321 protein-coding genes, 7 tRNA genes, 2 rRNA genes, 1 other RNA gene, 8 pseudogenes and 2 riboswitches (1 of these 341 running past the window's edge) are annotated in these 346,149 nt (G+C 69.8%); of the genes and pseudogenes, 180 read left to right on the top strand and 159 right to left on the bottom strand.

Going from position 1 to position 346,149, the window contains the following annotated elements; all coding sequences use genetic code 11:
- Both ACIBK6_RS03690 and rrf read left to right on the top strand, forming a co-directional pair.
- Positions 1-1,397 (top strand): 23S ribosomal RNA (locus ACIBK6_RS03690); the annotation flags it as partial.
- A gap of 89 nt (positions 1,398-1,486) precedes the next feature.
- Positions 1,487-1,603: ribosomal RNA gene (gene rrf, locus ACIBK6_RS03685) — 5S ribosomal RNA — on the top strand.
- A 142-nt stretch (positions 1,604-1,745) separates the two neighbouring features.
- On the opposite strand, the gene ACIBK6_RS03680 is transcribed toward rrf, so the two are convergent.
- From ACIBK6_RS03680 to ACIBK6_RS03660, 5 genes are read right to left on the bottom strand one after another with little or no spacing between them, the layout of a single operon-like run.
- Positions 1,746-3,056, bottom strand: a complete 1,311-nt coding sequence (locus tag ACIBK6_RS03680; RefSeq protein ID WP_399048406.1) for a DUF58 domain-containing protein — start codon at positions 3,054-3,056, stop codon at positions 1,746-1,748.
- Positions 3,057-3,065: 9 nt separating this feature from the next.
- Positions 3,066-4,049: an AAA family ATPase gene (locus ACIBK6_RS03675; RefSeq protein ID WP_399048404.1), complete on the bottom strand. Its 984-nt coding sequence runs from the start codon at positions 4,047-4,049 to the stop codon at positions 3,066-3,068.
- The gene (locus ACIBK6_RS03670; RefSeq protein ID WP_399048403.1) at positions 4,046-5,230 is read right to left on the bottom strand and encodes a DUF4350 domain-containing protein; all 1,185 of its coding nucleotides are present in this window, start codon (positions 5,228-5,230) and stop codon (positions 4,046-4,048) included. Before ACIBK6_RS03670 ends, ACIBK6_RS03675 begins: the two co-directional genes overlap by 4 nt.
- Positions 5,227-5,916, bottom strand: a complete 690-nt coding sequence (locus ACIBK6_RS03665) for a DUF4129 domain-containing protein (RefSeq protein WP_399048401.1) — start codon at positions 5,914-5,916, stop codon at positions 5,227-5,229. The genes ACIBK6_RS03670 and ACIBK6_RS03665 overlap by 4 nt, the downstream gene beginning before the upstream one ends.
- A 4-nt stretch (positions 5,917-5,920) precedes the next feature.
- Positions 5,921-7,165: a glycerophosphoryl diester phosphodiesterase membrane domain-containing protein gene (locus ACIBK6_RS03660; RefSeq protein WP_399048399.1), complete on the bottom strand. Its 1,245-nt coding sequence runs from the start codon at positions 7,163-7,165 to the stop codon at positions 5,921-5,923.
- A gap of 155 nt (positions 7,166-7,320) precedes the next feature.
- Between ACIBK6_RS03660 and mtnA the strand changes: the two genes are divergently transcribed.
- From mtnA to ACIBK6_RS03625, 7 genes are all read left to right on the top strand, one after another.
- Positions 7,321-8,469, top strand: a complete 1,149-nt coding sequence (gene mtnA, locus ACIBK6_RS03655) for an S-methyl-5-thioribose-1-phosphate isomerase (protein WP_399048397.1) — start codon at positions 7,321-7,323, stop codon at positions 8,467-8,469.
- 4 nt (positions 8,470-8,473) lie between these two features.
- Entirely contained in the window at positions 8,474-9,163 is a 690-nt protein-coding gene (gene mtrA / locus ACIBK6_RS03650; RefSeq protein WP_189389435.1) for a two-component system response regulator MtrA, read from the top strand.
- Between the two features lies 1 nt (position 9,164).
- The gene (gene mtrB, locus ACIBK6_RS03645) at positions 9,165-11,150 is read left to right on the top strand and encodes an MtrAB system histidine kinase MtrB (RefSeq protein ID WP_399048395.1); all 1,986 of its coding nucleotides are present in this window, start codon (positions 9,165-9,167) and stop codon (positions 11,148-11,150) included.
- Positions 11,140-13,056 (top strand): LpqB family beta-propeller domain-containing protein, encoded by a 1,917-nt coding sequence (locus ACIBK6_RS03640; protein ID WP_399048393.1) that lies wholly within the window; start codon positions 11,140-11,142, stop codon positions 13,054-13,056. The genes mtrB and ACIBK6_RS03640 overlap by 11 nt, the downstream gene beginning before the upstream one ends.
- A gap of 58 nt (positions 13,057-13,114) precedes the next feature.
- Positions 13,115-13,924, top strand: coding sequence for a ComF family protein (locus tag ACIBK6_RS03635; RefSeq protein ID WP_399048392.1), 810 nt, complete (start codon positions 13,115-13,117; stop codon positions 13,922-13,924).
- Between the two features lie 314 nt (positions 13,925-14,238).
- Positions 14,239-14,928: a ribosome hibernation-promoting factor, HPF/YfiA family gene (gene hpf / locus ACIBK6_RS03630; RefSeq protein WP_399048390.1), complete on the top strand. Its 690-nt coding sequence runs from the start codon at positions 14,239-14,241 to the stop codon at positions 14,926-14,928.
- Positions 14,929-15,178: 250 nt separating this feature from the next.
- Positions 15,179-15,937 (top strand): response regulator, encoded by a 759-nt coding sequence (locus ACIBK6_RS03625; protein ID WP_399048388.1) that lies wholly within the window; start codon positions 15,179-15,181, stop codon positions 15,935-15,937.
- On the opposite strand, the gene ACIBK6_RS03620 is transcribed toward ACIBK6_RS03625, so the two are convergent.
- Positions 15,930-17,096, bottom strand: coding sequence for a winged helix-turn-helix domain-containing protein (locus tag ACIBK6_RS03620; protein WP_399048386.1), 1,167 nt, complete (start codon positions 17,094-17,096; stop codon positions 15,930-15,932). The genes ACIBK6_RS03625 and ACIBK6_RS03620 overlap by 8 nt on opposite strands.
- Before the next feature lie 46 nt (positions 17,097-17,142).
- Complete coding sequence (locus tag ACIBK6_RS03615) at positions 17,143-17,715, bottom strand: GNAT family N-acetyltransferase (RefSeq protein WP_399048384.1); 573 nt, start codon at positions 17,713-17,715, stop codon at positions 17,143-17,145.
- Between the two features lie 197 nt (positions 17,716-17,912).
- Here ACIBK6_RS03615 and secA point away from each other — a divergent pair, with 197 nt between their 5' ends.
- A complete protein-coding gene (gene secA / locus ACIBK6_RS03610; RefSeq protein ID WP_399048383.1) occupies positions 17,913-20,735 on the top strand; it encodes a preprotein translocase subunit SecA in 2,823 nt (940 codons plus the stop codon).
- A gap of 71 nt (positions 20,736-20,806) precedes the next feature.
- On the opposite strand, the gene ACIBK6_RS03605 is transcribed toward secA, so the two are convergent.
- Positions 20,807-21,214, bottom strand: a complete 408-nt coding sequence (locus ACIBK6_RS03605) for an Rv3235 family protein (RefSeq protein ID WP_399048381.1) — start codon at positions 21,212-21,214, stop codon at positions 20,807-20,809.
- A 279-nt stretch (positions 21,215-21,493) separates the two neighbouring features.
- Here ACIBK6_RS03605 and ACIBK6_RS03600 point away from each other — a divergent pair, with 279 nt between their 5' ends.
- The gene (locus tag ACIBK6_RS03600) at positions 21,494-22,000 is read left to right on the top strand and encodes a DUF6912 family protein (protein WP_399048380.1); all 507 of its coding nucleotides are present in this window, start codon (positions 21,494-21,496) and stop codon (positions 21,998-22,000) included.
- Positions 22,001-22,056: 56 nt separating this feature from the next.
- Positions 22,057-22,752 (top strand): HAD family hydrolase, encoded by a 696-nt coding sequence (locus ACIBK6_RS03595; RefSeq protein ID WP_399048377.1) that lies wholly within the window; start codon positions 22,057-22,059, stop codon positions 22,750-22,752.
- 112 nt (positions 22,753-22,864) lie between these two features.
- Here the strand turns inward: ACIBK6_RS03595 and ACIBK6_RS03590 are convergent, their stop codons facing one another.
- Positions 22,865-23,431, bottom strand: a complete 567-nt coding sequence (locus tag ACIBK6_RS03590) for a DJ-1/PfpI family protein (RefSeq protein ID WP_399048375.1) — start codon at positions 23,429-23,431, stop codon at positions 22,865-22,867.
- A gap of 497 nt (positions 23,432-23,928) precedes the next feature.
- Here ACIBK6_RS03590 and ACIBK6_RS03585 point away from each other — a divergent pair, with 497 nt between their 5' ends.
- Entirely contained in the window at positions 23,929-28,920 is a 4,992-nt protein-coding gene (locus ACIBK6_RS03585) for an NAD-glutamate dehydrogenase (RefSeq protein ID WP_399048373.1), read from the top strand.
- A gap of 138 nt (positions 28,921-29,058) precedes the next feature.
- Here ACIBK6_RS03585 and ACIBK6_RS03580 read toward each other — a convergent pair whose 3' ends face one another.
- The 3 genes from ACIBK6_RS03580 to ACIBK6_RS03570 all read right to left on the bottom strand — a co-directional run bounded on the left by ACIBK6_RS03580 (position 29,059) and on the right by ACIBK6_RS03570 (position 32,152).
- On the bottom strand, positions 29,059-30,366 hold the full coding sequence (locus tag ACIBK6_RS03580; RefSeq protein ID WP_399048371.1) for a glycosyltransferase 87 family protein: 1,308 nt from the start codon (positions 30,364-30,366) through the stop codon (positions 29,059-29,061).
- 75 nt (positions 30,367-30,441) lie between these two features.
- Positions 30,442-31,218, bottom strand: a complete 777-nt coding sequence (locus ACIBK6_RS03575) for an ABC transporter ATP-binding protein (RefSeq protein WP_399048473.1) — start codon at positions 31,216-31,218, stop codon at positions 30,442-30,444.
- A 25-nt stretch (positions 31,219-31,243) separates the two neighbouring features.
- Positions 31,244-32,152, bottom strand: a complete 909-nt coding sequence (locus ACIBK6_RS03570) for an ABC transporter permease (protein ID WP_399048471.1) — start codon at positions 32,150-32,152, stop codon at positions 31,244-31,246.
- A 197-nt stretch (positions 32,153-32,349) separates the two neighbouring features.
- Between ACIBK6_RS03570 and ACIBK6_RS03565 the strand changes: the two genes are divergently transcribed.
- Positions 32,350-32,982, top strand: a complete 633-nt coding sequence (locus ACIBK6_RS03565) for a TetR/AcrR family transcriptional regulator (RefSeq protein ID WP_399048369.1) — start codon at positions 32,350-32,352, stop codon at positions 32,980-32,982.
- 149 nt (positions 32,983-33,131) lie between these two features.
- Here the strand turns inward: ACIBK6_RS03565 and ACIBK6_RS03560 are convergent, their stop codons facing one another.
- From ACIBK6_RS03560 to ACIBK6_RS03540, 5 genes are all read right to left on the bottom strand, one after another.
- Complete coding sequence (locus ACIBK6_RS03560) at positions 33,132-35,369, bottom strand: CDP-glycerol glycerophosphotransferase family protein (RefSeq protein WP_399048367.1); 2,238 nt, start codon at positions 35,367-35,369, stop codon at positions 33,132-33,134.
- Positions 35,370-35,603: 234 nt separating this feature from the next.
- Entirely contained in the window at positions 35,604-36,485 is an 882-nt protein-coding gene (locus ACIBK6_RS03555; protein ID WP_399048366.1) for a carbohydrate ABC transporter permease, read from the bottom strand.
- A 97-nt stretch (positions 36,486-36,582) separates the two neighbouring features.
- Entirely contained in the window at positions 36,583-37,935 is a 1,353-nt protein-coding gene (locus tag ACIBK6_RS03550) for a carbohydrate ABC transporter permease (RefSeq protein WP_399048364.1), read from the bottom strand.
- 7 nt (positions 37,936-37,942) lie between these two features.
- The gene (locus ACIBK6_RS03545; protein ID WP_399048362.1) at positions 37,943-39,325 is read right to left on the bottom strand and encodes an ABC transporter substrate-binding protein; all 1,383 of its coding nucleotides are present in this window, start codon (positions 39,323-39,325) and stop codon (positions 37,943-37,945) included.
- A gap of 286 nt (positions 39,326-39,611) precedes the next feature.
- Entirely contained in the window at positions 39,612-42,836 is a 3,225-nt protein-coding gene (locus ACIBK6_RS03540) for an FHA domain-containing protein (protein ID WP_399048361.1), read from the bottom strand.
- Between the two features lie 432 nt (positions 42,837-43,268).
- On the opposite strand from ACIBK6_RS03540, the gene ACIBK6_RS03535 reads away from it, so the two are divergent.
- From ACIBK6_RS03535 to prfB, 3 genes are all read left to right on the top strand, one after another.
- Complete coding sequence (locus tag ACIBK6_RS03535; RefSeq protein ID WP_399048360.1) at positions 43,269-44,957, top strand: serine/threonine-protein kinase; 1,689 nt, start codon at positions 43,269-43,271, stop codon at positions 44,955-44,957.
- Positions 44,958-45,113: 156 nt separating this feature from the next.
- Positions 45,114-46,358 (top strand): serine/threonine-protein kinase, encoded by a 1,245-nt coding sequence (locus tag ACIBK6_RS03530; RefSeq protein ID WP_399048358.1) that lies wholly within the window; start codon positions 45,114-45,116, stop codon positions 46,356-46,358.
- Positions 46,359-46,417: 59 nt separating this feature from the next.
- Complete coding sequence (gene prfB / locus ACIBK6_RS03525) at positions 46,418-47,524, top strand: peptide chain release factor 2 (protein ID WP_399048356.1); 1,107 nt, start codon at positions 46,418-46,420, stop codon at positions 47,522-47,524.
- 262 nt (positions 47,525-47,786) lie between these two features.
- On the opposite strand, the gene ACIBK6_RS03520 is transcribed toward prfB, so the two are convergent.
- Together ACIBK6_RS03520 and ACIBK6_RS03515 are read right to left on the bottom strand one after the other, a co-directional pair.
- Complete coding sequence (locus ACIBK6_RS03520) at positions 47,787-48,839, bottom strand: hypothetical protein (protein WP_399048354.1); 1,053 nt, start codon at positions 48,837-48,839, stop codon at positions 47,787-47,789.
- Positions 48,840-48,983: 144 nt separating this feature from the next.
- On the bottom strand, positions 48,984-49,169 hold the full coding sequence (locus ACIBK6_RS03515; protein ID WP_399048352.1) for a hypothetical protein: 186 nt from the start codon (positions 49,167-49,169) through the stop codon (positions 48,984-48,986).
- A gap of 265 nt (positions 49,170-49,434) precedes the next feature.
- Between ACIBK6_RS03515 and ftsE the strand changes: the two genes are divergently transcribed.
- The 5 genes from ftsE to ssrA all read left to right on the top strand — a co-directional run bounded on the left by ftsE (position 49,435) and on the right by ssrA (position 53,364).
- Positions 49,435-50,124, top strand: coding sequence for a cell division ATP-binding protein FtsE (gene ftsE / locus ACIBK6_RS03510; RefSeq protein WP_053727228.1), 690 nt, complete (start codon positions 49,435-49,437; stop codon positions 50,122-50,124).
- Positions 50,125-50,170: 46 nt separating this feature from the next.
- Positions 50,171-51,088, top strand: a complete 918-nt coding sequence (ftsX, locus tag ACIBK6_RS03505; RefSeq protein WP_399048350.1) for a permease-like cell division protein FtsX — start codon at positions 50,171-50,173, stop codon at positions 51,086-51,088.
- A gap of 79 nt (positions 51,089-51,167) precedes the next feature.
- Positions 51,168-52,355: a S41 family peptidase gene (locus ACIBK6_RS03500; protein WP_399048349.1), complete on the top strand. Its 1,188-nt coding sequence runs from the start codon at positions 51,168-51,170 to the stop codon at positions 52,353-52,355.
- Positions 52,356-52,389: 34 nt separating this feature from the next.
- Positions 52,390-52,917, top strand: coding sequence for an SsrA-binding protein SmpB (gene smpB, locus ACIBK6_RS03495; RefSeq protein WP_399048347.1), 528 nt, complete (start codon positions 52,390-52,392; stop codon positions 52,915-52,917).
- 77 nt (positions 52,918-52,994) lie between these two features.
- Positions 52,995-53,364: a transfer-messenger RNA gene (ssrA, locus tag ACIBK6_RS03490) on the top strand.
- Between the two features lie 67 nt (positions 53,365-53,431).
- Here the strand turns inward: ssrA and ACIBK6_RS03485 are convergent.
- A complete protein-coding gene (locus ACIBK6_RS03485; protein ID WP_399048345.1) occupies positions 53,432-53,851 on the bottom strand; it encodes a hypothetical protein in 420 nt (139 codons plus the stop codon).
- Between the two features lie 72 nt (positions 53,852-53,923).
- Positions 53,924-55,147: an MFS transporter gene (locus ACIBK6_RS03480; RefSeq protein WP_399048343.1), complete on the bottom strand. Its 1,224-nt coding sequence runs from the start codon at positions 55,145-55,147 to the stop codon at positions 53,924-53,926.
- 103 nt (positions 55,148-55,250) lie between these two features.
- Between ACIBK6_RS03480 and ACIBK6_RS03475 the strand changes: the two genes are divergently transcribed.
- From ACIBK6_RS03475 to ACIBK6_RS03415, 13 genes and pseudogenes are all read left to right on the top strand, one after another.
- Positions 55,251-56,243, top strand: a complete 993-nt coding sequence (locus ACIBK6_RS03475; RefSeq protein WP_399048341.1) for a LysR family transcriptional regulator — start codon at positions 55,251-55,253, stop codon at positions 56,241-56,243.
- A gap of 171 nt (positions 56,244-56,414) precedes the next feature.
- Entirely contained in the window at positions 56,415-57,086 is a 672-nt protein-coding gene (locus ACIBK6_RS03470; protein WP_399048340.1) for a hypothetical protein, read from the top strand.
- A gap of 160 nt (positions 57,087-57,246) precedes the next feature.
- Positions 57,247-59,361 (top strand): bifunctional polysaccharide deacetylase/glycosyltransferase family 2 protein, encoded by a 2,115-nt coding sequence (locus ACIBK6_RS03465; RefSeq protein WP_399048469.1) that lies wholly within the window; start codon positions 57,247-57,249, stop codon positions 59,359-59,361.
- The gene (locus ACIBK6_RS03460; protein WP_399048339.1) at positions 59,358-60,512 is read left to right on the top strand and encodes an acyltransferase; all 1,155 of its coding nucleotides are present in this window, start codon (positions 59,358-59,360) and stop codon (positions 60,510-60,512) included. The genes ACIBK6_RS03465 and ACIBK6_RS03460 overlap by 4 nt, the downstream gene beginning before the upstream one ends.
- A 153-nt stretch (positions 60,513-60,665) precedes the next feature.
- Entirely contained in the window at positions 60,666-62,003 is a 1,338-nt protein-coding gene (locus tag ACIBK6_RS03455; protein WP_399048468.1) for a nitrate/nitrite transporter, read from the top strand.
- Positions 62,004-62,109: 106 nt separating this feature from the next.
- A complete protein-coding gene (locus tag ACIBK6_RS03450) occupies positions 62,110-63,264 on the top strand; it encodes a uroporphyrinogen-III synthase (RefSeq protein ID WP_399048337.1) in 1,155 nt (384 codons plus the stop codon).
- A 1-nt stretch (position 63,265) separates the two neighbouring features.
- Positions 63,266-63,400, top strand: a pseudogene (locus tag ACIBK6_RS03445) (GNAT family N-acetyltransferase); the annotation flags it as partial.
- Between the two features lie 116 nt (positions 63,401-63,516).
- Complete coding sequence (locus ACIBK6_RS03440; protein WP_399048335.1) at positions 63,517-64,077, top strand: CGNR zinc finger domain-containing protein; 561 nt, start codon at positions 63,517-63,519, stop codon at positions 64,075-64,077.
- 94 nt (positions 64,078-64,171) lie between these two features.
- The gene (locus ACIBK6_RS03435; RefSeq protein WP_399048467.1) at positions 64,172-64,759 is read left to right on the top strand and encodes a sigma-70 family RNA polymerase sigma factor; all 588 of its coding nucleotides are present in this window, start codon (positions 64,172-64,174) and stop codon (positions 64,757-64,759) included.
- Complete coding sequence (locus tag ACIBK6_RS03430) at positions 64,756-65,517, top strand: anti-sigma factor family protein (RefSeq protein WP_399048333.1); 762 nt, start codon at positions 64,756-64,758, stop codon at positions 65,515-65,517. Before ACIBK6_RS03435 ends, ACIBK6_RS03430 begins: the two co-directional genes overlap by 4 nt.
- A gap of 117 nt (positions 65,518-65,634) precedes the next feature.
- Positions 65,635-68,028: a HelD family protein gene (locus ACIBK6_RS03425; protein ID WP_399048332.1), complete on the top strand. Its 2,394-nt coding sequence runs from the start codon at positions 65,635-65,637 to the stop codon at positions 68,026-68,028.
- 406 nt (positions 68,029-68,434) lie between these two features.
- Complete coding sequence (locus ACIBK6_RS03420) at positions 68,435-69,868, top strand: NAD-dependent malic enzyme (RefSeq protein ID WP_399048330.1); 1,434 nt, start codon at positions 68,435-68,437, stop codon at positions 69,866-69,868.
- A 372-nt stretch (positions 69,869-70,240) separates the two neighbouring features.
- Positions 70,241-70,522 carry an HU family DNA-binding protein gene (locus tag ACIBK6_RS03415; protein WP_003968811.1) on the top strand — a complete coding sequence of 94 codons (282 nt, stop codon included), beginning with the start codon at positions 70,241-70,243 and terminating at the stop codon, positions 70,520-70,522.
- Positions 70,523-70,632: 110 nt separating this feature from the next.
- On the opposite strand, the gene murA is transcribed toward ACIBK6_RS03415, so the two are convergent.
- Positions 70,633-71,973 (bottom strand): UDP-N-acetylglucosamine 1-carboxyvinyltransferase, encoded by a 1,341-nt coding sequence (gene murA, locus ACIBK6_RS03410; RefSeq protein WP_399048328.1) that lies wholly within the window; start codon positions 71,971-71,973, stop codon positions 70,633-70,635.
- 338 nt (positions 71,974-72,311) lie between these two features.
- On the opposite strand from murA, the gene ACIBK6_RS03405 reads away from it, so the two are divergent.
- The 6 genes from ACIBK6_RS03405 to ACIBK6_RS03380 all read left to right on the top strand — a co-directional run bounded on the left by ACIBK6_RS03405 (position 72,312) and on the right by ACIBK6_RS03380 (position 80,179).
- The gene (locus tag ACIBK6_RS03405; RefSeq protein ID WP_053727200.1) at positions 72,312-72,872 is read left to right on the top strand and encodes a YqgE/AlgH family protein; all 561 of its coding nucleotides are present in this window, start codon (positions 72,312-72,314) and stop codon (positions 72,870-72,872) included.
- A gap of 55 nt (positions 72,873-72,927) precedes the next feature.
- Entirely contained in the window at positions 72,928-73,215 is a 288-nt protein-coding gene (locus tag ACIBK6_RS03400) for a DUF3039 domain-containing protein (RefSeq protein ID WP_399048326.1), read from the top strand.
- 227 nt (positions 73,216-73,442) lie between these two features.
- Positions 73,443-75,107 (top strand): beta-N-acetylhexosaminidase, encoded by a 1,665-nt coding sequence (locus tag ACIBK6_RS03395; protein WP_399048324.1) that lies wholly within the window; start codon positions 73,443-73,445, stop codon positions 75,105-75,107.
- A gap of 325 nt (positions 75,108-75,432) precedes the next feature.
- Positions 75,433-76,332 carry an FAD binding domain-containing protein gene (locus tag ACIBK6_RS03390; RefSeq protein WP_399048322.1) on the top strand — a complete coding sequence of 300 codons (900 nt, stop codon included), beginning with the start codon at positions 75,433-75,435 and terminating at the stop codon, positions 76,330-76,332.
- Positions 76,329-77,867 (top strand): 2Fe-2S iron-sulfur cluster-binding protein, encoded by a 1,539-nt coding sequence (locus ACIBK6_RS03385; RefSeq protein WP_399048319.1) that lies wholly within the window; start codon positions 76,329-76,331, stop codon positions 77,865-77,867. Before ACIBK6_RS03390 ends, ACIBK6_RS03385 begins: the two co-directional genes overlap by 4 nt.
- Positions 77,864-80,179, top strand: coding sequence for a xanthine dehydrogenase family protein molybdopterin-binding subunit (locus ACIBK6_RS03380; protein ID WP_399048317.1), 2,316 nt, complete (start codon positions 77,864-77,866; stop codon positions 80,177-80,179). Before ACIBK6_RS03385 ends, ACIBK6_RS03380 begins: the two co-directional genes overlap by 4 nt.
- 83 nt (positions 80,180-80,262) lie before the next feature.
- Here ACIBK6_RS03380 and ACIBK6_RS03375 read toward each other — a convergent pair.
- Positions 80,263-80,338: transfer RNA gene (locus ACIBK6_RS03375), tRNA-Cys, on the bottom strand.
- A gap of 172 nt (positions 80,339-80,510) precedes the next feature.
- Here ACIBK6_RS03375 and ACIBK6_RS03370 point away from each other — a divergent pair.
- The 6 genes from ACIBK6_RS03370 (at position 80,511) to ACIBK6_RS03345 (ending at position 86,550) form a co-directional block, all read left to right on the top strand.
- A complete protein-coding gene (locus tag ACIBK6_RS03370; RefSeq protein WP_399048316.1) occupies positions 80,511-81,935 on the top strand; it encodes an MFS transporter in 1,425 nt (474 codons plus the stop codon).
- Between the two features lie 32 nt (positions 81,936-81,967).
- Entirely contained in the window at positions 81,968-82,165 is a 198-nt protein-coding gene (locus ACIBK6_RS03365; RefSeq protein ID WP_399048314.1) for a plasmid mobilization protein, read from the top strand.
- Positions 82,165-82,533 (top strand): type II toxin-antitoxin system death-on-curing family toxin, encoded by a 369-nt coding sequence (locus tag ACIBK6_RS03360; RefSeq protein WP_399048313.1) that lies wholly within the window; start codon positions 82,165-82,167, stop codon positions 82,531-82,533. The genes ACIBK6_RS03365 and ACIBK6_RS03360 overlap by 1 nt, the downstream gene beginning before the upstream one ends.
- Positions 82,534-82,667: 134 nt before the next feature.
- Positions 82,668-84,494: a DEAD/DEAH box helicase gene (locus ACIBK6_RS03355; protein ID WP_399048311.1), complete on the top strand. Its 1,827-nt coding sequence runs from the start codon at positions 82,668-82,670 to the stop codon at positions 84,492-84,494.
- Between the two features lie 478 nt (positions 84,495-84,972).
- Positions 84,973-85,617 carry an IclR family transcriptional regulator gene (locus tag ACIBK6_RS03350; RefSeq protein WP_399048309.1) on the top strand — a complete coding sequence of 215 codons (645 nt, stop codon included), beginning with the start codon at positions 84,973-84,975 and terminating at the stop codon, positions 85,615-85,617.
- 144 nt (positions 85,618-85,761) lie between these two features.
- The gene (locus tag ACIBK6_RS03345; RefSeq protein WP_399048307.1) at positions 85,762-86,550 is read left to right on the top strand and encodes a S16 family serine protease; all 789 of its coding nucleotides are present in this window, start codon (positions 85,762-85,764) and stop codon (positions 86,548-86,550) included.
- Here ACIBK6_RS03345 and ACIBK6_RS03340 read toward each other — a convergent pair.
- From ACIBK6_RS03340 to ACIBK6_RS03305, 8 genes are all read right to left on the bottom strand, one after another.
- Positions 86,483-87,811, bottom strand: a complete 1,329-nt coding sequence (locus ACIBK6_RS03340; RefSeq protein WP_399048305.1) for an MFS transporter — start codon at positions 87,809-87,811, stop codon at positions 86,483-86,485. The two genes, ACIBK6_RS03345 and ACIBK6_RS03340, sit on opposite strands and share 68 nt — an antisense overlap.
- Positions 87,808-87,987: a hypothetical protein gene (locus tag ACIBK6_RS03335; protein WP_399048304.1), complete on the bottom strand. Its 180-nt coding sequence runs from the start codon at positions 87,985-87,987 to the stop codon at positions 87,808-87,810. The genes ACIBK6_RS03340 and ACIBK6_RS03335 overlap by 4 nt, the downstream gene beginning before the upstream one ends.
- Positions 87,988-88,000: 13 nt before the next feature.
- Positions 88,001-88,612 (bottom strand): ArsR/SmtB family transcription factor, encoded by a 612-nt coding sequence (locus ACIBK6_RS03330; RefSeq protein ID WP_399048302.1) that lies wholly within the window; start codon positions 88,610-88,612, stop codon positions 88,001-88,003.
- 158 nt (positions 88,613-88,770) lie between these two features.
- The gene (locus ACIBK6_RS03325; protein ID WP_399048300.1) at positions 88,771-89,754 is read right to left on the bottom strand and encodes a glycine betaine ABC transporter substrate-binding protein; all 984 of its coding nucleotides are present in this window, start codon (positions 89,752-89,754) and stop codon (positions 88,771-88,773) included.
- Positions 89,754-90,626: an ABC transporter permease gene (locus tag ACIBK6_RS03320; RefSeq protein WP_399048297.1), complete on the bottom strand. Its 873-nt coding sequence runs from the start codon at positions 90,624-90,626 to the stop codon at positions 89,754-89,756. The genes ACIBK6_RS03325 and ACIBK6_RS03320 overlap by 1 nt, the downstream gene beginning before the upstream one ends.
- Positions 90,623-91,864 carry an ABC transporter ATP-binding protein gene (locus tag ACIBK6_RS03315; RefSeq protein WP_399048295.1) on the bottom strand — a complete coding sequence of 414 codons (1,242 nt, stop codon included), beginning with the start codon at positions 91,862-91,864 and terminating at the stop codon, positions 90,623-90,625. The genes ACIBK6_RS03320 and ACIBK6_RS03315 overlap by 4 nt, the downstream gene beginning before the upstream one ends.
- A complete protein-coding gene (locus ACIBK6_RS03310; RefSeq protein ID WP_399048293.1) occupies positions 91,857-92,504 on the bottom strand; it encodes an ABC transporter permease in 648 nt (215 codons plus the stop codon). Before ACIBK6_RS03310 ends, ACIBK6_RS03315 begins: the two co-directional genes overlap by 8 nt.
- A gap of 17 nt (positions 92,505-92,521) precedes the next feature.
- Positions 92,522-93,028, bottom strand: coding sequence for an Lrp/AsnC family transcriptional regulator (locus ACIBK6_RS03305; RefSeq protein WP_399048292.1), 507 nt, complete (start codon positions 93,026-93,028; stop codon positions 92,522-92,524).
- A gap of 121 nt (positions 93,029-93,149) precedes the next feature.
- Here ACIBK6_RS03305 and hppD point away from each other — a divergent pair, with 121 nt between their 5' ends.
- Positions 93,150-94,292 (top strand): 4-hydroxyphenylpyruvate dioxygenase, encoded by a 1,143-nt coding sequence (gene hppD / locus ACIBK6_RS03300; RefSeq protein ID WP_399048291.1) that lies wholly within the window; start codon positions 93,150-93,152, stop codon positions 94,290-94,292.
- A 97-nt stretch (positions 94,293-94,389) separates the two neighbouring features.
- On the opposite strand, the gene ACIBK6_RS03295 is transcribed toward hppD, so the two are convergent.
- The gene (locus tag ACIBK6_RS03295; protein ID WP_399048289.1) at positions 94,390-96,006 is read right to left on the bottom strand and encodes a tetratricopeptide repeat protein; all 1,617 of its coding nucleotides are present in this window, start codon (positions 96,004-96,006) and stop codon (positions 94,390-94,392) included.
- A gap of 97 nt (positions 96,007-96,103) precedes the next feature.
- Here ACIBK6_RS03295 and ACIBK6_RS03290 point away from each other — a divergent pair, with 97 nt between their 5' ends.
- Positions 96,104-97,471 (top strand): FAD-binding oxidoreductase, encoded by a 1,368-nt coding sequence (locus ACIBK6_RS03290; RefSeq protein WP_399048287.1) that lies wholly within the window; start codon positions 96,104-96,106, stop codon positions 97,469-97,471.
- A 10-nt stretch (positions 97,472-97,481) separates the two neighbouring features.
- On the opposite strand, the gene ACIBK6_RS03285 is transcribed toward ACIBK6_RS03290, so the two are convergent.
- Both ACIBK6_RS03285 and ACIBK6_RS03280 read right to left on the bottom strand, forming a co-directional pair.
- The gene (locus ACIBK6_RS03285) at positions 97,482-97,973 is read right to left on the bottom strand and encodes an SsgA family sporulation/cell division regulator (RefSeq protein ID WP_399048286.1); all 492 of its coding nucleotides are present in this window, start codon (positions 97,971-97,973) and stop codon (positions 97,482-97,484) included.
- A gap of 159 nt (positions 97,974-98,132) precedes the next feature.
- On the bottom strand, positions 98,133-99,299 hold the full coding sequence (locus ACIBK6_RS03280) for a hypothetical protein (RefSeq protein ID WP_399048284.1): 1,167 nt from the start codon (positions 99,297-99,299) through the stop codon (positions 98,133-98,135).
- Between the two features lie 324 nt (positions 99,300-99,623).
- On the opposite strand from ACIBK6_RS03280, the gene ACIBK6_RS03275 reads away from it, so the two are divergent.
- Together ACIBK6_RS03275 and ACIBK6_RS03270 are read left to right on the top strand one after the other, a co-directional pair.
- Positions 99,624-100,994: an RDD family protein gene (locus tag ACIBK6_RS03275; protein ID WP_399048282.1), complete on the top strand. Its 1,371-nt coding sequence runs from the start codon at positions 99,624-99,626 to the stop codon at positions 100,992-100,994.
- A 173-nt stretch (positions 100,995-101,167) separates the two neighbouring features.
- Positions 101,168-101,968 carry an RDD family protein gene (locus ACIBK6_RS03270; protein WP_399048280.1) on the top strand — a complete coding sequence of 267 codons (801 nt, stop codon included), beginning with the start codon at positions 101,168-101,170 and terminating at the stop codon, positions 101,966-101,968.
- Here the strand turns inward: ACIBK6_RS03270 and ACIBK6_RS03265 are convergent.
- Positions 101,954-102,283: a hypothetical protein gene (locus tag ACIBK6_RS03265; protein WP_399048278.1), complete on the bottom strand. Its 330-nt coding sequence runs from the start codon at positions 102,281-102,283 to the stop codon at positions 101,954-101,956. The genes ACIBK6_RS03270 and ACIBK6_RS03265 overlap by 15 nt on opposite strands.
- A gap of 530 nt (positions 102,284-102,813) precedes the next feature.
- Between ACIBK6_RS03265 and ACIBK6_RS03260 the strand changes: the two genes are divergently transcribed.
- Complete coding sequence (locus ACIBK6_RS03260; protein ID WP_399048276.1) at positions 102,814-103,116, top strand: hypothetical protein; 303 nt, start codon at positions 102,814-102,816, stop codon at positions 103,114-103,116.
- Positions 103,117-103,147: 31 nt separating this feature from the next.
- On the opposite strand, the gene ACIBK6_RS03255 is transcribed toward ACIBK6_RS03260, so the two are convergent.
- Positions 103,148-103,735: an isochorismatase family protein gene (locus tag ACIBK6_RS03255; RefSeq protein WP_399048275.1), complete on the bottom strand. Its 588-nt coding sequence runs from the start codon at positions 103,733-103,735 to the stop codon at positions 103,148-103,150.
- Positions 103,736-103,869: 134 nt separating this feature from the next.
- Positions 103,870-105,195: a nicotinate phosphoribosyltransferase gene (locus tag ACIBK6_RS03250; protein ID WP_399048274.1), complete on the bottom strand. Its 1,326-nt coding sequence runs from the start codon at positions 105,193-105,195 to the stop codon at positions 103,870-103,872.
- 236 nt (positions 105,196-105,431) lie between these two features.
- On the opposite strand from ACIBK6_RS03250, the gene clpS reads away from it, so the two are divergent.
- The 10 genes from clpS to ACIBK6_RS03200 all read left to right on the top strand — a co-directional run bounded on the left by clpS (position 105,432) and on the right by ACIBK6_RS03200 (position 113,152).
- The gene (gene clpS, locus ACIBK6_RS03245) at positions 105,432-105,737 is read left to right on the top strand and encodes an ATP-dependent Clp protease adapter ClpS (RefSeq protein ID WP_399048272.1); all 306 of its coding nucleotides are present in this window, start codon (positions 105,432-105,434) and stop codon (positions 105,735-105,737) included.
- Positions 105,737-106,318, top strand: coding sequence for a DUF2017 domain-containing protein (locus ACIBK6_RS03240; protein WP_399048270.1), 582 nt, complete (start codon positions 105,737-105,739; stop codon positions 106,316-106,318). The genes clpS and ACIBK6_RS03240 overlap by 1 nt, the downstream gene beginning before the upstream one ends.
- A gap of 319 nt (positions 106,319-106,637) precedes the next feature.
- Positions 106,638-108,101 carry an amino acid permease gene (locus ACIBK6_RS03235; protein WP_399048269.1) on the top strand — a complete coding sequence of 488 codons (1,464 nt, stop codon included), beginning with the start codon at positions 106,638-106,640 and terminating at the stop codon, positions 108,099-108,101.
- Positions 108,102-108,186: 85 nt separating this feature from the next.
- Complete coding sequence (locus ACIBK6_RS03230; protein WP_399048267.1) at positions 108,187-108,609, top strand: Mov34/MPN/PAD-1 family protein; 423 nt, start codon at positions 108,187-108,189, stop codon at positions 108,607-108,609.
- Positions 108,593-108,739: riboswitch (cobalamin riboswitch) on the top strand. (Overlaps the previous gene by 17 nt.)
- 28 nt (positions 108,740-108,767) lie before the next feature.
- Positions 108,768-109,799, top strand: coding sequence for an ABC transporter substrate-binding protein (locus tag ACIBK6_RS03225; RefSeq protein ID WP_399048265.1), 1,032 nt, complete (start codon positions 108,768-108,770; stop codon positions 109,797-109,799).
- Positions 109,796-110,824, top strand: a complete 1,029-nt coding sequence (locus tag ACIBK6_RS03220) for a FecCD family ABC transporter permease (protein ID WP_399048264.1) — start codon at positions 109,796-109,798, stop codon at positions 110,822-110,824. Before ACIBK6_RS03225 ends, ACIBK6_RS03220 begins: the two co-directional genes overlap by 4 nt.
- Positions 110,821-111,615, top strand: a complete 795-nt coding sequence (locus tag ACIBK6_RS03215; RefSeq protein ID WP_399048262.1) for an ABC transporter ATP-binding protein — start codon at positions 110,821-110,823, stop codon at positions 111,613-111,615. Before ACIBK6_RS03220 ends, ACIBK6_RS03215 begins: the two co-directional genes overlap by 4 nt.
- 66 nt (positions 111,616-111,681) lie before the next feature.
- Positions 111,682-111,810, top strand: coding sequence for a putative leader peptide (locus ACIBK6_RS03210; protein WP_264198279.1), 129 nt, complete (start codon positions 111,682-111,684; stop codon positions 111,808-111,810).
- 111 nt (positions 111,811-111,921) lie between these two features.
- On the top strand, positions 111,922-112,200 hold the full coding sequence (locus ACIBK6_RS03205; RefSeq protein WP_399048261.1) for a MoaD/ThiS family protein: 279 nt from the start codon (positions 111,922-111,924) through the stop codon (positions 112,198-112,200).
- A gap of 1 nt (position 112,201) precedes the next feature.
- Entirely contained in the window at positions 112,202-113,152 is a 951-nt protein-coding gene (locus tag ACIBK6_RS03200) for a PLP-dependent cysteine synthase family protein (protein ID WP_399048260.1), read from the top strand.
- A gap of 19 nt (positions 113,153-113,171) precedes the next feature.
- On the opposite strand, the gene ACIBK6_RS03195 is transcribed toward ACIBK6_RS03200, so the two are convergent.
- Positions 113,172-113,633, bottom strand: coding sequence for a type II toxin-antitoxin system PemK/MazF family toxin (locus ACIBK6_RS03195; protein WP_399048258.1), 462 nt, complete (start codon positions 113,631-113,633; stop codon positions 113,172-113,174).
- Between the two features lie 233 nt (positions 113,634-113,866).
- Here ACIBK6_RS03195 and ACIBK6_RS03190 point away from each other — a divergent pair, with 233 nt between their 5' ends.
- A complete protein-coding gene (locus tag ACIBK6_RS03190; protein WP_399048257.1) occupies positions 113,867-114,613 on the top strand; it encodes an MBL fold metallo-hydrolase in 747 nt (248 codons plus the stop codon).
- Between the two features lie 74 nt (positions 114,614-114,687).
- On the opposite strand, the gene ACIBK6_RS03185 is transcribed toward ACIBK6_RS03190, so the two are convergent.
- Positions 114,688-115,950 carry a PTS transporter subunit EIIC gene (locus ACIBK6_RS03185; protein WP_399048256.1) on the bottom strand — a complete coding sequence of 421 codons (1,263 nt, stop codon included), beginning with the start codon at positions 115,948-115,950 and terminating at the stop codon, positions 114,688-114,690.
- A gap of 311 nt (positions 115,951-116,261) precedes the next feature.
- Positions 116,262-117,557: a PTS transporter subunit EIIC gene (locus ACIBK6_RS03180; protein ID WP_399048254.1), complete on the bottom strand. Its 1,296-nt coding sequence runs from the start codon at positions 117,555-117,557 to the stop codon at positions 116,262-116,264.
- Between the two features lie 222 nt (positions 117,558-117,779).
- On the opposite strand from ACIBK6_RS03180, the pseudogene ACIBK6_RS03175 reads away from it, so the two are divergent.
- The 4 genes and pseudogenes from ACIBK6_RS03175 to rdgB form a co-directional block, all read left to right on the top strand.
- Positions 117,780-118,025: pseudogene (locus tag ACIBK6_RS03175) on the top strand (glucose PTS transporter subunit EIIB); the annotation flags it as partial.
- Positions 118,026-118,233: 208 nt separating this feature from the next.
- A complete protein-coding gene (rph, locus tag ACIBK6_RS03170) occupies positions 118,234-118,971 on the top strand; it encodes a ribonuclease PH (protein ID WP_399048253.1) in 738 nt (245 codons plus the stop codon).
- Positions 118,972-119,079: 108 nt separating this feature from the next.
- Positions 119,080-119,454 carry a hypothetical protein gene (locus ACIBK6_RS03165; RefSeq protein ID WP_399048251.1) on the top strand — a complete coding sequence of 125 codons (375 nt, stop codon included), beginning with the start codon at positions 119,080-119,082 and terminating at the stop codon, positions 119,452-119,454.
- A 200-nt stretch (positions 119,455-119,654) separates the two neighbouring features.
- Positions 119,655-120,257: an RdgB/HAM1 family non-canonical purine NTP pyrophosphatase gene (gene rdgB, locus ACIBK6_RS03160; RefSeq protein WP_399048250.1), complete on the top strand. Its 603-nt coding sequence runs from the start codon at positions 119,655-119,657 to the stop codon at positions 120,255-120,257.
- A gap of 57 nt (positions 120,258-120,314) precedes the next feature.
- Here rdgB and ACIBK6_RS03155 read toward each other — a convergent pair.
- The 3 genes from ACIBK6_RS03155 to bcp form a co-directional block, all read right to left on the bottom strand.
- A tRNA-Leu gene (locus tag ACIBK6_RS03155) sits at positions 120,315-120,387 on the bottom strand.
- A gap of 53 nt (positions 120,388-120,440) precedes the next feature.
- Positions 120,441-121,433 (bottom strand): HNH endonuclease signature motif containing protein, encoded by a 993-nt coding sequence (locus tag ACIBK6_RS03150; protein ID WP_399048248.1) that lies wholly within the window; start codon positions 121,431-121,433, stop codon positions 120,441-120,443.
- A gap of 330 nt (positions 121,434-121,763) precedes the next feature.
- Positions 121,764-122,231 carry a thioredoxin-dependent thiol peroxidase gene (gene bcp, locus ACIBK6_RS03145; RefSeq protein WP_399048247.1) on the bottom strand — a complete coding sequence of 156 codons (468 nt, stop codon included), beginning with the start codon at positions 122,229-122,231 and terminating at the stop codon, positions 121,764-121,766.
- A 135-nt stretch (positions 122,232-122,366) separates the two neighbouring features.
- On the opposite strand from bcp, the gene ACIBK6_RS03140 reads away from it, so the two are divergent.
- The 3 genes from ACIBK6_RS03140 to ACIBK6_RS03130 all read left to right on the top strand — a co-directional run bounded on the left by ACIBK6_RS03140 (position 122,367) and on the right by ACIBK6_RS03130 (position 123,585).
- A complete protein-coding gene (locus ACIBK6_RS03140; RefSeq protein WP_399048246.1) occupies positions 122,367-122,687 on the top strand; it encodes a DUF3618 domain-containing protein in 321 nt (106 codons plus the stop codon).
- 44 nt (positions 122,688-122,731) lie between these two features.
- Entirely contained in the window at positions 122,732-123,064 is a 333-nt protein-coding gene (locus ACIBK6_RS03135; RefSeq protein ID WP_399048245.1) for a GroES family chaperonin, read from the top strand.
- 96 nt (positions 123,065-123,160) lie between these two features.
- A riboswitch (guanidine-III (ykkC-III) riboswitch) is annotated at positions 123,161-123,231 on the top strand.
- 33 nt (positions 123,232-123,264) lie between these two features.
- On the top strand, positions 123,265-123,585 hold the full coding sequence (locus ACIBK6_RS03130; RefSeq protein WP_399048244.1) for a DMT family transporter: 321 nt from the start codon (positions 123,265-123,267) through the stop codon (positions 123,583-123,585).
- 158 nt (positions 123,586-123,743) lie between these two features.
- Here the strand turns inward: ACIBK6_RS03130 and ACIBK6_RS03125 are convergent, their stop codons facing one another.
- The gene (locus ACIBK6_RS03125; RefSeq protein WP_399048243.1) at positions 123,744-126,233 is read right to left on the bottom strand and encodes a transglycosylase domain-containing protein; all 2,490 of its coding nucleotides are present in this window, start codon (positions 126,231-126,233) and stop codon (positions 123,744-123,746) included.
- A gap of 278 nt (positions 126,234-126,511) precedes the next feature.
- On the opposite strand from ACIBK6_RS03125, the gene ACIBK6_RS03120 reads away from it, so the two are divergent.
- The 5 genes from ACIBK6_RS03120 to ACIBK6_RS03100 all read left to right on the top strand — a co-directional run bounded on the left by ACIBK6_RS03120 (position 126,512) and on the right by ACIBK6_RS03100 (position 131,808).
- Positions 126,512-127,312 (top strand): ABC transporter permease, encoded by an 801-nt coding sequence (locus ACIBK6_RS03120; RefSeq protein ID WP_399048241.1) that lies wholly within the window; start codon positions 126,512-126,514, stop codon positions 127,310-127,312.
- Positions 127,313-127,511: 199 nt separating this feature from the next.
- On the top strand, positions 127,512-128,333 hold the full coding sequence (locus tag ACIBK6_RS03115) for an ABC transporter permease (protein WP_399048466.1): 822 nt from the start codon (positions 127,512-127,514) through the stop codon (positions 128,331-128,333).
- Between the two features lie 40 nt (positions 128,334-128,373).
- Complete coding sequence (locus tag ACIBK6_RS03110; RefSeq protein ID WP_399048240.1) at positions 128,374-129,366, top strand: ATP-binding cassette domain-containing protein; 993 nt, start codon at positions 128,374-128,376, stop codon at positions 129,364-129,366.
- Positions 129,367-129,409: 43 nt separating this feature from the next.
- Positions 129,410-130,036, top strand: a complete 627-nt coding sequence (locus ACIBK6_RS03105; RefSeq protein WP_399048465.1) for a DUF1707 domain-containing protein — start codon at positions 129,410-129,412, stop codon at positions 130,034-130,036.
- Between the two features lie 425 nt (positions 130,037-130,461).
- On the top strand, positions 130,462-131,808 hold the full coding sequence (locus ACIBK6_RS03100) for a DUF445 domain-containing protein (protein WP_399048238.1): 1,347 nt from the start codon (positions 130,462-130,464) through the stop codon (positions 131,806-131,808).
- A gap of 266 nt (positions 131,809-132,074) precedes the next feature.
- On the opposite strand, the gene ACIBK6_RS03095 is transcribed toward ACIBK6_RS03100, so the two are convergent.
- The 3 genes from ACIBK6_RS03095 to ACIBK6_RS03085 form a co-directional block, all read right to left on the bottom strand.
- Positions 132,075-132,377, bottom strand: a complete 303-nt coding sequence (locus ACIBK6_RS03095; RefSeq protein WP_399048236.1) for a hypothetical protein — start codon at positions 132,375-132,377, stop codon at positions 132,075-132,077.
- 87 nt (positions 132,378-132,464) lie between these two features.
- Positions 132,465-132,656, bottom strand: a complete 192-nt coding sequence (locus tag ACIBK6_RS03090) for a DUF397 domain-containing protein (protein WP_399048234.1) — start codon at positions 132,654-132,656, stop codon at positions 132,465-132,467.
- On the bottom strand, positions 132,656-133,501 hold the full coding sequence (locus ACIBK6_RS03085; protein ID WP_399048233.1) for a helix-turn-helix domain-containing protein: 846 nt from the start codon (positions 133,499-133,501) through the stop codon (positions 132,656-132,658). Before ACIBK6_RS03085 ends, ACIBK6_RS03090 begins: the two co-directional genes overlap by 1 nt.
- 205 nt (positions 133,502-133,706) lie before the next feature.
- Between ACIBK6_RS03085 and ACIBK6_RS03080 the strand changes: the two genes are divergently transcribed.
- On the top strand, positions 133,707-134,366 hold the full coding sequence (locus tag ACIBK6_RS03080; RefSeq protein ID WP_399048464.1) for an ATP-binding protein: 660 nt from the start codon (positions 133,707-133,709) through the stop codon (positions 134,364-134,366).
- A gap of 13 nt (positions 134,367-134,379) precedes the next feature.
- Here ACIBK6_RS03080 and ACIBK6_RS03075 read toward each other — a convergent pair whose 3' ends face one another.
- From ACIBK6_RS03075 to ACIBK6_RS03065, 3 genes are all read right to left on the bottom strand, one after another.
- Positions 134,380-135,279, bottom strand: coding sequence for a restriction endonuclease (locus tag ACIBK6_RS03075; protein ID WP_399048231.1), 900 nt, complete (start codon positions 135,277-135,279; stop codon positions 134,380-134,382).
- Between the two features lie 92 nt (positions 135,280-135,371).
- On the bottom strand, positions 135,372-138,509 hold the full coding sequence (locus ACIBK6_RS03070; protein WP_399048229.1) for a DUF3427 domain-containing protein: 3,138 nt from the start codon (positions 138,507-138,509) through the stop codon (positions 135,372-135,374).
- A 72-nt stretch (positions 138,510-138,581) separates the two neighbouring features.
- On the bottom strand, positions 138,582-139,595 hold the full coding sequence (locus ACIBK6_RS03065; protein WP_399048228.1) for an SEC-C metal-binding domain-containing protein: 1,014 nt from the start codon (positions 139,593-139,595) through the stop codon (positions 138,582-138,584).
- Between the two features lie 117 nt (positions 139,596-139,712).
- Between ACIBK6_RS03065 and ACIBK6_RS03060 the strand changes: the two genes are divergently transcribed.
- Genes ACIBK6_RS03060 through ACIBK6_RS03050 form a run of 3 tightly spaced genes read left to right on the top strand, consistent with a single transcriptional unit; the run spans position 139,713 to position 142,237 of the window.
- Positions 139,713-140,489, top strand: coding sequence for a class E sortase (locus tag ACIBK6_RS03060; protein ID WP_399048226.1), 777 nt, complete (start codon positions 139,713-139,715; stop codon positions 140,487-140,489).
- 9 nt (positions 140,490-140,498) lie between these two features.
- Entirely contained in the window at positions 140,499-140,750 is a 252-nt protein-coding gene (locus ACIBK6_RS03055; protein WP_399048224.1) for a DUF3311 domain-containing protein, read from the top strand.
- A complete protein-coding gene (locus ACIBK6_RS03050) occupies positions 140,747-142,237 on the top strand; it encodes a sodium:solute symporter (RefSeq protein ID WP_399048223.1) in 1,491 nt (496 codons plus the stop codon). Before ACIBK6_RS03055 ends, ACIBK6_RS03050 begins: the two co-directional genes overlap by 4 nt.
- A gap of 89 nt (positions 142,238-142,326) precedes the next feature.
- On the opposite strand, the pseudogene ACIBK6_RS03045 reads toward ACIBK6_RS03050, so the two are convergent.
- Positions 142,327-143,696, bottom strand: a pseudogene (locus tag ACIBK6_RS03045) (MFS transporter).
- A gap of 215 nt (positions 143,697-143,911) precedes the next feature.
- On the opposite strand from ACIBK6_RS03045, the gene ACIBK6_RS03040 reads away from it, so the two are divergent.
- The 4 genes from ACIBK6_RS03040 (at position 143,912) to ACIBK6_RS03025 (ending at position 146,763) form a co-directional block, all read left to right on the top strand.
- The gene (locus ACIBK6_RS03040) at positions 143,912-144,460 is read left to right on the top strand and encodes a winged helix-turn-helix transcriptional regulator (protein WP_399048221.1); all 549 of its coding nucleotides are present in this window, start codon (positions 143,912-143,914) and stop codon (positions 144,458-144,460) included.
- A gap of 136 nt (positions 144,461-144,596) precedes the next feature.
- Positions 144,597-144,920 carry a DUF6412 domain-containing protein gene (locus ACIBK6_RS03035; RefSeq protein WP_399048220.1) on the top strand — a complete coding sequence of 108 codons (324 nt, stop codon included), beginning with the start codon at positions 144,597-144,599 and terminating at the stop codon, positions 144,918-144,920.
- A gap of 84 nt (positions 144,921-145,004) precedes the next feature.
- A complete protein-coding gene (locus tag ACIBK6_RS03030) occupies positions 145,005-145,772 on the top strand; it encodes a YidC/Oxa1 family membrane protein insertase (RefSeq protein ID WP_399048219.1) in 768 nt (255 codons plus the stop codon).
- A gap of 133 nt (positions 145,773-145,905) precedes the next feature.
- Entirely contained in the window at positions 145,906-146,763 is an 858-nt protein-coding gene (locus ACIBK6_RS03025) for a fumarylacetoacetate hydrolase family protein (protein ID WP_399048217.1), read from the top strand.
- A gap of 63 nt (positions 146,764-146,826) precedes the next feature.
- Here ACIBK6_RS03025 and ACIBK6_RS03020 read toward each other — a convergent pair whose 3' ends face one another.
- Together ACIBK6_RS03020 and ACIBK6_RS03015 are read right to left on the bottom strand one after the other, a co-directional pair.
- Positions 146,827-147,294 (bottom strand): heme-degrading domain-containing protein, encoded by a 468-nt coding sequence (locus tag ACIBK6_RS03020; protein WP_399048216.1) that lies wholly within the window; start codon positions 147,292-147,294, stop codon positions 146,827-146,829.
- A gap of 104 nt (positions 147,295-147,398) precedes the next feature.
- A complete protein-coding gene (locus ACIBK6_RS03015) occupies positions 147,399-148,496 on the bottom strand; it encodes a Gfo/Idh/MocA family oxidoreductase (RefSeq protein WP_399048214.1) in 1,098 nt (365 codons plus the stop codon).
- Positions 148,497-148,552: 56 nt separating this feature from the next.
- Between ACIBK6_RS03015 and ACIBK6_RS03010 the strand changes: the two genes are divergently transcribed.
- The 9 genes from ACIBK6_RS03010 to ACIBK6_RS02970 all read left to right on the top strand — a co-directional run bounded on the left by ACIBK6_RS03010 (position 148,553) and on the right by ACIBK6_RS02970 (position 157,605).
- Positions 148,553-149,653, top strand: a complete 1,101-nt coding sequence (locus ACIBK6_RS03010) for an ROK family protein (RefSeq protein ID WP_399048213.1) — start codon at positions 148,553-148,555, stop codon at positions 149,651-149,653.
- Positions 149,654-149,977: 324 nt separating this feature from the next.
- Entirely contained in the window at positions 149,978-150,772 is a 795-nt protein-coding gene (locus ACIBK6_RS03005; protein ID WP_399048211.1) for a hypothetical protein, read from the top strand.
- A 229-nt stretch (positions 150,773-151,001) separates the two neighbouring features.
- Entirely contained in the window at positions 151,002-151,724 is a 723-nt protein-coding gene (locus ACIBK6_RS03000) for a GntR family transcriptional regulator (RefSeq protein ID WP_399048463.1), read from the top strand.
- Between the two features lie 137 nt (positions 151,725-151,861).
- On the top strand, positions 151,862-152,992 hold the full coding sequence (locus ACIBK6_RS02995) for a TIGR03364 family FAD-dependent oxidoreductase (RefSeq protein WP_399048462.1): 1,131 nt from the start codon (positions 151,862-151,864) through the stop codon (positions 152,990-152,992).
- 14 nt (positions 152,993-153,006) lie between these two features.
- The gene (locus tag ACIBK6_RS02990; RefSeq protein ID WP_399048210.1) at positions 153,007-153,702 is read left to right on the top strand and encodes a phosphonatase-like hydrolase; all 696 of its coding nucleotides are present in this window, start codon (positions 153,007-153,009) and stop codon (positions 153,700-153,702) included.
- Positions 153,699-154,757, top strand: a complete 1,059-nt coding sequence (locus tag ACIBK6_RS02985) for an ABC transporter ATP-binding protein (RefSeq protein ID WP_399048208.1) — start codon at positions 153,699-153,701, stop codon at positions 154,755-154,757. The genes ACIBK6_RS02990 and ACIBK6_RS02985 overlap by 4 nt, the downstream gene beginning before the upstream one ends.
- Positions 154,758-154,851: 94 nt before the next feature.
- Positions 154,852-155,706: a 2-aminoethylphosphonate ABC transporter permease subunit gene (locus ACIBK6_RS02980; protein WP_399048461.1), complete on the top strand. Its 855-nt coding sequence runs from the start codon at positions 154,852-154,854 to the stop codon at positions 155,704-155,706.
- Positions 155,693-156,490 (top strand): ABC transporter permease, encoded by a 798-nt coding sequence (locus ACIBK6_RS02975; protein WP_399048206.1) that lies wholly within the window; start codon positions 155,693-155,695, stop codon positions 156,488-156,490. The genes ACIBK6_RS02980 and ACIBK6_RS02975 overlap by 14 nt, the downstream gene beginning before the upstream one ends.
- A 38-nt stretch (positions 156,491-156,528) precedes the next feature.
- A complete protein-coding gene (locus ACIBK6_RS02970; protein WP_399048204.1) occupies positions 156,529-157,605 on the top strand; it encodes a 2-aminoethylphosphonate ABC transporter substrate-binding protein in 1,077 nt (358 codons plus the stop codon).
- A 121-nt stretch (positions 157,606-157,726) separates the two neighbouring features.
- Here the strand turns inward: ACIBK6_RS02970 and ACIBK6_RS02965 are convergent.
- Positions 157,727-158,146, bottom strand: a pseudogene (locus ACIBK6_RS02965) (HAD hydrolase-like protein); the annotation flags it as partial.
- 28 nt (positions 158,147-158,174) lie between these two features.
- Here ACIBK6_RS02965 and ACIBK6_RS02960 point away from each other — a divergent pair.
- Positions 158,175-159,710 carry a recombinase family protein gene (locus tag ACIBK6_RS02960; protein WP_399048459.1) on the top strand — a complete coding sequence of 512 codons (1,536 nt, stop codon included), beginning with the start codon at positions 158,175-158,177 and terminating at the stop codon, positions 159,708-159,710.
- 186 nt (positions 159,711-159,896) lie between these two features.
- Here the strand turns inward: ACIBK6_RS02960 and ACIBK6_RS02955 are convergent, their stop codons facing one another.
- The 16 genes and pseudogenes from ACIBK6_RS02955 to fabG all read right to left on the bottom strand — a co-directional run bounded on the left by ACIBK6_RS02955 (position 159,897) and on the right by fabG (position 169,373).
- Positions 159,897-160,142: a hypothetical protein gene (locus ACIBK6_RS02955; RefSeq protein ID WP_399048202.1), complete on the bottom strand. Its 246-nt coding sequence runs from the start codon at positions 160,140-160,142 to the stop codon at positions 159,897-159,899.
- 8 nt (positions 160,143-160,150) lie between these two features.
- A complete protein-coding gene (locus tag ACIBK6_RS02950; RefSeq protein WP_399048200.1) occupies positions 160,151-161,905 on the bottom strand; it encodes a DNA polymerase in 1,755 nt (584 codons plus the stop codon).
- Positions 161,906-162,032: 127 nt separating this feature from the next.
- On the bottom strand, positions 162,033-162,548 hold the full coding sequence (locus tag ACIBK6_RS02945; protein ID WP_399048198.1) for a hypothetical protein: 516 nt from the start codon (positions 162,546-162,548) through the stop codon (positions 162,033-162,035).
- Complete coding sequence (locus ACIBK6_RS02940; RefSeq protein WP_399048197.1) at positions 162,538-162,759, bottom strand: hypothetical protein; 222 nt, start codon at positions 162,757-162,759, stop codon at positions 162,538-162,540. Before ACIBK6_RS02940 ends, ACIBK6_RS02945 begins: the two co-directional genes overlap by 11 nt.
- The gene (locus ACIBK6_RS02935; protein ID WP_399048195.1) at positions 162,756-163,325 is read right to left on the bottom strand and encodes a hypothetical protein; all 570 of its coding nucleotides are present in this window, start codon (positions 163,323-163,325) and stop codon (positions 162,756-162,758) included. Before ACIBK6_RS02935 ends, ACIBK6_RS02940 begins: the two co-directional genes overlap by 4 nt.
- Entirely contained in the window at positions 163,318-164,139 is an 822-nt protein-coding gene (locus ACIBK6_RS02930) for a metallophosphoesterase (protein WP_399048194.1), read from the bottom strand. Before ACIBK6_RS02930 ends, ACIBK6_RS02935 begins: the two co-directional genes overlap by 8 nt.
- Positions 164,136-164,654, bottom strand: a complete 519-nt coding sequence (locus ACIBK6_RS02925; RefSeq protein ID WP_399048191.1) for a DUF3310 domain-containing protein — start codon at positions 164,652-164,654, stop codon at positions 164,136-164,138. Before ACIBK6_RS02925 ends, ACIBK6_RS02930 begins: the two co-directional genes overlap by 4 nt.
- Positions 164,654-165,340 carry a topoisomerase gene (locus ACIBK6_RS02920; protein ID WP_399048189.1) on the bottom strand — a complete coding sequence of 229 codons (687 nt, stop codon included), beginning with the start codon at positions 165,338-165,340 and terminating at the stop codon, positions 164,654-164,656. Before ACIBK6_RS02920 ends, ACIBK6_RS02925 begins: the two co-directional genes overlap by 1 nt.
- A gap of 25 nt (positions 165,341-165,365) precedes the next feature.
- Positions 165,366-165,575: pseudogene (locus ACIBK6_RS02915) on the bottom strand (CHC2 zinc finger domain-containing protein); the annotation flags it as partial.
- Positions 165,559-165,714 (bottom strand): hypothetical protein, encoded by a 156-nt coding sequence (locus ACIBK6_RS02910; protein WP_399048188.1) that lies wholly within the window; start codon positions 165,712-165,714, stop codon positions 165,559-165,561. The pseudogene ACIBK6_RS02915 and the gene ACIBK6_RS02910, both read right to left, overlap by 17 nt.
- The gene (locus ACIBK6_RS02905; RefSeq protein ID WP_399048186.1) at positions 165,711-166,133 is read right to left on the bottom strand and encodes an endonuclease domain-containing protein; all 423 of its coding nucleotides are present in this window, start codon (positions 166,131-166,133) and stop codon (positions 165,711-165,713) included. Before ACIBK6_RS02905 ends, ACIBK6_RS02910 begins: the two co-directional genes overlap by 4 nt.
- The gene (locus ACIBK6_RS02900) at positions 166,130-166,489 is read right to left on the bottom strand and encodes a hypothetical protein (RefSeq protein ID WP_399048183.1); all 360 of its coding nucleotides are present in this window, start codon (positions 166,487-166,489) and stop codon (positions 166,130-166,132) included. The genes ACIBK6_RS02905 and ACIBK6_RS02900 overlap by 4 nt, the downstream gene beginning before the upstream one ends.
- Positions 166,490-166,550: 61 nt before the next feature.
- The gene (locus ACIBK6_RS02895) at positions 166,551-167,345 is read right to left on the bottom strand and encodes an AAA family ATPase (protein ID WP_399048182.1); all 795 of its coding nucleotides are present in this window, start codon (positions 167,343-167,345) and stop codon (positions 166,551-166,553) included.
- 84 nt (positions 167,346-167,429) lie between these two features.
- Positions 167,430-168,206 carry a RecB family exonuclease gene (locus ACIBK6_RS02890; RefSeq protein ID WP_399048180.1) on the bottom strand — a complete coding sequence of 259 codons (777 nt, stop codon included), beginning with the start codon at positions 168,204-168,206 and terminating at the stop codon, positions 167,430-167,432.
- Entirely contained in the window at positions 168,203-168,550 is a 348-nt protein-coding gene (locus ACIBK6_RS02885) for a hypothetical protein (protein ID WP_399048178.1), read from the bottom strand. The genes ACIBK6_RS02890 and ACIBK6_RS02885 overlap by 4 nt, the downstream gene beginning before the upstream one ends.
- Positions 168,551-168,668: 118 nt before the next feature.
- The gene (fabG, locus tag ACIBK6_RS02880; protein WP_399048176.1) at positions 168,669-169,373 is read right to left on the bottom strand and encodes a 3-oxoacyl-ACP reductase FabG; all 705 of its coding nucleotides are present in this window, start codon (positions 169,371-169,373) and stop codon (positions 168,669-168,671) included.
- Between the two features lie 319 nt (positions 169,374-169,692).
- Between fabG and ACIBK6_RS02875 the strand changes: the two genes are divergently transcribed.
- A complete protein-coding gene (locus ACIBK6_RS02875) occupies positions 169,693-170,511 on the top strand; it encodes a helix-turn-helix domain-containing protein (RefSeq protein WP_399048174.1) in 819 nt (272 codons plus the stop codon).
- Positions 170,512-170,622: 111 nt separating this feature from the next.
- On the opposite strand, the gene ACIBK6_RS02870 is transcribed toward ACIBK6_RS02875, so the two are convergent.
- On the bottom strand, positions 170,623-171,171 hold the full coding sequence (locus tag ACIBK6_RS02870) for a hypothetical protein (protein ID WP_399048172.1): 549 nt from the start codon (positions 171,169-171,171) through the stop codon (positions 170,623-170,625).
- A gap of 369 nt (positions 171,172-171,540) precedes the next feature.
- On the opposite strand from ACIBK6_RS02870, the gene ACIBK6_RS02865 reads away from it, so the two are divergent.
- From ACIBK6_RS02865 to ACIBK6_RS02740, 26 genes are all read left to right on the top strand, one after another.
- Positions 171,541-171,612: transfer RNA gene (locus ACIBK6_RS02865), tRNA-Cys, on the top strand.
- A 19-nt stretch (positions 171,613-171,631) separates the two neighbouring features.
- Positions 171,632-171,952: an HNH endonuclease gene (locus tag ACIBK6_RS02860; protein ID WP_399048170.1), complete on the top strand. Its 321-nt coding sequence runs from the start codon at positions 171,632-171,634 to the stop codon at positions 171,950-171,952.
- A gap of 455 nt (positions 171,953-172,407) precedes the next feature.
- Positions 172,408-172,605, top strand: a complete 198-nt coding sequence (locus ACIBK6_RS02855) for a hypothetical protein (RefSeq protein WP_399048168.1) — start codon at positions 172,408-172,410, stop codon at positions 172,603-172,605.
- 16 nt (positions 172,606-172,621) lie between these two features.
- Positions 172,622-173,248 carry a hypothetical protein gene (locus ACIBK6_RS02850; protein ID WP_399048166.1) on the top strand — a complete coding sequence of 209 codons (627 nt, stop codon included), beginning with the start codon at positions 172,622-172,624 and terminating at the stop codon, positions 173,246-173,248.
- A complete protein-coding gene (locus tag ACIBK6_RS02845) occupies positions 173,166-174,236 on the top strand; it encodes a terminase TerL endonuclease subunit (protein WP_399048164.1) in 1,071 nt (356 codons plus the stop codon). The genes ACIBK6_RS02850 and ACIBK6_RS02845 overlap by 83 nt, the downstream gene beginning before the upstream one ends.
- A gap of 9 nt (positions 174,237-174,245) precedes the next feature.
- On the top strand, positions 174,246-175,697 hold the full coding sequence (locus tag ACIBK6_RS02840; protein WP_399048162.1) for a phage portal protein: 1,452 nt from the start codon (positions 174,246-174,248) through the stop codon (positions 175,695-175,697).
- Between the two features lie 43 nt (positions 175,698-175,740).
- The gene (locus tag ACIBK6_RS02835; RefSeq protein WP_399048160.1) at positions 175,741-176,274 is read left to right on the top strand and encodes a hypothetical protein; all 534 of its coding nucleotides are present in this window, start codon (positions 175,741-175,743) and stop codon (positions 176,272-176,274) included.
- A gap of 65 nt (positions 176,275-176,339) precedes the next feature.
- Positions 176,340-177,446, top strand: coding sequence for a hypothetical protein (locus ACIBK6_RS02830; RefSeq protein WP_399048158.1), 1,107 nt, complete (start codon positions 176,340-176,342; stop codon positions 177,444-177,446).
- A 14-nt stretch (positions 177,447-177,460) separates the two neighbouring features.
- The gene (locus ACIBK6_RS02825; protein ID WP_399048156.1) at positions 177,461-177,799 is read left to right on the top strand and encodes a hypothetical protein; all 339 of its coding nucleotides are present in this window, start codon (positions 177,461-177,463) and stop codon (positions 177,797-177,799) included.
- A 24-nt stretch (positions 177,800-177,823) separates the two neighbouring features.
- On the top strand, positions 177,824-178,129 hold the full coding sequence (locus ACIBK6_RS02820) for a head-tail adaptor protein (protein ID WP_399048154.1): 306 nt from the start codon (positions 177,824-177,826) through the stop codon (positions 178,127-178,129).
- Positions 178,129-178,458: a hypothetical protein gene (locus tag ACIBK6_RS02815; RefSeq protein WP_399048152.1), complete on the top strand. Its 330-nt coding sequence runs from the start codon at positions 178,129-178,131 to the stop codon at positions 178,456-178,458. The genes ACIBK6_RS02820 and ACIBK6_RS02815 overlap by 1 nt, the downstream gene beginning before the upstream one ends.
- Complete coding sequence (locus ACIBK6_RS02810; RefSeq protein ID WP_399048151.1) at positions 178,455-178,838, top strand: hypothetical protein; 384 nt, start codon at positions 178,455-178,457, stop codon at positions 178,836-178,838. The genes ACIBK6_RS02815 and ACIBK6_RS02810 overlap by 4 nt, the downstream gene beginning before the upstream one ends.
- A 296-nt stretch (positions 178,839-179,134) precedes the next feature.
- Complete coding sequence (locus ACIBK6_RS02805) at positions 179,135-179,821, top strand: hypothetical protein (protein ID WP_399048150.1); 687 nt, start codon at positions 179,135-179,137, stop codon at positions 179,819-179,821.
- A gap of 113 nt (positions 179,822-179,934) precedes the next feature.
- A complete protein-coding gene (locus tag ACIBK6_RS02800) occupies positions 179,935-180,225 on the top strand; it encodes a hypothetical protein (protein ID WP_399048148.1) in 291 nt (96 codons plus the stop codon).
- A gap of 113 nt (positions 180,226-180,338) precedes the next feature.
- Positions 180,339-180,632 (top strand): hypothetical protein, encoded by a 294-nt coding sequence (locus ACIBK6_RS02795; protein WP_399048147.1) that lies wholly within the window; start codon positions 180,339-180,341, stop codon positions 180,630-180,632.
- Between the two features lie 8 nt (positions 180,633-180,640).
- On the top strand, positions 180,641-186,493 hold the full coding sequence (locus ACIBK6_RS02790; protein ID WP_399048146.1) for a transglycosylase SLT domain-containing protein: 5,853 nt from the start codon (positions 180,641-180,643) through the stop codon (positions 186,491-186,493).
- A 15-nt stretch (positions 186,494-186,508) separates the two neighbouring features.
- Positions 186,509-187,495 (top strand): phage tail family protein, encoded by a 987-nt coding sequence (locus ACIBK6_RS02785; protein ID WP_399048144.1) that lies wholly within the window; start codon positions 186,509-186,511, stop codon positions 187,493-187,495.
- Positions 187,390-188,865 (top strand): hypothetical protein, encoded by a 1,476-nt coding sequence (locus ACIBK6_RS02780; RefSeq protein WP_399048142.1) that lies wholly within the window; start codon positions 187,390-187,392, stop codon positions 188,863-188,865. The genes ACIBK6_RS02785 and ACIBK6_RS02780 overlap by 106 nt, the downstream gene beginning before the upstream one ends.
- Positions 188,866-188,934: 69 nt before the next feature.
- Positions 188,935-189,942: a hypothetical protein gene (locus ACIBK6_RS02775; RefSeq protein WP_399048140.1), complete on the top strand. Its 1,008-nt coding sequence runs from the start codon at positions 188,935-188,937 to the stop codon at positions 189,940-189,942.
- 10 nt (positions 189,943-189,952) lie between these two features.
- Positions 189,953-190,744 carry a hypothetical protein gene (locus tag ACIBK6_RS02770; RefSeq protein WP_399048138.1) on the top strand — a complete coding sequence of 264 codons (792 nt, stop codon included), beginning with the start codon at positions 189,953-189,955 and terminating at the stop codon, positions 190,742-190,744.
- Complete coding sequence (locus ACIBK6_RS02765) at positions 190,737-191,567, top strand: hypothetical protein (RefSeq protein WP_399048136.1); 831 nt, start codon at positions 190,737-190,739, stop codon at positions 191,565-191,567. Before ACIBK6_RS02770 ends, ACIBK6_RS02765 begins: the two co-directional genes overlap by 8 nt.
- Positions 191,568-191,644: 77 nt before the next feature.
- Complete coding sequence (locus ACIBK6_RS02760; protein WP_399048134.1) at positions 191,645-192,727, top strand: hypothetical protein; 1,083 nt, start codon at positions 191,645-191,647, stop codon at positions 192,725-192,727.
- A complete protein-coding gene (locus ACIBK6_RS02755) occupies positions 192,728-193,297 on the top strand; it encodes a hypothetical protein (RefSeq protein WP_399048133.1) in 570 nt (189 codons plus the stop codon).
- Positions 193,294-193,575, top strand: coding sequence for a hypothetical protein (locus tag ACIBK6_RS02750; protein WP_399048130.1), 282 nt, complete (start codon positions 193,294-193,296; stop codon positions 193,573-193,575). The genes ACIBK6_RS02755 and ACIBK6_RS02750 overlap by 4 nt, the downstream gene beginning before the upstream one ends.
- A 67-nt stretch (positions 193,576-193,642) precedes the next feature.
- The gene (locus tag ACIBK6_RS02745) at positions 193,643-194,914 is read left to right on the top strand and encodes a LysM peptidoglycan-binding domain-containing protein (protein ID WP_399048128.1); all 1,272 of its coding nucleotides are present in this window, start codon (positions 193,643-193,645) and stop codon (positions 194,912-194,914) included.
- 8 nt (positions 194,915-194,922) lie between these two features.
- Positions 194,923-195,186: a hypothetical protein gene (locus ACIBK6_RS02740; protein WP_399048126.1), complete on the top strand. Its 264-nt coding sequence runs from the start codon at positions 194,923-194,925 to the stop codon at positions 195,184-195,186.
- A gap of 153 nt (positions 195,187-195,339) precedes the next feature.
- Here ACIBK6_RS02740 and ACIBK6_RS02735 read toward each other — a convergent pair.
- Positions 195,340-196,157, bottom strand: a protein-coding gene (locus ACIBK6_RS02735; protein WP_399048125.1) for an IS5 family transposase whose coding sequence is annotated in 2 segments (ribosomal slippage) — positions 195,340-195,815 and positions 195,815-196,157 — 819 coding nt in all. Because the reading frame shifts where the segments join, the coding sequence is not laid out codon by codon here.
- A gap of 157 nt (positions 196,158-196,314) precedes the next feature.
- Between ACIBK6_RS02735 and ACIBK6_RS02730 the strand changes: the two genes are divergently transcribed.
- Complete coding sequence (locus ACIBK6_RS02730; RefSeq protein WP_399048124.1) at positions 196,315-196,869, top strand: hypothetical protein; 555 nt, start codon at positions 196,315-196,317, stop codon at positions 196,867-196,869.
- A gap of 310 nt (positions 196,870-197,179) precedes the next feature.
- On the opposite strand, the gene ACIBK6_RS02725 is transcribed toward ACIBK6_RS02730, so the two are convergent.
- The 18 genes from ACIBK6_RS02725 to ACIBK6_RS02640 form a co-directional block, all read right to left on the bottom strand.
- Positions 197,180-197,488 (bottom strand): hypothetical protein, encoded by a 309-nt coding sequence (locus tag ACIBK6_RS02725; protein ID WP_399048123.1) that lies wholly within the window; start codon positions 197,486-197,488, stop codon positions 197,180-197,182.
- On the bottom strand, positions 197,485-198,279 hold the full coding sequence (locus ACIBK6_RS02720) for a hypothetical protein (RefSeq protein WP_399048122.1): 795 nt from the start codon (positions 198,277-198,279) through the stop codon (positions 197,485-197,487). The genes ACIBK6_RS02725 and ACIBK6_RS02720 overlap by 4 nt, the downstream gene beginning before the upstream one ends.
- A gap of 332 nt (positions 198,280-198,611) precedes the next feature.
- Positions 198,612-199,979, bottom strand: a complete 1,368-nt coding sequence (locus ACIBK6_RS02715) for a DUF3987 domain-containing protein (protein ID WP_399048121.1) — start codon at positions 199,977-199,979, stop codon at positions 198,612-198,614.
- A gap of 10 nt (positions 199,980-199,989) precedes the next feature.
- Positions 199,990-200,196: a hypothetical protein gene (locus ACIBK6_RS02710; RefSeq protein ID WP_399048120.1), complete on the bottom strand. Its 207-nt coding sequence runs from the start codon at positions 200,194-200,196 to the stop codon at positions 199,990-199,992.
- Positions 200,193-200,945 (bottom strand): histone-like nucleoid-structuring protein Lsr2, encoded by a 753-nt coding sequence (locus tag ACIBK6_RS02705; protein WP_399048118.1) that lies wholly within the window; start codon positions 200,943-200,945, stop codon positions 200,193-200,195. Before ACIBK6_RS02705 ends, ACIBK6_RS02710 begins: the two co-directional genes overlap by 4 nt.
- A gap of 180 nt (positions 200,946-201,125) precedes the next feature.
- Entirely contained in the window at positions 201,126-201,335 is a 210-nt protein-coding gene (locus ACIBK6_RS02700; RefSeq protein WP_399048116.1) for a hypothetical protein, read from the bottom strand.
- The gene (locus tag ACIBK6_RS02695) at positions 201,335-201,778 is read right to left on the bottom strand and encodes a hypothetical protein (RefSeq protein WP_399048114.1); all 444 of its coding nucleotides are present in this window, start codon (positions 201,776-201,778) and stop codon (positions 201,335-201,337) included. Before ACIBK6_RS02695 ends, ACIBK6_RS02700 begins: the two co-directional genes overlap by 1 nt.
- Before the next feature lie 80 nt (positions 201,779-201,858).
- Positions 201,859-202,101 (bottom strand): hypothetical protein, encoded by a 243-nt coding sequence (locus ACIBK6_RS02690; RefSeq protein WP_399048113.1) that lies wholly within the window; start codon positions 202,099-202,101, stop codon positions 201,859-201,861.
- Positions 202,098-202,358 (bottom strand): hypothetical protein, encoded by a 261-nt coding sequence (locus ACIBK6_RS02685; protein ID WP_399048112.1) that lies wholly within the window; start codon positions 202,356-202,358, stop codon positions 202,098-202,100. Before ACIBK6_RS02685 ends, ACIBK6_RS02690 begins: the two co-directional genes overlap by 4 nt.
- Positions 202,355-202,591, bottom strand: a complete 237-nt coding sequence (locus tag ACIBK6_RS02680) for a hypothetical protein (RefSeq protein WP_399048111.1) — start codon at positions 202,589-202,591, stop codon at positions 202,355-202,357. Before ACIBK6_RS02680 ends, ACIBK6_RS02685 begins: the two co-directional genes overlap by 4 nt.
- 508 nt (positions 202,592-203,099) lie before the next feature.
- The gene (locus tag ACIBK6_RS02675) at positions 203,100-203,369 is read right to left on the bottom strand and encodes a hypothetical protein (RefSeq protein ID WP_399048109.1); all 270 of its coding nucleotides are present in this window, start codon (positions 203,367-203,369) and stop codon (positions 203,100-203,102) included.
- A 6-nt stretch (positions 203,370-203,375) separates the two neighbouring features.
- Complete coding sequence (locus tag ACIBK6_RS02670) at positions 203,376-203,618, bottom strand: hypothetical protein (protein ID WP_399048107.1); 243 nt, start codon at positions 203,616-203,618, stop codon at positions 203,376-203,378.
- Positions 203,619-203,738: 120 nt separating this feature from the next.
- Positions 203,739-203,993 carry a hypothetical protein gene (locus ACIBK6_RS02665; RefSeq protein ID WP_399048106.1) on the bottom strand — a complete coding sequence of 85 codons (255 nt, stop codon included), beginning with the start codon at positions 203,991-203,993 and terminating at the stop codon, positions 203,739-203,741.
- Positions 203,990-204,352: a hypothetical protein gene (locus ACIBK6_RS02660; RefSeq protein WP_399048104.1), complete on the bottom strand. Its 363-nt coding sequence runs from the start codon at positions 204,350-204,352 to the stop codon at positions 203,990-203,992. The genes ACIBK6_RS02665 and ACIBK6_RS02660 overlap by 4 nt, the downstream gene beginning before the upstream one ends.
- A complete protein-coding gene (locus ACIBK6_RS02655) occupies positions 204,352-204,729 on the bottom strand; it encodes a hypothetical protein (RefSeq protein WP_399048103.1) in 378 nt (125 codons plus the stop codon). The genes ACIBK6_RS02660 and ACIBK6_RS02655 overlap by 1 nt, the downstream gene beginning before the upstream one ends.
- A 362-nt stretch (positions 204,730-205,091) precedes the next feature.
- Complete coding sequence (locus tag ACIBK6_RS02650) at positions 205,092-205,403, bottom strand: hypothetical protein (RefSeq protein WP_399048101.1); 312 nt, start codon at positions 205,401-205,403, stop codon at positions 205,092-205,094.
- Between the two features lie 87 nt (positions 205,404-205,490).
- Positions 205,491-205,844, bottom strand: coding sequence for a hypothetical protein (locus tag ACIBK6_RS02645; RefSeq protein WP_399048099.1), 354 nt, complete (start codon positions 205,842-205,844; stop codon positions 205,491-205,493).
- Positions 205,845-207,058: 1,214 nt separating this feature from the next.
- Complete coding sequence (locus ACIBK6_RS02640) at positions 207,059-207,397, bottom strand: Lsr2 family protein (protein WP_399048097.1); 339 nt, start codon at positions 207,395-207,397, stop codon at positions 207,059-207,061.
- 61 nt (positions 207,398-207,458) lie between these two features.
- On the opposite strand from ACIBK6_RS02640, the gene ACIBK6_RS02635 reads away from it, so the two are divergent.
- Complete coding sequence (locus ACIBK6_RS02635) at positions 207,459-207,701, top strand: hypothetical protein (protein ID WP_399048095.1); 243 nt, start codon at positions 207,459-207,461, stop codon at positions 207,699-207,701.
- Positions 207,702-207,807: 106 nt separating this feature from the next.
- Here the strand turns inward: ACIBK6_RS02635 and ACIBK6_RS02630 are convergent, their stop codons facing one another.
- Positions 207,808-208,986: a helix-turn-helix domain-containing protein gene (locus ACIBK6_RS02630; RefSeq protein WP_399048093.1), complete on the bottom strand. Its 1,179-nt coding sequence runs from the start codon at positions 208,984-208,986 to the stop codon at positions 207,808-207,810.
- Positions 208,987-209,126: 140 nt separating this feature from the next.
- Here ACIBK6_RS02630 and ACIBK6_RS02625 point away from each other — a divergent pair, with 140 nt between their 5' ends.
- The 8 genes from ACIBK6_RS02625 to ACIBK6_RS02590 all read left to right on the top strand — a co-directional run bounded on the left by ACIBK6_RS02625 (position 209,127) and on the right by ACIBK6_RS02590 (position 213,838).
- Positions 209,127-209,342 carry a hypothetical protein gene (locus ACIBK6_RS02625; protein ID WP_399048092.1) on the top strand — a complete coding sequence of 72 codons (216 nt, stop codon included), beginning with the start codon at positions 209,127-209,129 and terminating at the stop codon, positions 209,340-209,342.
- Positions 209,339-209,554: a hypothetical protein gene (locus ACIBK6_RS02620; protein ID WP_399048090.1), complete on the top strand. Its 216-nt coding sequence runs from the start codon at positions 209,339-209,341 to the stop codon at positions 209,552-209,554. The genes ACIBK6_RS02625 and ACIBK6_RS02620 overlap by 4 nt, the downstream gene beginning before the upstream one ends.
- Positions 209,555-209,977: 423 nt before the next feature.
- Positions 209,978-210,124, top strand: coding sequence for a hypothetical protein (locus tag ACIBK6_RS02615; RefSeq protein WP_399048089.1), 147 nt, complete (start codon positions 209,978-209,980; stop codon positions 210,122-210,124).
- Between the two features lies 1 nt (position 210,125).
- A complete protein-coding gene (locus tag ACIBK6_RS02610) occupies positions 210,126-211,310 on the top strand; it encodes a protein-L-isoaspartate(D-aspartate) O-methyltransferase (RefSeq protein ID WP_399048088.1) in 1,185 nt (394 codons plus the stop codon).
- A gap of 139 nt (positions 211,311-211,449) precedes the next feature.
- Positions 211,450-212,070: a hypothetical protein gene (locus tag ACIBK6_RS02605; RefSeq protein WP_399048087.1), complete on the top strand. Its 621-nt coding sequence runs from the start codon at positions 211,450-211,452 to the stop codon at positions 212,068-212,070.
- A gap of 63 nt (positions 212,071-212,133) precedes the next feature.
- Positions 212,134-212,436, top strand: a complete 303-nt coding sequence (locus ACIBK6_RS02600) for a hypothetical protein (protein ID WP_399048086.1) — start codon at positions 212,134-212,136, stop codon at positions 212,434-212,436.
- A 176-nt stretch (positions 212,437-212,612) separates the two neighbouring features.
- Positions 212,613-212,768, top strand: coding sequence for a hypothetical protein (locus ACIBK6_RS02595; RefSeq protein ID WP_399048085.1), 156 nt, complete (start codon positions 212,613-212,615; stop codon positions 212,766-212,768).
- Positions 212,769-212,908: 140 nt separating this feature from the next.
- Positions 212,909-213,838: a hypothetical protein gene (locus ACIBK6_RS02590; RefSeq protein WP_399048084.1), complete on the top strand. Its 930-nt coding sequence runs from the start codon at positions 212,909-212,911 to the stop codon at positions 213,836-213,838.
- Here ACIBK6_RS02590 and hemC (ACIBK6_RS02585) read toward each other — a convergent pair.
- Positions 213,825-214,760 (bottom strand): hydroxymethylbilane synthase, encoded by a 936-nt coding sequence (gene hemC, locus ACIBK6_RS02585; RefSeq protein WP_399048083.1) that lies wholly within the window; start codon positions 214,758-214,760, stop codon positions 213,825-213,827. The two genes, ACIBK6_RS02590 and hemC (ACIBK6_RS02585), sit on opposite strands and share 14 nt — an antisense overlap.
- Before the next feature lie 98 nt (positions 214,761-214,858).
- On the opposite strand from hemC (ACIBK6_RS02585), the gene hemC (ACIBK6_RS02580) reads away from it, so the two are divergent.
- A complete protein-coding gene (gene hemC / locus ACIBK6_RS02580; RefSeq protein WP_399048081.1) occupies positions 214,859-215,779 on the top strand; it encodes a hydroxymethylbilane synthase in 921 nt (306 codons plus the stop codon).
- 170 nt (positions 215,780-215,949) lie between these two features.
- Positions 215,950-216,732 carry an HAD-IIA family hydrolase gene (locus ACIBK6_RS02575; RefSeq protein ID WP_399048080.1) on the top strand — a complete coding sequence of 261 codons (783 nt, stop codon included), beginning with the start codon at positions 215,950-215,952 and terminating at the stop codon, positions 216,730-216,732.
- Between the two features lie 107 nt (positions 216,733-216,839).
- Here ACIBK6_RS02575 and ACIBK6_RS02570 read toward each other — a convergent pair.
- Positions 216,840-217,220: pseudogene (locus ACIBK6_RS02570) on the bottom strand (TIGR01457 family HAD-type hydrolase); the annotation flags it as partial.
- Between the two features lie 422 nt (positions 217,221-217,642).
- Positions 217,643-218,752: a recombinase family protein gene (locus ACIBK6_RS02565; RefSeq protein ID WP_399048079.1), complete on the bottom strand. Its 1,110-nt coding sequence runs from the start codon at positions 218,750-218,752 to the stop codon at positions 217,643-217,645.
- Between the two features lie 122 nt (positions 218,753-218,874).
- Here ACIBK6_RS02565 and ACIBK6_RS02560 point away from each other — a divergent pair.
- The 4 genes and pseudogenes from ACIBK6_RS02560 to ACIBK6_RS02545 all read left to right on the top strand — a co-directional run.
- Positions 218,875-219,000: pseudogene (locus ACIBK6_RS02560) on the top strand (HAD hydrolase-like protein); the annotation flags it as partial.
- Between the two features lie 101 nt (positions 219,001-219,101).
- The gene (locus ACIBK6_RS02555) at positions 219,102-219,713 is read left to right on the top strand and encodes a hypothetical protein (protein ID WP_399048078.1); all 612 of its coding nucleotides are present in this window, start codon (positions 219,102-219,104) and stop codon (positions 219,711-219,713) included.
- A gap of 1 nt (position 219,714) precedes the next feature.
- A complete protein-coding gene (locus tag ACIBK6_RS02550; protein WP_399048077.1) occupies positions 219,715-220,398 on the top strand; it encodes a class F sortase in 684 nt (227 codons plus the stop codon).
- A gap of 338 nt (positions 220,399-220,736) precedes the next feature.
- Complete coding sequence (locus ACIBK6_RS02545) at positions 220,737-221,768, top strand: glycoside hydrolase family 6 protein (RefSeq protein WP_399048457.1); 1,032 nt, start codon at positions 220,737-220,739, stop codon at positions 221,766-221,768.
- 76 nt (positions 221,769-221,844) lie between these two features.
- Here the strand turns inward: ACIBK6_RS02545 and ACIBK6_RS02540 are convergent.
- Positions 221,845-221,918: transfer RNA gene (locus tag ACIBK6_RS02540), tRNA-Lys, on the bottom strand.
- A 193-nt stretch (positions 221,919-222,111) separates the two neighbouring features.
- Here ACIBK6_RS02540 and ACIBK6_RS02535 point away from each other — a divergent pair.
- The 4 genes from ACIBK6_RS02535 (at position 222,112) to ACIBK6_RS02520 (ending at position 226,016) form a co-directional block, all read left to right on the top strand.
- Positions 222,112-223,599 (top strand): peptidoglycan-binding protein, encoded by a 1,488-nt coding sequence (locus ACIBK6_RS02535; RefSeq protein ID WP_399048076.1) that lies wholly within the window; start codon positions 222,112-222,114, stop codon positions 223,597-223,599.
- A gap of 17 nt (positions 223,600-223,616) precedes the next feature.
- Entirely contained in the window at positions 223,617-224,813 is a 1,197-nt protein-coding gene (locus ACIBK6_RS02530; protein WP_399048075.1) for an SPFH domain-containing protein, read from the top strand.
- A gap of 16 nt (positions 224,814-224,829) precedes the next feature.
- Positions 224,830-224,955 (top strand): lytic polysaccharide monooxygenase, encoded by a 126-nt coding sequence (locus ACIBK6_RS02525; RefSeq protein ID WP_399048074.1) that lies wholly within the window; start codon positions 224,830-224,832, stop codon positions 224,953-224,955.
- A 155-nt stretch (positions 224,956-225,110) separates the two neighbouring features.
- Complete coding sequence (locus tag ACIBK6_RS02520) at positions 225,111-226,016, top strand: SGNH/GDSL hydrolase family protein (protein WP_399048073.1); 906 nt, start codon at positions 225,111-225,113, stop codon at positions 226,014-226,016.
- Positions 226,017-226,111: 95 nt separating this feature from the next.
- Here ACIBK6_RS02520 and ACIBK6_RS02515 read toward each other — a convergent pair whose 3' ends face one another.
- The 8 genes from ACIBK6_RS02515 to ACIBK6_RS02480 form a co-directional block, all read right to left on the bottom strand.
- Positions 226,112-226,573 carry a group II truncated hemoglobin gene (locus ACIBK6_RS02515; protein ID WP_399048071.1) on the bottom strand — a complete coding sequence of 154 codons (462 nt, stop codon included), beginning with the start codon at positions 226,571-226,573 and terminating at the stop codon, positions 226,112-226,114.
- A gap of 109 nt (positions 226,574-226,682) precedes the next feature.
- A tRNA-Lys gene (locus ACIBK6_RS02510) sits at positions 226,683-226,756 on the bottom strand.
- A 74-nt stretch (positions 226,757-226,830) separates the two neighbouring features.
- Positions 226,831-227,589: an IclR family transcriptional regulator gene (locus tag ACIBK6_RS02505; RefSeq protein WP_399048069.1), complete on the bottom strand. Its 759-nt coding sequence runs from the start codon at positions 227,587-227,589 to the stop codon at positions 226,831-226,833.
- A 210-nt stretch (positions 227,590-227,799) separates the two neighbouring features.
- Positions 227,800-228,558: an amino acid ABC transporter ATP-binding protein gene (locus ACIBK6_RS02500; protein WP_399048455.1), complete on the bottom strand. Its 759-nt coding sequence runs from the start codon at positions 228,556-228,558 to the stop codon at positions 227,800-227,802.
- A 13-nt stretch (positions 228,559-228,571) separates the two neighbouring features.
- Positions 228,572-229,222, bottom strand: a complete 651-nt coding sequence (ehuD, locus tag ACIBK6_RS02495) for an ectoine/hydroxyectoine ABC transporter permease subunit EhuD (protein WP_399048067.1) — start codon at positions 229,220-229,222, stop codon at positions 228,572-228,574.
- Positions 229,219-229,971 (bottom strand): ectoine/hydroxyectoine ABC transporter permease subunit EhuC, encoded by a 753-nt coding sequence (ehuC, locus tag ACIBK6_RS02490; protein WP_399048066.1) that lies wholly within the window; start codon positions 229,969-229,971, stop codon positions 229,219-229,221. The genes ehuD and ehuC overlap by 4 nt, the downstream gene beginning before the upstream one ends.
- Entirely contained in the window at positions 229,968-230,852 is an 885-nt protein-coding gene (ehuB, locus tag ACIBK6_RS02485) for an ectoine/hydroxyectoine ABC transporter substrate-binding protein EhuB (protein ID WP_399048065.1), read from the bottom strand. The genes ehuC and ehuB overlap by 4 nt, the downstream gene beginning before the upstream one ends.
- Before the next feature lie 224 nt (positions 230,853-231,076).
- Positions 231,077-232,468 carry an amidase gene (locus ACIBK6_RS02480; protein WP_399048063.1) on the bottom strand — a complete coding sequence of 464 codons (1,392 nt, stop codon included), beginning with the start codon at positions 232,466-232,468 and terminating at the stop codon, positions 231,077-231,079.
- Positions 232,469-232,586: 118 nt separating this feature from the next.
- Between ACIBK6_RS02480 and ACIBK6_RS02475 the strand changes: the two genes are divergently transcribed.
- On the top strand, positions 232,587-233,681 hold the full coding sequence (locus ACIBK6_RS02475; RefSeq protein ID WP_399048061.1) for an LLM class flavin-dependent oxidoreductase: 1,095 nt from the start codon (positions 232,587-232,589) through the stop codon (positions 233,679-233,681).
- A 447-nt stretch (positions 233,682-234,128) separates the two neighbouring features.
- On the opposite strand, the gene ACIBK6_RS02470 is transcribed toward ACIBK6_RS02475, so the two are convergent.
- Complete coding sequence (locus tag ACIBK6_RS02470) at positions 234,129-234,686, bottom strand: NADPH-dependent FMN reductase (protein WP_399048059.1); 558 nt, start codon at positions 234,684-234,686, stop codon at positions 234,129-234,131.
- 268 nt (positions 234,687-234,954) lie between these two features.
- On the opposite strand from ACIBK6_RS02470, the gene ACIBK6_RS02465 reads away from it, so the two are divergent.
- Positions 234,955-236,661, top strand: a complete 1,707-nt coding sequence (locus ACIBK6_RS02465) for a glycosyl hydrolase family 18 protein (protein ID WP_399048057.1) — start codon at positions 234,955-234,957, stop codon at positions 236,659-236,661.
- 67 nt (positions 236,662-236,728) lie between these two features.
- On the opposite strand, the gene ACIBK6_RS02460 is transcribed toward ACIBK6_RS02465, so the two are convergent.
- Positions 236,729-238,735, bottom strand: a complete 2,007-nt coding sequence (locus tag ACIBK6_RS02460; protein WP_399048056.1) for a putative bifunctional diguanylate cyclase/phosphodiesterase — start codon at positions 238,733-238,735, stop codon at positions 236,729-236,731.
- 341 nt (positions 238,736-239,076) lie between these two features.
- On the opposite strand from ACIBK6_RS02460, the gene ACIBK6_RS02455 reads away from it, so the two are divergent.
- Positions 239,077-240,348 carry a M6 family metalloprotease domain-containing protein gene (locus ACIBK6_RS02455; protein ID WP_399048054.1) on the top strand — a complete coding sequence of 424 codons (1,272 nt, stop codon included), beginning with the start codon at positions 239,077-239,079 and terminating at the stop codon, positions 240,346-240,348.
- Positions 240,349-240,434: 86 nt separating this feature from the next.
- Here ACIBK6_RS02455 and ACIBK6_RS02450 read toward each other — a convergent pair.
- The 3 genes from ACIBK6_RS02450 to ACIBK6_RS02440 all read right to left on the bottom strand — a co-directional run bounded on the left by ACIBK6_RS02450 (position 240,435) and on the right by ACIBK6_RS02440 (position 241,715).
- Positions 240,435-240,508: transfer RNA gene (locus ACIBK6_RS02450), tRNA-Lys, on the bottom strand.
- Positions 240,499-241,194 (bottom strand): bifunctional DNA primase/polymerase, encoded by a 696-nt coding sequence (locus tag ACIBK6_RS02445; protein ID WP_399048051.1) that lies wholly within the window; start codon positions 241,192-241,194, stop codon positions 240,499-240,501. Before ACIBK6_RS02445 ends, ACIBK6_RS02450 begins: the two co-directional genes overlap by 10 nt.
- A gap of 170 nt (positions 241,195-241,364) precedes the next feature.
- Positions 241,365-241,715, bottom strand: a complete 351-nt coding sequence (locus ACIBK6_RS02440) for a hypothetical protein (RefSeq protein ID WP_399048050.1) — start codon at positions 241,713-241,715, stop codon at positions 241,365-241,367.
- Positions 241,716-241,893: 178 nt separating this feature from the next.
- On the opposite strand from ACIBK6_RS02440, the gene ACIBK6_RS02435 reads away from it, so the two are divergent.
- Positions 241,894-242,079 carry an antitoxin gene (locus ACIBK6_RS02435; protein WP_399048048.1) on the top strand — a complete coding sequence of 62 codons (186 nt, stop codon included), beginning with the start codon at positions 241,894-241,896 and terminating at the stop codon, positions 242,077-242,079.
- Between the two features lie 112 nt (positions 242,080-242,191).
- Here ACIBK6_RS02435 and ACIBK6_RS02430 read toward each other — a convergent pair whose 3' ends face one another.
- From ACIBK6_RS02430 to ACIBK6_RS02415, 4 genes are all read right to left on the bottom strand, one after another.
- Positions 242,192-243,523 (bottom strand): AAA domain-containing protein, encoded by a 1,332-nt coding sequence (locus ACIBK6_RS02430; protein WP_399048047.1) that lies wholly within the window; start codon positions 243,521-243,523, stop codon positions 242,192-242,194.
- On the bottom strand, positions 243,520-245,106 hold the full coding sequence (locus ACIBK6_RS02425; protein WP_399048045.1) for a hypothetical protein: 1,587 nt from the start codon (positions 245,104-245,106) through the stop codon (positions 243,520-243,522). The genes ACIBK6_RS02430 and ACIBK6_RS02425 overlap by 4 nt, the downstream gene beginning before the upstream one ends.
- Positions 245,107-245,209: 103 nt before the next feature.
- Positions 245,210-246,358: a hypothetical protein gene (locus ACIBK6_RS02420; protein ID WP_399048044.1), complete on the bottom strand. Its 1,149-nt coding sequence runs from the start codon at positions 246,356-246,358 to the stop codon at positions 245,210-245,212.
- Positions 246,279-247,166: a phosphatase PAP2 family protein gene (locus ACIBK6_RS02415; protein ID WP_399048042.1), complete on the bottom strand. Its 888-nt coding sequence runs from the start codon at positions 247,164-247,166 to the stop codon at positions 246,279-246,281. The genes ACIBK6_RS02420 and ACIBK6_RS02415 overlap by 80 nt, the downstream gene beginning before the upstream one ends.
- Positions 247,167-247,371: 205 nt before the next feature.
- Here ACIBK6_RS02415 and ACIBK6_RS02410 point away from each other — a divergent pair, with 205 nt between their 5' ends.
- Positions 247,372-247,986, top strand: coding sequence for a histidine phosphatase family protein (locus ACIBK6_RS02410; protein WP_399048040.1), 615 nt, complete (start codon positions 247,372-247,374; stop codon positions 247,984-247,986).
- A gap of 13 nt (positions 247,987-247,999) precedes the next feature.
- Here the strand turns inward: ACIBK6_RS02410 and ACIBK6_RS02405 are convergent, their stop codons facing one another.
- The gene (locus ACIBK6_RS02405) at positions 248,000-249,424 is read right to left on the bottom strand and encodes a tetratricopeptide repeat protein (protein WP_399048039.1); all 1,425 of its coding nucleotides are present in this window, start codon (positions 249,422-249,424) and stop codon (positions 248,000-248,002) included.
- 231 nt (positions 249,425-249,655) lie between these two features.
- On the opposite strand from ACIBK6_RS02405, the gene ACIBK6_RS02400 reads away from it, so the two are divergent.
- Complete coding sequence (locus tag ACIBK6_RS02400) at positions 249,656-250,132, top strand: hypothetical protein (RefSeq protein WP_399048037.1); 477 nt, start codon at positions 249,656-249,658, stop codon at positions 250,130-250,132.
- A 60-nt stretch (positions 250,133-250,192) separates the two neighbouring features.
- On the top strand, positions 250,193-251,050 hold the full coding sequence (locus ACIBK6_RS02395) for a spermidine synthase (protein ID WP_399048036.1): 858 nt from the start codon (positions 250,193-250,195) through the stop codon (positions 251,048-251,050).
- Between the two features lie 63 nt (positions 251,051-251,113).
- Here ACIBK6_RS02395 and ACIBK6_RS02390 read toward each other — a convergent pair whose 3' ends face one another.
- Complete coding sequence (locus tag ACIBK6_RS02390) at positions 251,114-251,668, bottom strand: hypothetical protein (protein ID WP_399048034.1); 555 nt, start codon at positions 251,666-251,668, stop codon at positions 251,114-251,116.
- A 99-nt stretch (positions 251,669-251,767) separates the two neighbouring features.
- On the opposite strand from ACIBK6_RS02390, the gene ACIBK6_RS02385 reads away from it, so the two are divergent.
- The 6 genes from ACIBK6_RS02385 (at position 251,768) to ACIBK6_RS02360 (ending at position 259,766) form a co-directional block, all read left to right on the top strand.
- Positions 251,768-252,457 (top strand): response regulator transcription factor, encoded by a 690-nt coding sequence (locus ACIBK6_RS02385; protein WP_399048033.1) that lies wholly within the window; start codon positions 251,768-251,770, stop codon positions 252,455-252,457.
- Entirely contained in the window at positions 252,454-253,839 is a 1,386-nt protein-coding gene (locus ACIBK6_RS02380; RefSeq protein ID WP_399048032.1) for a sensor histidine kinase, read from the top strand. Before ACIBK6_RS02385 ends, ACIBK6_RS02380 begins: the two co-directional genes overlap by 4 nt.
- A 298-nt stretch (positions 253,840-254,137) precedes the next feature.
- Positions 254,138-255,631, top strand: a complete 1,494-nt coding sequence (locus tag ACIBK6_RS02375; protein ID WP_399048031.1) for a cellulose binding domain-containing protein — start codon at positions 254,138-254,140, stop codon at positions 255,629-255,631.
- A 188-nt stretch (positions 255,632-255,819) separates the two neighbouring features.
- Positions 255,820-256,494, top strand: coding sequence for a winged helix-turn-helix domain-containing protein (locus tag ACIBK6_RS02370; protein WP_399048030.1), 675 nt, complete (start codon positions 255,820-255,822; stop codon positions 256,492-256,494).
- The gene (locus ACIBK6_RS02365; protein ID WP_399048028.1) at positions 256,494-257,747 is read left to right on the top strand and encodes a sensor histidine kinase; all 1,254 of its coding nucleotides are present in this window, start codon (positions 256,494-256,496) and stop codon (positions 257,745-257,747) included. Before ACIBK6_RS02370 ends, ACIBK6_RS02365 begins: the two co-directional genes overlap by 1 nt.
- Before the next feature lie 78 nt (positions 257,748-257,825).
- The gene (locus ACIBK6_RS02360; protein ID WP_399048026.1) at positions 257,826-259,766 is read left to right on the top strand and encodes a glycoside hydrolase family 9 protein; all 1,941 of its coding nucleotides are present in this window, start codon (positions 257,826-257,828) and stop codon (positions 259,764-259,766) included.
- Between the two features lie 110 nt (positions 259,767-259,876).
- Here the strand turns inward: ACIBK6_RS02360 and ACIBK6_RS02355 are convergent, their stop codons facing one another.
- Genes ACIBK6_RS02355 through ACIBK6_RS02340 form a run of 4 tightly spaced genes read right to left on the bottom strand, consistent with a single transcriptional unit; the run spans position 259,877 to position 264,527 of the window.
- Positions 259,877-261,331, bottom strand: a complete 1,455-nt coding sequence (locus ACIBK6_RS02355) for a glycoside hydrolase family 1 protein (protein ID WP_399048025.1) — start codon at positions 261,329-261,331, stop codon at positions 259,877-259,879.
- A 39-nt stretch (positions 261,332-261,370) separates the two neighbouring features.
- Entirely contained in the window at positions 261,371-262,252 is an 882-nt protein-coding gene (locus ACIBK6_RS02350; protein ID WP_399048453.1) for a carbohydrate ABC transporter permease, read from the bottom strand.
- Complete coding sequence (locus ACIBK6_RS02345; protein ID WP_399048022.1) at positions 262,210-263,205, bottom strand: carbohydrate ABC transporter permease; 996 nt, start codon at positions 263,203-263,205, stop codon at positions 262,210-262,212. Before ACIBK6_RS02345 ends, ACIBK6_RS02350 begins: the two co-directional genes overlap by 43 nt.
- Before the next feature lie 2 nt (positions 263,206-263,207).
- Complete coding sequence (locus ACIBK6_RS02340) at positions 263,208-264,527, bottom strand: extracellular solute-binding protein (protein ID WP_399048020.1); 1,320 nt, start codon at positions 264,525-264,527, stop codon at positions 263,208-263,210.
- A 251-nt stretch (positions 264,528-264,778) separates the two neighbouring features.
- Between ACIBK6_RS02340 and ACIBK6_RS02335 the strand changes: the two genes are divergently transcribed.
- Positions 264,779-265,810: a LacI family DNA-binding transcriptional regulator gene (locus tag ACIBK6_RS02335; RefSeq protein WP_399048019.1), complete on the top strand. Its 1,032-nt coding sequence runs from the start codon at positions 264,779-264,781 to the stop codon at positions 265,808-265,810.
- Between the two features lie 239 nt (positions 265,811-266,049).
- Positions 266,050-267,063 carry a polysaccharide lyase gene (locus ACIBK6_RS02330; protein ID WP_399048017.1) on the top strand — a complete coding sequence of 338 codons (1,014 nt, stop codon included), beginning with the start codon at positions 266,050-266,052 and terminating at the stop codon, positions 267,061-267,063.
- Between the two features lie 61 nt (positions 267,064-267,124).
- Here the strand turns inward: ACIBK6_RS02330 and ACIBK6_RS02325 are convergent.
- The 4 genes from ACIBK6_RS02325 to ACIBK6_RS02310 form a co-directional block, all read right to left on the bottom strand.
- Positions 267,125-267,197: transfer RNA gene (locus ACIBK6_RS02325), tRNA-His, on the bottom strand.
- Positions 267,198-267,331: 134 nt separating this feature from the next.
- Entirely contained in the window at positions 267,332-267,934 is a 603-nt protein-coding gene (gene orn, locus ACIBK6_RS02320; protein WP_399048015.1) for an oligoribonuclease, read from the bottom strand.
- Between the two features lie 9 nt (positions 267,935-267,943).
- Positions 267,944-269,194, bottom strand: a complete 1,251-nt coding sequence (locus ACIBK6_RS02315; protein WP_399048014.1) for a helix-turn-helix domain-containing protein — start codon at positions 269,192-269,194, stop codon at positions 267,944-267,946.
- Between the two features lie 387 nt (positions 269,195-269,581).
- The gene (locus ACIBK6_RS02310; protein WP_399048012.1) at positions 269,582-269,902 is read right to left on the bottom strand and encodes a hypothetical protein; all 321 of its coding nucleotides are present in this window, start codon (positions 269,900-269,902) and stop codon (positions 269,582-269,584) included.
- A gap of 443 nt (positions 269,903-270,345) precedes the next feature.
- On the opposite strand from ACIBK6_RS02310, the gene ACIBK6_RS02305 reads away from it, so the two are divergent.
- Positions 270,346-270,867, top strand: a complete 522-nt coding sequence (locus ACIBK6_RS02305; protein ID WP_399048010.1) for a universal stress protein — start codon at positions 270,346-270,348, stop codon at positions 270,865-270,867.
- 165 nt (positions 270,868-271,032) lie between these two features.
- The gene (locus ACIBK6_RS02300; protein WP_399048009.1) at positions 271,033-271,602 is read left to right on the top strand and encodes a GPR1/FUN34/YaaH family transporter; all 570 of its coding nucleotides are present in this window, start codon (positions 271,033-271,035) and stop codon (positions 271,600-271,602) included.
- 193 nt (positions 271,603-271,795) lie between these two features.
- Here the strand turns inward: ACIBK6_RS02300 and glmS are convergent, their stop codons facing one another.
- Positions 271,796-273,613 carry a glutamine--fructose-6-phosphate transaminase (isomerizing) gene (gene glmS / locus ACIBK6_RS02295; RefSeq protein ID WP_399048007.1) on the bottom strand — a complete coding sequence of 606 codons (1,818 nt, stop codon included), beginning with the start codon at positions 273,611-273,613 and terminating at the stop codon, positions 271,796-271,798.
- 56 nt (positions 273,614-273,669) lie between these two features.
- Entirely contained in the window at positions 273,670-273,951 is a 282-nt protein-coding gene (locus ACIBK6_RS02290) for a hypothetical protein (RefSeq protein ID WP_399048006.1), read from the bottom strand.
- A gap of 291 nt (positions 273,952-274,242) precedes the next feature.
- Between ACIBK6_RS02290 and ACIBK6_RS02285 the strand changes: the two genes are divergently transcribed.
- A complete protein-coding gene (locus ACIBK6_RS02285; protein ID WP_399048005.1) occupies positions 274,243-275,832 on the top strand; it encodes a beta-N-acetylhexosaminidase in 1,590 nt (529 codons plus the stop codon).
- A 34-nt stretch (positions 275,833-275,866) separates the two neighbouring features.
- On the opposite strand, the gene ACIBK6_RS02280 is transcribed toward ACIBK6_RS02285, so the two are convergent.
- The 12 genes from ACIBK6_RS02280 to ACIBK6_RS02225 all read right to left on the bottom strand — a co-directional run bounded on the left by ACIBK6_RS02280 (position 275,867) and on the right by ACIBK6_RS02225 (position 290,573).
- The gene (locus tag ACIBK6_RS02280; RefSeq protein WP_399048004.1) at positions 275,867-277,678 is read right to left on the bottom strand and encodes an IucA/IucC family protein; all 1,812 of its coding nucleotides are present in this window, start codon (positions 277,676-277,678) and stop codon (positions 275,867-275,869) included.
- Positions 277,675-278,232, bottom strand: coding sequence for a GNAT family N-acetyltransferase (locus ACIBK6_RS02275; protein ID WP_399048003.1), 558 nt, complete (start codon positions 278,230-278,232; stop codon positions 277,675-277,677). Before ACIBK6_RS02275 ends, ACIBK6_RS02280 begins: the two co-directional genes overlap by 4 nt.
- Positions 278,229-279,524 (bottom strand): lysine N(6)-hydroxylase/L-ornithine N(5)-oxygenase family protein, encoded by a 1,296-nt coding sequence (locus ACIBK6_RS02270; protein ID WP_399048000.1) that lies wholly within the window; start codon positions 279,522-279,524, stop codon positions 278,229-278,231. The genes ACIBK6_RS02275 and ACIBK6_RS02270 overlap by 4 nt, the downstream gene beginning before the upstream one ends.
- Positions 279,508-280,950 carry a pyridoxal phosphate-dependent decarboxylase family protein gene (locus ACIBK6_RS02265; RefSeq protein WP_399047998.1) on the bottom strand — a complete coding sequence of 481 codons (1,443 nt, stop codon included), beginning with the start codon at positions 280,948-280,950 and terminating at the stop codon, positions 279,508-279,510. The genes ACIBK6_RS02270 and ACIBK6_RS02265 overlap by 17 nt, the downstream gene beginning before the upstream one ends.
- A 750-nt stretch (positions 280,951-281,700) precedes the next feature.
- Positions 281,701-282,540 carry a siderophore-interacting protein gene (locus tag ACIBK6_RS02260; protein WP_399047996.1) on the bottom strand — a complete coding sequence of 280 codons (840 nt, stop codon included), beginning with the start codon at positions 282,538-282,540 and terminating at the stop codon, positions 281,701-281,703.
- Positions 282,541-282,542: 2 nt separating this feature from the next.
- Positions 282,543-283,574, bottom strand: coding sequence for an ABC transporter substrate-binding protein (locus ACIBK6_RS02255; protein WP_399047994.1), 1,032 nt, complete (start codon positions 283,572-283,574; stop codon positions 282,543-282,545).
- A gap of 251 nt (positions 283,575-283,825) precedes the next feature.
- Entirely contained in the window at positions 283,826-284,470 is a 645-nt protein-coding gene (locus tag ACIBK6_RS02250) for a GNAT family N-acetyltransferase (RefSeq protein WP_399047992.1), read from the bottom strand.
- A 63-nt stretch (positions 284,471-284,533) separates the two neighbouring features.
- Positions 284,534-284,731, bottom strand: coding sequence for a hypothetical protein (locus tag ACIBK6_RS02245; protein ID WP_399047990.1), 198 nt, complete (start codon positions 284,729-284,731; stop codon positions 284,534-284,536).
- A 142-nt stretch (positions 284,732-284,873) separates the two neighbouring features.
- Positions 284,874-286,034: an acyl-CoA dehydrogenase family protein gene (locus ACIBK6_RS02240; protein ID WP_399047988.1), complete on the bottom strand. Its 1,161-nt coding sequence runs from the start codon at positions 286,032-286,034 to the stop codon at positions 284,874-284,876.
- A 2-nt stretch (positions 286,035-286,036) separates the two neighbouring features.
- Entirely contained in the window at positions 286,037-286,978 is a 942-nt protein-coding gene (locus ACIBK6_RS02235; protein ID WP_399047986.1) for a hydroxymethylglutaryl-CoA lyase, read from the bottom strand.
- Positions 286,975-288,921 carry a biotin carboxylase N-terminal domain-containing protein gene (locus ACIBK6_RS02230; protein WP_399047984.1) on the bottom strand — a complete coding sequence of 649 codons (1,947 nt, stop codon included), beginning with the start codon at positions 288,919-288,921 and terminating at the stop codon, positions 286,975-286,977. The genes ACIBK6_RS02235 and ACIBK6_RS02230 overlap by 4 nt, the downstream gene beginning before the upstream one ends.
- A gap of 35 nt (positions 288,922-288,956) precedes the next feature.
- Positions 288,957-290,573, bottom strand: a complete 1,617-nt coding sequence (locus ACIBK6_RS02225) for a carboxyl transferase domain-containing protein (protein WP_399047982.1) — start codon at positions 290,571-290,573, stop codon at positions 288,957-288,959.
- 110 nt (positions 290,574-290,683) lie between these two features.
- Here ACIBK6_RS02225 and ACIBK6_RS02220 point away from each other — a divergent pair, with 110 nt between their 5' ends.
- Together ACIBK6_RS02220 and ACIBK6_RS02215 are read left to right on the top strand one after the other, a co-directional pair.
- The gene (locus ACIBK6_RS02220; RefSeq protein ID WP_399047980.1) at positions 290,684-291,280 is read left to right on the top strand and encodes a TetR/AcrR family transcriptional regulator; all 597 of its coding nucleotides are present in this window, start codon (positions 290,684-290,686) and stop codon (positions 291,278-291,280) included.
- Between the two features lie 89 nt (positions 291,281-291,369).
- Positions 291,370-292,140 carry a phosphatase gene (locus ACIBK6_RS02215; protein WP_399047979.1) on the top strand — a complete coding sequence of 257 codons (771 nt, stop codon included), beginning with the start codon at positions 291,370-291,372 and terminating at the stop codon, positions 292,138-292,140.
- Between the two features lie 36 nt (positions 292,141-292,176).
- Here the strand turns inward: ACIBK6_RS02215 and ACIBK6_RS02210 are convergent, their stop codons facing one another.
- The 4 genes from ACIBK6_RS02210 to ACIBK6_RS02195 all read right to left on the bottom strand — a co-directional run bounded on the left by ACIBK6_RS02210 (position 292,177) and on the right by ACIBK6_RS02195 (position 297,015).
- Positions 292,177-293,049, bottom strand: coding sequence for an acyl-CoA thioesterase (locus ACIBK6_RS02210; RefSeq protein WP_399047978.1), 873 nt, complete (start codon positions 293,047-293,049; stop codon positions 292,177-292,179).
- Positions 293,050-293,073: 24 nt separating this feature from the next.
- Positions 293,074-294,231 carry an acyl-CoA dehydrogenase family protein gene (locus tag ACIBK6_RS02205; protein WP_399047977.1) on the bottom strand — a complete coding sequence of 386 codons (1,158 nt, stop codon included), beginning with the start codon at positions 294,229-294,231 and terminating at the stop codon, positions 293,074-293,076.
- A gap of 128 nt (positions 294,232-294,359) precedes the next feature.
- Positions 294,360-295,298, bottom strand: a complete 939-nt coding sequence (locus ACIBK6_RS02200) for a GDSL-type esterase/lipase family protein (protein WP_399047975.1) — start codon at positions 295,296-295,298, stop codon at positions 294,360-294,362.
- A gap of 121 nt (positions 295,299-295,419) precedes the next feature.
- Positions 295,420-297,015 carry a PucR family transcriptional regulator ligand-binding domain-containing protein gene (locus tag ACIBK6_RS02195; RefSeq protein ID WP_399047974.1) on the bottom strand — a complete coding sequence of 532 codons (1,596 nt, stop codon included), beginning with the start codon at positions 297,013-297,015 and terminating at the stop codon, positions 295,420-295,422.
- Positions 297,016-297,204: 189 nt separating this feature from the next.
- Here ACIBK6_RS02195 and ACIBK6_RS02190 point away from each other — a divergent pair, with 189 nt between their 5' ends.
- The 6 genes from ACIBK6_RS02190 (at position 297,205) to ACIBK6_RS02165 (ending at position 307,295) form a co-directional block, all read left to right on the top strand.
- Positions 297,205-298,692 (top strand): sodium:solute symporter, encoded by a 1,488-nt coding sequence (locus tag ACIBK6_RS02190; protein ID WP_399047972.1) that lies wholly within the window; start codon positions 297,205-297,207, stop codon positions 298,690-298,692.
- A gap of 50 nt (positions 298,693-298,742) precedes the next feature.
- Positions 298,743-299,711 carry an agmatinase gene (gene speB / locus ACIBK6_RS02185; RefSeq protein ID WP_399047970.1) on the top strand — a complete coding sequence of 323 codons (969 nt, stop codon included), beginning with the start codon at positions 298,743-298,745 and terminating at the stop codon, positions 299,709-299,711.
- The gene (locus ACIBK6_RS02180; protein ID WP_399047969.1) at positions 299,711-301,381 is read left to right on the top strand and encodes a thiamine pyrophosphate-binding protein; all 1,671 of its coding nucleotides are present in this window, start codon (positions 299,711-299,713) and stop codon (positions 301,379-301,381) included. Before speB ends, ACIBK6_RS02180 begins: the two co-directional genes overlap by 1 nt.
- Positions 301,382-301,479: 98 nt before the next feature.
- Positions 301,480-305,226: an ABC transporter ATP-binding protein gene (locus ACIBK6_RS02175; RefSeq protein ID WP_399047967.1), complete on the top strand. Its 3,747-nt coding sequence runs from the start codon at positions 301,480-301,482 to the stop codon at positions 305,224-305,226.
- A gap of 161 nt (positions 305,227-305,387) precedes the next feature.
- A complete protein-coding gene (locus tag ACIBK6_RS02170; RefSeq protein ID WP_399047966.1) occupies positions 305,388-305,765 on the top strand; it encodes a hypothetical protein in 378 nt (125 codons plus the stop codon).
- 123 nt (positions 305,766-305,888) lie between these two features.
- Complete coding sequence (locus tag ACIBK6_RS02165; RefSeq protein WP_399047964.1) at positions 305,889-307,295, top strand: S28 family serine protease; 1,407 nt, start codon at positions 305,889-305,891, stop codon at positions 307,293-307,295.
- Positions 307,296-307,453: 158 nt separating this feature from the next.
- Here ACIBK6_RS02165 and ACIBK6_RS02160 read toward each other — a convergent pair whose 3' ends face one another.
- The 4 genes from ACIBK6_RS02160 to ACIBK6_RS02145 all read right to left on the bottom strand — a co-directional run bounded on the left by ACIBK6_RS02160 (position 307,454) and on the right by ACIBK6_RS02145 (position 315,144).
- A complete protein-coding gene (locus tag ACIBK6_RS02160) occupies positions 307,454-308,119 on the bottom strand; it encodes a hypothetical protein (protein ID WP_399047962.1) in 666 nt (221 codons plus the stop codon).
- 118 nt (positions 308,120-308,237) lie between these two features.
- A complete protein-coding gene (locus ACIBK6_RS02155; protein WP_399047960.1) occupies positions 308,238-310,073 on the bottom strand; it encodes a glycoside hydrolase family 3 protein in 1,836 nt (611 codons plus the stop codon).
- 662 nt (positions 310,074-310,735) lie between these two features.
- A complete protein-coding gene (locus ACIBK6_RS02150; protein WP_399047959.1) occupies positions 310,736-311,245 on the bottom strand; it encodes a hypothetical protein in 510 nt (169 codons plus the stop codon).
- Positions 311,242-315,144, bottom strand: coding sequence for a polymorphic toxin-type HINT domain-containing protein (locus tag ACIBK6_RS02145; RefSeq protein WP_399047956.1), 3,903 nt, complete (start codon positions 315,142-315,144; stop codon positions 311,242-311,244). The genes ACIBK6_RS02150 and ACIBK6_RS02145 overlap by 4 nt, the downstream gene beginning before the upstream one ends.
- A gap of 517 nt (positions 315,145-315,661) precedes the next feature.
- Between ACIBK6_RS02145 and ACIBK6_RS02140 the strand changes: the two genes are divergently transcribed.
- The 3 genes from ACIBK6_RS02140 (at position 315,662) to ACIBK6_RS02130 (ending at position 319,423) form a co-directional block, all read left to right on the top strand.
- The gene (locus ACIBK6_RS02140) at positions 315,662-316,060 is read left to right on the top strand and encodes a hypothetical protein (RefSeq protein ID WP_399047954.1); all 399 of its coding nucleotides are present in this window, start codon (positions 315,662-315,664) and stop codon (positions 316,058-316,060) included.
- Positions 316,061-316,279: 219 nt separating this feature from the next.
- Positions 316,280-317,812, top strand: a complete 1,533-nt coding sequence (locus ACIBK6_RS02135; protein ID WP_399047953.1) for an FG-GAP-like repeat-containing protein — start codon at positions 316,280-316,282, stop codon at positions 317,810-317,812.
- Positions 317,813-318,238: 426 nt separating this feature from the next.
- Positions 318,239-319,423 (top strand): acyltransferase family protein, encoded by a 1,185-nt coding sequence (locus ACIBK6_RS02130; RefSeq protein WP_399047951.1) that lies wholly within the window; start codon positions 318,239-318,241, stop codon positions 319,421-319,423.
- A 144-nt stretch (positions 319,424-319,567) separates the two neighbouring features.
- On the opposite strand, the gene ACIBK6_RS02125 is transcribed toward ACIBK6_RS02130, so the two are convergent.
- Together ACIBK6_RS02125 and ACIBK6_RS02120 are read right to left on the bottom strand one after the other, a co-directional pair.
- Positions 319,568-320,023: a carboxymuconolactone decarboxylase family protein gene (locus ACIBK6_RS02125; protein WP_399047950.1), complete on the bottom strand. Its 456-nt coding sequence runs from the start codon at positions 320,021-320,023 to the stop codon at positions 319,568-319,570.
- Positions 320,024-320,275: 252 nt separating this feature from the next.
- Entirely contained in the window at positions 320,276-320,497 is a 222-nt protein-coding gene (locus tag ACIBK6_RS02120) for a hypothetical protein (RefSeq protein ID WP_399047948.1), read from the bottom strand.
- A gap of 111 nt (positions 320,498-320,608) precedes the next feature.
- Here ACIBK6_RS02120 and ACIBK6_RS02115 point away from each other — a divergent pair, with 111 nt between their 5' ends.
- Entirely contained in the window at positions 320,609-321,433 is an 825-nt protein-coding gene (locus ACIBK6_RS02115; RefSeq protein ID WP_399047946.1) for a Scr1 family TA system antitoxin-like transcriptional regulator, read from the top strand.
- A complete protein-coding gene (locus tag ACIBK6_RS02110) occupies positions 321,420-321,785 on the top strand; it encodes a DUF397 domain-containing protein (protein WP_399047945.1) in 366 nt (121 codons plus the stop codon). Before ACIBK6_RS02115 ends, ACIBK6_RS02110 begins: the two co-directional genes overlap by 14 nt.
- Here the strand turns inward: ACIBK6_RS02110 and ACIBK6_RS02105 are convergent.
- Complete coding sequence (locus tag ACIBK6_RS02105; protein WP_399047943.1) at positions 321,760-322,689, bottom strand: LysR family transcriptional regulator; 930 nt, start codon at positions 322,687-322,689, stop codon at positions 321,760-321,762. The genes ACIBK6_RS02110 and ACIBK6_RS02105 overlap by 26 nt on opposite strands.
- A 110-nt stretch (positions 322,690-322,799) precedes the next feature.
- Between ACIBK6_RS02105 and ACIBK6_RS02100 the strand changes: the two genes are divergently transcribed.
- The gene (locus ACIBK6_RS02100) at positions 322,800-323,774 is read left to right on the top strand and encodes an EamA family transporter (protein WP_399047941.1); all 975 of its coding nucleotides are present in this window, start codon (positions 322,800-322,802) and stop codon (positions 323,772-323,774) included.
- Here the strand turns inward: ACIBK6_RS02100 and ACIBK6_RS02095 are convergent.
- From ACIBK6_RS02095 to ACIBK6_RS02080, 4 genes and pseudogenes are all read right to left on the bottom strand, one after another.
- Positions 323,719-324,363 (bottom strand): annotated as a pseudogene (locus ACIBK6_RS02095) (sugar phosphate isomerase/epimerase family protein); the annotation flags it as partial. The gene ACIBK6_RS02100 and the pseudogene ACIBK6_RS02095 sit on opposite strands and share 56 nt — an antisense overlap.
- Before the next feature lie 58 nt (positions 324,364-324,421).
- Positions 324,422-325,267 (bottom strand): sugar phosphate isomerase/epimerase family protein, encoded by an 846-nt coding sequence (locus ACIBK6_RS02090; RefSeq protein WP_399047939.1) that lies wholly within the window; start codon positions 325,265-325,267, stop codon positions 324,422-324,424.
- The gene (locus ACIBK6_RS02085; RefSeq protein WP_399047937.1) at positions 325,264-326,415 is read right to left on the bottom strand and encodes a dihydrodipicolinate synthase family protein; all 1,152 of its coding nucleotides are present in this window, start codon (positions 326,413-326,415) and stop codon (positions 325,264-325,266) included. Before ACIBK6_RS02085 ends, ACIBK6_RS02090 begins: the two co-directional genes overlap by 4 nt.
- Positions 326,412-327,566: a Gfo/Idh/MocA family protein gene (locus ACIBK6_RS02080; protein WP_399047935.1), complete on the bottom strand. Its 1,155-nt coding sequence runs from the start codon at positions 327,564-327,566 to the stop codon at positions 326,412-326,414. Before ACIBK6_RS02080 ends, ACIBK6_RS02085 begins: the two co-directional genes overlap by 4 nt.
- 148 nt (positions 327,567-327,714) lie before the next feature.
- On the opposite strand from ACIBK6_RS02080, the gene ACIBK6_RS02075 reads away from it, so the two are divergent.
- A complete protein-coding gene (locus tag ACIBK6_RS02075) occupies positions 327,715-328,767 on the top strand; it encodes a LacI family DNA-binding transcriptional regulator (protein WP_399047934.1) in 1,053 nt (350 codons plus the stop codon).
- Between the two features lie 257 nt (positions 328,768-329,024).
- On the opposite strand, the gene ACIBK6_RS02070 is transcribed toward ACIBK6_RS02075, so the two are convergent.
- From ACIBK6_RS02070 to ACIBK6_RS02060, 3 genes are read right to left on the bottom strand one after another with little or no spacing between them, the layout of a single operon-like run.
- Positions 329,025-329,441 (bottom strand): hypothetical protein, encoded by a 417-nt coding sequence (locus tag ACIBK6_RS02070; protein ID WP_399047932.1) that lies wholly within the window; start codon positions 329,439-329,441, stop codon positions 329,025-329,027.
- A complete protein-coding gene (locus ACIBK6_RS02065) occupies positions 329,438-329,806 on the bottom strand; it encodes a hypothetical protein (RefSeq protein WP_399047931.1) in 369 nt (122 codons plus the stop codon). The genes ACIBK6_RS02070 and ACIBK6_RS02065 overlap by 4 nt, the downstream gene beginning before the upstream one ends.
- Positions 329,803-330,219: a hypothetical protein gene (locus ACIBK6_RS02060; protein ID WP_399047930.1), complete on the bottom strand. Its 417-nt coding sequence runs from the start codon at positions 330,217-330,219 to the stop codon at positions 329,803-329,805. The genes ACIBK6_RS02065 and ACIBK6_RS02060 overlap by 4 nt, the downstream gene beginning before the upstream one ends.
- 483 nt (positions 330,220-330,702) lie before the next feature.
- Here ACIBK6_RS02060 and ACIBK6_RS02055 point away from each other — a divergent pair, with 483 nt between their 5' ends.
- Both ACIBK6_RS02055 and ACIBK6_RS02050 read left to right on the top strand, forming a co-directional pair.
- Entirely contained in the window at positions 330,703-332,925 is a 2,223-nt protein-coding gene (locus ACIBK6_RS02055; protein ID WP_399047928.1) for an ATP-dependent RecD-like DNA helicase, read from the top strand.
- A gap of 179 nt (positions 332,926-333,104) precedes the next feature.
- Positions 333,105-334,403, top strand: a complete 1,299-nt coding sequence (locus ACIBK6_RS02050; RefSeq protein WP_398872044.1) for a citrate synthase — start codon at positions 333,105-333,107, stop codon at positions 334,401-334,403.
- A gap of 364 nt (positions 334,404-334,767) precedes the next feature.
- On the opposite strand, the gene ACIBK6_RS02045 is transcribed toward ACIBK6_RS02050, so the two are convergent.
- The 5 genes from ACIBK6_RS02045 to ACIBK6_RS02025 all read right to left on the bottom strand — a co-directional run bounded on the left by ACIBK6_RS02045 (position 334,768) and on the right by ACIBK6_RS02025 (position 339,901).
- The gene (locus ACIBK6_RS02045; protein ID WP_399048452.1) at positions 334,768-337,023 is read right to left on the bottom strand and encodes a heavy metal translocating P-type ATPase; all 2,256 of its coding nucleotides are present in this window, start codon (positions 337,021-337,023) and stop codon (positions 334,768-334,770) included.
- Positions 337,024-337,091: 68 nt separating this feature from the next.
- Entirely contained in the window at positions 337,092-337,337 is a 246-nt protein-coding gene (locus ACIBK6_RS02040) for a heavy-metal-associated domain-containing protein (RefSeq protein WP_399047926.1), read from the bottom strand.
- A 161-nt stretch (positions 337,338-337,498) separates the two neighbouring features.
- The gene (locus ACIBK6_RS02035) at positions 337,499-337,699 is read right to left on the bottom strand and encodes a helix-turn-helix transcriptional regulator (protein ID WP_399047924.1); all 201 of its coding nucleotides are present in this window, start codon (positions 337,697-337,699) and stop codon (positions 337,499-337,501) included.
- A 290-nt stretch (positions 337,700-337,989) separates the two neighbouring features.
- Positions 337,990-338,997, bottom strand: coding sequence for a Gfo/Idh/MocA family protein (locus ACIBK6_RS02030; RefSeq protein ID WP_399047922.1), 1,008 nt, complete (start codon positions 338,995-338,997; stop codon positions 337,990-337,992).
- A gap of 1 nt (position 338,998) precedes the next feature.
- Complete coding sequence (locus tag ACIBK6_RS02025) at positions 338,999-339,901, bottom strand: sugar phosphate isomerase/epimerase family protein (RefSeq protein WP_399047920.1); 903 nt, start codon at positions 339,899-339,901, stop codon at positions 338,999-339,001.
- Between the two features lie 134 nt (positions 339,902-340,035).
- Between ACIBK6_RS02025 and iolC the strand changes: the two genes are divergently transcribed.
- The 5 genes in view from iolC to ACIBK6_RS02000 are tightly spaced (at most 16 nt apart) and all read left to right on the top strand, a layout consistent with a single transcriptional unit that may run on beyond the window.
- Complete coding sequence (gene iolC, locus ACIBK6_RS02020) at positions 340,036-341,133, top strand: 5-dehydro-2-deoxygluconokinase (RefSeq protein ID WP_399047919.1); 1,098 nt, start codon at positions 340,036-340,038, stop codon at positions 341,131-341,133.
- The gene (locus ACIBK6_RS02015; RefSeq protein WP_399047918.1) at positions 341,130-342,017 is read left to right on the top strand and encodes a deoxyribose-phosphate aldolase; all 888 of its coding nucleotides are present in this window, start codon (positions 341,130-341,132) and stop codon (positions 342,015-342,017) included. The genes iolC and ACIBK6_RS02015 overlap by 4 nt, the downstream gene beginning before the upstream one ends.
- 16 nt (positions 342,018-342,033) lie before the next feature.
- Complete coding sequence (gene iolB, locus ACIBK6_RS02010; protein ID WP_399047916.1) at positions 342,034-342,870, top strand: 5-deoxy-glucuronate isomerase; 837 nt, start codon at positions 342,034-342,036, stop codon at positions 342,868-342,870.
- Positions 342,867-344,750: a 3D-(3,5/4)-trihydroxycyclohexane-1,2-dione acylhydrolase (decyclizing) gene (iolD, locus tag ACIBK6_RS02005; RefSeq protein WP_399047914.1), complete on the top strand. Its 1,884-nt coding sequence runs from the start codon at positions 342,867-342,869 to the stop codon at positions 344,748-344,750. Before iolB ends, iolD begins: the two co-directional genes overlap by 4 nt.
- A 14-nt stretch (positions 344,751-344,764) precedes the next feature.
- Positions 344,765-346,149: the 5' portion of a CoA-acylating methylmalonate-semialdehyde dehydrogenase gene (locus ACIBK6_RS02000; RefSeq protein WP_399047912.1), read on the top strand. 118 nt of this gene lie beyond the right edge of the window; 1,385 of the gene's 1,503 nt are visible here — the first part of the coding sequence; it begins with the start codon at positions 344,765-344,767; the stop codon falls past the right edge of the window.

Below are 346,149 nucleotides of genomic sequence, written 5' to 3'. Positions count from 1 at the left end.
TAAGGCTGAGACCTGATGCCGAGCCGATTGTGGTGAAGTGGATGATCCTATGCTGTCGAGAAAAGCCTCTAGCGAGTTTCATGGCGGCCCGTACCCTAAACCGACTCAGGTGGTCAGGTAGAGAATACCGAGGCGTTCGGGTGAACTATGGTTAAGGAACTCGGCAAAATGCCCCCGTAACTTCGGGAGAAGGGGGGCCATCACTGGTGATAGCACTTGCTGCTTGAGCTGGGGGTGGCCGCAGAGACCAGCGAGAAGCGACTGTTTACTAAAAACACAGGTCCGTGCGAAGCCGTAAGGCGATGTATACGGACTGACGCCTGCCCGGTGCTGGAACGTTAAGGGGACCGGTTAGTGACCTTTCGGGGTTGCGAAGCTGAGAACTTAAGCGCCAGTAAACGGCGGTGGTAACTATAACCATCCTAAGGTAGCGAAATTCCTTGTCGGGTAAGTTCCGACCTGCACGAATGGCGTAACGACTTCTCGACTGTCTCAACCATAGGCCCGGTGAAATTGCACTACGAGTAAAGATGCTCGTTTCGCGCAGCAGGACGGAAAGACCCCGGGACCTTTACTACAGTTTGATATTGGTGTTCGGTTCGGCTTGTGTAGGATAGGTGGGAGACTGTGAAGCGGCCACGCCAGTGGTTGTGGAGTCGTCGTTGAAATACCACTCTGGTCGTGCTGGATGTCTAACCTCGGTCCGTGATCCGGATCAGGGACAGTGTCTGATGGGTAGTTTAACTGGGGCGGTTGCCTCCTAAAGAGTAACGGAGGCGCCCAAAGGTTCCCTCAGCCTGGTTGGCAATCAGGTGTTGAGTGTAAGTGCACAAGGGAGCTTGACTGTGAGACCGACGGGTCGAGCAGGGACGAAAGTCGGGACTAGTGATCCGGCGGTGGCTTGTGGAAGCGCCGTCGCTCAACGGATAAAAGGTACCCCGGGGATAACAGGCTGATCTTCCCCAAGAGTCCATATCGACGGGATGGTTTGGCACCTCGATGTCGGCTCGTCGCATCCTGGGGCTGGAGTCGGTCCCAAGGGTTGGGCTGTTCGCCCATTAAAGCGGTACGCGAGCTGGGTTTAGAACGTCGTGAGACAGTTCGGTCCCTATCCGCTGCGCGCGCAGGAACATTGAGAAGGGCTGTCCCTAGTACGAGAGGACCGGGACGGACGAACCTCTGGTGTGCCAGTTGTCCTGCCAAGGGCATGGCTGGTTGGCTACGTTCGGAAAGGATAACCGCTGAAAGCATCTAAGCGGGAAGCCTGCTTCGAGATGAGTGTTCCCACCTCCTTGAGAGGGTAAGGCTCCCAGTAGACGACTGGGTTGATAGGCCAGATGTGGAAGCCTCGTAAGGGGTGGAGCTGACTGGTACTAATAGGCCGAGGGCTTGTCCTCAGTTGCTCGCGTCCACTGTGTTTGTTCTGAAGCAATGAACAGCCGTCAGAGCCCCATGGCCGGGGTTCCGGTGTTCAACTTCATAGTGTTTCGGTGGTCATAGCGTTAGGGAAACGCCCGGTTACATTCCGAACCCGGAAGCTAAGCCTTTCAGCGCCGATGGTACTGCAGGGGGGACCCTGTGGGAGAGTAGGACGCCGCCGAACAAATTTTGGGGAAAGCCCCGCACCAAGGTCCTTCGGGACCACGGTGCGGGGCTTTTCTGCGTTTACGGAGCGCTCGAAAGAAGGAGCCCTCGGAAGTTATGGAAGAAGGAGGAGTGGCCTTCCTTCTTCCAACCACGCTTTCTTACAGTCGGCCTCCGGCCTTCAGTTCAAGATATGCATCGGCCAGTGCCGGGGCCAGGTTGTCCGGGGTGGCGTCGACGACTGTGACGCCGTGGCGCGTCAGTTTCTCGGCGGTGCGTCGGCGCTGTTCCTGGGTCTTGCTGGCCGCGGCGGCTTCGTAGACCGCTTCGACGGTGCTGCGTCTGGCTGACATCTGCTCGATGTGGGGGTCGGCCACGGAGGCGACCAGCACTGTGTGGCGCTTGGTGAGCTGGGGAAGCACCGGGAGCAGGCCTTCTTCGACCGGTGCTGCGTCAAGGCTGGTCAGCAGGACGAGCAGAGAGCGGCGCGGCGCGTGGTTCAGGGCAGTTGCGCTGAGGCCGCGGGCGTCGGTCTCCACCAGAGCGGGTTCGAGCGGGGCCATGGCGTTGACCAGCGCGGGGAGGAGTTCACCAGCGGCGCGACCCTGGACTTGGGCACGTACCCGGCGGTCGTATGCGAGGAGGTCGACCCGGTCGCCGGCTCGCGAGGCGAGGGCGGCGAGCAGCAGGGCGGCGTCCATGGACGCGTCGAGCCGGGGCACGTCTCCCACGCGGCCGGCCGAAGTGCGCCCCGTGTCGAGGACGATGAGGATGTGGCGGTCCCGCTCCGGGCGCCAGGTTCGTACGGCGACGTTTCCCTGGCGTGCGGTTGCCCGCCAGTCGATGGAGCGGGTGTCGTCGCCGGGGACGTACGCACGGAGGCTGTCGAACTCGGTGCCTTCGCCGCGGGTCAACACGCTGGTGCGGCCGTCGAGTTCGCGGAGTCGGGCCAGGCGGGACGGCAGGTGCTTGCGGCTCGCGAACGGCGGCAGGGCGCGGACCGTCCAGGGGACCTGGTGGCTGCCCTGTCGGGCGGCCAGGCCGAGGGGGCCGTACGAGCGGATCGTGATCCGGTCCGCCCGGCGGTCGCCGCGCCGGGTCGGCTGCAGCACCGTGGACAGGCGGCGCCGTTCGCCGGCCGGGATCGTCAACGGGTGCCGCGATGCTGTCTGTTCGGTTCCGGAAGGCCAGCTGCTGGGCGGCCAGGCGTCCCTGAGCTGGGCGCGGAGGCGGCGGTTCGACGGGTTGGTGACAGTGAGGACGACCTCGGCAGCGTCGCCGAGTCGAACTGACGTATCACCACTTCGAGTGAACCGGAGCCTTTGCACTGGCGCGGCGCATGCGTAGTCGCACAGAATTGCGAGTGCAAGGGGAGCGTTGACCGCCAGCATGCCGGTCCAGCCCGGGGCGAAGACACCGACCGGGATGGAGCCGAGGGCGGCCAGGAGTGCGGAGCGTCCGGTGAGGGCCATGGGGTCGCCTCAGCGGGGCACGGGGACGTGGGCGAGGACCGACGTGATGACGGAGTCGGCGGTGACGCCCTCCATCTCGGCTTCGGGACGCAGTTGGATGCGGTGGCGAAGTGTGGGGAGTGCCAGGGCTTTCACATCGTCCGGGATGACGTAGTCCCGGCCGGTGAGCCAGGCCCAGGCCCGGGCCGTGGCGAGCAGGGCGGTGGCGCCTCGCGGGGAGACCCCGAGGCTGAGCGAGGGGGATTCGCGCGTGGCACGACATATATCGACGACATAGCCGGTGATCTCGGCCGAGACCGAGGTCTTGGCGACGGCGGCACGGGCGGCTTCGAGGTCGGCGGGGCCGGCCACGGGGCGCACGCCTGCTGCTTTCAGATCGCGGGGGTTGAAGCCGTCCGCGTGGCGGGCCAGCACGTCTATTTCGTCCTGGCGTGAGGGCAGCGGGACTGTCAACTTCAGGAGGAATCGGTCAAGTTGGGCCTCCGGCAAGGGGTAGGTGCCCTCGTACTCGACCGGATTCTGGGTGGCTGCCACCAGGAACGGGTCGGGCAGGAGGCGTGGGATGCCGTCGACCGTGACCTGTCGTTCCTCCATGGCTTCGAGGAGGGAGGACTGGGTCTTGGGCGGGGTGCGGTTGATCTCGTCCGCGAGCAGCAGGTTGGTGAAGACGGGACCGGGCTGGAAGGAGAACTCGGCGGTGCGGGCGTCGTAGATGAGAGAGCCCGTGACGTCGCTCGGCATCAGATCGGGGGTGAACTGGACGCGCTTGGTGTCGAGTTCGAGGGAGGCTGCCAACGCGCGCACCAGGAGGGTCTTGGCGACGCCCGGCACCCCTTCGAGCAGCACATGGCCGCGGCAGAGCAGGGCGACGACGAGGCCGGTGACGGCGGAGTCCTGGCCGACCACGGCCTTGGCGATTTCGGCGCGCAGGGCTTCCAGCGAAGCGCGGGCGCTGTCCGGGTTCGCTGCGGTCTCCGGGGTGCGGTCGCTCATGAAGTGCGTACCTCTCTTTCGAGGGCGTCCAGTTCGTCCGCGAGGCGGACAAGTGCGGCGTCGTCGGCCGGTGCTGGGCCGAAGAGCAGGGAATGGGGGTCGCGGCCGGCGGCGGGGAGCCGGGCGGAGACGGCGGGGAGGAGGAGTTCGGGGGAGTGCGCCGCCGAGGCGGGCACGCCGAGGAGGGGGGCCAGCCGGGCGCGAACGGCCGATCGAAGAGTGTCGGCTGCGCGGTCGCGCGCCTTGGCCTTGTGGTAGAGGCGGGCACGGCCCTCGGTGGCCTCGGATGCGCGGACGACGACCGGGAGTTGCTCGGTGACGAGGGGGCCGAGCCGACGGGCCCGCCAGAGGGCGGCGAGTGCGGCGGCGAGGGTGAGTTGGAGGGTGGCCCAGCGCCATCCGGACGGGATCAGGTCGAAGAAGGAGCGTTTGCCGCCGTCGGTGGCGGACGCATCGCCCAGCGAGGGGAGGTACCAGACCAGATGGGGACGAGTGCCGAGCAGTTGGAGGGCGAGGGAGGCGTTGCCCTCCTTGTCGAGCCGGTGGTTGAGGAGGATGTCGGGGGCGCCGAGGAGAACGGTGTCGCCCGGGCCCCGGTCCGTGGTGCGCAGCACAGTGGGCAGGCCGTCGGCGGGGTAACAGCCCTCGTCGTTCTGGCCGTTGGTCGAGTAGCGGACGCCGCCGGTGTCCGCGCGTCCGGCGCGGGTCGCTGTGGGCTGGGCGCAGGCGGGGTCGCGTGGCTTGACGGCGACGGGGTCCTCGGCGCGTATGCCGGGGGCGAGGATGCCCAGGGACGGCGGTCCGGGCGCGATGAGGACCGTGCGGCCGCCCGAGTCGGCGGTGGCGGTGTGCAGTTGGCGCTGCTGATCCTCCGTCAGGAGATCGGGGACGGTGACCAGGAGCGTGGTGTCGGGGCCGGTGGCCGCCGTCGCCTCGTCGAGAGTGGCGACGACACGCGTGGAGACGCCCTCGCTCTTGAGGAGTTGGGCGACGGCGCGGCTGCCGTACTGGTCGGCGGAGCGCGGATCGAGGCTGCCGTGCTGGGAGTCGGAGTGCAGCGCCGCGAGTGCGACGCCGGCCGAGACCAGGATCGCGAAGGCCAGGAGCAGACCCCGGGTACGGGTCCACAGGTGGCGCGGTGTGACCGAGACGGAGGTGGTGGCGGCCGGGGTGGCGGTCATTCGGCGGCCGCCTGGACCGCGTCGCTCAACGCCGGCTTGGTGCGTTCGAGGTCCCGGTCGAGGTCGCGCAACCCTAGATATGCCGCTTCGTCCGCTGTGCGCCCGCCGTATGTGACGTCGTCGAATGTGCGGGCCGCGGCGCGGAGCCGGTCCGCTTGGCCGGGTAGGGGGCGGCCCGCTTCGGCGGCGGCCTCGTCGGCGGTGCGGCCGGGGCGGGGGTCGAGGAGCGCGCGTTCCTCCAGTGAGCGGACGATGGCGCGCATCCGTTCCTGGACGGCCTCGTTCCAGCGGCGGGCTCCGGCGTGGGCCTCGGCCGCGGTGCGGTGTTCGGCGGCGCTGCGCGGACGGTCGTCGAAGAGGGTTCCGCCCGAGATGGCGGTTGGCTGCGGGGTGCCGAGGCGCCACCAGAGGGCGGCGATCAGAGCGATCACGGCGATGACGATCACGGCCAGGCCGAGCGGGCCGCCGGGGGCCGCACCGGATGCCGAGTCGAAGAGCGAACTGACCCAGTCCCAGAACTTGTTGAGGGCGCGCTGGAGCAGGCTCGGATCGTTCTGGTGGTACACCGGGTCGGACAGTTCGCGCCGGGCCGCCTCGCGGGCCGGGTCGCGCGAAATGTCCACCGGAGGTGCGCCGGACGCGCCGTTCAGCAGTCGTGCCGTGATGAAGCCCCCCGCTTCTGACACTGCATCAGCTCCCGGGTGTCTCGTAGCCGGGGACGCCTGCGGCGCGGGCGAGTTCCAGGTCGAGGGCCTCGCGGCGGATGCGCTGGTCGATATAGAGCAGGACGGTCACACCGGCGGCGATGGGGTAGGTGATGGCCGAGGCGATCACGGCTCCGATGCCGGAGATGATCAGGTAGGCCCAGCCGAACTCCGGGGTGGCTCCGTTGAGGATGCCGCTGAAGGAGTTGCTGTCCACCGCCATCGCGATCGCGGAGAACGGGAACACGATGATCATCGAGAAGATGGTCACCAGGATCGACGTCAGCAGCATGATGCCGAAGATGCGCCACCACGAGCCGCTGACCAGCTTGGTGGAGCGGCGCAGAGACTGCACGATGCTCTGCCGTTCCAGCATGAGGGCCGGCGACGCGAGGCTGAACCGGATGTACAGCCAGAGGGCGACCACGGACGCGGCGAGACCGCCGAGTACGGCGAGTGCCGCACCGCTGGCTCCGCCGAGGAGCACCCCGGGAAGGATGCCGACGGCCATGATCGCGGCAAGCATGACGAACAGGAGGCTGAGCAGACCGAGAAGGCTCAGCAGGCGCGGGCGGGCCTCGGTCCAGGCGTCGCCCAGGCTCACCGGGCGGCCGAGGACGGAACGGCTGACCACGATGGTGAGCACGGCCGTGGTGAAGAGGGTCGCGAGCTGACCGATGATCAGGGGCGGCGTCAGGTCGACCAGACTGGAACGCAGCGCGTCGAAGGCCTGGTTCATGGCTTCGGTGCCGGTGGCGTTCGGGTCGACCGTGGCGGGGGTCGGCAGGATGAAGCGCACGGCGAGGATCTGGGCAAGCTGCGAGATCACCGCGACGGTCAGCGTCAGACCGAGCACCGTGCGCCAATGGGCGCGCGCTGTGGAGACGGCGCCGTCCAGGATCTCGCCGACACCCAGTGGCCGCAGCGGGATGACACCCGGCTTGGCGGCGGGCGGACGGCCGTAGTTCTGGTTCCAGTTGCCGCCCGGGGGCTGCCCCGGCACCTGGCCCCAGCCGCCGCGGCCCTGCTGCGGGCCGCCCCAGCCGGGGCCCGGCTGGGGCGGCGTCCGACCGGCGCCGGGCGAGGACCACTGGGCGGCCGGGGGCTGGTCCTGCGACCACTTCGAGGAGGCGCGGGCCCGGTCCGAGGGCTCGGGCTGGGTGGGCGCGCCGGGGTTGCCGTCGTCGGAGGGGGCCGATCCGGGCGAGGCCCAGCCCGGAGAGTCGTTCACGGTGGTCCACCTCGTGGATTGGTCGCGGGACCGGCTGCGCGCGCCGGTTCCTTCGGGTTGGCTGCCATCGTGCCACGTGGACCGGGACCGCGGACCGGCCGCGGTATCTCGTTGGCACCTTCAATTGTCGGCGGCTCACCGGGCAGACTGGGCGGATGGCTGATCAGGACGTGCGAACCACGATGGAGTCCGGTCCCACGGAGCTGCCCTCGCTGCGCTGGGACGAGCCGCCGGAGGGCCCCGTGCTGGTCCTCCTCGACCAGACCCGGCTGCCCGCCGAGGAGGTGGAGCTCGTCTGCACGGATGTGCCGGGGCTGGTACAGGCCATCCAGACGCTGGCCGTACGGGGCGCCCCGCTGCTCGGCATCGCCGGGGCGTACGGGGTGGCGCTCGCCGCGGCACGCGGCTACGACGTGGACGAGGCGGCGGCGCTGCTCGCGGGGGCGCGGCCCACCGCGGCCAACCTCGGCTACGGGGTGCGGCTGGCGGCCGGGGCGTACCGTGCAGCGGTCGAGAAGGGTGCGGGGACGGTGGAGGCCGGGGCGGTGGCGCTGGCCGCCGCCCAGGAGCTGCACCGGGCCGACGCCGAGGGCAGCGCGCGGATGGCCCGGCATGGGCTCGCGCTCCTTGACGAGCTGCTGCCGGGTGGCAGCCACCGCATCCTCACGCACTGCAACACCGGCCGACTGGTGTCCGGCGGCGAGGGCACCGCTTTCGCGGTCGCGCTGGCCGCGCACCGGGCGGGCAGCCTGCGGCGGCTGTGGGTGGATGAGACGCGGCCGCTGTTGCAGGGGGCCAGGCTGACGGCGTACGAAGCGGCGGGCAGCGGGATGCCGTACAGCCTGCTGAGCGACAACGCGGCCGGGTCGCTGTTCGCGGCCGGTGAGGTGGATGCTGTGCTCATCGGCGCCGACCGGATCGCGGCCGACGGCTCGGTGGCGAACAAGGTGGGCAGTTATCCGCTCGCGGTGCTCGCCAAGTACCACCACGTGCCGTTCATCGTGGTCGCGCCGGTCACCACGGTGGATCTGGACACGCCCGACGGTGCGTCGATCGAGGTCGAGCAGCGGCCCGGTCACGAGGTGACGGAGTTCACTGCCCCGCAGCTTCCCGGGGGCGGCTGGGGGGCCGGTTCCGGCCTTGCGGTGGCGCCGCTGGGGACCCAGGCGTACAACCCCGCCTTCGATGTGACGCCGCCCGAACTGGTCACGGCGATCGTCACGGAGGAAGGTGTGCTGTCCCCAGTGACAGGCAGCGGGCTGAGGGAGCTGTGTGCCAGGTCACGCCAGGTAACGATTAGCTAATGGGATGATGACGTTTATGAAGGGACGCGTCCTTGTCGTCGACGACGACACCGCACTGGCCGAGATGCTCGGCATTGTGTTGCGTGGAGAAGGTTTTGAGCCGTCGTTCGTAGCGGATGGCGACAAGGCACTGGCGGCATTCCGTGACGCCAAGCCCGACCTGGTGCTGCTCGATCTCATGCTGCCCGGACGGGACGGCATCGAGGTCTGCAGGCTGATCAGGGCCGAGTCGGGTGTGCCGATCGTCATGCTCACCGCCAAGAGCGACACCGTTGACGTGGTCGTCGGTCTGGAGTCCGGAGCCGATGACTACATCGTGAAGCCGTTCAAGCCGAAGGAGCTGGTCGCCCGGATCCGGGCCCGGCTGCGGAGGTCGGAGGAGCCGGCGCCCGAGCAGCTCGCGATAGGCGATCTGGTGATCGACGTCGCCGGGCACTCGGTGAAGCGGGACGGGCAGTCGATCGCCCTGACCCCGCTCGAGTTCGACCTGCTGGTCGCGCTGGCCCGCAAGCCGTGGCAGGTGTTCACTCGTGAGGTACTCCTCGAACAGGTCTGGGGCTACCGGCACGCGGCGGACACCCGGCTGGTGAACGTACATGTCCAGCGGCTTCGTTCGAAGGTCGAGAAGGACCCCGAGCGGCCGGAGATCGTGGTGACCGTCCGCGGGGTCGGTTACAAGGCAGGACCGAGCTGAGATGACCCAAGAAGCTGGGCGCAAGACGTCCTGGGGCGGCCGGTTGCTCCAGGACGGAGCGCCCGGCGGTCCGGTGCTGCGCCTCGTCGTGCGCTGGGTGCGGCGGCCGCTGCTGCCCGCCGCGCGACTGTGGCGGCGCAACATCCAGCTGCGGGTGGTCGCGGCCACCCTGCTGATGTCGCTGGGTGTGGTCGTGCTGCTCGGCTTCGTGGTCATCGGGGCGGTGCGCAACGGCCTGCTCGAAACCAAGGAGAAGGCCGCCGTGAGCCAGTCCGCGGGCGGTTTCTCGGTGGCGAAGGACAAGGCCGGCACGCCCGTCTCGTCCGGCGACGACGCCACCGCGGGTGGTCGCGGCTCCGGCTCCTCGGTGAGCTGGCGCAACGACCTGGTGACCCAGCTCGCGAGCAGCGGCCAGGGCGCCTTCTACGTCGTCGCCCTGGGGTCGGCCTCGGCGGACTCGGACTCCGCGTCCAGCAACCGGGGGCCGCGTGCCTCCGGCTATGTGGACCCCCTCGCGAGTGTTCCGCAGAACCTGCGCGACAGCGTCGACGAGGGGACCGGCGCGTTCAAGACGTACACCTCAATCAAGTTCACCGACGGCCAGGACGCCGAGCCCGGTCTGGTGGTGGGCACCCGCCTCAAAGACGTCGACGGGCAGTCCTACCAGCTCTACTACCTCTTCCCGCTGGTGCAGGAGGAGAAGTCGCTCACCCTCGTCAAGACGACGCTGGCGACCGCCGGGCTCTTCGTCGTGGTGCTGCTCGGGGCGATCGCCTGGCTCGTGGTGCGGCAGGTGGTGACGCCGGTCCGGATGGCGGCCGGGGTCGCCGAGCGGCTCTCCACGGGCGTGCTCAGAGAGCGCATGAAGGTCACCGGCGAGGACGACATCGCCCGGCTCGGTGAGGCCTTCAACAAGATGGCGCAGAACCTCCAGGGCAAGATCAACCAGCTGGAGGAGCTGTCGCGGATGCAGCGGCGGTTCGTCTCCGACGTCTCGCACGAGCTGCGCACACCGTTGACGACCGTACGGATGGCAGCCGATGTCATCCATGAGGCGCGGGTCGACTTCGACCCGGTGACGGCGCGCTCGGCCGAGCTCCTGGCCGGACAGCTGGACCGTTTCGAGTCGCTGCTCGCCGACCTTCTGGAAATCAGCCGCTTCGACGCGGGTGCGGCGGCCCTCGAGGCCGAGCCGATAGACCTGCGGGAGGTCGTGCGCCGGGTGATCGAGGGCGCCGAGCCGCTGGCCGAGCGCAAGGGAACCCGGATACGGGTCGTCGGCGACGAACAGCCGGTGGTCGCCGAGGCCGACGCCCGCCGCGTGGAGCGGGTGCTGCGCAACCTGGTCGTCAACGCCGTCGAGCACGGCGAGGGCCGAGACGTGGTGGTGCGGCTCGCGGCGGCCGGCGGGGCCGTGGCGGTCGCGGTGCGCGACTACGGCGTGGGGCTCAAGCCCGGCGAGGCGACCCGGGTGTTCAACCGGTTCTGGCGGGCCGATCCGGCGCGCGCCCGTACCACCGGTGGTACGGGGCTCGGCCTCTCCATCGCCGTCGAGGACGCGCGGCTGCACGCGGGCTGGCTGCAGGCCTGGGGCGAGCCGGGCGGCGGTTCGCAGTTCCGGCTGACCCTGCCGCGTACCGCCGACGAACCGTTGCGCGGATCGCCGATACCGCTGGAGCCGGAGGACTCGCGGGCGGCCCGCGAGCGCGCCAGGGCGGAGGCCGCGTCCGGGCAGGCGCAGGGCAACCGGCTCTCGACTGTGCCGATACCGCGGCTGGACCGTTCGGCGCTGCCCGTGCCGCCCACCGCCCCGGCGCGTCCGCGGACTTCGGGCCCCGCGGCGAGCCCGGCCGGGCTGCCCGGAGGCGGCGGGGGCCGGGTGGTGGCCCGGCTCGGCGACGGGGAGCCGTCCGCACGGCCCGCCGAGGAGCGTCCGGAGCAGCTCAGTGAAGCGACTGACCAGGAAGGATCGGCCCGTGGGCGCTGAGCGGGGGAGGGGCCCGGGCAAGCCGCTGCGGGTGGCGGTCGTGCTGGGCAGCGGGGCGGTGCTCGTCTCGGGCTGTGCGTCCATGCCGAGCAGCGGCGATGTGCACGGCGTCTCGGCGTCCCAGCGGGCCGATTCGCAGGTGCAGGTGTACGCCGTGCCGCCGCGGCCCGGGGCCGGTCCCAATGAGATCGTCTCGGGCTTCCTGGAGGCGATGACCAGCGACGATCCGCAGTTCGCGATGGCCCGCCAGTATCTGACCGCGAAGGCGGCGCGGGACTGGCAGCCGAGCCAGGTCACGGTCCTCGCCGACGGCCCGGACCCGCAGCCCAACCGGTCCGGCGACCGGGGCGCGGACTCGAACGGCTTCACCTTCACGGTGTCCGGCAAGCCCGTCGCCGTCGTCGACCAGCAGCACGCCTACCAGCCGGCCAAGCAGCAGGACACCTACAGCCAGACGATCCACCTGGTGCGGCAGAGCGGCCAGGACGGGACGGGCAAGGAGTGGCGCATCGACGCGCTGCCGGAGGGGCTGCTGCTCGGCCAGTCCGACTTCCAGCGCGTCTACCGCTCCGTCAACACCTACTACTTCGCCGCGGGGCAGGACCGGCTGGTCGCCGACCCGGTGTACGTACGCCAGCGCAACGACCCCGAGACGCAGATGAACCTGATCACGCAGACGGTGCGGTCGGTCCTGAACGGTCCGACCAACTGGCTGAAACCGGTGGTCACTTCGAAGTTTCCGTCCGGCACGCAACTGAAGAGCGACACCAAGTCGCTCGCCCTGGACGACCGCAACGCGCTGAAGGTGCCGCTGAACGAGCGGGCCTCGAACGCCGGTGAGGCGCAGTGCAAGCGGATGGCGGCCCAACTCCTGTTCACCCTGCGGGATCTGACGACCACTCGGATCGGCCAGGTGGAGCTCGACCGGGCCAACGGCTCCCAGTTGTGTGTGCTCAGCGGCGACCAGGCCGAGACGTACGCGCCGGACCGCATGTCGACCAGTCCCGGCCAGTACTTCGTGGACGCGAGCGGTCATATGGAGCGCATGCGGGCCGACGCCGCGAGCTCGGACAGCTCCGGCGGCAGCAGCGACGGGTCGGGCAGTGCGGACAGCTCGGACGCGGCGGTGGTGACGGAACCGGTGCAGGGCCCGTTCGGCAAGGGCGAGCAGCAGGTGCGTACGGTCGCGGTCTCGCGGGACGAGAAGCGGGCGGCCGGGGTGTCGGCGGACGGCAAGTCCCTGTTCGTGGCCCCGCTCGCGGCCGGCGCCGAGCTCGTGAGGACGCCGGTGACCAGCGACGACAGGGACGCGAAGAACGGCGGCCTCTCGGCGCCGAGCTGGGACGGGCGCGGCGACCTGTGGGCGGCCGACCGCAATCCGGCCAAGCCGAGGCTGCTGCGCCTCGCACAGGGCACGGGGGAGCCCGAGACGGTCGATGTCGCCGGTCTCAACGGTGCGCGCATCGAGCAGGTGCGGATGTCGGCGGACGGCGTACGGGTCGCGCTGCTGGTGTCCGAGGGCGGCCGTACGACGCTGCGGATCGGCCGGGTCGAGCGGACCGGCGACGGCGACAAGAGCGTGGTCTCGGTGGTCGAAATGCGCGCCGGGGCCCCGCAGATGGAGGACGTGACCGCCGTGTCCTGGGCCGGGCGCAGCCGCCTGGTGGTGGTCGGCAAGGAGTTCGGCGGTGTCTCCCAGCAGCTGCGCTATGTGCAGACGGACGGCTCGACCTCGGCGTCCGGCACGCTGCCGAGCGTCAACAAGGTGACGGACGTCGCTGCCACGGACGACGAGCGGATGCCGCTGGTGGCGCATTCGCAGGAGGATGGCATCGTCCGGCTGCCGCCGGGCGCGAACTGGAAGACGGCCGTCAAGAAGGGCTCGGCGCCCGCCTATCCGGGGTAGCCGGGCCGGTTTTCCACAGGGGTGGCCGGGGCCCGCGCGTACGGGCACAGTGGATGCCATGCGGGGGTGGTGGCGGGAGTTCTCCGGCCTTGTGCTGCCGACCGCGTGCGGCGGCTGCGGCAGGCCGCGCACGGCGCTGTGCGAGCGGTGCCGGGCGGCGCTGCTCGGTGCGCCCGCGTGCCGGGTGCGGCCGGCGCCGGAGCCTGCCGGGCTGCCCACGGTGTACGCGGCGGCGCCGTACGAGGACGCCGTGCGGGCGATGCTGCTCGACCACAAGGAGCGGGGCGCCCTCGGCCTGGCCGGGGTGCTCGGGCGGGCGCTGGCGGGCGCGGTGCGGGCCGCCGCCGGTCCCTGCCGGCAGGGACCGTTGCTGCTGGTCCCGGTGCCTTCGTCGCGGCGCGCGGTGCGGGCCCGCGGACACGACGCGGCCCGCCGGATGGCGCTGGCAGCGGCCGGGGAACTGCGTCGGACGGGTAGGGATGCCCGGGTGGCCGCGGTCCTGCGGCAGCGGCGTGCGGTGGTGGACCAGGCGGGGCTGAGCGCCCCGCAGCGGCTCGCGAATCTGTCCGGGGCGCTGGTGGTCGCAGGCGGTGGCGCGCGGCTGCTGACGGGCGGCCGGGTGGTGCTGGTGGACGATCTGATGACGACGGGTGCGTCGCTGGTGGAAGCGGCACGGGCGATCCGCGCCGCGGAGGCGCACGGGCACGGAGATGGATGCCCTGGGCAGGGAATTCCGGGATTTCCCCACACGGGGGCATCGCCGTACCGGCCGGGGGTAGGCGCGGTCCCGCGGGATGCCGGTGTTCTGCGCACGGTGGCCGCGGTTGTCGCGGCCACTCCGGAATCCTTCCCAATAAACCGGAACTGACGGTGAACTTGCATCGTTGCAGGTAGCGAGAGGGCAGAAACACCTGAGTGGAGGTACGTGCGAGTAGCGGGTGCCGAGACCGGGCCGGGCGAGCTATGTTCGGTTGTGAGGAATGGCGAAAGACCGTTCACTTAATGCACGGCTGAGCTTCGGCGCGTTTTCACTTACCCCCGACTTGTTGGGGTGGGGATCTTCTCGACGGGGGAGGAGGAGGTGATACGTCACCGAGTCCGAGGCCCCGGCACTCACCGGGGTCTGGTGCAAAAGGGAGCAGCTCCGCACTGAGGCGGAGCGATCCGGGAACGGAGTTCTGCGTGGACATCGTCGTCAAGGGCCGCAAGACCGAGGTGCCCGAGCGGTTCCGCAAGCACGTGGCCGAGAAGCTGAAGCTGGAGAAGATCCAGAAGCTCGACGGCAAGGTAATCAGCCTCGACGTCGAGGTGTCCAAGGAACACAACCCGCGGCAGGCGGACCGCTCGGACCGGGTGGAGATCACCCTCCACTCGCGCGGCCCCGTGATCCGCGCGGAAGCGGCGGCAGCAGACCCGTACGCGGCGCTCGACCTGGCGACCGGCAAGCTGGAGGCGCGGCTGCGCAAGCAGCACGACAAGCGCTTCACGCGCCGGGGCAACGGCCGGCTCTCGGCCGCCGAGGTCGCCGATGTCGTACCGGGTGTGGCGCAGTTGAACGGAAGCGGCGAGCCTGTGGACGGTCCGAAGGAAGAGCGCATTCCCACCACCAGGATCGGCTCGCTCGAGGTACAGGGCGAAGGACCACTGGTGGTTCGCGAGAAGACGCATGTCGCAGCCCCGATGACGCTCGACCAGGCGCTCTACGAGATGGAGCTGGTCGGGCACGACTTCTACCTGTTCGTCGACTCGGAGACGAAGCACCCCAGTGTCGTCTACCGGCGGCACGCCTACGACTACGGCGTCATCCACCTGGAGACCGACCCGCTCGCCGGTGAGGACGCGAGCGGTGCGGGCGGTGCCCTGGGCGGCTGACCCCGGCCGGGAAGGGACCACGGGCAACCGTCGGCCGGCGCGCTGAACGCATGCGGACCACGCGCCGTACCACCGGGTGAAAGTGCCCCTGGAGCGCTTGTGCGCCCCCAGGGGCATCACCGTGCGACCACTGGATCACCGTTCTGCAGGCCGGGCATGAAATCATGGCGTCGCACGCCAACCGCTGCTCCCTGGAGCGTGGTTGGTGCCGCGACACCAACTCGGGCCACGGCCTTCAGGGGGAGGAACGATGGCGGACAGCTTCGGGCCGGTGCACGACGGTTCATATACCGAAAGCCCGAACGGTGGGGACAGAGAGACCGGGACGGACGCGGGGGCGTCCCGCAAGGAGCCGATCCGGGTCCTGGTGGTGGACGACCACGCCCTCTTCCGCCGGGGGCTGGAGATCGTGCTGGCGGCCGAGGAGGACATCCAGGTCGTCGGCGAGGCCGGGGACGGGGCGGAGGCCGTGGACAAGGCGGCTGACCTGCTGCCGGACATCGTGCTGATGGACGTGCGGATGCCCCGGCGCGGCGGCATCGAGGCCTGCACCTCCATCAAGGAGGTGGCCCCCAGCGCAAAGATCATCATGCTGACGATCAGCGACGAGGAGGCCGACCTCTACGACGCGATCAAGGCGGGGGCGACGGGCTATCTCCTCAAGGAGATCTCCACCGACGAGGTGGCCACCGCCATCCGGGCGGTGGCCGACGGGCAGTCGCAGATCAGCCCCTCGATGGCCTCCAAGCTGCTCACCGAGTTCAAGTCGATGATCCAGCGCACCGACGAGCGGCGCCTGGTGCCCGCGCCCCGGCTCACCGACCGCGAGCTGGAGGTTCTCAAACTGGTCGCCACGGGGATGAACAACCGCGACATCGCGAAGGAGTTGTTCATCTCCGAGAACACCGTCAAGAACCATGTGCGCAACATCCTGGAGAAGCTGCAGCTGCACTCCAGGATGGAGGCGGTGGTCTACGCGATGCGCGAGAAGATCCTCGAGATCAGATAGCCAGCGCCGAGGTCAGCGCCGCCGCCTGCTGTGGGGTCCCGGCCCGTTCGATCCGTACGGAGTCGCAGCCCACCCACTCGGCGGCTTCCAACAGGGCCTGGGCCATGGGCCGGACGGCCTTGTCCGATGCCAGGGAGACCTGCTTGGCGACCAGGGTGCGCCCCTCGCGCGCGGGGTCGACCCGGCCGATCAGCCGGCCGCCCGAGAGCAGCGGCATCGCGAAGTAGCCATGGATGCGCTTGGGCTTGGGGACGTACGCCTCCAGTCGGTGGGTGAAGCCGAAGATGCGCTCGGTGCGGGCGCGCTCCCAGATCAGCGAGTCGAAGGGTGAGAGCAGCGTGGTGCGGTGGCGGCCGCGCGGCTCGGTGGCCAGCGCCTGCGGATCCGCCCAGGCGGGCTTGGACCAGCCCTGCACGGTGACCGGCACCAGACCCGAATCGGCGACCACCGCGTCGAACTGCTCGCCCTTGAGGCGGTGGTAGTCGGCGATGTCCGCGCGGGTGCCGACCCCCAGCGACTGCCCGGCCAGCCGCACCAGGCGGCGCAGGCACTCCGTATCGTCCAGGTCGTCGTGCAGCAGCGCGTCCGGAACGGCCCGCTCGGCCAGGTCGTACACGCGCTTCCAGCCGCGCCGCTCGGTGCACACCACCTCTCCGTACATCAGCGCCCGCTCGACGGCCACCTTCGACTCCGACCAGTCCCACCACTCGCCCTTGTTCTTGGCGCCGCCCAAGTCCGTCGCGGTGAGGGGGCCTTCGGCGCGCAGCTGCTTGATCACCTGCTCGTAGGCGCCGTCGGGTAGGTGGTGGTTCCAGTGCGGCCGGGAGCGGTAGGCGCGGCGGCGGAAGGCGAAGTGCGGCCACTCCTCGACGGGCAGCAGGCAGGCCGCGTGCGACCAATACTCGAAGGAGTGGCTGTCGCTCCAGTAGGCGTTCTCGACCGCCTTGCGGCCGACGGCGCCGAGGCGGGCGTACGGGATCAGCTCGTGCGAGCGGGCGAGCACGGAGATGGTGTCGAGCTGGACCGTGCCCAGGTGGCGCAGGACTCCGCGCACGCCGCCCCGGCGGTCGGGCGCGCCGAGGAAGCCCTGGGCCCGTAGGGCTATCCGGCGGGCCTCGTCGGCGGACAGTTCGGCGGCGGGAGGCGGCAGGCTCGTCATCCTCCGCACGATAGTGGTCGCCACTGACAACGCACCGGGGCGGAGATCAACTCTGTGCGGGCAGGTGCGGAAGCACGCCCGGCAGGCCCAGGTCGGACGGGAGCAGGGCGCCGATCCAGCTGTCCGTGCGGGTGCCCCGGTGCACGGCCGCCGAGCGCAGCGTGCCCTCCATGACGAAGCCGGCCCTGAGGGCGACCGCGCGGGAGGCCTCGTTGCCGACTTCCGCGCGCCATTCCAGGCGGTCGACGGCGGCCCGCTCGAAGGCCCAGCGGGCGACGGCGGAGGCCGCCTCCGTCATATAGCCGCGGCCGCGGTGCTCCTTCACCGCCCAGAAGCCGAGCTCCGCGAGGCCCGGTCCGCGCCGCGTCACGCCGATCATGGCGACCAGGGTCGTGCCGTCCGCAGTAAGTACTGCGAAGGTGTAGTCGGTGTCGTTGCGCCAGCCGTCCGGGCCGAAGTTCGTGGTGAAGCTCTCCGCGTGCTCGCGCAGGTACGGGGAGGGGACGGTGGTCCACCGCTGGATGTCGGGGTCCTGACAGGCCGCGTAGGCGGCCTCCGCGTTCTCGGGGCCGACGGGGCGCAGCAGCAGGCGTGCGGTGGTGAGGGTGACAGGCTCCATCGGTCGATTCTCCGTGCGGGCGGCCCGGGGAGCCAACACATTTCGCCACCCGACCGGCACCTTCGGCGGGTCCTGTCCGTTGTCGTAACGGCAGACCTCCCGGCGCGGCCGGGTCCTCGCATACGATGACCGTTGCTGTACCCACACCCATAGCCACTCGACCGCGCCAGGCCCGATCGGCAAGGAGACCAACCCCCGTGTCCGTCCTCTCAAAGCTCATGCGTGCAGGCGAAGGCAAGATCCTGCGCAAGCTGCACCGCATCGCGGACCAGGTCAACTCCATCGAAGAGGACTTCGTCAACCTCTCCGACGCCGAGCTGCGTGCCCTCACCGACGAGTACAAGGAGCGGTACGCGGACGGCGAGAGCCTGGACGACCTGCTTCCCGAAGCCTTCGCGACCGTGCGCGAGGCGGCCAAGCGCGTCCTCGGCCAGCGTCATTACGACGTCCAGATGATGGGCGGCGCCGCCCTGCACCTCGGCTACGTCGCCGAGATGAAGACCGGTGAGGGCAAGACCCTCGTCGGCACGCTGCCGGCGTACCTGAACGCGCTGTCCGGCAAGGGCGTGCACCTGATCACGGTCAACGACTACCTGGCCGAGCGCGACTCCGAAATGATGGGCCGGGTGCACAAGTTCCTCGGTCTGGAGGTCGGCTGCATCCTGGCCAACATGTCGCCCGCCGAGCGTCGCGCACAGTACAACTGCGACATCACGTACGGCACGAACAACGAGTTCGGCTTCGATTACCTCCGCGACAACATGGCGTGGTCCCAGGACGAGCTCGTCCAGCGCGGCCACAACTTCGCCATCGTGGACGAGGTCGACTCGATCCTGGTGGACGAGGCCCGTACGCCGCTGATCATCTCCGGCCCGGCCGACCAGGCCACCAAGTGGTACGGCGACTTCGCCAAGCTGGTGACGCGCCTCACCAAGGGTGAGGCGGGCAACCCGCTGAAGGGCATCGAGGAGACCGGCGACTACGAGGTCGACGAGAAGAAGCGCACCGTCGCCATCCACGAGCCCGGCGTCGCCAAGGTCGAGGACTGGCTGGGCATCGACAACCTCTACGAGTCGGTGAACACCCCGCTCGTCGGTTACCTGAACAACGCCATCAAGGCGAAGGAACTGTTCAAGAACGACAAGGACTATGTCGTCATCGACGGCGAAGTCATGATCGTCGACGAGCACACTGGCCGTATCCTCGCCGGCCGCCGCTACAACGAGGGCATGCACCAGGCGATCGAGGCGAAGGAAGGGGTGGACATCAAGGACGAGAACCAGACGCTCGCCACGATCACCCTGCAGAACTTCTTCCGCCTCTACGGCAAGCTCTCCGGCATGACCGGTACGGCGATGACCGAGGCCGCCGAGTTCCACCAGATCTACAAGCTGGGCGTCGTGCCGATCCCGACGAACAAGCCCATGGTCCGCAAGGACCAGTCGGACCTGATCTACCGCACCGAGGTCGCCAAGTTCGACGCGGTCGTGGACGACATCGCCGAGAAGCACGAGAAGGGCCAGCCGATCCTGGTCGGCACCACCTCGGTCGAGAAGTCCGAGTACCTCTCGCAGCAGCTCTCCAAGCGCGGCATCCAGCACGAGGTGCTCAACGCCAAGCAGCACGACCGTGAGGCGATCATCGTCGCCCAGGCCGGCCGCAAGGGCGCCGTCACCGTCGCCACCAACATGGCCGGACGAGGCACCGACATCAAGCTCGGCGGCAACCCGGACGACCTCGCCGAGGCGGAGCTCCGCCAGGCGGGCCTCGACCCGGTGGAGCACGTCGAGGAGTGGGCCGCGGCGCTGCCCGCCGCCCTGGAGAAGGCCGAAGAGGCCGTCAAGGCCGAGTTCGAAGAGGTCAAGGACCTCGGCGGCCTCTACGTCCTCGGCACCGAGCGGCACGAGTCGCGGCGTATCGACAACCAGCTGCGCGGCCGCTCGGGCCGTCAGGGCGACCCGGGCGAGTCCCGGTTCTACCTGTCGCTCGGCGACGACCTGATGCGCCTGTTCAAGGCCCAGATGGTCGAGCGCGTCATGTCGATGGCCAACGTTCCGGACGATGTGCCGATCGAGAACAAGATGGTGACGCGCGCGATCGCCTCGGCCCAGTCGCAGGTCGAGCAGCAGAACTTCGAGACCCGCAAGAACGTCCTGAAGTACGACGAGGTGCTCAACCGCCAGCGCGAGGTCATCTACGGCGAGCGCCGCCGCGTCCTGGAGGGCGAGGACCTGCACGAGCAGGTGAAGCACTTCATGGACGACACCATCGACGCCTACATCCAGGCCGAGACCGTCGAGGGCTTCGCCGAGGAGTGGGACCTGGACCGGCTGTGGGGCGCGTTCAAGCAGCTCTACCCGTTGAAGGTCACCGTGGAGGAGCTGGAGGACGCGGCGGGTGACCGGGCGGGCATCACCGCCGAGTTCATCGCCGAGTCCGTCAAGGACGACATCTACGAGCAGTACGCCTCCCGCGAGGAGCAGCTCGGCTCGGACATCATGCGCGAGCTGGAGCGCCGTGTGGTGCTCTCGGTCCTGGACCGCAAGTGGCGCGAGCACCTCTACGAGATGGACTACCTCCAGGAGGGCATCGGCCTGCGGGCCATGGCGCAGAAGGACCCGCTGGTCGAGTACCAGCGGGAGGGCTTCGACATGTTCAACGCCATGATGGACGGCATCAAGGAGGAGTCGGTCGGCTACCTGTTCAACCTGGAGGTCCAGGTCGAGCAGCAGGTCGAGGAGGTCCCGGTCGAGGACTCCGCGCCCGCCGAGGTGACCTCGCTCAGCAAGGAAGACGCCATTCCGGCCGCACGTCCCGAGATCCGGGCGAAGGGTCTGGACGCCCCGCAGCGCCCGGACCGGCTGCACTTCTCGGCGCCGACGGTGGACGGCGAGGGCGGCGTGGTCGAGGGCGACTTCGACAACGGTGACGAGCCGGCCCGCTCGGAGGCGGACGGCATGACGCGTGCCGAGCGCCGCAAGGCCCAGAAGAGCACGGGCGGGCGCCGCCGCAAGAAGTAAGCCGCCGCAGGAAGTAACAGCGGCTGTACGTCGTCGTGGGGCCCGGCACGGGAAGGTGCCGGGCCCCTCGGCTATGCCGGGACGCGCTCGCCGCCGAGCTCGACGGCCGCACAGCGCCAGCGCAGATCGGCGCCCTGCTCCAGGCGGAAGGCCATGGCGCGCACCTGCTCGCCCGCCGCGATGCAGGCGGCCGCTTCCACGATCCCGCGGTCCAGCGGTGCCGCCCGGCAGGACCGTACGACGGGACGGGTGCCGCGGGTGCGGAATGGGGTGCGCGGGGCGAGGCGTACCAGTTGCTCGTACGCGTCTCCCACGGTCAGGCCCAGCATCCAGTGCACCGGGCGTTCGCCGCTGAGTACCGCGAGCAGTTTCTGCGCGAACAGGTCGTGCGGGGTCAGGCGCTGCGGCCGCCGGATTCCGGTGCTGCCGGGCCTGCGCTGGTCGCCGCGTCCCGCCGGCCCGGTCGTGGTCCTGCTCATGGCTGCCGCCCCCTTTGATACCGATGAGTAACTTCCGTTGGGGATCTTGTATGGGGACAGCGGGAGCGGCCGCAAGGACCGTGCCCGGTGCGGAGCAGGGGCGTACGGATTCACCTATCCGGATGAGTGGGCGCTCCGTCTTCCCAGGTGGGGGCCGATCCGGCCGGGTCCGGCGAGGGCGGGCGACCAGCGCGCACCGGCAGCTCGAAGGGGGACTCCCGCGCGTATCCTGAACCCGTCTCCCGACCGGATGAGACGACGACAAGAGAGCGGTCTGCCATGCGCGTGTACGTACCCCTGACCATCTCCGGTCTTGCGACGGCACACGGAGCGGGAGAGCTCGGCCCCGCGCCGCTCACCGCGTACGCCGTCACCCCCGGACTGCGCGAGTGGTACGTCTCCGACGACATCGAGGAGCTGGAGTACGCGGCGCTCAGCCGGGCCGCGGCAGCCTCGCTGCGGCTGCTCGCCGGCGAGCCCGGCACGGCCAGGCGCCGTGTCGTGATCGCCGCGGACGTCCCGGACGGGACCGTGAGCGCCGACCCGGACCTGGGTCTGGACGCGAGCTCGCTGGGCGAAGTGCGGATCGCATCCCCGGTGGCGCTGGCCAAGGCCGCCGCCGTGCACGTGGACGCCGAAGACGCGGTGGCCGATGTGACGGCCGCCGCAGAGGCGCTCGGCGCGGCCGACCACGGCGACGACGACGCCCAGTTCACCGTGGACGGCGCGGAAGACCACGAACTGCTGTGGTTCGGGGTGCAGGAAATCCCCAACCTGATCGCCTGACCTGCGGGTATATCGGCCTGCGGTCGGTTGTCAGTGGTGGTGGGTACCGTTTTGGCATGGGGAACGGCAGGCAGTACACGGGGAAGCGCCCGGCGCACCTGGTCTGGGACTGGAACGGCACGCTGCTCGATGACAACGCGGCGGTCATCGAGGCGACCAACGCCGCCTTCGCGGAGCTCGGCCTGGAGCCGATCACGCTGGAGCGGTACCGCGAGCTGTACTGCGTGCCGATACCCCGGTTCTACCAGCGGCTGATCGGGCGGCTGCCCACCGATGCCGAGTGGCTGGTCATGGACGCCGCCTTCCACCGGCAGTACTGGGCGCGGGCCGATGCCTGCGGGCTCACCGAGGGTGCGGCCGAGCTCCTCGCCGCGCGGCGGGCGGCCGGGCTGAGCCAGTCGCTGCTGTCCATGGCACCCCACGAGCACCTGGTGCCGATCGTGCGGCGGCACGGCATCACCGAGCACTTCATACGGGTCGACGGACGCACCGGGCCCTCGCACGGCAGCAAGGCGGAGCACATGGTGCGCCATCTGACCGCGCTGCGGGCCGCGGACGCGGACATATCCGGGGAGCGGGTCGTGATCATCGGGGACGCGGTGGACGACGCGGTGGCCGCGGCTGCGGTAGGGGCGGCGGCGGTGCTGTTCACCGGGGGTTCGCACAGCCGGGCCAGCCTCGCCGTGGCGAGGGTGCCGGTGGTCGACTCGCTCGCGGAGGCGGTGGCTGTCGCGGAGGAGCTGGTGGGCTGAGGGGGGTGGGTGCCTGCGGCGGGCTTCTTCCCCACCCCGCCCCTTCCCGCTGTGACATGGTGCGGCTCCGCCGCGTGGGGGGCTCAGCCCCCAGACCCCCGTCAGCGGGGCGTCACGTCACCGGCGCCTTCGCCCGCAGCACCGTGAGGAACTCCCTCATCCAGCCGGAGTGGTCCGGCCAGGCCCTGGATGAGACCAGCGTGCCGTCCACCACCGCCTCCGCGTCCTGGAAGGTGGCGCCGGCCGCCTGCATGTCCAGCTCAAGGGCCGGATACGCGGTGACCCGGCGCCCGGTCAGACCCCCGATCGCGGCCGTGAGCAGCGGGCCGTGGCAGATCTGGGCGACCGGCTTGTCGGTGTCGAAGAAGGCCTTGAGGATCTTCCTCAGCTCCGGGTCGTTGCGGAGGTACTCGGGGGCCCGGCCGCCCGGGATCACCAGTGCGGCGTACTGGCCGGGATCGACTTCCGTGAAGGCCAGGTCGGCGGGCCAGGTGTAGCCGGGCTTCTCCGTGTACGTGTCGAAGCCGGGCTCGAAGTCGTGGATCACGAAGCGGAGCTTCTTGCGGGCGGGGGCCGCGATGTGGACGTCGTACCCCTCCTCGCGCAGGCGCTGGTACGGGTAGAGGACCTCAAGGGACTCGGCGGCGTCGCCGGTCACGATCAGGATCTTGGCTGCCATGGCTGCACTCCCTCACCGGGGGCTGGAGGCTCGAAGGAAGTCGAGGCTCAAAGGAACTCGAGGCTCAACGTAACTGGAGGTCGATCGCACATGCGGATTCCGTACCGGTCAACGTGCCCGCGCGCCGCCGGTTTGCCAAGAGGGCTCGTTCCGGACCTCGCGTCCTGTCCAGACTGTCCAACTTCTGGCCCGAGCTTTGTACACATGAGGCTCGTGACGGTTCGGGGGTCGAGGGCGATAGCCTTGTCCCGTGATCAGCGCGATATGCCGCGGAGGCACTGATGCCTCTGCCCTGCGCCCGGCGCACTACCGTGCCCGGGCAGTCGCTGATTCCCTCCACCCGGAAGCACGGCGCGGCGCCACAAAATTGGCCGGTAAGCGCCCGGGTATCTCTCATCGCGGCATAACGTCGACACCGACCGGACACCCCGCGTCGTGGCGTTGCGCCGCTTCTTTCCCCTACGTCACGCAACGGCGCGCGACAGGAGCCAGAGGACATGCAGACCAAGCTGGACGAAGCCAAGGCCGAGCTGCTCGCACGGGCGGCCCGGGTAGCTGAGAACAGCCCGGTCGGGGGGCCCGGCGGCCTGGGGGCAGAGCCCCTTGCCGATCGGGCGGCCGCGACCGGGTCCACGAGCGGTGAGGGCCCCGACCAGGGCAGCCTGCTCGGGTACCTCCAGCGCTACTACCTGCACACCGCACCAGAGGACCTGGCCGACCGCGACCCGGTCGACGTCTTCGGTGCGGCGCTCTCCCACTACCGGCTCGCGGAGAACCGGCCGCAGGGCACCGCCAACGTCCGGGTGCACACCCCGACCGTCGAGGAGAACGGCTGGACCTGCAGCCACTCCGTGGTCGAGGTCGTCACCGACGACATGCCCTTCCTGGTCGACTCGGTCACCAACGAGCTGTCCCGGCAGAACCGCGGCATCCACGTCGTGATCCACCCGCAGGTCGTCGCCCGGCGCGACCTCACCGGCAAGCTCATCGAGGTGCTGGACACCGGCGCCGAAACCGCCGACCTGCCGCACGATGCGCTCACCGAGTCCTGGATCCACGTCGAGATCGACCGCGAGACCGACCGCGCCGACCTGAAGCAGATCACCGCCGATCTGCTCCGCATCCTGTCCGACGTACGGGAAGCCGTCGAGGACTGGGAGAAGATGCGCGACGCCGCGCTGCGCATCGCCGACGAGCTGCCCAAGGAGCCGAAGGCCGGTGACCTGCGCGAGCAGGAAGTGGACGAGGCCCGGGAGCTCCTGCGCTGGCTCTCCGCCGACCATTTCACCTTCCTCGGCTACCGCGAGTACCAGCTCACCGACGACGACTCCCTGTCCGCCGTCCCCGGCACCGGTCTCGGCATCCTGCGCTCCGACCCGCACCACGGCCAGGACGACGGGCACCCTGTCTCCCCTTCCTTCAGCCGGCTGCCCGCCGACGCCCGCGCCAAGGCCCGCGAGCACAAGCTCCTGGTGCTGACCAAGGCCAACAGCCGGGCCACCGTGCACCGGCCCTCCTACCTCGACTACGTCGGCGTGAAGAAGTTCGACGAGCAGGGCAACGTGGTCGGCGAGCGCCGCTTCCTCGGCCTGTTCTCCTCGGCCGCGTACACCGAGTCCGTCCGCCGCGTGCCGGTGGTGCGCCGCAAGGTGGACGAGGTGCTGCGGGGCGCCGGATTCTCGCCCAACAGCCACGACGGCCGCGACCTGCTCCAGATCCTGGAGACCTACCCGCGCGACGAGATCTTCCAGACCCCGGCCGACCAGCTGCGCTCCATCGTGACCTCCGTCCTGTACCTCCAGGAGCGGCGCCGGCTGCGCCTGTACCTGCGCCAGGACGAGTACGGCCGCTACTACTCGGCGCTGATCTACCTCCCGCGCGACCGCTACACCACGGGCGTACGCCTTCGCCTCATCGACATCCTCAAGGAGGAACTCGGCGGCACCAGCGTCGACTTCACCGCCTGGAACACCGAGTCGATCCTGTCCCGCCTGCACTTCGTGGTCCGCGTCCCGGCCGGTACCGAGCTCGCCGAGCTCACCGACGCCGACTCCGAGCGCATCGAGGCCCGCCTCGTCGAAGCCGCCCGCTCCTGGGCCGACGGCTTCTCCGACGCGCTGACCGCCGAGTGCGGCGAGGAGCGCGCCGCCGAGCTGCTGCGCCGCTACGGCCACGCCTTCCCCGAGGGCTACAAGGCCGACCACTCGCCGCGCGCCGCCGTCGCCGACCTCGTCCACCTGGAACAACTCACCCACGGACGCAACGACTTCGCGCTCTCCCTGTACGAGCCGGTCGGCGCGGCGCCCGGCGAGCGCCGCTTCAAGATCTACCGGATCGGCGAGCAGGTCTCGCTGTCCGCGGTGCTTCCGGTGCTCCAGCGCCTCGGCGTCGAGGTCACCGACGAGCGGCCGTACGAGCTGCGCTGCGCGGACCGCACGCACGCCTGGATCTACGACTTCGGCCTGCGCATGCCGAAGAAGTCCAACGGCAACGGCGACTACCTCGCCGACGACGCCCGCGAGCGCTTCCAGGAGGCCTTCGCCGCCACCTGGACCGGCGCCGCCGAGAACGACGGCTTCAACTCCCTGGTGCTGCGGGCCGGGCTCAACTGGCGCCAGGCGATGGTGTTGCGCGCGTACGCCAAGTACCTGCGCCAGGCCGGTTCGACCTTCAGCCAGGACTACATGGAGGACACCCTCCGCGACAACGTCCACACCACCCGGCTGCTCGTCTCGCTCTTCGAGGCGAGGCTCTCGCCGGACCGCCAGCGGGCCGGCACCGAGCTCATCGACGGGCTCCTCGAAGAGCTCGACGGGGCCCTGGACCAGGTGGCGAGCCTCGACGAGGACCGCATCCTGCGCTCCTTCCTCACCGTCATCAAGGCGACGCTGCGGACCAATTTCTTCCAGAAGACGGCCGACGGCGCTCCGCACGCGTACGTCTCGATGAAGTTCGACCCGCAGGCGATCCCCGATCTGCCCGCGCCCCGCCCGCAGTTCGAGATCTGGGTGTACTCGCCGCGCGTCGAGGGCGTCCACCTGCGCTTCGGCAAGGTCGCCCGCGGCGGTCTGCGCTGGTCCGACCGGCGCGAGGACTTCCGCACCGAGATCCTCGGCCTGGTCAAGGCGCAGATGGTGAAGAACACCGTCATCGTGCCGGTCGGCGCCAAGGGCGGCTTCGTCGCCAAGCAGCTCCCGGACCCGTCGGTGGACCGCGACGCGTGGCTCGCCGAGGGCATCGCGAGCTACAAGACGTTCATCTCGGCGCTGCTCGACATCACCGACAACCTGGTCGCGGGCGAGGTCGTCCCGCCGGCCGACGTGGTGCGCCACGACGAGGACGACACCTACCTGGTGGTCGCCGCCGACAAGGGCACCGCGACGTTCTCGGACATCGCCAACGACGTGGCGATCAGCTACAACTTCTGGCTCGGCGACGCCTTCGCCTCCGGCGGCTCCGCCGGATACGACCACAAGGGCATGGGCATCACCGCGCGCGGCGCCTGGGTGTCCGTCGAGCGGCACTTCCGCGAGCTGGGCCACGACACGCAGAGCGAGGACTTCACGGTCGTCGGCGTCGGCGACATGTCGGGCGACGTGTTCGGCAACGGCATGCTGCTCTCCGAGCACATCCGCCTCGTCGCGGCCTTCGACCACCGGCACATCTTCATCGACCCGAAGCCGGACGCGGCCGCCTCCTACGCCGAGCGCCGCCGGCTGTTCGACCTGCCGCGCTCCAGCTGGGCCGACTACAACAAGGAACTGCTCTCGGCGGGCGGCGGCATCCACCCGCGCACCGCCAAGTCGATTCCGCTGAACGCGCACGTCCGCGAGGCCCTCGGCATCGAGCCCGGCACCACCAAGCTGACCCCGGCCGACCTGATGCGGGCGATCCTGAAGGCGCCGGTCGACCTGCTGTGGAACGGCGGCATCGGTACGTATGTGAAGTCGTCCGCGGAGTCCAACGCGGACGTCGGCGACAAGGCCAACGACCCGATCCGCGTCAACGGCGAGGACCTGCGGGTAAAGGTCGTCGGCGAGGGCGGCAACCTGGGCCTGACCCAGCTCGGCCGGATCGAGTTCGACCGCAAGGGCGGCCCCGAGGGCCAGGGCGGCAGGGTCAACACCGACGCCATCGACAACAGCGCGGGCGTGGACACCTCCGACCACGAGGTGAACATCAAGATCCTGCTCAACGGCCTGGTCGCGGAGGGCGACATGACCGTCAAGCAGCGCAACAAGATCCTCGCCGCGATGACCGACGAGGTCGGGCAACTGGTGCTGCGCAACAACTACGCGCAGAACACCGCGCTCGCCAACGCGGTCGCCCAGTCGCCCTCGCTGCTCCACGCGCACCAGCGGTTCATGCGCCGCCTGGGCCGCGACGGACACCTGGACCGGGCGCTCGAGTTCCTGCCCAACGACCGCCAGATCCGTGAACTCCTCAACAGCGGGCGGGGGTTGAGCCAGCCCGAGCTCGCGGTGCTGCTCGCGTACACCAAGATCACGGTGGCCGACGAGCTGGTCCATACGGTGCTGCCGGACGACCCGTACCTCGCCAAGCTGCTGCACGCCTACTTCCCGCAGCAGCTCCGCGAGAAGTTCACCGAGGCCGTCGACGGCCACCCGCTGCGCCGCGAGATCATCACGACCGTGCTGGTCAACGACACCGTCAACATCGGCGGTTCGACCTTCCTGCACCGGCTGCGCGAGGAGACCGGGGCATCGCTCGAAGAGATCGTGCGGGCGCATGCCGCGGCCCGCGAGATCTTCGGTGTGAGCGCGGTGTGGGACGCCGTGGAGGCGCTCGACAACAAGGTCGACGCCGCGGTCCAGACCCGCATCCGGCTGCACTCGCGCCGCCTGGTCGAGCGGGGCACCCGCTGGCTGCTCAACAACCGGCCGCAGCCGCTCCAGATCGCCGAGACCATCGAAGACTTCTCGGCCGGCGTGGCGCAGGTCTGGGACGCGCTCGGGGACCGGCTCAAGGGCGCCGACCTGGAGTGGTACCAGGGCATCCTGGACGAGCTGACCGGCGTGGGTGTGCCCGAGGAGCTCGCGCGGCGGGTCGCCGGGTTCTCCTCGGCCTTCCCGGCGCTCGACATCGTGGCCATCGCGGCCCGTACCGGCAAGGAGCCGTCGCAGGTCGCCGAGGTCTACTACGACCTGGCCGACCGGCTGCGGATCACCCAGCTCCTCGACCGGATCATCGAGCTGCCACGGGCCGACCGCTGGCAGTCGATGGCCCGCGCCGCCATCCGCGAGGACCTGTTCGCGGCGCACGCCGGGCTGACCCAGGACGTGCTGTCGGTGGGCAACGGCACCACGTCGCCGGAGCAGCGCTTCAAGGCGTGGGAGGAGAAGAACGCGGCGATCCTGGGGCGGGCGCGCACCACCCTGGAGGAGATCCAGTCCTCCGACGCGTTCGATCTGGCGAACCTGTCCGTCGCGATGCGGACGATGCGGACGTTGCTGCGCACGCACAGCTAGGGGCGGGGTGCGGCGGGGTCGGGTTGGCACCCGGGGCCTTTGCTGAGGTACCGGGGGCTCTGCCCCCCGGCCCCCGCTCCTCAAGCGCCGGAGGGGCTTGATTTTGCCGCCGTACGCTCCTCAAACGCCCCCAAGGCCTTAAGAGCCGGGGAGGGGCCCCCATGAGGGGCTTGATTTTGGCGCCGTGTTGGAATCGCAAACAGACCCCGTCCACAGGCGTCGGCAGGACAGCAGGGTGGCCGTGAGCAGCAGGGTGTTGCGGGCGGTCATGATGGCGGTGCCCAGGGGTGTCCCCGCCATGACCTCGGCGTACAGGCAGGGGAAGGCGAGGGCGCTCAACGCGGCGGCGGGGAGCAGGAGTTGGGCGACCGGGCGCTGGGTGGTCCGGCGTGAGGTGAGGCAGACGGCGGCCAGGCCGAGCAGCCAGACCAGGTACTGGGGGCTGATCACCCGGCTGGTCACGGTGAACAGCAGCACCGCGCACAGCGCCGCGTCCAGCGGCACCGCCACTGTCCAGCGGCGGGCGCGCAGCCGCCAGAACAGCAGCCAGCAGCAGGCGAGCCCGGTCAGCGCCAGGCTGAGCGCGGCCAGGGCGGACACGTACCGGCCGGTGAACTCCATGGCCCCGTACTGGTGGACGACCCGGCCGGGACGGCCCGCGATCAGGTGGGCGAGCTGGAGCGCGGTCCCGGCGAGGGATTCGATCTGGATGCCCCGGCCGCCCTGCTGACGGGCGAAGTCCAGGGTGTGGCTGAACGCGAGCGCGAGCACCGCGAGCAGCGCGGCCGCCGCACCGAGCGCGCCGAGCAGGGCGCGGCGGGTGGTGCGGCCGGGCGGGGCGCCGATGAGGGCGAGCATCGGCCACACCTTGACCAGGGCGCCGAGCCCCGCGAGCGCGCCGCCGAGGCCGGGGCGGCGCCGCAGCGAGAGCAGGGCACCCACCGCGAGGGCGGTGACCTCCACGTCGTAGCGGCCGTACGGGACGTGCAGGAGCAGCGGGAGGCCGCCCACCCACAGCCAGCCGCCGGCCCCGCTGCCGCCGGGCCGGGACCCGGCCCGCGCAAGGAGCAGGGCGATCAGCGCGTCGCAGGCGAGGGTGAGGGCAGTGAAGGCCTGGAAGAAGGTGAGGAAGGGGAAGAGCGCGGGGGTCAGGATCACCGCTCCCGCGCCGGGCGGGTACTGCCAGGTGGGGTCCCCGAAGGGGAAGGTGCCCGCGCTGAGCTCCTCGTACCAGCGCCGGTAGAGGACGGAGACCTCCCCGGCCACCCCGCCGACGCCGAGCCGGTCGCCGGCCAGGAGGTGGAGCATGAGCGCGCGGGTGGCGAGCCAGCCGCAGCCGAGCGCGGCGTGCCGGGTGCGGCGGCCGAGGGCGCCCGGGTCGGGCGCGGGCGCCGGGGCGGGGATGCGGACCCGCTGGGGCGGCGGAGGCAGCTGGGAGGGCGTCATCCCGGGGAAGTGTATGCACCCTTTGTTCCGATTGTGCGGGATGCTGCGACGGCGCCCCGCGCGACGCCGCGCCCGCTACTTCTTCTTCGTGAACCGCTCGTACGCCGCGATGACCTCGTCCGTCGGGCCGTCCATCCGCAGTGTGCCCGACTCCAGCCAGAGCGTCCGCTCGCAGGTCTCCTTGATCGAGGCGTTGCTGTGGCTGACCAGGAAGACCGTGCCCGCCTCCTTGCGCAGCTCGTTGATGCGCTCCTGGCTGCGCCGCTGGAACTTGGCGTCACCGGTGGCCAGGGCCTCGTCGATGAGCAGGACGTCGTGGTCCTTGGCGGCCGCGATGGAGAAGCGGAGCCGGGCGCCCATGCCGGAGGAGTACGTGCGCATCGGGAGCGAGATGAAGTCGCCCTTCTCGTTGATCCCGGAGAACTCGACAATGCCGTCGTAGCGGTCCCGGACCTGCTCGCGGGTCATGCCCATGGCGAGCCCGCCGAGGGTGACGTTGCGCTCGCCGGTCAGATCGGCCATCAGGGCCGCGTTCACGCCGAGCAGCGAGGGCTGGCCCTGGGTGTAGATCTTGCCCCGGGCGGTCGGCAGCAGGCCCGCGACCGCCTTGAGCAGAGTCGACTTGCCCGAGCCGTTGGAGCCGATCAGGCCGATGGCCTCGCCCCTACGGGCCACGAAGCTGACGCCCTTGACGGCGTGCACCTCGCGCATGCCGGGGGTCTGCTTGCGCGAGACGATCCGGTTGAGCGCGGCGGTGGCTCCGCCCTTGCCCTTGGCGCCGGTCCCGTTGACCTTGTAGATGATGTGCACGTCGTCGGCGATCACGGTCGGGGTGCCGATGGAGTCCGCCATGGCGCCCGCGTCCAGGGTGCTGGTCTCAGCCACGTCCGTACTGCTCCTCTGCCTTCCAGAAGTAGATGAAGCCCGCCGCCAGCGCGACGACCGCCCAGCCGCCGGCCACCGCCCACACGTGCGGGGGCAGCTGCTTGGCATGGAAGCTCTTGATCATCGAGAACCGGACCAGGTCGATGTAGACGGCGGCCGGGTTGAGCCCGAGCAGCTGGCCCACCAGGTGCGGCATCTTCTTGAGCTGCGGGCCCAGGTTCCACATCACGCCGGACATGTACATCCAGGTGCGCAGGACGAACGGCATCACCTGGGCGACGTCCGGGGTCTTGGCGGTGATCCGGGCCATCACGAGGGACAGGCCGGTGCAGAACATCGACTGGAGGAGCAGCGAGGGGATCAGCAGCAGCCACGAGACGCCGGGCAGCTGGCCGAAGCCCATGATGATGATCGCCAGCGCGGCCAGCGAGAACAGCAGCTGCTGGAGCTGCTGGAGGGCGAGCGAGACGGGCAGCGAGGCGCGCGGGAAGTGCAGCGCCCGCACCAGGCCGATGTTGCCGGTGATCGCCCGGGTGCCGGCCATGATCGAGTTGGCCGTGAAGGTCCAGATGAAGACGCCGGTGACCAGCCACGGGATGTAGTCCGGCGTGCTCTTCTTGTTGCCCATCAGGATGCCGAAGATGAAGTAGTAGACCGCCGCGTTCAGGAGCGGCGTCATCAGCTGCCAGATCTGGCCCAGCTTCGCCTCGCTGTACTGCGCGGTCAGCTTGGCGGTGGCGAACGCGGTGATGAAGTGGCGCCGGTCCCACAGCTGCCGAACGTACTCCGGCAGCGACGGGCGGGCGCCGCTGACCTTCAGGCCGTACTTCGCGGCCAGCTCGGCCGGGGTGAGGGCCTGGTCACCGGTGTACCGGGCGGACTCCGCCCTCGGCGCCGGAATGGAGTCCGATGGTGCTGCGGTCTCGCGCGCAGCTGCGGTCTGGCTCACAACGGTCGCTTTCGGCTGGGGTGCTCCGGGAGGCTTCCGGGAGCAAGGTCGTCGCTGGCGATGGGACGGACCCGTATCGTCGCTACGGCGAGAGTAGGACGCCCTTACGTCGCAACGCAACCGTCTCGTCGCAACGCTATGCTCAAGCCATGACCAAGACGGACCCGGAGACCCCCGCGAACCGCCCGCGGACCCGGCGTGCCCCGGCCGGCGCCGCGGTGCTGCGCGAGGACGTGACGGACGCCATCCGGGCGGCCGTCTTCGAGGAACTCGCCGCGGTCGGTTTCGCCCGGATGTCCATCGAGGGCATCGCGCGCCGCGCCGGGGTCGGCAAGACGGCGGTCTACCGGCGCTGGAAGTCCAAGCTCAGCCTGGTCCTCGACCTGGTGTCGGCCTTCGCGGAACAGGGCCTTCCGCTGCCGCACACCGGCTCCCTGTACGGGGACATCCGCGCCCTGCTCGCGGTCGCCTCGCTCGCCCTGCGCCACCCGATCGCCTCGCAGGTCATCCCCGACCTCCTGGTCGAGTCCGTACGCCACCCGGAGATCGCGGACGCGATCAAGGCGGCGCTGCTCGACGGCCAGCAGGGGGTCGCCGCGGTCGTCGTGCGCGAGGCGGTGGAGCGGGGCGAGCTGCCGGCGGGCGCGGACCCCGACCGGGCGCTCGACCTGATCGTGGGTCCGCTCTACTGGCGCCTCGTGGTGGTGAAGGGCCCGCTGCCCAAGGGCTACCTGGACGATCTGGCCAAGTCGGCGGTGGCCGCGCTCAAGGCGGTGGCCTGAGAGCGGGGGGTGGGTGGCTGTTCGGCTGCCGGCCGTGCGGAGTTGATTGCGGCTCGGGTCGGTGATCGTCCGGCCGACGGCCGTGCGTGGCTAGTGGCGCAGTTCCCAGCGCCCCTGTCAGGGTTCCATCAGCCCCCTCGGGGCGCTGGTCAGTGGGATGCCCGGGTTGCCGAGGGGGCGAACTCCGTGCCGCGGGTGCGCTGTTCGGGGAGGTTGCGGGGGGTGGGGGTCGTCTCGCGGAGGAAGACGCGGCGGACTACGCGCTCGGCCGCGTGCCCGTCGTCGTACGGGCAGAAGCGGGACCGGAACGCGGCGCGCAGCTGGGCCGAGCGGGAGCCGCGCCAGTGGCCGGAGGCGAAGATGTCGATCAGTTCGTCCTCGGTCCGCGCGACCGCGCCCGGCGGGCAGGCCCGCAGGTCGAAGTAGGTGCCGCGGGCCGCCTCGTACGCCTCGCGGTCGTCGTCGAGGATGACGATCGGCCGGTCCAGATTGGCGTAGTCGAACATCAGCGACGAGTAGTCCGTGACGAGCGCGTCCGAGACCAGGCAGAGCTCCTCGACCGACGGATGCCCCGTGACGTCCAGGACGCGCGGCAGCGGGGTCCTGCTCAGCGGCGCGCCATAGGCGAAGTGGGCGCGGCTCAGCAGGAAGAACTCCGGGCCGAGCGCCGGGCCGAGCCGCTCCAGGTCGAGCGGCAGGTGCTGGCTGCGGCTGTAGTCGCGGTACGTTGGCGCGTACAGCACGACGGTCGACTGCCCCGGGATGCCGAGCTGTTGGCGCAGCCGGGCCGAGTCGGCGGGGGTGGAGCGCCGCAGCACGTCGTTGCGCGGGCTGCCGTATTCGAGCGTGGTGTACGCGGCCGGGAAGGCGCGCTCCCCGGTGAGGGTGGAGTGCCGGTTGGCCGAGAGGGCGAAGTCCCACTTGTCGGCGTCCGCGAGCAGCCGGGCGAAATCAGTGGAGCGCGAGGCCGCCGGACGGTCCGTCAGATCCAGGCCCACCGACTTGAGCGGGGTCCCGTGATGGGTCTGGAGCAGGATCTGCCCGGGCCGCTTGACCAGGCCGTGGTCGAACTCGACGTTGTTCACCAGGTACTTGGCGCGGGCCAGCGCCGACCAGTACCCGAAGCTACCCGGCCGCACTCGGCGGGTGGCCCGCGGCACGGTGGCGTACTGCTCGGGCGTGGTGATCCAGGAGGTCCGCACCCAGGGGGCGAGTTCGCGGACCTTCGCCTCGATGGCGGCCGGGCTGCACGCGTAGCCGCGGTTCCAGTACGCCGTGAACACGGCCATGTTGGCGCGGAGCGGCAGGCGCAGCTGGACGCGGTAGTGCAGCCGCAGCGCGGCCGAGCGCACCGGGCGCAGCAGCGCGGCGCCGAACGCCCTGGTGCGGGCGCGCAGCGCGCGGATCCCCCGCAGTGTGCGGTACGTGCGGTAGGTGCCGAAGCGGACCCCGGCGTACCGCAGCCCCGCCGCGCCCGGCACCCGGTGGCGGCCGTAGTGAGCGCGGGCCAGCCGGAAGAACTCGGCGCGGGTGCGCGGGGAGAGCCCGGGCGCGGTCAGGACGGCGGCGGACGCGGCGGCGAAGTGGTCCGCCATCCTGCGTGCGAGCACCGGCCGCCAACCGGCGAGTTCCGGGCGGGAGTCGATGAAGGCGAAGACACGGTCGTAGTGGGGGAAGAGGTCGAAGTGGCGGCTCGGAGCGATGGCCGGGGCGCGGCGCCGGCGGTGGTGCACGCAGACCCGCTCCAGGGTGCTGAGCGACCCGGCCGCGAGCAGCGCCGCGTACGTCCAGGAGGTGTCCGTACGCGGGCCGGGCGCGAAGGCGAGCCCCTCGCGTTCGATGAACTCGCGCTTGTACGCCTTGTTCCAGGCCGGGGTCGGCTGCTTCAACAGGGCGGGCCGGTCGGTCAGTTGGAAGGAGGCGGGGCCGGACTCGGTCAGATGCGGCGGCACCGGGAGGTGCTCGGTCTCGCCCGACCAGTGGGTACGGGCCTGGCCGAAGACCAGGACGTCGGGATCGCCGGAGGCCTTGAGCCGGTCGGCGATGTCGCGCAGGGCGTGCCGGGCGAGGGTGTCGTCGCCGTCGAGGAACAGCACGTAGTCGCCCGTGGCGCGGGCGAGTCCGGCATTGCGGGCGGGGCCGGGGCCCTGGCCCGGGTCGGCCGGGTCGGCGGGGAGGTGCACGGCGGTGACCCGGGGATCGCGGGCGGCGAACTCGTCGATGATCTCGCCGCAGGAGTCGGGGGAGCCCGCGTCGACCGCGATCAGTTCCAGATCGGACGCGGGGCTCCCGTCACTCTCGTACGTCTGACTCAGGACCGATTCCAGACAGGCGTGGAGATACGCCTGGAGCTTGTACGCGGGCACGACAACGCTGAACCGGGGCAACGGACATCCTGGGGGCGTGAGAGGGCACGGGTAGATGGCCCGTGAACGTCCGATGGAGTGACCGGGTTACGCCGCCGGTGCCGTCCGGGGTATTCGAAGTCACGCGCGCTTGACGTGGCGTCATTCGAGCGGGGTGCTTGATCGAACGATCGGGTGAGCGGTCGGCTCGGTCGATCGCGCGATCAAGCGGTCGGATTCGTTCGTGGGGCGGTGGTTCGAGGGGTGGTGAGGTGGTTACTTGACCGCCCCCGCCATCACCCCGGTGACGAACTGCCGTTGGAAGGCGAAGAAGACGGCGAGCGGGATGACCATCGAGACGAAGGCGCCCGGCGCCAGGACGTCGATGTTGTTGCCGAACTGGCGGACCTGCTGCTGCAGCGCCACCGTGATCGGCGGGTGCTTGGAGTCGGCGAAGATCAGGGCGACCAGCATGTCGTTCCAGACCCACAGGAACTGGAAGATGCCGAGCGAGGCGATCGCCGGGCCGCCGAGCGGCATCACGACCCGGGTGAAGAGCCGGATCTCGCCCGCCCCGTCGAGCCGGGCCGCTTCGAGCAGCTCCCTCGGGATCTCCGCGAAGAAGTTGCGCAGCAGGAAGATCGCGAAGGGCAGCCCGAAGGCGACATGGAAGACGATCACGCCGAACGTCGTCTCGAAGATCCCGATCTGCCCGAAGAGCTTGGCGACCGGCACGAGGGCGACCTGCACGGGCACGACGAGCAGGCTCACCACGACCATGAACCACCAGTCGCGGCCCGGGAAGTCCATCCAGGCGAAGGCGTACCCGGCGAACGAGCCGATGACGACGACCAGGACGGTGGCCGGGACGGTGATCAGGACAGTGGACACGAGGGAGTTGGTGATCGTGCTGTTGTCGAGCAGGTTCGCGTAGTTGTGGAAGGTGAGCCGGGACGGGTCGGTGAAGGTCTTCCACCAGCCGGTCGAGGCGATGTCGGCGGGGCTGCGCAGCGAGGAGAGCAGCAGCCCGACGGTGGGCATCAGCCAGAAGAGCCCGACCAGGATCAGAAACACGCGCAGCGCGCCGCCGCCCGCCCGCGCCGCGATCCGCGCGGGCAGCGACTGCCTGGCCTTGACGATCCCGTCGACAGCGGTCATCGCTTGGCCTCCCGTCGCATGCGCCGGATATTGCTGTGCTGTCCCGGGGGACGACCCCCGGACCCCCGGCAGGAGGCGGTCGCGGTGCCCAGCGTGCTCATCGCTTCGCCTCCCGTCGCATGCGCCGGATATTGAAGAGCATCACCGGGATCACAAGGAGCAGCAGCAGTACGGCGATTGCGCTGCCGATGCCGAGGTCCGCCTCGGTGCCGAAGGAGGAGCGGTAGAGCTGGAGGGCGAGGACGTTCGCGTCGGCCTGGCTCGATCCCGGCGCGATGATGAAGACCAGGTCGAAGATCTTCAGGACGTTGATCATCAGCGTGACGAGGACCACCGCGAGCACCGGCGCGAGGAGCGGGACGGTCACCCGGCGGAACACCTGCCATTCGTTCGCGCCGTCCACCCGCGCCGCTTCGAGCAGCTCGCGCGGCAGCCCCGCGAGCCCGGCCGCGATGAGCACCATCGCGAACCCCGCCCACATCCAGATGTACGAGCCGATGATGGCCGGGGTGACCAGCGTCGGCCCGAGCCATTCGACGCCGTTGTACGGCTCGTGGAAGTTGCTTTCGGGGAGCCGGAGTTGAGCCCCGTCGGCCTTCGCCGGGAGGGAGAAGGTGCCGTCCGCGGCGGCGGTCGCGGAGGCGACGACCTTGTTGTCCTTGACGGCCTCGATCTTCATGCCCTTGAGGCCGAGCTCCTCGGGGTCGATGACGCCCGGACGGCCGCCACCGCCCTTGGTGAAGTCGAGCCAGACCGTGCCGGTGACCTTCCCCGGGTCGCTCTTGGCGGCCTTGGCGGGCCCGGCCGACGTCGGCATCTTGTCGGCGGCGACCCCGACCAGGGGCAGCAGGGCGGGCTGCCCCGCGTGCACGACGTCCTTGGTGACGAACGTCCCGCCGCCCCCGGCCTTCAGCGGCGCGGCGGGCAGCGGATGCGCGTGGGGATATCCGGCCGAGTCGGTGAACGTGTCGTGCACGCCCACCCATACGGCGTTGGCGACCCCGCGCGCCGGGTCCTGCTCGTACACCAGGCGGAAGATGATGCCCGCGGCGAGCATGGAGATCGCCATCGGCATGAAGACGATGAGCTTGAACGCCGTTCCCCAGCGCACCCGTTCGGTCAGTACGGCGAAGATCAGGCCGAGGGCGGTGGCGACGGTCGGGGCGCAGATCACCCAGATCGCGTTGTTCTTCACCGCGGTCCGGATGGTGTGGTCGGTGAACAGCGTCTTGTAGTTGTCGAGTCCGGCGAACGAATGCCCGGACTGATCGAAGAACGATCGATAGATCGAGAATCCGATCGGATAGACGACGAGCGCACCGAGCAGTACGAGCGCGGGCAGCAGGAACACTGCCGCGATCCACTTGCGGGTACCGGTCACGCTCTTGACGTTCTTGGGCGCGGGAGGCGTGGCGGGAGGCGGGGCTCCTCCCGCCGTGGCGGTCGTCATCGCCGGGTCAGTTCTTGAACGCCGCGGCCGCGTCGGCCTCCAGCCTGGACTGGACGCCCGCGATGTCGGCCGGGTTCTTCAGGAAGTCCTGGAGGTCCTTCCACTCGCCCTTGCCGGGGGTGCCGCCGAAGGACTGCGGAGCCTGGTCCGACATGTCGAAGCGCACATTGTCACCGGCCGCGATCAGCGACTTGGCGATGTCGCGCTGCACGTCATTGGGGTACGCGCCGAAGTCCAGGGCCTTGTTGGGCGAGACGAAGCCGCCCGCGGAGGCCCAGATCTTGGCGGCGTCGGCGGAGGCCAGCCAGGTGAGCAGCGCCTGGGCCCCCTTGGTGTCCTTCAGCGCCACGGCCGCGTCGCCGCCGATCACCGTGGGCGACTTGGCGCCGACCGCGGGGAACGGGAACACCTTGGCGTCGGTGCCGATCTTCGCCGAGGTCTGGGCGATGTTGACGGCGGCGAAGTCGCCCTCGAAGACCATGCCCGCCTTGGGCTGGTCGCCGCCGGTGAAGGTCTGCGTGACCGAGGCGGGGAACTCGGTCTGGAGCGCGCCGTTGGTGCCGCCCGCGATCAGGCTCGGCTTGCCGAAGAGCTGGGCGAGCGCGGTGAGCGCGTCCTTGACGGACGGATCGGTCCACTTGATCGTGTGCTTGGCCAGCTGGTCGTACTTCTCCGGACCGGCCTGGGACAGATAGACGTTCTCGAACCAGTCCGTCAGGGTCCAGCCGTCCGCGCCGCCGATGGAAACCGGGGTCACGCCGGACGCCGAGATGGTGTCGGCGGTGGCGAGGAAGGCCTTCCACGTCTGCGGCTCACTGACGCCCGCGTTCTGGAAGACCTTGGTGTTGTACCAGATCAGGGACTTGTTGGCGGCCTTGAAGTAGACGCCGTACTGGGTGCCGTTGACCGCACCCAGGTCCTTCCACGCCTTGGAGTAGTTCGCGTCGAGCTGAGCCTGCACCTCGGCGCCGGCCGGCTTGGCCCACTTCTTCTCCACGGCCTGCTGGATCGCGCCGACCTGGGGGAGCATCGCCACATCGGGCGGACTGCCACCGGCGATCTTCGTACCGAGGAAGTTGACGATGGGGTCCTGGGCGGGCACGAAGGTGACGGTGGCCCCGGTCCGCGCCTCGAACTCCTTGAGCACCTTGACGAAGTTGGCCTGCTCGGGCCCGGTCCACACGGCGGCGACCTCGATCTTCTCCCCGTTGAGCTTGGGAAGCTGCACGCCGGCGCCGGAGGAGGCGGAGGTGGAAGCACTGGCGGAAGGAGTGCTCTTCTTCCCGCCGTCCCCGCACCCGGCCGCGCCGAGCGCGAGACCGCCGATGGCCAGGGCGGACATGAGGGTGCGGCCTGTTGTGGTGGTGCGCGTTGTACGAGTGCTGCGCATGCGTGCCCCGTCTCTCCCGTGCGCGTACGAACCGCCGCGCCCGGTGACGCAGGCGCCGCCGCTCTCGTCCCGTGCGACAGTCCTACGCCGGGTGCGGGGGCGCCGCAATACCGCGTTGGCGGTCAAGTTGGTGATCGTGATGGGCTTGTGACGTTGGGTCACGCGGGGATTGCCCCGCCTGTCCGCCCTTCCCCTTGCTCCTTAAGAGCTTGGGGGAGGGCGGGCGGGTGGGTGAATTCCCTGGCTCCGGGAGCCAACCCGCGCGCCTCGCAGGGCCCGAACCCCCTCACCCCAGCGGAGCCACCCGCACCGCGTTGACCAAGGATGCCGCCCGGTCGAGCGCGCTGGCCAGCAGGGCCAAGTCGGTGGGCCCGTTGCCCAGTTCGCGTACGGGCCGGCGGGCCGGCGGGTCGCCCATGCGCTCCCACTCCAGCACCACCACGGTCGGCCGCAGCGTGGCAGTGCGAGGTATGCGCCCCGTGACCCGCCCGCCCTGGAACGGCACGGACCCCCCGTCCGCCTGGTGCAGCCGCCCCCGCCCGGGGGACGGCTCGTCCGGCGAGGGTGACGCCGGCGGCGGGTCGAGCACGACCCGGTGCCGGGCACCCCGTGCCAGTTCGGTGTCGGCCGTGCGGTCGGGCCGGGCCGTGGCCGCCACCAGGTGCACCCCGAGCCGCTCGCCGTCGCGGGCCACCGCCTCCAGGGCCCGTACGACCGAACCCGCTGCGGGCCGACCGGGGCTGCCCAGCGCGGGCGCGACCAGCGCGTCCAGGTCGTCCACGAGGACGACCAGGCGGGGCAGCGAGGGCCCCGCGTCGGTCTGGCTGCGCGACACCGGACGCAGCCGCAAGGTGCTGCTGCCCGGCGCGTCGAGGTCGCCCCGGCTCTCCGCGGCGGGCGGCTGGCGCTGCCCGACCAGCCGCCCGGCGATCTCCCGCTGCGTCTGCCATTCCGCGAACCCCACCCCGCCGAGGAATTCGGCCCGGCGCTTCAGCTCCGCCCCGAGGGCCTGCGCGAACTCCCGCATCCGTACGGGATCGGAAGCGATCAAGTGGGTTGATACATGCGGCAGTTCGGTGCAGGGGCGCAGTCCCTCCCCGCGTTCGCCGCCCGCGCCGTCGACCAGGATCAGGCCGAGCCGGTCCGGTCGCGCGCCCGCCGCGAGGGATGCGGCGACGGCACGCAGCAACTCCGTACGACCGCTACCGGCCGGTCCCTCCACGAGGAGGTGGGGGCCGTCGGACGCGAGGTCCACGCCGACCGGGCCGCGCGGCCCGGTGCCCAGCACCACCGCCCCGTCCGGCGCGGATTCCCAACGGGCCATCAGAGATGCGGGCGTGGCCCGCGCAAGCCCCAACTCGTCCAGGAGCCGTGACGATTGGGGCAGCGAGGAGGCCAACCGCCCCGTGGCGGCGCCCACTTCACCGGTGCGCAGGGGAGCCAGCGCGCGGGCGAACCGTTCGGCCCAGGGCCGCGACACCGCGTCCACCGCGGCCACCGTGCCGTACCCCGCGGGCCGCCCGCCCGCGATGCGCAGCAGCCGCAGCGCCGTCGCCACATCGCCGCTGAGCAGCGCCACCGCCCCGCACTCCCGGAACGCCAGCGACGCCGCGCACGCCGTCTCGTACGTCTCCGCGAGGGGTGAGGCGGCCGAGGCGGGCGGCGCCTCGGCCAGGCACAGCAGATGGATTCCGGCCGCCGCGCCCGCCGCCGCCAGCCGGGCGGTGGTCTCGCGCAGCGGCGCCGAGCCGGGGTCGCCGTCCACGACGACCACCGTGTACGGACCAGTGTGCCGGGCGGCCGCCTCGGCCACCGCGGTCCGGTCCGCCGAGGCCCAGCCGGGACCCAGCGGTCCCGCGTCGAGCCGCCTGACCAGCTCGGCGGTGCGTGCCGCCGCCTGGTCGCGGTCGTACGCCAGGAGCAGCCGGCAGTCCTGGCCGTGCGCGGGGCGGACCTGGGGCAGCCAGCCCAGCCAGTCCCACTCGGCGGTGCGCGCCTGGAGGCCGCGCGCCCGGTCCGTACTGATGAGGACGATCTCCAGCGTGGTCGGCGCGTGCAGTGCGGCGAGCTGGGCGATGGCCGAGCGGGCGAGCCCGGCCAGCCGCTCGCGCGGCCCAGCGAGCCCGAGCGAGCCGACCTCGCGCAGCCCCACCGTGACCGGCACGGCCGCCAGCTCGCCCCGGTCCGCGGTGCCGACCCGGACGGCGAGCGCCTCCGGGTGGCCCGGTTCCCGCTCCCACAGCCGGGGTCCTGGGCCGAGCGCCGTGAGCAGCAGCGCGGCCGGATCGGGCCAGCTCTCCGGCAGCGGCTCGGCCGGGGGCCGCCGCCGCTCGGCGGGCGCCTGCTCGGGCGCCGTCTCGCCACGGCCGCCGGCCAGCCGCCGGGCCCACGCGCCTATCCCGCCGCGCCGACGGCCGCCGTCGGAGAGGTCCGCGCGGGCGTGCTCGGCCTCGTCCGGTCCCGGCAGCCGGCTCGCGGGCAGCCGGGTGCCGTGCGTCGGAGTGCCCTGGCGCCTGCTCTGCCGCGCCGGGTCCCGCTCGCCGTCCGGGCCGTCGTGTCCGTACGCCGAGGGCGCATCCGGCGCGTCGAACCCGGACCCGTACGACTCCTCGTGCGAGCGCGGCCCCGCCGGGCCCCGGGACGTACCCGAAGAGGCCGGTGGCGTACCGAAGGAAGGCGGCGGCGGTGCACCCAGCGGGGAGGGCGACGGCGACGTGCCGAAGGGCAACGGTGACGCGCCAGCGGAGGACGGTGACGTGCCGAAGGAGTAAGCCGTCTCGCCGGACGGAGGGCCCAACTGCGGTGCGGGGGCGCCCTGTTCGCCGTGTCCGGCAGGGGGCGTCGTCCCGGCCGGTGCCGGGTTCGGGGTCACCCGGAGGTGGCCCTCGCCGTCCGGTGTCGTCGGCAGGGACGGCTCCGCCTCGGGGCCGCCGGGGGAGAGCCGCAGGGCCGACTCGCCGATCCGCAGCAGCGCGCCCGGGGCGAGCCGGACCGGGCGGGGGCCGATCTCCGTGCCGTTGACCCGGGTGCCGTTGGTGGAGCCGAGGTCGGCGACGCTGACGCGGCCGTCCTCGCCGACCGTCACCGCGCAGTGCTGGCGGGACACGTCCGGATCGTCCAGCGGGACATCGGAGTCGGTGGAGCGGCCGATCCCGACCCTGCCGCCGTGCAGCAGATGGACGCCGCCCGCGTCCGGACCCGCGACCACGTGCAGCCGGGCCGGGGCCGGGCCGTCGTGGGCCGGTTCGTCCGCGGCCGGGGTCGCGAGGGAGAGCACCGCGCCGTCCAGGAGCGGTGGCTCGCCGAGGATGCGGCGCTGTGCGTCGAGCCGTTCGCGGCCCGCGAACAGCACCACGGACGCGCCCGAGACCTCCGCGCCGCAAGCGGCCGAGGCCAGGCCGGACGCGACGGCCGCGAGTGCCGTCCCCGCCGGGGCGGTGACGAGCACGTCGCAGGCGCGCGCCGCAGCGTGGCCGCTGCGCGGCGCGAGGACGGTCAGCCGGATCTGCATCGCCTCGGCGGTCCCTTCTGCGCGGGGGTGCCGAGAAGGGGGAGCAGCCCTGTGATTCCCCCCACCCGGCACACAATTCGTGCTGAGGGCATCCTCGCACCTGCCACTGACAACACGCCCGTCGCCCACCTCGAATTGATCTTGATTGGTCGGCTCCGGGTGCAAATGTGGACGGAAAAGTGGCTGGTTGCGACCGGGTGCGGCATGCGCACGTGATGCCGGGCACGGCCGTTCGGCAACCTTCCGTGCGAAGACCGCGTCTTCCCTGTGCAACATGAGAAGACCGTGCAGCATGGGAAGCCGTGCAGCATGAGAAGACCGTGAACAACCTGGTGGCGCCGACCGTACGACCCGTCTGCGGCGTCGGGGGCGGCACTAGAGTGGGCCGGAAACCCCCACAGCAAGTGAAGCGAGCAGCAGGGAGCGCATGACGTGCGGCCGGTAGGCAGCAAGTACCTGCTCGAGGAGCCGCTCGGACGCGGCGCCACGGGCACCGTCTGGCGAGCCCGCCAGCGCGAGACCGCGGGTTCCGAGGCATCTGTCGCGGGCCAGCCGGGCGAGACCGTCGCGATCAAGGTCCTGAAGGAAGAGCTCGCCAACGACGCGGACGTGGTGATGCGCTTCCTGCGGGAGCGCTCCGTACTGCTGCGGCTGCGCCACGACAACATCGTGCGCACCCGCGACCTGGTCGTCGAGGGCGATCTGCTCGCCCTGGTCATGGACCTGGTCGACGGTCCCGACCTGCACCGCTACATCCGCGAGAACGGCCCGCTCACCCCGGTCGCCGCTTCCCTGCTCACCGCGCAGATCGCGGACGCGCTCGCCGCCAGCCACGCCGACGGCGTCGTCCACCGCGACCTGAAGCCCGCCAACGTCCTCCTGGACGAGCGCGACGGCGCGATGCACCCGATGCTCACCGACTTCGGCATCGCGCGCCTCGCCGACTCCCCGGGCCTGACCCGTACGCACGAGTTCGTGGGCACGCCTGCCTATGTCGCGCCGGAGTCCGCCGAGGGCCGCCCGCAGACCTCCGCCGTCGACATCTACGGCGCCGGAATCCTGCTGTACGAGCTGGTCAGCGGCCGTCCGCCGTTCGCGGGCGGCACCGCGCTCGAAGTCCTCCACCGCCATCTGAGCGAGGAGCCGCGCCGCCCCACCACCGTGCCGGGACCGCTGTGGACGGTCATAGAGCGCTGCCTCAGCAAGGACCCGGACCGGCGGCCGAGCGCGGAGAACCTGGCGCGCGGGCTGCGTGTGGTGGCCGCCGGCATCGGCGTGCACTCCACTGTGGCCCAGGTCGAGGCGGCCGACGGCGTGGGCGCCCTGCTCGCGCCCGACCCGGCGCCGGCCCCCGTGCCGGACGCCCCGGGCGCGGCCGACCCCACTCAGGTGCTGCCGAGCAACGCGGCCTCGTACGACCCGGCCGCGCGGACCTCGGTCCTGCCGCACACGGGCCAGGGACCGCAGGGCCCCGCCGACCCGACGGCCCTCATGCCCCCCGTGCCGCCGGGGCAGCCCCCGCGCCCGGAGGAACCGCACCCCTGGCAGTCCCAGCTCCAGGCGGCCCGCGACCGCAGCGAGCAGACCCAGGTCGGTTTTCTGTCCCCCGAGCAGGATCCGCTGCGCCGCCGCCCGCACCGCCAGCAGCAGCCCCCGCAGGGCTACGGCCAGCAGGGCCAGCAGCAGCCGTACGCCCAGCAGGGCCAGCCGTACGGCCAGCAGGCGCCGCAGGGCTACCAGCAGGGCCAGCCGCCCCGGCCGCCGCAGCGCCAGCAGTACGCCCCGCCGCCGCAGCCCTACCAGCAGCAGCCCCAGCAGTACGCGCCGCAGCCCCAGCAGTACGCGCCCCCGCAGCCCCCGCCGCAGGCCCCGGCGCGGGAGCCCCGGGAGCCCCGCGAGCCGCGTCGGCGCAGCCCGAACCGGATGCGGATCCCGGGTCTGGGCTGTCTGAAGGGCTGCCTCTTCACCGTCGTGCTGCTCTTCGTCGCGGGCTGGCTGATCTGGGACCTGACGCCGCTCCAGGACTGGGTCGCCCAGGGCAAGGGCTACTGGCAGGCGATCGGTGACGGGATTTCGACGGTATCCGGCTGGATCAAGAGCATCGGCGGCTCCGGAAAGTAGTGCGTACCGGCCCGGGAACGGCCTGAAAACCGCCGGGCCGGGACGCGACTTCGGGGATTTGTCGACTTCCAGAGGGTGATTTCGGCGCCAGAAGTGAAGGTTGGCGTCCCGGCCGCGTAGCCTCAGCGTGCACAGCCAGCCGCTGAGGGAGCAGTCTTGGCACGGAATATCGGCAGCCGGTACACCGCCCACCAGATCCTGGGCCGCGGCAGCGCCGGCACGGTGTGGCTCGGCGACGGCCCCGAGGGCCCCGTCGCCATCAAGCTGCTGCGCGAGGACCTGGCCGCTGATCAGGAGCTGGTCGGCCGCTTCGTCCAGGAGCGCACCGCCCTGCTCGGCCTCGACCACCCCAACGTGGTCGGCGTGCGCGACCTGGTGGTGGACGGCAACGACCTCGCCCTGGTCATGGACCTGATCCGCGGCACCGACGTCCGCACCCGCCTGGACCGCGAGCGCCGGCTCGCCCCCGAGGCGGCCGTCGCCATCGCGGCGGACGTCGCCGACGGCCTCGCCGCGGCCCACGCGGCGGGCGTCGTCCACCGGGACGTCAAGCCGGAGAACATCCTCCTGGACATGCAGGGCCCGCTCGGCCCCGGCGGCGCCCACCCCGCCCTGCTCACCGACTTCGGCGTCGCGAAGCTCATCGACACCCCGCGCCGCACCAAGGCGACGCGGATCATCGGCACCCCGGACTATCTGGCGCCGGAGATCGTCGAGGGCCTCCCGCCGCGCGCCGCGGTCGACATCTACGCCCTCGCGACGGTGCTGTACGAGCTGCTCGCCGGCTTCACGCCGTTCGGCGGCGGCCACCCCGGCGCCGTCCTGCGCCGCCATGTGACCGAGACCGTGGTCCCGCTCCCCGGCATCCCGGACGAGCTGTGGCAGCTGATCGTCCAGTGCCTGGCCAAGGCCCCGGCCTCCCGCCTGCGCGCCTCCGAACTCTCGGTCCGGCTGCGCGAACTGCTCCCCCTGGTCGCCGGCATGCCCCCGCTCGACGTGGACGAGCCGGACGCGGACGAGGCCGAGGACGAGGAGGCGTACGAGGATCCGTACCCGACCGCCCCCACCGCCCCGCGCCGCGGCGCGGTCCCCCTGGTGCCCGGGGCGCCGCACGACTCCGCCAACCGCGACACCCACACCAGCATGCGGGTGCCCGCCCCCGACGAGCTGGCCGGCGGCCCGCTGGGCACCGCCCGCGCCCCCCGCTCCTCGGGTGCCCCGCGTCCCGGCTCGGCCCGCCACCGCGCCGACCAGGTCCGCAAGCGCCGTCTCGTCCTGACGTCGGCGGCGGTCGTCCTCGTGGCGGCCGTCGGCGTGGGCGGCTGGCTCGCCCTGAGCGACGACTCCGGCAAGCAGCACCCGCCGCAGGACACCAAGAACTCCGCGCCCGTCGTCCCCTAGGGCGGCGGTGCGGAGACGGCCCGGGGAACGCCGGAGCGCGCAGCCGTTACGCTGGACCCGTGGCAGTCGTCGATGTATCCGAAGAGCTGAAGTCCCTCTCCTCGACCATGGGGTCGATCGAGGCCGTCCTGGACCTCGACAAGATGCGGGCGGACATCGCCGTGCTTGAGGAGCAGGCGGCCGCCCCGTCCCTGTGGGACGACCCGGAGGCGGCGCAGAAGATCACCAGCAAGCTGTCGCACCTCCAGGCGGAGCTGCGCAAGACCGAGGCCCTGCGCGGCCGGATCGACGACCTCGGGGTGCTCTTCGAGCTCGCCGAGGAGATGGACGACCCGGACACCCGGACCGAGGCCGAGGCCGAGCTGGAGTCGGTGCGCAAGGCGCTGGACGAGATGGAGGTCCGTACCCTCCTGTCCGGCGAGTACGACGCCCGTGAGGCGCTGGTCAACATCCGCGCCGAGGCCGGCGGCGTCGACGCCTCCGACTTCGCCGAGCGCCTCCAGCGCATGTACCTGCGCTGGGCCGAGCGGCACGGCTACAAGACCGAGGTTTACGAGACCTCGTACGCAGAAGAGGCCGGCATCAAGTCGACCACCTTCGTCGTCAACGCGCCCTACGCCTACGGCACGCTCTCCGTGGAGCAGGGCACGCACCGCCTGGTCCGCATCTCGCCCTTCGACAACCAGGGCCGCCGCCAGACGTCCTTCGCGGGCGTCGAGGTGCTGCCGGTGGTCGAGCAGTCCGACCACGTCGAGATCGACGAGTCCGAGCTGCGCATCGACGTGTACCGCGCGTCGGGCCCGGGCGGCCAGGGCGTCAACACCACGGACTCCGCGGTCCGCATCACCCACCTCCCCACCGGCATCGTCGTCTCCTGCCAGAACGAGCGCTCGCAGATCCAGAACAAGGCGAGCGCGATGAACGTCCTCCAGGCCAAGCTCCTTGAGCGCCGCCGCCAGGAGGAGCAGGCGCTGATGGACTCCCTCAAGGGCGACGGCGGCAACTCCTGGGGCAACCAGATGCGTTCGTACGTCCTGCACCCGTACCAGATGGTCAAGGACCTCCGCACCGAGTTCGAGGTCGGCAACCCGCAGGCGGTCCTCGACGGCGAGATCGACGGCTTCCTGGAAGCGGGCATCCGCTGGCGCAAGCAGCAGGAGAAGTAACCCCCGTACGACCTCCGTACGCAGACGGCGTCGCCGGGTCCCTGGTTCGGGACCCGGCGTCGCCGCGTCTCGCCCTCATGTGAATTCGCGGGCGCAAGCGGGGATATGGGCGACTCGGCGCTTTGTCGACATCGGAACTCGCCTGCGGGAGGGGCCAGTTCCGGTCTTCTGTCACAGTCGTATTCCCGTACGCCAGGCAAGTTGGGTTATTTCGGGCATCGCGTACGCAACGGCCTTGACGCCATCTTTAAAACTGGCAAAGCTAACGCGCGGCATGCGTAATTCTGGGGCGCGTGTGACAGGGGAGGGGCCCCATTGCTCCCCCGGCGTTGCCGCCCCGGGCGCTGCTCCATGACGAGACAGCTACTGGGGGTAGCAAGCAGATGACCAAGAACACGCGGATCCGCGTCGCGCGGATAGCAGCCGGTGCGGTGATTGCCGCCGGCGCGTCGCTGACCGCGGCGGGGGCGGCCCAGGCCGTCGGTGGCGACTCCGTGAGCGGTGGGACCAGCACCAAGGCGACCCTCGGCTCGCCCTGCGACAACCCCACCTCGCCGATCTGCACCACGGGCGGTTCGGACTCGTCCGGTTCCACGTCCACCGGCACCACGGGTGACACCACCTCTGGTTCGACTGGTTCCACGAGCTCGACCGGTTCCACGACCTCTGGTTCGACTGGTTCCACGAGCTCGACCGGTTCCACCACTTCCGGTTCGACTGGTTCGACCAGCTCGACCGGTTCCACCACTTCCGGTTCGACTGGTTCGACCAGCTCGACCGGCTCGACCACTTCCGGTTCGACTGGTTCGACCAGCTCGACCGGCTCGACCACTTCCGGTTCGACTGGTTCGACCAGCTCGACCGGTTCCACGACCTCCGGTTCGACTGGTTCCACGAGCTCGACCGGTTCCACCACTTCCGGTTCGACCGGTTCGACTGGTTCGACCGGTTCCACGACCTCCGGTTCCACGGGCTCGACCGGCAGCACCGGGTCCACCGGCTCGACGGGCAGCACGGGCTCGACCGGTTCCACGGGCTCCACCGGCTCGACCGGCAGCACCGGCTCCACGGGCTCGACGGGCTCCACCGGCTCGACCGGCAGCACCGGCTCGACGGGTTCCACCGGCACCACGGGTTCCACGGGCACGACCGGCACCACCGGCAACACCGGCACCAACCCCGACACCCTCGGGTCGCAGCCGGTCGAGCAGGGCAAGCCCAAGGAGCAGCTGGCCGCCACCGGTGCGGGCGGGACCACGTTCCTGCTCATCGGCGCCGCGACCATGATCGCGGGTGGCGTCGGCTTCCGCCTCATGCCGCGTTTCGTCAGCGGTCGTAACGTCGCGTAAGCAGTGAGCGGTAAGTAGCAGGCAGTAAGCAGCAAGCGGTACGCAAGAGGGCCCCGGGTGCCATCCAGCACCCGGGGCCCGCTACGCGTACGGACCGCGGTTCAGGCGGTCTAGTGGGCCAGCAGGGCCAGTGCTCCCACCAGCACTATCAGCAGGGTCAGCAGCGCCGCTGGGCTCAGGGACGCCCACGGGTTGGTCTCCTGCTGCAGGCGCTCCCGGTTCGCCCGGCATACGCGGCAGCGGCCCTCACTCACAGGCGCCGCGCAGTTGGCGCACACCAATCGGTCATAGGTCATGCGCTCTCCTCCTCCCGCGCGGCGGAGCCGGCGCATACAGCCATCAACCCGCTATCTCTCCGCTCAACGCTCAGGGAAACGCAACCGTTCCCCCTACCACTGTGCCAGCTCCCGCGCGTTTCGGCGCGCGCCGCCTGATTCATCCCGGTCCCGGACCCGCAACCCATGGGACATAAGGGGCATCCCCGGACGTGGCCTGCGCGCCCTCGTCCGGTTCGCGTAAGGTCACGCACACCTATACTCCCGGCCGACCCGTGGTGCACCCGTGATCCGATTCGACAATGTCTCCAAGACCTATCCCAAGCAGAACCGACCAGCCCTGCGGGAAGTCTCCCTCGACATCGAGAAGGGGGAGTTCGTCTTCCTTGTCGGCTCGTCCGGTTCCGGGAAGTCGACCTTTCTGAGGCTCGTCCTGCGTGAAGAGCGCGCCAGCCACGGGCAGGTGCATGTGCTCGGCAAGGACCTGGCCCGGCTGTCCAACTGGAAGGTGCCGCACATGCGGCGCCAACTGGGCACGGTATTCCAGGACTTCCGGCTGCTCCCCAACAAGACCGTCGCGGAGAACGTCGCGTTCGCCCAGGAGGTCATCGGCAAGCCGCGCGGCGAGATCCGCAAGGCCGTTCCGCAGGTGCTCGACCTCGTCGGGCTCGGCGGCAAGGAGGACCGCAGGCCCGGTGAGCTCTCCGGTGGTGAGCAGCAGCGCGTGGCGATCGCGCGCGCCTTCGTCAACCGGCCCATGCTGCTCATCGCGGACGAACCGACCGGCAACCTCGACCCGCAGACCTCCGTCGGCATCATGAAGCTGCTCGACCGGATCAACCGGACCGGTACCACCGTCATCATGGCGACCCACGACCAGAACATCGTCGACCAGATGCGCAAGCGCGTCATCGAGCTGGAGTCCGGCCGCCTCGTACGCGACCAGGCGCGCGGCGTCTACGGCTACCAGCACTGAGCGCCGTAGAGCACTCGTCGAGCACTGAAAGGCTGAAATCGTCGCCATGCGCGCTCAGTTCGTTCTCTCGGAGATCGGGGTCGGTCTCCGCCGCAACCTGACCATGACGATCGCCGTCGTCGTCTCGGTCGCCCTGTCCCTCGCCCTGTTCGGCGGGACGCTGCTGATGCGGGACCAGGTCAACAGCATGAAGGACTACTGGTACGACAAGGTCAACGTCTCCCTCTTCCTCTGCAACAAGGCGGACGCCGAGAGCGTCACCCGGTGCGCCAAGGGCGCCGTGACGGCCCAGCAGAAGAAGGACATCGAGGCCGACCTCAAGAAGCTCGACATCGTCCAGAGCGTGGTGTACGAGTCGCAGGACGAGGCGTACAAGCACTACAAGGACCAGTACGGCAGCACCCCGATGGCCAGTTCCATCACCCCCGACCAGATGCCCGAGTCGTTCCGCGTGAAGCTGAAGGACCCGCAGAAGTACAAGGTGGTCGCGACCGCCTTCGCGGGCCGGGACGGCATCGAGTCGGTGCAGGACCAGCGCGGCACCCTGGACACCCTCTTCAAGATCCTCAATGGCATGAACGCGGCGGCCCTCGCGGTCATGACGATCATGCTGATCGTCGCCGTGATGCTGATCGTGAACACGGTCCGGGTCTCCGCGTTCAGCCGTCGCCGGGAGACCGGCATCATGCGGCTGGTGGGTGCGTCCAGCTTCTACATCCAGGCGCCGTTCATCATGGAGGCCGCGTTCGCCGGACTGCTCGGCGGCATCGGGGCGGCCGGACTCCTCGTCATGGCGCGCTACTTCATAATCGATCACGGCATGTCGCTGGCGCAGAACCTGAGTCTGATCAAGTTCATCGGCTGGAACGCGGTGCTGGCGAAGCTTCCGCTGGTGCTCGCCTCCAGCGTCCTGATGCCCGCCGTGGCGGCCTTCCTGGCGCTCCGCAAGTACCTCAAGGTCTGACCCCGCGTGTGACATACGCCCCGGGCGCCGTAGGAGCAACACCCCTACGGCGCCCGACGTTTGTCCTAGACTCGGCGCCATGTCGGGTCCGGACTTCTGTCCCAGGTCCCGCGGCGTGCGCCGCGGGGCGGCTCTGGCCTTGGTCTTCGCGGGCGTCCTCGCGACCGCTGCCGCGGCCGACTGCCTGCCGCGCGCAGAGCAGAGCCCGGCCGCGTTACCGGCCGCCGCGGCCCTCGACGCGCGCGCGGCGCACCCGGCGCGCGGCGCGGACCGCACCGCCGACGACGTGTCCCGGGCGGCCGCCCGCGCCGAGGCCGACGGCACGTCCCCCGACCGCGCCGCCGAGGAGGCCGTCGGCCGCAGCGGCGACCGCTGGGGCGCGGTGTACGACAAGGCGCAGTACGAGCAGTACGTCGCCGCCCTCGACGGCCGCTACACCGGCGTCGGGCTCTGGGTCGGGCGCACCGGCGACGGGCGGATCGCGGTGACGGGGGTCAAGACCGACGGGCCCGCCGCCCGCGCCGGCATCGAAGCGGGTGACGTCCTGCGCGCCGTCGACGGATGGGCGGCCGACGGGCAGCCCGTCACCGACGTGGTCGCCCGGCTGCGCGGCGACGCGGCCGGCAGCAAGGTCGTCGTCACCCTCCAGCGCGGCACCCGAAGCTGGAACCGGACGCTCGACCGGGCGGTCCTGGACACCGAGGCCGTCACCGTCCAGAACCTCTCCGCCCAGGCCGTGATGATCAAGGTGGCGGCCTTCACCAAGGGCTCCGGCGAGCGGGTACGGTCCGCGGTGCGCCAGGCCCCGAAGGACGCCGGGATCCTGCTCGACCTGCGCGGCAACAGCGGCGGCCTGGTCACCGAGGCCGTCACCGCCGCCTCCGCCTTCCTCGACGGCGGTCTCGTCGCCACGTACGACGTGCACGGCAAGCAGCGGGCGCTGTACGCGGCCGACGACGAGGGCACCGCGAGACCCCTGGTCGTGCTGATCGACGGCGGCACCATGAGCGCGGCCGAACTGCTCACCGGCGCGCTGCAGGACCGCGGCAGAGCGGTCACCGTCGGCTCGCGCACCTTCGGCAAGGGGTCGGTCCAGATGCCCACCGGCCTCCCGGGCGGCTCGGTCGCCGAGCTGACCGTCGGCCACTACCGCACCCCCGCGGGCCACGGGCTCGACGGCAAGGGCATCACCCCCGACCTGCCGGTCACCGACCAGCCCCTCCAGCACGCCGAGACCGTGCTGAGCGGCCTGGGCGGCACGTCTTAAACCTGTTGCGCCAAGGTGCGAAAATGGCCGCACTATGGTTAAGAACACGGGCAAGGACAAAGAGAAGGACAGCAAGCGCAAGCTGGTCGCGCAGAACAAGAAGGCACGGCACGACTACCTCATCATCGACACCTACGAGTGCGGTCTGGTGCTGACCGGCACCGAGGTGAAGTCGCTGCGCCAGGGCCGGGCCTCGCTGGTCGACGGGTTCGTGCAGATCGACGGGGGCGAGGCCTGGCTGCACAACGTGCACGTGCCGGAGTACGCCCAGGGCACCTGGACCAACCACAGCGCGCGGCGCAAGCGGAAGCTGCTGCTGCACCGGGTCGAGATCGACAAGCTGGAGTCGAAGTCGGGGGAGTCGGGTCACACGATCGTGCCCCTCGCGCTCTACTTCAAGGACGGCCGAGCCAAGATCGAGATCGCGCTGGCGAAGGGCAAGAAGGAGTACGACAAGCGCCAGACGCTGCGCGAGAAGCAGGACCGGCGCGAGACGGACCGGGCCATCTCGGCGGTCAAGCGGAAGGAGCGGGCCAGCCTCCGTCAGCACCGCGCGGAATAGGCTGGCCCCCTCGGGCGTCGGTCACGTACGATGGGCCGTGCACCTCACAGAAGGTGTACGTTTTGAAAACACAACATGGGGATGATCGGTTTCGACAGCGGATGTCGAAGCAGGGGAAGCGTGTCGAGGAAGCGGCAATGATCTCGTAAACCATATGTCGCAAACAATAATCGCCAACACCAAGCGCGATTCCTTCGCCCTCGCTGCCTAAGTAGCGACTTGCGAAGTGTCAGCCCGGGGCTGTTCCCGACCCGGATCCTGGCATCAGCTAGGGAACTAAACTTCTAGACCCGGTCACGGGGCCTAGGAGGAAATCAAACAGTGACTGGGCCCGTCGGCGACTTGTTCGCGTGATTGCCGGGGCCGAGAAAATCGCAGCGAACTGCACACGGAGAAGCCCTGTTTTTGCACCGTTGGACGCGGGTTCGATTCCCGCCATCTCCACAATTCCCATGTGAGGCAGAGGCCCGGTTGCTTTCGAGCGACCGGGCCTTTGTCGTGCTCGGGGTCGTACTCAGGCGACAGGGCGGCCGGTCAGCATGCCGAGGAGCTGGTCCATCTCGTTGCGCCAGAGGCGGTGCACGTTCATGCGGGTCGGCTTGGCCCGACCGGGCAGCTGGCAGCGGAACGAGCTCCAGAGGGCGCCCCGCTTGACCTCGCCGATCATCTGCATCGCCTCGGCCGGCGGGATCGCGAAGACGATCTCCTGCGGGCGGTTGCTCATCCGGCTGGCCCGGTGCAGCAGCACGGCCTGCTGGGTCACGGTGACGAAGTAATACGTCAGAAAAGCCTGGCCTATGACGCCGAAAAGGCTCATCAGCCAGACGCTGGGGCCCGCTATCGCCTGGATCGTGACGATCGGGCGGTCCTGCGGATTGGCCTGCATGATCGCTTCGGCGACCTGCTGCTGGATGGTCGACTTCTTCATGGCCATGGGGACGGGCCTTTCCTGATACGCCGGACATTCACAGGCCGGACACTCAAGCGGAGGGGGACGCCCCGCTTCTCATCGGGGCGGTGCAGAGTACCGCCCGTGTCCCCAGGCACACACCACCAGGGCGAGCGCCGCCGCGCAGACCGGGACCAAGTAGCCCATCGCGGCGCCCGCTTGCTCGACGACCTGGCCGCCGGTCGCGGAACCGGCCGCGATGCCGCCCAGGATCGCGGTGACGGCGAGGGTCATGCCCTCGTTCAACTGCCCCTCGGGGGTGCGGCGCTGGACCAGCGTCATGCCGGTGACCATCGTCGGCGCGGTGGCCGCGCCCGCGCACAGCAGAGCGGCCGCGAGCACCGCGAGCGAGCCGGTGGTCCGCGCCGCGAGCAGCGGCAGGCACATCAGCGCCGCCATGGCCGCGACGCAGGCGATGAGCCGCCGGGGCACGCTCCGTGCCGGGCGCGCCGATCCGTACAGGAGCCCGGCGACGCAGGACCCGGCTGCCTGGAGGGCGAGCACCGGGCCCGCCGCCGAGGCGTGGCCGAGCCCGGCGGCGTACGCGAGGGTCACCACTTCCAGGGAGCCGAACACCGCGCCGGTGGCGAGGAAGACCGCGAGCAGCGGGGCGAACCCCCGTGCGCGGACCGGGGACTTGGTGGACGTCGTACGGGGTGCGGTGGGCGGCTCGGTGGTGCGCTGGGCGGCGAAGAGCAGCATGCCCGTCATCAGCAGGACCGCCCCGGCCAGCGTGCCGGCCTCGGGGAAGAGGGCCGAGCAGAGGAACGCGGCGGCGACCGGGCCCAGCATGAAGCAGAGTTCGTCGGCGGCCTGCTCGAAGGAGTTGGCGGTGTGCAGGGCCGCCGGGTCCTCGCGGTGCAGATGGGCCCAGCGGGCGCGGGACAGGCCGCCGGTGTTGGGGGTGGTGGCGGTCGCGGCGTACCCGGCGAACAGGGTCCAGTCGGGGGCGCCGAAGTGCACGCACAGGAGCAGCGCGAGCGAGCCGAGCACCGCGACCACCGTGGCCGGTACGGCGATTCGGGCCTGGCCGTGCCGGTCCACGAGCCGGGCCGTCCACGGGGCGACCAGGGCGGTCGCGGCGAGTCCGGTCGCGGTGACCGCACCGGCAAGGGCGTACGAGCCGCGCGAACCCGCGATCATGATCACGGCGCTGACGCTGAACATGCCCATGGGGAGCCGGGCGATGAGGTTGCCGAGGGTGAAGGCGCGGGCGCCGGGGGTGCGGAACAGGCGTATGTACGGATTCGGGCGGCGGGTGAGCGGGGTCGGTTGCGGCATGTCCACGATCCTTCCGGGAGCCGGGCGAAGCGGTCCAACACCTGATCAGCGGTCATTCACCCACTCTTGTTGTCAACGCCCGTGATGCTGTTGACTGCCGCGAGTGCCCCACGACATCGACCCCCGGCTGCTGCGCGCCTTCGCCGCGACCGCCGAGGAGCTGCACTTCACCCGGGCCGCCGCCCGGCTGTTCGTCGCCCAGCAGGCGCTGAGCCGCGACATCCGGCGCCTGGAACGGGAGTTGGGCGCCGACCTCTTCGTTCGCACCACCCGCACCGTGTCCCTGACGGCGGACGGGGCGCGGCTGCTGCCGTACGCCCGCAGGGTGCTCGCCGCCCACGACGAACTGCGCACCGCCTGGGCCGCCGAAGGCGCCGCGCGGCCGCTGCTCGTGGACATCTCGGCGCCCGTCGGCACCGGTGCGCGGGTGCTCGCCGCGGCCCGCCAACAAGCCCCCGGGGTCGAATTCGTGGCCCGCTTCATCAGCGGGCTCACGGGCGCCGCAGCCGAGATCACCGCCGGGCGGCTCGACGTCTCCTTCGGCCGGGTGGCCGGGCTCGACCCGGCGCTGCTCGCCGGGCTCGGCCACCAGCCGGTGCGGTACGAGCGGATGGCGGTGCTGCTGCCCGAGGAGCACCGGCTCGCGGGTCTGGCCGAGGTGCCGCTGGACGCGCTGGCAGGCGAGACGCTGTACGTGGCGGCGGGCAATCCGGCCACCGCCGAGTGGACCGACCTCGCCGAGCGGCTCTTCGCGGGACGCGGCATCCGGGCGGCCGCGCCGTTCCCGGAGATCGCGGGGGAGGAGGAGTTCGTCCGGGTGGTGCGCAAACAGGGCTGGTCGGTGCTCGCCAGCACCGAGTTCATGGCCGTGCCGGGCATGGTCGTACGCCCGCTGACCGGGCCCGTACCGCTCGCGCCGGTCTCCCTGGTGTGGCGCCGGGGGCTGACCCATCCCGGCGTGACGGCGCTGCGGCGGGTCGCGGCCGGGGCCGCCGCGGAGCACGGCTGGCTGGAGCGGCCCGCCGGGAGTTGGCTGCCGGAGGCCGACATGTCCCTGATGGTGGGCAATGCCCCGCATGTGGGGGGCTCGATGTGAACTTCACGCGATACGTGGCCACATGTCTCAGGCTCGTGCGCTACATTCATCGCCCGGGTGCGGCGGGATAGTGGGGGCGCCCGGAACGGGTGGGGTTTCCCCGTTCCGGAGGCGGTGCCCCGAGAGTCGTGCGCGCTACCCGCGAAACACATTCAGGGAGTGCGTACGGAAATGGACAGTCGGATATCGGGCGGGCCGGGCGGACAGCTTGGCGACGCCCGGCCAGCGGACGAGCGCGCATCGCGCGACGCGACGATGCAACTCGGCGTCTTCGCAGAGCAGTTGACCAAGCCGGTACCGGTCCAGCGGACCGCGGCCCCGGACATCACCCGGACGGCCACGGTCCCGAACATCCTGGCCGCCCAGCCCGCCGCGCCGCTGCCGGTCGTCCCGGCCCAGCAGGGCGGCGACGGGCCGGTGTTCGTCGACGCCAGCGGGCGGCGCGGCAAGAAGGTGCGCTGGCTCGGCTGGATCTTCGGGCTCGCCTGCACCGGTTTCGCCGTGGCCCTCGTCGGCTCCCTGCTCGGCGTCAGCGCCCGCGCCCCCGGTCTGACGCTGCCCGAGGGCAGCAAGCCCAGTGCCGCGACGGCCTCGCCCAAGGCCCCCGCCTCGCAGGCGCCGGCGTCGAAGGCCCCCGAGTCCAAGGCGCCGCCGAAGGAAAGCGTCCCCGCGCACAGCGCGTCGAAGGCGCCCGCGCACAAGGCGTCCAAGCCGGCGCACTCCCCGAGCGGCAGCCCCAGCCCGCACCACAGCCCGACGGGGAAGAGCTCCCCGAGCGCCGGCGCCTCCCACAAGCCGTCGGCGCTGACGGCCCTCCCCTCCCCGGACAAGATCCGCATCTGACCACCGCGGGTCCGGGCCCCGCCAGGACGCGGCCCGGACACCGGCCCTGAGCACCAACCCCGTACGGCATCCACGGCGTACCGGCCCCGAAGGCGTAACGACACCTCCCATGCGAACCACCCAGGCCAAGCCGCGGGCCCCGCGGCGCAAGCGGCTGCCCATGCGGTACCTGCTGCCGCTGCTGCTCCTCGTCGCACTCGTCGCCATGCTCATGCTGCGCGGCTATGTGCACAGCGAGATATCCGCCGACCACCGCGTCCGCGACCCCGCACCCACCGACAAGGTGCCCGACAAGATCATCGACGGCGGGCCGGTGATCGACGCGCGCAACCCCGGCAAGCCGGTCAGCCTGCAGATACCGGACCACAAGGTGGTCCTCACCTTCGACGACGGCCCGGACCCCACCTGGACGCCGAAGGTCCTGGACGAGCTGAAGAAGTACCACGCGCACGCCGTCTTCTTCGTCACCGGAACCAACGCCTCGCGCTACCCGGACCTCATCAAGCGCATGGTCGCCGAGGGCCACGAGGTCGGTCTGCACACCTTCAACCACCCCGACCTGTCCTACCAGTCGACGTCGCGGATCGACCGTGAGCTCGCGGAGAACCAGCTCGCCCTCGCGGGCGCCGCCGGTGTCCACAGCTCGCTGTTCCGGCCGCCGTACTCCTCCTTCGCCGACGCCATCGACAACGACACCTGGCCGGTCGTCCAGTACGTCGGCAGCCGCGGCTACATCGTGGCGCTCGACTCCACCGACAGCGAGGACTGGCAGCGGCCGGGGGTGAAGAAGATCATCCACAACGCCACCCCGCAGGACAACAAGGGCGCCATCGTCCTGATGCACGACTTCGGCGGCGACCGCTCGCAGACCGTGGCCGCGCTCGACAAGTTCCTGCCGGACATGCAGGAGTCGGGCTACACCTTCGTCAACCTCACCGACGCGCTCGGCGCGCCGAGCGCGCTGACCCCGGTCAGCGGCATGGACCTGTGGAAGGGCGAGGCGTTCGTCGGCGCCGTCCAGGTCGCCGAGCACATCACCGACATCCTGGTCGTCGGCCTCGCCATCGTCGGCGTGCTGGTCTTCACCCGCTTCGGCCTGATGCTGGTGCTCTCCTTCGTGCACGCCCGCAGGGTCCGCAAGCGCGACTTCCAGTGGGGCCCGCCGGTCACCGAACCGGTCTCGGTCCTCGTGCCCGCGTACAACGAACGCGAATGCATCGCCAACACCGTTCGTTCGCTCATGGCGAGCGATCATCCGATCGAAGTGATCGTCATCGACGACGGTTCGACCGACGGCACCGCCGACATCGTGGAGGCGCTCCGCCTGCCCAATGTGCGCGTGGTACGCCAGGAGAACTCGGGCAAGCCCGCCGCCCTCAACAACGGGATCGCGCACGCCCGTTACGAGATCGTCGTGATGATGGACGGCGACACCGTCTTCGAACCGACCACCGTGCGCGAACTCGTGCAGCCCTTCGGCAACCTGCGTGTCGGCGCCGTCGCCGGCAACGCCAAGGTCGGCAACCGGGACTCGCTCATCGGCGCCTGGCAGCACATCGAGTACGTGATGGGCTTCAACCTCGACCGCCGCATGTACGACCTGATGGGCATCATGCCCACCATCCCCGGCGCGATCGGCGCCTTCCGCAGGCAAGCCCTGGAGCGGGTCGGCGGCATGAGCGAGGACACCCTCGCCGAGGACACCGACATCACCATGGCGATCCACCGCGACGGCTGGCGGGTGGTCTACGCCGAGAACGCCCGCGCCTGGACCGAGGCCCCCGAATCCGTCCAGCAGCTCTGGTCGCAGCGCTACCGCTGGTCGTACGGCACGATGCAGGCGATCTGGAAGCACCGCGGCGCCTTCAGGGACCGCGGCGCCTCCGGCCGCTTCGGCCGCGTCGGCCTGCCGCTGGTGGCGCTGTTCATGGTGGTCGCCCCGCTGCTCGCCCCGCTCATCGACATCTTCCTGCTGTACGGGATCGTCTTCGGCAAGACCGAGCAGACGATCCTGGCCTGGCTCGGTGTGCTCCTGATCCAGGCGGTCTGCGCCGCCTACGCCTTCCGGCTCGACAAGGAGCGCCTGACCCATCTGCTGTCGCTGCCGCTCCAGCAGGTCCTGTACCGGCAGTTGATGTACGTCGTGCTGCTCCAGTCCTGGATCACCGCGGTGACCGGCGGCCGGCTGCGCTGGCAGAAGCTGCGCCGCACCGGAGCGGTCGAGGCGCCCGGCGGCCCGACGGGCCGCGGCACCGAGCGGAAGCCCGCGGTATGACCTCGTACGTGCACGTCCCCGGTGCGGCGGCGCCCGCCGCACCGGCGCCCCGGCCGCCCGCCCGCGACCGGTACTTCGACTTCCTGCGCGCCCTCGCCCTGTTCCGGGTGGTGCTCTACCACCTGATGGGCTGGGCCTGGCTGCCGCTCGCCTTCCCCTCGATGGGCGTGATGTTCGCGCTCGCCGGAAACCTGATGGCGCGCTCCCTCAAGCGGCCCGCCGTGCAGGTCGTCCGCGGCCGGCTGCGCCGCCTGCTGCCGCCGATGTGGCTGCTCGGCGCGGTCGGCATCACCGGCATGCTGGCCCAGGGCTGGGGCCCCGACACCGACGGGCACCCCGCCTGGTGGTGGGGGCGCCTGCTGTTCTGGATCCTCCCGCTCAGCGATCCGCCGTACGCGGCCGGGCTGCCCGGCATCCACGGCGTACTCGGCGAGAACTGGGGCGCCAACCTCGCCGAACCGCTCTGGTACCTGCGCGCCTACCTGTGGTTCGTGCTGCTCTCGCCGCTCTTCCGCACCCTGCTGCGGCGCATCGCCTGGCCGACGATCCTGGCTCCCGTCGCACTCGCCGCGCTCCTGGAGTCCGTGAACCTCGGGCTGCCCCGGCGCGTCGACTCCACGCTCACCGACTTCGCCACCTTCGGCGCCTGCTGGGTCCTCGGCATGGCACACCAGGAGGGCGTCCTGCGGCGGCTGCCGAAGTACGTGGTGCCCTCGCTCGCCCCGTTCGTGATGGCCGCGGGCTACTGGTGGGCCGTGCACGGCGGGTTCTCGGTCACCGGGAACACCGAGCTCGACTCGATCCCGCTCGCGCAGACCCTGTGGTCGCTCGGCGCGGTGCTCCTGCTGCTGCACATCAGCCCCTCGTGGGCCCAGTGGCCGGCCCCGCTGCGCCGCTGGGACCGGCTGATCACCCTGCTCAACTCCCGTGCCGTGACGGTCTACCTGTGGCACAACCTGTGCATCCTGGTCGCCGCCACCCTCTGGGACGACCTGTGGCGCATCCCCGCGCTGGCGGGCGCCGGGAAGTTCCTCAACAGCTCGTGGCCGGTACTCGTCGTGACCTGGCTCCTGATCGGCCTGTGCGTGCTGTGCTTCGGCTGGGTCGAGGACGTGGCGGCCAAGCGCCGCCCGAGGCTCTGGCCCGCCTGAGAGCCTGTTTCTGACGCAGCGGGGCGGCGGTCTCACCGCCGCCGCCCGGCACCCGTGAAGACAAGGTTGCACCCCGGTCACCCGGCGGCACGCGGCCGAAACCCCCCGTCCCTACGGTCGCTTCCACGAGACGCAACCGACCGTGGAGGCATGATGGCTGGCCGTTGGATCGAGCGGTGGGAGCCGGAGGACGACACCTTCTGGCGGGAGACCGGTGAGCGCGTCGCCCGCCGCAACCTGTATCTGTCCGTGTTCTCCGAACACATCGGGTTCTCCATCTGGAGCCTGTGGTCGGTCATGGTGCTCTTCATGGGACCCGGGTACGGCGTGGACCCGGCGGGCAAGTTCTTCCTGATCTCCGTGGCGACCCTCGTCGGCGCGCTGGCCCGTATCCCGTACACCTTCGCCGTGGCCCGCTTCGGCGGCCGCAACTGGACCGTCATCAGCGCCCTGCTGCTGCTCGTGCCGGCCGTCGCCGCCTACCTCGCCATGCAGCCGGGCACCTCGTACACCACCTTCCTGCTCGTCGCCGCGCTCGCCGGGATCGGCGGCGGCAACTTCGCCTCCTCGATGACCAACATCAACGCCTTCTTCCCGCTCCGCAAGAAGGGCTGGGCGCTGGGGCTCAACGCGGGCGGCGGCAACATCGGCGTACCGGTGGTGCAGCTCGTCGGGCTCCTCGTCATCTCCACCGCGGGCGCCACCCACCCGCGCATCGTGCTCGCCGTCTACCTGCCGCTGATCGTGCTCGCCGCCCTTGGCGCCGCCCTGCGGATGGACAACCTGGCGCCGGTACGCAACGACGCCGGCGCCGCCAAGGAGGCGCTGCGGGACGGGCACACCTGGATCATGGCGCTGCTCTACGTCGGGACCTTCGGCTCCTTCATCGGCTACAGCTTCGCCTTCGGCCTGGTCCTGCAGACTCAGTTCGGGCGCACCCCCCTGCAGGCCGCCTCGCTCACCTTCATCGGTCCGCTGCTCGGCTCCGTGATCCGCCCCGTCGGCGGCCGGCTCGCCGACCGGTACGGGGGCGCCCGCATCACCCTGTGGAACTTCGCCGCGATGGCCGCCGCCACCGGAGTCGTCCTGTACGCCTCCGTCCAGAAATCGCTGCCCGTCTTCCTCACCGGCTTCATCGCCCTGTTCGTGCTCAGCGGGCTCGGCAACGGCTCCACCTACAAGATGATCCCCGGCATCTTCCAGGCCAAGGCCCTCGCGCGGGGGCTTGTGGGGGAGGCCGCCGCGGCCCACGGGCGGCGGCTCTCGGGGGCGGCCATGGGGCTCATCGGGGCGGTCGGCGCGCTCGGCGGGCTCGCCATCAACCTCGCCTTCCGGCAGTCCTTCCAGACCGCGGGCACCGGCACCACCGCCTTCGCGGCGTTCCTCGCCTGCTACGCGGTGTGCTTCACGGTCACCTGGGCGGTATACGTGCGCCGACCCGCCGAGGCCGCTGCCGCCGCCGTGCCCGCGCCCGCCTACGCCGAGGTGTGATCCTGATCGCGGGGGTGTGACGTAACAGCAGGGAAACCGAGGTGAACCGCGAGCGTCACGCCCCCTTGGCAGGCTCGGTCGTCACCGCACCACCCCCTGGAGAGTCATGTCCGCAGCACCAGAAGTGGCCGGGCCGCACGGACCGCTTGCCGGGTTCACCGTCGGCGTCACCGCCGCCCGCCGCGCCGAGGAACTCACCGCGCTGCTCACCCGCCGCGGGGCCGCCGTGCTGCACGCGCCCGCCCTGCGCATCGTGCCGCTCGCCGACGACAGCGAACTCCTGGGCGCCACCCGGGAGTTGATCGCCAGGGTGCCCGACACGGTGGTCGCCACCACCGCCATCGGGTTCCGCGGCTGGATCGAGGCGGCCGACGGCTGGGGGATCGGCGACGAGCTGCTCAAGACGCTCCAGGGCGTCGAACTGCTCGCCCGCGGGCCCAAGGTCAAGGGGGCGGTCCGGGCCGCGGGTCTCACCGAGCAGTGGTCGCCGTCCTCGGAGTCGATGGCCGAGGTGCTCGACCGGCTGCTCGCCGAGGGCGTCGCGGGCCGGCGGATCGCGATCCAGCTGCACGGCGAACCCCTGCCGGGCTTCGTGGAGTCGCTGCGCGCGGGCGGCGCCGAGGTGGTGGGGGTGCCGGTGTACCGGTGGATGCCGCCGGAGGACATCGCGCCGCTCGACCGGCTCCTGGACGCCGCCGTCTCGCGCGGCCTGGACGCGCTCACCTTCACCAGCGCCCCGGCCGCGGCCTCCCTGCTGTCCCGGGCCGAGGAGCGCGGCATGCTCGCCGAGCTGCTGCACGCGCTGCACCACGAGGTGCTTCCGGTCTGCGTCGGCCCGGTCACCGCGCTGCCGCTGCAGGCCCGCGGGGTGCCCACGCTCGCCCCCGAACGCTTCCGCCTCGGCCCGCTCGTCCAGCTCCTGTGCACCGAACTGCCCGCCCGCTCAACGGTGTTGCCGCTGGCCGGCCACCGCGTCGAGATCCGCGGCCACGCCGTCCTCGTGGACGGCGCCCTGCACCCCGTGCCGCCGGCCGGAATGGCCCTGCTGCGGGCGCTGTCCCGGCGCCCCGGCTGGGTGGTCCCGCGCGCCGAACTCCTCCGCGCACTCCCCGGCTCGGGCACCGACGAACACGCCGTGGAAACGGCAATGGCCCGGCTCCGTACGGCACTTGGCGCCCCCCGGATCATCCAGACCGTGGTCAAACGCGGCTACCGCCTCGCCCTCGACCCGGCGGCCGACGCCAAGTACGCGGACGGCTGAGGCGGGCCAGCGCGTCCTGCGCAAGGCCGGTTTCGAGGAGTACGGGCTCGCGCCGCGCTATCTGCACATCGACGGCGAGTGGCGCGACCACCGGCTCTTCCAGCGGATCCTGCACGACGGGCCGCCCGAGCGGTAACCGCCTCGGTAACCGCCCGGTAGGAGGGCTTCCGGGGGCGGCCCGCGGCAGGCACTCTGGGGGGTGGCACTCAGACACAGGCTCTCACCGGTAACCCCCTAGGCGGTGACAGGCGCATGGTGCGGTTCGACTCCGGGCGGATCTGTCTGGATCTGCTGGCGACCGGAGCGTACGAGAGGGAACAGCTCGACAGCACCGCACAGCTGGGCCAGTGGCTGCTCCGCGTCGGCCTGGTCCCGCGCGGCACCCCGCTCACCGGACTCGGCGGCGACTGGCCGACCAGATTCATCGAACTCCGGTGCTGTATCGGTCAGTTGGTCCACGCCGAGCTGGGCGGACCGGCCGATGGCGGGCCCGCCGCGCTGGAGCGGGTCAACGCGCTCGCCGCCGCCGCACCCCCGGGCGTACGTGCGATCCGGGGTGCGGACGGCGGACTCGTCCGCACCCTGAGCCGCGCCCCCGAATGCGGCGCGCTGCTCGCCGCCGTCGCCCGGGACGCCGTCGACCTGCTCACAGACCCCGAGGCGCGGGCCCGGCTGCGCCAGTGCGAGGGCGACAACTGCCGACTGCTGTATCTGGACACCTCGCGCGGACGCCGGCGCCGCTGGTGCTCCAGCGAGGTGTGCGGAAACCGGGAGCGGGTGGCCCGGCACCGGCGCCGCGTCGCCGCGCTCTGAAAGGCCCGGTGAGGAAGAAAACCGGCCCGGCGCTGAGTGGATCGCGGCAGCCGTCCGTATGGAGAGATGTACCGGCTCGCAGCCGCGCGCCGGGATGGTCTCGACCTGGAGGTGCCTGTTGCGCAAGGATGCCGCCGTGGCCGATGACCGCCCGCTCGGGGCCCGGCACCGCTCCGTGCCCGACGAGGAGCTGATGCGGGCGCTGTACCGCGAACACGCGGGACCGCTGCTCGCGTACGTCATGCGCCTCGTCGCCGGTGACCGCCAGCGCGCCGAGGACGTCGTGCAGGAGACGCTCATCCGTGCCTGGAAGAACGCCGGTCAGCTCAACCGGGCCACCGGTTCGGTCCGCCCCTGGCTGGTGACGGTCGCGCGCCGCATCGTCATCGACGCCCACCGCAGCCGGCAGGCCCGGCCGCAGGAGGTCGATCCGTCGCCGCTGGAGGTCATGCCCGCGGAGGACGAGATCGACAAGGCGTTGTGGCTGATGACCCTCTCCGACGCGCTCGACGACCTGACCCCGGCCCACCGGGAGGCGCTGGTCGAGACGTACTTCAAGGGACGTACGGTCAATGAGGCGGCCGAGGCGCTGGGCGTACCCAGCGGGACCGTGCGGTCCCGGGTGTTCTACGCGCTGCGCTCCATGAAACTCGCACTGGAGGAACGGGGGGTGACGGCATGACGACCGGGGAGTTCGCCGAGGGCTCGCTGCACGAGGCGGTCGGCGCCTACGCGCTCGGCATCCTGGACGACGCCGAGTCCACCGCCTTCGAGGCCCACCTCGCCGGCTGCGAGCTGTGCGCCCAGGAACTCGACGCCCTCGCGGGCATGGAACCGATGCTGGCCACGCTGAAGGAGTTCCCGGGCCCCGCCACCCAGCCCCTGCGGCCGGTGCCGCCGGGCCTGACCGAGAGCCTGATCGGTGAGGTCGCGGCCCAGCGCGCCAAGCGCAGGCGGCGCGGCGCGTACCTGCTCGCGGCCGCGGCCGCGCTGATCATCGGCGGTCCGGCGGTCGCGGTCGTGGTGACCTCCGCGAACACCGGCACCCACCAGAGCGCCGAGGCGCACCCGATCAGCCCCGCCGAGGACGCCTTCTTCAACCACATGACCCAGAAGGTCTCGGCGACCGACCCGGCGACCCAGGTCACCGCGACCGTCGGCACCGAGTCCAAGGCCTGGGGCACCCACACCGTCCTGGAGCTGAAGAACGTCAAGGGCCCGCTGAAGTGCAGCCTGATCGCGGTCGGCAAGAGCGGCGAGCAGGAGACCGTGACCTCCTGGGCGGTGCCCAACTGGGGCTACGGGATCAAGGACAGCCCGCACGTGTCGGCGCAGTACCCGCTGTACGTGCACGGCGGCACCGCGCTGAACCGCGACCAGATCGACCACTTCGAGGTCCGTACGTTCGACGGGAAGGCCCTCGTGGACGTCCCGGCGTGAGCCGCGTCCCGCCCCGCGCGTCCCGACATGCGGTCAGCTGCCGAATTGTGGCCTGACATCGGGTCCCCCGTCGCGTACGGTTGACGGCTGCCCAATGCACGTCAGAAGGGGGCCTCGGTGGCCGCGCAGGATGCCGCTGTCGATTCCGCTGCCGGAACCTCCGAATCCGCTGTGGATTCGGTCCGGGAACGCGAAATCGCTGGGGAACAGGTACATCTCGACCAGGTGTACCGCCGCCTGGAGGAGAAGATCCACGAGGCGGAGTTCCTGATGAACGACGCCGCCAAACGCGGTCAGGTCGGCACGCCGGGCGCGCTCGCCGAACGCGACGCCCAGGTCTTCCGGGCGGGGGTCCACCTCAACCGGCTCAACAACGAGTTCGAGGACTTCCTCTTCGGCCGGATCGACCTGCTGCTCGGCAAGGACGGCCAGAAGGGCCCGGACGGCGCGTACACCTCGGTCGACCCGGCCGAGGACGCCGTGCGCCCGGACGGCACGGCCGACATCGCGGAGACGCTTCACATCGGCCGGATCGGCGTCCTGGACGCCGACTACACGCCGCTGGTGATCGACTGGCGGGCGCCGGCCGCGGCGCCCTTCTACCGCTCGACGCCGGTCGACCCCGGCCGGGTCGTGCGCCGCCGGGTCATCCGCTCCAAGGGCCGCAAGGTGCTCGGCGTCGAGGACGACCTGATGCGCCCGGAGCTCAAGGCGACCCTGAACGGCGCCGAGCTGCCCGTCATCGGCGACGGCGCCCTGATGGCCGCGCTCGGCCAGGCCCGCAGCCACACCATGCGGGACATCGTCGCCTCCATCCAGGCCGAGCAGGACATGGTGATCCGCGCCCCGGCCGCCTCCGTGACGTACGTGGAGGGCGGCCCCGGCACCGGCAAGACCGCCGTCGCGCTGCACCGCGCGGCCTACCTGCTCTACCAGGACCGGCGCCGCTACGCGGGCGGCATCCTGATCGTCTCGCCGACCCCGCTGCTCGTCGCGTACACCGAGGGCGTGCTGCCCTCGCTCGGCGAGGAGGGCCAGGTCGCGATCCGGGCGGTCGGCAACCTCGTGGACGGCGCGGCGGCCACCGAGTACGACGATCCCGCGGTCGCCCGCGTCAAGGGCTCGTCCCGGATGCTCCACGTGCTGCGCAGGGCCGCCAGGGGCGCCCTCGAAGGGCCGGGGGAGCAGGGCGGGCGCTCCAGGCGGCGCGGCGGCCGGCAGCTCGCCCTCGGCGAGGAGGCGCCCGCGCCGCAGCCCGGCCAGCGGCTGCGCGTCGTCGCGTTCGGCGCCCGGGTCGAGCTGGAGGCCGACGAGCTGCGCCGGATCCGCCAGACCGTGCTCGGCGGCACCGCCCCCGTCAACCTGCTGCGCCCGCGCGCCCGCAGGCTGCTGCTCGACGCGCTGTGGTCGAAGTCGGGCGCGGCCGGCCGGCACACCGATCCGGAACTCGCCGCCGAACTGCGCTCCTCCTTCGACGACGACATCGCCTCCGAGGACAGCTTCATCGCCTTCCTCGACGCGTGGTGGCCGGAGCTCACGCCGCGCGGGGTGCTCGCCGCGATGGCCGACGAGCGGCGGCTGGCCCGCTGGGCCCGCCGGATCCTCAACCAGGGCGAGGTGCGCCGCCTCGCCCGCTCTCTGGCGCGCGCCGCCGACGGCGCCTTCTCGGTGCACGACGTGGCGCTCCTGGACGAGCTGGAGACGCTGCTCGGCGCCCCGGCCCGGCCGCGCAAGAGGCGCGAGTACGACCCGCTGGACGCGCTCACCGGCCTGGAGGAGCTGATGCCGCAGCGCGAGGAGACCCAGCGCGAGCGCGCGGAGCGGCTCGCCCAGGAGCGCACCGAGTACGCGCACGTCATCGTCGACGAGGCGCAGGACCTCACGCCCATGCAGTGGCGGATGGTCGGCCGGCGCGGCCGCACCGCCACCTGGACGGTGGTCGGCGACCCCGCGCAGTCCTCCTGGTCCGACCCGGACGAGGCGGCCGAGGCGCGCGACGAGGCCCTTGGCACCCGCCCGCGCCGCCGCTTCGAACTCACCGTGAACTACCGCAACCCGGCCGAGATCGCCGAACTGGCCGCCAGGGTACTGGCGTTGGCGATGCCGGGCATGAAGTCCCCGGCGGCGGTCCGCTCGACCGGGGTCGAGCCGCGCTTCTCGGTGCTGCGCGACGGTGACCTCGCCCGGTCCGTACGGGAGGAGGCGGCGCGGCTGCTCGACCGGGTGGACGGGACGGTCGGCGTGGTCGTCGCGATGCGGCGCCGCGAACAGGCGGCGCGCTGGCTCGCGGACCTCGGCGACCGGGTGGTGGCGCTGGGCAGCCTGGAGGCGAAGGGCCTGGAGTACGACGCCACCGTGGTGGTGTCCCCGGCGGAGATCGCGGACGAGTCCCCGGCCGGACTGCGCGTCCTGTACGTGGCGTTGACCCGCGCGACCCAGCAGCTCACGGTCGTCTCCGGCGAGCGCGACGAGCCCGACGCGGACGGGGTGCCGGACCTGCTCCGCGATTGAATGCGAGTCAACTCGCGATGCGGGGATCACTTGCCTGAGTGGTTTGTTAGCCTGGGTACGGCACCGGCTCGATCCAAGCCCCCGGGCCCAACCTTAGTCGCTTAGAGCGACCACTTGCCGCGAGGCGAGCATGGCGGGTCGGTGTCATTAACGTGTGCGACAGGCCCACGTCATCTGCGGATGGCGTGGGCCTGTTGTCGTTGGCGGATCGTCGGGAGGAGCTTCGGCGGATCGCCGGTAGGGGCTTCCGCCCGACCATCGCTCTCTCGTATGGTGGAAACTACTTTCCGAAAAAGGTCGTCCATTATCGGCTACCAGCCAGTAGGTGCGACCATCGGAGGGCGCCGCCACGCCACAGCCGGGGCGGCGTCAGCAACGAAGCCAGGGAAAGCAGAGGAACACGGTCATGGCAACGGCGCCCAGCGTCTCGTACTCGATGACGGTCCGTCTTGAGGTGCCCGCCAGCGGCACGGCGGTCTCCCAGCTCACCACGGCCGTGGAGTCCTCCGGCGGGTCGGTGACCGGCCTCGACGTGACCGCCTCCGGCCACGAGAAGCTGCGGATCGACGTCACCATCGCGGCCACCTCCACCGCGCACGCCGACGAGATCGTCGAGGAACTGCGCGGCATCGAGGGCGTCACCCTCGGCAAGGTCTCCGACCGTACGTTCCTGATGCACCTCGGCGGCAAGATCGAGATGCAGTCGAAGCACCCCATCCGCAACCGTGACGACCTCTCGATGATCTACACGCCGGGCGTCGCCCGCGTGTGCATGGCGATCGCCGAGAACCCCGAGGACGCGCGCCGCCTCACCATCAAGCGCAACTCCGTCGCAGTCGTGACGGACGGCTCCGCGGTGCTCGGCCTCGGCAACATCGGCCCGATGGCCGCGCTGCCCGTCATGGAGGGCAAGGCGGCCCTCTTCAAGCGCTTCGCCGGCATCGACGCCTGGCCGATCTGCCTGGACACCCAGGACACCGACGCCATCGTCGAGATCGTCAAGGCGATCGCCCCCGGCTTCGCGGGCATCAACCTGGAGGACATCTCCGCGCCCCGCTGCTTCGAGATCGAGGCCCGCCTGCGCGAGGCCCTCGACATCCCCGTCTTCCACGACGACCAGCACGGCACCGCCATCGTGGTGCTCGCCTCGCTGACCAACGCACTGCGCGTGGTGGGCAAGGGAATTGGCGACGTACGCGTCGTCATGTCCGGCGCCGGCGCGGCCGGTACGGCCATCCTCAAGCTGCTGCTCGCCGCCGGTGTCAAGAACGCCGTCGTCGCCGACATCCACGGCGTCGTGCACTCGGGCCGCGCCGACCTGGTCGACGCGAGCCCCGAGTCGGCGCTGCGCTGGATCGCCGACAACACCAACCCCGAGGGCCTGACCGGCACGCTCAAGGAGGCCGTCGTCGGCGCCGACGTCTTCATCGGCGTCTCCGCCCCGAACGTCCTCAACGGCGACGACGTGGCCGCGATGGCGGACGGCGCGATCGTGTTCGCGCTCGCGAACCCGGACCCGGAGGTCGACCCCGCAATCGCCCGCCGGAGCGCGGCAGTTGTGGCCACCGGCCGCTCGGACTTCCCCAACCAGATCAACAACGTGCTGGTCTTCCCCGGCGTCTTCCGCGGCCTCCTGGACGCCCAGTCCCGCACCGTCAACACCGAGATGATGCTGGCCGCCGCCGGCGCGCTCGCCGACGTCGTCGCCGAGGACGAGCTCAACGCGAACTACATCATCCCGTCGGTCTTCAACGACAAGGTCGCCGGAGCCGTCGCGGGAGCCGTCCGCACCGCCGCCAAGGCGGCCGGCGCCACTGTGACGGCGCCCACGTCGGCCTGAGCTCCGGCGCGTCGCGGGATGCGGGCCAAGTAACGCCCCCTTAGGGTGGCGGACCATGACCCGCATCCGCGTCGGCAGCCCCCCGGGATCTCCCGAGGGGTCTCTCCACGCAGTGCATACGGAGTCGACGGAGCGTCACCACATCGAGGAAGTGGCGCTTTTCGTGTGACTCGGTGTGACTCGGGAGGGTGCCGGATTGGCTTTCCCGCCACAGGTGGGGGCAGGATGCTCCCCCAAGGACTTCGTCCAGGGGGAACCCCCAGGACACGAGGATCGTGAGAACGGACCCGGGTCCGGGGGCTGTCCGAGGGCCCTGGCAGCATCGGCTTCGATCTCACGCCTCACAGGCAAGAAGAACACGGGAGTAACAACATGAACCGCAGTGAGCTGGTGGCCGCGCTGGCCGACCGCGCCGAGGTGACCCGCAAGGACGCCGACGCCGTGCTGGCCGCTCTCGCCGAGACCGTCGGCGAGATCGTCGCCAAGGGCGACGAGAAGGTCACCATCCCCGGCTTCCTGACCTTCGAGCGCACCCACCGTGCCGCTCGTACCGCTCGTAACCCGCAGACCGGCGACCCGATCAACATCCCGGCCGGCTACAGCGTGAAGGTCTCCGCGGGCTCGAAGCTCAAGGAAGCCGCCAAGGGCAAGTAAGCGCCCCTAGCTCTGCTGGGCCGCTTAGCAGCAACACTGAGGGCGGCCACCCTGTGAAGGGTGGCCGCCCTTTTGCGTACCGTCCGGGGCTCTGCCAGACCCCCAGGGGGTCAGACCAGCGCGCCGTTCGGGAGCTCGACCTTCGCGCCGAGGCTCTCCAGCTTCTCCATGAAGTTCTCGTAGCCGCGGTTGATCAGGTCGATGCCGTGGACGCGGGAGGTGCCCTGGGCCGCCAGAGCCGCGATGAGGTACGAGAAGCCGCCCCGGAGGTCCGGGATGACCAGATCGGCGCCCTGGAGCTTGGTGGGGCCGCTCACGACCGCGGAGTGCAGGAAGTTGCGCTGGCCGAAGCGGCAGTCGGAGCCGCCCAGGCACTCGCGGTACAGCTGGATGTGCGCGCCCATCTGGTTCAGCGCCGAGGTGAAGCCGAGCCGGGACTCGTACACCGTCTCGTGGACGATGGACAGGCCGGTGGCCTGCGTGAGAGCGACGACCAGCGGCTGCTGCCAGTCGGTCTGGAAGCCCGGGTGCACGTCCGTTTCGAGGGCGATGGACTTGAGCGAGCCGCCGGGGTGCCAGAAGCGGATGCCCTCGTCGTCGATCTCGAAGGCGCCGCCGACCTTCCGGTAGGTGTTCAGGAACGTCATCATCGAGCGCTGCTGGGCGCCGCGGACGTAGATGTTGCCCTCGGTGGCCAGCGCGGCGGACGCCCAGGAGGCGGCCTCCAGACGGTCCGAGAGGGCGCGGTGGGTGTAGCCGCCGAGGCTGTCGACACCGGTGACGCGGATCGTCCGGTCGGTGTCCATGGCGATGATCGCGCCCATCTTCTGCAGTACGCAGATGAGGTCCTCGATCTCCGGCTCGACCGCGGCGTTGGAGAGCTCGGTCACACCCTCCGCCAGCACGGCGGTCAGGAGCACCTGCTCGGTGGCGCCGACCGACGGGTACGGCAGCGTGATCTTGCAGCCGCGAAGCCTCTGCGGGGCCTCCAGGTACTGGCCGTCCGCGCGCTTCTCGATGGTCGCGCCGAACTGGCGGAGCACCTCGAAGTGGAAGTCGATGGGCCGGCCGCCGATGTCGCAGCCGCCGAGGCCCGGGATGAAGGCGTGGCCCAGACGGTGCAGCAGCGGGCCGCACAGCAGGATCGGGATCCGCGAGGAACCCGCGTGCGCGTCGATGTCGGCGACGTTGGCGGACTCGACATGGGAGGGGTCCAGGATCAGCTCGCCCGGCTCCTCGCCGGGCCGCACCGTCACGCCGTGCAGCTGCAACAGGCCCCGTACGACGCGGACGTCACGGATGTCGGGCACGTTGCGCAGTCTGCTCGGGCCGCTGCCGAGCAGGGCGGCGACCATCGCCTTCGGCACGAGGTTCTTCGCGCCGCGGACGCGGATCTCGCCCTCAAGCGGGGTTCCGCCGTGGACAAGCAGTACATCGTCTGTGCCGGTCATGAATCTCGCGTTCCGGAGTGGTCGGGCAAGGGGCAGGGGTAAAGGGTAAGGGGCTTTCACCCCTGCCCCATAAGGCCAAGGACGGTTCACGTGTGTAATGAATTCGCTACAGCACGCTCCGCGCAGGGACTTCTGCGGAGGGTCACGGAGCGCGTCCCGGCTCCCGGGCGCGGATCGGGTGGCGCGAAATCGGCGTGCGCCCCACTGCTGCCGTGCGCCCGCCCTTCCCCAAGCTCTGAAGGAGCAGGGGAGACCCCAATCCCGACCGCCCCCTCAACGACGCGCTTCGCGCGGCACCTTGTCTCCCGCACGGGCCGGTTATGCGGGATCATGTCGGCATGACCGAGGTGTCCTCGCTCACAGGGCGGCTGCTCGTCGCCACCCCCGCCCTCGCGGACCCGAACTTCGACCGGGCGGTGGTGCTGCTCCTCGACCACGACGAGGAGGGCACGCTCGGCGTGGTCCTGAACCGGCCGACGCCGGTCGGCGTCGGCGACATCCTGGAATCCTGGGCGGGCCTCGCGGGCGAACCCGGCGTGGTGTTCCAGGGCGGCCCGGTCTCGCTCGACTCCGCCCTCGGCGTGGCGGTGATCCCCGGCGACGAGGGGCCGCTGGGCTGGCGGCGGGTGTACGGGGCGATCGGCCTGGTCGACCTGGAGGCCCCGCCGGAACTGCTCGCGGCGGCGCTCGGCTCGCTGCGCATCTTCGCGGGGTACGCGGGCTGGGGCCCGGGCCAGCTGGAGGACGAGCTGACGGACGGCGCCTGGTACGTGGTCGAGTCGGAGCCCGGTGACGTCTCGTCCCCGGAGCCGGAGAGCCTGTGGCGGGCGGTGCTGCGCCGCCAGCGCAGCGAGCTCGCGATGGTCGCCACGTATCCGGACGATCCCTCGCTCAATTGACGCCCTGGCGACACCCTGCCGCTGCATCGGGTTGCCTTCAGTACCCTTGGTGGTCATGAGCACTCTTGAGCCCGAGCGCGGGGCAGGTACGGGGACCCTCGTAGAGCCGATGCCGCAGGTGTCGAACGGCGACGGCGACCACGAGCGCTTCGCCCACTACGTCCAGAAGGACAAGATCATGGCGAGCGCGCTCGACGGTACGCCCGTCGTCGCGCTCTGCGGCAAGGTCTGGGTACCGGGGCGCGACCCGAAGAAGTACCCGGTCTGCCCGATGTGCAAGGAGATCTACGAGTCCATGGGCGCCGGCGGCGACAAGGACAAGGGCGGCAAGGACAAGAAGTAAAACCCCGCCCCGAAATGAACCGGCCCCCGAGGCGTGCCACAGGCACACCTGGGGGCCGTTTTGCATACCGCGGGCCAAATCAAGCCGCTCCGGCAATTGAGGAGCGGGGTCTGGGGCGGAGCCCCAGGACCACCGGCCCGCACCTGCCCCACCCACTCACCCCCGGAGGGTCTCGGGAAGGGGCGGGGCGGGGAGAAAAAAGACCCACACCATCCGGAGGACACCCCATGGACATGGACGGCCTGATCCCCGCACCCCGCACCGCGGAGCGGCGGGCCGCACCACCCCGCACCCTCGACGCCCACACCACCCTGCACGCGGCAACCGGCACCGAACCCCTAGCCACCCTCCTGCGCACGACCATCGGCCCCGCCACCGGCCTCCCCCTCCCCACGGGAACCACCCGCACCCCTGCCCCCAACAGCGTCCTCCTGCGCATCAACCCTGCCCTCGCGGCCGAACACGGCCCGGAGGGCTACCGCCTCTCCACCGACGGCACCGTCGAGAACGTCGCCGTACTCATCGAGGGCGCCACCCCGGCCGGCGTCCATCACGGCACGCAGACGCTCCGCCAGCTGCTCGGCCCCGACGCGTTCCGCCGCGCACCCCTGGCCCCCGGCCGCGACTGGCACCTCCCCGGCGTCACGATCGAGGACGGCCCCCGCTTCGGCTGGCGCGGCCTGATGCTCGACGTCTCACGGCACTTCATGCCGAAGGACGGCGTGCTGCGCTACCTCGACCTCATGGCCGCCCACAAACTCAACGTGTTCCACTTCCACCTGACCGACGATCAGGGGTGGCGGATCGAGATCAGGCGCTACCCCCGGCTCACCGAGGTCGGCGCCTGGCGGTCGCGTACCAAGTACGGGCATCGCGCGTCGCCCCTGTGGGACGAGAAGCCGCACGGGGGTTACTACACCCAGGACGACATCCGCGAGATCGTCGCGTACGCCGCCGAGCGGCATATCCGCGTCGTCCCCGAGATCGACATCCCGGGGCACTCGCAGGCCGCCATCGCCGCGTACCCCGAACTCGGCAACACCGATGTCATCGACACCGCCTCCCTCTCCGTCTGGGACACCTGGGGCGTCAATCCGAACGTACTCGCCCCCACTGACACCACCCTCCGCTTCTACGAAGGGGTGTTGGAGGAGGTGCTTGAGCTGTTCCCCGAGGCCACCTCGCCGTTCGTCCACATCGGCGGCGACGAGTGCCCCAAGGAGCAGTGGCAGAAGTCGGACGCGGCGCAGGAGCGCATCCGCGAGCTCGGGCTCGCCGGTGAGAACGGGCTCCAGTCCTGGATCATCCGGCACTTCGACAGCTGGCTCGGCGCCCGCGGCCGCCGGCTCATCGGCTGGGACGAGATCCTGGAGGGCGGGCTGGCCCCCGGCGCCGCCGTCTCCTCCTGGCGCGGCTACGGCGCCGGGATCGCCGCCGCCGAGGCCGGCCACGACGTCGTCATGTGCCCCGAGCAGCACGTGTACTTGGACCACCGCCAGGCCGCCGGCGAGGACGAGCCCATGCCCATCGGCTACGTACGGACGCTGGAGGACGTCTACCGGTTCGAGCCGGTGCCGCCGCAACTCGGCCCCGAGGCCGCCGCACATGTGCTCGGCACCCAGGCCAACGTGTGGACCGAGGTGATGGAGAACCAGGCCCGCGTCGACTACCAGGTGTTCCCCCGCCTCGCCGCCTTCGCCGAGGTGGCCTGGAGCCGGCTGCCCGCGCCCGCCGAGCGCGACTACGCCGGTTTCGAACGGCGAATGACCGCCCACTACAAGCGCCTTGACGCGCTCGGCGTCGACTACCGGCCGCCCACCGGCCCGTTGCCGTGGCAGCGGCGCCCCGGGGTGATCGGACGCCCGATCGAGGGGTCGCCCCCAAACGTGTGAGCCGGGCCCCAAGGACGGTGCCCGGCGGCCGTGGTCCTGGGAGCCTTGCCCCCGGTCACGGCCGCCCCGGCCGCGAGGAAGGCGCTGTGGCCGACACCCGGCGTGCGGAACAAGGCGTACCGCATAAGTCGTACAAGACTCGTGAAACCGGAACATTCCCCAGGTCGGGGACGGAAGTGCCCTTCGTGGACCCTCCCGTCGGCCGGTCCGGAAGATGTGCCAGAGTTGCCACGTCCGGGCTGTGAGCACGTACGGTACGGCCATCAGCAGGTGGCGACAGACGGCACAGTCGGTACGGCCGGGACACCGGGAAGGGGCAGCTGGGTTGACCACGCACGCACCGCAGGCGACGCAGTCGGTGACGCTGCCGGCCTCGCTCGACGAGGCCGTGGCGGCTCTCGCGGCCATGCCCGCCGCCGTGCCCGTCGCGGGCGGCACCGATCTCATGGCGGCCGTGAACCGGGGCCTGCTGCGTCCCGCGGGCCTCGTCGGACTCGGCCGGATCAACGAGATCCGCGGCTGGCAGTACCAGGACGGGCACGCCTTGCTCGGCGCCGGTCTCACCCACGCCCGAATGGGGCGTCCGGACTTCGCGGCGCTCATCCCGGCGCTCGCGGCCGCCGCGCGCGCCGCGGGCCCCCCGCAGATCCGCAACGCCGGCACCCTCGGCGGCAACATCGCCTCCGCCGCCCCGACCGGCGACGCGCTGCCCGTGCTCGCCGCGCTCGAAGCCACCCTCGTCATCGCGGGTCCCGAAGGTGCCCGGCGGGAAATTCCCGTGTCGCACCTCCTGGCGGGCCGGGACCTGCTCGCCCTGGCCGAGTTGATCGGTTATGTCCGGGTACCGCTGCTGCACGCCCCGCAGGTCTTCCTCAAGGCGACCGGCCGCACCGGCCCCGGCCGCGCCACGGCTTCGGTCGCCGTCGTCCTGGACCCGGCCCGGCGCGGGGTGCGCTGCGCGGTCGGCGCCATCGCGCCGATGCCGCTGCGGCCCCTTGAGGCCGAGGGCTGGATCGCCTCGCTGATCGACTGGGACGGCGAGCGCGCGGCGCTGGCCCCGGAGGCGCTCGGCGCGTTCGGCGAGTACGTGGCCGCCGCCTGCATCCCGGACCCGGCGCCCGGCGCCGACGGGACCGAGGCCCCGCCGCTCTCGCCCGCCGTACTGCACCTGCGGCGCACGGTCGCCGCGCTGGCCCGACGAGCACTGGGGAGGGCACTGTCGTGACCGACCGCAACAACGACCACGAGCGCGAACACGAGCACGGCTACGGCCAAGTGCCCCGGCACGGCGGCTGGGAGCCGGTTCCGCACGGCGGCGAGTACGAGCCCGACGCCACCGCCTTCGTCCAGCTGCCCCCCGACATGGACCTGATGGGCGCCCCGCTGGCGGCGCCCGGCCACGGCTACGTGCCGCCGATGATCGTGCCGCTCACCCCGATCGCGGCGACGGATCCGGCGGCGACCGGCGTCTGGCGCATCCCGACCGAACTGACCGGGCAGAGCGCGCCCGACACCACCCCGGCGCAGGGCGCGCAGACCGTGGTGTGGCCGGAGCCCGCCGCGCCCGCTCCCGTGCCCGGGACCTCTTCCGAGCCCGCGCACAACCCGGGCGACACGGCCCAGTGGAACTTCGCGGACGAGCCCTCGCTCGCGGGCACCGGCCAGTGGACGATTCCCGTCGCCGAGGGTGAACTCCCCGAGGAATCCGGCGAGTTCACCACATCCTCGCTGATCGAGCAGTGGGGTTCGACCCCGCCCGCCACCCTGCCCGGCGGCGCGCCCGCGCCCTGGGCCAACCAGCTTCCCGAGCCGGCGCCCGCGCCGCACGAACAGGCCCCCCAGGAGCCCGCCCACGAAGCGGCGCCCGAGCCCGCCCCGCCCGCCGCCGGGATTCCGGACGTGCGAGACGTAACCGCGGACGTACCGGCCGTACCGGAAGCATCGGCGCAAGTGCCGGGCGTACCCGAAGCGCCGCGGGAGGTCGCCGACGTACCGGCCGCCGCCCTCCCGCAGCCCGAGCCCGAAGCGGTGTCCGGGCCGGAGCCGGTGCGGCCGGAAGCGCCGGAGGCCGCCGAGGCCGCGCCCGAGCCGCCCGCAGCCGAAACCGCGCCCGAAGCGGCCCAGGCGCCCGACGCTCCCGAAGCCGCCGAGCCCGAGCCCGCCGCCGGGGCCCTGCCCGATCTCGAACACCCCCGCGCCTCCTACGTGTTGCGGGTGAACGGGGCCGACCGGCCCGTCACCGAGGCCTGGGTCGGCGAGTCGCTGCTCTACGTGCTGCGCGAGCGGCTCGGGCTCGCCGGGGCCAAGGACGGCTGCTCGCAGGGCGAGTGCGGGGCCTGCAACGTCCAGGTGGACGGGCGGCTCGTCGCCTCCTGCCTGGTGCCCGCGGCGACCGCCGCCGGCAGTGAGGTCCGTACCGTCGAGGGGCTCGCCACCGACGGCGAACCCTCCGACGTCCAGCGGGCGTTGGCCGGCAGCGGTGCGGTGCAGTGCGGCTTCTGCATCCCCGGCATGGCCATGACCGTGCACGATCTGCTCGAAGGCAACCACGCTCCGACCGAGCTGGAGACCCGCCAGGCGCTCTGCGGCAACCTGTGCCGCTGCTCCGGCTACCGCGGTGTGCTCGACGCCGTGAAGGACGTCGTGGCGGGCCGCGAGGCGGCCGGAGCCCTGGCCGAAGAGGCCCGCATTCCGCACCAGGCACCCCCAGGGGCCGGCAGCGCCAGGCCCCCGCACACGCACGACGGAGGCATGGCGTGAGCAACGACGCAGCCACCGCGACGGTCGAAGGCGCCACCCCGGTGGCGGACCCGGAGCAGCCACCCGAGCACGGCATCGGCGCGTCGCTCGCGCCCGCCGACGCGCGGGCCAAGACCGAGGGCACCTTCCCCTACGCGGCCGACCTGTGGGCCGAGGGCCTGCTGTGGGCGGCGGTCCTGCGCGCCCCGCACGCGTACGCCCGCATCGTCTCCATCGACACCTCGGCCGCCGCCGGGATGCCGGGCGTACGGGCCGTGGTGACCCACGCCGACGTGCCGGGCGACCCGGCGTTCGGCCGCAGGATCGCGGACCGGCCGGTCTTCGCGGCCGAGTTCGTCCGCCACCACGGCGAGCCCATCGCCGCCGTGGCCGCCGACCACCCGGACACCGCACGCCTCGCGGCCGCGGCCATCGCGGTCGAGTACGAGGTGCTCGAACCGGTCACCGACCCGGAGAAGGCGTTCGCCGCCGAACCGCTGCACCCCGACGGCAACTTGATCCGCCACATCCCGCTCCAGTACGGCGACCCGGAGGTCACCGGGGAGGTCGTGGTGGAGGGCCTGTACCGGATCGGCCGCCAGGACCCGGCGCCGATCGGCGCCGAGGCGGGTCTGGCGGTGCCGCGCCCCGACGGCGGCGTCGAGCTGTACACCGCCTCCACCGACCCGCACAGCGACCGCGATCTGGCCGCCGCCTGCTTCGGTCTTGAGCCGGACCGGGTGAAGGTCGTCGTCACCGGCGTGCCCGGCGCGACCGGCGACCGCGAGGACCTCGGCTTCCAACTCCCGCTGGGACTCCTGGCGTTGCGGACCGGCTGCCCGGTCAAGCTGACCGCGACCCGCGAGGAGTCCTTCCTCGGTCACGCCCACCGCCACCCGACCCTGCTGCGCTACCGCCACCACGCGGACGCCGAGGGCCGCCTGGTCAAGGTCGAGGCGCAGATCCTGCTCGACGCGGGCGCGTACGCCGAGGCCTCCGCCGAATCGCTGGCCGCCGCCGTCGCGTTCGCCTGCGGCCCGTACGTCGTGCCGCACGCCTTCGTGGAGGGCTGGGCGGTGCGCACCAACAACCCGCCGTCCGGGCACGTCCGGGGCGAGGGCGCGCTGCAGGTGTGCGCGGCGTACGAGGGCCAAATGGACAAGCTGGCCGCGAAGTTGGGCATCGACCCGGCCGAGCTGCGGATGCGCAACGTGCTCGCGACCGGTGACCTGCTGCCGACCGGCCAGACGGTGACCTGCCCGGCACCGGTGGCCGAACTCCTGGGCGCGGTACGGGACTTCCCGCTGCCCGTGCTGCCGAAGGACGCGCCCGAGGACGACTGGCTGCTGCCGGGCGGCCCCGAGGGCGCCGGCGAGCCGGACGCGGTCCGGCGCGGTGTCGGCTACGCGCTCGGCATGGTCCACATGCTCGGCGCCGAGGGCACCGACGAGGTCTCCACGGCCACCGTCAAGGTCCACGACGGCGTCGCGACGGTCATCTGCGCGGCCGTCGAGACCGGCCAGGGCTTCGCCACGCTGGCCCGCCAGATCGTCCAGGAGACCCTGGGCGTCGAAGAGGTCCACATGGCGCCCGTCGACACCGACCAGCCCCCGGCGGGCCCCGCCACCCACGGCCGCCACACCTGGGTGTCCGGCGGCGCGGTCGAGCGGGCCGCCAAAATGGTCCGCACCCAGCTCCTCCAGCCCCTGGCGCACAAGTTCGGCATGTCCACCGAGCTGCTCCAGATCGCCGACGGCAAGATCACGTCGTACGACGGTGTGCTGTCCACCACGGTGACCGAGGCGATGGACGGCAAGGAGCTGTGGGCCACCGCCCAGTGCCGCCCGCACCCCACCGAGCCGCTGGACGAGACGGGCCAGGGCGACGCGTTCGTGGGCCTCGCGTTCTGCGCGATCCGCGCGGTGGTCGACGTGGACATCGAGCTCGGCTCGGTGCGCGTGGTCGAACTCGCCGTCGCCCAGGACGTCGGCCGCGTCCTGAACCCCCGTCAGCTCACGGCCCGCATCGAAGCGGGCGTCACTCAGGGCGTGGGCGCCGCCCTGACCGAGAACCTCCGCACCGTACGCGGCCGGATCCGCCACCCCGACCTCACGGGCTACGCCCTGCCCACCGCCCTGGACGCTCCCGACATCCGGATCGTGAAACTGGTCGAGGAGCGGGACGTGGTGGCCCCCTTCGGCGCGAAGGCGGCGAGCGCGGTCCCGGTCGTCACCTGCCCGGCCGCGATCGCCTCCGCGGTCCGCGCCGCCACCGGCCGCCCGGTCAACCGCCTCCCGATCCGCCCGCAGGCGGCGGTGGCCCAACAGGGTTAGCCGACCGCGCGGCGGCCGAACGGCACGTAGGGCGGACTCCGTTGATGGAGTCCGCCCTACCTGTACCCCCCCGGCGGGGGCGGTGGAGGCCGTGGCGGGAATCGAACCCGCGTAACTCGCTTTGCAGGCGAGCCCCTGTAACCACTCGGGCACACGGCCGTGTGCTGGTGCGTTGAGACGACGGTAGGCGGCGGGCTCGGGGGAGGGGAAGAGGGCCCGGCGGGCTGCAATACGACTGCCATGCGGCGTTCATGGTCGTACGACCATTGGCGGAGCCGGAGACCGCCCCGGGACAGGCGCCATCTGCGGTTATGCCTCTTACGCTGAGCGAATGACCGCTCTTGAACCGTCCGATGCCCGAATAACCGGCCTCCCTGCGGGAGGCGTCGCGGGCGGCATCCTCGGGCGGGAGCACCGCGCGCTGAGCTTCGGGATCATCACCGTCGTGCTGCTCATCGCGTTCGAGGCGACGGCGGTGGGCACCGCGATGCCCGTCGCGGCGCGGGAGCTCGACGGGGTGTCCCGGTACGCCTTCGCCTTCTCCGCGTACTTCACGACGAGCCTGTTCGGGATGGTCGTGGCGGGGCAGTGGGCCGACCGGCGCGGGCCGCTCGGGGCGCTCGCCGTCGGGATGTCGGCCTTCGCGGCCGGGCTGCTGCTGTCCGGTACGGCCCTGAACATGTGGACGTTCATCGCCGGCCGGGCCGTGCAGGGGCTCGGCGGCGGTCTGGTGATCGTCGCGTTGTACGTCGTCGTGGGGCGGGCCTATCCCGGCCGGCTCCAGCCGACGATCATGGCGGCGTTCGCGGCGGGCTGGGTGGTGCCCTCGGTGGTGGGGCCGCTGCTGGCGGGCACGGTCACCGAACAGCTGGGCTGGCGCTGGGTGTTCATCGGGATTCCGGTGCTCGTGGTGTTCCCGCTGGCGCTCGCGCTGCCCGCGACCCGGCGGATGGCGGCCGGTCCCGCCGATCCGTCGGCGCCCGTGGCGCCCTTCGACCGGCGGCGGATCCGGCTGGCGCTGGGGGTCTCGATCGGCGCCGGGCTGCTCCAGTACGCGGGGCAGGAACTGCGGTGGCTGTCCCTGATCCCGGGTGCGGTCGGCGCGGCCCTGCTCGTCCCGGCGGTCGCGGGACGGCGCGGGCTGCTGCCGCGCGGCACCTGGCGGGCGGCGCGCGGGCTGCCGTCGGTGGTGCTGCTGCGCGGGTTCGCGGCGGGGTCGTTCATCGCGGCGGAGTCGTTCGTGCCGCTGATGCTGGTCAGCCAGCGGGGGCTTACGCCGACGATGGCCGGGCTGTCGCTCGCCGTCGGCGGGGCGACGTGGGCGCTGGGTTCGTACGTGCAGTCCCGGCCGCGCCTGGAGGCGTACCGGGAGCGGCTGATGGTGGCCGGGATGGTGCTGGTGGCGCTGGCGATCGCGGCCGCGCCGAGCGTGCTGGTCGCGGCGGTGCCGGTGTGGGTGGTCGGGGTCGCCTGGGGCGTGGGCTGCTTCGGCATGGGTGTGGTGATCGCCTCGACGAGCGTGCTCCTGCTGAAGCTCTCCCCACCGCAGGAGGCCGGCGCGAACTCCGCCGCCCTCCAGATCTCGGACGGCCTGTCCAACGTGCTGCTGCTCGCGGCGGGCGGCGCGGCGTTCGCGGCGCTGGGCGGCGGAGAGCCGGGCGCGCACGCGGGTGCGTTCGCGGCGGTGTTCCTGCCGATGGGGGCGGTGGCGCTGGCGGGGGCGTGGGTGGCGGGGCGGGTGCGGGAATCCGGCTGACACCGCGCGGTACCGCGCGGTACCGTCGACCCATGGCTGGTCTCAACGTCAGGTTCACCGAAGAAGAGCTCACTGCCCTGCGCGAGCGCGCGGAGGCCGAGGGAAGCAGCATGCAGGCCTTCGTGCACGAAGCGGTCATCCGGGCCATCAACGAACACTCCCGCCTGTTCAACGAGGCGGCCGACCACGTGCTGAAGGCCAGCGCCGAGCTGAACCGGAGGCTCGCCTGATGCACTACATCACGCTGCCCGAGCTGCTCAATCTCGCGCAGCGGCTGGGGGCGGACGAAGTGCGCGACTACGGGCTCCTCGACTCGGCCCTCGCGCGCCCCCAGTCGAGCGTGTTCGGCCAGGACGCCTATCCGGACGTCTGGCAGAAGGCGGCGGCCCTCATGGAGTCGCTGGCGCGCAATCACGGTCTGGTCGACGGGAACAAGCGCATCGCCTGGTACGCGACCTGGGTGTTCCTGCACCTGAACGGCCATCGGCTCGACGCGGACTTCGACGTGGACGAAGCGGAGCGGTTCGTCCTCGACGTCTGCCAGGGCATGCTCGACGTCCCCAAGATCGCTGAGCAGCTGCCCCGCTTCAAGCGGTGAGCCGTCGGTCTTCTCCACGCTGTGAGGCGGGTCTCAACCCGCCCCCGCCCGGGGGCGTTCCGCCATGGTGTCCGGGCGCGCGCCGGTAAGGTGGCCCGGTTGTCATACCCAGAGCCCCCCCGGGCCCCGCCCGGATGCCCGTGACCCCGTACACCGAGAGCCCCGAACCGGAGACCGTGACTACTACCGCCTCCCACCACCTCTCACCCGCCTTCCCCGGCCGGGCCCCCTGGGGCACCGCCAACAAGCTGCGCGCCTGGCAGCAGGGCGCCCTGGAGAGGTATGTCCAGGAGCAGCCGCGTGACTTCCTCGCCGTCGCGACGCCCGGCGCAGGCAAGACCACCTTCGCGCTGACGCTCGCCTCGTGGCTGCTGCACCACCACGTGGTGCAGCAGATCACCGTCGTCGCGCCGACCGAACACCTGAAGAAGCAGTGGGCGGACGCGGCGGCCCGGGTCGGCATCAAGCTCGACCCGGACTACAGCGCCGGGCCGCTGAGCAGGGAGTACCACGGGGTCGCCGTGACGTACGCCGGTGTCGGAGTGCGCCCGATGCTGCACCGCAACCGGTGCGAGCAGCGCAAGACCCTGGTGATTCTTGACGAGATCCACCATGCCGGTGACTCCAAGTCGTGGGGTGAGGCGTGCCTTGAGGCCTTCGATCCGGCCACCCGGCGGCTCGCCCTCACCGGCACCCCCTTCCGGTCCGACACCAACCCGATCCCGTTCGTCACGTACGAGGAGGGCAACGACGGCATCCGGCGGTCGTCCGCCGACTACACCTACGGGTACGGGAACGCCCTCGCCGACGGGGTCGTGCGACCCGTCATATTCATGAGCTACAGCGGCAACATGCGCTGGCGCACCAAGGCCGGTGACGAGATCGCGGCGCGGCTCGGCGAGCCCATGACGAAGGACGCCATCTCGCAGGCCTGGCGCACCGCGCTCGATGCGCGCGGCGACTGGATGCCCAATGTGCTCCGGGCCGCCGACCAGCGGCTGACCGAGGTCAGAAAGGCCATCCCGGACGCCGGGGCCCTCGTCATCGCCGCCGACCAGGACTCCGCCCGCGCCTACGCCAAGCTGATCCGGGAGATCACCGGCAGCAAGGCGACCGTGGTGCTCTCCGACGACACCGGCGCGTCCAAGCGGATCGACGAGTTCAGCGAGGGCGACGACCGGTGGATGGTCGCCGTCCGCATGGTGTCGGAGGGCGTCGACGTGCCCCGGCTCGCCGTCGGCGTGTACGCCACCACCATTTCCACCCCGCTGTTCTTCGCCCAGGCCGTCGGCCGTTTCGTACGGTCGAGGCGGCGCGGCGAGACCGCTTCCGTTTTCCTCCCCACCATTCCCATGCTCCTCGGTTTCGCCAACGAGATGGAGGTCGAGCGCGACCACGTGCTCGACAAACCGAAGAAGGACGGGGAAGAAGACCCGTACGCCGAGTCCGAGCAGGAAATGGACGACGCGAACAAGCAGCAGGACGAGGACACCGGGGAAGGGGACATGCTCCCCTTCGAGGCGCTCGAATCCGATGCCGTCTTCGACCGGGTGATGTACAACGGCGCCGAATTCGGCATGCAGGCCCACCCGGGAAGCGAGGAGGAGCAGGACTACCTCGGCATTCCGGGCCTGCTCGAACCCGACCAGGTGCAGATGCTGCTCCAGAAGCGGCAGGCCCGGCAGATCGCGCACAGCCGCCAGAAGCCGGCCGAGCAGGCCGACCTGTTGGAGCTGCCCGCCGAGCGGCGGCCGGTCGTCTCGCACAAGGAACTGCTCGAACTGCGCAAGTCGCTGAACACGATGGTCGGCGCGTATGTCCACCAGAGCGGCAAGCCGCACGGCGTCATCCACACCGAGCTGCGCCGGGTGTGCGGCGGGCCGCCGAGCGCGGAGGCCACGGCCGGTCAGCTGCGCGAGCGCATCAAGAAGGTCCAGGAGTGGGCCACCCGCATGAAGTAGCCCTGCGCACGGAACGGGGCCCGGTGTGCGTTGCCGGGCCCCGCTCGATCCCGGAGAACGGGATGCGTACGAGGACCGGCCCCCACGGACGCCCCTCGAACGTCTGCCACAGTAATGTCCCGGCAAATCCGTGCCGGTCGCCCAAGGTCCCTGGTGACCCGGACTTTGGTCCCGAAGGTGATCGAAAAGGGATCAAATTCGTCGTCTCCAGTCTCTATTTGCCCATCCGTTGGGCCTGCTTTTGCCCATTTCTCGGGGTCCGGAATTCCGTTCGCGCCCGGATTCTGGACGAGGTCTTCCGCTGAGCGGTGTCCGCTCGCTACTGTCCCCGCCATGCAAACGCCCCGTGGCAACGTCGCCGCGGAGCGCAGCCGGTGCCATGGCCTGCCGGCGGCCTCTCCGCGCGTCGCCAACGGGACCGGTGGCGGGAATGACGTGAGAAAGCCGCCAGCGACTCACCACTTAAGGAGTGGGCGTCGTGACCGCGGAGACCTCCCAGACGCTCGACCGGGGACTACGTGTCCTCAAGCTGCTCGCCGACACCGACCACGGTCTGACGGTCACCGAGTTGTCCAACAAACTCGGCGTCAACCGGACGGTCGTCTACCGTCTGCTCGCGACGCTGGAGCAGCACGCTCTCGTACGACGTGATCTGGGCGGCCGCGCCCGGGTGGGTCTGGGCGTGCTGCGCCTGGGCCGCCAGGTGCATCCGCTGGTGCGGGAGGCCGCGCTGCCCGCGCTGCGCTCGCTCGCCGAGGACATCGGGGCCACCGCGCACCTCACCCTGGTCGACGGCTCGGACGCGCTCGCCGTGGCCGTGGTCGAACCGACCTGGACCGACTACCACGTGGCCTACCGGGCCGGGTTCCGCCACCCCCTGGACCGGGGCGCCGCGGGCCGGGCGATCCTCGCGGCCCGCCAGAGCGGCGGCCTCGCCGAGCCCGGCTTCACCCTCACCCACGGCGAACTGGAGGCCGGGGCCAGCGGCGCCGCCGCCCCGCTGGTCGGGGTCACCGGGATAGAGGGGAGCGTGGGCGTGGTCATGCTCGCCGACGCGGTACCCGAACGGGTCGGACCCCGGGTCGTGGACGCGGCCAAGGAGGTCGCGGACGCCCTGCGCTGAGGGCCGCGCCCTCGGCGGCGGGCCGCGGACGACAGCCGGGGCAGCCCCGCGCCCCCGGCCACCCTCCGCGCCAGCCGTCCGCGCTCGGTCCCCGATCCGTTGGCCACCCCCGGGCCGGGCGGTGCGTACGGATAGATTGGAGCCGTGCTCACTCGTCACTCCCGCCTCCGCAACATCGCCATCGGCGCCGCGCCGGTCGTCGCGCTGCTCGCCGTCGCCGGTTTCGCGCCGCTGCCGTTCGCGGTGGCGCAGCCGGGCCCGACCGCGAACGTGCTGGGCGACGACGGTGGCAAGCCGGTGATCACGATCTCCGGCGCGGCCACCCGCCCCACCACCGGGCAGCTGCGGATGACCACCATCGAGGCGACCGGACCCAACGCCGAGGTGGGCCTCTCCGATGTCGTCGACGGCTGGTTCCGCACCGACCGGGCGGTCATGCCGCGCGACTCGGTCTATCCGGGCGGCGGCAGCGAGAAGCAGATCTCCGAGCACAACCAGGCGGAGATGAAGCAGTCGCAGGACGCCGCCTCCGTCGCGGCCCTCGGCTACCTCGGCCTCAGCCCCGACAAGGTCAAGGTCGATCTGCACCTCGCCGACGTCGGCGGGCCGAGCGCGGGTCTGCTCTTCACCCTCGGCATCATCGACAAGCTGCACGGCGACGGCTCCGGCGGCGACCTGACCGGCGGCCGGAACATCGCCGGTACGGGGACGATCACCCCCGGTGGCGCGGTCGGCGCGGTCGGCGGGGTCGCGCTCAAGACCCAGGCCGCCGCCCGGGACGGCGCCACCGTCTTCCTCGTGCCGCAGGGGGAGTGCTCGGACGCGAAGGCCGAACTGCCCAAGGGGCTGCGGCTGATCCCGGTGACTACGCTGACGGGCGCGGTGTCCGCGCTCCAGGCGTTGCAGAAGGGCGCCCCGGTTCCGGCCTGCTGACGGCACCGGCACCATCGGCGGCACCCGCTTCCAGATCCCGCCACGCCGGGAACACCAGCGGGCTCAGCGTCGCGAGGAAGTACACCCCGCCGACCGCGAGCAGCGCGCCCCGCAGCCCCGCACCCTCCACGAGGAAGCCCGCCGCGAGCCCGCCGATCGGCATCGCCATCTCGCAGCCCGCCGAGAGCACCCCGGCGACCCGGCTGCGCAGCTCGTCCGGGACCTTCTCGTAGATCACCGTCGTCAGGATCGGGTTCAACGCGCCGCCCGCGAGACCGGCCACCAGCATCGTCACCGCCAGCGGCGGCGTGGTACCGGTCAGCGCGGCGACGGCGTACCGGGGCGCGCCGCACAGCAGCACGCAGACCGAGAAGACCGTACGGCGCGAGAAGCGGTGCCCGACCAGGCCGTACAGGAGCGCGCCGGACAGCCCGCCCGCCCCGAACAGCGCGGCCAGCAGGCCGAGTTGGGTCGCGCCGCCCAGGTCCCGCTCGACGTGGACCGGGAGCAGTACCGCGGCCCAGCCCTGGTCGGTACCGTTCATCAGCATCACCATGGCGACCACCGCGAGCAGCAGCCGGGTGCGCGCCAAGTAGGCGTATCCCTCGCGCAGTTCGGCCTTGTACGTACGCAGCGAGACGGGCGGCGCGGCGCGCCGGGGCTGGGCCGCGCCGACTCCGCGCAGGCCCCACCCGACGAGCAGCGCGGAGGCGGCGAAGGTCGCGCCGTCGATGAGCAGCACGGACTCGGCGCCGGTCAGCGCGATGAGCACACCGGCCAGGGCCGCGCCGGTCATCCGGGCGCCGCGCGAGACGGCGTCGTACACGCTGGCCGCGCGCGGAAGGGTCGTACCGGACTGCCGGGCGAGGTCGGGCAGCAGGACGTAGCGGGCGGTGACGCCCGGGTTGTGGGCGAGGCCGCCGAGCGCCATCAGGGCGCACAGCAGCCAGAACTGGAGGAGTCCGGCGCGGTGCAGGAGCGGGATCGCGGCGACCGCGAGCCCGCACACGACATCGGATCCGACCGATATCCGGCGGCGGCCGATGCGGTCGATGACCGGGCCGCCGATCAGCGCCGAGATCACGATCGGCAGCGTCGCGCAGCAGGCGACCACTCCGGCCCGTCCCGCGCTGCCCGTGGTCTGGAGCACGAACCACGGGACGCCGATGAGGGTGAGCGAACTCCCGGTGGCCGAAACGGCGTTGGCGGTGAGTACGGCCGCGAGCGGCCTTCTGTCGCGGTGTCCCCCCGGGCCGCTCATGCGAGGCGGGCTGCTCGGTGGGGCGGCTGCTGAGTCAGGCGCAGCCCCAACTCGACCAGGATCCAGCCCAGTTGTATGCGCAGGCGGTGCTCGCGGGGGAGTGCGGGGCGGGCGGCGGCGGCTTGGAGTTCGGCGGTGCGCGAGCGGTGCAGGAGGAGGTGGGTCTCGGGGTGCACGGCGGTGGTCCCTTCAGCGGGTCTGGGAGGAGCGCGGGAAGGAGTGCAGATGGACGCGGACCTGGGCGGCGTCCGAGGCGTCCGGGGTGATCGTGCGGTAGGTCTCCACGACGGCGTGCAGCTTCTCGTTGAGCTCCTGGAGCTGGGCCGCGGTGAGGTTCAGCGTGAAGTCGCTCAGGTCGCCGCTGGTGGCCCAGGGCTCCGGCCAGTCGTGCTTGGTGCCGAGCCAGGTCGCGAGCTCCTGGGTGTGGATGGTGGCGACCTCGTGCATGAACAGGTCGGCCGCGCCCCGCACTTCCGGGTCGGCGCTGGTGTGCAGGTCCTCGCCGAAGGAGGTGCCGTTGTGCGTGGCCTTCCACCAGCGTTCGCGGCCCTTGCCGCGCTCGGCGTCGTCCTCGATGAAGCCGTGCGCGGCGAGCTGGCGCAGGTGATAGCTGGTGGCGCCGCTGGACTCGCCGAGCCGTTCGGCCAGTTGGGAGGCGGTGGCCGGTCCGTCGTGGCGCAGCGACCCCAGGAGCCGGATGCGCAGGGGATGGGCGAGGCCCCGCAGGGCGCGGGCGTCGAGGACGCGCTCCCCGGACGCGTTCTCGGGGGGCTTGCTGCCGGGCTGCTTGTTCTCGGGCATGACTCCACCGTAGCCGTGCAAAGGGAGTGTTGCAACGCTTTCTTTGCATCAACCTCTTTGCAGGGTTTTCTTTGCATCGAGTTCTTTGCGGGACCGTCCCGCGCGGACCGTCCTGGGTGGGCCCGTTCTGGGTGGGCCCGTTATGGGCGCGGCCCGGCTCAGCCCTTCTTGATGAACCCCTGCTGCACCAGCCAGTCGAGCGCCACGTCGTGCGGGTCCTGGCCCGCCACGTCGACCTTGGCGTTGAGGTCCTGGGCGACCTGCGTGGTGAGCCTGGCGCTGACCGGGTCCAGGAGGGCGGCGATCGCCGGGTACTTCTGGTAGGTCTTGCTGTGCAGCTCCGGCGCCGCGTTGTAGTTGGGGAAGAAGTGCCGGTCGTCCTGGAGGGTCGCCAGGTTCATCGCCTTGATCCGGCCGTCGGTGGTGAACACCTCGCCGAGCAGGCAGGAGCTGGACTTGGACACCTGGGTGTAGATGATCCCGGCGTCCATCTTCTGGATGTTGGAGGCGGGAATCGACATCCCGTACGCCTTCTCCATGCCGGGCAGCCCGTCCTCGCGCGAGGCGAACTCGTTCTCCACGCAGATCGTCACCGCCGAGGGGTCCTTCTTCGACAGCGCGGCCACGTCCGAGAGCGTCCTGAGGTGGTACTTGGTGTTGTTGGCCTGGCTGATGCCCAGCGCGTAGGTGTTGTTGAGGGTCGACTGGGGCAGCCAGGTCACGCCGTTCTTCAGATCGGCGTCACGCACCGCCTGCCACTGCGCCTGCGGGTCGGTGATCGGCTTGCTGTTGCCCTGGTACGTGATCCACGCCGTGCCCGTGTACTCGTACATCGCGTCCGCGTCGCCCTTGACGATGGCTTCGCGCGCGCTGATCGAGCCGGGCAGGTTCGTGCGGTCGAGGACCTCGGCGCCGGCCGCCTTGAAGACCAGACCGACCATCTGCCCCAGGACGATGTTCTCGCTGAAGTTCTTCGAAGTGACCGTCAGCGAGGCCCCCTTGAGGGGCAGGCCCCGGCCGACCGAGCCGGGCACCACGTCGTCCACCATCGGCGAGCCGGACTTGAGCCCGCAGCCGGACACCACGGCGAGCAGCGCGAGCGAGCCCCCGGCGGCGGCCCGTGCCGTACGGAGGTGACGCATCACGCCACCTCCAGTCCGCGCGGGGTCAGCGCCACCTCGGCAAGGGAGGCCAGCCAGTCCACGAGCAGGGCGAGCGCCACCGTCAGGACCGAGCCGAGGACCAGCACCGGCATGCGCTGGGTCTGGATGCCGGAGGTGATCAGGTCGCCGAGGCCGCCACCGCCGCCGAAGGTGGCGAGCGTCGCGGTGCCCACGTTCAGGACGAGCGCGGTGCGCACCCCCGCGAGGATCAGTGGCACGGCGAGGGGCAGTTCGACCCTGCCCAGGGTGCCGAGCGCCGACATGCCGATCCCCCGGGCCGCTTCGACCAGTTGGGGCTCGATGGCCCGCAGCCCGGCCACCGTGTTGGAGAGCACCGGGAGCACCGCGTAGATCACCATGCCGATGACGGCGGTGCCCGGCCCGATGCCGAGCCAGATCACCAGGAGCGCAAGGAGGCCGATGGCCGGGGTGGCCTGGCCGGTGTTGGCGATCGCGGTGACCAGCGGGGCGGCTCTGCTCACCCCGCGCCGGGTCAGCGCGATGCCCAGCGGGACCGCGATGACGAGCACCCAGAACGTGGAGATGGCCGTCAGCTTGACGTGCTGCCACAGGCGCAGCTGGACGTTGCCGTTGGCGAGGGAGTTCTTGGCGATCGAGTCCAGGTGGGCGTTGGTGATCCAGAAGTACGTGATCAGGAGGACCACCACGAGCACGGCCGGCAGGAAGACCAGCTTCTGCCAGGTGATCCGGCGGGCCGGTCCGCCCGGCGCCGGGCCCGGCTCCTCCTCGGGTTCGGCGAGGTCCTCGGGCAACTCGTCGCGGAAGGCGTGGCCCTTGACCTCGTGCTCACCCGGCGGGCGCTCGGCGGGCGCGGGGCTCCTGGGCGTCATGACTGCTCCGCACCGCCCTCCAGCTCCTGTTCCGTCTGGTGGTGGCGGAGCTCCTCCAGGTCGTGCTGGTGCTCGATGGCGGCGAGCCGGTCGGCCTCCAGGAGTTCGTGCACGGAGTTCATCAGCGTCTCCATGTCCACGACGCCGATGTACTCGCCGCGCCGCCCGGTCACCGCGACCCGGCCGCCGGAGTCGATGAGGACCGCCTCCAGCGCGTCGTGCAGCGTCGCGTCCCGGGTCACCGTGTCGTGCACCAGCTGCCCGGCCCGCGCGAGCGAGCCCTTGGCGCGCATCAGGTCGCCGCGCCGCAGCCACTTGTAGGGCCGGTTCCTGCGGTCCAGCATGAGGAGTTCGTTGTGCGGGCCGCTGCGCAGCTTGTTGAAGATCGACTGGAGCGGGTCGTCCACGGTGACCGTGGGGAACTGGGCCATCTCCACATCCCGTACGCGGGTGAGGTTGAGCCGCTTGAGCGCCGCGCCCGCGCCCACGAACCCGGAGACGAAGTCGTCGGCCGGGTTGGTGAGGATGGCTTCGGGGGTGTCGAACTGGGCGATGTGCGAGCGTTCGCGCAGCACCGCGATCCGGTCGCCCAGCTTGATCGCCTCGTCGAAGTCATGGGTGACGAAGACGATCGTCTTGTGCAACTCGTGCTGGAGGCGGATCAGTTCGTCCTGGAGGTGGTCCCGGGTGATCGGGTCGACCGCGCCGAACGGCTCGTCCATCAAGAGGACCGGCGGGTCGGCCGCCAACGCCCGTGCCACGCCCACCCGTTGCTGCTGTCCGCCGGAGAGCTGGCGCGGATAGCGGCCGTGGAACTCGCGCGGGTCGAGCCCGACCAGGTCGAGCATCTCCTCGACCCGGTCCTTCACCCTCGACTTGGACCAGCCGACCATCTTCGGTACGAGCGCGATGTTCTCGGCGACCGTCATGTGCGGGAAGAGCCCGGACGACTGGATCGCGTACCCGACCTTGCGGCGCAGCTTCACCGGGTCGATGTCGGTGACGTCCTCGTCGTCGATCCGGATGCGGCCGGAGGTCGGTTCGATCAAGCGATTGATCATCTTGAGCGTGGTCGACTTCCCGCAGCCCGAAGGGCCCACGAAGATCACGGTCTCGCCCGCCTTGATCTCCATGCTGACGCTGTCCACGGCGGGGCTGGGGTTGCCCGGGTACCGCTTGGTGAGGTTCTCCAGCTGGATGGAGGCCCCCGAGGCCGAGGCGCCGCCGGGCTCAGACACGGATCCCCCTCGGGATGGTGAGACGGCCGATCAGTACGTACGCCGCGTCGAAGAGCAGGGCGAGCACGATGATGCCGAGGGTGCCCGCGAGTACCTGGTTGATGGCGTTGGCGCTGCCGAGCGAGGCGATCCCGCGGAAGATCTCGTTGCCGAGCCCGGGGCCCGAGGCGTACGCCGCGATGGCCGCGATGCCCATCAGCATCTGCGTGGAGACCCGGATACCGGTGAGGATCGGCGGCCAGGCCAGCGGGAGTTCGACCCGCGCCATGCGGGCCAGGCGCGACATGCCGATGCCCTTGGCGGCGTCCACGAGGGAGGGGTCGACGCCGCGCAGGCCCACGATCGAGTTGCGGACGATGGGCAGCAGCCCGTACAGCGTCAGCGTGACGACGGTGGGCGCCACCCCGAGGCCCACCAGCGGGATCAGCAGACCGATCATGGCGAGCGAAGGGATGGTCAGGACCGTCGAGGTGGACGCGACGGCCAGGGCGGCCGCCCAGCCGCTGCGGTAGGTGACCACGCCGATGACGATGCCGAGGACCGTCGCGATCACCATGCACTGGAACACCGCGCTCGCGTGCTGGAGGGCGTCGGTGAGCAGCTGCTGGTGCCTGCTGGACAGGTAGTCCCAGAAGCTCACACGCGCTCCCCTCGACCCTACGGTGCCCCGCCGCCCCGGCCCCCGGTCTCCCGGATGTCGTCCCGCGCGGCCTGCTCCACCAGCGGGATGATCCGCAGCGGGACCGGGTTCTCCATGACGATCGCCGTGGAGGCCCGGACGATGCCATCAAAACCGACAACCCGGTCGATCACACGTTGGAGATCGGCGTTGGAGCGGGCCACCAGACGGCACAGCATGTCGCCGTGCCCGGTGGTCGTGTGCAGTTCCAGGACCTCGGGCACGGTCGCCAAGTGGGCCCGCACATCGGCCCCCTGGCCCTGTTTGATCTCCAGCGTCGCGAAGGCGGTGACCGGGTAACCGAGGGCGGCGGGATCGACATCGGGACCGAAGCCGCGAATGACTCCATTCGACTGAAGCCGGTCGAGGCGCGCCTGCACCGTGCCGCGCGCGACCCCCAGCCGCCGGGACGCCTCCAGGACCCCGATCCGGGGCTCGCGTGCGAGCAGCACGATCAGCCGCCCGTCCAGATGATCGATCGACATGCCCGCCTCCAGATGGTCATCATGTACAGAACGCCCTCCCATACTGGCCAGTCACCGCACAGATTGACCAGTGAAATAGCGAACTATTGCGCAGCTTGCCGGACAGAGGGACTCTGCCGCCATGACTGAGACCATTCACACCCCCGAAACCGTGCGGCAGGCCGACCCCTTCCCGGTGAAGGGCATGGACGCGGTCGTCTTCGCCGTGGGCAATGCCAAGCAGGCCGCGCACTACTACTCGACGGCCTTCGGTATGACGCTGGTCGCCTACTCCGGACCGGAGAACGGCAGCCGCGAGACCGCCAGCTACGTCCTGAGCAGCGGCGGAGCCCGCTTCGTGTTCACCTCCGTCATCAAGACCGCCACCGACCGGGGCCGCTTCCTCGCCGAGCACGTCGCCGAGCACGGCGACGGCGTGGTGGACCTCGCGATCGAGGTGCCGGACGCGCGGGCCGCGTACAAGTACGCCACCGAGCACGGCGCCACCGGTCTTCAGGAGCCGCACGAGATCAGCGACGAGCACGGCACCGTCGTCCTCGCCGCGATCGCCACGTACGGCAGGACCCGGCACACCCTGGTCGAGCGCTCCGGCTACACCGGCCCCTACCTGCCGGGCTTCGTCGCGGCCGCGCCGATGGTCGAGCCGGTCCAGAAGAGGATCTTCCAGGCGATCGACCACTGCGTCGGCAACGTCGAGCTCGGCAAGATGAACGAGTGGGTGGCGTTCTACAACAACGTCATGGGCTTCACCAACATGAAGGAGTTCGTGGGCGACGACATCGCCACCGAGTACTCCGCGCTCATGTCGAAGGTCGTCGCCGACGGCACCCGCAAGGTGAAGTTCCCGCTCAACGAGCCGGCCATCGCCAAGAAGAAGTCGCAGATCGACGAGTACCTGGAGTTCTACGGCGGCCCCGGCGTCCAGCACATCGCGCTCGCCACCAACGACATCGTCGCCTCGGTCAAGGCCATGCGGGCGGCGGGCGTCCAGTTCCTCGACACCCCCGACTCGTACTACGACACCCTCGGCGAGTGGGCCGGCGAGACCCGGGTGCCGGTCGAGGTGCTGCGCGAGCTGAAGATCCTGGTCGACCGCGACGAGGACGGCTACCTGCTGCAGATCTTCACCAAGCCGGTCCAGGACCGCCCGACCGTCTTCTTCGAGATGATCGAGCGGCACGGCTCGATGGGCTTCGGCAAGGGCAACTTCAAGGCGCTCTTCGAGGCGATCGAGCGCGAGCAGGAGAAGCGCGGCAACCTCTGACCTGCAACTGGTCACATCTGCACGGTAATTGAGTTACCGTCACTACTCTGCGGCCCCACGGACCTGACCCGTGGGGCCGCAGTGCACGCCGGCGCGGTCAGTGGCGCCGGTGCGGCTTCGCGGGCTTGGCCGGGCGGGGCCTGCCGGGGCGGCGGCCGGTGTTGGAGTTCGAGGAGGAGCCCGAGCCCGCCGATGAGCCGGAGCCGGAGCCGCCCGAACCCGACTGCTCGGCGGCCGCCACATGGCCGTACATGTCCTTCGGGCCGCCCTCCGCCGGCTCGCCGAGCGCGGCGAGCGCCTCCTTCGCCTTCGGCGCGAGCACCGGCGAGAAGTACGGGTTGGTGCGCAGCGCGTCCTCCAGATGGCGCCGGGCCGCGCCCGACTGGCCGAGCCGGCGCTCGATCGTGCCCTGGTGGTAGGCGAACAGGGCGTCGCGCGCCCCCGAGTCGGTCGCCTTCTTCGCGTGCGCCAGCGCCTCCTCCGTATCGCCCGCCCGGAACATCGCCCACGCCAGCGCGTCCTCCGCCGCCGGGCTCGGATGCGCCTTCCACTCGGCTTCGAGCCGCTCCACCGCGGCGGGCGCCGCCCCGTGGTCGGCCTCGAACCGGCCGAGCACCAAGGCGTCGTCCACCCCGTTGGAGCCGTCCCGCGCGGCGAGCTCGCGCAGCTTGTCGAACCAGGTCTTCGCATCGCCGTCCAGGCTCTGCGACGCGTACAACTCGCCCAGTTCCAGGACGTATTCGGGGCGCGGGAGACGGGACACCGCCGCCAGGTAGTCGCGCTGGGCGTCCGCCTTGCGGCCGAGCGCCGCCTCGGCCCTGGCCCGGCCCGCGAGCGCCGCGTCGGCCGCCGGATCGGTGCGCAGCGCCGCCTCGTACTGCGCCAGGGCCCCCTCCGGCTCGCCCCGCTCCCACGCCAGATCGCCCATCGCCACCAGAGCGGCCGCCTTCTGCGGGGCCGATCCGGCGTGCCCGGCCGCCTCGTCGAGCATCGCCGACGCGTCCTCGCGCCAGCCCCGCTCCCGGTACACCTCGGCCGCCTGCGTGAACGCGGCCGAACCGCCCCGGAGTTCGAGCAGCTGCTCCACCGCCGTCGCGGCGGCCTTCGCGTCGCCGAGCCCGTTGTACGCCTCGATCAGCGCGGGATACAGCGTCCAGCGGCCCGCCGCGCGGGAGCGCACCCCCTCGGCCAGGGTGCGCGCCGAAGCGTAGTCGTGCCGGGCGTCGGCGAGCGCCGCGAGGCCGATCTCGGCGTCCGCGTTGTCCTTCGGCCGCACTTCGAGCGAGCGCCGCAGCGCCCACTCGGCACGCGGGTAGTACGACGGGTCGGCGGACCGCTCGCCCCGCTCCAGATAGGCCGAGCCGAGCACCGCCCAGGACGCCTCGTCGCCGGGGTGGGTGCGCACCCAGGCGGCCCGGTCCGAGATGAGCGCCGTGAGATCGCCGACCGAGGCGGGCGCCCCCGCCGCCACCGCCGTCAGGGCCCGCGCCGCCGGACCCGGGGCGGGCGGCAGCGCCTTCGGCTCCCGGTCCTCCGGCATGAGCAGCAGCACGCCGCCGACCAGCACACCCGCCGCCAGCGCCACGAGGACGGCCCGCTTCAGGGCCGGCGGCCGCCCCGAGCGCCGCGAGGTCTGCTGAGCCGCGGCGGAGGCCGACAGCCAGGCCGCCCGCCGTGCCGCGTCCGGGTCCTGTTCGGTCTTAGCGATCTCCATGGCGCTCACTGTGCGTCAATACGAAGAGCGCACCGGCCCCGCCCGCCCGAGGCGGGAAAGGGTTCACACCGATGGCCCCGGGTGCCAGGCTGAGGACATGGACGATCTTCTCGAACGGCTGCTTGAGGGACTCCCGGCGGACGCCGTCATCACCGACCCCGACATCACCGGCTCCTACGCCCACGACATGGCGAGCTTCTGCGCGGCGGGCAGCCCGGCGGTGGTCGTGCTGCCCCGCACCGTCGAGCAGGTCCAGCACGTGATGCGCACGGCGACGGCGCTGCGCGTGCCCGTCGTGCCGCAGGGCGCCCGCACCGGCCTGTCCGGCGCGGCCAACGCCAGCGACGGCTGCATCGTCCTCTCGCTCGTCAAGATGGACCGCATCCTGGAGATCAGCCCCGTCGACCGGGTCGCGGTGGTCGAGCCCGGCGTCGTCAACGCCGTACTGTCGCGCGAAGTCCATGAGCACGGGCTCTACTACCCGCCGGATCCGTCCAGTTGGGAGATGTGCACCATCGGCGGGAACATCGGCACCGCCTCCGGCGGCCTGTGCTGTGTGAAGTACGGGGTGACGGCCGAGTACGTGCTCGGCCTGGAGGTCGTGCTCGCCGACGGGCGGCTCATGAGCACCGGGCGGCGCACCGCCAAGGGCGTCGCCGGATACGACCTGACCCGGCTGTTCGTCGGCTCCGAAGGCAGCCTGGGGATCGTCGTCAAGGCGGTGCTCGCGCTGAGGCCCGCGCCGCCCCAACAGCTCGCGCTGGCCGCCGAGTTCGAGTCGGCCGCGGCCGCCTGCGCCGCCGTCGTGCGGATCATGGAGCACGGGCACACCCCGTCCCTGCTCGAACTCATGGACCGCACCACCATCCAGGCCGTCAACCGCATGGCGAACATGGGGCTGCCCGACACCACCGAGGCCCTGCTGCTCGCGGCTTTCGACACCCCGCACGCGGCCGCCGACCTCGCCGCCGTCGGCGAGCTGTGCGCCGCCGCGGGCGCCACCCAGGTGGTCCCGGCCGAGGACGCCGCGGAATCCGAACTCCTCCTCCAGGCGCGCCGGTTGTCCCTCACCGCCCTGGAAACGATCAAAACGGCCACGATGATCGATGACGTGTGCGTTCCGCGGTCGCAGCTCGCCGCGATGCTCGAAGGAACGGCGTCGATCGCCGCCAAGTACGACCTGACCATCGGCGTCTGCGCACACGCGGGCGACGGCAACACCCACCCCGTGGTCTGCTTCGACGCCGCCGACGAGGACGAGTCGCGGCGCGCCCGCGAGTCCTTCGACGAGATCATGGCGCTGGGTCTGGAGCTGGGCGGCACCATCACCGGCGAACACGGCGTCGGCGTACTGAAGAAGGAGTGGCTGGCCCGCGAGCTCGGCCCGGTGGGCGTCGAGATGCAGCGCGCGGTCAAGCACGCCTTCGACCCGCTGGGTCTGCTGAACCCGGGCAAGCTCTTCTGACGCCGGGCTCTCACGCACCCTCCTCCGGCCGGGACTCGTCCGACGGCCACGGGTCGCGCAGCCACAGCTCGTCGCTCCCGACGCGGCCGGAGGTGGGCGCGAGCAGCTCGGCGAGGCCGTCGTCGATGCCGAGCTGCTCGGTCTCAGAGCCCGGCGGAACCACCCGCAGCGTCCGCTCCAGCCACGCCGACACCTGCGCGGACGGCGCTTCGAGCAGCGCGTCGCCGTCCGGCGAGCTCAGCGCCATCAGGATCACGCTGCGGCCCTCGACCTTGGTCGGCCAGATCCGCACATCCCCGTGGCCGCACGGCCGGAACACCCCTTCGACCAGGAGCTCGCGGGCGAAGGTCCAGTTGACGGGGGTGTCGGAACTGATGTGGAAGGCGATGTGCACGGCGTAGGGGTCGTCCGTGCGGTACGTGAGACGGGCCGGTACGGGGATGCTGCGCTCGGGCGACAGCACCAGTTTGAGTTCCAGTTCGCGCTCCACCACGGTGTACATGAGGGGCCTCTCTTTCCCTTGCGGTACGCATGCGTACGGGTCGTACGAGGGCCCAGGAGCGGGCCGTACAGGGTGAGAGCGCGTTCCCCCGCGGTCATTACGCGACTTCGGGAAATTTTTTCTGATGAGTTTTCCGGCGGCCCGGCGGCGGGCCCGCCGTCACGGCGGGCCCGAGCCGTTCAGCCAGCTCGCGCCGTACACCGCCGAGCCCACGGCGAGCGCGGCGACGACGGGGACCGACCGCGCCGGGCGCAGCTGGGCGAGCGCCACCGCCACCGGCAGCAGCAGCGGGAAGGCGGGCAGCAGCAGCCGGGGCTTGGAGCCGAAGTAGCCCGACGAGCACAGCGCGAGGACCATGACGATGCCGGTGTAGACGAGCAGCGGGAGCGGCTGGCGCTGCCGGACGCAGACCACGTACGCCCAGACCGCGAGCGCCGTGCCGACGATCAGGCCGAGACCGGCGAACACGCCCGGCCGGCCGCCGAGCTGCTCCACGATGAACTCCCCGTACGCGAGGCCCCCGTCGAAGCCGTTGCCCCAGGCGGCCTGGACGTCGAGATAGCCCAGCAGACTGCCTTGGCGGGCGCCGACCCACAGCACGTAGCCCGCGGCGCCGAGCGGGGCGAGCGCGGCCCCGGCGAGCATCCGCGCGTCGACGTGCCGGGTGCGCCGCGCCTCGACGGCGGCCCCCGCCCACAGCGCGGCGGCGACCGCGAGCCCCACCGGCCGGGCCAGACCGGCCAGCGAGGCGAGCAGCCCGGCCGCGACCCAGCGGTGCTGCAGCACCGCGTACAGCGCCCAGGCGGAGAGCGCCACGAACAGGGCCTCGCTGTACGCCATCGACTGGACGATGCCGACCGGGACCGCCGCCCACAGCGCCACGAGCAGGACCCCGGCCCGGTGGCCATTGAGGTGATGACCCGTCAGATACAGGCCCCAGGCGGCCGCCAGGCCCGCGACCGCGCTGACCAGCAGGCCCGCGTCGGCCGGCCCCAGCGGGCTCACCGCGGCGACGGCCCGCTCCAGCCAGGGAAGCAGCGGGAAGAACGCCAGGTCGGACAGGACCCGGCCGTCCGGCGCGGTCAGCGTGAAGTCGTAGCCGGACTCGGCGACCCGCACGTACCAGAGGGAGTCCCAGCGCGCGGACAGCAGCGTGTGGGCGTCACTTCCGGCGATCCGCGACCACAGCGCCAGGACCAGCAGGCCGAGCGCGCGGACCGCCGCGAAGGCCGCGACCGCCGTCCAGGCCCGCCGCAGTGCGGGAGCCGCCGCCGGGGGGCCGCCGGCCGGTTCGCGGCGACCGGTTCGACCAGACCCCACACGCATCGTCCACTCACTTTCCCGACCGGCCGCTCCTGGCGCACCAGTTCGGTGCGCCACGACTGTACGCACTGGTGGGATCTGGTTCGTACGCGCCGGGTACGCACTGGTGGGAGCCGGTCCGTACGCACCGGCAGGAGCCCGGCCCCCGGCCGCGCCGCGCCGCCCGGTGTCGCTCGTACGCGGGCTTCCTCCCCGGCTTCTTCCAACCGGCCCCGCGTTCTTCGTTAATGTCCTCCTGGGACAAGCGGAAGCGTGCGGTCGGCGGCTGGGCCGGACGGCGTGCCGCAGCAGAGATCAAGTGTGCTGGATCGGAACGGAGTTGGGGACATGGCGGTTCCTCCTGACGGCGGCGGGAGCGGAGCCCGGGAAGGGTATTACCCAGATCCTTCCATTCCCGGATATGTCCGGTACTGGAACGGTGTCTCCTGGGTGCCCGGCACGAGCCGGCCCGCCCCGGCGGCGGGCGAGCCGCAGCCCACCCCGCCGGCGGGCGCGGCCCCCGCGCCCGCCCCGGCCCTCGCGGCCGTGCCGCCGGCCCCGGTGACGCCCGCCGAGGAGACGGGCCCGGTCTTCCTGGACGAGCCCGACGCCGGTCCCGCGCCTGCCGTGCAGGGACAGCAGCCCACCTGGCGCGCGGACGCCACCCACCAGTCCGGCTTCGGCGGCGACCAGGACCGCCGGGTCTCCTGGGGCCGCCCGGTCGACCCGCGCGGACTGCCCGAAGCGGCCGACCCGCGCCGCCTGCCCGACCCCCGACGGCCCGAGGCCCCGCAGCCCGCGCAACCCGTACCGCCCGTCGCCGCCGCGCCGCACCAGCAGCTCGCGGGGGCCATGCCGCCGGCCGCCGTCGACCCGGCGCCCGCGCGGGCCGCACTGCCCGCTCCGGCCCGCCCGGCCCCGGTCGACCACGGGAGCGGCCCGCTGTCACCCCCCGTACAAGCACACGTACAAGCACCCGTACAGGCACCCATCCCGGCGCAGCCGCAGCCATACCCCCAGCCTCCGTCGCATCCGCAGCCGCCCGCCCACTCCCCGCACCCCGGTCCCGGAGTGCTCGGCTCGCCGATGAGCGCGGGGGCCGGGGGAGGGGCCGCCTCCTGGGCGCAGCAGGTGCACCAACTCGCCCAGCCGGAGCCGCAGTCGCAGGAACCGGTCGTGCCGTGGAAGCCCCCGGTCCTCGACCCGTTCCTCCAGGCCGCCCAGGCGCAGGCCTCGGCCAGGCCCGCCGGGCTCGGCCGGCGGCTCGCCGCTCGGCTCGTGGACACCGTGCTGCTCGGCGGCGTCGTCGCGGGCCTCGCCGTGCCGCTCATCACGCGGGCCGGCGACCACATCCAGAACAAGATCGACGCGGCGAAGCTGTCGGGGCGGACGGTCACCGTCTACCTCCTCGACGCCACCACCGCGGGCTATGCCGGCATCGTCCTCGGTGCCTTCCTGCTCCTCGGGCTGCTGTACGAGGCGCTGCCCACCGCCAAGTGGGGCCGCACCCTCGGCAAGAAGCTGTGCGGGGTGCAGGTGCGCGGCATCGAGTCGTACGAGCCGCCGACGTTCGGCCAGGCGCTGCGCCGCTGGCTGGTCTACGGGGTGCTCGGTCTGCTCGCGGTCGGCGTGGTCAACGTGCTGTGGTGCCTCTTCGACCGGCCGTGGCGGCAGTGCTGGCACGACAAGGCGGCGCACACCTTCGTCGCCGAGGGGTAAACCGCAGAGGGTAGCGAGGGCAAGTCGCCGAGGGCAGAAGGGGAAGCGCCCGATCCGCCCGCCGCATCCTGGCGGAATCCGCCTGCCGCACCCCTGGCGGAATCCGGCCCCCGTCTCCCCCGAACGGCGTCCGTACCGTTGCGGGCGCCTCGCGCGCGCGGTGCACTACGGCCATGAGCACCGATCAGCCGCCGCCCGATCAGCCGCCCGAGAACGACCCGTTCCGCAAGAAGCCGTCGGAGCCTCCGCAGAGCGGTCCTCCCTACGGCGCCTCGCAGCCGCCGCCCGCGGGGCCGCCGGGTGACTCCCCCTACGGTGCGGGCCCGCCGCCCAGCGGTGGGGGTCCCTACGGCTCTCCGCCTCCGCCCGGTGGCGGGGGTCCGTACGGCGGTCCACCTCCCCCCGGTGGCGGATCGCCGTACGGCAGCGCCCCGCCACCGCCGTCCGACCCCTACGGGGGCCAGTACGGCGGTGCCGACCCGCTGGCCGGAATGCCGCCGCTCGCCGACTACGGCAAGCGGTTCCTGGCCCGCTTCATCGACTTCCTCATCATCGCGATCCCGCTCGGTCTGATCGAATGGGCGACCAGCAACCGGATCGTGATCTCCACGAACACGAACAGCAGCGATTCCGGCACCGAGGTGATCAGCAAGGCGTACTCCGGCAGCGGTCTGCTCTGGCTGCTGATCTCGCTCGTCGCCTACATCGGCTACGACACCCTGATGGTGTCGAAGTCCGGCCAGACCCTCGGCAAGAAGTGGCTGGGGCTCAGGGTCGCGATGCTCAACGACGGCACCGTGCCCACCACCAACGCCGCGCTCGCCCGGGCCGCCGTGCTGTGGGCGCCGTTCGTGATCTGCTGCTACTGCCTGTGGGACATCGTCCTGATCATCACGATCGTGGCGGACAAGCCGTACCGGCAGGGCTGGCACGACAAGGCCGGCAAGACGGTGGTGGTCTCAGCCGCGCAGTGAGTGCTCGCGCCTGGGCTGCCGCGTGGTGCGGGGGCCCGGGACCCTGAGAGCGGCTGAAGTCCCCACGACGGCCGTACGGTTCGCAGGCGCCGGGGTACCGGCCCGCACCGTGCGGCCGTCGGCGTCCGTACGCACCCGGCGGGGCAGCGGCATGGGCACGGTGACGGCGACGAGCAGGCCGAGCAGCAGCGCGGCGAGCACGATGACCGCGACTCCCACCCCGGATTCGGTCCGCGAGAGCAACAGCATGGCGACGGTCGAGAAGACGACGGTGGCCGAACCGTAGGAGAGCTGTGCGGCAGTGGGACGCGGCATGGCGTTATCCGTCCTGATGGTTCGGATAGGGGGTGAGCCTCTCAACCGTTCTCAACCGGCCGACGTGGCAACCGGATCGCACTGTCAAGCGACTCTACGACGGTCCATGCCCGAGCGGAACTGCCGGTAAGCGTGACCTAACCCACGGTGCCGGAGCACGGGGGGCGCACGGAGTCACTTCGCAACGCGGCACCGTCCGCATGCCGAGACGTGCGCACCCGTTGTCGCCGTCCATGAGCGGGGAGTCGGCGTCCGGACAGCGGAACTCCTCTTCTCGGCGCCTTGGGCCCGTCCTGCGCCCAAGGTTCCTGACACCAAGCCCCGGATCTCGATCGTCCACCAGCCGCTGGACGGCTCGACGATCACGGTCAAGGTCGGCCGCTTGACCAAGTAATTCTCAAAACCGCAGGTCAAGCCATGATCGGCTGTCGCCCTCTAGCGGGGTGGCGGCCGGTCGTGTTTAGGTGCGTCCTACGAGTCCTTATTGACAGCGAGTCCAACGCGACGTCTTACAGGGGGAGTGGTCCGGCATGCCCGGCGGAGGTTTCTGCAAGTTGCCAGGTGGCAGTGTCGTGGTCGCGCTCACACTGCCGAACCCGGCGGCGCCCGGCACGAACGTGCGGGTCCTGGTGCACGCGGTCAACCGTGCCCGCGCTCTGACGAGGCTGCGCAACCTCGGCCTGCGCGCGGTCTACCTGCGCGGCAACACCGAGCCGCCGACCCTGGACGAGATCACCGCCGTCCTCCACCACCCCGACGGCCTCCTGTGGCGCACCACCCCGGAGACAGCAGCCGAAGAACTCTGGCATCCGATACGAGCGCTGCTCCGGTAGTGACGGGGTCCGGGGGCAGGGCCCGCGGTGCCTACACCACGGGTTTGCCCGACAGCTCAACACCCGCCGCCCGCATCTCCTCCAGCGCCCGCGACGTGGTGGCCTCGGCCACCCCCGCCGTGAGGTCGAGCAGCACATGCGTGGCGAACCCCGCCCGCACCGCGTCGAGCGCGGTGGCCCGCACGCAGTGGTCCGTGGCGATCCCCACCACGTCGACCTCGGTGACCTGGCGGGCCCGCAGCCAGTCCGCCAGCGAGACCCCGTTCTCGTCGAGGCCTTCGAAGCCGCTGTACGCCGCCGCGTAGGCGCCCTTGTCGAAGACCGCGTCGATCGCCCCGCAGGCGACGGCCGGCGCGAAGTTGGGGTGGAAGCCCACCCCCTCCGTACCGGCGACGCAGTGCACCGGCCAGGAGTGCTCGAAGTCGGGCGTGTCCGAGAAGTGCGTGCCCGGGTCGATGTGGTGGTCGCGGGTGGCCACCACGTGGCGGTAGGCGGATCCGGCCGCCTGGCCCACCAGGTCGGTGATCGCGGCGGCGACGTCCGCGCCGCCCGCGACCGCGAGGGAGCCGCCCTCGCAGAAGTCGTTCTGGACGTCCACGACGATCAAGGCGCGGTGCATGTCGGCTGTCCTTCGGTCTGCGGGCCCCGGGGTCAGGGAGGGCTGTTCTACGAGCGTAGAGACTTCGACCCCCGCGCGGCAGGGGGCAAACGGGGGCGGAAACCCGGCCGGGCGGGGTTTGCGCCCACCGGCTCTCAGGCGTACTCGGTCGGGATGACCGGCTCGCCGCGCGACAGCTGGATCGCGGACATCGGCAGCGCGGCCAGCGCGTCGATGTGCCGCTGCCGGGCGGTCTCCAGCGGTTCGCGGGCCACGACGGTGCCGCCCTTGACGAGCTCGACCAGGAGCTGGCGGTCGGCGAGCGCGGTCGGTACCGGCCCGGTGCCGATGACCTCGGCCTCGGCGATCCCGTACGGGTCGGAGCGGCGCGCGGCCCACTTGCGGCCGCCCATCGAGGACTTCGCGCCGAGCGACTTCTTGGCGACCGCCTCCAGCGGGGCCTTCGGGTCGGCGGACCGGGCGCGGGCGACCAGCTTGTAGACCATGGAGCAGGTCGGGTGCCCGGAGCCGGTGACCAGCTGGGTGCCGACGCCGTACGCGTCCACGGGGGCCGCGGCGAGCGAGGCGATGGCGTACTCGTCCAGGTCGGAGGTGACCACGATCTTGGTGTTGACGGCGCCGAGCTCGTCGAGCTGCTGGCGCACCCGGTGCGCGACCAGGAGCAGGTCGCCGGAGTCGATGCGGACCGCGCCGAGCTCGGGCCCGGCGATCTCGACGGCGGCGCGGACCGCCTCGGCTACGTCGTACGTGTCGACCAGGAGGGTGGTGCCGCGGCCGAGCGAGTCGACCTGGGCCCGGAAGGCGTCCCGCTCGCTGTCGTGGAGCAGGGTGAAGGCGTGCGCGCTGGTGCCGACGGTCGGGATGCCGTAGCGGAAGCCGGCCGCGAGGTCCGATGTGGTGCTGAAGCCGCCGACGTAGGCGGCTCGCGCGGAGGCGACCGCGGACAGCTCGTGGGTGCGGCGCGCGCCCATCTCGATCAGCGCGCGCCCGCCGGCGGCGGCCGACATCCGGGAGGCTGCGGCGGCGATCGCGGAGTCGTGGTTGAGGATCGAGAGGATCACGGTCTCCAGGAGCACGCACTCCGCGAAGGAGCCCTCGACGCGCAGGATCGGCGAGCCGGGGAAGTAGACCTCGCCCTCCGGGTAGCCCCATATGTCACCGCTGAAGCGGTAGGAGGCCAGCCAGCGCAGGGTGGGCTCGTCCACGATCTGGTGGTCGCGCAGGAAGCCGAGCACGCCCGCGTCGAAGCGGAAGTTCTCGACGGCGTCCAGGACCCGTCCGGTGCCCGCGACCACGCCGTACCGGCGGCCCTCGGGGAGCCTGCGGGTGAAGACCTCGAAGACCGAGCGCCGCTCGGCCGTGCCGGCCTTCAGGGCGGCCTGGAGCATCGTGAACTCGTACTGGTCGGTGAAGAGCGCTGTCGACGGCACGTCCACCGGCAGCCCAAGGTCCGCAGTCACAACGAGCTACCTCGCACATTCGTCCGGGCCGAGCACGGTTCGGCCGGGGATCCGGGGGCTGCCCCCAGGGGATGGGGCATGGAAGGATGCTACCCCGAATACTCGTCACTTTGACGATTTCTAGGAGCCCGTTTGTGCGATGACCCGCCCAGGGTGGCAGCATGGAGGCCGTGGCTGTGATTTCCGGGGGGCGACCCCCGGACCCCCGGCAGAAAAGACAAAGGTCGCCCAGAGTCGTGAGTGTCGCCCCCGTAGAGATCGAACGCCCCGAGTCGGCGGAGTCGAGCCAACCCGTCGCCGAACCCGATGTGCCCTGGGTGACGCTCGTCCACAACGACCCCGTCAACCTGATGAGCTACGTGCAGTACGTCTTCCAGTCCTACTTCGGCTACTCGAAGGACAAGGCCCACAAGCTGATGCTCGACGTGCACCACAGGGGCAGGGCCGTGGTCTCCAGCGGCAGCCGCGAGGAGATGGAACGCGACGTGCAGGCGATGCACGGCTACGGGCTGTGGGCCACGCTCTCGCAGGACCGCAACTGATGGCCGGGCACTTCGAGGCACTCCCCGCCGGCGGCGCGGCCGTCGCGCTCGACGAGGTCGAGATCGCCATCCTGCGCTCGCTCGCGGTCCAGCTGCTCGAACTCATCGGCCCCGGCGACGAACCGGCCGCGCAGGACGACCCGCTCGCCGCGCTGTTCGCCGAGGGCCCGAGCGAGCCGCCCGCCGACCCGGCCCTCGCCCGGCTCTTCCCGGACGCGTACGCCAGTGACGAGAGCGACGAACTGCGCGCCAAGTCAAGCGAGTTCAGGCGCTTCACCGAGACCGACCTGCGCTCGCGCAAGCGGGCCGACGCGCTCGCGGTCGTCCACGGCCTCGACGCGCTGACCCCCAAGGGCGACGGCGGAGCCGTCCTGAAGCTGACCGCCGAGGACTCGCAGCACTGGCTGGGCGCGCTCAACGACCTGCGGCTGACCATCGGCACCCGCCTGGAGGTCACCGACGAGGACGAGAGCGGCGAGCTCTACCGGCTGCCGGACGACGATCCGCGCAAGCCGATGGTGATGGCCTATCTCTGGCTGGGTGTGCTGCAAGAAACACTCGTCGAAACGCTCATGCCCTGACTGATCGACCGGGAGATGGCCGTTCGCTCAGCGGACGCTCAAATCCGTATAACGATCCCATCACCGCATCGACCTGCTTTGTCATGCTGAGGGACTTTTGTCCGCTTCTTCCTGTGGTGTGCGCCACAGTGGCTGATATTGATCACCCGTAAGCCCGTGATAAATCTTCACGACCACCCGGGGACGCCACCCATGTTCCCCGGGGGCGCTGTGCCGGCTGACCGCCGGTGGCACTCCATCCACATCCGGGGGGATCAGGACCTGATCCGTCGCTTCGTGACCGAGGCGGGCGGGTCAGCATGGAGAAAGGCGCACCACCATGACCTCAGTGCAGGTCGACAAGCACGACGACCGTCCTGCCGGCAATGAGGCCGCGGGGACCGCCCCCAGCGCGGGCGAGGGCTCGGGCGAGGGATACCAGCGGGGCCTCGGGGCCCGGCAGATCCAGATGATCGCGATCGGCGGTGCCATCGGCACCGGCCTCTTCCTCGGCGCGGGCAAGGCCATCTCGAAGGCCGGCCCCAGCCTCATCCTGGCCTACGCGATCGCGGGCCTGGTCATCTTCTTCATCATGCGCGCGCTCGGCGAGCTGCTCATGTACCGACCGGTTTCGGGCTCCTTCTCGGAGTACGCCCGGGAGTTCGTCGGCCCGTTCTGGGGCTACGTCACCGGCTGGACGTACTGGCTCTTCTGGGTCGTCACCGGCATCACCGAAGTCACCGCGGCCGCCCAGTACATGTCCTTCTGGACCCACAACAGCGTGCCCCAGTGGGCCTACGCGCTGGTCTTCACCCTCATCCTGTACGCCGTGAACCTGATCTCCGTGAAGCTCTTCGGTGAGCTGGAGTTCTGGTTCTCCATGGTCAAGGTGACCGCCATCGTCGGCATGATCCTGATCTGCGCCGGCATCCTCACCGTCGGCTTCTCGGACGCCGCGGACACCGCCACCGTCGCCAACCTCTGGAACGACGGCGGGTTCTTCCCCAAGGGCATCGGCGGCACGCTGATGACCCTGCAGATCGTGATGTTCGCCTTCCTCGCCGTCGAGCTGGTCGGCGTCACCGCGGGCGAGTCCAAGGACCCCGAGACGACGCTCCCCAAGGCCATCAACACCGTGCCGTGGCGCATCGCCGTCTTCTACATCGGCGCCCTGATCATGATCCTCTCGGTCGTCCCGTGGCACGAGTTCCAGCCGGGCGTCAGCCCCTTCGTCGCGGCCTTCGAGAAGATGGGCCTGGGCGTCGGCGCCGCGATCGTCAACTTCGTCGTGCTGACCGCCGCGCTCTCCTCCTGCAACTCGGGCATGTACTCCACCGGCCGCATGCTGCGCGACCTCGCGCTCAACGGCCAGGGCCCGAAGGTCTTCACCAAGCTCACCAGGAGCGGCACCCCGCTGGTCGGCACCACGGTCTCCGCCGCGCTGATGCTGGTCGGCGTCTGGATCAACTACGTCGCCCCCGGCAAGGCCTTCGACTACGTCGTCTCCTTCGCCACCATCTCCGGCATGTGGGCCTGGATCATGATCCTGGTCTGCCAGATCCGCTACCGCGCCAAGTCCGACCGCGGCGAGCTGCCGAAGTCGAGCTTCCGCGCCCCGGGCGCCCCGTGGACCAGCTGGTTCGCGCTGGTCTTCATCGGCATGGTCATCGTGATGATGGGCATCGACAAGGACTCCCGCGTCTCGCTGTACTGCGCGCCGCTGTGGGGCCTGATCCTGGGTGTCTCCTACCTGGTCCTGAAGGCCAAGAACCCGGAGAACAAGGCGTTCGCCAAGCGCAGCTGAGGCTCTGACCAGCCAGTTCTCACCATGCGGGCCGTTCCGTACCGACACTCGGTACGGAACGGCCTGTCTGCTTATCCTTGCCGACATGCTGACCATCACCCAGGCCCTGTACGACCAGCTCGTCGCGCACGCCCGCGCCGACCACCCCGACGAGGCGTGCGGTGTGGTCGCGGGCCCGGCGGGCACCGGCCGCGCCGAGCGCTTCATCCCGATGCTGAACGCGGCCCGCTCGCCCACGTTCTACGAGTTCGACTCCCAGGACCTCCTCAAGCTGTACCGCGAGATGGACGACCGCGACGAGGAGCCGGTGATCGTCTACCACTCCCACACGGCGACCGAGGCCTACCCCTCGCGCACCGACGTGTCGTACGCGAACGAGCCCGGCGCCCACTACGTCCTGGTCTCGACGGCGGACACGGACGGGGCGGGGGAGTTCCAGTTCCGCTCGTACCGCATCGTGGACGGCGTGATCACGGAGGAGGACGTCAAGATCGTCGAGGCATACTGACGGTACGCAATCGACCGATTTGGGCGGCAGGAACCAGGAAGCCGGTGTGACTCCGGCACGGTCCCGCCACTGTGACCGGCGCCCTCGCGGCGCCGGAAGCCAGGAACTGACCTGCCGCCTTCTCCCGCCGACAGGGGACGTGGAAATCCCCTTGGAGGATGAGCTCAGCCATGTCCTGGCGCCGCGCGGCACTCGCCGCCGCCCTGCTGTTCCCGCTCGCCGCGTGCACGACCCCGCCGCGCCCCGACGCCGCGGGCGGCCCGGCCCCCGGCTTCCCGTACACGGTCACCAACTGCGGGGTGACGACAACGTTCACCGCGCCCCCGAAGCGGGCCGTGGCGATGAACCAGCACGCCACGGAGGTGATGCTGGAGCTGGGCCTCGCCAAGTCCCTTGCGGGCACTGCCTACTTGGACGACAAGGTGCTGGCGAAGTACGAGCGGGACTACCGGTCGGTCCCGGTCCTCGCGGCCGAATACCCCTCCTACGAGAAGCTCCTGGCCGCCAACCCGGACTACGTGTACGGCGGTTACGCCTCCGCCTTCTCGCCGAACGAGGGCCGGGCGCGGGAGGCGCTGACCAAGAGCGGCATCAAGACCCGCCTGAACGTGGAGAACTGCCCCCAGGGCCCCGCGACCACGATGGACGACGTGTACGAGGAGGTCCGCGAGGTCGGCCGGACCTTCGGAGTCGCGGACCGGGCCGAGTCGTGGGTGCGGTCGGCCGAGGCCGTCAACGAGCGGACGCGGACGGCCCTTGCGGGCGCGGCTCCGCTGTCCGTCTTCGTCTACGACAGCGGCGACAAGACGGCGTTCACGGTGGGCGGCAAGGGCATCGGCAACGACATCGTGACGCGGGCGGGCGGCCGCAACGTCTTCGCCGCAGACCTGAAGGACAAGTCCTTCGGCGACGCGAGCTGGGAGAACGTGGTGGCCCGCGCCCCCGAGGTCATCCTGATCCTGGACTACGGCGGCACGAGCGCCGAGGCGAAGAAGCAGCGCCTGCGCACGGACCCGGCCCTGGCCTCCGTCCCAGCCGTCAAGAACAACCGCTTCGCCGTGCTGCCCCTGTCCGACATGGTGACGGGCGTCCGCGCCCCGGACGCGGTGTCGAAGCTCGCGGAGCAGTTGCGCGGGGGGACGAAGCCGGGCGCAAGCCGGGAGGCCGGAGAGCCCGGGGCGGCCCGGTGATCCCGCGGTGGCGCTACCCGGCGCTGCTCGCCGCGCTGGCACTCACCCTGGTCGCCGCCGCCACCGCCGGGCTCGCGCTCGGCTCGGTGGCGATCCCGGCCGATCAGATCCTGGCCATCGTCACCGGGGCGACCGGCCCCTCCCCGTACCGCACCATCGTCCTGGAGGTACGGGCGCCCCGCGTCGTGCTCGGCGCGGTCACCGGTGCCGGTCTCGCCGTTATCGGCACCGTCCTGCAGGCCCTCGTGCGCAACCCGCTCGCCGACCCGTTCCTGCTCGGGGTCTCCAGCGGGGCCTCCGCCGGGGCCGTCGCCGTGATCGTCCTCGGCGTGGGCGCCGGGGTGACCACCACCCTCGCCCTCCCCGCCGCCGCCTTCGCGGGCGCACTCGCCGCCCTGGTCCTCGTGTACGCCCTGGCCAGGCGCGGCGGCTCGATGACCGGCGGCCGCCTCGTGCTCGCCGGGGTCGCCGTCTCGTACATCCTGTCCGCGCTCACCAGCCTGCTCCTGGTCACCTCGGCGAGCGCCGAACACCTCCAGGAAGTACTGCACTGGACGCTCGGCGGACTCGGCGGCGCCCGCTGGGACATGCTGGCCCTGCCCACCACCGTCCTCGCCGCCGGCACCCTCGTCCTGATCGCGCTGGCCCGCCCGCTGGACCTGCTCCTGGTGGGGGAGGAGGGCGCCACCGTCCTCGGCCTGGACACCGGCCGCTTCCGCGCGGGCGTCTTCGTGCTCGCCTCCCTGCTCACCGGCGCGCTCGTCGCGTACAGCGGGGCGATCGGGTTCGTCGGCCTGATGGTTCCGCACGCCGCCCGCCTCGCCGTCGGCGCCGCCCACCGCACCCTGCTCCCGGTCGCAGCCCTCGGCGGCGCCGCCTTCCTGGTCCTGGCCGACCTCGCGGCCCGCACCGTCGCCGCCCCGCAGGACATCCCGGTCGGCGTGCTCACCGCGCTCACCGGCGGCCCGTTCTTCCTCTGGATGCTGCGCGGCCGCGGGGCCGGCGCGGAAGGCGGCCCCGCATGACGACGCTGCGCGCCGAGTCGCTCTCATACACCACACCGCAGGGCCGCGAACTGCTCTCCGGCATCGAACTCACCGCCCGCGACGGCGAGACCGTCGGCCTGGTCGGCCCCAACGGCAGCGGCAAGACGACCCTGCTGCGCTGCCTGTACGGAACCCTGCGCCCCACCACCGGCCGTGTCCTGCTCGACGGCGACGACCTGCACGCCCTGCCGGTGAAAGCACGCGCCCGCCGCATCGCGACCGTCCCGCAGGACGCCCACGCGGGCGGCATCGAGCTGACCGTCCGCGAGATCGTCGCCATGGGCCGCTCCCCGCACCACCGCTTCTGGGAGGCGGACACCACCACCGACCGCGCCCTCGTGCACGAGGCGCTCGCCCGCGTCGGCATCGCGGACCTCGCCGGCCGCCCCTTCCCGTCGCTGTCCGGCGGCGAACGCCAGCGCGCGCTGGTCGCCAGAGCCCTCGTACAGCAGCCGGACGTCATCGTCCTGGACGAGCCGACCAACCACCTGGACATCCGCTACCAGCTCGAAGTCCTGTCCCTGGTAAGGGAGTTGGGCACGGTCGGCCTGCTCGCCCTGCACGACCTGAATCTCGCCGCGCACTACTGCGACCGGCTGGTCGTCCTCGCCGGGGGCCACATCGTGGCGGCAGGGGAGCCCGCGGACGTGCTCACCGCCCCGCTGCTCGCCGAGGTGTACGGGGTGAACGCCGAGGTGAGCGTTCACCCGGCCACCGGCGCACCGATCGTCGTCTATCTGCCGCCCACAGCGGCGGCGACCACATCCTGAGCGGGATCCGTCCAGGATGCGAGATCACATTCCGGGAAGCGGACCGGGAATCTATACGATGACCCCATGGTTTCGAACGACGTGAGCGACAAGACGCCGAGCAGCGGCCCCGCCCTGCTGCTCGTGGCGCGGCTGCACGTCGACCTGTGCCGTCTCGCCAGCGCGATCTGTACGGCCCGCGCAGCCGCCGTCTGACGCCGCGCGCCACCAGCACCAACGCACCACCGCACGCCCCGGGCGTGCGGCGCGCGGACCCGAGCCCGAGCCGCGCCCACCTGCCTCTCCCTCCCGACAGGAGCCCACGCCATGGCCATCGAGGTCCGCATCCCGACCATCCTCCGCACCTACACCGACGGCGCGAAGGCCGTCGAAGGCAGCGGCGCCACCCTCGCCGAGCTCTTCACCGACCTCGACTCGCGCCACACCGGCATCCGGGAGCGCGTCGTCGACGGCGACAACCTGCGCCGCTTCGTGAACGTGTACCTCAACGACGAGGACGTCCGCTTCCTCGACGGCATCAACACCAAGCTGGCCGACGGCGACAGCGTCACGATCCTGCCCGCCGTCGCGGGCGGATCCGTCTGACATGCGTTACGACTCCCCGCTCGCCGCGGTCGGCAACACCCCGCTGGTCCGCCTCCCGCGCCTGTCCCCCACCGCGGACGTACGGATCTGGGCCAAGCTGGAGGACCGCAACCCGACCGGTTCGATCAAGGACCGGCCGGCCCTCCACATGGTCGAACAGGCCGAGAAGGACGGCCGGTTGACCCCCGGCTGCACCATTCTCGAACCCACCAGCGGCAACACCGGCATCTCGCTCGCGATGGCCGCGAAGCTCAAGGGCTACCGCATCGTGTGCGTGATGCCGGAGAACACCTCCCAGGAGCGCCGCGACCTGCTCGCGATGTGGGGCGCGGAGATCGTGTCGTCCCCGGCGGCGGGCGGCTCCAACACGGCCGTACGGGTCGCCAAGGAGCTGGCCGCCGAGAACCCGTCCTGGGTGATGCTCTACCAGTACGGAAACCCGGACAACGCGGGCGCCCACTACGCCACCACGGGCCCGGAGATCCTCGCCGACCTGCCCTCGATCACCCACTTCGTGGCGGGCCTCGGCACCACCGGAACGCTGATGGGCGTCGGCCGCTATCTGCGCGAGAACGTCCCCGGCATCAAGATCGTCGCGGCCGAACCCCGCTACGACGACCTCGTGTACGGCCTGCGCAACCTGGACGAGGGCTTCGTACCGGAGCTGTACGACGCCTCCGTGCTGACCACCCGCTTCTCGGTCGGCTCGGCCGACGCGGTGACCCGCACCCGTGAACTCCTCCAGCAGGAGGGCATCTTCGCGGGCGTCTCGACGGGCGCCGCGCTGCACGCGGCGATCGGGGTCGCCAACAAGGCCGTCAAGGCGGGCGAGAGCGCCGACATCGTCTTCGTGGTCGCCGACGGCGGCTGGAAGTACCTGTCGACCGGCGTCTACACCGCGCCGACGACCGAGGCCGCGATCGAAACCCTGCACGGACAGCTCTGGGCGTAAGGGGTACAGGGACCGGCCGTCACCCCGCCAGATGGCGGACCTGGTCCCACAGGGTCGGGTCCACCACGCCCACCCGTCGGCGGAACGCCCACACCCCGACGTCACGCAGCTCGTCGGTCTCCAGGAAGCTGGGCCGGCCGTGCGCGTCGGCGACCGTGCCGGGCGGCAGCGGAATCACCCCGGCCCGCTCGTCGTGGTACTTGCTGGTGATCTTCGCGACGGTCACCGCCTCGCCCCGCACCCGCAGCACCAGACAGGGCCGGTCCTTGCCGCCCGCAACATCCTCGTAGGGCACCTCCGCCCACCAGATCTCCCCGGCCTTCGGCACCCGCCCGCCACCCAGGCGAGGCCCGGCCGGGCGGCCCGGGGGCCGCGCCCGGCCGCCCGGCCGACGGCGAGCACGCCCGCGCCCGTCCATGGCGGCCGCGACCAGCGCGAGCGCCACCACGGCCGCGAGCGCCAGCCACCACGACGTGTCCATAGCCCAGACGTTACCGGCGCACCACCCAGCGCGCGCGCTCCGGGTAAACACCATCCGAACCGGTGACAGCGCAGGTGAGTTCCCCCACAACGGCCCGCCGCAAAGGAGCGACGGGCCTTGTGGCGCCTTACGCTCGACGCACCGCAGCCCTCCCCGCGGCCGCCCGCCCCCGCCCGTCCGCCCCCTCAACGACAGGCTTCGCCTGGCCCCTCTGTTCCGGAGGTTCACGCTCCATGAAGCTCACCGTCGTCGGCTGCTCCGGGTCGTTCCCGTCCGCGGACTCGGCCTGCTCCAGCTACCTGGTCGAGGCAGACGGCTTCCGGCTGCTGCTCGACATGGGCAACGGAGCCCTCGGTGAGCTGCAGCGCCACATCGGCCTGTACGACCTCGACGCGATCTTCCTGTCGCATCTGCACGCCGACCACTGCATCGACATGTGCGGCTACTTCGTCGCCCGCTACTACCGGCACGACGGCGGCCGCTGCGCGCCGATGCCGGTGTACGCGCCGGAGGGCGCCGAGGAGCGCCTCACCACGGCGTACGCCGACACCCCCTCCGCCTCCTCCATGAGCGAGGTCTTCGACTTCCACACCCTGAAGCCGGGCTCCTTCGACATCGGCCCCTTCTCGGTGCGTACGGAACGGGTCTGCCACCCCGTCGAGTCGTACGCCATCCGGGTCGAGCACGGCGGGCGCTCGCTCACGTACTCCGGGGACACCGGCCCCTGCCCCGCCCTCGGCGAACTGGCCACCGGCGCCGACCTGTTCCTGTGCGAGGCGTCGTTCACGTACGGCAAGGAGGACATCCCGGCGCTGCACCTCAACGGCCGCGAGGCCGGTGAGCACGCGGCCGGCGCCGGGCGCCTCGTCCTCACCCACGTCCCGCCGTGGACGGACGGCGAGATCAACCTGACGGACGCCCGAGCGGTCTACTCCGGCCCGACGGAACTGGCCGTGCCGGGCGCGGTGTACGAGATCTGAGCCGAGGCGGACGCGCGAAGGCCCCCGGAACCGCGCGGTTCCGGGGGCCTTCCCCATGCCTGGACTGGTGAGGCTTACGCCTTCGTCAGGTCGTCGACCTCTTCCTCGGGCTCACGACCCGGGGTGGGGATGTTGAACTTCGTGATCGCGAAGCGGAAGACCACGTAGTAGATCACCGCGAAGACCAGACCGATCGGGATGATCAGCCAGGGGTGGGTGGCGAACTTCCAGTTGAGTACGTAGTCGATCGCACCGGCGGAGAAGGTGAAGCCGTCGTGCACGCCGAGCGCCCAGGTCACGGCCATCGAGACGGCGGTCAGCACGGCGTGGATCACGTAGAGCAGCGGCGCGATGAACATGAACGCGAATTCGATCGGCTCGGTGATACCGGTGACGAACGAGGTCAGCGCGAGCGAGAGCATCATGCCGCCGACGACCTTGCGGCGCTCGGGGCGGGCGCAGTGCGTGATGGCGAGTGCCACGGCGGGGAGGGCGAACATCATGATCGGGAAGAAGCCCGTCATGAACTGGCCGGCCGTGGGGTCACCGTGCATGAAGCGCTGGATGTCACCGTGCCAGGCGGCACCGGACGGGTCGGTGTAGGTACCGATCTCCTGCCAGGCGACCGTGTTCACGAACTGGTGCATGCCGACCGGCAGCAGGGCGCGGTTGACCACGCCGAAGATGCCGGCGCCGACGGCGCCCAGGCTGGTCATCCACTCGCCGAAGGAGGTGATGACGTCGCCGATCGGGCCCCAGACCAGACCGAACAGCACACCCATCGCGGTGCCGATGAACGCCATGAGGATCGGGACGAGGCGGCGGCCGTTGAAGAAGCCGAGCCAGTCCACCAGCTTGGTGCGGTGGAAGCGCTGCCACACCACGGCCGATATCAGGCCCATGACGATGCCGCCGAGGACCTTCGGGTCGTTGTAGACCGCCGGGACGTCGACGCCCTTGTTCGCGGTGGTGTTGATGACGGCGTCGTGCACCGGGAACGCGGTCAGCACGTTCTTGTAGACCAGGAAGCCGACCAGCGCGGCGAGCGCCGTCGAGCCGTCGGCCTTCTTCGCGAAGCCGATCGCGACACCGATGCAGAACAGCAGCGGCATGTTGCTGAAGACAGCGTCACCGGCGGTCGCGAAGACCTTGGCGACCGTGTCCCAGCCGAGGCCGTCCTTGCCGAAGACATCGTCCTGACCGAGCCGGAGCAGAATGCCCGCGGCCGGCAGCACGGCGATCGGCAGCTGCAGGCTGCGGCCGACCTTCTGCAGGCCCTGGAACAGGCCGGCGCCCCGCTTCTTCGCGGGCGCCGCCGTAGCGGTGGCCGAACTCATCAACATCCTCCAGTTGGCAAGGCGCCGCCCAGGGACATGGGAAAATACGGGGGGACGGCGGCGTCTCGGGGGCACGCGGTCGAGCCCGCGTGGTCTACACCAATGAGTGGTGTAGACCAGTTGTAGCACGGTGAGGGTTAGATAAGGAACCTTCGTTTTTTGTGGTCTGGGCCATACCCGAGCAATCCGGACGAAGGCGCGGAAGCAACGCAAGAAGACCCCCGGACCGGGACGGTCCGAGGGCCTTGCGGGGCGGGCCTTTTGGAAGGCCCGGCGAGCAGGGGGAGAAGAGGCGCTACGCCTTGATGCGGCTACGCCTTGATGTTCTCCCGCTCCAGTTCGTCCTCCTCCGGCTCCCGCCCCGGCGTCGGCAGATTGAACTTGGTGATCGCGAAGCGGAACACCGTGTAGTAGACGACGGCGAAACAGAGGCCGACCGGGATGATCAGCCAGGGTTTGGTCGCCAGGCTCCAGTTGATGACGTAGTCGATCAATCCGGCCGAGAAGCTGAAGCCGTCCTTGATGCCGAGCCCCCAACTCACCGCCATCGAGACGCCGGTGAGCACCGCGTGGATCACGTACAGCAGTGGCGCGATGAAGACGAAGGAGTACTCGATCGGCTCGGTGATGCCCGTGACGAACGAGGTCAGACCGACCGAGAGCATCATGCCGCCGACCTCCTTGCGGCGGTGCGGCTTGGCGCAGTGCGCGATCGCGAGCGCCGCCGCGGGCAGGGCGAACATCATGATCGGGAAGAAACCGGTCTGGAACTGGCCGGCCGTCGGGTCGCCCGCCAGGAACCGCGGGATGTCGCCGTGCACGACCGTGCCGTCCGCCTTGGTGAAGTCGCCGAACTGGAACCAGATGAAGGTGTTCAGGAACTGGTGCATACCGATCACCAGCAGAGCGCGGTTGGCGACACCGAAGATGCCCGAACCGGCCGCGCCCAGATCCACCAGCCACTTGCTGAAGCTGGTCAGCGCGTCACCGACCGGCGGCCACACCCACAGGCACAGCACCGAGAACACGATCGCGACCCCGGCCATGATGATCGGCACGAGCCGGCGCCCGTTGAAGAAGCCCAGCCAGTCCACCAGCTTCGTACGGTGGAAGCGCTGCCAGAAGTACGCGGTCAGCAGACCCATCACGATGCCGCCGAAGACACCCGGATTCTGGTACGTGGCGAGAACCGCGGAGCCGTCCTTGGCAACGCAGGCACCCGCCGCGAGCGTGGCGCCGGCCGCGCAGTCCTTCGGGAACTGCTGGAGCACCCCGTGGTAGACGAGGAAGCCGGCCACCGCCGCCAGCGCGGTCGAGCCGTCGGCCTTCTTCGCCATGCCGATCGCGACACCCACGCAGAACAGCAGCGGCAGTCCGAGCGAGCCGTTGAGCAGCGCGCCGCCCGCACCCGCGAACACCTTGGCGACGTCGTTCCAGCCGAGTCCGGTCTTGCCGAATACGTCGTCCTGGCCGAGCCGGTTGAGGATGCCGGCCGCGGGCAGCACGGCGATCGGCAGTTGGAGGCTGCGACCCATCTTCTGCAGCCCCTGGAACAGCCCGTTCCACCACTTGGGCTGCGGTACTGCGGCCGCGCTGTCGGCGCTCATCGGCAACCTCCTGGCTTGCGGAACAGGCCGGTTCGGACGGTCGTTGCACACTGGTGTAGACCAGTTGCGGTATCGTCCGGAGAGGCCCCTCGGGTGGGCGTGGCTCCGGTGATCGCCATCCTTGGCCAGCCGGGTTGCGCTCGCGCGCATAGCTGGTCCAAACGTGGGTTACCGTGACAAAGCGGACCTACCGTTGGGCCGACACAGCGTTCTTCGAAAAACCAGGAGAGACACATGGCCAGCAAGGCTGAGAAGATCGTCGCCGGCCTCGGCGGTATCGAGAACATCGAAGAGGTCGAGGGCTGCATCACCCGCCTGCGCACCGAAGTCATCGACCCGAGCAAGGTCGACGAAGCCGCGCTGAAGGCCGCCGGCGCCCACGGCGTCGTCAAGATGGGCACCGCCATCCAGGTCGTCATCGGCACCGACGCGGACCCGATCGCCGCCGACATCGAAGACATGATGTGAGTCGCTGACCCACTCCGCACCGGCCGGTCCCCCAGCGGGACCGGCCTTTCGCGTACCGGGAGGGTCGGATCGCGTACGAGGGGAGCGGGATCCCGTACCCGGGGAGCCGGATCGCGCACACACCGAACCGGATCGCGTACGTACCCGGGGAGCCGGATCCCGTACGCACCGAACCGGGCCCCCACAGGCATCCCCTAGGCTCATGGCCATGTCTCGAATCGACGGCCGCACCCCCGAACAGCTCCGCCCGGTCACCATCGAACGCGGATGGAGCAAGCACGCCGAGGGCTCCGTCCTCATCTCCTTCGGCGACACCAAGGTCTTCTGCACCGCCTCCGTCACCGAAGGCGTCCCCCGCTGGCGCAAGGGCAGCGGCGAAGGCTGGGTCACCGCCGAATACTCGATGCTGCCCCGCGCCACCAACACCCGCGGCGACCGCGAATCCGTCCGAGGCAAGATCGGCGGCCGCACCCACGAGATCTCCCGCCTGATCGGCCGCTCGCTGCGCGCCGTCATCGACTACAAGGCCCTCGGCGAGAACACCATCGTCCTGGACTGCGACGTCCTCCAGGCCGACGGCGGCACCCGCACCGCCGCCATCACCGGCGCCTACGTCGCCCTCGCCGACGCCATCACCTGGGCCCAGGGCAAGAAGCTCGTCAAGGCCAACCGCCAGCCGCTCACCGGCACGGTCTCCGCCGTCTCCGTCGGCATCGTCGACGGCACCCCCCTGCTCGACCTCTGCTACGAGGAGGACGTCCGCGCCGATACCGACATGAACGTCGTCTGCACCGGCGACGGCCGCTTCGTGGAAGTCCAGGGCACCGCCGAGGCCGAGCCCTTCGACCGCAAGGAACTGAACGCGCTCCTCGACCTCGCCACCGGAGGCTGCGCCGACCTCGCGGCCCTCCAACTGCGCGCTCTAGCCTCGGTGTTGGGAGAGTAGAGAGGCGCTGGAGAGGCAACCCGCGGGAACGCTTCCCGGGTCACTATGAGGTACGGGCGTACGGACCAACCGTGCGCCCGTCCCGTATACCTGGGGAGGATCCGACCGATGCGCCCTACCGTTTTAGCCGTCGCCACCGCAGCCCTGGCCGTCACCGCCATCGCGGGCTGCGGGGCCGTCGACAAGGCGATCGACTGCGTCAAGACCGCGAACGCCATCACCGACAGCGTGGACAAGCTGGGCAAGGCGGTGGGTGACGGCACGGTCAACCGGACGAAGACCGACCAGGCCCTCAGCGACATCGAAAAGAACCTGTCGTCCGTGAAGAACAAGACGGACAACGCCGACCTGTCCAAGGCCGTGAACGACCTGAACAAGGCGGTGGACAAGGTCCGTACGGACGTCAAGAAGGGCGACAACACGCCGGACATCAGCGGCGTCACGAAGGCAGCGAAGGAAATAGGCACGGTGTGCACGAGCTGAGGGCGGCAGGGTAACGCGCCACGGCGGCGGCGGTACGGGCGGCGGGAGCCGGAGCAGCGCCCTTCGGTGGCGGTACTGGTGCGCGGGAGCCGGAGTTGCACTTCTCGGCGGCGGTACGGGTGGGCGGCAGCCGGGGTAGCGCTGCTCGGTGGCGGTACGGGGCGGCGGGAGTCGCTCATCCGCCACCCGATACTGGGACCATGACCCGCCTGATCCTCGCCACCCGCAACGTCGGCAAAATCACCGAACTCCGCGCCATCCTCGCCGACGCCGGCCTGCCCCACGAACTCGTCGGCGCCGACGCCTACCCCGAGATCCCCGACGTCAAGGAGACCGGCGTCACCTTCGCCGAGAACGCCCTCCTGAAGGCCCACGCCCTGGCGAAGGCCACCGGCCTGCCCGCCGTGGCCGACGACTCCGGCCTCTGCGTGGACGTCCTGAACGGCGCCCCCGGCATCTTCTCGGCCCGCTGGGCCGGCGCCCACGGCGACGACAAGGCCAACCTCGACCTGCTGCTCGCCCAGCTCTCCGACATCACCGACGAACGCCGCGGAGCCCACTTCTTCTGCGCGGCCGCCCTCGCCCTCCCCGACGGCACCGAACGCGTCGTCGAGGGCCGCCTGCTCGGCACCCTGCGCCACACCCCCGCCGGCACGGGCGGCTTCGGCTACGACCCGATCCTCCAGCCCGAGGGCGAGACCCGTACCTGCGCGGAGCTGTCGGCGGCCGAGAAGAACGCGATCAGCCACCGAGGGATGGCGTTTCGGGCGCTGGTGCCGGTGGTGCGGGAGTTGTTGGGCTGAGGGGTGGTACCGCGAAGGCCCGGCTCGCGGTCAAGTGAGTCGGGCCTTCGGTTTCAGTGCGCCCGGTCGGATTCGAACCGACAGACACGACCACCTAAAGATCGCCGCTCAGCCCTTGGCGTACGGGCGCAGGGGCCGACGCCTACTGTACCGGGCGAGGCCGACCGAGTGCGGGGAGCCCGGCTAAGAGGCTCCCCGTTGCCCGCCTCGGCACCAGGTGCTAGTGATCGCGTGGCAGTTGGGGCAGAGATACCGCAGGTTTCCCGCTCGGTTGTCGAGCCAGTCACCGCTGATGTGGTCGATCTGCAGCGTGATCGGTTGGCCGAGCCAATCACCGACGTTGCCGCAGGATGCGCACCGGTACGGGACGCCGATCTCCTGGAGAGCCCGGTGTAGGCGAGACCGGTTTGTCCGGGGCGAGCCCTCCGGGAGCTTGACCAGGGTGCCCACGGCGATCGGTCTGGGTTCGTGCGCAGGCGCCGAACTCCACGGGCGCCGTATGAAGTGGCCAGTATCAAGGCCGAGTTGGGCTATTCGGCGGCGTACTCGGCGGTGGTTGGTGTCGTTCACGGGGAGGCCGAGGGCTCGCATGACATCGGCGTAACTGGTTGCACCGGGGATCGCCTCGCGCAGGGCTTTCTCGGAGATGACCTCTCGCGCATTGTTGAAGTGGGAGGTGTCAATGTCCTCCTGTTTCAGCATTCGCCCTAGCGCGGCTCGTGACCGGCTGTCATCAGGGACTCCGAGGGTGCGGGCAACACCGCGAATGCTCTGGGCTGTTGCTGCGGCGTCGGCCAGCTCCGCCCTCGTGAACGGAAGGTCGATCAGCTCGCGGTTTGCGCTGGGGAAGTGGCTGATGTCGATTCCGGCCGCTGCTATTCGGCGAGCGATGTGCGACAGTGTTCCGCTTGCCGGCGTGGCGCCCAGCCTGGCGACGACTTCGCGGAGCGTCGTTGAGCAGGCCGCGGCTGCCGCAATGGCCTCGTCGGGATACTTGCGCCAGGGGCTGCGCTGCTTGAAGTGGCCGGTGTCGAGGCCGAGCCGGGCAACCTTCTCCTGAAGGACGCGTCGCTGACCGCCGCTCGCCTTCAAGCCGAGCTGACGCATCAGGTCGGCCCAGTTCTGCGCGGAGGCCACGGCGGCGGCCAATTTCTCGCGCCCGTAACGTTCAGACACGGTGGTCTCTCCCCACCGTGCTGGCCAGCGCATCGGCGTGAGCCATGTGGGTCTGCCGCCCGCGGCGGACGAGGCCGCGATCTGTCGCCGCCCGATGCCGGCCCCCGTCTAGGCGCCCCGTCTTACGGGCCGCCTCGGCCAGCAGTTCCCGGGTGTACCTGACTGCCATGATCCCTCCGTCCCGGCCGCGCGTTCGCAGCCTCGTACGGAGTAACGAACCGAATTACGGACAGTCACACCCGGAATGCGGAACGGCCCGCGCCGCTTGTCGGGCGGGGCGGGCCGCTGAGGCGGATCCGGCGGGCAAGCGGCCGTCCCGTCGACGGGGCGTCAGATGCCCAGGTCCTTGATGATCTTGGCTACGTGGCCCGTGGCCTTCACGTTGTACAGGGCGCGCTCGACCTTGCCCTGCCCGTCCACGACCACCGTGGAGCGGATGACCCCCGTCACCGTCTTGCCGTACAGCTTCTTCTCGCCGTACGCCCCGTACGCCGTCAGGACCTCCTTCGCGGGGTCGCCGACCAGCGTGACCTTCAGGGACTCCTTCTCGCGGAACTTCGCCAGCTTCTCCGGCTTGTCGGGGGAGACGCCGATGACGTCGTACCCGGCGCCGGCAAGGAGCTCCAGGTTGTCCGTGAAGTCGCAGGCCTGCTTGGTGCAGCCGGGCGTCAGGGCGGCCGGGTAGAAGTACACGATGACCTTGCGGCCCTTGTGGTCGGCGAGCGAGACCTCGTTGCCGTCGGCGTCGGGCAGGGTGAAGGCGGGGGCGGTGTCGCCGGGCTGAAGTCGCTCGCTCATGGGGTTTCCTCCGGGAAGGCCGAGGGGGTGGCGTACACCGACAGAGCCTAATGGGGGCCTGTGACAGTGCACCGGCGGCGGAACTGACAGACTGTGGATGACGGATGACCCCATACGACCACCGGAGGCGGCGCAGTGTCGGATGCCAGGACCCCTGCGCAGATCGAGGCGGACATCAAGAGCCGGCGGGACCAGCTCGCGGTGACCCTCGACGAGATCGGGGTGCGGCTGCACCCGGATACGATCGTCGGCGATGCCAAGGCCAGGATCGCCTCGGCCGTGGACCACACCGCGGGCCGGGCGTTCGTCGCGGTGAACCGCAGGGTGAGCGACGTGAAGGCGCGGTTCGTGTCCGAGGACGGGGCGCCCCGGGTGGAGCGGATCGTGCCGGTCGCGCTGGTGGCCGTCGGCCTCGTCGGACTGCTCGCGCTCTCGGCGAAGAAGCGGCGGGCCTGACCCTTGGGCGTACGCCCGTCGCCGGGGCGGGTAGGTTCGACCCCGTGACCGAGAACACCCACGACAAGCTGCCCATCCGAATGCTGCACGACCGTGTGCTCGTCCGGTCAGACACCCCCGAGGGCGAGCGGCGTTCGGGCGGCGGCATCCTCATTCCGGCGACCGCCGCCGTCGGCAGACGGCTCGCCTGGGCCGAGGTGGTCGCGGTCGGCCAGAACGTACGCACCGTGGAGCCGGGGGACCGGGTCCTGTACGACCCCGAGGACCGTGCCGAGGTCGAGGTGCGGGGCGTGGCGTACGTCCTGATGCGCGAGCGCGACCTGCACGCGGTCGCCTCCGAGCGGGTGTCGGTGGACGCGACCGGGCTGTATCTGTAGACACGCTGCTCAAGCTGCATCTGTAAAGACCCTGCTCAGCTGCATCGGCAGAGACCTTGCTCAACGGGGCTGGTGACCGTCGTCACCAGCCCTTTTGCATGTCCTTTGCTATCGTGGTGGGACCCCGACGAGACGCGTCGTACCGGGTCAGGACAAGACGACGCACCCCGTATGTGTTCGCGTCTTTCGGAGGTGCCGTCATGGCCTGGGTCCTGCTCCTTGTCGCTGGTCTGCTCGAAGTGGGCTGGTCGATCGGGATGAAGTACACCGACGGATTCACCCGCCTGGTGCCCAGTGTGCTCACCGGCGCCGGGATCGTCGCTTCCATGCTGCTGCTGTCGCAGGCCGCCAAGACGCTGCCGATCGGCACGGCGTACGGCGTGTGGGTCGGCATCGGCGCGGCCGGTGCGGCGGTGCTCGGCATGGTGGTGCTCGGCGAGCCCGCCACCGCCGCCCGGATCTTCTTCGTCTGCCTGCTGCTGGTCGCCGTGGTGGGCCTCAAGGCGACCAGCGGGCATTAGGTGATCAGCGGGCGCTAGCGGGGCTCTAAGCGGCCTTGTGGAAGCTCGGTGCAGTACCGCGCTTGAAGGGGCGCGGTACTGCGACACCATGCGGCTGCGCCGAGCAGGGAGGACCCCCATCCGCCCGCAGCCGACGAACGCCACTTCCCGCGGGGCGCTTAGCCGCCCCTCGGTCCCCGTGCTCTGTTGCCAACTCCCGTCGTGGTGCCGCCCGTTCCGGCCGTCGTGCCCGTGTTGGTGCCGCCGTTGCCGGTGCCGCCGCCGTCAGTGGTGCCGCCGGTGTTGGTGGTGGCGCCGCCGTCGGTGGTGCCGCCCTGGGCCTGGCCACTGTTGGTCTGGCCGCCGTTGGTGGCTCCGCCCTGGGTCTGGCCTTGGGTCGGACCCTGGTTCTGCCCCTGGTTCTGACCTTGCGTCTGACCCTGGTTGCGGCCGCCGGTCTGACCCTGGTTCTGGCCCTGGTTCTGGCCTTGCGTCTGACCCTGGATCTGTCCCTGCGTCTGGCCCTGGTTGCGGCCGGGCTGCTGCGACGGCGACTGGAACGGGTTCGGGGGCGGCGGCTCGACCGGGATGGCCGCGCCGTCCTGGAGCTGCAGGTCGAAGTCCTTGGCCTCGCTGCCCTGGAGGGCGCCCTTGGTGTACTGCGCCCAGATGTCCGCGGGCGGCCCGCCGCCGTTCATCCGGGGGAAGCCGAGCGCCCCGTACAGCGGCTGCTGCACCGCCGTGTCGGGGTCGGCGCCCATCACCGCGACGACGGTGGCCAGGTCCGGGGTGTAGCCCGCGAACCAGGCCGCCTTGTCCTGCTCGGCCGTGCCGGTCTTGCCCGCCGCCGGCCGCCCGGCCGCCTGCGCCGCCATACCCGTGCCGCCCTCGACGACGCTCTGCAGCATCGACGTCGTGGTGTCGGCGGACTCGCGGCTGACGGCCTGCTTGCCGTCCTGCGCGGGCAGTTCGGTCTTCGTACCGTCCTTGATGACCGACTCGACCAGCGTGTACGTGCCGTGCCTGCCGTGGCCCGCGAGCGTCGCGTACGCCTGCGTCATGTCGAGCACGCTCGCCGTCGCCGGGCCGAGCGCGATCGACGGGGACGCGGTCAGGTCGGGGGTGTCGGCGGGGATGCCGAGGTCGACCGCGGTCTGCTTGACCTTGGCGGAGCCCACGTCGACGGCCATCTGCGCGTACACCGCGTTGACGGACTTGTCGGTGGCGGTGCGCACGGTGATCATCCCGTACGAGGCGTCGTCCTCGTTGGCGGGCGCGTAGGTGCCGCCGTCCCAGCCCTGCACGGGGCGCTTGTTCGTGCCGTCGTAGACCGTGTTCGGGGTGATGGTCCGGCCGTCCTGGGTCTTCGAGCCGTTGACCACCGCCGAGGTGAAGACGAACGGCTTGAAGGTGGAGCCCACTTGGAAGTCGCGCCGGGTCGCGTTGTTCACGTACTGCTTGGTGTAGTCGATGCCCCCGTACATCGCGAGGACCTTGCCGGTCGCCGGGTCGATGGAGGCGCCGCCGACCCGGACGTTGCGGTCGGCCTTGCGGACGGTGCTCAGCTTGGAGTTGACCTTGTCGTCCACGGCCTTCACGAAGGCGTTCTGCTTGTCCTGCTGGATCGTGGTGGTGATCCGGTAGCCGCCGGTGGCCAGGGTGTTCTCGTCGATGATCTTGTTGCTGGTGAGGTAGTCCTTGACGGCCTCGACCAGGTAGCCGCGCTGCCCGGCGAGCCCGGCCCGGGGTTTGACCTTGCCGGGCGAGGGGAATGTGGTCGCGGCCCGCTCGGCGGGGCTGAGCCACTTCTTCTTGACCATGCCGTCGAGTACGTAGTTCCAGCGGGCCAGCGCGCTCGGCTTGTTCTGGGGGTGGGCGATCACGTCATACGCGCTGGGGGAGTTGAGCAGCGAGGCGAGGTAGGCGCCCTCGGCGGTGGTGAGCTTCTCGACGTCCTTGCTGTAGTACGCCTGGGAGGCGGCCTGGATGCCGTACGCGTTGCGCCCGAAGTAGCTGGTGTTCAGGTACCCGGTGAGGATGTCGTCCTTGGTCTCCTCGCGATTGAGTTTGATCGCGATGAAGAACTCCTTCGCCTTGCGGGTGACCGTCTGCTCCTGGCCCAGGTAGTAGTTCTTGACGTACTGCTGGGTGATGGTGGAGCCGCCCTGGGTGCCCTTGCCGGTGAGGGTGTTCCAGGCGGCGCGGACCATCGCCTTGGGGTCTACGGCGCGCTCGGAGTAGAACTCCCGGTCCTCGGCGGCCAGTACGGCGTGCTGCACGGTGAGCGGGATCTGCGCGAGCTGCACGTTCTCGCGGTTGACCTCGCCGTCGGAGGCGAGCTGGGTGCCGTCGGAGTACAGGAAGACGTTGGACTGCGCGGTGGCCCCGGCGTTGGCGGGCGGGATCGACACGAGCAGGTAGCCGGCCAGGAAGCCGCCGATGAGCAGCAGGGCGCAGAGCAGGAACAGGCCGAGTACCAGTCGCCAGCGGGGCACGAAGCGGCGCCAGCCGGTGCGCTTGGGCCGCTTCTGCTCGCCTCCTCCCCCCGCGCCGGCCGTCGCGGGGGCGGGGGCAGGGGCGGCTGCGGCGGCGGTGAGGTCCCGGGGCGCCCAGTTCTGCGGCGCCCGGGGTCCGGGGTGTGGTGGCTCCGGCTGCTCGTCGTCGCTCATGTCTCTCCGGCCATCGCGTCTCGGGTCGTGTGCGGGGGTGCTGTATGGGGTGTCGTACGAGGTGTCGTACGGAGGTTTCTGCAATGGGCTGTTTCGGCTATTTAAGCTATTTCGGCTATTTAAGCTATTTCGGATATTTAGGCTGTTTCAGATGTTTCAGCTGATTCGTGCTGTAAGGACATACTGCATGCCCGGCCACGGAAATTCCGTCGCGAAGGGCCGTGGGGCTGGGCTAGGCTCCAGCGCTTTGGCATCCGGAGCGGTGAGGGGGGCAAGGCGTGCGGCTGTACGGGGTCGTGGCCGCGGGTGGGTTCCGGCGCTATACGACATACCGGGTCGCCACCGCGGCAGGAGTCTTCACCAACACCGTCTTCGGCGTCATCGTGGCCTACACCTATATAGCCCTGTGGGACGCGCGCCCCCACCTGGGCGGCTACGACCAGTCCCAGGCCCTCACCTATGTATGGATCAGCCAGGCCATGCTGATGACGGCCAGCCTGTTCGGCGGCGGCTTCGCGGACGAGCTCGTGGAACGCATCCGTACGGGTGACATCGCGATCGACCTCTACCGTCCGGTCGACCTCCAGTTGTGGTGGCTGTCCGCCGATCTGGGCCGGGCGCTCTTCCACTTGCTGGGGCGCGGCGTCGTCCCCCTCGCCTTCGGCGCGCTCGTCTTCGACCTCGCGCTGCCCGCCAACCCGCTGACCTGGCTTGCCTTCCTGCTCGCGGTCCTGCTGGGGGTGGTGGTGAGCTTCGCGCTGCGCTTCCTGGTGGCGCTCTCCGCGTTCTGGCTGCTCGACGGGGCTGGCCTCTCCGCGCTGGTCTCCATCGCGGGCATGTTCTTCTCCGGGATGCTGCTGCCGCTCACCGCCTTCCCCGGCCTGCTCGGCGAGGTGGCCCGCGCGCTGCCCTGGTCCTCGCTGCTCCAGATCCCGGCGGACGTCCTGATGGGCAGGCACCACGGCTGGGGCCTGCTCGGCGCGTTCGGTTTCCAGCTCGGCTGGGCGGTGGCGCTGCTCGGCGCCGGGCGGCTGCTCCAGTCCGCGGCGGTACGGAGAGTGGTGGTGCAGGGTGGCTGAACTCCGGGGCACCGAAGGCGTCGGTGAGCGAACGGCATTGCAGGGCGCCGAAGGCGTGGACGGGCGAACGTCACTTCAGAGCGCTGACGGCCTGGACGGGCGAACGTCACTCCAGGGTGCCGAAGGCGTCGGTGAGCGTGAGCCGCTCTGCGGTGCTGAAGGCCTGGACGGGCGAACGTCACTTCAGGGTGTAGAAGGCCTGGCCGAGCGGGCGCCGGCGCTGGGTGCGTTCGCCACATATCGCCTGGTGGCCGCCATGTGGATCCGCTCCACCCTCGCCTACCGGGCGTCCTTCGTGATGATGTTGGTCGGGAACTTCCTGGTGACCGCGTTCGACTTCGTCGTGATCGCGCTGATGTTCTCGCAGGTCCGCTCGCTCGGCGGGTACTCGTTCGCCGAAGTGGCTTTCCTGTACGGCACGTCGACCACAGCGTTCGGACTCGTGAACGCGGTGATGGGCTCCATCGACAAGCTGGGCGCGCGGGTCCGCGACGGCACCCTCGACACCCTGCTCGTCCGTCCGGCGCCGGTGCTCGCCCAGGTCGCCGCCGACCGGTTCGGCTTGCAGCGACTGGGCCGGCTGCTCCAGGGCATGCTGGTCCTGGCCGGTTCGCTCATCGCCCTCGACCTGCACTGGACGGTCCTGAAGGTGCTGATGGTGCCGGTGATGCTGCTGAGCGGCGCCGCGATCTTCGCCGCCCTGTTCGTGGCGGGCGCGGCCTTCCAGTTCCGGGCGCAGGACGCGGCCGAGGTGCAGAACGCCTTCACCTACGGCGGCCAGACCCTGCTCCAGTATCCGCCGACGGTGTTCGCCAAGGACATGGTGTGGGCCGCCACCTTCGTGCTGCCGCTGGCCTTCGTCAACTGGCTGCCCGCCCTCTATGTGCTCGGCCGGCCGTATCCGCTGGACCTGCCGGGCTGGCTCGCCCTCACACCGCCCCTGGTCGCGGCCGGCTGCCTCGCGCTGGCCGGCCTCGCCTGGCGGGCCGGGATCCGTTCGTACCGCAGCACGGGGAGCTGACCGATGGGCCCGATCTCGTACCGAACAACGGGGAGTTGACGTGACGGACCTCATCGAACTCGACGGCGTCGAGAAGGTCTTCGACGTACGCCGTAAGACCGGTCGGCTGCGCCGCGAGAAGCGGCAGGTCAGGGCGGTCGACGGGATCAGTTTCCGGGTGCCGCGCGGCGAGATGGTCGGCTACATCGGGCCCAACGGCGCCGGAAAGTCCACCACCATCAAAATGCTGACGGGCATCCTCACTCCGAGCGGCGGGCGCCTGCGGGTCGCGGGCCTCGACCCCTCCCGCGAACGCACGAAACTGGCCCAGCGCATCGGCGTCGTCTTCGGCCAACGCACCACCCTGTGGTGGGACTTGCCGCTGTACGACTCCTACCGCCTGGCCCACCGCATGTACCGCATCCCCGACAAGCGCTTCCGCGAGAACCTCGACCGATGCGTCGAACTCCTCGACCTGTCAAGCCTGTTGGACGTGCCCGTACGCCAACTCTCCCTCGGCCAAAGGATGCGCGGCGACATCGCGGCAGCCCTGCTGCACGACCCGGAGGTCCTGTACCTCGATGAGCCGACGATCGGCCTCGACGTGATCAGCAAGGCGAAGGTCCGGCAATTCCTGCGCGACCTGAACGCGGAGCGCGCCACCACGGTCCTGCTCACCACCCACGACCTGACCGACATCGAGCAGCTCTGCCGGCGCGTGATGGTGATCGACCACGGACGCCTCATGTACGACGGCGCGCTCGCCGGGCTGCACGAGGCGGGCGAGAGCGAACGCACCCTGGTGGTCGACCTGGAGCGCGAACTCCCGCCGGTGGAAGCCGAAGGCGCCCGCGTGGTGAAGGTCGAGGGCCCCCGCCAGTGGCTCGCCTTCCCCGCCTCGGCGTCGGCGGCGCCGCTGGTCGCGCACATCGCCCAGGCGTACCCGCTGGTGGACCTGTCGGTCCGGGAGCCGGACATCGAGGCGGTGATCGCGCGCATGCTGTACTCAACGGGGGCGAGCCCCCGAACCTCCGAGACGCCCGGCCTTCACTAGGCTTTGCCGCATGACGAGTGAACCAACGGGTGGGCTGCCGGAGATGCGCGCTTCGGACGCGGAGCGGGAGCGGGTCGCCGAGTCGCTGCGGGATGCCGTGGCCGAGGGCCGGCTCGACATGGAGGAGTTCGAGCAGCGCCTTGAGGCGGCCTACAAGGCGCGTACGCATGGGGAGTTGGAGCCGCTCGTCCGCGACCTGCCCGCGCCGGGCGCGGTGAGCCCGGCCGCCCAGGTGGCCCGCCCCACCGAGAACGACACGGACGTCCACTGGCCGTCCCGGATCGGCCACCCGGCCACCTCCAAAGGAGGCTTCGCCCTCTGGGGCGGCTTCTCGCGCAAGGGCAGCTGGACGGTGGCACGCAAGTTCACCGCGTTCGCGATGTGGGGCGGCGGCGACATCGACCTGCGCGAAGCCCGCTTCGAGGACCGCGAAACGGTGATCCGCCTCTTCACGATCATGGGCGGCATCGGCGTGACCGTACCCCCCGAACTGAACGTCCAGGTCAAGGGCTTCGGCATCATGGGCGGCGTAGGCGGCACCGCCAAGGGCAACAACGAGGGCACCCCCGGCTCCCCTCACGTCACGATCAGGGCGTACGCGCTGATGGGCGGGATCGGAGTGGACCGCAAGCTGCGAAAGGCCCAGAAGCAGCGCAAGGAACTGGGCTGAGCTCAGGAGCTTGGCCTTGCCATCCCCTGTACCTATCTAGCCCCTCCGGCGCTTGAGGAGCGGGGTCCGGGGCAGAGCCCCAGCACCACCGCCCCGCACCGGCCCACCCACCCCTGCACCCACTCACCCCCGGAGGGTTTCGGGAAGGGGCGGGGAGGGGCAAAGCCCGCCGCAGGCGCCCACCACCCGCACCGCACCCGAGCCCTGCACACCGCCCCCGAACGGGTGGCGGCGGGGCGGACGGGAACTCAACGGGCACGTCATGAGTACTCCATGCAGGGCGTCCAGCCAGGACGGAGGGGCAGGCGGGACAATTGCGTACGGGATCGACCGAAGCCGTACGAGACTGATCGAGGACGTTCAGGACTGATCGGGGTCGTACGGGACCGATCGGGGTCGTAGGCACGCGCGGACAGGTGGAACGAATGGACCGTACGAGAACGGGCGCCGGGGCGAAGGCCGAGGTGGCGGGGGCGGCGGACGCGCCCGCGCGCCCGCCGCTCTCCTCCCCCTTCGCCTACACGGCGGCGGACGAGGAGAAGCGCCGGGGCGTGCGCCGCATGAAGGCGACCGCCACCGGCCTGCTGCTCCTGGTCGCGGTCGTCTTCGCGCTGTCCACATGGGCGGACCGGTCGGGCGCGGGGGCCTGGGCCGGATACGTGGCGGCGGCCGCCGAGGCGGGCATGGTGGGCGCGCTGGCCGACTGGTTCGCGGTGACGGCCCTGTTCCGCCGCCCGCTGGGCCTGCCGATCCCGCACACGGCGATCATCCAGAACAAGAAGGACCAGTTCGGCGCCACGCTCGGCTCCTTCGTGGGCGAGAACTTTCTGTCGACGGCGGTAGTACGGACCCGGCTCCAGGCCCTCGGTATCGGACGCCGGCTCGGCACCTGGCTCGCCGAGCCCGATCACGCCGACCGGGTGACGTCAGAGCTGGCCACGGCCCTGCGCGGCGCGTTGACGGTGCTCCGGGACTCCGACGTACAGGCGGTGGTGGGCGAGGCCATCACGCGCCGGGCGGACGCGGCGGAGATCGCGCCCGGCGTGGGCAAGGCGCTGGAGAAGATCGTCGCCGACGGCAGTCACCGCAAGGCGGTCGACCTGATCTGCGTACGGGCCCACGACTGGCTGGTGCTGCACGGGGACTCGGTGATGGACGCGGTACAGGGCGGCGCCCCGGGCTGGACCCCGCGCTTCGTGGACCGCAAGGTGGGCGAGCGCGTCTACAAGGAGCTGCTGCGCTTCGTGACCGAGATGCGCGACATGCCGGCCCACCCGGCGCGCGGTGCCCTGGACCGCTTCCTGGCCGATTTCGCGGCCGACCTCCAGTCGGACACCGAGACCCGTACCAGGGTGGAACGCTTCAAGTCGGACATACTGGCCCGCCCCGAGGTCCAGGACATCATCGCCTCGGCGTGGGCCTCCGTACGGGGCATGATCATCGCGGCGGCCGAGGACGAGCGGAGCGAGCTGCGCCTGCGGGCCAGGGCGTCACTGCTGTCCCTGGGCGCCCGCCTGTCCACCGACCCGCGCCTCCAGTCCAAGCTGGACGGCTGGCTGGAGGACGCGGCGGCGTACGTGGTCTCGACGTATCGTGCCGAGATCACGTCCTTGATCACGGACACGGTGGCGTCGTGGGACGCGAACGACACCTCGCGGAAGATCGAGGCGAACATCGGCCGCGACCTGCAGTTCATCCGGATCAACGGCACGGTGGTGGGTGCGCTGGCGGGTCTGGTGATCTATACGGTGTCGCACGCGCTGGGCGGATGAGGGGCCCTCGCCGGGCGTGCTGGGTGGTGAGGGGGTTCCGTGGGGCGCGCTGGAAGGGTGAGCGGGTTTTCGCAGGGCGGATGGCGGTGTCCTGAAGGCCGGACACTGGTCGCGGTCGGTCGCGGAACTGCCCCCTCGGGCGCGCACTCCCGTCGGGCGCATAACCGACTTGCCTGTCCTTGCCGTACGGCCATGCGCCCGACCACTGCGGGGAGTTGCTCTTAAGTACGGGCGGGAGCGGGCGTGTGCTCACCGCGCCGAGCCATTTATTTGGAGCTGCGGGTGACAGCCCAGGAAGCGACCGCGACGGCTCCGGCCACCCCGAACACGGAGGGCCAGGCGCCGACCTTCTTGGCCAGCGGATGCGACCCGGCGAAGGCGGCGACGTAGGCGGCGCTGAGCCCCACGGCCGCCTTGGTCCCGGCCGCCTGCTGCCACTGCCGCGCGGCAACCGCCCCGGCCGCGGCCAGCGCCACCCCACCGAGCGGCCGCTTCTTGGTCCACCGGGCCACCCCATACCCCCCGATCAGCCCGCCGGCAGCGATCGCAGTCGCGGGAACCTTTGCCATGGTTTGCCTCCTGAAGTGCGGTTTCCTTGAGGCTAACGCGCGGGGGCGGGGCGGTTTGCGCGGGGTCTGGGCTCGCGAGGCGGTCCCCTAAAGGGCCTCGCCCTTGAGCGCACCCACGAACTCGGTCCAGGTAGCAGCCGAGAACGATATGCGCGGCCCCGCGGGCCGTTTCGAGTCACGCACGGCCGTGCTGGTCGAAAGACGCGCGGTCTCCACGCACTCCGTACCGCTTCCCCCGCTGTACGAGGACTTCACCCAGCGGATGTCTTGGTGATCCATCAAAGCTCCCTGAGGGCCCGATCGAGGAGCGCGGCCGACGTGTCGATGTCCAACGCCTGTGCGCTCAGGTACTGGAACGCCAACTTATAGCGCTCCAACTCTTCGGGCTTCTCCATGAAGAGCCCGCCGCCGATGATGTCCACGTACACGACGTCGAGTTCGGGCGTCGGGCCACCCAGGATCACGAAGCTTCCTACGGCAGCGGCATGCGCGCCACTGGCGAACGGCAGTATCTGGATGGTGACTTGAGGCAGTTCGGCTTGAGCTTGCAGGTGTCTCAACTGTTCTCGCATCACCTCTCGCCCACCGACCATGCGCCGGACGACTGCTTCATCGATCACGGCCCAGATGTGGGGAGCGTCGTCCCTGGTGAGCAGTTCCTGCCGCTTCATGCGGATGTCCACCATGTGCGCGATCTCCTGCTCGGTGCAGCGCATCTCGGACGCGCGATGCACCGCTTCCGCATAGGCGCGGGTCTGGAGCAGCCCGGGGACGTACATGCAGGCGAAGTGATCCTCGCGGACGACCTCGTCCTCAAGGGTCAGCATCAGATTCATGGACTCGGGGATCGGATCGGCGAGAGAACGCCACCAGCCTTGAATCTTCGCCCCTTTGGCGAGTTCGACCAGTGTCTTCCGTTCCTGCTCCGAGGCGTCGTACTCCCGACAAAGGGCGTCCACGGCAGGCCACTTGACCGTTCCCTCCTTGGTCTCGTAGCGGCTCAAGGTGGCTTTGGAGACCCCGACGAGCGCGCCTGCCTCTTCCAAGGTGAGCCCCTTGCGCTCGCGGAGCCGGCGCAGGTCGGCGCCGAGTTGACGCCTACGTGTGGTCGGTCCAACTGCCATGTTCCCGGCCCTTCGTGTTGATCTCCCCGAGCGTGCCCCGGCCCACCACTTCGAGACAAGACAGCGCACGCCGGGGGCGCACGCACGCGCTGCCCACTCCATCAACTCCCACGTGAGAGTTCCATATTGAGAGTTCCACTGTCACTCTATGAATGCGCGTTGCTACACAGTGAATCAGCGATGGTCGGAGTGAGGGGTGGTTGCCATGGAAGGGTGCCGATTCGGAATCGACCGCAAGGCTTGGGATCTGCCGTTCTTGGCCGAGCCTGAGGAACTCGCGGCCCTGAGACGCATCATGCGTCTCCACCTGACGATGTGGGGCTTGCCGCATGTCATCGAGTCCGCCCAGCTGTGCGTAACAGAGCTGGTCACCAACGTCATCACGCATGTCGGCCCGCAGACTCCGACGACCCTGGCCGTATCCATGAACGGCCCACTCCTGCGCGTCGAGGTCATCGACCCTGACACTCGCGCTCTACCAACTCTCCTCGCGGCCATGATTGATGACGAGTCAGGGAGAGGGATGGCGCTCGTGGAGGCGGTCGCTGATCGCTGGGGTGTGATCCTTCGCGCGGATGCGAAGGTCACGTGGTGCGAACTGGCGACGGGGCTTCGTTCTGCCGATGACCACGTCAATGATCCTCAAGTGGCGCGAGCCGAATCGTTGTTGGGCCTCTACTGCCTGAACGGCGGCCCGGAGTCGAAGGCTGCGAACGCCGCATCCCTGTCCAGTGCGGAGGAGGCGACGATCGAGGTGATCGTCGACCTCCTCCGCTGGCTTCGCGTTCACGGTCGAGATTCCGACGCCGTCATGGAATGCGTTTGGGGTCGTTTTGGTGCGACGCTGAGCGCCGATGTTGTATGACGGCGTCGATCACTTAGGGCTGACTCTTCACGTAGGTCTCGCCTTCGGGCCAGATCACGGACGCGGCAACCTCGGCGGCGTGGCAGAGCTTGAGGAGATCCGGGCGGGGCTTGGAAGGGAGTAGCAAGGCAATGTCCGTCTGAGGCTCCAAGTACCGGCGGTAGTCGAAGAGTTGCCCTATCGCCATGCGTATCGCTTCGCGGGTAGCGGTTGCCTTTGCCTCGATCAGCAGCTTGTCGGTCGCGTCGTAGAGGTCGGTGTAGAGCGGTTTCGCCTCTCCCTCGGGCCTGATCTTCTTGCGAGTGACCGTGTGGCCCTGGGACTCCAGGTGTTGGCGGTATGCCTTGACGAGCTTGGCCTCGCGGCGGTCAGACAGCCGCGGCTTGCCGCTAGGGTTCACGATCATTTGCTCAGCGTTGTGCTGCTCTACCGCGACGTCGTCCACCGTCGTTGACGTTGCGGGACTCAGCGCCAAGTCGTCCGTCAACGGCACCGAGTCGGCAGGACGAAGCCTGAACATGATGACAGTGCGGACCTCGCCAGCGGCGTCCGGGGCATCGGTGGTGTACCAGGGCTCTTTTGGGTCGAGGAAGAACTGCCCCAGGTTGGCGACAACAGCCTTTGCCGTCGTCTTGAACAGCTGGAGCGAACGTTTCTGCTGTACGTGGTCGAGAATGTCCAAGTTCCCCTCGACCATTTTCTGGTCTCCGTAGAGCCCTTCGCCGCAGTAGTGGTAGCAGTCGTCCTCGCCCCAGCCGTCGTAGTAACCGTACTGGCGACCCCGTTCGGGGTTTGAGAAGAGGAAGAGGTAGGGCGGCTCCTTGGGCTTACTGATCCCCTTTTGGCGGTTACCGCCGTACTTGTCGTGGATCTTCTTTCGCCTGACTTCCGTACCAACAGCAGCTACGTCCAACGCGGAGCCTCCCCAATCGTCTGCTTGTTGAGATAATTAACTGTGCGAGGACCAGGGTTAGTTCCCAGTTGCGCAAGCGAGCTAGGGCGTGGCTAGCCTGCCGCGATGGCTGAGTAGGTCAACACGTCCGCGGGCAAGGCGTGCTTCAGCTCCCAGGTGATCGCCATCGGCTTGCTGCCCGTGTGCTGGACGTACTCGGCCGGGCCGAGCAGCATCCAGGGCTGGGCCCCGCCGATGTCCGTGTTCTTGTAGCGACGGAGGAAGAGCAGGACGTGGCTGCCTTCGGATGCGTGGTTTTGGTAGCGCCTGCCGGTGGGTGATGTCTCAGACGTCTGGTTCTGCGACTCCCAGTGAAAGAGGTTCTCGCTCAACGCATAGTCGCGGTACCGCGTTTGAGGTGAGAAGTCCTTCTCATCCTTTTCGCGAGTGATGAGGAGGGCGTCGGTCTTTGCGGACTCGCACCACTTCACCCCCTCGCGGAAGTGGGCCGCCATGAATCCGCCGATCTCGGCCTGGCCGAGGGCAGGGAGGATTTCCTCCCGGGTGTACGACGCGTGCACGGTCAGCGGTAGGTCGGCCTGGTCGCCAAGGAGCGGTACGGGAACGTGCTCCGTGTGGGCCAAGTTGTGCGCCAGAACCTGCCTGAGCTCGTCGCGGAAGTGGGAAAGCCCGGCAAGAGAGGCGAAGGCCTCGTCGTAGCTCCTGAAACTACCTCCGAGCGGCCAAAGGGAGAAGAACAGCATGCGGGCATATCCCTGGTCCTGCTCGCTGAGTCCGGCGTAGGCGGGCGGGATATCCGTGAGCAGTCGGGTGTACGCAGCCACACGCTGGGGATCGTCCACATGAAGAAACGACGGCACCCGCTTGAGGAGTGCGGGCTCCCCGTCGGGCACGGGTGGTACCAAGAGATTCGTGCGGCGGAGTAGGCCCGTCCAAGAGTTACCTCCGCGATAAATCTCCTTGGGTTCGCGTCCGCTCTCATCTAGATAGGCGCTCAGGCGCGGCTCGCCGTACGTTGCTACCTCGCGGGCCAGGACAGTTACGTTGACGCCGATCTGGGCCTTGATGTTTTCGATGATGACTCGCTTCGCCTTGGGCTCCAAGATGATCTGGCAGCCCGAGGGAAGTTGTGGGAAGTCGTGCTCGATGTGAGTCAGGAGCCTCTTGCGCGTCAGGTTGGTAAGGGCTCGGAACTGATTCTCGAAACGAAACTCCTTGCGGTGCTGACCGATGAAGTCCAGAATCGTCAGCACTGCTTTGCTCTCACTCCGTCGTAGGCCGCGCCCCAACTGATGGAGGAAAACCGTTGCGCTAGCAGTGGGCCGCAGCAGGAGGAGGGTGTCGACGTCAGGGATGTCCAGACCCTCGTTGAAAAGGTCGACCGAGAAGATCACCTGGAGGGTTCCAGCCTTGAGGTCGGCCAGCGCTTGCCTGCGGTCTGTAGCTGGAGTCTCGCTGGAGAGCGCGACGGCGTTCAGTCCGGCTCGCTGGAAGTACGCGGCCATGAAGCGTGCGTGGGCTACCGATACACAGAAGCCGAGGGCGCGCATGGCCGCAGGGTCTGTCACCTTGTCCTCAACTGCCTTGACCACCAGACGGGCTCGGGCGTCATTTCCGGTGAGGACGTTGTCCAGTGCCGCCGTGTCGTAGGCGCCCCGCTTCCACTCGACGGCCGTCAGATCCGTATTGTCACTGATCCCGAAGTAGTGGAACGGGCTGAGCAGGTCGTTCTCCAGAGCTTCCCAGAGGCGCATCTCGGCTGCGATGCGGCCATCGAAGAACTCGTCCTGGATGTTCTTTCCGTCCATTCGCTCCGGTGTCGCCGTCAATCCGAGTAGTTCGCGTGGAACGAAGTGGTCAAGGATCTTTCGGTAGGTCGGCGAGGTGCCGTGGTGGAACTCGTCAATGACGATGACGTCGAAGTGGTCCGGAGCCAGGCGCTCCAGGGCCCGGGCGTTGAGGGACTGGACGCTCGCGAAGACATGGGTCCAGCGCTCGGGGATCTCGCCAGTGAAGAGCAACTCCCCAAATTCAGCATCGACTAGAACATCTTGGTACGTGCGGAGCGACTGCTGCAGGATTTCCTTGCGATGAGCGACGAACAGGAGCCGCAGATCGCGGCCCAGCTTCTGACGGAGATGTTTGTAATCCAGAGCAGCCATCACCGTCTTGCCCGTGCCGGTCGCAGCGACCAGCAGGTTGTGGTGACGATCGTGGACGGTGCGCTCGACCTCAAGGCGTTCCAACATGTCCCGCTGGTGCGGGTACGGACGGACTTCCAGGCCCGAGAGCTGAAGCCCAGGATGTTGGGGGCCGTTCATCTTGCCCGAGGCTCGACTCAAGGCCTCGTCGAGGCGTGCGCCATCTCGTTCGGGGTCGTACGACTCGAAAGAAGGCTCGTTCCAGTACGAGCCGAACGTTGCCTCGAACTTGCGCAGGACATCCGGAGTAGCGATGGAAGACAGTCGTACGTTCCATTCCAGCCCATCCAGCAGCGCTGCCTTCGAAAGGTTTGAGCTGCCGACGTACGCAGTGTCGTATCCGCTGTTGCGGCGGAAGAGCCATGCCTTCGCGTGGAGGCGCGTCGACCGCAGCTCGTAATTGACCCGCACCTCGGCGTTGAACTCATGGACCAGGCGGTCAAGTGCTCGTCGCTCGGTCGCCCCGATGTAGGTCGTGGTGATCACCCGGATCGGTACGCCACGCGCGTGGGCGGCTTTGAGTGACTGCTCCAGCACGCGGAGGCCATGCCACTTCACGAAGGCGCACAGCAGATCCACGCGGTCCGCGGTGGCGAGCTCGGCGCGCAGCTCGAACCCCAGATTGGGATCGTCGGGAGCGTTGGTGATCAGTGCGGTTTCGGAGAGGGGAGTGGCGGGTCGGATCGCATAGACGCCCGGCGCTTCGTGCTCAGCGATGGCCAAGAGTTGGCGTGGCCCGTCGGCAATAAGATCGACCCATTCCCGTGCGCCGTCCAAGGTGCTCACGGACTCAAGGATGTGATTGGCGGCGTGTACCCGTTCCGCGGAGGGCAGGCGCTGTAGCACCTGACGAACTGCGTCAGCGATGTGGCGAGCGAGGACATGTGGTGTCGACTCGGGGCCGACTTCGGCATCAATTGTCCGCCAGCCGCCTGCGTCGAGCCCCTTGAGCTGCTCGGTGAGGCGCAGCGTGATGAGCTGCTCGTAGAGACCGGTTACAGGCTGCCCCGAGCCGACGGTGTTGGTCACGCTGTGCCCCTCCCCTGAACTGTCACCCCCAGTGAAGCAGGGGGCACTGACAATCCCGGGAGTCTGCCCAGATCAAGCCACCCCGTGGCAATCCCCATAAGCCACCCCCGACCCGCACCAACAGTCAGCCCCCCTCCCCGGCGGCCACGCCACAGCGCGCCCACGTGCAGCCAACGTCGTCGCGTACTGCGGTAGCAGATCCGCATTCGCCGGTGAAGACGACTCCGACGCCGCGAAGGCCTCGTACGAGGGGACCGTGCCGGTCACGATGCCCAGGTTGGCCGTGCCTGTGGCGGCCAGTTCGCGGAGCGATGCCTCGATGTCGAGCAAGTGGGCGGCGTGGGTGGGGTATTCGGATTGGAGCTCGGGGTAGGCGGTGAGGAGTTCGTCCAGTTCTGGTTCCGGCCAGTGCAGGACCGCTACCGGGAACGGGCGGGACAGGGCGGCCCGGTAGCTGCCCAACTCGGCTCTCAGGCGGGCCAGTTCGGCTTGGAGTTCGGCGGGGTCCTCGGAGCCCAGCGACCACAGGCGCTTCGGGTCGTGGAGTTCGTCCAGGGAGATCGGCGCCGTGTGCAGTTGGTCGGCCAGGGTGTCCCAGGTGTCGTGGGGGAGGGCGAGCAGGCGGCGTACCCGGTGGCGCGTGGTCAGGAGGGACTGCGTGCTGTACGGGATCGTTGTGGGGTCGACGCCCGCTTCCGCAACGCCCAGCAGGGTCAGCGCGGTTGTCAGTGAGGCGTGGGCCAGGTCGAGCTCGTCGTGGGACTCCAGGGTTTCCGCGACGATTTCCCATGCCGCCGGGTCCAGCGGCGCGGCCTGGCGGATGCCATTGATGATCGCGCGGGCCTCCGGCTCGTGGCCGTACTCCCATAGGTTCGCCGCCTTGAACGCCTTCACCAGGTGGGGGTGGTCCACCTTCGAGGCCAGCAGGCGGTCGTAGAGCGTGGTGGCCCGGGGGCGGTCGCCGGCGAGCTCCAGATGGGCCGCGGCCTGCAGGAGCAGCGGCTCGTGGTCCTCCGGGTACTGCGTCGCGGTGCGCAGCAGACGCTCGGCTTCGGCAGTGTGATCGGCAGGCGTATCGGGGCGCATGAGGGACACCGTACTGCTGTACGGGGGCCTGGCGGAGGGCGCTTCAGGCCCTGGTGGGTCGAGTCCGCTCCGTTGCGGGCCTGGTGAGTTGCGGCAAGGGCCCCTACTCTGCCGCCCGTGCGCAGAGTGATACCGGTGGTGGTGCGGGGCGGGCGCGGGCGGCGGGCGTGGGCGGCCCGGGGGTTGTGGGCCGGGGCCGAGCTCGCCGTGACGTGCGGGCTGCTCGTCCTGCTGCTCGTCGTGCACCAGCTGTGGTGGACCAACCGCGAGGCGCGGGCGGAGGCCGGGCGCACCGTTCACTCCCTGGAGGAGCAGTGGGGGTCTGCTGCTCCCGCGCCTTCGGTGACGCCGTCCGATGAGCAGGGCGGGGACACCCCCACGGTGAGCGCCCCGCGGGCCTCCGGCGGCAAGTCCGCCTCGGCCGGGACGGCCGCGCCCCGCTGGGACCAGGCGTACGCCGTGATCCGCATTCCGCGGATCGGGGTCACCGCGCCCATCGCCGAGGGCATCAGCAAGGCCGGAGTCCTCGACAAGGGGTACGTCGGGCACTACGTGCAGAGCGCGCAGCCGGGGCAGGCCGGGAACTTCGCGCTCGCCGGGCATCGGAACACCCACGGCGAACCCTTCCGGTACATCAATGAGTTGAGGGCCGGGGATCAGGTGGTGGTTGAGACTCGGGACAGCGTCTATACGTACGTTGTCGACTCCACCCTGCCGCAGACCTCCTCGCGCGACAGCGGGACCATAGCGGCCGTGCCCCGCAGTGATGTCAAGCCCTCGTACGGGTACAGCACGGCCGGGCACTACATCACGCTCACCACCTGCACGCCCGAGTTCACCTCCACCTATCGGCTGGTCGTGTGGGGAAAGTTGACGGGGAGCCGGTCGCGCTAGCGTTCGGGGATGCGTCATCGTCGAATTCATGTGCTCTGGCTCGGGGTGCCCTATCTCCTCTTCCTCGGGGCGCTGCCCCTCGTGAACCGGGTACGGCCCGTTGGGTTCGGGCTGCCGTTCCTCTTCCTGTGGTTGCTGATCGCGACGCTGATCACGCCGCTGGCCATCTGGCTCACCTGGCGCGGGGACAAGCGCGGGGACAGGCGAGGGGACAAGCGGGGCGGCGGAGTGGGGCACGAAGGACGGGGGGAGCGGCGATGAGCAACGCGGCTGTCGCCACCACCATTTTCGGTGTCTTCATGGTGGGCACCGTGGCGCTCGGGCTCTTCGCCGTACGCGGCCGAGGGGGCGGGGGCGGCGGGCTCGCCGAATGGTCCGTCGGCGGGCGGAGCCTGGGGACCGTGTTCATCTGGGTGCTGATGGCGGGCGAGAGCTACACCAGCTTCAGCTATCTGGGCGCCGCGGGATGGGGCTACAACTACGGCGCCCCGGTGCTGTATGTGGTCGCCTACATGTCCTGCGGCTACGCGGTGGGCTATGTCGTCGGCCCCATGTTGTGGGACTACGCGCGACGGCACGGTCTGGTGGGGATCACCGACATGGTGGCTCACCGCTACGGGCGGCCGTGGGTCGGGGCGCTCGTCGCGCTGCTCGCGACGGTCTTCCTGCTGCCGTACATCCAGTTGCAGATCACCGGCATGGGTGTGGTCGTCTCGACCATCTCCTACGGTGCCATCTCGCTCAACTGGGCCTATTTCATCGCCTTCGCGGTCACCACCGGCTTCGTGGTCGTCAGCGGGCTGCGCGGCAGCGCCTGGGTGTCCGTGCTCAAGGACGTGCTCGTCATCGCCACCCTGGCCTTCCTCGCGATCTATGTGCCGCTGCACTACTTCGGCGGGTACGGGGACTTCCTGGACCGGGTGGTCGGCGAGAAGAGCGACTGGCTCACGTTGCCGGGGCACGGCGGGGCGTTCGGCCAGGCGTGGTTCGCCACCACCTCCGTCCTCAACTCCCTCACCGTGGTCATCTTCCCGACCACCGTCGCCGGGTACCTCGGCGCCCGCAGCGCGGATGCCCTGCGGCGCAACGCCATGCTGCTGCCCGCCTACAACGTGCTGCTGTTCGTGCCGATGCTGCTCGGGATGGCGGCGCTGTTTGTCGTCCCCAAACTGGTCGGCGCCGACTCCAACCTCGCGCTCTTCAAGCTGGTCGTGGACTCGCTGCCCGCCTGGACGGTCGGGGTCATCGGAGTGGCGGCCGCCCTCTCCTCCATCGTGCCGATGGCCGTGTTCATGCTGGTCATCGGCACGATGTGGGGCCGCAGCGTGCTCTCGCTCGTGCCCCGGCTGCGGGCGCGGCAGAAGGCGGCGTCGCAGGTCGTGGTGGTCGTCGCGGGCGCGCTCGCGCTGATCATGACGTACACCGTGCCCAACACCCTCGTACGCCTTTCCCTCATCTCCTACGAAGGGATGGCGCAGCTGCTGCCGATGCTGCTACTCGGGCTCGTGTGGCGGAAGTTGACCCTGGTGGGCGGGCTCGCGGGGCTGGCGGTGGGGGTCGCCATGGTGTGCGGCTTCGTGTTCACCGACCGTGATCCTGTGTGGGGGGTCAACGCCGGGATCGTCACCCTCGGCGTCAACCTCCTTGTGGCACTGGCGGTTTCATACATCGGGCCGAAGGGGGAGCCGGTGGCCGACGACGTACTGGCCCGGGATCCCATCCACGAGGAGCGACGCGTACGGGCGTGAGTGCGGCCCCTGTGCCAGCGGTCCATGCGTGAGCGGCCCAGGTGTCAACGACCCGTGTGCTGGCGGCCCATAGGCCAGCGGCCCATGGGTCAGTGGCGGGTCCGCAGGGCCATCGTCAGGGCCGCTGCCACCAACGCGAGGGCCGCCGACACCACGATCACCGTGTCCGGTCCGGCCGGGGCCACCGCGATCGTCAGCGCGACGCCCGCCGACGAACCGATGTAGCGGGCCGTGTTGTTGGCGCCCGAGCCCATCGCCGCCCGCTCGGCGGGGACGGATTCGACGGCGAGGCGGGGAGCGCGGCGTTGAGCAGGCCGCTGCCGATGCCCGCGACCAGCAGGCCGGGGACAAGGCGCGGCAGCGGGCCGGTGGAGAGGGCGCCCAGCATCGCGAGGACCCCGGCCGCGTGCAGGGCGAAGCCGATGGCGAGCTGGTGGCGGGCGGCCACCCGGCCCGCCAGGCGCCGGGCCTGGAGCGCCACCACGAACGCGGTGCCCGACCACAGGACGAACAGCCAGGCCGTGTTCATCGGCGAGGTGCCGAGCAACTGGCTGAGCAGGGCGGGCAGATAGCTGAAGAAGCCGATGACGGAGAGGCCGGTGAACAGGGCGCCCGCCGACGAGGCGAGGAACTCCGCGCGGCGGAACAGCGTTAGGTCGATCATGGGGGTGGCGGCCCGGCGCTCCACGTACCCGAAGACGGTCGTGAGGACGGCCGCGGCCAGCAGCAGGGCGAGCACCGGGAGGCGCAGCCAGCCGTCGCGGCCCAGGGTGAGCGCGCCGATCAGGGCGGTGAACGCGAGGCTCAGCGTGACCGCCGCCGCCACGTCCGGGCGGCCGCCGCGCGGGGAGCGGGACTCGGTCAGGCCGCGCAGCGCGAACCCGGCGGTGATCAGGGTGGGTACGGCCAGAACTCCGTACACCAGGCGCCAGTTGAAGGTCGCCAGGCTGCCGGCGAGGAGCGGGCCCACGGCGATGCCGCCGCTGACGAAGGCGCCCCACACTCCGGTGGCCCGGATACGTGCGGCGCCCACCGGGAAGGCGGCGACCAGCAGGCCGAGGCTGCTCGCGAGGATGGCGGCGGACGCCATGCCCTGGGCGACCCGGGCGAGGGTGAAGGTCAACGTGGTGGGGGCCAGCGCGCCAAGCGCCATGGTGACGCCGAGGGCGAGGGTGCCGGCCAGGAAGACCCGGCGGCGGCCGTGGTCGTCGGCGAGGCTGCCCGCGATCAGGAGCAGCGCGGCGAGACCGAGCGGGGCGCCGTTGAGCAGCCAGGCCTGGGCGGAGAGCGCGGTGTGGAAGGACGCGGTCATGCCGGGCAGCGTCAGCATCGGCGCGGTGTAGTTCATCAGCGCGAGGGCGGTCGCGGCGCTGGTGACGGCGAGCGTGGCGCCGGGCCGCGCGCCCGGCCCGGGCGTCTTCGGGGGCTGCGTGGTGGTGGTGCGTACTGCCTGCGTCATGGCTTGGCTTCCCTCACGGGAGATCGGGAGATCGGGGGGACGAGAGGACGGGAGGACGAGGAGACGGGGGAACGAGAAGACGGGGTACGGCGGCAAGTCCGAGCACGGATTCAGGGCACGGATTCCGGGCATGCGAGTTCAGTGAATGAACCTTCTCCGTGTCACCCTAGCATCGAAGGTTCGTTCAGTGAACCTAGGTCGGTACACTGGAGCGCATGGCTCTCGGCAAGGACTACGACTACGCGGCGCAGGAGTGCTCCATCGCCCGTGCGCTGGAGATCGTCGGCGAACGCTGGACGCTGCTGGTGGTGCGCGACGCCCTCTATGGGGTGCGGCGCTACAACGACTTCCTGGTCCACCTCAAGATCCCGCGGGCCGTGCTCGCCGCGCGTCTTCAGTCGCTCACCGAGGTCGGGGTCCTGGAGAAGCGGCGCTACCAGGAGTCGCCGCCGCGGGACGAGTACGTACCGACGGAACTGGGGCGGGCGCTCTGGCCGGCGCTGCGGGCGCTCGGTCTGTGGGGGCGGGCGTTCAACCCGGACGCGCGGCCGATGCGGACCTTCCACCACGTCGAGTGCGGGACCGAGCTCGGGGCGTACGGGGAGTGCGGGGTCTGCGGGCGGGCGGTCGGGCCGGAGGACGTCGAGATGCGGCCCGGACCCGGGCTCGGGCCCGCCGAGGACCCGGTCAGCCGGGCCCTGCGAGCCCCGAGGCGGCTGCTTCAGCCCCTCGAACTCCAGCCGCTGGAAACCGGAATCGTATGACTGTCGTGCATGTCGTGTATAACGGCTGGAGGTAATCCGTCGAATCCGGCGGCGCGTCATCGCGCGGCGAGGAATCCGGCGGCGAGCAAGGAACGATGCAGGGCACGATGCGGGGAATGAGCATGGGGAGGGAAGCATGAGCGGCGTACTCGCGCGTTGCGCTCGGCTCACCCGGCCGCTGCTCGGCCTCTTCCTGTTCCTGCTCGCCCAGGGCGTCCTCATCGAGGGCGGCTCGCTCTCCGCCGCCGTCGCGCTCGCCGCGACCGCCGCCGCGGGCTCCGCACTCGCCGTGTGTGCGACGCTCGCGTCCCGCGCGGTGCCCAAGGTGCCGCGCACCCGGGTGCGTACCGCGATCCGGGACCGGGAACGGCGGACCGCCTTCCTGCCGCAGCGCGACCCCGACGCCTCCGGGCGGCCGCGGCCCCGAGCACCCGGCCGTCTCGTCCCGACGGCCGCGTAGGGGCACCCTCGTACCTCCGCTCCTTGCGGCTCGTCACGCCGACACTTCGGTCATCCCTGACGAGACGCCCCGGAGGGCTTCCGCATGTTCACATCCCTTTTCAGTGCTTTCGCGAGCCTCGCCGAGCACCTCGCCGGCCTGCTCGAACCGGTCTTCCACGGTGCTTCGACGGCTGCCGCGATCGTGCTTTTCACTGCTCTTGTACGTCTCGCTGTGCACCCACTGTCGCGCCAGGCAGCGCGGGGTCAGAAGGCGCAGGCCAAGTTGCGGCCGCAGATGGCCGCGCTGCGCGAGAAGCACGGCAAGGACAGCAAGGCGCTCCAGAAGGCGGTCATGGAGCTGCACGCCGCCGAGAAGGTGTCGCCGCTGGCGGGCTGTCTGCCGAGCCTGCTCCAGATGCCGGCGTTCTTCCTGCTCTATCACCTGTTCTCCAGCCCGCAGATCGGCGGAAAGGCGAACGGTCTGCTCGACCACACCCTCTTCGCGGCCCCGCTCGGCGGGAACTGGACGGAGGCGCTCGCGCACGGTGGGGCGTTCGGGGCGCGGGGGATCGTGTACCTCGCGCTGTTCGCGGTCGTCGCGGCCGTGGCCACCTTCAACTACCGGCGGATGAAGCGGCAGATGGCGGCCACGCCGGTCGTGGCGCCCGCCGGGCAGGACGCGGTGCCCGGCATGGCGGCGATGAGCAAGTTCATGCCGCTGCTGTCCTTCGCCACGCTGTTCACCGTCGGCGTGGTGCCGCTCGCCGCCGCGCTGTACGTGGTGACCAGTACCACCTGGAGCGCCGTCGAGCGGGCCTTCCTCTACAAGGACATGCTGCCCGCGCCCGCCGCGCTGGCGACCGCCGCATAGCAGCTCCACCTGTGGTTACGGTCCAGTTTGTGAACGGGGTCTTGCGGAGTGGACGCACACCTTGGAGGATCGGACGATCCTCCGATGGCCGCTACCCATCGGCCGGGCCCCGCTCGACCAAGGGAGACTGACCATGAAGCTGCTGCGCGTAGGCAACGCCGGTGAAGAGCGTCCGGCGCTGCTGGATGCCGACGGGACCCTGCGGGACCTGTCCGGTCTGGTGACGGACATCGACGGCGAACTGCTCGCGGACGAGTACGCACTGGACCGGATCCGGGCTGCCGCGGACACTGGCGTGCTGCCCGCGCTCGCCGACGCCGGAGCGCGCATCGGGCCGCCGGTGGCGCGGATCGGCAAGGTCGTGTGCATCGGGCTGAACTACCACGATCACGCCGAGGAGACGGGGGCTGCGATCCCCGCCGAGCCGGTCGTCTTCTTCAAGGCGGCGGACACGGTGGTCGGGCCGCACGACACGGTGCTCATTCCGCGCAAGTCGGTGAAGACGGACTGGGAGGTCGAACTCGCCATCGTGATCGGCCGCACCGCCCGGTACGTGGCGGACGGCGAGGACCCGCTGGCGTACGTCGCCGGGTACGCGGTCTCGCACGACGTGTCCGAGCGGGAGTTCCAGATCGAGCGCGGCGGCACGTGGGACAAGGGCAAGAACTGCGAGACGTTCAACCCGCTCGGGCCGTGGCTGGTCACCCGGGACGAGGTTCCCGACCCGCAGGCGCTGTCGCTGAAGCTCTGGGTCAACGGGGAGCTCAAGCAGGACGGGTCGACCGCGCAGCAGATCTTCCCCGTCGCGGAGGTCGTCCGGTACGTCAGCCAGTTCATGACGCTGTACCCGGGGGACGTCATCAACACCGGTACGCCCGCCGGGGTGGCCATGGGGCAGCCCGAGCCGAAGCCGTATCTGCGGGCGGGGGATGTTGTTGAGCTGGAGGTGTCCGGGCTGGGGCGGCAGCGGCAGGCGCTGAAGTCGGCGTAGCGCCTCCGGCGGGTTGGGGGCCTGGGCCTGCGGCCCTCGCCCTTCCCGCCCCGCGTCGGTGGCTCAGCCTTCGTGGTGGTCCATGAGCCGGGCCAGCGCCTCCGTCACCAGGGCGTGGTCCTCGGCCTGGGGCAGCCCGGAGACCGTGACCGTTCCCACGACCCCGACACCCGCGACCGTCACCGGGTACGAACCCCCATGCGCGGCAAAGGAGTTGTGGTCAAGCCGGGACGACTCCTCGAAGGTCGTGCCCTTGGCGCGGAACCGGGCGCCGACGAGGAAGGAGGGCGCCGCGTAGCGTTCGGCGACGCGGCGCTTGCGGTCGATCCAGGCGTCGTTGTCGGCGCTGGAGCCGGGCAGCGCGCAGCGGAACACCTGCCGGGCGCCGTGCCGTACGTCGATGACGACCGGCGCCCCGCGCTCCACGGCCAGCGAGCGCAGCAACATCCCGAGTTCCCAGGCGTCGTCGTAACTGAACTGCCGCAGTACGAGCTGCTGTTGCTCGGCCTCCAGGGCCGTCACCGTGTCCATCGCCGGGCCCCCTTCCGCTGCGCCCGGCGCGATGGCGGGGGCGGCGGGCCCGCTCTCCGGGCCCGTCCCGCTTTCACCCCCGTGCGTCGCAGACTCCCGCGCCCTCACAGGGACAGCTCCACCGTCACGCCCTCGCGGGCCGAGCGGCGGGCCGCCTCCAGGACGTCCAGGGCCGCCGCGGCCTCGTGGGCGGTGACCGGGGGTTCGCCGCCCTCACGCAGGGCCTTCGCGATCGCCGCGTAGTACGCCGGGTAGTCGCCCGGCACCGTTTCGAGGGGGCGGCCGCCGCCGGTCAGGGGGGACTCTCCGCAGCCGACGCGGCCCCACATCGACTCGGGCTCCACACCCCACGGTTCGCCGTTCGAAGGCCGCTTGCCCTCGCGCAGAGCGGCCTCCTGCGGGTCCAGGCCGTACTTCACATAGCCGGCCGCCGAGCCCAACACCCTGAAACGCGGGCCGAGTTGGGCGGTCGTGGCGCTGACGTAGAGATGCGAGCGGACGCCGCTCGCGTGGGTGATCGCGATGAAGGTGTCGTCGTCGGCCTGGGCACCGGGGCGGCGTACATCGGCCTCCGCGTAGACGCGCAGCGCCGGGCCGAACAGCACGAGCGCCTGGTCCACGACATGGCTGCCCAGGTCGTACAGCAGGCCGCCGATCTCCGCCGGGTCGCCGGACTCGCGCCAGCCGCCCTTCGGCTGCGGCCGCCACCGCTCGAAGCGCGACTCGAACCGCTGGACCTCGCCGAGTTCGCCGTCCGCGAGCAGCCGCCGCAGGGTCAGGAAGTCGTTGTCCCAGCGGCGGTTCTGGAAGACCGAGAGGAGCAGGCCGCGCTCCTGTGCCAGGGCCGCGAGGCCGCGTGCCTCGGCCGCCGTGCCGGCCAGCGGCTTGTCCACGACGACCGGCAGACCCGCCTTCAGCGCATCGGTGGCGATCGGGACGTGGGTCTTGTTCGGCGAGGCGATCACCACCAGGTCGAGACCGGCGTCGTACAACTCCTCGGGCGAGTCCACCACGCGCAGGGCGTCGCCGTACTCGGCGCGGGCCTGCGCCTGGCGCTCCGGGTCAGAGGTGACGACCGTGTCGAGGACGAGGCCCTCGGCCGCGGCGATCAGCGGGGCGTGGAAGACGGAGCCCGCCAGGCCGAAGCCCACGAGTCCCACGCGAAGGTCAGCGGTCTGGTGAGCGTTCCTGGGATCCTTCATGCGACCCACTTAAGCAACGCTGTTGCCAAAGTGCAAGCAAGAGGGACAATGGGTCGGTGAACAGGAGCAATACGGGTGCGAACCTGCCGGCACTGCGCAGCCACAACGCCGCGCTCGTTCTCGACCTGCTGCGGGCCGCGGGCGAGGAGGGCATCAGCCGGCTCGAACTCGCCGAGCGCACCGGGCTCACCCCGCAGGCGGTCAGCAAGATCACCGGGCGGCTGCGGGACGAGGGCACGGCCACCGAGGCGGGCCGTCGCGCCTCCACCGGCGGCAAGCCGCGCACCGTGCTCAAGCTGGTGCCGTCCGCCGCGCACGCCATCGGCCTGCACCTGGACCGCGACGAGCTGACCGCGGTCCTGGTCGACCTCGCGGGCACCCTGGTCGGCGCCAGGACCGTACCGCTCGACCTCGGCGCGGACCCGTCGCACGTGGTCGAGGCAGCGGCCGCCGAGGCCGAGGCGCTGGTCGGCGGCCGGCGCGTGCTGGGCGTCGGGGTCGCCATGCCGGGCCCGCTCGACCACGGCAGCGGGGTGCTGCACCGCGTCACCGGCTTCCCGCACTGGAACGGCTTCCCGCTGCGCGACGCGCTCGCCGAGCGGCTCGGCAGGAAGGTCGTCCTGGACAAGGACACCAACGCCGCCGCCCTCGGCCTCGCCCTGCGCGACGGCACCCCGGCGGGCTCCTTCGCCTACCTCCACCTCGGTACGGGGCTCGGCGCGGGCCTCGTGCTCGGCGGCGCCCTGCACCGCGGCGCCCGTACCGGCGCGGGCGAGTTCGGCCACCAGACGATTCTGCTCGGCGGCCCGGTGTGCGGCTGCGGCGGGCGCGGCTGCGTCGAGGCGCTCTGCCTGGCCGCGGTCGCCCGCGGGGACATCGCGGCCGCGGCCCGCTTCCTCGGGGTGGGCGCGGCCAATATCGTCGGGCTGCTCGACATCGACCGGGTCCTGCTCGGCGGCCGCACCATCACCGCCGACCAGCAGACGTTCGTACGGGGTGTGGCCGCCGTCATCGAGGAACGCGCCCGGCGCGGCGGCGCCCCCGAGATCCCGGTCCGCCCCGCCGAGGGCGGCCCGCACGCGGTCGCGGAGGGCGCGGCACAACTCGTCCTGATCCCGGTGTTCGGCCGCGCGAATGTGGCGTACCCACATGGTTAGGGCGCGCGGTAGCCGCGCGGCACATGGCGCCCCCGCACATCGGGAGCGGCCACATCCGCAGCCGCGCCCATAGCCGCTCGGAACACGGCGCCCCCCCCGCACACATGGCGCGGCCACACCCGCACCGTCCATACGAAGGCCCGATATTGGGCTGATAGGGCGGTCTTCCCCGGCTCGTCCGGGCGTACCGGGACGTGGCGTGCGGGGGCGGGGGCACGGGGCGTGGCAGGCTCGCGGGCCACGACCGTGCCCGTCCGGACGGTGCCGACCGGCTCCGGGTGCGGCCGATTCCGCCCGCCCGCCCGCGAGCAGCAAAGGCCCCTCATGCGACTGCGCACCGCCCTCGCCACCGCGGTGGCCGCCGTCACGATCAGCCCGCTCGCGGGGGTGGCCGCGGCCGACGACGGCGGGGCGCCGGCCGGGTGGCACAATGTCGCGCCGCGCAAGGCGGTCGTCGTCGCCGCCCAGCCCGCCGCCCGCCCGCTCGCGGTCAAACTGCCCGACTGCGGCAACCGGACCAGTACCGAATTCCCGCTGGACACCAAGATCCACGGCGGGCCCGCCGAGTACCACCCCGGTGGGGACGGCCAGAGCTGGTACCTCGACCTCACCAACACCTCCCGCGAGGCCTGCGACAGCATCCACCCGGTCCTCGTCCTGGTGGACCGGGACCGCACCCTCAAGAACTCCCAGCTCCAGATGGACTTCGCCGATCCGGCGACCGGCCGCAGGCACTCCGTGCCGTTCATCAAGACCGACGAGGACGAGCACATCGGCGTCTTCGACGACGGCTTCCCCGGCTTCGTCATCGGCGCGGGCAAGACCCTCACCGTCGAGGTCCGGCTCGGCTTCGCCGCCGACACCGTGCCCGGCCAGATCACCGCTAACGCCGCGATCGTGCAGCGCCGGGGCAGCAACGGGCAGTGGGTGGGGGAGTCCGGCGACTACCGCTTCGACGTGGTGCCCGAAGGAGATTTGCTGCACCGGCTCGACAACGAGCTCGCCATGACCGGCCGGGGCAGCGTGCTCGCCCGCCTCGGCCTCGCCGCCGGCGCCCTCCTCCTCGCGGGCGCCGCCCTGGTGACCGCGGCCCGCCGTCAGCGCGCGCCCCGCCGCTGACGAGACCGAGCAGGATCCGCGGCCCACCCGCTGACCAGGCATCCCAGCGCCCCGGCTGTTCACATCCGCATGCGAGCATCGCCCCGTGGAATACCCGAACGACTCCTCAAACCACCCCCCGAACGACTCCCCGCACGCCGTCAGGAACGACTCCTCGAACCCCTCCCCGCACGCCGTCAGGAACGACTCCCCGACCGGCTACCCGGAGAATCAGGCCCCCGGCGCCCCCATCCGCTCCGGCATCCCGGACCACGGACGCATCCCCAAGTACTACGCCGTCAAGGCCCAAGTCGCCCTGCTCATCGATGAGTTGGGGGAAGGCGGGCTGCTGCCGACCGAGCGTGATCTGGCCCTGCGGTACGGAGTCGCCCGGGAGACCGTGCGGCAGGCGCTGCGCGAGCTGCTGCTCGAAGGGCGGCTGCGCCGCCAGGGGCGCGGCACCGTGGTGGCCGGCGCCAAACTGGAGCAGCCGCTCTCCCTTGCCAGCTACACCGAGGGCGTGCGCCGCCAGGGCCGTACGCCCGGACGTCACCTCATCACCCTCGAACGCTTCCCCTGCCCGCCCGCGCTCGCCGCCGAGACCGGGCTCCAACGGGGCGAGCCCGTCTGGCACATGGAGCGCGTGCTGCTCGCCGACGACGAGCGCGTCGGCCTGGAGAGCACCTACGCGGCGGTGGCCCGAATGCCGGACCTGGACCGGGAGTTCACCCCGGACTCCTCCTTCTACGGCTACCTCCGCGACCGGCTCGGCATCACCCTCGGCGAGGTGGACGAACGCATCGAGACCGTCCTCGCCACCCCGCGCGAAGCCCTGCTCATCGGCACCCCGCCCGCGCTGCCGATGCTGCTCATCCACCGCGTCTCGCGCGACGCCGGGGGCCGCCCCCTCGAACGGGTCCGCACGCTCTACCGCGGCGACCGCTTCTCCTTCACGACCCGCCTCGGCCAGTAGTCCGGCCGGCCGTCTGCGAATAGGGTGGCTTTTGATAACAGAAACGTAACGGGTCTAGTCCAAGCTTGATGGCCCGTTCACCGTCCCGTCGCCGTCCGGACCGGCGCGGGACACCCTCCCCGAGGAGCGTGGCCGCAGTGAGAGTCATCGTCGTTGGAGCCGGCGTGGTGGGAACCATGCACGCCTGGCACGCAGTGGAACGCGGCCACGAGGTCGTACAGATCGAGCGCGAGAGCGAGGCGCGCGGGGCCTCGCTCCGCAATTTCGGCCAGATATGGGTCAGCGGCCGGGCCGGCGGCGAGGAGCTGGACACCGCGCTGCGGGCCCGCGAACTGTGGGAGGGCATCGGCGAGCGGATCCCCGGGATCGGCTTCCGGCCCAACGGCTCGCTCACCCCCGTCCGGGGTGAGCTCGAACTCGCCGTCGCCGAGGCCGCGTTGGCCCGCGAGGACGCCGCCGCCCGCGGCTACAAGCTCATCGGCGCCGACGAGGCCCGCGCCCTCAACCCCGCCCTGCGCGGCGACTTCGAGGCCGCCCTGTGGTGCGAACGCGATGCCGCCGTCGAGCCCCGTACCGCCCAACTCGCCCTCAAGACCGAGCTGTTGAAGTCGGGCCGGTACACCTTCCTTGGCGGCCGGGAAGTCCGCGAGGTCATCGAAGGCGCACACGGCAGTGCGGTCCGCGACGATCACGGCGACGTGCACAGCGGCGACGCCGTGGTCCTGTGTACGGGAGCGTGGCTCGGCGGGCTCGTCCGCGAGCTCGTGCCCGATCTGCCGGTGCGCCGCGTACGCCTCCAGATGATGCAGACCGCGCCGCTCGGCGAGCCGCTCACCACCTCCGTAGCCGACGCCGACAGCTTCCGCTACTACCCGGCGTACGCGGGCGAAGCCCTCGACGCGCTCAGCGCCGGGCAGCCGCAGGACCCGACCGCCGCCGCGCACAAGATGCAGCTCCTCATGGTGCAGCGCGCGGACGGCGGGCTGACCATCGGCGACACCCACGAGTACGAGCACCCCTTCGCCTTCGACGTCCTGGAGGAGCCGTACGAACACCTCGTCCGGGTTGTCGAATCCTTCCTCGGCCGGCCGCTCCCCAAGATCCAGCGCCGCTGGGCCGGGGTGTACGCGCAGTGCACCGACACCTCGCGCGTCGTGCACCGCCAGCAGGTGCGGGACGGGGTGTGGCTGGTGACCGGACCGGGCGGCCGCGGTATGACCTGCTCCCCGGCCATCGCCGAGCGGACCGCGAACGAGCTGGGCTGGTAAGGGAGTTGACCACAATGAACGCGTACAACCTGGTGGTACTCGACATGGCGGGCACCACCGTCGCCGACGGCGGGCTCGTGGAGCGGGCCTTCGCGAGCGCGGCCGGACGCCTCGGCGTCGATCCCGGCTCCGCCGAGCACGCCACCATGCTCGACTACGTCCGCGCCACCATGGGCGAGTCCAAGATCTCCGTCTTCCGTCACCTCTTCGGCGACGAGACGAAGGCGCAGGCCGCCAACGCGGCCTTCGAGGAGGCGTACGGCGAGCTGGTCGACGGCGGGCTCATCGCCCCGATCCCCGGCGCCCGCACGGCAGTCGAGCGACTCCAGTCAGAAGGCCGAACCGTCGTCCTGACCACCGGCTTCGCCCGCGTCACCCAGGACGCGATCCTCGGCGCCCTCGGCTGGCGGGACCTCGTCGCACTCACCCTGTGCCCGGCCGACGCGGGGGGCCGCGGCCGCCCCTACCCCGACATGGTGCTCAGCGCCTTCCTGCGCACGGGGGCCGTCGACGGGGTGCGGGACATCGCGGTGGCCGGCGACACCTCGTACGACATGCTCAGCGGCGTACGCTCCGGCGCGGGCATCGTCGCGGGCGTGCTGACCGGCGCCCACGACAAGGAGGCGCTTGCCGGGGCGGGCGCCACCCACGTACTCGGCTCGATCGCCGAACTCCCGGACCTGATAGCGGAGTTGGAGGCCGTACGGTGACAGGCCGCAGCGGGATCCGCTTCGACGGCGTCACCGTCGCCTACCACGGCAACACCGTCCTCGACTCGCTCGACCTCACCGTCGAACCCGGCGAGGTCATGGCGCTGCTCGGCCCCTCCGGATCCGGCAAGACCACCGCGCTGCGCGCCGTCGCCGGGTTCGTCCAGCCGGTCCGGGGCCGGGTGTTCATCGGCGACCGCGACATGACGGGGCTGCCGCCGTACCGGCGCGGCATCGGCATGGTCGTCCAGCAGTACGCGCTCTTCCCGCACATGCGGGTCGAGGACAACGTCGCGTTCGGCCTGAAGGCCCAGAAGGTCCCCAAGGGGCAGATCCCCGGCCGGGTCGCCGAGGCCCTCGCCATGACCGGCATGGACAGCTACGCCAAGCGCTATCCGCGCGAGCTCTCCGGCGGTCAGCAGCAGCGCGTCGCCATCGCCCGCGCGCTCGCCATCCGCCCCGGCGTGCTCCTCCTCGACGAGCCGCTCTCCGCGCTCGACGCGCAGCTCCGCTCCGGCATGCTCGCCGAACTCGCCCGGCTGCACCGGGAGTTGCCGGACGTCTCCATCCTGTACGTCACCCACGACCAGGTCGAGGCGCTCACCCTGGCGGACCGCATCGCCGTCATGGACCAGGCCCGCCTCCAGGACTGCGGGACCCCCGAGGACCTGTACCGGCGGCCGCGTACGGAATTCACCGCGTCGTTCGTCGGCAACGCGAACCTCCTGCCGGTGCGGGTGGGGTCGGGGTCGGTGCTGTTCGGGGACACCGAGCTCTCGGTCGCCACCGACGAGGCCGCCTGGGGGGCGATGGCCACGCTGTGCGTGCGGCCGCACCTGGTCGGGCTGGGCGCGGGGCCCAACGCGCTGCGGGGGCGGATCGCGGAGGTGCAGTGGCGGGGGTCCACGCATCGGCTGTACGTCGATGTGGCGGGGCATCGCGTCAAGGCGGATCTGCGCGAGCTGCGGGTCGCTCCGGCGCTGGGTGACGAGGTCACCCTGCATTTCGCGCCGGGGGATGCGGTGCTGCTGGGTGCGGGGGTGGCCGGTGGCTAGCTCGGGGCGGCCGGAACTGGCCGGTGACCCGGCACTGGGGGCTGTGCCCACCCTCCCCCAAGGCCTTGAGGGCCAGGGAGGGACCCCCAACGCCCTGCGGGACGATTGCCCACAGCTGGGGCGGGGACGTCAAGTGCCCACCCTGCTCTGGGCGTTGCCTCCAGTCCTCGTACTCGCCGCAGTCTTCCTCTACCCCCTCGTCCTCGTCGTACAGCAGTCCCTCTCTCCGGACTCCGGGGGGACCTCCCTCCAGCCGTACGCGGACGTGTTCGCCTCGGCTGCGTTCCGGGACGCTCTCTGGACCACCGTCTGGCTGGCGGTCGGGGCGACCGTGGGATGTCTGGTGCTGGGCTTCGTGCTCGCGCTCGTCATCGCGTTCGTGCCGTTCCCGGGCGGGAAGGCCGTCGCGAAGTTCATCGACGTGTTCCTGTCCTTCCCGTCCTTCCTGATCACGCTCGCCCTGCTGTTCATCTACGGCACGGTCGGCATGGCCAACGGGCTGTGGACGGACGCGACCGGGGCACACAGCGGGCCCTTCCAGTTCCTGACCACGCCGTGGGGCGTGCTGCTCGCGGAGATCACGTACTTCACGCCCTTCGTGATGCGCCCGCTGCTCGCCGCGTTCTCCCAACTGGACACCGCCCAGCTGGAAGTGGCGTCCTCGCTCGGCGCGCGGCCGGCCAGGATCGTACGGCGGGTGATCCTGCCCGAGGCGCTGCCCGCGCTGGCCGCCGGCGGCTCGCTCGTCCTGGTGATGTGCCTGAACGAGTTCGGGATCGTGCTGTTCACCGGGGCCAAGGGGGTCACCACGCTGCCGATGCTCGTCTACAGCAAGGCGATCCTGGAGTCCGACTACCCGGCCGCCTGTGTCGTCGCCGTCGTCAACATCGCTATTTCCGTTGGCCTTTACGGCCTCTACCGGGTGGTGAGCCGTCGTGTTGGTGCATAGCCGGGGCGGCCGCTGGGCCACCTGGACCGTCTTCTTCGCCCTGTTCCTGCCGGTCTTCGCGCTGCCGCTGCTTGTCATCCTGGCCGCGTCGTTCGCGACCAGCTGGTCGGGCGCCTTCCCCTCCGGGTTCACCACCGGCCACTACGGCGCGGCGACCACCGGAGACTCCCTCCAGGCACTCACCACCAGCCTGGTGACCGCCCTCACGGCGAGCGCCCTCGCGCTGACGGTGGGATCGTGGGCCGCGCTGGCGGCAGCCGCCCTGAAGCGGGGCGGCAGGCGGTTCATGGACGCGCTGTTCGTGCTGCCGGTCGCGGTGCCGTCGGTGGTCGTCGGCCTCGCGGTCCTCGTCGCGTTCTCCAAGCCGCCGGTGCTGCTCAACGGGACGCGCTGGATCGTGATCCTGGCGCACACCGTTCTTGTCATGGCGTTCGCCTACCAGTCGGTTTCGGCCGCCATCCTGCGTCTCGACCCGATGTACGAACAGGCCGCGGCCTCGCTGGGCGCCTCGCCCTCGTACGTCCTGTGGCGGGTGAAGCTGCCGCTCCTGCTGCCGTCCCTGACCGCGGCCGCCGGGCTCTGCTTCGCCCTGTCCATGGGCGAGTTGAGCGCCACGATGATGCTCTACCCGCCCGACTGGACGCCGCTGCCGGTGCAGATCTTCGCGGCCACCGACCGCGGCTCCCTGTTCACCGGCGCCGCCGTCGCCGTGGTGCTCATGGGCACGACGCTGCTCGTCCTGCTCGCCGTCTCCCGTATCCGTACCAAAGCCTCCTTTCGCTGACCCGTCGCTGACCAGGAACTTCAGGAGTTCGAAACGCCATGCACAGAAACAGCGCCAAGGCACTCAAGCCGATCGCCGCCGTCACCGGCAGCCTCGTACTCGCCGCCACCCTCTCCGCGTGCGGCGGCGGCTCCTCCGCCGACTCGGGCGCGAAGACCGTCACCGTGTACAGCGCCGACGGCCTCAAGGGCGAGAAGGGCGACGGCTGGTACGACCAGGTCTTCAAGGACTTCGAGGCGAAGACCGGCATCAAGGTCAAGTACGTCGAGGGCGGCTCCGGCGAGATGGTGCAGCGCGCCACCCGCGAGAAGTCCAACACCCAGGCCGACCTCCTGGTCACCCTGCCGCCGTTCATCCAGCAGGCCGAGAGCAAGGGGCTGCTCCAGAAGTACGTTCCGGCCGGCGCGGACAAGGTCGACGGCGGTGACAAGTCGCCCGACGGCAATTGGACTTCGGTCGTCAACAACTACTTCGGGTTCATCTACAACAAGAAGGACCTGAAGGAGGCCCCCAAGAACTGGGAGGACCTGCTCGACGCCAAGTACAAGAACAAGATCCAGTACTCCACGCCGGGCGTCGCGGGCGACGGCACCGCGGTCGTCATCAAGGCCATACACGACTTCGGCGGCAAGGAAGCCGCGATGGAGTACCTGCACAAGCTCCAGGCCAACAACGTCGGCCCGTCCGCCTCCACCGGCAAGCTGGCGCCCAAGGTCGACAAGGGCGAACTCCTCGCCGCCAACGGCGATGTGCAGATGAACTACGCCCAGTCCAAGTCCATGCCCAACCTCGGCATCTGGTTCCCCGGCACCGCGAGCGGCACCAAGCCCTCCTCCTTCGGGCTGCCGTACGCGGCCGGCCTGGTCAGTAACGCGCCGCACAGCGCGAACGGCAAGAAGCTCCTCGACTACATGCTGAGCGAACAGGCGCAGAAGCAGGTCAGCGAGATCGGCGGCGGCTTCTCGGCGCGTACCGACATCAAGGCCACCGACGCCAACGCGGTCGCGCTCGGCAAACTGACGCAGGGCATCGACATCTTCCAGCCGGACTGGATGGACATCGCCAAGAACCTGCCGACGTACGTCGACGCCTGGAAGACGGCCACCGGCAGCTGACGGCGGCGGCCGGGGCCCGCCGGACACGCTCTGGGCTGGGACGTCGGACGTGCGCATTTCCCCGGAGGGGTCGCTCTGGCCGCCTGAGCAGTCCGCTCGCAGCGGCCAGAGCGCGCGCCGATCAGATGTAGTCGACCAGGTCCGCGATGGATTCCTTGACGTGGGTCGGCCGGTACGGGTAGCGGCCGACGTCCCCTTCAGCCGTCAGCCCGGTGAGCACCAAATAGGTCTGCATCCCGGCCTCCAGTCCGGCAAGGATGTCGGTGTCCATCCGGTCCCCGATCATGGCGCTCGACTCGGAGTGCGCTCCGATCGTGTTGAGCGCGGTCCGCATCATCAGAGGATTCGGCTTCCCGACGAAGTACGGCTTCTTGCCGGTAGCCGCAGTGATCAGTGCTGCGACAGCCCCCGTAGCAGGAATCGCACCCTCGGCCGACGGGCCCGTCTCATCAGGGTTGGTGGCGATGAAGCGGGCGCCATCGTTGATCAGCCGCACCGCCTTGGTCATCGCCTCGAACGAGTAGGTCCGAGTCTCACCCCGTACACATAAATGATACTGTGAGGTGATCATGAAGGCGGCAACGCTCGCAGGGGTGGACATGCTTGACGTGGGTGGGTACACGCGGATCTCTGACATCGGTCAGCTCGGAGACGGGAGGGACGGGCGAGAGGGGGTCGTCCGTCAGCGCGAGGACGTGTACGACCTGGCCAAGGGAAGTCGCTGCAACGTCCACCGCATCTATGAAGACAACGACACGTCCGCCTACAAGCGCCGGGTTAAGCGCAAGGCGTTCGAGGACATGATCATTGACCTTCAGACGGGAACCATCAGTGGAATTCTCGCCTACAACATCGACCGGATTGCACGCCAGCCGCGTGACCTTGAGCGCCTGATCGATATCTACGAGCAGGCCCGTCGGCCGATGGTTTTTGGCACCACTGCCGGTGACTACGACCTGACGACTGCCGATGGGCGGTTCCAGGCTCGTATTTACGTAACCATCGCCAACAAGTTCTCTGCCGATGCCGCTCGCCGCGTTGCCCGACAGAAGTTTGCTGAGGCCCAGGACGGTAGGCCGCACAAGGGACAGCGCGCATTCGGATGGAAAGACCTGGAACACGTTGATCCCGTGGAAGCGGAGATCATTCGGAAGGCTCGCCGGGACATCCTGAACGGGAAGCGGATATCCACTCTCCACCGCGAGTGGGCTGAGGCAGGCGTGCGGGCTCCTCAGACGCCTGAAGGCAAGACGATCAGCTACACCAGCGTGAAGTATGTCCTTCGCAATCCCCGACTGTGCGGCTACCGGGCCTACATCCCGCAGGAACACCGTGAACGCTCCGGCCGCCTTGACCCGGTTGAGTACCTGGTCGAGAGGACCGATGGCACTCCCATCGTCGGCAAGTGGGAGACGATCTTTTCGCCAGAGGAGTGGCGGGAGCTGGTAGACGAACTGGACGCGCGCAAGAACACCGGCGCCGGTCGCCAGGTCGGGTCAACGGTCACGAAGCGTCTGCTGACGAACATCGCCCGCTGCGGGGAGTGCGGCTCGGGCCTCAACTCGGCCATGTACCAGCGCGGTACCAAGAGCTACGAGAAGTACGGCTACTACTACGTGTGCAAGCCCGCCAACGGCGGCTGCGGGAAGCTCTCCCGTAGCGGTCCCCCCGTTGAGGACTACGTAGAGAAGATACTTCTGGGCCACCTCAAGAAGCAGGCCCACGACGTGACCCCCACCGAGGTGGAGGACCCGGAGCTGACCCAGGCGAAGGAGAAGCTGAAGCAGATCGACGCCGACAAAGCCGAGGCACGCGCACTGCGCGCTCAGGATCGCTTGTCTCTCGCCGAGTTCGCCCGCGAAATCAGTCGCCTTGAGGGCAAGGAAGCCGAGCTGAAGGAGAAGGTGTCCACCCTGGCCGTCTCCCCCATCCGGGCAAGCTCGGCCGCCGCCAGGATCATCCGCGAGTGGAAGTCGTACACCGTGGACATGAAGCGTGCCGAGATCAGGCGGAGCATCGAGGCCGTAGTGATCAGCAAGGCTGGCAAGGGCGGCGCCCAGCGGGGAGTCTTCCGTCCAGAACTCATCGAGATCGTCTGGAAGTAGCCACCGCACACAACAAAACCGCCCCGGCCAAACGGCCGGGGCGGTTTTACTATGCACGGGAGATACCGAAGCGCTTCAGCATGGCGTTGACCCACTCGTCACTACGCGTGGGCGAGCGCTCTATCTCCCACTCGATCCGCTCCTCAAGCGTCATCACCTCGTGGCACGTGTCTGAAGCCTTGGCGCTCACTCATCACCGTCCGGGTCGTCGCTGACGACGGCGACATACGGGTGCATCTCCTTGGCCCAGTAGTCGGTGGCCATCTCCTGGGCCAGGATGTGGGGGACGCCAGCCGCTATCGCCTCCGTGTAGACGACACCGGTGATCCGGGCCAGGCCGACAACAGCGGCCCCCCGCTTCTCGATCAGAGCCTGGTTCATCTCCGTCTCGATGCCGGAGATCAGCTCGTCGAACCCATCAGCGTTGGTCAATTCATTCCTTAGTGCTTGCTTGCTTCGAGGTCGAGGACACTGCCCCAGCTCCGTTCGCCGATCTCGGCGTCAACGGGGACGAGGAGGCCCTTGACCGTCATTTCCATGATTCGGGCCGTCTTCTCGGCCAACTCCGCCGCCCGCTCTCTGGGGAAGGAGAAGACGATCTCGTCGTGGATGGGGAGGCGTACGTACTCGGTGTATCCGGCCCGGTCGAGTTCGATGAGGGCTCGGGCCGTGATGTCACGACTGGTGGACTGGATGAAGTAGTTGAGCGCCGCGTACACGCGGTCGCGGTCCACGGGAAGGCGCCGGCCCGTCCCGGTGTAGATGAAGCCGGTGCGCCGCGCTTCGCGCTGAAGGCGGTCGGCCAGGCGCTTGACTCCGGGGTAGGTCTCCCAGAACGCCTTGACGGCCTTCTTGGCTTCGGGCTCCGCTACGCCGTACTGCTCGACAATCGCCTTCCAGCCGCCGCCGAAACAGACGGTGAAGTTGGTGCCCTTACCGGCCTTACGGTCAACGCCTGCGGCGTCGGCGGTGATCTGGTGGAGGTCCAGGCCGCGGTGGAACGCGTCGAGCATCGTCGGGTCGCCGCTGAACGCGGCGAGGACGCGCAGCTCCATGTTTCCGTAGTCGCTGCTGACGGTGACGTGTCCCGGCTCCGCAAGGAAGCAGTGCCGTACGTACGAGTCGCCGGCCGGAAGCGTCTGCGCCGGTACGGCGCCCGAGATGGTCATACGAGCCGTCCTGGCCTGGCAACTGTGAATGGCCGCGTGCACCCGACCTTCGGCGTCCTGGCCCTTGAGGGCCCGGTCGAACCAGGTGGCCTTCCACTTCTTCGCCTTCTTGGCCTGGATGATGGCCTCGGTCAGCGGGATGCCGATCGAGGTCAGCACCTCGTCATCGACGCATACGTTTCCCTTCTTGGTCTTCTTCGTGAGCGTGATGCCGCGCTCCTGGAGAGCGGCGATGATCTGCGCGTTCGCGTTGACGTTGCCGACGCCTTCGCGTCGGACGACCTCTTCCCATGTCGCCTGCTGGCGGGCCAGCTCGGCGGCCTTGGCCTCCGCGTACTGGCGGTCAAGGAGATACCCGGTCCGCTCGATCTTGGCCGTGATGTGCGCGAGCCGGTGTTCCCAGGAGACGAGCCCCCTCTTCCAACTGCGAACCGGCACCTTCGGCTTGAGGATCTTGTACAGGCGGAACGCAAGGATCGGGTCCATGCCCGCGTAGAGCAGGTAGCCGTGATGGTCGATAGGGACGATCGGCCAGACCTCGTCCTTCTTGACCTTCAACTCCTTGGCGATGGCCGCCATGGATCCCTTCACCTCGGCAGCGATGACCTCGCATATGTAATGCCGGGTCAGCTCTTCGAGCTTGAGGCCAGGCCCGCTCTCCTTGACAGCCCGAGGGTCGACAAGGTGGGCGAACAGCTTGGTGTCCCAGCTCCTGGGAGCCAGCTCCTCCATGGGGATGCCGAGGCACTGCTGTGCCACGTGCAAGTCGTAGGTGCCGTTGTGGGCGATGAGCCGGTGCGCCGTCCTGAGCGCCCAGCGCGCTGCGTCCCGGAACGCCCGGCCTTTCTCGACCGGGACGACGAACGCCTCCTGGTCGTTGCCGAACTGCCAAAGGCGGGCCCGGAAAGTGCCGAAGCTGGCGTTCCACCAGTCCAGGCCGGTTGTCTCGCTGTCGTGGGCTAGGAGCTGCTGGTTGGCCAGTACGAACGATTGGAAGTCGAGAAGGTCGTCTTCGGTCTCGACCACGTGGATGCGGACCGGCTGGCCCTTGATCGGGTAGTCAATGACCCGGATGTGAGTCCTCCTTGCCCATGGGGGCCGGCCTGCCGACCGACCCCCATCGCACATCAACTTTCTGGGCAGAGTTGATTCATTACTTCGCCCGGAAGGAGCCGTCCTTCTGCCGCCAGAGGGGCGGGCACTGCTCGGACTTATCGAGGCCCCGGCCGCCACAGAAGTAGGCGGCCCAGCTCCCGCCGTCCTTGAAGTTCCGCTGACCGTGGTCACAGGTGTAGTCGCTGCTGTTCGTGTTGGAGGCGACGACCTTGCCGTTCTCGAACCGCTTGGGTGCGGCGCCGGCCCCGCCCTTGTACTGCTCTCGGGTGTACTGGGCGAACTTGGCGTTGTACTCGATCAGCCCCTTCTCCTTCATGGCGGTCAGCAGCTCGACGCCGCGGGTTGCGGTCTCGATAGCGGTGTGGCCGTAGACAGCCGGGGTCAGCCACTCAGCGCCGTAATCCGGGCCTGCCTTCACCGTGAGGCCGATCTTGAAGGGTGCGGACGTGGTGGGGACGGGAGCGTTCATGGGCTTCTCCTTGGGGTTGTCGGTTTCCGTGGGGGTGGGTTCGTCCCAGGGGGACTTGTCGGCGAACGGGTCGTCATACGTCACGGCGGGTTCCCTTCGCGGCTGGGGCGTGGGTGAGCATGCCCAGCAGACTGGTGAGGTCGAGCGGGTGGAGGTTGAGTTCGGTGAGGTCGCCGTCGGCGTCTCGGTAGCCGATGTAGGTGGGAGTGTCGGCCGTGTCGTCGTAGGTGACCTCCAGCCGGACGAATGCCCCGGCGGCGAGGTCTCGCCTGTACGTTTTTGTCGTTTCGATCACGCGGCGTTCCTTCGGGTGCGCAGGGTGCGGTTCATCTGCTGGGCGAGGGCGACTGCGGCTCGTGTGAGAGCTTGGCGGTCAGCCTGGTCGGGGACGGGGAGGCCGTAGACATGGCGTCGCATGAGGAGCTGCTGATACCGCTCAGGCAGCTTCTTCATGGAGGCCGCAGCGTCGATGCGTGCCGAGACGACGTTGTCGGTGACGCGGGCCTGTAGAAGGTCGTCCTTCTTGCCGACCATCTGACTCAGCTCGTCGTCGGTGTAGAGGAAGGTCCTCAGAGCAGCCTTGGCCTCGTCGGGGGTGTAGTAGTACGCGTCGTCCAGAAGGTCGCGGTAGTTGCGCTCCTTGCTGGCGTACTGGGTGCCGGCCTTCTGGAAGATCTTCCAGAGGAAGTCTTCGTTGGCGTAATGGGCCTCAATGGTCGGCCGGTGCTCGTAGGCGTGAAGCAGGATCTCCTGCTTCACGTCGTCCTGTTCAACGATGCTCCACTTCTGCGCGATGCTGTACGCCACCCGCTCCGCCAGTGCCGAGAGGTAGGCCCAGTCAAGGACAACCGGTTCAGGCAACCTTCGCTCCCTTGGACGGGCTGACGAATCGGCCTCGGTCGTTGCGCTGGATGGCCCCGTATCGGACGCCGTCCGCCACGAACGAGCCATCGCGCTCGACGTACACGGGTACAGGCACCGCGGAGTACTTGCCGACAAGCAGCCGTCCCCAGCCCTTCTGCCAGTTCGCCACGCCTTGGGACAGGTACTCGGCCTTGGACTCGTCCATCAGGTGTCCGACCTCGAAGCCGAAGAGCGTGCGGCGGTGCCGCCCAACGCCCACCGTCTCGGGCGAGACCGCGTTCTTATGGGTGTGTCCCATGACGACGGACCGGTCCAGCTTCTTCACCTTCGACGCCGCTGTCCTGCCCGGGATCTGGTTCAGCCCCCGTAGCTCGTGGCCGTGCATGGCGACCCACCCAGGCGCGACTTCGGCGAACGGTGGCAAGACCTCAATGTCCAGCCCGTCAAAGCCCAGGAGCACATCAATGTCGAAGGCTCGGCTGGCGGCGAGGGCCGGCGCGTACTTGAGCAGGTAGTCACGGGGGCGGGAGTCGTGGTTTCCGATGACGAACTTGATCGGTCCGCTGTATCCCTCGCGCAGCTCAGCCAGGAGGGCCTTGCCACCTTCAGACTCCCGGAAGACATCGTTCTCGAACTCGGCTCGGGTGCCCTTGGACCAGCGGCTTGGGGCCGCGTAGTTCATGAAGTCGCCGATGATCAGCACCTCGGCGGGCTGCCGCTCTCCGATGTAGCCCCAAAGGTTCCGCACCGCTCGCGCGTCGTGAAGCGGGTACTGCACATCCGAGATGATGGCTATTTCCTTGACGCTCATGCAGCCTCCTCTCGGCGCTTGATCTCGATGTCGATGTAGGTCTTGGCCTTCTCCAAGTCCTCGATCGCGCGGCCCTTCAAGTCAGCTCGCCACAGGTACTTGATCGCGTTTCCGATGGGGAAGTTGAGGTGCTTGGTGATCTCGATGCACTCGATTCCGCTTGGGTGACTGGTGTAGTGGAGTGGGTGCTCGACGGCGGACTCCGTTGAGTTCGCCGGAATTGACGGGGTGAATGCGGCCTTCATGACTTCCTGTGCCTTGTAGGTGTCGACGCCGAGGGTCAGGCCCTTTGTCTCGTTGAGGAGGCGCCGGCCGGGATTGGACTCCACGGCAGGCATCAGCTCGTCGTCTGTGAAGCAGAGCGCGGCGCCGTTGCGAAGCTGCACGTCGTTCGGGTACGGCTGGCCCTCGTGGACGGCTTGAACGACCCCGCGTTTGTCCTCGTAGAGCCAGCTCGCCACCTGTCCAGATACGGCGACAACGATCACTTCGTCACCGACGTTGAAACGCGCCATCAGAGGCCCAGCCTTTCTCGGAACTCCGCGGGACCGAACTCGTGAATGAACCTGGCTGCGTCGTAGCCGTCGCCCAGGTCAACGGCCTTGGCGTTGGGCAAGCGCTCGCAGACCTTGGCGGAGAAGCGGCGGCCGGCGTCGTCTCCGTCACCAAGAACGAAGACGATTTCGAAGCCCGCGAACGCCGGGTCAAAGTGCTCCCGCCAGCTCGACACACCCGGGGTGCCCACGGCGGGCACGTCGGCGCCTTCGACCGCAGCGCCGTCCAACTCCCCCTCGTTCAAGGCGATGTATGGCTTGCTGGTGAGTAGGGCCGCCGTGTTGAAGAGGCGAGGCGGATGGCCGGGCAGCCCCATGTACTTGCCGTGGCCCTCGTGCTTCTCCCGATGTGGCGGCAGATATGAACCGTCCGGTGCCCTCACGCACGAATCAGCGATGCAGCGGAAGCGGATTGTGGCCACGGCGTGGATGCCCCCGGCGGGGCGCCAGTACGGGATGGCCAGGCGACCACGGTGAAGTTCATGCCCTACGGCTGGCTCCGAAACGTAGCCGAGGCGGAGCTTCGCTACGCTGCCGAGGCCGCGGTGCGCCATGTACCGTTCCGCCGGACTGCCCTGATAGTTCGTCGCGTAGCGCTTGGCCGCCGTGACCAAATCGGCTTTCTGCGAGTCGTGCAGCTTCGACAAACCCCGCCTTCTCCTGTCGCATGATGATGTCGATCGAGTCCAAGGAGAGGTCACAGGCGAAGCAATGGACCTTGTTCTTGGAGTAGTTGATGCTTGCGGAGGGCGTCCGCTCGGCGTGGAAGGGGCATAGGCATCTGCTCCAGGCGGCGACGCGCGTCGGGCGCTGCGGGGGCTGCCACTCCGGGAAGTAGTGGGCAAGGACCGTGGCGATGGGTGGCCTAGCAGCCTTCTGCATGCTCACCTTTGCCTCGCGATTCAACTTTTTGGGTATGTACTGGGAATTCGTACTTGCGATAGGCCGCCTCCATGAAGGCTTTGTTGCCGCGCCACTCGCGGTACGTGGCGATGGGCTTGCCATAGCTCTTCGATGTCACTTGTCCTTGCCTTGGTAGAAGCGCCGCCCTATGAGGCGTAGTGCGGGCGGGTCATCGAGGTACTGAGCCGCCGCACGAAGCACGGCTGGCCGGTCTCTGGCTGCTGTCAGGAGTCGGCCGTTACACATGCGGCACAGCAGCCCTCGAACGAGTTGGGTTTTGTGGCAGTGGTCGACGGAGAGTCGCTGTCGCCGGGTTCCGCCGCAGATGGCGCAGCAGCCACCCTGAAGGCGGAACAGGAGGTCGTACTCTCCGGGCCCCAGGCCGTACGTGGAGCGAACACGGGCCTCATGATTGGCGGTGCTCCGGGCGGCCCTCTTGCACGTCCCGCAGACTCTGCCGCGCGGCGTGAAGTACCTCTCGGCCCGGTTCTTTTCGCAGCGCGCGCAGCGCCGGAAGCCCTTGCGGGGGCCCGTCACGCGGCCTTCCGGAGAGTGCGCTCAAGGCGCATGAGCCGTCCGGTCTGGTCACAATCCGCCGCGTAGGCGCACAGCGTGTCGGCGGCCATGACCTTGACGAGCTGGCGCCCGCCTCGCCCGCGTCGGGTGACGACGGTCTGCAACTGGCCTCGGCCGCGGAGTTCATGGGCGAGCTGGCGGACGCTGCCGATGGTGACCGTGTCGCCGAGTTCGACCAGCAGGGCCACCGGTTCGGTGAGCTTGGCGCGTTCGTCTGCGTCAAGGGGGAAGCGCTCGGCGAGGTTGCCGGACAGGTCCATGGAGATGCTGAAGCCCTTGGGGCGTCGGCCATGCTGGTGGCTGCTGGTGGTGATCACTGCTTCCCTTTCACGTAGAACCCGATGCACGCCCATCGCACATCAACTTTGTGGTACCGCTTCAGAAGGCTGCACCGACGGCGACGTCCTCCAGCCGCATGTTGCTCGTGTTGAAGCTGAAGGAGGCGTAGGTCTCGCCACTGCTGTCTTCGAAGCCTTCGCGGTTCTTGACGGGGCTGATGTGCAAGGTGCGGCCGTCCATGCCGTCGATCTCCTTGTGAATGGTCAGGATGAGGGCCGGCACTCTGCTGATCTTGCCCTTGAGGCCAGACTGCGGGATCGGCTTGAGCCCATCCGCGTAGTCGCCGATGACGTGGTGCATGGCCATGACGTGTGCGTGCGTTTCGCGGGCGAGTTCGTTGAGGTAGTCGCAGAGCCCTTCCAAAGAGAAGGTGAACTCGTCGGCGTTGGAGGTGCCGCCAGCATCAATATTGGTGATGTTATCCACGACGACGAGGTGCGGGTAGACGTTGAAGACCTCCCAGTACGCCTCAAGGTGCAGCTCTATCTCGGCCGGCGTGGGCCTTGCGGAGTAGTTGAATCGCTGCCACCAGCGCTCTGCCAGCACGTCGTTGTAGTCCTCGAAGTCATCAGCGTGCAGTTTGGCCTTGATGCCCTTGGCGTCATCGCCCGTAAGGATGGCCGTAGCCCTGGAGAGCTGCGTTGCGGCCGTCGAGTCCGCCGAGAAGTAGAGGGTCGGCACGTTGCTTCGGACGGCCAGATTGAGGGCGGCCACAGATTTTCCCGTTCCGCCAGCGGCAGCGACAACAGACAGCTCTCCCCTGCGGAAGTCCGCCCCGAGTTCGGTCAGCCCCTTGAAAGGAGACCTGATCGGCTCACCGGCTGCACCCTTCATGCGTACGGACTGACTCAGTGAATACACCCGAACCCCTCTTTCCTTCTGTCTTTAACACTAGGCAAATTCGCCTCGCGCATCAACTTATTTCTTAAATGAACAGGCGTGCGCTACGTCACAAAAGCGGCAGGAGAAGCTGGGGTTGGCGGGAAAATCGCCCCGCTTCACGCCAGCGTCCATGGCGGCGTATCGCTCACCAACGGCCGCCTCCGTGACCTTGTCCAGCGCCACGGGCCTCGACAGGCGGCCGGTCTTCGCGAGGTACCAGTCCGCCTTGTTGACGTCCACGCCGTAGACCTTGCGTACGGCGACCCCGTAGGTCTCAAGCTGGAACTTGCTCTTCATGGAGCCGGTCTTCCAGTCCCTCGGGCGCACCGTGCCGTCTGCGTCCTGCACAAGCTGGTCGATGAAGCCCCGGACTCGGACGCCGCCCAGCTCCACCATGAAGTACAGCTCCACAGCGGGCGCGCCTTCGGGGGTGCGGTAGGTCTCAGTGGGGTTGTCGGCCGCCCATTCCACATACCGGCCCGTCTGCTGCTGTCCGAGCACGTACCGCCTCTCGATATCCTCTCCGCCGCTGCCGTTGGCAGAGAGCCAGAGGTCGGTGTTCGGCTCCTTGTCGAGGCTCTTGTTCACCAGGGCGCTGTATCGCTCGGAGAAGAGGGTCACCGCCTCGTCTACACCCATGGCCCGGCCGGACAGCTCGAAGGCTTCGGCGGCACTGTGGAAGGCGGTCCCGTGATGACTCCACGCTGCCGGCCTCGGCGTCACCTTCTCGACGCGCTGGAGGTAAAAGCGGTGGGCGCACTTCTCGTACTGCTCGGTCTGGGACACCGAGCGTGGCTGGGTCTCGATGCTCAACGGGCAACCTCCGCGTGGATGACGTACAGGGTGGACTTGGTACTGCTGGGGAAAAACATGTTGGGGTGGGGCATGTGGACGATCTCGATTGCGGCGTCCCGCCAGTACTTGATGCCTTCCTCCTGGAAGGTGGCGTCGACGTCCTTCTCACAGTCGTCTGTGGCTTGATCACTCACGACGAGGTGGTAGTACGTGATCCCCATTGCGGCGATCTTGCACACCATGGCGCCGACACTGACGAGCAGGTGACTGGGCGCATGCGTGATCGGCGCACGTTCAATCGCCATCACGAGACTCTGGACCAGGTGCGGCTTGGCAGAGGCCAGGGCGCAGGACAAAGCCACGCGGGGGTTCTCCTTCTCGCATGACTCGGGGGCACAGCTTGCAGCGCCTCCCCGAGGCGGTCTCACATCAACAAGTCCGGCGCCGCGCCCGGCGCACCCAGGCGCCGGGCGCTGGCTCTCAGTGGCCCATGGCGGCGCCGCCGTCGACCGGCACCACGGCACCCGTGATGTAGGCGGCAGCGTCAGATGCCAGGAAGTGGACCGCCGCGGCGATCTCCTCCGGCTGACCGAGCCTGCGAAGTGGGATCTGCTCAACCATGGCGGCCTGACGCTCCGCAGGCAGGGCCGCAGCCATCGCGGTGTTGGTCAGTCCGGGCGCCACGACGTTGCACGTAATGTTCCGCGAACCCAGTTCGCGGGCCAGCGAGCGCGTGAATCCGACGAGCCCGGCCTTGGACGCCGCGTAGTTGCTCTGGCCAGCCTCGCCCCGCAGAGCGACGGCGGAGGAGATGGCGATGATCCGGCCGGCGCGGCGGCGCAGCATCCCCCGGCTCGCGCGCTTCGCGACACGGAAGGCGCCCAGCAGGTTGGCATCGAGGACTGTCATGAAGTCCGCCTCCGACATGCGCATAAGGAGCTGGTCGCGGGTCATACCCGCGTTGGCCACCAGGACCTCGACGGCTCCCTGCTCGGCCTCGACCGCTTCAAAGGCCGCGTTCACCTGGTCAGGGTCGGTCACGTCGCAACGCACAGCGAAAAGGCCCTCGGGCGCCTCGCCGGAGCGGTAGGTGACGGCGACCTTGTCGCCCGATGCCTGGAAAGCTCGCGCTATCGCCAGACCAATCCCTCGGTTCCCTCCGGTGATGAAGACGGATCGACTCACTTGTATTCCCCATTCTCTTGCAGCTCTCCGGGGCGGTCGGCCCGAGAGCACGTGTGCAGCGAGGGAGTTCGGTGAGCGGTTCCCCCGCCACGCCCAACTATGAACCTTTTGCGATCTCTTAGGTCGGAACTGACCAGTTCCTGAACCGATGGGTTCCTAGTACCGCAAGTAGCCCTATGCGAGCTACGGCCGAGATCACTACTGAATGTGGCATAGCACACAAGATCGCCAGGAACGATCCAGTTGCCCAGGGCATCTTGATTTAAGGTAAAAACCAGGCAAGAAGCCTGTAATCATCGCTACAAGAACGAGTTGCCCCATGCACCAGTCCAATGAACTCTCCCGCCTGCTGCGTTCCTGGCGTCAGCGCCTAAACCGCGACGAGGTGCCGGGACTGTCCGTTCGATACGGCCGCCGCCGCAGGAACGGCCTGACCCAGGAAGAGGTGGCTGATCTCGTCGGCGTTAGCGTCCGCTGGTACAACAAGCTGGAGACGGGCAAAGACGAGGCTTACAGCGACGACTTCCTCGACCGCGTATCGCGCGTTCTGCTCCTGGACGACGACGAGCGGCACGCCCTCTACGTCTACGCGGTCCACCGCGAGCCCGAACCGAGGCCCCGCCCCGACACCAGCAGCATCGACCCCTACCTGGCGGACTACGTGCGGCAGCACGAGATGCCGGCCTACATCTCAGACCTCGCCTGGGACCTGCGCATCTACAACAACGAGGCGCTTCGACAGTTCCCATGGATGGCATACGGGCTCAACATCATGCTCTGGGTACTCACCTACCCAGAGGCCCGCATGCAGCTCATCGATTGGGAGAACGCCTGGGCGAAGCCCATGGCGGCCCAGCTCCGCATGGCCGCGACCCAGAACAAGGGCCATCAGCGGCTCATCGAGGTCGTCAAGGAGATCCGGGAGCGCGACGAAGACGCTCGCCGTATCTACGACAACGATGTGACGTCGTACAAGCACCCCGACGGCTCTCACCGGCGCCTCTACCTGCCGCACCACCACGACCGGGAGTTCGAGGTCGTCTGGCTCGGCTTTGCACCGTTGCGCGACCCGAGCATGCGCTTCATCGTCTCCGTCCCCGCCGACAAGCAGCACACGGTCATGCCGCCCGCCGCATAAGGACTGGCGCATACCGCAGACCCCTACAGAGGAAGGCCGCCGCTCATTGCGGCGGCCTTCTCTCGTTACCGGCGGGGCAAGCAGGGCGGGAGGCTCGCTCAGCCCGCCTGGCTACTCTGCCGACTCGTCCGGGGGGAACTCCATGGCCTTCTGAAGCTCGCCTCCAGGCAGTTCCTTGCCTGCCGGCCAGCGGATGATCCTGCGCCCGTCTGAGGGCTCTCGGGGAACGTACAGCCAGCCGTCTTCCGTCTCCGGGGCGTAGTCGATGACGGTGTTGTCACGGAGCAGACGGCCGATCAGCCAGTCGGCCTCGCGCTGCTGGGTCTGGCTTACCGTGTCGCCGAGCTGAACGCGCATGTAGACCTTGAGGTTCTTCAGCACGTAGGCGTTGTGATGGCTGGGGCCACTCCGGGATGTCTTCACATCCCAGATGGACTTCACCAGCTCATTGACGCGGACAGCGGTCGGCTTCTTCCTCAGCCCCATGTTCACGAATCGCTTGTTGACGGCCTGGACGGTTACTCCGTACTGCTCGGCGAGGAGAGCGTCGGACACGCCGAGGTGGAACATCTTCGCGAGTTCGGCGTCAGAGGGCAGCTTGGTCACGGACAGCGACCTTTCGAGCACGGGCTTCGACACGCCTTCATCGGAAGGGGTCATCGCAGGGACGCTGAGACCGTACCAAGATTACGCGTCGCACATCAACTTTTGAGCCCAGAGTCAACCTCGGCGCAAACGAGCGTGACATGGATCTCACTTTGCCTTCCTGTCGGCCGTATCGGCCTGAGTAACACCTACATACATAGTGAGACCGAGTGAAACGAGGTCGAACAGAGTCCTCCTTGGAGATCCTGAATGAATTAACTGTTGAGAACTTTCTTCCTGTTGATCTCCCAGATGAATCTTTCTCTTGGTAGAGATCCAGGAAGATCACGGCCCCGGCTGCCAGACAAGAAACCAGCCGGGGCCTTCATTCGGTTCGCTGCGGTTGATCCCCGCAGCGAGTGAAGGCGCGGTCGCTCCGCGCTGGAGTCGCAGTGTCCGGCGTGCACTCCGCCCCGCAAGGGCGGAAGAGCGGGTTCAAATCCCGTCGACTCACCACTCACGGAGGGAGGCCACGATGCCCCGAGCCAAGTCGATATGCATGTCGGTGGGCTGCACCTCCGTGACCATTCGTTCAGGGCGCTGCGAGAGCCACGCCCCTCCCAAGAGGACCTGGAAGACCTCGGCGCGGAACCTCAAGCGGCCTGGCGACTTCCACAAGCGCAGGTCCCTGGTTCTGGCCCGAGACCGCTTCACGTGCCAACGCTGCGGCTCGCGGACCGAATTGGAAGTTGACCACTTGATCCCGATCGCCAGGGGTGGCACCTGGGACTTGTCGAACCTGTGGGTCCTGTGCAGGGACTGCCACAGACACAAGACCTACTACGAGGACCGGTAGGCCCCCAACCCAATCATTCATTCACTCCCCACGGAGGCTTCCAGTGCCCTTGTGCGATGGCCTGTGCGTTGACTGCCAGTGCCCCTTCCCGCCGAACAAGGCCGCCCGCCGGCCTTCGAAGGCCGCGGAGAAGCGCCAGTGGGTACAGGACGCCCTCTTCGAGCTGTCGGAACTGGGCGAGCTGTACGGGGTCGACCCCCACAGCCTTCGGAGTGTGCCCTGATGCCATCTCGACGCGGGCCGGCCCCCAACCCCAACGCCCGACGCCGCAACACCGATCACGCCCTGGGCGAGCACGGTCTATCCCTCAGCTCTGGCGAGGGTCGAGCCCTGCCGAAGTCCCTCGGCGTCGAAACCGGCGGGGCCAAACGCTTCTGGAAGACCTGGGCAGCAGCCCCCAGACCGAACACTGGCTTGAGACCGACTGGGCCGAACTGGAGCTGACCACCCGGCTCGTGGACGCCTTCTATCAGGGCAACGTGCGACTGGCCGGCGAGATCCGGCAACGAGTCGGACGATGGGGCGCCACCACCGAGGACCGAGCCCGACTTCGCATGAACTTCGACCAGCAAGCAGAGCAGGAAGCCGCGCAAGTCACCCAGGAAGCCGCCACAGACCTGGATGAGGAGCTGTTCAAGATGCTCTCCGAGTGAGAAAGGGGGTGGCGGGATGCCCCTCACCGGGAACATGCCCTCAGGCGTCCCGCACCCCAGCCGGAGCCTTGGCTACGGCATCATCCGCTGGGCCCAGCAGTACATCGTGCAGCCCGACGGTGAACACGCCGGGCAGCCTTGGAAGTTCAGCCCCGAGCAGCTTCGCTTTGTGCTCTGGATGTACGCAATTGATGACAATGGCCGCTGGCTGTACCGGACCGCTGCACTGCGCCGTGCAAAGGGATGGGGGAAAACGCCCCTACTCGCCGCCCTGGCCATCGTGGAGTTCATCGGGCCCGCTCGCTTCAGCCATTTTGATGAGCACGGGATGCCGGTCGGGAAGCGCGTCCCGTTGCCCCTCGTCCAAATCGCCGCGACTTCACTCGACCAGACCGCCAACACCCGCGACATGATCCGCGGAATGCTCGCCGAGAGCCCGGCCGAGACGGAATACAACCTCGACATCGGCAAGGGCCTCATCCAGTTCAAGGACGGCCGGCCTGGTCGCATCGAGCCCGTGACGTCTTCCTCACGCGGACTTGAGGGGGCGAGGCCCACCTTTGCCCGGCCCCGGCAGGAAGGTTTCTGCCGGGGCCGACGCATGCCGATTTGTAGTTTGCGACGAGGTACACCACTGGATTGAGAGCAATCAGGGTGTCTACGTATGGGAAACCCTGGACCGAAACGTCCAGAAGACGGCCGGCGCGGGATCACGCCTGATCGAGACCACCAACGCTTTCAATCCCAACGAAGGCTCCATTGCCCAGCGGACCTACGAGGCCGCAATGGAGTTCGGAGCCAAGAGGATTCTGTACGACTGCCGCGAGGCGGTCAGGGATATTGACCTCAAGGACGAGGAAGCCGTCCGGGCCGGCGTCACCGACGCCTACGGGGATTCCCATTGGGTTGACGTAGACGGAATCATCGATGCGGTAATGGACCCCCGCACCTCTGCGGCCATCGCCTACCGCTTCTATTTGAACAACATCCAGGAAAACGCGGACGGCTGGCTGATCAAATCTGAATGGGATGCCTGCCTAGATAAGAATGACCCCATTCAGCCTGGCGACCAGATATCCATCGGATTCGATGGGAGTCTCCGCGGCGATGCCACATCAATCGTGGGTTGCCGACTTCGAGACGGGAAACTTTTCCTGATTGGCCTGTGGGAAAACCCCCGCGATCCTCGGCAACCTGATTGGGAAGTGGATGTCCTCGCCGTCGAAGCAGCGGTGAAGAAGGCATTCGAAACCTATCGCGTTGAATGGATGTTCTGCGATCCGCCTTACTTCCAAGAGGCCATCGGGCGATGGTCCATCACCTATGGCGATGACCATGTATTCGAGTACTGGACCAATAAGCCCATGCGCATGTGTGAGGCCACTGAGCGCCTTCACTCCGCTGTCGCAGTCGGCGATGTAAAGCACGACGGAAATCCGGATCTGACCCGGCACATGCTGAACGCCGTTACACGCGAAGTGCCACAGGGCCTCTTGATCACCAAAGATTCCCCCCGTTCCAAAAAGAAGATCGACGCGGCCGTCAGCGCCATTCTCGCTTTTGAAGGCCGGGCCGACGCAATCGCCGACGGACGACTCAATCCGCGAAGGGGGCGCGTGGTCGGCTTTTAGCGAGGTTCCATGATTGTTCCCCCCAACGGATACGCCGCGGCTGGCCCCCCGGAATCCCCAACTGACTGGCTCGCCTATCTGTACGGGAAGCTGACAGACCAGTTGCCGGACATGTTCCGCTATGCCGAATACTATGAAGGCGAGCACCAGCGGCTCGCCTTTTCCCAGGCCCGTTTCAAAGCCGAATTCCGCGAGGTCTTCGAGAGCTGGCGCGACAACTTTTGCGGCCTGATCATCGACAGCGCGACCGAGCGCATGACGGTGGACGCCTTCCGAATACCCGAATCTCCCGGCACCGACAAGGACGCCTGGGAGTTCTGGCAGCGCAGCAGCATGGATGTGCTCTCCAACGCCGTCCACCTGGATGCGATGGTGCAGGGCCGGGCCTACGTCCTGGTCTGGGCCGACAAGGACGGCGAACCGTCCATCCTCCCCGTCTCCGCCGAGAACATGGTCGTCCAGTACAAGCCCGGCAGCAGGACCGAGCTGGAAGCCGCAGCGCGTTTCTTCATGGACGACTGGGGCCGGCAGTGGGTCACCCTGTGGACCGAGGAATACGTCTATGAGACCAAGCGCGGCGAGGCCGAATGGGAAAACGGCGTCAAGCGCCCGAACCCTCTGGGCGTTGTCCCGGTCGTCCCGTTTCATAACCGCTCCCGACTGTCCGGCGCCCCGTACTCGGACCTCGCGAACGTCATCCCGATTCAGGACGCAATCAATAAGACTGTCTCGGACGCGCTGACCGCATCGGAATTTGCGGCTTTCCCTCAGCGGTATGTGACGGGCCTGGAGATCGTAGAAGACGATCAGGGCAACCCAGTCGAGCCTTTCAAGGTTGCGGTGGACAAGCTCCTCCAGGCCGAGGACCCCCAGGCGAAGTTCGGGCAATTCGAAGCCGCCAGTCTCAGCAACTATTGCGATCTGGTCGGCCTCCTACTCCAGCACATGAGTTCCATATCCCGGACCCCGCCCCACTATTTCCTTGTAAACGGAGGAGCGGCACCCTCTGGCGAGTCCATCATCAGTGCAGAGGCTGGCCTCGTCGCAAAGGTCCGGGAACGCATGCTTCATTTTGGCGAGGCATGGGAAAAGGTAATCCGCCTCTGCTTCGCGGTGAAGCGAGACGAGCGAGCCAAAGCATTCGCCATGGAAACTGTGTGGCGCGATCCGGAGTACAGGACCGAGGCGCAACATATTGACGCCCTACTCAAGCTGAAGCAGCTCAACGTCCCTGAAGAGCAATTGTGGAGCGATGCGGGTTACACCCCGTCCCAGATCAGCGCCTTCCGTGAAATGCGGAAGGACGATGCCCGAGCCGCGGCAGAGGTACAGAAGCTCGGCCCCCAGCAACAGGAGCCGGGAGGGACTGCGCCGAGCGAACCAAAAGCAGCTCAAATGGCGCAGAAGTCTCCGCAAGGCAATTCAGGCAACGTGAATCGCAAGCTCAGTGAGAAAAAATAGTCGACTCGCCGGAATGGCGTGTCCATCCGAAATGGATTAGTGCATGGACGAGACGCAGAACAACCCTGTCGCCAGCCCTGCCCCCGAGGTCGAGGCGCCTCAGCCGCCCGAGACTCCGGCCGACGCCGGACCCACTGATGAGCTGGAGAAGTGGAAGCGCCTGTCCCGTGAGAACGAGAAGCGCTGGAAGCAGGCCAGCAAGGAGCTGGAGGGCATCCGTCACGCACAGATGACCGATCAGGAGAAGGCCATCGAGTCGGCGAAGGCGGAAGCCCGGAAGGTGGCACTGGCGGAAGTGGGGACCTCGCTGGCTGAGGCCGAGATCCGAGCCCAGGCAGCCGCGGCCGGCGTCTCCGTGCCGACCGACTATCTGGACCTCTCTCGCTTCGTGGCCGAGGACGGCCGCGCCGACCGAGAACGGGTCACCGAGCTGATCGCCTCACTCCCGAAGCCTGAGGCGCAGCCGGAGTTCCCTCAGCTCATGGGGACGGGCTACCACCGGGCCGGCGGCAATGACATTTCCTCCATGGACCCGAACGAGCTGGCTGACTTCATCGCTGGCGGGTCCTTCATCTAGCCCGAGATTCCTCGAACGCCCTCCCCTCCAGGAGGGCTTTTTTATGCCCTTTTGGAGGCACGCCTATGGCGCTTACCACGCATCATTTCAATCTTGACCCTAAGCAGGTCACCGTTGCTGCTCTCGGCCTCCTGGACCGTCAGCTCACCCTGGGCGGCATTCCGGCCCGGTATTCAGAGCTGAAGTTCACCGGCGGCCTCGGTGACGTGATCAATGTGAACCGCGAGAGTCGGGGCATCCCGGTGCAGGCGGCCGGCATCTCTGAGCCGATCTGGAACCCGGTGAAGGGCGACAAGAACAAGTTCGCCGCCGCTTCGGACCGCCCGCTGCCGACCAACGATCGGTTGGCGCCGGTCGGCTTCATCAACGAGAGCCGGTTCCCCGTCCAGCTCACCACCCTCGCTCAGAACGCCACCACGCTGTCGATGGAACAGGTGGCATTCGACCTCAAGCAGTTCGGCACCCAGGTGTTGACCAAGCTGACCAGGGGTTTCGCCGAGTACTTCGATGACACCACCGCGACCTTCATCAAGGCCAACATCACGCGATCCGGTCTGAGCGCCGCGCAGAAGAAGGTCATCGGCGGCGATGTCGAGGTGACCATCCCGGCACCGGACGGGACAGGCGAGAACATGAAGGCCCGCGCGCTCGGCCTGCGTACCGCGCTCGTGGATGCCCGCATGGCGATGAACGTCGCCAACGTGCCGGCGTCCGAGCGGTACCTGATCGCCGGTCCCGAGGTCGAGGCCATCCTTCTGAAGGACCCTGAGTTCGTCGCGGTCGACTACTCCGGCGACACCAACGCCCTGCGGCGGGCTGTCGTGGGCCGGATCTACGGCTTCGACATCGTGATTCACAACTCGTTCGGCCTGGAGATGTACCTCTTCCACAAGAGCGCAATGCTCCTGGTCAGTGCTTGCCCGGCGATCCCGATGGGCGCCGTGCAGGGCAGCGTCCAGAACATCAACGGCATCGCCACCCGCATGCTGATCGACTACGACTACGCCAAGAAGGCCGACACGATCGGCCTGGACACCATGTACGGCCTGTCCACGGTCCGAGAGGACCCGGACTACTCGGTGCGTGGTGTCGGCATCGGCGAATCGTTCGTGCGCGGCCTGAAGGTGTCGATCACCGAGAAGACGAAGACGCCCGCGCCCTCGGGCTCCTGACCTAGGAGCCCGACATGCCCGTATCCGTTGCTGACATCGAGGTCAGGATCGGGCGGAGGTTCGAGGAAGCGGAGAAGCCGCGAGTCGAGGCATTCATTGAGGATGCTTCGGCCCTCATCCGCGACTACTGCGGTAGCCGGTACTCCCCTGACGCACCCGGCATTCGAGCCGTGCTGTGCTCGGAGGTCATCCGGTGGCTGGCGGTCCAGCCCGGCATCGTGTCGGAGCGCGTGGGTGACGTAGAGGTCCAGTTCGGCCCCACCTCGTCCGCCCAGCAGCTTTCCCCGGCAGCCAGGACCGCGCTGAAGCGGTACCGACGCCCCCTCTCCTACATCCGCTTGGAAAGGGGGTAGGAGCTGTTTCTGTTCAGTGACCCAGTGGTGATCCGCCGAGCGGACATCAAGGACTCGGCCTACACCAAGCGCCGGGACTGGTCGAACGCGCGGAACGTCTTCGAGGGCCTGGCCCACGTGCAGCCGGACCGCGCCTTCGAGGCCCGTTCCCCCGAGCGCGAGACCGCGCAGGAACGCCTGCGGGTCTTCCTTCCTTGGGGCACCGATGTGGACTCCGCGGACCGTGTCGAGTTCGACGGCCGGACCTACGAGGTGGACGGCGATCCCATGGAGTGGAACTACGGCTCGATCCGGCATGTCCGGGTCCGCGCTTGGAGGGTGGAGCACTGATGCCCGCAGCATTCCGACTCGACCTCTCCGAGGCTGGCCTCAAGGAGGTCGTCTCCTCCCCCAAAGCGGCGGAGCTGAGCGCGAAGAAGGCCGAGGAGATCGCGGCCCTGGCCCGCGGCGAGGCGCCGAAGAACAAGCGCGGCTCATGGAACATGTACTCGCGCTCGATCTCGGTCACTGCCTTCGAGGAGAACGGCGTCGTGCACGCCGCTGTCCAGGCTGACCGTCACCCGCTCCTCGTGGAGTTCGGTTGGCGAGACAAGGCCGGCCGCCGTCATGCGGGCCGGCACATCCTCAAAGGCGCCCTGATGAAGGTCAGGGAGTCGTGAGGATCGATCCCGTCTCCGTCGTCCATGACTACCTGCGTGAGAAGCCCGAGCTGGCCCACGCGGTGACCGGGGACCTGGTGGGCCGGGAACCCAACGAGACCGCTATCTACGTCGAGCACGCGGGCGGCTACAGGGCCGTCCGGGACAGCATGGACCGGGCCGACATCACCTTCCAGGTGTACTCGGAACGTCGCGACCAAGCCGCCGAGCTGGCTTACCTCGTGCGCGAGTACCTGCTTGAGGATCTGCCAGGCCGCCGAGTGGGCGGCGCCCTGGTGCTCGATGTCTCCGATGGCATCAGCCCCCGCTACTTTCCGGATTCGACTTCCCGAGAGCATTCCTATCTCGGCGAGGTCTCCGTGTTCATCACCGAGGGATAGAGCTTCCCTCTCATCCAGCCCCCAGCAATGGGGGCTTTTTTCATGCCATAAAGAGGAGACACACGATGGCTGCTGACGCTAAGGGTAACGACGCAGGCCGGATTCGGTTCGCCCCCGACGGCGCTCTCTACTTCGCGCCCCTCCCGAAGTCCGGCGCTGGCCCGAAGCCTCCAACTGACTGCGGCGTTAAGGGGATTGCACCGAGCGGCTACACCCCGATGGGATACGTGGATGAGGGTGGCGTGACAATTACGCCTTCCATTTCCTCCGACCCGGTAAAGGTATGGCAGAGCGCGGTGCCAGTCCTTTACAACGTCAAGGAGGCGTCGTTCCAGGTAAAGGCCACCCTGCTGGAAACGAACCTCGCCACCACGGAACTCTTCTTCGGCGCGGAGTGGAAGCCCGCGACTGAAAAGGGCTCGGACGGATCTGAGAGGCCGATCAAGGACACCTGGCGCCTGGACCTGTCCAGCACTCCGGAGCTGAGCGAGATTTCCCTCGTTGTGGACTGGTCACAGGGCGCCGTGCAGTACCGCGCAGTGATCGAGCGGGCGATGATCTCCGACCGAGGCGCCATCCAGCTCCAGCGGGCCGAGGCCGGGAAGTTCGAGCTGACCATCGAGGCCCTGGACGCCTCGGGCCGCCTGGGCTACGTCCTGACCAACGACGCGATCAAGGACGGCGCGGTACTCCCTGGCGAGAAGTTCCAGGCAGACCTTTCGCAGGAGACCGTCAAGCAGGGCGGCGAGATCCACGTAACCGGCAAGGGCGCGAAGCCGAACGCCCCGATCACCGTCACCACGGGTGACCCGAAGCTGGTCGCCGACGCGGCCAACGCCAGCCCGACCGGCACCTTCGACGTCCGGGTCACCATCGCAGCGGACGCCGCGCTCAAGGGCTACACCATCAGCGCGAGCGACGGCGAGCACTCCGCGCAGGCTGGGCGGCTCACGGTTGAGGCCAAGGACACCCTGAGCGACTGACGGCGCGCGCCCGCGCCGTACTTCCCGTGGCGGGGAGGGAGAAATCCCCGCCCCCTCCATCTCCCCTCAAGCCCCCGCGTCCTGGGAGCTTTCTCATTTTCAGGAGTACACCCGTGACTGCTACCGCGAATCAGACTGCGTCCGCGAAGACCGCTGCGAAGAAGGCTGAGGCCAAGGCCGGCCCGACGACCTTCGAGCACCGCGGCCTGACCTTCGAGGTTCCCAACGCCCTCGACATGCCGCTTGAGCTGCTGGAGGCCGAGGACGAGCTGACGGCCGTCCGCCTGATCGTCGGCGATGAGCAGTGGGCGGCCTACAAGGCCACCCGCCCGACGATCCGTGAGTTCGGTGAGTTCGCTGACCTGGTGGCGAAGGCTTCCGGTCAGGGCGACTCGGGAAACTAATCGCGACCGTCCGCGTCATTCAGGAGTTCAGCGACGAGCTGGAGGCCGATCTCCTCGAACACTTCGGGGTTGATCTGCTGGACCTGTGGCGCGGGCGGCTCTCAATACGCCGCGTGGGCGTGCTCATCGCGTCGCTGTGCAGGAAACCGGGCCGCTCATCGGTCCTGGCCGCCCTGGACGAATCGACCACCTGGGATACCCACGAGCACTTGCTCGCCCGCATCAGCGATGGCATCGAGCTGTCGAACTACCTCTTCATCCAGGCCAATTCCTCGGAAGAGACCGGCCTCGAACCTCCGATGCCTCTGCCTCGTCCGGGACAGCCTGAACAGCGGCCGGAACCGCAGTTCGAGTTCGCTTCCGGTTCCGACGTGGCCTCTTTCTTCACGCAGATGAACAACCTGTAGGGGGCCACATGGCGAGCCGCGGAAGGGCACCGGTCAAGGTCGGGTCCGGCTACATCGAGATCTACCCGGAGCTGTCGAAGACGGGTCTGGCGCGGATGCACACCGACCTCACCCGACAGATGACGCGGGCGGGAGAACAGGCCGGCAAGGCGTTCTCCCGCTCGATGGGTCAGGGCTTCTCCGGTATCGCCTCGCTTGCTGCCAAGCAAGCCAAGGCCGCGGGCAAGATGACCGAGAAGGAGGCCCTGGATACCTCCAATAAGCTCCGGCAGATCGAGCGAAGCCTCAGCCGGTTCCACGGTGAGGAGGCGGGGCAGCAGTTCCGCACCTACCGGAACCTCGCTAAGCAGCGCGAGCAACTGGAGCAGGGCATCAGCGCCGCAACGCGCCGAGCCATCAACGACGTCGTCCGCGCCAACCGCCAGGCGGTTGAGGAGTCGATCCGCGAAGAGCGGGCCAAGGCTCAGGAGAAGCAGCGCCTGGAGCACGAGGCCCAGGCGGAGACACGTCGCCGCGTCGCCGCCGAGCGGACCGAGGAGCGTGCTCTCGCCCGTGATGTTGCGGAAGCCAAACGCGAGCAGGTCGCCGCCGCCCGCCAGGCAGCCGCCGAGCAGAAGGCGGCAGAGCGCGAGGCCCAGCTCGCCGCCCGCCAGTGCCTGGCCGAGGAACGCCTCGCGATCCAGGCACGCACCGCCGCCCTACAGAACGAGCTGCGGGACCTTGCGGTACAGCGCCGCGAGTACGCCAACACCATCACCGCGAATCAACGTCAGCTCCGCGGCTTCATGGCCGAGCACCGCGGCAGCACCAAGAGCGCGGCCGAGCAGTGGAAGTCTCTCTCGCAGGGCACGGAGACGTTCGGCACGAACTTGGAGCAGGTCGGCCGGTCGATCACGCAAAACCTGGTGGCTCCGCTCGCGCTGGCAGCGGGTTACGTGACGAAGATCGGAACGCAGTCCGCAGACATGCAGTTCCTTTCGTCGCGGGGCCTGGAGCGGGCCGGTTTCGACAACAAGGATGTCATGACGGGCGTCAAGTCGATCCAGGACTTCGCGGTGAAGACGCCCTTCTCGCTTGAGGACATGACGGATAAGTTCCAGCAGCTTGCGCGGAACTTCCAGTCCTACGGTGACTCGACGGGTGTGTCCCTGAAGAAGAGCGAAGAGCTTATTCGGGGTATCGCTGATTTTGCTGCCTCGTACGGTGTTCTGGACCCTGAGCGGGTCAAGGGCGCCATGTACAGCGCGGACATGATGATGGACATGTCCAAGCTCAACACCCGGAGCTTGAAGCAGTTTTCGCGAGGTACGGGCATTCCCATCAACGAGCTGGCGAAGATGGCCGGCTTCACTACGTCGGGTAAGGGCGACGACGACACTGAGGCCAAGGAGTTCCTGAAGAAGGTCCAGGAAAGAGGCGAGGGGGTCTCCTCCAAGCAGTTCTTCGCCAACTTCCTCAAGGCGTACGACACTCGCAAGGGCGTCAAGGGGACTGCGGCGGCGCTGGGGGCCGAATCGATCGGCGGAAAGCTCCAGTCCGTAAAGGAGCAAGCACAGCTCAACTTCGGTAAGCAGTTCGGCGACTTCGATCCAGAGACCGGCCGATTCGAGTGGACCGAGCTGGGCGAACACGTTCGCAGTCTCATCGATCGTCTCGGCAACCTCCTTAAGGACCCGGACTTCAAGGCCCTCACCGGCGGTCTCCTGGGCCAGTTCGTCCGGGCGCTGGGGCTCCTCCTCACTGGTGTCGAGAAGACGGAAGGACTACTCAACGATCAACCGTGGCTCAAGGACCTGGTGGCCAAGGCTGTCAAGGTCGCTGCGGTCCTCGGCCCACTGGCCATAGCCATCGGCCTGGCGACGAAGGTCATTGGCAAGCTGGGCAAGTCCTTCGTTCCGCTGCTCAAGGTCGGCGGCGGTCTGGCCAAGGGCGCTCGTGGCGCGTTCCGTACCGGTAACCAGTTCCTGGCAGGCGTGACGGCCCGCCGTGGGAACTTCCGCGAGGCGTACCGCGAGCGGCGCGCCGAAGCTCACGGAGGCGATGACCGCTCGGTGGGGCGGCGCATGGTCGACCGTGCTCGCGGCCAGGACAGCCGAGCCCAAGCCATACAGCTCAACACCGAGGCCGCGGAGCGTGCTCTCCGCGAGGTCGATCAGAAGATCGAGACGGTCAAGGCTGCCATCCGGTCATTGAATGAATTGAGGCTCAACAACCTCGCCGAGTCTTTGGGCGGAGAGACAGGCGCGTCGGTGAAGGCCGGTGCCCGAGACGCTGACCAACGGATCGGCAGTGTCCGTCAGGGGGTGCAGCAGCTCAACGGTGCGGGCCTGGGCGAGATCACCACGAAGTTCCGCTCATTCGCTGACTCTGCGAACGCGGCTGAGCAGCAGGTGAAACAGACGCACGGCGCGGTGCGGGACCTCAATGACGGCAAGCTCGGCATGGTCCGCCAGCAAGTCGAGTACCTGAAGGACAAGTCGGATACGGCCAAGCGGCACGTTGCCAACGTCGGCTCCGAAGTGGGACAGCTCAATGACCGTTCCCTGTCCCAGATTCGGGGGCGGTTCGCTTCGACGCTGACCCCGGCGGTCAAGGGCTCGTACAGCCAGGCACGGGATCTCAACAGCAAGATCAAGGACGTCAACGGGCGCGGCCTCGGGAGCATCACGTCGAAGGTCCGGACGCTCCGCGATGCCCTTGACCAGGCGGAGGGCAAGGCCGGAAAGCTCGAAGGGAAGATCGCCGCCGTCAACGGCCTCACCGGCTTCGGTGGAGGTGGCGGCAAGGGTAAGGGCAAGGGCGGCGGCTCGAAGAAGCATGCGCTCGGCGGAGTCATTCCGGGCTACGCCCCTGGCGTGGACAACTACCCGGCGATCTTGAGCCCCGGCGAAGCCATCCTGCGGCCGGAGGTGGCACACGCGCTCGGCGCCGACACGATCAACCAGTGGAACGCGGCGGCGGCCCGAGGCCACATCTCCCGCCACGCGAAGGGCACGGCAGGCAAGGGGACACGCAAGTCCGGACCCTGGCCGCTGTCGATCCTGGGCGAGCTGTGGGACTCGATCAACCTCGGCCCGCCTGCGGGCGCCTTCGGTGGTGGCATTCAGATGGCCACGGCCGGGCGGGCGATCGGCGGCACGACAGGTCACAACGTCGGTCGCTGGGGGTCGCAGACCGGTGGCGACGCGGCTGGCCGTGGTGCGCTGAACCGCTTCGACAACCTGCGCGAGTTCGCCACGAACCGCATACCGGGACTGCTTCGAACCGCCCCCACCGGCATCGGGAACATCCTGGGCCTGGTGGCGGGCGCCGTGGCCCCGACCGCCGGCCAGCTCTTCTGGGACGACATCTGGAAGGGGCAGGGGAACATCCTCCAGCGCGGAGCGAAGTTCACCACTGACCTGCTGAATCCGGAAAATCTCTGGCAGATGCTCAAGGACGGTGTCGGTGGCCTCTGGGAGACCGTGAAGTCCATCGGCGGCCTGATCAAGAAGGTGGCGACCGACGGCCCGGCAGCGGTGCTGAAGGAAGGCATCGAGGCCATGAAGTCCATGTTCTCGGAGATGCTGGCCGGTGTCCGGGACATGATCCAGACCGTTCAGGATCTGATCGCCAACCCGGCTGAGTTCGCGGAGGAGGTCTGGCAGAACTTCTGGGCGCGAGCCCAAGAGGCGATGCCGAATACCGAGGGGCTGCTCAAGTTCGCGGACGGCGGGATCGTCCCCGGCGGATACGCGCCGGGCAACGACAGCGTCCATGCGCTCCTGTCCCCCGGCGAGGCGGTACTGAGGCCGGAAGCGGCCCGCTTCCTCGGCTTCGCCGCCATCCAGCAGCTCAATGCCGGGGCTAAATCGGGCTCCTTGTCGGGCACCGCCCAGGAGCCGACGACTGCTGTCGCCGCCCCCAACGCCACGGCGTTCGAGAAGGCCGCCAAGCAGATCGTTGAAGCAGTGGCGTCGATCGAGGCCGCCTTGCGGCAGCTCCGCGCAACCTCCGATACGTCCTGGGCGCAGATCTCCCAGCGGGCCACGACGGCCGTCGACGGCCAGCTCGTCCCCACCTACCAGCGTCAGGGCAGCTTCCTGACCGGGCCACTGTCTCAGGCGCACCGACAGTTCCAGTCCACGAACCAGGGAGTCTGGTCCGACGTCCAGAGCACCACAGGTTCCGCCTCGGGCCGGATGATCGATTCATTCACTCGCCTGCGGTCCGGGCTTCAGGGGCTGTCGAGCTTCTTCCGGCAGACGGGCCAGGCAATCGAGAGCACCTGGCGCTCGTCCATGTCGTACGTGGACTCCTCGACCAGGAGCACACTCGCCGGGCCCTACAACCAGGGCGCGGTCTCGATGATGAGCGAGATGGCGAAGCTGGCCGGCACCAAGGCCCCCCTTCGCACCCTCGCCTTCGCCCGCGGTGGTGTCGTTCCTGGCTATCAGCCGGGGGTGGACTCCGTCCCTGCCGTACTCAGCCCCGGAGAAGGAATCCTTCGCCCGGAGGTCGTTCGCGCCCTCGGAGGAGAAACGATTCTGCACTGGAATGCGGTGGCCCGGCGGGGCGGGAACGCCTTCGCAGGCGGCGGCATCGTCGGGCCGGCCCGCTTCGGCGGCCAGTCCGGCAGCGACTGGGTGAAGCGGCACAAGGACGACGACTACGACGGCTACGCCTCCGCGTTCAAGGCCGGGTGGAAGGACGTCGTTCAGCCGATGCTCGACACGGTCGGGCAAACCTTCGGCCTCTCCGGAGATCTCGCGAAGCGGGACTTCCAGGCTGGCCAGCCGTGGCTGGAGAAGTGGACATCGTGGGTCGACGAGCACACGACGGGAGGCGGTGCGGTCGTCAAACTCGCGCTGTCCGAGTTCGAGCGGGAAGCCCCGATGGTGGGCGGGTCCAAGTACACCGAGGGGGCTCTGGAGTCCTGGTGTGCGGACTTCGTCTCGTGGGTCGTGGACCACGCGGGTGCGAACGCTGCGTATGGCGGGAGCCCAAAGGGTACGCCGCGGAATCGCTGGCCGGCGGTGGCGGCCTGGAACGGTGCGATGCGCCACGTCCCGGTGGCCCAGTCCCAGCCCGGCGACCTGCTGACCTACCGGGGGGACGGCCACATCAACATCAAGACCGGCCCGGATGAGACGGTCGGCGGTAACGAGTCCAACTCGCTGAAGCGAACCCGGGGTTACTGGCGTACAGCCACGGCCGCGCTGCGGCCAACGGGCGGTGGCTCCGCTTCGGCGGACGGCCCGGTCCTCAACGCCTGGCCCGGCTCGATCCCGAAGTTCATCGGCTCCCTCGGGGGCGGCGTGGACTCCGAGATCGGCCAGTACATCGCAAGGGCGATGGCGCTGACCGGGGTCAGCGGGTCGAGGTGGGCCGACGGCATGGCGACGATCATTCGCCGCGAGTCCGGGGGCAACGTCCGGGCGGTCAACAACTGGGACTCCAATGCCAAGGCCGGCACCCCGTCCAAGGGCCTGACCCAGGTGATTGACCCGACCTTCCGTGCGTATCACCAGGCCGGTACGAGCTGGGACATCTTCGATCCGGTGGCGAACATCGCCGCCTCGATCAACTACATCCGGGACCGGTACGGCGACATCAGCCGGGTACAGCAGGCCGACCCCGGCAAGCCGCCGAAGGGCTACTGGACGGGGACGACTTACGCCTCGCCGGGCCTGGCCCTGGTGGGCGAGCGAGGTCCCGAGCTGGTGAATTTCCGCGGTGGCGAGCGTGTCTACAACGACGCCGAGACCCGAGATCTCCTTGGGAAACGCTACGAGATTCACGTTCACGAAGCAAAGGCCGAGAACACAACTCAGGCCGTGATTCGCGGCCTTCAGTACGTGGAGGCGATGTACGCCATGTGATGGATAGGAGTGTGTATGCCAATTCCGGCTTCATGGGATTTTCTCCCAGAGATACCTCCGGAGAATCGTCCCAGTCCCCCTGTTTCGAAGAAGTGGGGGCACACTTACGTATCGATCACGGGCAACGCTGGTAAGGGGGAGGAGATCCCCCTTACCGGCTTCGGGGGCCGCTACTGGCCCAACATCTTCATGCAGGCTGGCGCCACCGGCCTCGACATGCCCCCTATGGAAATCCATTCCGACACGAGCCCGAACCTCGCCGGGTCGATGTACCGCAGCACCAGGGCCGCCGCGCGGGAGATCATGATCCCGTTGTTCCTGTACGGCATCGACCGGTACACCGTCCGGCGCCTGAAGCAGTCACTCATACGGGCCCTCAATCCCCTCAACGGGCACTGCGTGCTCAAGATCCAGGAAAGCGGCCTGTCTGCCCGGTACCTGAAGTGCTGGTACAAGGGCGGCCTGGAGGGCAACGAGTCAGAAGACAGCAGTGGCTTCCGGTGGATTCGCTACGGCGTCCAGCTCACAGCGATGGACCCTTGGTACTACGGCGATGACTTCCATGTCGCGGAATGGACGTTCGGCCAGGGGGCCTCGTTCCTGAAGCCCGCGAAGTCCCTTTTCCCCCTCTCGATCAGCCAGGGGCTCGTGTCACGGGAAGACTTCCCCGTGACCAACCCCGGCGACGTGGACGCCTGGCCCGTGTGGGAGGTCACGGGGCCCGTGCGTCGGTTCCGATTCACCTGCGGTGAGCGGTCGTTCGGCATCGACGGCACAGCTCAGGACGCCGTACCGGGCGGCACCACTCTGAAGATCGACACACGCCCCGGCCACAAGACCTTGCTGGACGGCAAGGGCAAGAACTACTGGCCCCTGCTCGGCAAGTCACCGTCCCTGTGGCCCCTTCCCTCGGGCAGATCGCAGATCGGCATAGAGCTGGTGCCCGGCAGCGCGAACGCGACGCTGCGCATGACGATCGCCCCCCGCTACGAGACCTACTAGGAGGTGCTTTGGGATACCGAATAGAGGTCCGTGGCCGCCCCGACGAGGACGGCCTCATTCATCGGGTCGGCGAGCTGGACACCTGGATCAAGCTGGATCTGATCATCCGCTACAACCAGCAGGGCACCTGGCAGCTTCTCGTCAAGGACAAGACGCGGCAGGCAAAGTTGTTGGAGAAGGGCGGGGGGATCGCCGTCTGGCTGGACGGTCGCGATGACGAGCCGATCTTCTCGGGCCAGATCGAGCAGTTCCAGAAGTACTGGACCGTCGAGCAGCACACGGGCCAGGGCTCGGTGTACGTCGGCGGCAAGTGCGACAACAAGCTCCCCTACCAATACCTCGCCTTCCCCGGCGTTAAGAACTGGGGCACGGACGGGATGACCACCTACCCCGCGAACGAGCAGTGGAAGGACCGCGACCGGGACGCCCGCCCGATCGGCGAAGAGGCCGGCCAGGCCCTCTGGGTCGAGATGGACCTCGCCTTCGGCGCCCGCGGACTGGCAGGCCGAAAGGCCCCCGGCGTCACCCTGGTCCCACCCCCGGTCGGCGATCAGCCGGGAGTCGCGCCGAAGATCGGCGCCAAGGTGGCCGGCACGGTCCGCTACGACAACCTTGGAGCGCTCGCCGAAAAGTGGACCAAGGAAGGCGGCATCGGCTACCGCTTCCTGTGGCACCCCGATGACAAGAAGATCAAGCTCACCACGTTCCTCCCGCAGGACAAGACCAACAGTGTGCGCTTCTCCCCCGAGCTGGGGAACCTCCGCGAGTACGTCGCCACGCTGACAGCGCCTCGCGTGACCCGCGCCATCGTCGCAGCGCAGGGTGAGGGCAAAGACCGATTCATCCGCCAGTACCCGGAGACGGGCTACGGCCCCGACGGGCTAACCGACGACGAGCGTGAATGGGGCCTGATCAGCGAGCAGTTCATCGACCGCCGCGACATCCCCCTCAAGACCGACGCAGCCGGAAAGCCGGTCCTCAACAAGCCCAAGGACGGCGGCTTCACGCTGCCGCCCGGGGCCAAGGACGAAGCCGCTGCCCTGAAGATCTACCAGGACGCGATGAAGACGGCCGCTGACGCCGTATTGAAAGAGTCAGAGAAGAACGGCAACTTTCAGATCTACCCCATCGAGACACCCCAATGCCGCTTTGGAATTGACTATTTCGTCGGCGACAAGGTGTCCGTGGACATTGAGGGCGAGGTCTACGAGGACATCGTCCGCGAGGTCAACATCACCGTCGAAGACGGGGGCCGTACGGAAACGGTCGTGCCGAAAATCGGTGAACAGGGGACCGGTGAACCGTTGAACTTGTACAAGCACGTATCCGAAATGCGAGAGAAACTGCGCAAGTTGGAAGCAAGGATGTGAACCGTGGCGGAGATTAGTTTCCCGTTCGAGAAGGACGGCGGAGAGGGAGGACGACAGGCCGTCAGTCAGGTGGACTGGCAGAAGATGGCCACGATGTGGGGCGGGGATCGCGTGGCGACGCGCATTACCGCTGCCTCCCCCGACGCGACGACGCTCCCCTTCTACGCAAAGATCCTCCCGAACACGAGGACTCTGGAGATTCGGGCGGGCGAAGCCTGGGTGGGCGGCTTTTACTACAAGCTCGACGGCACCCGTCAGTTCGAGATCGGCCCGAACTTCGACAAAGGCAAGGACCGTAGGGACGTGGTCGTCATTCGGGTCGACCACACCAAGGGCTCGGTGAACATGGATGTCCGGCAGAGCCAGCCCTCCTCGAACCCCGTTCCGCCTCAACCGCTCCATGAGGCCGGCCAGCAGTGGGAGATGGTGATCTGGGAGGTCTTCGTCCCGAGGAACAACGGCACCCCCCAGCTCTATGACCGGGCCCCCTTCGATGCGCCGACCCACGTGGCCTTCCCCTGGTGGGCCGCGGACTCCACCCGGTTCCTCCCTCAGGGGACCTTCGCCCTCGATCTCGACAGCGACGCGCGGCACGTCCAGGAGGAGATCTACAAGGGGCGCGACGGCGTGGCTACCGCCCGCACCCTGGGCAAGTCTTGGAACTACGCACCAGACCTGATCAACGCCGCTAGCCTCCCCAAGGGCCTGAACCTGCGGGGGCGTTGGCGCTGGGCAGCCCCCAATCTGGTGTGGTTCTCGATCGACTTCAACAATTCGTCCACCACGGACATCCGCGCGAAGGAAGGTGCCCTCAGCTTCACGCTGCCCCAGAACCTCAACGGCGTGATCGGCCAGTCGTTCGCGGGCTACATGCTCAACGGCGGCTACCGGGGTGGGATGCCCAACTTCGTGGCGATCACCGGAATGGCCAACGGCGGCAACAAGGGCAAGACCGTGCGCATGACGTACCCGAGCCAGAACTACCTGAGCGAGGGCCTGGACTACCTGACGGTTTTCCCGTCTCAGACTTCGATCGTTGTCTCCGGCGTCTACGAGACCAACGCCTACAACGAGTAAGGAGCCACCGATGGAAAGGTACCTGTTTGGCGGCGGCACCGCCGACGTTGCCGAAGACGTGGACGGCGGACGAGTAGCTGGTGCTCCGGTCACCATCTGGGACGGCCCCACCGACACCGCGAACCGGGTTATGGACCTGGTGGACGTCGAGAACGGCAGCCAGATCGAGCAGAGCACTCTCACAGCCGACGAGTACGGCTACATCCTCCCCTTCCTCGGCCCTCCCGGAGTGGAGCGCCTTTGGGCGAAGGCCGGCACGGTGGCGAAGCGGGTCGAGCTGATCCAGATGAGCCTGTCCTCTCGGCTGGCCAAGCACCTCACCACGGACGTTGACCCGCACAAGGACCGCGAATACACGGACCGTAAGTTCGATGCCGCTGTGGGGCGCACCGGCAAGAACGACGTCGCAACCGTCCCAGGCGATGCGTGGCTCAACGTCGAGGCCGCAAGCGGCACCAACGACGTGCTCCGCATGAACCGTGCGGGCGAGGTGGGCACACAGCTCAAGAGCAACGGAACCCTCTACATCCAGCCGTTCACCAACAACACCGGCCTGGTCGTCCTCACGAAGAACACCAGCGAGACCACCAACGCCATCAACGTCCAGGGCGGCGCGGATGGAGCGACCTCTGTCTTCCGCGTACGCAGGTCCGGCAACGTCCTGATCACCGGGTCTCTCCAGGCGGACGGCAATGTGATCGCCCCGAACGTTGGATCTGCCCGCGTGTACTCCGGGCCTGCTTCCGCTCTGCCACCTACCAGCCAACTCAAGCCCGGGGATGTGTGGTTGCAGTATGGCTAACGTCTGGAGAGTCTGGGACGGCGCCGCCTGGGGTGCCCCGAAGGTCAACTACTGGACCGGAACGGAATGGACGGCAAGCGTTCCCCGGGGCCAGTACTGGGACGGGCAGGGGTGGGTGTCCTCCGCCCCGCCGGCCCGCGAATTCGCTGCGTTCGTCGGCTCAAACAAGGGAAACTACAAGGACACCCGCTACGCCGGGCTTCCCGTCCCGGCCGGAGTTCGCGTCAACGACTTCGTCGTCTCGATCTGCGCGAACATGAAGGGCTTCGCCAAGCTCGCCTCCCCTGCTGGCCACCTTCCCCAGGTCATCTCACCGTCCACTGACGAGATGTCCTTCGCGGTTGTCTGCTGGCCGTACACCGGCCAGGAAGGCGATGTCGTGTGGGACCTCGGCGGCTCCCCCCAGGCTGCCTGTATGAACCTGCTCTACCGCAACGGCGACGTCTCCAATCAGTCCGTGACACCCGTGAGCGACATGCAGCTCCACAAGGACGTGAACAAGGTCCCCCTCATGCCGTCCAAGGACTACACGAGCGTCTTCGTGGCGCTCGCGGTGTCCCGTCAGGTGTCCAGCTACGCGTGGCCCGAGGGGGTTCTTCCGCGTGAAGCGGTCGTGGGCCGGTTCGGCTCGTACGAGATCAGCGCCTTCACGGCTGACACCCCAGGGGCCGGCGCATCGCTCGGGGCCCTCCAGCTCAACACCAAGGTGGACGCCGCGGCCATGTACCTGGTGACCATCCCCGGCAGGAGTGACGGGAAGCCGACCTGGATTCTCGGCGACGCCGCCGCGTCCGTGCTCGGTAAGACAACCTACCTTCAGTGAGGTGAACCATCCCTAAACCCGCACTCAAGCGGTGGTCGGCCCGTGAGGTTCCGGGCCCAGACCTCATGAACGAGCGGGTGACCGCACCGCAGAAGTACTACGCAAACATGCCCTACGCCTCGACGCGGGGAGTCGTCACCAGCTCTGGCATATCGGGACAGGCCCTCTACGCGGGCCAGAAGCGGGATGTCCTGTGGGACTCCAAACGCATCTACGTCAACGGCTTCACCACCCCTGACAGCACCCGCTTCAAAATCCCGGAGGATGGCGTCTACCACGTCACCTTCAACGCCTCTGTACACGGCAACACGGTGCGGGGGGTCGGCGAGAACTTGAACGCCTACCTCTATGTCGACGGCGCGAGCGGACAGGGCGTATCAGGCGCCATCGGGCATACCACCTTTCAGCATCAAATGGCCTCCAACTACACCACGATCCAGGTGAGCGTCACCGAATACTTCACGAAGGGGTCCTTCGTGAAGGCCCAGGTGTACTTGGACTCTGGCGCTTCCGGAATCTGGTGGATCGCAGCGGCAGACTTCGACGCCAACCTGAATGCCTTCATGCTCGCCCCGAGCGTCAACGGCTGGACGCAGTCCGCCGCCCCGCCTCCGGCGCTTGCACGGTGGTCTGACGGCAGTTACGTCAGCGTGGACACGATGAACTGCCAGACCTTCGACGCATTCATCCACTTGGAGAACCGCCCAAGGTTCCTCGCACGTGACACTTCGTTCAACGTTGCGTCCGGCCAGGAGAGGGTGGCCCTCTCGTGGAAGACCATGTACGCCAACGACCCTGGGTTTGCACTCCAGAGGCTCGCTGACGGCTACGCCGAGAGAACGGCAATCAAGATCCCCTACTCCGGCCTGTACCTGGTCACATTCTTCGGCGCCGTGCAGCACACCAGCGGCGTGGACACAGCCTCTTACGGATTCCAGTTCAAGATCCACGGAAACAGTGGCGACGCCAAGGTTCTCGCACAGAACAGCACCACACGAATCAACATGGACTGCTCGGTCGCGGTCAACGAACTTGTGTACCTCAAGGCCGAGGAAAACCTCAACGTCCGCTTCTACGGCTGGGGTGCCGACACTCGCTGGACCAACGGCACCGGAGACGGCCGAATATTCAACCTGGGGGCGACCTACATGGGAGGCTAATTGCTCACATACCCCTCGTGGCCCTCCCGACAGCTCGTGTCGGCCGCGGAACTCAACCCATACGTTTATGAGAACAACAGCAGACTCGTCACCCCGAGCGCTTTCAGAGCCAAGGGGCTGGAGTCCACCGATGAGTTCACCAGCCGAGTGGAACTCAAGTGGGACCTCTGGGACTTCGAGCGCCAAGGTTGGACCTCTGCGGACATGAAGAGATTCAGGTGCCCGGCCTCGGGGACATATTTCCTCAGCGCCAACTTGACCTTCCGCCCGCCGGCCACCATGGATGGCAAGAAGACCGCCATGGTTGACGCTCTGGTGTGCTCCTCGGGGCGCGATGGAAGCGGGAGCACTCCGCTCCTGAAGTCGCTGAACAACACGAAGATCATCGGCAGCTACCTGAGCGTAAGCACTTCGGGCCTGGCCCACCTCGCGGAAGGTGACCTGCTCTACGCCACAGCGGCCGGGTACGGGGGCACTTGGACCAAGGCGACCTCTGAGAACAAGAGCTGGTCGATGAACGCGTTCAGCGCCATTCAAATAGCCCCGGATTCGAAGGGGCTTGGCGAATGACCAGTACGACGATGATTCTCAACGCCTTTGGGCTGGTGGGTATTGCTGCCACCGTGCTCGGTGGCTACGTGGTGTTGCGCGCCACGAACGAGGCGAAAACATCTGAGGTCTGGAAGGGGGAGGCCGAGGCGCAGAAGGCTCGGGCCGACCGGCTTCAGGATGACCTCACCGAGATCAAACAGCGGCTCACGAGCATCGAGCGTGAAAATCAGCGGCTCATCGAGGTGCTGACGTCCCTCGATCCTTCACGGCTTGCCGCGCTGCATCGCAGCAACTGACCTGAAGTAATTAATTAATCGCGGGCTGGCTTCGGCCAGCCCTTTTTCATGCCCTTTTGGAGGCGCCATGAGTCAGGTTTCCAACGTTCTCTCCATAGCCTTCGGGGAGGTCGGCTATCAGGCGCAGCGGGCCCCGGGCGAACGCCCCTCCGGCCACCAGAAGTACAGCGGCCAGGTCCCGGGTCTTGAGTGGAGCAACTATCAGCCGTGGTGCGCGACTTGGGTCTCCTGGGTTGCAATGAAGGCAGGCGTGGCCGACCTTTTCCCGCGCACCGCTTCCGTCTGGTCCGCGATGAACTGGTTCAAGCAGCGCTCGCGCTGGAGTGACTACCCCGCCATCGGCGCACAGGTGATCTACGGGACGTCGGGCAGCACGCACACCGGCATCTGCTACGCCTTTGACCGCGACTGGATCTACTGCGTGGAAGGCAACACCAGCCTCACCAACGACGCCAACGGCAACAAGGTCATGAAGCGCCAGCGGCTCCGCCGCGACGCCTATGTCCACGGCTATGGCTACCCCGCCTACGCGGAAGGCATCACCACCGCGGACCCGTCGAAGAAGGGCCTGTCCGGCTACACCTACGCGGCCACCGCGTCGGCGCCGGCCACCAGCTCGGGCGGCTCCACGGGCAAGTACAAGATCAAGAAGGGGCAGACGCTGAGCGGCATCGCGGCCCTGCTGGGTGTCTCGCTCGCCGCCCTCCTGGCAGCCAACCCTCAGATCAAGACCCCGGACCGTGTGGACGAGGGCCAGGAGATTACTGTTCCGGTCGCGCCGACACCGCCGCCCAAGCCGACTGTTCCCCCGGTGAAGCCGACGCCCGAACCGAGCAAGCCGACCACACCGGCCACGACCGGCGACTTCTACACCGTGCAGAAAGGCGACAGCCTCAGCGGCATCGCCCGCTCCTTCGGGCAGTCCCTGACCGCGCTTCTGGCCCGCAACCCCGCGATCACGGACCCCAACGTCATCCAGGTCGGCCAGCAGATCCGGGTCAAGGGCCCGGCGCCGAAGGTGACAGCACCCACGGCCGCCGGCCCGCGGCATGCGGCACCCAAGCCGATCGCCCCGGCCCCTGTGGCGAAGCCGAAGGCGCATGAGTCCGAGAAGCCGGTGACCGTGATCGTCAAGTGCCAGTGCTCCTGTGACTGCTGCGGCACCAAGAAGCCGATTCCGCGGCCGATCACCAAGCCGGCCGACGTGCCGAATCCGGACAAGCCGAGCGATCCCCCGAAGCCGTCCACAGCCCCGGCCACCCCGGTGACCCCGACTGTCCCGGCGGTCCCCGCTGCCACGGCCTCCCAGACCTCTGACCCCGGCCACCAGGCCAAGTAAGGAGCACCATGGAATTCCTGCGTACCCACTCCGTCCGCATCCTGGCCGCACTGGCGGCGCTCGTTCCCCTGCTGGTTGCCCGATGGCCCGGCATCGACTGGTACGGCCTGGCCGCCGTCGTCGGCGCCCTGCTCGGTGCTGGCGAAATGGCGCAGCGCGTCGAGAACAGCAAGACCAGCGAGGCCCTGCACAAGACGTCGCCCTACGACGAGCTGGCTGCGATACACATGCAGCTCGCCCAGCAAGAGAGCGAGTCCAGCCTCGCACGATAAGGGAGGCCCAGCCCGGCCGTGAATGAATGAATCATTGCGGGCGTGCCCATGTCATCCGACAGTCAAAAAGGAAAGCCCCCGGCCGTCCCGCGAGGGGACGGCCGGGGGCCTTTCGTGTTTCACGAGCCAGCGCTGCACCACTAAGACGGTGTCCTATGTGGTGAGTCGGACGAGCCGTTTGTAGCAGCAGATGGCTGCGGCGAGGCCGAGGAAGGCCAGGTAGTTGGCGGGTTGGCGTTCGTAGCGTGGGCTGAGCCGGCGGTAGCCGGTCAGCCACGACATGGTCCGCTCGATCACCCACCTGCGGCGTCCGAGTCGTTCGCTGGACTCGACGCCCTTGCGTGCGATGCGGACGCCGATGTGCTTGCCCCATAACCATTTCCGCAGGTGGGGTACGTCGTAGGCTTTGTCCGCGTGGAGCCGCTGGGGTTTGAAGTAGCGGCCGCGGTGGGGGTCGTGTCGCGTTTGGTGACCCAGGATCATGGGCTTCAGGGCGAGGCTGTCGTGGACGTTCGCGGCGGAGAGGCCGACGACCAGGGGCAGTCCGTTCGCGTCCGACAGGACGTGCATCTTGGAACCCGGCTTACCCCGGTCCACGGGGCTCGGACCTGTGTGTTCGCCCCCTTTTTAGCCCGCACGTGCGCCGAGTCCAGCACGACGCGCGAGACGTCGACGAGGCCGGCGTCGTCGAGACGGTGCACCACCGCTTCATGGAGACGACCCCAGACACCGGCTCTCGACCAGATCATGAACCGGCGGTGCACCGTCGACTTCGACACCCCGAAACACGGCGGCAGAGCCCGCCACGAACACCCGCTGACCAGCACATAGACAATCGCCGCGAACAACGTCTCATCAGGCGTGTCCTGCGTCCCGCCACCCTGCGGCCGCACCCTCGACGGCGGGATGAGAGGCCTCGCGATCTCCCACAGCCCGTCCGGAACAATCCAACTCCACGTCCCCTGACCCATGTTGGACAGTCCTACCCAGGAATCCCACATAGGACACCGTCTAAGCGATGCAGCCGCAGATCATGCTGTCCGCTCCTCGTGGTTGGCATGCCCGATACCGGTAGAGGAGCAGCCGGGTGGTTCCATGCGCATTAGGACGGCTTGTACCGTAGGTAGCATGTGTGTGGATATTCGTACTGTATTGCGTAAGCAGGAGGAAGAGCTGCGGCGCTTTCGCCGGAACCTGTTCTCTACGGAGCCGGCCGATAGCGGCCTGGCCTCCGTACTGCCCAAAGACGTGCTGGATCAGTTGCGGGCGGAAAAAAAGACGGTGCCGCACCGTTTCGGACCGGTGCGCTCGGTGACCGACCGGCATGCTGTCCTCACTATCGTCGGGGACATCATCGACCAGGCCGTACTCCTGGAGCATCCTGGCCGGGAAGGGGTTGTGCTGACACTGTCGGTCGCCGCGCGGCACAAGCAGCTCGGCACTCGCCAGGCAGTCGACCCGGGGGAGGCACGGGCCTGGATGGAAGCGATCGTGGGCCCCAAGTGGCTGCCGCACTTCTACTCTGCTGGGGCCCTGAGCGGCTCCACCGCGGGCGGGACCTCGACGTCGAGGCCGTTGACGACGCAGTACTTCTACCTGTTCCTGGGGGCGGACGGTGTCCCGCACGCCGAGCCAGAACATCAGCTCGGCGTGCAGTTGACCCCGCTCGTCCATACGCCGTGACGATCACCAAAGCCCAAGGCGAACGTTGCCTGATGCGGCACTAGCCGGTTTGGCCTCCCCCTCTGCCATTCGGTTCCACCTGCTCGCAAGAGCAGAAAAGCGGCCCTGCACGAATCGTGCTGGCCGCTTCTGTGGCATGGCGTTCGGTGTCACGCCGGGCGCTGCTTCTCGGCCCTCTCGACCGCCAGCGCTTGGTGGTGGTCGCACCTCGGGACTGCCGACCCCCGTCCTGTCAGGGGCTCACGGAAGATGATCTCACCGGCGCAGCCGCCATGATGGGCGTTGAGGCATACCAGGTCGAACTTCTGGATCATGCTTCGTTCCCCTGGCCCTCGGCCCCCTGAGCCAGCGCGAACGTGCTGGTGGGGAGATTCACTTCGAGGACGATCCAGTTGTCGGCATGCACCCGCAGCTCGACGTTGTTGCCGTGCCTGATCAGCCGCATGGCGACCTTGCAGGCCGAAAATTCACTCATCCGCTCAAAGAAGTAGGACAACGTGGTCAGCTCGCCGTCCGTGTCCACCTGTACGAGCGGCACGTACTCCACGTCGGCGGCGCCTGCGAAGTCCCGGGCCCACTGCTCGGCGATCTTCTTGACGTCGCTGGTGTCGCTGCTCATCGCTGCTCTGCTTTCTCGATCGGAGTCCACTTCCAGGACTCACCGTCGCAAGGTTCGCGCAGATACCCCACGACCTCATTCGTGACTACGTGGCGGATCGGCTTCCCCAGGCTGTGGCCCTTCACCGGAAGGGTAACGACAGGCGCTGACACGGGGACCGGCTCGGGTTCGCTGGCCGTGCTGGAGCTGTCTTCCTCGTGGGCTGGTGCAGGGTCGGGCTCGTTGATGATCTCCACCGTGTCATCCAGGCGCACGGTCAGCAGGTGGCGGTGCGCAGCCTCCTCACCGGGCTGGCCAAGGTGCAGCCTCCACACCTCCACTGGTTCCCCGTCCCACCGGGTGTTGTCCCGCTGGGGATCGGCCAGCAGGACGCCTTCTCGGGTAACGGTGCGGCCCCGCGGCTCACGGCCTGTGGCCCGGATGCGGTACCCCGCCGCCAGCTCCCCGATTCCTGCTTCGTTCAGCTTGAAGTGCAAGGTCTCCTCGACATCCGCCTCGGGGGCCTCTTGTTCCAGCGTCTCCTCCGGGAGCAACGCCAGGGTGTTCTGGTTACAGGGCCGCTCGCCCGGCTGCCCGACGTAGATCCGCCAGACCTTCACCGACCGCCCGTCGCGCTGCGCTCGGGTGTCTTTGGGCGCCCGCAGCAGCGTGCCCTCCAAGGTCTTGGTGTACCCGCGCGTGTCCTTGCCCTTGGCCCGCACTCGGGCCCCCTGCTTGGCACAGGAAACCGGCACCTCTTCATAGATCAATTCATTCATCTCCTTCGGAATCTCGGGTTCGCGGCTGTCCACGAGCACGCAAAGGCCAGGCGCCTGCACACGCATCTCGCATACGTCGCAGTCGCAGTCATGGAGGCAGATGCGACAAGTTCCTTCGTCGCAGAGGGGGTCAGGGCCGTGGAAGGCGTGCGTGGGGTCCGGGTCTGGGCATCCCCATGCCTCGCAGCCCCGCAGCCGTGACCAGGTGGGATAGACGATGTGTTCTCGTCGCCCCAGCAGCCCGTGCACCAGCGGGTAGCCGGGGCACGGGAAGCTGGAGCGGTCGGCCGCCTCCCTGGTGAGGAAGGCGGCTCGACACGAACGACACTGGTGCCGGCCTTCCGGCCGCCTGCGGAGCTGGTGCCTCACAGGCAAGCGGCGAACGGATTACTCGGGGCTGGCACCTGCCTGGGCTGCGGGATGACGACCGTCTTCGCGGCCGGTTCCTCCTTGGCAACCGGGGCAGCCTTGGGCGATTCGACCAGGGTGAGCACCGGCGCCTCCTCCCGCTCGGTCGGCTTCTTCTCCGCGCCGTCCGCCAGCAGCCGGTAGATGATCGGCTTCGGCCCCGCAGTCGAAGACTTGCCCCGGAAGTACTCGACGTCATCGAGCTGGTCCACCGTCTCGCGGAGCCCCTGGGCATTCGTGCGGGCCTGGAGGGACCGCAGCAGCAGGGTGGAGGTTGCCTCGCCGCCGTGGCGCTTGAGCGTTTCGCGGATCACGTCCGGGAGGCTCTTCACCTTGCTCTGGGTGCCGCTGTGGTTCTCGGTGACCAGCTTCTCCACCGAGTTGATCGAGTACTGGACGAAGGCCCAGGCCGCCATGAGGGCCTTCTTCGAGATCCGCGTCTTCATCTCCGAGGCCGCAAGGACGGCGGCAACCCGGAACACCTGCTCCGCGGTGCGCTCGAAGTACACGCCGACGTGTTCCGGGGTCCCGGCCATCTTGCCGATCATGTAGGCCCGGATCTCGTCGTACGCCTTGTGCGCCTCCTTGGCGAGCGCAATCTCGCGAGGCTTGTCCTTCGCCCACTTGTACGCCTCAGCCAGGCGCTTATCCGCGCGGATCGGGGCGCGCTTGCCGTACGGCAGCATCTTGCTCTGCTCGACCAGGACGGGGAGCAGACGGTTGTAGGAGCCGCCGAGGGCTGCGCTGCTGCTGACGTACTTGGCCCACTCGCCGGGGGTCACGTGGACGGTGAAGCCGAGCAGGGGTGCTTCGACCTTTTGGACTTCGCCGGTCCCGTCCTTGCCCTTGGTGCGGTTGGAGATCTCGTTGCCGTCCCAGGCCGTGCGGAGCTTCTGGTCGAAGGTCGGGCAGCGCTTGGCGCGCTTCAGGACCTCCGCCCACTCCTCTTCCACGATGCACGCCCGCCCGTCCGGGCCTCCTTCACTGCCCATCGAGGCAAGCTCGATGCCGTACAGGTTGCCGACCAAGGAAGGACCGGACGATATGCCGTTCAAGACTCGCGTGGAGAGGAAGCCCTCGAACTGCGGGCCCAGGAGGGCCCGCGAGGCACGGTAAGCGGTGCCCTTGCACCCGATGCCGGAGCGGCCGGCCAGTACGGTCCAGATGCAGACGGGCCGGCCCTCGTCGGTGCGGACGAACCCGTTGATCGCTGCGGAGAACAGGCTGAGGGTCGAGGCGTAGATGCCGATGGGGTCGGCCTCTGTTTGGGGCATGATCGCTTCGACCGCGTCCCCGATGGGCCCGTACTTCATGGTGTCGAACATGGTGGTCCTCTTATTCGGTGCAGTGAGCGGCCCGGCGGTCGCTCGCGTGGTCGGGGCAGACGAACTGGCCGGTGGTGGGGTCGTATCCGGCCTCGCAGTTCTCACAGACGAGGTAGCCGCAGACGGGGCAGTCGCCGCAGGGGATGCCCTCCTCAGCCAGTTCCTCCAGGTCTTCGCAACAGACGGCGCAGGTGCCCATGTGCTGCGGATCGGTCACGAGGCCGCGTCCATGGCGAGGGCTTCCTGACCGGCGTGTGCGTGGCGGTACGCCTCCCGGACGGAGCTGGGGATGGCGCCCTTGTCACTGATCTTGAACCCCTCCGCCTTGGCCCAGGCCCGGATCTCCTGGGGCTCGCTCAGCCGTGGCGGCTGGGACTGCTTGACGATGCGCCGGATTTCCTGCTGCTCCTTCTCCCGACGCTCCTCGGACCATCGGACGCTGGACTCGGACAGGCGGCGGTTCTTCTCCAGCCGCCACTTCTCCTCGGCCTCCACCTGGGCCTGTACGTCCTCGGCCGTCTTCTTCTGCGCCACCGTCGGGAACGAGTCCTTGCCGATCCACTGGCCGGAGGTCACGGCCTCACGGAAGGCGCCGGCCCGCGTGGCATCCAGGCACGGTGTACCGGCCTCCTCCGCCTCCTTTACCTTGTGCGGGGCCGGGCGGACGCCGCAGATGATCAGGGCGGTGTCCTCTTCGACGTGGCCGACGATGCGGTACCCGCTGTTCTCCAGCGCCCGCCGGGCCGTGTCGGCGTCGTAGCCGGGGATCGTGCCCGTGATGACGACGCTGCCCCGTGCCTCAACGGTCGGCTCCAGGCCGTCAGTGCCGAAGAGGTCGGCGAGGTAGGCGCCGAACCGCTCGGCGTGTTCCGGGCACAGGTCCCACCCCTTGTGCCCCACCGCGATCACCGTCGCGGCTTCCTGCTCCTGGCCCTTGGCCTTGCATCCCATGCAGAGCGCGGTCATGTGCATCTCCTTTCGCTGGTCACCCATGGCGAAGGGCCAGATCCGAAGACCTGGCCCTCACCAAAGGCGCCCGCCTCGCGGGCATGAAGAAAGCGGCCCATCGGTTGATGGCCGCTCGTCCGGTGGTGCTGTTTGGTTGTGCTTGTTGCTTACCGCTGCTCGACTATCAACTCACTTGCGTCAGTACTTGGTTCGCGTGTCCGACCGGCCGAGGTAGCGGACGTTCACCTGCTTGAGCGCGGCCGGTGCAAGGTTCTTGTGCACCCACGCCCACGCCGCCTCGCTTGCCGCGTCCCGTCCCTTGGTGGTCCTGACCACCTGGATAAGGGGCTGGTTGTCATCGTCGGGCCACTCCAACACGGCCCAGTGGTAGGTGTAGGTCTCGCTCATCACCGGCCGCCCATCGTGAGCCGGACGGCGACGTCGCACTGCTGCGCTGCGGTCATGGCGAGCCAGCGTTCTCGGTTCTTCTCGCTCAGGGCATCGTGAAGGGCGACGCACGCCCCTGCTGTCCAGGCGTCCACGAGCATCCCGTCGACGGTGTCAGCGGCGTGCAGCTCGGCTATCCGGCGGTATTCCCCGATCCGGCCTTCGGCCTTCCACCGCTCCTCGGCGCCCTGTTCCCAGGCGAGTTCAGCCGCCTCGGTTTCGTTGGGCTCCCGGATCTCGTAATCACTCCGCCGGTAGACGGAGCTGCCGACGACGCCCGGGTAGTCCTGGTGCCGCCGGTCGTAGGTCTCGTCGTCCACAAACCGGCGCTCAACGTGCCCGGCGCAGTAGCCGAGCGGGTTCTGCGGGACGGTGGAGTACTGGGAGACGAAGGTGGTGACCACGGTCGCGGGCTCCGAGCAGAAGCCAGCCGCGCAGCGTCCGAGCGGATTCACCTGAAGCCCTGACGCGAGCGTCTTCCACATCAGGCCGCCACCGCCCCTCGTGCCGCACGGGGGACTGCCGCCATGTAGGAGAGGGCGGCCTCGTGCACCAAGCGTGCCGCGACGGCATGCGGGTCGTGGTACTGCTGGGCGAGCGTTCCGCACAGCTCGAACGTCTCCGAGATCGCCTTCAGGCAGGCCCGGGGAGTGGCGTGCAGCGCGGCCGGGCCGGCCGTCTCCCGGACCTCCCACACGTCCTCGGCGTACCTCTTCATACGGCTCATCGGTCCTCCACGCTGATCCGGACCGGCCAAGCGTCGGCCACCATGACGCTGGACTCGCCCAACCGATCCCACTGCGGGGCGGTGCGCCATCCGTTGGTGGGGTGTTCCCAGCTCCACAGGATGAGCGTCTGGATTGCGTGGGTCAGGTCCTGGCGTCGGCACCAGGTGTACATCGGCCCGGGGCCGTTGGAGCTGTAGATGTCGAGCTGCCCTACCTCCTCGTCAAAGGTGGCGATCCATCGGGTTGAGGTAGTCACTTGCTGTTGCCTTCCTTGATCTGTCGCACGCGGTAGGTGTGGTGCGAATCCTTGAAATCGTCGTGGCCGTGGCCGTCGCAGTACGCCGTACTCAGCCAGCGGCGGATGCCGTACCGCTCCATGTCGATCCACCGCGTTGCGGGTGCGCCACAGTGCCCCAGCCAGCACCCGATGCGCCCGTCATCGAGCGTCTGAAAGTGCCGGACTTCGCTCTTGGTCGAGCCCTTGCCCACTACCGCTCCCCTTCTCCTGCGTCCTCGCGCGCCACGTCCAGGACGGGCCTGTAGAGGCGAGAGTCAGGGTCTCGGCCGGTCACGTACGCGTTCCGCTCGTGGCTCCGCCGGAACGCCGAGCGGCAGTCCTCACACATGAACTCCTCTCCATTGGGAGTTCGGGTCAGGGGGCCTCGCCGCTTCTGCGCATCGACGCACGGCACGCACCAGCCCATGGGCTCCGAAATCACGTGCTCCTTATGAGAGTTGATATGCCGGTCCCAGCACCCCTTACACAAGCCGCCACCCTGAATGTGCTCAAAGACGGTGTGCCGCTTCCACCCCGGGTCAATGTCAACGGGTATCGCTTCCACGACCGCGTGAGGGTGCGGGACCGCATCTTCAAAAGCCTTGAACCATCGGCCGTTCCAGTGGATTGCAGTGCACGACCAGAGGCCGCACGTCCCGTCGTGGGCAGCCGGGTCCGTCCAACCGTCCTTACAGACCCATACTTCGTACCTCCAGCCGGTCACTTCTCCCCCTCCCCAACCAGGTCGTAGAGGAACGGGTTGTAGTCGTTGTGGTAGTCCTTGCGAAAGATCTTCGGCGGGTTAACCACGCCGTTCTCTTCCGCGATGAACCAGAGGGTCATAGCAGGCATCTCCCTGTAAAGCTGCTGGCGCCACGTGCCCAAGACGATGTCCACGAAGGGCGCTTGTTCGCCCTCGTGCCAGATGCGGACCCGAATTCGATTGCGGTCCTCTTCCCACTGCCCAGCACGAATGGTGATCTTTGGCATGGCGGGTTACTTCTCCTCGTTGTTGGTCTTGGAGCCTTCGATGAGGTAGGGGTGCGTCGACGCGTGGGCTTCGCAGAACTCGGCGAACTCCTCGGTACTTGCGAAGTCGAAGCGCTCGCCCATGTCGTGCTCGGCTGAGTAGGTAGCCGAGAAGAGGGGACGTACCGGGTTGCCGTACTTGGGTTGCCACGGGTACCAGATCGATATCTGGTTGGGGGCGGTCAATGTGAAGACAGTGTCGGCGATCACGTGCCGCATCTCAGTCCCGGGTGTTCTGGGCATGGGTCTCCCTTTCTCGTGGCGCTGTCCGGTCTGACAGGCCATGCAAAGAGCCGCCCACCGATGGCGGGCGGCCCGAGGCAAAGCGCGTCAGTGCTGCGTCTTGATCACGTGTCTGAGTGTGGCGATCATCTTCCGTGCGTCAGCGTGGGTGATCACCATGGATGCTCGTGAGTCAATATCTGCTCCGCCCCCGGGTGAGTCGGTGACCCAGATGAGTTCGAGCCCGTCGCTGACTTGCTGGAACTCAAGCGTGTGCCGGAGATAGCCACCCGCCCGCACCCAGAATTCACGTACGCTGCCGTCTGGTTGCTCCTCGACAAAGTAAGAGTCTGCCTTCTTCACGCCACCACCCCCTCGAAGTCCTCCAGAAGTTGACGTAGCAGGGCTTGGGCGTCGAAAGCCTGGTCCGTCTGTACCTCGTCCATTCGGTCTGTCTCCGGGCCGCCGTCTGCCAAGTTCTCCTGTGGGTCGTAAGACGGGACCTCTTCGCGAAGTGTCGCCAGCCAATCGCCCTCGTGCTTGCGTATGCGCTTAACGGCCCCGCGAATGATGGCCTCGAACCGCTCTTCCGGGCACACGTGCTCATCCCACGAGCAGTGACCGCACAGCGTTCCCTTTCCGCCGTCCTCGTAGTCCTCTGGATAGGCGCAAAGGTCCATCTTGCATTCGTTGCACAGGACCCGCCCGAACTCATCCACCATTACTTTGCCTGCCCCTTCAGGAAGTCTTCAAGCTGGCTGATTCCGTCGGATATTGCGATCTCGGTTGCCGCCTCAGCGACGACCTCTTCCGCTGCGTTCTCGATGGCCTCCTCGGCCTCCTCGCGAACTTCTTCCTCGAAGTGCATTTCTGCCGCAGCAATGATCGATTCGGGGTCGAGGTCATTCACGCGCGCCAGGTGAAAAATGTTGGCGACCAGGTCCCCGGCTACTTCGCGGATGACTTCCGGGGCGATGGTCAGGGTGCCGTCGAAGTACTCCCGCTGGCCGGTGTGATCGCCGAACGCTTCCATGGCCGCGAGGGCCCAGTAAGCGCGGGTCTTGTTGGTCTCGGCAGCGCCGTCGTCGTAGATGCTCATTATGTGTAACCCTTCGGAATGTTCTGCGGTTTTACCTGCTGCCATGACTGACAGGCCATGGCCGGGCTCGGTCGTGCCGGGCCCGGCTAAAGCGCGTCAGGAGTTGCGCGAGAGGTATTCCTCTATGTGCTCGTCAGAGCCCCAGCGGGCAACCTCGTCATTAGATATTTGAAATACGACGGGAGACAGATGATCGGTCACGGTGTCGCGCAAGCGGGCCACATCCAACCATCCCATTACTTCTACGAATGCCATTCCCTTATGAAGGGTAGAGAATTCCACGTCCGTCCAGTCTCGGCACGAACCGTGCAGCGATCCGCCCGACTGTCGCACCACGTTTGCCATTTGCAGGGAATCCAAGATTAGACACCACCCTTTATGACCTGCGAAACAAGTCTGTTTATGATCCGCTCAAGCTCACCGCTATACCGGTGACCCGAGATATCCATGCGCCCGATATAGAACAGCTCTTGGCCCAGCAGGCGCACACTGTCGGGTCGCGTACGCACGTCATCGATAATCCGCTGAAGAGCGGCCCCGAGAAGGTCTATCTCGCGGGCATACCAAGCCGACTCGCGTCGAATTACAATCATCGCGGCAAGGGTCGACCAGTCATCAGAGTCAAGGTCGAAGGCATAGAATTCATGCCCCTTCAACTTGATGGGCTTGGGCACACAATTTCCTTTCCTCGCAACTGGCCACATTGACCAGCCATGGAAAGGCCAGTACCGGAGCACAGGCCCAGCCAAAGCAGTTCAACGCTAGAGAGAGACAACGTCATTGTTGGCGATATCAAATATGGCGAGCTGCGATTCAAGACGACCGAGGGCCATGGCTTCAGCGCGATCCTGGACGTTCATAGAAAGGTCGAGGTAGACCATTCCACCGTCAATCCATGCGCCATAGAACAGCCCCCGACTGGCGACGTGGGACGCATAGTCGGCCATATATTCGGCCAGCACTTCAGGCCCGAAGGATTCAATAGGGACAGTGCGCTCGCTTCCCGCAATGCTGACCATGAAACCGCCAACAGGAGTGGGAAGGATTGGGGAAAAGGTTAGGCCGCCGTCATTTACGATCGCGCGGCACTGCTCAACCAGGGTCATGGTGTCCATGGACATACCTCCATCACATCGCACATCAACTTTTTAGGTAGGGGCGGCGCCCTTTCGGCGCCGTCGTGTCCTAGGCCAGACTCGAACTGACAGCCCACCTACAGAGGGGCTAGGACGCCGGACTCAGACACTTAAGGCAACCCCGTGCATCGCCGCTCTAGGCTTTGACGCTGGGCTCCGGACGCGCCATGTCGTCCTTTACTGCATGACCTATCCATTGCGGGTTGGTCATTCCCCGCTCTCGGTTCTCTCTCCACTCCCGGTACTCCGTCTAGCGCCTGACACCGTTAGGTGTGGGTATTACTTCGGGCCTTCGTGGGTGCCTCCCTCCCTGGTTTGGGACGGCGAGACCTATGGTCTGTTCCTAGCTGGTCTGCCTATCGCCCTGAGTCGGACTCACATAGGCACTCATCACTAGTGCGTGTGGATCTGGGTTCAGCCACTGCGGGCCGTTCCTGTCGTGGCACCTGATCACCTTTCGCCTGATCTCCCTTTCCGCATCACCGCTCAGCGGGTGGTACTCGGGGCGGCTCTTTGGGGCGGCGCCTTTCGACATGGAAGACATTACGCGAGTTCACCTCGCACATCAACTTTTGGATTCCGAGGACTTTGAGGCCAGGCGGCCTAAAGTTTCATAGGAAGACGCGCGTTGCATGACGCTAGCAGCTAAGTCAATAGCCGAATGAGTGATTACGATCACGCGAATCTGTATGAAGTTCTACTGTGCGTGATCATGAAGGGTGAATAATTCACTCATTGCAACCGGAGGAGTGGTCACCTCTCGTGGTGCGTGGGACTTCCCGAGCATCCCTCATGAATGAATCAATCGCGTGATCTATCCCACACATGACGGGGGTAATGCGTTCATTCACTCAATGAGGACCCACCGGGGGTGCCTTCCTCAAACCATGTACGGGTATGAAACTTCCCAGTGGCTGCATGCCGGCCTCCCGGCCGGCGTGCGCAAGGGAACCGCCTATGTGCCCTGAAGGGCCGTCTGAGGCGCCCTGAAACCGCGCGGGCCCGCTTCGCGGTCGAATCACGGACTCTCCGCAGTGAAGGAATGAATTATTTGAGTGAACTATGCCACTATTCCGCGGTGCGGCGTCGCCAGTTGGCCTCGATCACACCTACATAACCTGTGTGGGGTTCTCTATATACCCCTGCTGACAACAAAAGGCCCCCTCTCTGAAGAGGGGGCCTTGGGGGAATTGCTACTTGCTGGCTTTCTGGAACGCCTCACGAATGTCGGCTGGCACTCGGCCGCGGTCGTTGACCTCGTAGCCGTTCTCCTTCGCCCAGGCCCTGATCTTCGCGGTGTCACCGCTGGCACTGCTGCCCGTGCCCCGCGGCTTCGCACCCTTGCCGATCCGGCCGGCCTTCCGTGCCTTCCCGATGAAGGGGCCTACGGCTTCCATCAACTTGTCGTAGCTGTCCGGGCCCAGGTCGATTTCATAAACGATACCGTCGATCGCAATTGAATGTGTCTTCGCCTCTTCAGACTCTTCGCCTGTGAGGTCGTCTGTGTAGATGGTGACAATCTTCTGTGCCATGCGCGGAATTATAGGGTCCGGTAGAGGGGTGATCACGGGCCTTTGCCCTTACCTTCACCTCATGGACTTCAACATCACAGCGGAAGAGGAGACCCTTGTGCTCCGCGTCGCTGAGCGGCATGAGGCCGGCGACTCCCCGACTGACGACGACCTGGCGGACGAGCTGGGTGACGAGGTCCGACCGCAGCTCCAGAGGCTTCTGGAGAAGGGCTGGCTCGTTGTCGACGCCGACCGCTCCCTGGCGCTCTCCAAGATCGCTCAGGCAGCCATCTCCAGCAGGCGGGACGTCGGAGGCCCCGGCTAGCCTGCCTCCCGGCGGAGGCTGGGCTGGCTTGGACGCTCGAAAGCGCGGTCTGACTCCTTCTCGAACCCGCCCCGGTGCGTTGGCGAACGCGCCGGGGCGAATCACGTCAGGCTGCTAAACCAGTGCGCTTGGCCATGGCCAGCAGTTCGGGGCGGCTGCGCTGGTGCATGATGAACAGCACTCGGAGCACTTCGCGGCTCATCGGATGAATCTCCGCCATCTGCGGCGCCACCTGGAAGGCGAGCTTCAGCGCATCCTCGGCCCCCTGCAAGTCCTTCGTCGCCAGCCGTGCGCGGGCCAAGTCGATGTAGAACCGCCCGACCCGATTCGGCTTAAGACCGGCAGGTGGCTGGCCGACCATGGGATTTGCCATCTCGACAGCCTTGTTGGGCTGCTCCAGCTCGATGCGCGCCGCGAGCTCATAGAGGGCAGTGTTGCCCTGGCCGAACGTGAGATTGTGAAGCAGCCTGTCCTGTGGGAACTGCGACGCCAAGCGCTTCGCGTGTTGAAGGTGTACTTCGGTGGCGTTCTTGTCCTCGTGCCGAGACGCCAGGACAACCCCCCGCAGGTGAAGTGAGCCGAGCACTATGACTGCCTCGGGCCCATTGGAACGGGAACCTTCGAACTGGCTGATTGCGCGCTCGACGATCGCGAGCCCGTCGTCGTACGCGCCGGCCGATTGGTACGTGCCTGCCTCGTTCCACGCCGCCGCCGCTTCCGCGGCCGGGTTCCAAGTGCGCTGCGCCGCCCACTGCTGACGGGACACGATCATGTCGGCGAGATCGGGCTGCCCAAGGCGATGCGCAACCGCATACGCAACGCCATACAGGTCAGAGACCTGGCCCCATGCCACAGCGTCGCCACCAGCGTCGAGTGCCGTCGCGGTGGCCTGCCCGAGGAGCATGGGCAATTCCCGAAGAAGTTCCAGGTACTTCGCCTCTGCGCGGAGCTTGGCTGCCGTCTGAAGTCCGCTGGCAAGCTCCTCGCGGGGTGGGGTGTCCTCCTTCGGCAGCGTATGCCGACGTACGGCCCCTCGGAGATCGTTGAGAAGGTCGGATTGCTCGGAGGGATCAGTGAACGGCTGTCCGTTGATGCGCGCGGTTGTGACGCGAAGCGCCTTTGCGGCAGCCGCCACAACCGGCGGCGTGGCGGGGCGGAGGCCGGTCTCGATCTTGCTCAGGTAGGAGACCGTGATCCTCATTTCACGCGCGAGCTTGGCTTGGCCGATGCCGCGCGCTTTGCGCAGTACCGCGATGTTCTCACCTGCGGCGGGCGTGCTCTCCATGGCCTCACTCTTCCACGTCAACGGTGCGCATAGCTTCAACTGAAGCGCGTGCGGGACTCGTTGTGCAAGATTTGTGTGAACTGATCTTGGTCGCTCGTAGTTGGCTAGTCACACACAGCGAGTCGACGAGGGAGGTCTCCGTGGGACAGACCGTCTCGGAGAAGAAGGTCAGGTCGGAACTCGACGCGGGCCAGGACGCGGCCGAGAAGCTGGCGAAGGCGCTCGGGAACGCAGGCTTCACCCTCCCCAGTCTCAGCGGCACGTATCCAGTGGACCACACGCCGATGGTGGAACTCGGGCGTGCGAGGGCGGACGTGATCACGCGGCTCGCAGAGTGGATCGAGGAGCGGGCGTGACGTGGGCGGCGACTACGCCCGCGACAGCGGCCTCCGACAACGAGCCTCGTCCGTCCCGTATGTGGCTGCGGGTCTACACGAGGAACACCAGCGGGCGGCACCGGGAGATCAGACCCCGCACCGCCGTGGCCGACACGCTCGACCCCTCCATCATGGCGAATCCCGTGAAGTTCCCGCCATGCCAGTGCCGAGCGCACCGCCAGCGGGAGTGATGAACGGCGCGGCGGTCTACCCGGAGGCCAGTAGGCCGGCACCGTCCCGACCCGGAGACGGGCGGAACTGGATCACTGGCATGTGCTGGCTCTACTGCCGTCGCACGAGCGTTCCCGTCATCTGGATCGGCCCAGCCCAGTTCGAGGGGATGCACGCGCCCATGTACGGGTGCGCCTCGTGCCTCGCGGAGTTGGAGCACATGATCTGGGCCTACTTCGTCAGCAAGGATCGCCCCGAGACTCCCGCCTCCACGAGATGACTCGATCCTCCGGCTCCCCCGCCCAAGTGAAGGAGCCTCGTGGAGGTGGGCGCAAGTCCCCGCCTCAGCCGCCCCGAAGAAGGACAGGCTGGGCCGCTGGGGTGGGTAAGCAGGACCGGCACGACGCAAGCCAAGTCATCTGTAACGCACAGAGGAGAATGACATGAGCGGGCAGCACGGCGGAGGCCAAGGCAGTGGCCAGGGTGGAAGCCAGCAGGACGACAGCAACTCCGGCAACAAGCACGGCGGTGGTGGCTCCGACGAGGGCGGTAACACCAACGACGGCCAGGGCCCTGCGGACGGTAAGTAAGTTGGCTACCGAGACGACGACCGAGGTCGGCCCCGACGAGCTGGCCCGGCAACTCATCGACAAGGGCGTGCTGTCTTCCGACTGGCTGCCGGCCTTCAAGGCGGTGCCGCGCGATCGGTTCGTTCCTGACGCGATCTGGCCTGGCCGGGCCGGAATGAACCGCCAGGACGACCGTGTACTCCGTTCGGAGAGCCCTGAGATGTGGTGGAGGGCGGTCTACACGGACGCCCCGATCACGACGCAGTGGGACGACGGCACGTACTCGGGTCCGGGCAAGGGGAGGACGCCCTCGTCTTCTTCGTCGATGCCCACGATGGTGTTCTCGATGCTCAACGCCCTCAGCGTCGAGCCCGGGAACCGAGTCCTGGAAATCGGCACTGGAACCGGGTGGAACGCCGCTCTCCTCTCCCACCGGCTCGGGGACCAGAATGTCGTCACCGTCGAGATCGATACCACCCTGGCAGGGGAAGCCCGCACGCGCCTCTACGCCGCCGACTTCGCCCCCCAGGTGATCGTCGGAGATGGCGGCCTCGGCTACGGCAAGGGCAGTCCGTATGACCGGATCATCGCGACCGCCTCGGTGGGAAACATCCCGAGCCAGTGGATCGGGCAAGTACACCCCGACGCGATCATCGTGGCCCCCTGGGGGCCGGTGTACGGCGGGGAGGCGGTCGCTCGCCTCGTCGTAGATGAAGGAGGCGTGGCAAGCGGGCAGTTCATCAGCTCGTCCGCTTTCATGCGCATCCGGCAGCAGCGGAAGGACCTGCCCCTCACGGAGCAGTTCCTCGACTCGGCGAAGTGGCCCCTCGACGCCGTCAGGTCGAAGACGAACCTGTCACCTGACGACGTGGGCGATTGGATCTGCATGTTCGCCATCGGCGTGCAGGTACCGGATCTCTTCTGTCGCGTCACCCAAGGCGAGGACGACTCGTACCGCTTGTGGCTCTTCGACACGGGCGTAACGAGCTGGGCCTCCGCGGACTACGTGAAGGGCCGCGCGGAGTTCGAGGTTGCCCAGGCCGGGCCCAGAAAGCTGTGGGAGGAGCTCGAAGGCGCCTACTGGTGGTGGCACCAGCAGGGCCGCCCCGGCTTCGACCGCTTCGGCCTCACGACCCGGGGCGGGCCGGACTTCAAGGTGTGGCTCGACGACCCGGCCAGCCCCGTGCCTGTTCGTAAGGCCGGGTAGCCAGGCTCCCGTCCTGGCCGCTCCTCTTGAAGGGCGGGCAGCCAGGACGGGTCGGCAAGGACAGTTCGCCAATCCATCGAACAGAGGAGGCAGCGCGAGGGTTGGCGCGGCCTCCTCGCGGAATCGGAAGAAGCTGGCAGTGCCTAAGCGAACACTCGCGCGCCCGACCGTGACGCCCTTTGTCGTTGCGTACGACGACGAGCAGGCCGGCTCTCTGGACGACCTGACCATCGAGTTCACCCCGACGCCGCGTCTCGCCTACAGGGACATGCAGCCCGACGACCGCGACCGAGCCGGGGTCCTCTGGGCCCGCATTGAACGCACTTCCCGCAAGGGCAAGCCGATTTACAACTCCATGAACACCGAACGTCAGCGCGAGGCCATGTACGACCTGCTGTGTCAGGTGTGTTCAGAGCCCGCGAGCCGGAACAAGGACGGCTGGCTCTTCCTGGACTGGCAGACGCCGCAGGACCCACCGACGTGGCCGGAAGGTTCACTCACGAACATGCCTCCGCTTTGCGTGGAGTGCGCTCGGTTGGCAGTCGAGGAGTGCCCGCACGCTGACCTCTTCGTGCCGCTCCGCGTCAAGCTGCCTCGCCTCTGGGGGGTGTCCGGGGTTCAGTACCGGTGGACCGAAAACGGCTGGAAGACCTACGGCTCGATCCCCTGGCTGCGGTACGGAGACGAACGTCTGCCCGCCGTGCTGGCCTCCCAGCTCATCCGTGAACTGTGCAAGGTCACGGTCATCGACCTCCCCTGAGATCTCGCGCCTCTCCGCTGCGAGAGGGCGGGCCTGGACCAATCGAGATAAGGAAATCCATCCATGCCGGGCTTCTGGAGTCTCCGCCGCATCCGCGCCTACCTCGCGATGCAGAGGCGCTTCGAGCCGTATAACGCCGCTGACGCCTTTGCTGAGGAGATCGGCGGCGCCGATGCACCCCCCGAAGGCGCGTACCTGCGGATCTCCGCCTTCGGATTCCGCGCGGAGGCCGAGGGCAAGACGGGGTTCGCCGCGCTGAAGGTGATTCGCCAGCAGACCCCTGCGGTAGTCCACGCTCTCTACACCTACCTGGCCGTGCTGGGGCTGTTGTCCGCGCTGGCTCTCGGCACCTTCCTCCAGAAGTAGCGGAAGCCCGGCTGACCGAATCGAACTTCCGCCATCGGCAGGGACTTCCTGGGGCACCGGTACCCATCACGGCCGGCAGCCCAACCGATAGCGGATGCCCACTCCGCTGTAGGGGGCGGACGGGCGACTCCCCAAGCCCAGCAGGGCCGGGACCGACGAGAGAAAGGGAGCGCATGATGGCTGCCGCCATCGACACCGAGACCGAGAAGACCGAGGCGGCCGAAAGCCACGCCAAGATCACCACCGAAGACGACGGCGACAGCGCGGACGAAAACAGAGCCGAAGGCGACGCCGCCAAGTCACTCGGCGGCTACTTGCTGCTCATCGCGTAACGCCGCACCAGTCCCAACAAACCGCCTGCCCCGGCCGTGAGCACCACACTCTGATCCGTATCCCCCGCGGTATGAGCGATTTGGCCGGGGCGGTCCAGGCCCCCACGCAGTCAACCGCCTTTGACCTTGCAGGAGGAGCAATGCCCGCACACCGCTTAGCCGTTCGCACGTTCCTCGATGGCCCCGGACTGACCCCCGCCGACCTGGCCATGGTCTTCCTGATGCGCGAGGACGACGACACCGAGCCGCGGCCGATGCCCACGCTGACCGTGCGGGAGGTACCGGGAGCCGTCACGGCCCTGGAATCCCTCGGCGTGAAGTCAGTGAAGATCTTCGCTGGGTCGAGGGTCAGGGACGCCCGTGCCTCCCAGGGCACGTCTCCAACCAGCCTGATGGCCCGCGCCATCCAGGCGGCGAAGAAGGCCGCGCCCAGCGTCTTCGTGATGACGGAGACGTGCGTATGTTCACACAACGACTCCGGCGAATGCTGGCTCGCCGATGAGCGGGGCAACATGGACTTGGAGGAGACCGTCGAGCTCCTGGCGGCCCAGGCGGTAATGCAAGCCGACGTCGGAGCGGACATCGTGGGCCCTGCCGCGATGATCCCCGGCTCCGTGCGCACCGTACGTGAAGCGCTCGACGCGGCAGGCCACAAGCGCGTGGCAATCATGCCCCACCTGATCTTCGAGTCATCCCTGTACGAGGGGTACCGCGCCACCATGGCGGCGGTTCCTCGCTCGGGCGCGCGGGCCTTCCAGATCAGCCCGCAGCATCCGGACCAAGCCGTCCACGTCACACGCGAGATGGTGGAAGAGGGTGCGGACATGATTCTCACCGAGCCCGCGCTTCACACCGTCGACACCCTCGTCCACCTCAAGGACAAGATCCCGGTCCCCCTGGTCCCCTTCTCCGTGTCCGGCGAGTACCTGCGCCTGACCGATCGTCGCCCCGACGGCGAACGGGACATGAAGGGGCTGATCGAGGCGTACACCGTCCTCAAGCGAGCGGGCGCCACCAGGGTCATCACATACGGCGCCTTGGACATCGCCCGCCAGCTCAGGGCTTCCTGATCTCGGCGAGTATGCCGGCCGCGCCTTGCTCCAGAAGGTCTGCGGCAACGCAGGCACCCAGCTTCTCTGGGTCATCCACCGGCCCGGCGCTGGCCGCGGTGACCTGCGTCGCCCCGTTCAGAGACGTGACGGCGGCGGACAGGTGCAGCAGACCGTCCGGCCCGATCCTCCCCCATGCCCCCACGGGAACGGAGCAGCCCCCGTGAAGTTCAGCTAGCAAGGCGCGCTCGGCACGCACGCACACGTCCACCTGCATGTCGCCGGTTCCGGCCAGGAGCTGGGCGGCCGGGGAGCCGGTGCGGACCTGAATGCCGAGCGCGCCTTGCCCGGGAGACGGCGGGAAGACAGCAGGGTCGAGCACCTGGTGGATCTCGGGCATCAGGCCGAGCCGGTTCAATCCCGCTGCCGCGAGAACAACGGCGTCCAGACGGTCTCGCCCTTTGGTGCGGGCCAGCCGCCCCGGCACGTTGCCACGGATCGGAACGACTTCCAGGTCCGGGCGAAGCGCGAGGAGCTGGGCCACTCGGCGCGGGGCTCCGGTGCCCACCCTGGCGCCCTGCGGCAGGCCGTCGAGGGTGGCTCCGCACAGGACATCTCGAACGTCCTCGCGTGGGCCCGGGGTTGTGAGCAGGGCCGTGGCCTCGTAGACGGAGGTGGGGAGATCCTTCAGCGAATGCACGATCACGTCGACGCGCCCGGTAACCAGGGCCTCTTCCTGGTTCGTAGAGAACGCAGACCCGCCAGCAGTCTTCGCTACCTCAGCCAGGGTGGGGGTGACGCGGTCCTGGTCACCGCCTTCGAGGATGATCTCCCGCTTGAACCGAACGCCGGGGAACTGCGCCGCGAGGGGCGTAAGCCACTCGGTGACCTGCGTCTTCGCCAGCTTGCTCGCCCTGGAACCGATTCGGACTAGGTCGCTCATTCGGGTCAACTCCTCGCTGACACAGGCTCGTTGACGCTCAATCGTACTTGCACCAGAACCATGCAGTTTCCGACAGATTGTCACCAAAGGAGAACCTGATGGAGCCCCTGCGCATCGGCGCCCGCGCGTCGCTCATGTCCCTGGTCCAAACTGCTCCGATCCTGGCCCGCCTCTCCCCCACACCCACCGTCTTACGCCCGTTCTACGACGCGGGAGGCGACCGCGAGAAGGATCGCGCCCCGCTGGACGCGGACGGCGTCTTCTCCGAGGAGATCGAGAACGCCCTCCTCTCCGGTGAGATCGACGTCGCTGTCCACTGCCTCAAGGACGCCCCCACTCACGACACTGCCAGCCTCACCATGGCCGCCTATCTGCCGCGCGACGACATCCGGGACTGCCTGGTCACCCATGAGGCCGGCCTCAGCTTGGCGACGCTCCCCAAGGGCGCCGTCATCGCGACTTCCTCGCTCCGCCGCGCTGCCGCCCTCCGCATCCACCGCCCGGACATCGAGATCGCCCCCATGCGCGGCCCCGTGAGCGAGCGCCTGCGATCCCTGGACGAGACCAACAGCGACGTGGACGGCCTCATCGTGGCCACATGTTCCATGGAGCGCCTCGGACTGACCCACCGGATCGCCGAACGCATCAGCCCCGAAGTCATCTGCCCTCCGCTCGGGGCGGCCATCATCGCCCTCCAAACCCGTGAGGACGACATGGAGACGCGCAAGAAGATCTTCAGGCTTCACGACACCACCACGGAGACGGAAGCTGAGGCCGAACGTACGATCCTTCGGCAGATGGGCGGCTTCTGCAACGCGCCATTGGCTGGCTACTGCACCACCAACCGCAGCGACCGTGCCACCACCTACGCCGTCCGCGCCCGAGCCTTCACCAAGGACGGCGGCACTGCCATCGACGTCCGGCTCACCGGAGAGAACGCCACTCAGACCGCCATGGCGGTCTGCCGACAGCTCACTGGCCACGGGGCTCAAAACCTCGGCACAGCGTCATCGCGGTGACCGCCAAGCTCCTCGGGCCGCCGATGCCGTGCGCCGTTGGCGCCGGGGTTCGGGCGTCACGGCAGCCACGGTGAATGAATTAACCGGCTCCCCTCTGGCTACGCTGTGGGCGTCGCGGCACAGCGTCGTCCCGGCGCCCAGCAAGCCCTTGCGTACAGGAGACCGGCAACATGGCAGAGCGTAAGCCCATCGAATCGTGGCTGACCGACATGGACGGGGTGCTGATGCACGAAGGCATTCCGGTGCCGGGAGCGGATGCCTTCGTCAAGAAGCTGCGCGACTCTGGTCGGCCGTTCCTGGTGCTGACCAACAACTCGATCTACACCGCCCGCGATCTGCACGCTCGGCTGAACCGCATCGGTCTGGACGTGCCCGCGGAGAACATTTGGACTTCGGCTCTGGCCACGGCGAAGTTCCTGGACGACCAGCACCCTGGCGGCTCCGCCTATGTCATCGGTGAGGCCGGCCTGACGACAGCTCTGCACGAGGTGGGGTATGTCCTGACGGATACCGAACCTGATTTTGTGATCTTGGGCGAAACTCGAACCTATTCGTTCGAGGCTATGACCAAGGCGGTGCGGCTTATCAACGATGGCGCTCGCTTTATCGCCACGAACCCTGATGAGACGGGCCCGTCCGCTGAGGGGGCGCTTCCCGCCACGGGGGCCGTTGCTGCGCTAATCACTGCGGCTACCGGCAAGAAGCCGTACTTCATCGGCAAGCCAAACCCTCTGATGATGCGGACTGCGCTTAACACCATCGGAGCCCACTCGGAGACGAGCGCAATGATTGGCGACCGGATGGACACCGACATTCTCGCCGGGCTGGAAGCGGGGATGGAGACCTTCCTGGTGCTCACCGGCCTGACAGCCACTGCGGATGACGTCAGCCGCTTCCCGTACCGGCCGACCCACGTAAAGGACTCGATCGCGGACCTGGTCGACCTCGTGTGATCAGCGGGCGCTCTGGCCGCTGCGGGCTGACTAGCTCAAGCGGCCAGCGCAAGCCCTTCACACACCGCTGAAGCGACGTTTCCGCAGGTCAGGCCCAAACACGTTTTGTGCGTGCTAGGCTCACCCAAGATCACGAAATCCGGGTCCGTGTCCGTCAGGACATACCCGACATCGTGCAGTGCCGTCGTCAGACCGGCCTCACCAATGACATAGGCGGAGCCGCCAGGGTGCTGGTCATCCAGGAACTTCGCGGTAGCCAGAGCCGAAGTCCAGATGTTCTCCGCAGGCACGTCCAGACCAATGCGGCTCAGCCGAGCGTGTAGGTCCCGCGCCGTATAGATCGAATTATTGGTCAGGACCAGGAACGGCCGACCGGAGTCACGCAGCTTCTTGATGAAGGCATCCGCTCCCGGCACAGGAATGCCTTCGTGCATCAGCACCCCATCCATGTCGGTGAGCCACGATTCGATGGGCTTACGCTCTGCCATGTTGCCGGTCTCCTGTACGCAAGGGCTTGCTGGGCGCCGGGACGACGCTGTGCCGGGACGCCCACAGCGTAGCCAGAGGGGAGCAAGTTGATGCATTTACTTTGGCTTGCGGTGGCGGCGTAGGTGGGCAGGTGCAGCAGCGGGGCGCGCGCTTCGGCGTACACGTCGACCGGGTCGCCGCGGGCGGCGTCGAGCGCGGTGAAGGCCCGGTGGGACGGGCTCGGGCTGTGGGGACAGGCTCGGGTGGACCTCATGGTGACCGGCGCCGGCGAGCCCCACGGCACCGGGCATGTCGTGGGGTTCAACTTCGTGACGGGCGCCGGGCTGTGCGCGCTCGGCCACAGCGATGTCGTGCTGGCAATGCTTCGAGAAGCCCTCGCCCGGCTCCCATACGATGTGTCTCCACCGGCTCCCGTATTCGGCTACTTCCACACGATCTCGATCAGCTCCGGGCGGAAGGCGCCCCGCTGCGCCCCGCCCTTGCCGGCGGGTTTGACCATGATGGATTCGATGCTCTTCTGCATTTCCTCCCGCTTCATGTCCACGGTGTAGTTCTTCCATTCCCGGACAATGCGCGCTGCTGCACTGCCGGCCCGGACGGGCGCGGCGGAAAGGCTGGACACCTTCTCCTTGATCTCCCGCTCCTTATCCTCCAGCCGCCGGATCTCCCGGGCGAACTCGGCCAGAGACAGCTCGTCGTCGGCACGGAGCTGGCGGGCCTCGGCTTTGTCGGCTTCGATCTGCTTCACGGTCTTTTTAGCCTTGGTCAGCTCCGGGTCCTCTTCTTCGGTGGACTTCGCGCTTTGTGCCTGCTTCTTGAGGTTGCCGAGAAGGATCTTCTCCACATAGTCCGCCACCGGCGGGCCGCTGCGCGACAGACTGCCGCAGCCGCCATCCGCCTTGCGGCACCCGTACCTCTCGTAACTGGTGGTCCCTCGCGTGTACATCCCGGAGGACAGGCCAGTGCCGCACTTGGCGCAGCGGGCGATGCCGGTCATCAGGCGCTTGGTGACCGTGCTGCCGACCTTCCGCCCCCTGCCGGTGCTCTTGCGAGCGTCGAGCACGTCAATCAGCTCGCGCCACTCATCCGGTGTGTAGATGGTCTCCCACTGTCCAACGACCGGCGTTCCGTCCGTGCGCTCAATCAGCCACTCGACCGGGTCGACTCGACCTGACCGCTCGCGGACTTCCTGCGGAACGTAGGAGCGGTATCCGCACAGCCGGGGATTTCGCAGGACGTACCTGACACTGCTGTAACCGATCGTCTTGCCCGGCGGTGTCTGCGGGCTCCGCACCTTCAGCCTTGTCCATTCCTCATGCACCGTCTCGACTTTCTTGCCCTTGAGGATGTCGCTGCGTGCTATCTGGAGGAGTTCCGCTTCCCGCTCCTCGACGTGCTCGGCGTCCTTCCAGCCGAAAGCGCGCTGACCCTTGTGGGGCTTACCTGCGGTTGCCTCGGCGAGCGTTTGCCGAGCGACGCGCCGCGCGGCATCCGCGGAATGAATGACCTCCTTTTCGAGGTCGGTCATCATCGCCTCAAGTCCTTGCGCTTCACGTTGCGCTTGTATGCGGAGGTGTCCCCGGCCGTCGCGGCCGTCGCCTGACCCGTACCTACAGCTTCGTGGCGCTCATCAAGGCGCCGAGGCGACCGGTAGGAAGCCGTACCGGCATGCAGACGTTCCTGGTCCTGACCGGGCTCACCCCCGGGGACGTGGAGAAGCACCCGTTCCGCCCGTCCAAGATCGTCGACTCGATCGCGGACCTGGTGAAGCTGATCTAGGGCACGCCCCAGGGATGCCCTAGACCGTACGGCGGAGCCGCCACGCCCTCGGGATGCGGAATGCGGTGGTTCACGTGAATCTCGGTTACAGGAGGTTCACGATGCGCATCCGTTCCATCACAATCTGTGCGGCCGTGGCGGCCGCCGCCCTGACCGTGCTGCCCGCGTCCCTCGCGGTGGCCGAGTCCGAGCCGCACGGATCGGTGCGGGCGACCCCGAGCACCACGGCCCCCGGCGCGGAGGTGGACCTGCGGGTGAGCGTGTGCGGCGGCCACGAGGCGGTCGGCACCTCGGACGCCTTCGTGTCGGAAGCCCGCTTCACGCCCGACCACGACGGCGGTCTGTTCGCGCAGGCCCGGATCCGCTCGGACGCGCAGGACCGCGACTACGACATCTGGGTCAACTGCAAGGACAGCTCCGGCAAGGCCAGTGGGCGGATCACCGTCGTCCACGGCGGCGACCACCACGACCACGGCGGCGGCCGTGACCACGACCACGGCGGCGGCGACCACGACCACGGCGACCATCGCGACCACACCACCCCGTTCCGTCCCGTGCACGCGGGCGGCGGCGGGGCGGCTCCCCTCGCGTCGAGCGCGGTGCGGGAAGAGGGTCCCGGCACCAAGCACGCGGTGATCGGCCTCGTCCTTGCGGCCGTGGCGGCGGTCGCCGTGGCGGGACGCAGCGTGCGGCGTCGGCGCGGCGGCGACTGAGATGTCCTCGGCACGCGGCGGCGGGCGGCTGATCACCGGCCTGGCCTGGGCCGTGCTGCTGCTCGGCCTGTGGCTGTGGGGCCGGGGCACCGCCAATGGCTCCGGCGCCAGCTCGGCGCCCACCACCGGCGACATCGCGGCCGTGGGCCGACCGCTGGGCGTGCCGCTGCCGCCCGCGCACCATCCCCTGAAAGGCGCGGTGCCGCAGCGCGTCGAGATCCCCTCCATAGGCATCGCCGCGCCGGTGCTGCCGCGCGGTCTGGACTCCGACGGCGCGATCGACCCGCCGCCGTACGCCAAGCCCGGCACGGTCGGCTGGTTCGGCAGCGGCACCCGGCCGGGCGCGGCGGGCGCAGCCCTCCTCGTCGGGCACGTGGACACCGAGAGCAAACCCGCCGTGTTCTACGGGCTGAGCGCGGTCCGCCCCGGCGCGCGGATCAAGGTGACCGGCGCCGACGGCTCGGTCGCCGAGTTCACCATCGACGACGTCCAGGTCCTCGCCCGCGACCGCTTCGACGCCGCCAAGGCGTACGGGCCCCGCAAGCCGGGGCGGGCCGAGCTCCGCCTGATCACCTGCGGCGGAACGTACGACCGCGCGACCAAGGCGTACACCGCGAACGTGGTCGTCTCGGCCTATCTGACCGACGCGAGGGAACCGGCCCCTTCGAAGCCGGCGAAGCCCTGACCGCGGCGCGCGGGCGGCCGGGTCCGGAGCGGCGGCCGCCGGCCGGTACCTGGCCCGGCCGACGGCCCGCTCCCCCCGGAGCCGCCGGCCGGGCCGGCCCTCGACCGCGGGTGCTCGGGCTGCGGGAGAAGCCCGGCACTTGTGCGGGAGGTTCCGTTGGGTCCGGAGGTCATGACGCGGCCGGGGCAGGGGCCGACGGCACCACTGTAGAACCGGTGAGCGGCCCCGGCCTAGGTGCCGTTACCGCCAAGTCGCCCTGCGGGTGCGACGAGTTGAGTACGTCCCGCGACCGGCGGGGCGGCGGTCCCGGTTCACCGGACGAGGCCAAGGAAGCGGAGATGTACGGGAGTTGGGTCTCACGCGGGGTGCGGGCCCGGGTGCTGGTCGCGGCCGCCGCCCTGCTGGCCGCGGGATGCGGCGGGCCGGGCGAACCGCCCGCGCCCGCCGCGAGCGCCCGCCCCACCCACACTGGGCCGTCCCAACAGCCCAGATCCGCAGGCCCGTTCTGGGTCGACCCGGACACCAGCGCGGCCCGGCAGCTGGCCGCGTACACGCGGGCGGGCGACGGCCGGAAGGCGGCGCTCATCAGGAAGATCGCCGAGCAGCCGGTGGGCGAGTGGATCGGCGGCGACGATCCCGAGGCGACGGTACGGGGCTACACCCAGGCCGCCGCGAAGGCCGGCCGCACCGCGCTGCTCGTCGTCTACAACATCCCGCACCGCGACTGCGGCCAGTTCTCCCGGGGCGGCGCCGCCGACGGCGCCGCCTACCGCGCCTGGGTCGACCAGGTGGCCCACGGCATCGGCGTGCGCGCCGCCGTGGTCGTCCTCGAACCGGACGCCATCCTGCACCTGGTCGACGGCTGCACCCCGCGGGAGTTCCACGAGGAGCGGTACGCGCTGCTGAGGGCGGCCGTCCAGCGGCTCAAGCGGCAGCCGTCGGTGAAGGTGTACGTGGACGCGGGCAACGCCGGGTGGCGGTCCCCGGAGGCCCTCGACAACCCGCTGCGGCGGGCGGGCATCGAGAGCGCGGACGGATTCGCGGTCAACGTGTCCAACTTCCAGACGACGCGGGCCAGCCGGGACTTCGGGACGCGCCTGTCCGCGAAGGTCGGCGGCAAGCACTTCGTGATCGACACGAGCCGCAACGGCAACGGCCCCTATACGGGGGGCGACCCGAGGGAGAACTGGTGCAACCCGCCGGGCCGGGCGCTGGGCGAACGCCCGACGGTGAACACCGGGGGCGGGCCGGTCGACGCGTACGTCTGGGCGAAGCGGCCCGGCGAGTCGGACGGCCCGTGCAAGGGCGGCCCGGAGGCGGGGGAGTGGTGGCCGGAGTACGCACTGGATCTGGCGGGCCATTCGGGCTGAGGATCTGACCTTCGCTGGGCTCCCCAGGGAACGACCGAGGCCCCCTCGCGCTGGGCGAGGGGGCCTCGGTGGTGCGTGCGCCGCCAGGGACTCGAACCCCGGACCCGCTGATTAAGAGTCAGCTGCTCTAACCAACTGAGCTAGCGGCGCCTGCTGACTCCGAGAACTTTACCGGACTCGCCAGGGTGGTTTTGACCAGCGCCACGCTGTCAGATGTTCGTTTCATTCGCATCAATCGGTCAAAATGCGACGTGTTATGACAACAAGGACATCACGGTCCGTGCCGCGGCACGGAAAAGATCTTCAACGTCTCCGAGAGCACGACGATCGGGAGGGGCAGCGCATGACCAGCACAGCGGGGCCGGTGTTCGAGGACTACGAGCCCGGCGGGGAGTGCGGCTGCGCCGGCTGCGTGGACCGGCGGCGGCTGCGACGGCTTCCGGTACGCGACGGCGGCCACCCCGCCGCGCACGGCGGCGCCCGCCGCGCGCTGGTCGCGGCCACCGCGGCCGGGCTGGTGCTCGGCGGCGGATCGGTGGCCGCGGCCGACGAGGGCCCACCGCCCAGGGACGCCGGCGCGAACACGGCCGCCGACCCCGGGCCCCCCACCGAGCAGGGCGGCCCGAGCGGACTGCACGGCGCGCCCGGCCATGCCGCGCACGCGCCGCAGCAGCTGAAGCCGATCACCCGGACCGAGATCATCAACCGCGCCAAGACCTGGGTGACGGCCGCGGTCCCGTACGACATGGAGGAGTACTGGACGGACGGCTACCGGCAGGACTGCTCCGGCTATGTGTCCATGGCGTGGAACCTCGGCAGCAACGAGTGGACCGGGAGCCTCGCGGAGTTCGGGGTGCGCACGACGAAGGAAGAGCTCCAGCCCGGCGACATGCTGCTCTTCCACAACCCGAGCAACCCCACCAAGGGCTCCCACGTCGTGCTCTTCGGCGGCTGGACCGACCACACCCACAACTACTACACCGCCTACGAGCAGACCCCGCCCGGCACCCGCACGCAGGCCACCCCGTACGCGTACTGGAAGAACTCAGGCAGTTACGTGCCCTACCGGTACAAGGCGCTGGCCGCCGGCAGCAAAGGCGGGGAGCCCGGCACGGGCGGCAAGGCGTTCCCCGGCGCGGGCAAGTTCGGGCCCGGTGCCAACAACGCCCATGTCACGCGGCTCGGGCAGCTGCTGGTCCAGCGCGGCGGCGGCCGCTTCTACACGCGGGGCCCGGGACCCCGCTGGGGCGCGGCCGACCTGAACGCGACCCGCGCCTTCCAGCAGGCCCAGGGCTGGACCGGGGCGGACGCGGACGGAATTCCCGGGGCGAAGACCTGGGCGCTGCTGGTGGAGGGCGTCGGCAAGGACATCGCCCCCGGCTCGCCGGGTCCGGCCACGGGTCCGGTGGTGCGTCCGGTCCCGGGTCCGGTGGTGCGTCCGGCGGTGGGTCCGGTCCCGGGTCCGGCCGTGCGTCCGGTTCTGCGTCCGGTTGTGCGTCCGGCCACGGGCCCGGCGGTGCGTCCGGTTCCGGGCCCGGTCGTGCGTCCGGTCCCGGGTCCGGTCTCGGCCCCGGGCGGTCCGCAGGCGGCGCGGCCCGCATACCCCGGTAGGAGCTACTTCCGGACCGGCCAGGACAGCGACTACGTCACCCTGCTCGGCCGGCAGCTCGTGAAGAAGGGCTTCGGGAAGTACTACGCCTCGGGCCCCGGGACGCGGTGGGGCGAGGCGGACCGGCGCAACGTCGAGGCGTTCCAGCGGGCCCAGGGCTGGAGCGGCGCCGCCGCCGACGGCTACCCCGGGCCCGAGACCTGGCGGCGGCTCTTCGCATGATGGAGGGACAGACGAGCATGAAGACCCCCACTCCCACCCCGCCCGCCCCCGACGGCGCCGGGTCGCCCCGCGGCCCGGCCCTGGCGTCCGCGTCCGCCGACACCGGGCGCCGGGTGGCCGTGATCCGCAGCGACAGCACCGCCGAGATCCCGGTCCACCTGCTGTTCCGCGACGGCACCGGGCTTCCGAACCCGGTCGTCGCCGCTCCGGTCCCGGCGGCCCCCCGCCCCGGTCCCGGGCACCCCTGGCCCCCTCGACAGGCGGGAGCGCGGCCCGTCGTGGTGGCCCCGGCCAGGCCCGCCACCCCGGTCGACCCGCGGATCTCGGAACACCTGGGCCCGGTGCTGCCCGGCCGGGTGGCCGTCGCCGCCGGGCTGCTCGCGCTCGCCGGATGCGCGGCGGTGATCTGGTGGACGGGTGCCTTGCCCCAGCCCGTCACAACGGCGCTGCGACTGCCCCCGCATCCGCACAAGGGAATCCGCGTCGAGCAGTGGGCGCTGCTCGCGCTCGGGGTGGCCGCAGCGGTCCTCGCCTTCGGCGGGCTCGAGCGCGGCCGGGTCGGCCACGCCTGGGTGCTCTCGCTGTTCGGGGAGTACCGCGGGAGCGTGCGGCGCACCGGGCTCGTGTGGATGAGCCCGCTGGTGCTGCGCCGCCGGGTCGATGTGCGGCTGCGGCACTGGCGCAGCGAGCCGCTGGGCGCGGTCGACGCCCACGGCACGGCGCTGCGGGTGGTGGTCCTGGTGGTGTGGCGGATCGGGGACACCGCGCGGGCCACGCTCGCCGTCGCCGACCACGAGCTGTATCTGCGCGAGCAGGTGGAGGCGGCGATGGCCCGGGTGCTCTCGCAGCTCCCGGCCGACGCCTTCCACGAGGACGCGCCCACCCTCAGGAACGCGGAGGCGGTCGGCGACGCGCTGACCCGGATGCTGAAGGCGGAGGCGGAGCCGGTCGGCATCGAGGTGTACGCGGCGCAGCCGACCCGGATCGAGTACGCGCCCGAGGTGGCGGCGGCGATGCGCAGACAGCGCATCGCGGCGATCGACGCCAGGCACCGGGACGCGGTGCTGACCTCGGTGGTGGACGCGGTGGAGGACACCGTGCACCGGCTGACCTCGCGGGGTCTGGTGGAGCTTGACGACTACGAGCGCAAGGCCCTGGTGAAGGACCTGACGGTCGCCTTCTACACGGGACGAGGATCGGGGGAGCGCGGCTAGACCTGTCCGGCGGATCTTGTCCGGGACGCGTGGCTCTGGCACGCCCGTCTTCGGCGAAAGGCCGGCCGGGCACCACATCGTCCTTGCCGTGTGGACGATCGCGGACCCGGGCAACGCGTTCCACGCCTGCTCGGACGTCTAGTTCTGATCTCGCCGGAGGGGCTGAGTGGCTGAGGGGGCACAGGGGGTGTCCGGTGGGTCAGGGGCGGGATCCCGGTGGGGGATTCGCGGGCGCGCCAGGGTGAATCTTCGGCAAGCGTCCCCCGCCACCCCACCCCGCAATGGGTGGATGGGCCCGTGAAACCCCGCCACCTCACGGCCGCCCTCGCCGCCGCCTCCGCCCTCCTCGCCACCCCGCCCACCCCCGCCATCGCGGACCACCACTTCCGCGAGTACGTCGCCCTCGGCGACTCCTGGTCCGCCGACGTCACCGTCATCGGCATCGACCGCACCTACGCCCCCACCGGCTGCGCCCAGAGCAGCTGGAACTACCCGAAGCAGGTCGCCGCACGGCTCCATGTGTCCGCGTTCCGGGACGCGACGTGCGGCGGCGCCACCACCGCCGACATGACCGCCCCGCAGAACGTGCCCCGCGTACCGCTGCTCGCGGACGGGGTGAACCCGGCCCAGTTCGACCGGCTGACCCGCACCACCGATCTGGTCACCCTCGGCATCGGCGGCAATGACGTGGGGCTCGGGACCGCCGTCATGGGCTGCCTCAACCCGCTGCCGGCCCCGCTGGGCACCCCGTGCCGGACGCGGTTCACGGGCCCCGGCGGCAGGGACCTGATGTCGCAGCGGATCGCCGCCGCCAAGTCCAAGATCACCGGTGTCATCGCGGGCATCCGGCAGCGCTCGCCGAAGGCCAGGGTGCTGGTGGTCAACTATCTGGCGGGCGTCGCCGTCGACCGCGGCTGCTATCCGCAGGTACCGATCTTCGACGAAGATCTGACCTGGCTCGGCGCCCGCCTGCGGGAATTGAACGCCATGCTCGCCACCGCCGCCGCGGAGAGCGGGGCCGGGTTCGTCGACACGTACCGGGGAAGCGTCGGGCACGACGTCTGCCAGCCGCCGGGCAAGAGGTGGGTGGAGGGCGTCGCCCCGGTGCTGACCGAACGGCAGGGCCTCGGCGTCCCGTTCCACCCCAACCGCCTCGGCGCCGACCACCAGGCCTCAACTGTGCTGGCCACCCTGGGTAGTTAGCCCTGTGACCCGGGGGCCCGCGACGCGGGCCCCCGCAGCGTCCCCGCCGCCGATCGAGCCGAGCATCGCCCCGCCGAGCGCCCGCCGAAAATGGGTCAGCCGGGCTCCCACGGCGGAGTCTGGTTCCAGCCCCACTTCGGCATGGGGGCGTCGGCGGAGGGGGTGGGCGGGTTCGGGCCCGAGTAGAGGAGCGCCATCCTGGTGCCCCACTCGATGTAGTACGCGAACACCGCGCGGAACTCGGGGTCCCCGGGCAGCTTCGCTTCGTCCGCCGCGTCCATCAACAGGCTGATCCAGCGGCGGCGCTGCTCCTCGGTGATGCCCCGGCCCAGGTGCTGGGCCGCCATATGGGCGTGCCCGCCGTGGTGCGCGCTGTACTCGGCGGGGCCGCCGAACACCTCGGCGAGCCAGATCGCCACGTGGTGGGGGTGGTCCGGGCCCGCGCTCGCGAAGACCTCGGCCAGCACGGGATCCTTGTGCACCTGCCGGTAGAACACCTCGGTCAGCCGGTCCAGGGCGGTCTGCCCGCCCATCCATTCGTACGGGGTCCTGGTCATGTGGGGTCCCTCCGGGACGCGGGGGCAGCCATCACCTCCCAGCGTCACACGCCACCCGTCGCCGCGTACGAAAAAGCCCCCCGCTTTCGCGAGGGGCTTTCTCCGTCTGTGCGCCGCCAGGGACTCGAACCCCGGACCCGCTGATTAAGAGTCAGCTGCTCTAACCAACTGAGCTAGCGGCGCCTGCTGACAGAGAAAATACTACCTGGTCCGGCGGGGTGCTCATGACCACCCCGGGACCCGCAGGGCGCCGGGTGTCAGATGGCCAGGGAGAGGACCACCGGGGCGGCCCGGCGGTTCAGGGTGTCGGCCGCCGCGCGCAATCGGTGGGCGTGTTCGATCGGCAGCGACAGGGCCAGGCAGCCGACGGCCGAGCCCGCGGTCAGCGGTACGGCCGCGCAGACCGTGCCGACCGCGTACTCCTGGAGGTCCAGGACCGGCACCGTGGCCGGCTGGCTGTCGAGCTTGGAGAACAGCACCCGCTCGTTGGTGATCGTCCGCGAGGTGAGCCGGGCGATCTTGTGGCGGGACAGGTGGTCCCGGCGGCCGTTCTGGTCCAGCTGGGTCAGCAGGCACTTGCCGACCGCGCTCGCGTGCGCCGCGGACTTGAAGTCGACCCACTCGTTCACCTTCGGCGCGCGCGGCCCGTCCGCGTACTGGGTGATCTTGACCTCGCCGTCGATGTACCGGCTGATGTAGACCGCCGCGCCCACCGAGTCGCGCAGCGACATCAGGGTGGACTGGAGCTTGGTCTCCAGGGCCTGCTGGCGGGCGACGCCGGAGCCGAGCAGGACCATCGAGTCGCCGATGGCATAGGCGCCGTCGGCCACCTGCTCCACGTATCCCTCGCGCCGCAGCATGAGGAGCAGGGAGGCCAGATGGCCTGCGGGAAGGCCGGTTTCGCGGGCGATCTGGACATCGGTCACACCCCCGCCGTGCCTGGAGATCGCCTCCAGTACACGGAGGGCGTAGTGCACCGAATGGAACGGCGCGGTCGGCTCTGGCTTCAGCGCCACGGTTTCCCCCTAGCAGGTCGAGACTGCGAAGGTGGCAGGTCTGCCGTTCCACGATAGCTGCCAAGTCCCGTTTTCGGTGGGGGTGTTGACAACTTCGTGGCGTGTCCCAGCGCCCTACGCTGGGACGCGCCACCCTGGCATATGCCAGGGTCATGATCGAGGGCGCATGGATGGCCGGAACGTGAGGTCAGCGTCGTGCACGGCGCGTGGTCAGGCGATCGCGCCGAGGAACTCGCGCGTACGTTCGTGCTCCGGATCCCCGAAGATCTTCTCGGGCGGCCCGGACTCGATGACCTTGCCCGAGTCGAACATCATCACCTCGTCGGAGATGTCCCGCGCGAAGCTCATCTCGTGCGTGACGCAGAGCATGGTGATGTCGGTCGTACGGGCGATGTCGCGCAGCAGGTCGAGCACCCCGGCGACCAGCTCCGGGTCGAGCGCGGAGGTCACCTCGTCCAGGAGCAGCACCTGCGGGCGCATCGCCAGGGCCCGTGCGATCGCGACCCGCTGCTGCTGCCCGCCGGACAGCCGGGACGGCTTGGCGTCGCGCTTGTCGCCCAGGCCCACCAGGTCGAGCAGCTCGCGCGCCCGCTGCTCGGCCTCGTCGGGGGAGAGCCCGAGCACGCGGACCGGCGCCTCGGTGATGTTGCGCAGCACGCTCATGTTGGGGAACAGGTTGAACTGCTGGAAGACCATCCCGATCTCCTTCCGGGCCTGGCTGCGCTCCTTCTCACCGGCCGGGTACAGCCGGGTCCCGTTGACCTGGATGATGCCCGAGTCCGGCCGCTCCAGGGTCATGAGCAGCCGCAGGATCGTGGTCTTGCCGGAGCCCGAGGGGCCGATCAGGGTGACGTGCTTGCCCTTGCGGGCGGTGAAGCACAGGTCGTCCAGGACGGTGTTGTCGCCGAAGCGCTTGGTGACGTTCTCGAAGCGGATCAGCTCGGTGCCGCTCTGCTTCTTCACGGGCATCTCGATCTGGGTTTCAGCGGACAAGGCGGCGCTCCAGGGCTCGTACGAACAGCGAAGCCGGATAGGCGATGAGGATGAAGGCGACGCCGACGACGGTCAGCGGCTCGGTGTACTGGAAGGTGGCGGCCCCCGCCAGGCGCGACTCCTGGAGCATTTCCAGGACGCTGATCCCGGCGAGCAGCGGGGTGTCCTTCAGCATGGAGATGACGTAATTGCCGAGTGCGGGCGCGATGCGGCGGACGGCCTGCGGCAGGATCACCGCGAGCCAGGTGCGGTGCGCGGGCAGGCTCAGCGCGGTCGCCGCCTCCCACTGCCCCTTGGGCACGGCGTCGATGCCGGCCCGGTAGACCTGTGCGGTGTACGTCGAGTAGTGCAGGCCGATGGCGAGGACGCCGGTGGTCAGGGCGGAGAACTTCACGCCCCACTCCGGCAGCACGAAGAACAGGAAGAACAGCTGCACCAGCAGGGGCGTGGTGCGGATGAACTCCGTGATCAGGCTGACCGGCCAGCGCACGAAGCGGGTCGGCGCCCGGAAGGCCAGCGCCCATACCAGGCCCAGGCTGAAGGAGATGAGGGAGCCGAGCGCCAGGACCTGGAGCGTGGTGAGCACGCCGTCCCAGAAGCGCGGCATGAAGTCCCAGACGGCGGACCAGTCCCAGGTCATCGGAGACCACCTCGCGCTGTCGTGCCGCCGACCTCGGCGGTCCTGTTCTTCCGGCCGGGGGTCCGGGGGCCGTCCCCCGGGGAAAAGCTGTACTTGACCGTCACCCCCAGATTCGCCTTGGTCCGGCGTTCAAGTGCCTTCATTCCGCGGGTGATGCCGAAGGCGAGCACGAAGTAGATGACGAGGGTGATCGTGTAGATCTGCGCGCTGTCCTGCGTCGCGAGCCGCACCAGGTACGCCGCGAACGACACGTCGCCCACCCCGAGCAGAGAGACCAGGGCGGTCCCCTTCAGCAGCTCGACCAGCAGGTTGCAGAACGGCGGGATCATCTCCGGCACCGCCTGCGGCAGCAGCACAAGGCGCATCCGCTGCCAGGGCGTGAAGCTCAGCGCGATGCCGGCCTCGCGCTGGGCGGGCGCCACGGAGTTCAGCGCGCCGCGCACGACTTCCGCGCCGTACGCCCCGTACGAGAGGCCGAGCGCGAGCACCGCAGCCCACATCGGGACCAGCTGCCAGCCCGCGAGCGGCGGCAGCACGAAGAACAGCCAGAACATCAGGACCAGGGCCGAGGTCCCGCGGAAGATCTCCGTGTACGCGGCCGCGAGGAAGCGGACCAGGCGCGAGCGGTGGGTCCGGGCGAGGCCGATGCCGAAGGCGACCGCGGCGGCCAACGCGGCGCTGTACACGGTCAGTTGGACCGTGATCCAGATTCCCGGCAGCACCCAGTGCTGCCACAGCCCCGCCGTCATCGGCACAGCTCCTTGGCGGTGAGGGTGGTCATCTCGGCCTGGGTGAAGCCGAAGGGCCGCAGGATCCGGAACAGCTCGCCGCTCTGCTTCATGCGGTGGATCTCGGTGTTGAAGGCATCGCGCAGGGCGGCGTCGGTGGGGCGGAAGGCGAAGCCGCCGCCGTCGATCTTCTTCTTTCCGCCGACGACGGCCGCGAACGGCTCGGTGGCCTCGGCCTTCGAGCTCTTCTTCACCACTTCCCGCACGGTGAGCGCGGTGCCCGCGAAGACGTCCACGCGGCCGGACTCCACGGCGTTCAGGCCCGCCACCTGGTCCTGGAGGATGACGATGTCCTGCTCGGGGTAGCCGGCGGCGGTGGCGTACTTGATCTCGGCGTAGCCCGTGCCGGTCGCGAACCGGGCCTTGGCGCGGACCACGTCCTCGTACGTGTGCAGCCCCTTCGGATTGCCCTTGCGGACGATGAAGGCGTCCAGCATCTGGTACTCGGGGTCCGCGAAGAGGACCTGTGCGCAGCGGTCCTTGTTGATGTACATCCCGGCCGATACGACGTCGAACTGCTGGGAGTTGAGCCCGGGGATCAGCGAGGAGAAGTCGGTGGCCACGGGCTGTACGCGGTCGATGCCGAGCCGCTTGAAGATCACCTTGGCGAGTTCGGGGGCCTCTCCGGTGAACGCGCCCTGGTCGTTCACGTACCCGTACGGGACTTCGCCCGCGATGCCGAGGCGTACGGTGCCGCGCGACGTGAGGCGGGCGAGGGCGTCGCCCTGGGGCACCCGTGAGCAGGCGGCGGCGCCGGTCAGCGCGACGGTGGCCGCGGCGGTGCCGGTGAGCAGGGTCCGCCGGGGTATGGGGGGTCTCGGTCGTGAGGTAGCTCCAGCCATGGCGGCGCGGCTACCCACCCGCGCGCCCCCCATGCCCCCCAACTTGGCGGCCCCCGGGGACAGAGCCTGTGTCTAGCCCCCGCCCGGGTCCGCGGCGTCTGGCACGCACGCTCGCCGCGTTGCCGAAACGCCCTAGTAGCTCCGCTACGAGGACGCTCCGGCGCCTTGCGATCGCACGCACCAGACGCCGCGGCCTGATCCGGACGGGGGCTAGACACAGGCTCTCAGGCCGGGTGCAGGGCTGTCGCCGTCCGCAGCAGCAGCCCCTCCCCGCCCCGCGCCGCGACCAGCTGCACCCCCACCGGCAGGCCGTCCGCGTCTGTCCCCGCGGGGACCGTCGCCGCCGGCTGGCGGGTCAGGTTGAAGGGGTAGGTGAAGGGGGTCCAGCCCGACCAGCGGTGGAAGGGGGAGCCGGGCGGGACCTCCCGGCCCGCCTCGAACGCGGTGATCGGCAGCGTCGGCGTCACCAGCACGTCGTACGTCAGGTGGAAGCGGGCCATCCGCCGCCCCAGTTCCAGCGCGGCCTTCTGTGCGGCGAGGAGGTCCAGGGCGGAGAGCCCGTCGCCCCGCGCGGCGATCTCCCGCAGACCCGGGTCGAGCCCTTCGCGCTGCGACACCGACATCGGGCGGACCCGGCTGGCCGCCCCCGCCTGCCACAGGGTGTGGAACGTCTCCACCGGGTCCGCGAAGTCCGGGTCCGCCTCCTCCACGTACGCGCCCAGCTCGGCGAGCCGGGTCACCGCGGCCCGGACCGCCGCCGCCACCTCGCGGCGTACCGCCACCTGCCCGCCGAAGGAGGGCGAGTACGCGATGCGCAGGCCCTTCACGCCCGCCGCCGCGTCCTCGGCCAGAGCCGCCGCGTACGAGTGGGCCGGGGGTTCGAGCGCGGTGGGGTCCCGCCAGTCCGCGCCGCTGATGACGTCGAGGAGCAGCGCCGCGTCGGCCGCGTCCCGGGCGATGGGGCCCACGTGCGACAGGGTGCCGAACGAGCTCGCCGGGTACAGCGGCACCCGGCCGTACGTCGGCTTGAGGCCGAAGACCCCGCAGAACGACGCCGGGATGCGGATCGAGCCGCCGCCGTCCGTGCCGATGGACAGCGGTCCCGCGCCGGCCGCCACCGCCGCCGCGCTGCCCCCGCTGGAGCCGCCCGCCGTGCGCGCGGGGTCGTGCGGGTTGCGGGTGATGCCGGTGAGCGGGGAGTCCGTGACGGCCTTCCAGCCGAACTCCGGGGTCGTCGTCTTGCCGATCAGCACCGCGCCGTGTTCGCGCAGCCGCGCCACCGCCGGGGCGTCCTCGCTCCAATTCCCGTCCTCTGACGTCGAGTTGGAGCCGAACCGGGTCGGTCCGCCCGCCTGGAGGACCAGGTCCTTCACCGACACCGGCACCCCGTCGAGCAGCCCGCTCGGCTCCCCGGCCCGCCACCGCTCCTCGGCGGCGCGGGCCTGGGCCAGCGCCGGTTCCGCATCGACCCGTACGAACGCGTTCAGGCGGGGCTGGATCGCTTCGATCCGGGCCAGTACGGCCCGGGTCGCCTCGACCGGCGAGAAGGCGCCCGCCCGGTAACCGGCCAGTAGTTGACGTGCCGTCAGATCGGTGAGTTCGCTCGGCTCAGTCATGAACGATGTCGTACCCATCTTCGCGCCCCGCCACGTGGCGCGCCCGGCACCGGTACCGCCGGGAATAAAACGGAGAGTGCCTCCTGTTCCGGTGACGCGGAAGGGCAATGTGTACGTCGTGAACTGGAGGACCGGAGCCGTGGACGTGGATGCGATTCGAGGGGCGGCGGTCGGTACCGCGCCCGTGCCCCTGTCGGTACTCGACCTGGTCACGGTCGGCAGTGGTTACACCGCGCACCGTGCCCTGAAGACCAGCGTGGAGATCTCGCGCCTCGCCGAGCGGCGCGGCTTCCACCGGCACTGGGTCGCCGAGCACCACTCCATGCCGGGCGTCGCCTCGTCCTCGCCCGCCGTGATCCTCGCCCACCTCGCCGCCCACACCGAGCGCATCCGGCTCGGCTCGGGCGGGGTGATGCTGCCCAACCACGCGCCGCTGGTGATCGCCGAGCAGTTCGGAACCCTGGAGGCGCTGGCCCCGGGCCGCGTCGACCTCGGGCTCGGCCGGGCCCCCGGCACCGACGGCGCGACGGCGGCGGCGCTGCGCCGCACGGACCGGCTCAACGAGGGCGCCGACGACTTTCCGCAGCAGCTGGCCGAGTTGACCCGGTTCCTGGACGACGACTTCCCCGACGGGCATCCGTACGCCCGCATCCACGCGGTGCCGGGGCCGGTGCAGGGCCCGGCCGCCCGGCCGCCGATCTGGCTGCTCGGCTCCTCCGGCTTCAGTGCCCGCCTGGCCGGCACGCTCGGGCTTCCGTTCGCCTTCGCGCACCACTTCTCGGCGGCCAACACCGTCCCCGCCCTCGACCTGTACCGCGACTCGTTCCGCCCGTCCGAGGTGCTGGCCGAGCCCTACGCCCTGATCGGCGTCTCCGCACTGGCCGCCGACGACGAACGCGAGGCGCGCCGCCAGACCCTGACCAACGCCCTCTCGATGGTCCGGCTGCGCACCGGCCGCCCCGGCCTCGTACCGACGCCGGAAGAGGCCGAGGCGCACCAATTCAGCGCCCTGGAGCGGGAGTTCGTGGACAGCTGGCTCGCCAACGTGATCTCCGGGACGGCCGAGGAGGTACGCGCCGGCCTTGACGACCTGCAGAAGCGGACCGGAGCGGACGAACTGATGATCACCGCCAACGCGCATGGGCCGGAGGCCCGTTTGCGCTCGTACGAGCTGATCGCCGACGCGTACGGGTTGCCGAGCCTCGCCTCGTAGGGGGCAGGGCTACCCCCCTGCCGCCTCGCAGGAGGGCGGGGTCAACCCCCGTCGGCTCTGCGGGCCAGGGCCAACCCCCTGTCGGCTCCGTGGGCCAGGGTCAACCCCCCTGCCGACTCGGGGGGGGCAGGGCCAACCCCCTAGGGGCGCGGGGAACTGCGCGACCAGCCCGAGACGGCCCGCAGTCGACCTGACCGGCGCGGCAGCGCTTGGTCCCAACTCGCCCTGGCGCGAGCGGGTTTCGCTCCCGCAGGTTGTGCAGTCGGGTGCGGCCCGTCGGGGGCCGGTCGCGTAGTTCCCCTGCGCCCCTGGCGGGGCTGGGGTTCAACTCGCCTTGGCGTTAGGGGGTTTGGCTTCTGCGAGTTGCGTGGTCGGGTGCGGGCTGCCAGTGGCTGAGCGCGCAGTTCCCCGCGCCCCTGGCGGGGCTTGCGGCGGGGCCCGCTCCAACTACTGCCCCAGCGAGGCGGGTTCCGGTTCCAGCAGGGTGGTGACCACCCCGGTCAGAGCGCTCCGCAGGGTCGGGTCGGTGATCAGGCCCGACGGGTCGACCGCGTCGCGCGGCACCGGGACGTGGACGGCCGCCGCGTCGATGACGCGCGCGCCCGTGTAGCCGAGCACGGTACGCAGCGCGGCATGCGCGCCCGCCGCTCCGGTCGGGGCCACCGAGGCGTTGATCCAGCCGACCGGCTTGTCGGAGATCTCGATACCGCCGACCGTCCAGTCGAGCAGGTTCTTGAAGGAGCCCGGCAGGTCGCCCGCGTACTCCGGGGTGCAGATCAGCAGCGCGTCCGCCTCGGCGATCAGGGTGCGCAGGCGTCCGACCTCGGCGGGCAGCGGGTCCTGGTCGTCGTCCGGGTTGAAGTGCGGGAGCGCGCCCATTCCTTCGTAGGTCACCGTCCTGACGCGGCCGTCCGCCACGTCCGCAATCGTGCGGACAACGGCCGAATTGGTGGAGGCGCCGCGCAGGCTGCCGCTGATCAGGGCGAGGGTGGGGATTCGGGTCATGGCGCCGATGCTACGTCGGTAAAACCTGGGTTACCCGAGAGGACTGGTCCAGCCGTGTCCGCCGCCGCCTGCTGGCCGCACCTAGCCAGTCATGGCCGGGGTCGGGAAGCCCAGAACGCCTCAACTCGGGCCCTGACGAGGGGTTTCCTCATCGAATTGGTCTAGTCCTCAATTTGGTTCAGACCATTGACGTGGCCGGGATTCGATCGCTATCACTTCCCCAACCGCCCCTTCGCGCACCCCCCGCGCCCAGCCCCCGGAGGTCGTCTTGCACCCCCGCAGACCCCTTGTTGCCGCCCTGAGCACCGCCGTGCTCGCCGCCGGCGCCCTGGCCGCCTTCGCGGGCCTCGGCACCGCGTCGGCGGCGACCACCCAGAGCGCCGCCGCACCGTCCACGGGCGGCGTGAAGATCGCGTACTACGACCAGTGGAGCGTGTACGGGAACGCCTTCTACCCCAAGCACCTCGACACCCGGGGCATCGCGGGCAAACTGGACGTCCTCAACTACTCGTTCGGCAACATCGACCCCACCAACCTCACCTGTTTCGAGGCGAACAAGGCGGCGGGCGACGACAACAACCCCAACGCCGGTGACGGGGCCGGCGATTCGTTCGCGGACTACCAGAAGTCGTTCTCGGCCGCCGACAGCGTCAGCGGCACCGCCGACACCTGGAACCAGCCGATCGTCGGCGTCTTCAACCAGTTCAAGCAGCTCAAGGCGAAGTACCCCAAGCTGAAGATCAACATCTCGATCGGCGGCTGGACGTACTCCAAGTACTTCCACGACGCGGCGCTCACCGACGCCAGCCGCAAGAAGTTCGTCTCGTCCTGCATCAACCAGTACATCGCCGGAAACCTGCCGGCCGGCGGCGGGTACGGCGGCGACGGCACGGCCGCCGGGATCTTCGACGGCGTCGACATCGACTGGGAGTACCCGGGCTCGCCCGACGGCCACCTCGGCAACCACTACGGCCCCGAGGACAAGGCCAACTACACCGCGCTGCTCGCCGAGTTCCGCTCGCAGCTCGATGCGTACGGGGCCGCGCACGGCGGAAAGCACTACCTCCTGACGGCGGCGCTCCCGGCAGGGCAGGACAAGATCAAGAACATCGAGACCGACAAGATCGGCCCGTACCTCGACTACGCCAACATCATGACGTACGACATGCACGGCGCCTGGAACGCGACCGGCCCGACATACCACCAGTCCCCGCTCGTCTCGCCCGCGGGCGACCCCACCGACGTGATCAAGCCCGGCACCCAGAAGTACTCGGTCTCCAACGCGATCGACTCCTGGATCGACGGCAACGCCGCCTACGGCATCGCGGGCGGCTTCCCGGCCAACAAGATCACGCTCGGGTACGAGTTCTACTACCGTGGCTGGAAGGGCGTCCCCGCGACCAGCAACGGCCTCGCCCAGACCGCGACCGGTCCCTCGGGCGCCCGGCCCACCAGCCAGGTCGCCGGTACCGCGCTCTACAAGGAGCTCGGCGGCATCGTCGACAACCCGGCGACGACGTTCTGGGACCCGGACGCGAAGGCCTCGTACTTCTACAAGGACGGCGAGTTCTTCACCGGCCTCGACAAGCAGTCCGTCCAGGCCCGCGCGGACTACGCGCACCAGCGGGGCCTGGCCGGCGCGATGATGTACAGCCTGCTCGGCCTGGACGACAACACCACGCTGCTCAACTACATCGTGGACGCGGTCGGTTCGTCCCCCTCCTCCTCCCCGGACCCGACGCCGACCGCGACGAACTCCCCGTCGCCGACCCCGACGGCCACCGGCACCCCGACCCCGTCGCCCACCGCGCCCGGCGGCTGCACAGCGACGGCGTGGGACAAGGCGGCCGCGTACGTCGGCGGTACGCAGGTCTCGTACGGCGGCCACAACTGGAAGGCCAAGTGGTGGACGCAGGGCGAGCAGCCCGGCACCACCGGCGACTGGGGCGTCTGGCAGGACCTCGGCGCCTGCTGACCTCTGCGCCGATCGCGCGGACGGCCGCCCCTTGTCACGCGGGGGCGGCCGTTCCCGTACCCGGGTCTCACACGTTCTGCGGGCTCAGCGTGATCATCTGGGCGATCCGGTCCGGCGGGACCGCGCGGGAGTAGAGCCAGCCCTGGCCGGTGTCGCAGCCGATCCGGCCGAGCCGGGCGGCCTGTTCGGCGGTCTCCACGCACTCGGCGGTGACGGTGAGGCCGAGCCGGTGGGCGAGCTGTACCAGCGCCTCCACGATCGTCTCGTCGGCCGGATTGGGGTGGGCGCCGCCCTCGTCGTACTGGAAGCCGCGCACGAACGACCCGTCCAGCTTGAGGACGGAGACGGGCAGCCGGCTCAGGTAGGCGAGGTTGGAGTAGCCGGTGCCGAAGTCGTCGATCGCGATGCGCACGCCCATGTCGGACAGCGCCTGGAGGGCCTGCAGCGGCCGGCCGGCCGAGCCCATCACCGCCGACTCGGTCAGCTCCAACTGGAGCAGCTGGGGCGGGAGTTGGGTCTCCGCGAGGATCTCCGCGACATCCGCCACCAGATCGGAGTCCCAGACCTGGCGCACCGCCACGTTCACGCTGACGAAGACCGGCGGCACGTCCGGGTGCTCGATCTGCCAGCGGCGGGCCTGCCGGCACGCGGTGCGCAGCACCCAGCGGCCGAGCTGGACGACCGAGCCGTCTTCTTCAGCAATTCCGATGAACCGATTCGGCGGAAGTGTCCCGAACTGCGGGTGATTCCAGCGCACCAGCGCCTCCACCCCGTGCACCACCCCGTCGGCCATCCCCACGAGCGGCTGGTACTCCAGGGTGAACTCGCCTCGGTCCACGGCGGGGCGCAGCGAGGAGGACAGCGCCTGCCGGGTCATCCGGTGGGCGTTGCGCTCCGGGTCGAAGAGCGTCCAGCGGGCCTTGCCGTCGGCCTTCGCCCAGTACAGCGTGGTGTCGGCGGCCTGCATCAGACCGGTCGCCGTGGTGCCGGCGCTGGCTCGCTCCACCACCCCGATCGACGCCGACACCGAGAGCCGCTGGCCCGCCAGGTCGAACGGCTGCTGAAGCGCGTCCAGTACGGCACGGGCCAGCTCGGCGAGCTGCTCGGTACCCGTGGAGTCCTCGACCAGGACGGCGAATTCGTCGCCGCCGAGGCGCGCCACCAGATGCCCGCCGCTGCGCGCGTACCCGGACTGGTCGGCGCACTCGGTGAGCCGGGCCGCGACCGCGCTGAGCAGCCGGTCGCCGACCCGGTGGCCGAGCGTGTCGTTGACCGCCTTGAACCCGTCGAGGTCGAGGTAGCAGATCCCGATCCGGCCGGTGCCGCCGTGGCCGTACGCCGAGGTCTCCAGTGCGGTGTTCAGCCGCTCGAAGAACAGCGTGCGGTTGGGCAGCCGGGTCACCGGGTCGTGCATCTGGAGGTGGCGCAGCCGGGCCTGGAGCTCGCGGCGGTCGCTGATGTCCGCGATCGAGAGCAGTACGCCGGAGCCGCCGGGCACGGGGGCGACGGTGACCTCGGCCCAGAGCGAGTGCCCGTCGGGGTGTTTGAGGCGGCGGGTGCAGCGGAACCGGGTGCGGGCGCCGCGCAGCACTTCGTGGTAGGCGTGCCAGGTGCGGTTGTCGGCGGCCAGATCGACGAGGTCGGCGGCGTCCCGCTGGTGCAGGGCCGCCGGGTCGGTGCCGAGGAGGTCGGCGAGCGCCGGGTTGGCGGCGACGACGGTGCCCTCGCGGTCGACCAGCGCCATCGCGAGGTGGGCGGCGTTGAACGCGGCCCGGTAGTCCCGCAGTTCGGCGGCGTCGCGCCCGGCGGCGTACCGCTCGCCGCACTCGGCCTGCTGGGCCCGGCGTTCGGCGAGCAGTTCGGCGGCCCGCTCGGCGAGGGAGCCGGTGCGCTCCTTGCCGGGGGAGCCCGGGGCGAGCCCGGCCTGTTCCGGGGGGCGCTCCGGCGGGGGGTCTCCGGCGCGTTCCTCAGGGCGCTCGGCCAGGGCGCCCGCGACCCGGTCCGTGTGACGCTCTGTGACGGGCGGCCGGACGGTCCCGGGCGCTGGACCCGGTCCTTCGGAGGTTCCGCTCACCGCTCGCTCCCGCAGTGCAATCGAGTTGTGCAGAGGTAGTACGGAGGTGGCCGGGGTCTTCGGCCGGGGTGGACGACAGCCGCTCCAAGGCTGAAACCACGCAGGAAAGTGTGCCGATCATAGAGGCTGGCGCGAGGCGCGATCCAGCTCCGCCGTCGTGATCAAGAGCACCCGGGGTCTCCTGCCGATCGTTGGCCGATCGTTTCTGCGCGGGTGTGGCCGGGCTCGGGCCCTGGGTGATCGGTCGTGACTTTCTGTAAGTCGCCGGGGTGTCGGGCCCCTCACTCATCTGGGGCAGGTGAACAGGGCGTATTTGGATAAACCTGCACAAAGTGGGTGGGATGTCCCGCATTCCGCTCCCGGAGGTCGACGTGCAGCGTCAGCAGACACTCGGGGGAGTGGAGCGTGTCCGGCTGCGCAGTGCCGCGGCGGCGCTCACCTCCCTCCTGGCGCTCGCCGCCATCTCGCTGGTGTCGGGTCCCGCCGTGGCGTCCGAGTCGGCGGTGCCGTGCGCCCTGCCGCGGACCTCCGCCCACCACTCGCTCGGCGTCGACAGCTGGAACTCCTCCTACCCGCGCCCGGTCCGCACCCTCAACGCCGTGATGATCTTCCTGTCCTTCCCGGACTCCCGCCCGAGCACCGATCCGAAGGACCTGGCCGCCGACTACTTCCCCGCCACCAGCCGCTTCTTCGACCAGGCCTCGTACGGGAAGTTCCGGCTGAACGCGGAGCCGCAGCAGCGCTGGGTGCGCATGCCGGCCGCGTCGACCTCGTACCGCATAGAGCGCGACTGGGACCCCGGCCAGCGCACCCGCTACCTCCGGGACGCGATCCGCGCGGCCGATCCGACGACGGACTTCTCGAAGTACGACATCGTCTATCTCGTCGCCGACCCGGACGCGCCCGGCGTCGACTCGGACGCCACGAAGGTCGTCAACTTCGACCGGCCGGTGCGCGCGGACGGGCGCGACATCAAGCGGGTGGTGACGGTCTTCGAGCACCATCCGCCGGACCGCAACGTGCTCGCCCACGAGACCGGGCACGTCTTCGACCTCCCCGACCTCTACCACCGGCCGCAGGACGGGAAGCCGGGCGACTGGGACACGTACGTCGGCGACTGGGACGTGATGGGCAGCCAGTTCGGCACGGCGCCGGACCTGTTCGGCTGGCAGAAGTGGAAGCTGGGCTGGCTGGACCGGCAGGAGGTCGTCTGCGTGACGGGCGACGGGACCAGCCGGATCACCCTGGAACCGCTGTCCGCCTCCCCCGCGAAGGCGGGCGCCGCGGGCAAGCGCCTCGCGGTGATGCGTACCGGCGAGGACCGCGCGATCGCGATCGAGGTACGGGTCTCCGCGGGCCTCGACCGCGCGAGCTGCAAGGAGGGCGTCCTGGTCTACCGGGTCCGCAGCGCGTCCGCTTCGGGCGGCGGCCCGATCCAGGTGCTCGACGCGCACCCGGATTCCGAGGCGTGCTGGGAGAAGTCGGTGTACCCGCCGCTCGCGGACGCGCCGGTGGAGCTGGGAGAAACGTTCACTGTGCCCGGCGAGGGCATCAAGATCGAGGCCGAGGGGCGGACGAAGTCGGGCGCCTGGACGATCAAGATCTCGCACTGACGGGCTGGACGACCGGCGAACCCCGCCCTGGCTTGTTGTGGAATACGAAGAAGCCCCCCGCTTTCGCGAGGGGCTTCTTCCGTCTGTGCGCCGCCAGGGACTCGAACCCCGGACCCGCTGATTAAGAGTCAGCTGCTCTAACCAACTGAGCTAGCGGCGCCTGCTGACGTCGTAGACAGTAGCACCCTGATCGGCGGGAGGAAAAATCGATTTCCGGGAGGCGTCCGAGGGCTCGTTCTTGGCCGCCCGGACGCAGGCCCAGAGCAGTACGTCGGGCCCCGGGAGCCAGGGGCGGCGGGTGTCGGGGGCGACCAGCCAGCGGGCCGCGCCGGGGGTCTCGCGCTCCGGGCGGACCAGGGCGGGGACGGTGACCGCGTCGCCGGCGCCGTGGCAGAGCAGGGGCGGGACCGGGACGTCGGCGCCGCGCCACTCCTCCCACTCCAGGAGCGAGGGCAGGCGCTGCGCGGTGCCCGGGGCGGCGAACAGGAGCATCCGGCCGCGGTGCACGGCGACCGGGCCCGAGCCGGGGCCCTCGGACCAGAGGCGGTCGAGGATGCGGCGGCCGAAGATCGACGGGACGTTGACGACGTCGAAGACCGAGCCGCAGGGCAGCACGCCGGGCGCGGTCGGCCGCGCCTCCCACAGGGCGAGCGTGCTGCGCGGGTGGCGCACCGCGGACGACAGCCAGGCGGCGCCCTCGGCCGAGACCTCGCCGACCTGATGGCGCCCCTCGTCACGCAGGACCCGGAAGATGTCGAACGCGTCGGCGCCCCCGCCCGCGCCCCCGCAGTGCCGTGCCGCGCGGGCGCCCTCGCTCGCCTTCTGCCAAACGCTGCTGCTGCTCATGGCTCTACGTCTACCGGTGGCCACGTTCCGTTTCGCCGTCTTGGCGGAAACCCGGACAGGGCGGGCGGGGAGGGCGTATCTTGCCCTCCGGTATATGCCGGGGGCGCGTGGCACGGCGTCGTGCGCTGGTTGGTGCGGGTCTGCCGCTGGTTGGTGGGGTCCGCCGTCGGTCAGTGCGGGTCCGCGCCGCGCAGGAGATCGCGGCCGAACTCGATCATCTTCTTCGCGTAGTCCTCGGTCCACTCGGCCCGGGCGGCCACGTCGGCGGGGGTCAGGCGGTCGAAGCGGCGGGGGTCGGCGAGCTGGGCGGCCGCGACCGCCTGGAACTCGACCGCCCGGTCCGCCGCGGCCTGGAAGGCGAGGGCGAGCTCGGTGGCGCGGGAGAGCAGCGCGCCGGGATCCTCGATGGACTCCAGGTCGAAGAAGTGCTCCGGGTCGGCGGTGGCCTCGGAAGGCTCGAAGAGAAGCGGTGCGGGCCTCAGCCGCTGCCTCTTCTCCTCATTCCGCTCGTGCTCCGGCATATCTGTCCTCCCAGCACATCACGCTCACGGTCCGGACACCCGGGCCACCGTCCATTCTCCCCGCCCCGCGCAAGGGGGCCGCAGCCCGCGTTCTCCGCCAGCCACCTCCTGCGGATGCAGACCGCGTGCTGAACCGCGATCCTGGAGTGGTCCGGAAATCTTGGCGAGGAGGTCAACGATGTCCGTCATGGACAAGCTCAAGCAGATGCTCAAGGGACACGAGGAGCAGGCCGGAAAAGGGATCGACAAGGCCGGTGACTTCGTGGACGAGAAGACCCAGGGCAAGTACAGCGGCCAGGTCGACACCGCCCAGGACAAGCTCAAGGATCAGTTGGGGCAGGACCGCGGGATGGGGGACGACTAGCCAGAGCCGTAACGCACGGAGTCCGAGCGGCCGGATGGCGTAACGGCCGGTAGGGCACCCGGTGTTCCGCCGAGTGGGCGGCACCGGGGGTGGTCAGGGGCCGCGGCGGCGGTCAAGGACGCCAGAGCACCCGGTGTTCCGCCAGGTGGGACAGGACCGCGTGGTTCGCCTCCCAGCCGTCCGGGAACTTCACGGTCACGCCCAGCTGGACCGGGTCCGTCGACGGGTGGTCGTCCAGGAGGTCGGTGACGCCCGCGCGGCAGACCACGATGCACGCGTGCCGATGGCGCGAGGCGAGGACGCAGAGGCGGCCCGTCTCCAGGTGGAAGGCGGTCGCGTCCGGGCGGCCGGAGAGCGGGTGCAGGACGACCGTCACGTCGAACTCCCTTCCCTGGAGCCGGTTCGCGGTGTCGACGGCGACCCCGCTCACGCCCAGTTCCGCGAGTGCCGCCCGGACCGCGGCGGCCTGGTCGCGGTGCGCGGTGCCGACCGCGATCCGGGCGGCGGTGAGCGGCACCGGTTCCGGTGAGCGCTCGCTGGTCGCGGCGCCACCCCGGTCCAGGAGACGGCGTACGACCCCGGCGACCGCGCGGACCGCCTCCGGGTCGGTGCGCGGGGTGTGCCGGGCGGGCAGTTCGAGCAGGGCCCAGCCCGACTCGGCGGCCTCGTCGAGCGCGCGGTCCGGCGCCGAGCCGTCGCCCGGGACACCGAAGGCGAGCCGCCGGTCGCCGTGGCCGGTGCCGCTGCGGAACGGGGTGAACGGATAGAACGCGTCCGACACGAGCGGCGCGGCCGATGCCGGAAGCCGCCACGAGACCGGCAGGCGGTGCTGGGGCAGCTCCGGGTTGTGCGCGAGCAGCGTCGAGACCGCGCTCGCCGACGGGTCGTACGACAGCCCCGCCCACTGCTCGGCGTCCGCGATCGCGAACGGGTCGAGCTGGCCCGGGTCGCCCACGAACAGCGCCCGCTCGAAGAGCCCGGCGACGGCGAGCAGCGCGTCGGACCGCATCTGGTACGCCTCGTCCACGATCGCGTGCCGCCACGGCTCGACGTCCTTCACATGCGCCCATTTCGCGGCCGTCGAGATCACCACATCCAGACCCGCCAGATCGCCCGCCTTGGACGACTTCCGTACGGTGTCGAGGTCGTCGAGCGCCTTGTCGTACGGGTCCGCGTCGCTGCTGTGCAGGCGGCCGAGCGGCAGGTCGGGGGCCTGCTCGGCGAGGCGTACCACCAGGTCGTCCACCTGGGAGTTGGTCTGGGCGACCACCATCAACGGGCGCCCCGCAGCGGCCAGTTCGAGCGCGGCCCGCACCACGAGGGTGGACTTGCCCGCGCCGGGCGGCGAGTCCACGACGACGCCGCGGGCCGAGCCGTGCAGCGTGTCGGCGAGGATCGCGTCGGTGGCCTCGGCCGCGGCCGCGCCCGGGTCGAAGGCGGTCACAGGATGTCCTCGGGGGTGAGCGGATCGGGCTGTTCGGCGGCGCCGCCCGGCGGGCCGCCATGGGTCCACGGCGTGGCCTCCGGGTCGGGCAGCTTCGGGGCGCCGCGCTGCTCGTGCTCGAACAGCGTCCAGCACAGCCGGTCGCCCTTCTCGGGGACGGAACCGGGCGCCGGGTCCTTGCTCCGGCCCATCTTGTCAAGGAGGCGCAGGACCAGCACGCCCTCGGACTCGTACGTCACGAACTCGGCCTTCTGCGGCTTGCCGTCCAGGGTGCGGAAGACCTTCGCGTCCTTGGCGAGGTGCGGCGCGTCGTCGGTGCGCAGGGTGACGAGCGGGCGCGGGCTCGGGCGCTTGGACTGCGACCACGCCTGAACGACCTCGACCACCTCGCCCGCGAAGGCCTCGCCCGCCAGCCTGCGGCCCGCCATCACCAGCGGATCGTCCAGCGCCTCGCCCGCCTCAAGCTCGGCCTGCGCGCGTTCGCGCCGCAGCAGCTTGGTGGCGGCGGTCACCGCGTCGTCGCGGCGCGGCTGCGGCGGCTCGCCCGCGGTGATCCGGTCCCGGTGGCCGGTGAACGACCAGCGGTCACTGGTCCAGCGCGCCGCCGCCCGCTCACCCTCGGGGAGCTCCCGCAGCAGGTCGAGGGCGCGCCACACCGCCGACCAGGTGGGCATCAGCTGCGCCGCGAGCAGGCGGCGGATCTCCCGCTCCGCGGCGGTCAGTTGACCCAGCCACTCGTCGGCCGCCAGTCCGTCCTCGGCCGCGTGGAGCGCCTGGCGGGCCCGGTCGTAGCGCTCCACGGCGGGGGCGAGCAGGCGGTTGTCGAACGCCGGGTCGGTGGCCGGACCGGCCGGCGGGCACAACAGCTGGCCGTCCGCGCCCCGGCTCAGCTCGGCCCGGAGCGCGGCCTGCGCCCCGGATTCACCGGCGGGCGGGTCGATCCAGGCGAGCAGCGCGCCCAGGTGCTGGTCCTCCAGGCTGGACTGGCCGGTCGCCCAGTGCCGGTTGAGGAGATCGGTGGCGGCAAGCAGCAGCGCGGCCCCCGGGGTGCGGGCGCGCTCGCCGTAGTGCGTGAACCAGCGGCCGAGCAGCGGGATGCGGGGCGGCGCTGGATAGGGCGCGTCCGGGTCCTGCTCGGCGGTGCGGCGGAACCGCATCGAGCGGCCGAGGAGCCGTACGAAGTCGATGCCCGCCCGGCCGGGGACGATCAACTGCGGTGCGTCCGCGCAGAGTTCGGCCTCGACCTTCGTCTTCTTGCCCGTCTCCGGATCGGCCTGGCTGCGCTCGACCAGCTCGATGGCGCCCGCGTACGCGTCCAGATACGGCAGTACGGCGTCGGCCAGGTCGGCCAGGAAGGTGAAGCGCAGGTCGCGGTCGCGGGGCTGGGGCACCACCAGGAGCGTCGGGGCCGCGCGGTCGGTGCCCACCAGCGCGCCGAGCGGGGCGCCCGCCTCGCCCGCCGTGGTGAGCGGCACGAAGACCAGGGGGCGGTCGCTCAGGTGGCGGTGGCGGACGGTGGTCAGCGGCTGGGCGCGGCCGGACTCGACGGCTTCCAGGCGGGCCAGCGTGGAGATCAGCGACACCGGGCGCCCTCCCCGGTGGCGTACCGGGTGCGGACGGACTCGCTCGGCACGGGCGCGCTCGGGACGGACCCGGCCAGGGCGGACCCGGCCGGAACGGACTCGCTCAGGACCGGCATGCGAACGCCTCCGTGCGCAGGGCCGCCGCGCGGCGCACCGCGGCCACTGTCGGATCGTCGGGGTCGCCCGAGGCGCCGCGGGCCGCCGACAGGACCTCGCCGATCGTCGTCAGACCGCCGAGCTCGCCGCGCAGACTCCGGCCGAGCGCCGTCACCTCGCCCTCGGCCCGGGCCCGGTCGCGGCAGTGGAAGGCCAGCTCGCAGGCGGCCAGGCAGTCCGGCGCGTACACCGCGGGAACCGCCTCGACCGCGGCCGCCAGGGACTCGCCGGACTGGCCGTCGAGGTCGAAGGTGGTGCCCGGCGGAAGGGCGTCCGCGAGGTCCTCGATCCGGGCAAGGCGGGTCAACTGGCGCCGGGTGACCGACAGTTGTCTGCGTACGTCGATCACCGAGGCGGTCGGCAGATTGGAGAAGTCCTTGGGGCAGACCAGCAGCACCGAGTGGTGGACCGAGGCCCCTTCGGTGACGGCGGCGACCCGTTCGAGGGCCAGGACGTAGACGGCCGACTGGCGGGCGGCCGCGCCCACCTTCGACGGGTCGGCCGTCGCGTCGATCATGGGGAAGGACTTGATCTCGACGACCGTCCAGCGGCCGTCGGGGTGCACCACCACCGCGTCCGGCTCCAGGTAGGCGGGGGAGCCCGCCACCTCCAGGGCCAGCATCGGATGGTCGAGGAAGGCCCAGCCGCCGGCCGCCGTCGCCTCCCGCAGGGCGAGCGCGGTGCGGGCGGCCCGGCCCTCGGGACCGGCCGCCGCGAGATCGGGGGCGAGCACGTCGCGCGGCGGCTCGGCGCCCGCGCCCGTCCGCTCGTGCAGCAGGCGCAGCAGCTCGGTGCCGCCGTCGCCCTTCACCTTCGCCTCGAAGGCGTTGCCCCGCATGAACGCGAACTGGGACTGGCCGAACGCCGCCGACGGCGAGCCGATCGCCTCGGCGAGCGCGCCCTTGTCCACTCCGGCGCCATCGAGCAGGGCGCGTCTGCGGCAGCCCGGGTTCGCGGCCAGCGCCGCGAGTGCGCGGGCGTCCAGCGGGCGGGCCGGGACGGCCGGGCCGCGCAGCTCAGCGAGCCGGCGACGGAGTGTTGTCGTCGGCGTCCGCGGGGGTGGCGGAGGGGGCCCGCTGTCCAGGGATGCGCTCACCCGGGGAAGTCTCGCATCCACCACTGACAATCGGGGCGCCCGTGGCGGAAGCGGCGGGCGCGAAGCGGGTCCGCACGCGCTCCGCCAGCCGCATCAGGGGCTTCGAGAGCAGCAGGCCCAGACCCATCACGGCGACGCCCGCGAGCGCGTCGAGCAGGTAGTGGTTGGCCGTGCCCATCACCACGAAGGTGATGACCAGCGGGTAGGCGACGGCGGCGATCCTGGCTATTCGGCTGCCGCCGAACCGCCACAGCATCACTCCGCACCACAGCGCCCACCCCACATGCAGGCTGGGCATCGCGGCGAACTGGTTGGTCATCCCGCCCAGACCGCGCGGCGCGCTCGCCTGCCCGCCCCACCAGCCGTACGAGCTGTACTGGGCCATCGTGTCGGTGAAGCCGTGCACCGCGGCGAGCAGCCGGGGCGGGCAGGTCGGCAGGAAGGTGAAGCCGATCAGACCGAGCAGCGTGGAGGTCATCAGCCAGCTGCGGGCCGCCCGGTACTGCCCGGGGCGGCGGCGGAACAGCCAGATCAGGACGGCCGGGGTGACGAGGTAGTGCAGCGAGCCGTAGATGAAGTCGGCGGGTATGCCGATCGCCGGGGTGCGCGTGAAGAGCCGGTTGAGCGGCTGCTCCAGGTTGATGTGGAGCGTCTGCTCCAGGTGCAGGATGGCCAGGCCGTGGTCGACGGCCCCCGCCTCGTTACCGCGTACGATCAGCCGTCCGAGGGAGTAGACCGCGTACACGAGGGCGACGAGCGGGAGTTCGGTCCACCAGCGCGGTCGCGTGGCTTGCTGCGGCGGCTGCATCCGGAAGGTTCCCCCAACTGGTCCTCGGACTGCCCTCAGGGGGCCTCTGGGTCTTTGACGTGCGTTCAACCGTACGGTGTAAGTGATCGCGTTCACGCAGCACCCCGGCGTTCGGGTCAGACGCTGAGATCAGGCTCTAGGTTGCCTCAAGCGGTACGCGATGATGGTCACCGAACATTTCGTACGCGATCGGGAGAGAACACCCATGGCAGCCGCCGCACCGCGCATTCTGCTGGCCCGGCACGGGCAGACCCAGTGGTCGCTCGTGGGCAAGCACACCGGCCGGACCGACATCCCGCTGCTCGACGAGGGCCGGCGCGGCGCGAAGCTGCTCGGCGAGCGGCTGCACCGGGCACCCTGGGACGGGCTGCCCGGCGTCGAGGTCCGCACCAGCCCGCTCGTGCGGGCCGCCGAGACGTGCGAGCTCGCCGGGTTCGGCGACCGGGCCGAGCCGTGGGACGCGCTGATGGAGTACGACTACGGCGGCTACGAGGGCATGACTCCGGCCGAGATCCAGGCCGTCCGGCCCGGCTGGTTCATCTGGCGCGACGGGGTGCCGGACGGGGAGACCCTCGCGCAGGTCTCGGCGCGGGCGGACGAGGTCGTCGCGTGGGCGCGGTCCGCCGGACGCGACGTACTGGTCTTCGCGCACGGGCACATCCTGCGGTCCATCGCCGCGCGCTGGCTGGGCGAGGACATCTCCTTCGCCGCCCGCATCCGGCTTGACCCGACGTCGCTGTCGGTCCTCGGCTGGGCGTACGGCGACCCGGCGCTGGAGCGGTGGAACGACACGGGGCACTTGGAGACGCCCGGGGTCTGACGCCCGCGCCGGGTCAGACCGCCACCGCCGCCCGCCGTTCCAGGAAGCCCGCCACCTCCGGGCAGGCGCGGTGCGGGGTCAGGGTGCGGGAGGTGTCGGCGAGCATGGCCTGGATGCGGGACGACTGGACCTGGTTCAGGAGGTCCAGGACCTGGTGTCCGACGGCGGCGGACTCGGCGGGGGCGCCCGCGCGCGCCAGGTCGTCGGCGAGCTCGGCCCGGTACAGCGCCAGGTTCCGCGCGAAGTGGGGGTCCTGCACGGCGGCCGCGCGGTGGGCGTGCCGGGCCGCCCGCGACCACTCGCCCAGCGCCGACCAGCACTGCGCCTGGAGCATCTCCAGCTCGGCCTCCACGAAGAAGCTCATCCACTCCGGATCGGCCTCCGTGGCACCCCGCGCGAACTGGGAGTGGGCCCGCGCCAGCGACTCCTCGCACGCCGAGCGGTCACCGAGCCCGGCCCAGCCGCCGGCCTCGCGCAGCGCGAGCAGGGACAGCAGCCGGGGCGAGGCCAGCCGGCGGGCCGCGCGCTCGCCCGCCTGCGCGGCCCGCATCGCCTCGCGCGGCCGGCCCATGTCCCGGGCCAGGAACGACATGTTGCAGAACGCGTGCGCCTCAAGCCCCGGATCGCCCGCGAGCCGGGCCGTGGCGAGCGCCTCCGCGTAGTGCGAGCGCGCCTCCTCGAAGCGGCCCGAGTCGTGCGCCAACCAGCCGACGGAGATGGCGAGTTCACCCGCGCCCGTGTGCAGCCGCTCATGCGTGGAGCGCCGGGCCGCGCCCGCGTCGAGCAGGGCGTACGCGGTCCGCAGGGGCTGCGCGGCCCGCTGGTAGAGCCCGTCCGCGCCGTGCCGGTCGTCAAGCAGCCTGATCCTGCGCACCGCCTCCTCGACGGCGCTCACCTCGGCCTCGCCGACGTGCCGGGCGGGATGCACGGGTGCCGGGCCGAGACCCAGCGAGACGGTTGCCACCGTGGCGGTGGAACCGGTCATGAATGCGCGACGCAGCACGTCGCTCTCCTCGTGGTTCTGGTGGTTCTGGTGGTCGGACGGTTGGTGGTGCGGATGGCCGGGCCAGGGCAGGAGGTGGAACGGGGGCGCGCCCGCAACGACGCGCGCGCCGCGGCCCCGTACCGTCTCCCGTGCCGAGAACCCCAGGTCGGCCAGGGTCAGACCCGGGAACATGTGCCGGAAGACCCTTTCGTACGCGTAGTTGGGGCAGCGGATCTCGCCGTTCTCCACGCGTCCGATGTAGCGGGCGTCGCAGGCGACCTGCTCGCCGATCTCGCGGGCGGCCCGGCGGACCGCGGCCGCGAACTCGCCCGGCGAGCGCCCGCCCCTCAACTGCCGGAACGCCGTGTTGGGTTCCCGCGCGAGGGGGGGCCGTTCCTGCGGGGCTTCCGCGTTCGCCCGGGGGTCTGCCTGGGGATCAGTTGACGGCGCCATGGCTCGACAGCTCTCTCTGGCGGGGTGATGCGGAGCAAGAACGTACCTGCTGTGTCGGTGTGTTCACACTCCGTTTGCCTACAAACCGGATATCTCATCCCCGATCCGCCATGAAATGCCATCCTTTGCGGCGGCGTGCCGCCGTTCCCCTTGACGCGTAGGGGCGTTGAACCATGCGGAGAGCGCCAGACACCGCAGAGACGCGGAGGGCTTGCCTTGTTGGAGGACTGCGTGGACACCGACATCGACATCACTGGCTCCAGTACGCAGACGACGACCGCCCGGCATCCGCACGCCCCGCAGGCCAGCGCCCCGCCGGCCCGCCCGCGCGGCGCCGAGGAACCCTGCGATCTGGTGACCGTGCCGGCCCGGCAGGGCCTGGAGGCCGTCGACATCATCCGGCGGGGCGCCGCCCCGGCTGCCGTCGGCCCGGTCCTGCACGACGGGACCTGCGACACCCTCGGCTTCCTGGTGCCGCCGGGCACCGCCGCGGCCTGGGACGTGCCGGGCAGCGCCTGTACGGAGACCGACGGCCGCGGTCTGCGCATCGCGGACCTGCCCGTCGTGCCCCCCGTCACAGGATCGGGCTGGCTGCTCCCGCCGGACACCACCGAGGTCACCGACCCGGGCCTGCTCCGTGAAGCCCTCGGCGAGGCGGCCCGGATGATCGAGGCCGCGGACGGCATTCGCGAGGCCGAGGTGCGCTGAGGGTGTCGGCTCCCAGGGCGCGGGAAGGCGGTGCCTCCCGGCGCGGTCGATAATGGCCGGATGGCGAAAAGCAGCAGGCGGCGCGGGCCCGAGCCGGTGGTCGAGCCCGTGGACGGCGGTCTCGCGGAACTCATACCCGACCGGGACCGGACCGGCGGGTGGACGCTGCTGCTCGACGGCGCGCCCCAGTCCCACGTCGACCTCGACGCCCCGCAGCGGCTGACCTTCGAGTACCAGCGGCGCCTCGGCCACGTCATCGACCTCGCCGCACCGCCCGGCCAGGCCCTGAACGTCCTGCACCTCGGCGGCGGCGCCTTCACGCTGGCCCGCTACATCGCGGCCACCCGCCCCCGCTCCACCCAGCAGATAGTCGAGCTCGACGCCGCGCTCGTCCAGCTCGTACGCCGGGAACTGCCGCTCGACCCGGGGGCCCGGATCAGGGTCCGCGCCGGTGACGCCCGCGCCGGGCTGGCGAAGCTTCCGGACGGCTGGGCCGACCTGATCATCGCCGATGTGTTCAGCGGGGCGCGCACCCCGGCCCATCTGACCAGCACCGAGTTCCTCGCGGACGTACGAAGGGTGCTGAAGCCGGGCGGGACGTACGCCGCGAACCTCGCCGACGGGCCGCCGCTCGCGCATCTGCGGGGCCAGATCGCGACCGCCGCCGGGATCTTCCCCGAACTGGCGCTCGCCGCCGATCCGACGGTGCTGCGCGGCAAGCGGTTCGGGAACGCGGTCCTGGTCGGCTCGGCCGTGCCGCTGCCGGTCGCCGAGCTGACCCGGCGGATCGCGGGCGACCCGCACCCCGGCCGCGTCCAGCACGGGCGGGAGCTCGCCGACTTCACGGGCGGCGCGACGGCGGTGAGCGACGCCAGCGCGAAGCCGTCACCGGCGCCACCGGCCTCGGCCTTCCGGTGAGCCGCCCGGTCGGAGCCGGTGTGCCGGGCGTCGGGGACCCGGGCGGGGTTCAGACCCGGGCCCTCAGGTGTTGTTGATCTCCACCATGGGCGGGTGGCCGTTCCAGGTGCAGAAGACCGAGACGGTCTCGCTGCCGCGCGTGAAGGTGACCCGGATCCACTCGGTCTGGATCCAGCGCTCCATCTGCCAGCCCGAGCCGGGCGTCGCCGAGACCAGTTGGGCCGAGGTGTCGCCCAGGTCGAAGACCACCCGGCCGCCCGAGACGTTGTAGCCCTGCACGCTGCCGGAATTGGCCGGGCCCGAAGAGGCGGGCGGTGTGGGCGACTTGGCGCCGGACGAGGGCGAGCGGCTGCCCGACGGCTTCGCGTCCCCGGGCCCCTTCGACGGCTTCGGCGCGGTGGAGGCCGACGGTGCGGGCGAGGTCTCCTGGGGCCGCTGCGTCGACGACGACAGGGGCTGGTTGCTCTGCGCGATGTGCGCGCCGCCGCTGATCGGCAGGGCGCGGGGCGGGTCGTACACGGTCCCCGCCAGCACCGTGTGGACGCCCCACCAGGAGAGCGTGACCGCCGCGCCCGTGGCGAGCGACCACGCCAGACCGTGTACGAGTCCTCTGTGCATCCGGGCCATACTGCACCACGCGCCCCAGCCGTGTCCCGTCCCGGCCGCCCGCACTCCCACGGGGGACCCGGATCCTCCGGATGGCGTACGGTGCGGGCCATGGCAAGTGTGCTCGTGGTCGAGGACGACCAGTTTGTTCGTTCCGCCCTCATCCGCCACCTCACCGAGGCCTCCCACACCGTACGGAGCGTCGGCACGGCACTGGAGGCGCTGCGCGAAGTGGCCCATTTCCGTTTCGACGTGGTCATCCTGGACCTCGGACTGCCCGATCTGGACGGGTCCGAGGCGCTGAAGATGCTGCGCGGCATCACCGACGTACCGGTGATCATCGCGACCGCGCGGGACGACGAGACGGAGATCGTCCGGCTGCTCAACGACGGCGCGGACGACTACCTCACCAAGCCGTTCTCGGTGGAGCACCTCTCCGCGCGGATGGCCGCCGTGCTGCGCCGGGCGCGCGCCACGGCCGGGGCCGAGCCGCCGTCCCGGGTGCTCCAGGTCGGCGGGCTCCGCGTCGACCCGCTGCGGCGGCAGGCCGAGCTCGACGGCGTACAACTCGACCTGACCCGGCGCGAGTTCGACCTGCTCGCCTTCCTCGCCGGGCGGCCCGGGGTGGTGGTGCCCCGCAAGGAGCTGCTCGCCGAGGTGTGGCAGCAGTCGTACGGCGACGACCAGACCATTGATGTGCATCTGTCCTGGTTGCGGCGGAAGTTGGGGGAGACCGCGGCCCGGCCCCGCTATCTGCACACCCTGCGGGGCGTGGGCGTGAAGCTGGAGCCCCCGAGGTGAGGTGGGCACTGGTCAAGGTGTGCCTCGCGGTCACGGTGATGGTGGTGGTCGCCTTCGCGGTGCCGCTCGGCATGGTCATCAAGGAGATGGCCCGCGACCGGGCGTTCTCCAACGCCGAGCGGCAGGCCGCGGCGATCGGGCCCACGCTGTCCATCACCACCGACCGCGACGCCCTGGAACGGGCCGTCGCCTCCACCCAGTCCGGCGCCGAGGGCCGGATGGCCGTGCACGTCCCGGCGGACCCGGCGGTCACCGGCAGCGCGGCGGTGGAGATCGGCACGCGGCGGGCCGCGGAGAAGGACCTCGACGCCACCCGGAAGATCATCAAGGCGTCCAGCACGGATGTGCCGGGCGGCTCCGCGCTGCTCCAGCCGACCGCGCTGAGCTCCGGCCAGATCGCGATCGTCGAGGTCTTCGTGCCGGAGGCCGAGGTCACCAACGGGGTGACGACGGCCTGGCTGGTGCTCGCCGGCGTCGGCATCGGCCTGATCATCGGGTCCGTGGCCGTCGCCGACCGGCTCGGGGTGCGCATGGTCCGGCCGGCCCAGCGGCTCGCGGGCGCGGCGCAGGATCTCGGCGAGGGCCGGCTCGGGGCGCGGGTCCCGGAGGAGGGGCCGACGGAACTGCGCTCGGCGGCCGTCGCCTTCAACTCGATGGCCGACCAGGTGGTCCAACTCCTCGCCAACGAAAGGGAGTTGGCGGCCGACCTCTCGCACCGGCTGCGTACGCCGCTGACCGTCCTTCGGCTGAACGCGGCCTCGCTCGGGGACGGGCCCGCGGCCGAGCAGACCCGGGCCGCGGTCGAGCAGTTGGAGCGCGAGGTCGACACCATCATCCGCACCGCGCGGGACGCCAAGCCGCAGACGCAGCCGGCCGGGCCCGGGGTGGGCTGCGACGCCTGCGAGGTCATCCTCGACCGGATGGCGTTCTGGTCGGCGCTCGCCGAGGACGAGGGGCGCGAGGTGCGGCTCGCGGGCGTGGACCGGCCGGTACGCATCCCGGTGGCCCGGCCCGACCTCGTGGCCGTACTCGACGCGCTGCTCGGCAATGTGTTCCGGCACACTCCGGAGGGCACCGCCTTCTCGGTGGACGTCCACAACGGGGAGGATGCGGTGATCGTGCTGGTCTCCGACGCGGGCCCCGGCATCGACGACCCGCGGGCGGCGATGGCGCGGGGCAACAGCGGGGGCCGTCCCGGTTCTACGGGGCTCGGGCTCGACATCGTCCGCCGGGTCGCCGAGTCGACGGGTGGCGACGTCCGCATCGGCCACTCCGTCCTCGGCGGCACGGAGGTCCGCCTGTGGATCGGGCTCGGCCGCACCCCGCCCACCCGGCGAGGCCACCGACTCCGAGCCCGCGCCCGCCGCGCCTCCACCGCCTGAGCCCGCAAGGGGCGCGGGGAACTGCGCGACCAGCCTCCCCCAAGCTCTCAACTTCGTTCGAGCAGGGGGGACCCCCATCGGCCCGCAGCCGAACCACACCCCCCGGAGGGTCTGGGGAAGGGGCGGGCAGGGGGAAAATCACCGGCTTAACCGCCCCCCATCCCACCCTTAAGCCCGCCCTAAGATCCTCAACCCCCGCCCCGAACTGGGCATTTGTCCGATTCCGCATCGCTAGCGTGCTGCCGCACCCGGAAATCGCACCCGGGCATCCCCCCAGCAACGCAGAGGCAGGCACGGCATGGGCAGCAGTACGCACCGGCGCAGGGCGAGCGGCAAGACCAAGGTGATCGGCGGGGTGGCCGCCGCGGCGGTCGTCGGCGGCGCGGCCTTCGCGCTCACCGGCACCGCGCAGGCCGCCTCGGTCGGCGCGGCGTACACCAAGACCAGCAGCTGGACCGGCGGCTACACCGGCCAGTACGTCATCACCAACGACACCGGCAAGACCCTCGCCGACTGGACGCTGGAATTCGACCTGCCGGCCGGCACCTCGCTCTCCTCCCTCTGGAACGGCGACCAGTCCGTCAAGGGACAGCACGTCACGGTGAAGCCGCCGAGCTGGGACAAGGGCGGTCTCGCGGCGGGCAAGTCGGTGACCGTCGGCTTCGTCACCTCCGCGAGCGGCAGCGCGGGCGACCCGACCGGCTGTCTCATCGACCAGGAGAAGTGCTCCGTCGACACCGGCGCCACCCCGCAGCCCAGCGGCCGCCCCACCGGAGGGCCCACCCCGGGGCCCTCGCAGTCGGCGTCCACCAAGCCGACGGCCAAGCCCACCGCGCAGCCCTCGAAGTCGGCGACCGCCATACCGACCCCGAGTCAGTCGTCCGGCTCCGGCACCACCACCGGCGCCTCCTTCGCCCCGTACGTGGACACCTCGCTCTACCCCACGTACGACCTGACCGGCACCGCCGACAAGACCGGCGTCAAGCAGTTCAACCTCGCCTTCGTCACCTCCGGCGGCAGCTGCGTCCCGCTGTGGGGCGGGGTCACCGACCTGGCGAGCGACAAGGTCGCCGCGCAGATCGGCGCGCTGCGCGCCAAGGGCGGCGACGTGCGGGTCTCCTTCGGCGGCGCCGCCGGCTCCGAGCTGGGCCTGGTGTGCAAGAGCGCGGATGAGCTGGCCGCCGCGTACGGCAAGGTCATCGACGCGTACAAGCTCACCAAGGTCGACTTCGACATCGAGGGCGCCGCGCTGCCCGACACCGCCGCCAACACCCGCCGCGCGCAGGCCATCGCGAAGCTCCAGCAGTCGCACCCCGGCCTCGACGTCTCCTTCACGCTGCCCGTGATGCCGGAGGGGCTGACCCAGCCCGGTGTGGATCTGGTCGCCGACGCCAAGAAGAACGGGGTCAAGGTGTCCGCCGTCAACATCATGGCGATGGACTACGGGCCGTCCTACAGCGGCGACATGGGTGACTACGCCATCCAGGCCGCCACCGCAACTCAGGCTCAGATCAAGGGAGTTCTCGGGCTGTCCGACGCCGCCGCGTGGAAGGCCGTCGCCGTCACGCCGATGATCGGCGTGAACGACGTCAACGTCGAGACATTCACCGTCGCCGACGCCACCAAGCTGGTGGACTTCGCCAAGTCCAAGGGCCTCGGCTGGCTCGCGATGTGGTCCGCCGCCCGCGACCAGCAGTGCCCGGGCGGCGCCAAGACCTCCGCCGACCCGACCTGCTCCTCGATCACCCAGGCCCCGCTGGCCTTCACGAAGGCCTTCGGCTCCTACAAATAGCCCCCTCCCAGCCCCAACTGCCGTGCGCCCCGGCCGGGTTCGACCTTCCCCCCCATCCGGCCGGGGCGCGCTGTTCAGTGCTGCGAGAGGCAACAGCGAGTGCCCATCACTTGGCTCCCTCGCGGGCCGAGTCCAGGTAGTCCGACCTGGGCGTTCATGGTCCTTCCGGCCCAGTAGGCTCGCCGATTGTGCGTGTACTAGTCCTCGAAGACGACCCCGAACTCGGCCCTGTGATCACCAGGGAACTGCGGGAGGCGGGATTCGCCGTCGACTTCGCTGCCGATCTCGCCGATGCCGACCTCAAGCTCGCGGTCAATACGTACGACTGCCTGATCGCGGACCGCACGTTGCCCGACGGTGACGCGCTCACCCTGCTCGCCGCTCAGCGCAGGGCAGGCTCCACCCTCCCGATCCTCCTGCTCACCGCCCTCGACGCGGTCACCGACCGGGTGGCCGGCTTCGAACACGGCGCCGACGACTATCTCGTCAAGCCCTTCGCGTTCGCCGAGCTCAACGCCCGGGTGCGTACCCTGTGCCGCCGCGGCCAGCCCGCCCGGCTGCCCGAGCTGCGCGTCGGCGACCTGGAGCTCGACCTTCCACGCCGCCGGGTGCGGCGAGACGGCGTGCTGCTCACCCTCACCGCGAAGGAGTTCGCGGTCCTGGAGGTCCTGATGCTGCGGGCCGACGAGGTGGTCACCCGCACCGAACTCATCGAACGCTGCTGGGACGAGCAGACCGAACCGCTCTCCAACGTCGTCGACGTCCTCATAGGCCAGCTGCGCCGCCGACTGGGGCCGCCCGAGCTCATCGTCACGGTGCGCGGCGTCGGGTACCGCATCGCCGACCCGGCCACGGACCTGTGATGTCACTCGCACCCGCCGCCACGCGGCTGCGCCGGGCCCGGTGGGTGATGACCCTGCTCTTCGCGGCGACCACCACAGCCTGCCTGCTGGTGCTCGCCACCATCGCCGCCCACACCGATACGCAGTCCCGCACGCGCGATCTCGACAACGACGTCAGCCACCGGGCCGACGGCCTGGCCCGCACCCTGTACTACGACAGAGGCACCCTGCACCTCGACGCGTTGCCGGACGACGACCTCGCCCGCGGAGCCGACGCACTCGGCGTCCTTCAGGCATCCGCGAATACCCGACCTCAGATCCGCTACGCCTACGCCTCTGCGGCTGGTCTGCCCGACCAGGCTGGTCTCGACGATATCTGGCAACAGGTCCAGCACGACCAGGAGACCGTCCTGGTCACCGCCCCGGCCGGCGGCGGCCGGGAATACCGGTGGGCTGCCGCCCCTGTTTGGGACAACGACAGGATCGGTGCCGCCGTGGTGATCGGAGCCGACCCCGCTCAGAGTCAGGCGGCCCACGACCGGCTGGTCCGCTGGCTGGTCCTCGGCTGCGCGGCCCTCGTGCTGGCGGCCGCCGCAGTCGGCCACCTGCTGTCCGGGCGGGCGACGCGGCCCGCGCTGCGGGGGCTCGAACAACAGGAGCAGTTTCTCGCGGAGGCGGCGCACGAGCTCCGTACTCCGTTGGCCACCTTGCGGCTGGTGGTGGAGAGGGGCAGCACCGCACCGGCTCGGGCACCCGCCGTGCTGGACGAGGCGGTCCGGCTGGTCGACCGGCTGGGGAGGCTGGTCACAGGGCTGCTGGCCCGGGCCCGGGTGGAGGCCGGTACCCAGAAAGTCGAGCTGACCCCGCTACGCCTCGACCAGTTGGTCGAGCAGACCGTTGAGGAACTGCCGGACCACACCGGCGTTACGGTCACCACGGATCCAGTCATCGTCGTCGGCGACCCCGAGCTGCTCGCCCAAGCGGTCCGCAACCTGGTGGAGAACGCCCTGCGGCACGGCGGCGGCACACGGGTCGAAGTGAGGGTCACCGCAGGCCGGGTCGGCGTACGGGACCACGGCCCCGGTGTGCCGGCCGAGGACCGTACGCGGGTCTTCGAACGCCGCGTCACCGGAGCCGCGAGCACCGGCACCGGCACCGGCCTCGCCATCGTCCGCTGGGTGGCCGAGCTCCACGGCGGCTCTGCCCAGCTCTCCCGGGCGCCCGGTGGCGGGCTGCTGGCGGAGCTGCTGCTGCCACCGCGCGCGGGTAGCTGACGCGACCTAGGCGAGGCCCGGCCGCCCTTGCCAGGTCACCTCATCTTCATCTCATGAAGCGGCAGGCAAGGTGAAGCCATGTCCACGTTCTCATCTGGCCCTCCGCGGCGCCTGCGCTCCGCCGCACTGTTTGCAGCCGCCGCGATCGGCGCCACCGCAGTCATTTACGCCCTGCCCGCGACCGGGGCCGGCACCTCGGGCGATGCGGGCTCCGGCACCGCGGTGGCAGTCCGGGTCAACCAGGTCGGCTACGCCGTCGGGGAGACCAAACAGGCGTTCGTGATGGGTTCGGACGCCGCACTGAGCCGGGCCGGTTTCCGGTTGGTGGACGAAGAAGGCGCCACCGTGGCCACCGGCGAGGTCGGCAACCGTACCGGCACCTGGAACAGCAAGTACCCGGTCGTCCACACCGTAGACCTGTCGGCCGTCAACACTCCTGGCAGCTACCGCCTTGAGCTCACCGGCACAGCCTCCGGCAGTTCCCCGAGGTTCAAGATCGCGCCCGCCAAGGACCTGCTCACCCCGCTCATCGAGGACAACGTCCGGTTCTTCCAAGCGCAACGGGACGGCGCAGATGTCCTGCCGCAGGTGCTGCACCGCCGGCCCTCGCATCTGACGGACCGTCAGGCGACCGTCTATGCCACCCCGCACTACAACGCCGACGGCACCCGGCTACTGGACGACAAGCTGACGCCGGTCGGCGGCCCCATCGACGTCTCAGGAGGCTGGTCCGATGCGGGTGACTTCCTGAAGTTCACGCACACCACCGCCTACAGCACCGCCGATCTGCTGCTGGCCCTGCGCACGACACCGCAGGCCGCGGGCCTTGCCGACGAGGCCAGGCAAGGCGTGGCCTGGCTGGACAAGATGTGGGACGGCAAGACCGGCACCCTCTACGCGCAGGTCGGCATCGGGGCGGGCAACGACAACGTGCGCACCGATCACGATGTGTGGCGGTTGCCGGAGGCCGACGACAAACTGGACGTGAAGCCGGGCGACCCCGACTACCTGATCAAGAACCGGCCGGTCTTTCGGGCCAACGAACCCGGCGCCCCGATCAGCCCGAATCTGGCCGGCCGAGTCGCCGCGGTCTTCGCGCTTGCCGCGCAGAACAGCGCACGGAGTGATCCGGACGCCGCCAAGTCCTGGCTGGACAAGGCCGCCGCCGTATACGCCCAGGCGGACACCAAGCCCAGTGGCGAACTGATCACCGCGTTCCCGCACAACTTCTACCCCGAAGACTCCTGGCAGGACGACATGGAGTTCGGCGCCGCCGAGTTGAGCCTGGCCGCCAGGACACTGGGCGACGAGCGGGCCCACAACTGGCAACAGCAGGCGGGCCACTGGGCGAAGGAATACATCGCCTCCGACACCAAAGGCACCCTCGGTGTCGGTGACGTCAGCGCCCTCGGCCACGCCGACCTGCTCGGCCTTCTGAAGGCGGAAAGCGGCGGCGCAGACAGCGTGACCCCCGCCGACCTGCAGGGCGACCTGCGTCGGCAGTTGGACGACGGGGTGAGCCGGGCGGCCAAAGACCCCTTCAGGGCAGGCGCGGTGTACACCGACTTCGACTCAGTGCCACACACCTTCGGCCTGGTCGCCACCGCGCAGATCTACACGAAGGCCACCGGTGACCACCACTACGACGCCTTCGGTGCACAACAGCGCGGCTGGGCGCTGGGCGCCAACTCCTGGGGCAGTACCTTCATGATCGGCGCAGGTGAGATCTACCCCCACTGCCCGGAGCACCAGCTGGCCAACTTGGGCGGCAGCCTCGACGGCAAGGGCGACATCCTGCGCGGCGCTGTGGTCAACGGGCCGAACGCCGCAGAAAAGCTCGCCGACCTCAACACCTTCCCGACCATGAAACGCTGCTCCTCGAACCCCGGTGTCCCCTGGACCGACTTCGACGGGGGCAAGGCCCGCTTCCTCGATGACGTGGGCGCCTGGCAGACCGTGGAGCCCTCCGTCGACTTCACCTCCACCGCGATGCTGGCCTTCGTCCTGTCGACGACCTGAGCGATTGATGGCGCCAGGCCCCGAGCATCGGCCGCAACGGCCAGGCGTCGAAGCGGTCGGCCGCGCCCCGCATCGTCAGCCGCCCCGCCCCGCCCCACCCCGCCGCGACGTCAGACCCCGGGAAATTCGGGCAGTTCACCCGTGCGGGCCAGTTCGGCGTACCAGTGGGCGCTCGACTTCGGGGTGCGCGTCAGGCTCTCGTAGTCCACGTACACCGCGCCGAACCGCTTGCCGTACCCGTACGACCACTCGAAGTTGTCCATCAGCGACCAGAGGTAGTAGCCCCGCACGTCCGCACCCGCCTCGATCGCCTGGCGCACCATCGCGAGGTGGCCGCGCAGATAGCGGATGCGGTCCACGTCGTGCACCCTGCCGTCCGGGCCTGGCTTGTCGTCGCAGGCCGCCCCGTTCTCGGTGACCAGGAGCGGCAGTCCCGGTGCCTCGCGGGTGTAGCGGAGCAGCAGGTCGTACAGGCCCGACGGGTCGATGGTCCAGCCCATCGCGGTCCGCTCGCCCGGCGGCTGGTGGAAGGCGACCGACGCGGCGCCCGGCCAGGGCGAGTGCGCGCTCGCGCCGTGGCCGTCCGCGCGGCTGCCCGCCGGATCCGGCTCGGCCGCCGGATCCGGCTCGGCCGCCGACACCAGGGCGGTCGTGTAGTAGTTGAGGCCGAGCGCGTCGAGCGGCTGGTGGATCGTCCGCAGATCGCCGTCGTGCACGAACGACCAGTCGGTGACGGAGGCCGTGTCCGCGAACAGGTCCCGGGGGTAGGCGCCGTGCAGCATCGGCCCGTGGAAGACGCCGTTGGCGAGGTCGTCGATCCTGCGCACCGCCGCCAGGTCCGCCGGATCCTGCGAAAGCGGCCTGACCACCGAGGAGTTGAGGCTCACCGCGATCTGGTTGCGGGCCGGGAGCGCGGAGCGCAAGGCGAGGGTCGCCTCCCCGTGCGCCAGATTGAGGTGGTGGGCGGCGCGCAGCGCGGCCGCCGGGTCGGTCCGCCCGGGTGCGTGGACCCCGGAGGCGTACCCCAGAAAGGCGCTGCACCAGGGCTCGTTGAGGGTGATCCACCGCTCCACCCGGTCGCCGAGCGCGCCGGCCACCAGCGCCGCGTACTCCGCGAAGCGGTACGCGGTGTCCCGCTCCGGCCAGCCGCCGCCCGCGGCGGAGCCGCTAGAAGACGCAGTCTCCAGCTCCTGCGGCAGGTCCCAGTGGTAGAGGGTGAGCGCGGGCGCGATCCCGTGGTCGAGGAGCTCGTCCACCAGGCGCCGGTAGAAGTCCAGGCCGCGCTGGACGGCGGGCCCGCGGCCGGTGGGCTGCACCCGCGACCAGGAGACGGAGAAGCGGTACGAGGTGAGGCCGAGCTCCGCCATCAGCGCGACGTCCTCGCGCCAGCGGTGGTAGTGGTCCACCGCGAGATCGCCGGTGTCGCCGTCGGCGACCTTGCCCGGGGTGTGGCTGAAGGTGTCCCAGATCGACGGCGTGCGGCCGTCCTCCCCCGCCGCCCCCTCGATCTGGTAGGCGGAGGTGGCGGCGCCCCAGAGGAACCCGGGCGGAAAGCGGTCGGACATACGGCACTCCCAACGTGCGTACGGATGACGGGACTTGGGCTAGCCCTTGACCGCGCCCTGCATGATGCCGCCCACGATCTGCCGCCCGAACAGGACGAACGCGAGCAGCAGCGGCAGCGTGCCGAGCAGGGCGCCGGCCATGATGACCGACTGGTCGGGGATGAAGCCGCGGCCGAGGCCGGTGAGGGCGACCTGGACGGTGGGGCTGCCGTTCTGGGTCAGCGCGATGATCGGCCAGAAGAAGTCGTTCCAGGCCATCACGAAGGTGAGCATCCCGAGCACCGCCATCGCGGGCCGGGCGACCGGGAACACGATGTGCCACACCACCCGCCAGCTGCTCGCCCCGTCCACCCGGGCGGCCTCGACCAGTTCGGTGGGCAGCGCCTCCACGAGGTACTGGCGCATGAAGAACACCCCGAACGCGCTGACCAGGGTGGGCAGGATGACGGCCTGGAGCTGGTCGGTCCAGGACAGCTTGGCGATCAGCATGTACAGCGGTACGACGCTGAGCTGCGGCGGCACCATCATCGTGCCGATCACCAGGAGCAGCAGCAGGTTCTTGAAGCGGAAGCGGAGCTTGGCGAAGGCGAAACCCGCCAGGGTGGAGAAGAACACCGTGCCCGCGGCGATCGAGCCCGCCACGATCGTGGTGTTGAGCAGGGCCGTGCCCATGTTGGCGTCGGTCCAGGCGATCCGGAGGTTCTTGAACAGGTTCCCGCCGAACCAGAACGGCGGGGGAGTCTGCGCGAGGCGGGTGTTGGTGCGCGACGCGGCGATCGCCGTCCAGATCAGCGGGAAGAGCGATCCGGCGGTGAACACAGTAAGGACGGCGTAGGTGAGGCGGCCGCCGTGCAGCTGGCGTCCGGCACGCTGGGCGGTCAACTCGTCATCCCCTTGCGCAACGTGTGGGAAACGAGCCAGTTCACCGCGCCGATGAGGAGCAGGATCAGGAACATCGCCCAGGCGATCGCCGAGGCCCGGCCGAGGTGCAGATTCACCCAGCCCTGCTCGTACAGGTAGAGGCCCAGCGTCTGGAACTGGTGGTCCGAGCCGCCGGTGGCCCCCGCGGCGCCGTTGAACAGGAGCGGCTCGCCGAACAGCTGGGTCGCGCCGATGGTCGAGACGACCGCGGTGAACAGGATCGTCGGCCGCAGCGACGGGACGGTCACATGGAGGAACTGCTGCCACCGCGAGGCCCCGTCGAGCGCGGCCGACTCGTACAGATCGGCGGGCACCGCCTGCATGGCGGCCAGGTAGATCAGCGCGTTGTAGCCGGTCCACCGCCAGATGACGATGGTGGAGACGGCGACCTGGGAACTCAAGCCGCCGTTCTGCCAGTCGATGTGGTCGAAACCCACCAGGCCGAGCGCCCAGTTGACCATCCCGTAGTCGCGCCCGAAGAGCAGCACGAACACCAGCGTCGCGGCCGCCACACTCGTCGCGTACGGAGTGAGCACGGCGACCCGGAAGAACATCGAGCCGCGCAGCCTGTAGTTGAGCAGATGCGCGATGCCGAGCGCGATGAGCAGCTGCGGCACGGTGGACAGGAGCCCGATGGTGACGGTGTTCTTCAGGGCGTTCCAGAAGAAGTCGTCCGACATCAGCCGCGAGAAGTTGCGCAGCCCCACCCACGTCATGTCGTTGGGCGCGGTCAGCTCGACCTGGTGCAGCGAGGCCCAGCCGGTGTAGAGCAGCGGGAAGAGGCCGAAGGCCGCGAAGAACACGAAGAAGGGCGCGATGAACGCGTACGGACTCCAGCGCACATCGCGCCGGTAGCGGCGGCGGCGCCGCTCCTCGGCACGGGTGCGGGCGGGGGCCGTGCCCTCTTGCCCGGGACCGGGGGAGGGCACGGCGGCCGTGGTGTCGCTCGCCATCGTCACTGGTCCAGCGCGTTGTCGATCGCCTTCACCGCGGCGTCCCAGCCCTGCTGCGGCGACTTGCCCTTCTGGTCGACCTGGAGCATGCCGATGTCCGCGAGGTTCTGCGAGATGATCAGGTCCTTCGGGCCGAGGATCTGGACCGGGGTGCCCTCGGCGGCCTTCGCGAAGATCTGGCCGATGGGCGCGTTGGCGAAGTAGGCGTGCTGGGCGTTCGCGACCGAGGGCAGTGCGTACGCCGCCTTGGCGCTCGGGAAGCTGCCGCGCTTCTCGAACAGGACGGCCTGCTGGGCGGGTTCGGTCAGCCAGGCCGCGAGCTTGGCCGCCTCCGCCGTGTGCTCGCCGGCCGACGGCACGACGAGGAAGGAGCCGCCCCAGTTGGAGGGCTTGGGCGCGGCGGCCACGTCCCACTGGTCCTTGCCCGAGGCGCCCGCCTTGTCCTGGATGTAGCCGAGCATCCACGCCGGGCAGGAGACGGTGGCGAAGGAGGCGTTGGCGAAGCCCTGGTCCCAGGTCGCCTGGAACTGCTGGAGCCGGGCGGTCAGCCCGTTGGTGGCGAAGGCGGCCGCGGTGTCCCAGGCCTGCTTCACGGCGGGGTTGGTCTTGTAGACGACCTTGCCGCCGGCGTCGTAGAACCGGGTGGCGCTCGACCCGGTGACCGAGGCCAGCACCCCTGAGGCGGAGTCCACGAAGGCGCTGCCCGCCGGGGCCTTGGCCTTGTACTGTTTGCCGACCTCCAGGTACTTGCTCCAGTCGCCCGCCCACAGCCTGCCCACGGCTTCTCGGTCGGTGGGCAGACCGGCCTTGGCGAAGAGATCCTTGCGGTAGCAGATGCCCTGCGGCCCGATGTCGGTGCCGAGACCGACCGTCCTGCTGTCCTTGGTGGTGGCCTGCGCCCACTTCCACGGCAGGAAGTCGGCCTTGCTGACACCCGGCGCCTTGGACAGGTCCGCCAGCTTGGCGCCCTGGGTCGCGGTGATCTCCGCGATGTTGTCGACCTCGACGGCCTGGATGTCGGCGAGCCCGCTGCCGGAGCCCAGATGGGTCAGGAGCTGCGAGTAGTAGTTCTCGTTCCGCTCGATCGAGGTCTGCTTGATCTCGATGTCCGGGTGGAGCTTCATGTACGCGTCGTAGAGCCCGGCCTCCTTCAGTCCGAAGGCGCCGAAGACGCCGACGGTGAGGGTGGTCTTCGCACCGCCCCCGCCCCCGCCTCCCGTTGTCGAGCCCCCGCCCGGATCCTTGCCGTCACTGGCACAGCCGACGAGCAGCCCGGTGCCGAGCGCGGCCACGGCGGCGCAGGCCGTCAGTCGTCTGCTCATGCGTGTACGCGTGCGCATTGCTTCCTCCAACTGTCGTCCGGGCCAAGCCGATTGAGGCGCGTCGCCGCGGGCGGAAGGTATGCGAAAGGTGTAGGGGTCCTCTAGTGTGGGAGCGCTCCCAGCCGTGATGTCTTGAAGGGTTGCGGCTACCTGTCGGGGTGTCAAGGGACCGCGCAGTGACAGTTGTTGGCGCTCTCCGATCACCTCGTGCTGTTACGTTCACCGGAGATTGGCGCGTTGGGGAGGCAGACATGGCGGCAGCTCGCACGGTCCGGGGCCGGGGCGCGGGACGGCCCACCCTCGAAGAAGTGGCGGCCCGGGCCGGGGTCGGCCGGGGCACCGTGTCCCGGGTGATCAACGGATCGCCGCGGGTCAGCGACGAGACCCGCGCCGCGGTGGAGGCGGCCGTCGCGGAACTCGGCTACGTACCCAACCGCGCGGCCCGCGCCCTGGCCGCCAACCGCACCGACGCGATCGCGCTGGTCGTGCCCGAGCCCGAGGCCCGCTTCTTCGCCGAGCCGTACTTCTCGGACATCGTGCGCGGGGTGGGCGCGGCGCTGGCCGACACCGAGATGCAGCTCCTGCTCACCCTGGTCGGCGGCGACCGCGAGCGCCGCAGACTGGCCCAGTACCTGGCCTCGCACCGAGTGGACGGCGTCCTGCTCGTCTCGGTCCACGCGGACGACCCGCTCCCCGAGCTCCTGGAACAACTCGACATCCCGGTGGTGATCAGCGGCCGCCGCTCCGAGGACGAGCCGCTCCCCTCGGTCGACTCCGACAACTTCGGGGGCGCCCGCACCGCCGTCGCCTATCTGCTCGGCCGCGGCCGGCGCGCCATAGCGACCATCACGGGACCGCTCGACGTGTACGGAGCCCGCTGCCGCCTGGACGGCTACCGCGCGGCCCTCGCCGGGTCCGGCCTCGGCGAACTGACCGCGCAGGCCGACTTCACCGAGGAGGGCGGCCGCCGCGCGATGACCGAACTCCTGGCCCGCTGCCCGGCCCTGGACGCGGTCTTCGCCGCCTCCGACGTCATGGCGTCCGGCGCCCGCCAGATCCTGCGCGAACACGGCCGCCGCATCCCCGAGGACATAGCCCTGATCGGCTTCGACGACTCGGCGATAGCCCGCCACATGGACCCGCCCCTGACGAGCGTGCGCCAGCCGATCGAGGAAATGGGCCGAGCGATGGCGGAGCTGCTCCTGGCGCAGATCACCAACCCCCAGCCGGTGCGGCCGCGCCTGGTGCTGCCTACGGAGCTCGTGGTGCGGGCGTCTTCGTAGCCGCGTACAAAGGCTTGCACCCCATTGCCGAGGGCGGGCCTGTCAGCGAGGGCGTCCACTGCCGCGCGGAAGCACGACCGAAGCCCCTACGGCCCCTACGGACGCTCCACGTAGTCCCACAAAGAAGCCACAAGATCCACCGCTACGGTCCGCCCGGACGTCGACCTCTGGCGGAGATCTGTTGTGAGCGCAACGCGTCGTACCGGGGGTCATGGGTGTGCCCGCAGGGAGGCAGGTAGATGAGGCAGACGGTGCGGAATCGCAGCAGGACGGTGCTGGCGGTCGCCGCCATCACGACCATGGTGCTCACGGTTTCGGCGTGCGGAGGCTCGGGCTCGACCGGCACCCCCTCCTCGAAGGCGAGCGCGTCGGCCGAGGGGAAGAAGCACAAGCACAAGGGGTCGAAGGCACCGTCGACGGGGACCGCGCCCAAGACGCCGGGCCCGCTGGAGCCGGCCGGGGCGTTCTCCGACGGGTTCGAGCGGGCCGCCGACAACGGCTGGCGCCCGACCATCAACGACACGACCGACCCGCAGCGCGCGCAGACGTCGCTGGCCGCGCTCGAAGCCCAGCCGAACAGCCAGATCCGGCAGGTGAGTTCGCCCGGCGCGCCGGCGAGGGACGGCGGCCACGCGCTGCAGATGACGGTGCCGCACCAGCTGGGCAGCTTCCGCTCGGAGGTTTCCCGCGGCTCGGTGCCGATGGGCTCGGAGGACTGGTACGGCTTCAGTGTCTACCTGCCGTCCAACTGGCAGAAGGACCCGCAGTCCAGCATCCTCGCGCAGTGGCACGCCGTCCTGAACGACCCCGGCAAGACCAAGGGAAACGGTGATGGCAGTCCCCCGGTGTCCCTGTCGGTGGCCGGGGACCACTGGCAGATGAAACTGCACTGGAACACCCAGGGCGGCATCTCCAGTGGGCCCGGATCGGGCCACAAGACCATCGATCTGGGGGCCATCACGCCCGGGGTCTGGACGGACTTCGTACTGCACGCCAAGTGGTCCAACACCAGCGCGGGCCTGGTCCAACTGTGGAAGGCCGGGCACCAGGTGATGGACTACAACGGCCCGATCGACTACAGCGCCCAGGTCGGCCCGTACTTCAAGCTCGGCATCTACCACCCCGACTGGAAGTCGTTCAAGAAGAGCAAGTACCAGCAGGACACCACCGCGACCGGCCCGATCGTGGTCTACGACGACGCGGTACGCACCATCGAGGGCCCGGGCACGTACGCGGCCGTCGCCCCGCGCTGACCGGTGCCGGGACGCGAAGAAGGCCCGACCCGTTTTCACGGATCAGGCCCTCTTCGTTCAGGGTGAGTAACGGGACTCGAACCCGCGACATCCTGGACCACAACCAGGTGCTCTACCAGCTGAGCTATACCCACCATGCGTGACCGGACTGTTGTGGTCTTGGGAAGTCCCTGGGGGCTTCCCTACCGGCCGAGAAAAAGTGTACAGGGTCCGGGAGGGTGCTCGCGCACATGTTTCGAGGCACCCTCCCGGACCGCCTCCGGAAGCGTTACTCCGCAGGCAGGACGTACTTTGCCGCGATGGCCTTCGCGGCGTCCGAGTCCGGGCCCGGCTGCGGGACGAAGATCGCCTCGCGGTAGTAGCGGAGCTCCGCGATGGATTCGCGGATGTCCGCAAGCGCCCGGTGGTTGCCGTTCTTGTCCGGGCTGTTGAAGTACGCCCGCGGGTACCAGCGGCGGGCGAGCTCCTTCACGGAGGAGACGTCCACGATCCGGTAGTGGAGGTGGGACTCCAGGCTCGGCATGTCCCGCAGCAGGAAGCCGCGGTCGGTGCCGACCGAGTTTCCGCACAGCGGCGCCTTGCCCGGCTCCTTGACGTGCTCACGTACGTACGCGAGGACCTGCTCCTCGGCGGCCGCCAGCGTGGTGCCGCCGGCCAGCTCGTCGAGGAGCCCGGAGGCGGTGTGCATGGTGCGCACCACCTCCGGCATGGTCTCCAGCGCGGCGTCAGGGGGACGGATCACGATGTCCACCCCTTCACCGAGCACGTTCAGCTCCGAGTCGGTGACCAGTGCGGCCACCTCGATAAGTGCGTCGTCCGTCAGCGAGAGCCCGGTCATCTCGCAGTCGATCCACACCATGCGGTCGTTCATGTGTCCACCCTACGGGGCACTCCGCTGGCCGGGCAGACTCGGACGACCACCGGTGTAGCCGGAGGCGTACAGGTCGGAGCTGGGTTTCCCCGGTTCCGGCGGAGCGTGCGAGGTGGCCGTGGGCCCCACCACCGCGCTGGCCGCCGCCGTCCGCCGGGCCTGTGGCAGCGCCTGGGGCAGGGCGGTCTCCGGCAGCGCGGCCGGCATCGGCACCGCGACGACACTTCCCACCGGGTCCGGTTGCGGACGCCTCGCCCGGTACGCCGCCCGGTAGGACGCCGGGGACGAGCCGAGCTGGCGGCGGAAGTGCCCGCGCAGCGCGACCGGCGACCGGAAGCCGCAGCGGCCCGCGACCTCGTCCACCGAGTAGTCCGACGTCTCCAGCAGGCGCTGGGCCTGCAGGACCCGCTGGGTGATCAGCCACTGGAGCGGGGCCGATCCGGTCAGCGAGCGGAAACGACGGTCGAAGGTGCGGCGGCTCATGTACGCCCGGGCGGCCAGGGTCTCCACGTCGAACTGCTCGTGGAGGTGCTCCAGCGCCCAGGCGACGACCTCGGCCAGCGGGTCGGAGCCGATCTCCTCAGGTAAAGACCTGTCGAGATAGCGCTCCTGCCCACCGCTCCGGCGCGGCGGCACGACAAGCCGGCGGGCCAGCGCGCCGGCCGCCTCACTGCCGTGGTCCGTCCGCACGATGTGGAGACAGAGATCGATTCCGGCCGCCGTTCCGGCCGATGTGAGGACGTCCCCGTCGTCGACGAAGAGCTCCCTCGGGTCCACGTGTACTGATGGATACCGTTTGGCCAGTGTCGGCGCGTACATCCAGTGCGTCGTCGCCGGGCGGCCGTCCAGCAGACCGGCCGCGGCGAGCACGAACGCCCCGGTGCACAGACCGACGATTCTTGCCCCTTCCTCGTGAGCCCGGCGCAGCGCGTCGAGCGCCGCGGCCGGTGGCGGTGAGGTGATGGAACGCCACGCGGGCACCACCACCGTTCCCGCCCTGCTGATCGCCTCCAGACCGTAGGGCGCGGTGAGTTCGAGTCCCCCTGTGGTCCGCAGAGGTCCTTCCTCACCCGCGCACACCAGCAGTCGGTAGCGCGGAACTCCCGCATCCTGTCGGTCGATGCCGAACACGGAGAGCGGAATGGAACTTTCGAAGATGGGGCCGCCGCTGAACAGCAGTACGGCGACGACTTCCCGGCGCCGGCGGCCGGCCAGCTTCTTTGCGGTCTCCGGTGATGCGGCAGCGGAGTCCTGGCTCATGGCGCTAAGCCCCCCTCGGTGTTCGCGGCTCCCCGTTCTTGTCGGGCTTGTCGCTCCTGCACTTTTCCCCTCGGTTTTGCACGAGTCCCCAGCCTTCGATACGCATGATCGAATCTACTGCGTCCCGTGGCGCCGGCGTGACAAGTCCGGCACCCAGCGCTATGTCGACAAGGCAACTTGGCGCGAAGCATTCGATCACGAAGCGTTTCACCCGCGGGGGCCCACAGGGAAGTGCGCCTCATACGGATGGCCCGTACCCGTATGGTGCAAGCGGCCCCAATGGTCCTTTCCTCCCTGGTGGCAAGGGGGTTGGTAGGCCATTTCGCCAAGGAATCCGCCACCGGGGGAAGTTGGCTGAAAATGTATGGGTGCAGGCGTGCGAACGCCTCATCCTTCCGGTCGACAGCCCCGCGTGTGCCGCCCCCCGGGACGCGCTCCCGGGGCCCCTCGGGCGTGCCGCCCGGACGGTGGAAGCGGCCCCCGCGCGCGTTCCTGGGCGGCGGCCCGCTCGGACTGGCGCAGCAGCAGTCGGCACGCCGCGGTCACGGCCGTCAGACCCAGCGCGGAGCCGGCCGCCCCGGCGAACGAGGCCCCGTACACGACGAGCACGACCGGCACGAGTACACAGCTGAACGCCGCCCACCGCACGACCTCGCCCGCCGGGTCGGCGGCGGGTTCGGCCGCGGCCGAAAGTGGTTCTGTGTTCACGGACCGGTTGGTACGTACGGCTTCGGACGCCGACGGCGGTCCGGGTGCGCGATGGCGGGAGCCGGGCGGCGCGGACGCGGCGGGGAGCCTGGCGACCGGGGGAGCGGGCACGGGGAAGCTGCTTCCTGATCGATGTCGGGGAACCGCGTGCCTAACGCGCGGGGTCCGGTCCGGTCACTGGAAGATCATCAGTGCGGGGGTGCAGAACCGGTCGACGGCGACCGCTGTAGAGGCCACCGGGCATTGCCATCCGGGACGGGCTCGTGCATGCTCCGGGGAACGCCGAGTAGGTTCGGCGGGCTCTGGGCAGGGGAGGAGTGTCGCCGTACCCTTGGGGGTATGGGGTTGGGAAGATGATTCCCGGACACAGCTCCGCCGCCGACTAGTTGTTGATCTCTGTCCCCGCTGTCCCCCGACTGAGGACCTCCTTCGCCGAGACACCCATGGCCGGTCACGAATACTCCGAACCCGCGGACCGCAAGCAGGTAGCCGACCCCGCGTCGGACCTCCAGGCGGCGCCAGATCCACGTCATTCCTGCGACCCCGCGTTCCGGCACGGCGTCGTCGTCGGCTTCGACGGCTCGACGTCCAGCGAGCGCGCGCTCGCCTACGCCATCGGCATGGCCAAGCGGTCCGGCTCCGGCCTGATCATCGTCCATGTCGCGAACCGGCTGCCCACCACGGTGTGGGCGGGCTGTGAACCGCCGGTCTTCGTGGACGTGCCGGACCACCGCACCGAGGTGCTCGGCCTCGAACTCGCCTGCGCCGACTACCTCGCCGAGGTCCCCTGGATCCTGGTCGAGCGCGGCGGCGACATCTGCCACGAACTGGAAGAAGTCGGGCGCGAGTACGCGGCGGACGCGATCGTGGTCGGCTCCACGCACGGCCTCGTCGGGCGGATCTTCGGCTCTGTCGCGGGCCGCCTCGCGCGCCGTGCGCAGCGCCCCGTCGTCGTCGTCCCGTAATCGCGCGTTGTCCCAGTTGAGACCGGATCGACGTTTCGCTGATGCGCCGTCAACTTCCTTTGCCCGCAAGTGAATCTACCCGCGCGTAGGGGTGGATTGTGCCCTTGTGAAGGGTAGATAAGGCTCACTGGGAAGCAGCACAACCGCATCTGAAGGGAGCCCGCCGTGGACAACGAAGTCTCCGCGGGAAGCACCACTTCCACTCTCGGTCACCTCGCCCTCGGACTCACCCTGCTGGCCTTCGGCCTCGGCAACACCCGCGTGGTCCACGGCGTGACCGTGGCCGACTCGGTCTCGATCGCGACCTACGTCGGCGGCATCGGCCTGTTCGTCCTCGGCGTCCTCGCCTTCCGCGACAACGACGCGTTCACCGGCACCGCCTTCGCGGGCCTGGGCGCCTTCTGGTTCACCTGGGCGGCGGGTGCGCAGACCAAGTTCTCGGCCAATGCCTCCGGCCTCTTCCTGGTTCTCTTCGCACTCCTGGCGCTGAGTCTGGCGGCGGGTTCGGCGGGCAGCGGGCTCTTCAGGCAGGGGGCGTACGGACTGCTCTTCGTGGCTCTGGTGGTGCTGGCCATCGGCCAGTTCGCCGACAGCGGTGTCCTCGGCAAGGCCGCGGGCTGGGTCGCCGCGGTCGCGGGCGCGGTGGCCTGGTACGGGGCGACCGCCTCGCTCGCCCACTGGCCGACCGCGATGCCCCGACGGGCTGCCGGCCGGGGAGTGACGGCCACCGGCTGACGGGCAGCCGCAGGCCGGTGCTTGGGCGGCACCGGCACGCAGGAAGGGCGACCCCCGCCGGCCGGCCGGGGTCGCCCTTTCGTGTGCGTACGGACTGGCTGCCCGTGTGCGTACGGACTACGCGCCCGTGTGCGTATGGACTACGCGTCTGTGGTGCCTACGGACCGGTCGCCCGTCTGCCGGTACGTCCGGACTATTCGACCGTGACGGACTTGGCCAGGTTGCGCGGCTTGTCGATGTCGCGGCCCATCGCCAACGCCGTGTGGTACGCGAAGAGTTGGAGCGGGATGCCCATGAGGATCGGGTCCAGCTCGTCCTCGTTCTTCGGCACGACGATGGTGTGGTCGGCCTTCTCCTGGTTCTGGTGGGCGACCGCGAGGATGCGGCCGCTGCGGGCCTTGATCTCCTCAAGGGCGGCGCGGTTCTTCTCCAGGAGGTCGTCGTTGGGGACGATCGCGACGGTCGGCAGCGCCGGCTCGATCAGCGCGAGCGGGCCGTGCTTCAGCTCGGAGGCGGGGTAGGCCTCGGCGTGGATGTAGGAGATCTCCTTGAGCTTCAGGGAGGCCTCCAGGGCGACCGGGTAGCCGCGCACGCGCCCGATGAACATCATCGACTGGGCGCCCGCGTACTCCTTGGCCAGCTTCTCGATCTCCGGCTCCATGGCCAGGATCTCCTCAATCTGGCCGGGCAGCTTGCGCAGGCCCTCGATGATCCGCTTGCCGTCGGCCACCGACAGGTCGCGGATCCGGCCGAGGTGCAGCGCGAGCAGCGCGAAGGCGACGACCGTGTTGGTGAAGCACTTGGTCGAGACGACGCAGACCTCGGGACCGGCGTGCACATAGGTGCCGCCGTCCGCCTCGCGGGCGATCGCGGAGCCGACCACGTTCACGACGCCGAGCACCCGGGCGCCCTTGCGCTTGAGCTCCTGCACCGCCGCGAGCACGTCGTACGTCTCACCCGACTGGGAGACCGCGATGTACAGGGTGTCGGGGTCCACGACCGGGTTGCGGTAGCGGAACTCGGAGGCCGGCTCGGCGTCCGCGGGGATGCGGGCCAGCTCCTCGATGAGGCCGGCGCCGATCAGGCCGGCGTGGTACGAGGTGCCGCAGCCGAGGATCTTGATGCGGCGCACGCCGCGGGCCTCGCGGGCGTCCAGGTTCAGGCCACCGAGGTGGACGGTCGAGAACCGGTCGTCGATGCGGCCGCGCAGCACGCGGTCGACGGCCTCGGCCTGCTCGCTCATCTCCTTGTGCATGTACGTGTCGTGGCCGCCCATGTCGTAGGAGGCGGCCTCCCACTCGACGGTCTCGGGGGTGGTGTTGGTGAGCGTGCCCGAGGTCGTGTACGTCCGGAAGTCGTCGGCCTTCAGGGTCGCCATCTCGCCGTCGTTGAGGGTGACGACCTGGCGGGTATGGGCGATCAGCGCGGCGACGTCGGAGGCGACGAGCATCTCCTTCTCGCCAATGCCGAGGATGACCGGGGAGCCGTTGCGGGCGACCACGATGCGGTCAGCGAAGTCGGCGTGCATCACGGCGATGCCGTAGGTGCCCTCGATGACCTTGAGCGCCTCGCGGACCTTCTCCTCCAGGGAGTCGGCCTGGGAGCGGGCGATCAGGTGGGTGATGACCTCGGTGTCGGTCTCGGAGGCGAAGGCGACGCCCTCGGCCTCCAGCTTGACGCGCAGTTCGGCGGCGTTGTCGACGATGCCGTTGTGGACGACGGCGACCTTGTTCTCGGGGTCGAGGTGCGGGTGCGAGTTCACGTCGGAGGGGGCGCCGTGGGTGGCCCAACGGGTGTGGGCGATGCCCGTGGTGCCGGCGAAGCGCTTGGGGACGCGGGCCTCCAGGTCGCGGACGCGGCCCTTGGCTTTGACCATCTTCAGGGCCCCGGACTTGGGACTGTTGACGACGACGCCCGCGGAGTCGTAACCCCGGTACTCCAGCCGCTGCAGGCCTTCCAGCAGCAGCGGAGCCACATCACGCTTACCGATATAACCGACGATTCCGCACATAGAGTCTCTGCCCCTCCATCGATGTACAAAAGTTCCTGCGGTGCTGCGAAGCCTGCTCAGCCGTAGACGATGCGGCGCAGCTGCCGGAGCGAGAGCTCCGGTGGCGCCACGGCGCGGTGCGGCAGCTCGGCCGCGATCCGTTCGAAGATCTCCGCGTTCACGGCTCCACCGGACTGCAGTTCACGGTGGCGCCGGCGGACGAACTCCTCGTACGTCTCGTCGAAGTACGCCAGCACTTCGAGGACCACCCGGGCCGCCTCACCGCGCTGGAGCGCGGTGCTGCGCACCAGATGATCTACGAGGTCGTCGTGGGACGACGGGCTGCGGCGTTCGAGCACCCGTCGATATTGCGGGGTATCGAGGCCATACGCAAGAATCCTGCCCGATTCCGGGCAGGATTCACATGATCACGCTTCTGGTCTGGACCAGGGGTCGACGGGGCCGGGCTCCTTCCGGATGATTTCCGCCGGGACGGGATTCCTTCAGCGGCCCTCGATGTGGTGATCCGCCTACGGTCGTTCCGGTTGTGATGGTCTCCGCCTTGACCCCGGCCGGGTCCCCGGGTCCCATGGGAAGTGTTCGGTTGCTCGGACCCCACAGTTGCGTGACCCCCTGGAAGGGACCCGCTTGTGAGACAGAGACAGCACAGGACATTCGCCCGGCTCCTCGGCTCGCTGGTTCTCGTGGCGGCCGCCGGGCTCACCAGCACCGGAGCATCCGCCGCCCCCGCGCCGAGCGCGCCCCGCCCACTGGGCCAGATCGTCCCCGCCCCCGCCTCGGTCTCCGCGGGCGGGGCCGCGTACACGATCGGCTCGGCCACCCGGATCAGGGTCGCCGCGGGGTCGCCCGAGGCCCAGCGGATCGGCGACTACCTGGCGGCCGTGCTGCGCCCCTCCACCGGGTACGCGCTGCCCGTCACCAGCGCCGCGGGCGCCGACGGGATCCGGCTGCTGCTCGGCGCCGGGGACAAGGGCCTCGGCGACGAGGGCTACCGGCTCACCTCCGGCAGCGGCGCGGTCACCATCACCGCCAACAAGCCGGCCGGGCTCTTCCACGGCGTACAGACCCTGCGGCAGCTGCTGCCCGCGGCAGTGGAGAAGAAGACCAAGCAGTCCGGCCCCTGGCAGATCGCGGGCGGCACGATCACCGATTCCCCGCGCTATGCCTACCGGGGCGCGATGATCGACGTCTCACGGCACTTCTTCGGCGTCGACCAGGTCAAGCGCTACATCGACCAGATCGCCCTCTACAAGATCAACAAGCTGCATCTGCACCTCAGCGACGACCAGGGCTGGCGGATCGCTGTCGACTCCTGGCCGAAGCTCGCCAGCTACGGCGGCCAGACGCAGGTCGGCGGCGGCAAGGGCGGCTACTACACCAAGGCCGACTACCGGGCGATCCTCGACTACGCCTCCTCCCGCTATCTGGAGGTCATCCCCGAGATCGACACCCCGGGACACACCAACGCGTCCCTCGCCTCGTACGCCGAGCTCAACTGCAACGGCGTCGCGCCCCCGCTGTACACGGGCACCCACGTCGGGTTCAGCTCGCTGTGCGTCGCGAAGGACGTGACGTACAAGTTCCTCGACGACGTGGTGCGCGAGGTCGCCGCTCTGACACCGGGCCCGTACATCCACATCGGCGGCGACGAGGCGCAGTCCACCTCGCACGCCGACTACGTCGCCTTCATGGCCAAGGTCCAGCCGATCGTCCAGAAGTACGGCAAGACCGTCATGGCCTGGCACGAGATCGCCGGGGCCAAGCCGGTGCCGGGCGCGGTCGCCCAGTACTGGGGCACGCTCGGCAACGAGGCGGATGTCGCGGCCGCGGCGAAGGCCGGCACCAAGCTGGTCATGTCGCCCGCGAACCACACGTACCTCGACATGAAGTACGACGCGAAGTCTCCGCTCGGGACCAACTGGGCCGGGTACGTCGACGTCGACACGTCGTACGCGTGGGATCCGGACACCTTCGTGCAGGGCGTCCCCGCTCAGGCCGTGCTCGGAGTCGAGGCGCCGATCTGGTCGGAGACGCTGAGCAACAGCTCGCAGATCGAGTACATGGCGTTCCCGCGGCTGCCCGGGATCGCGGAGATCGGGTGGTCGCCGGCGTCCACGCACGACTGGGCGTCGTACAAGGTGCGGCTGGCCCAGCAGGGGCCGAGGTTCGCGGCGCTGGGGATGAACTACTACCGCTCGCCGGTGGTGCCCTGGGTGTGATCCGGGGGTTTTGCCCCCGGACCCCACCCGGGCTTCAGGGCGCTATCGGGTTCCGCAGGGTGCCCACCAGCTGGAGGGCACCCGCGGGGTCCGCCAGGTCCACCATCTGCTCGTTGTCGCGGAGCTGGAGGCGGTTCAGGCAGGACAGGGCGAAGTCGGGCGCGAACAGGTCGAACTGCTGGAAGCGGTCGGCCAGTTCGGGCCTGGCGGCCTGGTACGACCGTACGCAGTCGGCCACCGCGCCCCAGAACGCGGACTCCGCCAGGACGCCCTCCGTCACCAGCGCCGCGCTCAGGAAGCGGAAGAAGCAGTCGAAGACGTCGGTGAAGACGGACAGCAGCCTCATGTCCTCGGGCACGTCCGCGCGGATCCGCTGCACCATCGGCGGCAGCACCGCGTCCGGGTCCATCACCGCGATCTCCTCGGCGATGTCCTTGAAGATCGCCCGCGACACCGTGCCGTCCTCGGCGAGGACGAGGATCACGTTCTCGCCGTGCGGCATGAAGACCAGGTCGTAGGCGTAGAAGGAGTGCAGGACGGGCGTCAGGTACGCGTCCAGGTAACCGCGCAGCCACTCCGTCGGGGTGCGGCCCGACTCGGCGATCAGGGCGCCCGCGAAGGACGCGCCCGTGTGGTCGGTGTGCAGCAGCGAGGCCATCGTGGCGAGCCGCTCGCCGGGTTCGAGCGAAGGGACCGGACTTTCGCGCCACAGCGCGGCGAGCATCTTGCGGTACGGCGAGTACCGGTCGGTGGCCCGTTCGTACTGTTCGTGGCGGTAGCCGATCGCCGCCCGCTCGCGGATGATCGAGAACCGGGCGGCGCGGAACGTCTCGTCGGCCGCGATCACCCCCGCGAGCCAGTCGTTGATGGCGGGCGTCGCCTCCATGTACGCGGCCGAAAGCCCGCGCATGAAGCCCATGTTGAGGACCGACAGCGCCGTTTTGACGTAGTGCTTGGCCGGGTCGGTGGCGTTGAAGAAGGTACGGATCGACTGCTGGGCGAGGTAGTCGTCGTCGCCCTCGCCGAGCAGGACCAGGCGTTCCTGGGCGATCTCGGCGGCGAAGGTGACGGACAGCTTGTTCCACCACTGCCAGGGGTGCACCGGCAGGAGGAGGTAGTCGGCCAGGTCCAGGCCGCGTCGGGCCAGGGTAGCGGCGAAGCGGTCGAGGGTGTCCTGGCCGAGCTCGTCGCGTACCAGCGTGTCGTGGTCGAGTCCGGCGCCCGCCGTGAAGGTGGCGCGGTCGCGGCGGGCCGCCAGCCACATCAGCCGGATGGGGCTCGCGGTCTCGGGGGCGTACGAGAGGTACTCGTGGACGCCGAAGCCGAGCCGCCCGTTGTTGGCGACGAAGCAGGGGTGGCCCTCGGTCATGCCCGTCTCGATGGCCTGGAAGCCGGACCGGGCGAGCTCGGCGGAGGTGATCTCCGGCTTGGTGAGTTTGTACGCGGTGCCGGAGAGGGTGGAGGAGATCTCCTCCAGGTACACCGGCAGGATGTCGTCGCTCAGACCGAGCGAGGCACGCAGCTCGATGAAGAAGTCGAGTGCGTCCAGGGGGAGTTGGCCCTCGTCGTTGTGCCGGGATATCGACTCGGCGAAGACCTGCCAGTGGTCGAGCGCGAACCGGGACGCGGTGAAGCGGTACTCGACCGTGCCGTCGTCGCTGCGCACCCGGAATGGGGTCTCCCCTGGTCGAGCGCAGCCGAGACCTTGGGGAAGGTCGTCGCCGAGCGCCTCGGGGACGAGCAGCCGCTCGTGGGCGAACTCGGCGAGCGCCTTGCGGATGAGCAGCCGGTTGGCCTCGGCCCAGCGCGCGGGGGTGAGGTGGGTGACCGCGGTCTCGGTGGTCATCGTGCTGCCGCCTCTCGGGCTCGTGCGGTACGGAACTGCTCTCGGGTGCAGAAGGACAGATAGGCGTCCTTCTCGGGCTTGGCGATCCGCTCGGCGATCTCGAAGCCGACGGCCGCGTTGAGGGCGTGCACCGCCGTGTTGCGGATGTCGGGCTCGACGACGACGCGCTCGGTGGCCGGGTCCGCGAACAGCTCCTCCATCACGGCGGTGATGACGGCCCGCGTGAACCCGTGCACCGGGGTGTCGGTGGGGGCGACCAGGAAGTGCATGCCGACATCGCCGGGGAGCGGCTCGTACAGGCCGACGAGTTCGACGTACGCCGGGTGGTAGTGCTCCATGAGGAAGGCGGGCTCGCCGTGGTGCAGCCCGACGAAGGCGTGGTGGTGGGGGTGGGCGGCGATCGCCATGTACTCGCGCTCGACGTCCTGGAGCTTCGCGTCCGGCATCAGCCAGAACGCGGCCTTGGGGTGGGTCACCCAGGAGTGGACGAGCTCGGCGTCGGACAGGGGGTCGAGCGGGCGGACGGTGAATCCGCCGGGTAGGGGCGTGCTCATATGGCGAACTCCTGGAAGGCGATGGACTTCTCGACCGGGTAGTACGCGCGGCCGAGCAGCTCGCCGATGATGTACGCGTTGCGGTAGGCGCCCATGCCGAGGTCGGGCGAGGTGATCGAGTGGGTGTGCACCCCGGCGTTCTGGAGGAAGACACCGCGGCCGGTGGTGTCGATGGAGTAGTTGCGGGCCACGTCGAAGCGCCCGTGACCGTCGCGTCGCAGCCGCCCGGACACCGGCGCGAGGAACTCGGGCTCGGCGTACCGGTAGCCGGTGGCGAGGACGAGCCCCTCGGTGGTGAGGGCGTAGTCCTTCTCCTGCTCCTCCTGGCGCAGACCGAGCGTGTACGTACCGGTGGTGGTGTCGTAACTGGCGGCGTTCAGCGCGGAGTTGGTGAGCAGGCGGGTGGGGACGGGCCCCTTGAGGTTCTTCTGGTAGAGCAGATCGAAGATGGCGTCGATCAGCTCGGAGTCGATCCCCTTGAAGAGCCCCTTCTGCGTCGCTTCGAGCCGGTAGCGGGTGGCCTCGGGAAGCGCGTGGAAGTAGTCGATGTACTCCGGGGACGTCATCTCCAGAGTGAGCTTGGTGTACTCCAGAGGGAAGAAACGGGGCGAGCGGGTGACCCAGTTCAGCCGGTAGCCGTGGACGTCGATCTCGGAGAGCAGGTCGTAGTAGATCTCGGCGGCGGACTGCCCGGACCCGACGAGCGTGATCGACTCCTTGGCCTGGAGAGCCTCTTTGTGCTCCAGGTAACGGGAGTTGTGGAGGAGGTCGCCGCCGAGGCCGCGGCAGGGCTCGGGGATCTGCGGCGGCGTGCCGGTGCCGAGGACGAGCCGGCGGGCGCGGAAGACCTCGCCGGTGGCGGTCCGGACAACGTAGAGCTCCTCGCTCTCCTCGTACGTCACGGACGCGACGGTCTGGTTGAAGCGGACGGAGCTCAGCTTCCCGGCGGCCCAGCGGCAGTAGTCGTTGTACTCGGTACGGAGCGGATAGAAGTTCTCGCGGATGTAGAACGAGTACAACCGCCCTGATTCCTTCAGGTAGTTGAGGAAGGAGTACGGCGACGTCGGGTCGGCGAGGGTGACGAGGTCGGAGAGGAACGGCGTCTGGAGGTGGGCGCCTTCGAGGAACATCCCCGAGTGCCATTCGAAGCCCGGCTTGGTCTCCAGGAAGAGCCCGGTCAGCTCCTCGACGGGCTCGGTGAGGCAGGCGAGCCCGAGGTTGAAGGGGCCGAGCCCGATCCCGATGAAGTCGTACGCCTCGGACGGGCCGGGGGCTTCAGGACGCGTGGACAAGGTTCTCTCCCAGGTACTGCTCGGCGTGGCCGGCGATCAGATCGAGTACGGCGGCGATGTCGGCGACGCTCGTCTCGGGGTTGAGCAGGGTGAACTTCAGGTACTGGCGGCCGCCGGACTTGGTACCGGCGACGACGGCCTCGCCGGACGCGAAGAGCGCCTTGCGGGCGTAGAGGTTGGCGCGGTCGATCGCGGCGGGCGAGGTGACGGCGTCGGGGACGTAGCGGAAGACGAGGGTGGAGAGGGAGGGCCGCACGACGACGTCGTACCGGGGATCGGAGGCCAGCAACTCCCAGCCCTCCTCAGCCAGTTGGCAGACCTCGTCGAAAAGCGAGCCGATGCCGTCGGCGCCCATGGTGCGCAGGGTCATCCACAGCTTGAGGGCGTCGAAGCGGCGGGTGGTCTGGAGCGACTTGTCCACCTGGTTGGGGATGCGCTCCTCGGCGGCGCGGCGCGGGTTGAGGTAGTCGGCGTGGTAGGTGGCGTGGCGCAGCGTGGCCCGGTCGCGGACGAGGACGGCGCTTGAACTGACGGGCTGGAAGAAGGACTTGTGGTAGTCGACCGTGACGGAGTCGGCGCGTTCGATGCCGTCGAGGAGGGCGCGGCGGGTGGGGGAGGCGAGCAGCCCGCAGCCGTAGGCGGCGTCCACGTGCATCCAGGCGCCGTACTGGGCGCAGAGCTCGGCTGTGCCGGGAAGCGGGTCGATGGAGCCGAAGTCGGTGGTTCCGGCGGTGGCGACGACCGCCATGGGTACGTTGCCCTCGCTCACGCAGCGCTCCAGGGCGCGGGCGAGTCCGACGGTCTGCATGCGCTTGGCGTGATCGGTGGGGACGGCGACGACGGATTCGCGTCCCAGGCCCAGGAGTTGGGCGGACTTCTGCACGCTGAAGTGGCTGCACTCGGAGGCGAAGATGCGCAGTTTCGCGAGGTCGGCGGTCTTGGCCTCCTCGCGGGCCAGCAGCAGTGCCTGGAGGTTGGACTGGGTGCCGCCGCTGGTGAACACGCCGTCGGCGGCGGGCCCGAGGCCGATCCGGCCGGTGGTCCAGTCGATGAGCCGGCGCTCGATGAGGGTGCCGCCGGCGCTCTGGTCCCAGGTGTCCAGGGAGGAGTTGACGGCGGAGAGCACCGCCTCGCCGAGCACGGCCGGTATGACGACCGGGCAGTTGAGGTGGGCGAGGTAGCGGGGGTGGTGGAAGTAGACGGCGTCGCGGAGGTAGATGTCCTCCAGCTCGTCCAGGACGGCGGAGGCGTCGCCCAGGGGGGTGTCGAGGTCGATGCCGTCGATGAGCGGTGCGAGGTCGTCGACGCCGACTCCGGTGAACGGCCGCCGGGTCGTGGCGAGTTTGTCCGCCACCCGCTCGACCCCTTCGGTCACGGAGCGTCGGTAGTGCTCCGCGGTGGTGTCGTTGAGCAGGTGCGAGCGCATGCGGGTGTCCTCCCGGATCGGGGGTGCGGCGGCCCCTCCGGGGGAAGGGGTGGGTGGGGCCGTGATCTCGAAGTGAGGTTAGCCTAACCTAATTATCGACCTCAATCCGGGGGCTTCCCCACCCACCCGCCCTCCCCCGAGCTCTTAAGGAGCGGTGGGCCCCATCGCGGGGTTGAACCCCACGCCCCCTCCTGGGGGCTGCGCCCCAGACCCCCATCGCCCTGCGGAACGCTTGCCCGCAACTCGGGCGCTGAGAGGTGCAAAAATCAAGCCCCTCATGGGGGTCCCCCCTGGCCCTTTAGGCCTTGGGGGAGCTTGAGGAGCGGGGTGCGGGGCGGAGCCCCCGCCGGGGTCGAGGGGCGGAGCCCCTCGTGGGGGTCCAGGGGGCGAAGCCCCCAGGGGTTCTGGGCGGAGCCCCAGGGATCAACCATCCCAACCCCGAGTCACGGCCGGGCGGGTGGGCAAACCCCCGAAGGGGGTGCAGGGGGCGGAGCCCCCGCCGGGGTTCGAGGGGCGGAGCCCTCAGGGGTTCTGGGCGGAGCCCCAGGGGTCAACCTTCTCAACCCCGAGTCGCGGGTAGGCGGGAGGACAACCCCTGGGGGTCCGGGGCGGAGCCCCCGAGGGGCCGGGCCTCTCAACCCCGAGTCACCGGCGGGCGGGTGGGTAACCCCCCGGGGTCTGGGGCGGAGCCCCAGGAGGGGGTCGGGGTGTCCAACTCCGGGCTATCGGCGGGCGGATGGGCCCCCAGGGCTACGCCGCCGCCCGGAGTTCGTCCTCCGTGCGGCCCCGGCGCCAGTAGCCGACGAACGTGACCCGCCCCCGCTCAACCCCCCGCTCATTCACGAAGTGCCGCCGCAACGAACGGACTTCGGACGCCTCACCCGCGAGCCAGACGTAGGGGGAGGGCCCGGGCAGGGCCGCCGACCGGACGGAGTCCAGGGCGGCGGAGCCCACCAGCCACGTCACCTCCGCAGCCGCCGCCGTGGGCAACGGCAGCCGGTCCCCCTCGTGCGGAACGGAGATCCAGACCCGCGCCGGGGTCCCGGCGGGGAGCCATTCGAGGATGGCCGCCGCAGCCGGCAGCGCCGTTTCGTCGGCCCAGATGACGACGGAGTCGGTCCCGCCCGGCGGCCGGAAACGTACCGCCGTGTTGTCCGCGACGGCAGGCCCGAGTACCGTCACCCGCGCCCCCGGCCGCACCGAGCCCGCCCAGCGGCAGGCCGGCCCGCCGTCGTCGTGCAGCGCGAAGTCGATGTCTATCTCCCCGGAGCCGCCCCCGGAAGCACGGCGCTGCGCGCGGACCGTGTACGAGCGCATCACGGCCCGCTCATCGTCGGGCAACGCGCGATAGGCGCCCCACCAGTTGTCGGAGCCGTCGGCCGGCGGCAGGACGGGCGCCTCCTGGCCGGGGTGCGGGAGGAAGAGGGAGAGGCTCTGGTCGCGGCCCCCGGCGGCGAAGGATGCGAGGTCCTCCTCGCCGAAGCCGCCGAAGGTGACCCGCATCAGCGAGGGGCCGAGCCGCCGGGCCCGTACCACTCGCAGGTCGAAGAGGCGGAAGGGGGCGGTGGCGGTCCCGGCGGGGGTCGGCATCGTCAGGCGACCTTCTTCGCGTTCTCGATGGCTTGGGCGAGCGCGTCCACGATGGGGGCGACCCGGCCGTAGGAGTAGATCGGCTCGGTCAGGCGCGGCACGATCTGGTGGGCCTTGACGGCGGGCAGCCGGCCCCAGGTCGGCTTGGCGCCGAGGTCGCCGGGCTGGAGGGTGCCGGTGCGGTTGTCCATGAGAATCAGGTCGGCCGGGTACTTGGCGACGTTCTCCCAGCTCAGCGATTCGAAGAAGCCCTGCGCGTCGACCTTCGGGGTGACGAACTGGACGCCGAGTTCCTGGAAGTACCGGGTGTCGCAGCTCCGCTTGGCCTCGGAGACGTAGAACAGATCGGGGCTCGCCGAGCCGAGCAGCACCTTGATGCCCGGGTTGGCCTTGGCGGCGGCGCGCAGCCGTGCGGAGGCCTTCTCGAAGGCGGCCTTGGCGTCGGTGACCTTGGCCGAACTCAGGTCGGCACCAAGGGACTTGGCGAGGTCCGCGCGGCGCTGGAGGGCTGCGGGCATGCTCTGGTCGGACGCCCACAGGGCGACACTGGGAGCCAGCTTGAGGATCTTGTCCTTGCTGTTGTCGGGCACGTACCAGAGGACGTCCTGCTGCCACATGTCGGTGATGAGCACATCGGGCTGGAGCGCCGCGTACTTCTCGACGCTGAACTCGCCGTAGGTGTTGCCGATGATCTCGACCTTGCTGATGTCGAGGTCGCCGGCCTGCACATCGGCCTTGCCGTCCTTGGTCTTCGTCGGCCCGAACACGCCCTTGACCTGGATCCCGTAGTCGAACAGGGCGGCCGCGGTACCGGTGTACGCGACGATGTTCTTCGGCGTGGACTTCGTCTCGGCGGTCCGGCCGCGGTCGTCCTTGAACGACCAGGGGCCCGACGCGGCGGCCGGCTGGTCACCGCTCGCGGAGCCGCTCTTGCTGCCGCCGCCGCACGCGGTCAGCGCGGCACCGATCCCGAGGGCGCCGCCCATGGCCAGCAGGCCGCGACGGGTGGGCAGGGACGCTCGGGCGAGAGGCATGACGGTGTCCGCTTTCCTACGTATGTGCCGGGGACCGGCTACTGGCCGATGTGAAGATAGGTTAGCCTAACCTCACTCGCTATCCAGTGGCCGCCCTCAACCGCCCCCACGCGTCGAACGTCTGGCCTCCGTCACACCGCCGCAACGCGTCGAACGCCTGACTTCCGTCATGGTGCCGCTATGCGTCGAACGCCCTGGCCTCCGTCATGCCGCCGCCATGCGTCGAACGCTCTGGTCTCTCTCGTGTCGCCCTACGCGCCGAACGCCGCCCGGCACCCGTCGAGCCCCTCCACCCGTACGTCCACCGTGCGGTGCCGTTCCCAGTCCGCGCGGGCCAGGCGCAGCCGTTGGAGGGTGACCGGCCGGTCCCGTACGACGGCGGTCTGGATCCCGTCCGGCCGGTAGCCGAGGCGGCGCGAGACGCCGAGCGAGCGCGGGTTGTCGGTCATCGCGGCCGACACCGCGCCGCGGGCACCGAGCCCGGCGAACGCCAAGTGCAGGACGGCCGCCCGCATTTCGGTGCCGATGCCCCGGCCCTGGTGGGCGAGCCCCAGCCAGGAGCCCGTCTCGACCTCGCGGCCCACCGTGAACCCGGTCGCCGACACGTCCATCCGGCCGACCGGTGTGCCCTCGTACAGCACGGCGAGGCTCAGTGTCCAGGCGCCCGGGGACCAGTTCGCGATGGTGCCGAGGGCGTGCTGATAGACCGCCCGGCCACGGTCGGTGGGGGAGCCGTCGGTCCAGGGGAAAGTGAAGGGCATGCGGTCTGGTGCGTGCACTCCGTCCGCCGCCACCTGGGCGAGATCGGACAGCAACTCCGTGTCGGGCAGGCGCAGTTCGAGGCGGGGGGTGTGCAGACGGAGGCCGTGCAGGGGCCACCAGGCGTGGGGTTCCATGGGGCGACTGTGCCGGGCGGTCCCGGCCCTGTCGAACCAATTGCCACCGCCCGAGCCAATTGGCTACCGCCCGAGCAGGGAGGCCTGCCGGCCCAGCGGCGCATAGGTGAACCGCACCTTGTGCGAGGGGCTCGGCTCGTACGTCCGCAGACAGGCCGAGCAGTGCCAGTGCCAGCGGTCGGCGGCGCCCGGCGCGGTGGTGGAGGTGTCCTTCCACAGCGGTGGACGGCTCGCACAACTGGGGCAGTTCGGGGGAATCACCCTGACAGGGTGCGGCCCCGGACGGTCCGGGACGGGTCCGACGCGAGCGGCACCACTCCATCGGGGGACCCGGGCATTCCCGGCCCCGCCGGAAGGGTCAGGAGCCTTTGCCCCTGACCCGACCCCGTTCTACCGGCAACTCCTAGGCTGGCAGCCCCAGTTCGCGGGCGATCAGCATCCGCTGCACCTCGCTCGTGCCCTCGCCGATCTCCAGGATCTTGGAGTCGCGCCACATGCGGGCCACCGGGTACTCGTTCATGAAGCCGTAGCCGCCGAAGATCTGGGTCGCCTCGCGGGCGTTGTCGACCGCCACCGTCGAGGAGTACAGCTTCGCGAGCGCCGCCTCCTTCTTGAACGGCTCGCCGTGCACCAGGCGCGACGCGGCGTCGCGCCAGCCGACCCGCGCCATGTGCGCCCGCAGCTCCATGTCGGCGATCTTGAACTGGATGGCCTGGTTGTCGCCGATCGGCCGGCCGAAGGCGTGCCGCTCCTTGGCGTACTTCAGCGACTCGTCCACACAGCCCTGCGCGAGCCCGGTCGCGAGCGCCGAGATGGCGATGCGGCCCTCGTCCAGGATGCGCAGGAACTGGGCGTAGCCGCGGCCCTCTTCGCCGAGCAGGTTCGCCACCGGGACGCGTACGTCCGAGAAGGCCAGCTCCCGGGTGTCCGAGGCGTTCCAGCCGACCTTCGAGTACGGGGCCGCGACCGTGAAGCCCGGGGTGCCGGACGGGACGATGATCGAGGAGATCAGCGGGCGGCCGTCCTCCTTGCGGCCGGTGACCGCGGTGACGGTGACCAGCCCTGTGATGTCCGTACCGGAGTTGGTGATGAAGCACTTCGAGCCGTTGATGACCCACTCGTCGCCGTCGCGCACCGCGGTGGTGCGGGTGCCGCCCGCGTCCGAGCCGCAGTCCGGCTCGGTCAGGCCGAAGGCGCCGAGCAGTTCGCCGGAGCACAGCTTCGGCAGCCACTGGCGCTTCTGCTCCTCGGTGCCGAAGCGGAACACGGGCATCGCGCCGAGCGAGACGCCCGCCTCCAGGGTGATGGCCACCGAGGAGTCGACGCGGGCCAGCTCCTCCAGGGCGATGCCGAGCGCGAGGTAGTCGCCGCCCATGCCCCCGTACTCCTCCGGGAAGGGCAGGCCGAACAGGCCCATGCGGCCCATCTCGCGGATGATCTCGTAGGGGAACTCGTGGCGCTCGTAGAAGTCGCCGATCTTCGGGGCGATCACGTCGTGGGCGAACTCCTCGACGGTGCGGCGGAGTTCCTCGTGTTCGGACGTGAGACGGTGGTCGAGCGGCATGGCTACGACTCCTTGTGGGAGAGGGCGCGAACGGTGCGGGAGGGGCTGGGGCGGCCCAGTTGTCCGGCCATCCACACGCTGGTGGCGGTGAGCAGGCCGAGGTCGACGCCGGTGTCGATACCGAGGCCGTGGAGCATCCACACGAGGTCTTCGGTGGCGAGGTTTCCGGTCGCGGACTTGGCGTAGGGGCAGCCGCCGAGACCGCCCGCCGAGGCGTCCACGGTGCTCACGCCGTGTTCGAGGGCGGCGTACGTGTTGGACAGCGCCTGGCCGTACGTGTCGTGGAAGTGCACCCCGATGACGCTGGTGGGCACACCCTCCTCGTTCAGCTCGGCGAGCAGGGTCTGCACATGGGCGGGGGTGGCCACGCCGATGGTGTCGCCGAGGCTCAGCTCGTCGCAGCCCATGTCCATGAGGGCCTTGGCGACCCGCACCACCTGGTGCACCGGCACGGGGCCTTCCCAGGGGTCGCCGAAGCACATCGACAGATAGCCGCGCACCTGGGCGCGGTCGGCCTTGGCGCGGGCCACGACCGGCTCGAACATGGCCAGCGACTCGTCCACGGTGCGGTTGAGGTTGGCCTTGGCGAAGGACTCGGTGGCGCTGGCGAACACGGCGATCCGGCGGGCGCCGAGCGCGAGCGCCCGGTCCAGGCCTCGCTGGTTCGGTACGAGGACGGGGAGCGCCACGCCCTTGAGGTCGCCGAGCAGCGGGAACAGCTGCTCCGCGTCGGCGAGTTGGGGCACCCACTCGGGGTGCACGAAACTGGTGGCCTCGATGGTGGTGAGCCCGGCCGCGGCCAGGCGGTGGACGAACTCCGCCTTGACCTCGGTCGGCACCACCGACTTCTCGTTCTGCAGCCCGTCGCGCGCCCCGACCTCGTGGATGCGGACCCGGGCGGGCAGGTCCTGCGCCGGGACGACCATGGGCAGTCCTTCACTCATGCCGCTGCCTCGCTCTCGGGATGCGGGGTGACGACCGCGAGGATCTGGTCCATGGCCACGGTCGAACCGGGGGTGACGTCGAGTTCGGTCACGGTGCCGGCGTGCGGGGCGGAGATGACGTGCTCCATCTTCATCGCCTCGACCACCAACAGGCTCTGCCCGGCGGCCACTTCGTCCCCGACGGCCACCTTGACGACGGTGACCGTGCCGGGCATGGGGGCGGCCAGGGTGTCGACGCCGCCGCGGACCGCGCCGCTCAGGGCGGCCGCCACGGGGTCGTGATCGGCGACGTGCCAGCTGTCGCCGTCCCGGCCGAGCCAGTGCCCGGCGCGGTGGAAGGTGTGGGTGAGGCCGTCGAGTTCGACGGTGACCCGGCCCGGGCCGAGATCCGCCGCCTTCGGTGCGGCACGCGTGACGGGTTCGAGTCCCGGTACGCGCAAGGGGAAGACGAGCGGCGCCGGTTCACCGCCCATCCGCCAGCCGCTCGGCACCGAGAACGGGTCCGTCCAGCCGTCGGCCGGCGTGGGCCCGAGCGCTTCGAGCCGTACCGCCGCGGCCGCCGCGTACACCTCGTCGGGTACGCCGTCCGGCACCAGCGCGTCCGCCTCCCGCTCCACCAGGCCGGTGTCCAGCTCGCCCGCCACCACGGCCGGGTGGTCCAGGAGGCGGCGCAGGAACCCGGCGTTGGTGGGCACGCCCAGCGTCACCGTGTCGGCGAGCGCCGCCCGCAGCTTGCGCAGCGCCGTCGCACGGTCGGGGCCGTACGCGATGACCTTGGACAGCATCGGGTCGTACAGGCTGCCGACCTCGGTGCCCTCGCTCAGCCCCGAGTCCGTACGCAGGCCGTCGCCCTGCGGCTCGTTCAGCGCCAGGACCGTACCGCCGGAAGGCAGGAAGCCGCGCGACGGGTCCTCCGCGCAGATCCGGGCCTCGATGGCGTGGCCGGTGAGGGTGATGTCCTTCTGCTCGTACGGCAGTTGCTCGCCCGCGGCGACCCTGAGCTGCCACTCCACCAGGTCGAGGCCGGTGATGAGCTCGGTGACCGGGTGCTCGACCTGGAGGCGGGTGTTCATCTCCATGAAGTAGTACGACGAGGGGTCGCTGCCCGGCACGATGAACTCGACGGTGCCCGCGCCCGAGTAGCCGCAGGAGCGGGCCGCCTGGACCGCGGCCTCGCCCATCGCGGCCCGGGTCGCCTCGTCGAGCAGGACGCTGGGCGCCTCCTCGATGATCTTCTGGTGGCGGCGCTGGAGCGAGCACTCGCGCTCGCCGAGGTGGATCACGGTTCCGTGGCCGTCGGCCAGGACCTGGATCTCGATGTGGCGCGGGCGGTCGATCCAGCGCTCCACGAGCAGCGTGTCGTCGCCGAAGGAGGCGCGGGCCTCGCGGCGGGCGGCCGCGATCTCGTCGCCGAGAAGCGCCTCGTCGCGCACCAGGCGCATGCCCTTGCCGCCGCCGCCCGCGCTCGGCTTCAGGAGCACCGGAGTGCCGATCTCCCGCGCGGCGTCGGCCAGTTGAGTGTCCGTCAGGCCGCTGCCCGAGGAGCCGGGGACCACCGGCACCCCGGCCGCCTGCACGGTCTCCTTGGCGCGGATCTTGTCGCCCATCAGGGAGATCGCGTCGGCGCCCGGCCCGATGAAGACCAGGCCGGCCTCGGCGCAGGCGCGGGCGAACGCCGCGTTCTCGGCGAGGAAGCCGTAGCCGGGGTGGACGGCCTGGGCGCCGGTGCGCAGCGCCGCTTCGATGAGGCGGTCGGCGCGCAGATAGCTCTCCGACGCGGCCGCGGGGCCGATGCGTACCGCCGTGTCCGCCTCCCGGACGTGGCGGGCGTCCGCGTCCGCGTCGCTGAAGACGGCGACCGAGCGGACGCCGAGCCGGCGCAGGGTGGCGATGACGCGGACCGCGATCTCGCCCCGGTTGGCGACGAGCACTGTCGTGAACATGGGAGCCCTCAACGTAGAAGTCGACATGGGAGCCGTCACATCCGGAAGACGCCGAAGGCGGGGTCGGCGAGGGGGGCGTTGGCGCAGGCGGTCAGGGCGAGGCCGAGGACCTGGCGGGTGTCCACGGGGTCGATCACCCCGTCGTCCCACAGCCGGGCACTCGCGTAGTAGGCGTTGCCCTGGTGCTCGTACTGGGCGCGGATCGGGTCCTTGAAGGCCTCCTCGTCCTCGGCGGGCCAGGACTCGCCGCGTGCCTCCAACTGGTCGCGCTTGACGGTCGCGAGGACCGAGGCGGCCTGCTCGCCGCCCATCACGGAGATCTTGGCGTTGGGCCACATCCACAGGAAGCGGGGGCTGTAGGCCCGGCCGCACATCGAGTAGTTGCCCGCGCCGTACGAGCCGCCGACGACGACGGTCAGCTTCGGCACGCGCGTGCAGGCGACCGCCGTCACCATCTTCGCGCCGTGCTTGGCGATGCCGCCCGCCTCGTAGTCGCGGCCGACCATGAAGCCCGAGATGTTCTGGAGGAACACCAGCGGGATGCCGCGCTGGTCGCACAGCTCGATGAAGTGGGCGCCCTTCTGGGCGGATTCGGAGAACAGGATGCCGTTGTTGGCGACGATCCCGACCGGGTGGCCGTGGATCCGCGCGAACCCGGTGACCAGGGTCTGCCCGAACTCCGACTTGAACTCCTGGAAGCGTGAGCCGTCGACGACCCGGGCGATCACTTCCCGTACGTCATAGGGCGTGCGCGAGTCGACCGGGACCGCTCCGTAGAGACCGTACGGATCGGCCTTCGGCTCCTCGGCGGGCTCGACCGACCAGGGGAGCGCGCCGCGCGCGGGAAGCGTCGCCACGATGTTGCGCACGATCCGCAGGGCGTGCGCGTCGTCCTCGGCCAGGTGGTCGGTGACGCCGGAGACCCGGGAGTGCACCTCGCCGCCGCCGAGCTCCTCGGCCGTGACGACCTCGCCGGTCGCGGCCTTCACCAGCGGGGGGCCGCCCAGGAAGATGGTGCCCTGGTTGCGGACGATCACGGCCTCGTCGCTCATCGCCGGGACGTACGCCCCGCCGGCCGTGCAGGATCCGAGCACGGCGGCGATCTGCGGAATCCCGGCTCCCGACATGCGGGCCTGGTTGTAGAAGATCCGCCCGAAGTGCTCGCGGTCCGGGAACACCTCGTCCTGCATGGGCAGGAAGGCGCCGCCCGAGTCGACCAGATAGAGGCAGGGCAGGCGGTTCTCCAGGGCGACTTCCTGGGCCCTCAGGTGCTTCTTCACCGTCATCGGGTAGTACGTGCCGCCCTTGACCGTGGCGTCATTGGCGACGATCACGCACTCGCGGCCGCTGACCCGCCCGATCCCGGCGATCACCCCGGCGGCGGGCGCCTGCCCGCCGTACATCCCCTCGGCGGCGAGCGGCGCCAGTTCGAGGAAGGGCGAACCCGGATCGAGCAGGGTGTCCACCCGGTCCCTGGGCAGCAGCTTGCCGCGCGCGACATGCCGCTCGCGGGACCGCTCGCCCCCGCCGAGCCGGGCGGCGGCGAGCTTCGCTCGCAGCTCCTCGCCCAGCGCGCGGTGCGCCGCCTCATTGGCCCGCCAGGCCTCGGAGGCGGGATCCGCCGCACTCCCCAGGACCGGTGCCTGCTGCATCGTGTCGAGCCCCCTTGCCCGTACGCCGCGAATCCAACGGGTGTTAATGACCGTTAACTCGTTTCCCTCAGGTTAACGAGCGCTAACCGCGTTGTCTAGAATGAATTCCCATGAGCACCCGTACCGACGCCCCGACCCGCCGCGAGCAGATCCTGCGCGAGGCAGCCCGCCTCTTCGCCGAACGCGGCTTCCACGGCGTGGGCGTGGACGAGATAGGGGCCGCGGTCGGCATCAGCGGGCCCGGTCTGTACCGGCACTTCGCGGGCAAGGACGCGATGCTCGCCGAACTGCTCGTCGGGATCAGCGGGCGGCTGTACGACGGCGGGCGCAAGCGGGTCGCCGAGGCGGCGGGCGACCCCGAGCGGCTGCTCGGCGCTCTCATCGACGGCCACATCGACTTCGCCCTGGACGACCGGGCGCTGATCACCCTGCACGACCGCGAACTCGACCGGCTCCGCGACAGCGACCGCAAACTGGTGCGCCAGCTCCAGCGGCAGTACGTCGAGCTGTGGGTCGGCGTGGTGCGCGAGCTGTATCCGCCGGTGGCGGAGTCGGAGGTGCGCGGCGCGGTGCACGCCGTGTTCGGCCTGCTCAACTCGACGCCGCACCTGGGTTCGTACGGCACCGGGCTGCCGGGGCGGGCGGCCACCGAGGAACTGCTGCGCCGCCTGGCCCACGGGGCCTTCGCCGCGCTGGACGCGCACTGAACGCGTCCGGGCGCGGGCGGTGGCCCCGGTGGCGTCCGGTGCTCGGGACGCTCCGGCCCCGGGCCGCGCGCGCGGGGCAGAATGGCCGCATGCCGATACCCAGCCGTGCCGCCCTCGTCGACCACCTAGTCCGCACCCGCATCGCCGGTGAGGTCGCGACCCCCCGCGACAACAACCTCTCCCACTACCGCAAGCTCGCCAACGGCGACCGCCACTACTGGCTGGGCCTGGAGCTGGGGGAGCGCTGGAGCGACGAGCAGGACGTCCTCGCCGTGATGGCCGAGCGCTGCGGCGTCGTGGACGACCCGGGGCACCGGACGGGCCAGGACACCATCGACCCCGAGCTGACGGTGGACGCCCTGGAGCGGATGGCGGCGCGGCTGCGCAAGGCCGCCGCGGGCAAGCAGCGGGTGCTGTTCGCGACCGGGCACCCCGGCGCGCTGCTCGACGTGCACAGCCGCACCGCCGCCGGGCTGCGCGCGGCGGGCTGCGAGATCGTACGGATTGCGGGCGGGCTCACGGCCGACGAGGGGTACGTCGTGCAGTTCGCGGACGTCGCTGTCTTCGAGCGCGGCGCGAGCCTGTGGCACACCCACTCGCCGGAGCCGATGCGGGCCATCCTGGACGCGCTGGACACCCCGCCGGACCTCGTGATCGCCGACCACGGCTGGGCGGGCTGCGCGGGGCAGCGCGGCATCGACGCGATGGGCTATGCGGACAGCAACGACCCCGCGCTGTTCATCGCCGAGGCGGAGGGCACCCTCCAGGTGACGGTCCCCCTGGACGACCACGTCCTGGACCCCCGCTTCTACGAGCCGATGACGGCGTACCTGCTGGACGCGGCGGGGCTGACGGTCTGACCCCCTGGGGCGAGGGCGTTGGCGCGGTCCGCGACGTCAGCGCGGGATGCGGACGACGCCCTCTTGGATGACGGTGATCGCGAGCCGTCCGTCCTGGGTGTAGATGCGGGCCTGCCCGAGCCCGCGCCCGCCGGACGCCGACGGCGACTCCTGGTCGTACAGCAGCCATTCGTCGGCGCGGAACGGCCGGTGGAACCACATCGCGTGGTCGAGCGAGGCCCCCACCACATCGCCGACCGCCCAGCCGCCGCGCCCGTGGGCGAGCAGCACCGAGTCGAGCAGCGTCATGTCGGAGACGTACGTGGCCAGGCACACATGGAGGAGCGGGTCGTCGGCCAGCTTGCCGTTGGTGCGGAACCATACCTGCGAGCGCGGCTCGCGCGGGGTGCCGACGCTGCCCCACGGCGGCGCGTCCACGTACCGCAGATCGACGGCCGCGCGGGCCTCCAGCATGCGGTCCAGCACGCCCTTGTCGAGGAAGGCGTCCGCGTAGCGCGGCAGCATCTCGGCGGCCGTCGGCAGCGACTCCGGGTCCGGCGCGGGCGGCATGCCGGCCTGGTGCTCCATGCCCTCCTCGTACGTCTGGAACGACGCGGAGAGGTGGAAGATCGGCTGGCCGTGCTGGATGGCGACGACGCGGCGCGTGGTGAAGGAGGCGCCGTCGCGGATGCGGTCGACGGTGTAGACGATCGGCGCGCCCGGGTCGCCCATCCGCAGGAAGTACGCGTGCAGCGAGTGCGCTGTGCGGTCTGAGGGGACGGTGCGGCCGGCGGCGACCAGCGCCTGGGCGGCCACCTGGCCGCCGAAGACACGGGGGACGACCGCCGAGCGGGAGTGCCCCCGGAAGATGTCCTCCTCGATCCGCTCCAGGTCGAGCAGATCGAGGAGGCTCTCAAGTGCCTGATGCATGAAGGTAGTTGTACCGGACCGGCCTTACAGGCCCATGTCCTTGGCGATGATCGACTTCATGATCTCGCTGGTGCCGCCGTAGATCCGGTTGACCCGGTTGTCGGCGTACAGGCGGGCGATCGGGTACTCGTTCATGAAGCCGTAGCCGCCGTGCAGCTGGAGGCAGCGGTCGATGACGCGGTGTGCGACCTCGGTGCAGAACAGCTTCGCGGACGCGGCCTCGGCCGGGGTCAGCTCGCCCGCGTCCAGGGCCTCCAGGGCGCGGTCGGCGACGGCCTCGGCGGCGTCCACCTCGGCCTGGCAGGCGGCCAGTTCGAACTTGGTGTTCTGGAAGGAGGCGACCGTCTTGCCGAAGACGGTGCGGTCCTGCACGTACTCCTTGGCGAACCGGACGGCGGCCTTGGCCTGCGCGTACGCGCCGAACGCGATGCCCCAGCGCTCGGAGGCGAGGTTGTGGCCGAGGTAGTAGAAGCCCTTGTTCTCCTCGCCGAGGAGGTCCTCGACCGGGACCTTCACGTCGACGAACGCCAGCTCGGCGGTGTCGGAGGTCTTCAGGCCGAGCTTGTCGAGCTTGCGGCCGACGGAGTAGCCCTCGGACTTGGTGTCCACGGCGAACAGCGAGATGCCGTGGCGGCGGTCCTCGGCGCTGGGCGCGTCGGTGCGGGCGCAGACGATCACGCGGTCGGCGTGCACGCCGCCGGTGATGAAGGTCTTGGCGCCGTTGAGGACGTAGTGCGAGCCGTCCTCGGAGAGCTTGGCGGTGGTCTTCATGCCCGCGAGGTCGGAGCCGGTGCCCGGCTCGGTCATCGCGAGGGCCCACATCTCCTCGCCGGAGACGAACTTCGGCAGGAAGCGCTTCTTCTGCTCGTCGGTGGCGAGCATCTTGATGTAGGGCAGGCCGAGCAGCACGTGCACGCCGGAGCCGCCGAACTGGACGCCCGCGCGAGCCGTCTCCTCGTACATCACGGCCTCGAACTTGTACGAGTCGATGCCGGCGCCGCCGAACTCCTCGTCCACGCGGATACCGAAGACGCCGAGCTCGGCGAGCTGGGAGTAGAACTCGCGCGGCACGATGCCCTGCGCGAACCACTCGTCGTAGACGGGGACGACCTCGGCCTCGATGAAGGCGCGCAGAGTCTCCCGGAACGCCTCGTGGTCCTCGTTGAAAACGGTACGGCGCACGGACGCCCTCCTTGGCTGGCATGTTTGGCTAAGCGCTTGCTCAGGTTATTGAATAACGAAGTTACCCGGCAGTCACCACGACTGTCCAGAGTGAGCCGCCCCACGTTTGAGCCACCCGGCGCGGTCGTTCAGCGGACCGGGGCGTCAAGGTGCCGGTGGAGGGCCAGGTGGCCTTCGGGGGTGGGGTGCAGGCCGTCGACAAGGAGGTGGCCGGCCTCGCGCAGCGGCTCCCACAGGTCGAGGAAGTCGATGTGGTGCTCGGCACACCAGGTCCGCAGGGTCTCGCGCAGGGCCAGTGCCCGCGCCCGCGTGAAGCGCAGGCCCTCGTAGTCGCGGGTGCGCTCCTCGTCCAGCCAGACGGGGCCCGCCACCACGAGGCGCGCGTTGTGGGTCAGGGCCGTGGCGGCCAGCGCCCCGAGGCTGTCCGGGATGTGTGTCAGCCGGCTCTCGTCGGTCCCCGGGGCTGTGAGCGGCACGGCGGAGTCGTTGATGCCGGCGGCGACCAGGAGCGTGTCGGGGTGGCGGGGGGCGAGGAGCGCGGGGGTCTGCTCGCTGACGTCGCGCAGGGTGCTGCCGGGTATGGCCAGGTTGAAGACCCGGTGATCGGTCTCGTTCCGGGCGATGTGGGCGGCCGCCAGGTGCGCCGCCCAGCCGCCTCGCGGATCGCAGCGCCCGTACGCGATGCTGTCGCCCACGATCACGATCCGCGCCGCCGGGCGCAGCGGGTTCGCGTCCAGGTAGGCCCAGGCCTGCTCCCCGCAGGACAGGAGCACCCGGCGGCGCGCGTAGTCGTCCACCTCGTACGCGTCGGCCGCGGCGAGTTCCTCGTCGGTGAGGTGCAGGACGGAGCCCTCGACCTCGGCGCCGATCTTCCGCTCCAGCGTCAGGTGCACGTCGAGGCCGCTGGCGTCGATCACGGCCTGGTCGGTGATCGGCTGGGGCCTGGTCGTGTGGCCGGCCAGCGAAGCCGGCGTACTGGGCACGGTCCGGCCGAAGAGGGCGGTCTGGACCCGCCCGTCCCGCAGGGTGCCGAAGGAGAAGAGGGCGTGGGGGCGTGCTGCGGTCACGTGAACTACGCGGCCTTTCCTGGACTCGGAGAAGCGATCACAAGGGGTGATCAAGTCACCCTAACGGCCTGGTCAACGGCCTGGCCGAGCCGCCTTCCGGCCCTCCCGGTGCCCGCTGTCCTCAGATGTGCCGCAGTGCCAGCCACAGTTCGGTGCGTACGTCCATGTCGTCCAGGTCCACCCCGAGCAGCGCCCCGCACCGGGCGATCCGCTGCCGCACGGTGTTGCGGTGCACGCCCAGCGCCACCGCCGTCCGGTCCCAATTGCCGTGCAGGGAGAGCCAGTTGCGCAGGGTCTCGGGGAGCGGGCCGGGGAGTGGTGCCAGCAGTGTCCGGGCGTACGCCGCCGCCTCCGCCGGGTCGACCAGTGCCGCGAACCCGCCCGCCCGGTGCCGCACGAGCCCCGACCGGCTCGCCTCGGCGCGTTCGAGGGCGCGGGCGGCCTGGGCGTCGGCGACGGCCAGCCCGTCGAGCGCGGCCGGGGCGCTGACGCCGAGGATCCAGCCGGAGTGCGGGGCGACCTCGCGGTCCGCCGCCACGAGGGCCCGTACGAGGTGTTCGCCCGCGTCGGTCAGCGGGGTCGCGAGGTCGGGCGGGGTGCCCGTGCCCCGGGCGTGCACGACGACCCAGGGTCCTTCGCCGAGCAGGGGCGCCACCTCGCTCGCCGGGCCGTCGAGCAGCAGCCGCACCAGCGCGGCCGAACGGGCGGCCTCGTCGGCGCCCGGCCGCTCGGCGGTGAGCAGCGCGAGCAGGACGGCCGCGACGCCGGCGATGGTGTGGTCGCTGGGGTCGCGGTGGGGGGTCGCGACGGCGAGGGTCAGGCCTCGGGGGCCGGTGAGGGCGTAGGCCGCGAGGTGGGTGTCGCCGACGGAGTCGGTGGCAGTCAGCGCCTTCGGCGGAATCCCCCCACCCCGCCCCTCAAACGCCGGAGGGGCTGGGGATGCCAAATCAAGCCCCTCCGGCGTTTGAGGAGCGGGGTCCGGGGCGGAGCCCCGTGCCCACCGGCCCGAGGCCGACGAACCATCCGCCGGGGCCGCGCGGCGGAGCCGCATGGTGTCGCTGCGGGAAGGGGCGGGGTGGGGAAGGTCCGCCGAAGGCGCCACCACCCGCACCAGCCCCCGCACCGCGCCCAGCCCGGCATCGGACGGCTCGCGCCCCGCCGCGTACAGCACCGCCCCTTCCGGGGTCACCAGCGACGCCCACCCCCCGAGCCGCCCCGCAAGCACCCGCAGCACCGCCGGAACCGGATCCGGCCGCCCCGCCGCCGCGGCCAGCGCGCGCTGCGCCTCGCTGACCCGCCGCACCTCCTCGTCCCGCGCCCGAGCCATCAGCAGCCACACCGCCCGGGCCACCCCCGAGAACGTCGTACGCGGCGGCACCTTGACCAGCGGCAGCCCGTGCCGCTCGCAGGCCTCGACCAGCGCGGGCGGCACCGCCTCGTACACGGGCGCGAGACCGAAGCCCAGTGCCGCCGCCCCCGCCGCCACGACCCGGGACACATAGCGGTCGGGGTCGGCGAGCTGCACGCCCGCCGTCATCAGCAGCTCGCCGCCGAGCAGATACGGGTACGGGTCGGCCATCTCCGAGGTGTGCACCCAGCGGATCTCGGCGTCCGGCGGCCCGGCGATCTGCCGCAGCCCGAGGTCGGCGCGGGCGAGCAGGGCGGCCAGCGCGATGGGCGGAGTGGGGGGAGTGGGCGCAGCGGTCGGTTCCGGCATGGTGGACGATCCATCCATCAGCAGCGTCGGGTGTGTAGGAAACGTACACTTCAGCGTTGCTTTCCGGCCACCTAAGGTCGTGCCGACCGGCGGCCGCGGGTACGGGCGGATGTCCCCGCGAAGAGCCGACGGAACCTCGATTCCCCCTGCACGACACGCCACCGAGTGAGCGCGAAGGAGGGCCCCCGCATGGCCGTCGACTACACAGTGATCGTCGTCTATCTGGCCGGGATGCTGGCGATGGGCTGGTGGGGCATGCGCCGCGCCAAGTCGAAGAGCGAATTCCTGGTCGCGGGGCGGCGGTTGGGGCCCGCCATGTACTCCGGCACCATGGCCGCCATCGTGCTCGGCGGCGCCTCCACCATCGGCGGTGTGGGCCTCGGCTACAAGTACGGCCTGTCCGGTGCGTGGATGGTGCTCACCATCGGGCTCGGACTGCTCGCGCTCAGCGTCTTCTTCTCCGCCCGCATCGCCCGTCTGAAGGTCTACACCGTCTCCGAGATGCTGGACCTGCGCTACGGCGGCCGGGCCGGGCTCATCTCCGGCGTCGTGATGTGGGCCTACACCCTGATGCTCGCGGTCACCTCGACCATCGCGTACGCCACCATCTTCGACGTCCTGTTCGACCTGAACCGCACCGTGGCGATCATCCTCGGCGGCGCGATCGTCGTCGCGTACTCGACGCTCGGCGGCATGTGGTCGATCACGCTCACCGACATGGTGCAGTTCGTGGTCAAGACCATCGGGGTGCTGCTCCTGCTGCTGCCCATCGCCGTCGTCAAGGCCGGCGGCTTCGGTGCGATGCGGGCGAAACTGCCCACCACGTACTTCGACCCGCTCGGCATCGGCGGCGAGACGATCTTCACGTACGTCCTGATCTACACCTTCGGCATGCTGATCGGGCAGGACATCTGGCAGCGGGTGTTCACCGCCCGCAGCGACAGGACCGCCCGCCTCGGCGGCACCGTCGCCGGTACCTACTGCCTGCTCTACGCGGTCGCGGGCGCCGTCATCGGCACCGCGGCCAAGGTCCTCTACCCGGCGCTCGGCAGCGCCGACGACGCCTTCGCCACCATCGTCAAGGACGAACTCCCCATCGGCGTACGGGGGTTGGTGCTCGCGGCCGCCCTCGCCGCCGTGATGTCCACCTCGTCCGGCGCGCTGATCGCCTCGGCCACCGTCGCCAACAACGACATCTGGGCGCGGCTGCGAGGGAGGGCCGGGGGCGACCGGGCGGACCACGACGAGGTCAGGGGCAACCGCGTCTTCATCCTCATCATGGGTCTCGCCGTGATCGTCATCGCGACCCGGCTGAGCAGCGTCGTAGAGGGCCTGACGGTGGCCTACGACCTGCTCGTCGGCGGGCTGCTCGTGCCGATCCTGGGCGGGCTGCTGTGGAAGCGCGGCACCGCGTCCGGCGCGCTCGCCTCCGTCGTCGTCGGCGGCCTCGCGGTCGTCGCCCTGATGGCGAAGTACGGCATCCTCGCCAACGAGCCCGTCTACTACGGACTGCTCGCCTCGCTGCTCGCGTACGTCCTCGTGTCGTACGCGACGAAGCCGACCGACGCCGCGGTGCTCGCCCGCTGGCGCGAGCAGCTCGCGGGACGGAACCCCGGGCCGGACGCCGGCCCCTACCCCACCGAACCGGCCGCCGACGCGGCGCCGGCGCACAGCTAGAGTCACACTGATAAAGCGCACAAACGCTGAAAAAACGAAGGGCAATTGAGATGAGCAGCAACGAAACGCCGTGCGGTCCGATCGACTCGTCCCGCATCCCGCGGTACGCCGGACCCGCGACCTTCGCCCGGCTGCCCCGCCTGGACGAGGTCGGCACCGCCGATGTCGCCGTCGTCGGTGTGCCCTTCGACTCCGGGGTCTCCTACCGGCCCGGCGCCCGCTTCGGCGGCAACGCCATCCGTGAGGCCTCGCGCCTGCTGCGCCCGTACAACCCGGCGCAGGACGCCTCGCCCTTCGCGCTCGCCCAGGTCGCCGACGCCGGTGACATCGCGGCCAACCCGTTCAACATCAACGAGGCCGTCGACACCATCGAGGCCGCCGCCGACGACCTCCTCGGCACCGGCGCCCGCCTGATGACGCTGGGCGGCGACCACACCATCGCGCTGCCGCTGCTCCGCTCGGTGGCGAAGAAGCACGGGCCGGTCGCCCTGCTCCACTTCGACGCGCACCTCGACACCTGGGACACCTACTTCGGCGCCGAGTACACCCACGGCACCCCGTTCCGCCGGGCCGTCGAGGAGGGCATCCTCGACACCGAGGCGCTCTCCCACGTCGGCACCCGCGGCCCGCTGTACGGCAAGCAGGACCTCACCGACGACGAGAAGATGGGCTTCGGCATCGTCACCTCCGCCGACGTCTACCGGCGCGGCGCCGACGAGGTCGCCGACCAGCTCCGCCAGCGCATCGGCGACCGCCCGCTGTACATCTCCATCGACATCGACTGCCTCGACCCGGCCCACGCGCCCGGCACCGGCACCCCCGAGGCCGGCGGCATGACCTCGCGCGAACTCCTGGAGATCCTGCGCGGCCTCGCGTCCTGCAACCTGGTCTCCGCCGACGTCGTCGAGGTCGCCCCGGCCTACGACCACGCCGAGATCACCAGCGTGGCCGCCTCGCACACCGCGTACGAGCTCACCACGATCATGTCCCGCCAGATCGCGGCCTCCCGGAACGCCTGATGACCCACGACCACGACATCGTCCTGCGCCCCACCGCGGCCCAGACCGCGGCCGCGCTGCACCCTCCCGCCGGACGCAACGGCGGTGACCTGGTCGTGGAGACGCTGGCCGGGCTCGGCGCGACCACCGTGTTCGGGCTGCCCGGCCAGCACGCGCTCGGCATGTTCGACGCGCTGCGCCGCTCCGACCTCAGCTACGTCGGACTGCGGGTCGAGAACAACGCCGGGTTCGCGGCCGACGCGTACGGCCGGATCACCGGCGAGGCGGCCCCGCTGCTGCTCTCGACCGGCCCCGGCGCGCTGACCTCGCTCGCCGCCCTCCAGGAGGCGGCGGCCGCCTCGTCGCCGGTCCTCGCCATCTCAAGTCAGGTGCCCACGGCGGGACTTGGCGGCGGGCGGCACGGCTATCTGCACGAGCTCCGCGACCAGAAGGCGTCCTTCCGCGACATCGTGAAGTCCGTCCACACCGTCCGCAGCCAGTCGCAGATCCCCTCCGCGATCGCGGCCGCCTGGGAGTCGGCGCTGACCGCCCCGCACGGTCCGGTCTGGGTGGAGATCCCGCAGGACGTGCTGCTCGCGAAGACGGCGCTGCCCGTCGTCACGGCCATGGACGCCTACCCCGAGGACCTGCTCCCGCGCCCCGAACTGACCGCGGTGGCGGCCGAGTTGCTGTCGAAGGCGGCCCGCCCGGTGATCATCGCGGGCGGCGGAGTCGTACGCTCCGACGCCTCGGGCAAGCTCCTGGCGCTCGCCGAGAAGCTGGACGCGCCCGTCGTGACCACCTTCGGCGGCAAGGGCGCCTTCCCCTGGGAGCACCCGCTCTCGCTCCAGTCCTGGCTGGAGGACCGCCACACCACGGACTTCCTTCAGGACGCGGACGTCCTGCTGGTGGTCGGCTCGGGCCTCGGCGAACTCTCGTCCAACTACCACACGTTCAGCCCCCGGGGCCGGATCGTCCAGATCGAGGCCGACCTCGGCAAGCTGGAGTCCAACCACCCGGCGCTCGGCATCCACGCGGACGCCCGCATCGCCCTCCAGGCCCTGCTCGAAACGGTCCCGGAGCGCCGGGACCCGACGGCGGCCGAGTCGGTACGTTCCGTACTGGCGCAGGTCCGCGCCCGTATCGACGGGCAGGACCTCGGCGCGGAGCAGGACATCCTGGCCGCCGTCCACGCGGCACTCCCGGCCGGCACCCCCAGCTTCTGGGACATGACGATCCTCGCCTACTGGGCCTGGTCGGCCTGGCCCGGCGCGATGCACTCGGCGCAGGGCGCGGGTGGCCTCGGCTACGGCTTCCCGGCGGCGCTCGGCGCGGCCGCCGCGGACCGCACCCGGCCCGTCCTCGCGGTGTCCGGCGACGGCGGCGCGATGTACTCGATCGCGGAACTGGCCACGGCCAAGCAGTACGGGCTCCCGGTCACCTGGCTGATCGTGGACGACGGCGGCTACGGCATCCTGCGCGAATACATGACGGACACCTTCGGCGAGGCCACGGCCACCGAACTGGCCCGCCCCGACTTCGTCGCCCTCGCCGAATCCTTCGGCGTCCCCGCCGTCCGCACCACCCCGGACACCCTCTGCGCCGACCTGTCCAAGGCACTGGCAGCCCCGGGCCCCTCGGTGGTCGTACTGCCCGCCCTCCTGAAGATGTTCGCGCCGACCCACCTGTGAGGTCCTAGGCCTCAGGTCCCGTATTTGTTGCGCCGGGATGAAATCCGCAGGCCCGCGTGTTGGGCCTTGCGGTAGGGCTGGAACAACGGGAGGCATCGGTGGCGTCGGCTGAGCGGGCTGCGGAGCAGGGGTGGGCGCGCAGGCTCACCGGGTACGCCTGGCGGTACCGGCGCGATGTGGTCCTTGCGCTGGGGTCGTCGCTGGTGGGCATGGCCGTCATGGCGCTCGTCCCGCTGATCACCAAGGTGGTCATCGACGACGTCATCGGGCACCACACGCGCTCGCTCGCCGTCTGGACCGGGCTGCTCATAGCCTGCGCCGTCGTGGTGTACGGGCTCACCTACATCCGGCGGTACTACGGAGGGCGCCTCGCCCTCGACGTCCAGCACGACCTGCGCACCGAGATGTACCGCACGATCACCCGGCTCGACGGGCGGCGGCAGGACGAGCTGTCCACCGGGCAGGTCGTCGGGCGGGCCACCAGCGACCTCCAGCTGATCCAGGGCCTGCTCTTCATGCTGCCGATGACCATCGGCAACGTCCTGCTCTTCGTGATCTCGCTCGTGATCATGGCCTGGCTGTCGCCGCTGCTCACCCTCGTCGCACTCGCCGTCGCGCCCGCGCTCTGGTTCATCGCCAAGCGCAGCCGGACCCGCCTGTTCCCCGCCACCTGGTACGCCCAGGGGCAGGCCGCCGCCGTCGCGGGCGTGGTCGACGGCGCGGTGTCCGGCGTCCGGGTCGTCAAGGGCTTCGGGCAGGAGGACCAGGAGACCGGCAAGCTCCGCGAGGTCGGCCGCAGGCTCTTCGCCGGGCGGCTGCGCACCATCAAGCTGAACTCCCGCTACACCCCCGCCCTCCAGGCCGTCCCCGCCCTCGGTCAGGTCGCGATGCTGGCGCTCGGCGGCTGGCTCGCCACCCGCGGCGAGATCACCCTTGGCACGTTCGTCGCCTTCTCCACCTACCTCGCCCAGCTCGTCGGGCCGGTCCGGATGCTCGCCATGGTGCTCACCGTGGGACAGCAGGCCCGGGCCGGCGTCGAGCGGGTCCTGGAGCTCATCGACACCGAGCCGTCGATCGCCGACGGCACCAAGGAGCTCCCGGCCGACGCCCCCGCCACCGTCGAATTCGACGCCGTGAGCTTCGGGTACGACGCCGAGCGGCCGGTCCTCGACGGGTTCTCGCTCGACATCCGCCCCGGCGAGACCGTCGCCGTCGTCGGCTCCTCCGGCTCCGGGAAGTCCACCGTCTCGCTGCTCCTGCCCCGCTTCTACGACGTCTCGCACGGCGCCGTCCTGGTCGGCGGCCACGACGTGCGCGAGCTGACCCTCGACTCGCTGCGGGCCGCCATCGGACTCGTACCGGAGGACTCCTTCCTGTTCTCCGACACCGTGCGCGCCAACATCGCGTACGGAAAGCCGGACGCGACCCAGGAGGAGATCGAGAAAGCCGCGCGCGCCGCCCAGGCCGACCGGTTCATCGCCGAACTCCCCGAGGGGTACGACACCACCGTCGGCGAGCACGGGCTCACCCTCTCCGGCGGCCAGCGCCAGCGCGTCGCACTCGCCCGCGCGATCCTCACCGACCCCCGCCTGCTGGTCCTGGACGACGCGACCTCGGCCGTCGACGCCCGAGTCGAGCACGAGATCCACGAGGCCCTGAAGTCGGTCATGACGGGCCGCACCACCCTCCTCATCGCGCACCGCCGCTCCACCCTCGGCCTCGCCGACCGCATCGCCGTCCTCGACGGCGGCCGGCTCGCCGCCATCGGCACCCACGAGGAACTGGAACGCGACAGCGCCCTGTACCGCCGGCTGCTCACCGACCCCGACGAGCTCGGCGCCGTATCGCCCGGCCACCTCCCGTCCGCCCCGGCCCTGGAGGACGACGACCACTGGGTACGGGACGAACTCGACGCGGAGTTCGACGCCGAGCGCGGCATCACCCCGCAGCTGTGGGTACGCGAGGAGAAGCCCGAATCGGCCGCCACCGGCGGAATGCCGGCCACCCCCGAACTCCTCGCCCAGGTCGAGGCGTTGCCGCCCGCGACCGACACCCCCGGCATCGACGAGGCGAAGGCCGTCCAGGCCGAGGACTCCTACGGGCTGCGCAGGCTGCTCCGCGGCTTCGGCCTCCCGCTGCTCGTCAGCCTGCTCCTGGTCGCCGTCGATGCCGGGATGTCGCTGATCCTGCCGGTCCTCATCCGGCACGGCATCGACCAGGGCGTCACCCGGCTCGCGCTCGGCGCGGTGTGGGCCGCCTCCGGGCTCGCGCTGTTCACCGTCGCCGTCCAGTGGCTCGCCCAGACCGGCGAGACCCGGATGACCGGACGCACCGGCGAACGCGTCCTCTACACCCTGCGCCTGAAGATCTTCGCGCAGCTCCAGCGGCTCGGACTCGACTACTACGAGCGGGAGTTGACCGGCCGGATCATGACCCGCATGACGACGGACGTGGACGCGCTGTCCACGTTCCTCCAGACCGGCCTGGTCACCGCGTTCGTCTCCGTCGTCACCTTCTTCGGCATCATGGTGGCGCTGCTCGTCATCGACATCCAGCTGGCGCTCGTCGTCTTCGCGACGCTGCCGCTGCTCGTCGTCGGCACCTACTTCTTCCGCAAGAAGAGCGTGCAGGCCTACGAACTGGCCCGCGAGCGGGTCAGCGCCGTCAACGCCGACCTCCAGGAGTCGGTGTCCGGGCTGCGCATCGTGCAGGCCTTCCGCCGCGAGCACGACGGGGCCGAGCGGTTCGCCGGGCGCAGCGACCACTACCGGCAGGCCCGGGTGCGTGGCCAGTGGCTGATATCGGTCTACTTCCCGTTCGTGCAGCTGCTCTCCTCGGTGGCCGCGGCGGCCGTGCTGATCGTCGGCGCGGGCCGGGTCGACAACCACACCCTCACCACGGGCGCGCTGGTCGCCTACCTCCTGTACATCGACCTGTTCTTCGCCCCCGTGCAGCAGCTCTCGCAGGTCTTCGACGGCTACCAGCAGGCGGCCGTCTCGCTCAAGCGGATCCAGGAGCTGCTCCAGGAGAAGACGTCCACGGCCGCGGCCGCCGAGCCGCTCGACGTGCCGTCGCTGCGCGGCGACATCGCCTTCGAGGACGTCGACTTCGCGTACGGCGACGACGAAGAGGCGCTGTCCGGCGTCGCGTTGCGGATACCGGCCGGGCAGACCGTCGCCTTCGTCGGCGAGACCGGCGCCGGGAAGTCCACCCTCGTCAAGCTCGTCGCCCGCTTCTACGATCCGACGGGCGGGCGGGTCACCGCCGACGGCACGGACCTGCGCGACCTGGACATCACCGCCTACCGGCACCGGCTTGGCGTGGTGCCGCAGGAGGCGTACCTCTTCGAGGGCACGGTCCGGGACGCCATCGCGTACGGGCGCCCCGAGGCCACCGACGCCCAGGTGGAGGCCGCGGCCCGCGCGGTCGGCGCGCACGACATGATCGCCACCCTGGACGGCGGCTACCTCCACGAGGTCGCCGAGCGCGGGCGCAACCTGTCAGCGGGGCAACGGCAGTTGATGGCGCTGGCCAGGGCGGAGCTTGTGGACCCGGACATCCTCCTGCTCGACGAGGCGACCGCCGCGCTCGACCTCGCCACGGAGGCCCAGGTCAACCAGGCCACGGACCGGCTCAGCGGTCGCCGCACCACGCTGGTCGTCGCCCACCGCCTGACGACGGCGGCCCGCGCGGACCGGGTGATCGTGATGGACCACGGCCGGGTCGCCGAGGACGGCACCCACGACGAACTCCTCGCCCTTGACGGCCAGTACGCGCGCCTGTGGCGCACCTTCATCGGCCGGGCCGAGGCCGAGGACGAGGGCGAGTCGATGGCGGCGGTGTGAGAACCGAGGTGCGAGAACCCGGTCTGAGAACCGCAGTCCGAGAACCGCAGTCCGAGAACCGCAGTGTGAGAACCGCAGTCCGAGAACCGTCGCGCGGCCTTCTGCGTCCCACCCCACATACGCTCAGGTGGCGGAAGGGTGCAAGCGTGTTCGGTGGGGTTGTGGACAGGAAGCTCCTCGGGCCGGCGGTCGCCGTGCTCGCGGCGGCGGGCGGGCTCGTCGTGTTCGGACCGGTCAGCGGCAGCGCGGACGCGGCGGCCGCGTGTGCGGGGCGTCCCGTCAAGACGGTCGGGTTCAGCACGGGCGAGCTGCGGCTGTACAAGGGCAACGGGTACGCCTGCGCGGTGGCCGCCGCCAAGAACCCGGGCCCCAGGCGCCAGATGTCGGTGACGATCCAGGCCCGCGGCGGCGCCCCGGCCGCCGACTCGGGCAGCTATACGAAACTGGCGGGCCCGATCACCGTGCACTCCGGCAACCGCTGCGTACGGGCCACCGGGGCGATAGCCGGGAGCTCGGCGGACACCGGCTGGGTCTGCTGAGCCCCCGCGCGCCCGACGCGCACCTTCCGTGAAGGTCAACTGGGTCTGGCGGGGCGGGTGTTGCCCCCGCTAGGTTCACGGGCACGTGTTCCGTGCCCACAGGGGCCGCACAGGGGAGGGTGAATGCGCAAGGCGCTCAGATGGCTGTTGTCGCTCGTCGTGCTGATAGGCACGATGACCGCGGCGGGAGCCACGGCCAACGCGGCTACCGCCGCAGAGCCGGACATCAAGGACCGCATCCTGGCGATACCCGGGATGAGCCTGATCGAGGAGAAGCCGTACAGCGGCTACCGCTACTTCGTACTGAACTTCACCCAGCAGGTCGACCACCACAACCCGTACAACCGGGCCACCTTCCAGCAGCGGATCACCCTGCTGCACAAGGACACCGACCGGCCCACGGTCATGTACACCAGCGGCTACAACGTCTCCACGACGCCCGGCCGCAGCGAGCCGACGCAGATCGTGGACGGCAACCAGGTCTCCGTCGAGTACCGGTTCTTCTCGCCGTCGCGGCCGACGCCCGCCGACTGGTCCAAGGACGACATCTGGCAGGCCGCCAGTGACCAGCACGCGATCTACCGGGCCCTGAAGCCCGTCTACACCAAGAACTGGCTGACCACCGGCGGTTCGAAGGGCGGCATGACCGCCACGTACTACAAGCGCTTCTACCCGCACGACATGAACGGCGTCGTCGCGTACGTGGCCCCCAACGACGTGGTGAACAACGAGGATTCGGCCTACGACCGGTTCTTCGAGACCGTCGGCACCAAGGACTGCCGCGACAAGCTGGAGGGCGTGCAGCGCGAGGCGCTGGTGCGCCGGACGCCGCTGGAGAAGAAGTACCAGGGTTACGCGGCCGCGAACGGCTACACCTTCGGCACCGTCGGCACGCTCGACAAGGCGTACGAGGCCGTCGTGCTCGACTACGTCTGGGGCTTCTGGCAGTACCACCTGCTGGCGGACTGCTCCACGATCCCCGCGGATGCGGCGCACGCCACCGACCAGGCGATCTGGGACTCGGTCGACACGATCTCCGGGTTCTCCTTCTACACCGACCAGGGTCTCGCCCCGTACACGGCCTACTACTACCAGGCCGGTACGCAGCTCGGCTCGCCCACCATCAAGCAGCCCTGGCTCGGGGGCCTGAGCCGGTACGGCTACCAGCCGCCGCGCAACTTCGTGCCGCGGGACATCCCGATGCGGTTCCAGCCGTGGGTGATGCGGGACATCGACACCTGGGTGCGCCACCACGCCGATCACATGCTGTACGTCTACGGGCAGAACGACCCGTGGGGTGCGGAGCGGTTCGGCCTCGGGGCGGGGGCGCGCGACTCGTACGTCTACACGGTCGCGGGCGGCAACCACGGCTCGAAGGTCTCGATGCTGGCGGCGAACGAGAAGGCGTCGGCCACGTCCTCGATCCTCCGCTGGGCAGGCCTCACGGACGCCCCGGCGAAGCCGCAGGCGCCGTTTGACGCGAAGCTGGATGTGCAGGTCGCCGACAGGGAGCCCGCCCTGCACCCGTAGGACCTGGATTTTGCTCCGCTCCAACTTCTAGCCCCTCATGGGGGTCCCCCCTGGCCTTTGAGGCCTTGGGGGAGTTTGAGGAGCGGGGTCTGGGGCGGAGCCCCCCACGCGGCGGAGCCGCAAAATGTCACAGCGGGAAGGGGCGGGGTGGGGAAAGTTCAGAGCCGTCGCGCGCACCCCACCACCCCTTCCCCACCCGTCAGTTGGACGTACAGCACCGTGCCCGAAGGGCAGTCCGCCCGGCGGGCCACGGCCGACACCACCTTGAACTGGGGCGCCCGCCCCGACCCGTCGCACGGAGTCTCCTTCACCAGCTCCGCCCCCGCGTCGTACACACAGTCCCCGACCACCGTGTAAGGCCCACCCCCCATCCCCGGGTCACCGGGATGCGGCGCCTCCAGGTTGCGCATGCACGCATAGCCGCGCGACACACTGCCGTCACCGTTCTCGTCCGCCGAAGGCCGGCTCTCGGCGACGTACAGCACGAAGTCCGTGTTGAGCGGGCATGACACCGCCGCTCCCTTCGCCACCGCCCCGTCGCGCCGGACCAGCACCCGCGCCACCGCCCGCTCACTGGTGCACGCCACCTCGTGGAAGTCCTTGGTGTCGCCCACCGCCCCCTCGCGCGAGGCGCAGTGACCGGTCGCGAGGAACGTCGCCGCGAGGTCGGGCGACGGGCTCGCCGCGGGCGACTCGGCGGCCGACAGCTTGCCCTCGGCCGCCGAGCCGCCCGCGGCGTTCTGGCACGCCGTGGCGGAGCCCAGCGGCACGAGCAGCAGCAGGCACGCCGACAGAGCATGCCGCCGCAAACGGTACGTACGCATACGACCCCCCAGAACCCCCCGGATACACCTCAAGCGTGACCTGCCGGAGCGCGAACGCGCCAGGCGTCCGGGGGCTTTGCGCCCGATGGGGGGACTGGGCGGGGTCTTCGGCGTAGGTCTAGTACGACAGTCCATAGCCGATCGGGTACAGCACCTGCGTTGGATCACCGGCGCGCGGGACGGCGACCGGGAGGCGGCCGCGCGGCTCGGCCCGGCCCGCCAACACCCGTACGGCGGCCCGGAGTTCGACATCGGTCCAGGAGTAGGTGGCGAGCGAGGCGGCGTACCCGCTGAGGTACGCGATGTCGTACGGGTTGCGGATCGCGAGGTGCACGACCGGCACGCCGGTCGCCCCGAGCGCGGCGACCAGCCTGCTCTGGGCGCCGCCCGCGCCCGCGTTGTAGGTGCCGACGATCACTGCGTCCCGCCCGGCGGCAGCCGCCACGGCCGCGTCGATCTGCGTCTGGGTCGGCAGCGTGCCGGTGGGCAACACCGTTGTACGGAAGCCCAGTTCGGTGAAGGCGTGGGCGAGCACGGTGGTGGGCGGGCCCGTGGTGCCGGACGGTGACACGGGGTCGGCGCCGGCGATGAGGAGGTTCCGGTGGCGCCGCCGGGAGAGCGGGAGCAGCCGGTGCGGATCGGCGAGCAGGGTGGTGGTCCGCTCGGCGATCGCGTCGGCGGCGGCGAGGTGCGCGCGGGTGCCGACGGTCCGGTCCACGCCCCGGGCGCTGACGTACGGACGGGCGAACAGGCCGCGCCTGTCCTTGAGCCGGAGGATGCGCAGGATCGATTCGTCGAGCCGGGTCCCGGTGAGCTCGCCGCTGTCCACGGCGGCGCGCACCCCGTGCCAGGCCACGTCCAGGTTCGGCGGGTCGAGCAGCTGGTCGGCGCCCGCCTTGAGGGCGAGCACGGGCACCCGGTCGTCGCCGTACTTGTCGCGTACGCCCTTCATGCCGAGCGAGTCGGTGATGACGACCCCGCCGAAGCCGAGCTGCTCGCGCAGGATGCCGGTCAGGATGGGGCGCGAGAGCGTCGCCGGGTCGTTGCTCGGGTCGAGGGCCGGGAACTGGATGTGGGCCGTCATGATCGCGTCGATCCCGGCGGCGATCGCGGCCTTGAACGGCGGCGCGTCGAGCCGCTCCCACTCCGCGCGGCTGTGGGTGATCACCGGGATCCCGGTGTGGCTGTCGACGCTGGTGTCGCCGTGCCCGGGGAAGTGCTTGGCGGTGGCCGCGACGGAGGACTCCTGGTAGCCGCGCACCTCGGCCGCGACCAGGCAGGCCACCGCGGCGGGGTCGGCGCCGAAGCTGCGTACGCCGATGACGGGGTTGGCGGGGTTGACGTTCACGTCGGCGTCGGGGGAGTAATCCTGCCGGATGCCGATCGCCGCGAGTTCGGCGCCCGAGATGCGGCCGAGGGTGCGGGCGTCGCGGACCGAGCCGCCGGCGCCGACGGCCATCGCGCCCGGGAAGAGCGTGGCCGGTCTGCCGACCCGGCAGACGGTGCCGTGCTCCTGGTCGGTGGCGATGAGCAGCGGCAGCGGAGTGCGCTGGGCGAGACCGGCCGCCTGGATGCCGTTGGACAGCTCGGCGATCTGGTGCGGGTCGCGGGTGTTGTGCGCCCAGGTGAAGTAGATGATGCCGCCGACGTGGTACTTGGCGATGAGCTCGGCGGCGTCGCGCACGCCGATCTCGCGGAGGTTGGCGTCGATGTCGGCCTGGTCGGGGTCGGTCGCGGAGTGCCCGTACACCCGCATGACGAAGAGCTGCCCGATCTTCTCCTCGACGGACATGCGGGCGACGATCGCGCGCAGCCGCGCATCGGTGGCCGCGACAGGGGCTTCTTCGTTCTCTTCCTCGGCGGCGTGGGCGGGGAGCTGGGGGCCGAGGGCGGCGATGGCGGCCGCTGTGGCGGTGGTGGTGAGGAGGCTGCGTCTGGAGGTGCGGTGCTGCACGTGCGCTCCTTCCGGCGGTGTACCCAGGGAAGTGGAAGAAACTTCCAAGGCGAACCGATATCCGGAAAGTTATTGCCAGTCAAGGGTATGCGCACAAAGCCGCCCGGCGTGGCCGGGGGAGGGGCGCCGCCACCGGCGCAATGGGAGGGGGCGGCACCGGTGACGGCGTCCTGCCGGCCACAGGCGGCCGTCACCGCTCCGCGGAGACTCACCGGCAGAACGGGGGTTGGACGGGGGTGGGCCGGGGAGGGTTCCGGCCTTCGTGGTCGAATCCCGGCGGCAGCGTGCCGCAAACGGCAGGGCAATGCCATGTCCGGCAGCGGCGCGCCGCCCCTGTACGCACGAACAGCTTGGCTCAGCGAGTTGTGCTCGTTGGGCCAAGAACGTTCCGTCAAGTGGCCGTTGCAGAAGGGCAGTTCAGGGGGAGTGGCGTGCCGTAACCCGATCCTCTCAGATGATTGAGTCCCTATCGAACGGTTCAGATAACGCCCCTTGGTCGAGGTAAATCTCGACCAAGGGGCGTTACTTGAATTGCGAGGGCTGTTCGTCGAGCAGGTCGAGGCTACGCCCGACGAGACGTCGACTCCTGAGGGCCTGCGGGGGGAATATCAGCGAGCCTGGCTACATATGGATCCGAGGCATGATTTCCACCCGGCATCTCCTCACAGGAATTTCGGGTCTACGATATCCAGACTCCAAACATCGCCGTACCCGGGATATACGCCGCGTTCTGAGGACGGATCGTCGATCACATGGACAGTAGCTCCTGTCTTTCTTGATCGGTACGTTCTGTACTCCTGCGTGACGGTTGACGGGTCGAACGGCTGGCGGCTGGCCAGGCGTTGGAGCTCGTCCTCTACATCCGTCCACGCCGTATAAGGTGCGAGATCGACGCCTGTCAGCTCTCTGATCTTGTCCGCAAGGTCGGGCATGGAGGCGAGTCGGTGGAGTTCCAGAATGATGGACCGGCACACCCATTCTGACTCATCGCCAAAGGTAGCCTCGAAGAGCCCGTAGTCTCGCCGAAGGGTTCTTGCACCTCGACGACCTTGAATCTCCTCAATGTAGTCGAGAGTGATCTTCTTCTCGACCAGAGCCAGCTTTCCTCCGATGGAGAAATCGAATACCGACCCTGTTTCGATTGCTCTCGCGATAAATTCTTGTCCGTTCATCTCATCTTCTTCAGTGCGTTAATCAGGCGACTCATTTCGGCCGCACGATTCTTTTCGTTGCCCCAGTTGTGTTTGTTCATCTCGGCCATCGCCTCACTGGCCTTCGCGATCAGATCCTCGCGGAGTTCGGGGCTGGCATTGAGGGTATCGAGAACCTTTTGAACGCTTTTGTCGGATGCCCATCCATTGCTCATTCTGAGCGGCTTGGCCCCGAGCCCACCGGATTCGTTGGCGAATACGCGGACCTCGTCTGCACCGAAGTGCAGATGCGCGCCCTTCGTTGCCCAGTCCGAGGCCATGGGGGATACGCGGACTCCGCAAACCTCGTTGTGGACCAGTACCGGCGTATGCCCCGCGAACACATAGTAGGTGTGCAGGCTGTCGACTGTCAGGTTGTAGGTCCGGGCACGCTCGGTGAACGATGTGTTGGACTGAACTTCCGCTGCACTGCCGTCGGCAGTTTTCAAGGTCATTCCGCGCTGAAGGCTGTCGGCCTCGACCCATTTGCTTTCCGATGGGGACCAGAAAGGGTGCTCCCGTGTGGCGGTGAGCAGTTCACTCCCGCGATCGGTGGCTATGGTGAGCTTGTTGAAGCTCTTGTCATAGTCCGTAATGATCAGGTCGGATACTTCCTGCTGTTCGGTCTTACCGGATATGGGGTCTGTCGAGACCACCCTGTCGCCGATTTTTACCGATTCGATGTTCTTCGCGGACTTGTCCGCCATGAGAACCTTCGTTCCGGCAAGGAAGCATGTAGCGCATTTGATGATCCGGCTCGCGCGTGACGCCTCGGCGATGTCCTCGACGCCGTCGGCGGCCTTCTTGAGCAGCTTGAGCTTTCCGACCGGGAGGACGCCCGCTACGGCAAGGGCGCACTTCCCGATGGTGGGGTCGTTCACGCAGTCGAGAAGGTCGTTGACGCCGAGGACTTCCATGCCGCCCTGGAGGAGGAGCTTGGCGAGGGCAGGATCGGTGGTCGGGACGACGATGACGGCGTTCTCGTCGTATCTGCAAGGCGCGAGGCTGTCCCGGCTGGCGAACTGAATGCACTCGTGCGTCTTGGGCTTGCTCTGTTCCTGTTGCTTGCGCTGCTCTTCGGCGAGCCGACGCTCCTCCGCCTCCTCCGCCTGTCGCTTCGTCAGCACGTCGGCCCACGCCTCAGAGGCGATGGCGTTGGCCTCACCGGAGCTCTTCCCCGCCTCCAAGGCCGAGGCCTTGGCGTCGGCTGCGGCACTGTCGGCTTCCTGAGCGGAGGCTCGAGCGTAGCTCGCGGAGAATGAGGCCTGGGCTGCGGATTCTGCTGCGGCTGCTGCGTCGCGATCTGCGGCGTCGGCGGCGTTTCGTGCGGTGATGGCGGACTTGGCAGCCTGGTTCGCACTGGCTTCGGCCCGGTCGGCAGAGGTCTTGGCGTCGTCGGCGTAACCCGCGGCGAGCTTGGCGTTCCTGTCGGCCTCGGCTGCTGCCTGGTTGGCATCGCTGCTGGCCTGGTTCGCCTCGGCTGCTGCCTTGGCGGCGAGCCACCGGTTCTTCTGAGCGGTGGCAGCGATCCCGTCCGCTTCGTTGATCAGACGCTGAACCTGGGCGACGTGATTGTTGGTGAGCTGGTCCTTACGGTCGGCCATGTACTGGCCGGCCTGGATGAAGATGTGCAGTTCGTCGGCCGGCCCCTGCAGGGCTGCCATGGCCGCACCCTTGACTTCGGGGCCGCCACTGGCGGCGAGCTTGGTCGCGATGACGCGTTCGTCGGTGTTGCGTGCCTGGTACTGGCCGCTGTTGAGGAAGGCGGCCAGCGCCTTGGCGCTGCCATCGACGAGTGCGGCCTTGGCGGCCTCCTTCACACTCGGGCCGCCCTCATTGCTGATCTTCGAGATCAACACCCGATAGTCGGTTGAAGCCACCTCGTACTGCCCGGTGGCCAGGAAGTCACGGACCTGCTGGTCGCTGCCCTTCAGCACGTTCGTGGCACCCGTACGCACCGCCTCATAGGGGCTGCCCGAGGCGAGGTCCGAGACTTGCTGGCGCACCTCGTTTGCGGCCGCCTTCTTGGCATCAGTGCGGAGGTAGCCGAGTACTTGGGTGTCGGTGCCGGATAGCGCCTGGGCGGCAGCTTCCTGGCGCCAGGAGCCGTAGTGCTTGAGCGCGCGCAGCGCGACGGCGCGCCCCTTGGCAGCGATGTCCTTGGTGTCGGCCCCGGGCTTGTCTGCATCCGCGGCGAGTGCGGCGGCGTCGTTGGTGATGGCGGTGTCTTCGAGGGCGACCTTGGCCAGCTGCCTGGTGAAGTCGTCGGCGGCTGCCCTATTGGACTTCGCACGCTCGATGGCCGCGTTGGTCCGGGTGGCGAGCTCTTCGCTTTCGGCTTCCCGGGCGATAGCGAAGACCTTCTTCGCCGTGGCGACTGCGGCAGTGGCCGCGTCGGCGGCCTCTTTCGCTTTGTCGGCCTGCTTGGTCGACTCAGCGGCCGCCTTGGAGGAATCGCCCGCGTACTTTGCGGCCTCCTCTGCGGCGGCTGCGGCGTTCTCCGCGTGCGTGGCGGCCGCGTTCGCATGGTCGCGCGCCTCGAAGGCGGCAGTCGCGGACTTGGTCGCCAGCGCCTCAGCGGCATTGGCAGCGCGGTTGGCTTCCTTGGCGTGGCGGCGGGTCTCCGCCGCGGCAGCAGCGGCTTCGCCCGAGTGGACCCCGGCGGCTTCGGCCGCCGCGTTGGCCTCGTCGGCCGACGCTGCCGCGGAATTGGCATTGTCGGTCGCGCTCTTCGACGCGCTGACGGCGGCGGCGGCGGCGAGAGACGCCTTGCCCGCCTGCTGGGCAGCGAGCGCCGATGCCCTGGCGAGCGCACCGGCCATGCGGGCGTTCTTGGCGTAGTTCTTGGCCTCTTCGGCCTTGTTCTTGTCGCCGAGGGCGGCGATCGAGGCCCTATAGGCATCGTTGGCCGCGCTCGCGGCAGCGGCCGCGGCGCTCGCGGTCTGCGCGGCAGCGAAGGCGGCGATACGGGCGGAACGGTTAGCGGCATTCGCCGCGTCGATCGCGGTCTGCGCGGCGGCGGCCGCGGCCTTCGCCGCCTCCGCAGCCTGCATCGCCTTGGCGCTGGCCTGCTTGGCCTCGCCCTTAGCCGCGACGGTTTCCTTCGCGGCAGTGTCGGCTGCTGCCTTGGCCAACTCGGATGCGGCGATCGCCTTGGCCGAGGCTTCCTGGGAAGCCTTCGTCGCGTCGTCCGCCTGCTTGCCGGCCTCCACAGCTTGCTCGTTGAGCTGGGCGATGGTGGCGTGTTCCTGGTCGCGGTTACGCGCCGTGAACTGGCCGATCTCCAGGAACTCCTGGACGTCTTCCGGGGTGCCCTGCAGGGCGATCTTGGCGGCTGCCTTCATCGCAGGGCCGCCGGAGTAGATCAGTTGGGAGACCTTGACCCGGTTGTCGACCTTCCTGGCGTCGTACTGTCCCTCCGCCAGGAATTTGGCCACGTCCTCCGGGGTGCCCTCCAGAGCCGCCTTGCCTGCGTCCTGGACGCCAGGGCCGCCGAGGTTGATGAGCCGCGACACCTCGACGCGCCGGTCCACCTGCAGCGGGTCTTTCCAGCCATCCCTGATGAACGCGGCCAGGTCATCCGGGTTCTTGGAGGCGAGGGCCTTCTTCGCCGCCTCCCGGACCTGCAGGCCACCCGCGTTGATGATCCGGCTGACCGTTACCCGGTCGTCAACAGCCTGGATAGTGGGCGCGTCCGTGAGGAACTGTTTGATGTCCTCGTCAGAACCCAGAAGCGCTTTCTCTGCCTCTTCCTTGGTTCCCGCGCCGCCGGTCTCCCACAACTCGACGGCTTGGCCGCGGAAGGCCGCCGCATCGAGGTCGTCAGACGCGGCTGCGGGTGTGCCTCCAAGCAGCCCAGCCGTCAGTGCGGCGGGTAGCACTCCGGCGGCTATGACTCGCCGACCGAGGTGCCCTCGCCAGGGTGTACGTGTCGCCGGGGTGCGTTGCGCTCTCGCGGAGCGCAGTGGGTATTTCACCTGCTCTGTTCCTTTCAGACGGGGCGCGGTTCGCTGCGGCGGCCCACCCGCAGAACGCGGCGAAATCAGGACATACCTGACTCGGCAGTAGGGGACAGATGTAAGCGTGGCTGCGAAATTACGGCTCGTCAGACGCGGCAGTCGCCCCCCTGCCAGCCGCAACACCCCCTGGTCAAGCCTGATTGGGGGCGCGCTGAACGTGATCTTACATATGTTTTACTTACGTAAAACTCATGGGTTTCTCATGTGCCCATGCATCCACGACTGTGAGGACTTCGTGTCGATATCTCGTGCCCGCAAGGCACTTATTTCGGGTGTGATGGGTGTTGTCGCGTCCTCTGCCGGACTTGCCGCGCTCACCGTGGCGCAGGCCGCCCCTCACGCGGCAGCTCCAACGGCTGTGACCGCAACGGCTGGTGATATGCCGTCGGCTGCGGAAACCTTTGCCTACCCCAATGCGGCGAAGGTCCTTCAGGACAAGAAGATCACCCTGAAGCGCGGCGACGGACACGTCCTGCTGACCGACTGCGACTCGGCGTGGGACATCCAGGTCGAGTCCCGCACCGGCGGAGTCTTCTTCTGCTTTGCAGTCAGCTCCAAGCAGGGCTACCTGACCATGGAACTACCCGACACCTACGCCATCTGGACAAAGAACCACCCGGTCAGGGCCACCCTGACGGCCAAGACGGACGGTGAACGGTCCGTCGTAGACGCCCCCGCCCAAGAGCCCGGCGCAGCGACGCCTGAGCACACCCCGGTCGGTGAGACCGGTGGCATCGGCAAGCGCTCTGCCTTGGTCGAACTCCGCGTTACCGGCTGACCGAACAACTTCGCGCGGAACAACGCCGCCGCGAGCACCAGCCCGGGCAACCAGTGGCTCAGCTTGCCAGTTGGTCTGGCCGAACGTGCACCTGGATGCGGCCGCGACACCGCGGCCCCACAGCGGCAGCCGACTTAAAGGCCGTCTCGCCCTCGGGGCAGTCCCCTGCGGCACCCCACTCGGCGCTCCTCCGTACCACCAACATCCAAAAGGATCACCATGCCTGCCAAGAGTTCGCGCGCTGCGTGGACGACCGCCCTGCTCGCCGCTGCGGTGGGTCTCGGTCTCACGACCGCCGTTCCTGCTTCGGCTCTCACTGGCAGTGATGCCGCCAGCGGTAGCTATGCATTCACCGCCAAGCTCAACATCGGCGAGGCAACGGCGTGCACCGGCGCGCTGGTTGACCCGCAATGGGTCATCACCGCAGCCAGCTGCTTCACGATCGACGGCAAGCCCGCGCAGGCAGGCAAGCCCGCCGTGAAGACGACCGTGACCGTGGGGCGCGCGGACCTGTCGCAGGCGGGCGGCAGCGTGCAGGAGGCTGTCGAGCTGGTGCCGCGCACCGACCGGGACGTCGTGATGGTCAAGCTGGCCCGGCGCATCCTGGACCCGAAAATCAAGCCGGTGCAGATCGCGGCCCAGCCGGCCGCCACGAGCGAGACGCTGACCTCCCTGGGCTTTGGCAGGACCAAGACCGAGTGGGTGCCCAACCAACTGCACAGTGGCGTGTTCACCGTCGCTTCGGCTTCCGGTAGTTCGGTGAATCTGAACGGTTCGGACACTGCCGTGCTGTGCCAGGGGGATGCGGGAAGCCCGGCTGTGCGCATGAACGGCACCACCCCCGAGCTCGTCGCCGTCAACTCGCTGTCCTGGCAGGGCGGCTGCCTGGGCAACGATCCTGCCGAGACGCGTACCAGCGCCACTGATGTCCGGGTCGATGACCTGGGTGCCTGGATCCAGCAGACCGCCTTCCGGGCCCAGGACGACCTCACCGGTGACGGCATCGCCGACCTGGCCGCGATCTGGGGCGACGGCTCCCTGCACGTGTACCCCGGTGACAAGGCCAAGGGCCTGAGCGGCGCGAACATCGCGCAGCTCGGCGGCACGACCTGGAAGAGCACCCGGCAGCTCGCCAAGGGAGACTTCACCAACGACGGTGTCACCGACCTGATGGACATCTGGGACGACGGCACCCTGCACCTGTACAAGGGTGACGGCAAGGGCAAGTTCACCGACGGCATCACGGTCACCGAGGGTGGCAACACCTGGGGCACCGTCAAGCAGATGACTGCGGGCGACTTCGATGGGGACGGCATAGCCGACCTGATGGCGGTGTGGACCGACGGCTCCCTGCACTTCTACAAGGGCAAGGGCGACGGCCAGCTCGCCAGCGGCGTCCAGGTGTGGGGCGGCAACACCTGGGGCACCGTCAAGCTGCTGCCCGGCGGTGACTTCGACGGCGACGGCATAGCCGACCTGATGGCGGTGTGGAGCGACGGCTCCCTGCACTTCTACAAGGGCAAGGGCGACGGCCAGGTGACCGACAGCGTCCCGGTATGGGGCGGCAACACCTGGGGCACCGTCAAGGACATGACCGCAGGCGACTACACCGGGGACGGCATCGCCGACCTCATGGCCATCTGGAGCGACGGCACCCTGCACCTGTACAAGGGCAACGGCAAGGGTGGCCTCACCGACGGTGTGCCCGTATGGGGCGGCAACACCTGGGGCACCGTGATCCATATCGCCTGACATCGCACGCACTCGCAGAAGCCCCCTGTGCCGGGCCCGGCAAGATTTTCCCGGGCCCGGCAGCACCGCGTAGCTCTGGAAGGATGACCGTGAAATCCTCGGCGGCCACCCTGGCGAGTGCGGAGGGCCGCGAAGCGTTTTGCGGCCGAGACCAGCTGGTGAGGCGCCCCTTCCAGTCTGCCGACGATCACCGAGGCGCCTTCGGCGTCAAGCGGCTGTGCCGGATCCTGCGGGTCCGTTGAGCGGATGCCGTCGCCTGGCCCCTCTTCCATGAGCCGATGTGTGGCTAGAGCCACGCACAGATGGACCGGCCACCTGGGTGCCACGTGCGAATATGAGCGGCACACAACTTACTCACAGGTACTTCACAACCTGTGATTCACTTCGATCTATGGCGTCCCTGACCAGGATGCTGCGGGGGTTTGCATGATGGCCGAGCGCCGCTCGGGGAACAGGCTTGCCGCGCTCGACGGGCTCCGGCTGTTCGCCGCGTTGATGGTGGTCTTCTACCACTACGTCGCGCTGGCGCGGCCCTGGGGCCACTCCACTGGGACGATCTTCCCCACCGCCCACAAGTTCGCCCAGTACGGGTGGCTCGGCGTGGAGGTCTTCTTCCTGATCAGCGGCTTCGTCATATGCATGAGCGTGTGGGGCCGTACCGCCGGAGAGTTCGCCGTCTCCCGCATATCCCGGCTCTTCCCCGCCTACTGGGTCGGCATCCTGCTCACCTCGCTGGTCATCAAGATGTGGCCGGAATTCACCTCCATACGCGGTTGGGACTCGGTGATCACCAACCTGACCATGCTGCAGAGCGGCAACGGCACCCCCGACGTCGACCCCGTCTACTGGACGCTCTTCGTCGAGCTCAAGTTCTATCTGCTGATGTCGGTCGTCGTGATCTGCGGCGTCACCTACCGCAACTGCCTGATCTTCTGCGGGATATGGACCGCGGCCGCCGCGCTCGCCCCGGTCATGGGTACCCCCCTGCTCACCGCGTTCGCGATGCCGCAGTACGCCCCGTTCTTCATCGCCGGCATCGCCTTCTACCTCATGCGCCGCTACCGGCCCAACGCCGTACTGTGGGCCATCGTGATCCTGCAGTTGCTGCTCGCCCAGCGGTACATCGATTACCGCATGGCCTCCAACCTGGGCAAGGCCGTCTCGGACACGCTGCCCACCTGGCCCGCCCGCTTGATCATCATCGCCGCGTTCGTGGTGGTCGGCGCCATCGCCCTCGGCGTTTTCGACAAGATCCAGTGGAAGTGGCTCACCACGGCAGGCGCGCTCACCTACCCGCTCTACCTCATCCACATGAACATCGGCATGACCCTCATCCACCACTACCAGGGCCGCATCCCCGCCCCCGCCCTGGTCGCGGCGATCACCGCGGTCATGCTCGCCACCGCATGGCTCATCCACCGCCTCATCGAACGCCCCCTCGGCATATGGCTCCGTAACGTCATGCGCCGCGGCATCGACGATGTACGCCAGCACGTAGCCCCACCCCGCCGACGCGCCCGCATTGCCTCCACCCAGCCCTCATCGCCAGCACACGAACGCGCGCCCTCACCCAGTCGCACCCATGAGCCGACGGCAGCGGGAGTGTCCTAGCTTGATCCTTAACGTGCGCGGCGGGGTGTGGGTTGGCTGAGTCGTGGCCCGCGGCGACCGCCTGCTGGAGGGGCAGGCGGCCGATCCCGCTGCTCGCCGCGCACATGGTGAGCTTCATGGATTCGCTCCCCGCGCGGCCGCCCGCTACCAGGTCGCGCCGGCGACCTGGCGGGTCGTGGCGTTGAGGCGGTTGAAGAGGTTGGTCACGGCGATCATGAGGACCAGCGCCGAGAGCCCCTTCTCATCGAAGTGGCGGGCCGCCTCGTCCCAGATCTCGTCCGGCACCGCGTCCGCACGGTCGGCGAGCCGGGTGGACGCCTCGGCCAGCGCGAGCGCGGCCCGCTCGTCGTCGCTGAAGTACGGCGCCTCCCGCCACGCCACGACCGTGGCCAGCTTGTCCTCGCTCACGCCGTGCTTGCGCGAGCTGGCGATCCCGCCGAAGACGCACGGGGCGCAGCCGTTGATCTGGCTGGCCCGCAAGTGCACCAGCTCCAGGGTGGACTCGGGCACCCCGCCCTCCTTGGTGGCCTTGATCAGGTCGAGGATGGCGGGCATGGCGCCGGGGAGGACCTGGGCGGGGTTCGTGATACGTGCCTGCATGGCAGTGGCTCCTGTGTTGTGTAGTGGGTGGTGCTTCGTTCGCGTTCACTGCCCTGACACGCGCCGGGGCGGGAGTGTGACAGCCCGCCCCGAAATTTTTTCGTCACTCACTCCCGCAGCGCGGGCACGCGCACGGCGGGTACCGCAAGGCCGAGTCGAGCGGCCCCGGGTCCAGCCCCGGCCGGGGCATGACGTACGGCTCCCACGTCCGCCCGCCGTCCCGTGACACCCGCAACGCGAGCGGCGGGCCCGCTACCACTGGCCCCCGTGCCGGACCGCCTTCTGCGTCAGCCATGCGCGTACCTGTCCTTCCTCCTGCGCAGAGGCGGTGCGCAGATCGCGCACGGCGATCGTCGCGACGAAGTAGACGAACCGGACCCGCCGCCATTCCCCGTCGGCGCCGATCACTTTGCCGGGCCCGTACACGTCGGTGCCCGTGTGGGCGACGTATGCCCCCACGTCGTGCGCTCCCATGCCACTGCCTCTCACGCTGTGTGCTGTTCCGCTTACAGGGTGCGGTTACGTTCCGTACGCTGAACAGTGCACACAGCGTGACAACCAAAGCCGCACGCAAGGGAGTTGGGCATGGCGATCGAGGACAACCCCGTATCCCGTACGAAGTACGGCGAGGAACTCAGGACCAAACGGGAGGCGGCCGGGCTCACCCAGGAGGAGCTGAGCCAGCGTGCGGTGATGTCGCGCACGCACATCGCCCACATCGAGGCGGGGCGGCGCAGGCCGGACGTGGACGACGCCCGTCGCCTCGATCAGGTGCTGGGGACTGGCGGGTTCTTTGTCCGCTTCCTGCCCACGCTGGACGGTAGGAAGGTGGCTGAACACTTCAAGGAGGCGCTGGAGTTCGAGAAGCAGGCGACGCACATTCATCAGTACGCACCCAAGTTGGTACCGGGCTTTCTGCAGACGGAAGCGTACGCGCGCGAGGTGCTCGGCTCGGGCTATCCACCCAAGAGCGACGAGGAACGTGACCGGCTCCTTGGGGCACGGCTGGAACGTGCGCGGATTCTCCATGACTTCGACAAGCCCGTGGTGTGGACGATGCTCGACGAGGCGGTGTTGCGGCGCCCCATCGGCGGCCCGCTCGTGATGTGCGAACAGCTTCGGCACTTGCTGACGTTGGGTGAAAGCCGTCGCATCCGATTCCACGTGCTCCCGTACGAGGCAGGCGCGCACGCCGTGTTGGAGGGGCACGTCTCGCTGCTGTGGTTCAGCGACCTCCCGCCCATCGCGTACGTGGAAGGCCTGAAGAACGGCAGGGTCTGGGAACTTCCGTCCGTGGTGCGGCAGTGTCAGGAAGTCTACGATCACGCTCTGGGTGACGCGTTGTCGCACCATAGGTCTCTGGCGCTGATGCGGTCCGTGGCGGAAGATTACGAGCATGAAGCGCAGTGAGAACATCGTGTCCGATGCCTCGGTTCTGACCGGTTGGCGGAAGTCCAGCTACAGCGGCGGCGACAGCGGCGAATGCCTCGAAGTCAGCGAGATGTACGCGTCGTGGCGGAAGTCCTCGTACAGCGGGGCGAGCGAGGGCAGTTGCCTCGAAGTCAACGACGCATGCGCGACCTGGCGAAAGTCCACATACAGCGGCGGCACCAGTGGCGAGTGCCTGGAGTTCAGCGACAGCTGCTCGGCCTGCATACCCGTGCGGGACAGCAAGAACCCCACCGGTCCCGCCGTCGTGTTCGGTCCAGGCGCCTGGACGTCGTTCGTTGGGGCGGTCAAGGGTGGGGTGCTCGGTCGCTGAGGCGGTCGGGGGCGTCCCAGGCCTCCCGGAGTGCCTGAACTGCCGCCGTGATCGCGGGGCGGCGGGCCGCGCCGGTGCGCCACAACGCGTACAGGCGTCGGGTCGGAACGGGCTCCAGGCGTAGCGCCGCCACGCCCTCGGGGAGCGGGCCCCGGCCCAGGCGCGGGACCAGCGCGATGCCGAGTCCGGCCGCGACCAGGGCGAGTTGGGTGTGGTACTCGGCGGCCTGGTGACGCAGTTCGGGTTCGTGGCCGTCGGCTCGCAGCGTGCGTACCAGCCAGTCGTGGCAGACCGAGCCGGGCGGCTGGCAGATCCACGGCTCGTGGGCGAGATCGGCGCGGCGGACGGTGCGGCGGGCTGCCAGGGGGTGGCCCGCCGGGACCAGGATGTCGCAGTGGTCGTCGCCGATGGCCGCGTGCTTGACGCCCTCGGGGGCGGGCAGCGGGGCGATGTCCCAGTCGTGGGCGACGGCCAGATCGATGACGCCCTTGGCCACCAGGTCGACCGAGACGTGCGGGTCGACCTCCGACAACTGGGTGTGCAGAGACGGGTGTTCGCGGGCGAGGGCGGCGAGCGCGGCCGGGAGCAGGCCCCGGGCCGCCGTCGCGAACGCGCCGATCGTCAGGCGCCCGGTGGGCCGCCCGCGCCGCTCTTCGAGCGTCGTCTCCGTACGCTCCACGATCGACAGCAACTCCCGTGCCGCAGAGGCGAGATGGAGTGCGTCCTCGGTGAGCGCTATGCCCCGGCCGCGGCGTTCCAGGAGGGTCGTACGGGTCTCCCGCTCCAGTTTGGTGATCTGCTGGGAGATCGCGGACGGGGTGTAGCCGAGCGCGGCGGCGGCCGCCGCGACCGAGCCGTGGACGGAGACCGCGTGCAGCGCACGCAGCCGGGCCAGATCGAGCACGGGGACCTCCTTGGATCAGATGATGAAGCGGTTGGATTAAGCAGTGCTTCATCCCATCATCAATGAATCCGCGCTGGTGCTGAATGGTCGTGGGCGGTGATCCTCGACGCATGCGTCCCGTACACATCGCGCTCGCCGTGCTCGTCACCGCCGTCTGGGGGGTCAACTTCGTCGTCATCGATGTCGGTCTCGGCCACTTCCCGCCGCTGCTCTTCTCCGCCCTGCGCTTCCTGGTCGCGGCGCTGCCCGCGGTGTTCTTCGTGGGGCGGCCCAAGGTCGGCTGGAAGCCGATCGTGTCGGTCGGCCTGGTGCTCGGGGTCGCCAAGTTCGGGCTGCTGTTCATCGGGATGAGCCAGGGGATGCCGGCCGGGCTCTCCTCGCTGGTGCTCCAGGTGCAGGCCGTGTTCACCGCCGTGTTCGCCATGGCCGTACTGGGTGAACGACTGGGCAGGATAAGGCTGTTGGGGATGGTGGTGGCGCTCGCGGGGATCGTCGTCGCGGGGGTTGACGAGGGTGCGAGCGGGCCGCTACTCGGGTTCTCGCTGACCGTGGGCGCCGCTGCCTGCTGGGGCGTGTCCAACATCCTGACCCGCCGGGCCGCCCCGCCCGACGCGCTCAACTTCATGGTGTGGGTGTCCGTCGTCCCCGTACTCCCGCTGCTCGCGCTCTCCCTCCTCTTCGAGGGCCCGGCGCGCGACGCGGAGGCGCTGTCCGGGTTCGACTGGAGCGGGGCGGGGGCGCTGGTGTACGTCGCGTGGATCAGCACGATCTTCGGTTTCGGGGCCTGGGGGCTGCTGCTGCGCCGCTACCCGGCGTCGTCGGTCGCGCCGTTCAGCCTGCTCGTCCCGGTGTTCGGGATGTCGTCGGCCGCGCTGCTCCTGGGCGAGTCGGTGACGCCGCTGCGGTGGTGCGCGGCGGCGCTCCTGGTGGGCGGGGTCGCCCTCACCTCCCTCAGGTCAGCTGCTCCACGTACTCCCGCCCCGCCGCGAGAAGCCCCGGCAGCGGGACCGCCCCGGGATACCAGCGCTTCTCGTACTCCCAGCACACCCAGCCGTCCGGCGGCAGCAGGGACAGGCACGCACTGAGCGGCAGGACGCCCGCGCCGAGCGGCAGCGGGGTGGTGTCCTCGGCGGACGCGATGTCCTTGACCTGTACGTAGCCGAGGTGCGGGGCGAGGGCGGCGAAGGACTCTTCGGGCGTCTCGCCGCCGAGCCAGGTGTGCATGACGTCCCAGAGGGCGCCGATGCCCGGTGCGGCCACGCGGTTGAGGAGGGCGGCGGCTGCGGCGCCGGTGCGGTGCGAATCGTGGGTTTCGAGGAGGATGCGTACGTTGTTGTCCTCCGCCAACTTCGCTGCTTCGGTCAGTTGGTGTACGGCTCTGTTCTCGGCGGCGGGGGTGCCGTCGGCGCCGGGGAAGACCCGGACGAAGCGGGCGCCCAAGTCGTGTGCGAGCCGCACGAGCTCGGCGAGTTCGCCGGGGTCCAGGGGCTGGGCGACCCTGGCGTACCCGGCGACGGCCAGGATCTCGATGCCCGCGGCCTCGAACTCCCTGACTGCGGCGGCCCGTTCGCGCATCCCGATGCCGGGGTGGACGGGTTCCTCCGGGTGGGCGCGGAGTTCTACGCCGTGGTAGCCGGTGGTGCTGGCCAGGCGGGCGACGTCGGGGATTGGCATGCGGGGGAGGCCGAGGGTGGAGAGGGCGAGCTGCAAGGTGATCCTTCCGGGGGTGGGGCTAAATCGCCAGGGCTGTGAAGCGGCGCAGCGTGTCCGTCAGCAACCCCACCCCGTCCCCCGCCCACAACTCCTCGTTGAACAGCTCGACCTCGATCGGCCCCGAATACCCCGTCGCCTCCACGACCGCGCACCACCCCCGGAGGTCGACCGAACCCTCCCCCAACTGGCCCCGCCCATTCAGCAGGCCCGCCGGCAACGGTGTAACCCAGTCCGCCAACTGGAAGGAGTGGATACGCCCACCCACCCCCGCCCGAGCCACCGCCGCCGCAGCCATGTCGTCCCACCACACGTGGTACGTATCCACCACCACCCCCACCTGCGCGGCAGGAAACCGCTCGGCCAGCGAGAGGGCCTGGTCCAGTGTGGACACCACACATCGATCCGCCGCGAACATGGGATGCAGCGGCTCGATCGCGAGCCGCACGCCCTGCTCGGCGGCATATGGCCCCAATGAGGCCAGCGCGTCGGTGATCCGCTCGCGCGCGCCCGCCAGGTCCTTCGAACCGGCCGGCAGCCCGCCCGACACCAGGACCAGCGTGTCCGTGCCCAGCGTCGCCGCCTCGTCGATCGCCGCCCGGTTGTCGGCGAGCGCGGCGGCCCGCCCGGCGGGGTCGAGGGCGGTGAGGAAGCCGCCCCGGCAGAGGGTGCTGACATCAAGTCCCGCTGCCCGCACCAGCTTTGCCGTCGCCTCCAGCCCGTACTCCGCCACCGGCTCGCGCCACAGCCCCACCCCCCGCACCCCGAGACGTACGCACGCCTCCACCAGTTCCGGCAGGGAGAGCTGCTTCACGGTCATCTGGTTGATACTGAAGCGGGAGAGGGCGTCGGCGGATGGCTTCGTCATTGCGCTACTCCGTACACGTTCAGCAGGGACTTCATGCGGGACTCGGCGAGCGCCGGGTCGGAGAACAGGCCGAGTCCGTCGGCGAGTTCGTACGCTCGCGCCAAGTGTGGCAGCGAGCGGGCCGACTGGAAGCCGCCGACCATGGTGAAGTGGGACTGGTGCCCGGCCAGCCAGGCCAGGAACACAACTCCCGTTTTGTAGAAGTGGGTTGGTGGTTGGAAGAGATGCCGGGACAGTTCGACCGTCGGGTCGAGGAGGCCCCGGAAGCCCTTCGCGTCGCCGGTGTCGAGGAGCCGTACCGCCTCCGCCGCCAGCGGGGCCAGCGGGTCGAAGATGCCCAACAGGGCGTGGCTGAAGCCCTGTTCGTCGCCCGCCATCAACTCCGGATAGCTGAAGTCGTCGCCGGTGTAGCACCGTACGCCGTCCGGGAGGCGCCGCCTGAGTTCCACTTCGCGGCGGGCGTCGAGAAGGGAAACCTTGATGCCGTCGACCTTGCCGGGGTGCGCGGCGATGACCTCCAGGAGGGTCTCCGTCGCCGTGTCGAGGTCGGCCGCACCCCAGTAGCCGTCGAGCGCCGGGTCGAACATCGGGCCCAGCCAGTGCAGGATCACCGGCCCGGAGGCCTGGCGGAGCAGGGTGCCGTAGACCGCGAGGTAGTCCTCGGGGCCGCGGGCCGCCGCCGCGAGGGCGCGCGACGCCATCAGGATCGGCTGCGCGCCGACGCCCTCGACCAGCGCGAGCTGCTCCTCGTACGCGGTTCTCACCTCGGCGAGGCCGCCGCCTGCCAGTTGATCCGTGCCCACTCCGCACGCGATCCGTCCGTCAACTGCCTTTGCCTCGGCGGCACTTCGGCGGATCAGTTCGGACGCTGCCGCCCAGTCGAGACCCATGCCGCGCTGGGCGGTGTCCATCGCCTCCGCGACCCCGAGCCCGTGCGACCACAGGTGGCGGCGGAAGGCGAGCGTCGACTCCCAGTCGACGGCGGCGGGGGAGTCCGGCGACACGTCCGGGTACGGGTCGGCGACCACGTGCGCGGCCGAGAAGACCGTACGGGAGAGCAAAGGTCCGCCCGGCGCGATGGAAAGCGGTGTCATGCGCGGCCGGTATGTCCTCGTGGTGCCGTCGGGGTGCGGCAGTCGCAGGGTCACAGCGAGACCTCCGGTACGTCGAGCCGGCGGCCCTCGGCGGCGGAGCGCAGTCCGAGCTCGGCGAGCTGGACGCCGCGCGCGCCCGCGAGCAGGTCCCAGTGGTACGGCTCGTCCAGTGCGACGTGCCGCAGGAACAGCTCCCACTGCGCCTTGAACCCGTTGTCGAACGTGTCGTTGTCGGGCACCTCCTGCCACTGCTCGCGGAAGGACTCCGTGGCCGGGAGGTCGGGGTTCCAGACCGGCTTCGGTGTTGAACTGCGGTGCTGGACACGGCAGTTGCGCAGGCCCGCGACCGCCGATCCCTCCGTCCCGTCCACCTGGAACTCGACAAGTTCCTCGCGGTTGACGCGTACTGCCCAGGAGGAGTTGATCTGCGCGACCGCGCCGCCCGCCAGCTGGAAGATCCCGTACGCGGCGTCGTCCGCCGTCGCCTCGTACGGCTTGCCGCGCTCGTCCCAGCGCTGCGGGACATGGGTGGCGGTGTGCGTGGTCACGGAGGTGACCCGGCCGAACAGCTCGCGCAGGACGTACTCCCAGTGCGGGAACATGTCCATGACGATGCCGCCGCCGTCCTCGGCGCGGTAGTTCCACGACGGTCGCTGCGCTGACTGCCAGTCGCCCTCGAAGACCCAGTAGCCGAACTCGCCCCGCACGGACAGGACGCGGCCGAAGAACCCGCCGTCGATCAGGCGCTTCAGCTTCAGCAGGCCCGGCAGGAACAGCTTGTCCTGGACGACGCCGTGCTTGATGCCGGCGGCGCGGGCGAGCCGGGCGAGTTCGCGGGCGCCGGACAGGCCGGTGGCGGTGGGTTTCTCGGTGTAGACGTGCTTTCCGGCCGCGATGGCCTTGGTGAGCGCCTCCTCGCGGGCGGAGGTCACCTGGGCGTCGAAGTAGATGTCGATGGCGGGGTCGGACAGCACCGCGTCGAGGTCGGTGCTCCACGCGGTCAGGCCGTGCCGCTCGGCCATCGCCCGCAGGGCGTGCTCGCGCCGGCCGACCAGGACCGGCTCGGGCCACAGCGCGGTGCCGTCCCCGAGATCGAGGCCGCCCTGCTCGCGGATGGCGAGGAGGGAGCGTACGAGGTGCTGGCGGTAACCCATGCGTCCGGTGACGCCGTTCATGGCGATCCGCACGGTCCTGAGTGCCGTCATGTGATCCCTCCGGGGCTGCGCTGATGCGGGTGGCATGATGGGGAGAACGGATAGCAAGCGCTTTCTACAGGGCAGGACGCTAGCCTGCGCACAGCGCCTCGGACAAGAGGCTGAAAGCGGGAACGGCCCGAGCGGCTCGGAGGCAGAGATGACAGCGACCCTGGCGGATGTGGCGGCCCGGGCCCGGGTGTCCCCGGCGACCGTCTCGCGGGTCCTCAACGGCAACTATCCGGTCGCCGCGGCCACCCGCGAGCGGGTGCTGCGCGCGGTCGACGAGCTGGACTACGTCCTGAACGGGCCCGCGAGTTCGCTCGCCGCGGCCACCTCCGACCTGGTCGGCATCCTCGTCAACGACATCGCCGACCCCTTCTTCGGCATCATGGCGGGCGCGGCCCAGTCCGCGATCGGCGAGGAGCGCGGCGCCCGCGAGAAGCTCTCCGTCATCTGCAACACCGGCGGCTCACCGGAACGCGAACTCACCTATCTGACCCTGCTCCAGCGCCAGCGCGCGGCCGCCGTCATCCTGACCGGCGGCGCCCTGGAGGACCCCGATCACGCGGCGGCCGTCGGCGCGAAACTCGCCCGGCTCGCCGACGCGGGCACCCGGATCGTGCTGTGCGGACGGCCGCCGCTGCCCGGCGACAGCGTCACCGCGACGCTCGCCTTCGACAACCGGGGCGGCAGCAGGCGCCTGGCGCAGCACCTCATCGGCCTCGGCCACCGGCGGATCGGTTACGTGGCCGGGCCCCCCGAGCGCACCACGACCCGGCACCGCCTGGAGGGACACCGGTCCGCCCTGGAGGCCGCCGGGCTCCGCCTCGACCACCTCACGGTGCACAGCTCGTACGACCGCCGCTCCGGCTACGACGCGGCCCTTGAACTCCTGCGCCGGGACCCGGAGTTGACGGCCGTGGTCGCCGCCAACGACACGGTCGCGCTCGGCGCCTGCGCGGCGCTGCGGGACCGCGGGCTCGGCATCCCCGAGGACGTCTCGGTGGCCGGTTTCGTGGACCTGCCGTTCAGCGCGGACGCGGTGCCCGCGCTCACGACCGTACGGCTGCCGCTGTACGAGGCGGGCGCCCGGGCCGGCCGCCTCGCCCTCGGCCTGGAAGCGGCGCCTCCGGGCGGAATCGCCACGGTGCACGGGGAGTTGATGGTCCGGGGGTCCACGGGGCGCCTCGGGGGTGAGCGTGCCCCCTAGCGCGGGCTCTGGTTTGCCGCGACCTCGGCTCCTCGTGCGGGCCCTGGGCCAGCGACTGGGCGCGGTGCGCTCGGTGGACTCGACGTCGCCGCCGAAGGCGAGGGTGATGGTGCCGGGGGGAAGCTCCGGTGTGGGCCCGGCCGTGATGTCCGGGGCGGCCGCCGGGCCGGCGGTGGGTGTACCTGCCTGTGGCGGTCAGCTCTCCAACTCGTCGGCCCGTACGGGGTGTTGGTGAGGTTGAGTCAGGGGGATGTGGCTCAGGAGCAGGCGACGAGGTCGCAGTCGAACTTCACTGCCAGCGCGGAAGGGGTTCCGTCCGGCTTACTCCACGCCGTGCCCCTTCCGGTTCCGGGATCGGCCGCCACGGCGGCGATTTCTCTCGTGCTGCACTGGGCGTCCTGGAAGAGGTGAGCCTTCTGGTTGGTCGCGTTGGTGACCCTGATGACCTGATAGGGGAATTTGATGCACCTGCCCGAGGGCGGGTTGTTCATCTCTCCCGTATGGCCGGCCGCGTTCTCGAAAATGAAGCGGCCGTTCGCCGCGTATGCCGGGGCTACGCCCGCCGTGGTGGTGAGCAACGCCGCTACAGGCAGCGCGAGCAGGATGCTCATGCGGTGTTTCACTTGGTCCTTCCTCCTCGCCTTCACTCGGTCCTCCTTCCTCGCCGTGCTCATGTGTGGGTGATCTCGATCTGGGTGTGGCAGCTCGGGCTGGGGTTGATGTTTCCGGTGTGGAGGACCTCGCGGTTGCCGATGAAGGCGCTGGCTGCGAACTGCCGGACGTCCGAGCAGGGGCCGAGGTCGAAGCTCGCTGTGGCTCCTGACACCACGTGGCGCTGGGTCTGCAGCCGGATGACCGGGTCGCTGAAGCGCGCGACGGCGAGGTCGACCTCGTCCAGACCGAAGCCGGAGTGGTTGACGACATCAACCCGGTAGTTCGGTTCGGCTGCCTGGCGGACGGCCGAAGCCGGCGAGGCGGGTGCGACCGCCGCGGCGAGTGCGAGTGAGGCGGCGCAGAGCGCCATGACCGCGCGCCTCATCGGACTTTCCTGTGCGTTTCGAATGCTGCCGTGTTCCGGATGGTGACGATGTCGTCGCAGCCGACCGGATCGGCGTCGACGTCGCCGGTGGTGAACTTGCGCTCGCCGCCCACGAGGCCGCTGACCGCGTACTGCTTGACGTCGGAGCACGGTCCGAGGTCGAAGATGATCACGCTGGAGGCCGGCACGTTGAACTGGTGGAGGATCTGGGTGACGGGTGTGCTGTTGCGAGTGAAAGCCAGAGCGACCTCGTCGAAAGCCTGGGTGGAGAAGTTGTCCACCTCGACTTGGTAGTTCTTCTCCTGGCGCATGATCGCGCGCGGAGCCGATGCTGATGCCGTCCTCGTCTCAGCCGCATGCCCGGAAGCCGGAGCCGCGGCCAAGGCCGCGAGGCAGGCCGCTGTCACGGCCACGGCGCGGTCGAAGAACGAACGTCGCATGTCTTCCCCCCTGGAAGAGCCAGCGGAGGCCAGCTCACCCGGCCCCTACGCTGAGTAATCAAAGTATCGCTCGTCGTAGCAGCCCGGATAGCGCCCGATCGGGTGAATAGTCCGACATTCGACGCCCGGGCCGCGCGACGGGCGGCGGCGGGTGGAGGAAAGGCCGGGATTCCGGAAAAATAACTGCCCGCAGTCGTGCAACCCTTCCGGGGTGACGGAGGTCTAGGTGTCGTCAGTGCTTCAGGGGAGGGATCCGGGGGGATCGGGGAGCGCTGACGGGGAGGGAAATCAGCGGGGCCCGGTCGACGGACCGGGCCCCGCTTGAGTTCCCCCGCACGCGCCCCCGGGCCCTCGCCGGAGCTCCCCCGCCGCGTCCGCCCCCCCCGGCCTGTGCCCCCAGCCCCGACTGCCCTTGTCCGGCCCCGGGTTGTCAGACCGGGGAGGTAGCGTCGGGGCATGTCCAATCTGGCGGGTGCGGCGGTTCTGGAGGGGGTCCTTGAGCGGATCACGTACGCCAATGAGGAGAGCGGCTACACCGTCGCGCGCGTTGATACCGGCCGGGGCGGCGGCGACCTCCTGACGGTCGTCGGCTCGCTGCTCGGCGCGCAGCCGGGCGAGTCGCTGCGGATGGAGGGCCGCTGGGGGTCGCACCCCCAGTACGGCAAGCAGTTCACGGTGGAGAACTACACGACCGTCCTGCCCGCCACCATCCAGGGCATCCGCCGCTACCTCGGCTCCGGCCTCATCAAGGGCATCGGCCCGCGCATCGCCGACCGGATCACCGAGCACTTCGGCGTGGACACCCTCGACATCATCGAGAAGGAGCCGAAGCGGCTGGTCGAGGTGCCGGGGCTCGGGCCGAAGCGTACGAAGCTGATCGGCGCCGCCTGGGAGGAGCAGAAGGCCATCAAGGAAGTGATGGTCTTCCTGCAGGGAGTCGGCGTCTCCACGTCCATCGCGGTGCGCATCTACAAGAAGTACGGGGACGCGTCGATCTCCGTCGTGAAGAACCAGCCCTACCGGCTCGCCGCCGACGTCTGGGGCATCGGCTTCCTCACCGCCGACCGCATCGCCCAGGCCGTCGGCATCCCGCACGACAGCCCGGAGCGGGTCAAGGCGGGCCTGCAGTACGCGCTGTCCCAGTCCACCGACCAGGGCCACTGCTTCCTCCCCGAGGAACGCCTGATCGCCGATTCGGTGAAGCTGCTCCAGGTCGACACCGGCCTGGTCATCGAGTGCCTGGCCGAGCTGATCGCCGAGGAGGGCGCCGTACGGGAACGGGTGCCGGGGCCCGACGGCGGCGAGGTCGTCAACGCCGTCTACCTCGTGCCGTTCCACCGCGCCGAGCTGTCGCTGGCCGGTCAGGTCGGGCGGCTGCTGCGGACCGGTGAGGACCGGATGCCGGGGTTCGGCGACGTCGACTGGGACAAGGCGCTCGGCTGGCTCGCCGGGCGGACCGGCGCCGAGCTCGCGCCCGAGCAGCAGGACGCCGTCAAGCTCGCTCTGACCAGCAAGGTCGCCGTGCTCACCGGCGGCCCCGGCTGCGGCAAGTCCTTCACCGTCCGCTCGGTCGTGGAGCTGGCCCGCGCCAAGAAGGCCAAGGTGGTGCTCGCCGCGCCGACCGGCCGGGCCGCCAAACGCCTGGCCGAGCTGACCGGCGCCGAGGCCTCCACCGTGCACCGCCTGCTCGAACTGAAACCGGGCGGCGACGCGGCGTACGACAAGGACCGGCCGTTGGACGCCGATCTGGTCGTCGTGGACGAGGCGTCCATGCTCGATCTGCTGCTCGCCAACAAGCTGGTCAAGGCCGTCGCGCCGGGCGCGCACCTCCTGATGGTGGGCGATGTCGACCAGTTGCCGTCGGTCGGCGCGGGGGAGGTGCTGCGCGACCTGCTCGCCGAGGGCGGCCCCGTCCCGAACGTACGGCTGACCCGGATCTTCCGGCAGGCCCAGCAGTCCGGCGTGGTCACCAACGCCCACCGCATCAACTCCGGTTCCCAGCCGCTGACTTCGGGACTCGACGACTTCTTCCTCTTCGTGGAGGAGGAGACGGAGGACGCGGGGCGGCTCACCGTCGACGTGGCCGCCCGCCGTATCCCGGCGAAGTTCGGGCTCGACCCGCGCCGCGACATCCAGGTGCTCGCCCCGATGCACCGGGGTCCGGCCGGCGCCGGCACCCTCAACGGCCTTCTCCAGCAGGCGATTACGCCCGCCCGGCCCGATCTGCCGGAGAAGCGGTTCGGCGGCCGGGTGTTCCGCGTCGGCGACAAGGTCACCCAGATTCGCAACAATTACGAGAAGGGCAAGAACGGCGTCTTCAACGGCACCGTCGGCGTGGTCACCTCGCTCAGCCTGGACGACCAGCGGCTGACGGTGCTGACCGACGAGGACGAGGAGGTGCCGTACGAATTCGACGAGCTGGACGAGCTGGCGCACGCCTACGCGGTGACGATCCACCGCTCCCAGGGCAGCGAGTACCCGGCGGTGGTCATTCCCGTCACCACCGGCGCCTGGATGATGCTCCAGCGGAATCTGCTCTACACGGCGGTCACCCGGGCCAAGAAGCTCGTCGTCCTGGTGGGGTCCCGCAAGGCGATCGGCCAGGCAGTGCGTACCGTTTCCGCAGGCAGACGCTTTACCGCACTCGCTCACCGGCTGGCAGGGGGCGCTTTGGTGTGAAAGATCACCCAGGACTTTCGGAACTGGGGCGAACGGGGCAGGATGAGCAGGTTGACGGCACTGAGTGCCGTGAATAAGCCCAATGGGCGACCCCGAGTGCACTCTGCTGAGCCAAATGGGGGATGGTAGAGACAGTCAGGGCACCTCGAAGAAGAGGCACTACGTCGGTGAGGGATGACGTGAGCGAGAACGCGAACAACGCTGTAGTACTGCGGTTCGGCGATGGCGAGTACACCTACCCGGTGATCGACAGCACCGTCGGCGACAAGGGCTTCGACATCGGGAAGCTCCGAGCCCAGACCGGGCTGGTCACCCTCGACAGCGGATACGGCAACACCGCCGCCTATAAATCCGCCATCACCTACCTGGACGGGGAGCAGGGCATCCTGCGGTACCGCGGGTATCCGATCGAGCAGCTCGCGGAGCGCTCCACCTTCGTGGAGGTCGCGTACCTGCTGATCAACGGCGAGCTGCCGACCGTCGACCAGCTCTCCAGCTTCAAGAGCGAGATCACCCAGCACACGCTGCTGCACGAGGACGTCAAGCGGTTCTTCGACGGCTTCCCGCGCGACGCCCACCCGATGGCGATGCTGTCCTCGGTGGTCTCCGCGCTGTCCACGTTCTACCAGGACAGCCACAACCCGTTCGACGAGAAGCAGCGCAACCTCTCCACGATCCGGCTGCTCGCCAAGCTGCCGACGATCGCGGCGTACGCATACAAGAAGTCGATCGGCCACCCCTTCGTCTACCCGCGCAACGACCTCGGCTACGTCGAGAACTTCCTGCGCATGACGTTCTCCGTGCCGGCCCAGGAGTACGAGCTGGACCCGGTCGTCGTCTCGGCGCTGGACAAGCTGCTCATCCTGCACGCGGACCACGAGCAGAACTGTTCGACCTCCACGGTCCGCCTGGTCGGCTCGTCGCAGGCCAACATGTTCGCGTCCATCTCCGCCGGTATCAGCGCGCTCTGGGGCCCCCTGCACGGCGGCGCCAACCAGTCCGTCCTGGAGATGCTGGAAGGCATCCAGGCCAACGGCGGCGACGTGGACTCCTTCATCCGCAAGGTGAAGAACAAGGAGGACGGCGTCCGCCTGATGGGCTTCGGCCACCGGGTGTACAAGTCCTTCGACCCGCGCGCGAAGATCATCAAGGCTGCGGCGCACGATGTCCTCTCGGCGCTCGGCAAGTCCGACGAGCTGCTCGACATCGCGCTGAAGCTCGAAGAGCACGCGCTGAGCGACGAGTACTTCGTCTCGCGCAACCTGTACCCGAACGTGGACTTCTACACGGGGCTGATCTACCGCGCGATGGGCTTCCCGACCGAGATGTTCACGGTCCTGTTCGCGCTCGGCCGCCTTCCGGGCTGGATCGCCCAGTGGCACGAGATGATCAAGGAGCCCGGCTCCCGCATCGGCCGCCCGCGTCAGATCTACACGGGCGAAGTGCTGCGCGACTTCGTGCCGGTCGAGGGTCGCTGAACTTCCGGGTGCTGCCCGGCAGTTCACGGGCAGTAGTGCGGAGTCAGTAGTTCAAGAAGTCGGAAAGCGCCCCGCTGCCGATCCCCCCACGGGTCGGCAGTCGGGGCGCTTCCCTGTTTCCCGGTGCGGATTCCCCCCACGGGATCCGAGCCGGGGGTCTAGGCGGTCTGCCGGGGTACGTACCAGTCGGGTGGGCCGCTCAAAGCTCCCCGATGTACGTGCCCCGGCCAACGCGCTGCCTGGAACGTCCCCCAAGACATTCCATGGACGTCCCCCAAGACATCCGTGGCATCGCCCACTTAGACTCCCGACCCCTCCCGATGGTTACCTCAAAACCTCTGTGATCTAGATCTCTTTGTGGAGGTCAGGTGAAGGAACGCAACCGTAGGCTGTTGGTTACCACGAACACCGATGAGAACGCCATAGCCGCGCCCGCGATCATCGGGTTCAGCAGCCCCGCGGCGGCCAGTGGAACCGCGGCCACGTTGTAGCCGAATGCCCAGAAAAGGTTGCCCTTGATGGTGGCCAGGGTCCGCCGGGACAGCCGGATCGCGTCCGCCGCGACCCGCAGATCACCCCGTACGAGTGTGAGGTCGCCCGCCTCGATCGCGGCGTCCGTACCCGTGCCCATGGCCAGGCCCAGATCGGCGGTGGCGAGGGCGGCCGCGTCGTTGACGCCGTCCCCGACCATGGCGACCGTACGGCCCTGCTCCTGAAGGCGTTTGACCACGGCGGCCTTGTCCTCGGGGAGCACCTCCGCGTACACATCGGCCGCCGCGATGCCGACCTCCGCGGCCACCGATTCGGCGACCGCCCGGTGGTCGCCGGTGAGCAGGACCGGGGCGAGGCCAAGCGCCCGCAGCCGGGCGACGGCCTCCGCGCTGGTCGCCTTCACGGTGTCCGACACCGTGAGGACGCCCCGGGCCGCCCCGTCCCACGCGACGACGACGGCCGTACGCCCCTGGGTCTCGGCGGCGCTCTTGGCCGCGGCGAGTTCGGGCGGCAGTTCCAGGGTGGTGTCCCGGCCCACGTACACCCGGTGGTCCTCCACGACGCCCTCGACGCCCCGGCCGGGCAGTGAGCGGAAGTCCTCGGCGACGGGCAGGACGCCGGCCCGGTCCTCGGCGCCGGCGGCGATCGCGCGGGCGACGGGGTGCTCGGAGGAGTGCTCCAGCGCGCCGGCCAGGCGCAGGAGTTGCTTCTCGTCGGTGCCCTCGGCCGGGTGGACCCCGTACAGGCTCATGCGGCCGGTGGTGACCGTCCCCGTCTTGTCGAGGACGACGGTGTCGACGCGGCGGGTGGACTCCAGCACCTCCGGGCCCTTGATCAGGATGCCGAGCTGGGCGCCGCGTCCGGTGCCGACCACGAGGGCGGTGGGGGTGGCCAGGCCCAGCGCGCACGGGCAGGCGATGATCAGGACGGCGACGGCCGCGGTGAAGGCGGCGGTGGTGTCGCCGGTGGCCAGGAGCCAGGCCGCCAGGGTGGCCAGCGCGATCAGGAGCACCACCGGCACGAACACGGCCGCGATGCGGTCGGCGAGGCGCTGGACCTCGGCCTTGCCGTTCTGGGCGTCCTCCACCAGGCGGGCCATCCGGGCGAGTTGGGTGTCCGCGCCGACCCGGGTCGCCGCCACGACCAGGCGGCCGCCGGCGTTCACCGTCGCGCCGGTGACCGGGTCGCCCACGGTCACGTCCACCGGCACCGACTCGCCGGTCAGCATCGACGCGTCGACGGCCGAGGCCCCCGCCACGACGATGCCGTCCGTGGCCACCTTCTCGCCGGGCCGTACGACGAAGCGGTCGCCGGTACGCAACTGGCTTACCGGGATGCGTACTTCAGCCCCGCCGCGCTGGACGGCCACGTCCTTGGCGCCCAGTTCCATCAGCGCGCGCAGGGCGGCGCCGGACTTCCGCTTGGCGCGGGCCTCCAGATAGCGGCCGAGCAGGATGAACGTGACGACGCCCGCGGCGACTTCGAGGTAGATGCTGCCGCTGCCGCCGGTGCGGCTCGCGGTGAACTCGAAGCCGTGCCGCATGCCGGGCATCCCGGCGGTCCCGAAGAACAGCGCCCACAGGGACCAGCCGAACGCGGCGAGGGTGCCGGTGGACACGAGGGTGTCCATCGTGGCGGCGCCGTGCCGCAGATTGGTCCACGTCGCCCGGTGGAAGGGGAGGCCGCCCCAGACGACCACGGGGGCGGCCAGGGTGAGGGAGAGCCACTGCCAGTTGTCGAACTGGAGCGAGGGGATCATCGCCAGCGCGACGACGGGCGCGGAGAGGATGGCCGACACGATCAGCCGCCGTCTCAGGGCGGCCGACTGCATCGTGGTGCGGTCGTCCCCCGCCCCCGACTCCGTGGACACGGGGCTCCGCCCCGGACCCCGCTCCTCAAACTCCCCCAAGGCCTTAAGGGCCAGGGAGGGACCCCCATGAGGGGCTTGAATTTGCTGGGGCTCCGCCGTGTACCCCGTCTTCACCACCGTCGCGACGAGGTCCGCCACCTCCACGCCCGTCGGGTAGGAGACGCGCGCCCGCTCCGTCGCGTAGTTGACCGTCGCGTCGACCCCCGGCATCCGGTTCAGCTTCTTTTCGATGCGTGCCGCGCACGACGCGCAGGTCATCCCGCCGATGGCGAGTTCGATCCGCTGAGCGGGGCCGGGGGGGTTCACGGTGGGCTCCGGGTGGGGGGTCAGGCCAGGCCGACCAGTTCGTAGCCGGCCTCGTCGACGGCGGCGCGTACCGCCTCCTCGTCGAGCGGGGCGGCCGAGACCACGGTGACCTCGCCGGTGGCGGCGACGGCCTTCACCGAGCTGACGCCCTCGATCTCGGAGATCTCCCCGGACACCGCGCCCTCGCAGTGGCCGCAGCTCATGCCGGAGACCTTGTAGACGGTGGTGAAGTCGGTCGCGGCGGGGGTCTCGGTCTCGGCGGTCATGGCGTTCTCCTCTTCACGGGCTTACGGGTCCATGGTGCATCAGGGTGCCGGAAGGGAACCGCGCGCCCTGAGAGTTCCACTGTATACCCCCAGGGGGTACTTGGCGACTCTCGGAGGCCGCGTGGCTCGCTTCGGCGCACTGATAACGACGGGCCGCCCGCTCAGTCCCCTCGGCGGCTGCGGTTGCCGGGGCGGCGGGCGACCCACGCGCGGATCGTGTCCGCGAACCAGAACGGCTTGCCGTTCTCGACGAGGTCCGGCGCGGGCAGCAGCCCGTGCTTGCGGTACGAGCGGACGGTGTCCGGCTGCACCCGGATGTGCGCGGCGATCTCTTTGTACGACCAGAGCCTTCGGTCGGTCATGGGGGCACCTCCCTGCGTGCGCCGCAGCGGCGGCCGGAAGGTCGTCGGGGGAGCTGTGGCGCGAACGCTTGGCGATCACTGAGCCTGTGCCCGCTCAACGACAGAGAGTGAGCCGAGGGGAGTGCCTGTTGACCACCTGTGACGCAAGACCCGTGTAATGGAGACATGTGTGACAGGAAGGGGAACCTTGTAACGGACGTGGCGAACAGGGTGGTTGGGGCAAATGGGTGCCCCCCCTCGGTCCGCCCCCTCGGTCCGCCCCCTCGGTCCGCCCTCGGGAATGGGCCCGGCTACGCGTACAGCGCGGGCCGCTCCGCCAGCTGTACGCGGACCCGCTCGCCGGTCTCCTGGGCGCGTACCCCCGCCTCGCAGACCACGGCCGCCGCATAGCCGTCCCAGGTGCTGGCCCCCTCGACGCGGCCCTGCCGGGTCGCGTCCACCCACGCCTGCACCTCGCGGTCGTACGCGTCCGCGAACCGGATCGTGAAGTCCTGCGGGATGTCGCGGCCCGCCCGCCCCGCGGATCGCGTGCGGAGCCCGCCGCTCCCGCCGATCGAGGCGGTGCCGCGTTCGCACACCGCCTCGCAGCGCACCTCGTAACCGAAGCCGCAGTTGACGAAGATCTCCACGTCGACCACCGCGCCACCGGACGTCTCGAACAGGACCAGCTGCGGATCGCCGAGCCCCTGCGGTGCGTGCGAGGAGGGGCGCGGGCGCAGCACCTGTACGGCGGTGATCTCCTGGCCGAGCAGCCAGCGGGTGGCGTCCACCTCGTGCACCACCGAGTCGCGGATCAGCATCTCGGTGGTGAAGAAGGAGGGTGAGGCCGCGTTGCGGTGGCGGCAGTGCAGCATCAGAGGGCGGCCCAACTCGCCGTGTTCCAGGGTGCGTTGGAGCTCCTGGTACTCGGCGTCGTACCGGCGCATGAAGCCGACCTGGACCAGCCTGCGGCCCAGGCGCTGCTCGGCCTCCAGGACGCGCAGGGCGCCGGCCGGGTCGGGGGTGAGCGGCTTCTCGCACAGGACCGGCAGGCCGCGCGCGAAGGCTTCGAGCAGGGCCGCCTCGTGGGCCGGGCCCGAGGAGGCGATCAGGACGGCTCCGACGCCGGGCGCGGCCATCGCGGCCGCCGGGTCGGTGTGCGCGCTGCACCGCTCGATGCCCGAGGCCACGGCCTTGGCGCGTTCCGCGTCCAGGTCGGCGACGGCCGCGACGCGGGCGCCGCTGATGACGGAGTCGATGCGGCGCACATGGTCGGCGCCCATCCTGCCGGTGCCGATGACGGCGATGCCGAGGGTCATGTCAGGCCCCGCAGGAGCGGAGGAAGGCGCGGGTGCGCTCGGCGACGGGCAGCGGCCGGTCCGGCTCGCAGGGGTACATGTCCTGCTCGACGATCGCGAACAGGTCGACGTCCAGGGCCTGGGCGGCGGCGAGTACGGGTTCCAGCGCCGGCACCCCCGACGGCGGCTCGCACATCACACCCCGGGCGACCGCGGGCCCGAACGGCAGCTCCTCGGCGCGCACTTGGGCCAGCACCCCGGGATCCACCTGCTTGAGGTGGAGGTAGCCGATCCGCTCCCCGTACGTCTCGATCAGCTTGACGCTGTCGCCGCCGCAGTAGGCGTAGTGCCCGGTGTCCAGGCACAGCGAAACCAGCTCGGGGTCGGTGGCGTCCAGGAAGCGGGCCACGTTCTCCTCGCTGTCGATGTGCGTGTCGGCGTGCGGGTGCACGACGATCCGCAGGCCGTAGTTCTCCCGCACCTCGCGGGCCAGGCGCTCGGTCTGCCCGGCCAGATCGCGCCACTGCGCGGCGGTCAGGGTGCTGTCCTCCAGGACCGCCCCCGTCTTGTCGTCGCGCCAGAAGGACGGGATGACGACGAGGTGTCCGGCGCCGGTGGCCCGGGTCAGCGCCGCCACGTCGGACACGTGCGCCCAGGTCTTCTCCCAGACCGCGGGGCCGTGGTGCAGCCCCGTGAAGACGGTCCCGGCGGAGACCCGCAGGTCGCGCTTCTCCGTCTCTTCGGCGAGGCGCGCCGGGTCGGTGGGGAGATAGCCGTACGGTCCGAGTTCGATCCACCGGTAGCCCGCGCCCGCGACCTCGTCCAGGAAGCGCTGCCAGGGGACTTGGCGCGGGTCGTCGGGGAACCAGACGCCCCAGGAGTCGGGGGCGGAGCCGATCCGGATGCGGGTCTTCGCCGTCGTCATGGGGGCCAGCCTTCCGGGGGCGCGGGAGGAGTGTCAAGACTACGTCCGAATGTAAGGACAAAAGATTGACAGGGGTGGGAGACGGCGGCTAGACCTGGGGGCACCGGCGACCCGGCGACCCCGAAGGGACGTGCATGGACGAGGCCCCGTACGGCACTGCGTACGACCTGATCACGATGGGCCGGATCGGCGTCGACCTCTACCCGTTGCAGACCGGCGTGTCGCTGGCCCGGGTCACCTCGTTCGGGAAGTTCCTCGGCGGCTCGCCCTCCAACGTGGCGGTCGCCGCGGCCCGGCTCGGCCGCCGCACGGCCCTCATCACCCGCACCGGGCGCGACCCCTTCGGCGAGTACCTCCGTGCGGAGCTGGGCGAGTTCGGGGTCGATGCGCGCTGGGCCACGCCGGTGGACGGGCTGCCCACGCCGGTCACCTTCTGCGAGGTGTTCCCGCCGGACGACTTCCCGCTGTACTTCTACCGGTTGCCGAAGGCGCCGGATCTGGAGGTGCGGGAAGGGGAGCTGGATCTCGATGCGATCCGGGGCGCCCGGATTTTCTGGGTGACGGGGACTGGGTTGTGCGCGGAGCCCAGTCGGAGGGCGACGCTGGCGGCGGTGCGGGCCCGGACTGAAATCTTCCCCACCCCGCCCCTTCCCGAACCGGGGGCTCTGCCCCCAGACCCCCGCTCCTCAATCTCCCCCAAGGACTTCGTCCAGGGGGGACCCCCAGGGGCTGGGTTTGGCGCGGGAGGGGCGGGATTTGCTCCGGTCACCGTCTTCGACCTCGACTGGCGGCCCATGTTCTGGGAGGCCCCGGAGGCAGCCCGCACCTACTACCGAGAAGCCCTCGCCCACGCCACCGTCGCCGTCGGCAACATCGACGAGTGCGAGGTGGCCACTGGCGAGCGGGAGCCACGGGCCGCCGCCGAGGCGCTCCTTGCCGCCGGGGTCGAGCTCGCCGTCGTCAAGCAGGGCCCCAAGGGCGTGCTCGCCGTGCACCGGGACGGCACGGTCGCCGAGGTGCCGCCGGTGCCGGTCGAGGTGGTCAACGGGCTCGGCGCGGGCGACGCGTTCGGCGGGGCGCTCTGCCACGGGCTGCTGGCCGGCTGGGAGTTGGAGCGCGTCATGCGGTACGCGAACGCCGCCGGGGCCATCGTGGCGTCCCGGCTCGCCTGCTCCTCCGCGATGCCGTACCCCGCCGAGGTCGAGCGCGTACTGGAAGGCGGCCGGGCATGACCGCCGACCTCGGCCCCGCCGGGCTCGCACGGATCCGGGCCCGCCACCCAGAGGCCGTCGCCGAGGCCGCGGCCCGCCGGGTGCGCAGACCGCTGCTGCGCGAAGACGGCGGGCGGCTGATGGTGATCGCCGCCGACCATCCGGCCCGGGGCGCGCTCGGGGTCGGCGCGAACGGCCTTGCCATGGCCGACCGGGGCGATCTCCTGGACCGGCTGCGCCTCGCGCTGTCGCGGCCCGGCGTCGACGGGGTGCTCGCCAGCGCCGACATCCTGGAGGACCTCCTGCTGCTCGGCGCCCTCGAAGACAAGGTCGTCGTCGGCTCCATGAACCGCGGCGGCCTCGCCGGGGCCGTCTTCGAACTGGACGACCGGTTCACCGGCCACCGCGCCCAGGACCTCGCCCGGCTCGGCTTCGACGCGGGCAAGCTGCTGCTCCGGATCGACTACCAGGACCCGGGCTCGCTCAGCACGCTGCACGCGGCTGCCCGCGCCATCGATGAGATGGCCGAACGTCAACTCCCGGTGTTCGTCGAGCCGTTCATCTGCCACCGCCGCGCGGGCCGGATCCGCAACGACCTGTCCGCCGAGGCCGTCACCCGGTCCATCGCCATCGCCTCGGGCCTCGCCGGGACCTCCGCGTACACCTGGCTGAAGGTGCCCGTCACCGAGAACCCCGACGACATGGCCGAGGTCATGGCCACCAGCACGCTGCCCGCGGTGCTGCTCGGCGGCGACATAGGGGACGACCAGGAGGCCGCCTTCGAGAAGTGGCGCGGGGCGCTGCACCTGCCCACCGTGCAGGGTCTGGTCGCCGGGCGCTCGCTGCTCTATCCGGCCGACGGCGATGTGGCGGCGGCCGTCGATACCGCCGTAGGGCTGCTGTAGGGGGTAGGAGTCGGACATGGATGACCAAGGACTGGTGGAGGACCGAGGACTGCTCGTACCGGCCGGGGCCGCCGCCCGGGACGCGTACGCACTCGACATCGACCCGGAGCGGGCCGGCTGGGGCTACTCCTCGCTGCGGGTGCTCGAACTGCCGCCCGGCGGCTCGCACCTGCTGGCCGCCGGTGACAGCGAGTGGCTCGTGGTGCCGCTCAGCGGCGGCTGCACGGTGCGTACGGACGACGGCCCGGCCGTCGAACTCCTCGGCCGCACGACCGTGTTCGAGGGTGCCACCGACTTCGCCTATGTGCCGCGTGACGCGCACACCCAGATCGCCTCCGGCGCGGGAGGCCGTTTCGCGCTGGCAGGAGCGCGGTGCGAGCGACGACTCCCCGTTCGCCACGGCCCCGCGCCGGAGGTACCCGTCGAAGCCCGGGGCACCGGGAACTGCTCCCGTACGGTGCGCAACTTCGCCGCCGCCGACGCCTTCGCATGCGACCGGCTGATCGCCGTGGAGGTGATCACGCCCGGCGGCAACTGGTCCTCGTACCCGCCGCACAAGCACGACGAGCGGCGGCCGGGCGAGGAGAGCGAGCTGGAGGAGATCTACTACTTCGAGTTCGAGCGCCCGGACGGCTACGGCTACCAGCGCGTCTCGCCGTCCCGCCCCGGCGGCGCCGACGTCCTCGCCGAGGTGCGGTCGGGTGATGCGGTGCTTGTGCCCAACGGCTGGCACGGGCCGTCGATCGCCCAGCCGGGCAACGCCATGTACTACCTGAACGTCATGGCGGGACCGGGGCAGGAACGGGAGTGGAAGATCTCCTTCCACCCTGATCACGTGGAGGGATACCGGTGACCGGTACGACGCGTCGACTCACCACCGCCCAGGCGCTGATCGCCTTCCTGGCCCGCCAGTACACCTCCCGCGACGGCGTCAACCACCGGCTGATCGCGGCCACTTGGGGCATCTTCGGGCACGGGAACGTCGCCGGGATCGGGCAGGCGCTCCTTGAATCCGGGCCGGCCGCCATGCCGTACCACCAGGGCCGCAACGAGCAGGCCATGGTGCACGCCGCCGTCGGCTACGCGCGCCAGAGCGACCGGCTCTCCGCGCACGCCGTGACCACCTCGATCGGCCCCGGCGCGACCAATCTGGTCACGGGCGCGGCGCTGGCCACCGTCAATCACCTCCCGGTGCTGCTCCTGCCCGGCGACACCTTCGCCACCCGCCCCGCCGACCCGGTGCTGCAACAGCTCGAAGTCCCGTACGCCGGTGATGTGTCGGTCAACGACTGCCTGCGCCCGGTGTCCCGCTACTTCGACCGGATCGTCCGCCCCGAGGCGCTGATCCCGGCCGCGCTGAACGCGATGAGCGTGCTCGCCGACCCCGCGGCCACCGGCGCGGTGACCCTCGCGCTGCCGCAGGACGTCCAGGCCGAGGCGTACGACTGGCCGGAGGACTTCTTCCGGGAGCGGGTGTGGCAGGTGCGGGCCCCGGCAGTCGACCCCGGTGAACTGGCCGCAGCGGCATGGGAGTTGAAGGAGTCGAGCCGTCCGCTGATCGTGGTGGGCGGCGGGGTGCGGCACGCCGGCGCCCAGGAGGTGCTCGGCCGGCTCGCCGAGGACACCGGCATCCCGGTCGCGAGCACCCAGGCGGGCAAGGGTGCGCTGCCCCACGACCACCCGCGCGACATCGGCGGCATCGGCCACACCGGCACCGCCGCCGCCGACGAACTGGCCCGCACCGCCGATGTGGTGCTCGGCATCGGCACCCGCTGGACCGACTTCACGACCGCTTCCTCGACCCTCTTCCAGAACCCGGCCGTCCGCTTCATCAACCTGAACGTCCGGCCCGCCGACGCGCACAAGATGGGCGGCCGCCAGCTGGTGGGCGATGCCCGCACCGGTCTGACCGCGCTGCACGAGGCGCTGGCGGGCCACCGCGTACCTGCCGCGTACGAGGCCGAGTGCGCGCGCCTGAAGGCGGACTGGGAGCGCCGGGTCACCGCCGCGTACACCCCCGCCTCCGACGACCGGCGCCCCACCCAGGCCCAAGTCCTGGGCGTACTCGACACGTTGGTCACCGGGGACGACATCCTGATCAACGCGGCGGGCTCGCTCCCCGGCGACCTCCACAAGCTGTGGCGGACCCGCTCGCGCGACCAGTACCACGTCGAGTACGGCTACTCCTGCATGGGATACGAGATCCCGGCGGCGATCGGAGCCGCCCTCGCGGCGCCCGGGCGGCCGGTGTGGGCGCTGGTCGGCGACGGTACGTATCTGATGAATCCCACCGAGATCGTCACCGCCGTGCAGGAGAACATCCCCATCAAGGTGGTGATCCTGCAGAACCACGGGTACGCGTCGATCGGCGGGCTCTCGGACGCGGTGGGGGGTGAGCGGTTCGGCACGGCGTACCGGTTCCGCGCGGCGGACGGGACGTACGGCGGCGATCCGCTGCCGGTCGACCTCGCGGCCAACGCGGCCTCGCTCGGGATGCGCGTCCTGCGCGCCGAAACCGTGCGTGACCTGCGGGAAGCCCTGGCCGAGGCGCGCAAGGCCGACGTTCCCACATGTGTCTACGTCGAGACCGAAACGCCCGACACAGTGTCGGGCCCGCCCCCGGCCCAGGCGTGGTGGGATGTGCCCGTGGCCGAGACCGCGACCCGGGCGTCGGCGGTCACGGCGCGCGAGGAGTACGAACGGCACGTCACCGCCCGACGCCGCCATCTGTGAAGGAGCACTTGGACATGACGAAGACCGTCAACCACTGGATCGGTGGCAAGACCGTCGAGGGCACGTCGGGCAACTTCGGCCCGGTGACCGATCCGGCGACCGGAGCGGTCACCACGCAGGTCGCCTTCGCGTCGGTGGAGGAGGTGGACCAGGCGGTGGCCACCGCCCGGGCGGCGTACGCGACCTGGGGCACGTCATCGCTGGCCCAGCGCACCACCGTGCTCTTCAAGTTCCGGGCGCTGCTCGACGCGAACCGGGACGCCATCGCCGAGCTGATCACCGCCGAGCACGGCAAGGTCCACTCGGACGCGCTCGGCGAGGTCGCGCGCGGCCTGGAGATCGTCGACCTGGCCTGCGGGATCACCACCCAGCTCAAGGGTGAGCTGTCCACGCAGGTCTCCAGCCGGGTGGACGTGGCCTCCATCCGCCAGCCGCTGGGCGTCGTCGCGGGCATCACGCCGTTCAACTTCCCGGCGATGGTGCCGATGTGGATGTTCCCGATCGCCATCGCGTGCGGCAACACCTTCATCCTGAAGCCCTCGGAGAAGGACCCGTCGGCCTCGATGAAGATCGCCGAACTGCTCGCCGAGGCGGGCCTGCCGGACGGCGTCTTCAACGTCGTGCACGGTGACAAGGTGGCCGTCGACGCACTGCTCGCCCACCCGGACGTGGCCGCGGTCTCCTTCGTGGGCTCGACGCCGATCGCCCGCTACATCCACACCACCGCCTCCGCCCACGGCAAGCGGGTGCAGGCGCTCGGCGGCGCCAAGAACCACATGCTGGTCCTGCCGGACGCGGACCTGGACGCGGCGGCCGACGCGGCGGTCTCGGCGGCGTACGGTTCCGCGGGCGAGCGCTGCATGGCGATCTCGGCGGTCGTCGCGGTCGGCGCCATCGGCGACGAGCTGGTGGAGAAGATCCGCGAGCGCGCCGAGAAGATCAAGATCGGTCCCGGCAACGACCCGGCGTCCGAGATGGGCCCGCTGATCACCGCGGCCCACCGCGACAAGGTGGCCTCGTACGTGGCGGGCGCGGCGGCGCAGGGTTCGACCGTCGTCCTCGACGGCACGGACCACACCGTCCCCGGCTTCGAGGACGGCCACTGGATCGGCCTCTCCCTCCTGGACCACGTGCCGACCTCGGCGGACGCGTACCGGGACGAGATCTTCGGCCCGGTGCTCTGCGTGCTGCGTGTGGCGACGTACGAGGAGGGCCTGGCGCTGATCAACGCGTCCCCCTTCGGCAACGGCACCGCGATCTTCACTCGCGACGGGGGTGCGGCCCGCCGCTTCCAGCTGGAGGTCGAGGCCGGCATGGTCGGCGTGAACGTGCCGATCCCGGTGCCGGTGGGCTACCACTCCTTCGGCGGCTGGAAGGACTCGCTCTTCGGCGACCACCA

The organism is Streptomyces sp. NPDC050485 (genome assembly GCF_044458185.1).
Taxonomy (GTDB): domain Bacteria; phylum Actinomycetota; class Actinomycetes; order Streptomycetales; family Streptomycetaceae; genus Streptomyces.
The sequence above is the reverse complement of the archived record's forward strand: the minus strand, read 5'-3'. Positions and strand labels throughout refer to the sequence as shown.

Excerpts from the sequence above, each read along its gene's own strand:
- ACIBK6_RS03680 (WP_399048406.1), bottom strand. The coding sequence starts at position 3,056 with ATGGCCCTCACCGGACGCTCCGCACTCCTGGCCGCCCTCGGCTCCATC.
- ACIBK6_RS03675 (WP_399048404.1), bottom strand. The coding sequence starts at position 4,049 with ATGAGCGACCGCACCCCGGAGACCGCAGCGAACCCGGACAGCGCCCGC.
- ACIBK6_RS03670 (WP_399048403.1), bottom strand. The coding sequence starts at position 5,230 with ATGACCGCCACCCCGGCCGCCACCACCTCCGTCTCGGTCACACCGCGC.
- mtnA (WP_399048397.1), top strand. The coding sequence starts at position 7,321 with ATGGCTGATCAGGACGTGCGAACCACGATGGAGTCCGGTCCCACGGAG.
- mtrA (WP_189389435.1), top strand. The coding sequence starts at position 8,474 with ATGATGACGTTTATGAAGGGACGCGTCCTTGTCGTCGACGACGACACC.
- mtrB (WP_399048395.1), top strand. The coding sequence starts at position 9,165 with ATGACCCAAGAAGCTGGGCGCAAGACGTCCTGGGGCGGCCGGTTGCTC.
- ACIBK6_RS03635 (WP_399048392.1), top strand. The coding sequence starts at position 13,115 with ATGCGGGGGTGGTGGCGGGAGTTCTCCGGCCTTGTGCTGCCGACCGCG.
- ACIBK6_RS03625 (WP_399048388.1), top strand. The coding sequence starts at position 15,179 with ATGGCGGACAGCTTCGGGCCGGTGCACGACGGTTCATATACCGAAAGC.
- ACIBK6_RS03620 (WP_399048386.1), bottom strand. The coding sequence starts at position 17,096 with ATGACGAGCCTGCCGCCTCCCGCCGCCGAACTGTCCGCCGACGAGGCC.
- ACIBK6_RS03615 (WP_399048384.1), bottom strand. The coding sequence starts at position 17,715 with ATGGAGCCTGTCACCCTCACCACCGCACGCCTGCTGCTGCGCCCCGTC.
- ACIBK6_RS03605 (WP_399048381.1), bottom strand. The coding sequence starts at position 21,214 with ATGAGCAGGACCACGACCGGGCCGGCGGGACGCGGCGACCAGCGCAGG.
- ACIBK6_RS03600 (WP_399048380.1), top strand. The coding sequence starts at position 21,494 with ATGCGCGTGTACGTACCCCTGACCATCTCCGGTCTTGCGACGGCACAC.
- ACIBK6_RS03595 (WP_399048377.1), top strand. The coding sequence starts at position 22,057 with ATGGGGAACGGCAGGCAGTACACGGGGAAGCGCCCGGCGCACCTGGTC.
- ACIBK6_RS03590 (WP_399048375.1), bottom strand. The coding sequence starts at position 23,431 with ATGGCAGCCAAGATCCTGATCGTGACCGGCGACGCCGCCGAGTCCCTT.
- ACIBK6_RS03585 (WP_399048373.1), top strand. The coding sequence starts at position 23,929 with ATGCAGACCAAGCTGGACGAAGCCAAGGCCGAGCTGCTCGCACGGGCG.
- ACIBK6_RS03580 (WP_399048371.1), bottom strand. The coding sequence starts at position 30,366 with ATGACGCCCTCCCAGCTGCCTCCGCCGCCCCAGCGGGTCCGCATCCCC.
- ACIBK6_RS03575 (WP_399048473.1), bottom strand. The coding sequence starts at position 31,218 with ATGGCGGACTCCATCGGCACCCCGACCGTGATCGCCGACGACGTGCAC.
- ACIBK6_RS03565 (WP_399048369.1), top strand. The coding sequence starts at position 32,350 with ATGACCAAGACGGACCCGGAGACCCCCGCGAACCGCCCGCGGACCCGG.
- ACIBK6_RS03555 (WP_399048366.1), bottom strand. The coding sequence starts at position 36,485 with ATGACCGCTGTCGACGGGATCGTCAAGGCCAGGCAGTCGCTGCCCGCG.
- ACIBK6_RS03550 (WP_399048364.1), bottom strand. The coding sequence starts at position 37,935 with ATGACGACCGCCACGGCGGGAGGAGCCCCGCCTCCCGCCACGCCTCCC.
- ACIBK6_RS03545 (WP_399048362.1), bottom strand. The coding sequence starts at position 39,325 with ATGCGCAGCACTCGTACAACGCGCACCACCACAACAGGCCGCACCCTC.
- ACIBK6_RS03540 (WP_399048361.1), bottom strand. The coding sequence starts at position 42,836 with ATGCAGATCCGGCTGACCGTCCTCGCGCCGCGCAGCGGCCACGCTGCG.
- ACIBK6_RS03520 (WP_399048354.1), bottom strand. The coding sequence starts at position 48,839 with ATGAGGCGGAAGCCGACGCCACCCGCGATCATGGTCGCGGCGCCGATG.
- ACIBK6_RS03515 (WP_399048352.1), bottom strand. The coding sequence starts at position 49,169 with ATGACCTATGACCGATTGGTGTGCGCCAACTGCGCGGCGCCTGTGAGT.
- ftsX (WP_399048350.1), top strand. The coding sequence starts at position 50,171 with ATGCGCGCTCAGTTCGTTCTCTCGGAGATCGGGGTCGGTCTCCGCCGC.
- ACIBK6_RS03500 (WP_399048349.1), top strand. The coding sequence starts at position 51,168 with ATGTCGGGTCCGGACTTCTGTCCCAGGTCCCGCGGCGTGCGCCGCGGG.
- smpB (WP_399048347.1), top strand. The coding sequence starts at position 52,390 with ATGGTTAAGAACACGGGCAAGGACAAAGAGAAGGACAGCAAGCGCAAG.
- ACIBK6_RS03485 (WP_399048345.1), bottom strand. The coding sequence starts at position 53,851 with ATGGCCATGAAGAAGTCGACCATCCAGCAGCAGGTCGCCGAAGCGATC.
- ACIBK6_RS03480 (WP_399048343.1), bottom strand. The coding sequence starts at position 55,147 with ATGCCGCAACCGACCCCGCTCACCCGCCGCCCGAATCCGTACATACGC.
- ACIBK6_RS03470 (WP_399048340.1), top strand. The coding sequence starts at position 56,415 with ATGGACAGTCGGATATCGGGCGGGCCGGGCGGACAGCTTGGCGACGCC.
- ACIBK6_RS03465 (WP_399048469.1), top strand. The coding sequence starts at position 57,247 with ATGCGGTACCTGCTGCCGCTGCTGCTCCTCGTCGCACTCGTCGCCATG.
- ACIBK6_RS03460 (WP_399048339.1), top strand. The coding sequence starts at position 59,358 with ATGACCTCGTACGTGCACGTCCCCGGTGCGGCGGCGCCCGCCGCACCG.
- ACIBK6_RS03455 (WP_399048468.1), top strand. The coding sequence starts at position 60,666 with ATGGCTGGCCGTTGGATCGAGCGGTGGGAGCCGGAGGACGACACCTTC.
- ACIBK6_RS03450 (WP_399048337.1), top strand. The coding sequence starts at position 62,110 with ATGTCCGCAGCACCAGAAGTGGCCGGGCCGCACGGACCGCTTGCCGGG.
- ACIBK6_RS03440 (WP_399048335.1), top strand. The coding sequence starts at position 63,517 with ATGGTGCGGTTCGACTCCGGGCGGATCTGTCTGGATCTGCTGGCGACC.
- ACIBK6_RS03435 (WP_399048467.1), top strand. The coding sequence starts at position 64,172 with ATGGTCTCGACCTGGAGGTGCCTGTTGCGCAAGGATGCCGCCGTGGCC.
- ACIBK6_RS03430 (WP_399048333.1), top strand. The coding sequence starts at position 64,756 with ATGACGACCGGGGAGTTCGCCGAGGGCTCGCTGCACGAGGCGGTCGGC.
- ACIBK6_RS03420 (WP_399048330.1), top strand. The coding sequence starts at position 68,435 with ATGGCAACGGCGCCCAGCGTCTCGTACTCGATGACGGTCCGTCTTGAG.
- ACIBK6_RS03415 (WP_003968811.1), top strand. The coding sequence starts at position 70,241 with ATGAACCGCAGTGAGCTGGTGGCCGCGCTGGCCGACCGCGCCGAGGTG.
- murA (WP_399048328.1), bottom strand. The coding sequence starts at position 71,973 with ATGACCGGCACAGACGATGTACTGCTTGTCCACGGCGGAACCCCGCTT.
- ACIBK6_RS03405 (WP_053727200.1), top strand. The coding sequence starts at position 72,312 with ATGACCGAGGTGTCCTCGCTCACAGGGCGGCTGCTCGTCGCCACCCCC.
- ACIBK6_RS03400 (WP_399048326.1), top strand. The coding sequence starts at position 72,928 with ATGAGCACTCTTGAGCCCGAGCGCGGGGCAGGTACGGGGACCCTCGTA.
- ACIBK6_RS03395 (WP_399048324.1), top strand. The coding sequence starts at position 73,443 with ATGGACATGGACGGCCTGATCCCCGCACCCCGCACCGCGGAGCGGCGG.
- ACIBK6_RS03370 (WP_399048316.1), top strand. The coding sequence starts at position 80,511 with ATGACCGCTCTTGAACCGTCCGATGCCCGAATAACCGGCCTCCCTGCG.
- ACIBK6_RS03365 (WP_399048314.1), top strand. The coding sequence starts at position 81,968 with ATGGCTGGTCTCAACGTCAGGTTCACCGAAGAAGAGCTCACTGCCCTG.
- ACIBK6_RS03360 (WP_399048313.1), top strand. The coding sequence starts at position 82,165 with ATGCACTACATCACGCTGCCCGAGCTGCTCAATCTCGCGCAGCGGCTG.
- ACIBK6_RS03355 (WP_399048311.1), top strand. The coding sequence starts at position 82,668 with ATGCCCGTGACCCCGTACACCGAGAGCCCCGAACCGGAGACCGTGACT.
- ACIBK6_RS03340 (WP_399048305.1), bottom strand. The coding sequence starts at position 87,811 with ATGAGCGGCCCGGGGGGACACCGCGACAGAAGGCCGCTCGCGGCCGTA.
- ACIBK6_RS03330 (WP_399048302.1), bottom strand. The coding sequence starts at position 88,612 with ATGCCCGAGAACAAGCAGCCCGGCAGCAAGCCCCCCGAGAACGCGTCC.
- ACIBK6_RS03325 (WP_399048300.1), bottom strand. The coding sequence starts at position 89,754 with ATGCGTCACCTCCGTACGGCACGGGCCGCCGCCGGGGGCTCGCTCGCG.
- ACIBK6_RS03320 (WP_399048297.1), bottom strand. The coding sequence starts at position 90,626 with ATGACGCCCAGGAGCCCCGCGCCCGCCGAGCGCCCGCCGGGTGAGCAC.
- ACIBK6_RS03305 (WP_399048292.1), bottom strand. The coding sequence starts at position 93,028 with ATGTCGATCGATCATCTGGACGGGCGGCTGATCGTGCTGCTCGCACGC.
- hppD (WP_399048291.1), top strand. The coding sequence starts at position 93,150 with ATGACTGAGACCATTCACACCCCCGAAACCGTGCGGCAGGCCGACCCC.
- ACIBK6_RS03295 (WP_399048289.1), bottom strand. The coding sequence starts at position 96,006 with ATGGAGATCGCTAAGACCGAACAGGACCCGGACGCGGCACGGCGGGCG.
- ACIBK6_RS03290 (WP_399048287.1), top strand. The coding sequence starts at position 96,104 with ATGGACGATCTTCTCGAACGGCTGCTTGAGGGACTCCCGGCGGACGCC.
- ACIBK6_RS03285 (WP_399048286.1), bottom strand. The coding sequence starts at position 97,973 with ATGTACACCGTGGTGGAGCGCGAACTGGAACTCAAACTGGTGCTGTCG.
- ACIBK6_RS03280 (WP_399048284.1), bottom strand. The coding sequence starts at position 99,299 with ATGCGTGTGGGGTCTGGTCGAACCGGTCGCCGCGAACCGGCCGGCGGC.
- ACIBK6_RS03275 (WP_399048282.1), top strand. The coding sequence starts at position 99,624 with ATGGCGGTTCCTCCTGACGGCGGCGGGAGCGGAGCCCGGGAAGGGTAT.
- ACIBK6_RS03270 (WP_399048280.1), top strand. The coding sequence starts at position 101,168 with ATGAGCACCGATCAGCCGCCGCCCGATCAGCCGCCCGAGAACGACCCG.
- ACIBK6_RS03265 (WP_399048278.1), bottom strand. The coding sequence starts at position 102,283 with ATGCCGCGTCCCACTGCCGCACAGCTCTCCTACGGTTCGGCCACCGTC.
- ACIBK6_RS03260 (WP_399048276.1), top strand. The coding sequence starts at position 102,814 with ATGCCCGGCGGAGGTTTCTGCAAGTTGCCAGGTGGCAGTGTCGTGGTC.
- ACIBK6_RS03255 (WP_399048275.1), bottom strand. The coding sequence starts at position 103,735 with ATGCACCGCGCCTTGATCGTCGTGGACGTCCAGAACGACTTCTGCGAG.
- ACIBK6_RS03240 (WP_399048270.1), top strand. The coding sequence starts at position 105,737 with ATGGCCGGGCACTTCGAGGCACTCCCCGCCGGCGGCGCGGCCGTCGCG.
- ACIBK6_RS03235 (WP_399048269.1), top strand. The coding sequence starts at position 106,638 with ATGACCTCAGTGCAGGTCGACAAGCACGACGACCGTCCTGCCGGCAAT.
- ACIBK6_RS03230 (WP_399048267.1), top strand. The coding sequence starts at position 108,187 with ATGCTGACCATCACCCAGGCCCTGTACGACCAGCTCGTCGCGCACGCC.
- ACIBK6_RS03225 (WP_399048265.1), top strand. The coding sequence starts at position 108,768 with ATGAGCTCAGCCATGTCCTGGCGCCGCGCGGCACTCGCCGCCGCCCTG.
- ACIBK6_RS03215 (WP_399048262.1), top strand. The coding sequence starts at position 110,821 with ATGACGACGCTGCGCGCCGAGTCGCTCTCATACACCACACCGCAGGGC.
- ACIBK6_RS03210 (WP_264198279.1), top strand. The coding sequence starts at position 111,682 with ATGGTTTCGAACGACGTGAGCGACAAGACGCCGAGCAGCGGCCCCGCC.
- ACIBK6_RS03205 (WP_399048261.1), top strand. The coding sequence starts at position 111,922 with ATGGCCATCGAGGTCCGCATCCCGACCATCCTCCGCACCTACACCGAC.
- ACIBK6_RS03200 (WP_399048260.1), top strand. The coding sequence starts at position 112,202 with ATGCGTTACGACTCCCCGCTCGCCGCGGTCGGCAACACCCCGCTGGTC.
- ACIBK6_RS03195 (WP_399048258.1), bottom strand. The coding sequence starts at position 113,633 with ATGGACACGTCGTGGTGGCTGGCGCTCGCGGCCGTGGTGGCGCTCGCG.
- ACIBK6_RS03190 (WP_399048257.1), top strand. The coding sequence starts at position 113,867 with ATGAAGCTCACCGTCGTCGGCTGCTCCGGGTCGTTCCCGTCCGCGGAC.
- ACIBK6_RS03185 (WP_399048256.1), bottom strand. The coding sequence starts at position 115,950 with ATGAGTTCGGCCACCGCTACGGCGGCGCCCGCGAAGAAGCGGGGCGCC.
- ACIBK6_RS03180 (WP_399048254.1), bottom strand. The coding sequence starts at position 117,557 with ATGAGCGCCGACAGCGCGGCCGCAGTACCGCAGCCCAAGTGGTGGAAC.
- rph (WP_399048253.1), top strand. The coding sequence starts at position 118,234 with ATGTCTCGAATCGACGGCCGCACCCCCGAACAGCTCCGCCCGGTCACC.
- ACIBK6_RS03165 (WP_399048251.1), top strand. The coding sequence starts at position 119,080 with ATGCGCCCTACCGTTTTAGCCGTCGCCACCGCAGCCCTGGCCGTCACC.
- rdgB (WP_399048250.1), top strand. The coding sequence starts at position 119,655 with ATGACCCGCCTGATCCTCGCCACCCGCAACGTCGGCAAAATCACCGAA.
- bcp (WP_399048247.1), bottom strand. The coding sequence starts at position 122,231 with ATGAGCGAGCGACTTCAGCCCGGCGACACCGCCCCCGCCTTCACCCTG.
- ACIBK6_RS03130 (WP_399048244.1), top strand. The coding sequence starts at position 123,265 with ATGGCCTGGGTCCTGCTCCTTGTCGCTGGTCTGCTCGAAGTGGGCTGG.
- ACIBK6_RS03125 (WP_399048243.1), bottom strand. The coding sequence starts at position 126,233 with ATGAGCGACGACGAGCAGCCGGAGCCACCACACCCCGGACCCCGGGCG.
- ACIBK6_RS03105 (WP_399048465.1), top strand. The coding sequence starts at position 129,410 with ATGCGCGCTTCGGACGCGGAGCGGGAGCGGGTCGCCGAGTCGCTGCGG.
- ACIBK6_RS03100 (WP_399048238.1), top strand. The coding sequence starts at position 130,462 with ATGGACCGTACGAGAACGGGCGCCGGGGCGAAGGCCGAGGTGGCGGGG.
- ACIBK6_RS03095 (WP_399048236.1), bottom strand. The coding sequence starts at position 132,377 with ATGGCAAAGGTTCCCGCGACTGCGATCGCTGCCGGCGGGCTGATCGGG.
- ACIBK6_RS03090 (WP_399048234.1), bottom strand. The coding sequence starts at position 132,656 with ATGGATCACCAAGACATCCGCTGGGTGAAGTCCTCGTACAGCGGGGGA.
- ACIBK6_RS03085 (WP_399048233.1), bottom strand. The coding sequence starts at position 133,501 with ATGGCAGTTGGACCGACCACACGTAGGCGTCAACTCGGCGCCGACCTG.
- ACIBK6_RS03080 (WP_399048464.1), top strand. The coding sequence starts at position 133,707 with ATGGAAGGGTGCCGATTCGGAATCGACCGCAAGGCTTGGGATCTGCCG.
- ACIBK6_RS03065 (WP_399048228.1), bottom strand. The coding sequence starts at position 139,595 with ATGCGCCCCGATACGCCTGCCGATCACACTGCCGAAGCCGAGCGTCTG.
- ACIBK6_RS03055 (WP_399048224.1), top strand. The coding sequence starts at position 140,499 with ATGCGTCATCGTCGAATTCATGTGCTCTGGCTCGGGGTGCCCTATCTC.
- ACIBK6_RS03050 (WP_399048223.1), top strand. The coding sequence starts at position 140,747 with ATGAGCAACGCGGCTGTCGCCACCACCATTTTCGGTGTCTTCATGGTG.
- ACIBK6_RS03040 (WP_399048221.1), top strand. The coding sequence starts at position 143,912 with ATGGCTCTCGGCAAGGACTACGACTACGCGGCGCAGGAGTGCTCCATC.
- ACIBK6_RS03035 (WP_399048220.1), top strand. The coding sequence starts at position 144,597 with ATGAGCGGCGTACTCGCGCGTTGCGCTCGGCTCACCCGGCCGCTGCTC.
- ACIBK6_RS03030 (WP_399048219.1), top strand. The coding sequence starts at position 145,005 with ATGTTCACATCCCTTTTCAGTGCTTTCGCGAGCCTCGCCGAGCACCTC.
- ACIBK6_RS03025 (WP_399048217.1), top strand. The coding sequence starts at position 145,906 with ATGAAGCTGCTGCGCGTAGGCAACGCCGGTGAAGAGCGTCCGGCGCTG.
- ACIBK6_RS03020 (WP_399048216.1), bottom strand. The coding sequence starts at position 147,294 with ATGGACACGGTGACGGCCCTGGAGGCCGAGCAACAGCAGCTCGTACTG.
- ACIBK6_RS03015 (WP_399048214.1), bottom strand. The coding sequence starts at position 148,496 with ATGAAGGATCCCAGGAACGCTCACCAGACCGCTGACCTTCGCGTGGGA.
- ACIBK6_RS03005 (WP_399048211.1), top strand. The coding sequence starts at position 149,978 with ATGCGACTGCGCACCGCCCTCGCCACCGCGGTGGCCGCCGTCACGATC.
- ACIBK6_RS02990 (WP_399048210.1), top strand. The coding sequence starts at position 153,007 with ATGAACGCGTACAACCTGGTGGTACTCGACATGGCGGGCACCACCGTC.
- ACIBK6_RS02970 (WP_399048204.1), top strand. The coding sequence starts at position 156,529 with ATGCACAGAAACAGCGCCAAGGCACTCAAGCCGATCGCCGCCGTCACC.
- ACIBK6_RS02960 (WP_399048459.1), top strand. The coding sequence starts at position 158,175 with ATGAAGGCGGCAACGCTCGCAGGGGTGGACATGCTTGACGTGGGTGGG.
- ACIBK6_RS02930 (WP_399048194.1), bottom strand. The coding sequence starts at position 164,139 with ATGAGCGTCAAGGAAATAGCCATCATCTCGGATGTGCAGTACCCGCTT.
- ACIBK6_RS02925 (WP_399048191.1), bottom strand. The coding sequence starts at position 164,654 with ATGGCGCGTTTCAACGTCGGTGACGAAGTGATCGTTGTCGCCGTATCT.
- ACIBK6_RS02895 (WP_399048182.1), bottom strand. The coding sequence starts at position 167,345 with ATGAAGGGTGCAGCCGGTGAGCCGATCAGGTCTCCTTTCAAGGGGCTG.
- ACIBK6_RS02875 (WP_399048174.1), top strand. The coding sequence starts at position 169,693 with ATGCACCAGTCCAATGAACTCTCCCGCCTGCTGCGTTCCTGGCGTCAG.
- ACIBK6_RS02870 (WP_399048172.1), bottom strand. The coding sequence starts at position 171,171 with ATGACCCCTTCCGATGAAGGCGTGTCGAAGCCCGTGCTCGAAAGGTCG.
- ACIBK6_RS02860 (WP_399048170.1), top strand. The coding sequence starts at position 171,632 with ATGCCCCGAGCCAAGTCGATATGCATGTCGGTGGGCTGCACCTCCGTG.
- ACIBK6_RS02850 (WP_399048166.1), top strand. The coding sequence starts at position 172,622 with ATGCCCCTCACCGGGAACATGCCCTCAGGCGTCCCGCACCCCAGCCGG.
- ACIBK6_RS02840 (WP_399048162.1), top strand. The coding sequence starts at position 174,246 with ATGATTGTTCCCCCCAACGGATACGCCGCGGCTGGCCCCCCGGAATCC.
- ACIBK6_RS02835 (WP_399048160.1), top strand. The coding sequence starts at position 175,741 with ATGGACGAGACGCAGAACAACCCTGTCGCCAGCCCTGCCCCCGAGGTC.
- ACIBK6_RS02830 (WP_399048158.1), top strand. The coding sequence starts at position 176,340 with ATGGCGCTTACCACGCATCATTTCAATCTTGACCCTAAGCAGGTCACC.
- ACIBK6_RS02825 (WP_399048156.1), top strand. The coding sequence starts at position 177,461 with ATGCCCGTATCCGTTGCTGACATCGAGGTCAGGATCGGGCGGAGGTTC.
- ACIBK6_RS02815 (WP_399048152.1), top strand. The coding sequence starts at position 178,129 with ATGCCCGCAGCATTCCGACTCGACCTCTCCGAGGCTGGCCTCAAGGAG.
- ACIBK6_RS02790 (WP_399048146.1), top strand. The coding sequence starts at position 180,641 with ATGGCGAGCCGCGGAAGGGCACCGGTCAAGGTCGGGTCCGGCTACATC.
- ACIBK6_RS02785 (WP_399048144.1), top strand. The coding sequence starts at position 186,509 with ATGCCAATTCCGGCTTCATGGGATTTTCTCCCAGAGATACCTCCGGAG.
- ACIBK6_RS02770 (WP_399048138.1), top strand. The coding sequence starts at position 189,953 with ATGGAAAGGTACCTGTTTGGCGGCGGCACCGCCGACGTTGCCGAAGAC.
- ACIBK6_RS02765 (WP_399048136.1), top strand. The coding sequence starts at position 190,737 with ATGGCTAACGTCTGGAGAGTCTGGGACGGCGCCGCCTGGGGTGCCCCG.
- ACIBK6_RS02750 (WP_399048130.1), top strand. The coding sequence starts at position 193,294 with ATGACCAGTACGACGATGATTCTCAACGCCTTTGGGCTGGTGGGTATT.
- ACIBK6_RS02745 (WP_399048128.1), top strand. The coding sequence starts at position 193,643 with ATGAGTCAGGTTTCCAACGTTCTCTCCATAGCCTTCGGGGAGGTCGGC.
- ACIBK6_RS02740 (WP_399048126.1), top strand. The coding sequence starts at position 194,923 with ATGGAATTCCTGCGTACCCACTCCGTCCGCATCCTGGCCGCACTGGCG.
- ACIBK6_RS02730 (WP_399048124.1), top strand. The coding sequence starts at position 196,315 with ATGTGTGTGGATATTCGTACTGTATTGCGTAAGCAGGAGGAAGAGCTG.
- ACIBK6_RS02725 (WP_399048123.1), bottom strand. The coding sequence starts at position 197,488 with ATGAGCAGCGACACCAGCGACGTCAAGAAGATCGCCGAGCAGTGGGCC.
- ACIBK6_RS02715 (WP_399048121.1), bottom strand. The coding sequence starts at position 199,979 with ATGTTCGACACCATGAAGTACGGGCCCATCGGGGACGCGGTCGAAGCG.
- ACIBK6_RS02705 (WP_399048118.1), bottom strand. The coding sequence starts at position 200,945 with ATGACCGCGCTCTGCATGGGATGCAAGGCCAAGGGCCAGGAGCAGGAA.
- ACIBK6_RS02700 (WP_399048116.1), bottom strand. The coding sequence starts at position 201,335 with ATGAGCGAGACCTACACCTACCACTGGGCCGTGTTGGAGTGGCCCGAC.
- ACIBK6_RS02690 (WP_399048113.1), bottom strand. The coding sequence starts at position 202,101 with ATGAGCCGTATGAAGAGGTACGCCGAGGACGTGTGGGAGGTCCGGGAG.
- ACIBK6_RS02675 (WP_399048109.1), bottom strand. The coding sequence starts at position 203,369 with ATGCCAAAGATCACCATTCGTGCTGGGCAGTGGGAAGAGGACCGCAAT.
- ACIBK6_RS02660 (WP_399048104.1), bottom strand. The coding sequence starts at position 204,352 with ATGGTGGATGAGTTCGGGCGGGTCCTGTGCAACGAATGCAAGATGGAC.
- ACIBK6_RS02655 (WP_399048103.1), bottom strand. The coding sequence starts at position 204,729 with ATGAGCATCTACGACGACGGCGCTGCCGAGACCAACAAGACCCGCGCT.
- ACIBK6_RS02645 (WP_399048099.1), bottom strand. The coding sequence starts at position 205,844 with ATGGACACCATGACCCTGGTTGAGCAGTGCCGCGCGATCGTAAATGAC.
- ACIBK6_RS02640 (WP_399048097.1), bottom strand. The coding sequence starts at position 207,397 with ATGGCACAGAAGATTGTCACCATCTACACAGACGACCTCACAGGCGAA.
- ACIBK6_RS02635 (WP_399048095.1), top strand. The coding sequence starts at position 207,459 with ATGGACTTCAACATCACAGCGGAAGAGGAGACCCTTGTGCTCCGCGTC.
- ACIBK6_RS02630 (WP_399048093.1), bottom strand. The coding sequence starts at position 208,986 with ATGGAGAGCACGCCCGCCGCAGGTGAGAACATCGCGGTACTGCGCAAA.
- ACIBK6_RS02615 (WP_399048089.1), top strand. The coding sequence starts at position 209,978 with ATGAGCGGGCAGCACGGCGGAGGCCAAGGCAGTGGCCAGGGTGGAAGC.
- ACIBK6_RS02600 (WP_399048086.1), top strand. The coding sequence starts at position 212,134 with ATGCCGGGCTTCTGGAGTCTCCGCCGCATCCGCGCCTACCTCGCGATG.
- ACIBK6_RS02595 (WP_399048085.1), top strand. The coding sequence starts at position 212,613 with ATGGCTGCCGCCATCGACACCGAGACCGAGAAGACCGAGGCGGCCGAA.
- ACIBK6_RS02590 (WP_399048084.1), top strand. The coding sequence starts at position 212,909 with ATGCCCGCACACCGCTTAGCCGTTCGCACGTTCCTCGATGGCCCCGGA.
- hemC (WP_399048083.1), bottom strand. The coding sequence starts at position 214,760 with ATGAGCGACCTAGTCCGAATCGGTTCCAGGGCGAGCAAGCTGGCGAAG.
- hemC (WP_399048081.1), top strand. The coding sequence starts at position 214,859 with ATGGAGCCCCTGCGCATCGGCGCCCGCGCGTCGCTCATGTCCCTGGTC.
- ACIBK6_RS02575 (WP_399048080.1), top strand. The coding sequence starts at position 215,950 with ATGGCAGAGCGTAAGCCCATCGAATCGTGGCTGACCGACATGGACGGG.
- ACIBK6_RS02565 (WP_399048079.1), bottom strand. The coding sequence starts at position 218,752 with ATGATGACCGACCTCGAAAAGGAGGTCATTCATTCCGCGGATGCCGCG.
- ACIBK6_RS02555 (WP_399048078.1), top strand. The coding sequence starts at position 219,102 with ATGCGCATCCGTTCCATCACAATCTGTGCGGCCGTGGCGGCCGCCGCC.
- ACIBK6_RS02550 (WP_399048077.1), top strand. The coding sequence starts at position 219,715 with ATGTCCTCGGCACGCGGCGGCGGGCGGCTGATCACCGGCCTGGCCTGG.
- ACIBK6_RS02545 (WP_399048457.1), top strand. The coding sequence starts at position 220,737 with ATGTACGGGAGTTGGGTCTCACGCGGGGTGCGGGCCCGGGTGCTGGTC.
- ACIBK6_RS02535 (WP_399048076.1), top strand. The coding sequence starts at position 222,112 with ATGACCAGCACAGCGGGGCCGGTGTTCGAGGACTACGAGCCCGGCGGG.
- ACIBK6_RS02530 (WP_399048075.1), top strand. The coding sequence starts at position 223,617 with ATGAAGACCCCCACTCCCACCCCGCCCGCCCCCGACGGCGCCGGGTCG.
- ACIBK6_RS02515 (WP_399048071.1), bottom strand. The coding sequence starts at position 226,573 with ATGACCAGGACCCCGTACGAATGGATGGGCGGGCAGACCGCCCTGGAC.
- ACIBK6_RS02500 (WP_399048455.1), bottom strand. The coding sequence starts at position 228,558 with ATGCCCGTGAAGAAGCAGAGCGGCACCGAGCTGATCCGCTTCGAGAAC.
- ehuD (WP_399048067.1), bottom strand. The coding sequence starts at position 229,222 with ATGACCTGGGACTGGTCCGCCGTCTGGGACTTCATGCCGCGCTTCTGG.
- ehuC (WP_399048066.1), bottom strand. The coding sequence starts at position 229,971 with ATGACGGCGGGGCTGTGGCAGCACTGGGTGCTGCCGGGAATCTGGATC.
- ehuB (WP_399048065.1), bottom strand. The coding sequence starts at position 230,852 with ATGGCTGGAGCTACCTCACGACCGAGACCCCCCATACCCCGGCGGACC.
- ACIBK6_RS02480 (WP_399048063.1), bottom strand. The coding sequence starts at position 232,468 with ATGACTGAGCCGAGCGAACTCACCGATCTGACGGCACGTCAACTACTG.
- ACIBK6_RS02470 (WP_399048059.1), bottom strand. The coding sequence starts at position 234,686 with ATGACCCGAATCCCCACCCTCGCCCTGATCAGCGGCAGCCTGCGCGGC.
- ACIBK6_RS02455 (WP_399048054.1), top strand. The coding sequence starts at position 239,077 with ATGTCCCGCATTCCGCTCCCGGAGGTCGACGTGCAGCGTCAGCAGACA.
- ACIBK6_RS02445 (WP_399048051.1), bottom strand. The coding sequence starts at position 241,194 with ATGAGCAGCAGCAGCGTTTGGCAGAAGGCGAGCGAGGGCGCCCGCGCG.
- ACIBK6_RS02440 (WP_399048050.1), bottom strand. The coding sequence starts at position 241,715 with ATGCCGGAGCACGAGCGGAATGAGGAGAAGAGGCAGCGGCTGAGGCCC.
- ACIBK6_RS02435 (WP_399048048.1), top strand. The coding sequence starts at position 241,894 with ATGTCCGTCATGGACAAGCTCAAGCAGATGCTCAAGGGACACGAGGAG.
- ACIBK6_RS02415 (WP_399048042.1), bottom strand. The coding sequence starts at position 247,166 with ATGCAGCCGCCGCAGCAAGCCACGCGACCGCGCTGGTGGACCGAACTC.
- ACIBK6_RS02410 (WP_399048040.1), top strand. The coding sequence starts at position 247,372 with ATGGCAGCCGCCGCACCGCGCATTCTGCTGGCCCGGCACGGGCAGACC.
- ACIBK6_RS02405 (WP_399048039.1), bottom strand. The coding sequence starts at position 249,424 with ATGGCGCCGTCAACTGATCCCCAGGCAGACCCCCGGGCGAACGCGGAA.
- ACIBK6_RS02395 (WP_399048036.1), top strand. The coding sequence starts at position 250,193 with ATGGCGAAAAGCAGCAGGCGGCGCGGGCCCGAGCCGGTGGTCGAGCCC.
- ACIBK6_RS02390 (WP_399048034.1), bottom strand. The coding sequence starts at position 251,668 with ATGCACAGAGGACTCGTACACGGTCTGGCGTGGTCGCTCGCCACGGGC.
- ACIBK6_RS02385 (WP_399048033.1), top strand. The coding sequence starts at position 251,768 with ATGGCAAGTGTGCTCGTGGTCGAGGACGACCAGTTTGTTCGTTCCGCC.
- ACIBK6_RS02375 (WP_399048031.1), top strand. The coding sequence starts at position 254,138 with ATGGGCAGCAGTACGCACCGGCGCAGGGCGAGCGGCAAGACCAAGGTG.
- ACIBK6_RS02365 (WP_399048028.1), top strand. The coding sequence starts at position 256,494 with ATGTCACTCGCACCCGCCGCCACGCGGCTGCGCCGGGCCCGGTGGGTG.
- ACIBK6_RS02360 (WP_399048026.1), top strand. The coding sequence starts at position 257,826 with ATGTCCACGTTCTCATCTGGCCCTCCGCGGCGCCTGCGCTCCGCCGCA.
- ACIBK6_RS02355 (WP_399048025.1), bottom strand. The coding sequence starts at position 261,331 with ATGTCCGACCGCTTTCCGCCCGGGTTCCTCTGGGGCGCCGCCACCTCC.
- ACIBK6_RS02345 (WP_399048022.1), bottom strand. The coding sequence starts at position 263,205 with ATGGCGAGCGACACCACGGCCGCCGTGCCCTCCCCCGGTCCCGGGCAA.
- ACIBK6_RS02340 (WP_399048020.1), bottom strand. The coding sequence starts at position 264,527 with ATGAGCAGACGACTGACGGCCTGCGCCGCCGTGGCCGCGCTCGGCACC.
- ACIBK6_RS02335 (WP_399048019.1), top strand. The coding sequence starts at position 264,779 with ATGGCGGCAGCTCGCACGGTCCGGGGCCGGGGCGCGGGACGGCCCACC.
- ACIBK6_RS02330 (WP_399048017.1), top strand. The coding sequence starts at position 266,050 with ATGAGGCAGACGGTGCGGAATCGCAGCAGGACGGTGCTGGCGGTCGCC.
- orn (WP_399048015.1), bottom strand. The coding sequence starts at position 267,934 with ATGAACGACCGCATGGTGTGGATCGACTGCGAGATGACCGGGCTCTCG.
- ACIBK6_RS02315 (WP_399048014.1), bottom strand. The coding sequence starts at position 269,194 with ATGAGCCAGGACTCCGCTGCCGCATCACCGGAGACCGCAAAGAAGCTG.
- ACIBK6_RS02305 (WP_399048010.1), top strand. The coding sequence starts at position 270,346 with ATGGCCGGTCACGAATACTCCGAACCCGCGGACCGCAAGCAGGTAGCC.
- glmS (WP_399048007.1), bottom strand. The coding sequence starts at position 273,613 with ATGTGCGGAATCGTCGGTTATATCGGTAAGCGTGATGTGGCTCCGCTG.
- ACIBK6_RS02280 (WP_399048004.1), bottom strand. The coding sequence starts at position 277,678 with ATGACCACCGAGACCGCGGTCACCCACCTCACCCCCGCGCGCTGGGCC.
- ACIBK6_RS02275 (WP_399048003.1), bottom strand. The coding sequence starts at position 278,232 with ATGAGCACGCCCCTACCCGGCGGATTCACCGTCCGCCCGCTCGACCCC.
- ACIBK6_RS02265 (WP_399047998.1), bottom strand. The coding sequence starts at position 280,950 with ATGCGCTCGCACCTGCTCAACGACACCACCGCGGAGCACTACCGACGC.
- ACIBK6_RS02260 (WP_399047996.1), bottom strand. The coding sequence starts at position 282,540 with ATGCCGACCCCCGCCGGGACCGCCACCGCCCCCTTCCGCCTCTTCGAC.
- ACIBK6_RS02255 (WP_399047994.1), bottom strand. The coding sequence starts at position 283,574 with ATGCCTCTCGCCCGAGCGTCCCTGCCCACCCGTCGCGGCCTGCTGGCC.
- ACIBK6_RS02250 (WP_399047992.1), bottom strand. The coding sequence starts at position 284,470 with ATGGAACCCCACGCCTGGTGGCCCCTGCACGGCCTCCGTCTGCACACC.
- ACIBK6_RS02240 (WP_399047988.1), bottom strand. The coding sequence starts at position 286,034 with ATGCCGCTCGACCACCGTCTCACGTCCGAACACGAGGAACTCCGCCGC.
- ACIBK6_RS02235 (WP_399047986.1), bottom strand. The coding sequence starts at position 286,978 with ATGAGTGAAGGACTGCCCATGGTCGTCCCGGCGCAGGACCTGCCCGCC.
- ACIBK6_RS02230 (WP_399047984.1), bottom strand. The coding sequence starts at position 288,921 with ATGTTCACGACAGTGCTCGTCGCCAACCGGGGCGAGATCGCGGTCCGC.
- ACIBK6_RS02225 (WP_399047982.1), bottom strand. The coding sequence starts at position 290,573 with ATGCAGCAGGCACCGGTCCTGGGGAGTGCGGCGGATCCCGCCTCCGAG.
- ACIBK6_RS02220 (WP_399047980.1), top strand. The coding sequence starts at position 290,684 with ATGAGCACCCGTACCGACGCCCCGACCCGCCGCGAGCAGATCCTGCGC.
- ACIBK6_RS02215 (WP_399047979.1), top strand. The coding sequence starts at position 291,370 with ATGCCGATACCCAGCCGTGCCGCCCTCGTCGACCACCTAGTCCGCACC.
- ACIBK6_RS02210 (WP_399047978.1), bottom strand. The coding sequence starts at position 293,049 with ATGCATCAGGCACTTGAGAGCCTCCTCGATCTGCTCGACCTGGAGCGG.
- ACIBK6_RS02195 (WP_399047974.1), bottom strand. The coding sequence starts at position 297,015 with ATGCCGGAACCGACCGCTGCGCCCACTCCCCCCACTCCGCCCATCGCG.
- ACIBK6_RS02190 (WP_399047972.1), top strand. The coding sequence starts at position 297,205 with ATGGCCGTCGACTACACAGTGATCGTCGTCTATCTGGCCGGGATGCTG.
- speB (WP_399047970.1), top strand. The coding sequence starts at position 298,743 with ATGAGCAGCAACGAAACGCCGTGCGGTCCGATCGACTCGTCCCGCATC.
- ACIBK6_RS02180 (WP_399047969.1), top strand. The coding sequence starts at position 299,711 with ATGACCCACGACCACGACATCGTCCTGCGCCCCACCGCGGCCCAGACC.
- ACIBK6_RS02165 (WP_399047964.1), top strand. The coding sequence starts at position 305,889 with ATGCGCAAGGCGCTCAGATGGCTGTTGTCGCTCGTCGTGCTGATAGGC.
- ACIBK6_RS02160 (WP_399047962.1), bottom strand. The coding sequence starts at position 308,119 with ATGCGTACGTACCGTTTGCGGCGGCATGCTCTGTCGGCGTGCCTGCTG.
- ACIBK6_RS02150 (WP_399047959.1), bottom strand. The coding sequence starts at position 311,245 with ATGAACGGACAAGAATTTATCGCGAGAGCAATCGAAACAGGGTCGGTA.
- ACIBK6_RS02140 (WP_399047954.1), top strand. The coding sequence starts at position 315,662 with ATGCCGTCGGCTGCGGAAACCTTTGCCTACCCCAATGCGGCGAAGGTC.
- ACIBK6_RS02135 (WP_399047953.1), top strand. The coding sequence starts at position 316,280 with ATGCCTGCCAAGAGTTCGCGCGCTGCGTGGACGACCGCCCTGCTCGCC.
- ACIBK6_RS02130 (WP_399047951.1), top strand. The coding sequence starts at position 318,239 with ATGATGGCCGAGCGCCGCTCGGGGAACAGGCTTGCCGCGCTCGACGGG.
- ACIBK6_RS02125 (WP_399047950.1), bottom strand. The coding sequence starts at position 320,023 with ATGCAGGCACGTATCACGAACCCCGCCCAGGTCCTCCCCGGCGCCATG.
- ACIBK6_RS02120 (WP_399047948.1), bottom strand. The coding sequence starts at position 320,497 with ATGGGAGCGCACGACGTGGGGGCATACGTCGCCCACACGGGCACCGAC.
- ACIBK6_RS02115 (WP_399047946.1), top strand. The coding sequence starts at position 320,609 with ATGGCGATCGAGGACAACCCCGTATCCCGTACGAAGTACGGCGAGGAA.
- ACIBK6_RS02110 (WP_399047945.1), top strand. The coding sequence starts at position 321,420 with ATGAAGCGCAGTGAGAACATCGTGTCCGATGCCTCGGTTCTGACCGGT.
- ACIBK6_RS02100 (WP_399047941.1), top strand. The coding sequence starts at position 322,800 with ATGCGTCCCGTACACATCGCGCTCGCCGTGCTCGTCACCGCCGTCTGG.
- ACIBK6_RS02090 (WP_399047939.1), bottom strand. The coding sequence starts at position 325,267 with ATGACGAAGCCATCCGCCGACGCCCTCTCCCGCTTCAGTATCAACCAG.
- ACIBK6_RS02080 (WP_399047935.1), bottom strand. The coding sequence starts at position 327,566 with ATGACGGCACTCAGGACCGTGCGGATCGCCATGAACGGCGTCACCGGA.
- ACIBK6_RS02075 (WP_399047934.1), top strand. The coding sequence starts at position 327,715 with ATGACAGCGACCCTGGCGGATGTGGCGGCCCGGGCCCGGGTGTCCCCG.
- ACIBK6_RS02070 (WP_399047932.1), bottom strand. The coding sequence starts at position 329,441 with ATGAGCACGGCGAGGAAGGAGGACCGAGTGAAGGCGAGGAGGAAGGAC.
- ACIBK6_RS02065 (WP_399047931.1), bottom strand. The coding sequence starts at position 329,806 with ATGAGGCGCGCGGTCATGGCGCTCTGCGCCGCCTCACTCGCACTCGCC.
- ACIBK6_RS02055 (WP_399047928.1), top strand. The coding sequence starts at position 330,703 with ATGTCCAATCTGGCGGGTGCGGCGGTTCTGGAGGGGGTCCTTGAGCGG.
- ACIBK6_RS02045 (WP_399048452.1), bottom strand. The coding sequence starts at position 337,023 with ATGACCTGCGCGTCGTGCGCGGCACGCATCGAAAAGAAGCTGAACCGG.
- ACIBK6_RS02040 (WP_399047926.1), bottom strand. The coding sequence starts at position 337,337 with ATGACCGCCGAGACCGAGACCCCCGCCGCGACCGACTTCACCACCGTC.
- ACIBK6_RS02035 (WP_399047924.1), bottom strand. The coding sequence starts at position 337,699 with ATGACCGACCGAAGGCTCTGGTCGTACAAAGAGATCGCCGCGCACATC.
- ACIBK6_RS02030 (WP_399047922.1), bottom strand. The coding sequence starts at position 338,997 with ATGACCCTCGGCATCGCCGTCATCGGCACCGGCAGGATGGGCGCCGAC.
- ACIBK6_RS02025 (WP_399047920.1), bottom strand. The coding sequence starts at position 339,901 with ATGACGACGGCGAAGACCCGCATCCGGATCGGCTCCGCCCCCGACTCC.
- iolC (WP_399047919.1), top strand. The coding sequence starts at position 340,036 with ATGGACGAGGCCCCGTACGGCACTGCGTACGACCTGATCACGATGGGC.
- ACIBK6_RS02015 (WP_399047918.1), top strand. The coding sequence starts at position 341,130 with ATGACCGCCGACCTCGGCCCCGCCGGGCTCGCACGGATCCGGGCCCGC.
- iolB (WP_399047916.1), top strand. The coding sequence starts at position 342,034 with ATGGATGACCAAGGACTGGTGGAGGACCGAGGACTGCTCGTACCGGCC.